This is a genomic window from Candidatus Thiodiazotropha endoloripes (assembly GCF_001708965.1).
Taxonomy (GTDB): domain Bacteria; phylum Pseudomonadota; class Gammaproteobacteria; order Chromatiales; family Chromatiaceae; genus Thiodiazotropha; species Thiodiazotropha endoloripes.
The window spans coordinates 1498316-1959688 of sequence record NZ_LVJW01000003.1 but is presented as its reverse complement, the minus strand read 5'-3'; the positions used below and the strand labels follow the sequence as shown (position 1 = coordinate 1959688).

Genomic DNA, 461373 nt, shown 5'->3' with positions numbered 1-461373 from the left:
AAGGAGAATGCACTGGGATGTGCTGATTGTCATGCACGTAACGGTCGATTGGTTGGTGTCAGTGGTTTTTACATGCCGGGAAGGGACAGGAACGAAACCTTGGACCTGATAGGATGGTTGATGGTATTGGGCACCCTGGGTGGTGTATCGGTGCACGGTCTTGGGCGGATGGTTTCTAAAAAAAGGAGGAACAGCTGATGGCAACGATAAAACTCTATGCTGGCTTTGAACGCTTTTGGCACTGGTCCCAAGCTGCACTCATCATCCTGATGTTGATAACAGGCTTTGAGATACATGGCACCTATACCCTGATAGGCTGGGAACAGGCCGCTGAGATTCACCGCATTGCTGCCTGGACCCTGATCGGTTTATGGGCCTTCGCCTGGTTTTGGCACCTGACCACTGGTGAGTGGAAACAATATATCCCATCACCAATGGAGCGCATCCTGGCGATGGTCAAGTACTACGCCTTTGAGATCTTCCAGGGAAAGGGGCACCCCTTCCACAAAGACCGCAGCCATAAGCATAATCCATTACAAAGGTCAGCCTACCTGGGTCTGCATCTGTTCATTGGACCGGCTATCTGGATCAGCGGATTACTCTATCTATTCTATGGGGATCTGGGTGGTATCGGATTGGAATGGTTACCGCTGGGTGCTATTGCATTGGTTCATACCGGTGCTGCATTCCTGATGCTGACCTTCCTGGTTGCCCACCTCTACCTGACTATTACCATGAGTGACCCTGTAGGGGCTGATGTAAAGGCTATGATTACCGGTTATGAAGAGGTTGATGACTGAACTGTATCAGATGATGTGAAGTTGTCAGGTAGTTGATAACAAATCAGCCGTCAATGGCAGCATCTCCTTTAAATGCGTACTTAAATTTAAATAAACGCATTTGCTGTTGCTTATTGAGCAACTGAACCAGGCATTATTGACCTGTACGCTTGGAACTGAAAATTTGCTCCACGATGGTCAATAACTCACAGAAATCCGCCATAACTGCCGACTGTAAGTTTTGATACTACTTTGCAGTTATGGCGTCAGGGATGTGAGCGAATACTTTTCTCACCCTCAGAAATCAGGTACTGAAGAAAGGCACTGGTGACCGCAGATATCCGCTTGCCCCGGGGATAAACCGCATACCACTGCCTGATCAATGGAAACCCCTTCACATCCAGTACCGCAAAAGCGCCCGAGGCTCGATCAAGGGTTAGAGTGTGTTGGGATAGCACCGCCAGCCCAAGGCCACCGGCAACTGCCTGCTTAACCGCCTCGTTACTGCCAAGGGTCATGCGGGTTTTCAGCTCTATCTTGTGAGACTCAAAGAAACTTTCAGCGGCAAGACGGGTACCGGAACCCTGTTCACGCATGACAAAGGACTCTTCTGCCAGCAGCTTGGGGGATAAGTTTTTTCTGTCGGCCAGAGGGTGGCCACTCGGGGCGATCACCAGCAAGGGGTTCTCCATGAAGGGGACCGCTTCAACAGCGAGCGCTTCGGGGTATTTTCCCATGATGTAGAGGTCGTCGAGATTCCGCTCCAAACGGTTAAGACACTGATCGCGATTCGCCACATCCAGGGAGACCTCTATAGCGGGATGGCGTTGGCAAAATGAACCGAGTAACTTGGGTACAAAGTATTTGGCGGTGGTGATAATGGAGAGTCTGAGCCTGCCTTGTTCCAAACCTTGCAGTTCCGCAATCTCCGAGTCCAGTGCCTCTAACCGGTTCAGAATGTCACGGGCGGCCTCTTCGACCCGTCTGCCTGCGTCGGTCAGATAGAGTTTCCGGCCAATCTGCTCATGCAGCGGCATGCCGATCGCATCGGACATCTGCTTGATCTGAATGGATAGGGCTGGGGTGCTCATATGCAGCGCTTTGGCTGCACGGGTCATATTTCCGTGTTGGGCGAGCGCCGTGAATATGGTCAGTTGATGGAGTGTTAAACGCCTGATCAATTGTTTTACCCAAGTTTAACGAAATATTAGTTTAATTTAAATTAACCTAACAGTTAAGCAAGCGTAAAGTTGCCGGGGATAAAAGTTTTCCACCCTATCACCTCTATTGGGAATAAGGAGAGATCCTGTGCCGCTGGTAAATATGAAACAGATGCTCAATCACGCCCATGCCAATGGTTATGCTGTGGGTGCCTTCGATGTGGTCAGCCTGGACTTTGTGACCGGTGTGATGGCTGCGGCCGAACAGACCGCCTCGCCGCTAATCCTCTCCCTGGCCGAGTCCCATTTTCAGCACTACGATTTCGAACTGTTGATGGCCGCCGTCGAGACAGCGGCAAAACGCGCGGCGGTGCCGGTGGCGATCCACCTGGACCATGGAGAAAGCCTGGAATCTGCCATCGACTCAATACGGCTGGGTTGTAATGGGGTCATGGTCGATGCCTCACATACTTCATTCAAGGAGAATGTGGAGACTACTGCCCAGGTCGTCTCCATGGCACATGCTTGCGGCATACCTGTGGAAGGGGAGCTTGGCTATGTACCCGGTGTGGAGGGTGAGGATGCGGAACAGCATCCTGGTGAAATGAGCCATACCTCAGTGAACGAGGCCAGACAGTTTGTTGATCTGACCGGAGTGGATTTTCTGGCCGTCTCAATCGGTACAGTCCACGGTCGCATGAAAGGTGAGCCGAATCTCGATTTCGAGCGTCTGCAACAGATCAACGGAGCACTGGCTATACCGCTGGTCCTGCACGGCGGTACCGGACTCTCTGCTGAGCAGTATAAAAGGCTGATAGAAAATGGCATCGCTAAGATCAACTATTATACGGCTCTGGCCGATGTGGCCGGCGCATGCGTGGGTAAGAATGCGGAACAGCATCGGTTGGGTTATACCGGTCTGATGCAAGGGGTAAGTGATGGGATCCTTGAGGAGGCGGCACGCTGCATGTCACTCTGGGGATCCGCCGGACGTGCCTCGGAAGTATTGGCCGAATGTGATCCCTGGCTGCCGGTGGAGCATCTGATCATCTACAACACCAGTATTGATGATGAGAAGCAGATCAATCATATGATGGAGGAGGGGAGACGTGTTCTCGGCGCCATTCCCGGTGTGCGTCGGGTATTCACCGGTGATGCGGTACAGGAGAGTGCAGGATATCGCTACACCTGGCTGGTGAAATTCTGTCATCCTGCCGTGATAGACAGTTATCGCGAGCATGTGGATCATGTGGCGTTCGCTGACGGGTTTTTCCGCCCTATCGCCGGGGATCGTATCAGTATCGACTACCAGGCTGTCGAGTCTGATCAGAGTTCTGTTGCAACGGAGAGCAGGGCCAAGCTGTCAGCCTGAGAGCACCGGTAGTGTGGTGTAGAAAACCAATTCGAATTTGAGGCTGCAACCTGTATCGTCTTTTTAAGGCTCGGTTTGGTGCCCATGGTGTGTAATTGGGAACTTCAGTTGAAAATCAGTATCAATGATCCCATATTCAGATAGATAAATTTCAGAGTTTAAAACGATCAGGATGTGAAACGGATATGATGAGGATTGCACTCTTTCTCGGCACCAACCTGGCGATTCTGGCCTTGATCAGCATCACCTTCAGAATCCTCGGGATTGAAGGGCTGCTGATGCAGAATGGGGTCGACCTGGATATCAATGCACTGCTGGTCTACTCAGCGGTCATCGGTTTTTCCGGATCTCTGATCTCTCTCTTTATCTCCAAATGGATGGCCAAGCGGAGTATGGGGGTTCAGCTCATCCAGACCCCCGGCAATGAGGTGGAGCGCTGGCTGGTCGCCACCGTTGAATCCCAGGCCCAGCGGGCAGGCATAGGAATGCCGGAGGTGGGAATATTCAATCATGCTTCTCCGAATGCTTTTGCCACCGGGTGGAACAAGAATGATGCCCTGGTTGCGGTCAGCACCGGCCTGATGCAACAGATGAATCGGGACGAAGTCGAGGCGGTACTGGCTCATGAAGTCAGCCATGTGGCCAATGGGGACATGGTAACCCTCTCTTTGATACAGGGCGTGGTCAATACCTTTGTGGTCTTTCTCTCAAGAATCATTGGACATACTGTGGATCGGGTGGTGTTCAAGACGGAGCGGGGTTATGGGCCGGCCTTCTATATTGTCTCGATAATTGCGGAATTCGTGCTGGGTATCCTGGCGATGACGATCGTCATGTGGTTCTCCCGCTGGCGTGAATTCAGGGCAGACAAGGGTGGTGCGGATCTGGCCGGTCGAGGCAAAATGATTGCCGCCCTGAGGCGATTACAACAGGCCCATGAGCCGGAACCGATGCCGGAAGAGATGGCGGCATTCGCCATCAGTGCGGGAAAAGTGCAGAAGCTGTTCGCCAGTCACCCGCCGTTGGAGGATCGTATCGCAGCACTGGAATCTGCGTAGTCAGTTTTACAACAATTTTCAGCGCCAGTTCTGTTGGGATTGGTGGATATCAGGCACTTCTAAGCTGTTTCGATTGCCTGATCCGCTCGATCTCTTCAACAACCTTGTGCAGATTCTCCACAGCCTCATGGGTTGGAACCTCCATCAACTTCCTGGAATCAGCAAATCGGCTGTCAATCAGTTCGATCGCTTCGAAGCTGTTGAGTGGAGTCGTGAAACTGTCCGCTTTGATGATATCCAACCACTCCGCCTCAATGAATGAGAGATGCTCGTCTGATAGTCCCCGGTTGGTATGCAGATGAAAATGGAGTCGCTTTCCGGCGTTTTTCAGAGTCTCAAGGAAATCAAGCCACTCGGATAGAGTCTGGTTGGACCAGACTTTTGCATGGCCGAAATCAAAACAGCAGTGCAGATAGTCGAATTGGTTTTCAATGATCGAGTTGAAGACCTGCCTGTAGAAGCTCAGATCGTGATAGGTATTCTCAAGATAGATCGGGAAACGATGTTTCCGGCAGATACTGTTCAGTAAGTGCAGTTGCTCAGTCAGTTTATCCATCAAGGCAGGCTGATAGGCTTCCCTTCGGCTGAGGGAGAATGCGGATAGATGGTTGATCCCATAGTCAGCACCCCAATTCTGCGAGAGTTCGATCTGACGTTGCAGAAGAGGCACGTTCTCATGCTCATCGAGGCTGAAAACACTCAGCTTACGATGATCGAGATGGGTATTCAGCATCAACTGCTGCTCTGCCAGACGCTTCTCGATGAACTCATGACAGGATGGATCGTTGAAATAGAGACCGATCTCAATGGGCCTGTGTTGTTGCCGGCAACTGACGAGCAGTGGCTCGATCTCTTCACGTCGGCGATCAACAATTTTATGTCCGATAGATCGGATGGGGATTTCACTCTTCATGAAACGCAGTTTAATGCTTATCTGTTACACAGGGGTGAAAGCGGACCGAAATGGAGATCAGGATCACAGACACGTTTCCAGATGGAAAGGTGTTCCGGTTGGGCCTGTTTTATGAAGCAGTGAGCCTTTGACCCGCCTACTTCAGTGGCAGGGGGGCTATAAGATCGAGCGCAATCAGTAAGTTGGACTGATTGGTCAGTAGTCAATTGAAAACGGCAGGCATATCAGCCTACCGTTCTCAAGAATCTTCGTTGTAAAGCGATAAATTCGGAATTTGGTGCTTACCAGCGACCGCCGCCGCCACCGCCACCAGAGTTGCGACGAGGCTTTTCCTGGGCTTCATTAATTCTCAAACTACGGCCTTGAAAATCTTTTCCATTCAGCTCGGTAATGGCGCGCTCGGCATCAGCCTGGCCCATTTCAACAAAAGCAAAACCACGGGAACGACGGGTTTCCCGGTCAAGGATCAGATTAGCAGATTGCACCTCACCGATATCGGAAAACAGTTCCCGGATATCATCTTCTGTGGCAGACCAGGCCAGGTTGCCAACATACAATTTAGTCATCGATTTACATTCCTAAACAGATTATTGATCTTGTTCAGGGTCTGACGGTCCCATGTATAAACCTGCCAGACAGACCTTGAACGCTAAAGCGCTGGCGTTTCGCCTCGCTTGTTAGCTTGGAAACGAAGGATGCCGATTCTCGACCTGAAGATAAATCAAATGAGGAGCGGATATGGGTCTGTTTCTTTGCCTATACAGAATGATACCCATGTAAATAATAATATGCCAATGCTTTCACTTAGAATATTGCCAGTCGACATCACAGCTTACAAAAGTTTGAGATTGTCGATTTAACTTTTCAGTCAAGAATATGTAATGAACTCTGGAAATCCTAAATTAATCAGTGTGTTATTTCACTGCTCTGGATAACCGCCAGTTTTACATTGGATGGATATTAGAGTATGAAAATTGTGGTTTTTCTATGCTCCAGCGCGCAAAGATTGAGTAAGATAATAGTCATGAAAAAAATATCCTTCTCTATTCTCATGCTTCTGTTTTACCAGAGCTGTGTTTGGGCAGCAGAAATGTCTCCAGTACTGTTGGAATTGAGTGAACGTTGGGCGATTTTGAAGTTTGATACTGCACGGGATCAGCGTCGCGAACCTCTGCAGGCATTGGCAGCAGAGATGGAGAAAGTCGTCAACGAGCAACCAGGAAACCCGGCTGCAATGGTCTGGCATGCTGTTGTGCTTTCAACCCTGGCCAAGGACAGCAGCAACATGTCCGGTCTTGGACTCGCGAAACAGGCAAAACGCCTCCTCGAACAGGCGGAATTGATTGAACCGACGGTCCTTGATGGCACTTTGTACACCGTGCTGGGGAGCCTCTACTACCAGGTGCCAGGATATCCATTGGGATTCGGTGATGATGAAAAAGCCGAGCAGCATTTGCTCAAGGCTCTGGATGTGAATCCGGATAATATCGATGCAAACTTCTATTATGCTGAATTCCTGCTCCATGAAAAGCGCTTTCAGCCTGCAATCACAGCTTTTGAAAGGGTTTTGGCTTTGCCCATCAGAAGCAATAACCGGGTGGCCGATGCCGGACTTAAACGAGCGGCTGAAGCAGCGCTTTCAACTGCCAAAAAACAGCTACAGTTAAAGTATGACAATCAACCGGAGTTTCCACACTCATTTTGAATCTCTGCAGCTATAGGCTGTTAACAGACCCTAGCACAGCAGGAAGATGACTCAGAAGGATGAGTCTGCACTGTATAAATTGAAAAGATCGATTCAGGACTTGTTTGATGCGAATTGTTTTGGCGGAAGATGATCGCCATCTTGGCGAGGGTCTCAGTATGGGGCTGAGAGAGTTGGGCCATACAGTCGATTGGTTGGTTGATGGCTCAGCAACTGAACAAGCCTTGTTGAGTGAGAATATCGATGCCCTGATTCTCGATCTCGGACTGCCAACTCAGGATGGCCTGCACGTTTTAAAAAATTTGCGCAGCAGAGGCAATAATCTACCGGTATTGGTACTAACCGCTCGCGACACACTAGATGACCGGATCCAGGGATTGGATCTTGGGGCCGATGATTATGTCGTGAAACCATTCGATTTGCTTGAGGTAGATGCCCGGTTACGCGCCATCTGCCGCCGGCGGGAAGGGCGTGCCGCACCATTAATCGAGTATGCCGGAATTACCATGGATCCCGCATCCCGCAGTTTGCAAAAGGATGGTGTAGAGGTCATATTGGGCGCAAATGAGTTTTCCATATTGGAAACCCTGATATCCCATCCGGGACGAATCATGTCAAGACAGGCGCTGGAAGAATCGCTCTATGGTTGGGATGAGGGTGTGGAGAGTAATGCCATTGAAGTGTATATCCACCATCTTCGAAAAAAGCTGGGAAAGACGTTGATCAAGACCGTACGCGGCGTTGGCTACATGATCCCTAAGCAGAGTCAATCCGATTAGGGCGAGTTAATAGATGACGATCCCATCAATTCGCCGACGTCTTTTAGCCAGCCTGATAACCACCATCATATTCCTATGGTTGATCACCGCACTGTTTGTCTACCAGGTAGCCTCTCATGAAGTTGAAGAGATCTACGACGCTACCCTGGCTCAGGAATCAAGAATTCTTGCAACATTGATGATCCATGAGATTGAAGAGGATGAGGAGGTCAAACAGACTCTGCAGAAACTGATTGCTGAAGTTGCTGAGGATACCGCGACTCGATCTTCAAGGTTCATGAAGATTCTGCAGGACTTTCAATCACATGAGAGTGAAAGTGAACAGGATTATTTGACTTTGGTACCCAGGGATCTGGTAGAGGGACACCGATATGAATCGAAAATCGCCTTTTTGATAAAAGGGGTTAATGGAAAAACCTATTTACGTTCAAATCTGCCCGCATCATTCAACGATTTTAAGATTGGTTACAACAATTTTGTTATTGAGGACAAACCATGGAGGATGTTTGGACTGAAGGAGTCGAGCGGTCAGTTCAATGTTCTCGTGGGTGAGTTACTCTCTGTAAGAGAGGAGATCGAATCGGAAATAGTCTTTAACAGCTTATGGCCAATCATTATCGCACTACCGCTACTTGGCTTCATTATCTGGATGATGGTTGGCAACGGTCTGAAACCACTCAGCACGATTGCGGACAAAGTCGAGAACAGGGATCCAAATTCACTCGACCCGATATCCACTAAGGATGTGCCGAGTGAAGTGGTACCGATGGTGGAGTCGTTGAATCATCTGTTTCTCAAAGTTCACTCTGCATTGGAAAATGAGCGAAGATTTACCGCCGATGCAGCCCATGAGCTGAGAACGCCCTTGGCCGCCTTAAAGACATTGGCTCAAGCCAAATCTCTCTCAACTGAACAGGCACACAAAGGATTTCTTGATCAGGTGATTCGTGGGGTGGATCGGGCTACGCATCTGCTCGAACAGCTGTTGACTCTGGCCAGAATGGATAGTCAGTCCTTCGATGAGTCCCATACCCATCAGGTGGATCTGCAGCAGGAGGCGATCAATGTCATCGCCGCCATAGCTGGTTTGGCCTTGGAGAAGGATATTGAGATCTCCTACGATGGCCCAAATGATACAGTGGTGGTACCCGGGTTTTCACCCGCCATACAGATTTTACTGAGAAATATTATCGACAATGCGATCCGCTATACGCCCGATAACGGTGAAGTCACCGTTAAACTGGTTGAGCTGGACGCCGGCGCAAGGATAGAAGTACATGATACTGGGCCCGGGATCCCCGAATCCAAGCAGCAGGGTCTGTATCAGCGTTTTCGACGGGGTGAAGATACCAAAATCCAGGGTAGTGGTTTGGGATTGGCAATTGTTAAAAGAATTGTCGATCTTCATCACGCAACCATTGAGATGGAAAACAGAGAAAACCATGGTGGGTTGACCGTTTCTGTGCATTTCCCGGGTGCCCTTAGTTAACTCAGTAAGCCAGATAGACAAGCAATTACTGCTGATCGCACGAAGCCTTGACCTGCTCCAGTAGCCTTTCAAGATAGTTCATTCTTTTGATTGAGAGGTTAACCTTATCCGCGAGTTCGGTATCCTCCTCACAGCCATCGATCAAGTGGAAGGTGTCTTCAAAAAAGAAAACAAAAAAACTGTCCAGAAAATGGATATCCCGGTTGGTATCCATGATCAGATTGTCAATGCCGAACAGATCGATGACTTTTGGATTGTCTGACTTGCGCCAGGCTTGAGCCGCTTTGACGAAACGGGAGAGTTGAATCCGCGATTTTGGATTGGCGCACAACAGCTTGATTGCCTCTTCTTCATTCTGCTGATTGGCTATGTTGAACCAGACATTGATTGCCTGGGCCAGCACCAAAACACTTGCGCGACCGTTGATCTTTGTGACGACGAACAAGGCATCCGGGATAATCTCATCAAGGGTATCCTTGAGTTGACGATAGTGTCGGGCCAGTAGTTTTGTCTCATTTTCCGAATAGTCTGTGTAAGGCCATTTGATAACAAATTCGGTATAGGTTGTCTCGATTTCACCATCTACGAGTTTTTCGTGGCGTTTACTACTACGCCATACTTCACAATGGCTGCCAATAGTTGAAATGAGGGTTGCCCGGAATCGCCTGTGATCGAGACAAGCGATATCCACCACCATCTGATCTGTCTCTTTACCACTGGGACCAGGCATTCAAATAGACCTTGAAATAGATAAAAAACTCAGGTTTATCCGCTACAATCGCTTTCAATGTTGTGAGATTGGATTCGGGTTAACTGGCTCTCGGTATCGCGTAGACAGAGCTGGAGTGGATACCTGACCTGATTATCCAAACAGGTTTGTAGAGTAAGGTGTAGATTGTGTCAGTTGGATGATAATTGCAAGTCGTTGTTATTGTCCGACTGATTTTCAGGATTGAGTTGAGCTTTAAGGTACTGAGTGATGCGTTTGTCCAGCCAATACTCTGCTTTGAATGGTAGATTCCCCTGGATAAATCCCACGTGCCCACCATTCATGCAGAGTTCCAGGTCAACCCCCGGGCCCAGCTGATCCAGTGTCGGGGCATTGGCTGGAAACATGAATGGATCGTCCAGGGCATGGATGATCAGGGTTGGTGTGTTGATGTTTTTCAGTTTTGTGCCTGAGCTGCACTTGTTGTAGTAGTCATCCGCATCGTTAAACCCATTCGCCAGGGAGGTTATTTTGTCATCGAACTGATAGATGGTTTGAATGGCAGTGAGGTCAGCCGTTTTGTCGAAACCGCGTATCTGGCATTTTTCCGAATAGCTTTTCTTCAGTTTATCAAGAAGGTAGCGTCCATATATCCTGGAGAGCCCCTGTTCCAGGCGTGTCGCAGCCTGGCCAAGATTGAAGGGTACGGAGACAGCGACTGCCGCACCAAGTGCACTCTTGTGACCTGTTTCGGACAGGTACTTCAAGAGCAGATTTCCTCCCAGGGAGAATCCGACCACAGCATCCGGAAGCTGGTTCCTGGTGCCCAGCCGTTCCAGGATCTCTTTGAGGTCTTCAGATGCCCCGGAGTGATAGCTGCGATGCAGCCGGTTCGGTTCACCACTGCAGCCCCGCAGATGCATGAACAAGGTGCGGAAACCAGCCTGGTGTAGTGCCTGAAGGGTTGGTGTGACATAGTGGGATCTGATGGAGCCCTCCAATCCATGTATCAGCATCACCAGAGGCCCACTGGAATCTTGATGCCAGGATAGGTCTATGAAATCTCCATCCCTTAGATCGATTCGTTCGAGATGTAAATCGAGCTTGACTCTTGATCTGAAAAGAGTTGGCCAAATAGTCTGAAGATGGGGCGACTTGAGCCACCAGGCAGGTTTGAAAGGAGTGTGGGTCACACTGGCCATGAAGCTAAACGCAATCTTGACTGACTGAATAGACTCAGTGTTTCAAATCACTGCTTGGCTGATAACTGCTCAAGTCGAGTTTTGCGACCAGCATTTGAAGTCGCTCAGCGATGTCGACAGTTTCGACCATCGACTGCTTATCCTCATGGGGTAAGGGGAGGGCGGTGGTCAGGACATTCACCAGCAGGTCAGTAGGAAGTTGTTTCAGCTGTTCGGTATCTGTCTGCAGATCATTGGCCAGCAGATAGCGTTCGAGGGTGAGTTCGATCTGTTTTCGCTCTTTGAGCAATGCGGTGGAAACGGGGTCGTAGTCTGATTCAAACCTTGCCCAGATAGGGGTTATGAGCCGGTAACCACGGGTAGTCTTGAGTTCTTCCCCGACATCGAACCGACATACTCCGGTAAGAATGATCTCAATTCTGCCATCGGGAGTCTCGCTATAGTAGCTTATTCTGCCGGAGCAACCGGTATTGAATACCTTATTTTTGCTATTTTCCGGTTCATCCAAGGGTTGTACCATGCCAATCAGGTGATGACTTGCCATCGCATCTTCTATCATATTGATATATCGGGGTTCGAAGATATTCAGCGGCAGCTGCGCTCCAGGCATCACGATAGCGCCAGCAAGCGGAAATATCGGGATGGTATCGGGTAACTGCTGAAATTGAGTGATAAATGGATTTGGCATTGCACTTCCTACAGGCCGTTCAATATTTATGAGTACAGCTGACAGGCAATTGTTCCTTGGCAATATCAACCCACGATAGACCAGAAACATTACTCATCGATTTGATTAGATATTATAGTTTGAAGATCAGCAATACAGTAATAAGCAGACACTTTGACAAGCCATCTTCAGGGGACTCTTGTAGCCTATAACAGTTTGATTTTCAAAGGCAGATGGGCTTAGACAGATGATGGCCTATCAAGGTGCCGGGTGAATAGTCTGCTATATTGAATTGCGAATGACCATGTTGTGAGAGGAATGATGTGGGTTTTTATTAATGGGATATCGGAAGAGTGTACTGCGCGGGAATTGACCAAAATGGTTAACCGCCTGGTAATGCCGGGTTGGTCTTTTTTTACTGAGAAAGTCAATGCTGTGGACATAACCAGGTCGAAGGTGTTGAGGTTGAAGTTCAATAAGGCCCAAGACTGGGAAATTCATGGGCTTGTATTCATTGATCCATCTGAATCTGCCCACGAAATGATCGGCCGACTTAATGCGGCCTCACGGCTGGGCAGGAGGCTGCATGCTCATCCATATATCCACCGGGAAGCCTCGCGGGATCGACGAAGGCTGGTGCTTGATAAGGCTCACAGGTATCCCGGTGATCGAAGAAGGCAGGATCGACGTCGGATCAGCCTGGCCAGTCAAGTCGTCGACGCGATGAATTAGTGTTAACAGACCCAGGAATGCCTTGATAAAACATTTAACACTTGTTTAGAATTCAGAGCTAAATCAAGATTTATCAGACTCTTATAGTGTGTATTATGGAGATCTCACAGGGATGAGAAGGAGGCGATGGAAAAGCCAGCTTGATTTTTGTACTGCATCATCGTTGTCAGAGGGTTCAGGGGAGAATCCACTGAATCAACAATTACTTCTATTGCCGCCGATTGTGGAAATCTGGAGGCGTATGCCGGTAAAGCGATGATGCAGGATTATAAGCCTTTCAGAGGGTGCATAGGGATGGCAGATGTTGAGTATTGGAACACTCACTATGGAAGAAGAATAACCACCTATCCGAACCAGAGAGAGACTTAAATCATGACTAAGCTAGTCGAAATCGAGGGTATCGGTGCAACCTACGCATCAAAACTGGAAGCTGCTGATATCAAGAACCTGGAAGCCTTGCTGGAGCAGGGGAGTACCAAAAAAGGACGTAAGACACTTGAGGATTCAACCGGAATCAGTGGCAAATTGATTCTCAGATGGGTCAATATGGCCGACCTTTTCAGGGTCAAAGGTATCGGTGAACAGTACTCCGATCTATTGGAAGCAGCGGGTGTGGATACCGTACCTGAATTGGCACAAAGAAAGCCTGAGAATCTGCATTCAAAAATGGTTGAGGTCAATGAAGCGAAGAATCTGGTACGTGCTACTCCCAGTCTCTCCTCAGTTGAGAAATGGGTGGCAGAAGCTAAAGAGCTTCCTAGAGTAGTAACCTACTAGCTGATAATATCCGCCATAACCATGTATCAGTCATGGTTATGGCGTTGTTCTAGGGCCTATTGGATCAGTGTTAACAGGCCCTAGATAAGGACAGAGCGGATGAACACCGCTGGCTGCCTACGAACATCCAGTCCATACAGCAAGGCCACATCTCCGTATCTCTGTCAGAGTTCTGAATAATCAAGCGGTGCCCTCAAACTTTTCCCGCCACTGATCATCATAGTAGTAGGCGAACCGTCTGTTACGTTATAACTATTAAGGTGCCGGGTGAATAATAGCCCGTCAGTTTGAGTCGCCAGGTTAATAACTGCTCAATTCCAAACCAACTCAGTACGGCTATCGGTTGATACAAGGCATGCACTATGTATTTATTTTGACACTGCTGCTGCTTCTCCTGCTTGGTCCACAATGGTGGGTCAATCGGACCATGAAAAAGCACAGTCAGCAGGAAGAGGATAACTTTCCCGGCAATGGCGGTGAATTGGCAAGGCATCTGTTGGATCGGTTTTCCCTGACGAATGTGCGTGTTGAAAGTACTGATTTGGGGGACCACTACGATCCAGGTGATAAAGCTGTCAGGCTCTCCAAGGAGCGAATGAGCGGGAAATCGCTCACTGCCATTACGACCGCAGCTCATGAAGTGGGACATGCGCTGCAGGATGCAGCGGATGAGCCGATGTTTCGCTGGCGGACCCGACTGGCCCGGTTTGCCCAATTTGCCCAACGGCTGGGTTCATTTCTGCTGTTTCTGGCTCCCATTGCCTCGGTGATCTCCAGGGCGCCAGCAATCGGGATGATCAGCGCCCTGGCAGCATTTCTGATCATGGGGACCAATGTGCTGTTACAGTTATTCACCCTACCGGTTGAATTGGATGCAAGCTTTAAAAAAGCCATGCCTCTGTTAAAGGATGGTTATCTGACAACGGATCAATACCCGGCGGCAGAAAAAATATTACGGGCGGCAGCATTCACCTATCTGTCCGCCTCACTGGCCGGTTTATTGAATTTCTGGCAATGGATTCGAGTTCTGCGAAGATAGCCGGGACAAAAACTGGCGCCTGTCAGGGATTTCTGTTTCAATTTTTCAATAACAGCATGTCGGAGGTGTCAATGCTAAAAAAACTTCATGGATTTAGGCTTGTGAAACAGGCCTGGTTGGCCATCTTGCTGATCTCCATACAGTCATCACTGTGGTCACAGGATGCGATGGATCCACCACAAGAAAGCGTGACCTCGGAGGAGGTTGAAGCGGAAGCACAGGAGCTATTGGATTCACAAGGTATTGAAGAGTCTCCCGTACCCGATGCTTATGTCGCCCGGGCTGTGTTCACCACCGCTGTGATTGACAGAGAGCCAGTGGATCAGGTAGTCAGCCTGGATGAGAATGCCACGGAAGTCTCATTTTTTACCGATCTTAGAAATCTTCAGGGTCGTACAGTCGTTCACAGATGGGAATTTGAAGGGGAAGTGATCAGCGAGGTCAATATTCAAGTCGGTGGCCCCCGCTGGCGGGCCTATTCAATCAAGAGCCTCAACCCTGGGGAAGAGGGAAAATGGACCGTTTTCGTGATTGATGAGTCGGGTTGGCCTCTGCATGCCAGTATCTTTCAGCAGCGGACTAGTGGTCTGAGTGAAAATTAAATCCTGATCTGTTTTGCGGAGAATTCAGATCTCAATGCCATAGCAGAAGAGCGGCGCACAATGGTTATGGCTGCTGAGCGTGAGAAGTGAGTCATATATCAGCTGGCTATGGAGAGCCCAGAGGGATTGTTGATTGATGCCTTAGTTGTGGCTTTCGGTGGCAGGATCGAGATCCTCAGAATTGGTCTCTGCTTCAAATTCGGGTAATAAGGGAACTGATTCGTTGACTGCTTCCGATTGAAATTCATAGTCGGTGGAAACTGTTTCGGGCGGATCGAAAAAAACTGGTTCGGCTGTCGTGGTGTTGACCAGACTTCGGTTGAACTCTTCCTCAGCCATCTGACGTAAAGTCAGCTCTTTTTCAAGCCTCAGCTCCTCAGAAATGCTCGGCGCTCTGGTGACGGGGGCCGCTTGCTGATGTCCGGCACTGTTGACTGATGGGACTGTCCTACGACTACTGTTACTTTTGGTTTGCTCTACTACGACCTCTTTGGTCGGCAGGGCTGCTGCACCTTGATTGGGAGAACTACTCGGCAGCGCTACCTGATTTGTGTCAGATACTGGATCATAGGTAGGTGCACTCATTACCGTGTAGAGATAGATGCCGCCAATTACGACGATGGCTAGCATGATCAAGCTGGCAATGGTGAATGAGGAGGGGTTGAAGCCATTTTTGAAGAACATCGGTTCAGCTTCTACCCGAAACGGTGGAATCCTGCTTCCTTTTACCTGCTTCTGTTTCAGATCGACCTGCTCTTTATCTGGAAACAGATGAACCGAGTCGGTTTTACTCTCTTTGACCGGTTTGATTTGTTGTTGCGGCTGCGGCTGCGGCTGCGGCTGCGGAGTAGGTGACAGAGCCAATTCCGGCTTGTACAGCTCTTCCAGGAGATCGGTGTCTGTTTTCAACTCCGAATTTGATTCATCGACTAGAGTGCTGTTTCTTTTTTCGACAGCTTTAGGTTGCTGATACTGTTTTTCCCGCAGTTCGTTGACTTCCTGTTGCAGCTGATCAACCTGCATCTTAAGCAGATTGCTGTTATCCCTCAGGCTGGTTACCAGCTGATTCGATTTCAGGCTTTCGAGTTCTGCTTTCTCTGCTCGGCTTTTGAGATCGCTGATCTGATTCTCAAGACGCTTATTCTCACCTTCGATCAGTTGGTGCGACTGTCTCAAAGAAGCCGTTCTCTCTTCCTCTTCATCAATCAGTCGTCGGTTCTCTCTTTCAGTGGTCTCGGCGCGGTGTGCCAGCTCATTATTGTCCTTTTGCACTTCGCCAAACTTGAGTTTCAACTGTTGGAACTGGCTTTCAACTTCAAACAGTTGCCGGCGCAGGTGTTCAGCTTCGGCGGATTCATTTTTCCAATGTTTGACATCTTCGATTAGCGATCTGTTTTCAGTGGTCAAATCCTCCAGAGCTCGCTTGTATTCAGAAATCTGTCCTGCCTGTGCCTCGAAATCTTTCGCTTGATTCGTGTACTTGGCCTTGATTTCCGCAACCTGTTCCGCCGCCAACCGGTTGATCTCGGAGGAGCCTTTGCTCACTACATGGGGGGAGCTGGGCTGTGTATTGGATATGACGTTGGATATCTCCATGCTGTCGTGCATGGAGACCGGAGTCAGATTTTCGTTACCTTTATCGACAACTTTGTCGCCACCATTCTCAAACGCGGCTTTGAGGCGTCCTTCTGCAAGTTTTATCAGATCCTGCAGGCGGATCCCCGGTTTAATATCCGGTGCTGATATGCCAATACTCGCCGTAACGCTTTCATCCGCTTCACCAAGATAAAACTGTTTTGAGGTGAGATCTTCCAGAATTCTGCGGCTCAGGTATTTTGTTCCTATGGCATTCGAGGCAGGACGTAGAATGGAAAAGCACCCCTCCCCGAAATAGCCCAGGGTGTCATCAGGATGGATGTGTTTCTCAATGATCTCCTTCAGTGCCAGCAGGATATGTTCGATCGCCGCTTCGCTGTAGTGGTCCATAATGCTGCTGAACTGATCCACTTTTATCAGCGCCAAAGCAAGCTCATTCTTGTTGCGAATCGCAAATGAGAGTTCCCGGCTGGCAATCTCCAGAAATTCTGTTTTATCGGTGGTATTGTCGAGAAAGTCACTCTGTGCATTGGCGTCCTGTACTTCTACGGAGAGCTCTTGCTCAGTCTCTTCAGCTAACTCTTCAACGAACTGCCGGATCAATGTTGGATCAAACGGCTTGCTCACCATTCCCGATGCACCAAGTTTCTCAAGCTCTTCAGCGATACCTTCCGTCACCTCATTGCCGGTAACAACGATGAACGGTAGGTTGGATATTCGTCCAGTCGTGGAATTTCTGATATTGGTTAAGAGTTTGCGACCGTCTATCTTCGGCATGGAGAGGTCGCTGAAAACCAAATCGATTGATGGAGTTTGGCATATGACCTGCCACGCCTGCTCCCCATCCTCAACTTCAATAAGTTGACAGGTTTCGTTAAGAATATTCCTCAGCGATACCCGCACAACCCGAGAATCGTCTGCAATAAGAACTACCGGCTTATCACCAGTATGCTGAGTAAAGCGATTGAGTGCTTGTTCTGCCATACCGTCAAAGTCTTGATCGTTAGACATGTTTATTGTTTAGCCTACACATAAAGTCGTCTCATAGTGCTAAAACTTGAATGACCAATTGTTAAATAATATTCTGAAAAACAGACTTAACTTCCTGAAATAAAAAGCATTAATACTTTAGTTATGTAATAGATGGGAAGCGAAAAATGAGAGACAAATCACTAATAATCAAATAAGTGCGTTTCCAGGTCGGTCAGGATCAGCGCAGGGGCAATGGATTTAAGTGGTTCCGGGTTGGATATAGGCCGCAACTCATCAGTGCGTACTATTATCGGCAACAAAACATTTATTTTTTGTGAAAGATTTAAAAAAATTGGCCCGTTTAATTATGAGGTATTCAGACTCAAGAGCCCCATCAGATATCTTCCATGCTGCGTTGTTGGCAATTAAATGGATAATTGTGTGATGCTTGACGCATAGCAACCACTCAACTAGCTTGAAATGATTCAGAAACTGGAGAAACCGGGACTTCTTGCCGATATCTTCTGCAGGTGATTTTTGCTTTGGTCTTTGGGTAATCCCAATGGATAGCAGATAACCTGCTTTGGCTTGATTGTACGGAATTAGTCAGCAGTTAAAGTAAAATATTTTAATAGTGTTATTAGTAACAGATTTTTATAATGTTTAGTGATCGACGGTTTGACCTGGCTGGAGTGCATACGAGCTGTAAACAGAGATTTGGTCACGGTATGAATAGATCTACAATGAGACAAAATAGGCTGGCAGCAATCGGATGACAAAATCGGTTTTTACACTTGCAGATGGTGAGCGGGTAGATACCGAGACCGAACAGGAGCGTGAGCAGAAGCAACTTGAATCTGCGACAACCAAGGCTTTTGTCGACTCGGTAAAAGAGGATCTGCTTGCCAACAATATCTATCTGCCAACCCTTCCGGCTTTGGCGCTGGAAGCGTTGATTATCATTAATGATGTGGATAGCTCTGCATCCGATCTGCAGAGAGTGATTTCACGGGATGCCTCTTTGACCGCCCGGCTCATCCGCTATGCCAATAGTCCTCTCTACCGGGGCATGAACAAGATCGCCACCATCAAACCTGCAATTACCCGGATCGGTTTTCAGCGGGTGAAAAATGCCGTCTATGCCGTCTCCATGAAAGAGGTATTCCGAACCTCGGTCAAAGAGATTGAACGGCGAATGGATAGGCTCTGGAATCACTCTGTCAAAGTGGGGGCTCAAGCGGCGATGTTAGCAAAAACCCAGCCAGGACTGGACCCGGACGTTGCGCTGGTGGCAGGGTTGGTGCATGACATTGGGCATATACCGCTACTAATTAAAGCATGTAAATACAAAGAGTTAATAGATAATCCGGAGTTTCTCGACAAGGTTCTGCGAAAGCTGCATCCCCATATAGGAGGCAGTATCTTGAAGCTATGGAAATTCGATGAGGCGATCATCGAAGTGGCAGCCCATCATGAGGATTTGAGCCGGGATCCGGGTGATGATGTGCCTGTCGATTATGTGGACATTGTTCAGGTTGCAAATATTCTGGCTCATGAGGGCACGGATCACTATATGGCATCGGTGGATCGATCCACCATCAAAGCGTTTGCCAGACTGGAGCATGGTGAAAACGGCAGTGACCTTGATGCCGACACCAAAAAAATTGAGGATACATTGTTTTAGGGCCTATTGGATTGGTGTTAACAGGTCCTAGTGTCGGGTTAATCTTATCGATCTGGGAATCAAACTTCATCCCTGTCTGTCGCTCGCCACTTGAGCCCCGGTCTCCACTGATCGATCAATCTGTCTCAGTCTATCGAGAGCACTCATTGCGCCAGAATATCCACACCTTCCTGTCGGAGCATGGTGTTCAGTCGAATCAACGGCAGGCCAATCAAAGCGTTCGGATCGGCTCCCTCCATATATTCAAACAGGCTGATTCCGAGCCCTTCTGATTTGAAAGAACCGGCACAATTGTAAGGCTGTTCCTTTAACAGATAGTTTTCGATCTCGGATCGATTCAGTGTTCTGAATTGGACATGAAATGGCTCACAACAGGTTTGGTTCCGCCCGGTTTTACTGTTATGGAGAGTAAGTCCGGTGTAAAAAGTAACCTTCTTGCCCGAGGCGTTGAGTAACTGTTCGATCGCCTTTTCATGATTGCCGGGTTTACCCAGAATCTCCCCGTCCACCGTGGCAACCTGATCCGAACCGATGATCAGCGCCTCGGGGTGGCTCTCTGCAACCGCCATGGCTTTCTGTTGGGACAGCCTCAGCACGAGCGCTTCTGCCGACTCATCTTTCAGCCTGGACTCATCCACGTCGGGTGAAGATGTGCTGAATTCCAAGCCAAGTCGGCTCAGCAGTTCTCTTCTGAATGGGGAGCTTGAAGCTAATACAAGCGGTAAATGATCAGACTGGGTTACCTGGGTCATACTGGTTCATGGGTTTTCGGGAACAAATTTCGCCCATTTTACCAGACAGGCGGGTAGCGGATTGAAAAATTCTCGCCATGCAGCCTCACGAAGGTATAGAATCGATTGATGGGCTTAATACTGAATATATATATTCTAAATAAATGGAGTATTATCTATATAAAAACAAAGAGTTAATCGATATTGCTAATACACATGTTGCTTGACAACATGTCTTCACCCAACGTAGAAAGACAAAAATAACCACCAACGAGTAAAAATATCCAATGCCAATTGAAGACTTGTTGCTGTCAGGCGTCAACCTGATGCTCCTTGGAATGGGGATAGTTTTCACTTTCCTTCTTGTGCTGGTTTTTGCCATGAAGGGGATGTCAAAACTTGCTATGGCTGTGATGGAGAGACAAAGGATAGTTGATACACATGCCAATGCGCCAGTAGTGGCAGGCCAGGAACAGGCCGCTATGCGTGGCGACCTGGTTGCCGTAATATCGGTGGCAATTAACCAATATCGTTCGATTCGTCATTGAGTCTGACTTTTTCATTATTTTTGTAACACCTGATACCAGGCTGTTTTATTAACAACGGCGGCTAGCTTATGAGCGAAAAGAAACCACTAGGAATAACAGAAGTTGTGTTGAGAGATGCGCATCAGTCTCTGTTTGCGACCAGAATGCGTATCGACGATATGCTTCCAATTGCAGAAAAGCTGGATAAAGTTGGCTTCTGGTCATTGGAAACCTGGGGCGGGGCAACTTTCGACGCCTGTATCCGATTCCTTGGTGAAGATCCCTGGGATCGTATCCGAATCCTGAAATCGGCCATGCCGAATACGCCGATGCAGATGCTGTTTCGCGGCCAGAACATCCTGGGATATCGGCATTATGCAGATGATGTGGTGGATAAATTTGTCGAAAGGGCGGCGACTAACGGCGTTGATGTGTTCCGTATTTTCGACGCGATGAATGATCTGCGTAACCTGGAGACTGCGGTCAAAGCGACATTGAAAGTCGATAAGCATGCACAGGGCACCATGTCCTATACCGTAAGCCCGGTTCATAATATGGATTACTGGTTGGACATGTGTAAAAGCATGGAAGATATGGGCTGCCACTCAATCTGCATCAAGGACATGGCAGGGCTGTTGAATCCCTACACCGGTTATGATCTGGTCACCCGTCTGAAAGAGAGCATTTCGATACCGATCGCGATGCATAGCCATGCAACCACAGGGATGAGTATGGCAACCGCTGTAAAATGCGCCGAAGCGGGTGTTGATATGATGGATGCCTCAATCTCCTCCATGAGTATGACCTATGGCCACTCTGCCACAGAGTCCGTTGTAGCTATTCTCAAGGAGAGCGATCGGGATACCGGATTGGATCTCAACCTGCTGGAAGAGATTGCCGCTTATTTCCGCGAAGTACGTAAGAAATATGCCAAGTTCGAAGGTTCCCTGAAGGGTGTGGACTCCCGGATTCTGGTCGCTCAGGTGCCGGGTGGCATGCTGACCAACATGGAGAATCAGCTCAGAGAGCAGGGTGCTACCGACAAGCTTGATGATGTACTGGACGAGATTCCGAAAGTGCGTAAGGATCTGGGCTACATTCCACTGGTTACCCCAACTTCCCAGATTGTAGGCACCCAAGCCGTTATCAACGTGCTGATGGGTGAGCGCTATAAGAGCATCGCCAAAGAGACGGAAGGTGTTTTGAAAGGTGAGTATGGTGCGACACCGGCACCGGTCAATGCTGAGCTTCAGTCCAGGGTTCTGAAAGCCGGTGAAGAGGCCATTACCTGCCGTCCGGCTGACCTGATCGATGCCGAGATGGATAAATTGACCGCGGAATTCCGTGGTCTGGTCGATGAGCACGGAATCAAAGTGGCAAAAGATGAAGTCGATGATGTACTTATCTATGCACTCTTTCCCCAGGTTGGCCTGAAGTTTCTCAAGAACAGAGACAATCCGGATGCCTTTGAGCCTGTGCCGGGCACAGAAGCAGATACGGCGAGTACTGCACCTGCAGCCGCACCTGCTGCGGCACCGGCTGGTGGGCCCGAAGCCTATCAGGTGGAGGTCAATGGGGTGACCTACAACGTCAAGGTATCTCCCGCAGGTGCGGTTACTGATGTGGCCCCGGCGGCACCGGCCGCTGCGGCACCTACCGCAGCCCCGGCGCCAGCTGGTGGTACGGAGATTGCCGCACCATTGTCTGGAAATATCCACGCCATCAAGGTGTCCGCTGGTCAGCAGGTAGCGGCCGGCGACGTTGTGATGGTGCTGGAGGCGATGAAGATGGAGACAGAAGTACGCGCCAATTCAGCTGGTACGGTGTCTCAGGTCCTGGTTAAAGAGGGTGATGCCGTACAGGTTGGAACCCCACTGTTGAGTCTTTCCTGATATGGTTGAAATAGGCTTAGAACCGCTATGGCAGTCGACTGGTCTGGCGAATCTGGAGTGGGGCCAGGTCCTGATGATGGGCGTTGGCTGTGCATTGATCTACCTGGCTGTGGTGAAAAAGTTCGAACCGCTGCTGCTGTTGCCGATCGGATTCGGTGCCATTCTGAGTAATATCCCGCTGGCCGGGATCGGCGGTAGTGATGGCCTGCTGGGCCTTATCTACAGTGTGGGGATAGAGACCGGCGTCTTTCCACTACTGATCTTTATGGGGGTCGGCGCGCTTACCGATTTCGGTGCGCTGATTGCCATGCCGTGGACCCTGTTACTGGGAGCTGCCGCTCAGTTCGGTATTTTCGTCACCCTGCTGGGTGCATTGGCACTGAATTTTGTTCCGGGTTTCGATTTTACCCTGGCTGAAGCTTCAGCGATTGCGATCATCGGTGGCGCGGATGGACCGACAGCGATTTTTCTCGCTTCCAGGTTGGCACCTGACCTGTTGGGTGCGATTGCGGTGGCGGCCTACTCCTATATGGCACTGGTACCGATTATCCAGCCGCCAATCATGCGCTTGCTGACAACCGAGGCGGAGCGCAATGTGGAAATGCAGCAGTTGAGGCACGTAAACAAGCTGGAGAAGGTGCTGTTTCCCTTCGCGGTGCTACTGTTATGTATCATCTTTCTACCCTCCGCAGCACCGTTGATCGGTATGCTGACCTTCGGCAATCTGCTCCGTGAAAGCGGTGTGGTGGAGCGACTCAGTCATGCGGCACAGAACGAGATCATCAATATTGTGACGATTTTCCTTGGTTTGGCGGTTGGCTCCAAACTCTCTGCAGACAAGTTTCTGACCATCGATACCCTGGGTATCCTTACGCTGGGCGCCTTTGCCTTCTGTATTGGCACGGCGACCGGTGTGATCATGGGTAAAATCATGCATCGGGTCACAGGGGGCAAGGTCAATCCGCTGATTGGCGCAGCCGGGGTGTCAGCAGTGCCGATGGCGGCCCGGGTGGTCAACAAGGTGGGACTGGAGACCAATCACCACAATTTTCTGCTGATGCACGCCATGGGGCCGAATGTGGCGGGTGTGATCGGTTCTGCGGTAGCTGCCGGTATTCTGCTGGCGATGGTTGGCGGTTAACACCGCTCTCAGGCGGATCCCACCTCTCACGTCATTTTGACATGAGAGGTGCTCTCATAATATTATCTCGCGCTTATGTCGAAGCGCTTTCCTGATCGATTGGATCCCTGGCGCTTCGCTGATCTCGGTAAAGAGGTCAGCGGAGAGTTGCCTGTTGAGGCTTTTGTGAGACTCCGAGATTGCCTGATGCAGGCTGATGGCGAGGTCTTGTTCAATTTGAGCTTCAGTCGTGACGAGCAGCGGCATGCAAGGCTTGACGGGAATGTCCGGACCGAGTTGACGCTTGAGTGCCAACGCTGTCTTGGGGCATTGAGATTTCCTGTAGAGAGAAGGTTCTCGGTGGTCTTTGTTCAAGGACTGAATGAAGCTGAGAGGCTGCCTGAAGATCTGGACCCATGCCTGGTAGAAGAGGGTGTGGTGGATTTCAGGGAGCTGATCGAAGATGAGCTTCTTTTGGCACTGCCTCAAGTGCCGATGCACGACACAGATGTTTGTCAGGTGCCTCATGAGTTCGTCTCAGATGAGGAGCTGCAGGTGTCAGAACCTGAGCAACAGGAAAATCCGTTTGCCGTGCTGTCCGCGCTCAAAAAGGACAGGCATTAGTTTTAGTTTGTATAAATTTTTTCAGGAGATCAGCCATGGCTGTTCAACAAAACAAAAAGACCCCATCAAAGCGCGGTATGCGCCGTGCACATGATGGCTTGAAGGGTGAGACCCTCTCAATTGATTCAACTTCCGGTGAAACCCACCTGCGTCACCACGTGACTGCGGATGGTTTCTATAAAGGCCGCAAAGTAGTCGATACCAAAGGCGAGTGATTCTCAACTCGTCGGTTCAATGACCTGTTTGGAACCCGTATGAGGCAATGGCCTCTGACGGGTTCTTCTTATTTGGGTGAATCTATCTTCAATGAATAGGCCAGTCACAATCTCTCTGGATGCAATGGGCGGAGACATCGGCGCAGATGTCGTGGTGCCTGCTGCATTAGGATATCTGAAACAGGATAAGAAGACTGCACTGATACTGGTCGGTGACGAAGATACGCTTCAGGCAATGCTTGGAAATCATGGATTTGGTGACAGACTGCGTATAAAGCACGCATCTGAAGTGGTTGCTATGGATGAGCTGCCATCCAAAGCGCTGCGAAACAAAAAAGATTCATCCATGAGAGTGGCTATAGATCTGGTCAAATCCGGGGATGCGGACGCCTGTGTCAGTGCTGGTAATACCGGCGCCTTGATGGCTACCTCCCGATTTGTGTTGAAGATGCTACCGAATATCGATCGTCCTGCAATCATTACGGCATTACCATCCATTACCGGGCAGACATTCATGCTCGATCTGGGTGCGAACGTGGATTGCAGTGCCGGGCACCTGTTTCAGTTTGCGGTTATGGGCAGTGAAACTGTCTCTGCAGTAACCGATATCAGCAACCCGACAATCGGCTTGCTGAATATCGGCCAGGAAGAGATTAAGGGTAATGAGCAGGTGAAACAGGCCCATGAGCTGCTACACGCCAGTTCACTCAACTATGTAGGCTATGTTGAGGGGGACGATGTTTTTCAGGGTGGCACGGATGTCATCGTTGCCGATGGTTTTGTTGGAAATATCGCCCTGAAGAGCAGTGAAGGGGTTGCCAAGATGATCCGCCATTTCATGCGCCTGGAATTCAAAAAGAATCTCCTGACCCAATTGGCTGGATTGATCGCATTGCCGGTATTACGCAGTTTGGCGAAACGCATTGATCATAGACACTACAATGGCGCCAGTCTGTTGGGACTGCGTGGGATTGTAATCAAAAGCCATGGCGGGGCAGACAAAATTGCATTTATGAATGCAATCAGCATTGCCCGCAAAGAGGTTTCAAGCGATGTGCCCAGCCGCATTGCGGAACAAGTCAAGGCTCATCTGGATAAAAGGGAAACCGCGTGATCTATTCGCGTATAACCGGTACAGGTGGTTATCTGCCTGAGAAAGTCGTGACCAATCACGACCTTGAAAAGATTGTTGATACGACTGATCAGTGGATCGTAGAGCGTACCGGCATCCGTAAACGTCACATAGCGGAAGAGGGGGAGTTTACCTGCGATCTGGCTGAAAAGGCGGCGCGGAATGCCCTCGATATGGCTGGTCTGAAGCCTGATGAGATCGACCTCATCGTGGTGGCGACAACCACCGCTGATCAAGTCTTTCCGAGCACCGCATGTCTGCTGCAGGCGCGTCTGGGAATCCGCGGACCTGCGGCGTTTGATGTTCAGGCAGTATGTACCGGTTTTGTCTATGCTCTCGGCGTCGCTGACAAATTCATTCAAACCGGATCGGCTAAAAAGGCGCTGGTTGTCGGTGCTGAGACCATATCGCGGATACTCGATTGGAACGACCGGAATACCTGTGTGCTGTTTGGTGACGGTGCAGGCGCAGTGGTGATCGAGGCCAGTAATGAGCCGGGCATCATCTCGACCCACCTGCATGCGGATGGTGCCTATGAAAGCCTGCTGCGTGTCCCTTCAGGTATCTCACGCGGCTATGACAAGCTTCGCGAGAGTGAAGCTTATATGCAGATGCGAGGCAACGAGGTGTTTAAGGTGGCGGTGACGACGCTTGGTCGCATCGTGGATGAGACACTGGCTGCCAACGGGATGCAAAAATCGGATATCGATTGGTTGATTCCCCATCAAGCCAATATCCGTATCATTAATGCCACGGCAAGGAAACTGCAGACCCCGATGGAACGGGTGGTGGTTACTGTGGAAGATCACGGTAATACTTCGGCTGCTTCAGTGCCGCTGGCACTGGATGTGGCGGTCAGGGATGGAAGAATAAAACGAGGTGAGACCATTCTCATGGAAGCCTTTGGTGGCGGCTTCACATGGGGCTCGGTACTGGCAAAATTCTAATTCCTGCGAAAGTCGATTATGAGTGATACACAATTCAGTATGGTATTTCCCGGTCAGGGTTCCCAATCTGTTGGTATGTTGAAACAACTGGCAGATGATTTTGCTGTTGTAACTGAGACCTTCAAAGAAGCATCCGAGGTTCTGGGTTTTGATCTTTGGGATTTGGCTCAGAACGGCCCGGCTGAATCACTGAATCAGACAGAGAATACCCAACCCGCGATGTTGACCGCCGGTGTTGCGGTTTGGCGTGTTTGGCAGCAGCAAGGTGGGCCATCGCCGGAATTGATGGCGGGCCACAGCCTGGGAGAGTATACCGCTCTGGTATGTGCCGGTGCGCTCGGCTTTGAAGACGGGGTGAAACTGGTTGCCCAGCGTGGCAGATTCATGCAGAACGCGGTGCCTGAAGGGAGTGGCAGTATGGCCGCCATTCTTGGTCTTGACGATGAGGTTGTGCGCCAGGTCTGTCAATCCGCAGCATCGGGCGATGTGGTAGAGGCGGTCAACTTCAACTCCCCTGGACAGGTGGTTATAGCCGGCAGTAAAAGTGCCGTTGAACGGGCTTGCGAGTTGGCCAAGGAGGCCGGTGCCAAGCGGGCATTGCCCCTGCCAGTGAGTGTGCCGTCCCATTGTGCGCTGATGAAACCGGCAGCAGAGCAGTTGAGCGAACAATTGGCTACAATAAGTCTTTCCGAAGCCGATATTCCCGTGCTTCACAACGTCAATGTGGCATCTGCGGCAGATGGTGACGAGATCCGATCACTGCTCGCTGCACAGCTCTACAGTCCGGTACGCTGGGTTGAGGCGGTGCAAAAAATGGCTGCTGCCGGTAGCTCCAGAATCATCGAAGCCGGGCCAGGCAAAGTACTGGCAGGGCTGACAAAAAGAATAGACCGGAAACTAACCGGTATGGCGGTATATGACACAAATAGCCTGAATCAGGCTCTGGAGGCTTTGAAATGAGTCTGGAGAATGAAATTGCCCTGGTCACTGGCGCCAGTCGTGGCATCGGTGCAGCAATCGCTGACTGCCTGGCCTCTGCCGGTGCCACCGTGGTGGGTACCGCAACCTCTGAGGGTGGCGCCGAAGCGATCACTGCGCGCCTGAATGAGGCTTCTGTTACGGGATGCGGCATGGTGCTGGATGTGGCAGACCAGGCCTCTATTGATGCACTGATGAGTGGCATTACTGAAAAATACAGTGCACCGACCATACTGGTGAACAATGCGGGAATTACCAACGACAATCTGCTGATGCGGATGAAGGACGATGAGTGGGAGCGGGTGATCAACACCAATCTCTCCTCGGTCTATCGTCTCAGCAAGGGTGTGTTGAGAGGTATGATGAAGGCACGCAAAGGGCGGATCATCAATATCTCCTCAGTGGTTGGCTCGATGGGTAATGCAGGCCAGTCAAATTATGCGGCTGCTAAGGCCGGCATCGATGGATTTACCCGTTCACTGGCCCGTGAGGTTGGTTCCAGAGGGATCACTGTTAATTCCGTGGCGCCGGGCTTCATCGAAACCGACATGACCAATGAACTGCCAGAGGCTCAAAGGAAGAGTCTGATTGAGAATATTCCGTTGCAGAAGCTTGGATTACCCGAGGATATCGCGAACGCGGTCCTGTTTCTTGCCGGTGCATCTGGACGCTATATCACAGGGGAGACCCTGCATGTAAACGGCGGAATGTACATGTCCTAAGGACATTTTCAGATTAAAAACATTATAAGTTAAATGAAGTATGGCTTATAATTGCTTGTTTAGAAAAAGATAATCAATAAATTAGTGGCATTAAGCTGAACTAATGATTACGCTTTTCTCAGAACTTTTTTGTTACTACAATACCGCATCGGCCCTATTGGTGGTCGTCGGTTAATCCAGAGGAAATTAATAAAATGAGCGATGTCGTAGAACGAGTTCGAAAAATCGTGGTAGAACAACTGGGCGTTAAAGATGAAGAGGTGACTCTTGAAGCTTCTTTCGTCGATGATCTTGGCGCTGACTCTCTCGACACAGTAGAGCTGGTAATGGCCCTTGAAGAGGAATTTGAAACCGAGATTCCTGATGAAGAGGCTGAAAAGATTACAACTGTGCAATTGGCTGTTGATTACATCAACGCACATAGTTGAGCTCTACAGCAGATCTAATTTTTGCAGGCCGTCATGCTCCATCCATAACGGGGCGCGGCCTTTTGTTTTTCAGCAATACCGATGAGATTTGGGGGTAGTCATATATGACTGCAAGAAGGGTTGTCGTAACTGGGCTGGGCATGGTAGCTCCTGTTGGACTGGATGTGGCTTCCTCATGGGAGAACATACAGGCTGGTAAGAGTGGGATCCAACCAATCACCCATTTTGATGTTGAATCGTTTTCGACACAGTTTGGTGGTCCCATCTACGGCTTTGAAGTCACAGACTACATCCCGAAGAAAGAAGCCAAGAAAATGGATAAATTTATCCATTATGGTGTTGCTGCCGGTATTCAGGCCATCAAAGATTCCGGGCTTGAAGTAACCGAAGAGAATGCTGACCGGATCGGTGTGCTGATCGGTTCCGGCATTGGCGGTATTACCGGGATCGAGAACAGCTATCAGTCCTACCTCGATGGCGGACCGCGAAAGATCTCTCCATTCTTTGTTCCTTCCAGTATCATCAACATGGTATCGGGCAATCTCTCCATCATGTATGGCTTGAAAGGACCTAACTACTCGATCGTTTCTGCCTGTAGCAGTGGCGCTCACAGTATTGCCGAGGCGGCGATGATGATTCGCTTTGGTCGTACCGATGTGATGATTGCCGGTGGTGCGGAAATGGCCACTTCTCCAGTTGGTCTGGGTGGATTTGCTGCAGCACGCGCCCTGTCACGGAGAAATGATGATCCTCAGGCAGCGAGCCGCCCCTGGGACAAGGACCGGGATGGTTTCGTGCTCAGTGACGGTGCCGGTGTGGTGGTGTTGGAAGAGTACGAACAGGCCAAGGCCCGTGGCGCAAAAATCTACGCTGAGCTGGTGGGTGTGGGGATGAACTCTGATGCCTATCATATGACTGCACCTTCAAAAGATGGCTCAGGCGCTGCCCAGTGTATGGAGATGGCACTCAAGGATGCTGGCATCAACCTGGAAGAGGTTGACTATATCAATGCCCATGGTACCTCTACTCCAGCCGGTGATGTGGCTGAAACCCTGGCGGTCAAACGGGCCTTTGGTGATCATGCCCACAAACTCTGTGTCAGCTCGACCAAGTCGATGACCGGGCATATGCTGGGTGCCGCTGGTGGTGCAGAAGCTGTGTTCACCATTCTGGCGCTGCACAACCAGGTGGTACCTCCGACCATCAATCTGGAGAATCAGGATCCGGATTGTGATCTGGACTACGTGCCCAATACAGCCCGGGAGATGAAGCTGGATGTGGTGATCTCCAACTCCTTCGGATTTGGTGGTACCAACGGCACATTGGCATTCCGCCGAGTCTGATAGCTTCGAAGATCTCTGTTGCTGATTGACGGACTACCAGCAGACCGGATACCCATCACGGATCGTGGTCTGCAATATGGGGATGGTCTGTTTGAGACCATCGCCGTAAAGGATGGTCTTCCCTGTCTCTGGCAACGCCACATGGTGCGGCTGGAAAAAGGCGAACAGGCACTGGGTTTCACTCCCACAGATAAGCAGCTGCTCTGGCAGGAAGCACTCCAGGTAGCGGCCGGACAGACCTCGGCGGTTCTGAAAATAGTCGTGACCCGGGGCAGTGGTGGTCGTGGCTATCGTCCACCTTCTCCCTCTCATCCGCGGCGCATTCTCTCAATCCATCCCTGGCCCGACTATCCGGCGGAGTGGTATGAAAAGGGAATTGAAATTCGCATCTGCGAGACCCGTTTGTCAAACCAATCCCGACTGGCTGGTATCAAGCATCTCAATCGTCTGGAACAGGTGTTGGCCAGAGCCGAGTGGGAAAATCCTGACATTGCTGAAGGTCTGATGCTGGATCAGCAGGATCGGGTAATTTGCGGAACCCAGTCAAACCTGTTTTTACTCAAAGGGGATCAGCTGCTGACACCGAAGCTTTCAACGGCAGGTGTAGCCGGCGTTGTGCGTGAGCTGGTACTCGAATCTGCAGAACAATTCTCTCTGAAACCCAGGCTCACCGAGCTCTCCATCGATGATTTGAAGCAGGGTGATGTACTGTTCATGACCAATGCAATCATGGGGCTTTGTCCTGTGGTACGCTTTGAGCAGACGGTCTTTGAATTGAAAAAAATCCCGGCAGAACTGATGATGTTCATCGGACATACCTATCTTGCTGCAGGATGAAAAGATTAACCGGCCCTGAAATGAGTGGAGCATGAACAGACTGCTAGGCATCACAATCTTTGTATTAAGTCTCCTCATGGCCTGGGGATGGCTTGAATACGATGATTTTGTCCATCAACCTCTGAATCTGCCGCCTTCTGGTATTAACTACCATCTTCAAGCCGGTACCAGTCTGAGAGCCCTGGCTGATGATCTGCAACAAACAGAGATCATCCAAAAGCCGATACTACTCGAGATATTGGCCCGCTGGAGTGGCCAGGCGGGTCAGCTTAAAGCAGGGGAGTACTACCTGCCTGCAGACACCACGCCGACTCAACTGCTACAAATACTCAGCTCGGCAAGAGTGGTCCAACATTCACTGACCATCATCGAAGGGTGGACGTTTCGACAATTGATGAAAGCTGTTCGGGCAAACCCGGTCCTGGTCAAAACCCTGGATGAATTGGATGATCAGCAGATCATGGCGCGTCTGGGTTATGAAAATGATCACCCCGAAGGACGCTTCTATCCTGATACCTACCATTTTCCCAGGGGGACCACGGATGTTGAGTTCCTGCAAAGGGCCTACCGGCGAATGCAGAAGACATTGCAGGATGCCTGGACAGAGCGGGCCTCTGATCTGCCTCTGAAAACACCCTATGAAGCACTGATTCTCGCTTCCATCATTGAGCGGGAGACCGGCCTGCCGAATGAGCGGGAGGAGATTGCCGGGGTGTTCGTCAGGCGGCTCAAACGCGGGATGCTGTTACAGACCGATCCAACCGTGATCTATGGCATGGGTGAACGCTATGATGGCAATATACGCAAACGAGACCTGACCCGCGACACACCCTATAACACCTATACCCGTAAGGGGCTGACACCCACTCCCATCGCCATGCCAAGCGGTGCGGCAATCGAAGCGGCACTCAATCCAAAGGCGGGTAAGTCGCTCTATTTTGTTGCGACTGGTGATGGTGGCCACTATTTTTCAGAAACCCTGAAAGAGCACAACAATGCAGTCCGAAAGTATCAGTTAAAGCGATGAGCAACAGTTTGAAAGGACGATTCATTACCGTTGAAGGCGGTGAGGGCGCCGGCAAGAGCAGTAATCTGGATTATATTCGTAGTCTGCTCAGCTCTGCAGGCAAACAGGTCGTGTTTACCCGTGAACCCGGTGGAACACCGTTGGGAGAAGCGATCAGGGATCTGTTACTGGGCCATCAGCATACCGGGATGGCTGATGATACGGAGTTGCTGCTGATGTTCGCGGCCCGTGCTGAGCATCTGCAGCAAAAGATCAAACCTGCGTTGCAACAGGGGCAGTGGGTCTTGTGTGACCGGTTTACCGATGCCAGCTACGCCTATCAGGGCGCCGGGCGTGGACTTGCCAGTGATCGTATCGCGTCTCTTGAGCAATTTGTGCAGGGCGAGCTTCGCCCCGATTTAACGCTGTTGTTGGATCTGCCTGTGGAGCAGGGGCTGGCCCGGGCCGGACAAAGATCCGAACCGGATCGTTTCGAGAAACAGGAGATGAGTTTTTTCGAGAAGGTCAGAGCTGGCTATCTGGAGATTGCTGCCAGGGAGCCGCATCGGGTAAAAATCATAGATGCTTCAAAACCATTGGAAACCGTACAGCAGCAGATCGATCATGTCGTGACAGCTTTTCTGGAGCAGAGCGGTGGCTGAGTCGGGCTACAGCCCCATGCCCTGGCATCAACAGCAGTGGCAGCAATTACAACAGTCTCTCAACCAGGGGCGGTTGTCCCATGCGTTACTGCTCTGCGGACCTCCAGGGCTTGGCAAACAACAGTTTGCCCTAAGCTTTGCCCAATCCCTGCTCTGCAGTAATCCCAGCGAATCCGGTCAAGCCTGTGGGACCTGTCAGCATTGTCATCTGATCCAGGCCGGTAACCACCCGGATCTGCAGTGGGTCGGTCCGGAGGAGGGGAGTAAGAGTGGCGAAATTAAAATCGAGTCAATCCGGGCGCTTACCAGTTCGGCTGCTCTGACTGCCCACTCTGCTAAGTATAAGATGATTGGTATTCAACCGGCCCATCGGATGACCAACGGGGCAGCAAACAGCTTGCTGAAAACCCTGGAGGAGCCCACTTCCGGGACGATCATCCTGTTGTTGACAGATCAACCCGCCAGATTGTTACCGACCATTCGAAGTCGTTGTCAGTCGGTGCTGTTTCATCCACCACAGCGGTCTCAGGCCCTGGAGTGGCTCTCCGGCAAGGTTGAGCACGGCGATCCTGCTCTGCTGCTTGGGTTGGCGAACGGCGCACCACTCAAGGCCCTGGCGTTGAATGATAAAACCCTGCTTGAGAGTCGCAGTGAGATGCTGAATCAGTTTCTGGCATTGAGCGATCAACGCCTCGACCCGGTCAAACTGGCCGGTATCTGGCAAAAATTTGACTATAAGTTATTGATTGAATGGCTTATTGGTTGGGTTATCGATATCCAGAGACTCAAAGTCTCATCCTCCTCCGGGCCAGCGTTGTCTAATCCGGATCGGGCTCAAGCTTTGCAGAAAACAGCCGACAAGTTAAACTCAAGGGCGATACAAAGCTATCTGAAGAAACTCTATGCAGTCAGGGCTCTAACCGATAGCAATATCAATCTGCAATTGACATTGGAAAGACTACTTATCGAATGGCAGACCTGTTCAAGACAGGGTGCCTGAATCAGGTCAGGTAACTTATGGCTGGTGGACCAAAACAAGGAATTCTCTCGCTAACCATCAAGGATAAAAATGCCTTGTATGCAGCCTATATGCAGTTTGTGGAATTTGGTGGCCTTTTTATACCCACCACCAAACAGTACCGTCTCGGTGATGAAGTCTTTATGTTGCTGACCCTGATGGATGAGGCCGAACGTCTCCCAGTGGCTGGAAAAATCATCTGGATTACACCAGTAGGCGCCGAGGGTAACCGGGCAGCCGGAATCGGTGTCCAGTTCAGTGACCAGGACGGCGGTGCGGCGCGTAACAAGATTGAGACCTATCTGGCCGGTGCACTCAAATCAGATCGGCCTACCCATACCCTCTGATTCCGGCAGTTTGCCACCTCTTTATCGCCATCCCCGCAGGAATTGCCTTTCAAGGATGATGGAGTAGCTATAAAATAGCCACCCCACAGCCAGAGACTCTACAATGCTTGTCGACTCACATTGCCATCTTGACCGGGTTGCACTCGATCACTATGCGAATGACTTCGGTCAGTTCGTCTCATCAACCCTGGATGGTGGCATCAGCCATATGCTCTGTGTCTCCATCGACCTGGAGTCCTGGCCATCGATGGTCTCATTGGTCGAATCCTATCCCCAGATCTCTGTATCGGTTGGTGTCCATCCCAACGACCGTGAGCGGCACGATCCAAGCCCGGCCGAACTGGTCGAGTTAGCTCAACACCCCAAGGTGGTTGCGATTGGTGAAACCGGTCTCGACTATTTCCATGGTAAAGGCGACTTGGATTGGCAGCGCAACCGTTTCCGGCAACATATCGAGGCGGCCAAACAGGCCAAACTGCCGTTAATCATTCATACCCGGGATGCCAGAGAGGATACGCTCAGCATCATGCAGTCCCAGGGAGCTGATCAGGCTGGTGGCGTTATGCACTGTTTCACTGAAAACTGGTCAATGGCGGAGCGTGCGATAGAGATGGGTTTCTTTATCTCCTTTTCAGGCATCATCACTTTTAAAAATGCTGCTGATTTGCGCGAAGTGGTGAAGCGGGTGCCGATGCAGCAGTTATTGATTGAAACTGACTCTCCCTATCTTGCACCAGTGCCCTATCGTGGTAAGCCGAATCAGCCAATCTATGTTCATCAGGTGGCAGAATGTGTGGCTGAGATCAAAGGCCTGGGTGTCGAAGAGGTGGCAGTTCAGACTACAGAAAATTACTACCGTTGCTTTCCTCTGGCAGCTCATTGAGTAGAGTCTTGTTTATCCTTGACGAGGATCAGGGAGGATCACTAAGCAGTTTGATCGAGCATGTCGAGTTGAGCAGGAATAGTACTTAAAAACTTAACAGCCGGGTATCAATGTCACTGTGGATGACTTTGGCGCCGGCTATTCAGCGTTTACCTGCCTTCTCGTACACAATCAGCTGAATTCATGCTCTTCAACGATGAATGCGGAAGATTTTGAGTGATCAACAAAATTCTTCTCATCTTCCAGTAGCGCTGCGCCAAGCTGCTGACCTTCTGGAGTGCTCATGCCTTCCATCAGGGCCTCTGCAGATTCAAACCACACTTCGGCAACACCATCATACTCCGGTTGCATGTTTCTTGATTGCTTGAGTGCTTCATTCAATGGTGAGTTCAGGGTATGGGATTGCACATACTTTTTAGCACCCATAGCCGGAGCATTACGCATGAAAAACGGACCATGTTTGTTCATCCAATAATCTTTGAACTCTGCCCGGCTGATATTCGGGTGTCTGGTTAAGCACATTACGAACTTGATCATTATTCTTCTCTCTGTCTTAACTGAATGCTGAACGCCAGCTTGTGTTTGTTAACACAATCAGATTGGTGTTGATCGATTCGGTTTTCAGTGTCCTTTGTAGAGTTGATCAAGATCCCTCTCATGCTCGCTGTAGATCTTGTTTCTACGTAACTTGAGCGTTGGTGTCATGAAGCCGTTTTCCACGCTCCATGCTTCACTGATCAAAGCCAACCTGACAATCCTGGCATAACCGGGAAAGTTGTCCAGGTGACTGTTTACTCGCTCAAGCAGAGCTTTCTCATCGGTCTCAGTCAGAGTTTCAGGATTGTAGCGTGCAGCTTCCTCATGCTCAGTGTTTAGATGAATCAGTGCGCTGAGATAAGGCTTTCCTTCACCCATTATCAGTACCTGGTCGAACAGGCTGTCCATGGAGATACACATTTCCATATCTGCAGGGGGTACCTTTTCACCATTGGCGAGCACGATGATCTCTTTGAGTCTTCCTGTAATGAAGATGTGGTCGGATTCAATCTTTGCTTTGTCACCGGTGTGGAACCACCCCTGGTCATCGATACACTCGTCTGTGGCCGTTCGATTGTTCCAGTAGCCCAGCATCACGTTTGGTGCACGGCATAAAAGTTCATCCTGGTCACTGATCCGGATCTCGATGCCTGGAAAGGGGATGCCTACACTCGATGGAATATTGTTTTCATGGGTATTGGCAGAAATGATCGGACTGGTTTCAGTCAGCCCATAACCTTGCAAAATGGGTACGCCAAGCCCGATGAATACTTTTGCAATATCGGATGAGAGTGGTGCGCCGCCAGAGACCGCGATGCGTAACCTGCCACCGAGCTTCTGCTGTATCTTTCCGGCAACCACCTTGTTCAGTAGTGGCCAAAGTAGCATGTTGGCATTCCAGGTTTGCCGCCCTTGCTTGTTTTCAAAAACCTGCCAACCGGTCTCGACCGCCAATTTGAAGAGTTTTTGCTTGATCGCAGAATCGGCGGCGAGTTTGTCCTGAATCTTGGCGTAGACCCGTTCGAAAATTCGGGGTACAGAGACCAGTATGGTTGGCTTGATAATCTGTAAATCTTCACCCAACTCCGCAATGGACCGGGAATAGGCGGTTGTCGCGCCAGCGACCATTGCCAGGTAGTAGCCAACCGTCCGTTCGAGGGTGTGAGAGAGCGGCAGGAAAGAGAGAAAGGTATCTGTGGGTAGGATATCGATAATCTTAACACCACTCTCGATATCCCAAAGAATGTTTCTGTGACTTAGCATGACCCCTTTGGATCGACCAGTGGTACCAGAGGTGTATACGATGGTCGCCAGGCTTTCGCTGTCTTGATCGACTAACTCTAGCTCTGCAGCGGTTTCCTTGGGTAGCCACTCATCGATATGCATCAGACGTGGCTGAAGACCCAGTGGGTCTACCTTCTCCATGGTGAGAATACGATTCAGGCCGGCAAGCTGATTACGGATCTGTTGCAGTTCCTGCCATTGTTGATCATTTTCGAGCAGTAACAGCCTCACCCCGGCATCCTGCAGGATATAACCGATATTTTCCGCCCTGTCATTGGTGTAGAGGGGAACGGTGACCAGACCCAAGCCTGAAGCGGCCTGATCGAAGATCACCCACTCCTTGCAGTTTCTCAACATCAGGGCAACCCGGTCACCCCGTTTCAGGGTCTCTTTTTTCAGGGCTGCCTGCCAGAGCGCTACCTGCTGTGCCATCTCACGCCAGGTGCTCTTTTGCCACTGCTCACTGTCTGGATCGTACTGGATGAAAGCAACATCCTCAGGAGTCCGCCTGACTCTTTCCTGAAAAACGCCTGCCAGGGTATCTGCCACCTCGAGACCGATGTAATCTGTATTCGGTTTGTTCATATTCGGATTATCGTTGTTATAGGAGTGTTGTCTTTTTGCTTCCGGTTGATGTAAGTTTTCAAACAATAACATTACACACCTCTTAAGTTAGCCCATCCGTCATCAGGATGGAACTGATTACCGTGACGTTTTTCAAGTAACTCGAGTTGATGGCGCTGAGTATCGAGTCCGCCACTGTGAATGGCATGCATGGGGCCGCCACGGAAGGGAGCAAAACCGGTGCCGAATATCACGCCGGCATCCAAAAGATCCTCATCTTCTATCACCCCTTCACGCAGGCAGGCTACCGACTCATTGAGCAGGCGGAATATCATCCGATCGGTCAGATCTTTCGGTGGGATATAGCTGTTATTGACCTTATCCTTACGGATCTTTCCCTTTTCGTAGGCATAGAAACCCTGGCCGCTTTTCTTGCCCAGATGCTCTGTTTCAACCTGCTGCTTGAGTTGATGCGGAATCTCCAGATCGAACAGCGGGGCGAGTTTTTCAGCGACCGCCAAACAGATGTCCAAGCCAACTGCATCGGCCAGTTCAACCGGTCCCATCGGCATACCGAATTCCACCGCGGCCTGATCGATTACCGGTGCCGGCACTCCTTCATCGATCAGTTTCATCGCTTCAAGCAGATAGGGCATCAGGATGCGGTTGACCAGAAAACCAGGGCTGCTCTTCACCGGTAGAGGCAGTCGATCGATGCAGCGGACAAAGGCGGCGCCTTTGTGGATCAACTCAGCGTCGGTCTGTTCACCATGAACAACCTCAACCAGCTGCATCTTGGCCACCGGATTGAAGAAATGCAGACCGATCAGGCGGCCGGGATTATCCAGAACTTCACTGATGGTCTCCAGCGGGATACTGGATGTATTAGTGGCCAACAGGGCATCCGGTCGCATCTGTGACTCAAGTTGCTTGAACAGATGCTGCTTGGCTTCGATGTCCTCAAAGATCGCCTCGATTGCCACATCTGCTTTGGCGATGCCGTAGCCTTTCGGGTCTGGCATCAAGCGGTCCATAGCGGCGTTTACCAGACGAGGGTTACGCAATTTTCGACTGAACAGGCTATGGGCTCTAGAGATGGCGCGGGTGAGAAACTTGGCTTCCCGATCCTGCAGGGTCACCTGCATGCCTTTCAGGGCACACCAGGCAGCGATATCACCACCCATGATGCCACCGCCAACCACATGCACGTGGTGAGGATGAAAATCCTGTTTGCCTCCCAGGGATTTCAAGCGCTCCTGCAGAAAGAAGACCCGGATCAGGTTTTGTGCCGTAGTGCCGACCAGAAGACGGCTCACCTCACTCGCTTCACTGCGATACATGGCACCAGGATCACCGCCATGCTTTTGCCAATGATCGATCAGAGCAAACGGCGCCGGGTAGTGGTTCTTATTGGCATGTTTGGCCGTTTCACGCCTTAGCAGAGGTGCGGCAATCATCCGACCGGGGAGGGTATTGGCCAGACGGTGGAGCACTTTTTGCGGGCGTGGTTTTGGTGGTTTGTGGATCAGCTGTGAAGCCAGGGCTTTGATCTGCCTCTGTGGGGCAATCTGATCAACCAGTCCCATCTTCTTCGCCTGTCGGGCACTGACACTGCGCCCACTCAACATCATCTGCATTGCCGGCAGAGCGCCAACACGTCGGATCGATCGTACACTACCGCCATATCCGGGGAATATGCCCAAGCGGACTTCCGGGAAGGCGAGTCGGGTTGATGGATCATCCTGTGCAATACGAGTGTTGCAGCTGAGTGCCAATTCCAATCCTCCACCCAGGCAGAAGCCATGAATCATCGCCAGGGTTGGAAAGTCGAGACTCTCGATTCGGGCAAACAACTCATGCACTCCATGGATGTGCTCTTCCGCCTCACGTTGTCGCATACCACTGCGGAAACTGTTGACGTCAGCACCGGCAATGAATCCGGAGGATTTGTCAGAGATGAAGATCAGACCTTTGGGTTGCAGCGCTTCCAGTTCGTCCAAACATTCCGCCAACTCAGCGAAGGCCTCTTGAGAAAGAATGTTGACCGGGCTGCCGGCATGATCAAAGTGTAACCAGCAGATGCCATGTTCATCGGTTTGCGGATGCCAGTGCTTACTCATTTCGCCACCTCCAGCAACATGGCGCCACCCTGGCCGCCACCAATGCATAGACTTGCCATACCCCGGGTTGCACCTCTTTGTTCAAGGGTCTTGAGCAGATGGAGTACCAGACGGGCGCCACTCGCGCCAACCGGATGACCGATACTGATCGCACCACCATCCACGTTCAACCGCTCCTCGGGAATTGCTGACAGGGGCTGCTCCAATCCCACTTCCTGTTGCATGTAGTCGTGATCCTGCCAGGCTGCCTGACAGGCCAGTACCTGAGCGGCGAAGGCTTCATTGATCTCCCAGTAATCGATCGCCTCCCCATCCATCTGCTGTCGTTGCAGTAGGCTGCCCATGGCATGTACCGGGCCCAAACCCATCTGGGTCGGATCGAGAGCTGACCATTGGGAGTCGACCACCCGTCCTAGGATCGGGAGATTGTGCTTTTCCACAGCCTCTTCCGATGCCAGTAGTAACATCGCAGCCCCATCGGTGATCTGGGCACTGTTGCCTGCGGTTACCTGGCCCACTGGTCGATCAAAGGCCGGCTTGAGGGTGGCCAGTTTTTCAACCGTGCTGTCCCGCCGCAGGCCATCATCCGTTTCAAAAAGCTCACCGCTGTTCGTGTAGATGGGTTCGATCTCAGCGAGAAGCCCCGCATCGATCGCCTCTGCGACTCTTTGATGGCTGCGCACTGCGAAACTGTCCATAGCGGCACGGTCGATTTGAAATCGCCAGGCCAGTTTTTCCGCGGTCTGACCCATGGTCAGTCCAGCCAGTGGGTCGGTCAGGCCTCGCAGCAGGGCAATCACCAGTTGCAGATGCTGAGGGCGCAAAGCGGCGAGCTGTCGGCTTTTGGCGCCAAGGCTTTTCGCCCTGTTCCAGTCTGCCAACCAGGCGACCATGGCCTGATTGAGCAGTATCGGATGATGACTCATGGATTCGGTTCCGCCGGCAAGCACCAGGTCGGCTCGGCCCGAGGCGATATCCAGCGCAGCACTGTCGATCGCCTGTAGACCGGATGCACAGTTACGCTGGACGGTCCAGGCGGGCACTTTGTCCCCGCAACCGAGTCGGAGTGCGATGATTCGCGCAATGTTGGCCTCATCGGGACCCGGTGCAATGCAGCCGACAATCACTTCATCCAGCTCCGTCGCTGCAAAGGATTGTCTGGTCAGCAGGGGACGGGCCGCTGAAACGGCTAAATCCGATGCGCGGAAGGGGCCCGGTTTACCTCGAGCTTTGAGAAACGGTGTTCGACTACCATCTACCACGAAGACGTTTCTTGGTACGTAACTGTCCATAACCATGGTGGTTCCTCACTCCAGCTGTTATCCGGGTACATGCCGATACCGAACAACGGCTCAGGCTGCGCCCAATTTATTGATTGTTGACACCTTTGACTGCTGTTTCCCGGAGACTGAGCCGCTCGGCATTAAGCGTTCAAAGGCATTCACTTCAATCACCTGGTTACGCAAGCGTTCAGCTTCTGTCAGCAGACTCTTGTCAGATTCACTCAGGATTCCCAGTTTGATCGCTTCCTTGATCAATTCCGGCAACTCACGTGCATGCAGCTGTCCCGCCCGTTTGGCCCGCTTCAGGGTCTTTTCCAGGGGGATTACTTTTGCAACCACATGCAATGCCTGTTCAAGCTGACCGATACGTTGCTGGGGATCGTCATCGGTGAAAACCCCATGGGTCAGGCGGTCACGCACTTCACCGGGAGAGAGCAGCGCACGAGCGACCTGGTGGTCCAGACGGTCTGTGGGTTTATGGAATGGTAGGCCGGTTGGGAATATCAACACCCGCATTACCCAGGCTAAAGGTCTCACAGGCATGTTGCGCAACAGTCCTCTCAAGGCATGCTGCATACGATAGAGCGAATCATCCAGAGCCCACTGCATCAGCGGCACATCCTCTGGTTTTTCACCCTCTTCAACAAATCGCTTCAGGCAGGCACTGGAAATGTAGAGGTTACTCAGGATATCGCCCAGCCGTGCGGATAAGCGTTCTTTGCGTTTCAATGAGCCACCCAGGGTCATCAGGGCCAGATCCGTGGTCAGCGCAAATGATGCGGACATCCAGTTGAGTCGCTGGAAGTAGCGGCGCATGGGGCCACCCTTCGGGCTCTCGGAGAGACGTCCGTGGGTGAGGCCGAGCCAGAGGGTCCTGGCAAAATTGGTGACCACAAAACCGATGTGACCGAACAGTGCACTGTCGAACTGTATCAGTCCGGCCTGCTGATCAGGATTCTCCGCCGCCTCAAACTCCTTCAGTACAAATGGATGGGCGCGAATTGCACCCTGCCCAAAGATGATCATGCTACGGGTGAGAATATTGGCGCCTTCCACCGTGATGCCGATGGGGATCGCCTGATAGGCCCGGCCAAACAGATTATCGGGTCCAAGACAGATACCACTGCCACCCTGGATATCCATGGCGTCATTGATCACCTGACGATAGCGCTCGGTCAGATGGTATTTTACGATCGCCGAGATCACGGATGGGGTCTCTCCGCTATCCAGTGCACTCAGCGTCAGTTTGCGTGCGGCATCCATTTGGTAAGTGAGACCACCGATTCTGGCCAGTGCCTCCTCAACTCCTTCGAAATGACCGATAGGCTGGTTGAACTGACTTCGAACCGCAGCATAGGCTCCGGTATAGCGACTGGCTGTTTTTCCTGCACCAGTGGAGAGTGCGGGCAGGGAGATGCCCCGGCCTTCAGAGAGTGAATCCATCAACATCCGCCAGCCCTGTCCGGCCCCTTCGGCACCACCCATCACCCAATCGATGGGTATGAAAACATCCCGGCCATAGATCGGACCGTTCTGGAAAGGGATATCCAAAGGCATATGCCGCTTACCGACCTTGATCCCGGCTGTCTCTCTCGGTACCAGGGCAACGGTAATGCCAGGTAGTGGATCATCACTCAGCAGGCGTTCCGGATCTTCCAGTTTGAACGCCAGGCCGATCAGGGTCGCAATGGGCGCCAGTGTGATGTAGCGCTTTTCAAAATTGAGGCGAATACCCAGAACCTCTTTGCCCTGAAAGTTACCATAGGTGACCACGCCGCTATCAGGGATGGCTCCCGCATCGCTGCCTGCTTTGGGGCTGGTGAGTGCGAAGCAGGGTATCTCTTCACCGATGGCGAGTTTCTGCAGATAGCGATCCTTCTGCTCCTGGGTGCCATACTGCAAAAGCAGTTTGGCCGGCCCCAGGGAATTGGGCACCATGATGGTGACGGCCGCGGTGATACTGCGACTGGCAACCTTCATCACGACCTGAGAGTGGGCATACGCAGAAAAACCCAAGCCGCCATAACTCTCAGGAATGATCATGCCGAACATCCCGGATGTTTTGATGAACTCCCAGATACGTGGCGACAGATCCTTATCCTCATGGGTGATCTGCCAGTCATCAAGCATCCTGCAGAGCTCATCAACCGGCCCATCGATAAATGCCTGTTCCCGCTCACTCAGTTGGCAGGCAGGCTGATGCAGCAGATCCTGCCAGTTGGGTTGACCGGAGAAGAGCGCACCGTCCCACCAGACATTACCGGCATTCAGGGCCTCCTTTTCTGTTTGTGACATGGCAGGCATGACACTGCGGAAAGTAGCAAGCAGTGGTTTGCTGATCCACTGTCTGCGCTGCTCTGGCATCAGGTAGAAAAACAGAGCAACCACATAGGGCAGAGCAACCAGCAGGGATCCGACCGGTGTGACCAGTCCGGCCAAATTGAGGGCGATCAGCAGTACCGGTGGGGTGATGATCCAGACAATGGCCCGCGCTGAACCGTAGGCCAGTCCCCAGAAAGTCATTAACAGAAGTATCAGTCCTAGAAGTGTCATCGCTCAGCCTCCCTTAACGGTGGTGTTTGGAACGGAGGGCGTGTTGTCATCAATGGGTTCTGTTTTCTCTTTATCCTTCTTGGTGAATGAGAATATGGTGCGGTCATCCACACGACTCACAGTTTCACCGCGGTTTGCGGCCACAAAGGCCCGTTCGTCGTCGTTATAGAGGATGTCATCGTCACACCAGGGTAGCCGGCGATAGACACCCAGATCATCCAGTCCCAGAAACGGATATTTGATAATGTCGAAATAGGGGGAGTAGTCGAAATCCTTCGGCGTGAAGAGTCTGGGATTGCGCTTGAAGAAGCGCAGGCTGCCGTCATCGTCACGATCGATGAAGGGCAGAATCGGAAAATTGACCCGATTGAAGGCCGATGCGAGCATGGAGGAGCAGACTGTTCGGGTCGGCATGCCCGCGTTGTGTTCGAACAGACTCGATCGCCAGCGTCTCGGTAGGAACCCCCAGGGAAAGAAAAACCGCGCCAGGTCCAGCAGGTGGCGGACATCATAATCCGTTCCGATGTGTTTTATGGCATGAGCCACCACCTTGTGGGCATCTTCCGGCTCCAGACCGGTTGGACGACAGATCCGCAGATGGTCGCGGCGATATTTGGAGACAGGTGCAATGATGGTGCCTTCACCGAGCAGAGCTTCAACCATCAGCTGTTCACTCAGATCACCCTTGTAGGCCATCCTTACCCGCTGCTGCAGATCGGGATCCCGGATATCATAGATTCTGCCGATATAGAGGGCAGAGTGGGTCCAGGTGCTCTGGGTAATGGTCTTGATGACATTGCTGACTCGACTGCGCCCCTCGACTAGCAAAACATCGCCAGCCCGAAGTTCATAAATGAGCCGGTTGAAATCACACAAAGGGGAAGAGGAGGGCGGACCCTCTTTGGTCAGCCACTCGGCTATCCATTGCATAATCCTCTGCCCGATTCTGCGCATACTAAAACCCAGTAAAACAGTATGTATTAGTTAAAGTATAGACACATATTCCAGGGAGCGAGTTTCAAGATCTGTCAAATCAATGAAGTAGCAGTGGGTAAATGTCTGTTCAATCAACTGCTTAGCATAACAACAGTACATATGGAGTGAGGATCGGGAGGTGAGAAAAATTCGATAATAAAATCAGATAATTGGAACTGATGTAACAATTATTTACCTATTTCTTATCGGGGTTGGCTGGTACATTGATCGATATTTGTATCCAGCCGATTCAATCCCCAAATCCGCTTTGAAGCATAATCGATGAAGTGTCTTGAGATAGCCTCATGAACCAGCTGTTGTAAATCTACGCCCTATACCAGGTAACTGTGAAAAACATGATCGATACAGACTCCGATACCGAAAGGCACACCCACAGCAGAGCAGGAGATGGAAAAATATGAACCATCAATACGTGCACTGTTCTGACCAGGTTCCAGCAACGCACTCACCAGTACAGATTGAAAAGTCTCAGCTACGAGTGGATTGCTGAAAATAAAGCACATACCTAGTGAAAAATATAGAAATAGGGTTAAGAGAAGTTCTTGTATTACATAGAGGTAGTCATATGAAGATAACTCTTAAATACCTATTGCTCTAAAATTGATAGGTCAGTGATACGCGATAGGTGCGGGGTTCTATCACATGATAGTGAATATCCTCAGTAGCAATACCGGTCGGTTCTGTCTCCAAACGTGAAGCGTAATAGTAGTCAATATCGTGATCATCACTATCGGTCAGATTCAGAATATCGGCTTTAAACGTCCACTCTTTTTTACGGTAACCGACACGCAGATTCCAGATGGTACTGGCATCGGATTCGACTGAACCGTCTTCGTTCAAGGGCCGTTCACCGAAATAGCGCAAACGCACACTACCGAACCAGCCGCTGTCTAAGTTGGCTGCCACTCCTGCCTGGACGACATGTTCCAGGGCCCCCGGAATCTCATTACCTTCCGGAGCATCATCGGTAAATTCCGCATCGGTGTAGGCGTATTCCAAATCAAGGCTCCACTGATCCGTGAGGCGGTAATAGGTGGTCAATTCCACGCCTTTCCGTTTTGAGCCGCGACTCTCTTCTGTGTTGCCGGCATCGCCAACAAACAACAGCTCACTGTCCACTTCCAGGGCCCATAACGCCAGTGAGGTATTTATCCGATCGCTGATGAATCCCCGTATACCCGTTTCATATCCAAACGACCTCACCAGTGGATCGACAGCGTCTACCGAATTGCCGTCTGCGGGATCGACACGGCTGGTGACGCCACGGGCATCATTGGAATGGAAACTCTGTCCGGCAGAAACATAACCTTCCCATGCATCGTTTAGGGTATAGATCAGGCTGCCTTTCAGGGAAGGCAGGCTGTCATTGGCCGTGCCGCTGTTGACACTCAGATCCACACCATTTTCATTGATGCCCGATCTATCATTCACATCAAAGTCATAATAGTCGTAACGCAGTCCCAACACACTGTGCAGACGATAATTCCAAGTGACACGGTTCTCCCAAAAAACACCAATACTCGTTTCGGTGACTTCATCGCTGCGGATAGTGCCCAGTCGATCCCGCTTTTTTGTATGGTAGAGGGCAACTTCATCAATATCATCGATGCGCAACTCTATCCCGACACGGTTCTGCATATGATGGCCAGCCAACTTATCATTTGAGAGATAACTGAGTTGACCACCATAGATCAATCGACGGTCGACCTGTTCGAATTGATCGCCATCAATCTCATCATCCATAAAGTAGGTAAAGTTTGACCACAGGTTTAAGTCGTAATCGATGATATAGGCAGAGCCATGCAAGCCAGCGGAACGCCAATCGAGACTGAGGCTGTAACGTTCCGATTCGCCACCGACTGTGTTATCGAGGGATCCCAGGTCATCGATCAGAGCTTGATCCACTGCACGTGAAGGGATCTGATCGGCACTGTTCCAACTGTTGTTGTAGGTCATTATCGATATACTGAGTTCTCCATCATCCAGTGAATGAGTATGTTTCAAGAGTAGATTGGTTTTGTCGAGATCTTCCTCGATATCCGACCAGGGGCCATCATAGCGATTACCTTCAAAGGCAAAGAGCGATGTACCACCCGCAAAAGCAAAACTGTTCATCAGCAACACTCGATAGTAGTCATCTTCACCTACGCTGAGTTCGGCACTACCCTGTTCCAAGCGTTTTGCTGTCTCGAATTGCGCACTGCCGGCGCCACTGAAGTCGCCCACATCCGCATAGTAGGCGCCTTTCTTGTAAGTGAGCTGGCCAACGGTTTCCGGGATCAGAAAATTAAGATCGGTGTAACCCTGTCCATGACCATGTGTGCGCATGTTGACTGGCATGCCGTCGACATGAGTGGAGAAGTCGGTGCCGTGATCGAGGTTGAAGCCCCGAAGGAAATACTGATTGGCTTTACCGGTGCCGCTATGTTGGGTTACCACCATGCCCGGCACCAGTTCCAATACTTCACCGGTACGCAGCAGAGGTCGAAGTTCAATTTCCGTCTGCCCCACGATGCCCTCGGATGCAGAAACAGCCTCACCCAGCAGATTCGTCTGACGGCCCTCCACGACAAGGGATTCGATCACGACAGGTTCGTTTGAGGCATCCTCAGCGACCGTCTGAGTACTGATAAGTACCAATAGACTCAACCATCGAAATGTCATATCCTGCGCTCCAGTTTGCGTTTCCTTTGAGGCTGAAGACAACTTGTCAGTCAGCAGTGTTGGCTGCAGTATCCACCACAAATTGAAAACCGATAAGAGATAGGTTTTTGTGAATAAAATGACGACAGAATTAAGTCGTTTTCTTGACGGTTGTCGTAAAAGACAACCCAGTCCTGTGCTGGGAGGACGGGAACTGGAGGTCATGAAAATAGTGTGGCGGGAAGGCGCACTCTCAGCACAGCACGTGCTGCAGAGTATTTCTGACAGCACATTGAGCCTGAGTACCATGCAAAGCACTCTGGAGCGGTTGCACAGAAAATCTTTACTGCATCGGCAAAAATCGGGACGCCGATATATCTACCGTGCCGCGGTAAGCCGCAGTGTCTTCATCAGTCAGTTGATGATGGATATTGCCGAGACCATCGGCGATGGTGAAATGGCGCCTATGGTCTCCGGATTCGTGAACTACATCGACTATGAATTGCCCGAGTCTCTAACCGAGGAGGTGCGTGAGATCATCGGTCGGTTGCCGAAGGAGTCCGATGATTAATACAGTGACAACCATTGCCAATATCCTATTTGCCTGGACAGTCATGTTCCTGGTGCTGTCCTGGATGCTGGCCGGAGCCTACTCATTTTTCTCATCTTTTTTCGCCAGGATGAAAGTAACCCATGGGGCCTGGTTGACCCTTGCTTACGGTCTGATGGCGCCGGTCGCGGCAACCTTGACCCTGATGATTCTCTATATGCCGACGCTGGCGTTTTCCTTGGTCACCGACCATTGCCATGGTGCTTTGTGCACACCACACACCTTGCAGATGACCACAGAGACGTTCAACGGAATGGTCACCGTTACCTTAATCGTCATAACACTGGTGTCTGTGGGTACACTGATGGTCATGCAATCCCTATCGGGAAGGCGTCGATTACAAACCTTGAGCGATTTGTCAGAATCGACTTCCAAGTATTATCGTCTGGTGGATAATCCGGCGGCTATCGCCTGGTGTGCAGGCCTGTTTCGGCCGCAGGTTTTCCTGTCGAGCGGACTCGTCAATAGCCTGTCAGCCCGACAGTTGCAGATCATATTGACTCATGAACTGGCGCATGCCCTGCGCCGGGACAATCTGAGCAAATGGTGTTTGCACTGGGCGACTATCGCCTGGCCCCAATCCCGTAGACAACGGATCAGACAGGAGTTCTTTGACTACACTGAACAAATCAGTGATCTGGCAGCAGCCTATGTCCATCAGGGCAAAACCGATTTAGTTGATCTGATCCGTTTGTTGGACAGTTGTTGCGCCAGTAGCAGTAAACACAACAACTCAGCTCGTCAGGACCACATAATAAAGCGCATCATTGCGCTTGAGCATGAGCTGGAACGGCAAACCGACGGTACGACTACGCAGAAAGAGAGCTTGTTTCCCGGCTACGCTGTTGCCAGTGTGTGGTTGGTATTCATTGTCATGGCCGTACATTATGGTCACCCATTGCTGGAGTGGCTGTCGCGATGAGAGTGGTGCAGAGGCAATAATCTCAGCGACAGCTTCCCAGTACTGCAGTCGCTTGCTAACTGAAAATCAATCATAGAGGCTTGGCAATCCGTTTGAACTACTTTCAAACACATTGATTTCGCATAGTTACTGCCAGGCGGCATGAAGTTTAAATTGCACAGAGATTACAATCTCGAGTCAGGTCATCCGGCATTACCATCACAGGCTGACCAGCTGTCATCAAATTTTCATCGAATCCTCGTTAAAATTCTACCTATCTATCGTACGCACACTTAACATGCAGGATCACTTATGCTTGACGAACGGCAACTGCCACTGGGCTATAAAACCCTGGTTTCCCTGGACAAGAATATCCATGGCCAGTTGGGAATCGCGCGGCCGGATGACTACAGCTTTTCAGCCTCTCAACATGTGATCATGGTGACCTGGATGGAGATGATCAACGCATCCCGGGACTATCCACTGATATTCATCGCTGCAGGCCGGGCTGAGAATCTGATGCCGGTGATCCTGACCGGGGTGAACGACGGTGAAAACCTCTACGTCAACAGTGACGGCAGCTGGCATGAGGAGTGCTACATACCCGCGACGATACGCCGCTACCCATTCTATACCTTTCCCTATCCGGAACAGGAAGAGGATCAGCGCCGGTTGGCGCTGTTCGTGGATGAGACTGCGTTGTCCGATGAAAGCAATCATTTTTTTGATAGCGACGGCAATCCCACCCCTTATTGGCAGGATTTGGAGAACTTCGTTGCCGACCTTGATGGCGAACTGCAGCAAACCGAGAGTTTCATGCAGATATTACAGGACCTGGAGTTGCTGGAGCAGTTCAATTACAAGGTCTCCCTTGACGGTAAGGAGTATACCGGCAAACCAGGCATGCTGCGTATCAGTGAAGCAAAGCTCAATGAGCTGCCTGCCGATAAGCTCAAGGCCTTGCAGGAGAACGGTTCTCTGGCGCGGATACATGCACACCTGATATCGCTTAAGAACTTCGACCGTCTCTATAAACTGAAGACGAAAGCCTATGGGACAGCCTGAGACAGGTGCTGCAAGATCCTGCTGTTGATCGAGAAGGGTTTAACATCGAATCATGGTGGCTGATCATTATCCAAGCCGTCATGTCATAAAAGGTTCACAACCCAACGATCCGGATCGAATATACTCAGGCGACTTGCGGCTAATACCTGACCGTTTTTGATACGGAAACGTTTCCCGGTTTCGAACGCCAGCAAGTTGTTTTAGTGGTAAAAGTGGATATCAAGTCTATGAGTAACATGCACATCGAAGGCCTGTTTCCAATCCCTGTGATGCGGGTGGAAAAGGTATTTAATGACTCCGAACTGGATGCACTTCAGGATGTTATCGACTCGTCTCCAAAGATCGCCAATGCCAAGACCGATCTGCTCACTCATACCGAACCCCTGGGCAGCAACGATATCGACCAACTCGGTGATTTGAATGAACGGCTGCAGGACTATTTCCGTGACTTCGGTTTTTTACTGTTTGGTGAAAACCTGCGTTGGACCATTAAGGAGTTGTGGATGAACGTCTCGGTAACCGGCGGAGCCCAGCTGATACATACCCACGCCAACAGCCTGATTACCGCGGTGATCTACCTGACTGATGTCCATCCCTCGGCACGGATCATCTTTCACAAGCCCATGGGTGGCACCAATTTTGTGTTCTCCAACAGTCATGAGAACAGCACTACCACGCCTTACAATGCGGAGCGCTGGATCCCGGACGAAGTGAATCGCGGTGACATGGTTTTCTTTCCGAGTCACCTGCTGCACGCAGTACCCCCCAATCAGGGTGATCAGACCCGCATCAGTATCGCCATGAACGCGCTTCCCGAACGTCTGAAAAGCTGGGACTATGAAGTGCAGTTCGCTAACTGAGTTTTAATCTACCGCAACAACGGAACATAGCATGAAAGTGGTGTTTGAAACCGAACAGGTTCTGGTGGTCGACGACTTTCTTCCGGCAAAAGATTTTGAACAGATGTGGCGCTGGTTCCAGGTTGCACCGTTCTTTCCAAACGATATGCGGGGTCTGCATGGGGCCTGGCGGCTTGATGACGGTCGTGTGTTCCGCGGACCGGATGTCTACTATGGTTCAGTGGCAAAGCAGGTTGCGTCAGCGAACGAGGGGGCTTTTGCCCATCCCACCGGTACCGCGCTGGATCTGTTGGTGGAACGCTTCAGTGGTGCCTCGGACATTCACCACAAATTGCTCGGCCGTGAAGGCAAGGATTGGCGTACCATCGCCATGGCGCCCCGTCTGTATGAACGGAACAGCGCTCTCTACTGGCATCGGGACACCCCATCGGTGGTGACCGGCACATGCACTTACTACGCCCATCCGGAGTGGAATGTGCAATGGGGTGGTGAGCTGTTTATCGCCCACCCTTCAGCATTGTCGATTCCGGACCGTTGTGGTCCCTCGATGATTGAACCCAAGGAGGTGATGGGCCGGGGTATGGTGCAGCTCTCCGGACACCTGGACAACCAGGAGGTCAATGATGCCCTGATGGAGGCCGGTATGGGCTATTACGTCATGCCTAAGCCCAACCGGATCGCGGTGATGAAAACCGGGAATCCTCACATGATCTCCACGGTCAAACCTGCGGCGGGGGATCATGTGCGGGCCAGTGTCACCATGTTCATGATTCGCCCGGGTCAGGAAGGCGTTGAAGGTCTGCGCTGATCACAACAGTACGTTGAATGCCACCGTGATGCGTTCACCCTCTCCGAAGTAGGGGTGCACCTGATGCTGCATCCAGGAGGGGAAGACGATCATCTGCCCCGGATTGGGATTGAGCAGAAAGCGGCCATAGAGATTGGATGATTCAGCATAGTTGAGACTGGCAGCGGGGCGCGGATCGATCAACTCGAAGCGGCCGCTGAAGGGTTGATCCTCCACATCATCATTGCCATTGACGTAGTAGCATCCAGACCAGGTTGCGTTGGGGTGTGCGTGCATCGAATGGTACTGACCATGGCGCAGCACATTACCCCAGCCCTCGATACGGAAGTTGAAGTTTTCACCCGGTTGGGAAAACTGCTTGAGCAGCGCCTGGGTGAAAAGCCACAACCGCTCACGCAGTTGGGCGATGGGTGCAGCATCCCGGGCAAGCATGTCCAGTTCCGAGTGCCAGCCACCCACAACGCTTTTGTTCAGCCCCTTTTCCGATTTTTCACATTCCAGGATGTAGTCCCGTAACTCGGCATTGAGGTCGTCGCTGTTAGGCCACAGATAGTTGACAACCGGTGTGACGAACACCGGCAGAATGTTGTCGCTCAAGTCCAAAGAACTCATGGGTCTCCTCCAAATAACCGCCGGCGCAGACGGCGGGCTTCCGGTAGTTTTGGGTTGGCCTGCTCCAGCTCCAACAGCAGCTTATGGGCGCTTTGCGGATCCACCCGGTGGACTGCGGTTGCCATCTTCAGCAGCGGATCATAGGCAGGCAGAAAGTCGCTGGAGAGGCGCACCACATCCAGTAGCTTGTGCTGCGTCTGCGCCAGTATTTTTCGAATGTCTGTTGATGGGGCCACACCGACCCCGGCAGCCAGGAATGCATCCCTGGCAAGCCAGTAATCCTGCAGACGCCGGCCAAAATCCCCCTTGTTGGATCGATTGTCGAGCAGGGTGCCGCGATGGGGGGCGGTCAATTGCACCAGCTCGAGCAGGCGCTGCGCAGCGGATTTGGGATCACCATAGACAAAACCGGGGGCCTGAAAGGTCACCCTGGGGTGGTCATCGGTATTCAACGGTACATCAGCGGTGAATCGCCGCAGTGCCTCCGGGCCGGCCAGGTAACCGCCAAACAGCGTAAAGTCGGAGTTCAGCCGGTTGGCGATCAGCTGCCGCTGCAGGCCCCGGTCATGGATACGCTGCTCCAGCCAGTCATCACTGAAGGCGTTCAGGCCTTCACCGCCGAGCAGGCAGAGCAGGGGTTGACGCAGACTGTAGTGGGCCAGGTGCAACTGAGCATTGGGAAACACCTCAAGGTAGCTGCGGGTGATCAGGCGCAGGGTATCCAGATCGAGCTGGAACAGGGGTAGCCACTGGCAGAACAGGCCATCGGTGGCCAGTCGTTGGCGGATCGCACTGAAATGCTCAACCGTGTAGAGGGAACCGGCGCCGTCGCGGGAAGGGTGGAAGACCTCGGCGACGATCACGTCGTACTGTGTCTCTTCGGCAACCACAAAGCGTCGCGCGTCCGCCGCGATGACCCGGGGCGGGTTCCGCCAATGGGGCCCCGTCACATCGACACCGAACCGTGGCATCAACGTCAGCATCTCCGGGATCAACTCGACCCCGGTGGCCTGCAGCTCAGGGTAGTATTGGGCCGCCTGGAAGGTGATACCCGTACCCAGGCCGAGATAGAGGGCGCTGCGAGCTGCGCCGCCATGCCACAACAGGGGCAGGTGGGTCTGCCGGTGATCGGAGAAGCGGCTGGCGGTACCACCCATGGTGAAGCGGTTGTTGACCTTCAAATGACGGCTTTGGTCCGGTTCCTCGATCACTGCGACCGCCGCGATAACCCCCTCATCGTAGGCCAGCATCTCACTGCCCGAGGGTGCGGAGACGAATCTGAGCGGTCCCGGTATCAGCAGCAGGGCGCAAGCACAGACGACCAGTGGCAGTTTGTAGCGCCAATAGGTCAGATCTGAACCCAGCAGCCAGGGCAGTATCATGTAGCCGACAGCCAACAAAACCAGGGTCTCCAGGGCGCCCAGTAACGGCAGCAGTATGACACCGAACAGCAGTGGCGCGAGTGCGGCACCCAGGGTGTTGACACCGAGAGCGGCGCCGAGGCCGTAAGGCCCGGTGGCCTGCTGCGCCAGGTGGCTGAACAGCCCCCCCATGGCCAGGGTCGGTAGCAGGAACACCACCGTCGCGACACTCAGTTCCGCAAGCATGGCGGCCAGGTTGCCGGGGCCGAGTTGGCCGAAAACAGCTTGGTAGATCGACTCGGTGGCCCACAGCAACAAGGTTCCCGTCAGACAGAGGAACGAGACGGCCACGAGCAGCCGTTGGCCGGTAGCCGACCAGCGCTCGCCTGCATCCCCTGATCTCCGGCTGTACCGGTGGTATAGGGCTGCGCCCAGGGTGGTACCCAGCAGGTAGACTGCGAGCACCGCGGCATAGCTGTAGACGGTGCCTTCCAGGACCTGGGCGAGTACCCGCACCACGAGGATCTCATAGCCCAGTCCCAGCAGTCCGGTGAGGAACAGCACCAGCAGCAGCCGCCGGCCTGGGGTTGCCGCATCAGGCCATGAGATCGGCTGGACCTGCCTCTTTGGCATACGCAGCCAGAGCAGGGCCGCGATTGCCAGGTTGATCGAAGCAAAAAGTAGGAGTGTATGGTTGAGGCCAAGCGCCGGCAACAGCCAGTAGGTGGCGATCAGTGTGCCGAACAGGGCACCACCGGTGTTCGCAGCATAGAGCCCGGCAATACCGCGGTTCACGACCGACAGGGATACTGAAACCCGATGGGCGGCGGGCAGGGTCGCGCCCATGGCCAGGGTCGCCGGCAGCAGCACCAGCAGACTGGCGCCGAAAGCGACGCTCCAGTGCCACAGTGGATGGGGCTCGCTGCCAATCAGGTGGGCGCTCCACGGGTTGTAGTGGGGCAGTAACAGCATCAGACACAGCGCCCAGAGGCCGATGGTGATCTCCAGTGCTACATACCAGCGCAGCGGGTAGCGGGTCTGCCGAAGCACCCGGTTGAAGATCAGCCCGCCCAGGGAGAGGCCGATGAAAAAGGCCGTTACCACCGCCAGTACTGCGGTGAATTCGTGGCCAAGGGAGACCGACAGCATACGGGTCCAGGCGATCTGATAGCCCAGACCGGCAAAGCCGGAGAGCAGTACCAGCAGATAGAGCAGGGGGATGGCAGTTGAACCGAATGCCAGTGTCCCGCTTGCGATGCCGGCGGATTTCAGTACCGCGGCGGAGTCTGTCGAGGAATCAGGCACCGCTGACGCCCATCAGTTCGAATCCCCCGTAGATCAGACCGGCGGCCAGAATCCAGCTGCCGAGCGCCCGCAGAGCGATCTGCCCCCAGGCGGCCCGCTCACTGATGGCAACGGCCGCTCCGGCACCCAGCGCCACAACCAGATAGGCTGCGGTGGTTACCCCCGCCACATAGAGTGTGAGACTGCCGTCGGCCAGATCCACATCGCCATTCGCATAGCCGTGACTGATGGCGAACAGCACCACCGCGGTGAGTCCCACAGCCCGGGGGAGCGGGTAGGAGAGTGCCACCAGTCCACCCAGTACCACGAAGGAGAGAATGTTCGGTATCAGCAAGCTCTGCAAACCACCGAAGCTGATACCGAGCAGCACCCCGAAAGCGACAGCCAGGGGGAAGAGCGGCAGGGATCGGCGCGCAAAAGCCTTGCCCTGCATCGAGGCGAACATGGCAAGGGCCAGCCAGGGCACCAGGTGTACCAGTGTGGTCAGCGGATGCAGCAGCCCGCTGTAGAACTCCCCGAAACGGGTTGACACCAGGTGGGCATGAGCTGACTCCGGGACGAGCAACACCAGCAGCGGGAGCCCCGATCTCAGCAGGGTGTTGATTCTGCTCATCAGGCCAGGCCGGTGCTCGAGGCCATGAAGAAGAGGCCGAAACCGGAAATGACGGCGCCGCAGACGCGGATCGCCAGGGCACCGATCGGCCAGCGGATCATAAGACCGATCAGGATACCGGTCAGGTGGAGCAGGCCGGTGGAAATGATAAAGCCGATGCCATAGGCCAGGGGGTTGGCCGCGTCAGGCATCTCAGTGCCGTGGGCGTGGCCGTGAAATATGGCGAACAGGCCGACCAGGGCGGCCGCGATCCACAGCGGTGGCCGCAGATTCGCTGCCACCATGGCTCCCAGTGCCAGGGCCGATAGCGCGATGCCCACTTCGATGAAAGGCAGCGGCATTCCGGCGACACCCAGCAGACCGCCCAACGCCATGACAACCGGAAAGGTGATGGGTAGCAGGTAGATCGCCGGCGTACCCAGTTGTGCGCCCCAGAGACCGACGGCAACCATCGCCAGCAGGTGGTCGGGTCCGTAGATCGGGTGCATCAGGCCACTGAGCAGACCCCCGGCAACCCCCACTTCGGCATGTGCCATGGATACAGCAGACCAGCTGGACAACACAAGCAGGATCATCAGTCTGGCTATCGGGCGGGATGTTGATTCGAGCATGAAATTCTCCGAAATAGTCATATTGCCAACGCTGCAGTGCGCACCAGAAACCAGTAGCTCGCGATTCCGCCGACGGCATAAATGGCTGTGGTTGCACTCCAGACTGGTGGTATCGCTTCCAGCCGGCGGTGTGCGTGATTGAGCCCAAGGATCAGAAACACGAACGCCAGCTGACCGATCTCCACACCGATGTTGAAGAACAGCAGGGCGATCGGCAGACTCTCCGGGTCGAGACCGACGTTGTTCATCGCTCCCGCGAAACCGAAGCCGTGCAGCAGACCGAAACCGAAAGCGATCAGCCAGGGCAGCTTGGCACTCAGGCTGGGCTTGCCTTCCCGATGGCGCAGCACCTCCACTGCGAGTACCACGATACTCAGTGCGATGGCCGCATTGACCGGTCCTTCCGGAACGCCGACCCAACCGAGGGTGGCGGCAGCCAGGGTGATGCTGTGGGCGACGGTGAACGAGGTAATGGTCTTGATCAGCATTGGGGTGGTGCTGACCAGCACGATCAGACCGAGCACGAACAGCAGATGATCGATGCCCAGCATGATGTGCTCGATACCCAACGGAATGTAGGAGGCGGCGATGGAGTGCCAGGGCAGCTTGCCATCGACGGTGAGCATCAGGCTGCGGTTGGCACCGGTCAGGGTGTAGGTGTGCATCCTGCCCTCACGCGGTTTGACCTTGACCACAGCAGCCGAGTACTGGTCGCCGATCTGTGGCATGGTCACCAGACCCACCAGCCCAGCTTCGCCACACTCCAGTTGCGGATAGTCTTCCGTGCAGTGGTCGGGCCATTGCACTGTGGGAGGTTTGTCGGAGCGGGCGGAGTAGTAGGTCCACTCAAGCCACTGGACACCATTACGACCCTCACGGATATCCAGTGATGCCACCGGTGTCTCATGGGCCAGGGCGCTGGGGAGGGTCACTGTGCCGATCAGCGTCAGGCAGAGTATGGCCAGCCAGGCAGGTGAGAAGTTGCGCAGAAGTCCGATCATGACACGCTCAGTTGAGCTGTTCCTTCGAAGCGCCGGCGCGTGCTTTCAGGGTGCGGCTGTCGGCGGTGGTCTGCGCGGGTACAAAATCCCGGGCATCGGCGAGTATCTTTTCAAGCTCGGCCTCGTCGAAATCACGATGCAACTGGTATTTTTCGGCAATCTCGGTGGACATCTCCATCAGTTGCAGATCCGCTGCCACTTCCTGGAACTCTTTGCTGACCCGGATTTTGACCGCATCGAATTCGGCCGGGATCGATGGGTGCTGTTCTGTCACCCGGGCAAGATGCCAGCCCTTGGTTGACTCAACCGCCAACCAGCGTCCAATCGGTGCAGCCACCAGGACGTCACGGCCCGTGTCACCGAACAGCGACTGGATGTTGCTCGCCGGGCGTCGTGGGTAACTGCGCTTGTTCGACGCAAAATGCTCCGGTACCGGTTTGTCGGCCAGATCTACTGCGAACCGTCTGGCCTCCGCTTCACTTTGAATCTCTGTCAGAGGGAACTGCTCGAAGGTGTAGCGGGGCGGGACATCATACTTTTCACGATTGAGCTCAAACCATTTGAGCAACTCGTCGTCGCCAGGTGTCTCCTTCACCACTCGGTTGAAGAGGATGTTGCGCATTTTGAGGATCAGTCGGCTGCGCATCATCTCGTCGCCCTGATCAAGTCCCATGGCTTTGGCTTCGCGGTAGAAGATCTCATTCTGGCTCCACTTGATGATCAGATTGTCGATCTCCTCGGATTCCGGAAGCCGGCCCTGTCCCTGTTGGAAGACCTCCACCAGCCAGGCTATCCGGTCAGCATCGACGAATATCTGTTGTGGATCGTCCCGCTGCAGGGTCAGGAAGTGATCCGCCGCGAACAGCACAGCACCGATCATCAGGAACTGGAGCAGGGGTTCGCGCAGCAGTGTCAACCAGCGGTTGGAAGTATGCATAAATGTAAACCGGAGAGAGAGACGGACTGCATAATGTAAACATGCAATGTTACGTTTTGATTAATTCCAAGCGCGGACTCTGTCAACCTGCTTACATATTTATTTAAGAAGATAAGAGTTTACTCGTTAAGTCATCCAAAATTGATAAATCTGTCATGTAGAAATAATAGCAGTGTTACATAGAACTGGTTAAGTATCCGCAAGCTTCCGCCTAGGAATTCAGGAAGCCTCATTTCCCAGATATTAACTATCAACCTACTCCGCTAATGGAATGGCCTGGGTAGGATTTTTTCGTTGTTTAGCTAAACAAACAAGTTGTTCTAATTTGGAGAAATATAATGAAACCTAGTGTAATGTCTGCAGCGCTTGCAGCGGCATTGGCTGGCACCACAGCAGGTTCGGCTAGCGCTGGTCAGTACCTGTCTGGTGACTTCCATAACCATACGACCTGCTCCGACGGTTCCACCAACGTCGAAGTGTTAACCGAAAAATCCTTGAGCTATCTGGATTGGTTCATTCACGTCGGTCACTCCGGTTCCGGAACCCGTGACTGTCGTGTATCCGACTTCCTCTACCAGGCCGACCGTAGTGGACCTACCCACCCAGGTCTGTGGGCCAACACCATTGGTGACGGTCCGGGTACCGACTCTGCTGCAATCAAGGGTGACTACAACAGTTCCACCCGTGGTTACGACACTGTTGAACGCATGTGGCGTTGGCAGTCCCTGCAGGAGTACAACCTTCCGTCAATCGTCACTGCCCGCGAACTGCCCGGCAATGAAGACAAGGAAGCCTTCCTGGGTCTGGAGTGGGTTGTTCCAGGTCATGAGCACTCCTCCAACTCGATCTCTGCCGGTAACTACGCGGACGTACCGAACTCCGACGCTATCGCCCAGTTCGAATACTGTTTCGCACGTAACTCGGACGACACCTCTCAGGGTGGCGGCCAGGGCTGGACCTGCGAGCTGTCCGATGAAGCCAACGAGAAGATCAAGGCACTGTTCGCCGGTCGTCCGGAAGAGGGCGTTGCAGACTACAACAGCACCCTGGTTGACGGTGTCAACATCGACGATCGTGGTGAGCATGTAAAATCCACCGCCGGTGTTTTGTGGATGGCGGAAAACTACCCGGGTGAGAGCTTCTCAGTGGGTGCCCACGTTGAGCGTCAGGGTGCTTTCATCGAAGACGACGATGAAGGTTTCAACGTTGAACACTTCCGTGACTGGAACACCGTCGCACCTGAAGTTGCTTTCGGCTTTGAATCCGAGCCGGGTCACCAGGCCCAGGCGAATCGCGGCAGCTACCATGCCGGCCGTCCGACCGCAGGTCTCTTCACCTTCAACGGTGTAGGCTGTTACGGTGGTGCTGAAGCAGCCAAGCCGGGTGAGAACTTTGATGGCGAACCGATCACCCAGGCTGACTACGACGAACTCTACAATTCCTATTACCCGGCTGAAGAGCTGGCCATGTACAGCGGTGACATCAACAAGGTTACCCTGTGCCGCCCTGGTGTTCGCACCATGTGGGATGCGATGCTCTCCGAAGGTCGTCGTTTCTGGTACTTCGCTTCCTCTGACTGGCATTCACGTGGTTCCTTCGGACCACTGGACTTCGAAGCCGACAACGATTTCTGGCCCGGTGAGTTCCAGGAGATCTTCGCTTACGTCGAAGACTATGGTGACGATCCTGCGGTCGACATCATCAACAGCCTGCGTAGTGGTAACTCCTTCTCCGTGCAGGGTCAGTTGATCAGCGGTAAAGGTTTCAAATTCGAAGCCTGCACCAGCAAACATAACTGTGCCACCATGGGTGAAACCCTGAATGTCCGCGCGGGTCAGAAGGTCACCGTCAAACTGGTAGCCACGGATCCAAAGGGTGCCAACAACAGTCCCTACAAGTTTGACAATCCGTCACTGCTGCAGGTCGGCATCCATGAGCCGGTCAACAAGCCCAGTCTGCGTCACGTCGACTTCATTACAGGTGTTGTAGGCAAGCAGTTCACACCGGCCGATGAGGAGTACTTCAATCCCCTTGCACCGGAAACCACTGTCATCGCCAAGAACTTCACCTACGAAGCTGACAAGAGCAAGATCAAGGCGACCTACAAGTTCCGTGCAGAGGAAGACAGCTACATCCGTGCCCGTGGCACCAATATCCCGGCAGGTACGCCGAATGTACGTGACATGGATGGTAACCCGCTGCCGGATTTCCTCAACGACAACATCGCTTGTGATGATCCTGACTGCCCACCTCACGTAGAGGGCAGGCTGACCAAGGACCTGGAAGCCTGGGCCAACCTCAATTTCACCACCAACCCGATCTTTATCGAGGTCGAGGGTGGCGCCAAGGATGACGACGATGATGATGAGGATGATGACGACGAGAACAAGCTTGCTTCGAGATAGTAGGATTAAGTGACTATCAAGAACAAGAGCTAAAAATAACTGAATCAGTGATCGAACACAGCGTAGTGTGCTGGTGTAGCTGAAACAGTCATAACAAGGGCCTTCGGGCCCTTGTTTTTTTCAAATATCTTCACTGCTGTTCCGTTAACTTAAAATCAACCAAGGCGATATCAGGAAAGCCCCTCTCCTTCGTTGGAACAGGAGAGTTACTCTCTCCATCTGTTTAGCACGCTGATGAGCGGTGCTTGTTCTGATCTTCATCCTCTGACTGGATATCTCTATTTACATCACAAATCTCAATCGGCTGGTAAAAAACTGATGGAAATCAGCCAGTGAGCATCCTTTCGATTAAAATTACCGGGACAGCCGTGAGTTTTTTAACAAGTGTAGGCAACGGAAGCAGGCATGGGATCACCAAAACAGGGTGATAAAGAGGGGTGCTGCAGGGGGGGCTATTGCTGTTCCTCAGTCGGTGCTTTTGGGGATTTTGCAACGCGGTGATTGATGGCCTTCAGGTGCCTCACCCATGGCGGTATGAAATCGGCTTTCTTCTTCTTGGGGGGAGCGGGCGTAACGGCGCCCTTGAGTACCCTGCCGGTCTTCAGTGCGTGTTCGTATTCAACCGGATAGACGTCACCGTCGGCATTGCTGTCGATCAGGCTGACTGAATTATTCAGGTACTGACGCAGTTCATCCGGTGTGGCTGATCCATCGGCGTTGCGGTCCATTTTGGAAAATGAGACGCCAAGTAATGAACGATTCGGTGCGTAGGGATTGTTCTGCAGCTCTTTGCGGGAGAGAGACCTTGAGCTGTCGATATCACTCGATAAAAAAATTGGTGCGAAGTGTTCGTCCGCCTCACCGGTCTGAATATAGCCCACGTTCTCACAGTCAAGCTCAGTGCGATAGAGGGAAAGAAACTGGGCAGCAGCCCTTATTTCATCGGAACCCTTCTCAGAAGAGGTCTCAGCGGTAGCTGGTGCAGAGCAGACCAGAGCCAGTATCAGCAGTTTGTATGGGACCATGGAGCCAGTCCTGTCATTTTCGCGAATATGCGGGTGGTGGCATCATGAAAAGTTACACGCCAACAGTGACAGGAATATTACAGTGGAATTGCCAGGTGTTTGACCTCAATACAATCATATGGCGATGTGAGCCGGAAATCCTTACAAGCTATCTGTCGGGAGAAGACCAAGGATTGTCTTCAATGTGACTTCATCGTCTGTGAAGCTGATGTGATCAACCTTTCCGCCAGCAAGTTTGATGACTGTTACTTTTTCCTCTTCCCTCGGTAACCAGGCAACCTTTTCTGGCTCTCTGACCAGCAATATCGGAGGTTCTATATCCCTCATTTCTGGTAAGACAAAAAGGCGGGTCACCAGCGAAGGTATGCCGCTGATATCTGAAATGAAAACTGCATTGAGCTTGCTGAATCGATCAGCTGAGACATCAGCTAAGATGTTGGTCATCAGTGATCCGGCCTGTTTGCTTTTGGCAAAAAACACTAGGTTTGTCTGATCTTCCAGATTGTGGGGATGATCAAACTGATCCTGAAACTCCAACCTTGCGAGCCTGTCACCCGGTTTCAGCCGGTCTGCAGAACAAAGACTCGAGTAGAGAGTCAGTGATAGCAGTGCAGTCAGTAAAATAACCAGTCGTTTTGGCATTGTATTATCTCGTTTCCAAAGATAATAGAGAGATTCATGCCATTTCACATTGAGAAACTTCAAGTAAGGTAAAGCAAATTGGCCTGCATTTAGTCATTTCATGGCGATTGAGAGGAGCTATAAAAATGGAGACATCTGAATTAAGTGTCATCCCGGAGAATGCGGGGATATCGATAAGCAATTTAGTCAGAGATTTGCTTGGATTGTGACTACAACCATTCAATCTGGTCTGACTCCTCCACTCCACCAGATTCGACACGCCCCTTCATCGGAGACCATACAGGGTCCAATCGGATTTCTGGGTACGCAAGCAGTGCCATAGAGTCGACACTCATTGGGGTACTTCTTACCCAGGACGACCTGGGCGCAGTCACAGCCAGCCGGCATCTTTCCAGCCCGTTTACGATCCGGTTCGTCATATTCCGGATAGCGGAGTCTCGCATCCCATTTTGCGTAATCCGCGTGCAGGGCAAAGCCGGATTTGGGAATGGTGCCGATACCACGCCAATTGGAATCGACAACCTCCAGGGCGGTGCTCAAATGTGCTCTTGCGCTGAGATTTCCCTCGGGTTTGACAAGCTCCGGATAACAGTTGTCGAGAAAACGCCGATCCTCCAGGGCTTGACGGCAGACCGAGTAGGTTGCCGCCAGCAGGCTATCACTGGTGAATCCGGCGATGGCGGCCGGTAGCTGATGCTTATCGACGACAAATTGCCACTCTTCAGGTCCCATTACCGTGGCGACATGCCCTGGAGCGACCAGCGCATCGAAGCCGGGGGTATCGGACTCTAAAAGCATGGAGACGGCAGGCCAGGTCAGGCGACCCGAGAGCAGAATCGAGAGGTTGTCGGGGATACCTTCCACCAGCAGGGCGGCAACCGGTGCGGTGGTTGTTTCAAATCCTGCCGCGAAGAAGACAAACGCCCGGTTTGGTTCCGATTTCGCCAGCTTCAGCGCCTCGATTGGTGAAGCGATTGGGCGGATGTCGGCGCCGGCCCCATGGGCTTGATCGAGAGAGCGGGGCTCCTGTTTACTGACATTTACAGGAACCCGCAACATATCACCAAAGGCGAGCAGGGTGATCTCTTCATTGAGGGCCAGCTGTATTGCCTGATAGATATCCTCCTCCGGGCAGACACAAACCGGGCAGCCCGGGCCGGGGATGAGTTCGATCTGCGGGGGCAGGGCGCCGCGCAGCCCCGCCTGTGTGATGGAACGTTCGTGTCCACCACAGACATTCATGATTCTGAAACGATCAGATAGCGGAAGCTGGCGAAGCTGTGTCAGCCACTCTTTTGCACTCAGAGACATGTTTGGATCGAACCTGTGCCTTTAGACTGTTGCCGGTTCTGTTGCTGTTGCCTGGCTTAGCTGCGCTTCCAGCCAGTTGAGCCACTCATCCATTCCCTGATCTGATTTTGCTGAAACCAGCGTGATCGGGTTTTTGTAAGCAAGTTGTTGCAGTGCCTGACCCGCATTGTCCGGATCGAAATCATCCAGCAGGGGGAGCAGGTCCGATTTGGTGATCAGGACGTGATCCGCTGCACGGAAGATCACCGGATATTTGGCCGGTTTGTCATCCCCCTCGGTTACCGATAACAGGGTAACATTGAGGTGCTGTCCCAGGTCGAAGCTTGCCGGACAGACCAGATTACCCACGTTTTCAATAAACAGCAGGTCCAATTCATCCAGCGGGGTCTGGTGCAAGGCCTGGTGGATCATGTGGGCATCCAGGTGACAGGCAGTGCCGGTGGTTATCTGAACGGCCGGTACGCCTTTGTCTCTGATGCGCTGGGCGTCGTTTTCAGTCTCCAGGTCTCCCTCGATGACACCGATTTTGTAGCGCTCCTTGAGGTGATCGATGGTGCGTTCCAGGAGACGGGTCTTGCCACTGCCCGGGGACGACATCAGATTGATCGCCAGCACACCATGTCTTTCGAAGTGCTCTCGGTTGTGTGCCGCCTGATGGTCGTTTTCGCTCAGCAGATTCTCCAATACCTCGATAGCGACATGGTCATCGGAAGTATGCGCATGCTTGCCACCTTCCTCGATCAGATGACGGTTGCCATGGGTAACATTACATCCACAGGTGTCACACATTTTACAGCTACTCCCAAGTTAGTTTTTTGTCAGTTCAACACTGGCCAACAGCAGTTCGTCACCACTGATCAGGCGGGTGCGATAGTCTCCACACTTAGCACAAAGCAGGCGATTGGCCTGGGCATCGGAATCATAACCACATTGTAGACAATGGACCCGCACCGGCTGGGTCTGGGTCACCAGTTCTGCCGCCTCGGCTCTGGTTCCGCATCTTGCTATGGTGAAGGCCTGCTGCAGCAGTTCGGGAACCACCCCGGAGAGTGGTCCGATCTGAATCACGATACGCTCAACAGATGTTGCCTGTTCGCGCTGGGCGATCTCTTCCACTTGTCTCAGCATGGATTGACAAACCGACAGCTCATGCATCAGTCTGCGGATCCATTTTGGTTAACATCTCATCATAGATTTCCCAGGCGGATTGGGCCTCCTGAGGGGAGACCTTCTGTATGGCATAGCCCACATGTACCACCACGAAATCATCCGCAGCCAACTCCTCATGCTGTAACATGAACAGGCTGACCTCCCTTTCAACCCCTTTGGCTTCGCAGCGTGCGGTAAAGCCATCAATCTCTTTTATCTGCATGGGTATGCCAAGACACATGGTGTAACCTGCCTGGTGAGGTGATTTAAGTCTGGGCCTGGTGAGAGGTCCAAAGGGAGCTGATGGCTTTGTGTTTACCGAGCCTGACATCTTAATCATCCGGCTGGCTGCCAGGATGACAGTGATACAGGCGTGACATATCACTCCAAGTTCCCTTAAAGTTATTCTCGCAGGGAGTCAGGTGTCGCTTCAAGGTAGAATGTTGATCAAGCACAATAACTCGGTGAATTTCAGGACTGAGCGTATGACGATAGAGCGTGTTTTAATCCTGGGCATTGGAAATACCCTGCTCAGTGATGAGGGTATTGGCATCCATCTGGTGACTGCCATGCAAAAGAAAACCGGGGATATTCCTGGGGTTACCTATATGGATGGCGGCACCCTGAGCTTTACACTGGCGGAACCCATTGCCGATGCGGATGGATTGATCGTGGTGGATGCGGCGCGTATGAAACAGCCTCCCGGTGCACTTAAGGTGTTTCGTAACGATGCGATGGATCGTTATCTGAGTGGTAATCGCTCGAGTGTTCACGAAGTCAGCCTTGGAGATTTATTGGACATCGCTCGTTTATCCGAAACCCTACCGGCAGAACGTTGCCTGGTCGGCATTGAACCAAAAGAGCTGGATTGGGGTGAGTCCCTGAGCGATGCGGTTGCACCAACTGTTGACCAGGGCATCGAAGAGATAATTTCCATACTTAAAGAGTGGGGAATATTTTCATAACAGGATTTTATTTAATCTTCACATAATATTCAGGTCTTTTAATGTCTCATTGATGATCCAGATCAGCACCTGTATCAGAAATAGGTGATATTCTTTCTATAAGTAATTATTTAGGGCTTTCCTGATGCAGCGACTACAGGACATCGCCATAAAAGTTGAGTCTCCCGAAGGCGTTCAAGCCAGCCATGGGAACGCACTCCCCATCTTGCACGAAATCCTCCACGCCCTGCAGCGCTTCTCCACCGAAGGTGAACAGAGTTGTATCGATTTACGATCACTGCCGTTTGGCCCGGGTGATGAAGAGGAACTGTTGCGCCTGCTGGGTCGGGGTGAGATCAATGTGACGATGGACGCATTGGGTGAAAGCACCATCTGGGAGACGGCTTTTTCTGGAGTCTGGATTGTCGATCACCGGAACGCCGAGGGCGAACCTGTCGCTCTGCAGATAGAGATCGGCCCTGTCCCCCAAATCGTATTCTCACAGCAGGAAGATATCGTTGACGCCATTGACCGGCTAGAAGCACAGTTAAATGACCATTAAGTCCGCATTTTGATCGAAGCGGTAGGAGTTGTGATGGCTGATGATCGAAAAAAACTCTCTATGACACTGGGCGAAAGCCTGCGTCAGCAAGGGGTATCCAGGCGGGGATTTCTGAAGTATTGCGCCGCCACTGCATCGATGATGGCACTGCCACCAACCATGGTGCCTGCAATCGCACAGGCACTTGAGAAAGCGAAACGCCCATCGGTTATCTGGCTTTCATTTCAGGAGTGTACCGGTTGCACCGAGTCGCTGACCCGCAGTCACTCCCCAAGCGTGGAAAACCTGATATTCGATCATATCTCACTGGATTATCACCATACCTTGCAGGTTGCTTCGGGTGATGCCGCAGAAGCCGCCAGAGAAGCGGCCATGCATGAGAATGAAGGCAAGTACATCGTGGTTGTCGATGGATCCATTCCACTGGCCAACCCGGGCTATTCCTCAATTGCGGGCATCAGTAATCTGCAGATGCTAGAAGAGACGGTGGCCGGTGCAGCGGCAGTGGTTGCCGTCGGCAGTTGTGCCGCATTCGGTGGCCTGCCTCATGCCAATCCCAATCCAACCGGGGCGGTTTCCGTGGGTGAGATCGTCAAGGATAAACCGGTGGTCAACGTATCCGGCTGTCCACCAATCCCTACGGTGATTACCGGTGTACTGGCCCACTTCCTGACCTTTGGTTCACTACCGGAACTGGATGCTCTGGGACGCCCGATGGTGTTCTTCGGGCAGAGCATTCATGATCGATGTTATCGGCGGCCTTTCTATGACAAAGGCCTATTTGCCGAGACTTTCGACGATGAAGGGGCGCGTAAGGGTTGGTGTCTGTTCAGACTGGGCTGCAAAGGGCCAATGACCTACAACGCCTGTGCCACAGCGAAATGGAATCAGGGCACCAGTTGGCCGGTTGAATCGGGTCATGGCTGTCTGGGTTGTTCCGAGCCCGACTTTTGGGATGCAGGCGGTTTTTACAACGCACTCTCCATTCCCGATAGCGATCTCACCAGAAAGACTGGCTATGTTGTGGGTGCCGGTGTGGCGCTCGGCGCCGCTGCTGGTGCACTCAATCGCAGTACCCGGGCGAAAGCGGCTGCAAAACATGAAACTGTTACCATTGACGACTTGGATAAGAAATCATGAGCACATCTATTGATTTTCTTTTATGGGTAAGAGGACCAGGGTTCGATATCGCTTTGTTCATCTTTGTTGTTGGAGTTCTGATACGCCTGCTGGAGGTATTGATCCTGGGGCGCAAGCCCGATTATTCAGAACCTCGTGGTGCTGAACTGGGAGCCGGACTGTTGACCCTGGTAACCCGCACCGCGCCGGAAGGGGGCAGCTTCAAGCGTTCACCTTTTACCGTAGTGGGGGGTTATATCTGGCACATCGGTTTTCTGGTCAGTCTGTTTCTGTTCGTACCGCACATCGAATTGATCGATTCGGTACTTGGTATCCGCTGGCCCGGTATCGCCAGTAACCTGGTTGATGCGATCGCTGCGGTGACCATTGTGACCCTGGTGGCGATGCTGTTCAGTCGTCTGACCCATCCGGTGAAGCGTTTTCTCAGCGGCCCGGAAGACTATCTGACCTGGGTGGTCACCTTTCTGCCCATGCTCACCGGTTATCTCGCCTACCATCGTATGATCGATCCCTATCCACTGGTATTGGGGTTGCACATACTCAGCGTTGAGCTGTTGATGGTGCTGTTTCCCTTTACCAAACTGATGCATGCCTTCACCTTTATTATCGCCCGCTGGTACAACGGGGCAATGGCAGGTCGCAGAGGAGTTCAGTCATGAGTGAGGCAACTTTGGAAAGAGGCATGAACGCCTTTCGCGAACAGATGAATGCTCCAGTGGCATCCTTCTTTTCCAGCTGTGTGAACTGCGGTATGTGTGCTGAAGCCTGTCTCTTCTATACTGAAACCGGTGATCCAAAATATACACCGATTCATAAGCTGGAACCGTTACGCCGGGTGTGGGAACAGGAGTACACCCTGTGGGGTCGACTGAAATCCATGCTGGGCCTGAGTAAGCCTGTTACCGACGAGCTACTGGAGGAGTGGGAGACCCTGATCTACGACGGTTGCACTCTTTGTGGCCGCTGCTCCATGGTCTGTCCGGTGGGAAATGACATCAGCTATATGATCCGCCGCGCCCGGGAAGGTTTTGTGGCCGCGGGTTATGCTCCCGAAGGTATCAAGGGGGCGAGCAGACGGGCCATAACCATCGGAAGTCCGATGGGGGTCAAGTTTCCTGCCCTGGCTGCACAGATCAAACATGTCGAGGCGGACAGCGGTCTGACCATCCCGGTGGATGTGGAAGGCGCTGACTACATGGCGCTGTTGTCCTCCATGGAGATCATGAACTTTCCTGAATATCTGGAGGCCCTTGCGAAGATCTTCAAGCAGGCCGGGGTAACCTGGACCATCAGCTCGGAGGCATTTGAGGCAACCAACTCGGGTATTCAGATCGGCTCTTCCGATATTGCCCGGGAGTTGGTGAATCGAGTGGTTGTAGCGGCAGAGAAGCTGAAGGTCAAATATGTCATCAGTCCTGAATGCGGACACGCCTACACAGCCATCCGTTGGGAAGGACCCAACCTGATCGGTCGGCCCTATGATTTCAAGGTTGTGCATATCCTGGAACTGCTTGATGAATTGCGTTCAGCAGGGCGTTTGAAGACAGAGGGTACAGAAGATGATCGTCTGACCTTCCACGATCCCTGCCAGATCGTGCGTAAAGGTGGCGTTCTGGAACCGCCGCGTAATCTGCTGAATATGGTTGCAACAAACTTTGTCGATATGAACGACAGCCGTGAAATGAACTGGTGCTGTGGCGGCGGCGGTGGTGTCAGTGCCAATGAGCGCGCCGAAGAGTTGCGCATAAAAGCATTCAAACGCAAAAAGACTCAACTCGATGAACTCAATGTGGAGACGCTGGTGACCGCCTGTGCCAACTGTCGCCTGATCATCGAAGAGGGCTTGGAAGAGTATCGCATGGAGATGCCGGTCGTCGGTTTGACCGAAATGATTGCAGAGCATCTGGTTGAAGATGAAAAGTAACTCTGAAACCTTAGCGCCATTCCTAATGATAGGAGACGAGACAAAATGAGTGACAGAATCGTCGTTGATCCCATCACCAGAATCGAAGGTCATCTGCGTATCGAAGCGCAGATGGAAGGCGATCAGATCAGCAGTGCTTATTCATCAGGCACCATGGTTCGCGGCATTGAGATTATCCTCAAGGGACGGGATCCCCGTGATGCCTGGGCCTTTGCACAACGGATCTGCGGGGTCTGCACCCTGGTGCATGGTCTCGCCTCGGTTCGATCGGTCGAGGATGCCTTGAATTATCAGATTCCGCAGAATGCCCAGCTGATCCGCAATCTGATGATCGGAGCGCAGTATATCCATGACCATGTGATGCATTTTTATCATCTGCATGCCCTGGATTGGGTGGATGTGGTTTCCGCCCTTTCCGCTGATCCGGGCAAGACGGCTGAACTTGCGCAATCTTTGAGTAACTGGCCAAAAGCCTCTCCCGGTTACTTCTCCGATGTGAAGAAGAAACTCAAAGGCTTTGTTGAAGCCGGGCAGTTGGGTATTTTTGCCAAAGCCTATTGGGGGCATTCGGTTTATAAACTTCCTCCCGAGGCAAACCTTATGGCGGTGGCTCACTACCTTGAGGCGCTGAGCTGGCAGAGGGATGTGGTGAAGTTACATGCCATCTTTGGTGGCAAGAATCCACATCCCAATTTTCTGGTGGGTGGGGTTGCATCGGCGATCGATCTCAATTCAGATTCTGCGATCAATACCAAGAAGCTCTCGCAGGTACAGGATGTGATCACCAAGATGCGGGAATTCACCGATCAGGTTTATGTGCCCGATACCCTCGCGGTGGCCAGTTTCTACAAGGATTGGGGTGAGCGTGGCGAAGGCTTGGGTAACTTCCTCTGTTATGGGGATCTGCCCGGAACCTCGATGGATGATCCGGACAGCTTCTTCTTCCCCAGCGGAGTAATCCTGGATCGGGATCTCTCCACCGTTCATCCCCTCGATCTGAACAGTGCCGATGAGATTCAGGAGCACATTTCCCACTCCTGGTATGACTACTCTAGCGGCAAGGATCAGGGTCTGCACCCCTATGATGGTGAGACAAACCTCAACTACACAGGTCCGGAGTTGCCTTACAAACACCTCAATGTGGAAGAATCCTACTCCTGGTTGAAGGCACCCAGATGGAAGGGCAAGGCGGTCGAAGTTGGACCGCTGGCCCGAGTGCTGATGCTCTACGCCAAGGGCCATGAGCAGACCAAAGAGCTGGTCGGTATGACCTTGAGCAAACTGGATCTGCCCGCCAGGGCGCTCTTCTCCACACTTGGACGGACGGCGGCGAGAACGCTGGAGACCAAGCTCCTCGCCGACGCCATGCAGGGCTGGTATGACCAGTTGGTGGCGAATATCAAGGCCGGCGATACCAGGACCTTTAATGAAGCGCTGTGGGATCCTTCCACCTGGCCAAGTGAATGTCGAGGTGTGGGTTTCATGGAGGCGCCAAGGGGAGCCTTGGGCCACTGGATCGTGATCGAGGATGGTAAGATTGCCAACTATCAGGCGGTGGTACCCAGTACCTGGAATGCGGGGCCCCGGGATCCCAGCGGTCAACCTGGTGCCTATGAGGCTGCTCTGCAGGATAATCACCAGTTGGCTGATGCCAAGCAACCGGTAGAGATTCTCAGAACCATCCACAGCTTCGACCCCTGTATCGCCTGTGCCGTCCACCTCTCTGATGAAGAGGGCGAGGAGATGCTGCAACTGAAGGTAACCTGATTCAATTTCAATAAGTGGTGGGGCATTGCCCCACCCATCAATTTACCCAATTTATAAAAATCCTCATTCAATCAGGATTCAAGCTTACCTTATTGGTAAATTCATCCCCTCTCTCAATTTATTATTCCAGCAGCTGAACTTGGCTATTAAGGTGCCAGGTTAATAAATGCCTATCTGCTGTTTCTGATCCTTTTGGGTCGACTTTGTCCGGACTGAATAAATAGTTCACCATTTTCAGCTTGATTTCATTTTGTTCCGCCATGCTTAGTCACATTCAGTTTGTAGAGAGAGTGTGAGGATGGGTAAAAAGCGAACGATAAAGGTCTGGGATCCCTTTGTACGACTCTTCCATTGGTCACTGGTGGGGGCTTTTGCCATCTGCTGGATAACGGAGGATGAGTGGATTGACCTGCATGTCTATGCCGGATACAGCGTGGCTGCTCTGGTGTTGATCCGAATGGTCTGGGGTGTGATTGGTACGCGCTATGCCCGATTCAGTGATTTCGTTAAATCTCCCGGCAAGGTACTGGCATACCTGAAGGATCTGCTCAGTTTCAAAGCAAAACGTTTTATCGGACACAATCCGGCCGGTGGTGCAATGATTGTGGTGTTGATGTTCTCACTGCTGCTGACTGTACTGACAGGCATGCTGGCTTATGGTGCAGAGGGACTGGGACCCCTGGCTGAACCGCTGTTTTCCAACAGACCCTATGGTGGCGAGTTTTACGAGGAGATACATGAGGTGTTTGCCAATCTGACACTGGTGTTGGTTGCAGTTCACTTGGTAGGGGTATTGGTCGGTTCCCTGCTACATCAGGAGAATCTCATACGCTCGATGTTTACCGGCACAAAGCGAGGATAAGGTAATGAAATTCAGTACTAAATTGTTGCTGCTGCTGACCTTCTTTGCTGCAGTGGTTGATGCCGGTCCACTGGAAGAACGGCTTAACAGCTACCTGGAGAAAGGTTCTGGTTCATTCGATCCGCAGCAAGGTCAAATCATCTGGCAGCATAGGGTTTTACACCCAAAAAGCGGTAAAACCCGCTCATGTGGTGATTGTCATGGGGGGGATTTAAGCAAGCCTGGAAAACATCAAAAGACAGGCAAAACCATTCAGCCAATGGCTCCATCTGTTAATCCACAACGTCTGAAAGATGGCAAGAAGATGGAAAAATGGTTCAAGCGCAACTGCAAATGGACCTGGGGCAGGGCATGCACAGCCCGGGAAAAGGGCGACATACTAAGTTATCTGCAGCAGATATGAATAGAGATTCCCAATGAACATGAAAAAGATATGGATAGCTTCGGTTTTTACATCATCATTGATATTCAGTATCGGGGTGGTGCTTGCCGATCGGGATGAGCATGAACATGAATATGAATATCAAGCAGAAGATGGTTATCTCTCTCGCTGGTTTCACTCAAACTCTATGCAGGTTGATGGCAAGGGCAGCTCACGTTACCGGGAAGAGTGCGGCAGCTGTCACTTTCCCTTTCAGCCGGGCTTTTTGCCGGTAGCGTCATGGCGATTGGTGATGTCTGGGCTGGAGGAACATTTTGGAGAAAATGCTGAATTATCCGATTATGAGAGAGATTTCATCTTGAATTATCTAATCCAGAATGCGGCTGAAAGCAGCAATCGTGAAATCTCCCGGAAGGTGGTTTGGTCAATCCGCTCAAAACAGCCGCCAATACGCATAACGGAAACGGATTTCTTCAGGCATGAGCATGACCAGATCGCTCCGCGGATGCTGTATAACAATGGTGACAAGATTCAATTCAGTAATTGTGACAGTTGCCACACCCGGGCAATGCAGGGGGCATTTAATGAACATGAGATCAAAATACCAGGTTTTGGTCGTTGGGATGACTGATTAATGCTCAAAAGCGTCTACATGGTATTGTTACTGGTGGCCTTGATGATAGCCATACCGCTATTTGCAGATGGGGATGTGGATTATCAGGATGTGCGGCGACTTACTCAAAGTGGAAAGATCCTACCGTTAACGGAGTTGCTGAGGCGTATTCAGGCAAGCAAACCAGGCAGAGTGATCGAAGTTGAGTTGGAACGGAAAGGCAAGGCTTATATCTATGAGATCGAGATACTCGATGAGCTGGGTGTGGTATGGGAATACAAGCTCGATGCGGTAAATGGAGAGATTTTGGAGCTTGAGTTGGAGGATTGATCGATGCGACTACTGCTGGTTGAAGATGACGATCTGCTGTCGGCATCGCTCAAAAAGGATCTTGAGCGACAGGGATACGCGGTTGATCTGGCAAAGCAGGGCATCGAGGCGGAGTACATGGGCGATGAGATGGAATACGATCTGGTTGTATTGGATCTTGGGCTACCTCAACGATCAGGCATCGATGTCTTAAAAAACTGGCGCTCAAAAGGAAATGATATTCCAGTCCTTATTCTTACCGCCCGCGACGCCTGGCACGAAAGGGTGGCTGGATTTAAGGCTGGAGCGGATGACTATCTGGGAAAGCCATTCCATGTTGAGGAACTGGTTGTTCGTCTGCAGGCACTGGCACGCAGATCCCACGAAATGGTTGGCAGCAGTCTCAAGGCCGGTGGAGTAGAACTGGATGAGGAGAAGCAGCAACTCATTCTTCCTGATCAGCAACGGCAGGATCTGACCGGAACAGAGTTCAGACTGTTGAGGTTTTTTATTCTCAATCGTGGAAGTATCTTATCGAAAACCCGGCTCATAGAGCATGTGTATGAGCAGGATTTCGACCGGGACAGTAATTTGATCGAGGTTTATATCAGCCGATTGCGTGAAAAACTGGGTAAGCAGGCAATCGAAACCCGCCGCGGTCAGGGTTACATCTATGTCGGTATTGAACCCTAAATCCATCGAGTGGCGATTACAGATTGGCCTGACGATCAGTCTGGCCCTGCTGATGTGTTTGTTATGGATATTTGGTGCCGGGTCAATAGAAAAACTGAGCGAAGACTTTATTGCCTCACGGCTTGAGCATGATGCAGAGTCGATACTGGGTGCAATCGTGACTGAGCCCCGATTGTCAGTTGAAGAGGCCTATATCAATCAAATCTACCATCGACCGTTTTCAGGCCACTACTTTCTTATAGTCAGCGATAACGGGACAGAGGTCACTTCCCGCTCATTATGGGACTACAAGGTTCATCTACCGATCCTCAAGCCAGGGGAAAGCGAACGTCTCTATCGTCAGGGGCCTGATGGTCAACAGTTACTTGTGTGGTTGACCGGCTATCGGAAAAAAGATCAGAATCTGACTATAGCGGTTGCCGAGGATCTCCTACCGATCACCAATCAGCGGCAGACCTTTCTATGGAGTTTCGCCCTGTTGTCAATTTTAGGGTTGGTGCTCCTGTTGATGATTCAGAGCCTGGTGGTAAGACTGGCATTCCGTCGTCTCGAACCTCTGCGTGAGGATGTGAGAAATCTTTCATCCGGTTGCGAAAATCCATTGAATGAGGATGTCCCCAACGAGATGTTGCCTTTGGTCAAAGAGGTAAACCACCTGCTGCAACTGCTCTCCCAGCGCAATCAAAGAACCCGGAGTGCCCTCGGAAACCTGGCCCATGCGCTGAAAGGGCCGCTCAATCTGTTGACCGGCTACTTTGACAGGCAGGTAAGTGATCAAGGCAGTGAGCAGCATCAGCAGGCCGGCCAACAGTTGGATCGGATACGCTTGCTGATCGATCGTGAACTGAAAAGAGCCCGCCTGAGTGGTGAGCGGAGTATCAATCAGAAATTCAATGCAAAGGTTGATTTACCTGATCTATTGGATGTGCTGCGTAAAATCTATCAGGAGCGTGATCTGAATATTGAGGCGGTTAGCAAAGATGAGTGTCCTCCATTCGGTGACCGGGAAGATATACTCGAACTGTTAGGAAATCTCTTGGACAATGCCTGTAAATGGGCCGAGGGGAATGTCATTTGTCAGATTTTTTGCTCTGAGAATCTGAGTTTAGTGATTGAAGATGATGGGATAGGGCTGGAAGGTTCGGATTTACAGAGTCTGATGCAACGGGGCAGTCGTCTGGATGAGTCCACCGAGGGGCATGGTTTGGGTTTGGCCATTGTTCACGAAGTGGTGCAGCTTTACCGGGGAGAGATCTATTTTGACCGTTCCCCTCAATATGGTGGATTACGGGTTAAAGTGGTACTGAAGCATCTGTACTGAGACAACGAGGATCTGATTCATTTTCAGATACAGCCCCCAAATTGATATCACTGTGGAGGCTGAAGCTGATTTTGCACCCAGCATGAATATCCTTTTACTCCTGCAGCCTGGCAACATCAGAGCTATTTCACGGTACCATCGCAGCTGGAAATGAGCCATTTCAGCAGCGTTTTGATAGAAGCACGATCAACAGCAAGGAGGCTGTGACCATGACCAATCGATTGCCGACAATCCATTTAAGACCAGCAGCCTCAAGACAATGGGTGATCTGGCATCGTAGTCTCTATGCCATAACACTTCTGGCAATCGTTACTGCCCCGATTGGAATGTCAGTCAAAATCGTACTGTTGATAGCGCTGATGCTAACAAAACTGCCGGTTTACAGGGTGTTTATCCCTGGTCAGGTGGCAAAAGCTGAGATCAGATGTAATGGTTGGTCGAAGATTGTTCTGACGGACGGAAAGAAACAGACAGCAAGGTTGCGTACTGACAGCCTGGTAACACCCTGGCTGATCATATTACGATTTGATCTCCGGGGGCGTTGGAGACATCCGGTGATGGTATTGTTTCAGGATGCATTACCAGCAGCAGAAATGCGAAGCTTAAGGATACTGCTGAAGCACGGCTCATTCGTCAGGGAGGAGTCAGCTGACTGATACAACTCGCGATAGAGAACCCCTGACCAAGCCGTTACTGAGAACGAACACCTATCAACCACTCAGAGATGGGCCGCAACTCAATAGGGTGAATAGCCCTCCGGGATCAATATGGTCGGTTTGTTCTGCACCCGGTCGTCCCGGTAGGGGAAATCCAGGGTAAAATGGAGCCCTCGACTCTCACGTCGGGATTGGGCCGATCGAATGATCATGTCGGCCACATCGACCAGGTTTCTCAGCTCCAGTAGATCCATGCTGACCCTGAAATTGCTGTAGTACTCGACAATTTCCCGTTGTAACAGGTCTACCCTGCGGCGGGCGCGCACCAGCCGTTTATTGCTCCTGACGATGCCCACATAGTCCCACATGAAGTGACGCAGCTCATCCCAGTTATGAGATACCACCACCTCTTCATCCGGTTCAGTAACACGGCTTTCATCCCAGGGGGCAATCTGCGGAGGTTCAGCCGTGGTGGAATCCAGTTCCTGAATATCCTCTGCGGCAAGCTTGGCAAACACCAGACATTCGAGCAGTGAGTTGCTGGCCATACGATTGGCGCCGTGAAGACCTGTGTAGGCACTCTCACCGACCACATAGAGTCCGGCGACATCGGTACGTGCCTTATGGTCCGCCATTACACCCCCACAGGTATAGTGGGCTGCCGGCACCACGGGAATCGGCTGTTTCGACATGTCGATACCGAATTCGAGACAGCGCTGGTAGATGGTGGGGAAGTGCTCCTGAATGAATTCGGCCGGTTTGTGGCTGATATCCAGGTAGAGACAGTCGGCGCCAATGCGTTTCATCTCATGGTCGATCGCCCTGGCGACGATGTCTCTGGGCGCCAGTTCCCCTCGCTCATCGAAGCGATCCATGAAGCGGCTGCCATCGGGGAGCTTGAGTTGACCACCTTCCCCTCTAACCGCTTCGGAGATCAGGAAACTCTTCGCCTCAGGGTGGTAGAGGCAGGTTGGATGAAACTGGATGAACTCCATGTTGGCAACCCGGCAGCCCGCCCGCCAGGCCATTGCGATCCCATCCCCTGTGGAGACATCCGGGTTGCTGGTGTAGAGATAGACCTTACTGGCGCCACCGGTAGCCAAAACGACGAACCGGGCCCTGAAGGTTTGTACATGATTGCTTTTGTGATCAAGGATATAGGCACCATAGCAGCGTTTCTGGTGCTTGGTCTGCTCTTTTTCACTGGTGATCAGGTCGATGGCGATATGGTGTTCGAAGATTTCGATATTCGAGCGGGCCCTGACTTGTCCCTGCAGGGTGGTTTCCACCTCTCTGCCGGTTGCGTCTGCTGCGTGAATGACCCGTCGGTGGGAGTGCCCACCTTCCTGGGTCAGGTGGTAGCCGCCGCTCGATTCGGCACTGTCGTCCCGGGTGAAGTTAACGCCACCTTTGAGCAGCCAGTCGATGTTGGATGGGCCATTTTCCACGACCAGCTGCACGGTCTCCTCATCACACAGACCGGCGCCGGCATCCAGGGTGTCCTTGACGTGAGAGGCGATGCTGTCCTCTTCATCAAGCACCACAGAGATACCCCCCTGAGCATAATAGGTGTTGGTCTCTTTCAACTCTTTTTTAGAGATGACTGCGATATTCAGCTTCTGATCCAGGTGCAGGGCAAGGCTCAATCCAGCAGCGCCACTGCCGATGATCAGTACGTCATGTTGGTGATCTGTCGTCATAATTTGCGGGGTAGGGTCGTTATGGTGATAATGCGTTTCCAGTTGCAATGCATCCTAGCTTAAAACCGCGTTTGGTTGAACCAATCGCATCGGCAGACTGATATCGGTCAATTAAAGCTGGGATTGCCAGAACTTATCCAATCCATGACTGTCAATGGGACTGTGCACAGGAAGTGCTCGTCACGAGGAGGTAAAAGCCCGGATGGGCGAGCGGTTAATTGATCAGGAACTCGTAGCTCGAGTTCAACAGGGTGACAAAAAGGCGTTTGACCTGCTGGTGCTGAAGTATCAGCAGAAAATCACCAATCTGATCTCCCGCTATATCCGAGATCCTCATGAGGTGCTGGATGTGACCCAGGAAGCCTTTATCAAGGCCTATCGGGCCATACCCAAGTTTCGGGGTGACAGTGCTTTTTATACGTGGCTCTACCGAATAGCCATCAATACTGCGAAAAACTACCTCGTAGCCCAGGGACGACGCCCCCCTTCAGATGATGTGGAGGCAGAAGTGGCTGAACAAATGGATGTTGGTGTGCGTCTAAAGGAGACAGGTACACCGGAAAACCATGTATTGACCGAAGAGATTACCATGACGGTTCAGCAGGCGATCGATGATCTGCCTGAAGATCTGAGAACCGCCATTGTACTGAGAGAGCTGGAAGGCATGAGTTATGAAGAGATCGCCAATGCCATGTCCTGTCCTGTAGGCACGGTTCGCTCCCGTATATTCCGGGCGCGTGAGGCGATTGATAAAAGACTGAGCCCATTATTGAAACCTTAAAATCAGGCATAGCACAAATGACTGAGCAAGAGTACGAAAGATTATCCGCGCTGGTTGATAATGAGATTTCAGAAGAAGAAATCTCTATGGAAATTAATAAGTTGTCGAATAATAAGGTGAACCGGGATACCTGGTCCAGGTACCATTTGATCGGTGATGCCATGCGTGGTGAGACAGGCTCACTGTATAACCCGGATTTGGCACAGGCGATCAGCAAGCAACTGGAAAGTGAACCGGTGGTGCTGGCTCCGGCAGCAATCAAACGTCGTCCAGGTTTGAAGAAGCGTTCCTATACAGGCTTGGCTGTCGCTGCGTCTTTAGCCGCAGTCGCGGTGGTGATGGCCCCTCAGTTGATCAATCCGGAGGGATCCGAAGCACCGCCGGCGAATATCGCCTCGACTCAGGAGCCTGCCACAGAGACCCTCTATGTCGCGGAAGACGGCACTCGCTGGGAGCTGCTGAAAAAACCCGAAGTGGTATCGCGGCTTAACGCCTATCTGGTCAATCATCAGGAAAGGTCACCGTCGAGCAACATCAAAGGGATCATGCCCTTTGCAACGTTCGTCAGTTACGATGAAAACAAACAAAAATAAAATTGAGCTGATCGGATGAATTTTTCGTCTTCCAGAGCTGCTTCGAGACAATACTGGATTGGTTTTCTTCTGCTGCTGTTCTGCCAGCCAATTTTCGCCGCTGAGCAGCTTACCCCCAGGGATTGGCTTGAGCGAATGATGGATGCGGTGCAAAAGCTGAACTACCAGGGAACCTTTGTCTATCTTCATGACAATCAACTGGAGATCATGAAAATCGCCCACGCGGTGAACGGGGACAAGGTCAGAGAGAGCCTGATGTCTCTGAATGGTGCACCCCGTGAAGTAATTCGTGATGAAGAGTCGGTAACCTGTGTCATGCCTGGCAGTAATGAAGTGTCAGTGGACAAGCGCTCCCCAAGCAAGAAATTTCTCAATATTCTGCCTCAGGACCTGGCCCAGCTTGAGGATCACTACAGTTTTCGCATGAGCGGTAATGACCGAATCGCCAATCGCCAGGCTCAGGTGGTGGTGATCATGCCCAATGACCGGCTTCGCTACGGCTATCGTTTCTACCTGGATCTAGAGAGCGGTCTACCGCTCAAATCGGATTTGATGAATGAGCATGGTGAAGCGGTGGAGCAGACCATGTTCACCGATCTGGAGATCGGTGTTGCTGAGATCAGTGAACTACACCAGAGAGAGTCGTTGTTCACCTACCGGTTGAAAAATAATGAAGGCACCAGTCTCTCCAATGAGGCTGACAGTCGATGGGATTTTCTCAAGCTTCCTGCCGGATTCCGATTGAGTATGCAGCACCAGCTGCACGATCCGATGTTGAGTGCGCCAATCGAGCAGTATGTGTTCAGTGATGGATTGGGTTCATTATCTGTTTTTATCGAAGCGGAAACCCGTAGCGAAGCTTTCAGTGGTGTATCCCGATTGGGTGCGATCAATGCCTGGGGTGGTCAGGTCGCCGGCTATCAGGTGACCGCCGTTGGCGAAGTGCCCGCTGTCACCATACTGGGTGTGGTTCAAGGGATGAAGCTGAAGGGCTCGAATGATTGAAGAGACCGCAATGGTCGTGCGTATTGAAGGTGAGTACGCATTTGTCGAGACGGAGAAGCGTGCCGCCTGTGGATCCTGCGAGAGCCAGGGAAGCTGCAGTACCACCGTTCTTGCCGGTTTGTTCAAACGTCGCTATAACCACCTGAGGGTACTGAATACCGTATTGGCGAAACCCGGTGAGCAGGTGGTTATCGGTTTGCAGGAACAGGCTCTGTTGAAACTCTCCATGCTTGCCTATCTGCTTCCATTGATCTTCATGATTCTGGCTGCCATCGCAGCTCAATATCTGATTGGTTTGTTTAACATCCAGTCAGGGGAACTCCCGCAAGTTATCGGTGGTCTATTGGGGCTGATTGGCGGGTTTTTTCTGTTGAGACTACTTGCACATAAAAATCGACATGACCCAGGTTATCAGGCGGTGATACTGCGCCATGCAGATAGAATCTCTGTGCCTTTTGTCTGAGACTCTATTCACCTCATACCTGTTGTCGATCGATCCCTCTTTCCTCCAGGAGTTGTTTCAATGAGAGACAAGAAATTTCAATTTATCATGCTGGCAGCTGTGGCAGTGGCACTGATGACATCACTCCCTCTGATGGCGCGCGATCTGCCCAACTTCGCAGATCTTGCAGAGCATAATGCCCCCTCTGTGGTCAATATCAGCACCAGAACCTCTTCATCCAGAAAACAGATGTCACCCTTCAATATGCCTGAATTGGAGGGCTTACCTGAAGGCAGCCCATTAGGCGAGCTGATGAAAAAGTTTTTTGGCAATCATGGTTATCAGATGCCGGAAAATGATGTGGAAAAGCGCTCTCTCGGATCCGGATTCATCATTTCAGAGGATGGCTATATTCTGACCAACAATCATGTTGTGGAAGAGGCTGACGAAATTCTGGTGCGAATGAACGACCGACGCGAGTTCGTCGCTGATGTGATCGGCAAAGACGAACGCAGCGATATTGCGTTGATCAAAATTAATGCAGATGATCTGCCAATGGTTGAAATCGGTGACTCTGATGGATTGAGAGTCGGTGAGTGGGTATTGGCAATCGGTTCACCTTTCGGCTTTGATCATTCAGTGACCGCCGGTATCGTCAGCGCAAAGGGAAGAAACCTGCCGAGTGAGAACTATGTGCCCTTCATTCAAACCGACGTTGCCATCAATCCCGGCAACTCCGGTGGCCCACTGTTTAACATGGAAGGTGAAGTGGTTGGAATCAACTCCCAGATATACAGCCGCTCAGGGGGATTCATGGGGCTATCTTTCGCTATCCCGATTGAGATGGCGATGAATGTTGCAGACCAGTTAAAGACTCGCGGGCGGGTTACCCGTGGTTGGTTGGGCGTGTTGATTCAGGATGTCACCAAGGATCTTGCCGACAGTTTTGGCATGGATCATCCCCGGGGCGCATTGATTGCCAGGGTTCTGCCCCAGAGTCCATCGGAAAAAGCGGGACTTCAGGTGGGTGATGTGATTCTGTCATTCAATGGAACCCCCATACACACCTCATCAGAGTTACCTCCCCTGGTTGGTCGCAGCAATGTGGATAAGCCCGCATCACTGAAGATTCTGAGGAAGGGAAAAACCAAAATGGTGAATGTCAATATCGGTGAATTACCCTCCGATGATCAGTTGGAAATAGCTGGAAATACCCCTCCCAAGGTATCAGAAAACCGCCTGGGATTGATGGTTTCAAGCGTCAGTGAGCAGGTTCAGCAAGCGTTGCGTCTGCCATCTCGACGGGGTGTCATGGTTGAGTCGGTGACCGGTAAGGCAGCCCGTGAGGCTGGAATCCAGCAGGGCGACATTATTACGATGATCAATAACATGGATGTGGAGGGTGTGGAGCACTTTAACCGTTTGGTCAAAGAGCTGCCCGGGGAGAAAACTGTCGCTTTGCTTGTGCACCGCAACACAGGGCCGATTTTTCTTGCCCTGCATGTACCGGAAAATGATTGAGCTGAAATTCTTCCATCGGCAGGGATGCCACCTTTGTGATGAGATGTGGGACGAACTTTCTACCGTGGATGGATTGGATAAAATTGTCCTGTTGAAGGTCGATATCGATCGTGACTCCGATCTCAAAGCGGAGTATGGGCTGAGAATTCCCTGTCTGGAGGGGCCGAATGGTATCTCACTGAGTGAACACTATCTCGATCATTCCAGACTTCTGAGCTATTTGCGCGACGTATGATTTGGTATCATCACTCTTTTTGTGGCAACACGTTTACGTTGAAGCGCCCCGAAACGGGGCGTTTCTTGTTTTTTCAGTGACAATTCAAGGCTTTATGGCTGATCTTCAACACATCCGCAACTTTTCCATTATTGCCCATATCGATCATGGTAAATCCACCATCGCCGATCGGTTCATTCAGACCTGTGGTGGCCTGAGCGATCGGGAGATGGCTGACCAGGTGTGTGACTCCATGGAATTGGAGCGGGAGCGGGGCATCACCATCAAAGCCCAAAGCGTCACCCTGGAATATCAGGCCAAAGATGGAATCACCTACCAGCTCAACTTCATTGATACGCCTGGTCATGTGGATTTCTCCTACGAGGTTTCCCGCTCCCTGGCGGCCTGTGAAGGGGCGCTGCTGGTGGTGGATGCGGCTCAGGGCGTTGAGGCTCAGAGTGTGGCAAATTGCTATACCGCAATCGAGCAGGGGCTGGAGGTTCTGCCGGTACTCAACAAAATCGATCTCCCATCCGCAGAACCGGAACGGGTCATCAATGAAATTGAAGAGATCATCGGTATCGAGGCCGATCAGGCAGTCCACGTAAGTGCCAAGACCGGCTTGGGCATCGAGTCGCTGTTGGAGCAACTGGTTGCCACGATCCCCCCTCCAGCCGGCGACTATGAAGCACCGCTGCAAGCGCTGATCATTGATTCCTGGTTCGACTCCTATGTCGGGGTCATTTCACTGATCAGGGTAATGAACGGAGAGATCAAGCCGAAAGACAAGATGCGGATCATGTCGACCGGACGGGTTTTCCAGGTTGAACAGGTTGGTGTATTCACCCCCAAACAGCTCAGTCAACCCTCATTGAAAGCGGGAGAGGTTGGCTACCTGATCGCCGGTATCAAAGAGGTCGACGGTGCGCCCGTCGGAGACACTATCACCTTGGAAAACCGTCAGGCCGACCAGCCTCTGCCGGGATTCGAGGAGATGCATCCACGGGTTTTCTCCGGACTCTATCCAGTTAGCTCCGATGACTATGAGGGTCTGCGGGATGCACTGCAGAAACTGCGCCTCAATGACTCGGCACTGCACTATGAGCCGGAAACCTCACAGGCCCTGGGATTTGGTTTCCGTTGTGGCTTCCTCGGTATGCTGCATATGGAGATTGTTCAGGAACGGCTCGAACGTGAGTATGACCTGGATCTGATCACGACCGCACCTTCCGTGGTTTACGAAGTGTTGAAAAGTGACGGTGAACTCATTCATATCGAAAATCCAGCGGCACTCCCTGATCCAGGTAAGTTGGAAGAGGTGCGCGAACCGATTATTGTTGCAACCATTCTGGTACCACAAGACTATCTGGGTAACGTCATTACGCTTTGTATTGAGAAGCGTGGGGTACAGAAAAATCTGCAATATCTGGCCGGACAGGTGCAGTTAAGTTATGAGTTGCCGATGAATGAAGTGGTGCTCGACTTTTTTGATCGTCTGAAGTCGGTGAGTCGGGGCTATGCCTCTTTTGAATATGAGTTTACCCATTTTCAGGCCGCCCCGCTGGTCAAGCTCGATATTCTGATCAATGGTGATCGAGTGGATGCACTTTCACTGATCGTGCATAAGGATCAGGCTCAGTTCAGAGGACGGGATCTGACCTCGAAGATGAAAGAGATCATCCCGAGGCAGATGTTCGAGGTGGCCATCCAGGCCGCGATTGGCAGCAAGATAATTGCCCGTACCACGGTCAAGGCATTGAGAAAGAATGTCACCGCCAAATGTTATGGTGGTGATATTACACGAAAGCGTAAACTGCTGGAGAAGCAGAAAGCTGGTAAAAAACGCATGAAGCAGGTTGGTAAGGTAGAGATACCACAGGACGCCTTTCTTGCTGTGCTTCAGGTCGGCAAGGATAATTAGATGTAACTATTCAGATCAGCCCTAAAAAGTGCGATTTTTAGGGCTGACCAAAGGGGAGAGTGAAACTTCTCCCCTTTGGAAACCCCAAAAGCTGGGGAGTAACCATTCAGGTGGCCGCAAAAAAGCGCAGCCTCCTGAATAGTTACAATTAGATTACTATACGGGTGAGGACGCAGGTAAACCATGAATTTCGATTTTCCAACTTTTCTTGTTGTTGCCAGCGCAGTGACTGGTGGCATCTGGCTATTGGATAGCATATTCTTTGCCAACAAACGAAGTGCAATGGCTCCGGATGTGGGTGAAGAGGCCGATGATTCAAGTCAACCGGTTAGAAAAGAGCCATTGCTGGTTGAGTACTCTAAATCCTTCTTCCCGGTAATATTCGCCGTACTCATTTTACGCTCTTTCCTGGTAGAACCTTTTCGTATTCCCTCTGGTTCGATGATGCCAACCCTGCTGGTTGGTGACTTCATTCTGGTGAATAAATTCAGTTACGGTATTCGACTGCCCGTTTTAAATAAAAAAGTGATCGATCTGGGTGATCCTCAGCGAGGTGATCCGGTTGTCTTCCGCTATCCGAAACAACCCTGGATCGACTATATTAAACGGGTAGTGGCTGTTCCTGGAGATAAGCTCTACTATCGTAATAAAACCCTTTTCGTCAATGGCGAACCGATGAAACAGATGCTGTTGGGTCAGTACACCGGTGTAGGGAGTGGCTCCCGTATGACCGGCGCGGTCATGGCGGCTGAGAATCTAGATGGGATTGAGCACAATATTCTGATCAACCCACTGGCACCCGATCTGCCAATGGGGTGTCAGGTTCTGAGGCAAGGACCGATAACGGTTCCTGAAGGGCAATATTTTGTCATGGGTGATAATCGTGACAATAGTAATGACAGTCGCTGCTGGGGCTTTGTGCCCGATGAGAATCTTGTTGGCAAAGCATTTGGTATCTGGATGAACTGGGATTCCAATATCAGCGGTTTTCCACCAATTGCCTGGGAGAGAATCGGTAAAGGCATCGATTAGGGATTTTCGTCGATATTAATTAACGTGAGATTGTTAATTCAAGGTCATGTACAGATACCACTGATGTATCGGATAGGTTGAATTTTCAGCATAGATAGCAAAGTATAAAAATCAGGATGGATAACCAATATCAACTGAATAAGATCGCAATTTGAAAGCGGATGATTACACAGTGATAAGTCCCTATCTACCGATTGTAAAGTTCACCAAACTAGATTAATTCAATATTTAATGAAAATAGTTATTACAATCATGTTCTAAGATTGAAGATGTAAATCAGACAGTATGACTTATTTGAGGAAGTAGATATGCAATCCATCAAAAAACAGCGTGGACTTACATTCATCAGCTGGCTGGTTATCTTAATTGTTGCTGGATTTCTGGTGATGGTTGGTATCAAGATAACCCCGGTATATATTGACCACTTTGCGGTAAAATCTGCTCTTGAATCAATTAAGAATGAACCTTTTGCAGAGAGGAAATCCAAAGTTGAATTACGCAACATCATATTAAAGCGCCTTAATATCAATAGTATTCGCCATGTTACTAAAGATCATATTAGTATTAAGAGCGCACCAGGCTCTAGGACTCTCAATATTAACTACGAGGTTCGTCGGCATATTGCGTATAATGCAGCCCTTGTCATGACTTTTGATGAGACAGTAGAGATAACTGCGAATTGAAGGCTGACGCTGAAAAACTATGCCGAGATCTAGGCTATACTTTCAATCAACAAGAGCTGATTGAACAGGCTTTGACTCACCGCAGTGCCGGTGGAAAAAACAACGAACGTCTAGAGTACCTGGGTGATTCCATTCTGGGATTTGTGATTGCTGACGCGCTCTTCAGCCATTTTTCCAAGGCCACCGAAGGACAGTTAAGTCGGCTTCGCTCCACATTGGTTAAACGGGATACACTCGCTCAGGTCGCAAGGGAGTTCAATCTTGGGGATTATCTGAAACTCGGGCAGGGTGAGCTGCGCAGTGGTGGTCAAAGCAGGGATTCCATTTTGGCTGACAGTTTTGAAGCAGTTTTGGCAGCGGTCTATCTTGATGGTGGCTATGAAGCAACCCGCTCAGTAATTCTGAAAATATTCTCACCCAGGTTGATTGCACTGAGTCCGGAAAACCAGCAGAAAGATCCCAAAACCCAACTGCAAGAGCATCTACAGGCTATAAAGGTCTCGCTTCCCAGCTACACCATTTTGGATGTCAGTGGAGATCCTCATGCCCAGCATTTCAAGGTTGAGTGCGTAGTTGAAGACCTTCAGAAAAAGAGTAAGGGTGAAGGTCACAGTCGAAGAAAGGCGGAGCAGGATGCTGCATCCAAAATGTTGTCGGATCTGAATAATGAGTAAGCAGATAAATCATTGTGGTTATGCTGCGATTGTCGGGCGGCCAAACGTTGGCAAATCCACCCTGTTGAACCAGATCCTCGGTGTCAGGTTGGCAATCACTTCACATAAAGCACAAACCACGAGACATAGTGTTTTAGGAGTCAACAGCCTGGAAGGGGGGCAGATAATCTATGTCGATACCCCGGGCATCCACCAGCGTAGTGATAATGCCATGAATCGCTACCTCAACCGTACGGCCCAATCAGTACTGACGGGTGTTGATCTGCTGATCTTTGTGGTTGAGGCATTGCGCTGGACTGAGGAGGATGAAAAGGTACTCGGTCTGATCAGAGAGAGTGAAATACCAGCGATAGCGGTTGTCAACAAAGTGGATCTGGTTAAACAGAAAGAGGCATTGTTACCCTATCTGTCCAAACTCTCTTCGAATCATGAATTTCTGGAAATAGTTCCCCTATCTGCGAAAAAGGGTAAAAACCTTGCCGCGCTGGAGGGGATGGTATTAAATGCGCTTCCCGAGGCTGATAATGTCTATCCTGACGACCAACTGACCGATCGCCCGGAAAAGTTTTTTGCTGCGGAGATGATCAGGGAGCAGATCACCAGACGCTACGCCAAGGAGTTACCTTATGCTGTTTCCGTGGAGATTGAACGTTTCGAGGAGCAGCAGGGTCTGTATCGGATCAATGCCGTGATCTGGGTGGAAAAGCCCGGTCAAAAAGGCATCATCATTGGCAAAGATGGTCAGGCATTGAAAGAGGTTGCGGTACAGGCCAGAAAAGCGATGCAATCCTTTTTCGACTGTAAGGTTCACCTTGAACTCTGGGTTAAAGTAAAAAAGAGTTGGTCGAGTGACGAGGCGGCGTTGGTCAGACTTGGATATGGTGAGCAGTGAAACCATCCAACCTAGGGCGTATTGGATTAGTGTTAACAGGCGCTAGAAGCCAGACTGCTACTACCATTTAAATTGAGACATCACAGATGTCCCGTATCAACTTCATACCAGCCTATGTTCTGCACAGGCGTGATTACCAGAATTCCAGTCTACTGGTGGAACTGTTCACGCCAAATGAAGGACGTCTTCCGGCGATCGCCAAAGGTGCTAAATCGGGGCGTTCAAACAAGGCAATTCTATTACAGCCCTTTCTGCCTCTACGAGTCTCGCTCAGTGGGCGTGGAGAGATCAAAAGCCTGGTCGAAGTGGAACAGGATGGTCAACCATTCAAACTGTCTGGCGATCGTATCTATTGCGGCTTTTACCTGAATGAGCTGATCGTGAGGTTGATCGAAAGGGGGGATCCATTCCCATCTCTGTTTGTTCACTATTGTCAGAATCTTGCGCAGCTGGCCTCAGCCGAGCCTGTCGGCCAGATACTGAGACAATTTGAACTGCAGCTGCTAACAGAGCTGGGTTATGGGTTGTTACTGGATCACACGGCGGATAGTGGGGAACTCATAAGAGAGGAGTTACTCTACGATTATCACATTGAAGAGGGGCCTGTACTATCGTCACCTGGGAGTTCAGGGATGAAAATTCATGGCAGTACCCTGATCGGTTTGCACAATGGTGATTCATTGGCAAAACAGTCTGCTAAAGAGGCAAAACAGTTGATGCGTTTTGTGCTCTCCCATTACCTGGGAGACAAGCCTTTGAAAAGCCGGGAGCTCTTTACCGGACCATCGGGTGGATGAGGATACCTGATTATGGCAAGGGATGTTAAATTATAACTCCCCAGCTTATAAAATAGTTGCTATTAACACGCTTCATTGGACTGGCGTTCAACTCTCAATGAAGATGTCTGTGAAGTTAGGCAAACAGGTGTAAAAAAGATATATTTACACCATAACGATTTATTGGCGGATTGAGAATCAGCAAGGGGTTTCTGTTACCTATGAATCCAAAGGTAAGGGTATGACAAAGAATGTAATGTTACTTGGGGTTAATATCGACCATGTGGCGACTTTGCGTCAGGCTCGGGGTACCCGATATCCGGAGCCGGTACAGGCTGCACTGACTGCCGAGCAGGCGGGAGCCGATGCAATAACACTACATCTGCGTGAGGACCGACGTCATATTCAGGATCGGGATGTGGAGATACTCTCCGATCTCTTGCAGACGCGGATGAACCTGGAAATGGCGGCAACATCTGAAATGGCAGCCATCGCCACCCGGTTTCAACCCCATGATTGTTGCCTGGTACCGGAGAAACGTGAAGAGTTGACCACCGAGGGTGGTCTTGATGTGGCTTCCAAACTCGATTATATGACCGATTACTGCTCCGAATTGAACGAGGCGGGTATCCGGGTATCACTCTTCATCGACGCTGATTTGAAACAGCTGGATGCTGCCAAGGCATCAGGTGCACCGGTGGTGGAGATCCATACCGGCCACTATGCTGATGCTACCAGTGAAACAGTGCGCCAAGCTGAATTGAAGCGAATTGTCGATGCCGTCGCCTATGGCAAAGGCCTTGGGCTCCAGGTCAATGCAGGGCATGGACTTGATTACCACAATGTGGCTTCAATCGTGGAGATTGAAGGTATCAGAGAGCTGAATATCGGGCACTCCATCGTTTGTCGGGCACTGTTCACCGGATTTGATCAGGCAGTTCGTGAAATGAAAGGGTTGATGAGCCGATAGCCTTATATTCCAACTAGGGCCTATTGGATTAGTGTTAACAGGCCCTAGCCAGTGATCTGTCGAGTCTCGTGACAGTATGTCCGGATTAGCCGTCATAACGGGCCCTCAATGTGTGGACGGGCAATGATTGTCAGTACGACCAACGCAAGGGTGATTGCCCATACCACCAAATAGATAGACATAGCGCGCTTTGCCTTGGCTTTTTCAGCCCAGCTGCGAGGTTGAATCCCTTTGAACAGAAACAGCAGTTTGGCAGACAAGTTAACACAGACGATATTGGCGACGAGTAACAAACCGGCACCCATCGCCAGGTCGATCCTGCCATGACCCAAGGTTAAACCTAATGCTGCCGCTGGTGGGAGTAGTGCCACCGCAACCATCACGCCAACCAATACACTGGGCAGGCCACTGGTCAGGGAAAGTGCTGCCGCGGCGCCTGAAGCCAGTGCCAGAGCCAACGAGTCGAGCCCCACTTCAGTGCGCGCCATCAATTCTGGACTGTTCAGCGCGAACGGCCAGAGTAAGCCGATGATGTAGGCGAGAAATATGGCGATGAATATTCCCGCGAGCAGTGTCTTGAGGGATTTCTTCATCAAATGCATATCACCGAGTGCCGTTCCTAAGCCAAAAGCCAGATTCGGGCCCAACAGGGGAGCGATCACCATGGCACCGATCACAACCGCAACGTTGTTTTTCACCAAACCGATGGCAGCTACCAAGGTGGAGAGTATGACAAGAATAATGAAATTACTGTCCAGGTGGGTATTCTTGTCCACATTGGCATACATCGATTCTCTCGATGAAATGGCTTTATCCTGATCTTTTTCCTTTTCACTCGATGGCTGAGGCAGTGTGGCGTCAATCGGAAACACGATGATTCGTGCTGTAGATTGTGCGCCCAGTACAGTCTGCAGTGCATCCAGTGCCGGCTGAACATTCTCATCCGTTAACAGAATACGTATCGCCTGTCGGCCATCTTCACCCTCCCGGCCGGTACGATAATCCCGTGCTTTGAATTTTTCAGCAATGGCAGTAATGGTGTTTTCACTGCTCGATTTGGCAATAACTTCAATTAACTTCATTTCAGTTCCTGGCGGAAAAAACCTATTTTAACGCAAAAGTTGCTATCACTCCGGCAGCCAGATCAGTTGTGAAATAATGGTTTCTGCTTGGATATTTGCATACACAGGCAAGGCTGCTTTCATCGTGAGTTCGGATGGTTCGGGAAACTGGCTGTTTGAGCAATAGAAAACAATATTTTGCTGCCTTAGGACGTCGAGTAGAGTGACCTGCTCGAAGATCTGTCGTAACCGTACAAGCATGTTCACGATGTGCGCTTCACTCTCTGCCAGGAAATTAATTGCTACCACGCCTTGAGGCAATAACGCATCGGTTAAGTTTTGCAAAAAAGCATCTGTTTCGATCGGATTTGGCTGGCCTGGAGGGCAGTGAATATCACAAATAATGAGATCAAACTGCTGTCGATTGTCATGCAGAAAAGATTCGGCTGATTGATTTCTGACATGATAGCTGCTGTCTAGATAGAAGCACTCCTTGGATAGGGCGATCATTTCGACTTCCGGTTCTATCGAAGTCAAAGCAATGTCTGGATGATGAGACTCCAGATAGCGTTCAATGGCACCTGAACCCAGGCCAAGATTCAACATGTTTCCAGGATTATCAACAAACACCAGGGAACACAACAGCGCTTTGATATAGTGCAGCACCGGATAACTGTGGTCCTCAGTGAAAAGCATGGATTGTACGGCACCGTCGGCTGTGCAGATCCAGCGAAGAGAGTCGTATTCGAAGACCGCGCACCTGTGCTGAACTGAGCAATTGATACGGGTAGCCTGAGGCTGTGCCATTTTAAACCAGGCAAGATCGATAAAGGGTGGTGTGTTACTGGGCATGGGGCTGATTATGTCTGTCAATCAGGTATCGGGACGCCAACACCTTAATTGTCCATGCCCCGGGCTTCAAGTGTCACATCTCGTGATCCGGTTTTCTGCCAAATCGGGGGTGATTGTCAACCATTGATATAGCTTACCAACTGTTCAATCATGAACTGTTGTTCCTCGATGATCGCTTTTACCAGGTCGCCGATTGAGATGATGCCAACCAGCTTGTCATCTTTCATGACCGGCAGGTGACGAACCCGTTTTTCGGTCATGATGGCCATGCACTCCTCAATGCTCTGTTCCGGAGTAACCACCACGACCTGGCTGGTCATGATCTCTTTGACCTTGGTCTCTTTGGGAGTGCGACCTTTCATGATAATGCCTCGAGCATAATCACGCTCTGAAAAGAGTCCCGCAACTCTCTCTCCATCCATCACCAGCAGTGAGCCGATACCGTGATCAGCCATGATCTGAAGTGCCCGAATGACAGTCTCATTGGCATCGACGCTAAGAATATCGAATCCCTTGTTCTGTAACAGTTGATTCACGCTAGTCATTGACCTCTCCTTCAGAATTATTGTTATTTGCACGACATCTTCAGTCGTTGGTGAATAGTAATCGGCACCACTGCCGAGTTTAATTTGTAAGAATTTCTCTCAATAATAGAACAACATCAGGAGTTCGGCTCGGCTAAGGCAGATTTCCTCACGATAATCCCTGCAAGCAGACTGTACACCGGCAGATCTGGATCGTCTCTCGTTCGTCACCTGAGGGGCTATAGCATGTGTTTGCAGCGGGTAGTGGCAGTTGATAAAGGGGTAGCCTTTTTGACAAGCCACGTTTTGTGCCAGGTTATATTCAAAGTCGTGAACGATGTGATCACTCAGCCGGGCTATTAAGCGTGGTGTTCTGTAAAATAGTACTGATCAAATGCCCTAAATCGGGGTAGAATCGTGACCATGCAATATAAAACCATCGAAGACTTCATTGGCAATACCCCGCTGGTTCGCCTACAGCGTATTACTGTAGAGAACAGCAATACCATCTTAGTGAAACTGGAAGGGAATAACCCTGCCGGTTCGGTTAAAGACAGGCCGGCCCTGAGTATGATTCGCCTGGCTGAGGCGAGAGGCAGCATCAAACCCGGAAACACTCTGATTGAGGCCACCAGCGGCAATACAGGGATTGCACTGGCCATGGCAGCAGCGATCAAGGGATACCATATGATCCTGGTGATGCCCGAACACATGAGTCTTGAGCGCCGGGCTGTCATGAAGGCCTATGGTGCCGAGCTGATTTTGACCCCGAAAGAGGGCAGTATGGAAGCTGCAATCGATAAAGCGCGGGAGCTTGAAACTGCCGGCAAAGGGGTGATCCTGGATCAGTTCTCCAATCAGGACAATCCTCAGGCACATATTGAGGGTACCGGGCCCGAGATATGGCGGGATACGGATGGCAGAGTAACGCATTTTGTCAGTGCCATGGGCACAACCGGGACCATCATGGGAACATCAAGTTTCCTCAAATCGAAAAACCCTCAGATCGAGATTGTTGGGGTCCAGCCCATGGAAGGCGCCAGCATTCCGGGTATCCGTCGTTGGCCGGAAGAGTATCTGCCGAAGATCTATGATGCCAGCCGGGTTGACCGGATTATCGATATTTCCCAACAGGATGCTGAGCAGACCACCCGTGAATTAGCGGCAAAGGAGGGTATCTTTGCCGGTATCTCATCCGGTGGTGCGGTGGCAGCTGCGCTGAAGCTCTCACAAACTGTTGAAAATGCAGTGATCGTAGCGATTATTTGTGATCGCGGTGATCGATACCTGTCGACTGACGTATTCCCTGCGAACTGAGTAATGGCAAGAAAGCGTAGGCGTAAGCAGCTGCCGACTGAGCCGGTTGAAGCTCAAATCGAGTCCCTGACCCATGATGCCAAAGGGGTGACTCACATCGATGGCAAGGCCACTTTTGTGCATGGATCCTTACCGGGAGAAAGCGTCCGTTTTCTCTATACCGGTCGTTGGCGTAAATATGACGAAGGCCGGGTGGTAGAGGTCCTCAAACCCTCAGCGGAACGGGTTGAACCCAAATGCAGTCAGTTCGGGGTGTGCGGCGGTTGCAGTCTGCAACACCAGGACAGCAAGGCACAGGTGCAGGCCAAACAGCAGTCGATGCTGGAGAGCCTGCAGCACATCGGTAACGTGGAACCGGCACAGATACTGCCACCTCTGGTTGGTGAGACGGCCTGGGGTTATCGGCGCAAGGCCCGCTTGGGTGTTCGCTTTGTACCTAAAAAGGGGGGTACTCTGATCGGCTTCAGGGAGCGGGGTTCCTCATTCATCACCGACATCGATTGCTGTCACATTCTGCATCCACGGGTGGGTGAGTTGCTGCCTGAGATGAGTCGTCTGATTGACCAACTGTCGATCAGAGACCAGATCCCTCAGATCGAAATGGCTATGGGTGATGAGGTCTGTGTGTTGATCTTTCGACTGCTGGAACCGGCCAGTGATGAGGATTTGGCAAAGCTTCAGGCATTTGCCCCAGCTCATAAAATAACCATCTACCTCCAGGAAGGTGGACCAGAAACCATTCGTCCACTGCAGGGTGAAGGGGTAACACTCAGTTATCAACTGCCCGCATTCGATCTGACTCTGGATTTTCTGCCCAGTGACTTTACCCAGGTAAACAGTGATATCAATCGACAAATGATCCAGCGTGCTGTGGATCTTTTGCAACTGCAGGGGGATGACAGGGTATTGGATCTGTTTTGTGGATTGGGCAATTTTACCCTGCCCATGGCGCGCCATGCGGCACGGGTCACCGGTGTTGAAGGTGATGCCGGGCTGGTGGCGCGGGCCAGGGAAAATGCCAGCAGAAACCATCTCGACAATACCAGTTTCTATACCGCAAACCTCTATGAAACACTGGACAATGAGCCCTGGCTGCAGACCTCATTCAATAAAGCTCTGCTGGATCCACCCAGGAGCGGGGCACAGGAGGTACTGCATCATCTGCCTAAACTGGGTGTTGAGCGCATTGTCTATGTCTCGTGCTACCCTGGAACCCTGGCCAGGGATGCGGGTATTTTAGTAGCTGAACATGGCTACCGACTGATCAGTGCCGGAGTTATGGATATGTTTCCACATACCGCCCACGTGGAATCCATAGCACTCTTTGAAAAGGTTAAATAAATGGCTTTAGAAATAGAGCGTAAGTTTTTAGTTATAAACGATAAATGGAAAGATTCCGTGGTCAGTGAAGCGGTAATAAAGCAGGGCTATCTGGCAACCACGGATCACGCCACCGTACGTGTCAGGGTGGATGGCGATGAGGCCAATATCAACATCAAGGGGCGTACTGTCGGTATCAGTCGACGGGAGTATGAATACCCGATTCCACTCGAAGAGGCCGAGGAGCTCCTCGACCATCTGGTCAGCGGTGCGGCGATCGATAAGGTCCGATACAAGGTCCGCTGTGGTGATCATATCTGGGACCTAGATCTGTTTCATGGTGCCAATCAGGGGCTGGTGATGGCTGAGGTTGAGTTGAGCCGGGTGGATGAGAGGTTCGTCATGCCGGAATGGGCTGGTGAAGAGGTGTCCGGTGATACCCGCTATTACAATGCCAATCTGGTGAAACATCCATTTCGTGAATGGTGAACGGATGCCGAGGGGAGGCCTCCTGACAGCACTCCTGCTATCCTGTTTACTGATCACGGCATGTCAGGAGCAGGAGACGGAGTTGATCCGTATGGGGCTGGCGAATGCACCGCTGAATCTCGATCCCCGCTTTGCTACCGATGCAACATCCGAAAGGGTCAACCGACTGCTTTATCAGCGCCTGGTTGAGTTTGATCCCAACAGTATGCCGAAGCCCGGCATCGCAGACTGGAAAGCGATTACACCCGTCCACTACCGCTTTACCCTGAATGAGCATACAGGGGAGTTCAGCAACGGTGAAAAGCTCAATGCCCGGGATGTGGTTACAACCTATCGTCAGGTGCTCGATCCAGCCCTGGCGTCTCCCAAGCAGGCAAGTCTGCAACTGGTCGCATCGATGGAAGTGATTGATGAACAACGAGTCGATTTTCACCTGAAGCGTCCCGATCCACTTTTTCCCGCTTATCTGACCCTGGACATCCTTCCTGCAGAACTGATTGAGAAGGCTCACAATTTTGCCCGTGAGCCTGTTGGCAGCGGCGCTTTTGATTTGATCGAGTGGCCACAAGCCGGGGAGCTTCATCTGCAGAGGCGCTCTGATGGACAGGGTTTTCAACTCATTACAGTCAATAATCCAACGGTAAGAGCATTAAAGTTACTGAGAAATGAGATAGATCTGCTGCAAAATGATCTCTCTCCTGAACTGATCGGCTATCTGCGCCGTCAACCGGGGTTGAGGGTGGAGCAGCAGCCAGGCAGTAACTATACCTATATCGGTTTCAATCTACAGGACCCCCTGACAGGGAATCTGGAGATTCGACAGGCGATCGCTCACGCCATTGACCGGCAGGCGATTATCCAATCGGTGATGCAGGGGGCGGCGCGTCAGGCGGAGTCTCTGTTTCCACCTGAACATTGGGCCTCAGAGCAGTTGGCCGCCTATGAATACAATCCCGAAAAGGCCAGGAAACGGCTTGCTGCATTGGGTTATAACGAGTCGAATCCATTGAGACTGACCTATAAAACTTCCAGTGACCCATTTCGGATACGCCTCGCCACAGTGATCCAGAGTCAGTTGAAAGCGGTGGGGATCGATATCGATCTGCGCAGCTACGATTGGGGTACTTTCTTCGGTGATATCAAACAGGGTAACTTTCAGCTCTACAGTCTGAGCTGGGTGGGTATCAGGACACCTGACATCTATCGGGATATCTTTGCCAGCGATGCATTACCGCCAAGCGGGGCGAATCGTGGCCGTTATGCGAGCAACAGGGTCGATCATTTGCTCAACCTGGCGGAGCAGACGGACAACCTCTCTGCGCAGGCAGAGCTCTATCACCAGGTGGCTGCTGAACTGCACCGGGATCTACCCTATATTCCACTCTGGTATGAAGATCAATTGTCTGCCCAGGGAAGCCGGATCAAAGGCTATCAACTGATGTCAGATGGTAACTATGATGGTTTGGCGCAAGTAAAACTGAAGCGAGCTTTGGATGGAGACCATGTGCAATCGGCAACTGAGAATTGACCTTGCCAGGCAGCAGCTGAGCTGTCTGGAATCCGCTCAAGAGGTGGCCTGCTACCCGGTCTCCACCGGATTGAACGGCCCTGGTGAATCAACAGACAGTGGTTGTACCCCCCGAGGCAAGCATCGGGTTCGTATCAAGATCGGTGCTGGTTGTCCGCTAAACACCGTGTTTGTCGGTAGGCGTCCAACCGGAGAACGCTATAGCGAGTTGTTGGCGAAAAAGCAGCCGGATCGGGATTGGGTATTGACCCGCATCATCTGGTTATCAGGCATTGAATCCGGTTTCAACCGCGGTGGTCGGGTGGATACCCTGAGACGATACATCTACATCCATGGTACCCCGGATCTTGAGCCCATGGGGGTAGCGAGATCCCATGGCTGTATCCGAATGCACAATCGGGACCTTATCGAGCTGTTCGATTGGGTTGAGACAGGCATGTTGGTGGAGATCAGGGAGTGATGGGACGCTTTATGTTCTCCAGGGTGGTGACTGCGCTTGTCTCAATGTTCGGAGTTGCCTGCCTGGTCTTTCTGCTGATTCATCTGGTGCCTGGAGATCCTGTGGATGTGATGCTGGGGGAATCTGCACGACCTGCAGATCGGCAGGCATTACGTGCCAGTCTCGGTCTGGATCAGCCGATTGAGACTCAGTTGGTGAACTATTTCAGTGGCTTGGCTCAATTCGACTTTGGGCAATCCCTGCATAGCAAACGACCTGTCAGTGAGTTGCTGACAGAGCGCATCCCGGCCACCCTGGAACTGGCCTTTGCGGCGCTTTTTGTAGCCCTGCTGATAGCTGTTCCGCTAGGTATTCTGGCTGCTGTGGAGCGGGGTAAAGCCTGGGACTGGGGAGCGATGGGTTTTTCCATGCTCGGGGTCTCAATACCGAATTTCTGGTTAGGTCCGATGTTGATACTCTGTTTCTCGCTTTGGCTGGGATTGACCCCGGTCAGTGGGCGAGGGGGCTTCACCAGCCTGATCTTGCCGGCCGTGACCTTGGGCACAGGATTCGCCGCCATTCTTGCCCGTATGGTCCGGAGTAGCTTACTGGAAGTCCTGGGGGAAGATTTTGTCCGCACGGCGAGGGCAAAAGGGGTTGCTGAACTACAGGTGATCTGGCGTCACGCGATGCGTAATGCCTGGCTTCCGGTAGTCACCCTGCTCGGATTGCAGCTCGGTGCACTGCTGGGCGGCGCAGTTGTTACCGAGGTCGTGTTCGATTGGCCCGGTATTGGTTCACTGATGATCGAATCGATTCAAAAACGGGACTATCCCGTTGTGCAAGGATGCGTGCTCTTTATCAGCCTGATGTATGTGCTGGTCAATACACTGACCGATCTGGTGTATGGATTGGTCGATCCGCGTATTCGGCTGGATGGTTCAAAATGATCAGGTATTGGTTTCCACTTGGCATCCTTGCAATTTGGACTGTGGCGGCCATCACCGGAGGTTGGGTTGTGGATTCAGCCAACCAGATCGACCTGCAGCGAATTCTCATGCGACCGGGTGATCTGGGATTGATGGGTTATGACGACCTGGGGCGTCCGATTCTGCAACGCATCTGGGTCGGTGCCCAGGTATCCCTGTTGGTCTCATTTGGCGTGGTCTCACTCTCCCTGTTGATTGGTACAGCTGTTGGATTGATTGCGGGCTATCAGGGCGGCTGGCTGGATCTGATCCTGGTCAGGGTTATGGATGTGTTTCTGGCATTTCCCGGAATACTCCTGGCAATTGCACTGGCCGGTATCATGGGGCCAGGTGTGGATAATCTGATCATCGCACTCTCTGCCGTGGGTTGGGTGGGATTTGCCCGTTTGACCCGGGGGCAGGTACTGTCACTCAAACAGCGGGATCACGTTACCGCAGCGATTGCCCTTGGAACACCTCGTCATTTGATCCTGTTACGTCATCTGCTGCCCCTGTTGTCAGCTCCACTGATCGTAGAAGCGACCTTCGGGATGGCAGGCATGGTGATTGCCGAAGCTGGACTGTCCTTTCTGGGATTGGGTATTCAGCCACCAGATGCTTCTTGGGGGAGTCTGATCAGAGATGGGGCCAGCTATATGTTGATGGCACCCCATATGGTACTGGCGCCAGGGGTGGCGATTATGCTGGTGGTACTGTCCCTCAATATGCTCGGTGACCGGTTGAGGGACCGCTTGGACCACCGCTCTTCCTAGGGCCTGTTGACACTAATCCAATTCGCCTTACTGAACAAAAAATGTTGTGAAAAGCAGTGCCTCGACGGCATCATTGCCGGTTGCTTCATCAAGAATTTTTTTGACTTCGGTAAGCGCAGCTTTACGAAGTGCTTCTTTTCCGTCTGAGGATTTAAGGGTTTTTCCATCCTGTTCGGATAACAACATCAACAGTGCGTGACGTATCGCCGGCCCATGCAGAGTCAAGGATTCGAGAAAAGCCTCGTCTTTGGTCATCAGCTGAATGTCGCAACGGATGTATTTCCCTCCCTTCGCCAGATTGGCAACCAGTGAAGGCTTGATCTGATAGTAGCTGATTGTTGGTGGAGCCTTTTCTTCTTCATCCTCAGCCCAGACAAGTTGGCTTGGAATGAGCACTAGGAGACAGATAAAAAAGAGATTTCGCATGATTCAAACCCTGATTTTCACTTCATCTATGTTTGCGGCATACTGAGGTAAAAATTTATAGTATTAAGCAAGCTTAGTTGATTGATAGCCCCTCGCGGACAGTATTTAAACTCAATGATAATAAAACTACCAGGAAACAGCATTCGACACTGTATAAGGGTAATTTTGCACCCCTTTAAGGCCATCCTTAATGCCAATTTGAATCAGGGAGAAATGGCATGAGTCTTGGGCCGGTGATGATTGATCTGGAAGGGCTGGAGATGACCCCTGACGATCAGGAGTTGCTCAAGCACCCAGCGGTGGGTGGGGTTATCCTGTTCTCCCGGAACTATCAATCGATGGAGCAACTCAACCAGCTTTGTGCCGATATTCATGGTGTCAGAACTCCTCAACTGCTCATTGCTGTGGATCATGAGGGGGGACGGGTTCAGCGTTTCCGACAGGGTTTTTCAGAACTGCCACCTGCGGCCTGGTATGGGGAGCAGTATCGTAAACACCCGGAGCAGGGATTGAAGCTGACAGAACTTGGTGGCTGGTTGATGGCGTCAGAGCTCCGTGCCTGTGGTGTTGATTTCAGTTTTGCACCGGTGTTGGATCTTGGTCTGGGGATCAGTGAAGTGATCGGTGATCGTGCCTTTTCCGCTAACCCGGATGAGGTTACCCGCCTGGCACACGCATGGATGCAGGGCTGTCATGAAGCCGGTATGGCGGTGGTGGGTAAACACTTCCCCGGTCACGGTGGGGTGGCAGCTGATTCCCATCTGGCCCTACCGATTGATCAGCGGCGTTTCGAGGATCTGAAAATGGAGGATCTGCGGCCTTTTGAAAGTATGATCGAAGCCGGTATGGAAGCAATTATGCCAGCACATGTCATCTATCAGCATATTGACAAGGATCTGGCTGGTTTTTCAGGATTTTGGTTAAAGCAGGTACTCAGGCAGCAGCTGGGTTTTCAGGGAGTGATTTTCAGTGATGACCTGGATATGGCCGCAGCCAGTGAAGCCGGGAACTATGCTGATCGTGCCATGGTTGCACTTGAAGCGGGATGTGACATGATCCTGGTCTGTAACAATCGACCTGCCGCAATACAGGTGTTGGAAAGCTTGAAATCCTATAACGATCCGGCTGCCCATGTCCGCCTGGTAAGGATGCATGGCAGGAAGCAGCGCTCTCTTCAGCAGATTCACCTGGACAGCCGCTGGAAACAGGCCGTCAATCAACTCTCCGTAATCCCTCAGGAAACTCCACTAAATCTGGGACTCGACCATGATGATTAGTGCACAACAGGCCGCTGAAGTATTGGCCACAGCAGATTTGATCTATGACAATCAACAGATTTCACAAGCCCTGGATCAAATGGCGCTGGAGATCAGTGACCGGCTCGCGAACAGGGATCCGCTGGTGTTATGTGTAATGAACGGTGCTTTGATACCGGCTGGACAACTTCTTACCAGGCTGAATTTTCCACTGCGTCATGACTATATCCATGCAACCCGCTATCGGGGGGGGACATCAGGCTCTGAACTGGAGTGGAAAGGGCATCCCAGTGCCTCACTGAGCGGAGAGACGATCCTTATCATTGATGACATCCTGGATCATGGCATTACCTTGGCAGCGATTGTTGAAGCTTGTCAGGAGGCGGGTGCAGAGGAAGTATTGAGTGCGGTTCTGGTGGAAAAGAGACATGACCGGGGTATCGGATTCAAAGCGGATTTTATTGGATTGCAGGTGGAGGACCGCTACGTTTTCGGCTATGGAATGGACTACAAGGGTTATCACAGAAACGCTCCTGCCATCTACGCAATCCCGGAGAGTTAGTAATTTCCCTTATATTGAATAATGCTATACAAGGGTAAACCCTGTCTCGATTTCCTAGAAAAATAGTAGAGATATTAAGCACCTATTGCTATTTACCTACAAATAGTACAAGCTTGTACCATCATGGCGGAACCCGGCTTCAGACTGGGGAGCCCTGACAAATTCAATTGAGTTCGCGTCTCTCCGGCTGACAGTCGGAGTTTGCACCGTTAAAGGAGGGTATAGTGTGAGCACATTGGAAAGTATGAAAGGTAGCCACACTGATATGCAGCAGATTATCAGTGATCTAAGAGCTATGATGACCAGGGAGCAGTTGAGCATAAGGCCAAACGCAATGACAACTCACAAGATGATTTGCGATCTGGCGGAGATGATGAAGGGTCATATGTCAGACCAGGACCGGGGTGTCTATCCTGACCTGCTGACACATCAAGATCCGAAATTGAAATCCATGGCCTGGGGATTTCTGAATGGGCAAAAACCCATAAGAAAACAGTTTGAGCGATATCATAATAAATGGTTGAAGAACTGCGACTTCAACTTCTCAGATGAGTTTATCGCTGAAACATTTGAGATCTTTGACATGATTGAAGATCGAATTCAGCGCGAAGAGACGATCCTGATACCAACGTTAGAAAAGTCAGGGGTATTTGCCCAGGCTGTATAAAATCAGGATCATTGGAGGAGAAGTGTCGGGGGGTAGTAGTTTGACCCCCTGTTTTTTTGCCTGGAAGAAAGTCCATTCCCTGCCAAGCCGCGCAGATCAATCGATTCAGCCAACCACTTTTATCATCTGCTTTTCTTCTAACTTTCAATTAGATACCTATTTCATGCCTCAATCCGCCTGAGCCACAGGTGATTGTCGAACTTGCTGCGAGGAAATTGCGACAAATCGTAGCATCATGGGTAAAGAGTCTCTAAGATAGCGCTCAGATTTTTTCACATTCGAATTTTCATCAACTCAGGCAAATTTATCAGGAGGTTCATTGTGGGCGTACTTGTTGGACGGGAGGCACCGGATTTTACTGCAGCAGCGGTGCTTGGTGATGGCACGATCGTTGATGATTTCAATTTCAGTAAGACGATCAAAAACAGATATGCAGTATTGTTTTTCTATCCTCTCGACTTCACTTTTGTCTGTCCCTCGGAACTGATCGCATTTGATCATCGTCTGGAGGAGTTTAAAAAACGTCAAGTCGAAGTGGTGGGGTGTTCCATCGACTCGCACTACACCCACAATGCCTGGCGCAATACACCGGTCAACGATGGCGGCATCGGCCAGGTAGGCTATCCTCTGGTGGCTGATATGAATCATGCCATCTGTAAAGCCTATGATGTGGAAACAGCTGATGGCAATGTGGCGTTTCGCGGCTCCTTCCTGATCGATAAATCCGGTATTGTCCGCCATCAGGTCGTCAATGATCTGCCTCTGGGCAGAAATATCGATGAAATGATACGCATGGTCGATGCACTTCAGTTCAATGAGGAGCATGGTGAAGTCTGCCCGGCCGGCTGGAAGGATGGTGATGCAGGGATGAAAGATACTCCCGAAGGTGTGGCAAACTACCTGGCGGACCACAGTGAAAGCCTCTGAGTAGGATTCACTCTGTTGTGGCCGGTGTCGATGCCGGCCACAATAGGGTATGGATCATCGAACAATAAAAGACCAAACTAAGAATGACTAAACTGGCCATCATCGGCGGTACCGGGCTGAATAAAATTCCGGACCTTGAAATCACTCACCGGGAAGTCTGTCATACGCCTTTTGGTGAGCCTTCCGCAGCGCTTACCCACGGCAGAATTGCCGGAAGTGATGTTGTATTCCTGCCCAGGCATGGGGCAACGCATACCATCCCGCCACATCGGGTCAACTACCGGGCAAACCTATGGGCTTTACACCATATCGGTGTGGACAGTGTGATTGGTGTGGCCGCCGTGGGGGGCATCACATCGGAAATGGCCCCGGGCAGGATTGTCATTCCTGATCAGATTATCGATTACACTTTTGGCCGCGACCACACGATTTATGAGAAGGATCTGCAGCACGTCACCCATATCGACTTTACCTACCCCTATTGTCAACAATTGCGGCAACGCCTGATCGATGCTGCCAACAGCAGCGGTGTAGGTTGTGTTGACGCAGGAACCTATGGGGCAACCCAGGGACCGCGTCTGGAGACCGCCGCAGAGGTCACTCGGATGGAACGGGATGGTTGTGATATCGTAGGCATGACAGGAATGCCGGAAGCTGCCTTGGCCAGGGAGTTTGAGCTCTGTTATGCCTCCTGTGCCGTCGTGGCTAACTGGGGGGCTGGTATGCAGGAGGCAACAATCAGTATGAAGGATATCGAAAAAAATCTGATTCTTGGGATGGAGCACGTGAGAAAGTTACTGACGATACTGCTTAGGGAGACTGTCTAAGCCGGATCCAGAGACTGACATAAGATGACGATCAGACGTAATAATATTTTAATAACAATATGTTATAGATCATTACTACTTTTGATTCTCATGAATAGTCGTAACCTGTATGGCGGAGCTTTCGAGCTTGGCATGACATCTTTGAATGATGGTGATTTCGCAGAAGCATTCTGTCTCTGGCGGCCATTGGCAATGCAGGGTCATGTGGAGGCTGCCTACCATCTGGGCTGGCTCTATGCCAATGGTAACGGTCTCAGGGTTGATATCGACAAGGCGGTCTACTGGTGGAAGCGATCTGCCGCCCAGGGACACAACGAAGCCATGTTTGCCCTGGCATTGGCCTACACCAATGGAGAAGGCATCAAAAAGAACAGCCAAGAGGCGTTCAAATGGTATCGTGCTGCGGCCGAAAGGGGGCATGGAGATGCTCGCGAGATCATAAAATCCAAGCTTCTGAAACCTGAAAAAGTACTGATAAATCAACTCAAAGCAGTACTGCAGTCAGATTGGCTCAGTGAGCGGAGAGTGGTTGAGGCTGATGTTGTCAATCTGCGTGCCGGCCCGGGAACAGAGCATCCGGTGGTAAAACGGGTCGAGGCGGGGGCCAGACTATTTATCATCGATCGCAAGGGAAAATGGTTGCTTGCTCTCGATCCGGACGATCTGAGTCAGGCCTGGATTGCAGACTGGTTGACAATGGTCAGTGAATAGAGATTTTGATCGTATCAAACCGGTGGTAAATGAGTGGCATTAAGGGCATGCTTGATGCCCCTAACATTTTGATTATTATAGAGTCAGCCTTGAAACAAGCTGCTGCGGGCATATTCCAACGTCGATTGGATGCCTTACTGCAGGCAGGCTGACAACAGCTGAAAGCAAACTGTTTGGTCGCCGGGTTAAAATTATCGATTCAATCAGTTTACAGGTACAATGTTGCGGTAATTATGTACGTCGTTAAAGGGGAGTGAAGATGGCTGATGAGACTAACAGCGCTGATGAAAGCGTAGAAAAACAACCTCAAAAGACAGAAACAACAGTCAAAAAGAAAGCTGCGAAAAAGAAAGCTGCCAAGAAAAAGGTAGCCAAAAAGAAAGCAACAGCAAAGAAAAAAGCCACTGCCAAGAAGAAAGTCTCAGCCAAAAAGACAGAGAGTAGTAAAGCTGCCAGCGCGAAAATCGCAACTGCTTCACAGAGTGACAAGCCGGAAGCCGGCGCTGAAACGAAAGCCGCCAGCGCGAAAACCGCAACCGCCTCACAGAGTGACGAGCCGAAAGCCGACACTGAAGTGAAAGCAGCAACACCGACAACCGTGGCTGCGGCAGGGGCTCAAGCCTCCACTTCAACCGCAGCCGCTGAGAGCAATAAGACACCATCATCAAATGTGGTCGTACAGAAACAAATAGAAGATAAAGATAAAACTTCGGAGGAGACACCCATGTCGACACAAACAAAAAGCTCAGGTGGCTTTTGGATAAAAATCATTTTCTGGCTGGTTATCATCATTCTTGGATTCATGTATATCCGTTCACTGGCGAAAAACCCGGTTGACGAGTCTACAGGCGAAGTCTCAGATTCTGCTCAGGTTGAGGTCACAGCCTCGGAATCAGATGCTCCATCCTCAACTGATCAGGCTACCGCCTCATCCGCACCGGCTGCGGCAGCCACCGAGGTTGCCTCAGACAGTAGTCAGCAAGCGAGTGTGGCTGAAAATGAGAGTGGACAGAACGAGGAGTCGTCAGCAGCAGGTGCCTCTGACGGAGCTTCCGGTAATCTGGTCTCAGGATCGAGCATGTCACCAGAGGTCAAGGTGTTAAGCGAACCAGCAGCAGCTGCATCTGGCGAGGCGGATCAGTCATCTACCGAGACAGTGGCAGCGGCACAACCAACTGAACAGGAAACGGCTTCTGCTCAAGAAGATCAGCAGAGTGTCCATGATATGCACACAGAGTCTGTGACAAAAATCCTCAAAGAGTTCGATGAGTTGAGAGATGCGGCACAAGCAGAGATGGAAGCCATGCAGAACAGAATGCAGGCCGAGAGAGAGCTGCACGAAGCCATGATGCCACCACCACCACGTATGTACCGTAATCCTAATCCAGGTTACGGCCCCTACGGTCCTGGTCCAGGTCCTGGACCATATCAAGGCTACTACAACTACAGATAATTTCTGAAAGCATAAAAAAACGGGCTAACAGCCCGTTTCTTTATTTGCACACAACTCTCAGTGTGCTGATTCGATCAGTGACCAATCAGTCGAGATGAGCCAACGCCGCATCATAGTCGGGTTCCTGAACGATTTCAGGTACCAACTGGGTGTAGACTACTTTGTTGTTCTCATCCACCACAACCACAGCGCGTGCGCAGATGCCAGCGAGTGGACCATCGCTGATCAAAACACCATAGTCTTTGGCGAAGTTGCGGTTATGCATCATGGAGAGTGAAACGACATTCTCCACGCCCTCAGCACTGCAGAATCGACCTTGAGCGAAGGGGAGGTCAGCAGAGATAACCAGAGCGACAGAATTGGACTTGTCAGCCATGGCTTTGTTGAAGGTGATGGTTGAGGTTGCACAGACACCGGTGTCAAGACTGGGAACGATATTCAGCAATTTCTTTTTACCGGCGTAATTCTGTAAAGAGACATCTGACAGATCACCAGCCGTCAAAGAGAAATCCGGTGCATCAGAGCCGACTGCCGGCAGCTCGCCATTGGTGTTGATTGGGTTGCCTTCTAGAGTGATCGTTGCCATTTCTTAATCCTGTTATTTGAGTTGAATTCTAAGAATAGCGCAGATTTTAGGAAGAACACTCAGTAAGATAAACCCTATTTTATTTATAGTAATTATTAAAAAGCCTGAATTGAATCGAGAGTCAGGTCAGGGATTGATCATCCGTTCGTACCCTGGTCTTTGCTATGGGGAGTCAGTGGCGAAAGTTGATCGGTGCTCAGTTGATCAGTGGATGTCTCAGCTCTCCAGGCTGAATGGAATTGGTTTCGTGATAGTAGGTCCGACGGCAGAGTCCTGAAGAGGAGTAATTATCCGATACGGATGATTACCCCGTCGATTAAGAGACGAGTTCCTGATAGATCTCAGGTGTCACCTCCCGGGTAATCCCGAGCAGTGTTTCCCGAAGTGGATCTGACATGACACTGATGTCATTGATTTTGATGATCTCTTCAAATGATGGAATACCGGAGATTTCCGTATTTTGAATAATTACATCATCTGAGGGCAGTTCAGTGGAAACCGGACAGGAGATCAGCATCACAGGCAGATCACCCAGGCTATCCACATGAATCGTCTCCAGATTAAAGCGCAGATCCTTCAGCAGATTCCTCAGGCCGGTCTGTTTCTCCAGCACTAGGTTCAGTGTCATGCACTGCAGTAAGGTATGTGCCAACTCATCCTGAATCTGGCTTCTGATGCCTTTCAACAGATCGGTTATCTGATTCGGTGCCATGCCAGGATAGGAGAGTATCCACTGCAGGGGTGAGGTGACCGTCAGTTCTGCGGATTTTCCCTCATTTTCGGCTTTGTAGGGGTATGTGACCGGTGTCAGTGCGGGGGTGGCCGCAAAAATATCCAGCGGTGGTGAGATATCACTGTCCAGTGAAAACGGCTTTTGCCTGGCAATGGAGAGGTAGTGCTTTTTCAGCTCTTGAAAATTCTTCTCTGCACCCTTGACGGAGGATTTGGAGCCCCCTCGGATGTACTCACCAAGGATCGGTTGAGGTGAAAAAAGTGGTGCCAGGGTAGACAAATAGGACTTGAGTTGTGTCTCGATCCGTTCAGATACTGAGCGGGTAAGCTTGCGGAGTTCTATCAGTCTTGGAATGTCGAAAGAGTCTGTCATGAGATGCCCGCTTATTATTTGCCTGAGAACCAGGATTTTCAGGCTGTTTATCCAAACGACAAGGCCTTTTCAAAATGTGTCGTCCTAGGGCCTGTTAATACGAATCCAATATACCCTGCTGGGGTGGTCTGATTTTGTGTCCAGCAAGGCACAACAGGACGTATTCGATTCGCATTCACAGCCCCTTGGTAAGAAAGCTAATCAAATAAATGAGTTACGTCAATAAGTTTTTGTTGATTTGCTACACTCTTTCAGGAAAATGGACGATATTGTATAGTGAACTAAGGCAAGAACCGCCACCATCAGGTGGCTGCAGGATATGAAGTAAGATATTGGGTCCATTGGCGTAGCCACTGAAGTTTGAACCCGGTATTTTACGGCTCCGCTTAGCCATGAGTGATGTCTGCCTCATAGGGCTCGGAAGAAGGCCTTCCTGTGTTTGTTAGCGCAGTTGTAGGAGAGGTGATTTGGATAACCAATATCCTATGCCGGAATCGATCGGAAGATTCCAGTTGGTGGAAGAGGTAGGCGAAGGCGCAATGTCGATTGTCTACAAAGCTTTCGATCCCGAAATCAATCGGCCTTTGGCCATCAAGCTGCTCCGTGGAGAGTGTGCTGTTGATCCGGAATACCGATATCGCTTTCTGCAGGAGGCCAAAGCTGCAGGTAAACTGACCCATCCCAATATTGTCACGATTTTCGATGTTGGCGAAGTTGAGCAAGGGCCATATATCGCCATGGAGTTTCTCGAGGGACAAACCCTTGAGGAGATCATGGATAGTGAGCAGGATATTACAACCCGTGATGTGGTGATCTATGGGATCCAGTTGGCCGAAGCGCTCGACTATTCCCATGCCCGGGGAATTGTTCACCGGGATGTCAAACCAGGAAACATCATCTCCCCCGGTTATGGCCATACACTGCGTATAACGGATTTCGGCATCGCCAGAATGGATGCTCCGAATAAAGAGCATAAAACCAGGATCGGTTCTGTTCTTGGTACGCCTCAATATATGTCACCGGAACAGGTTGAGGGACAGCAAGTGGATGGTCGATCCGACCTGTTTTCACTCGGTGTGATTCTCTATCAGCTGCTTACCGGTGAGAAGCCGTTTGTATCGGAAACCCTGACCTCTTTGTTGATGAAGATCGTGCAGGAAGAACCTGCACCGATCGATATCAAAAAGACAGACATACCTCAAAGCCTGAAAGCGATCGTTGAGAAGCTGCTCAACAAGAATCCTGATCATCGTTTTCAAACCGGTAAAGAGCTTGCCAATGCGTTGCGCCAGGTGATCCATGAGATCGATGAGAAGCAGCAGCATTTCAATGAGTCAAAGATCCTGCCGTTGCGCATCAAGTGGACAGCCGTGATGGCAATGGTCGTTTCGCTGGCAATGGTTTTAGGTTCCTATCTGGTCTATCAAAAGCAAGTAGATACGATGACGGAACTGACCCTGGACTCAGGTGGCTCTTTGGCGGATTTCATCGCTATTGAAAGTGCGGAAGCCGTATTGATACAGGATTGGGTGGCGGTTGAGACCTTCGTGCAGGAGATAAACGATCGTCAACAGATCAGCTATCTGAAGATCTTTGATCACAGACGGGTTTTACGGGCAAGTACATCACCGGATGAGGTAGGCGAAACTCTGGAACAATCGCTAACTGGCGAGGTGTTGAAAGAGGAGGGGGGGATCGTCATCTCCGAAACCGAGTGGCAGGGAGAGGAAGTCTTTGATTTTCAAGCACCGTTGATCTTTCAGAATAAAACAATCGGCGGCGTACAGTTAGGTCTGTCTCAAACCCCATTGATCGCAGCAGCAGATCTGACGTTCTATACCATGCTCGGTCTTTTGCTGGCAGTTGTTATGACTGTGGTAGTGGTGGCCTATCTCTTGGCAACCGGTATCACGCTGCCGATAAAAATCCTCAGAAAGGCGATGCGGCATATCAGTCAGGGTAACTACGCGTATCGGATACGCCAGGAACGTAATGATGAATTGGGCTTGATGTTCAAGGATTACAACAGGATGGCAGAGGAGCTGCAGAACAAGCAGCAGGCTGATGTGGTGACTGAGGATCAGACACAATCCGATCTCAATACACAAACAGCTGCTCAAACCCAACCGCAATTTGAGCCTGAGACTGAGCATGAGGATGATGATGAGACTCGGATTGCGCCAGTAAAGCAGCCTTTAGATGCTGTAATTGGCGTGGATGATAGTCAGGAGCTAGACGATGATATGGATGATGCGACTAGAATCATAAAACGAAACTAGGCTGTTATGAGAATCTCTCTTCGGCATACGGCCACAGTTATCGGCGCTCCGTATCGGTATCAAACTGACAGATTGCAGACAGCCGCAGCAATAAGCCTCGATAAACGATCAAAGTTACTCATCGCCAGTTTGTTTCTCTCTCTCTTTGTTTTGTTGGCTGCAGGGTGCTCGTCCCGTCCTGTGACAACTGAAATTCTGGCCCGGGATAGCGAGTTTATTGTTCTCAGAGTGGGAAATGAGGATGCCAGTGAACTTGCGCGTCGTTATCTGGGTGATGAGAAGCTTGGTTGGCTGATAGAGGATGCCAACCATCCTCGATCCATTGCATCCGGAAATGAGATCATTATTCCACTGCAGAATAACAACCCGATAGGCTTCGAATTTGAAGGTTATCAGACTGTTCCCATCCTGTGCTATCACCGCTTCGGCAATAAGGGGGGGCGGCTGGAAATCAGTGCTGAGCAGTTTGAACGGCAGCTTGCCTACCTCAAGCAGCATGACTACAGAGTGATTCACCTTGATGAGCTATATGGTTTTTTGAAAGGTGAGCGTGCCTTGCCTAAGCGATCGGTGGTTTTAACCATAGATGATGGCCATCGGTCCATCTATACAATCGCCTATCCACTGCTTAAAAAGTTCAATTTTCCTGCAACGGTATTTGTATATAGCGATTACATGAATAACGGCGGATTGAAAACAAGTGAACTGAAAGCTATGAATGCCAGTGGCTTGATCAGTTTGCAGCCACACTCCAAGACTCACTCGAATCTTGCGCTGAATGGGGTTGGGGAAAGTAAGTCTGATTATCGTAAGAGAGTCAGGGATGAAGTTCGTATACCCAGCCGTAAATTGGAAAGTACTTTGGGAAAGGCACCAAAATACTATGCTTATCCATTTGGTGATACCAACACTCAGGTGATTGATGAGTTGAAGGCAAACGGTCTGTTGCTCGGTCTGACAGTTCAGCCCACTGCCAATGCTGCATTTACCTATCCCTACCTTCTGAACAGAAGCATGATCTTTGGTGACCGGGGCATGGATGATTTTATTGCAAAACTGAAAACCTTCCAGGCCCGGTGATGATGTGATCAGTTTTCTGCGCACTTTTTCGTTTTTACTCGTCACTCTGTTTATTTTAGCCAGTCTGGGGTGTGCGAACAGACAAGTTGTAAAGAGTGGTAGTACAGGAAGTTACTCCAATCCAAATAGTTTTATGCTAGCGGCAGCCAAACATGAACAGAAAGGAGATCTCTACAGGGCACTGATGGAATATCGTCTTGCCCGTACAATATCATCTGAAAGCAGCGAGCCAGCCAGAGAGGTCAAGAGGCTGGAAAACCTGATTGCAGAAAAAACAGCTAAGTTGATGGCGATAGCCGAAAAGAAGTATGAGCGAGGTAAAACAAAAAGTGCTGAGGTGCTGTATTTGAAAATACTGACCCTGGATCCACACTATAGAGCTGCCTTTGACAGACTGCGTGATATCAATAAAAAACAACTTCAAGGGAAAATGCAGCAGAAGGTGGCGCTCTCCCAACGTTATCGAAAGAGCATACGTAAGAAGAATCGGCAGACTGAAGATGAGGGGTATATCTATTCCCGTCAGGCCATATTAGAGGCGGAAAATCGTGCTAAGGATGTGGCGGGTTATGTTGCCGAGCTTGAAAAACATATAACTAAGTATCCAAATGACATGGAGCTCAAAGAGATGCTGTTGAATGTTCGGATTGTCCAGGCTCGTGCTGCATTTGGGGCCTCAGATTACAACAAGTCACTGAGCCATCTGGCAGCAGCAGAAGAGTTGCTCAGCAACGATGAAAAGCTACTGAAAAAGCTATCGGGCGCCCGTAAAGATTTTGGTAAAGAGCTCTATTTGAAAGGATTGAGAAGTCTCCGTTCCGAACCGGTCAATGCGATAGAGCTTTGGCGGACAGCATTAAAGTTTGATCCCCATGATAAGCGTACTCAACTGAGGATCGATCGTTTTGAAAACCGCTAGACTTCTGGTTCTGGATACAATTTACTCTGAAAAATTTCTACTTACTGCGACTCTTTACTGTTCCAGGGTACGCGAAGGAGCTTCAAGGTGCCGAATGGAATTACCAGCAGCGCGAGTATAATGAACATTTCGTACCAAGCCAGGCTGGTGAGTTGAGTGGTGGCCGGGTAACGGGCTTCGAGGTAATGAACAAATAGCAGCAAAGGCAGAAACAGAGTGCCTATGGCAAAACTGGTAAGTGCTATTTTGTAGAGTCGTTCCATCATATTTGATAGCCAAAGGTCAAACAAACTTCAGTTACGAATCAGCTTACACTCCTGTAACAACGTAACCAGTGACATATCCATCTGTCTGAGTTAGCGACTCATTTCAGAGCTTCTTAAGCTAAAGGACTTTAAAAAACAGCATGATGCGAATAAAATTCCGTGTAAGAATGATAATTTGTGAACGGAAATCTTTTTTCAGGATTTCTAATACCCAGTTACAACATCAGTGATCGCGCACAGGTGCATTAGATGGATCAGGACCATGGTGTTCACACAAAGGTCTATTTCTGTTAAATCAGCTTGTTATGCCTGTAACTTAAAGCTGGAAGTGTTGTAGGTGACGATTCTGGGTTGGATCTATTTGATTAGGGATATGGATTATGGAGTTATGGGTCAGGTTCGAGTATTTGGGTAAGCAGGGATTTGGCACTTTACGGAATGATCATATTGCTGTTTATCAAGGGGATATGTTTCAGGAGTCAAAAGCAACGGGTGAATTTCTACCGGTTGCGGATATTAATCTGTTAATTCCCACTCGGCCGTCGAAAATGATCGGATTGTGGAACAATTTCCGTTCAAGGGCTGCCAAAGAGGGCTGGTCTCAGCCTAACCATCCACTCTATTTCATGAAGGCCAATGGCTCCTTTCTGGCAACCGGACAGACGATACGACAACCGGAAACCTATGATGGGCCCGTGGCATTCGAAGGTGAGCTCGGCATAGTGATCGGTGAACGTTGCTGCAACATCAACGAAGATGAGGCTGACAGGTACATTTTTGGATACACCTGTGTCAATGATGTTACCGCCAGAGGGTTGATGAAGGAGGATCCGTCATTTGTTCAGTGGACCCGGGCCAAAAGTTTTGACACCTTCGGCGCTGTCGGGCCGGTTGTTGCAACGGGACTCGATGTTGACTCATTGACTGTCAGGACACTGGTCGATGGTGTAGAGCATCAGAACTATCCGGTTGAAGATATGTTTTTCTCACCAAGAGAGATTGTAAGCCGGCTCTCGAAGGATATGACACTCAATCCCGGAGATGTCATTGCCTGTGGTACTTCATTGGGCGCAGGACCTATGTCTCAGGGATCCACAGTTGAAATAAGAATTGATGGAATTGGCTCTTTGGTAAACCTGTTTGAGTGATTGTCAGGTTATTTCAACAACAGGGAAATTCCACTGATGATGAGCAGTACGCTGATCCCCCGTTGAAAGGTCTGCTGGGAGAGGTTGCTGTGTATTTGTCCACCAATATACATACCGATAGCCATCAGAGGAATTGCAACCGCAACGACTTTGAGTAACGCAAGGTCGAAGAAACCGGTTGCCATGTATCCTATTAAGCGTCCAATACCATCGATTAGAAAAATGGTTGCAAATGTCGCACGAAATTCTGTTTTGTTAAGTCCTCTGAGTTTCAGATAGAGGACATAAAATGGTCCACCGGTTCCAAAAAGAGTGCCAATAAAACCTCCCAGAGTGCCACCAGGGGCTGCCCATAGCAAAGAGGGTGCGGCGTTCGGGGTTACGCTGAAGAGTGAATAAACAGCGAATAACAGCAGAAAGACACCCAAGCCATAACGGAGTACCTGAGCATCAACTGAATTGAACAGATAGAGAGCCATCAGAACCCCGACGATCGAAAAGGGGACTAGTGGCAAAATATCCCGCCAGCAAATCGCTTCACGGTGCTTTACACCATGGCTTGCAGAAGCCATGTAATCCAGTAAGACAATCAATGGCACTGCAACTGTCAAGGGAAGCATCAGTGCAAGTAAAGGGATAGCAATAAGACCTGAGCCAAAACCTGCAATACCTCTTACCAGATAGGCAGAGCAGATAATGATTGCAGCAATTATTATATTTGTTGTCGAAAGTGCTTCAAGCACATTAAGTCCGTTTTGCTAGATATCAATATCAAATCTATTGCTGCGAACTGAGGGTTCCATTTAAGATTACATACCGATAAGCAAAACTCGCTTTCAGCCAGATTCCGTTCGAGATTATCCCGCAAACAATTCCCAAAAATATTGTTCAATCCAGGAGTTTATCCAATAGATCACAATATGTGCAGCGCTATTATTCATGCTCTATTAAAGAAGTCAATTGAGCAATGTCAATAGAACTAAAGCATAGCTCATCGCTACGAAAAATTGTGATTAAAACCAGTTTGTTTCAAATATATTTAGTAAATATAGGAATTTAATTCATGTTGTAATTATTGAATTATCTCATCCCAATTGAGACATGGATAAACACAGGAATGCGTTACATAATAACCTAAAGTGGAGTGCAACAGGCAGCCAATCCCAGATGGGTTGTTACTGCTGAAATAGGTTTTTGTTTTAGCTTTGGGTTGTAAGCATGAGCGGCGGGTGATTTTCGGCCTGATGTTGTTGATATTATAAAATAGAGTTGTAGAGAAGTAACTTGATCAGCTTTGATCAACGTTAAAGGGGCTGCTTAAGTATAGAAAAACAAGACTAAGCTACAAAGCTTTGCTGTCAATAAAATGCGTAGCTGATCATGACATTTTCAGTTACTGGCTGAATCAAATACTCCAGCCAGTCACATCGCTGGATCCTTTCAATTGGGCTTTGAGTCTATCCGCTGAATCTGCTGTTTCATCTCCAAGGCTCGTGCTTTGTAACCCGGCGCGAGTGAATGGTTTGGATCAAGTTCCAAGATCTTATTCCAGAATCCGATGGCTTCATCAAGCTCCTGTCGGCGAAACAGTTGCATGGCCTGACGATGGTAATTGTCAGTGAGTTGATTTCTTACCCTAACTTGAGACTCTTGTGCTGACAGGTTGTCAGGGTCATAGGTCAATACCTGTCCATAGGTGCGATAAGCGGTTTGATACTCTCCGCCACGCTCTTCATTCGCTGCTTTTTGTAGCAGCTTCCGGGCTTCGATCTTGTCTTCCACATAGATCAGTTGATTGATTGCGCTGCTATCGGAGGCATCGAGGATGATAAGCTTTTCCAACGTATCTCGAGCATTTTCAAGATCATCCTGTCTGATCAATTGGTTTGCATACTCCGTGTAATAGCTTGCCAGCTGGCTACGTATCTCTGCTGCTTCGGGGTTACGGCTGTTTTCACTTTCCAGTAGATAGATGGCAGCAGGCAGGTCTTTTTCGGCATGCAGCTGCCGGGCAGAGCTCAGTGTGTCATCACTACTTGGGGTACGATCAACAACTGTGGTTGCCGTCTCTTCCGGCTGTTCGAGGTCAGCTTCAGGCTCTACCACCACAACTGTTTCCGAAGCTGGTTCAACATCCGTAACCGGTTCAACTGTGGTTGTCGGCGTTGGCTCGTCCAGCTGGGAAGTCGCTGTTTCCGGATCGGTAGAAGCGTCGGTTTCTACCAGGCTCTTTGTGGGTTCTTCAGTCAAGACCACTTCAGGCTTCTGCTTGGGTTTTGCCTTGATTTTGACCCTCTCCGGCATCACCCCTGGTACACGAATTCGCTGCCCTGGTGCCAGTTTACTGGGGTTATCCAGCTTGTTGTATCTGGCGAGAATGACAAATTTGTAGGCATCGTTAAGAAAATTCTTAGCAATCAGGGAGAGCGAATCACCCGGCTGCACATCGTAAAAGAAGTTTTTAAGTCCGAGATACTCGATAGGATCTGCATCCATCTGCTCCAGCAGATGGTTGGCCCGGCTATGATCTGGATCATCCATCAAGGCCCAGTTCAGCTGGTTACGGGCATTCTCATAGTCACCCTGCTGCAGATGTTGCAGCGCTTTTCGTACCCGCTGATTGGGCGTCAGTGAATCGGTAGGTGGAGGGATAGCCTCTTCGATTGGTTCCGGCTCCATGGCCACCGGTTGCGCCTCTTTTTTAGGGCCGGTCAACTGACAGGCACTGAGAGCCAGCACTGAAATGACAATGAATAGGAATTTGTAGAAATCCCGAAAGCTGGCTACCTCATTCACTTCTTAGATTCCTTTTGGCTGCTTGTGGCAATTAGCTGGATTGTCATGTCGATCAATATAGCAGATTAGGTTTCATCGGGCTGCTGGTTTTGCACGGCTTTCGCTTGCACCATGACCAGGGTGACATTATCTCTGGCACCTCTCTCCATGGCCAGGCTAATGAGTTGCTGCATAGCATCCTGAAAGCTGTAACGTCCTAGAATTTCGGCGATTTCTGCATCCTTGACCTCTTTATTCAGGCCATCACTGCAGAGTAAAAACAGGTCGCCGTCACAGGGTTCCACCATTTCCGCATCCAGCTCCAGAAGCTCTGCAGCACCGACTGCCCGGGTGATGTAGTTGGCGATGGATGACTGTTCGGCTTGATCGGAGGTGACCAGGCCTTGTTCGATCATCTCTTCAATCTGGCTGTGATCGCGGCTGAGTTGCTTCAGATTTCCGCGACGATAGAGATAGATGCGGCTGTCTCCAGCCCATTGATAAATGCAGTAACCATCATAGGCCAGCAGGGTAACTACCGTTGAGCCGATGATCTCTCCACCCCGCTGATGGGATTCCAACAACAGATGTTGATTGACCTGATGCAGGCTTTGCTCAACATTTCCGGCAAGTTCACCGATTGAGTTACCTGGATTGACTGATTTTAATTCACTGACAATCATGCCAGAAGCAAGATCCCCGGCTGCATGCCCACCCATTCCATCGGCAACCACCCAGATTCCCAAGTCAGCCCGATCGAGGCAGGCATCTTCATTGATGCTGCGCACTTTACCCTTATCAGTCAAGTGGGCAGAGACCCAATAGAATCGATTCTGGGTCATAAGGATTCTGGTGTTTCTGAAGTGGCGAACCCCATGCTGTAGGCACCGGTTTCTATCTCTTCCCAGCCATGTTCTGTCCAGGCGCCATCGATCAATGCACTGGCTCCTCTTATCTGTGGCAAACCCTGACAGATCAACAGTGAGGGGGAGATCCGCTCTGAACCCTGTGTCCACCAAATACTGTAGGCAAATAACAGTTTTTTCATCAGGTGGGGCATGAACAGGGGATAGAGGCCACGCAATGCGGACTGTTCCTGCAACTGAGCATGCCAGGCATTGTTCAATGGGGTAACGGGTGCATCCGGTTGAGCCTGCTCTTCACGCTCTGCCGTCGGTGCGCCGAGCTGACTCAGCTGCTGTTCCAACGCCTCCATCTGGAAACCATCATCCAGGCAGGAGAGGGCAAGTTCTTCCAAACGGGCAAACCAACTCTCCGATTCCTCCATGAACAGAAAAAGATTGAATTTCGGATCGAGTTTTGCTGCCAGCGTAAACGGATAGTAACGACCGACCCGATCGACGCTGGGCATCAGGATTCCTGCCCACCCCTGTTCGCCGCAGATTCCTGGCGAGAGTGCGAAACGCCACATGGGACTGGTCAAATAGTTATCGAGCCAGAAATCCCCCAGCTGCTCCCGACTGTTGGCGATCGCCTCCTGCATCCAGGTCTCCCAAGGGGCAATGAAGCCGCGTGGAAGCCGGCGGGTGACAAAATCCCCCAGTGAAGGAATTTTACCGTAGAGGCCTGGAAAGTCCTCGTTTTGCAATGAGTTCAAAGTCTGTTCGGACACCGGAAGTCTGCCAATTCTTTTAACTGGAATGGATTGAGTGCACCACTAGCACGTAGTGCAAAACGGGATTTACGACCACCCACATCAAAGCTCACATTGATGGTTTCAGGGGTGTTGGTGGCTTCGGTTGCAGCCTGATCGATCATGCGGAACCAGCCCCAGGGTCCATCCTCAGTCAGACCTGAGGGTTTATTCCCTGCGGGCGGCGCAAGCAGAATCTTGGCATCGCTGATGCCGGAATCATCCGGCCAGGTGAGTCGGTTCCAGCGGGTCGGACCATGGTTGTATCTGACCCGCTGCTGATTGATCAACAGGGTGATCTGGGTGATCGTGGTGTCCATGCTCAGCGGTTTGATTTCGAAGTTTATCTTCGGCTCCGGACTACTGCCGCTGAAGAAGGCATCCCGGATAACCGCTGCCCGCTGAAACTGTCGCAGGGTACTGGTTGGTATACCCAGGGTTTTATTGCCCGCCGCATTCCAACGCCAAACTCTGCGTGAGGTATCGACAAAATCGATCAGGTAGGTATTGAAAAAGTTCTCCATCATCCCGCCTGGGCCGAAGAAGCGTCCAAAATCACTGATCGTCACTTCACGTACGCTGTTACGCTCCAGTGGATAGCGTCCCGCCAGACTGCGCTGACAGAAAGGCAAGAGCCGGGTGTTCCAGACTGAATTGAGATGGCTTCTGACCCCTGAGACGGTCAGATTGGAACTGCCGTCCGCCAGGGTATTGATCATGTCGGCCAGTGGACCGGGTTGACGCTGTGCCTCCAGTTTCAAACGGCTGATCACGCCACCGGATGCAGGATCTCGTGCAGCGTTGAATGCCTGACTCGACTGATTACCGGCAGAGGCAATGGAGTTCATATGGGCATACAGTTCGTTGAGCATCTCCAGGGTTCTCTCCAGCGGAGCCTGCTCACCCTCCTGGGCATTGATCATCCGGTTCAGTTCGGCGAAATGTTGATCCACTGGTGTGGTCAGCAGCTGCCTTTCTGGCTCCTGCTGGCTCTCATCCGGTGATACCTGAAGGATTGATGCCAACTGCCGGGTAATGCCAGATCCGTGCTCAGCCGCCAGCTCCGCCGCCTTCTGAGCGCCTCCCGGCAGGCGGGAGAGGGTAGTCTGCTCCTGTACCAGTTTCAGATAGCGGCGTAGCGGCGATGTAGGTCCGGAAAGAACATTCAACACCTCTACCGCCTGGCGCATGTTGTTGAAAGGTTTCACCCGTATATCCGCCAGCTGTTGTTCCCAAATACGGATGTACTCGGCGTAGTAGAGATCTTTGACCCGGCTGCTGAGCCTGGTCAGGTCGGTCTTGCCGATGATCCTTTCCAAATCAGGGCCGAGTATCCACTTCTCCTCGAGCAGTTTATTGGCAATCGACAGGTGATCCTTGAGGAACAGTTTATGATATCCCTGATAGGTAAACAGGCTGGGAATCTGCTTGTCCAGCGGTTCACCGGAGCGTCGACTGAAGACCAGTTCCGCATCAGGGCCGATCTCCTGAGTCAGTCGCAATGCGGCTACCGAGCCCCCTGCGGTGGTGCGTTTCATCCGATCATAGACCCGATCGGCGAGCGGTACTCTTAACAGGTCGTTGCGCACCCGGCCGATCAGTGCCTCATCCAATGGAATGGTTGGCGGCATCGGCATCTGGCTGAGCAGGGCGTCCAGATGACCCGCCAGGGCCTGACGGGCCTGGGCATTTTCCCCACCAGGCAGGCTGAGTTGCCACTGTAACAGTATCCAGGCCTTCACAGTCTCGGCATCGTAATGCTCTTTATCATCGAACATCAGATAGACCTTGAGCGCCTCGTACAGATAGTCAGGGTTGTTACCCTGCTGTTTCAGCTGATCTTCAAGACTGAGAATAATGCGTGGCAGGAACAGGTTCTTTAGGCTGTTGTGGTAGGCATTGATCGCCTCGCTGCCCAGTTTGTCACCCTGGTAGAGTCCGAGTCCCATCAACCAGGGGATCTCTTTCTCCTGATCCTCATAGCCACCTGGGATCCGTCGCACCAACTCCAGGGCGGGCACCACATTGGTCAAGGTCAGATCATCTGCGGCAACCCCGTTGACTTTTTCATCTGCGGCATTGGCCTGTATGGCTACCTGATCGATATAGCTTTGATTGCGGCTGTAGCTGGTAAACCAGGCAATGCCGGCCAGCAGTGCCAGGGAGATGGCGCCTACATAAGCAATACGCTGTAGCCATGCCCGCTGTTTCTCAACCCGGGTATTGATACCGGCCAGATGGGATTCGGCAAATATCAGATCCTTGAACAGCCTGTTGATGAAAAAGCTGCGGCCGGTACCGGAAAAGGCTGGGGCAATCTGACGGTTGAGGCCGAACTCCTGGGCCATCGATCCAAGCAAGCGGTCGATCGGTGTGCCTTCCTGAGTACCGCTGGTGAAGTAGACACCCCTGACCATTGGGGTCTCTTGAAAACGGTTCTCACTGAACGCTTCCTGGAGAAAGGTCTCCGCCGCTTCACGCAGTGCGCTGAACTGTTGTGGAAAGGAGTAGATCAACACCCGACGTTTGACGTCCCGTTCCTGTTCAAGCCGATCCATCAGGCGGGCATCGATACGCTGCTCCAGGGCCTTGAACTCTCCCTTGAAGTGGTTGATCACATCATCCTGGCTGTCTTTTTCGTTGAGCGGAAAGGTCATTCCCCAGACCTGGTTACGCTCATCACGACTCAGGTTTTCGAAAAATTCATTGAAACCCGCCAGCAGGTCGCACTTGGTGAACAGTACATAGATTGGAAAGCGGATACCGAAGTGGTCGATCAGCTCCTTGACCCGCAGACGAATCGCCTTCGCGTGATTGATTCTCTCGATGTCGGTCAGCTGCAGAATATCCTCCACGCTGATGGCCACCAGGGCGCCGTTGATCGGTCTGCGCTTGCGATGTTTTTTCAGCAGATCAAGAAAGCCCATCCAGGCTGCCCGGTCCACCTCTTCATAACTGTCCTGGGTGGTGTATCGGCCTGCAGTATCGAGCAGTACCGCATCATCGGTGAACCACCAGTCACAATTGCGTGTTCCACCGATACCCTGTACCGCATCGTTGCCCAGCTTGTCCGCGAGAGGAAAGTGCAGCCCCGAGTTGAGCAGGGCAGTGGTTTTACCACTTCCAGGTGGGCCGATGAACATATACCAGGGGAGCTGATAGAGATATTGGCTATCCTGTTTACCCCCCAGTTTCGACTCTTTGAGAATGCGGATGGCGTCGTCCAGACGTTGCCCAAGAATCTGCACCTCTTCCGCCGACTCCTGGGTCGATACGGAGGTCTGCTCTTTCTGACCGACCACAGACTCCAGCATCTGCTGGTTTTTCTTGCGTGCCGCAAACAGTCGTCTGGCCTGATTGGCGGCCCAGAGCAGGACGATCACACCGATGGTAATCAGTCTGGCGGTGGGCGAGGCAAGGGGCTCGCTGCCGGCAAAGGCAAACAGGGGACCGATCAACCAGATGATCACCGAGATCGCGATCAGTCCCAGGATGGCGACAAACCAGCGGTTTTTTATGATTCTCAATATTGCCTGCATGGTGTACGCAATACCTATTGTTTTACAAGAGTGATCTCCACACGTCTGTTACGTGCACGTCCCTCTTTTGTGTCATTGGATGCCAGGGGCTCTGCCGAGCCGCGCCCTTCACTCTGAATTCTTGCGGGTTGGCTTAAATCCAGTGCCAGCAGTTTGGCCACGGATTCAGCACGTGCCCTCGAGAGGTGCCAGTTGGAGGGGTAACGAAGACTGCGTATGGGAATGTTGTCGGTATGACCGACCACCACAATCTGTCCCTCAAGTTTATCCATTGAAGCGGCGATACGATTCAGTAGTGGCAGGAATTGACTGTTGACTGCTACTTTACCGGAAGCGAACAGGCCGTCCCCGGCAATTCTGACCGTACCCTCCAGATGATTCTCCGCGACGCTGACCAGGCCTTGCGTGATCTCATTGGCGAGCAGAATTCTGAGCGAGAGTTCCGGTTTGGGCGGCGGTGGCGGGGTACGCTCAACCACCGTTTGCACATTGCGGGCAATGTTGTGCAGTTCGGCGTGGACCGGATCGGATTTGACATTCAGGCTGAGACTGAATCCGGAGAACATCAACATCAGTACCACACCGGATATCGCCATCACCACCCACAGCGGAACATACTGAACCAGGGCATTCTGTTTCAGCGGATCTCCCTGCCAGTGTGCGGAGAGATCCCGTTCATACTCATCCCGGTGGTTGCGAAGGGTTCGGTATAGATTGTCTTTCAAGGTCTGCAGTTGTGCGTAGCCATCTGGAAGTGGACGATAACGCCCTTCAAATCCGAAAGAGAGACAGACATACATCAACTCCAGCAGCTCAAGATTCTTGGCTGGATTCTGCAGAAGTTTTTGCAACAGTTGAAAGAATTTTTCCCCACCCCAGGCCTCCTTGTGCAGGGTGACCAACAGGCTTTGATCGCGCCAGATGCTCTGATTGCCCCAGGGGGTGGTGAGAACTAACTCGTCAGTTACCGTACAGAGTACATAGCGAGCCCAGAAGGTGGTCTCCTGTTCCACGCCTTGTGCCTGAGCTCTATTCTCGAACGCCCTGATCTTGTCGATGATGGAATTTTTCAGCGACACCGGATCCGAGTGAGAAGGGGTGTCACGCAGTCGGCCCATCATCGATAACAGCGAGGAGGCAGCGACCTCAAGCTTATTCGCCCCATGACGCATCGGCAGACTCGGGGCGGTGCCCAGAGGACGCTGTGGCGGCGGCTGACTGGTCGGTGCCGCTTGGGGTTGAGGAGTGGCAGGGCCCTTACCACCCGGTCTTGGCCGGATGACAGTGCGATCGCCGGATTCGTTGGGCTTCATGCCAAATGGGTCATCGTGATCCATGGTCAATTACCTTTTATCGCCCAAAGTTCAAGTTCCAGGCCCGGAAATTCACCTCCTATATGTATGGCACATCCGCCTGAGGTTTCAAGCAGGTTCCAATAGTCGTTATTCTTGTCCAGCTCGAAATAGCTGAAACCTGCATTGTAGGGAATTTGTCGTGGGGCTACGGAGAGTATGCGCAGCCCGATACCGGGCAGTTGAAGATTGACCAGATCGCGGATTTTTTCCACCGGGCCAATCTTGGTTTGTGAGGGAAAGCGTCGTTGCAGCAGATCCGCCGTCATGCTGGCATTGACCGCCAGGACGAAGACCGCATCGCTCAGCAGGGAGCGGTCCGACACGGTTGCAACGCGGATGCCGTATTTGCGCTCTTCCAGAGGTATGGATACCGCTTTCTGTTCCAGCACCATGCTCAGGGATCGTCGCAGCTCGCGGATCACCGGCAGAAAGGTCTCATGCAGAGACTGGTGCTGATAGAGCGGAAAGGTTGGTGGTCGCTTATTACTGCTGGTGAAGGTTGCCAATTCACCGGCCAGCTCCAGGGCTGCTTCATAGAAGTTCACAGGATGTAGCGGCACCCGATTGCAAAAGTGGGTATAGAGCGGTTCATAACGGTTGACCACCTGCAGCATCAGGAAGTCAGCTACTTCCGCAATCCCTTTACCTCCATCCACCAGTCTGGAGGCAATAGCATCGGCACGGTGATGAAGCAGGCCTTCGATCTCTTTGAGGTAACCGGCCAGTCTTGGGGATACCTGACAGTCAAGACAGGGAGGAATGAAATCCTCATCCAAAACCAGCATATCGTCAGATCGGCGCTCGATAATTTTGGCCACCGCAAGATGGGCAAACTCCTCCAGCTCGGCGTCTCCGATCAGCAGTCGCATGGTCGGTTTGGCAACCTGCAGGGTGGAGCTGTTGGAAGATCCGGCAATACCATCCTTGATGTCGATCTCATCCACCAGATAACGCTCCAGGCCCGCTTCCTGATCGGAGAACCTCACCTGAGCAGTGCCTGGCCTCGAGAGGGGCAGTGCCAGGTAGATGATGGCGCCTTTATGCGCTGCCGGGACCTCCAGGGGTGGTGGGGGATTGTCGTGTCCCGGGATATCGAAGGTGGTGCCATCCGGCAGTACACCGCGACAGGATTCTATGGCCAGGCGACCGAGAGCCAGGGCCTGGCGATCGATTTTCAAATGGGTGAAGCCCCAGCTGAAGGGTGTAAGATCAGCACATCGGGTTTCGATGCGGTGCTCTAAAAACCGCTCCTGCTGTTGAAAGTGGTGAGGTCTGAGGAACATTCCCTCCGACCAAACGATCCTAGACATCCAAGACATGGGCTTCTCTTATTTGTTTTTCAGGATGTTGATGCCGCTTTTACCGAACTCTATCACAAAGGCTGTTTCATCGTTCACATCGATCTCGATGGAACGGCGCCATGTGGCGTTTTCGATATCCCGGTAGGCACCAATGACGCCAAGGTATCTGGTGTCAGGTTGCAATTCACGCTCAAGCAATTTGCTCTCTCCAGGTTGAAAGTGAAGTTCATCGCGCATCAGCAGCTCATCACCCAACAGAGCGACATCCTGCTCGAAAAGATTGAAGAAATCCGCATTATTGAAAACACTCAGCGACTTCAATTCGTAGATTCTTGCAACGATGGGTGATGGCCTTCCATTGATATCCGGGTTCACTCCCTTATCGGCATTCAGAGAGGCCTTTACACTGGATACACTGGAACAGCCTGATGCAACAAAAATTGTCAGTAGTCCGATAACGAGCAAGAGTTTTTTGATCATCTCTTTGTTAAAACCTTTTATCTAAATTGGGATCCGTGTGTTTCAGAGCTTCCAGGCGTCGGATCTGCTCTTCATAGGCCTGGGAAAAAGTGCGACCGAACAGCTGGTGGAAGTCATCTTCCGCCTCTACGGCGATTTCGCTGTACAGTTCGGTAAACAGATCCCAGGTTTTTGCATGGCGATAGAGGGGCAGTTTTTCCAGCAGCGCGGATTGACCAAGCCGTTTTTCCAGAATCTCCGGTTTGAAGCGCTGTAACACCACCTGCAGAGCTGCCTGCATTCCCACCATCACAGCCAGCATGTGGGCTTCAATATCCTCGTGGGCCTCTTCTATGGCATTCAGGGGTGGAAGATAGCCACTCTTCTGACTGGGGTTGACCAGATGTCGCAAGGCCTCTTCGGTGTTGATCGAGAACTTGAGTGGATTATTCTCCACCGGTTGGATCATGGTTTGCGACATGCGAAACTCACCCTTCATCTCGGCTCGGGCCCGCAGAATCGACATCGTGCCCTCCACGTTGGCCCGCATGGCACTACCCAGGTTGCCTAACAGCTCAGCCAGCGATACCCCTTCCAGATAGGATTCAGGGACACCCAGCCCCTCTGCCAGCGCCTGGCGTAAACCTGCATCATCACTGGTCACGCTGGGCTTGGCTGTCACCGGCTGAGTGGCTGGTGGTGGAGTGCTCTTTTGCGCTGGCTCTTTCGCCTTCAGGCCAGGACGCGGTATCGATTCCTGGGCCAGTGCCGGCGCTGCCGGTTGCTCTTCTGCAACGGTTTGGGAGTCGGGAAAAGGGGCCTGGGGGACAAGTTGATCATCCAGCGGCGGCAGGATCTCGGGTGAGGCTTTCGGCTCACCGGCCGGTATCGCATTAGCGGATGATTCATCCAGGTCCCAATCTTCCGGAATCGGTGTCGGTTGGTTGAAATAGGCGTTCAGATCTGAGGTATGATCCGTTTGTGACAGCGGAGCAGGGGATAGCTCGTCGGCTGACTGTTCGACCACCAGTTCAGAAGGGTCCGGTTCATCGAGTGTATAGACGGGCTCCTCAGCCGGCTGGTCCAGCTCAACCGGTGTCTCAATAAGCTGCGGCTCCCCGCTTCCAGGTTCACCAGCAAATTGCTCTGACATCTGTGCAAAGGGGTCATCCAGATTGTCAAACTCCTCCCTCGCAGGGGTTTCTGCCTGTGGCAGGGATACAGTGATCTCATAGTCACCGATTCCGATGGTGTCGCCATCTTCGAGCTTGACGATATTGTCCTTACCCAGCGCAGTGGCGGCACGATTGATAAACACGCCGTTGGAACTGGTATCTGTCAGGTGAAAGGCGTTTTCACTGTAGAAAATCAGGGCGTGACGTCCGGATATGAAGCGCTCTGGGTCTGGCAGCACCCAATCATTCTCATCCCGACGACCAATGGAGCCACCCTGTTGGTCAAAGGTGGCCGATATGGGCTGCGCAGGCGCAGAGCCCGCTTTGAGGCTCACCGTCAAGGTAATGGTTGCACTGTTACTGTCAGAGTACATCGATATTGCCGCTTCTATCTTCTGTTAAATGGCCCTAGGAAAAGTTATAGCTGAATTCATCATTCTCCACACCGATGCGGATATTGCCAATTGATCGGCCCTCCATCTTTTCGACCAGAATATGTCGGCTGATTTCGGGTAACATGGTATTGGTGAGAATCGCATCCACCATTCTTGCGCCACTCTCCACTTCAGTGCAACGGCTGATGATCAAACTGATCACCTCGTCATCGACCTGCAGCGGTATCCCATGATTTTCAAGAATGCGGGATTCGATTCGGCCCAGTTGCAGGCGTACCACCTTGGCCAGCACTTCATCGCTTAGCGGATAGTAGGGGATGACCACCAGCCGCCCCAGCAGTGCGGCCGGGAACACCTTCTGCAAAGGGTCCCTTAAAGCGGTAGCGATGGCACCGGGCTCGGGCATCAGTTCCGGGTCTTTACACAGGTTGTCGATCATCTCGGTGCCGGTGTTGGAGGTGAGCAGAATCAGGGTGTTTTTGAAGTCGATATGTCGACCCTCACCATCTTCCATCCAGCCTTTATCGAATACCTGGAAGAAAATCTCGTGCACATCCGGATGAGCCTTTTCAACCTCATCGAGCAGCACCACACTGTAAGGTTTGCGTCTTACCGCTTCGGTGAGTATGCCGCCCTCGCCATAGCCAACATAACCGGGAGGTGCACCTTTCAGGGTGGATACGGTATGCGCTTCCTGGAACTCACTCATGTTGATGGTAATGACATTCTGTTCACCACCATACAGCGACTCAGCCAGTGTCAAACCGGTTTCCGTCTTACCCACACCAGAGGGGCCGCACAGCATGAATACACCGATCGGTTTATTGGGATTGTCCAGATTGGCCCTGGAGGTCTGGACCCGGCGTGAGATCATCTCCAACGCGTGATCCTGTCCAATCACCCGTTTGGCCAGGGTGTCACTGAGGTTGAGGATGGTCTCGATCTCGTTCTTCACCATTCTTCCTACCGGAATTCCGGTCCAGTCACCGACCACGGAGGCGACTGCCTGGGCATCCACACTGGGTAGGATCAATGGGGTTTCACCCTGTAGCTGATTGAGGTTGTTCTTAACTTCATTCAGGCGCTCCAGCAACTCCTCCTTGGAAGCTGCTGGCGCCTCTGGTGTCTCGGCAGATTCCTCTGATGAAGCGGCTTGATCCTCACCACTGTCGGCCGTTTGATCACTCTCAACCGCTTCCCCTTTGAGTTGCTGCTGCACCTTGAGTAGCACTTCAACCAATCCCTTCTCTTCCTCCCAGCGGGCGGTCAACTGTTCGAGTCGCTGTCGCTCCTGGTCGAGTTTCTCCTGAGTCTCCTGCTCACGCTCTTCGGTGTCGAGTCCAATGGCTTTTTCCCGGCCGATGATCTGTAACTCGGTCTCCAGCGCCTCGATACGGCGGCGGCTGTCATCCACCTCGGCAGGGACTGCGGCCTGACTGATGGCCACCCGGGCACAGGTTGTGTCGAGCAGACTGACCGATTTATCTGGTAGTTGGCGAGCCGGGATATAGCGGTGGGAGAGCCGTACCGAAGCATCCAGTGCTTCATCGAGTATCTGTACCTGATGGTGATCTTCCAGCGTTGATGCCATGCCGCGCATCATGCGGATGGCCCGATCCTCATCGGGTTCATCAACCTGCACGACCTGAAATCGGCGTGTCAGGGCGGGATCCTTCTCGATATATTTTTTATATTCCGCCCAGGTGGTGGCGGCGACGGTTCTCAGGGTGCCGCGGGCGAGAGCGGGTTTTAACAGATTGGCAGCATCACCGGTACCGGCACTGCCACCGGCGCCGATCAGGGTGTGGGCCTCATCGATAAACAGAATGATCGGTTTTTCCGAGGATTGAACCTCTTCAATCACCTGTTTCAGGCGGTTTTCAAACTCACCTTTCATACTGGCGCCCGCCTGCAGCAGACCCACATCGAGTACTCGCAGGCTGACCTCTTTCAGTGGAGGCGGGACATCACCGCTGGCGATCTGCAGAGCGAAGCCTTCAACTACTGCAGTTTTACCCACACCGGCCTCGCCGGTCAGTATCGGATTATTCTGTCTTCGACGCATCAGGATATCGACGATCTGACGTATCTCATCATCCCGGCCCACAATCGGATCGATTTCACCATTTCTGGCCCGTTCAGTGAGATCCACCGAGAACTGTTGCAGTGCCTGTTGCTTACCCATCTGGGCCGGCGCCATGGCATCACTGGCCTCACCAGGGGCGGCGCCACCGCCCACCTGAAAACCGTCGTTGGAGCGCATCGCCTCTTCGGGTGATCCCTCCACCACTTCGTTAAAACGGTCGGTAAGGGTTTCGATATTGAGCTTTTTGAACTGATCTGAGATCCGTAACAGTGCATTGTGCAGGCTGTTGGTCTTCAGGATACCGATCATCAGGTAACCGGTTCGAACCTGGGAGTCTCCGAACATCAAGGTTCCGTAGACCCAGCCCCGTTCCGTAGCCTCTTCCACATGGGAGGAGAGATCGGATATCGAGGTGGATCCCCTGGGCAGAGTGTCGAGGGTTTCGGTAATGTCTTTCGCCAGATGGGAGGGCTCCAGATTGAACTGCTTGATGATGCGGTGCAGATCGGAATCCTGCAGTTGCAGGATCTGATGGATCCAGTGAACCAACTCCACATAGGGATTACCGCGCATCTTGCAGAATACGGTTGCACTCTCAATGGCCTTGTAGCCCAGACTGTTCAGCTTGCCGAACAGGGCGGCACGATTAATTTCGCTCATGAGGGAAGACCTCTAAGTTCAAGGGGTTGTAGGAACAGGTCATCACCATCCCGCCCCAGTGGTTGTTGTGCTAGCCAGCTGGTCCAGCCGAGACGACTTGCGCCGTTGAGACAGAGTTGTGGTACCTCTGGCTGTTCAAGAATCAGGTTCAACTCCCAATCCTGTTCATCACCAATATAGTTTTTTACCACGGAGATCAGCCGTTTCAGGCTCTCTCCGCCGGGTAACATCCGTTGGTAATCCTTGAAGCTCAAGGCGCCCAGTACGATGCGGAATTTCTGCTGTGCCTGCCAGACCCGGTCACCCAGGATGATATTCGTGCCAAGCATGCTGATCTCCAGGGAATCACCCAATCGACAGCGGCTGTTCTCGGGCAGGTCGATCCAGGCGCCGATGAACTCATCGATGCGCACCGGTAGCTGGAAGAAATCCTGCAACACCGCTTCCAGACCTTCAGCATTGCGGGGGTGACTGGCGAAACGGCCGGCATAGTGGAGTTTCGCAAGATCCGGCATCGCATCCCGCTCTCTGAGATGGGGTGAGCCGATACCGACCATCGATCCCAGATAGTCGCCGAACCGGTCATTCTCAGGACGATCAAAACTGACGGTGGGTTGACAGTCTGCCCAGACTCGATAGAACAGGCTCAGCAGGCGGTGATGAAAATGATCGAGAAAGGCAACCTGGGTCGGATCATGCTCGTTGTGCAGACGGTCATGGACGAATTCTGTCAAATGCAGAGGCAGTGGACCGTTGGGGCCGAACAGGCCGAAAAAATAGACCCCCAGGCGGGGTGGCAGGCTCCCTTTACCCTGTCGAAATGAGTTGAGGGTAGAGGGTTGAAAGGCCATGGTTGGGTCCTGACCAAGGCGGATTTTATCCCGTTTGGCATGTCTGGAGTGTGCCAAACGGGGTTCATCCGGATAGGCGCACTCCAGGCGTCTCATGGCTTGATAGAAATCGAAGCGATAGGGTGCCTGTTGCAGTCTGTCAAACAGACTCAAAGGGTTTTTCTCAGACCCAGCCTTACTGGCCATCGTTTGATCTCTCCCCTCTGTTGTGTGACGACTACGGTTTCGGTAAATGAATTGATTGCAGTGTATTTTCGGAAAAACTGCTCCATGACAGCGCCGAACAGAAAAGCACCACTACCCTCGAATGCCTGATCATCGAGTGTCAGGGTGATCTCAAGACCGTGGCCGAAGGCGATCGGGCCAGGGCTCGGCAGGCGTCGGTTCACCGGCTTGGAGTCGATGGATATCACCCCCTCGATCAGCTTGCGCATCGAAGGATCGTTGGTGTCGGCATAGAGCTGTAAAAAGTCTTTCAGTGCCGCTGTACTCTGTTCCCGGTCCTCACTGGCCAGGGAGAGATAGTTGAGTGAAAGGTGGTTGATCAGGCGCCAGCTGATTGATCCCGGCGGTGTTGTCGGTTTCGGTCTGGTCGGCGATCCGATGCAGCGAATATGATTGACCGGCGTACTGCTCTCCAGGGTGAATGGGGATCCACTCTGGCCCAAAGGGATATGCATTGGCAGATCACGGTTTGTACACAGAGTGCTTACCGCAAGCTGTCTGAGATCGGTGTTAAAAGGTGCTTCATCCGCATCCACGATTGCGATGTAGATTTCACTGCCGATATAACCGGAGCGAGCCCCTTCACGCTGCTGTTTGGACGAGAGCAGGCGGGGTTCCCGCCGGTTGGTGTAGTAGGCGCGAGGTTGATCCGAGGCGATGAAATCATTACTGGCATAGAAGGCCTGAAATGTCTGACGCTGCTCCGTATTGGTGCCAAATCCAACCACGTTGTCTATCTCATAGACCTCATAGTCCATCGGGCGTGTACGGTCGGGCAGAATGTGGTATTCCGCCGCTTTCTCGTTGAGATGAATTCTATCCGCCCGTTTGGGAAACAGATTGATCGCCGGTGTACAGTTGAGTAAAAAGTTGGCGTCACTGATACTGCTCTCCAACTCCGGATCGCTCTCATCCAGCAGAAGCAGTAACTCGAGTTGCTGCTGGTCACACCCTTTTATCACAGACTGCAGATCATTCAGCTCCACAAACATGAAACGTTCCGGCAGGGTGAAGTACTCAGACAAAAAGCGGTAACCCTGAAAGGAACGCAGGCCATGGGGCAGCAGGGATTCATTTTCCTCGAAGCCCATGATCCGGATCGGCGATGAGGTCGTGGTTCTGTATTCATCCGAATCAACCGCCCGGCCGACAATCTTCATGGTATGGCCGGCTACGGCTTCAAACGCACGCATACCGCTGTCACCACCGGAAAAAAAGATTGGTAACTTATCAATATTAAGATGGTTGAAGGGGATATCACCGGAGGTCTTGAGTCTGAGACGGATTGCCGCTCGGGCGCCGCTCTGTCTTCCAACACCTGCCAAAGCGATGGCTGCTGGTGTTGGCAGATAGTCGACGCTCTGGATTTCGATCGGCCAAAGGGTGACATCCTGGGCGGTACGGTAGATACAGGCGGTATGGCTGCCTTTGCCTACCCGGCTGCGCATGGTGGAGTGTCTGGGCAGTAGAAAACCTTCACACAGTGAGGGTTCCAGCATATCGACCTGAAACTGCACCACCATCATCGATGGAGTGGGGCAGAGATAGTGGGGGAAAACCCGCTCCATCAGGTGTTGGGTGAAACGGGGAAACTCTTCATCGAGTTTCAGTTGAATTCTGGCAGTCAGGAAACTGAAACCTTCCAGCAGACGTTCAACATAGGGATCGGCACACTCAAACTCATCGAGCGAGAGACGACTGGCTATTTTCGGATAGGCCTGGGCGAACTCTGCGCCCATCTCACGCATGAATTGCAGCTCCTGGTTATAGTATTTGAGCAGGCGAGGATCCATCCGATTACTCCATGCCTGTGCTGAAGGCGTCAGCAAGGGTAACGCCACCCTCTTCGAGATCTATCTGGGTTTTGATCAACAAGTGTGTCGGAGTGGGTACAGCCCAGAGTTGTCCTTCGATCTCAAACATCAATTGATTATGGCTCTCCTTACTGGCATCCCGGACCGAACGCACTTTGACTGAATTGGGCAGAATGCGCGGCTCGAAATCCTGAACTGCCTGACGCACCATCCTCTCCAGTCTGGTTAAATCCAGACCGGAAACCAGATGCCCGGATAGCTCTGCCAAGCCATAGTTGAGGACCGAATGACTGACTTCCGGGTAAGCCTCCAACTCCTCGGTGGTTTCCAGGTTGGTGGTGTTCATCAGCCAGGCCAGGTCGCGTAATACGGATTGGCGCAGACGGCGCATGGAGATGACCCGCTTATCCTGGGACTCTTTGGTCTTGCCGGGTTCATCATCGATTAACCGGTCAAGCAGGGATGGTTGCAACTGTTGTTGGTTACTGGCCTTCAACTGAGTGGTATCTCCGCCTCATTGACTCATTCAGTTTCGCTGTCCGTTGCGGATTGGAACTCTATCTCCCTGACATTGAGCAAGGGGTAATCATCCTGGTCGGTGGCCAGCATCCGTTGGCCAAGTCCAAGGTAGACACCTTCAGCCGGTGTCTGCCACTCTGTTTTGTGAGAAAGCTTAAGTGCCGGTTCCGAGGCATTCTCGGTACCTGGATAACGGCTTGGGATCAGCGCCACGGCTTCACCTTCATTTTCAAAGGTCAGTTGGGCTGGTGTCCAGACCATGTCACGCAGATCCTCTGGTGCCTCCATCGTTACTTTTTTCAGTCGCTGCATCGGGATCCAGTAGTAGCGACCGTTGACGATGGCTTCGATCATAGGACCGAGGCGTGAGTCCGCATCGGCGATCCATTCGAATGCCTGCCCATCGATGTTACCCGGCGTGGCTGGCGCCAGCTCGAACGCCTGGTTGCGCAGACTTTCAGCTTGACTGTATTCCCCTTTACCGGAATGTTTCAGAGCTTCAACCAGAAACGCCGTCCATTCCGGGGGATCACCGAAAATCAGTGGCGACTTGTCACCACTGAAGACTTCCTGTCGGAACAGTTCGCAGCGAATTGCTTCGCGATAGGTCTGGGCCATGGGTAGATTCAGCGAATCCATGTCACCGGCAACCTGCAGCTGACTCAGTGCCCGTTCCCAGGCACCCATCACGCAGAGCAACTGAAACAGGAAGACTCGCAGTTTGGTATCGGATGGTGCGTTGCGTATCGACTGCTGTAGTGTTTCCAATGCCTGGTCTAGTTGACCTTGTTGTAATAGTTCTTGTGCGCCCGTCATGGTGTTTTTGTCTTCTCTGTGTTTTGAGGCAATCTGTAATATCTTTAAGAAAAAACTACGGTTGCCTGCAGATCAATGTAGAGCGGATCAGTTCGATGTTACTGAAATTGAATGTCTCCAGTGTCTGATCTGGATCTGCGCAGCAAAACCTATATTTACCGCGAAAATACCGATTAAAGTCAGAGATTCTGCATTCAAAACCCATCTCTCATCGTGCATGAGAGATGGGTGTGTTGAAGCATTGTCCTGCGCAAGAATCAATCCTGCTTGTTGGTTTCCAAGTTCCAGGTTCTGTCAGTAGAACCACCAGGTTTACCGTCTTGCCCCAGTTCTGTGTACTCCCATTTGATTTTGCCATAGGCGAAGCTTACGGTTTCAATAGGCTTGATGTCACCTTTACTGCAGGTGGGCATGACCGCCTGAACGATGATGTTTTCCATGGTGTATTTCATGAAAATATGCTTGTCTCCGGCGGCTTCGCAAAGATGGACTTCAATCTTCGGAATGTGCTCACCCTTGGCACACTTGATGTTCAGATCGGGTGTGCCTTTATCGATCTCCTTCATTGCGGTAAACGGTTCGAAATCGGCTCGTCCACCAGTACGACCACCCGTGCCGCTGGCACCGGATGTCGGTTGTGTCACGCCGTGACTGATACTAACCAGTTCAATCCAGCCTTTGTGTTGGTCATCGGTACTTTCGCCATCGATGCCATCAATCTTCATAAACATATCAACTGCCATGATTTATTCCTCCAATAAGTGAGATTTTTGGACCTAAGCTGTTTTTTCGGATGGCAGCTTAGAGACCAGACGTAACGAGACTGTCAAACCTTCCAATTGATAGTGGGGCCGCAGGAAAAACTTTGAAGTGTAATATCCTGGATTCCCCTCAACTTCAGCGACAACCACTTCAGCCGCTGCCAGCGGTTTACGTGCTTTGTCTTCTTCTGAAGCTGTCGCCGGGTTCGGTTCGACATAGTTCATAATCCATTTGTTTAGCCATTTTTCCATGTCATCACGCTCTTTGAATGAGCCTATCTTGTCACGCACAATACATTTCAAGTAGTGTGCGAAGCGGCAACTGGCGAACAGATAGGGCAATCGGGCAGCTAAATTTGCATTGGCTGTTGCGTCAGGATCGTCATATTCCGATGGTTTTTGTAGTGATTGCGCGCCGATAAAGGCGGCAAAGTCGGAATTCTTACGGTGCAACAATGGCATGAAGCCATTTTTTGCCAATTCGGCCTCACGTCGATCGGAAATTGCGATCTCTGTGGGACATTTCATATCCACACCACCGTCATCGGTGGGGAACGTGTGAGTCGGCAATCCTTCGACGGCACCGCCTGACTCCACACCGCGGATTCTTGTTGTCCAACCATACAGCTTAAAGGCCCGGTTGATATTGACGGCCATGGCATAAGCTGAGTTGGACCAGGTGTACTTGTTGTGATCTGCTCCTTCCGTGTCTTCTTCGAAGTCGAACTCTTCCACCGGGTCGGTCTTGGCCCCATAGGGAAGGCGAGAGAGAAATCTCGGCATCGCCAGACCGATGTAACGGGAGTCGTCGGACTCTCTGAGAGAACGCCAGGATGCGAACTCCGGTGTCTGAAATATTTTGGTCAGGTCCCTTGGGTTTGACAGTTCCTGCCAGGAATCCATCTGCATCACTGTAGGCGCTGCACCAGCGATAAACGGGGCATGTGCAGATGCGGCAATTTGTGCCATGCCATTGAGCAGCTCAACATCCGGTGGCGAATGATCGAAATGGTAGTCTCCTACCAGGCAACCATAAGGTTCACCACCAAACTGACCATACTCTTCCTCATAGACCTTTTTGAATAATGGGCTTTGGTCCCAGGCTGTACCTTTGAACTTTTTCAGGTTTTTGCCCAGCTCTTTTTTCGAGATGTTCATCACCCTGATCTTCAGCATCTCATCGGTCTCGGTGTTATTGACCAGATGGTGCAGGCCGCGCCAGCTGCCTTCGAGTTGCTGAAAATCCTCATGATGGAGGATCAGGTTGACCTGCTCGGTGAGCTTTTTGTCGATTTCGGCAATGATCCCTTCAATCGTCTCAACAGCATCATCCGAGATGGTGCCGGACTCTTTCAGGACCTGCTCAGCAAGGGTTTGTACCGCACTGGTAACGGCTTCCTTGGTGCGCTCGGTTTTCGGTTTGAACTCTTGTTGCAACAGCGCAGAAAATTCATCCGGTGCTACACTCTCTGCCGCTTCGCCCGCTGTTTGTTGGGTATCTGTTTCAGCCATGTTTTACTCCTCGCCGGTTGAATCTTCAGATGATGCATCGTCTGCGTTGGGAGAAGATGCCAGGGACTGAAGCAGGGTTGGATCGTTCAAAGCTTTGGTAATCAGCTCTTCCGCACCGGCCTTGCCATCCATATAGGTCAGCAGGTTGGCCAGTTGAGTACGTGCATCCAGCAGTTGGCGTAGTGCACCGACCTTTTTGGCGACCGCAGCCGGTGAAAAGTCATCCATACTTTCAAAGGTGATATCGACACTGATGTTGCCCTCTCCGGTCAGTGTGTTGGGCACCCTGAACGCGGTACGGGGTTTCATGGCTTTGAGTCGCTCATCGAAGTTGTCCACATCGATTTCCAGCATCTTGCGATCAGCGACGGGGGGTAGCGCCTCTTCGGGTTTTCCCGAGAGGTCTGCCATAACGCCCATGATAAAGGGCAACTGAATCACTTTTTCAGCACCATAGAGCTCCACGTCATACTCTATCTGTACCCTGGGGGCTCGGTTTCGGGCTACGAACTTCTGGCTGCTCTCTTTTGCCACGGTCTACCTCTCTTTAATGTGCTCTGTACCTTAATCGGTATGTTTGTTATCTAATTGGGGCTTATGCCCGGATCATCAATCTATCTATCTTCCTGTTTCCACAGGAAATCGAAATGGGAAGAACCACCTGGTGCCAGGTCCTGGACAATTTCATAAAAATCCATTTTTACCAGCCGCTTCGCCCGGTCGAGTAGCAGTGGGATCGGGCTGGATGGTTCATTTTTCTCGTAATATTGCGTAATACGCTCAAGTGTCTTGATTACGTCATCGCGATTGTTGATCGTACCTGGGGCGGCCGGTTGGTTCTGCGCTGCCGCTACAGAACCGTCAGCTGCGGTTTCGGATGCTTCAGAAGCACTCTCCAGGCCGCAGCGCTGCGCCACTTCATTGGCAATCTCCTTCAACAGCTCAACGAGGGCACTGAGATTTGGTGCCTGGTCAACTCCGACCAGTTCATTCAGGCGGGATTCGATACCCACCACGGTCTCTGCTGATGCAGTGATCAGGTCCAGCGTCTGTTGGTTATCTTCATCGCTGGACTCCCGGAAAGCCGCATCGATCTGGTCGAGAGAGAGCTCCTGTGAATCGCCTTCAGAGGTTTGTAGATTACCGCTGGCGAGCTGTATATCCCTGTAACTGAATTTTCCCATGATAGTGGATGAGACCACGGGGATCTTATTAATGCCGGCCAGGTAGTCGAAGGGATCGCAGATATTGATCAGGGTATTGATTCTCAATGTTGGATCGTTATCGTCATCCGGATCGAGTTGGGGATGGACTGAATCCCAGTACCCATCCAGATAGCCTTTGACCAGTGCCAGGCCATCGGCCAGGCCATTGAAGCCGTCGGTATGAATCAGTGCCCGGGTCAGATGAATGGCAGCTCGCAGATCACGGCTCTTGCTCGCCACTTCGAGCGACTTTTTCTTCAGCTCCCGCCAATCCGGGTCTTCGGCAGGTATGATGGTATCGCCGAACTGCTGCTCCTCTTTACCCTCAGCAGCTCTTTCCATCTCTCCAAACAGGGGGTCGTACTCTAAATCGGAACCGGCTGGCTCATCATCAGATACTACACTGAGAAGTTGGTCTAGATCGAGTGTACCAGTCAAGCCTTCATCCCCCGTGGGTTAGCACAATAATGCCTCTGCAAACCTGAAACTGAGTTGATATATAAAGTAAACATACCTGTCTAACTTATGTTTTGGTTATTGTTGCCTGACTCCAACTCGGTCGGTCAGGTTGTTTCGTTTTGTGATCTCACCCTTTCATTGGGTAGGTTTAGCACAAAACCCTTGTACTTGATACTACACGATAAATATGTGAACACTAGTGAAATAATACCAAGCTATGTTGTTGAAACTACCCCCAATAGTGATTAGTTCATCGACTCCCTGGATTTATGATTTGTTGTCGCTGATCAATACAGCAACGATTATAGTCGCCGGTACCAGGGTATCCTGACCTGATTACTGCGCCGGCTGCCTACGATTGGCACCAGTCCAAGCTCAACCAGGGTCTCCAGTTGTGTATCCGTAAACAGGCACTCTGTACAAGGTTGCAGGATGCTCTCACGGTTTTTGCGATAGGCAAAGGAGGGGCAATCGGCGAGTGCCGCGGCGTCCTGCTGCCGATCCGACTGAGTATCTGCTGCCAATTGGATTGCCAATGCAAAAGCGGGATTGCCCCAAAGCAGTTCATCACTACACCATTCAGCATCGAGCTCTTCGAACTGGAATGATTCCACAGGATCATACTGTTCTCCATAGGGCAGGCGCATCAATATCCGCGGCAGAACCATGCTGACATTCATTGCTGTACCGCTTTCCCGATACGCTTTCCACGGTTCAAGGGTCTCCGTGCCGGAATCCGCAGCAGAGAGGAGGGTGTCTGCCGTTGCCGCCAGAAGCTGGGCATCCAGGAGATTGCCCAGTGCCGACAAACTTTTCAGTAGATCTAGATCTTCAGTTGAGGAATTAAAATAATGATCACATATTAGAATAAACTTCTGTTCTGATGGTTGCTTTTCGCTGAAACGTTCTAATAGGTATTGATAGTATTCTGATTGTTTGAATCCCAGCTCACTCTGAGTAGTGCGTTGCCACTCATTCCTGGGCAGATCAACAATGAAAACCTCATTCAATTCGTCAGATTCCAGACTGCGAACCAGCCAATCCAGACCACGCCAGTTCGACTCCAGGGTTTGAAACTCGGGATGGTGGATGACTTTTTTGAGCAGACTGCCATGGGGCTCACTGTGATCAGCATCCTGCTCAGAACTCTCTGCTGTCTGCTGCTTGAGTGACCCATTAATCAGGTGTCCAACCACGGACTCAACCACTGAACGGTTCGCCTTGGACTCCCCACTATTTGATGATGGGGTTGTGACGGCGCCATCTCCCAGTAATCTTGACAGAGTCTGTTGATCAGACTCCTGTGCCCCATTGGACGCAGAACCTGCTTTCGTATCGGTTTGCTGTAGCTGATTCAACTCATCAGATGGGCTATCCTGCGATTGAGGTAGTTTATTGTGGAGCTGGTCTGGATGAAAATCGTCCAGGCTGCTGAATCTGAGCTGCAGTGGATCTGCCAGCTCACTCATCTGAATTGTCAGACAAGGTTGCATCTCACTGAGCAGATCGTCGAAATTGTCGAGATCCACCTTGCATATGCCAGGGAGTCTGTTGAGTTGCGGCTCGGACGAGTCCCGGTTGCCAGAAAAACAACCCAGGAGTATGAATTTCAGTTGCTGACTGTCGCCACTGCTGCCATCTCTGCCATGATGCTTTTTTCCAAGTTCAACCGATAGATTTAATCGTTGCGCCATATCGATTACACCTTAAGTAAGCTGATCCTGTCATTTCGGCAGGTCTTGAGGCTTGTCTACACTCTCTATATGTACGTCTGATAGTAATGGCTTGTGATGCCTTTGGGTGCAAAGCACAAACCATGGCAACAGGCCTGGTATCACCCCAGTCTGAGAGACCAGATCAACCCCTGTGACAAAGTACCGTCAGGATTTCATTGACCACAGTGGCTCTGACACACATACTTTATCTCAAATAGCTACAATTACCATCTCGATTTAGCCGTGACCGATAAAACGTTGAACCGGGGTGTTTACTTACTAGTAGTATAAGTTAAAGCCTGTTTTCAGAAGAGTGTCTTTTTCTTTGCTATGATATTTCGATTGGGTAGGAGTCTTGAATGGCGTTTACACAGAGTAACCGGCAGTTACAGATAAAAACCCCGTTGGGTCCAGATGAACTCTTGATTCTGCGCATGGAGGCGAGAGAGGAGTTGGGGCGACTGTCTGAGTTTACAGTAGATCTGCTGAGCGACAATGAAGAGATTGCTCACGATGATCTGCTGGGTAAACAGATGACCGTGCAGATGGATCTGGTGGATGGTGGAAAACGATACTTCAACGGCTTTGTCAGCCAGTTTACCCAGATAGGCCATATTGCCTATTTTGCCCACTATCGGGCCACCCTGCGTCCCTGGCTGTGGTTTTTGACCCGTACCTCCGATTGCCGCATATTCCAGAATAAAAAAGTCCCCGATATCATCAAAGAGGTGTTTCAGGATAATGGCTTCAGCGATTTTGAAGACAAGCTGAGTGGTTCCTACCGGGAGTGGGAGTATTGTGTTCAGTATCGGGAGACGGATTTTAATTTCATCAGTCGGCTGATGGAACAGGAAGGCATCTACTACTACTTCGCCCATGTGGATGGCAAGCATACCTTGGTGATGTGTGACGGATACAGCTCGCACAGTCCTCTCGAAGCTTATGCAGAGATTCCTTATCTGCCACAAAGCGAACAGGGAAGTACCCGCTGGAAAGACTATATCCACGCCTGGAAATTTACCAAATCCGTGCAACCGGGCAGTTTCGCCCATACGGATTACAACTTCACCAAGCCCAAATCTGATCTGTTTGCCACCGCGCCACTACCCAGAAGTCATGCCCATGCAGAGTATGAGATCTACGACTATCCGGGTGAATACGAAGAGTCAGGCGATGGAGACAGTTACGCCCGTCAGCGAATTGAAGAGCTCCAGAGCGGTCACGAAGTGCTCGAAGGGGAGGCGATTGCAAGAGGGGTCGCCAGCGGTGGACTGTTTACCCTGATTGAACATCCCCGGGGCGATCAGAACAGGGAATATCTGATTACCGGAACCACCTGTATCCTCCATTCCGATGCCTTTGAAACAGTGCCGGAAGTTGCCGAAGAACCGATCTTCACCTGCGAATTCAACTGTTCCGTGAGCAAGGAGAATTACCGCAGTATCCGTAGCACTCCGAAACCGATTGTCCAGGGGCCACAGACCGCTGTGGTTGTGGGCAAGGCTGGTGAAGAGATCTATACGGATGAGTATGGGCGGGTGAAGCTTCAGTTTCACTGGGACCGCTACGGTGGCAGTGATGAGAACAGCTCATGCTGGGTAAGGGTATCCCAGGTCTGGGCCGGTAAAAACTGGGGTGCCATGCATATTCCACGGATTGGCCAGGAAGTGGTGGTGGAGTTCCTTGAAGGGGATCCGGATCGACCGATTGTCACCGGGCGAGTCTACAATGCCGATCAGATGCCACCCTATGGACTACCTGCGAATATGACCCAAAGCGGTATCAAGAGCCGCAGTACCAAGGGTGGCTCCGGAGAGAACTTCAATGAAATTCGCTTCGAGGACAAGAAGGGGGATGAACAGGTCTATATCCATGCGGAAAAGAACCAGGACAACGTGGTGGAGAACAATGAGACCACCAGTGTAGGTGTGAATCGCAGTGAGACTGTTGGCAATGATGAAACCATCGATATCGGCAATGATCGGACTGAGACGGTCGGCAACAATGAAAATATCACCATAGGTGTCAACCGAACCGAATCCGTAGGCAGCAATGAAACGGTCTCCATCGGCAGTAATCGCAGCGTCAATATCGGCAGTAACAAGAGCGAGACCATCGGAGTTAACAAGACTGAAACCATAGGCGCCGCCAAAGCACTCACCATCGGTGCCGGATATCAGGTGACGGTCGGTGCCGGGATGAACGAGACTGTCGGTGCCTCCAAGGCAATGCAGGTAGCAGCAAGTGTCACTGAGGATATCGGTGGTGGCCATGGCGTCAATGTCGGCAAGGATCAGAGTGTCACTGTTGGCAAGAACCAAGCCGTTACGATCGGTGAAGATGGTTCAATCACAGTGGGTAAGAATCTGGTGATCGAGGCGGGGGATTCGATCACGATCAAAACAGGCAAGGCATCCATCACCATGAAAAAAGATGGCACGATTGCTATTCAGGGTAAGGATGTTTCAGTCAAAGGATCGGGTGCGGTGAATGTTAAAGCCTCTAAAAATGTTGTTGTGAAGGGCAAGAAGATCTTGCAGAACTAAACCGATCAGTTTTTCAAATGATGCAAAATGACAATACGTGGAGGGTGGAGCCATGCCCAAACAGAACAATGAGTTAGAGCCAGTCTCAAAACCCCGTAACCAAGCCGCAAAACTCGATGGTGTGGTGATCGGTATTCTTACCGGATTGAATCAACAGTGTGAACCACTGGTTGTCTATCCGGGGAATCCGAATCGTGAAAGCACAGTTGCCAAATCCACGATTCAATTCAGTGAAGAGGATTTCGGTTGCGAGGTCGCTCTGCTGTTTGAAAATGGTGATCCATTGAAACCAATGGTGATCGGGCGTATTCAACACCCCGAACGCAAAAACAGCGATGCTAAAGAGCAGTTTGCCGAGATCGATGGTGAGCGCCTGGTGCTCTCAGCCGAGCGAGAGATCGTCCTGAAATGTGGCAAATCAAGTATTACATTGACCCGTTCGGGAAAAATCATACTCAGAGGCAACTACCTTTTGAGTCGCTCATCGGGAGTCAACCGTATTAAAGGCGGATCGGTGCAGATCAACTGATGCGCGGTAAAACCAACTCCGAGCCTTCTCAGTCAACAGAGTGGATCGTTTCACCACTCCAGCTCTGCGGACTAACGACAGTCCGAAAATAAATAGAATAGTGAAATTCCAGTGATTATCGAACATATTGTCTCGCAGCATGCCGAAGAGTCAGCCTTCCTATGGCTGCTTCGCGACTCAGCCATACGCGAGCCACACTATGACCTTGCCGATCTGAAAGAGCTGGAATCGAGGGTTTCGGCCCATTTGGACGGACTCCATGTGGCCGGAGCCGAAGCCTGGCCATTCTGTGAGGCCGGGCTCAATCAGGCGGAATCCGGTGAAGTTTTTACAGCGGCTTATGTGGCACTGGACCAGGCTAACAATGAATGGCTGGAACAGACTCTGGCCGTAGTCGCCGAAACCCCGGAAACCCTCAGGGGACTGGTCTCCGCTTTAGGCTGGCTGCCACAGGAGAAACTGCAGGGCTTTGTCGTCAACTGGTTGAAGTCCGATCAACCGATGAATCGACTGATCGGGCTGAGTGCCTGCTCCATACAGCGTGTGGATTGTGGTGGGTACCTTAAGCAGGGAATAGAGGACAGTGATGTTTCAGTCTGTTCAAGAGCACTGCGCAACGTGGGTGAGATACGACGCCGGGATCTGTTGCCTCTGGTTATTGAAAAGTTGAACAATGAGGATCCCTGCTGTCGATTCTGGGCCGCCTGGTCAGCAACCCTGTTAGGTGATGAGAAAGGGTTGAATACGTTAAGTGAATTTTATAGTGAAGTCAGTGAATTTCAGCATCGCGCCCTGTCACTTGGTCTTCGTGCGATGGATAAGGAGCTGGCAGTCAACTGGGTTCGTGAGCATGCCAAAACGGAAGGTTATGAGAGAGCGATCATCGAGGCAATCGCCACCATCGGGGATCCGGTGAGCATTCCCTGGCTGATCTCGATGATGGATAAACCTGAGTACAGTCGATTGGCCGCTGAATCCTTTGCGGCGATTACCGGTCTGGATCTGGCTTATGAGGATATGGAGACAGACCAGCCAGCCGGCTTCGAGTCTGGTCCAACTGAAAATCCCGCTGACGAAGAGGTCGCCCTGGACCCGGATGAAGAACTGGTCTGGCCCGATCAACAGAAGATCAGCGACTGGTGGAGCAGTCAACAGGGCAGATTTCATGCAGGAGGACGATATTTGAATGGAGCACAAATTACCCGGGAGCAGTGTATTGAGGTGCTGAAAACCGGCTATCAGCGTCAACGGCGTGCAGCGGCAATGGAGCTGGCGATTTTTGATCAGCAACAGCCTCTTTTCAACACCTCAGCGACTGCGATACGCCAGTCTCAACTGCTTGAATGAGAAACTGAGGCGATGGCTTTCTGGATGCCCATAATTATTGCCGCTCTGGCACTGCTCAATGGTCTGCTGGCGATCTACAGTTATAAGCAGTATCAGTCATGGGGCCATCCGGCAGTCAAGGCCCGTATCAGAGTGACCGGTGTGATGCTTCTGGTCAGTCTGTTTTTGTTTATCTATCTCTAAACAGGTACTGAACATCTCATGAATCGATATCTTGCCGTCAAATTGGACCACTTCAACTTGGTAGAACCCGCTGAGTTCTCTACCGGGAAGCGGCACATATTAGTCGACACTCTGTCTGTTCCAGACCTGTTCAGCGCTCTATCTAAGTGACTTTGCCATGTGTGATACCCCTTCGCCTGCCCGTAGAAATCGACCGGTAGCCAGCGGTGCTAACCCGGATACACCTCATGCCGGTTTTACTGCGGCACAACCTGCCGGAGGAGGGACAACTCCCCAGGGTGGTCCACGCCTTAGCGGTTGGCCCAGACAGCTCACCTGGTCAGACTTCACTGATATTCAGAACCGTCCCAGTGGGGAATCCGAAGATGCGACCATCGCAATGGCGATGCGTCCTGGCAGTTTGCGATTCCTGGAGGAGGGCGGTCAGCACCGGTTGGGAGAGGTGGAGTTTCAAATGGTCTTGAACGAAGGCGGTACCTGGGTGGTTACCTCGGCCAAGACGGCAGAACTGTTACGACATGAACAGGGTCATTATGACATTGTCGGTCTCTGCTACCGGGATATGGTAAATGAGATCAGGGCATTGAGGGAACGCTCCCGAAACCGACTGGTCCGGGCTATACGCCGGGTGATGAGTGCCCATGATCGACGTGCTGACAGCCTGACAAGAGAGTATGATTCCGAGCAACAGACCAATCATGGTCGCAATAGCGCCAGACAACAGGCCTGGTCGCGTCAGATTGAGAGCTGCCGCCGTAGTGGTGCCAGGATGACAGTTCCAGATTGAGCTGTTTACAGAGTCTCATATAGTCTGATCAGTAATCATTTCCCCTGATTGAGCTAGGGTAATCCCGGCTTGGTTCTTCGTGCAGGTTGGACTATCTTTTGCACAGGCGTCAATCAACACTTCATAACCTCGGGTTGATTCACTTTAGTTTTTTCCATCGAATGTCGGTTTCCTGGAATATCAAGCACTTCTGATTCAGGATCTCGCGAAATGGGAATAATCCGGGGTTGCTTAATAATACTAATAGACCTGGGCAACAGATGACATCTGGCGCATGACAGCAATCCACTGTTAAAGTTATTGTTTTCGGCGATGAAGGAATGAGGGGAGATATGAAAAACAGAAGCGTTGCCGTTTTGGCAATGGGGCTTTGTTTTACACCGATCACCAATGCTGCAGAAACCAATCTTGGCCGCTACGGAGAGACACAGCTGCAACAGGATACTGGTGATTCGGTTCAGCGAACCTGCATCGGATTTGTCATGTCAGGTGCTATACCCGGCACAATTCCCCTGTTCGATACCTGTAGTGCCATGGTTCAGACTGCCAATGAACTCTCGGATATCGGTTCATTTGACAGCAGTCTTGGTCTGAACGCCGATGAACTGGCCGATGCCTTGCAGCAGATTGCCACCGAAGAGTATACGGCAACTGGAACCCTGGCGAATGAGGCGGCAGGTACACGAATGGACCCTCTGATCTCGCGTCTTACGGAGTTGCGATCAGGTGCTAGAGGATTCTCCATCTCCGGGCTGAACATCAATAACAGCGAAACACTGGCCAACAGGCCGGGTTATCCGGGGCAGGGGGGCGGTGCCGGAGACCCTTTGATGGATAATGCGTTGAGCGGATTCGCCACCATAAATTCAGGGATAGGCGAGAAGGACGCCAACAGCAGTTCTGCTGCCTTCGACTATGATAACTACCGCCTTACCGCGGGTATAGATTACCGTCTCAGCGAAAACCTGGTGTTTGGTGGGGCGTTGAGTTACAACCGGATTGACACCGAATTCGATAACACCGCAACCGTTTCAGGTGGTGATTTGGAGACCGATGGATGGGGTGGTGCTTTGTATGGAAGCTTTTACAAGGATCGGTATTATCTTGACACGATGGTCAGTTACGCCACATCGGACTATGACATCATACGGAATATCTACATTCCATCAAATACCGCCGTTCCATCGATCAATGAATCAGCCAAGGCAACTACCGACAGCAGTGATTATGCATTCAGCATCGGTGGTGGATATACCATCAATCAAGGTCCCATCTCATTCGGTCCTTATGGGCGTGCAACCTATATGCGAGTCGATATCGACAGTTATGAAGAGCGTGGTGCCGATACTTCCGGCTTGAATTTTTCAGTTGATGATCAGGAATGGACCTCGTTGACCTCAGTCCTGGGAGCGGAATTCTCCTATGCGATCAGTAGTCAGCAGGCGGTTATTATTCCCCAGGCCAGATTAGGTTGGGTCCACCAGTTTGAGAATGATCAGAGCGAAGTAACGGCGAGTTATATCAGTGATCCACGTAATAATCGGTTCAGAGTCCTAACGAGTGAGCCTGACAGAGACTATTTTGAGTTGAACTTGAGCGTCTCTTCCGTGTTACAGGACGGTCTCCAGCTGTTCGTCAACTATGACACCCTGCTTGGGCTGGAAGATCTGACCGACCATCAATTGACGTTGGGTGGGCGTTTGGAATTCTAGGGCCTGTTAACACTAATCCAGTGACGCCCAACTAACTGCTCAGCGGTTGCTTAAGATCAGTCAATCCTTCATCAGCGGTTTAGTCATACGATAGAGACCTGGATCAGAGTCAGGTATCTCAATGATGGGAGCAATTCTACGATAGAAGTCGCTTGAACTTGGCATACCAACGATTGCATAACCATAGCCTTTGAGATGCATCTCCTGCAGGCAGTTGAGTGTCAATCGTCGCCCAACTCCCTGGCCTTTCGCGGCTTCGGTGACACCCAGGGGGCCAAAGTAGCCCAATGCTGTTGCATCATAACAGGCAAAACCGACTATTGAGGCGTGTTGTTGTGCGATATAACAGGAGCAGGGTCTGTTTGCCAACGCGGTTTCGATTTCACTTAACCATACATCGGGATAGTGTTGTTGTGCCCATTCGATCAGCAGTCGTCGATCAGTTCCGATCGGTTTACGTACAACGATATCTGGACTTATGCTGTTCGATACCAGTAACTGGTCAAAATCCATCTCATAGAGTTTGATCAGAAGATCATTGTTTGCCATCAAATAACTCTCTTTTAAGGCTTGATTCAGTATTCAAGAAGCAGTAGGTTCCTGTTATCGATTTGGCAACAATTGAGATCACTCTCAGGCATCAGGCATGTTATCTGGTGCACAGGTAATTGTTGATACCGAGTTCATCATTAGCATAGCGGAAAAAGCGCTTCATCCATATGCTCGAAGAATCAGATAAAGGATTGAAACATTGAGTGAGCCTGACCAATCAACTACCGAATCCATCAGCGCAGAATTGCGCATCGGTAGTGAGAATATAAGGTTTTCAGTGGAAATTACCAATGAGCCTGTGCATATTCATGATCTGCTGCCATTTTTTCAACGAATCACAGACAAGGTCATCGAGATTGGTATCAAGGAGGCTGAGCGGCAGGGAAAATGCATCTCCTGTAAAAAGGGTTGTGGCGCCTGCTGTTCTCAGCTGGTGCCTGTCAGCAGAGCTGAAGGTTATAGATTGCTCAATCTGATTGAATCCATGCCAGCAGAAAGGCAGCAGGTTATCCGAGAACGGTTTGCGCACAATATCAATGCATTGAAAGAAGCCGGTATTCTTCAGATGATGGAACAGGCGGTCAATAACAACGACAGAAAGCAGCTGCGTGAAGTTGGGGTCAACTATTTCAAGCTCAATCTGCCTTGCCCGTTTTTAGAAGATCAATCCTGCTCCATTCATCGGGATCGTCCACTCAGCTGTCGTGAATTTCTGGTTACCTCTGATCCAGTTCATTGCGCTGATACCAACCCGGAGACTGTTGAGAGTCTGAGCCTGCCAAAGCGTATATCACCCATCATTTACAAGATGAGCCGCGATCTCAACGAGGCAGGCAGGGGTTATCTGCCTCTGATACAGGTTCTGGACAGTGCTGAGGCGTTAAGCTCGCATCAGGCCAGTGAACCTGCCATCGATCTGATCAAGCAGTTCCTGCAGAATCTGACACAAGCCTGAGGCCCGAAAGCAGGCCCTGGTGACTGAGAGTGTTGTTTGTGCCCGCCAATCGGCGGGCACATGTTTTTGAGCGAATCAGAACTCGCTGCGCAGACCGATGTTGATGGTATGGGCAGTCCAGTCGTCGTGGGCGAGGATGGTGCTGTAGTCGATGAAGCCGACCACGCCGTTCTTGAACTGGGCGGAGGAGCCGAGTCTGAGACGCAGGTAGTCCCGATCAGGGTCATCACTTTCGATACGGATCGCCTGAGCGTTGGGATCGCCGGCCAGATAGGCGTTGATCACCTGGGCATCATCCTCGAACTCATGCAACCAGTCGAGGCGGGTGTAGGGGATCAGGATGCCCCAGTCGGCGCTGTGGGTGTAGGCCAACCGGCCACCGAGCTTGAGGGTCAGCCAGGTCTGGTCGGTATCGTCCACCCGGGTGGCCCAGCCACCACCGTCGGCATCCGGGTTGGAAACCTCCTCGGTGAAGCCGTCCACATCCGACTTGATGTACTCCAGATCGGCTCTGGGACCGAAGCTCCAGGGGCCGTTGCTGAAGTCGTAGCCTGAGCCGATGAACAGGCTGACCATGCTGCCGTCATAGTCGGCGGAGAGCTTCTGATCCACATTGGCCAGTCCATCGAGCTGGTAGCTGATGCGCCGGCTCTGATCGAAGTTGTTGGCCCCATAGCCGAGTGAGAAGTCGACGAAGTAGTTCTGCTCGGCGTAGTAGGTGCCGTAGAGGTTGAGGCTGTAGCCCTGGGTGTCGATCTCAGCGGCATCGTTCTCCAGTTCGGTGGTGGTATCCACATAGCCGAGCGCACCACCGAGGATGAAGTTCGGGTTGATACGATAGTCGAGGCCCATGGTGAGGCCGAAGGTATCGAAATCGAGGCCGGACTCCAGATCGGTCTCATCCTTGCTGCCGGTGGCGATATCGCCGGTGATGAAGAAGCCCAGACGGCTCTGCATCAGCGGATTGTCGCTACTGGCGCCGCCGCCCCGCTGCCGATAGGCCTGGGCGATGGTATCGATGGAGAAGGGCTTGTCGTCGATCAGCAGATCGAGTCCCTGGAAGGAGATACCGGAGGCCCCGGCGCGCAGTGCGGCGATGCGTGAGCCGAGATTACGGATCTGTGCCTGTCCCCCCTGCTGGGAAGAGTTGTTGGCCTGGGTTGCCGTTTCCGGGTTGACCTGGTTCAGGGCGGTGGCGGTGTTTGGATCGCCACCGATGGCAGCGCCGACCACGGCATTACAGTCCTCCTGCAGGCGGTCTTCGAGGCGGCCGCTCGGGCAGGCCTCACCGATCACTTCGGCGAGAGAGCCGAGATTGGGGTTGCCGCCGGTGTAGGGATCCAGCAGGTCGGCTACCGGATTATCTGAAGCCGCAGCGTTACCCGTCAGGGGGACCGTATTACTGCCGGAATCGGTGGTGATCAACAGATTGCCTGTTAAGGTGCCGGTCGCTTGAGGCGAAAACACCACCTGAATCTCACAACTGTCACCGTTGTTCATGAGTTGCGCTGGACAATTATTGCTCTGAGTGAAGTCACCATCGATGTCAATCGAGAGCAGGGAGACCGGAGCATCACTTTGATTCTGTACTGTTACTGTCAATGGGTCGCTTTGCCCACCTGACACAGATTGTGGAAAACTGAGACTTGAAGGAGAAACGGAGGTTGTCGCCGGTGCCCCGGATACCAATAAAGGAATAATACGTTGCAATGCGCCTGATTGGTTGGAACCGTTTATTGTCAGTGAACCACTGATGTCACCTGAGCTATCCGGTTTTACCGATACAAAAACTGCACAGCCTGCACCGGCATCCAGGGAATCCGGACAGTCATTGGTCTGTGTGAATGGTGCTGTGACTGTGATTGAGGTAATGCTCAGCGGTGCATTGCCAGTATTGGATATGGGGACTTGAACGGGGTCACTCTGGGCGTTCACGGAAACAGAGCCAAAGTCGATTTCGGTGGATGGTACAGAGACCTCACCCTGTAGACCGACACCGCTTAGTGTCGTAGTGAAAGTAAACAGTCTTGCGGCCGTAGCAGGGCGGGTTGCATCGAGAGAAGGGTCATCACCCGCAATGGTCAATGCGCCGGTCAATTCTCCAGATGATTGAGGTGAAAAGGTTACATCCACGGTGCAGGTGGCGTTAGGCGCAAGAAAATCGCTGCAGTTTGTCGTGAAATCGAAATCACCGGTAATATCGATGGAAGTGATACTCACGCTGTAAAAGCTGCTGGAGTTGCTCAATGTGACTGATCTTGGTGTGGTGCTACTACTGCCAACATCAACATCCCCAAAAGCCAAGTTACTCGGCGATATGCCTAAGGTGGCTGAAGCATTCGTGGAAGTGATTAACAGCAGAGCAAAAAGCAGTTTGTCTACGATATAGCGTCTACTGATGAGCGACATCACCCTTTGGTAGATAAGGCGCATGATAAGTCTCCCCAAGCGATGATTTTGATGATGATTTTTCGGGCCATGTTAGCGAGCGTCCGTGCAGATGTCGATTACCAGAACTAGGTAGTGTCCAAGGTATCGAGTCCCGGTGGCTCAATGAAGGAATTTAACTGAGTACTTTCCGATTGTTAGACGCAGGTATTGAAAACAATTAGAGATCATGAGGGATCTATGAAGCCGATAAAAAATGCCCGCCAAATTGGCGGGCATTTCAATAGGCTGATCAGAACTCGCTGCGCAGACCGATGTTGATGGTATGGGCAGTCCAGTCGTCGTGGGCGAGTATGGTGCTGTAGTCGATGAAGCCGACCACGCCGTTCTTGAACTGGGCGGAGGAGCCGAGTCTGAGACGCAGGTAGTCCCGATCAGGGTCATCACTTTCGATACGGATCGCCTGAGCGTTGGGATCGCCGGCCAGATAGGCGTTGATCACCTGGGCATCATCCTCGAACTCATGCAACCAGTCGAGGCGGGTGTAGGGGATCAGGATGCCCCAGTCGGCGCTGTGGGTGTAGGCCAACCGGCCACCGAGCTTGAGGGTCAGCCAGGTCTGGTCGGTATCGTCCACCCGGGTGGCCCAGCCACCACCGTCGGCATCCGGGTTGGAAACCTCCTCGGTGAAGCCGTCCACATCCGACTTGATGTACTCCAGATCGGCTCTGGGACCGAAGCTCCAGGGGCCGTTGCTGAAGTCGTAGCCTGAGCCGATGAACAGGCTGACCATGCTGCCGTCATAGTCGGCGGAGAGCTTCTGATCCACATTGGCCAGTCCATCGAGCTGGTAGCTGATGCGCCGGCTCTGATCGAAGTTGTTGGCCCCATAGCCGAGTGAGAAGTCGACGAAGTAGTTCTGCTCGGCGTAGTAGGTGCCGTAGAGGTTGAGGCTGTAGCCCTGGGTGTCGATCTCAGCGGCATCGTTCTCCAGTTCGGTGGTGGTATCCACATAGCCGAGCGCACCACCGAGGATGAAGTTCGGGTTGATACGATAGTCGAGGCCCATGGTGAGGCCGAAGGTATCGAAATCGAGGCCGGACTCCAGATCGGTCTCATCCTTGCTGCCGGTGGCGATATCGCCGGTGATGAAGAAGCCCAGACGGCTCTGCATCAGCGGATTGTCGCTACTGGCGCCGCCGCCCCGCTGCCGATAGGCCTGGGCGATGGTATCGATGGAGAAGGGCTTGTCGTCGATCAGCAGATCGAGTCCCTGGAAGGAGATACCGGAGGCCCCGGCGCGCAGTGCGGCGATGCGTGAGCCGAGATTACGGATCTGTGCCTGTCCCCCCTGCTGGGAAGAGTTGTTGGCCTGGGTTGCCGTTTCCGGGTTGACCTGGTTCAGGGCGGTGGCGGTGTTTGGATCGCCACCGATGGCAGCGCCGACCACGGCATTACAGTCCTCCTGCAGGCGGTCTTCGAGGCGGCCGCTCGGGCAGGCCTCACCGATCACTTCGGCGAGAGAGCCGAGATTGGGGTTGCCGCCGGTGTAGGGATCCAGCAGGTCGGCTACCGGGTTGTCCGATGGAGCGGGGGACCCGGAATCATCTGCGGTTCCCGATAGATTGATTCTGGAAATACCTTGATTGGTATCGATTACCAGTGTACCGGTTGCATCTCCCATGGATTGAGGCGTAAACACCACCTGAATATCACAACTGCTACCAGCGGCCAGTTCAGAGCCGCAATCATTGGTCTGGCTGAAGTCTCCTTCAGTGGAGATGCTGTTGATGGTCAGCGGTGCGCTGCCCTGATTGGTCAGGGTTACCGTTTGAGGATCACTGCTGCTGTCAACAGATGCGTCCGGAAAGGTGACATCCGTATCGGAGGTTACCAGATCGGCAATCGTACCAACGGCACTCAGAGAGACAACCTCCATCAAACTGTGTGTACCGTCGGTCGCATTGAATCCAAATGAGCCGCTCAGTTCTCCGGCACTGGTCGGTACAGCAGATACGGTAACCGTACAGCTGCTATCGGGGCTCAGGGTGGTGGGACAATCATTGGTCTCGGTGAAATCACCACTCAGTGAGAGAGTGATTTCTGACAGGGTAGTACTGCCCCGGTTGGTAATGGTGATGTCTTGTCCAGCACTTTCGCTGCCAACCGGTGTATCAGAGAAACTCAGACTGGTGGGAGAGACATCAAGCTGTGTGACCAAAGCGGCCAGCCCGATTGCACTCAGAGCGGTTGCAGAACTGGTGGGGCCTTGTGGTCCCGTTCCGCTGGCTGTCAGGGTGCCGGCAATGTCTCCGGTGACCGATGGAGTGACATTGACCATAACGGTACAACTGGCACCGGCTGCGAGAGAGGCAGGACAGTCATTGGTCTGGGCAAACGGCGCCGTAGCATCTATCCCTTCGATGGTCACGGCTGCGTTGCCGGAGTTGCTCAAAGAGACCGATTGGGAACTGCTGGTTGTGCCAATGTTGATGGAACCGAAATCCAGGTTGTTACTGCCAAGAACCAGATCGCCACGGATACCGACGCCGGTCAGGGATACGGTTGGTGAGATGGGCAGGTAGCTGGCACCGAGTACGATCGAACGATCGAAGCCGGTGATGTTGATGGATCCGTTTCTTGTGCCAGTGGTGGATGGGGTGAAAGTGGCCGTGATGGTACAGCTGGTCAGTTCATCGAGCAGCAGCGGTGACATCGGGCAGTTGTGGGTAATGGAATAGTCACCGGTAGCGGAAATCGATGTAAACTCAATAGCGGAAGTGGAGTTGTCGTTATTGAAGGTCACACTCATTGGTGTGCTGGCGACACCCACCCCGACATTACCGAAGTCGAGCGACGCCGGGGCAATTGAGAAGATTGCGTGCGCCCCCATTGAGTAGAGCAGTAGAAATGTGGCGATGAGGTATTTTTGCCACGTCATAATAGACCAGCGCTGCACAGTTACTGCATTACCAAGGTAAAACATCAAGACTCTCCCCGTTTTGATTATTCATTATCAATCTAAGGAAATATCTGAAAATCCACGCATGTCCCCCCTCTATCCGGGTGTCGTCGGTTTTTTGCGCTTTACCATGCCGTCGTATGCCGGGATCCAGGAAACCAAGTGCCTGGGTTCCGGCATATTTCTCGGAATGGGGATTTATCAGATCTCCCCTAAATATCCAGCTTAGTGGCTGACTATCCTTGCGGTATGAAGAAAAATTCTCCTGCTTCATGTCCGCCATGCTTTATTGGAGCATATTCAGGTATTTGGTCAATACCGAATTTAGATGCTGTCTGCTGTACCTCTTTGGCCAGTCCACGAAACAGAGTATAGGCCTCCAGTACGGAGTTGTTTTCCGACAGTGTCTTCAGGAATGACTTTGCGAATACTGAGTGCTTGCCACCGCCCTGGTCGAGTACCGGTTTCAGTCCCCCGGAGGTTAGCACGGTACGGGAGCGGGTCTTGGCCATGACTTTTAACCATTTTGTCTTAATCTCGTAAGACATGCCCACATCCAGTCTTGCCATGGAAGAGCGGGTCAGAGAACCGGAATAACAGGAATCGGCTACCACCAGTATGTGTTTCGCCGACATGGCATTGAGAATATCTGTGATCGCGATATTCGATATCCAGTTTGCCGTACTGTTGGGTTCTGCATCGACAGGTAACCAATAGCCACGCAGGTTGACCCGGTCGAGTTCACCATGACCGGCATAGTAGATCAGTAGGTTGTCCTTATCAGTCAGCTCCTCTCTCAGCTTGTTCAATGCTGAGAGCATATCGTAACGAGTGGCATCCATCAGTACCGTGGTTTTGAAGCCATACTTGTCTCTCAGCAACTCGGCCGTCTGTTGTGCATCGGTACTCGCACTGACCAGATCGGGAAAACTGCTGTATTGATTGTTACCGATCACCAGCGCGTGATACTCACCAAAGTCAACCTCTCCGATCAGTCGCTTTGCGTCAGCGACAGGATCGACAGCTTTTTCGGATATCAACTGCGGTTGTCGCACATTGCGCATCTTCGGAATCAGCAGAAACTCCAGGCTGGTGCGTTGTCCCTTCTTGTCCACCGCAACCATTTTGACCGGTGTCTGATCGTTATCGACTTTCACCTTGGTGGAAAAGATACCGAGTGGATCAGGTGCCTGGGTTTGATCGTTGACCGTAAATGAGACCAGTCCAGCAGGTGCCGACACCTTACCGGTGACTATTCGTTCCTTTGAGGCGGAACGCAGTCTGACACTGGGGATGCCACGTGTCAGCGCGATCGGCGGATCGAGAATCTCAATGGTCGGTCCGGATAGCGCAGCCGTCTGTCGCTGGTTACGCAGGTCCGCCAGCTGGGTTCTGTAGCGCAGCGCCTCTGCCTGATAGCGATCGATCTTGACCTGTTGCTCCTGGATTTCATCCAGATAGGCTTGCTCGGAATCTCTCAGTTTCTTCAACTCAAGTTCTTTGCGTGCCGCTGCGGTTTTGGTGGAGACCAGCTCTTTCTGGGTCTGAAACAGCAGTTTCTGCTGGCGGGCCAGATCCGGATTGAGTTGACTGATCTGCTGTTGACTGAGTTCCAGCTGTTGCTGCGATTGAGTCAGTTTCGTTTTCAGCCCGCTGATCTCCTGCTCTCTGCTGGCGATGTCCTGTTTCAGGGTTGAGCTTTCAGACAGCTTCGCCTGTTCCAGTGTCTGCAGACGTTGTTCATACTGAAGTAACTCTTTTCTCAGTTTTGTAACCGCAACGCCTTGTTCACCCATAGCACTCTCTTTGAGTTCCGTGTCTCGCTGCAGATTCGCAATCTGGCTCTCAAGCGTGATGGTCTTGTTGGTTGCTTCCAGCAGCGATTGCTGAGCCTGTTCCAGCTGGCTGCGTTGTTGCGCCAGTTTTGGCTGATTTTTGGCGATCTCCTGGTTGGCTTTTGTCAGCTCACTCTGCGCTTGATCATATTTCCGCTTCAGCGCTGAGGCCTGGCTGGTCTGTTCGCTTAATGCCTGCTCCAGAGCCTGTTTCTCCTGGCTTGACAGCCGTAGTGCGACCGACATCTCCTGATGCTGGGCTGTGAGGCTGGTCTCCAGTTGCAGAATCGCCTGTTGCTGGGATTTTACAGCCTGTTCCTGCTGCGCCAGTTTATTGCGCAGTTGTTCCAGTTCTTGCTGATTCGATGGAACTGACGCGGCTGGGGCTGTCAGCACCGTGCGTGTCTCGATCTCTTTTCGGAGGCTCAGCATGTGCTGCTCGGATTTCGCCAGCTGTGAACGTTCTGCACTCAATTGGCCTTTGGTGCTCTTCAACTGTTTACTTAAGCGATCGGTCTCGGCTTTCTGCTGTTGGCGCTCCTGTTTGAGCAGACGCAGTTCGTTGCGTTCCGCCTTGGAGATCTCAACCGAGGAGGAGAACTGCAGATTGTCACTCTCCAGACCGGAGGCTTTACGATACCAGTTGAGTGCCTGTGCCAGATCCTTTTTGACGCCGAAGCCCTTTTCGTAGAGGAAACCCAGGTTGATGCGCGCCCGTGAATTGCCCTGATCTGCGGCTTTTCTGTACCAGGCTGCAGCAGTCTGATAATCGGGTTCAATGCCCAGCCCCTTTTCATAGATCTCACCAACGTAGTTTTGTGCCTCGGGATCACCTTGCTGGGCCTGGGGTAGCCATACCCGCAGGGATGTCCGGTAATCGGCTCGGTCGAAGGCTACATACTCACCACCACGTATCTCACACTCTGATGCCGTCGTTTTGACCGGCCTTCTGGGCGACACATAGGTCAGATTGGAACCCAGTTTGCGTACCTGCCCAGGGAGCAGACAGTCTACGATGAGCAGTTTATCTGTATTACCGGCCAGTTCTGACAGGGATTGCTGGGTCTCTGCCTTGGTTGCCTGAGACTGACAGCCGGCAAGACCGAGCCAGCCGCTGATCAGCGCGGTGACGGCAATGGTAAGTGGGCTGAATTTGGGGGTTTGTTTCAGGGTGGGAAGTTGTAACATATCATTTTCCAACGGGGATTTTATACTCTCTGCGATTAAGGATAGACAAATTGCATGAGGCTGAAAACGAATAATCTCTCGACTATGACATATTCACGTTTATTTTGCGTTGCAGCATTATTGCTTATGGCAGCCTGTGCGTCGCCGAGTAAGCGATTCGAACGGCAGGCGACCGAGTTGGGATTCGACAAACAGGAGAGGCTTGGCGAGGGTTTTATTCATACATTGTTTAAAAACAGGGTCTCCCAACACTCATCCCGATTGCATGTCTATCTGGGAGGGGATGGTACACCCTGGTTGGGGGGTAAATTCGTCGCATTGGATCCCACGCCGAGAGATCCGGTTGGGCTGCGTCTGATGGCCCTCGATGCCAATCCAAGCGTCTATCTGGGGCGACCTTGCTACCATGGGCGATATAACACGCCTGCCTGTTCACCACTGCTCTGGACCCATCAGCGCTACTCGACTGCTGTTGTGGAGAGCATGGCTGTGGTCATAGAGAAATTACTGGAGAGCGGTGGCTATCAGGATCTGGTTATGGTGGGATTCAGCGGGGGAGGTGGTTTGGCCATGCTGCTGGCGCCGAAACTGCCACAAACCCGCCAGTTAGTGACTTTGGCCGGCAATCTGGATATCGAGGCATGGAGCGATTTCCACGATTATGATCCATTAGAGGGGTCGATCAATCCCAGTGTGCAACCACCACTTGATGCCGCGATTCAGCAGTTCCATCTGGCTGGAGGAAAGGATACGAACATTCCTCCCTGGATGGTCGAGGCAGCGGTGGGGAAACAGCCCAACGGTCAGTTCATTACCTTCGAAGAGTATGGCCATGGTTGTTGTTGGGAAGAGATCTGGAAATCGATGTTGCAGTGTCTGGCCGAGTCCTGTGAATGGAGTCATCAGCAATCCCCGGCAATTTCCGCCCATCCATAAACGCTTAAAATGTCTGGCGTAGCGCTTTCAATCCTTCATGTTGAGGCAGTTTTTCCAGGCCTCTGCTGATCAAAATTTCTGCCTGATCCTGTTTCCCGTCATCTAGCAGTTTGTTGATCGCAACCACCAACTGATCTCCCAGGTTGTGCAGGCCTTCCCAGGCCTGTTTGTTGTTTTCATGCAGCGCCAGAACCTGTTGATAGGCATCGTAGGCACTACTGCCCGAGGGTTCGATGAAACGACCCACCAGCCCATGAACCTCGGCCACTTCCAGTAAATCCTCAATGTGTGTGCGTTGCTCTTCGGCCAGAGTCGATGTGTCTTCCAGCACGATTTCCGGTTGATCCTCTCCTTGACCAAAAAACAGTACCGTGACTAGCGCTATGGCCATCAACAATCCTGCTGCCAGCGAGAGTGTATAGGCCCACTTGGGGAATCTGCTGTCCCGTCCTACCCGTGGGCCGGACATCTCCTGTAGAAAATGTGTGGCATTGATAGTCCGATTTTCCCTTTCGAATTCCAGTCCATGAGAGATTGCCTGCCAAACCTCTTTTGAGATCTCCTTGGGCCGTTCGGGCTTCATACCCAGGTCTCTGGCATAGGTTGCGGGCTTGCGTTTGAAAGGGTGACTGCCCGCTAACAATTCATAGGCGACTACCGCCAGGCCGTACACGTCATCCCGAGGATCGGGGGTGCCGTATTCAAGCATCTCGCAGCTGGCATAGGTGGGAGTCAGGGCGCCTAGAGAACCTGGATCGAATATGGTGGCATCTTCAACTACCCGGTCTGATCCCTTGGCGGCCCGTGCGATGCCGAAATCAACCACTTTCACCACATTCTTCGAAGTCAGGAACACATTACCCGGTTTGAAGTCTGAGTGGACGATATTTTCCGAATGGGCATAGGCCAATGCCCGGCTCATCTGTTCAATGATCGACAATGCCTCTTGAGCCGGCAGTGCCGAGGGGCGGATGCGTCTGATCAGATGATCCAGAGGTTCACCTTGCAGAAGCTCCATGGTCATGTAGACATTGGGTCCATCCCGGTCAAAGTCATAGACTGTCACAATATTGGGATGAGCAAGCTGTTGGGCTTTTTTGGTCTCTCTTTGCAGGGCAATGAATGAGTCGGGGTTGGCCTGGAAATCTTTTGACAGCACTTTGACAGCGATATACGGATCTCTGTCCATGGCTTCGACCTTACGCATGTCTTGTGCTTTATAGACCACTCCCATACCGCCACGTCCCAGCATCTCTTCGAGAACAAAGCGGTTTTTCAGCACTGAGCCAACCTGAACAGCCTGAATGTTATCCGTATTGAACTCTTCGGTTATTCCGGTATAGGTCGGTGAGGTAGTACTTGCGGGATCGGTTGTCGAACCAGTGATTTCACCCGGATCCGCGGTGTTTGGCGAGTTCGTCTCTGCCAAACGGGTTGTATCATCTGAGGGGAGGGAGTGGTTATCTTTTGTATCCATAATCCACCATGGTATTAACTGGCCCGGAAATTGACCGAATCACCGTTGACCTGTGCGGCATTAATGGGTTGAATATTATCCATAATCATCAGTATGTTATGCCATTTTCCCGCGAGTAGGACCTGGAAATCGTCCAGCTCGAATGATTCTGAAATTTCAAGCTCACTAAGAGTACCTAAAAACAGTCTATGAAGCACGTTGCCGGGTTAATAGCACGAGTGACGCAAAATTTCCGATTTGTATGAATTTAGTTCCGATCCGCTGGTATTGAGCAACTTTCTCCCGCTGCTTGAACACAAAAATGATATGAGAAATGTGCCGATATCATGCAGTACAGCATCAAAATTCGGGTTAAACTGAAAATATGCATTTACCGGATTATCATGGTGGCAGCATCGTCAATCTGATGGCCTCGATCCAGCAGGGATTGGGTGGTGAACCTCACATCTACCCACAACACCGTTTGCTGCCCACCGATCAGATCGGTCAATATCAACAAGTACTGCTGTGGGTTATAGACGGGATGGGCCTCAACTATCTCCGCTCTCAGCCTAAAGCCAGTCATCTAAATGCCAATCTGCTGGGAGGTATGACTTCCGTCTACCCGCCAACCACGGCGAGTGCGGTAACCAGTTTTCTCAGCGGACTGGCGCCTCAGCAACATGGCCTGACAGGCTGGCACATCTTCTTCGCCGAACTGGGAGCGATCCTGGCCATTTTGCCTGGCAGACCAAGGTATGGCGGCGTACCCTTAAGTCAGGCTGGGATTGATCTAAGTGCTTTACTCAATATAAAACCCCTGACAGATTCAATTCCCGGTTCAACGGCATGTCTGGTGCCGGACAAGATTGCCAAATCAGATTTCAGCCAATATTTCCTCGGTAGTTCAAAACTGCTGACTCACAGCAGTCTGGATGAATTACAACAGAATATGGTCGAGCGGATGAAGCGGGGAGAAGAACGCTATCTGTTCGCCTACTGGCCGGAGTTGGACACACTCGGTCACCATCATGGGATATGGAGTGATTTAGCTGAGCAACACTTGTTAGCGCTAGACCATTGCTTCAGTGAGGTAGTACGCCAGTGCCATGAAACAGGTACTCTTGTCATCGTCTGCGCAGATCATGGACAGATTGACAGTCATCCACAACGGCGTCTTTCATTGGATGATCATCCACTACTGGCTGACTGTCTTGCCATGCCTTTAAGCGGAGAACCCAGATCTGCTTACTGTTATTTGAGGCCTGATAAAAGTGAATGTTTTGATCAATACGTTACTGATCATCTTGCACAGCAGGCAGAAAATTATCGATCCGATGAGTTAATCGAGCAGGGTTGGTTCGGCATAGGTGAACCCAATCCTCAACTGAAACGCCGGATTGGAGACAGGGTGTTGTTGATGCGAGAGGATTATACCTTTAACGACTGGTTGCTTCAGGAGCATCGCTATCAACTAGTCGGGGTACACGGTGGTTTGAGTGAAGATGAGCTACTGGTGCCTTTGATCGTAGTAGAGCCTTGACAATCTCAGATTAACTCGTTGACCTACAGCTTACCGTCGTCATAGACCGCTCTCCCATCACAGATCAACTCAAGACCAAACTCACACTCTCAAATCCCATCAAAATCCGTGCATTCCGATCAAAATCTGGTGGATCAGGGGCTTTCAGGGGTATCTGCTTGAGTTGTGGCACAGTTGACATCACAACTGTCGGAAAATTTTACAACTGGCTGGAGTATTTACTTCAAAAAAAATTCATAAAGTTTTTATTTACTGAAATAAATAGAAACATGGCTCAAGTTGTGCATTAACTTATTTTTAAGTTGGCAACGGCTTAAAAATAAACACTGTAAGGATAGTGTTATTTGACTTTCGTTAAGGATGACAGAGAATGAAACCAAGAACAACGATCACAAGACACATTGCCTGTATGGCAAAACTTTTACTGGTAACGCTATGCGCTTTCTCAAGTGGCGTACAGGCTGCGCCAATGCAAAAGGAGAACGCCAGCAAAGCATCTGCCGAAGATCCATCCAATCTTTGGCGCTGGTTGTTTCATGATTCGGCACAACAGAGTATTGCAGTTTCCAACGAACTGCACTGCCTTGCTTTGAATATCTACTTTGAGGCTCGCAGTGAATCGGCTCAAGGTCAATATGCCGTTGGTCATGTGGTCATGAACCGGGTAGCTCATCAGGGATTTCCCAACACAATATGCAGTGTGGTCAAGCAAGGTGGCGAGAAAAGATTGAATCGTTGCCAGTTCTCATGGTGGTGTGATGGACGTTCCGATAAGCCGATCAACCGGAAGGCTTGGCTGAAATCACTGACCAGGGCCTATGAGGTCTATCTCGGTCAGGTCAAGGATCCAACCTCTGGTGCGCTTTGGTATCACGCGGATTATGTCTGTCCTAGTTGGAGCAAGGCATTCACTGTAGTTACAAAAATTGGTCAACATCTATTTTACCTGGAGGGCAAGCAGCCCAGCCTGGCGCTTAATCTCAATACTGGACTCTAGTCTGATTTTCACAGCAGACGAACTATTCGTTTGGTGCAGCCTGACTCGATATCAACCATTCTGTTCGAGTATCCAAATGCTAATTTACGTCTTTTCTTACACATAAATACCCATGGCTGTGTGGTCTAGGGACTACTATCGATGATTCGTGTCATATAGCTATGAAGTAGGGATTTAAAAATACAATCTCATCAATAGGGACAAGAGCCACAAGAGATGATTTATCATCGAATAAGCCGTTTATCAGTCAGTGAAGATCTGTTCACTGTGTAACAAAGTTGCGGTTATTACATGAAATTCCGATTTCAACATAACACGCAGCATTGTGAACTGGAGTAACTGACACAGCTTATGGTGGGACTAAGCTGGATCTAACGGTTCTATTGATATGCTCAATGGCAGGTTATCAGGCTGAATGAATTGTTTTAGAGTTTACGTTGTAGCCACAACCAGCTTCCTGAGAGAGCAAGTAGAATCATTGCCAGTGCCACCAGATCATTGAACAGTGCACCAGGCATTTGTAAAATGCGACCGCTGTGTAGATCCAACAACAGCCGTTCAATGGTAATACTGTGACTTTTGAAGTTCAGGTCAGCCTGTAGACTGGCGGGCAGGAGGGTTGCAATGCGAGCAGTTGTATTTGTAACGGTATCTGGTTTAAGCTCCAAGGTATCAGGGTGCAGTGTCTGCGTTCCAGTCTCGGTGGCAATGACCAACCAATCATCGTGTACGCCAGACAGAGCGCTCGTATTATCGGGCACCACATCATCCAGGATTTCGATCAGTTCACCATCGCTAGTGAGCAAGGTCAACGAGGTGTCACAGAGTACAAACCAGATCCCCGCAACCATTTCTGCACCTTTCAGGGGCTCAGCACAAAAGCCGACAGATTCACTATCCCAGTAGAGTTTTCCTTGAAAAGCACTAATCCAACTCTCCGCTGTGGCATAACCTTTAATCTCTCCTACGAATTCGACCCCATACCAACTCAATATCCAGGGTGAAGTAATGGGTCTGGTATCCAAGCCGAATCGATTGGCGTGATTAATGACAATACCGGTTATAGCGATCAGTATCACAAACAGTGACAGTATGAACCCGATGCGGTGGTGCCAGCGCAACATAAACAGGCGCAGACTACGCTTGAAACTTCTCATTAGCCTGAACTGTCTCCATTCGGTTTAATACTCACAGCAGGGGAGGTCAGTCTCACCTGCCGACTAAGATAGAGTGCAGCCCTGGCAACTTTTTTCATAGCAATAACCGAGAGGGTTGCACCACTGATACTGTCGATATGTCGATTGAGTCTCAATCGTTCAGTCAGCGAAGCACCTAGAAACTGGTCGGTGAAAAAGGTCTGTTTGATTTCCCAACCTCGGCTTTCACGAAATGTAAGCACATAGATCGATTCGATCTGCTGTTTGTTTATCACCACACCGAAGGTGATGGGTTTAACTTTGCCGATTTCGTTAAGAATCCAGGCTGTTTGATCCTTGTTCTCATCATTCGTCCAATAACGAATTCGCAATCCCGGGTATTTATGGCCAAAAATCTTTTTTAGTTTCTGCTTTACAGGTTTATTCAACCAAATCTTACCGCCAGTATAGCTGGCGCCTAGGTTTTGACTGAGGAAATCTTCTTTGCTTAGGTAGGTGCCTTGGGCCCATAGCTGTGTCGTCGCAGTGAGTAACACGGTAAAACTACAGCAGCCTAAAAGGAGCAATAAACGATATAGACTCATGATGGCAATGAAATCCTCTGAAGCTCTCCCGGTGCGGTATTACCGCACCGGGTTTGCTGTTAGAACTGGTAGCCTAGACCCAGGTTGAAGCCATCACTGTTGCCAGCATCATCATTCTGTAATTGGTAATCAAACTTCAATACCACATCACTGTGTGGATAGTAGTTGAGTCCAAAGTCCGTCTGGGCCGCATCCACCTCGGCCTCCTGAGACCAGGCGCTCTGGCGTACAAAGAAGCCTAGCGCTTCCATGGGGCGCCAGGCGAGTTCGAGATAACCGCCATCCTGTACATCTTTACCCGCCGCTTCTGCGGCATCGCCACCCAGGTCCCAGCGGGCATACAGACCTTTGGCCGTGAATTCACCCAACTGGTAGATGATATGACCACCGATCAGCGTGGCTTCTTCAGCATAGGAGTCCTCTGCACTTTGATCCAGGTCAGGCTGGTATTGTGCATAAGCGGCCACCTCCAGGCCTGCCATGCCGGTATAGGTGGCACGACCTGTCACAGCAAAATCGAAGGCATCAGCGAATGAGCCTTTCTGTTTGCCACCCTTGAGATTGAAAGGATCACTCTCGCCGGTTTTCAGGCCTTCGGAAAGCATCAAGTCGAAGCGTAGGGCATTGTTAGTTCTGTAGATCAGATTGACACCGTTAGACCACCAGGTGGTAGGGATAATCGTAGTCTCCACAATAGGACGCTCTACACCATAAAAAGTCGGCGGCTCATGGGTCTCATTAATTATGCCTATTGGCATCAGTATCGCACCAACCTGAGCCATTGTGCCCTCATATACATCAAACTCGATGAAGGCCTGCTCAAGTTCCACTGCACCACGCCTGGAGGAGCTGGCGATAATGTGCTCAACTTCAAGTTCGGAAACGAACCGGATTGAGTCAGAGAAGTCATACCCAAAGAAGATTACGAAACGGTGAAAGTCCAACTCTCTATCATCGACTCCATCCACATCCAGGTGATTGTAATGCAGTTCACCATAACCGCCGAGATGGACCTGGTTAGCCATACTCTCGTCCGTCTGTTGACTTTCCACGCTGTCGGCCATGGCTTCCAGTTTGGCATCCAGGTCTTGCTCCAGTTGATCGATACGTTCACGAAGTGCTTCGATTTCAGCTTGGTCATTCGCGTTCTCGGCAATCGCCGCACTGCTGAACAGGGTTGCGGCTAGCAGCAGAGTGTTTCCGATATGTTTCATGTCTATTTAGCCTGTCTAATAAATGTATGTTGTGCGATTGACGGTCAGTCTCCGTCACTGAAGTTGATCCCCAGTTCCACATCCAAGCCGTTGGGTATCTCCCGCTTGAAGTGACCGTCTAGATTGGCGATGTTTGTTTCCAGTAGCTCGGCATCCCGGGTATTGATGGCGGTGCGGATTGTGGCAATGGTCTCCCTGACAGCTGCTACTGAATCGCTAAAACCGCCAGCTTCCATCAAGCCGAGAAAACTGACTTCTGTATTCCCCTCCAGTAGTATTTCGATCTCATCGATTGCGGCACTGAAGCCGTTCCAGGCGACCCCGGATAGGGTCGCACTGGTGGAAAGTACGTTGCGTTTATTCAAGTAATCCAGGTGTTCCTGAACCGAAACCAGGAGCTGGGTGAGATTGTTGCTACCATCATCGAGCTGGTCATCAAGAAACAGGGTACGGTAAGACAGCTCTGTATCCTTATGCTGTAATTGCCAGCCCTGCACTACATAGTCTGCATTGCTGGCCAGCTGACGAGCTATGCCCGTGAGAATCTCACACTTGCGAGGGTTGTTCTGAAAGCCTTCGATGATATCGTCCACCAAAGCGCTCTGAGCACCACCGCTCGCTTCGAAGGAGAGGACTTCCAGTGCCAACAGGCCAACTTTGTTAAAGGTCAGCTGTTCAAAGAAAGTTTCATCCAAACTTTCTGATCCGGTAATCAGGTTGTCGATCTCATCTCGTACCGTATTGATGTAGTTGGTGCCACGTACCCGTAGACTGTCGATAAATGTGTATTTGGCAAATACCAGATCATCATTGAGGGGGCCAAAATTGTAATTCGCCAAGTGAAACCACTTTTCATACAGGTTAATCCAGGCGCTCTGCAGAACTTCCAATTCTGCGGTATTGATCTTGCTGCAAAAACGAACGGTTGCAGTGTCAAAGGTCATAGCCTGGGTATTGAAGGCTGTAGCAGCAGGAATGACCGACTGATCAACCGCATATTGCAGGGCTAGATTCAGGTTATCGACTGTCAATTCCGGTGGGTCATTGGGGCGACTGCCACTACAGCCGCTGAGTATCAACAGGCAGAGAATAATCAGACTGGTATTTCGCATGGCGATAAACATCATAGTATTGAATTGGAGAGTTACCCTGTTGTGAGAAGCAGATGGTTATCCCATCTGAAATCAGGGTGTTGGCGATGTGCTCGATCTTCTTTAAGGGTCTGCGCATCAAGCAGTCTCATCTGACCATTCGAACTGGTCAGGGCAAAATAACGCTGATCTTCTGTGACTGCGATACCGCACACATCGTGCAGTTGGTGATATCCGAGAAAGGCCCCGTTATTCAGATTCCAAAAAAGTGCAATACTGCCTTTGGGGCTGGTGAATCCAACGACTCGACTTCTGTTATTGATCGCGACACTGCCAATATAATCGCGCAATTGCATCACTATCGCCGCTGGTGCTTCGAGCAAGCGTAGCGGATCACCGAGTCGATGAGTTGCGGTTAATGGCACCAGTGAATCGTGAGCAGCAGCCTCTCGCTGAAACTGCATTCCAAAGGCAACGGTATCATCATCGGCCACATCAAGATGACGAATGCTGGCTTTTGTCTCAGTAAGTCGATGTAAGGCTAGCCTTTTACCGGAGTAACTATCGATATAGCAGAGGTTTGAGGACATGCTGTCTAGATTGAGTTTTTTTCTACCACTATCGGGATGGGTGAGTATGCCGCCATTGGCGACAACCAGTGTTTTTCCATCATTGAGCAGTTTCAGTTCATGAGGCCCAATACCGTGGCTGGAGATCTCAGCCAGTAATTCATAGCTGTTTGCATCTCTGATGGCGATCAGGCCTCGACCCGTATCGATCTCTGCTTCGGTGGTGTACAGGAGTTTTCCATCAGGTGAAAAACTGCCATGCCCAAACAGATGCCGGTTGTTTTTACACACAAATGCCAGTCGATGATCACGGCTCTCCAGGTCAACCTCTATTGCCTCTGTTCCTGGACGACGGGCAAACATCACGACTCGGTTATGTGATGGATGCAGACTGACACCATGCCCACGGAACCCAGAGGGTATCTTTAGACTGTTGGCGTTATCTGAGAAAAACAAACCAATACCGTAAGTTTTGGCTTTATCCCCTTGTGCTGAAAGCCAGATATTACTTCTACCCTTATTCAGATAGGCGCCTGCAGCAAGAAGAGAGGAGGGCATAAGCGTCAGGGTTGCCATACCTGATATGAGTGCTCTACGAGATATTCCAGTTCTATTAACCATCTTCTAATACCGCTTAAAGGGATTTCACAAATTCAATTAACAACTGACGTTGATCCGCCTTGAGATTGACGAAATGTCGCCTGACTTGTTTGGCCTCACCGCCGTGCCAGAGAATCGCCTCTTCAACCGTTCGGGCGCGGCCATCATGTAGCAGGTTGTTACTGCCATTAACTGCTTCACGTAATCCAACACCCCAAAGTGGAGGCGTTCGCCACTCACTCCCACTGGCTTGGTAATCTGGTCGACCATCAGCTAGATCAGGCCCCATATCATGTAGTAACAGATCTGTGTAAGGCCAAATTTTCTGTTTAGAGAGGTGGGGCAATTGGCTTGATTCAGCTGTGGTGTAATCCGGGTGGTGACATTGCTGACAGCCCGATTGGTAAAAGAGCTCCCGCCCTGCCAATACTGGCTCACTGTTCCAATTACTGCGCTTGGGAACACCAAGATTGCGTAGGAAATCAGTTACCAGACTCAATAGATTGTCTGGGATTTCCACACCTTCTTCGCCGTTCCCATTAGCGGTTTTCAAACATCGGGTCTGTGCTTCGGTACAGGGTTGCTGTGGGAAAAGAGGGTTGGTAATGCCTACATCGCCAGTAAAGGCTGCAGCGGTAACAATACGTAGGTTATTCGCCCGATTGGCCTTCAATCCAAATCGTCCCGGTACAGTCCTGGCTTGTTCAAAGTCCCAAACATGATTGACTCTACCTGAGATTCCATCACCATTGCTGTCCTGTGGATCGGCAAGTTTATCGATGGCGGTTTGGGGGATCAGTTCCAGCAGGCCTGTACCATGGATAGGTGGGGAATTACGTAAGCTGAACATGGTGTCAGCATTCAATTCACCATACGCAAGTTTTGTGATACGGGGTTTCGGCCAGCGCAGATTAACCTGTGTCTGGTCCGGGTAGGTGAAGGTCGAATGTTGCCAGTCGATATAGATATAGGCCTCGGGTTTAACCTCCTCGGCTTTCAGGCTCACCTTTTTCAACTGGCTTACCTGACGTAGTTGATGACTCAGAGCAACCGACTGGGTATGTAGTTGGTCACCGTATACCGGTTCAGGCACCACGCCTTGGATTTTGTCTTTGCCTGGTATACTGATGCGTACGAAAGGTCCGATTAGCTCTCGATCCGGGCTCTCCGGCATCTGGCTGCGACCACCGTTGATATGGCAAAAAAGGCAGGTTCGTGCATTGTAGAGTGGGCCCAATCCATCCCGGGCGGTCGTTATGGTGGGAGCACGCACCCAGGGCTGGTGAGCCAGGGCCTTGCCAGCATGAAAATCCGGATGTTGTGCCTGAGGAAGATTTTCAGCAGGCAACTGAAATGAGGCGAATGGTTGGATTGAAACCGAAGCTTCACCTCCAGGTAGTGATTCTGACGACGACAGGGTGGGCGCCGCTGAATTGCCGCAACCGCTAACAATCAGCAGCAAGCAAGAACCTGTCGCAGCGCTTGTCACACTTTTTGGGATAATGTACATGATTGACAATTGATCGTATGAAGAGGCAAAGCCGGCTTTGCCCGATTACTACCGGTAGACAGATCAGCTGTAGCGGCTGATCTGTCTATTTACAACTACTGATCAGCATTCAGCGGATGGATCGCTTGTATCACACCCCGATGCATCGTCATCAACCACATTGCCCAGATTCAGTTCATCAGCAATTTGTTGAATCAAAGATGATTGGCTATTCAGGGAGATGATTGCCGGATACAGGGGATTATCACTGGTTTTTGCCTCAGTGATCAGTACGTCTACCGGACGACCTGCCCGAGCGGCAGCATCAATCGCCACATAAGCGGATTCGGTGTCTGTCAGGGCGGTTTCGATATTGTTCTTCAGCGTCGTGAGCCCGGCATCCTGGAGGTAGTCATCAATGCCATAACCATCCACTGCATTGGTGGTTTCATCGTCAATACCATCCAGGTCGCTGTCATACCCGGCATAGACACCGTAATAACTGTTGGAAACCCCTTCCGCATTCAGCCAGATATCACGGTGAGTATTATCGGAAAAACAGGAGTGTTCATCTTCCTGGGAGTTGGTGCTAAATGCGATCTGCATTCGCTCACCTGCCAACTCGCCTTCAGATAAGGTCCCCATCCCAGTAAGAATCTCAGCCAGCTTCTGTTTCGCTTCGGCTTCATTGGCCACCGAGGTGAAGGCAGTACGGTAACTGGCACCTTCGATCCAACCATCTCTAACCTGTTGCAGGTCAGCAATCAACTTATCTACTGCAACTTCCAGGTACTGGTGTCGGCGATCTGCAGCATCATTAGACGCCGTGCTGACAAAGTCGGATATGGGGCGTTGCCCCCCTGTTGCCAGATTGGAAGCGTCATGGGTTTTAACTGCCTGAGTTCTATCCTCCGGGACTGTAATCGTGGCGTTGTTATTGAGATCCTGACCCCATAGCAGGAATTCAATGGCATGGTAACCGGCAATAACATCATGTTCGTCATCGGCAGTAGCCGTATTGGCCAACAGATCTGCGTTGATGGTAATACTGGTATCACCAATGATGTTGTTGCTGCTGTCGGCTTCGGCATCGGCTTCAGTAAGCGCACCATTACCATTGATGCCTGCAGCATTTGCAGTCACACCCACTTGGTCATCGCCAAAATCATCGGCACTATTACCAGTATCCACATTGACATAGTCGATCAGTGCCTCTCCAAGAGGCCAGGCATTGATGTCACCTTCAGGGCCGTCTTCATCGCTGTAGTTTGTCGAGTCGATGGGGCTGAGGCGGAAACGGTAAACTTCGGTCTGACCGTAGGGCTCACGGGCTGCCAGCCAGGCATCCTTAGCTGATTGCAGGGTTGTCTCCGTGGGATCGGCACGTAAGGCGGTGAGGGCGATTTTCAATGCTTCAGCTGTCGTAATGGCATCACTGTAAACAGCTAGAGCGATATCTGCGTTGGTCTCCAGTACTTTTAATACATTTTCTATATTAATCAATGATGTAGACGAACTATTATCGTCGTCACTACTGCCACCACCACCTCCACAGGCAGTGAACAGGCTAGCACTCAGTAGGGCCGCGGCAATGGGTTGCAATCTCATTCAGATACTCCTATTCAAACTCAATTTAATACAGCCCGAAGTCACACAATCGAGAGAGGTTTCCAACAGGCCAGGAAAGTCTGGAAAAGATAGTAATGCAAATAAGAATAATTATCAATAGTATTATTATTAATTTTAATTTATACTCTGAATTTCCTGGTATTTGATGTGTATATAGCAACCTGGCCGAAATGGCTGATGACTTTAAACTATGAATATTTCAAGAGATTTTACGAAATTTACGGTTGTGATGACCTGTGGCCTTTTATTTTCGGCATGTGGAGGCGGTGGCAGTAGCAGTGATGGCTCTGATGAAAGTGAGGCAACTTTTACAAGCAAAGAGGCATTGGGAGAAGCGCTTTTTTCCGATGTGAATCTTTCTGGAAATCGTACCCAGGCCTGTTCAACCTGCCACAATCCGGATCGGGCCTTTATCGATGATCGCCTGGATGCTTTTGGTGAGATCGGTGCGGTTTCTATGGGTGATGACGGAATATCATTAGGCGACCGCAACACACCTTCAGCTGCCTACGCTGCCTTCAGTCCCGATTTCTTTGAAGGAACTCGTGATCGTCTCAACAGTGATGCAGGTCAGTATCAGGGATTTATGGGTGGCCAGTTTTTGGATGGCAGAGAAGCCGATCTCAAAGGTCAGGCTGGCGGACCGCCATTGAATCCCATCGAGATGAACATGCCTGACAAGGCGAGTGTCGTGGCTCGAATACAGGAGAACGAAGACTATGTTGAAGCCTTCGAGTCACTCTACAGTGAGACTGTTTTCGATGATGTGGATGCTGCCTACGAGGCCATGACCGAGAGTATCGCTAAGTTTGAGAAAACCGAGGGTTTTGCTAGCTTTGACTCTGACTACGATCGCCATATAAAAGGTGAGTATGATGAGTATATTCTCACCAAAGCTGGCTTGGGTAAGGCACTGTTCTTTTCTCAGGAATTCACCAACTGCGCAACCTGCCATCAGCTGCAGCCCAACAGTCATCCTCAGGAGACCTTCTCCAGTTACGAATACCACAATATTGGTGTACCGGAAAACACCGCTGTGCGGGCGGTTAACAATACAGCTGAAGGATTTATCGATAATGGCTTGCTAGATAATCCTGCCACCGCTGATACCTCCCACCAGGGTAAATTTAAAGTGCCCACATTACGAAACGTAGCGGTTACCGAACCCTATATGCACAATGGTGTGTTTCGTGATCTTAAGACCGTGATTTTGTTCTACGATCAGTTCAATAATGAAGATCGCAGCTTGAATCCTGAGACGGGGGCCGCTTGGACGGAGGCTGAAGTTCCAGAGACGATCAATCACAGCGAACTCGCTGCCCCGGCATTGACCGATGAGGAGGTGGAAGCGTTGGTATGCTTCTTACGTTCTCTAACAGATGCCCGCTACAAGCATCTCATTGAGGAAAAGGGCATTCGTTGTGAATGATAGCGGCAGATTCTGCCACTGTTTCCAACCGGTGGCAGAATTTAGCAGTGACTTGGTAATTTTCTGTAAACCATTGTATTTATAGAAAATATCAGTATGGGTATACTCATTTTCCTCGGTTGAAAAATCGGTTCATTGATCGCAGGAAGTGCGGTTACTCACCTGTTATTCAGGCGGTAGACTGAGTCGAGGCATCTGTGACCTTAAAAAACGGCTCTTCAGGTGGGTGAAAAGTGGCCGAGTTGTCTATTTTGTTGTCTATCTAAATAAGAATAAGAATCCTTAAGAATTAGGCCGGCAACAGAGTCAAAGTTAATTTACATCGTTCGAGAGTCAAGGTTTTTGTCAGCCACCAACCAATCTCCTGAATAAATTACTAAATTAACAATAAACAAGGAGTTAACTCATTGTTATTAAAATGATTTAATTCGAAGTATTAGTGTTTATTAATTCAGCTAATCAGCTAACAAGGATTACTGATTTGTGAATATCATTCCAAGTTATTAGGATTGCTCGCTCTAAATAAACCACGGAGATGAGGAGACGATGTTTACCACAAATCCCTTCAGCGAGCTTTCCGGAACTATCTCACCTGAGACCATGCAGATTTACGTAATCCTGATGGTCATCATGGTGGTCGGTGGCACTATCATCGATTTGATCCACAAGAAAAGTGCTCAGTACTTTTTCGAGAATTCCAAAAAAGCTGAAAAAAACGCCAAGCGTACCGTTAGCAGCGGTGAGAAAATGTCGCTTGCAGTGCAGACAGTTGCCAGCGAGGTACTGACCTCATCTGAATTCTGTAATCCGCAGCGCCGGCTTTCACACCTTTTAACTATGTACGGTTTCATCATCTTCGTTGTCTCCACGGCAACGCTGATTTTTGCCTACCCAACTGAGGCTTCGGCTGGCATCTGGCCTATGCTTTGGCATATTGGCGCAGCCATGCTCTGCATCGGCGGTTACTGGTTCTGGTTCATTATCCGTGTTGATGTATCTGCCGAGGGCAAGCCCTGGTACAAACTGGCGAAAGCCGACATTTTCATCGTCTCTCTGCTGACTACCGCCACTTTCGGTTTGCTGTGGTCCGCAACTCAGGGCGGTGGCCTTGGCTGGTTGTTCTTCGCACTGTTCATTATCTCGAGCACATCGCTTTTCGGTACTGTGCTTTGGTCGAAGTTTGCCCACATGTTCTTCAAACCTGCTGCGGCTTATCAGAAGAAAATCACCAAAGCGGACGGCTCGCAAGAGAATCTGCCAGATCTGGGTGAATTGTCTGATCCTGCACTGCAGTCACGCTATCCGGATATCCCCGAGTACATGGGTACCAACCCACCGAACATGGGACTTGGCATCAAGCGTGAAGCGCCTCAGCACTACTAAGTCGTTTCAACCGAATTAAGAGAGAACTGTTATGCCAACATTCGTATATATGACCCGTTGTGACGGCTGCGGACACTGTGTCGATATCTGCCCTTCAGACATCATGCACATCGATCCGACTTACCGTCGTGCTTACAACATCGAACCCAACATGTGCTGGGAGTGCTACTCCTGCGTCAAAGCATGTCCGCATCATGCGATTGACGTACGTGGTTATGCTGACTTTGCTCCTCTCGGCCACTCAGTTCGAGTGATTCGTGATGAGGAGAAGGGTGTTATCGCCTGGCGGATCAAATCCCGCAATGGCGAAACCGACCTGAACCTGCTGGCACCTATCACCACTAAGCCTTGGGGCAAGCACATTCCTCAACTCTCCAGTGTTCCTGCTCCTACTCAGGATCAGCGTGACAGCCAACTGCTGTACAACGAACCGAAATACATTCGTCTCGACGATGGTGATATCCACACTCTCGAGTCCAATGGCTTGCATATGGAAAAAGGGGTGTACTACTAATGGCCTACAAAACTATCGTAGAAGACAATATCGATATCCTGGTCGCTGGTGCTGGCCTCGGCGGTACCGGTGCGGCTTTCGAAGCGCGCTACTGGGGTAAAGATAAGAAGATCGTAATTGCTGAAAAAGCCAACATCGACCGTTCCGGTGCTGTGGCCCAGGGTCTCTACGCGATCAACTGTTACATGGGTACTCGCTTCGGTGAGAACAACCCGGAAGATCACGTACGTTATGCCCGTATCGACTTGATGGGTATGGTTCGTGAGGATCTGTTGTTCGACATGGCTCGCCACGTAGACTCGGCTGTACATCAGTTCGAAGAGTGGGGCATGCCGATCATGCGTAACCCCAAGACCGGTTCCTACCTGCGTGAAGGTCGCTGGCAGATCATGATTCACGGTGAGTCCTACAAGCCGTTGGTGGCTGAGGCTGCCAAGAAGTCTGCAGACAAGGTCTATAACCGTATCTGTGTTACCCACCTGCTGATGGATGACGCCAAAGAGAACCGGGTTGCCGGTGCTGTTGGCTTCAACGTACGTACTGGTGATTACCACGTATTCAAATCCAAGACTGTTGTCGTAGGTGCCGGTGGTGCTTCCAATATCTTCAAGCCTCGCTCCGTTGGTGAGGGTGCTGGTCGTGTTTGGTACGCTCCTTGGTCCTCCGGTTCAGCTTACGGTCTGATGATCGGCGCTGGCGCCAAGATGACTCAGATGGAGAATCGTATCGTACTGGCACGATTCAAAGACGGTTACGGCCCTGTTGGTGCTTACTTCCTGCATCTCAAGACCTACACCCAGAACTGTGACGGTGAAGAGTACGAATCCAAGTGGTTCCCGGCTCTGGAAAAAATGGTGGGTAAAGCCTACCTGGACACCGAAGCGTCCCACGTTTCACATCGTCCGATTCCAACCTGTCTGCGTAACCACGCGTTCATCAACGAGGTTGCTTCCGGTAAAGGTCCTATCCACATGGTCACCATGGAAGCCTTCCAGGACCCACATCTCGAAGAGATCGGCTGGCATAACTTCCTGGGTATGACCGTTGGTCAGGCTGTTCTCTGGGCAGCTACCGACGTTAACCCCAAGTATGAGAACCCCGAGCTGACCACCTCTGAGCCTTACGTCATGGGCTCTCACGCCACTGGTTGTGGCGCCTGGTGTTCAGGTCCTGAAGATATCTCTCCTGATGAGTACTTCTGGGGCTACAACCGTATGACCACCGTCGAAGGTCTGTTCGGCGCAGGTGACGCGGTTGGCGGAACTCCTCACGCTTTCTCCTCTGGTTCTTTCACCGAGGGTCGTCTCGCAGCCAAGGCTGCTTGTAAGTACATCGACGACGGTAAGGCTCAGGGCATTCGTGTTTCTCAGGAGCAGATCGATCGCCGTAAGGAAGATATCTACAAACCGATGGAGCACTACAAGATCTATCGTAATGAGATCGTTGCCGGTTCGGTTAACCCCAACTACATCAACCCACGTCAGGGTCTGGATCGTCTGCAGAAACTGATGGACGAGTATGCTGGTGGTGTTACCGTTCAGTACATGACCAATGAGAAGTTGCTGCACATCGGTCTGAAGAAGATGAAGACCCTCGAAGAGGATCTTGAGAAGGTAGCCGCTGAGAATGTCCATGAACTGCTGCGTGCATGGGAGTTGAAGCATCGTCACCTCGCTTCCGAGGCCGTTATTCATCACACTCTGTTCCGTGAGGAGACTCGCTGGCCTGGTTACTACTACCGCGGTGACCACATGAAAGTGGATGATGATAACTGGCATGTACTGACTGTATCCCGTCGTGATCCTGTTTCCGGCGAATACACCATGGAAAAAGCACCTCTGTATCACCTGGTTGGTGATATCGAAGATAAGGCGCTTGCAGAACTGAAGGCTACCGAAAAATAGTTAGCCGATAAGCTACCGGACAGGAGTCCCTGAGTGGGGCTTCTGTTTGGCTTTTAAGAGAGGGGCCAATATACTTGTTGGCCTCTTTTTTTATTTGTAAGTAACTGCATTTCTTGTATAAATAGGTATTTGCCAATTAAAGTCCAGTGTGAAGATATTAAACTAACTGGTAGAAATTAAAGGTTTTTACCCTATTGTGAATGCGCATTGTTTGTGATTTTTCCTAAACACAGAGCAGCAGATGAATATTATTGACAATACAGACGAAGAGCTTCTGGCCATAGGTATTCCCTGGTGGGAAGACCTGATCAAGTACTCCAACAAGGGGCAGTATGGAAAATTCATCCGTAATTTTTCCTATGATCTACTGCTCGGTCTGAATGAAGTCGAAGTGGGTAAACAGTTTGCCAAAAGCGAACTGACTCGTAGTCTGGATACCAAGTATGACTTCCTGGGATTCATCCGGCGTGGCGAGCATGTCACTTTTCTGTTCAGAGTTCGCAGTACCAAACGAGAAGGGGAGTGGCTCGGCAGAATGGTGGTTGGTTACGAAAGAGGTGAACCGAAAATTTTTGCCGCCTCCATTTTCTGAGGAAGGTCTGAACAGTTCATTTCGTTATCCCTGCGCATGTCGGGATTCAGCAAATTTGTTCCGTTTTTCGCCGGGACAGCGACTGCATCAGAGGTTGCCTAAGCGATCATGAAAGAGATCATACAACATCATAAACTCGTTGAACTGAACTATAAGGTTCTCGACGAGAAAACCGGCCAGGTTCTATCAACTGTTGAGTTTCCGATCAGTTATGTACATGGCGCTGATCAGGTTCTCGCCACTCAGGTTACGGCACAACTTGAGGGCAGGGCAGAAGGTGAGATCATTGAAGTACTGATCGACGGTAATACGATCTACGGTCCCCGTGATGAGGGACTGGTTTTTACCGATCATATCGAAAACGTGCCGGAAGAGTTCCGTGAGATCGGTACCAAGATTCTGATGGAGAACGAAAAGGGCGAACCCAGGGAGTTCATTGTCACCCGTATGGATGACAAAACCCTGACCGTTGATGGCAACAACCCCTTGTGCGGTAGAGATCTGATCTTCAAGTTAGAGATCCTCAAAGTCAGAGAGGCTACTGAACAGGAAATCGAAGCCGGTACCAAAGTGGTTAACGGGCCGGATATCGACTTGGGCAGCGATAAGATTGTGCCAATCTAGAGAGTAGCGAATAGCAGGTCAGCCTAGCCGCAAATCTACGTAATTCGCCGTGAATCTGCATCAATAGAAGCTGCTAAGTGAATGATAACCAAAGTAATTTGTAGTGATTGGTGCGCATTCGCGGTTAATTTTCTTATATGAGTGCTGGTTTTGATTGACCGCTACATATTGCTGAAGGGGTCGTCGTAGAGCAGGATGCTCACATAGGGCGCGTAGGTCAATACCGCTCCTTGATAGGAGCCCAGTTCATTGAAGGCATGCAGTACGCCAGCCAGATTCTCGTCACTGTTTGTATCGGCTTTTAAACGCTCCAGTGCCGAGACCAGGGGCTCGATGTCTCGCAATTCCAAATGCTGTTTCAATAACTCGATGGTTTCGTCGATTCGCTCGACTTGAATATGTTCCCGATTTTGTGTCAGTTGTGCTTCACCCCCTTCGCCAAAATCTACTGGAGCCTCATCTGTGTTGGTATTCCCAGCAGCCGATCGGCTGCTGGACTGAAGTCCGGCAAAGGCATTGAACTCCTCAAATGCCTTCTGTTTTATGGCATTTACAAAACCGTTGAACTCGTCAGTATTCGGTTTTCCCAGAAATAGCGAAATTAACGGTTCGCCATTCACCCGGCTATTGAAATGCAGGGCTGACTGGCTGATTACTGGCTCCGGATCGAGTACGGTGAGCATCACCGTCAGAGTCTCCTCTTTTTTAAACGGTGCCTTGATTCGAATGTCGATATGGTCATCGACCAACTCAAACTCCTGAGTCCCTTTAAAAAGGTCTTTCTGTATCAGCTTGGTAGTCATATCCGCGCTTTGCCGTTAACTGCTGAAGACTTTCTTCATGATGTCGGCGACAAACTCATGGGCATATGAGTTTTCCCCGCAGTGGATGACCTCGTTCTCTGTGCCGATAAAGGCCAGATAGGGGTGAACTTCGACTCCATCGTGTTCGATATTGGCCTGATCATCCAAGCTGCTGGCCACGCTGAAGGCGATTTCGCCCGTCAGCTCTCTTAATTGGTCACCAGTAATACCGCCTTGGGCCAGTTTGAAACGAATCTGCTCGATGATTTCTTGTACTAGTATCTCTTGCAGCTGTTCAAATTTCTCGATATCAATAATTTGTTGCATCTTGAGTTTCTTTTATCTTTTCCGAATCAACTATTATACACTTTCTCTTTTAAGCTTTTCAGCTTAACCCTCAGCGCACTGATAGGATTGATCCCCCTGGCTGTCTGGGGGTTATTGTCGATACAGCTCAATCGCCAGCGTTGACGGCGTTGCGACATCCAATCCTGTTTGTAGGCATCGTTACCTGTGAGAAAGTCAATCTCTTCAACTTTGTCTCGGTCGATGACCTGTTCCATCAAATAGGCAAGTAGAATTGTGCCGGGTGAGTAGCGTTTCCAAGCTTCGTCATAGACCAGCTTAAAAATACTGGCCTTACCGTGGGCGACGAACCAGAACTGTGCGGCAGCCGGATGGTTGTTGATATAGAGAATCGCGAGCCTCAACCAGCCTGATTCAGACAGATTTTTGGCCAGACCCTCAACAAAAGGTTCAAATACCTCATTGGCCTTCCAACTGGCATCATAGACCGCTCGATAATCGGCCAGAGCCTGATCCAAATGGCCTTTGGTGAAGAGTTCAATTCGGTAATCCTGTTCCCGTTTGAGCTTGCGTTGTTTACGTCCGACAGTGTTTCTCACCCTTGATGGGCGGGCAGCCAGATAATCGGAAAAAGACTCCCCGTTTGTGCGGTGATACCAATTATAAAAACTGAAGTAGCGATGACAGGTGTAGCCGTAAGAGGTCATGGTTTGTTCTAGCTCATGCAGGCTCAAATCATTCTCGGCAACAGGCTCCAGTTGCAGCGAATGGAGTGGCAGCGCTCTTAATCCTTCAATCAAGCACGCCAGAATCTGTCTGTTACCACTGTATTCAATCAGCAGGGTGTAGAGGGACGTATAGAGGTGCTTTACCGGATAGGCGTGTTCGCCACCAGTTTGCATCAATGGAAGCAGGGCAACCACCTTTTCCCCATCAACTACACAGGCCAGTAACAGTGTCTGGTCATCACCGAACCCATGTTTGTGTAGGTTTTCAAACCAGGTTCGGGAAAAAAACAGGCTCTCCTTTTCCGTCAAGGCAAACAGCTGATCGACGCTGGCCGGCAATTCAGACCAGTCAGCGTAACAGACAAATTTCATTGCTGAGTTTAATTGGCTTTCTGACTGCCGTCCTGGTCAGAACCACCGCTCATCTCGATCATTTCAGACACTTCCAGGGTGCCGTTGATCTCCAGAAAAGGGCAGCTTTTGGCAGCTTCGAGGGCCTGTTCCATGGAGTCGGCCCGGATGATACTCATACCGGACATGGCTGATATGGTACCAGGGGAGGCCTGACCACCGGGTTGTACAGTGTGAGTATCCTTAAAGGGAATGGCAGGACTGACTACCGCATCACCGAGGGAGATCAGCCACTGTTGATACTGCTCGAAATGTTTCTGACCTTCTTCAGGACTCGTGGGGTATTCACCCCCCAGATAGACAAAGATATATTGTGGCATTTTTTGTGGGGTCTCTATCAAGAAATACGGTATTATTGAGTAAGTTACGGATTTTACCCAAAATTCCCCCTAAAAACAGAAATAAATCTAATATATGCAGTCACAAAAAATTAGAATCATCATAGGGGGTGTGATGACTGGTCAGCAAAAAGTCGCTGCTATATAATCCAGGCTCTATGAATTATTCGTTGTCGTGAGAGTTGCGATATAGGATTCTTACGCGAACTATTTCGACTGCAAAACAAAAGGTGAATTATGAGCGGACAGCCTAAAACCAGACCTAAAGTGCCTGAGGGTAAATCACGTTATCTGACCACTCGTCAGAAAGAGGCTAATGAAAAAGGATTTGTCGGCTACGATACCATTTGGGAATCGTTTCAGAAAGTGGCTGAGTACACCACTCCTAAGCGCCCCTGATTCAAGTGGTACCGCGAACCTTCTACGGTTCGCGGCCACTTGAAAATAATAATAATTAATACCTGCTGATTGTCAGTTTCGACAGACTATTGGTAGATCAATCATCTGCCATACCCCTCCCTCAGTTCAGTTTAGTAGGCGCACGACGTCTCCTAACTGTTATCCCTCTTCAGGATAAATACGCTTAACATTTACTGATCCCGATGCTGATCTTCGCATTGATTAGCGAGAGATCTCAGAAGTTAGTCCATTTGATTGCCAGCACTCCTTAAGCTGTTCAAGTAGAAAAAGATCGAATATTCCGATCAGTACCATCAACAGTGCGAGGGGAGGACAACAGGCTGACTGTCAGTTTCATAGTCTTTACCTCATGGTGAAATCTAAACATCAATCCACTTGGCAAGGTAATTACCTGGCTGATCTTTAGTCGGAAATGATAATCAATAACAATTAATAACTCTAAATCAGACAAAACTGTTGACAGACTCATCGACTGAACAGCCTTCATCCAATGCTCGGTAGTGTGGTATTTCATATCGATTCGATGCGTTATAATTGGGTCACTCCAATCTCAAATTACAGGCTGACCCATGAAGCATTGCCAACCGGGTATCCTTGCCCAGGTACCCCGTCTTGCCCGCTATCTATCATTTACCCTGAAACCCGATATCGATTCGGACACCATCAGAAGGCTGGTGCGAGAAAAGCTCAATCATGAGGAGTGTGTGGTGGGTTTTGGGCTCGAGCTGGTATTGGCCCTGGGGAAAGATATCGACGGCTTGAAGCCATTTCCTGTTCTCTGCGGACCGGGCTTTACCGTACCGGCGACGCCCTCCGCATTATGGATCTGGCTGCAAGGGGATGACCGGGGCGAACTGCTACAGCGCTGTCGAGGCTTGACACAGGAATTGAGTGAAGCCTTTGTACTACAAAAGGTGATCGATTCCTTCCAATATCAGGACAGCCGGGATCTGACCGGCTATGAAGACGGCACAGAGAATCCTGAAGGTGAGGAAGCCATAAAGGCTGGTCTCGTTCAGGGGGCAGGGCCCGGAATGGATGGTTCCAGCTTTGTCGCTGTACAGCAGTGGATACACGACCTGGATCACTTCCAATCGCTGCCTCAAACGGATCGGGACAACATCATTGGCCGACGTATCAGTGACAACGAGGAGTTGGATGAAGCGCCCCCATCCGCCCATGTCAAACGTACGGCACAGGAGGATTTCGAACCGGAAGCCTTCATTTTACGTCGTTCCATGCCCTGGGCCGATGAGCATCAGGCTGGCTTGGTGTTTGTTGCCTTCGGCTGCTCCCTGGATGCTTTCGAAGCACTGTTGACACGCATGACCGGTAAAGATGATGGGATATGTGACGCTCTGTTTCGCTTTTCCCATCCGGTCAGTGGTAGTTACTACTGGTGTCCTCCAGTCAAGGATGGGGAGCTCGATTTGAGCCTACTCGGCCTCTCTTAATATCAGTCTGATGTGGTGGTAATCAGTGTCGATCTGACCAGGTTTATCTGAGTTTACATAATGATCATGTAGTTAGTTTTCCACTCAAGTAAGACTGAACTGACTATCAGAGTATTAACGACGGTTTTAAAAACAGGCAGCGATTCTGGCAAGAGCCCGCTCGATATCGTCATTCCATTCACAGGCACAGGAGAGCCGCATAAAGTTCTGGTATTTGGCGGTAGCGGAAAAGATCGGTCCAGGTGCAATACTGATTCCTTCGTGCAGCAGATCCCGAGTCATGGAAAAGCTGTCACGCTTGTCCGGCAGCTCAACCCAGATAACGAAACCACCCTGAGGTCGGGTGATGCGGGTACCCTCCGGAAATAAGCTCTCCACCGCATTGCTCATGCGCTCGACAGCCTGTGCATAATCATCTCTGGTTTTACGCAGATGTCTTTCATACTGGCCATTCTCCAATAGTTGCGCAACCGCCAGCTGGGGCAGGGTGGGGGTGGCCAGGTTGGTAACAAATTTTAAGTACTCCACCGCCTGCTGATACTGTCCAGGCACGATCCAACCGACTCTCAAGCCTGGTGAAAGGGTTTTCGAGACCGATGAACAGTGCAGCACCAAACCCTGCTGATCATGGCTTTTACAAACCCCGGGGCGTTGTTGACTGAATCCCAGGTCCCCGTAGACATCATCCTCAATCAAGGGAATCTGATGTGAAGTGAGTAACGCCACCAGCTCTTGTTTGTGCGACTCGCTCATACAATAGCCGAGCGGATTGCTGTAATTCGGCACCAGGATACAGGCCTTGACCGGCCACTGCTCCAGGGCCATCTGCAGGGCCTGGAGTGAGATACCATCCCTTGGGTGAGTTGGTATTTCCAACGCTTTGAGCCCCAGGGATTCGATTACCTGCAGCAAGCCATAAAAGGTGGGTGATTCAATCGCCACCACATCACCAGGCTGGGTCGTGGCACGCAACGCCAGGGTGAGCGCCTCCTGGCAGCCATTGGTAATGACGATATCATCGACGCTGACACTGCATCCGATCTCACCCAATCGGCGGGCGACCTGACGGCGCAGTTCCGGCACCCCTGGGGGGAATTCATAGCCGGCACTGCGTTGGCGTTGCAGCCGGTTGGCCTTGGCCATCGCCTTTTCGATCTGCCGGGTTGGCAGGTAGACAGGGGCTGGAACCGCAGCCCCAAGTTGGATCATATTGGATTGGTTGGAAGCCTTAACCAGTTGTAACGCCAGATCCTGACCGGTTACCGGTGATGGGCGGTTTTTCGGTTTCGAGATCTCCGGCTCTGCACTGCTCAAGGATGGGCGTAGACGCACATAGAAACCGGAGCGGGAGCGGGCCTCGATATAACCCTCATCCTCCAGCTTGCGGTAGACCGCCACACTGGTAGCCGTACTGACCCGGTGTTGGGCACTGAATCGGCGGACCCCGGGGAGGCGCTCTCCTGGGCGATAGTGGCCGTTGGAAATCTGATTCACAAGCTGTGCTGCCAGCTGTTGGTAGAGATAGGACATGTTGAAACCACTACAGTTGAGACATATTTAAATAGATACAGATTGTGTAACTTTCAAACTGTAACGATACAAAAATGTAAATATGACTCTGTACTGCTTATTTGTAAAGGCTTAGACTTGATTTGTCACATTCAGGGAGGTCATTTATGAGCAATTCAATCTACATCGTAGATGCATTCACATGCCAGCCATTCAAAGGTAATCCAGCGGCGGTATGTCTGCTCGATCAGCCTGTCGATACAGCATGGATGCAGTCCGTAGCGAGCGAAATCAATCTATCTGATACAGCATTTCTACTGCCGATGGACGACGGTGAGTGGAACCTCCGTTGGTTCACACCTCATACTGAAGTCGACCTCTGTGGTCATGCAACGCTTGCTGCAGCTCACATACTCTGGAGTGAACTGGGGCAAATCCAGAAGCAATTGGTTTTCCATAGTCCCAGTGGTCTGTTAAAGGCCTCCAGGGAGCCGCAAGGGATAATGCTCGATTTTCCGATAGATCATCTGATCGAGCAGAACATTGATCAATCCTTGATCGATGCATTGGGTATTCGACCAGAAATGGTGTTCAGGGGTAGGGAGGACCTGTTAGCTGTTTATCCAAGTGCACAACAGGTCAGAACGCTCAGCCCGGATCAAGCCGCATTGTCTAAGATTGCTTGCCGCGGTTTGATAGCGACAGCACCTGGAGATGAAAACGGGGTGGACTTCATATCTCGCTTTTTCGCCCCGGCCCTTGGCATTCCGGAAGATCCGGTCACAGGCTCAGCACATTGCACACTGGCCCCATACTGGAGTAACCAACTTGGTAAGCAGACGCTCAAAGCCTACCAGGCCTCACAGCGTGGTGGTGAAATCGAAATTAGGATGCGTGATCAACGGGTTATGCTGATTGGTCAGACAGTTACCATCATAAAGGGTAAGCTTCATGTCTGAATCACCTCAATGTTGGATAAATGGAGAACTGGTCACCCAAAACGAAGCAAAAGTATCTGTGTTCGACCATGGATTTCTTTATGGCGATGGTGTTTTCGAAGGAATTCGGTTTTTCAACAAACATCCATTCATGTTGTATGAACATCTCATACGATTACAAAAATCCGCCAAAGCAATCGCACTTGAAGTGCCTTATGACAATCAGGCGATTCTTAACGCGATCGAACAAGTCATCCATAATTTTGCTGAAGATTCCGGTTACTTGAGATTGATTGTGACACGAGGTGTGGGGCCATTGGGGTTAGATCCTACAGGCTGTACAGAGCCAAGCCTTTTTATCATGGCGGATCAACTGGCCATTGTCAGTGAGCGGATCAGAACAGCTGGCGTGAGATTAATAATCGCATCAACACGACGCTTACCGAATGACGGCCTCGACTCCAGGATAAAAAACCTCAACTACCTGAATCAGATTCTGGCAAGAATGGAAGCAAACGAGGCAGGTGCAGATGAAGCCGTATTACTCAATCAGGCAGGCCGGGTTGCTGAAGGCACAACGGAGAATATCTTCATCGTTGTGGAGGGTAAACTGCTGACACCACCGGTTACTGAAGGGGCCTTGGATGGTATTACACGTAATCTGGTGATTCAGTTAGCGCAGCAAAATGGGATATCGGTGGCTGAAAGCCCGTTAACCTCCTATGATCTCTACAATGCTGATGAGTGTTTCTTAACCGGTACTGGAGCTGAATTGATTCCTGTTTGTAAGATTGATGGGAGGCGTGTGAATGCCTGTCCTGGTGCTGTTTATAAGCAGTTAGAGGAGTACTACAGAAAAACAATAGTATGCCAGAGTGAAAATACACAACGGTTCTTGTGATCACTGTGATCAACTCAGTTACTCTTGGCATATTATAGATGAGGCTATCTAAATGAGGTTTATACAAACAGCAGTTTTATACTAGGTCGATGTGAGTTTGACACATCACATTCTGATACAAAGGAAATATGTATGTCACCGGGCACGATTCAGGTTATTCAATTCTCCAGCAGTGACCTGCCAGGCACAACTCTCTACCTTTAACATCGCGAAAAATAGCTGGAGTGGATGCAGGTGTACCCGAACCTTTTCAGGTGAGGAATGGTGATAAAGAGGGCATCATGTGATGGAGTCGAGGACTTAATAGTTGCCGCTATAGGGATTGAAAATAGCAGTGTTGAAGCCCTCACTTTCGGTTTATTACAGGTGCTTTATTGGATTTTGTGCCAATGAAACCCGCTGTTTTAAACCTGCGTAATGGATGAACACCTGGCTATGGAGTTAATCTATACAGTTATGTATGAAGATGGTGAGTTGGTTCGGAAAGTGATTATTTACGTGTTCTAGTGCCTTTACATGTTTTCAGATTAAGAACAGGGGATGTTCGTGGTTTTGCAGGTTTTCGGAATTTAAATCATACCAATCCTGTTATTACTATTGAAAAAGGAAGTCATATGCTACTACAATCAGTTACCTATAAATAATCGTTAGCTAAACTTAATTTTAGTTGACTCTTTATTTATAAATATTAAAGTTAATCAGTAAGATAAGTATAACTGGCTATCTTGCCATACTACTGGTCGACTGGTTGTATATTGGGAATGGATTGATAGGGATTTTTTATGATTACTTCTCATGGATCTCGTAAGCGCTTACTTCTATTGATATTACTATTTCTGGCATTGGTATTGTTTTATATCACTGGTCAAAATAATTATATCGAACAAATAAATAGTAACACTAATCTTTCCGTAAGTTCTGCCCACAAGAAAAAGATTTCCTATCCTCGTGCAGTAGATCCCAATGCTGAAAAACAACAGGCATATCCAGTTCCTGTTGTAGAAAGGCGGATAACGAGTAAAAGTATAAGAACATATAACAAGTTAATCACAACGACTAAGTTAGATGATTTTTACCAGCTATTTTCTGATGCGAACGATTTTGGACCTTTTGATATTCGAAGAGAGGAGCACTCAGAGTGGGAATCAGAACAGAGTAACAAGCACTATGGTCATTTAGCAGAAAAAAAGTACGATCTGATTGTGCTTCCTGTGCAGCTACGAGAGCACTGTTGTGACAGGGTTAGCACCATGATGTCAGCACGATGGATGGCAAAAGAGATTGAGTCTCTGACTGATCACAAAGTCATGTCCCCTGAGTTGGCACAGAGATTACTTGGGGAACGAAAAAGGAACTTTGATGTTGAATCCATTACAAAGCTAGCCCAAGAATCAGATGCTGATATTGTTTTAACCTATCTTTTTAATAAGTTTAAATATGATGGGGATGCAGAGGATAACAAATTACTCGTAGTATTGGTTAACAGTGCTGGTGAAATATCTAAGCTATCTCATCACGATCTTCAAAAGGTTACACCGGAGATGCCGCTAGAGGATATCATAAGGCAGATGTCACCGAAAATAGCAAAAGAGTTGTTTTCAGAAAATCATAGCAATGAGCCGGAACCAAGCTTTTATAGTTCAAACCATATTGCCACCTACAATCTTCCTGTCAATCTGGATCGCTTGCTAGATCGACCCTTGTCTCCAATAGAAAATGCGGCCTATTTACAACTCTTTGCATTACTATCGCCATCCATATTGAGTTATGAGAGAGATCGGATCTTTGAAAGATCATTAATGGCACTCGATGATGTGAATCCTTCAGTCCAGAATTATAATCTACTGAAGGCGAGAGCTCTGTTTTATCTCACGAGAAAGCCCCTGGCTGTAAAGATACTTGAAGATCCTTTGACGCCTTCAGAATTGGGATTTATGGCCTATATGAGTGGTAATTATCCCGATTTAAAGCACTATGTTGAACAGATTAATGAACCACTATTGAAGTTGATGGGGTTTATTGAACTTAAGGAGGTTCAATATGAATACAGTATATCGGATGAGTATGATATTAGCGATAGTCTAAAGGAAGAGTACTGGAAAAACCTGGTTCGCAGAATTGCAAGGGATAAGGATAGATGGTTTGTAGAAGACAATATCTCATTCTTCTCTTCCATACGGGGCCTTTATAAGGAGTTTGACGGATTTTACGATAAGAGTATAACAGCACACTTTGTCAGTGGTGAGATGGATTATTCGGAAAATAGTGATCCGATTTTAGAAAAAGTGCTGTACTATGGAAACCTCGGCTTCGCACAAACATTTTGCTGCTTGGAGTATACAAAAAACCTGGAAATAAACGATATATGGAGATTGTATCGAAATCTGGCACTTTCAAATACTCTTCGTAGCTTGGAGCGCTCTATAAATGTACATGCAAGCTACAGTTCAGCATACAAAAAGGCCACTAAACTGGAACCGATACTAAGTGGTCATCCGATATTTACAAGACTCTACGCTCAAGCTACTCAGGGAATGGCCTCAAAAAAAACTGGAAAGGAAAAAGAGTTTTACTATGAAAAGGCAATATCACTTGCAGATAAAGTCATTGCCTATTCAGGTGCGGCAGATTTTGATGTGTTGAGTTCAGAGCTAGTTAAAAAGGAGATACTTGAAGTAATCCCAAAATTCAGAGAAAAATATAAGTACTCTTTCATGGCAATTGAGAGTATGGATGTTCCGAGGGGAAATATAGTACTTGCAAAACGTGTGTATTCTGCCAATTCTGCAAAAGCACTACCCTATGATCATACTAATTTTAATATCTTAAAATATACAGCACATAGTGAGGAATGGAGTGATGAAAAGCTAATAGAGTTTTTAGTGCAACGATACAAAGGACATCCTGAGCGTGCTAGTTTTCTGGCCAACAAAATGATAGAGAGTAATCGCTCGAATGAGGCGATTAATCTACTAAAATCAGTAATATTAAAGGATAGTACAGATTGGAATGCACACGATACCCTAGGTAAATTACTGATTCGGAAGAGTGAGTATATTGATGCAGAGAAGGTGTATTCAAGTTATTCAGGTTTTCTTTCAGATGCTGGTTCTCAGCGTGTAGATCTCAGTAACAAAGCTTATGATGCGGGTAACCGATTTTATTGGCGGGGTAGGCATGAAGAGGCTAAAAAGTTTTATTCAATAGCTGGGTCCATTGAAACAGGTGCAGAAAGTGGTTATGCATCTTTACAGCGACTTGCAATGATGAGTCACGATTACCAAACTGCATTGAGATATTCTTTCAGAAGAGGTAAAAGATACAATAGCCGATACGGATATAGAGATTATCTGGCAATGCTGCATTTACTTGGAGAGCATGAGGAAGCCGTCTCAGGATTTACATCACTGGTATCGCGTTATGATTCGCCACCTGTATGGACATCTCTTCTGATTGGACAGCGTATCCAAAACAGTTCACAGGATATTTACCGCAATCTAGTTGGAGATGTTTTAAAAAATTCGCCTGAGTTCATGCAACTTCAGGCAGCAAGATATGTCTTTTTAAGTAAAGTTACTGACAGATTACCTTCTGAAAATGATTTACAAGAGTTTCCAGAAATACTAAGTGATTCCAAACAGTATCAAATTGCTAATAGTATTATAAAAAAAATTAGAGAAGAACATGAACTTGGAAACCCTTCTCTCAATTGTGAAAATGGCATACTCAATTGTGGAGGAAATACCAATAACTCTTCAGATATACCTGCGAATATTAGTCAGTTTAACAAGTATAAAAACTATCTTGAAGCATATATTAGTTTTAAAAACAGCAAATATGAACAAGCCTTTAATCAATATCTAAAAAACGACGAAGTTGATTCTATATTGAGCAGTGATACTGAGTATAACAAGAACGGAAAGCTAAACTCGATATTAATTGTTAATCACAGTTTGCCGTATCTTGCTATGTCTGCGTTAATGAGTGATAAGGATGATTTTCTAGAATCCTTGAAAAAAAATATAAATGGAAAACATCTTACTAAAGAGAGTGCATTTGATATCCTGTTGACTGAGTCAATAATATCAGCATCTGAAGAACAGTGGGACAACAGCCTGGATTTTATAAAAAAAGCGTTCAACAGAAGACCTCATACAAAATGGCGGCCAATGTACAGTTGGTATCAGATTACAGAAATTACTGAATGGTTGTACTTGTTGAGCAAAGACAGACGTTTTATTGACTTAGCGCTAGAATGGGTAAAGGATTATCAAGTTATACAGCCGCAGTTCTCCTGGGCTTATGCATTTGAAGCTTTATACGGTACTAACAGACAAGATAAAATCAAATCAGCTGCCTTCGCCTTTTATTTAGATCGTGATTCATATTGGCTTTCAAAGGTTCCTTATGATATCAAACGACAGGGAATAGAGTGGTGGAAGACAAATAATCCATTTAAAATTCGCACTATGAATCAACAAGGCGCGGAATCAATATAGGTTCATAAAGCTACAATTAAAGTAATTTACATGTGTAGCATTGTTTCAGTAAAGATGTATTTGTTGTCATTGGTGTGATGTACTCAGTCGTCCCTTCGTTCAACCAACTCAGGGTCGGCTGTTATTTCACGGTATACCTCGATCCTTGAGCCTTCCTCTACGACTGCATCAAGTTTTGCTATTTTACCAAATATACCCACTTTCTGTCGGGATAGATCAATCTCAGGAAATTGATCTAGCAGCCCAGATTTTTCGATAGCCTGACGTACAGTTGAACCATCAGGTACATCAAGTTTTAGCCACAACTGTTTAAATTTATCTGCGTAAGCAACACCGATATTCATCTGTAATCTTACCTATCGTAAACAATCATCAGGATTCGGGTTGAAATTCTGAAATTGAATTGATGGCCTTTTGTTTTCTTTCAGCAAACTTATTATCAAGCAGGCGCTTAAGGGCCAGAATAAAACCCAATACCAAAAAACCTCCGGGCGGCAATATAATCAATAGAAAACCTTTGTAATCCTCAATCAATGTGAACTCAATGAAACGGGCCCAACCACCAAGTAGTTGAGCAGCATTATCAAATAATGTGCCACTGCCCAATATCTCCCTTGCTGCACCAAGTAATACCAATGCAAAGGTAAACCCTATACCCATCATTAAACCGTCATACATGGATTTCATAACGGTATTACGGGATGCAAAGGATTCTGCGCGGCCAAGAATGGCACAATTCGTTACAATTAATGGTATAAAAAGTCCCAATACTTTATGCAGGTCATGCACCCAGGCATTCATCGACATATCCACCAGTGTCACCAGTACTGCAATAATCAGCACAAATACCGGAATCCGGACCTGAGGGGTGATAATGCCACGTAACAGAGAGATCATCAGGCCGGAAGCAACCATGACGACAGTTGTTGCCAGTCCCATTCCCAGGCCATTTGTTGCAGTACCGGTTACAGCTAATAGCGGGCAAAGCCCCAATGCCTGTGCAAAAACAATGTTGTTATCCCACAAGCCATCTTTGGTGATACGTCTATATTCGCTACTCATAATCGGCTTACTCAGTTATAGAAGCACGTTGCAGAGGTTCATCATCTAAATTGATTACAGGTGGTTGAAGCAATTCATCCGTATGTTGTTGGAAAAAAATAAGACCTTCATGGACCGCTGTTACGATAGCGCGGGGTGTGATGGTTGCGCCACTGAACTGGTCAAACTTTCCGCCATCCTTTTTGACGCGCCATTGTTGATTCGAGGTGTTGTCTAAAGAGTGTTCGTTAAATCCTAAAATCCAGTCATCCTTCGCCACCTCGATTTTATCACCCAGACCGGGTGTTTCCGCATGTGACAATACTCTTACGCCCAACACCTCACCCTTTGCATTGATCCCCATAATAAGTCGAATATCTCCAGCATATCCCTTACCGATAACTTCCCAGGCAAGTGCATTGACCTGCATACCCTGTAACCCTCGGTATACGGTCAGATTATCTCCACTATTATCGGTAATGCTCAAGGGCTGTTCGAGTAGATCACTGTCATAATACTCAGTGGGAACAACCTGATTCAGGGAATACAGCAGATCCTCTTTTTGTCTTGCCTTGATATCGTCCTTGGTGGCGATATTGCCGGCCACCAGAAGCGCGGTTGCAAGGGTGGAGAAGCCACCAAGCAGTACTGCCTGATAGCCAACCCTTTTACGATATTTTGGTTCCTTTGGGGTGCTCATTTGATATCAGCTCCCTCATCAGCATAAACCAATGGTTCACCTTTGCTGTCACGCCCGTAAATTCTTGGCTTCAGATAGTGATCGATCAGTGGTGTGCAGGCATTCATCAACATCACAGCAAATGCTACCCCTTCAGGATATCCAGCCCAGGTTCTGATTGCATAGATGAGTAGACCGCAACCTGCACCAAATAACAGTTGTCCACGAATCGATACAGGTGATGTAACGAGATCGGTGGCAATGAAAAAAGCACAGAGTATTGCGGCTCCACTTAACAGATGTGTTGCTGGGCCAACATAATTGTGCGGATCGATCAGGTGAAACAGGCTGGCGAGTAGTGCCAGGGTTGCCAGCGTGGAGACTGGAATATGCCATGTGATCACCTTCTTGTAGATCAGAAACAGTCCACCCAAAAGCAGTAGCAAGGCTGAAGTTTCACCAAGACTGCCTGAAGTCTCTCCCCATAACTGCTGCCAGAATGAAGCTGTAGTCGTTGTTGCCTCGGGCAATGCGATACCCCGACTAAGCTCAGTTTTAAGATGCCCCAGAGTGGTTGCACTACTCACCGCATCAATGGAGTTGGAGCTGCCAAAAGTGATAGCCAGGCTCTCCATAAACCCAGGAGCCTGGGCGGAAAACAGGGGTAGGGGGTGATTGAATAGTGTCATTTCCAATGGAAAAGAGATCAGCAGGGCAACCCGGGCCACCATGGCCGGATTGAAAAGATTCTGGCCGATACCACCGAATATCTGTTTGGCGACAATGATCGCCAGCAGCGCACCCACCAGGCCAATCCACCAGGGAGCCCAGGGAGGCAGCGTCATTGCCAACAGCCAACCCGTCAGAAGTGCAGAGCCATCCATCAGATAGGGTTTGATGGGTTTACCGGCAATCTGTAAAGAAAAAGCTTCAGCTGCAACACAGGCCACAACTGTAGTGAGAAAAAGAAAGATTGCAGGCCAGCCATACTGATAGAGGCCGAACAGAGTCGCCGGGAGTAGACTGAGCATAACCAGTCCCATGGTCCGGCTGATACTGTTCTTGGCATGGGTATACGGTCCGAAAACTGTTGTCTCTTCACTCATGACTCTGCTCCTGCCAGTGCCGCTTTCTCAGCTTCTCTTTTTTTCTTCTCCTCCATCTCTTTTTTACGTTTTTGCATCGCTTCCCGTTTGGCACGCTTTATTCGCTCCATACGCTCGTTTCGGGCTTCAGCAAGGCGTTTTGTCTCATTCTGTTTATGTTGTGCTCGTTGTCTGGAGGCCAGTTCACCCTTGGCGTAGTTAAAATATTGCACCAAAGGAATATGGGAGGGGCAGACATAGGCACAGGAGCCACAGCCTATACAGTCGAGCAATCCTAGTTTGACTGAGCTGTCCAGACTGCCGGACCTGATATGGTTAGCCATTTCCAGAGGAACAAGCCCACAGGGACAGGCATTGACACAACTCGCACATCGTATACAGGGCATCTCAGTTGCGGCTTTATTTTCCGCACCCGACAGCGCCAGTAAGCCATTACTGCCTTTAACAGCTGGAACTCGCAGGCTGGGCAGTGGCTGCCCCATCATCGGCCCTCCACTGATCAGGCGTTCCGGCATCACAGAGAATCCACCACAATAATCGACCAGGTTATTGAGTGGCGTTCCAATCAGCACTTCAACATTTTTTGGCTGTTCAATGGCTTCACCTGTGACAGTCATCACTCTGGAAAGCAGAGGCCTGCCTAATGCAATGGCATCATAGACAGCTCGTGCTGTGGCAACATTGTGTACCACGACACCAATATCCGCTGTAAGCCCTCTTGCAGGGGTCTCTTTACCGACCAGTGTCTGTACCAGATGCTTTTCAGAACCCATCGGATAACGGGTCGGTAAGCCGACTACGTTGATCATCCCGGAATTCTGAGTGATTTCTCTGATCGATGCCTGTGCTTCAGGCTTGTTATTCTCGATGGCGAATAAAACCTGCTCCACGTCCAATGCGCGGGCCATCAATTTTACGCCTTCAACAACCTGCGTCGCTTGTTCACGCATCAAACGATCATCACATGTTAAATAGGGTTCACACTCGGCACCATTGATCACCAAAGTGTTAAGGGCATATCTTTTACGTAAATTCAGCTTCACCGCAGAAGGGAAGGTGGCGCCACCCATACCGACAATCCCAGCACGGGCTACCCGGTCAGCAATCTCCTCAGGGGATAACTGCTCGTAATTATCACAAGCCTCAAGACTATCCAGCCATTCATCCTGACCGTCCGGTTTCAGGGTGATGGTTCTAACCGAGAGACCTGAGGGGTGGTGCGCCGGATAACCACCAACTCCCATGATGCGCCCGGAAGTCGGCGCATGTACCGGTGCTGAAATTGCACCTTGATTACGTGCCAGCAACTGACCTTTCTTAACATCATCACCCCGTCTAACCAATGGCTCGGCAGGGGCACCGATATGTTGCTGCAGAGGGATATGCAGAAGCGAAGGCAGTGGTAGTTTCTCAATAGCTTGGCCAGCACTTAGCTTCTTTCTGTCATTCGGATGAACGCCACCCCTGATTTTGAACAGTTTGAATAGTTTGCTTCCAGCCATGACTATGCCACCTTAGCCGGTTCAGGCCAGTACCATGTCTGCAGAGTCAAACTGAGTGGACGCATTTCAATACACTCAGTGGGACAGACGTCATAACATTTCTCACAGCCTGTGCAGGCATCAGCAAATACGGCATGGATCTGTTTAGGGCCACCTAAAATGGCATCTGTAGGGCATCGTTTAAAGCACTTTGTGCAACCGACACACAAATTCTCATGCACGAATGCAACCATCGGTGCTTTCTCTTCCACAGATGATAGATCGATGCTTACACCCAATTTTTCTGCCAGCGCCTCCGCCAGGGCTTTGCCTCCAGGAGGACACATGGTTACCGCTGCCTCGCCATTGGCTACAGCCTCAGCAGCCGGACTGCAACCCGGGTAGCCACATTGCCCACATTGGGAACCAGGCAGTAGACTCTCAATCTCCTCCTGCAGGGGATTACCTTCAACAGCTAGGTATTTAGCAGCGACTCCCAACATGGCCCCCATGGTGATACCCAGTGCTGTCAATACGAGGATTGCCGAAACCATCATTGCATCTCCAACTGTCAATACAGATCTATACGAATCACACAGCGTGATTTGTAATTGAAATGATCTGTTTCCATCGGTTTTCCAAACATTGAGCTCTCCATTTAAACAGTCTCTGTACAACTACTGTGTCACTGGCTGGTTAATCCGGCGAAGCCCATAAAAGCCAGTGACATCAATCCGGCAACCACATAAGCTATCGGGGTGCCGCTGAAGGCCTGAGGTACATTGGCTAACGCAAGACGTTCACGTAACCCGGCAAACATCACCAGTACCAGGGTGAATCCCAGTGCAGAACCGAAGCCATACAGAAGACTGGCGAAAAAGCTGTTTTCCTGTTGCACATTGAGTAGAGCGACTCCGAGTACAGCACAGTTGGTGGTGATCAGCGGAAGGAAAATACCAAGCACTTGATAGAGAGCAGGGGAAGTTTTGCGTACCACCATCTCAGTAAATTGAACGACTACTGCTATGACCAGGATGAAGGTCAGGATTCTTAAAAAGCCCAGCTCCAATGGCCGTAACACATAGAATTCCAGCAACCAGCCTGCAAATGCTGCCAGAGTCAGGACAAAGGTCGTGGCCAATCCCATTCCCAATGCAGCGTCAAGCTTGTTGGAAACCCCCATCAAGGGGCACAAACCCAGGAACTTGACTAAAACGACATTATTGACCAGTGCCGTTGAAAGAATGATCAGAATATATTCCATAAATAGCCATCAATTCAGAGTAATGGCTATTACCCAACAAAAAATATGCCAATCAGCCATAAAAAGGGTAATCAGAACGAATACCTATCGTGCCGTAATCTCTCAGGGCCCAGAAATAAAGGCCTCAATCAAATAAGACCTAAAATAGTGCGGAAATGCACCGGAACCGGGCATAGGCAGGTTTGTAGTCTTCGTTACAGATTCTCCTAACTCATTTGTAGATTACGTAACAAACAAGACATTATGCAGGATCAAGCACCTATCTGGAGTGGTGGTATGGGAATTGCAGAAGCATTCTTATGTTTCGAGATTCACAGTGGAATGAAGGTACAGCTAGCTATGATCCAGCGCAAAATACAATCTACAAAAAGCGACAACCTAGTTGACAGGATCAATGATTTTCTGGCTTCACCTCCAGAGGGTACGCCGACCGAAGTTCTGGAAGCATTCAGCAGTTTGGACAGTAATCAGTTTTTACCACCCAAGCTTTTCTATGAATTGGTCGAGCAAGCACCTATTGCTATCTCTATCACCGACCCAACAGCCCGAATTCTCTATGTGAACTGCGCATTTGAGACCCTGACCGGGTACGCAAGAGAAGAGGTTATCGGAAAAAACGAGTCGGTACTCTCCAGCAAATCGACACCTGAATCGGTCTATCGTGAACTTTGGGAGACTATTCATAGTAACAAGGTATGGCAGGGTACATTGGTCAATCATCGGAAATCTCAAGAGGAGTATCTTGCTGAGCTTACCATCTCTCCAGTCAACAACAACAAAGGGCAAACGGCATATTTTTTGGGGATGCATCGGGACATAACTGAGATGCATCAGTTGGAACAACGCTTGAAATTTCAAAAAAATCTGACTGAAGCGGCGCTGAACGCCGCGCCAATGGTGGTAGCTGTTGTTGCAGCGGATCGTAAGGTTTTACTGGATAACCACGCCTATAAAGCCTTGATAGGCGACTTTAGGGGTGTGGAACCGGCCTCTCTGTTTCTTGAGGCACTGGAACAACAGGTCGGTTTTGATCTGAGTACGGTATGTCAGGTTGGCAGCGGCTTTACCAATGTTGAGATCAGATTGGACCCTCCGGGTGGTGCGGCACCCCGATGGTTTGCCTGTTCAGGAGTCCATGTTCCGGAACTGGATGAGGCGGCTCATAACTATTTCAAGCAGGCTGAATCAACCAGATGCTGCCTGTTGTTGATTGCCAACGAAGTCACCGGAAGCCGCAAGCGTATACAGGAAGCGCGTCTCAACATGATTCGCGCGAATATGGCGGAACAACAGATGGTACAGACCATGCGTGAGGCGATATCCGGCGCCATATTTAAAATCCAGGCACCGCTGAATGTCATTAAAGCAGCGTTGTCAATGCCGGCCGCAGGTCAAGAAAATATGGGGATGAGGATTGTACTGCAGCAAGCCCTAAAAAGTGGTGATGAGGCAATGGAGAGCCTGCATGAAGCGTTACCAAGTCCGGTAGTTGAGAAGACTTCACTGGTCAATATCAATGAACTGCTGCATGAAGTGGTAAAGCTCTCCACCGAAAACCTGCTGTCTGCCGGGATCGTGGTCGACTGGCGTCCTGCGCCGGTTCTGGCAGAAGTGAATGGCCGTATCAACGCACTGCGCGGATTGTTCAAATACCTGATAGACAATGCCATACAGTCCTTGATTGAAGCCAAGCAGGACTATCGTGAAATTCGTATCCAGACCAAACAGGATAATCAGGATTTGTTAATTGAGGTTATGGATAACGGGGTGGGTATTCCAAAAGCCCATAGATTGAAAGTGTTCGAACCTTTTTACTGCGGTTGGGAACAACCAAAGGAGCATGCTGGGATGGGGTTGACCATGGCTCAAGAAGTTGTCATTGGGCATGGTGGCAATGTTGAGATTGATGCAAATTTTTATGGTGGCTGTCGAGTCTTTGTCAGGCTGCCCCTAAACGGCATGGAGGAGACGCTTTTATGAGTTCGACTGATATCAACATGGACAATATGGGAGCGGAACACAACAATATTGTCCTGGAGTCGGAGCTGGAGAGCCTCTACCAAGTCAGTCAGGTTTTAAGTCGTTCCCTGGATTTCCGGGAGACACTGACTGAAGTGCTTAGTCGGCTGAGTGATACCGCCAAACTGCGTTATGGCATGATCTGTCTGCAGGAGGATAGCAGTGGTGAACTGCTGGTCACCGCTTTACATGAGAATCCTGCACCCTTCAACACAGTACGGTATAAACCGGGAGAAGGTGTGGTCGGGGCGATCATGTCGAGTGGTAAACCGCTCGTTGTCAGGCGTATCTCCGATGAAGATCGGTTTCTGGACAGACTTGGTGTCTATGACCCGGAGCTGCCATTTGTTGGTGTTCCTATTCTGATTGGAGATGAGACTGCGGGTGTACTGGCCGCCCAACCATTGGGCAGTATCAGCTTGCTGAAATTGCATGAACGTTTCCTGCAAATGGTTGGCAATCTGATCGGTCAGAGTGTGCGCCTGGCAAAGAAGGTGGAAGATGAGCAGCTGGCACTAAAAGATGAGCGCGATTCACTTCGGCGTAAGGTCCGTGGAGAGCATGGTTTCTCCAACCTGGTTGGACACACGCCAAGTATGCGTATGATCTTTGATCAGGTACGTCAGGTGGCCAAATGGAACACCACAGTCCTGGTTCGAGGTGAGTCCGGTACCGGTAAGGAACTGGTGGCGAATGCAATTCACTACAACTCTCCGAGAAGCAATGGCCCATTCATTAAGCTGAATTGTGCAGCATTGCCGGATACCCTGTTAGAGACGGAACTGTTCGGACATGAAAAAGGCGCCTTCACCGGTGCCGTCAATCAGCGTAAAGGACGGTTTGAACAGGCTCATGGCGGTACCATCTTTCTTGATGAAATCGGTGAGATCACTCCTACCTTCCAGGCTAAGTTACTGCGTGTGCTGCAAGAGGGAGAGTTTGAACGGGTAGGTGGCGTAAAGACTCAGGTGGTGGATGTCCGTGTCGTGGCGGCCACCAACAAGGATCTTGAGTCCGAAGTACAAGAGGGTAGTTTCAGAGAGGACCTCTACTATCGTCTCAATGTAATGCCGATTCAGATGCCACCCTTGCGGGATCGTAAAGAGGATATCAATGATTTGTCCCGTTTTCTGGTATCAAAAATTGCCAAAAGCCAGGGACGCGAATTATCCATCGATGACGGTGCAGTCAGGCTGTTGATGCATCATGACTGGCCGGGCAATGTACGTGAGCTGGAGAATTGTCTGGAGCGTGCTGCTGTTATGAGCGGTGAAGGGGCGATTGATGAAAATGCGATTAACCTGAGTGGTCTGAAACCGATACTCGATCAGAGTTACTCTCAGGTAAACGGAAACAGTAAAATTGATATTGATGATCCGGACCTGGATGAGCGTGAACGGGTTATTGCTGCCCTGGAACAGGCTGGCTGGGTACAGGCCAAGGCTGCAAGGTTACTTGGCATGACTCCAAGACAGATCGGTTATCGGATTCAGACCTTGAATATCAAAGTTCGGCAGATGTAATCGGTCTCTGTCGGATGTCATACAGACACTGTAGGCAGCACTGTATGCAAGACGACAGATAGTCTGACATTGTTAAAAAATATCATTAAATACAAAGGATTAGGCTAGGGGAAAAACTAGGCACGCAGATTGCATTATCACTTTCAAGCGTAATAACAACCTCATTGTGTCGCTATTTGGAGGCCGGATGATGGAATTGAAAGTGATAGGTCAATCAGCAGATAACACAGCTGAAAGTGGGTGCAGTGCATCCGGATGTGGTGGTAGCAGCGATCAGTTATCCCATCTACCGGACCATATTCGGGACAAGGTGCATAATCATCCCTGTTATTCCGAAGAGGCACACCACCATTTTGCTCGCATGCATGTGGCGGTCGCACCGGCCTGTAATATCCAGTGCCACTACTGCAATCGTAAATACGATTGTGCAAATGAATCACGACCCGGTGTGGTCTCTGAACTGTTGACGCCGGATCAGGCTGTTAAAAAGGTGATGGCGGTCGCTGCCAATATCCCACAAATGACCGTGTTGGGTATCGCCGGGCCTGGCGACCCTTTGGCCAATCCAGAGCGGACTTTCGATACTTTTCGTCAACTGACCGAAAAGGCACCGGATATCAAACTCTGTGTCTCTACCAACGGCCTGTCACTGCCGGATCAGGTGGATGAACTGTGCAAACACAACATCGATCATGTAACCATCACCATCAACTGCGTTGATCCCGATGTCGGTGCAAAAATCTATCCCTGGATCTTCTGGAATAATCGTCGAATCAAAGGTCGTAAGGGAGCAAAAATACTCATTGAGCAACAGCAGAAAGGGCTGAAGATGTTGACCGACCGGGGCATACTGGTGAAGGTCAATTCAGTCATGATCCCCGGTGTAAATGATCAACACCTGGAAGAGGTGAGCAAGGTCGTTAAGGAGAAAGGGGCGTTTTTACACAATGTGATGCCACTGATTGCTGAAGCGGAACATGGCACATTCTACGGTGTGATGGGGCAGCGTGGACCCACCCATGATGAGTTGCAAAACCTGCAGGATAAATGTGCCGGTGACATGAATATGATGCGTCATTGCCGGCAGTGTCGCGCGGATGCTGTGGGCATGCTTGGTGAGGACAGGGGTGATGAATTCACCATGGATAAAGTTGAAGTGATGGATGTCGATTATGAGCAGGCAATGAAAAAACGTGCTGATTATCAGGCAGAAATCGAAGCCAAGCTGGAAGCGCAGAAGAGTAGTGCAAACGAAACATTTATCCCACTCACGGCCCTGACCAAGCAGAAAAAAGAGACACGCCCGGTATTGATGGCTGTTGCCACCAGTGGAGGTGGTGTAATCAATCAGCACTTCGGCCATGCAAAAGAGTTTCTGATCTACGAGGCATCAATGACCGATGTTCGTTTTATCGGTCATCGCAAAGTCGATCTCTACTGTTCAGGTGGTGATACCTGTGGTGATGCAGAGACAACACTGCAAAAGACAATACGTCTGCTTGAAGGATGTGAAGCCGTGCTTTGTTCAAAGATCGGTTACGAACCTTGGGAGGTACTGGAAGAGTCCGGTATTCAACCAAATGGTGAGCATGCCATGGAACCGATTGAAGATGCAGTGGCCAAGGTCTATGCGGAAATGGCGGAGAGTGGCCAACTTGAGCAACAGAGACAGGCAGATCAACTACAGGCTGGAGCCTGAGGAGTAGAGCATGGCTTATGAAATCATAGAGAGTTGCGTCAACTGTTGGGCCTGCGAGCCGCTTTGTCCAAGTGATGCGATATTTGAAGCCAGGCCGCATTTTAAGATAGATGCAAAGAAGTGCACAGAGTGTGAAGGGGATCATACTGACCCGCAATGTGTCAGCATCTGTCCTATCGAAGGTGCGATTCTTAATCCATTCTCGGAACCTGCCAATCCTCCAGGTTCATTGACCGGGATACCGCCGGAACGGATGGAAGAAGTCATGGCTGAGATTCAATCACGCTAGGAGATGATCCCATGTTCGATCAAAAACCAGCTCTGCAACCTGTACATGGTGAGACGGATAAACCCAACCGCTACTGGATGAGATTTGTGCGTAACCATTTTGTAAAGCCGGCAGACTCTCTGCCACCAAGAGGCATGGCATTGCCAGAACGTCTGTGGCAAAGGCAATCTGCTTTGATAACGAGTATGCGGGAGTCGAATAAAGATGACTGATCTGGTTTTTTATGAAAAGCCAGGTTGCATCGGAAACAAACAACAAAAAGCAATCCTGCGTAGGCTGGGCGTTAGTTTGGAAGTACGTGACATACTCAGTGAAAACTGGACAGCGGAAAGCTTACGATCATTTTTTGGTAATAAAGCTGTCCCCACTTGGTTCAACGAAAGTGCACCACAAGTAAAAAGTGGGGAGATCAATACTGATCATTTAAATGAGACTGAGGCATTACGTTTAATGGTAGATCAGCCGATCCTGATTAAACGGCCACTAATGATCTATCAATCGCTTAAGCAATCCGGCTTCACAGTTGGGCCAGTACTTGACTATCTTGGTGTAAACCTGAATGACGGTCAAAAAGTGGAAACTTGCCCAATGTCTGATCAGCCGTGTGAGACGGTACCGTGAGTAAACAAATCGATGTATCCAGCCACAGAGACGCTGTCGAGTTTGCAGATGGTGTCTACTGGATTGGGGCTCTGGATCCTACATTGAGAACATTTGATATTATTCTCAGTACAGCAAATGGCACCAGCTATAACTCCTATCTTGTCAAAGGACAGGATGGTGTGGCTATTATTGATACGGTTAAAGAGAATTTTAGTGATGAATTTTTCGCCCGCCTAGAATCAGAGGTTGATTACAAAGAGATCAAAGCGATCATTCTGAATCATCTGGAACCGGATCATACCGGCGCATTACCCGAATTGATGCGTCGTGCACCTGAAGCAAAACTCTATATCTCCCAACGAGCAACTTCAATGCTTAAAGCACTGCTCAAACCAACTAGCGATGATGGTTTCGAGTACACCACTGTAACCACTGATGACTGTATCTCACTGGGAGATAGAACACTTCGTTTTCTACACACTCCATTTCTTCATTGGCCGGATACCCAATGTACTTACCTTGAAGAGGAGGGGATTCTCTTCTCTGGAGATGTATTCGGTTGTCACTATTGTGACAAAAGACTGTTCAATGATTTAGTTGGTGACTTCAGATTTTCATTCGACTATTACTATGCCCATATCATGCGGCCATTCAAAAAGCATGTCATGGATGCATTGAAATTGATTGAGCCACTCAAGATCAAGCAGATTGCACCGACGCATGGTCCCATACTCAGAGAGCGACCACGTCGCTACGTTACCCATTATAGGGAACTATCCACCTCCAGCCTGTCACGGGAAATCGGTCTTGCAGAGCAGTCCCTGGTGATTTTCTACATGAGTTCCTATGGCAATACCGCACGCATGGCGGAAGAAATTAATGAAGGGGCAACTGCAATCAACGGCGTAAGGGTCTCTCTATATGACCTGGAAGGTGGTGAGACTGGACCGTTTGTCGACCTGATCGAAGAAGCCGATGCGTTGCTGTTTGGTTCACCGACCATCAACGGTGATGCCGTCAAACCGGTCTGGGACCTGCTTTCCTCACTGGCTGTTGTCAATCTGAAGGGAAAACTGGGTGGCGCTTTCGGTTCATACGGCTGGAGTGGTGAAGCGGTAGCGATGATTGAAGACAGAATGCGTGGATTAAAAATGCGTATTCCACAACAGGGCTTGAGAATCAAATTGATACCCACTGAGGAAGAGTTGGAAGTGTGTCGGGCCTTTGGCAAGGCCATCGCTGAGGAAATGGTAGGGAAAAAACAGCAAAAGGCAGTGATCGACATGGCCGACCTGGCATGACTCCGAGTGTTATTAATCTATTTAATTAAGGTGAAATGAAATGGCAAAAGCGAAAATTACGTTTCAAGACATTGAGCAGACTGTCAATGTACCTGCGGGTACAAGAGTCATCGAGGTCTCTGAAAAAATTGGTGCTGGTATTATCTACGGTTGCCGGGAAGGAGACTGTGGTACCTGCATGATGCATGTTGAAGAGGGTTGGAACAACCTGACTGAACCTTCTGTACTGGAGGAGAAAGTACTGAAAGAAAATATGGCTGGACGACATGATCGTCTCGCCTGTCAGGCCCAGATCCTTGGTGACTGTAGTGTAAAACCTACGTAAAAACAGTATTTAGGAGTTAATGAAATGCCATTAATTACATTCAGTAATCCCGAATTTAAGGATAAAACGGTCTATGCAGTAGCCGGTAGTTTTACCGAAACAGTCCTGAAAATTGCCAAAACCAACAAAATCCCAATCAACTTCGATTGTGGTGATGGTGATTGTGGAAGCTGTGCAATTCAGGTCAGATACATCGGTGACAAAGAGCCAATGGGCTACCATCTTGAGGAGAAAGAGAAGAAAATTCTCAGGGAATTAGGCAAAATCAGCAAGGAAGAGATGGAAAAGATGATCGTTGATGATTTGCCAAGCAAATGGCGACTTGCTTGCCAGTTTATTCCCAGAGATGAAGATATCGTAGTTGAATATGAGGCGCTATGATGTCTAGCACAGCACCGATCAGTGATAGTGTCACAGCTTGTCATTGCAGACTGATCGGTGCTGCTGCACACCAGGATGATGCTATGGAATCAATTCTGTCCCGTATTATTGCTTCATGGGCCTATGGACATAGCGTATTACCACAGTGGATGGGCTTGGGAGAGCTGGAATTCCGACGTCTGCTTCACCACCATTTCCCGACCATACAACCACAAAACCTGTTAGGTTTCGATCATTCTCCAATGTGTGAAAATGATGAGGAGATGGACGATCTGCGTAATTTGTTAATCAACAATCGCGCTCAACGGAGTCATTCAGAGCATTGGCTTGTTGAAATATTGATCTATGGTTGTTTGGGAAACGACCATTTGTGGCAGGATCTGGGGCTTTGGAGTCGTGCCGACCTCTCAAAATTGATGGCAGATCACTTCACGCCACTATATGAACTTAACTCTAAAAACATGAAATGGAAGAAATTTCTCTATAAAAGGCTGTGTGAAACAGAGGGAATTTACACCTGTCGTGCACCTAGCTGTGAAGCTTGCGCCGATTATTCGGTTTGCTTTGCTCCTGAGGACTAATAAACTATAGAGAATCAGGCTGTTACTCTCCCGGCAACCAATATGACTACATTCAGCTACAGTTAGCCTGACTGTAAGGAGGCAACAAACGTTGCTTTGATCAGTCTGTAGCGAGAATTGAAGAATGGTGCATAATGCCAGGGCACAAAACAATAATTGATAACGACATTTCACAGCGTGCACTTTCAGCTTATCTGGGACTGGCTATTGGCGATGCTCTGGGAGCCACCACAGAATTTCTCACACCGAATGAAATTAAAGTGCAATATGGTGTCCATGAGACCATATCCGGGGGAGGCTGGTTGCATTTGAAGCCTGGTCAGGTAACGGATGATACCGAAATGAGCCTGGCTCTTGGCGATGCCTTACTTAAAAGCGGTGGTGTCAGTGCCAAAGCCGTGGCTGAATCGTTCAGTGACTGGATGCGTAGCAAACCAATCGATATAGGCAATACGGTTAGAAGGGGTATCATAGAGTTCAGGAACACCGGCCGCCCATGGGTTGATGAGAATGAATATGATGCAGGTAATGGTGCATGTATGCGGTCACTGCCAATAGCAATTCTGTATGTCAATGGGTCGCAGGATACTCTGGTTGTTGCATCACGAACGCAGGCTCATACTACCCATAACAATCCGCTTTCAGACGCAGGTACCGAGGCTGCTTTGGAGATGTGTGCTGCGGCTATGAAAGGAGAGGATAAAACGAGACTCAAAGAAATAGCCGACCGACTGGTCGAAACCCATAAAGCATTTCGTTATGACAAACGGCGGGTAGAGAATCCCAGCGGTTATATCGTCGACACCTTGCAGGCAGTTTTTCAGGCCTTATTTGATAATGATGACTTTGAGTCCACCCTTATTGATGTGGTCAACAGAGGTGGGGATGCTGATACGACAGGTGCAATCGCCGGGATGGTAGCCGGGGCATTCTACGGTCAGAGTGGTATACCAAATAGATGGCTCAAACGGTTAGATCCATTTATAGTGAATCGCTGTAAATCACAAACAGATGAACTGCTCAAACTGGCAGCTGAGCATCCTAGTGTATCTGGTTGACTACGACCAAGTAGACTCTGTTACATAAAACTACTATATCCGACTACAGTCTACACCTAACCAGAACTACTGGTTTAACTCCAGAGCGATTGTCGAAATACTTTACAAATACACACTGTTAAATCGCTTGCTCTTGTAATTAATCTTTAACTTTCAATAACTCAAATGGGTTGGCATAGGTATTGCTCAATTGACTGTGTAATTGATGTTGATTTTACTCGTCAATAGCATCAATTGTTTGTGTAGCTTCTGGAGTAGTAGCAAATGATAAACTTATTTGAGAATAAACTGGAATCAGCAAGGCACTCCATTTATATCAGTGATGGTATCGAATCGAGTTCCGATTGCCTCATCAAATCTCATCAGACAGATGATAACAGGAGCACAATACTCAACTCGGTTGATCGGTCAAAAGTCTGCTCTCTTCCGAAAAGAAACGGAACGGTTAGGCGTTTGGTCTGGTTTTAGACTATTTTAATGCCCTGCGAGTTCTCCTTTCTCCTGTTCTAATTCACCCTACACAGTTTCTATCTATTCTTTCCAGGATCGCTTGATTACACATCAGATTATCATTTGATCACAGTTCTGCAAATTCACTGTATAATCCTCACGGATGAATAAACAAAACGGTGATTCCATCTATAAAACACCAGAAGCCAATTTATTGGAGGAAGAGGAACTGCCTACATCCTTATTGAAAAGCAATCTTAGTTATACCAAGCTGTTACTGCTATTTTGGTTATCTCTTCTCTATTTGCTGGCAACTCTTCCATTGGTGGCAATCTCTTTTATGAGTGGTGTGGTCCCTGATAATGAAAGCTACCGTTTAGCTACCGATATTGTAAGTCTGATAGATAATCTACTCTATCTATACCTGCTCTATATGTTTAAGCTTTTATTGAACTACAGACTGGCTTGCCACTCTGTCGATAACTATATTTATGCTGCAATTATTCTCTCACTTATTATGTCTGTAATCTCTTATATCATGCCGGAAGAGGTGGAGTCACTCGGTTTCAGCACGCTGGGATTTTTTGTTCTGATGGTGCCATTGGGAGTTGTCAATGTCATTTACGGGATTAAGCTTCTTAAACTCCAATCATATTTCAGCTACCTAAGGCTATATGCATGGAGTACCATCGTTGCAGGAATATTTCTGGCTTCTGTCGTGTTGTTTTTATTCGCAATTCCTGCGGGTATGGTATCAAGTTTTGCAATGGCAATGATGTTCCATGCAACGGCCAAAGAGCTTAGAAGGCATTACGCTGGTGAAATCACCACCACCCGGTGAGTGACGCCAATCACAACGGTAGAGAATCAGCTATTGTGCTCTTATCAGCGGAAGCAGGAGATGGAATTTCTCATAATACGCAGGTTTATGGGAAATCCACCAAGTTACTTCTTAATGAGATAGCACATTGGTTTTCTCATTTCTTTCATGATTTATCGTTTTTTCGACCTTACGAGCAATATACTGTATATACTCCTCAACATTTTCATATTCATATTCAAGAGCCAAAGAGCTTATCTCTTTCATAAGGCTTCGCAATTGTACGATTTCAGATAAACTGCGCCCACAAGTGAGGCAAATCTCTCCATCGTCTCGACATGCACTCTTTCCCTGGCAGGGTTTGAAGATGCTCATTTTACTACCCGATAGATGATTGAATACACTTCAGGTTAGCAGATTGCATCGGTTTCCAACACCTGTTTATCATTCACCCCGTTAGCCAAAGCCGGGGTTGCAGTACCTAGAAAAGAGTCGATATCTGCTTCAATGATCTCAATGTTCATTTTCTTACAAAAGCGTCGTTCCTTATCATTTGGTTCAGCAATCAATGCCCAACCGGCTGGTTGATCAGCAGCATAGATGATATCAGACATAACCATCCGTTCTGTATCACGGTTCATTCTCAAGCCGAGAAACAGATATTGTTTGCCTTTGCGTTCGGCTTTCAGAAAACTTGGAATCGCAAAACCGCCCATCAGTTCAGTAATGTAATCCACATAGTCTGCATCAGAAGCGATGTAGGTGGAATCGGGTAAAGGACTGCCCATGGGTTTAAACAGTATCGGCAGACTTGAGTCGACATCACTCTGATCTATCTCTGTATCGGAATATTTGTTGCCATCATGGTGGTGGATGCGAAATCGATAATCTGTTCCACCAACTCTGGCAATTCCGCGTATCAGGATATGCGGCGTATTGGCATAGCTTTGTTGTAACTGGATATCCCGGTTGATATCGACCACATATTTTGGCTTCACTGATTCCAGCCAGGCATGCAGTGGTGATTGAGACCATGATTGATTGGCATATAAATCATCAAGAAAGCGATTTACTGTTGTTCGTCCTCGTTTCAATTCCACATCCATGGCGGCGCGGGCGAACTCATACATCAATCTTGGGGCCATTGGTCGACCACCATTCATAGCAAGTATCAGACTGTCACTGTCAGCCGGTATCGGCTCACCTGTATCAGAGTGAAACGAACCTTTGAGTACACCTGCACCAAGGTAGGGCACTATTGTACCGTTTTCTACACCTGACTTAAGCTCCGATAATTGCGTAACAGACATGATCAACCTCCAGATATAACTATTTGACTGTTAATAGTGCAAAACACAGGCCAATCATATAAAACGCAATAACAATATAGGTAGTAATAACTATCATACTCTTAAAGTGATACATTAAATGGATTAGATATCTCATGTAACCATTTAAATAATAAGAATAAATATCTATTATTATTCGACATGGTTTGAGGGCAGTCGATATTTACACAGAGAAGATCAAGCATACGAAACCAAGTTGGAATGATCACGAAAAGGTGTGTTTTTTGTATGATTTACAACAATCAGAAGTATTTCACGAATGGTGAGTTACTTTAGCTAAAGATGAAAAGGCTTGATGTCATTACTTTCATAAAGAACATATTCATGGTTGGCATGAAATGTGTAGGATAAATTTCAGATGGTGTTATTTCTACAGAGTGCCTTTCAATGCAGGAATCAGATTTTAGAGAAGTGGCAGATGAGTTCATTCATCTGGCTAACGATTTAAGTGAGGAGTGGGCAATGCCTTTTCTAAGTGCGGCATTTATGTATGCGGCTGCTTGGTACAATACCCACTTCTTCTTTGAATCGGATGGTGCTTCAGATAACCAATTGGCTGCTGTTGATTACTATTGTGAGCAATACAGGAAGATGTTGATGGAATGTATGCATGATTTTTCCACAACTGGTAAGCCATAAGAATTCTGTATGCCAATACCTGATTTGGACAAGATATGAAACTTCAACCTGTTATTGAAACGCCGCATCCAGCAGCAATCTGGGCCGAAACAGCACCTCTAGATCCATTACAGGTCGATTGTGTCACTGCAGTCATGCTGAAAATTCTTGATAACAAGTGCAAGATGCTACCTGAGCAACAGATGGCGATAACGGCTATCTATACTGTTGTCAGACAAAGGCAGGGTGCTCTATTCGAGCCTACTATTCATCAGAAAATCGATGATGCACTGAATGCGGACAGTGCTATATCCTGTCAACAGATCCATGAGCTTCGACTCTACGCAGAGAGGATTATCCCCAAGCCTGTCATGAAGCATTTCAAAAGCTATCTTCGTGACTCTCTGTATGATCTCAATTAGTGTTTACAGGTGCTAGTGGCCTCAGGGCTTAAAGAATGCTGAGATTCACTTTATAGACACCGCCAATAACCAGGTACTCATTTTCACCTTTGAGTCTATGTGGAAGAAGGTCGGGTAGATACAGCAATTTCACCAGAGGTATTTTTGCCTGCAGGATGTAGTCGCCGAATTCATCGGCTCTTTCTCGTTGGCTGGTGAATGAATTGAGATTGTTTAACAGAATGACGTACTCCCGTTTATTGAACTGGTGGAGTATCTCATGCTCCTTGATCTGATTGATACCTCTATAGAGAGTAAGGTGGGTCTGTTCCGGGAACTGTTTATCAACTTCGTATTGACAATAGGTGTAGAGTAGGTCGAGTTGGGCCTCCAGCCCGTTCGTATTATAGAGTCCATTTGCCCGGTCCATCAGATAGGTTTGATAGTGCTCTGTTGTATAGTCCCCCAATGACCCTTGGTGATTTCTTGGTAGGAGTCCAAATCTCGATTCAACCCAACTTTTCATAACAGCCGCTTCTTTTCCATCAGCATCAAACATCCAGCCTCGCAAAATTCTCAGATAGTCTGCCTTATCACGTTTAAAACGGTGCTGTGGCTTCTCACTGAAGCCAGCCTCGTCCAAATTGTCGAGTAGAAAGCCCGAGCGCATGTAATCCATAAAGTGGATGGCGCGTTGCTCTCGTTCAGGCACTTGTTGTAAATGGTTGAATAGGTCTACATGCAATTCAGCAACACCATCTAAAAAAAGCCTTACCGGATGTTGCTGAAAGGTCAGGCTGCCAAGAATGACTGCCGGCAGGTTACATCGGTTGATTGGCAATCGTGCATAGCCGGGTAAAGAACTGCCTGATGTGGCTGATTGTTTGTATTCATCCATACATATGCTGGGTGATTGTCGCGAACCCGACCTCAATGTTTTGCTGTATGAAAAAAATTATATTCAATAAAAACAATAAATTAAGCAATATTTTCAATTTTGGCACATCGCTTGCAGAACCTAGGTTGTCCACGTGACCACAAACGACATTAGTCACTACTGATTCAACAATAGTAAGGAGATCCAACATGGCACTGCGTCAATGTGCAATCTACGGTAAAGGCGGCATCGGTAAGTCTACCACGACCCAGAATCTGGTCGCTGGTCTGGCCGAGCTTGGTAAGAAGGTCATGATCGTCGGTTGCGATCCGAAAGCGGATTCCACTCGTCTGATCCTGCACTCAAAAGCCCAGAACACCATCATGGAAATGGCAGCGGAAGCAGGTACTGTCGAAGACCTGGAGCTCGAAGATGTACTTAAATCCGGTTATGGCGACATCAAATGTGTTGAGTCTGGTGGTCCTGAGCCAGGTGTAGGTTGTGCAGGCCGTGGTGTTATCACCGCGATCAACTTCCTTGAAGAGGAAGGCGCCTACGAAGAGGATCTTGACTTTGTATTTTACGATGTACTGGGTGACGTTGTGTGTGGTGGTTTCGCCATGCCGATTCGTGAAAACAAAGCACAAGAGATCTACATTGTTGTATCTGGTGAGATGATGGCTATGTATGCTGCCAACAACATCTCAAAAGGTATCGTTAAATACGCCAATTCAGGCGGTGTTCGTCTGGCCGGTCTGATCTGTAACTCACGTAATACCGATCGTGAAGATGAGCTGATCGAAGCCCTGGCTGCCAAGCTTGGTACCCAGATGGTTCACTTCGTTCCTCGTGACAATGCTGTACAGCGCGCTGAAATTCGTCGCATGACTGTCATTGAGTACGATCCTACCCACAAGCAGGCTGATGAGTACCGTACTCTGGCGAAAAAGGTAATTGATAACACTATGTTAGTGATTCCTGAGCCCTGTACGATGGATGAGCTCGAAGACCTGCTGATGGAATTTGGCATCATGGAAGAGGAAGACGAGAGCATCGTTGGTCAGACTGCCGCGGCTGAAACTGCCTAAGTCATTCGGATTAAACCGGCCTTTCGAGGCCGGTATCCATCTATCATTTTTTTCACAGCCTGTGCATCCACAGATTAGTGGTGGCAGGTGAAGGAGAATATTATGTCAGATATGACACGCGAAGAGACTGAAGCCCTCATCCAGGAGGTGCTCGAAGTCTATCCTGAAAATGCCAAGAAGGATCGTGCCAAACATCTCACGGTCAATGACCAAGAGGTTGAACAGTCTAAAAAGTGCATTACATCCAACCGTAAATCCCTGCCTGGTGTGATGACCATCCGTGGTTGTGCTTACGCCGGTTCGAAAGGTGTGGTGTGGGGCCCAATCAAGGATATGATTCATATCTCCCACGGTCCGGTAGGTTGTGGCCAGTACTCCCGTGCCGGTCGTCGTAACTACTATGTGGGTACGACCGGTATCAACACCTTCGGCACCATGAACTTCACCTCAGATTTCCAGGAGAAGGATATCGTTTTTGGTGGTGACAAGAAGCTCTCTAAGATCATGACTGAGATTGAGCAGCTGTTCCCGCTGAATAAAGGTATTACTGTACAGTCAGAGTGCCCAATCGGTCTGATCGGTGACGATATCGAAGCGGTTTCAAAGAAGACTTCAGCTGAGATAGAAAAGCCGGTTGTACCGGTTCGCTGCGAAGGTTTTCGTGGTGTATCCCAGTCTCTTGGCCATCATATCGCTAACGATGCTGTTCGTGATTGGGTACTGCATAATCGTGATGGTGACAACAGCTTTGAAGCCACCGACTATGATGTCACCATCATCGGTGACTACAATATCGGTGGTGATGCCTGGTCTTCCCGTACCTTGCTGGAAGAGATGGGTCTGCGTGTTATCGCCCAGTGGTCCGGTGACGGCACCCTGGCTGAAATGGAAAACACACCAAAAGCCAAATTGAACCTGCTACACTGCTACCGTTCAATGAACTATATCTCCCGTCACATGGAAGAGAAGTATGGTATTCCCTGGATGGAGTATAACTTCTTCGGTCCTACCAAGATTGAAGAGGCCCTGCGTAAAATTGCTGCCTTTTTCGATGAGACCATCCAGGCCAATGCCGAGAAGGTTATCGCAAAATACAAGGTTGAGTACGAAGCTGTTATTGCCAAGTACCGTCCCCGTCTCGAAGGCAAGCGTGTGATGCTTTACGTTGGCGGTTTGCGCCCACGTCACATCATCGGTGCTTATGAAGATCTGGGCATGGAAGTGGTTGGTACCGGTTATGAGTTTGCTCATAACGACGACTACGACCGTACCATCAAGGAAATGGGCAATGCCACACTGATCTATGACGATGTTACCGGTTACGAGTTCGAAGAGTTCGTTAAAAAGGTCAAGCCAGACCTGATCGGTTCTGGCATCAAAGAGAAGTACATCTTCCAGAAAATGGGTATTCCATTCCGTCAGATGCACTCCTGGGATTATTCCGGTCCCTATCATGGTTACGACGGCTTCGCCATCTTTGCCCGTGATATGGATATGACTCTGAACAATCCCTGCTGGAACAAAATCCAGGCACCCTGGTTGAAGGGTGAGGAAGAGGCCGAGGCCGCTGCGGCTGGCGCTTAAAGGAAGACGCCCGATAGTTGTTTGATGAAAGCAACTATCGGGTGCAAATGACCAGATTCAAACTTAACCAACCGCCTGTCCACAGATTAGTGGCGCGGTAGGAGAACTATCATGAGCCAAGTAGTCGATGACATTAAACCCAGTTATCCGTTGTTTCGTACTGATGAATACATCGAGACTCTGAAAAACAAGCAGGAGTCCTTCGAAGAGAAGCATCCTACTGAAAAAATTCAGCAGGTCTTCCAGTGGACAACCACCGAAGAGTACAAAGAGCTGAACTTTAACCGTGAAGCCCTGACTGTAAATCCGGCAAAAGCGTGTCAGCCTTTGGGTGCAGTGCTGTGTGCCCTCGGTTTTGAAAAGACCCTGCCCTATGTGCACGGTTCACAGGGTTGTGTTGCATACTTCCGTACCTACTTCAATCGTCACTTCAAAGAGCCAGTAGCCTGTGTATCTGACTCAATGACTGAAGATGCGGCGGTATTCGGTGGACAGAAGAATATGTTCGCCGGCCTGGAAAACGCCAAAGCCCTCTACAAACCGGAGATGATTGCTGTCTCCACAACTTGTATGGCTGAGGTTATCGGTGATGATCTGAACGCCTTCATCGGTAATGCCAAGAAGGAAGGTCATATCGAACAGGAGTTCCCTACACCATTTGCCCATACCCCGAGCTTTGTCGGCTCCCACACCACCGGTTGGGACAACATGTTCGAAGGTATCCAGCGTTACTTCACCCTCAACTACATGGAAGACAAAGAGGTAGGTAGCAACGGTAAAATCAACATCGTTCCGGGTTTCGAGACCTATCTCGGTAACTACCGTGTCATGAAGCGGATGTTAGAAGAGATGGATGTGGACTATAGCCTGCTGTGTGATCCCACTGAAGTACTGGATACCCCAGCAGACGGTGAGTACCGGATGTATGACGGTGGTACTTCAATTGACGAGATCAAGGATGCTCCGAATGCGATTGATACCCTCTATCTGCAGCCTTGGCAGTCGGTGAAGAGTCGTAAGTTTACCAAAAACACCTGGAAACAGCCGGCATCTGATATCACCATTCCTATGGGGCTGGAAGCCACGGATGCTTTCCTGATGAAAGTCTCCGAGCTGACTGGTAAGCCGATCTCTGAGTCCCTGACCCGTGAGCGCGGTATTCTGGTTGATATGATGACCGACAGCCACGCCTGGTTGCACGGCAAGAAGTTCGGTCTGTATGGTGATGCTGACTTCGTCATGGGTATGACCAAGTTCCTTCTGGAGCTGGGTGCCGAGCCGACACAGGTCTTGTGTAACCATGCCAACAAGCGCTGGAAAAAAGCTATGGAGAAGATCCTTGCAGATTCTCCATATGGTCAGAACAGTGAAGTTCATATCAGTAAGGATTTGTGGCATTTCCGTTCATTGATGTTCACCAACAAGCCTGACTTCATGATTGGAAACTCATATGGCAAGTTCATTCAGCGCGATACTCTGCACAAAGGTAAAGAGCACGAAGTACCGCTGATCCGTATCGGCTTTCCGATCTTCGATCGTCACCACATGCATCGTGACACCACCCTGGGTTATGAGGGTGCCATGTACATGTTGAAGACTTTGGTTAACGCTGTACTTGAGCGTCTCGACGAAGAGACTCGCGGTATGGGTACCACTGACTACAACTACGATCTGGTACGTTAATACCCCATGGTAGCACGAGTATTGAGTGTTGCCTTCTGAGCTTAAACGGCGGGTTTTTAACCCGCCGCCTGGCTCTGAACCGATATTCAAATACTCGGATCAACGAATGAAGTGAGGTAACCATCGTGCCAAATGTAATGATACGTGTGAAAGACAATGGCGCTCTACTATTCTACATAGCGAAAAAGGACCAGGAAGACGAGATCGCAAAGGTTGAAAAGGATAGTGATACCGAGTGGGGTGGAGAGGTCGAACTTACGGACGGTACTAGATACTATATCGATCCAATCAGTCCTCCGCCATCGTTCCCTACAACCCTTCGATTCAAACGCGCCGAATAGCTGTAATCAGGAGAATTATCATGGCTTTTCAAATTGTTCGAGATATCTGTACCGCCTGTGGTGATTGTGAACCGGTTTGTCCTACCCAATCGATTGTGCCTTTCAAAGGTGTGTATAAGATAGAAGAAGAAACCTGTACTGAGTGTGATGGGGATCATGATGTTCCGCAATGCCTCGATGTCTGCATGGAAGATGACTGCATCATTCCAGTGTAACTTTGTATAAGTTTCATCGCCGCTAATATGCGTAACTCATGATGCCCATGAATTGAAATTACAATATGGTTCTGAATTACGTCTATTAGCGGCAAAATTAGGTCTATAACCATGAGTCGGTACATCTATCATCTATGAGATATTTAGGAGTGAACTATGAGCGCTTCCCCGATTTCTGAGGAAATTGCACTACGAATCGGTTTGGCAGCCAAAGCGTTACCAGATACCGAACCAGCCCGTCTACTCCGTGTTCTCGACGATGTTATTGGGCTTCCGCCAACAGGCAAAAAGCTATCCTCGCTGAAAGTTAAGGATCTGAAATCAGCAGCTGATGGGGAGTTTTCCGATTGTGATACGGAAGTAATCAAAGAAGCACTCTCCTACTTGAAGGGGGAGCATGATCTTGCGAGTGAACCGCTTCCAGAGATCGAGGGTTACCAGGAAGGGGATATGCCCAATAGTATCAGGGTTGCATTTGCCTCCAACAAAGGCGAGATGCTGGATGGGCATTTCGGATCCTGCCGTCGCTTTATGATTTATCAGATTTCAGCTGAGAGCAGTAGATTGGTCGATATCAGAACGGTTGAAAACAATCCTGATGTAGATGATAAAAATGCCTATCGTGTCAGCTTGATTGACGATTGCCAGTTGCTGTTTGTTGGTTCCATAGGTGGGCCTGCAGCGGCAAAGGTTGTAAGAGCCAGTATTCATCCGATAAAAAAACCTCAAGCCGGTACGATCAGTGATGAGATAGTCTCCCTGCAATCAGTGATCGGTGATGATGCGTCCCCCTGGCTGGCCAAAGTCATGGGCCAGGATGCGGAACAACGAATCAGATTTGAGCAGGAGATCGATGCATGATCAGTCAAGCTCAAATCAATGACATTGGTGGACTACTAAAGCAGCAAATGATCGATGAATCTTCAGTCAATGAACTCAGACAGAAGTTTCCTGATATCCATTTTACCTATTGTATGGATGATGATGTGATTGCTGCATTACCACTGCATGAAGCTGAAACATTCAATCTCTATCTGATTGACAGCAGAAACCATTGTCTCTGTTTTACACAGGATATGGAGATTGCAACAGGCATTGTGGTCGCAGAGATAGAAGCCGCGTGATAACAGAGTTAATGACACAGAACAAGGTTGATGTTCCTACAGCTGATTGTAGTAGCTGTCCGCATAAAGAAGACAGATTGAAGTCAGGTCGTTGTAATCCCGGTGATATCTGCGTGCGTGCAATGAGTGGTAGACAGATTGCCCGCTTTTTTCAGCTCAATCCAGACCTGGCTGAAGTCTATGCGGGGGATGAGTTTTGGGAAAGGAGGGCTATAGCTGCCCGTTACTTATCCCAACAGCGCCTTCTGCAAATGCTCGATGACCCAGATGAAGTGGTGCGCAGAGTTCTAGCCTACAGAATCCCCATCGATCGCTTGGAACCGTTGATCAGTGATCCTGATCGAGAGGTTAGGATAACAGTTGCTGACAGACTGCCATTGGAACTTCTGGAAAAGATGGTCTTGGATGAGGACTACATGGTTCGGCATACAGTCGCCAAACGTCTGATTCCCGGCAGATTGTTTCGGATGATCCTCGATAGTGACAGGGAAGTACGCAAAACTGTGGCTATGCGTCTGCCACTGGAGAGTATCGGTTTGATGATCAATGATACGGCAGCGGAAGTACGTTTGGTTGTCGCCGAACGTATTGACGTAGAAGCTGTTTCACCGCTACTGACCGATCCAGACTGGCGGGTGCGTTTGATCGCTTGCCAACGAGCACCTTACGAACTGTTGCCGCAGATGCTTGAAGATGAAGACGAAGATGTAAGGCTTGTAGCAAAAACACGAATTACAAACCAACAGGAATAGATGATGCATCCGTTTGCAAAATATATTCAGATACTGGGAAAGGGTAAAAACGGCATGCGTCCTCTCACCAGGTCAGAGGCCTACGAGGCCATGAATATGATCACCTGTTACGATGTCGAACCCGAGCAGATTGGCGCGTTTATGATGCTGATGCGTGTCAAAGAGGAGACGGCTGAAGAGGTGGCAGGTTTTGTTCAGGCCTTAAAAGAGAGCTTGCCGATAAATCAACAGGCACAAACACCTGCAATCGATTGGGCAGCTTATGCCGGTAAAAAGCGCCAATTGCCCTGGTTTTTATTGGCGGCACTGATATTAGCGCGTCGCGGTTATCCGGTGTTGATGCATGGAATGAGCCGCAGTGATGACCGGGTGTATGTTCCAGAAGCGCTGGATGCGCTTGATATGAGCGCTGCGAACTCGATTCGGGATGCAGAACAGCAGCTTTCTGAAAACGGATTTGCCTACATACCGATCAGTAAATTATCCCCACTTGCCTCACAATTGATCGCCACACGTGAACTGTTTGGTCTACGTCCTCCACTACACACTGTGGTTAGAATGTTGAATCCACTCTCAGCGCCACTCAGTCTAATGGGTGTTTTTCACCCTAATTTTGCAGCCATACATCAGCAGGCGGCCCAAATTCTTGAGCTAAAGCGTGCTCTGATCTGTAAAGGGGAGGGTGGTGAGTTTGAACGTATTCCTGACCGAGCAGCAGAATTGAATGGTCTGTCCAATGGTGAAACTTGGTTGGAAAGCTGGCCAAATTTGAGTAAACCAGGGTTACAGACCAAACAACAGCGTCTCAATTTAAACCACTACAGATCAGTCTGGGACGGAGAAATTGAAGATCAGTACGGTAGTTTGGCTGTTACTGGAACACTGGCTTTGGTCATACGTGCTCTGGGGCTCGCAGCGGAACCGGTTGAGGCCCATCGGATGGCAGAATCCTGGTGGCAGACTAGACACCAAGCTGATGCGGTGTTTGAGGCTGCATCATGAATGTCCCGATTGCAAAACCTGAAACCATCGCATCGCTATGCCTCTCTTTTGATTTCAGTGACGGATTTGAACATTTGACTGAAGCGATCAATCAGTTGATGCCGGAACTTCAATTTACCCATGTTGTCACTCGGGGTAATTGGTATCGCCTTGGCGGTGTTGTTGATGCAGATTATAGGCCGATCAGCCAGAATATTGCCCAATGGGCAGAAGAGAGTTCTGCAGGAGATGTAGACAACCTGGTTGCCGAATATATCGATTGCGGCTACTTTGCGACACGCCTGGCAGGTAAGACCCACTATTTTACCGCCCCCTGTGGAGATGGACCTGAGCAGTTCGTTCAACTTGAAATAGAAGAACTTCAGGAAGTACTCGATAGACCTTTGATCGAGAGAGATTGGTTTCCGGAAAGTCTTGAAGAGTTTCTCGATCCTCTCGACTATCCACGCCTGGAGCCAGAACCCATAGGTTCTGCATATCTGCAGTTTCGACGGATAACACCCATTGAGAGCTTGTTAAAGGAATCCTCCGGGAAAAACCGGTCGATGCAGTCGCTTGCGCGATTTTTCCGTGATTGGCATGAGAGCAGTGCTGGTGTGCAGAGTCAGTTCTGCGATCACTGGATATTGGCCCTCAGGGAGTATCAGGATAGCGACGGTGAACATCAACTCAGTGCCAAACCCAACAGCACCTTCTCAGGAGAGCTGAAGGTGACGAGTCTTGGTGATACTCCCCATGGTTCTGAACTGGCCAATGCCATCCATGGATATGATCGTCAGGTTGGCTACCCGTTTGCCTGGTTTTTTAACCTGCTCAGTAGCAAATCAGATAACTACAATCTTGCTGAAGCCGTTTTGATGGATCAAATGGGAGCCTTTGATTATCTGCCTCCACGAGACCTGAAAGTGCTCCGAGCGTGGGAAGCAAAGCCATATGGGGTCTAATCATAATAGTACTTGTCAAGAGTATTCGTCATACCATTAAATTGGTGTAAATAGATAAGCTATGCAGATGAATTCCGATATCTGTCTGAATTAGGGCCCTAGCACAAGCTCTGCTATTCAGTCCCGTTGCTTTGGACTGTAGTGCCTATATAGCCATCGAGTTAATCCATCCAGGCCAGGGAAAAGCACACGTTCAGTCACATTACACTGGTCCAGCTTATCTCTAACTTCCCACTTGAGTGATGCGGGTATAACAATTTTGCGACATAGTGAACCATGCCCCTCAATCCAGCTATTCAGCCCAATCGAGGCATTTGAGACTACTGAAAACAGTGCAAATTGATTGACGATACGGTCATCCATTGAAGGTGGCTCAAAAAATAGCAGAAAAGGGTCGTTTGACATTCTGTCTAGTTGCTCCAGGGATGGCACTGCCTGCACCAAAAGTTCGCAGGTGAATGTATTGGCACCTTCAGAATCAAGCGATTGTTTCATCGGTTCTGGTAGTAGTGTGTGGCACTGTTCATAATTAATGGACCAAATTACTCCGTCACGATCAAACTTTTCAGTATTTGCTGTCGCAAAATGCATTGCGACTAAAGGAGAGTGAGTCCAGTCGAGCAGCCGGGTAGGCAATCCATGGTGTTGGGCCATCGATAACCAATGCCAAAAAGAGTCTCGTGCCACCATATCCCGATGTGCATACTTTATGAAATTACGCAGCAAATGGCGTTCCAGTTGATGATAGGGACCGCCAAGTCGCATTAATGTGGTATCAAGTGAATAGCTGCTGTCAGATAACCCCCGATAGGCATCGGGAGAGCGAAACCGACCCAGGTTCTGATTCCAGGAACTGTCAAATAGCAGTGCTTGAAGGTCTCCCCAACTCGACGCAGTCTCCTCAATGATGGTAGGCATAGTCAGTACCTCTGAATGTCATAATTATTTCACTCATTTGTAACTATAATGGATAACACTGCCTATTATGATTTGAATATTTGACAGGTAGTTGAAACTATTTTTCAAGTATTAAGTCTGTATATGATCTGCAGTTTCCGTTTGATTTTGTTATAGAATGAGTGCTCATCTATTACAACTTTAGATTGCACAGGTAAGTGAATCGTATGAGCCATTCCCGTGTTGCAGTCACACACTACTGTGAGCGAGCCAGTGATCTCTTCTGGGCTGAACCGATAAATGCGACAACCAATCTGATATTTTTAATCGCAGCATTTATTTTAATTAGAAAACTACAGAGATTTGAAGAACCATTTCCCAAAGTCTGGGATATCTGGTTACTCTCTATTCTTATTGCAGGCATTGGTATCGGAAGTTTTTTATGGCACACCTTTGCAACACCTTGGGCAGAATTGGCGGATGTTATTCCAATTGGTCTGTTCATAACGCTATTTTTAATCAGTTTTCTATTGCGAATTCTTCGTTTGGATACAAGTTGGATTGTGTTCTGGACTATATTGTTCCTAGGCTTTACATTTTATTTGCTTAATCGTCTACCTTCAGATCTATTAAATGGGTCTGTTTTTTATTTGCCTGCATGGATTGGTGTCTGGCTTCTTGTTATTTCATGCAAGATCATCGATCTAAAACATGTAAACCGCCTGGTTTATGCTGCAGTAGCTTTTACCCTGTCTTTGTCTTTTCGAACAATAGATCAAATGGTTTGTGATTTCTGGCCATGGGGCACTCACTTTCTGTGGCACTTGATGAACGGTTTGGCATTATATTTCGTGATGAGTGTTTTGATTGCCGGGAGTATGTATGAGTTTGGGCCTGACGAAAGAGAAAAGATGATTGAGACTAATGCAGAGTAACTACGTATCAAACTACTAACCACTTGATAGTGACTCACTCAGTATCCGGTCTACACAGTTAATCGGTAGGGAGAAGTGTCCTTCGCCTCGAATATAGTGTGGCTTACAGTTTTCTAGCGAATTGGCGATGGTGTTTCCATGGATCATCGGTACTGTTTCATCCGCTGTTCCATGCCAGAGATGTACAGGCATCTTGATCTTTGAGATATCGAATCCCCAGGATTTGGCATATAGAAACATTTCATACAAGATTGCACTGCGTCCCTGACGGGCGGCTTCACTGATTGAACCACACATGATTTTACGTACTTGATGACGGTTCAATACCCTGGTATCTGCTGGTGGAGCCATAGCTACCATCATCTGATAGATAATTTGTGGCCATCGCTGTGCCACGGGAATGATGAATAACCCATAGGTTATCTGCATTAACAATGGTGTTGTACGAACTGATTTGAAACTGTATCTACCGGGCCAGCGAAGACTCTTCATTAATTCCACTTGATCAAGTGGTCCCAATGGACAAACCAGGGTTAGATCATGAATTCGTTTAGCATATTGGCTTGCACAGGCAAGAGCATAGGGTCCACCACCGGACACAGCAACTAAATGAACCTTTTCAATATCCAGGCTATCGAGAAGATCGCTGACATCACGAGACCAATCCAATAGGCAACGATCCGGTTTCGGATCTGAAAGTCCAATACCGTTTCGATCCGGAGCGATTACCCTCAATTTTTGCTTTCGTGCAGGAAGATCGAATAGTTGTGCCTCCAGCCGTGAGCCTGGAAATCCATGAAAATAGAGTGTCGGGATTCCTGTGGGGTCTCCGTACTCTGCATACGCGAGACGTCTGCCGTCAGGTAGTGTGACAACATGGGTATTAGCCGTACTTCTCTTCTGCAAGTTATCCATTAGATTGCTCTTTTCAAGAGGATTGGCTTACCAGTTGAAGACTGACATATCTATTTAATAGCGTGTAAAGCTATATTATTCAATTTTACTCTGATTTATCATGCTGTTCTGAAGGAATGCAGCTTATTTGCAAGTGGGAGTAGGGCTTTCTGGCTGGTGATAACGGATACGATTGATCAGGTTTTGCGACTTGCAGGCCTGTTGTTTCAATCAATTTTCGGTCAGATAGAGAGGCATAGTGATAGAAGATCATTCTACGCCACTGCTCAGGTCGATAGGTACGCTTAATCTCACTCAGAGACGTGTGTGAGGGACTTTCATCTACCGTGCAGTCATGGAAGATCAGTTCACCATGACTGGCGAATCGGATCAATACTTCCGGTATTGGGAGCGTATCACCGGTAAACAGGAAATGACCTTTTAGGGCAAGACCGAATGCTGTGTCATATTCATGGTGTCTAACCGGAAAAAGGTCAAACAACAGGTCATTGAGCCAAAACCGTTCAGATACTGGGATTAATTGAAAAGCTTCCCAGAAGTTGCACCCCCCCTCAGCCATGAAATTGGGGTAGTCAGCTATTCTGCGTTGAAGAACCGGCAAGAGTTTTACAGGTATGTATAGTTTTAGTTTTCGATCAATGTTGTTTGTCATCAACCGATAGAACCAGCCCTCCAGTCCACCAATATGATCGAAATGGGCATGTGTAATAAACAGGGCGGAAGGCTCTATGTCACCATATCTTTGTCGGAAGCGGCTGAGTGTGTCCGGTCCACAATCAATCAAAAGGATTGGTTTAGCATGGTTCTCCAATACCGCAGCAGAAGCTCCCAATTCTGTAGCCTGCGCATTCCCCACGCCAAGAAACCTCAGTGACAGAGCAGAAAGGTCAGGAAATTGTTCGTCTGCAGGGTTCATTGATTTTGAGATAACAAACTTTGCCGCAACTATAACGTTTTTTTCTTACCGAAAATTGACACTACGATCTACAGTAAGGCTTTTCTATTACGCTCTGGTCGCATTTCTGATCGATTACGCTTACCTACAAACAGAACAAATTGTCGGGTTCGCTACAAAGCTAATTGATTAACAAGTGTAGCAAAAACAACAAGATATGCAGTGGCATGTGGATTGCATATAACTACGTATCAATCCTAATGGAGTCCTGGCCATCACATGAAACAGAAAGATATTGCCGCTCTACTCGACGAACCGGCCTGCGCGCACAACAAGAAATCAAAGTCGGGATGTGCAAAGCCGAAACCTGGGGCTACCGCTGGTGGATGCGCCTTTGATGGTGCTCAGATTGCACTGTTACCGATCGCGGATGTGGCCCATATCGTTCATGGTTCAATTGCTTGTGCCGGTAGCTCCTGGGATAACCGGGGTACCAGGTCGAGCGGTTCCAGGCTATTTCGTATCGGCATGACCACCGATCTCACCGAGCAGGATGTGATCATGGGGCGAGGTGAAAAGCGTCTGTTTCATGCCATCAAACAGGCTGTTGACAATTACCAGCCAGCGGCTGTTTTTGTCTACAACACCTGTGTACCTGCACTGGTTGGTGATGATGTTGAGGCTGTTTGCAGAGCCGCTGAAGAGCGATGGGGTACGCCTGTCGTTCCAGTTGATGCCGCAGGCTTTTACGGCACCAAAAACCTGGGTAATCGCATTGCAGGCGAATCCATGGTCAAACATGTGTGTGGGAGCAGAGAGCCGGATTCACTGCCTGAAGAGGCTGTCAGGGAAGGCATCAAGGTCCATGATATCTCATTGATCGGCGAATATAACATTGCTGGTGAACTCTGGCATGTTTTACCACTGCTGGATGAGTTGGGTTTGCGGGTGCTCTGTACCCTGTCGGGTGATGCGCGATTTCGCGAAGTTCAGACGATGCATCGCTCAACTGTCAATATGATGGTCTGCTCAAAGGCGATGATCAACGTCGCACGTAAGCTTCAGGAAGCTTTTGGTACACCCTGGTTCGAAGGCAGCTTTTACGGTGTTAGAGATGTTTCTCAGGCATTGCGCGATTTTGCCCGGGTGATTGACGATGAGGATTTAAGCCAAAGAACTGAGGCACTGATCAGCCGTGAAGAGACGAGAATTGATCAATTGCTCGAGCCTTGGCGGGAGAAATTGCGCGGGCGTAAGGTGCTGCTCTATACCGGAGGAGTTAAATCCTGGTCTGTGATCGCAGCCTTGCAGGATTTAGGCATGGAAGTGGTGGCAACTGGTACCAAAAAATCCACTGAAGAGGATAAAGCCAGAATCAAAGAGTTGATGGGGCAGGATGCCGTCATGCTGGAAGAGGGTAATCCAAGGGCCTTGATCAACATTGTTCATGAAAAAAATGTGGATGTGTTGATTGCGGGTGGCCGCAATATGTATACCGCGCTCAAGGCACGTATCCCCTTTCTTGATATCAATCAGGAACGCGAGTTTGGCTATGCCGGTTATCAGGGCATGGTGGAGCTGGCACGTCAGCTGGTGCTGACCATCGAGAGTCCTGTCTGGCCTCAGGTCCGTACACCTGCACCCTGGGCGGTGGGAGCCTCCACAGCTGAATCCACATCAGACCAGGAGGTAGTGGCATGACTGAGATCATCAAACGTAACAAGGCGCTCTCTGTAAGTCCTCTGAAAGCCAGTCAGACCATCGGCGCCGCTTTGGCTTTTCTTGGATTTCGTCGTGCCATACCCATGTTACATGGCTCTCAAGGTTGTACTGCTTTTGGCAAGGTGTTTTTTGTAAGGCACTTCCGTGAACCCATTCCGCTGCAGACCACGGCCATGGACCAGGTGACGACGGTCATGGGTTCTGAAGAGAGTGTGGTTGAAGGGTTAAAGACAATTGCGGAAAAGAATCAGCCAATGCTGCTCGGGGTACCCACCACCGGATTGTCCGAGACTCAGGGCAGCGATGTCCGCATGGCACTGAAGATGTTTCGAGACAAGTACCCCCAGTTCGATACCATACCGGTGGTGCCGGTTGCCACTCCAGATTATACCGGTTGCCTGGAGAGTGGTTTTGCCAAAGCGGTGGAAGCGATTATCAAAACCACTGTACCTGCAGCGAAAGAAGCCAATACCACACCAGGCCAGCGTCATAGACAAGTCAATGTTCTGGTCGGTGCATCACTGACTCCGGGAGACCTGGAGGAGCTGAAAGATATCATCGAATCATTTGGCTTACGCCCCGTGGTGATTCCTGATCTGTCAGATTCGCTGGATGGTCATTTGGGTGAGGATGAGTTTTCCCCACTAACCATCGGAGGTACAGAGGTGTCTGAGATGTTAACCCTTGGAGATGCCAAAGCCACTCTGGTGATTGGCAGTTCCTTGGAAAAAGCAGCCGATACTCTAAAGCAGCTGACCGGAGTGCCAGACTACCGGTTTGATCACCTGATGGGCCTACAGGCGATGGATAGTTTTATTAACCGTTTGCATCGAATCTCTGAAGAGCCGGTTCCTGCAAAACTGGAGCGTCAGCGGGCTCAGTTGCAGGACGCTATGCTCGACAGCCATTTCATGCTGGGTATGGCTCGCTTTGCTCTGGCAGCGGATCCTGATCACCTGGTTGCATTGAGTCAAATGCTGGCTGGGGTAGGTGCTGAAACCGTGGCAGCTGTTGCACCGATAAATTCCCCAGCTCTGCAACAGGTCGCTTCCGAGACAGTGAAGATCGGTGATCTGGAAGATCTGGAGAAGATGGCAAAAGCGGGTGGTGCGGAAATCCTGATTACCAATTCTCATGGCACTGAGAGTGCTGAGCGCCTGGGTATTCCATTGCTGCGTGCCGGCTTTCCCCAATATGACTTCCTGGGTGGTTATCAGAAAACCTGGATCGGTTACCGGGGCAGTCGACAGACCTTGTTTGATCTAGCCAATCTCATGCTCACTTTGGAGAAAGGTGAGATCTCTCCCTACCGTTCCATCTATGCACAAAAGACAGACTTTCGGGAGGTGACAGATGAGCATAACTCGACGGCTACAACTCGTGGGCTGCACCACTGAGGATAAATGGATGGAGACAGCCCTGAAAGTCGCGTTTGCCACCAGTGATATGAAGCGGGTGGACCAACATTTTGGTGCCGCCCAGAGTTTCGCAATCTATGCCCTTGACCAACAGAAGGTCTGTTTCGTCGAAGCGGTTGAGTTCGGCAAGCTCGATATGGATGGCAACGAAGATAAGCTGGTTGCCAAGATCGATGCACTGAAGGGTTGTATTGCTGTGTATAGCCAGGCTGTGGGTGCCTCAGCAATCAACCAACTGAAACTGAAAGGTATTCAGCCGGTGAAAATATCACCTGGTGCCTCTATAACCTCTCTGCTCGAGTCACTCCAGCAGGAGCTCAGGGAGGGACCTGGCAGTTGGCTGGCCAGAGCGATAAACAACACCATTCCCGCCGACCCCTCAAGATTTGATGAAATGGAACAGGAAGGCTGGGAGGAGTAGACGATGACAGACCAGGAGATGCTTGAAGAGTCGGCCAGGGTTATCGGCGTCGTCGGCGATAAGATTTGGATAGAGACCGAATCGAGAAGCGGTTGCTCCCAGTGTGCCAGTTCAAACTGTACCACTTCTGTGGTCGCCAAGCTGTTTGGTGTACAGAAGAACAAATTGTTAATCGATAACGATCTAGAAGCCAAGCCTGGTGACCAGGTTGTGATTGGGGTTCCGGGCAGATTAATCGCAAAAGCGTCTGTGTTGGCCTATCTGTTACCTCTCATATTGATGCTGGCCATAACCCTGATGGGCAGCGCATTAGGAATCAACGACGGCATGCAGAGCCTTTTGGCGCTGGCCGGTTTGTCGATTGGTCTGTTGCTGGTTCGCTGGTACACAAATAGGGACATTTCAACACCAGGCTATGGGCCACAACTGCTTAAAGTTGTGGGAAACGGTTACAAGCATGTCGTATTTCCGAAACATATGAGGAGTTAAACTGATGAATGAAGCAGTCATACTGATCAGCGAAGACGATCCGGTCCTGGAGACCGACTTCGCCAAGGAGATGGTACGCCAGATGCGTGCCATTGATACCTATGGTACCTACGATGATTGGTCGATAGCCAAGATTCTGGAACCATTTGTCCTGACCAAGGAGAAGAAGCGGGAGATTCCTGTAATTGGTGATCCGGATGAAATTACCTTATCCAGGGTGAAAGCATTTTACAACGCGATTTCCGCACTTATTGAAAAAGAGTGTGGCCTGATGGCTGTTCCCATGTTGAATCTGACTCACGAAGGGTTCGGACGCTCACTGATAACCGTTGGTAAGCTGGTGGTTATGGATAAAACATTACGCGATGTGCATCGCTTTGGCTTTGCTTCTCTTTCGAAAATGAAAGATGAGGCGGATAAACTGCTTTCGGTGGCTCTGGAGATCATCGGACAACATCCAAAAGTTGCGGGTATGTGAGGAGTTGATTATGACCGAAGAAGAGTTGAAAGCCATACACAAAGCTTCCAAGCGTGCCAAGCGTATAGCTACTGAAAAAGCTGGTGAACTGCATGACCTGGTAGAAGACCGTCTGCCTGCAGCCTATGAAGAGATCCCCGCAATAGCACAAGCCACATACGATGCATGTCAGGCCTGGGCTGAAGCCGAAGCCGACTACAAAGCAGCAGCTGCAGAGATGAATTGAGGATAGACCAATGTCAGTAATAACCGGTTTAACCCGTGGTGGTGAAGAGTACACTCCCGCATTTGTAATGGAAATCAATCAACAGAACTGCATTGGTTGTGGTCGATGTTTCAAGGTATGTCCCCGTGATGTCTTCGATCTGATCGATCGGGAAGACGTGGAAGGACTGCTCGACGACGATGATGATTATGATGACGATTACGGTGATGATGATGATGGTTTCTCAGATGACACCGCGATGGTCATGAGCCTGAAAAACAGTATGGACTGTATCGGTTGTGGCTCCTGTGCCCGTATCTGTCCGAAACAGTGTTTTACCCATCAACCTCAAACTGCTGCTGCATAAACAAGACGTAGGAGTGTTATCATGCCAAAACCGAAGAAACATGTCTTTGTCTGTGTGCAGAGTCGACCGATGGGGCATCCCAGACCATCTTGCAGTCAGAAAAACTGTACCGAAGTGGCTGAGGAGTTTTATGGGCAGCTTCAACAACGCCAACTGTTTGACCAGATACAGGTTACGACAACCAGCTGTCTCGGTCCCTGTAGTGAAGGACCATCTGTACTGGTCTATCCCGAAGGGATTATGTATGGCGGTGTCTCAAAACAGGACGTTGCAGCTATCTATGATGAGCATCTGCTGAATGATCAACCGGTAGAGCGACTAAAAGTTGCAGAGGAATTCTGGGCTTGAATCAGAGTTCCAACAGATCAGAGCGCCAATCCAATGTCGTCCGATTGGTCGGCAATGAGGTGCATTTCGGCTTCGATATAGAGCCGGGTGCGAATGCAGAATTGCAGAGAGCGGCGTCTCTGATCTCCTCACGGGAGGCATCGTCGGAAGCTCTGCTTCAGGCGGAACAAATTGCTCCAGAGCAGATCGAAGTACTGATCGCTCGTTACAAGTTTCATTTCTATCAGGGCGAGACCGGGATAGCAGAAAAACTGGTCATCAAGTCATTGCACCTGGCCGCAAAGCAGGGCAATTTCAATCAGGATTGGCTACAACTGAATTCAGGTTCTGCTGACTGGAATGATCCACGTGGCCCTGAACGTTTCTACCTCTACGGTCTTAAAGCGCTTGCTTTTATCCGCTTGCGTCAGGAAAAACCGGATGAAGCAGAGTCGATTCTGCACACATTGAGCTTGATCGACCCTGCTGATCAGGTGGGGGCAAATGTTATTCGTGATCTGTTAGATGCTATTGTTGAGGAGCAAAATAATGGATGAAACAATTGCGGTACGTTTTTTTAAGATAGAACAACTTGCCAACAGTGTGCACAAACGTCTCTGTGAAGAAGTGATAAAACTTGGTTTTTCCAAATCTGAAATCCTCTTGAAATCACCAGAAGAGGCGAGCTACCGATTGGAGCGAGACCCTTCAAATAGTGAATTCAGTCTGGTCGGCGACTGGATGAATGAGCAGGGAAGCCGACTCGGTACACTGCTGTTTCACGCGGATGGCAGTTTTTTTGTTGAACATGATATTGTGTTACCACATCCGACCAAACCGGACTGGTTTGTCGAAGCAGTCAATGCCTGGGGAAATGATGCTGTAATCAAAGCGGAACCCAGGCTTCTGGCAGTTCCTAAATAGAGTTTTTAAAAGAAAAGTCATATGGACCATCGTGTCATTCTCTATCATAAGCAGGCGACCAGTGCGCGCACCAGATTTCTTAAGTTTGAAAACAACACGGTATGCGCCTTCGCACCTTTGCCGGATCTTTCAACGGTTGTTGCCACTCGACCCGACACGGTGTTTCATCCGAAAGCAATTTTAACTGATACTGAAAAAAAATTGGGATTGGCAAAGGATACTCTGGCTTTCGAAAGTGAGTACCGGCAGACAGTCCAGGTGCCCGGTGAGGATATCGATATCTTATTGGCCTGTATCACAACTACAGATCCACCCTTTGTGGAAGTAGAGAGTTCAAATGCCCAATTCATTGATCTGACCCAAGCCAGAGGATTACCGGATGTGGAGCTTGAACTTCTACGTAGCGCTTATGAACTGATACTTGGCGGTTGATCCGGATTTTCCTGGATACCTGATATACAGGAATAAATCTCATAAAGCATGCGGGTTTTATTAACTGATGCTGCAACTCTCTCTCCTTCATACATCAACCTGATGAGTGAATTCCTGGCGAATCAGCAGTATAGTTAGGGTCTTAACAGGCCCGAATAAAATCAATAAGATTTTATTGCAATGAAATCGACATCAAGAGTATTCGTTTACGGCACTTTGAGAAGGACACAGGTCAATCATGATCTGCTCAACAGTGCAACCTATCTTGGCGATCACAAAACTCAATCTGTCTACAAGATGTTCCACTTGGGTGGTTATCCTGGTGTGGTGAAAAGTGGCAGCACTTCCATTTCAGGTGAGGTCTATGTTGTTGATGCCCTGACCATGAGCCATCTTGACAGGCTGGAAGGCTATCCCCACGCCTATACGAGAGAACTCATTCCAACCCCCTGGGGTCAGGCATGGATCTACCTCTACCGGGGCAGTCTACGGGGTAGACAAATCATACAGACAGGCCGCTGGCATGATGAGATCAACTGGCGCCGTTGGTCTAGATAGAGTCGTAGGCCTAGCTTTTCTCAATTTCTGTCGTTGAAAGCTCTTCAGGCCAGCATCCTGTAGGCGGCCCAAGGTTGAGCTCTGAGTCTTCAAATCTCACCAGATAGAGAACCCTTTCAGGGCTCTCTTCCAAATGACCGGTCTCAATGATCACACCTTTAGTGCCAGGCTCAGCTAATAAAGCGTCCTGAGGAATATCCGGTATACCACCATCGTTATAGATATGACTTGCCGCATAGACCAAGTCGCCTGGAGTTAGTTGTTCAAGTGTCATTTTCTCTTCCATTGTAGGTTTTGTTACCTGTGTCGGTTATGGGGATTGTCGTCTATCAAACATGATTTTTAGGTAAAAAAACGACAATTACTTTAAAAACAAGAACTAAGCTACGAGTAAGATCCGTGGCACAGGCCTTGCAGTTAACTTGGAAAGTAAAGATGCAAGAGACTTGCCACGGAGAAAACGACCATGCTCACACTGACAGAAAATGCTCAAAAGGCGATCAGCCGTTTCATCAAGAGTTCTGAAACCCCGGTTGGGGGATTGCGAATCTCTGTAACCGGTGGTGGTTGCTCAGGGCTGCAATATGGTATGGCTCTGGAAGAGAGTGCGAATGATGAAGATGCAGTGCTCGAGATTGAAGAGTTAAAGATCTTTGTCGATCCCCTCAGCGCCCCCATGTTGAACGGCGTTACTGTTGACTTCCTCGATAGCATGGAAGGCAGTGGCTTTAAATTCGAAAACCCAAATGCAACCAACAGCTGTGGTTGCGGCAACTCATTTTCCGCCTAACCAATCAGGAGTAAAGATATGTGGGACTATTCAGAAAAGGTTCAGGAGCATTTCTTTAGCCCGAGAAATGCAGGTGCTGTCGATGATGCCAATGCTATTGGTGATGTCGGTTCTCTCTCATGTGGCGATGCCTTGAGACTGACATTGAAAGTCGACCCGGACAGCGAAGTTATCCTAGACGCAGGTTTTCAAACCTTTGGATGCGGTTCAGCCATCGCTTCAAGTTCAGCCTTAACCGAGATTATCAAAGGTATGAAAATCGACGATGCTCTGGGTGTCAGCAATCAGGATATCGCCGATTATCTCGATGGACTTCCGCCGGAAAAAATGCACTGCTCTGTTATGGGTCGGGAAGCACTACAAGCCGCTGTTGCCAACTATCGTGGTGAAGAGTGGAAGGATGATCATGAAGAGGGCGCATTGATCTGCAAATGCTTCGCCATCGATGAAGTCATGATCGAAGAGACTGTTCGTGCCAATGGCTTACGTACAGTGGAAGAGGTAACAAACTACACCAAGGCAGGTGGTGGTTGTTCTGCCTGTCATGAAGGGATTGAGGAGATTCTGACTCGAATTCTGGCTGAAAAGGGTGAAACCTTTGATCCAAATGCAGTAGCTGGAGAGATAAAGAAGCCAAAGTCCGGACTGACTAATCTGCAGCGCATGAAACGTATCGAGGAACTGCTGGATGAGATTCGTCCTAATCTGCAGCGTGATCATGGCGATGTCGAACTGGTCGAAGTTGACGGTAGATACATCTACGTGAAAATGATAGGTGCCTGTGCCGGTTGCCAGATGGCAGCAACGACATTGGGTGGCATACAACAGCATCTGGCAGAAGGTCTTGGAGAATTCATTCAGGTCCTGCCCGCTGAAGAACTGGCTCGTCGAGCTGCTATGGAGGCCTAGATATGAGTGGTACAGACACAGCTGAAGGCATCTATCTGGATAATAATGCCACTACTATGGTGGCACCAGAAGTCGTTGAGGAGATGCTGCCCTATTTTACTGAGCAGTTTGGTAATCCCTCATCTTTGCATCAATTTGGCGATAAGGTAGGGCGAGCTTTGAAGAAAGCCCGTAAGCAGGTCCAGACACTACTGGGAGCAGAGTACGACTCAGAGATAATTTTTACCTCCTGTGGTACAGAGTCCGACTCTACCGCAATACTGTCAGCACTCAAAGCTCAGCCTGACAGAAAGGAGATCATCACCACAGTGGTGGAACATCCAGCCGTACTCACTCTATGTGAACATTTGGAGAAAGAGGGTTACAAAGTTCACTATTTGAAAGTGGACAGTAAAGGACGTCTCGATATTCAGGAGTACTATAAGCTGCTTTCAGATAATGTTGCGATTGTCTCTGTAATGTGGGCCAATAATGAGAGTGGCACACTGTTCCCTGTCGAAGAGATGGCCGAATTGGCGCGTCAGGCGGGCGTGCTGTTTCATACAGACGCGGTCCAGGCTGTAGGCAAGCTACCGATTAATCTGAAAGATACCTGTATCGATATGCTCTCCCTTTCTGGTCATAAATTACATGCTCCAAAAGGGATTGGCGTACTCTATCTACGCAGAGGTGTACGCTTCCGTCCACTCCTGAGGGGCGGACACCAGGAAAGAGGGCGTCGGGCAGGTACCGAGAATGCGGCATCGATCGTTGCACTTGGTAAGGCCTGCGAAATGGCAATGGAAGCAATGGAGTACGAAAAGTCTTCAGTAAAGGCAATGCGTGATCGGTTGGAGCAGGGGATCCTTGAGAAAGTAAACCACTGTTTTGTAACCGGAGATCCAAATAATCGACTTCCCAATACCTGCAATATCGCTTTTGAGTATATCGAAGGTGAAGCCATACTTTTATTGTTGAACAAGATGGGAATCGCCGCTTCCAGTGGCTCTGCCTGTACCTCAGGCTCCCTGGAACCATCACATGTGATGCGGGCCATGGATATTCCGTTTACTGCTGCGCACGGTTCAGTCAGATTATCCCTTTCACGTTACAACACCATGGAAGAAATAGAGCGGGTAATTGATGCGATGCCACCCATTGTGGCTCAATTGCGTCAGCTCTCCCCCTACTGGAGTGGTGATGGACCTGTGGAAGAGCCTGAAAAGGCATTTGCACCCAGTTATGCATAGTTTATTCAGCGCTGGCTGATTCCTCTCCGTTCTTTACCGCAGCGTGCTGCGGTATTTTTTTGAATATCTGTAGCTCTTATCCTCTATCAAACAATAGAGGGTAAGAGAATCGGTGCATTACATGACAACTTCTCCGGAGTTCTCCAAGCCAGATCGAAAAGTATGACTACCATAGAATGAGTTGCATGAACTGCAAGCAGGTAACTAAAACAACTGCCGTGAAATGCTGTTACCGCTTAGGACCTATTGGATTCGTGTTAACAGGCCCAAGTAGTCTTTATCCAGTCGGCCGGTTGTTAATCGCCAAGGTGACGATAGCCCAATGACACGATTGTCGCCTTTCCTACAATTCGTGGTAACCAACCACTCAGACAGATATTGGAAATTTTTATCTTATTGAATTTTAAGATATAAATATAATGGCACAGTGATTGCAAACTCCTAAATAACAAGGAGACCCATATGCAATCCAAACCATCCACAGTGACCATCAACGATACCACCCTGAGAGATGGTGAACAGTCTGCCGGGGTGTCATTTACCCTACAGGAAAAACTTGCCATCAGTCGCTCACTCGATGAGTTGGGTATCTCTGAACTGGAAGTAGGCATTCCGGCAATGGGTGCTGAAGAGCGTGAAGCGATTCAGGCAGTTGCCACGAGTGTAAATCATGCCAGGCTGATGGTCTGGTGTCGCATGCACAGTCAGGATATCAACCACTGTCGTGGCTTAGGTGTACAGATGGTCGATCTCTCAATGCCGGTTTCCGACCAACAGATCAGTAACAAGCTCGGTCGTTCCAGGGAGTGGGTGCTTGAACAGATTGGACCCTGTATCAAGGAAGCCCTGGATTTAGGTCTTGAAGTCTGCGTTGGTGGAGAAGATGCTTCCCGAGCTGATCCTGAGTTCCTCTGGCAGGTGGTCGAACAGGCGGAAATCGCTGGTGCACGACGGTTTCGCTTTGCAGATACCGTCGGGATCCTGGAACCCTTTCAGGTCTACGATGCCATCCGCGATCTTCGTGCTGTTTCGGATATCGAGATAGAGATGCATGCTCATGATGATCTTGGTCTCGCCACCGCCAATACCCTGGCCGCCATTCGTGGTGGTGCAACACATGTCAATACGACTGTACATGGCCTGGGAGAACGTGCGGGTAATGCGCCACTTGAAGAGGTGGTGATGGGATTGCGCCGATTTCACGATCAGGGACATGAGATAGACATGACCCGATACTCTTCCCTATCAGAACTGGTTGAATACGCCTCCGGCAGAAAGGTTGGATGGCAGAAAAGCCTTGTTGGAGCCGGTGTGTTTACACACGAAGCCGGTATCCATGTAGACGGGCTGATGAAGGACAGACGCAATTACCAGGGTGTCGATCCTGCTGAATTGGGACGCGATCATCAATTTGTCTTAGGCAAGCACTCCGGTAGTCATGCAGTAATTCAGGCCTATGCAGACATGGGAATGGCCCTCAATCGGGCTCAGGCAGAATCACTCCTGATGAGAGTGAGACTCCACGCAGTACAGAATAAACAACCACCGGAACCAAGAGATTTACGCCGCTTCTATCTGGAAATCAATAAGGACGCACAGGAGTGGAAACGTCAATGATGAACAGTGAAGCGATCGCTGATGTTGATAGACCCTCCAGTCCAGGGTCTGTCTGGCAAATGGTGGGTGAGGATATCCGTTGTGTATTCGATCGTGATCCTGCCGCACGTACCCGCCTGGAGATTATAACGACCTATCCCGGGGTACATGCGATCATGCTCTATCGTATGGCCAATCGCCTGTGGAAGAGGGGGTGGCGTTATCTTCCGAGACTTATCTCCTATATCGGCAGGATCTGGACCAGTATCGATATTCATCCCGGGGCAACCATAGGACGCCGCTTTTTTATTGATCATGGCACGGGAGTGGTAATCGGAGAGACTGCTGTAGTGGGGGATGATGTCACGCTCTACCACGGCGTCACTTTGGGCGGTGTTTCTTGGAACAAAGGCAAGCGTCATCCAACACTTGGTGATCGGGTGGTGGTAGGTGCCGGTGCAAAAATTCTTGGTCCCATCGAGGTTGGGGAAGAGGTCAGGGTCGGAGCCAATTCCGTCGTGGTCTCAGCCGTGCCGGCAAACAAAACCGTTGTGGGTATACCTGCCAAAGTTGTTCAAACGCAGCGTGTCAACAGTGAGCACGGTTTCGATCTGAACCACCATCTGATTCCGGATCCAGTGGCCGAAGCGATCAACTGTCTGCTGGAACGGATTCGAATCCTGGAAGGAGAGGTAGGTGTGTACGGCTGTCTGCCCGGTGGTGAGAAACCGGAGGACGAGTGCCGCCGGTGTGATGCCAAGTTGGTTTGTGAACCAGCTAACCCAGAATCAGTAGTCACGGAGTCAGTGAAATGACAGTAGATCTTCTCGATTTCGATAGCGAGGACCTCTATTTCGACGAAGCTTTGAATTCAGAAGCCAAACAGTGTCTGGATAGTGCGGCTGAGAATTATGGTGATGAGAAAGCGGAAAAGGATCTGCTCAGGGCCTACTTCCTGGAACCGGAACACCCCATGATACTGGTGGCGCTTTACCGCTATTTCTACTACCAGCATCGGTTGACAGAGGCACTGATCGTTGCTGAACGGGTTCTGGTGGTGATCGGTAAAAGGCTTGAATTACCCATCGACTGGCGGGATCTGAGTGAAGGGCGTTTGGGCAGTGGTGTGATGATTTCGATGACACTGATCCGTTTCTACATGCTGGCTCTGAAGGGGGCTGGATTTCTGGAACTGAGATTGGGTAACTATGAATCCGCACTGGAACGCCTTGAAAAAGTAGCAGAACTTGATACCAAGGATCGTCTTGGCGCTCAGGCTCTGCTTGAAGTTGTCCGTAACGCGCTGAACTGTCAAACCGACAGTGTATCGGCATAACATGAGATACAGGAGCTGAATGATGAGTGAGAGTGAATTCGAGCTGGATATGGATGAACTCAGTAGCGCTGAGGACTTCCTGGAGTATTTTGAAATCGAGTATGACCCTTCAGTGGTACATGTCAATCGCTTGCATATTCTGCAGCGCTTTCATGACTATCTGGATGACATCAGTGCCATGCCTGAGAGTGATGATGAAAAATATCAACTCTATGCAGGAATGTTGAACAGTGCATACAGTGATTTCGTTGAATCCGATGCTTTGACCGAGAAGGTCTTTAAAGTATTCCATATGCATGAGCCGGTAACAGTAAGTGTACCACTCATGGATCTTAGTCAGCAGGTGAATGGTCTTGCGCCCAAAGTATGAATATGGCCAAGCAGTTCGCGTGATTCGCAACCTGCGTAACGATGGCACCTATCCCGGTGAGGCTACTGGTCGACTGTTGATCCGTCGGGGCAGTGTCGGTTACGTTCGGGATGTTGGTACCTTTCTACAGGATCAATTGATCTACACAGTTGACTTTATTGACCAGAATCGACGGGTTGGTTGTCGTGAACAGGAGTTGCAACTTGAAAGTGATCCCTGGATACCAACCCGTTTTGAATTCAGAGACAAGATCACGCCGAAGATTCCGTTGGTAATAAAAGGCGATGTGATTGCCAAACCAGGGGATGAAGGTGAGATCGAAAAGACCCTGAGAGATAATCCGGGTGGTCCCGCCTACCATGCCCGATTTAGTGGCAGAACCCTGCTGGTACCCGAAAGTGCACTGGATTTTCTGAATCCCGGACTCGGGGAGGGAACATGAATTTGGCTGAAAAAAATTCAGAGGCTTCACCGGTATTCAGCTATCACATGTTGCGTAATGCGCTGAGTAAATACCAGAAGAACCTGACACAACTCAACCCGGTTGAGAATGAAGCTGTTTACAAAATAGCGACAAAAAGTTTCGATCTTGAATCTCTGGTGATTGCTACCAAAGAAGCAGAAACTGTGGTTATCTCCGAACAGCAGTTGGATCGTGCTGTTCAGGAAGTGGCTGAACGTTATCAGAGTGATGAGGAGTTCACCAGCGACCTGCAGGATAATGGGCTGAATGTGGATGGTCTGCGCAGTGCACTTTATCGGGAGCTGCTGTTTGATGGAGTGATGCAGAAAGTTGCCTCTCGAGGTGCTGATATCAATGAACTCGATATCCAGCTGTTTTACGAAATGCATCATGATCGCTTTCAGACCCCTGAAACACGAGTTGCCCGACACATTCTTATCACGATTAACCCGGATTTTCCTGAGAATACCCGATCTGCAGCTTATAGCCGGATGGAGATCGTAATTGAAAAACTCGCCGGTCGTGTGAATCGATTTGATCAGTTTGCCAAACGCTATTCTGAGTGTCCCACGGCAATGGAGGGTGGCAAACTGGGAGAAATATCGAGGGGGCAACTCTATGAAGCACTGGATACAGAGCTGTTTAACATGCAGTTGAATGAGATCAGTCCGATCGTGGAGTCGGATATGGGTCTGCATATCCTCTATTGTGAAAAGATCAAACCGGCAAAACGTGTGCCTTTGTCAAAAGCGGCGCCAAGGATCCGGGAAATTCTTACCGAACGCCAGCGACGTAATTGCCAGAAGTCCTGGTTAAACAGTCTGCAAGCCAAACTTCCGGCCTAGCCAGGTGTTGTGAGTAACAATGACTGAAAACAACAAACACTGCTCTTTCTGTGGTGAACAACAGACACCGGATATCCCACTGATTGCCGGCATCGAGGGGCATATCTGTGAGGAGTGCGTACGCCTGGCAGCCCAGGTTGTTGCCAGCTGGGGTAGACGTCGCTCCACCACTAAACCGTTTGAGAATATGCTTAAACCAACCCAGTTGAAAGAGCAGCTGGATCGTTATGTGGTTGATCAGGGGCTGGCAAAAGAGACTCTGGCTGTTGCGGTATACAATCACTACAAACGCCTCAGTATGGAGTACAACAACACGCAGGTGCCAACCAGTAACGACCAGGAAGTCGAGATTGAGAAATCGAACATCCTGCTGCTTGGTCCCTCTGGTACTGGAAAAACCCTGCTGGCAAGTACTCTGGCACGTGTTGTCGGCGTACCATTTGTAATTGCCGATGCAACTACCCTGACCCAGGCAGGTTATGTAGGCGAAGATGTGGAAAGTATCATCGTGCGTCTGCTTGACAGTGCGGATGGTAATCGGGAACTGGCCGAATGGGGAATTATCTATATCGATGAAATCGATAAGCTGGCTCGTTCCGGCGAATCTACCCATGGAACCCGGGATGTCTCGGGAGAAGGGGTGCAGCAGGCCCTGTTGAAACTGGTGGAAGGTACCCGGGTAAAATTGAGTCAGAAGGGTCGAAAAGAGTCTGGTGAAGAGCTTTTTATCGACACACGGAACATCCTGTTCATCGCAGGCGGGGCATTCGCCGGGCTTGAGCGTCTGCTGGAGAAACGGATGAATACCGGTAAGGGAGGAATCGGATTCCATGTCGATCTCTCGGATACAAGCAAGGCCTATGATCAACTGAGACTATTTGAAGAGGTACAGCCTGAGGATTTACGCCATTTTGGCCTGATTCCGGAGTTTATTGGTCGTTTTCCGGTAATTACCGCTTTACATGACCTGGATGAACAGGCCTTGGTGAAAATCCTGACACAACCCCGTAATGCTCTACAACGGCAGTATCAGAGGCTGTTTGAGTTCGAGGGGGTTAAACTGGAATTTACCGAGGATGCACTGACTGCCATTGCCCGTCAGGCTCTCGAGCGTGGCACCGGCGCCAGAGGATTACGTGGTGTCATGGAGGGTCTACTGCGAAAAGTGATGTACGAAATGCCTTCCATCGATGGTGCAAAAGCCTGTCTGATCGATGAAAAACATGTTAGCCAGGAGATTGCGGTAACAATCTCATGTGATGAAGAATCAAAACTTCATCAGATCGGGTAAACAACAGAGCTATTTTGAATCCTAATCGTTGGTTTGCGAGTATAAACCTAGTACGCTTTGTACTGAGGCTGTCTATACTATCGCAGATTAACAGTGACTGAATGCAATATTTATGGTCACCGGATAAATTAGGATATTCCAATGCGAACACAAACTGGTTTTTCCGCTCTTCTGACAATGCTGCCTGCAGTCGTCATCGCAGATCAAAGTGTCATAGTCGATATGTTACCGGTTGAGGATTGGACCGAAGTCAGTTTCAAGGACAATACAACCTATCAGGCCGTCGATGAAAAGGGAGAACCACCCAGTCTTAAGGCGATCAGTCAGGGCAGTGCTTCAGCCTTGGCCAAAAAGATCAAGGTCAATCTGGATAAAACCCCATACCTGAACTGGCGCTGGAAAATCGAACGGGTATTGGATAAGCCAGACGAGCAATCTAAAGCAGGAGATGACTACCCGGCACGTATCTATGTCGTAAAAGAGGGTGGCTGGGCGCCATGGCGAACACGTTCCATGAACTATGTCTGGTCAAGCAGTCAGCCTGTGAGTAGTGTTTGGGCCAGTGCTTATACAGACCAATCCATGATGCTCGCCGTTAAATCCGGTGATCAGCAGGCAGGTCAGTGGCAAATGGAAAAACGTAATGTCAGACAGGACTTCAAGAATTTTTTCGGTGAAGAGATAAAGACCATTGAAGTGGTTGCTATCATGACCGATACGGATAATACGGAATCCATGGCAACAGCCTGGTACGCAGATATCTTCTTTTCGGCTGAATAGGATGGTTCCAGGAAGCCGATTGGATTCGTGTTAACAGACCCTGGTAGCTTTACTAAGACTGAAACTTATTATTTCATTTCTCTATCAGTCGCTCTGAAAATCTCTGTTTGAGGATGAAAGGCATACCAGGCAAACCAGAAAGCTGTGGTGCTTGGCAATAAATTACCCGACAGGTCATAGGCATTGGCTGTCTGGTGTTGAATATCAAATTTAACTGTCAACTGTTGACCAGCCAGATTCTCTTCGATCAATCCATCTGTTTTAGATAATTCAATGAATGGATAGGCCTTGTAGCTGTCGTTAATTTCCAATCCCAGTACCCGCTCCTTCGGATGATAGCCCTTGGCTCGAAACTCTACCGGAAAGTAGAGATCCCGACTTTTTTCGTAGCCCTGATAGGGTGAGCGCTGGTAGTTTCTAGAAAATCCTGTGTCATCAGATAGTACCAGTGTATCCGGATATCGATCAGACCAGTCTGCCCAATTCGTGTGTTGTAAGGGAACATGACTTAAACGCTCTCCCTGATGTTTACCGCTGATACTCTGCTTCATGATCTGTGACCATAAAGACTCACTGGCGTGGTCATAGAGCAGTACATCACTGTTGTAGAGTAGGCCAGAAACGCCAAATTTAAGCGGTTTGCCTCTGACCGTCGCTTCGAATGCCATACCTGTACCACAGAGTGGACAGAAAGTGATGACGATCGGTTCCTGTTTGAAGTGGTCATTCACAATTTCATGCCAGTTCAAAATATTGATTGGATAGGCCTTTACGACACCATTCCTCTCAACCCCAAGAATACGGTCCTCTGGTTGTAAAAAGTCTGCATCTTTGGCATGCACAAACTGAGGTTTATCAATCGCCGGAATTCCATCACGGGGAGGTCCGCCAGGCAAAATCTCAGAAACCTCGATGATCGCATCTGTAACATCAAAGCCATTCTTGTAGAGGGCTCCTGCACTGCTCTGAACAGAAGTAAACAGCAAACAGAAACCAACCCACACAATCCCCAGATTAGCTGGTTTGCCTCTTTGTCTCTCTCTTATATTCATATCAATTCGACTACACGGGTAGGAGATGGGCGGCATTCGACTGGATCAATTCCTGTATCAGATCAGTGTCGATTTGCGTTTGTCTGGCCATCACCGAACCTCGTTTCCCGGTTGGTGTGATGTGCCACCTATGATTGAGAGTTTCAACGACTGACTCAGATCCGCAATTGGGACAATAGACCAGGTCACCGCTTTGTTGGTTTTTATGTAACGCAATGGTTGGTCCACAGAGCAAACAGGACTGCAGAGGTATTCCATCATAGGAGTGCCCAATTATCGAAGAGAACGCGCCTCTGCGGCCGAGTTCGAGGAAAACATGTCCGAAATTCCCATCAAATTGGGTATGCAGATTAAACTTTATTATTTTCAATGCTTTGGCAATGGACATACCCTGCCGGTATGGGCGGGTACTTGTCATGGCATCAAAGGCATCACAAATGGAGACAATTCTTGAGCCCGTGTCGATGCCTTCCTCATCCAAACCATAGGGATAACCGGCTCCATCGGGACGTTCATGGTGTTGTAGAATTGAGCTTTGGACGAGCGGTGCCAAAGGGTGTCCATCAATGATACGGGCACCGACCGAAGGATGAGTTTTGATCATCTCATACTCACTTTCAGAGAGTCTTGTCGGTTTCTTCAGTACCATGTCGGCAATTGCCACCTTACCGAGATCGTGTAAAAAACCGGCCAGGGTTATCCTAGCAACCTCGGACCTGTCCAAACCAAGGGCATGAGAGAGCAACCTGCAATATTGGGAGACTCGCCAAAGATGGCCACCGGAGTATGGATCTCTGGCTTCCACAACCCAGGCCATATTCAGGAGTGACAGCCATAAAGGTTCGTAGAACCTGGGGTGTATGCTGAGTAGATTGTTTTTTTCAAGTCGACCGCCGGTTGATACAGGAAAAAGGCTTATCATGGAAATTACCTCTCTATTCTGTATGAAATCAGTTGTCAGATAACAGAAGACAAACAGGCTCGTTATTATTAATCCGGATCCTTAATAACTTTACGCAGTATTTCGAATGTTGGATTCAACCTATTTCGCCCAGCAGGACGGGGGGAGTGTGATACTGCTGGCTTTACAGAATAGTCGATTGACGAGCCCGACTCAGCCGAAGGTCTGCCTTGCGCTGCAGGCGTCTTAAACGATGGGTGCGTGCCTGGCAATCTGGAAGCTGCCGACAATAATGACGTGCCGCGTCTAGATCCTTGCTCACGTGTTCGTGGTATTTTGCAAGTTTTTCAAGGGCCTCCGGGTAACGATTCTGAGCAAGTTGATACCAGAGTTGGGTAGCACCCTGCCAGTCCCCCGACTTCTGCAATAGGTGAGCCAGATACCCCTTGCTCTTTTCATCGGTCTGTTCGACTCGCTTCCTCAACAGGCCGCAAGCCTGCTCTTTATCGAACTCCCCAATCCAGCGAGCCAGACTGTAGAGGTCCAGATCACAACGATCCGGATTCCGGGCTATACTCGCGAGCTCTGTGTGAGCCACAACCAATGAAACTATATCACTCTGATTGTGCTCGACTACCTTAAGCAGTTTTTGATCAGAACCACGCTGCAGGTAGTCAAACCAGGCGGCAGGAGCTTCTGATCCGGGAAGATCGTCAACCCGATAAAAACCGAGCAGGCGTTGCTCCAGTGTAGTGAGACGGCAATTTGGCCAGTGGTGACGAAACAGACGCCGGGTGGGGTGCAGCAGATCGAGATGGGGCAGGCGATCAATCTGTTGCTTACGGGAGCTGATGCGAAAACGGCTGATCAATAGGGGCAGGTCGTAGCTTTTGCCGTTGTAACTGACTAAACGTTCTGCCGCCTCAAGCCCCGATGCAAACTGTTCCAGCATGTCTGCTTCAGCTGAAAAACGGGTGATCACCAACTGACGCAGGCAAATTGCTGATCGTTCCTGCCAGGCATAGCCAATAAGAAATGCGAGGGTGCCGCTTCCTCCCGAAAGACCGGTGGTTTCAGTATCCAGGTAGAAGTTTTTCAGTTTTGCATGCTCATCGCCTGGCAATTGCGGAGCAGTTTGCAATTCACTTAATTCAATTGCTCCAAGTTTTGAGTTCAGTGGAATCTGCTTTTCGATCTGGATTACCCCCTCAGCGATCAGTTTGCCCTGAAGCTGCTTGGCAAGTCTGCTGTCTGAGTGGTGCTTGTGGTTGCTATCCCTGTTCGGTTGGCCGACACGATGGGGTATCGTCAAACCGTTCGGTTGACGAGACAGAGCAGGGGAGTTTTGCCGGCCACCAGCCTGGCTCTGAAGCCGGCTGAGTTTGGTTTTAAGATTCATCGTTCGATAGCAGGGAAAGAACGGTTAGGGCAGACTCTTTGGCTGAACTGCGACCCTGTTCATCCCCTGCCAGAATCGGACCGATACATCCTGGGCAACCACAAGCACAGTCACAAGACTCAACCAGATTTCGTGCATCAGCAACAATCCTCGTGCGAATTTCATAAAGCGGATTTGTTATCCCGATGCCACCTGGATAGTTGTCGTAGAGAAACAGTGTCGGCGTGAATTGTTCCAGACTGGCTGGATCGATGTTTTGTCCGCTGCGATCACTCAGAGTGCCACGGCCACTGTTCTCCAGGCTCGCATACCAGCGGTCCTGACCATCCCCAACGGCCCGGCCGATATCCCGTGGTTCTGAGAGCATGCGCATGGTTGCGATAACATGCATGGCATAACCGGCACCGAGAAATCCGTCCAGTGCCGCCTGCCGTGAAGCAAAGGCTTGATCCAGTGCAATGGGATTGATCTGCCACCAGACTGCGGTGGTGTGCATCTCCTGATCAGGCAGATCGATCTTTCCATAACCCACGTTTTCATGGGTGTAGTAGCGGATCTTCTTGTAACCGGCAACCCGGGTAACCAGATGTACTTCCCCCTGGGATACCTGGTAGCGGAAGTGCGCTTGCGATTCGAAGTTTTGCAGAATTTTAAGTCGTGTATAGTCAATGGCATCGGTGTAGTAGTCGGCCTTTGTCTGAGTTACAAAAGCCTTTCGCCCCTCCCAATCGAGTTTTTCAACCTGATAGGGCATTGACTGAATCATATAGATGGCTCCCTCATAAAGGGTCATGGGAGCTGAGCTGTAATCGACTTCAGCTATGATTCGCTTTTCTCCGTCCGTCGTATCGATGACCACAAAGTTACCTTCTGCAACGGATCGAAGACTGACACTGTTAGCCGGATAGCTGTCTGCCATCCAATGCCACTGTTTACCCTCCCGATGTAAAATGCCATGTTCCTCCAAATAGCTGAGCATCTCTGACAGATCCTGTTTGCCAAATCTGTCGCCCTCTTTGAATGGCAGCTCAAAGGCAGCACATCGGATGTGATCCAATAGAATCAGCAATTGATCCGGATCGATTCGAGCCTGTTCCGGTGAGGCTCCCAGGAAAAACTCCGGATTGCGAATGATGTATTGATCCAGTGGCAGGCTGCTGGCGACCAGAACCCCGATTGCTGAACGTTGACGTCGACCCGCACGTCCCAGTCTCTGCCAGGTTGCAGCGATGGTGCCCGGATAACCGTTGAGGATTGCGAGATCCAGTGAGCCAATATCCACACCCAGCTCAAGCGCAGAGGTCGAAACCACACAATCGATCTCTCCTTGACGCAGTCGCTTCTCCAATGAGCGGCGCTCGGTGGGCAGGTAGCCTCCACGATAGGCCGCGATTCGTGATGGGTAGCGGGGATCATGATCGAAATTGTCTTTCAGATATTTGGTCAGGACCTCGACCATCAGTCGGGATTGAGCAAAGACGATACTCTGTAGCCCATGCTTTACGGCACTCTTGGCAATCCGTGTACTCTGGGAGCGGGCTGATGCCCGTATGCCCAGGTCATGGTTGACAACCGGAGGATTCCACAGCAGCAGATGTCTGGCCCCTTGTGGAGCACCGCTTTCGGTAATCGCCGATACCTTTGCATGGATCAGTTCCCTGGCCAGCTCGGCCGGATTGGCGATGGTGGCTGAACAGAGAATAAACTGCGGTTCAGATCCATAAAATTTACAGACCCTCTGCAAACGCCGAATCACATTCGCCACATGCGATCCGAAAACGCCTCGATAGGTGTGCATCTCATCGATAACCACATAGCGTAGATTTTCAAAAAACTGTGCCCACTTTGTGTGGTGAGGCAGGATACCCTGATGCAGCATATCCGGATTTGAGACCACAATATCGCCCCGGGTCCGGACAGCTTTTCGCGCATCACCGGGGGTATCGCCATCAAAGGTGAAAGCACGAATTCCAAGTGACTCGGAGCGATTTATCTCATTGATTTCGGCGACCTGATCCTGAGCCAGAGCTTTGGTGGGAAACAGGTAGAGTGATTTTGCGCGATTTTGCAGTGCAGCCTGCAAAACTGGCAGATTGTAGCAGAGAGTCTTTCCGGAAGCGGTTGGCGTGACGACCACGGTATGTTGCAACGACTGAATTGCGCTCCAGGCAGTGGCCTGATGAGAGTAGAGCTGCTTAATCCCTCTGCTGATCAAGGCGCGAGCCAGCCGAGGATCAAGATCATCAGGAAATGGGGCAAATTTGCCTGCTCGGGCTGGTATGGTCAATTCACCGGTAATCCGCTCGGCATTGCGATGTCGCAGCTGATCTGCAAATTGATCGGGAGTTTGGCAAAGTGGTAGGCCGGTATCTGAGTGAATCGATTCTGCGGGTCTGCTCATCGGGCTGTTCTCTATCTGTTCTCTAGTCTAGAATAGAGAACAACAGGAGAACAAACAAGCCCTATGATGCGATTAACCAGAAGACAGCAAGAGATCTATGACATTCTTCGAAGTGATGCGGAGATCATGCAACAACCACCAACCTACGATGAACTCTGCCAACGACTTGGGCTGAGTTCCCGGGGATCCCTGCACAAACATATTCAGGCATTGGTAGTAGCTGGCCTGGTCGAGCCAATGGCAGGAAAACAGCGTGGTATTCGACTGGTATCAACAGACCAGCCAGAGCAGGGGATACCGATGTTAGGTCGCATCGCTGCTGGACGACCCATTGAGGCTGTCGAGCAAACTGAAAGCATCTCAGTGCCGAACCCTATGACTGGCGGCAATCCCCGCTATGCCCTCCAGGTATCCGGAGATTCGATGATCGATGAGGGAATCTTTGATGGAGATTATGTAGTCATTGAGCAGTCTGCAGCGGCGGCTAATGGCGACATAGTCGTAGCGCTGATCGATCAACAGGAGACAACCTTGAAACGTCTAGAGCAAAAGCCAGGTAAGATCATTCTTCACCCAGCCAATACAGCCATGAGCGCCATGGTCTACAAGCCTGATCAAATTCAGATCCAGGGAATATTAAGAGGATTAATTAGGTATTACTAAGCGTGTGATGATTAGTTAATAAGTGATTAAAGTGAACTATCACTGAGACAAGACAGGATACTCTGGCACATTTGCTCTATTGAGGTGCCAGCGTCAAAACAGTTGGATGCGGTTAACGATAGTGAGGAATCAACTGAACTATCAGTAAACCAATCACTACAGTATTGAGATGATGATCCACTGATTCTGTCACTGCGATTTAGCTGTGCCGCAGATGCATTAGATAAATTATTGACTTGATTGATTGTGGACATCGATTTCTCTCCATGTATCTCTGCGCTAATACTAATATCAACAGGAGATTTCTCAAATAGGTGATAACCCCTAGGTCTTGATCAGTACATGATCTAGAAAAATTATAGAAAAACCATGTAATATATTGATTAATAAGCAATATACATTCAATTATTATCGATTTTTCATTAACTATCAGATGCTATCGTGTAACATACCAAAGATCTCATGTAAGTAGATGCGGATCTGAGATCGGATTGACTTACAAGCTGGATATCTCAATCAAATCTTTCTATATCTCACAATGTAATATCTCAACCAAATTCAACAATGTTCATAATGCGATCCTTGGTTTACTATGTTTGGCGTCGCCCTGATTGAACCCTTATCCTTTTTATTACGAATAGACAAAACATTTGGTGGATTCACTATGAAGCAGATCTTGCTCTATGCCGACTCTCTCAGTTGGGGGATTATTCCTGGTACCAGAGACCGGTTTAGTTTCAATCAACGTTGGCCTGGAGTTCTAGAACTTGAACTGCTACATCGAGGTAATCAAGTACGGATCATCGAGGATTGCCTGAATGGACGAAGAACCGTATTTGAAGATCCCTTCAAAGCAGGCCGAAATGGCTTGGTTGGTCTGGAGCAGAGAATTGAAATCAACTCTCCGTTGTCTCTGGTTATGCTTTTCCTTGGCACCAACGATTTCCAATCAATGCATAACCATAATGCATGGCATGCCGCCCAGGGTATTAACAGTTTAATCATAGCCATTCGAAAGGCCCCAATAGAACCTGGCATGCCAAATCCAAAAATTTTGGTCATAGCTCCACCAGCCATACAAGTGCCAAAGGGTGAGATTGCAGCAAAATTTGAAGGAGCTGAGAAAAAGGCGGTTGGATTGGCTGCCGCCATTAAACATGTAGCCAGTGAGAATGATTGTGCTTTTTTCGATGCGGGAATGGTAACGAACACGAGTAGGGTTGATGGTGTTCACCTGGACTTGGAACAACACATGAATTTAGGCAATGCTCTGGCTGATGGAGTTGAGAAATTAATCGCTTGAGTCTGCTGACATGTGGAGCTGAAACTAGAATTCCGGCTACGATTTAAATCCCATGCGATGCAATTACATAGTTTGCAATATAGCAAATCGATTCGAGCCCCTTAGTAGAAAGCCTGCTCTGACCGAGACGAGCATCCATCGATTCATACTGATCAATCGAATCAACTGCCTGTTTTTAAAAACTCACCTTGCTCAGGAACTTCTGCTGGTTTTCGCTCATCCAGATCCAGAGTCTCCAAGGTATAGCGTCGTACCGAATGCACCAAATCGAGATCATCATCCAGAGAGTGACCATAGGAAGGGATCAGTTCTTCAAGGCGCTGTCTTGCTTCACCTTGCAGCAAATCAGGTAGACAATCCTCGATAACATCCATCATGGCTGATACGCTGACAGAGGCTCCAGGGGAAGCGCCTAGCAAAGCGGCGAGTGAGCGATCGGCTGTCTTGATCACCTCGGTGCCGAACTGCAACTTGCCACGACCTTTCTCATCCAGCTTGATGATCTGAACCCGCTGTCCGGCTGGGCGAAGATGCCACTCACCCGGCTTTACCGAAGGCATAAAGGTGCGTAGCTGGTCGAGACGCTGATCACCGGAACTGATGGCCTCTTTGATGAGATAACGGGTTAACGCCCAATGCTCTTTTGCAACTTCCATCATCGGCTTGAGATTATGGGAGCGTATCGAATTGACCAAATCAAACAGACTGCTACTTTTCAAAAAACGTGTGGTGAAGCCGGCAAAAGGCCCGAACAGCAGGGCAGGGCGACCATCGATCACCCGGGTATCGAGATGCGGTACCGACATAGGAGGTGCACCGACAGGTGGCAGGCCATAAACCTTGGCGTTGTGAGTAGCTGCGGCTTTGATGTTTTCACTGGCAAGCCAGATCCCAGAGACCGGGAAACCGCCATAACCTCGAACCTCATCAACGCCTGACTTTTGCATCAGAGACAGGGCACAACCACCTGCACCGACAAATACGAAACGCGCCTCGATGGTACGTTTTCCGGCAAGGGCGTGTTTGGTTGTCACATGCCAGCGATCTCCCACCTTCTTCAATCCCAAGACCTCGGTTGAAAGCCAATAGTCGACAGATTCCTCATGAGAAAGATGCTCACCCATCGAACGGGTCAGCTCGCCAAAGTTTATGTCTGTGCCGTGTGCCACTCGTGTGGCCGCCATGGGTTGCCCCATATCACGCTCAGCCATCATAAGAGGTAACCACTCTTTTAGAGTGGCCGGATCATCCGCATATTCCATCTCTTCGAACAGCGGATGAGTGACCAGTGCTTGCCGGCGCTGCTTGAGGTAGCTGACGCTCTCTTTTCCCTCCACCCAACTCATATGGGGCACAGGATTAATAAAGGCCGAAGGTTTCGACAGTGCACCCTTGCGAACCAATCCGCTCCAAAACTGCAGGGACTCCTCGAAGCGGGCGTTTATCCCCAACGCTCTTTCAATGGCGATCTCACCATTACTTTGCTGTGGGGTGTAGTTGAGTTCGCAATAGCCCGCATGTCCGGTGCCCGCATTGTTCCAGGCATGGGTGCTTTCGGTGGCTAATGTTGCCGCTTGCTCGACCACCGTGATATGACGCGAGGAATCGAGCTGTGTCACCAGCATTGCCAGTGTTTTGCTCATGATGCCACCACCAATCAAAAGCACATCGGTCTTATGCATCGTCATACGGCTGCCTCCGGTTTCATCAAACACTAAAATGGGTAGGGTACAGATGCTGCAGCGCAATATAGTGGAAAACTGTCGACATTTCACCTTAAATTTAACGATATTCAGTGTTGGTATATGCAATACAAGGACTAATTGTCGACATTTAACGTTAAATTCAATGATAGGAGCTTATTTTGCAGCGATCTTTACCCCGCCTAAAAGATGGTTATTAACTGCTTGTTTGTATTGCGGATTTAACGGGTGAGGAACTTTGTAGACTGACTGCGATGTTGATCTGCCGTCCGGTATTATCAAGCATATATTGTTATTTAAGCTATTGATAATTAACCATTTATATAAATAACAAGATCATGGGGAAAGGTTTCAAAGGTCATTTTTGTGATTTAAAGTAATCAAACGCATTCTGATAACCCACTTTTTGAGCAACTTCATCAGGCAGCTGCTCTAACCAGTTACGATGAAAATTGAGGAAGCGAGTCAGATGCTGCCATCCCGTATCAGGTTCGTCCCAGGGATTGAGTTGCTCAACTGGCCAAACCGGGTCTGAGCCGATCATGAATCGGTCGGCGTACGCGATGACCAGATCATGCCACTCTTTTTTCAACCGACCCGATTCATCCGCAATACGCATACCCACATGCCGCCACGGATCACGAGCTGACAGCTCCACACTCAGGTTAGCACACTGGTCTAATGCACGAGCCACCTCAACCGGTGGCAGAACGGAACCCGCATGTGCCCACAAAAAGCGGGTTTTAGGGTGTGCGCTACAGAAGCCGATCAGATAATTGGCCCTGGAAAACTCTGTGTGGACCAGCACTGGCACATTAAAATCGGCAGCAAGTTGAAACAAAGCAGCGATATTCGGGTGTTTCCAATCCGATACAAAGCCACCGATCATATGCAGCTCACCAATACCCCGGTAGCGCCCCGTTGCCAGTGCCTGCCGAACACGCCCAACCATTGACTTATCCCGATACCAGTTCGACCAGTCGATCCGGCCCTGATAGACCCCATAAATGGGTATCACCAGCTCAGGTGCCAACTGGTGCAGCTCCAATGCCAGTTCCGGTGGGGTACCGGTAACCACCGCCAAGGTGACCTGGTTATCACGTAGGATTTTTATAGCCTGTTCAGGTTCCGTGACCTCTTTTTGATTCCACTTCCAGTGCAGATGCGTATCAGCCAGTTTTGTCAGCCCTTCGCCGCTGAAACTCGGTGGCGAAAGGAGAGCAATGAGTGAGAGCAGGGCAGAGATCACATAGGTTTCGAAATGTCTGATCATAGTGTTTCGGCTGAATATATGGGCCTGGAATCAGTTAGTGGTTACCGCAGCAATGCTCTCTAATAAGCTGAATTACTCGTCCAGATATCACGGTGCATCTTCCAGGCATTCCCATCATACTTCCAGATCATGATGCCTTTACCTTGGTCCAGTATGGACTCTTCGGCATCGAACATGGTGTAACGACTGACTTCAGTGGCAGAATCGCCATGCTGTTCCAGTTCCATGAGATCGATCTTGATGCGACTAATCCCCATGTCGACGGCCTCCTGCCAGTAGGTCTCAATCGCCTGACGCCCCTGGATGAAATCACTGCCGGCCGGTAGCAGCATTGCGTTATCGGAATAGAATCCTGCGATCTCGGCCATGTTACCTTGACTGAAAAGCTCCTCGAAGTTTTCTAGGATCGTATCGAATTCCCGGTGCAGATCTTTTGTTTGAGTGTTCATGTTGTGCTCCTGACGTAATCGGATCATTTATGTTCAACTCGGCCGGTGAAACTTAGTATGGTTGGATTTGAACGGAAGTTGAATGTTTAAACATCCATGATTATTGATCATTTATCCAAAATAGTCGGATATCAATTTCCCGAGCTAGCTTTAGTTGAGACGTGATTTGATAGGGTGGATGCAAATCAAAAATAATTCTAAAAGAGATAATGTGATTGAAAGTCTATCACCTAGTTTAGCTAGGGTTTTTCTTGACCTTCCTGTATTTCCAAATCATGGAATTGATCTAAACTTTCTTTTATTAGATGCATCCCATATTACAAAACAGGTTTTTCGGATCGCTAAACAGCATATAGGGGTAAATTGACAGCAGATGGAGAACAATTCTTAAACAGTTAAGGTTTAAATTTTGATAACAAACGATCGGGGCACTCACCCATCCTATCTACTGATGACCGGATAGAGAACCAACCAGCCTAAATAAGGGTGAATCACAGCATGAATAAGATCATTAGCCATCTCATTACACACACTATAATTACCTTAACAGTGATAATAAGCATGACTAATATCAGCCGTGCTGATGATGCATTTTTCGGTTCAGAATATAACGATAGGATCAATATTCGTTTGTCAGGATTTCGTGCACTCACCAGTACGGAAATAGAAGTAGACTCAGAACAGGGTGTAATTGGTGAAGAGCTCTCCTTCGAAGATGATCTGGATCTGTCTGAACGGGAAACATTACCACTGTTAGATATCACCTATCGTTTCAGCCCACACCACATGATGGATTTCTCTTATGTCGAACTCAGTCGCAACGGCTCGACAACTTTCGGCAGGGAAGGTGTCACAACCGACGATATTCTTTGGTCGGTTGGTTCCAGGCTCGAGAGCCGGTTCGATAGCGAAGTCTATCGTCTTGCCTATGGATATTCTTTTTTCAATGACGGTAAAAAAGAGTGGGGGCTACTGTTAGGTTTGCATGTAACCCGCTTTGACCTGGAGCTTTCCGGTAGGGGCAGTCTCGTTGCTGTTGATCAGGCCAGTGGCAATGAAGTGGAAATAGAGGGGGAAGGAGAGCGTACTTATGATAGTGGTTTTACCGTTCCGCTACCGGTAATCGGCCTGCATGGATCCTATGCCTTTACACCTAATCTCTATTTTCGTGGCTGGGGACAGATATTTGCATTGGAATATGATGATTATGAAGGCCGTTTGCTCAACTTCGCCGGGATGCTCGAATATGCGCTCAATGAGCATTTTGGATTCGGACTCGGCTATGCCTACTACAGCTATGATCTAGATGCTGATGGCGATAGGCTGAATGGCAGCTTCGATTACGATTTCAGAGGACCGACACTATTCTTCAGTGCCTCATTTTGATTCATTGCCAAGGTTACTTCTGGATCCCAAGATAGGGTGGGATTAAATAATAGTGTTTTCAACCAACTCAGTAATGATCTTAATTCTTGTCAGGATGCCGAATTATACTACACTCATGTGCTCTTAGTAATACTGTGGTAAATAAATGGTTGTATAGTAAGTGGTATCTGACTAACTTAGAGTTCTGAATTATAAGATTTTCCAACAGTGCCTATCTACACTGGGAGGATAAATGCACTTAACCGATCTTTCATGTAGAACTCTTTTAATTCTAATAATATTCGCATTTAGTAGTTTTACTTATGCAGAGACCAGCAAACCCAATATTCTGGTGATCTGGGGTGATGATATCGGTACCCACAATATCAGCGCCTACAACCATGGCATCATGGGTTATGAAACACCAAATATAGACCGGATCGCAAAAGAGGGTGCGATGCTGACGCACTACTATGCCCAACAGAGCTGTACCGCGGGCAGAGCCGCTTTCATCATGGGGCAGCATCCTTTTCGCACCGGCCTGTTAACCATCGGTATGCCCGGATCAGACCACGGCATTCCCGATTGGGCACCTACACTTGGCGACTTGCTGAAGCAGGAAGGCTATGCAACGGGCCAGTTCGGTAAAAACCATCTGGGCGACCGTGACAAGCACCTGCCGACCAACCATGGATTCGATGAGTTTTTCGGAAATCTCTACCACCTGAATGCGGAGGAAGAACCCGAAACCTACTACTATCCGAAAGACCCGGAGTTCATTAAAAAATATGGCCCACGGGGCGTGATCAAATCCACCGCAGGTGGCAAGATCGAAGATACCGGACCGATGACGCGCAAGCGTATGGAAACCGCTGATGACGAGTTTGTCGCCACCGCGCTGGATTTTATCGAACGTGCCCACAATGAGAAAAAGCCTTTTTTCACCTGGGTTACGGGTACACGGATGCATGTCTGGACTCGTTTAAAGAAAGAATCTCGGGGTGTAACCGGCATAGGACTCTACCCAGACGGCATGGTCGAACATGATGGTCATGTAGGCCAGCTTTTGGACAAACTGGATGAGTTGGGTATCGCCGATAACACCATTGTTATCTACAGTACAGACAATGGCGCAGAGACGATTTCCTGGCCTGATGGCGGCATCACACCATTCCATGGCGAGAAGGGTACAACCTGGGAAGGTGGATTCCGCGTGCCAGCTGTGGTTCGTTGGCCTGGGACCATCAAACCGGGCAGTAAGATCGGTGATATCATGTCTCATGAAGACTGGATTCCCACACTCATGGCAGCCGCCGGACAACCTGGAATCGTTGAAAAGCTGAAAAAGGGATACAAGGCCAACGGTAAAGAGTGGAAAGTCCACCTGGATGGCTATGATTTCTCTTCTTATTTCAAGGGCAAAACCAATCAGGGTCCGCGTGAAGAGATCTACTATTTTGGACAGGGTGGTGAATTGAATGCCGTTCGCTGGAATGATTGGAAGGTCCATTTTGCGACCCTGGAGGGTGGCATCAACACGGCAATCAGGGAGACACCCTCCTGGCCGTTAATTATCAACCTGAAGGCCGATCCTTACGAAATCATGTGGCAAGAAGGCAAGCTGGGATATTTGCGCTGGTACGCTGACAACATGTGGTTATTCGTACCTATTCAGGCCAAGGTACAGGAGTTCCTGGCTTCTCTGGATGGCTACCCATTTCAATCAGGTTCCAGCCTGAGTGCTTCCGGTATCAACTATCGATCACTCAAAGCGATGAAGATATTGAAGGAGATGGAAAGGTCGAGTTTTCCCGTTAATCGTTAAACTACTTGGAAGTCACAATCAACGGACTGCATCATTTTAAAATGCAGTCCGTTTTTGTTATGAAAATTATTAGTTTTTTTTTATTTCTTTATATTCTTTCAGGCATCGCCTCTTCAGCTGAAAAGTCGCCAAAATACACAGGTTCATCCACATGTGAAAGCTGTCACCAGGTGCAATATATGGCTTGGTCCAATTCCCATCACAGCTGGGCCTGGAGAAGACCGGAATCAGCCAATGTTCTAGGCGATTTTAATAATACCAAATTCGGACATGCGGGCTTCACTTATCGATTCCTGAAGGAAAGCGAGGATTATTATGTCATTGCTGACAATGGAGAGGATAAAACCGAACGATTCAGAGTGCATTCAGTCGTAGGCGTCACACCATTGCAGCAATATCTCGTAGAGACGGGCAGGGGGCATTTACAAGCTTTGGATGTGGCCTGGGATAGTGATAACAATCGCTGGTACCATCTCTATCCTGAAGAGGATACTTCTGCTGGTACTGGTATGCACTGGACGGGATCGTACAAAAACTGGAACTCACGCTGTGCAGAATGCCATGCTACTGACTATCAAAAAAACTACGACCCACTCAATAATCGCTATACCAGTCACCAGGCTGAAATCGGCGTCGGTTGTGAAGCCTGTCATGGCCCAGGGGAAGCCCATCTTTCCTGGGCAAATGAACCCGAAAAATATGTAACCAACACTTGGAAAGGAACCAACACAAAGGGTTTAACTGCAGCATATTTGAGAAATAAACCTGAATCAGAAATAAACCTCTGTGCCGGTTGCCACTCTCGACGGGAGCCAATTAGTGCCAACAGCCCTGAACCCGGTAGTTACTACGATAATAATTATCGACTCTCACTTCTGAGTCATGGTCTCTATTTTCCTGATGGCCAGATACAGGATGAGGTTTACGTGTATGGTTCTTTTTTACAATCGAAGATGTACGAGAAAGGGGTTAAATGCAGTAATTGTCATGATACACACAGCTACAGGTTGAAAGCTGAAGGTAATGCCTTGTGCACTCAGTGTCACAATCACCAAGGTAATGGATTGTTTCCCTCCTTAAACAAAAAAAATTACGATTCGACCGATCATCACTTTCATCAGTTGGGTAGTGAAGGGGCTGAATGTATCGAGTGCCACATGCCTGAGCGCCATTACATGGTAGTGGATGGACGGCGAGATCACAGCTTCCGTATTCCAAGACCAGATTTATCTGAGAAAATGGATGTTCCCAATGTCTGTAACAACTGCCACCAGGATAAAACAGCTTCCTGGGCTAAAGAAGAGATAGCCAAGCGTCATCCAAAAGTGCAGCATAATACGAACCATTTTGCTGAAGTATTCAATCCCACAGAAAACAGGATTGATTACCAGAGTGTCAAACAGCATTTGGAATTGGCCAATGACCAAAAACTACCGGCAATTGTTCGAGCCACTGCACTGGAACGTCTGTTTCCTGCTGCTGGCAAGTTAGACTTTCGAGAAATAGAACCCTTGCTTACAGATGATAATGCCTGGGTTCGAACGGCAGCGGCCAATCTTATTGTATATTCACCCCATACAAGCAAGGCCCAAATATTAATCCCGCTATTGAATGATTCTGTAAGAAGCGTACGCCTGGAAGCGATTAAAGCATTTCTGGAGACAACTCCAGAGAAAGTGACATTATCTGAAAGATTGATGATTAAGAAAGTCATGAGAGAGTACCAGCAGTCTTTGTTGGATAAGGCGGATTTTCCGGAAATTCAAATGGTGATTGGTGGTGTGGCTTTAACCAAACGAAATATACCGGCCGCTATCAGTGCCTTTGGCCAGGCGGTTGAATTGGACCCTCAATTAATTCAGGCTTGGGTTATGCTGGCGAGAATAAGGGCTGCAGTTGGAGAAACATCAGAAGCAAAACAGATGCTGAAGAAGGCTGTTGAAGCCAATCCGGATAACAAGGAGTTAATGCAAATGTTGAAAAATTTCGGTTTATAGGTTTTATTACAATAAGTAGGGCACCTGGACGTCCAGATAAGAGTTTAAAAACTTAAGCGTTCCCTAATCAGATTTACGACTCCACACGGATCAAAATATCCTCCAACTCTTTGCGTTGCCTCTCGTCTGTCATCGGATAAGTCTCCAGCCAGGTATTTACCTTGAATCCCGGTTCGATCATTCGAATCTCTTCGATCTCCCAATCAACCGTGTCGGTATCTTGCTGTGCAAACGCTGTCGCCAGCAGGTAGATGTGTGTTTCGAGATTGGTCGGATTGCGCGCCAGGGATTCGCGCAGATTGATCAGTGCCTGTTCGTACCTTCCCATGAAGTAGTATGCCCGCCCAAGCAGCAGATAATAGAGGTATCCGGCATTCTGGTTGAGGCGCAGGGCAGTGCGCAGCTGGTCGATGCTGAGCTCAGGTCTGCCGAGATAGGTGTTTATACCTCCGATGAGCGCGTAGGCATCGGCATAGGACTGATCAACCTCCAACGCCCGTCGCAAATGTATCAGCGCTACTTCGTGCTGCCTGTGTTGCGCTGTGACATAGCCGAGGACCCAATGCACCTCGGCGATATCCTGATCAATCTGCGCGCCTGTCTGCGCCATCTCCTGGGCTTTTTGCAACGCCTTCCCACCGTCCTGGGCCCAATGGTTGCGGAAATCGGCCGCATAGCTCAAGGCCAGTCCGGCATAGGCGCGGGCGAAGTTCGGATCGTGTTCGATGGCCTGCCGGTACCAGCGGCGAGCCCTACTGTTGGCATCGCGGTCGCGGAGTAGCAACTCAGCCTGGCCTTTAAGAAAATCCTCGTAGGCCAGCAGGTTTGGTGTGTAACGGCTGGCCAGACGCTCCAGGTCCGCAGTGGAGACCTGGATGGCAAGTTGATCCACCACATCGCGGCTGATCGAACGCTGGACCTGGAAGATGTCGTCCAGTGCCCGCTCATAGCGTTGCGACCACAATTGCCTTTGCGACGCAGTATCCACCAAACGTATATGCACGCCGATAAGTCCACCGGACTGCTGCACGTTGCCATAGACCTGGTAACGAGCCGCAATCGGGACCGCGTTGCTGACTGACGGATTGATGATTGCCAGGTCGGGCAGGCCGGCAAGGTCTGTAATCAGATCGGCGTGCATACCGCGGGCGAATCGTTGCTCGCGCGCGTTCCCGGAAATAGCCTCGAAGGGCATAATTGTCAGCGTCGCGTCTTCGGCAACGACGACTTCGACCGGATCCAACCCTCTGTCGTCCAGAGACGGGGCGTAGACAAACTGGTAACCAAGGATCACGGCGGCAGACAGGATAACCAAGGTCACAACCACTGGCATTAGATAGGGATTAGTTCCCGGCTGGTCCTGCTTGGGCTGCTCAATGAAGGCATCAGCGGAACCGGTCCCGGCGTCTACATCCGCCAGCAGACAGTAGCCCCGCTTGGGTATGGTCTGGATGTAACTTGGATCGCGGGAACTGTCGCCCAACGCCTTGCGCAACTTGATGATCACCTGAGTGAGTGCGTCATCGCTCACCACCACGTCCTGCCACACGGTGTCGAGCAGTTCCTGGCGGGTCACAGGTTCACCGGCACGCTCAACCAGGCGCTGCAATACCAGTGCTGCCTTGGGTTCTAGGTGGATGACCGAGTTGCCATCCCGGAGGCGATTGAGTTCCGGATGAAACCACCATGATCCGATGCGTATGGGCGCCTTCCGCTCTCCGCTCAATTCCGGCATTGAGCCGATCCCGATCCGAATTCAAGCCGACTCACAATGATTTTGGTTGGCATAACCCTATATATTCGCACGTGTTTTATTTTCTTAGGAAAAGCTTAGTGCTTTCTGCAGGTTTTTTGTCGTCTGCGCTACCACGATTACAGCACAGGCCGGCGGGCTTAACCAATGGCTGTTCAACAACATACTTTATGAGGATTCAGATATGCCTAAATTCATGATTGAGCGCGAGATCCCCGGTGCCGGTGACATGAGTCAGAAAGAGCGTCAAGGCGGCGCCGCCATGTCCAATGAGGTCATCGACAAGCTGGGCAATCAGATTCAATGGGTTCATAGCTATCTTACCCAAAACAAGTTCTATTGCGTCTATATCGCACCAGATGCCGACATTATACTGCAACATGCCGAAATGAGCGGGTTTCCGGCGGACCGGGTGGAAGAGGTCAGGGGACTGCTGGATTCCACGACGGCGCAATAGGGCGTCTAAACCACTACCGGAGCGACTCGATGAGCAAAGTAGCTGTTGTGCAGAAATCACCCGTGGTATTGAACCGCGATGCCACCATTGCCCGCGCCGTCGACCTGCTCGACCAGGCAGCTTCCCAGGGTGCCGAGATGGTCGTCTTCACCGAGGCGTTCATTCCCGGCTACCCGGCGTGGATCTGGCGCCTGCGCCCTGGTGGCGATTGGGGTACCACCGAGGCACTTCACAAGCGCCTGCTAGAGAATGCCGTCGATCTCGAAAGCAATCAGCTCGATCCTCTCTATCAAGCGGCGCGGAAACATCAGCTGACTGTGGTTTGCGGCATGCACGAACGCGACCACGGGTGCAGTCGAGCGACCCTCTACAACACGGTTGCGACCATCGGTCCTGATGGCATGTTAATGAACAGGCATCGCAAGCTCATGCCCACCAATCCGGAGCGTATGGTCTGGGGAGCGGGGGACGCCTCGGGCCTACGAGTTGTCGATACGCCGGTCGGTCGTATCGGCACCCTGATCTGCTGGGAAAGCTACATGCCGCTGAGCCGATATTCGTTGTATGCCCAAGGCATCGATATCTATATCGCGCCGACCTATGACAGCGGTGAAGACTGGCTCGGCAGCATGCGACACATAGCCCGGGAAGCCGGCTGCTGGGTGATCAACAGCGGCACCCTGCTGCATGCCTCTGACATGCCTGACGACCTGGAAGCGCGTGCCACCCTCTATCCCGATGCCGATGAGTGGATCAACGGCGGCGACTCGGCGATCATCGCACCCGGCGGGGAGCTCGTCGCCGGTCCGCTTCGCAATGAGGAGGGTATTTTATATGCCGAAATCGATATCGAACGGGCCGCTATGGCGCGCAGAACCCTGGACGTTGTCGGTCACTACTCACGCCCGGATATCTTTACATTGCTTGTCAATGCAAACGCCTACGCCCCGATCAGCTTTTCTGAACAATAGACTGATCGACAAATCATCCATCCCTAAATAGCCATCCTTTTTTTACAACTGTATTTACAAAGATACTTGGACGTCGAACGTTCATTGGACGCATGAAAGGAGAGATATGACATAATGTATATTTAACATAATATACATTATGAACATATATGCAATTTGCTTATTCAGGAGAATATAGTTAAGTATATATATTAAATATGTTCTATATCTCACTGTTTTTAGATGTATATTTTAATGCTTTATACATCAGAGCTATGATCCCTCATTCCAAAACCACATGACATGGTACCAGAGCAATAATAACGACACGCTACGTAAAATCTACCATTGTCCCCTGACACGAAGTGTCTACATTTCACGTAGGAGTACGTCCATAGAGGCTCTAAACATCTGATATACCAGGAATATACTCCACCATAATTTGCGAATTTTAATTGGGTATTGGTCTGTTATTACACGGAATGGATGGTCTGGAGGCCACTATTCTGGGTTTCTGTCTTTATCGATTACAGCTATCAAGCTATTGCATCGCCGTCTGCTGTAAAGAAGTGCAGCCGTTCCGGGTCGAAGCCTAATTGGATGCTATTCCCTGTTCCATAAAGTGCTGGGCCAGGCAAGCGAGCGACCTGTGTTTTCTGATCCCCACCAGGTACTACGCATGATGCCGTGAAATATACCAGACATTCGTGTCCTAGCGACTCGACACTTTCTACGGTCATCTCGGCACCCGAAGTCGATGTTGAAAACATTTCCGGACGCAGGCCCGCCAACATTGGTCCTTCCATGTACTCTGTCAGTGAGGGTTTACGTACCAACAGCGGTTCGAATGGGATCTGCCAAGTACCGGCGGCGAGTTGAAGCATCCCAGTATCTCTGTTCAGCGTCGCATCAAAGATGTTCATGCCTGGATTACCCAGGAAGACCGCGACAAAAGTGTTGGCAGGATGCTCATAGAGTTCCTGCGGTGGTCCTACCTGTTGTAGTTTTCCCGCGTTGAGTACCGCTATGCGGTCGCCCAATGTCATTGCTTCAACCTGATCGTGAGTGACGTAGATCGTCGTGACTCCCGAGCTTTTTTGCAGACGGATGATCTCGGCACGAATCTGAGTACGTAGCTTGGCATCCAGGTTGGACAGTGGCTCATCCATGAGGAACACTTGTGGTTGACGCACCATGGCCCGCCCCATAGCGACCCGCTGGCGTTGACCACCTGATAACTGCCGAGGCCGCTTTTCCAGTAGATCCGTGAGAGTCAACAAGTGGGCAGCATCCTCAACCCGCCGGGCTATTTCGGACTTGGACAGCTTCATCATCCGCAAGGGGAACTCAAGATTTCGACGTACGGTCATGTGTGGGTAGAGCGCGTAATTCTGAAACACCATCGCAATATCACGGTGTTGTGGTGAACACTCGTTCACAAGCTTGCCACCGATCAACAGCTCACCATTGCTCACCGCTTCTAATCCTGCCAACAGCCGCAAGGCTGTCGACTTACCACAACCCGACGGCCCCACCAGCACCATCATCTCCCCATCTTCGACTGCCAGGCTGAACTTCTCGAGGGCTTTTGTGCCCTCTTCAAAGATCTTATCAACATGTCGATATTCAACGTCGGCCATAGCGCCCTACCCCCCTTACCCTTTTATACCGGTGTGGGCAACACCGCGAACGAACCAACGCTGAAACAGCAGGAACACCACCAGAATCGGTAGCACCATCATCACACCGAAAGCTAAGATATCCCCCCATTGCAGTGGCGGCAGGCTATGAAATGTGGCAATGGCCAACGGTAATGGTCGCACGGTCTCGCTGCTGGTGACCATCAGCGGCCAGAGAAAGGCGCCCCACTGGGAAAGGAAGGTCAGTATTGCAACGGTTGCGAAAACCGACTTAGCATTGGGCAGAATAATACTGAAATAGGTGCGTAGCACTCCAGCGCCATCGATACGCGCCGCCTCCTCTAGTTCGCGCGGCAGACCGATGAAATGGGTGTAGAACAGATAGACGGAGAATGCATTAGCGATGAACGGTAAAATCTGCACTAAATATGTATCACGCCAACCGACCAGCGACACCATGTAGAAAAGGGGCACGGCAATAGCCTCGAGGGGAATAATCATCACCGCTAACACCAGACCGAATAGTACGTCACGCCCGCGCCATAGTAGACGGGCAAAGGCGTAACCGGCCAGGGAATTCACCAGCAGCCCCGCTCCCACGATCATCCCGTTGATGAACAGGGAGTTAAGCAGGTAGCGGGCAAAGTCCACGCGGGCAAACACATCCCGATAATTATCCAGCGTCACCCCGGCAGGCCAGAAGGCACGCCAATCCCCCGCCTCCACTAAAACCCGGGCATCCGGCTTCAAACTGCCGGCCAGCATGAAACCAATTGGGCTGATAAACAGCAGCCCAAAGAGCAAAAGGCACAAATAAATCATTGGGAGGAACGAACGGTGCGTCATGTCACCTCCCGTTCCTGGCGAGCGACTCGGCGTTGCAGCCTGGTGATCAACAACACCACCAGAAACAAGATTACAGTCATGGCTGCGCCTCGCGCCACCTGTTGACGCGCAAAGGCGGCTTCTACCGTTTCGAACATCACAGTGGTGGAAGCATCATTAGGACCACCTTGGGTCATGATCTGCACCTGATCGAACAACCGGGAGGCAAGAATGGTGGTCACCAGCACGACGAAGATCAACGTATTGCGAAGTTGAGGCAGCGTGATATGCCAGAATTGCTGCCGACGGCCGGCGCCGTCAATAGCGGCGGCTTCGTAGAGTTCCGCTGGAATGGCCTGTAGGCCGGCAAGCAGGATGACCATCTGGAAGCCGGTACCCTGCCAGATCGAGGTCAACATGATCGCCGGCAACGCAAAGTACGGATCGTGAAGGAAATCACGTGGGGTCCAGTTACCTAAGCTGACCAGATCCAGAAAAGCGTTCATCATTCCATTGGGTCCCGGAGCGAAAATCAATACCCAGACAACGGCTACTAATGAAAGTGGGAACACTACGGGCATGAAGAACAAAGTACGGAACCATGTGATGCCGTAGAGCCGTCGATTGAGCAGTAATGCCAGAACAAGCGCCAAGACTGTCTGCAACGGCACCACCACGACCACGAACACCAGATTATTCAGCAGGGCGCGAACGAAAGAAGGGTCGGAAAAGATACGGCGATACTGCTCGAACCCCATCCATTCGAGGGGCAGCGGCGAACCGAGTCGGAGGTTGGTAAAGCTGAGCGCCACAGCGAACAGAAATGGCACCACAACAAACAGCAACAACCCTACTAGTGCCGGGGCACTCATAAAGGCGGCGATAAAGTTCCGACTATCCAATAACGGTTGTCTCATAATCGGCACGATCTGGTTGGCGACCTCTGTTCAATCCACCTGAGGATAACCTTTGTTATCACGAATGTCCTGATCGATCTCAGTCGCCGCCTTATCCATCGCGTTTTGTATGTCACCACCGTTTCGTATATCGATGAAAGCCTGCTGAAAAGCCGATGTAATGACTGGATAAGCAGGCGTTTGTGGACGTGGTACGGAGAATCCCCCTTGCAACTGCCGGGCAAACAGTTGCAGCGGCCCTTTGTCGCCATACAATGGCGAGCGAGCGATGGCCGTGCGAGTGGCCGGTACTGCCCCATTGGCTGCAGCCATCACGAGGACCTCGTTTGGCTGGAGCAGAAACTCGAGCAATCGTACGACTGCCTGAGGGTTTTTGCTGTGCTTTGTGATACCCCATACCCAAGAACCCTGGCCTGTGCGCGAACCCTTGCCAAGGTCAGGCAGCGGTAAAAGGGCAAGATCGCTACCCAGCGCCTCTGCATAGCGAGAGTATTCCCAGTGTCCGGCCCACGAAAGTGCAACACGGCCGCTGACAAAGGCAGCATCATCCACATTGCTATCTATGTAGCCACGGGTAAACCAGTTCTGCAGAGCTTTCATGGCCCTTACCGATTGAGGACTATTCAGAATCCCCTCTGCAGATTGATAGTCGTTGCGATCGATAAGATCTCCCCCGGCTGATTGCAGCAATGGGGAGAAAGCATAGGTAAACCATTCGCCTGAATAGTTGAGCTTCAGGTCCAATACCCTACCGTCAGGATCACGAGAGGCGAGTGCTGCCAGCACAGTAGCAAATTCGTCGTCTGTCCAGGCATTATCAGGCCCGGATGGAATTTGCACACCGGTATCCTTGAGTGCACTGCGCCTTGCATATAGTCCTAGTCCGGAATCAAAAGTGCCAACAGCGTAAAATTTGCCAAGATAATGGCCCTGCTTTTGAATTGACGGCAGAAGTTCTTCCTGCAACTTCGCGCTTAGCAACTTATCCAAAGGTTCCAAGTGACCTTGCCAGACATAGTTGTAGAGAAAGGGACCGTCAAATTCAAGCATATCAGGCAGTTCGCCAGCTACTGCAGCTGCTTGCACCTGAGCATTGTAGGACTGCTCAGGGATAAATGTAAGCTGGACTTGTATCTCTGTCTGTAAGCTATTAAAACGTTTTACTTGTTGTTCAAGCACCTTTCTTTCAACTGCCTGACCTGCATGTGCCCAGACCATGAGTACAGTCAGGTCAGACTGCTGATCACTGCAGCTTATGATTAGCGCCAATGAGCCGATCAAAAGATATTTCCACATAGCCTCAATAGTCCATTTTTATCACTGTTAATGAGTTGTGCAACCTCAGGGTATCAGACGTTGGCAATCGTTTCATGAATGCATGATATATTCATTTATGGTCATCGCATTTCAGGGATTTCACCCTAACCCGATCCTGGAGGAGTCTGGACAGTCGGCTGGAGCGCCTTAAAACGAGGTCATAGCGGAGTTAAAAACAGAGACAATAAATCGTGGATGAGATCGGCAATTTGTGAGCCCGTCATTGCTATATCGTCTCTCAAGAATAGTAGATTGATTAGAGAACAGACTACGCAGATGTCCACCAGGTGATCTGGAAGGTGTGATTACCCCTCCCATCTTGATCCTGTTTCAGACACAATAGCTTGTGTTCAAGGGTATCTATTTGATCAAGAATCTCATAGGCAAACGCATTGTGTGAATATTTTTTATATGTTGCCTCCCAAGAAGATACGGTGCTAAGTTCGTCAACCACTATAGGTTATGACACCCCAGAGCAGCCCTGGTGAAACCTCGTAGTTGAATTCTATGCCGAACTGTTAATAGAGCCAAATACGTCCATTCCGAGCCTCATCGGGGTTTACTTCACTTGCCAGTAATGTGATGGTTTTACTGCAGCATCAAGCAATTACCTTGCCCACAAGACAAACTGGTTCATAAAATACGCGCCAATTCTTTGTCTCTTAAACCCGGCTAGATTCATGAAGATACCGCCACCGATTAGGTCTACGCTTTGACCGTAATACCCAGCTTGCTCTAATCAGACCATGAAAGGATAGTGAAATTATTTTGTGATCAGTTGAAACATCGGTAAAATATCGCCTTTTCCAAATTCCAACTTTTATGGATATGTGATCTAGCATGACTAACTTACTTGTAGAACAGCACGATGAACTTGTTGTTGAAATGGCCAAATTCTATCTGGAAAATATGGAGAAAGAGTTAGGCAAGAAATATGTCGATAACAGCCACGAGGTTAATGCCAGTCTCTCTGATTCTCAGTACAGTGAATTAAAAGGTAAATATGACATAACCGACTTTGAGTTTGCTGACCTCTATAATGAGTTCCAGAAGATGAAGCCAACCAAGCATCTCAAATCCACACTGGATGCATTTGCAGCCTCTGGTGGGAATGTGGATATTGAGCCTGTTTTCGATGAAAAAGAACAAAAACTGAATATCTCCATCAGTTTCTCGATCAAAGACCAAACCTATGAAACAATTGAAGGTCTGAGTGCACTGGAAGAGATCATATTAAAGATGAACGCCATGATTCAGATCGATAATGTTCTTTCAGGTGCTGATCCTGATGTAGAACCGTCATTCTAGATTCAATCCTAAAATAGCCCTTTTTTATCGTCTGCTACGTAGAATCCACCACGCTTACCTTTGTTAAGGCATGTGGATTTCACGTAGATACGCCCTGCCATATCAGTTAGTACGTCTTTGTCATGGGATTCTGTCATTTTCTTCAGTTTTAATAGTTACCCAACTGAAAAAAAGTTACCTTCCGGATAGTAGCGCAAACCACTTTCGGGTGAACCACCACTGAAAGCACTCGCGAAGAACTCCTGGACTTTCTCATTTTTCTCAGCCGGCTTGGCAAATGGTGCATGCGAGAATCTGACCCAGGATGCATCGGTAAAATTGATGTAATGGGCATCTCGACTCGACAGATTGCGCACATAGTGACCAAGCCGGGCCAACTGTTCTGATCCTGCCTTTGCTCGTGAGGCACGCAAGGCGTAGTCGTTCTCATTGATGGTGACATAGAGACGGTTCCGAAATCGGATCTGATCAACCCATTGGTCATGTTCAAGGTTGTTGGCATCCGCCTGGCAGAGAATGACATTGTCAAAAAGCAGGTGATTGCCTTCGTTGCTTGTACTTTTAATCACCTGCTTGAGTAGGTAGTTACCCATACTGTGAAACATGGCATTGACGGTGAATGGACACTCTTTTTCCAGCAGACGAACATAGAGGTCCTCACATTGCGCGGCATTATCCGGGTGCTTGTTCTTGGCCATCTCGTAGAGTTCCAGCCTTCTCGCTTCTGTAAGCAACTTGAAATAGCGAAAACTGATCGCCAGAACCCGATCCAAGGCACCGGCAGAAGCACGTGCATCACGCTTGTCTGATCTATAGTTCAAGACACCGGAAACACCACCGCCGTTAGCTGGCCAGGAGAATGTGAATACTTCTACACCATAGTGCTTTTCCAGATAGCTTGCAGTCTCTATCACATCTTCCAGGTCATTGTTGTAACCATGGATAAAGAAAAGGATATGACGACGATTTTTACGCGCTCTACGGGTAAGCTCACAGGCAACTCTTAGACTGGCGTAGTGTGGCTGTTGCGGATCGACCGTTAACCGGAACTCTTTTTTTAGCTTTTCAACTTCAGTTTTCTTAAGCTCGTCATCCAGATAGTTAACAGACCACCCCGTTCCCCGCTTTTTAACTTCAGCCAGACGTAGCTCATTGGGTCCTTTTGCGTTCGGCCTTTTACCAAACTGATCGAGGCCGTTTGCATTCTGAATCACTTCACGATTGGTCACGACAAACATCCTGATATCCTCTTCAAATTCGTTGTTATTTTATCCTAGTAATCTGTGTACCTAGTATAGCTGTTTAAAAATCTGTCTATTGGTAAAAAATCACTAACTTGATGTAAGCGCACTCTTATCAACTACACGCTTTAGGACTGACTTTGTCTCATCATAATACAGTCGGGTATGACCACCCTGCCCTCTATTTTATCGGCCACAAATAGTGTCATTGAAAGTATTTAATTTTTGTTTCATAACGACGAATCTTGTAGCTTAATGAGGGAACTATTCGTTGATCTCAAGTATGCTAGACGTGACAAGGTTGGTCGGTTCGACTTCAATCTAAGAATGATGAACGGCCATTTCCACAAAGGGGTTTTCCCCATTTGCCTGTTTCAGCAGGTCAATTTTTGAAAAGTGTGCTCGTCTCATTACTTTTTGATAATGTTATGTTATAACATTTTAAATTGATTTATCAGGAGATCATATCGCCATGACCAAGACCAACCAGGGACTCATCCTTCTTTCCTGCTCACTTTTTGCCGCCTCCAGCCAACTCCATGCGGCAGATTCACACCACGGAGAACATGAAGCCCATACCCATGGGGATGATTCCCACCATGAGCAGCATGAAGCCCATGTCCATGGAGAAGCGCAGTTGTTAATTGCCCTGGACGGCTCCACCCTTGAGCTCGAGTTTCAGTCTCCTGCAATGAATATTGTCGGTTTTGAGCATCAACCGAAATCCGAGAAACAGGTCAATGCGGTGGAGGCCGCTATGGATACTCTGAATCAGCCTAATCTGATATTCACCCTCTCCTCTGCCGCCCAATGCAATCCTGTGTCAATTGAAGTGGAGTCCCCACTGTCCGAACATGACGGACATGACCATGATCATGATCACGAACACAAGCACGAAGAAGAGAGTCATAGTGATTTCACTGCGCACTACAGTTTTCGATGTGAGCAACCCTCACGGCTGGAAAAGATTGAATTTGACCTCTTTAAACGCTTTCCAGGTACAGAACAGCTTGAGGTACAGAGTATTTCTAAAAAGGGGCAGCAGAAGATAGACTTAACACCCGGAAACAATACCCTGGAATTCTGAGATATTTGATGCCACAAACCGCTGCCATACTGTTAAAAGACCTTCGTTTTGGTTGGCGTAAGAACCTGCCTGAGGTATTGCACATAGCGGATCTTGAAGTACCCCGTGGCGAACGAATCTTCATTGGAGGCGCCAGTGGTAGCGGCAAGAGCACCCTGTTGGCACTGCTCGCCGGGGTCAATCTACCAACCCGTGGTGAGGTAACGGTCCTCGGTGAGACGATCAACCGTCTCAGCGGCGCCAGGCGGGACCATTTCCGCTCCGATCACATCGGATTTGTCTTCCAGCTGTTCAATCTCATCCCCTACCTGTCCGTGTTGGAGAATGTCACCCTGCCCTGCCGTTTCTCACAGCTACGCAAACAGAAGGCTACCGAATCGAGTGGCGATCTTCACGCTGAAGCGATGCGTCTGCTGACACACCTGGATATGGCCCACGAGAGTCTCATCCATCGCCCGGTGACGGAACTCAGTGTTGGACAGCAGCAACGGGTCGCCACGGCCCGGGCCTTGATCGGCGCACCCGAGATCATCATCGCTGATGAACCCACCTCCGCCCTCGACAGCGATATGCGGCAGGCTTTTCTAAGGTTGTTGTTCCAGGAGTGTGACGAGTCCGGGTCGACCCTGCTGTTTGTCAGCCACGACCGTCAGCTTGCATCCCTGTTCGAGCGCCATATCGCGCTGGATGAGCTCAACCAGGCCGATCGGGAGGGGCTGTGATGGCGATCCTCTCCCTTGCCTTGAAAAGCCTCTTCAATCGCCGATATACGGCGGGGCTGATCCTGATCAGCATCGCCCTGAGTGTCTCACTGCTACTGACTGTCGAGCGCTTACGGGTGGAATCACGCAACAGTTTTGCGCACACCATTTCAGGCACGGATCTGGTGGTTGGCGCCCGCAGTGGCTCGATCAACCTGTTGCTCTACTCGATATTCCGTATCGGTGACGCCACTAACAACATCTCCTGGAAGAGCTATAAAAAGTTTGCCGAACACGACCTGGTGAAGTGGACCATCCCCATCTCTCTTGGGGATTCACACAAGGGCTATCGGGTGATGGGCACCAATCAGGACTATTTCCGATATTACAAATATGGCAACAAAAACAGCCTGACCTTCAACCAGGGCCAGCCTTTCAAACAGGTCTATGAAGCTGTTTTGGGACAGGAGGTGGCCCGCAAGCTCGGCTATCAAGTCGGTGAGAAGATCATCATCGCCCATGGCGCCGGCAAGACCAGTTTCACACTGCATGATGACAAACCGTTCGAGGTGGTGGGTATACTCCAACCCACCGGCACACCGGTCGATCGTACCGTCCACGTTCCACTGGAAGGTATTGAGGCGATCCATAAAGACTGGATAGCCGGCAGACAGGTTGCCGGACTGCAGATCAGTGCTGAGGAGGCACTGGAAAAGAATCTGACACCGAAGGCGATCACCGCCTTTCTGGTAGGATTGAAGAGTAAAATCGCCACCTTCCGGGTTCAACGGGCGATCAACGATTATCGTAAGGAACCTCTGTTGGCGATTCTCCCTGGGGTGGCGCTGCAGCAGCTCTGGGACATGATGGGAGTGGCAGAGAATGCGTTACTGGTCGTCACGGTCCTGGTGGTGTTTGTGGGCCTGATCGGGATGCTCACTGTGATGCTGGCGGGTCTCAATGAACGGCGCCGGGAGATGGCGATACTGCGATCGGTGGGGGCCCGTCCGGGACACATCCTGCTACTGGTCACCGGCGAAAGCCTATTACTAAGCCTGCTGGGGATCGCGCTTGGCTTGCTGCTGCTCTATACCGGCCTGGTGCTCGGCCAGCCTGTTATCGAAAGTCGCTATGGCCTACACCTGCCGATCGGCTTCCCCTCACTGCGGGAGTGGATTATCCTGGGCCTGGTTGGAACTTCCAGTTTGATCATTGGCCTAATACCCGGCTATCGTGCTTATCGCTACTCTCTCTCAGACGGTATGAGCATGCGTATCTGATGTGTAGTTAACTATTTGATCACCTACAAAAAGTACACTTGAGGTCAACAGATGAAACACTGGCTTGCGATACTGGTTTTTGTAGCATTTCAGCTCTCCGCAGGCTCCATACAGGCAGAAACAGCCCAAGAGCTGGAGTGGGATGCGATGATCCCGGAGGACTATCGTCCTGACAAAATCATGAACCAGTTCGGCGATATCAGTGAGCTTGATGATAATGACCCCAGAGCGCAGAAAATCATGGATGAACTTGAGGCGGCCTGGAAGGTGGCGCCAGTAGTGGAGAGTCTGGATGGAAAACGGGTCAGGATACCGGGTTTTGTGGTGCCGATTGAAGGAGACGGGAAGAAGCTGAGTGAATTTCTCCTGGTACCCTACTATGGCGCCTGTATTCATGTACCGCCTCCACCCGCCAATCAGACCGTCTATGTAAAGGTGCCAAAGCGGGATGCAAAGATCCGCCAGGCTTTCGATACCGTCTGGGTTACCGGAGTCCTCAGCGCCAAGTCCTTCAACAGTGATCTCGCCACCGCCGGCTATCAACTGCAGGCAGAAGAAGTCGCGCCATACGATGAGTAACCAGGCTCGTCTGCTTACAGGTGCAAGCCTGTGCAGCGTGCTTTTCTGCAGTCCCCTTCAGGCCAAGGAGATAACCTGCCATCTACACACACCGGCGGACTATAACAAGTTCAGCAAACAACCCCTCGTGATACCCGCGGTGGGTAATCCCTCAGAATGTGAGCAGCTCAATCTGCAAAGCTTCGGTAACAGAGGCCGATGCCATTGCCCTCAAAACGGGATCCGTTTTCAGGAGAACAGCGGCCCGGCTGATTTCTCTCCCTCAAGGAATCGACCTGAATTGTTGCCATGATTGGACAGTTCGATGTTGCAGGGATTCAATATCAGTTGGATCTGATAGATGACGATCAATCTGAGCGGGATACAGACAAGCAGCTCAAGGCAAATCTCACCGCGCATATTCTGATCACACATCGTCCCTCCCATCTGTTTTTGCCAACAGACATCCTGCGGTGATAATTATGGCATCAGCACTGGATTTGAAACGAAATAGAATGCAGTCATATGTTCTGTGTCAAAGGCCGATATTAACACTTTTCACTAAGAGCACAGTATCGCTACGTCAATCTAGAACTACGTCAGGTTATCCCAGAAATTGTATAACGCCTGTGATCCAGCAAAGAGCCAATGAAACCAAGATAGGTGCTGACCAGTATGTAAAGCAGACCCTCGAACAACTTGCAGGGAGAGACACGAAATTTAGATTGGTAAAACCAAATTCTTGAATATACTTTATCGAGTAATCCCAAACATGACCGTGAAACTGATCAATCAACAACACCTGCAATGGACAGAGCGACCCTAACAATAAGTTTTGTATAGATATTAAGTAGTTGTTTTGGATATACAAGAAGCAAGTTGAACTATATCCAAGATTGCAATCAAAGTGTGTGGTTGGTTTCACTGCTGCTTCCCAAGCAAGCTGGTTATGAACGGTTTCTGAAACACTCCGGAGTTATGAGGATAAAATGTTAACCTGGCAAAAAATCCTGGAATTCGCCAATCAGGGCAACCCGGCTGCGGATCGCAAGGTTGTCAAAAGCGACACAGAATGGCGCGAGATACTCTCTCCAGAGGCCTTTCACGTTACCCGCCAGAAAGGTACGGAGAGACCGTTCAGTTCAGAGATGTGCGGCCTGTTTGAACCCGGTCGTTACGCTTGTGCCTGCTGTGATACGCTGTTGTTTGACGCACAGCAGAAGTTTGATTCCGGTACAGGCTGGCCCTCTTTCACACAGCCCGCACAGATCAATGCCATTGCCTATCATGCGGATAACTCCCATGGCATGCAGCGGGTTGAGACGCTCTGCAATACCTGCGACGCCCATTTGGGGCACGTCTTTCCCGATGGGCCTCCACCGACCGGATTACGCTACTGCATCAATGCCCTGTCACTGAAGAAAATCCAGGACTAGGAAACCCGCCGGACCCTTGCCAACAGGAATTCGGCCTGATCGGCCAGAATGTTCTTTCCACGTAACATGAGGTGCTCTGCATAGCAGGGAGCATAGGGTATTGCCAGCAGCTCAACCCCCCACTCGCCTGGTGTTCTGGCCCCCTTCAGATGATTACAGCGATAACAGCAGCTGACCACATTGGACCAGGCATCTGTGCCTCCCCGACTTTTCGGTATCACATGATCTCGTGTCAGTTCACTGTTTCGAAACTGCTTGCCGCAGTAGAGACAGAGATGACCATCCCGGGCAAACAGGGCCCGATTGGTCAAAGGTGGCTGATAGGATTCGGACCAGAGGTGGGGTTGCACCTTTGAACGGGTAAGCAGAATGGATGAGACCTCGATGCAGGACTGCAGACCGGTCAATGCATTGATGCCGCCTCGGACAACACGGGTTTGCTGGCCCAAAGGAGCCAATACCCGATCGGTTGCAATCAGGTGTATTGCCTTTTCCTGGTTAAGCCAGCGACTTGGATTGCCAGCCTGGTCCAGCGCCAGAATGGGCATGACGGTCTGCATCGTGAGGGCCCCTCCATTCAGTTGCACGAATAATCTATCACAACAATCCAGAGAGTTTGTAGATAAATGGCGGACTGGGTTCGAATTAAGTGCTAAAAAACCGCAAAATGCACGGAATATTTCAATGCAATCTCAATTGTTTTACGGTTTTTACTCAGGCAATTGCGGTAAATCCTCTCCATTAGACACTCAATAGGCTCATAATTGACAACCTGTTTCTCTTTTTTCCCGTTTAATGCAGTTTTATTGCAGGATCGATACTGCGTCTAAGCATCCTGGCCAGTGTGGTCAATCCGGTTCTCCACCAGCCGAACAAGGTCAACTGATGCATTTTGTACAAAGACAAATAGACCCATCTGGCGATCCAGCCACTTACCCGTACACTGCCGGTAATGGCTCCCATCAGACTGCCGACGGTGCTGTATCGACCCAGCGTTACCAGTGAGCCGTAGTCATGGTAGATGTATCGCTTGTCAAAGCTCTGTCCCTTTATCCTTTTGACCAGCGCTTTGGCGACAAATGAGGCCTGTTGATGCGCAGCCTGGGCCCTGGGTGGTACCAGATCCCCCTGCTCATTCATTACGCAGGCGGCACAGTCTCCGATCGCATAGATACGCTCATCATCTTCAAGGGTCAGATCACCGTGAACCTTAAGCTGATTGATATGGTTGACGGTGAGATCGAGCTGAGCAAGAAAATCTGGGCCTTTGATACCTGCAGCCCATACCTTGATCGCGGCGGGAATCACCAGACCGGAGTCGGTGTGAACCGCATCCGCGGTGACTTTGGTGACCATTTGCGAGACATGCACCTGAATACCCAGACTCTCGAGCTCTTGTTGTACCTGACTTGAGAGCTTTTCCGGTAGAGCCGGCAGTATTCTTGGCCCGGCATCCAGGATATGCAGATGGATATGGCGGTCCGGCTGAATGGTCTCAAATCCGTATTGGGCGATCTGCCGGGTCACCTGATGGAGCTGAGCTGCCAGTTCAACACCGGTCGCACCGGCTCCCACAATGGCCACATCCAACTGGCCATCCTTTAACGCTTCTTTTTGGGTATTGGCCTTGATCAGAGCTTCCAGTAACTGCTGTTGAAAATGGCTTGCTTGAGATTTTGTATCTAGCATCAAGCAGTGCTCCTGAACACCGGGAATACCAAAATCGTTACTCACACTGCCAACGGCAAAAACCAGGTAGTCATAGGAGAAATTGCGACTTGGAATCAGCTCCTCTCCCTGCTCGTTGTGCAGTGGCGCCAGAACAATCTCACGCTTTACCCGATCCAGATCCTGCATGATGCCAAGACGGAATCGATAGTGGTTCCAACGGGCATGTGCCAGATAACCAAGTGCATGTTGTGCCGGATCGAATGTACCGGCAGCCACTTGATGGAGTAACGGTTTCCATACATGGGTTCGGGTGGCATCGATCAGGGTTACCTGTGCCTTGTCATGCTTGCCTAAACGTCTGCCAAGATGGGTTGCGAGCTCGAGACCGGCAGCGCCGCCGCCAACAACAACGATTTTCGGTGATTCCGACATCAGTGGCTCCAAGTTGACTATGTGCTTAAACAGATTGACTGAGAGTCAGGAAGCAGACAAATTCCATTTCCGATTTCAATTCAGACTCGTATTAGCTGAGGTTTCTGACATCTCAAAACGATCTGCTGATCATCATCCATCTGTGATGATAGAGCTAGGATAGTGCGCCAATTTCGTTAAGTCCAACAATAACTTAGCTGTCACATTACCGTACATATGTACAAGGTGTATGTATCAGACCGGGTGCTCTTTTCAATAGATTTCCAATCGATCCGATGTATCAAGTTAGACTCAGGTTAGGAAACCGAGTCCAAGTTCAATCCGTGGTTTCTTTGACAGAAGTGTAAGGTACAGCATTGGCATTCGCGTCGTAGATGAAAACTCTGTTTCTACCCGCATCCTTGGCTGCATAGAGGGCATTGTCAGCCAGACCGAGTAAGCTGTTCAGGTCTTTTCCAGGTTGGGCTTCGACTGCAACCAGACCAATACTCACAGTAACCTCAACACCACCTGGCTTGAGTGCCTCAACCGCTTTGCGCATCGCTTCACAGCGAGAGGGTATCGCTTCACCATGAGCCAGAACAACAAATTCCTCTCCGCCGAAGCGGACCGGCAATCCATCCTGAAATAATTGATTCAACAACTTTCCCATCGCAATCAATACCTGATCGCCAACCAGGTGTCCTTCCGTGTCATTAATCATTTTGAAATGATCAAGATCGATGATAATCACCCATCCATCATTCCGCTCTGTGAGAAATGTTTCACCTGCTTCTACCAGATAGAGCCGATTATGAGTTGAGGTCAGGGCATCTGTCGTGGCCATTTGTTCAAGATTTGCTGCCTGCCGGCGTAAGGTGTCATATTGAAATTTAACCAATAACAAGGCACGCACCCGGGCCATTACCACCTCTTCCACCAGAGGCTTATTCACGAAATCATTGGCACCTGCATTAAACACCGCCACCTGGGTCTTAATATCTTCATTGCCGGTGGTCACCAACACGGGTAGTTCCTGTTGTGAGTAGTGTTGCCGGACTCGGATTGAGTAGAGCAGATCCCCACCGGTCATTTGACCCTGCAAGTGAAAATCTGTAATGACCAGATCAAAACTCCTTTCATTAGCTTGACGGGATTTTTCCAGCAGATTCAACGCCTCTTCCACAGAGCTGGCATGAACCACTTCCATACCATGTGCTTCCAGCATCTGTCGTGTTGAGGCAATGGCTGTTTTACTATCTTCCAGATAGAGGATACGGCCAAAGAGGTCAGCGTTGCGTGCCAGAAACGATTTGATGAATTGACCAAATGCCATATAGCCATGGGCTTTATCAAAATAGTCGGTGACACCGGCATTGTAACCTTCATGCAGCAAGCGTTGATCAGCATCGGATGAGACCACAATCACGGGGGTGTAGCGATGTCTTTTACTGCTGCGTATTTTCCGACACAGATCCAGCCCATCCATATCAGGTAGCAGCAGTGCGGTGGTGATCAGTGAAAAGCGCTCCTCTGCGATGCGGGCCAGAGTCTCGTTTGCCGTTGCGCAGCTTGAGATATGAATTTCAGGCATAGCAACCTGTAAGCGTCGGATGAGCACCTCCCGCGACGCGTTAGAACCATCGACCAACATGATTTTATTGATCATTCGTCTCTGAACGGTCCTTTAGCTTTAATCATAGCGATGTCCATTTTGGATTCCCTTTTGGTGTATTGTATATGATCTTATGGCTCAGATTGAAACCAGATTGGTTCAGGGAAAATAGTATATTATTCAGAAATGGGCCCATGATGAAATAATGTCCAACAATCTTTTTACTATTAATAACTTAGTATAAAAGTTAACTGGTCTTTAATTCAGTTGAATGTCATACGAGGTGAAAAAAGACAAAAAATGGCCAGGAACAGGCTTGGGTGCTGCCTGATTACGGTCTTACATGGCGATCAACCCAATCCAATCTACTGTCTCTTATTGAGGATATGCAGTTTTCTCATCCGGAGTGAAGTATGTTACCGCTACCCCGTCAACTCATCTCTCTTGTTACTGCAACAGTTATGGTACAACTCAGTACATATTCATCGGCAGAGGTAACAGCGCAGACATCAATCCTCAATGAGATTTCTGTTACCGCAACCCGGGTGGAGAAACCTCTAGAAAAAGTACCTGCTGCTGTCGGTATCGTGCAGCAGCAGACAATCCAGTTTTCAGAACCGCAACTGGGCCTGGATGAGTCGTTGATTCATATCCCGGGTATTTTCATGCAGAACCGTTATAACTTTGCACAAGACCTTCGGATTTCGATCCGTGGGTTCGGAGCCCGTTCCGCATTTGGTATCCGGGGTATCAAGATAATTGTTGACGGCATTCCGGAAACACTGCCGGACGGACAGGCTAATGTTGACAGTATCGATATCGGTTCAATCGGCAACATGCAGGTTATTCGCGGACCGGTCTCTGCGCTCTATGGAAATGCATCCGGAGGGGCTATTTTAATCGGTTCGGAAGAGCCCCCAGAAATTCCGTTTATCTCTGTACGCCCGACCTTTGGTGAAGATGGTTTTCAAAAGCACCAGATCAAGTTTGGCGGGCAAACTGAATCTTTTGATTATCTGGTTAATCTGTCTGACATGAGTTATGACGGCTATCGGGATCAAAGCGCAACAGAACAGAGTGCGTTAAACAGCAAGTTCAGCTTCGATCTGGATGGAGGCGGTCGCTTTAATACAGTAATCAACTACACAGATTCTCCACAAGCGGATGACCCGGGTGGTTTAACTGAACAACTGGTCGAGGATGATCCAACGGCAGCCTGGACAAGGAACAAATCCCTCGATTCAGGAGAGGAACTGGAACAGACAAGGGTAGGCTTCGTCTTTGAAAACCCACTCGGCGAACAAGGTGAACTCAGAGTACGCAACTACTATGTGTGGCGTGACCTCGCCAATCGTCTGCCAATCGGAGCAACAGGCCACGGTATCGTACTGGATCGTTTCGCCTATGGCGGTGGTGTCCAGTACACCCACAAGGCCCCGATTAACACTCATGGCAATCGATTCACCATCGGTATCGATATGGACAGGCAGGAGGACGACAGAAAACGCTACCTGCTTGCCGGTGAGAATCTTGGTACCAAAATCCAGGATCAGGATGAGCAGGTCGACAATATCGGACTCTATCTGCAAAATGAATACAGCATCAATGAGACCATGGAACTGACACTTGGTGGCCGCTACGACCATCTCGACTTCGAACTGGAGGATGATTTTCTCAGCAATGGAGACGATTCCGGTGACCGCAGCTTCAGCAAGTTCAGCCCAACTCTGGGATTTCGTTACACCCCAAGAGAGGATATCAACCTATACGCCAACCTATCCCGCTCATTTGAGTCTCCCGCCGCAGTGGAGCTGCGAGATCCTGACGGTGCCGGTTTCAATCAGGACCTGGAACCGCAGGTTGCCACTGGCTATGAAATCGGGGTTAAAGGGGCATTGGATGACAGGATCAGATATGATCTGGCACTCTTCGCCATGGATGTCACAGACGAACTGGTCCCGTTCGAAATCGATGATATCACCTACTATGAAAATGCAGGCGAATCCAGTCGCAATGGGCTCGAGGCCCAAGTTGTCTTTGAACTTTTTAACACTCTGATCACCACCCTCGCCTACACCTATTCAAACTTTGAATTTGAGAAATTCATCGATGACAACGGCAATGATTTCAGTGGCAATGTAATACCTGGCGTGCCGGAAAATCTGTTCAGTGCTGATTTCTCCTATACCCACCCGAATGGTATTTACAGCCAATTGACTGCCCTCTATGTGGATGAGATCTATGCAGACAATGCCAACACGGTCACCAATGATGGCTATGCCCTGGCTGATCTTAGAGTGGGTTACAGCCGCTTCTTCGGTCCATGGGAACTCTCCCCGTTCATCGGCGTGAACAACCTGTTTGATAAACAATACAACGGTAATGTGCGCATCAACACATTCGGTGGACGATACTTCGAACCGGCGCCAGACAGGAATATCTATGCGGGTTTGACACTTCGTTATGATTTCGGTAGCCAAGCCACTGCCAGCAAAACGATGAATTGGTAAAAAACTTCCCTGAATCTGGGCCTATTTAACGATCATCCCATGCAGATCCCAGTCATATACTGAACAGCGCGTGGAACGCACATCCTGAAACGGGATACCAGCCCAACACTTTACAGGGGCGGCCATTGCAAGCCTGCTCTTCCAACCAGCTATACACGATCATATGCAGCTCAGGATACTCATTTGCAACCACCAAAAAATCCAAAAGTGTCAACCAGTTTCCCAGATTGTCCGCATCGAACAGAATGCCTACGAACTTGACTACCCACATTCGGAATTCATCTGTTCCATACGCTGTAGCAGATCGAACAGAGCGGATGCTTTATGATAGGTCTCCCGATACTCCGCTTCGGGATCGGAGTCAGCGACTATCCCGCCGCCCGCCCAGAGTCTGGTAATACCCTGGGCATGAACCATGGTCCTGATGGCAATATTGGTATCCATATCCCCATCAAAACTGACATAACCAATGGAGCCGCAGTAGATGCCCCGTCTGTGGGGTTCCAGCTCTTCGATAATCTCCATGGCACGCAACTTTGGCGCACCGGTTATCGAGCCACCGGGAAAGCAGGCACGCAGTAAAGAGAGGGCATTTTCACCGGCTGCCAGCTCACCACACACCTTGCTCACAAGATGGTGTACCCGGGCGAAGCTCTCCAATTTGAACAGCTCCGGTACGGTAACAGTGCCGGTGGCACAGACCTTGCCCAGGTCGTTGCGCAACAGATCGACGATCATCAGATTCTCTGCCTGATCCTTGCTGCTGTTTTTCAACATCTCAGCCAGCATCATATCCTCGATGGAATCCTCTCCCCTCGGAGCTGTTCCCTTGATCGGTTTGGTCTCAACCAGGCCGTTGCGAAGTTCCAGAAAACGCTCCGGAGATGAACTCATTATCTGGCAATCCGGGGTACTCAGATAGGCCGCAAAGGGGGCGGCATTGAGCTGCCTGAGTCCTTTGTATGCCTGCCAGGTATCGCCCTTTGCGGTAACTGAAAAGCGCTGGGCGAAATTAACCTGATAGCAGTCACCATCCTGAATGTATTTTTTGATTCTGGCCAGGGATGCCAGATATTCTTCCCGGTTCATATTAGAGCAAATACTGCCCACTACCCGGTATGGGGAGAGATTTGCCGGTTTTGAGCTATTTTCTGCCACACTGAGCAACATACGCCGAAACCTTTCCAGTCTGGCGGGGTTTTGTCCAACCAGCCAGCTGCACTGTTGCTGGTGATCCACAACCAGTGACCAGTCATAGATACCAACCGCCATTTGCGGTAGCTGTTCCACATCTTCTGCCAACGACGGCAGGCTTTCCAGACGGCGTGCCAGGTCATAACCGAAGTAGCCGATCGCTCCACCGCAAAAAGGCAGATCCTCCACACTCTGCTGGATTGGCCCCAGTGAATCGCTCAGCAACTGAAAGGGATCCTCTGTCGAGAGGCGCATCGAACCACCGCTCGGTACAATCCGGGTGTGTTCGCCCCGGGTGATCAGCACAGTCTGGGGGTCGGCTGAGAGTATGTCGTAACGCCCCTGTTCTGTGTAGGGATGACAGCTATCGAGAAAAGCGGCCCAGGGCAGATGAGCGATGGCTTCGAATAACGCCGCGCTATTCTGCTGATAGGGAAAGGTGATTACCTCAAAGTTCATTTCGATCCCTCCAGAGCGAGGCTGGCCATCGCTACTGCTGGGGCGCACTCAGCTTCCTTGAAGGCAATGCTTTCACCACTGGCGAACAGAGACTCGATACCTACGTGAGGGTGGCTCAATCGACGACCGATCCGCTTGGTAAGAAATCGCCTTAAACCCGCTCTAACCAGGGGCGCATTGCTGGAGAGTAAGGGCTTAGCAAGCAGCCGTTCACAGCGATATTGAATCAGGCGTAGCTGCTGTTCAGCAAGATACTCAATAAATCGCTTCCATCTGTCCCTATTGTTGGCATCGGTATCCAGTTCCAGCATCCTTACCAGAGGCCATTCAAAACCATCGATACTCTTTTCACCATTGTCGGCAGTGGCCAACAAACCGGTGCCCACCGGTAGTTCACCAAAGATGCGATAGATATCTGCTGTTGTTGTGTAATACTGGGCCATTAAATCTACCCACTCCCCTGCAAATGGGACTTTTGCTGCAATTGCCATCTGTGGCATACGTACGATGCCTGTATAGACCAATGTCTACTCCACCAGCCGATGGTAATGGGATCCTTCCTCAAGCAATACCTGACTGTCGATAGATGGTATCAGGTTGGTTGAAGCACTGCCCACGACGATCAACACTCCGTCATCCGGTCAGAAAACAGATTAATCAACTCTCCGGTCATGGTTGCCATGTGCTTCAAGCCACTGACACAACCTATCTCTACAATCACTTTGTCAATGTTCGTCTTGAGATGTTCCAGGGCTCACTAAAAAGGGTAAGCGATCTGCATGACACTATCTACCTGGCCGGATCACTGATAGGCGTCGCTTTGGTATCTGCACCACTCAGCTCCCAGCCAAGGATGCCATCATGCCGCACCAGCAAACTTCAGATACACATCAACAGCGGATGCTTTCAGCATTTCTTCCACCAAACAATTTCAGTTTTCTTCTTCGAGTTTTGCCGCTCCATTATCTAGAATCATCTGCTCCAACAGATCGATGAATCGTTTCTGATAGCGACGCAGATATTTATCTTTGTGATAGGCAACCCAGGTTGTCTCCCAAGGCAGCATATGGCTCAAATCTCTTGTCTCCAGATCAGGATCGAGTTCCGGCAAATATGCCATGCTGGCGATCAGCCCAATGCCCATACCCTCACGAACGTATGTCTTGATCACATCGGTATCGGCCGCAGTCAGCACTACGTTGGGTTGCAGTCCTGCCCGGGCAAAGGTGGTCTGCATATGATTGGCGCCGGTAAAACCGAATGTATAGGTAATCAGAGGGTAGTTACAGATACGTTCCAGGGAGAGGGGCCTTTCAGACAACACCGGATGACCCTTCAAGGCGATCAGACTCCGATTCCAGCGATAACAGGGAATCGCTGTGAGGGTGGAGTTTTCCCCCAGCTCTTCTGTACAGATTGAAAAGTCGACCCGGTCAGTGACTACCAGCTCAACCAGCTGTTGTGGTGTCCCCTGATTGATCTGCAGATTGACCTGCGGGAATTGCTTACGAAATGCACGGATGACAGCTGGAAGTACATAACAGGCCTGAGTATGGGTGGTACCGATGCGCAACAAACCACTACCCTCTTCCACATGCTCCCGTCCGACATCCAGAATATTTTCACGAATGGCTAGCGCCTGGCGAGCATAATTGAGAACCTCCTCGCCTGCTGCAGTGAGCCCAATCAAGCGTTTGCCTTTGCGCATGAACAGCTGGGTACCCAACTCCTGCTCCAGCTGTGCGAGATGTTGAGAGACCGCCGACTGCACCAGGAACAGGTGTTTGGCCGCCAGAGTGACGTTAAACCCCGACTCTTCGAGGGCAACCAGCGAAGTTAATTGTCTCAGTTCCATATCTTAAATAATGATTATATATCGAAATATATTTTATTACATGATAATACCGGCTGCACAATATTGCCATCCGGTTTCCCCATCCACCAACCATGGCTTTCGGAATTACTCCAGCCACCAGAGTCAATGGATTGGCTGGTGCGATGAATAAATTGTTATCCACCTTGACAACAACACCAAATTACAGATCATTTTACGGTAATCGTGTTAATAGTCTGCGCCCATTGATCGGGACCGATGGCACAAGCTGATTACCGCTTGATGTCATTTCATCGGTATGGCACTGAGGTAGACAGGAGTCCGGCCTTATATCTGATATTTTGATTATTTATCAATATTTATTACTTTCAAAGATAATACATCTCTTCCAATATTCTCTCCCAATACACCCGAATATCAGATATTGGAGACGTCCCAATGGAAGTCGCAGTTAAAAGCAGAGAGCATTTTCCCGCACATCCACTGGATGATTTTCAGCTCATCCGTCTGCAACAGTCGATTGAAGGACTCAACAGTGAACAACTGGTTTGGGCCAGTGGATATCTGGCAGCTCTGGCTACCTATCAGCCGAAACTCAAACAGGCTGCCAATGAGTTACCAGCGCTGACATTGTTGTATGCCACTCAGAGTGGTAATGCACAGAGTGTGGCAGAACAGCTTGCGGATCGATTTCAGACATCCGGCTATGCACCTCGATTGGTCTCAGCCGAAAACTACCGTCCCCGTGATCTTGCCAAAGAGAAACTACTCATCGTCGTGATTAGCACCCAGGGTGAAGGCGAACCGCCCGAGAGTGCGTATGGACTGTTCAGCTATCTGCAGAGTAAAAAAACTTCCTCCTTGTCAGATCTGCAATACGCCATATTTGGCCTGGGTGACTCCAGTTACGATCAATACTGCCAGGCCGGTAAAACACTCGAACGCCTGCTCGATGAACATGGCGCAAAGCGTCTGCTCGACAGAGTTGATGCAGATGTGGACTTTGAACCAGAAGCCGAAAGCTGGCAGCAACAGATCCATGCTACCGTGAAACAGCATCAACCGGACGATCAGGCACTGGTGATTCCACTGCAACGGTCTGCCAATGTCCGATATGACCGCAATAATCCTTACCAGGCCGAGTTGATTGAGCGTCGCCGAATCACCACGGAAGACGCCCTGTCCGAGGTCCACCACCTGAGTCTTGAGATCGATCCGCAACTGATCAAGTTTCAACCTGGTGACACCTTGGGTCTCTACTTTCGCAATGACCAGGCAATGATCGACGAACTGCTCTCGATCACCGCCCTGTCCGCAGAGGCAAAGGTGACACTGGGCAGTGATGAGATGACTTTGAATCGGGCACTGGTCGAACGACTTGAACTGACCCAGCTCCATCCCGGCGTGGTCAGAGCCTGGTCATCTCTGACTGATGACCCTCACCTGCGTAACCTGAGTGAGAATATTGAACAGCTACGGAATTTTGTCAGCGATCGCCAGTTGATCGACCTGGTAGCTGGCTTCCCGGCAGAAGTTGATGAGCAAAGTCTGGTAGAACTCCTGCACCATCAGCACTCCAGACTCTACTCCATTGCCTCCAGTCAACGCGCCTTTGAAGATGAGATACATCTGACAGTTTCCACACTGCAGTACCAGAGTCATGGACGCAACCACCTGGGTGGTGCTTCAGGGGATCTGACCCGTCGGATCGAAGAGACAAACCGGCTCGGAGTTTATGTTGTTGAGAATCCAAGTTTCAGACTACCCGCTTCACCTGATACGCCTATGATCATGGTCGGTTCAGGTACCGGTATCGCCCCCTATCGGGCATTTCTGCAGCAGCAGGAGAGCCTTGGTACTCATGGTCATAATTGGCTGGTATTTGGTAACCGCCACTTCCACCGGGATTTTCTCTACCAGACCGACTGGCTCCACTATCGTAAATCGGGCCTGCTGGAACGTATCAGCCTGGCCTTCTCACGGGACAACCAGGAACGCACCTATGTCCAGGCACGACTCTATGAAGAGGGAGCCGAACTCTACCACTGGCTGCAGGAGGGCGCCCATCTCTATGTCTGTGGTGGCGTTGAGATGGAGCGTGGGGTCTACCAGTCCCTGCTCGCTGTTGCCCAAACCCATGGCGGACATGATGAAGCGTCGGCTGCAGATTACATTCAATCCCTGCGCATCCAGGGACGCTACCAGAGAGACGTCTACTGATGGATATCAAGCTCAATCCCAATGAATTGATCAAGGCGAACAGCCGCTACTTGCGTGGTACTTTGATGGAGAGCATGGCGGATCAGGCAACCGGTGCCCTGTTAGCGGATGATGCACAAATCAGTAAATTTCATGGCTTTTATGAGCAGGACAACCGGGATCTGCGGCTGTCGAGACAGCAACAGTTTCTCGAACCCTACTACAGCTTCATGTTAAGGGCACGCCTTCCCGGTGGCGTCTGCACACCACAGCAGTGGCTGACCATCGACACTGTCGGGCGGGACCTGGGTAACGGCACCATCCGCCTCACCACCCGCCAGACTTTTCAGTACCACGGCATTCTGAAAGCCAACCTGAAACCACTGATCAAACGGATCAATCAGGTAATGATCGACTCCATCGGTGGTTGCGGCGACGTGAATCGCAATGTGCTCTGCAATCCCAATCCCCATGACTCCTCTTTGCATCAGCAGGTTCACCAGTGGGCAAAACGGATCAGTGAGCATCTGCTACCGAAAACCAGGGCCTATCATGAAATCTGGCTTGATGGCGAGGCTGTGGCCGGTGGTGAAACCGAACCGCTCTATGGTGAAACCTACCTGCCCCGCAAATTCAAGACCGCCATTGCGATACCGCCACATAACGACGTGGATGTCTATACCAATGATCTTGGGTTTGTCGCTATTGCGCAGGCTGATCGTCTGCTCGGTTTTAATGTCCTGGCGGGTGGCGGTATGGGAGCCACCCATGACGACAACACCACCTTTCCCCGTCTGGCTGATGAACTGGGATTTGTCTCACCTGAACATACCCTGGCGGTAGCGGAAGCCGTAGTGGCCGTGCAGCGTGACTTCGGTGATCGTATCAGCCGTCGTCATGCACGACTCAAATACACCATTGAGCGCATGGGAGTGACCGCCTTTAAAGCGGAAGTGGAGAAGCGTGCCGGTATCCATTTTGAAACAGCGAAACCGGTTAATTTTACCAGTCAGGGCGATCGCTATGGTTGGCTCGAAGATAGTAGCGGCGAATGGCATTTGACCCTCTACATTGAGAATGGACGCATTGCCGACACCCCCGGAGCAACCCTGATGAGCGGCTTACGGGAGATTGCCGGCATCCACCAGGGTGACTTCCGCATCACCCCGAGCCAGAACCTGATCGTTGCCAGAGTACCTGAAACACAAAAAGATCGTATTCAACAACTGGCACTTCAGCACGGCCTGTTGAGTGATCGTCAAAGTCCAACCCGGCTTGCCAGCATCGCCTGTGTCGCGCTTCCAACCTGCCCCCAGGCTATGGCTGAGGGAGAGCGCTATTTTCCAGAGTTGATGAACCGGATTGAGAAGATCACCAATAACTATGATATCGAAAAAAGCGCTATTGTGATGCGTATGACCGGCTGCCCCAATGGCTGCGCTCGCCCCTATGTGGCTGAGATAGGTCTGATCGGTAAAGGTCCTGGCCGTTACAATCTGCAATTGGGTGGGGACGGTACCGGATTGAGGCTGAATCGTCTCTATCGAAAAAACCTCAATGAGCATGAACTGCTGAAAACACTGGATCGTCTGTTCAAGCTGTATTCTGAAAAGCGTTTGGCCAATGAAGGTTTCGGTGACTTCACCATCCGCTACGGCCTGATCAAGCCGGTAATCAATCCTGCTGAGGACTACCATGGCACACCTTGACTCGATTACCGCGCCGGAGATGGTTGATGAAAAATATCTGCAACACCTCAATCATCAACTCGAAAAGCGAACTGCTGAGGATCGTCTGGAATGGGCCTTGAACTATCTGCCGGGCAGTCATGTGCTGACCTCAAGTTTCGGTATACAGTCGGCGCTGATGCTGCATATGGTCACAGAGATTCAAGCGGATATTTCTGTGGTTCTGGTGGATACCGGTTATCTCTTTCCTGAGACCTACAGCTTCATCGATCAACTGACAGAGCAGTTGAAGTTAAACCTGCAAATCTACCGCCCGCTTCATTCACCGGCCTGGCAGGAGCGGCGTTATGGTCGTCTTTGGGAAAAGGGTCTTTCTGGTATCGAGCACTACAACCGGATCAACAAAGTCGAACCGTTGCAACGTGCATTGAACCATCTTGATGTCGGCTGTTGGTTTGCCGGATTACGCCGCCAACAATCAACCACCAGATCCTCCCTGCCGGTGGTACGGATTCAGGATGGCCGTTTCAAAGTCCATCCGATCATCGATTGGCATAACCGAGACGTGCATCGCTATCTGCGGAAATATGACCTGCCATACCACCCTTTATGGGAACAGGGATACGCCTCCGTCGGTGATACACATACCAGCCAGCCGATGAAACTGGGCATGCAGGAGGAAGAGACCCGGTTTTTCGGATTGAAGCGGGAGTGTGGCATTCACGAATAATCCGCTTAAGCGATTAAATCACCACCACCATCTGACTATTTAACAAGCAACGAATCTCTGATCAGTTCCACATGATTTCGGCGTATGCCGGTTCAATTGCAACAAACCAGTATTGTCTGCATTGAAGGATTAATCAGTGATTCAAGGTTTATGAATATCAACCTATGGAGAACAGTCAATGAGCAACAGTAATATCGTCTGGCACTCACACCCTGTGGACCAGCAAACCCGATCTGATCAGAAAACCCAGCGACCTCTGGTTATCTGGTTCACCGGATTGAGTGCATCCGGTAAATCGACCATCGCCGGCGCCCTGGAACAGATCCTGACCGGCCAGGGCTACCACACCTATCTGCTTGATGGGGACAATGTACGCCATGGCCTGTGCAACGACCTGGGCTTCAGTGATCAGGACCGCCAGGAGAACATTCGCCGGGTAGGTGAAGTGGCAAAACTGATGGCAGATGCCGGACTGATCACCCTCGCTGCATTCATTTCTCCCTTCAGGGATGACCGCCGGTTGGTCAGGAAGATTCTTCCAGAGGGTCAGTTCATTGAAGTTTATGTGGACGCCAATCTTGAAGTTTGCCAGACACGTGACCCCAAAGGATTATATGCGAAAGCCCAACGTGGTGAAATAAAACAGTTTACCGGGATCGACAGTCCTTACGAAGCACCTGAAAAACCTGAGGTTCACATTCAGGCCGATCAGATCAGTGTAGCAGAGGCTGTTAACCACCTACTATCCTATTTACATGAAATCGGTGCACTACAGGCCGGTTATGAACCTGTCGCTCTCGGAGCATAATTTTATAACGTGAAGTGGAGCAAGGAGGCTCCATGGAAGCTGGAAAAACAGAATTGGTTGGAATGCCGCATTGCCAGTGCTGTATTTTCTGTCCAATACACCAAGCCAACCAGGTCAATTCCATACCTTCGTATGCGCCAATACACGATTTCGCCTTTGGAGTTTCACCATGCGGCAATCATTCACCCAGCAGAAAGATATGCTCCATCTCGTATGTCAGGAGTTGCAGACTCAGATAATCAGAATTTAACCGACTCTAAAACTCTTGTTTCATGACATCTCTGATTCTGGCCTTTACTGATGGCGCCTCATCCCGCATGGCCATTTCAAAAAAGGATTTTGTCTCTTCCATGTATTGAGGATGCTGAATCGCCAATTCATAAAAGCCGTTATAGGCCCAGGCCCTGACAAATTTATTGCTGCTTGTTAAACACTCTCTTAAAAACAACTCCAGTCTTCTCTTGTTTGCATTTGATATTTTGAAATAGCTCAGGCATTGAAGCAGGTGTAACTTCGATTGTCAGTGATTCAAACTTTTAAGCGTTTTAAAAACCTCATCCTGGGATGCATCGTCGATATGCTTATGATCTTCCAGGTATCGCTTCATCATCCAGGTCGCCCCGGATTCACAATCCGGTTGTCTGAACAGTGGGATAATGATCCTGGCAAAATCATTATCAGTTCCATAGAGGTCATATAATCTGCTGATCTCATCTACAGATTTGCCATTCCATTTTTCCAATGCTTTTCTGATACTCATAACGACCAACCAAGCCCAGTGCGGCACTCTGTTTTTCAGTATGAATTTCCAGCGACTTCTACCCGTCAGCTAATCTTAAGCAGGGCTTGTTTACAGCTTCGTAATACAGTTCAAACCTGCCACAGTTTTAACTTTCCAAATCTGCCATTTCAAGTGATGAAAAATATAACAAAACAGAGTGAAACCATAAGTAATTATTTTATTGAATAATGAATATATTCATTAATTACAATTAGATACAGTCACTTCTTTATAATAAATCTAATAAATCAATAGATATTCTGACCAGTCTTTTATTTCCTAACTGTCATATAGCTGTAATATTTCTGGAATATTATTGTAATCTTACTGTAATATTTGTTAGCGCAGTCGCACCTTCTCCAATAGGGAACTCAAAGAGGGTCCTGTCCTGACAGGCAACCGTTACAGTGAAAGACAAAGAAGCTTTCTGAAAAAGCTCGTAATTCTACAAACAAACCGTCTGAGGGGAAACATGAAGATTCTAAGATCCACTGCCCTACCAATGGCAGCCGCTCTCTTATTGTTCTCTGCACAAACAGTTAATGCCGCTGATCGTACTGTTGTTCAGAACAAAGGTTCAGATACGCTCGTGAATGTTGCCCAGGCGTGGGCCGAGGAGTATGGAAAAATCGATTCCAAAGTGGCGATTGCCGTATCCGGTGGTGGGTCAGGCACCGGTATTGCCGCGATGATCAATGGTACTGTCGATATCGCCAACGCCAGCCGAAAGATGAAATCGAAAGAGATCAAACTGGCTGAGAAAAAAGGTCAGAGCCCCATCGAGCACGTGGTCGGCTACGATGCCCTTGCTGTCTTCATTCACAGCAACAATCCAGCAACTGAATTCAATTACGATCAACTGAAAGCAGTATTTGCCCGTGGCGGTAAAGCCACCAAGTGGTCTGATCTCGGCCTGAGTGTACCGGGCTGTAAGAGTGATAAAATTGTGGTCGTCAGTCGGCAGAACAACTCCGGTACCTACGCCTATTTTAAAAAGGCGGTGCTCGGCAAAAAAGGCAAATTCCGTCAGGGAACCCTCGACATGCACGGCTCTAAAGATGTAGTCGACCTGGTAGAGAAAACCCCATGCGCTATCGGCTACAGCGGTCTGGCCTATGCGACTGATCATATCAAAATGGCCTGTATCGCCAAGCAGGCAGGTGAAACCTGTGTCAATCCCAGCGTTTCAACCGCCAGCGATCGCAGCTACCCAATTGCCCGTCCCCTGCTGATGTACACCAATGGTGAGCCTGCAGGCAAAATCAAAGAGTATATGGACTGGGTAAAGAGTGATGTGGGCCAGTGCATCCTGAAGAAAAAAGGCTACGCCCCGACCAGAGATGTGAGTTGCAACTGATACTCAGACCCGACTCAACATAATCCCGGATTGGTTGGTGGTCTGATTTCCAGAATGTCAGACCAACCAATCCGGTGTGTACGGCATAGCCAAGATAATAAACGGTCTACCCACGGAGCATTAATCAATGTCCCATCTTGAAGAACGATTAGAACGAGACCTCAAAGATCTACACGACCGAGTCGCCAAAATGGGGGCACAGGTTCAGGAGGCTGTTAAGAACTCGGTTTACGCCTTACAGACCGGTAATCGAAAACTCGCCTTTACCACGGTATTGAATGACAACCCGATCAATCGCTGTATGCGGGAAATCGATCGGATCTGTCACCGTTTTTTTGCTATTCATATCCCCAGCGGTGGCCATCTACGTCTGCTCTCATCGGTGATCCGCGCCAATATCGAGCTGGAACGTATTGGTGATTATGCAGTCACCATAGCCCGTGAATCCGCGCAGCTCTCAGAACCGCCCAGTGGCAATCTCAGCAGAGAATTGGACCGGGTTGCGGGTGAAACCATGCTGATGCTGAAACAGTCGATCAAGGCATTCACCGAACTGAATGCGGAACTGGCAAAAAGCACCATGGTCATGGCGGATGAACTGGAACACAATCTTGACGTCGTCTATACCGAGATGATGGCCAATGACGATCGTCAGCGGGTGGCTGAAGTGCTGGCGATCTTTGTCGTCTTCACCCAGCTCAAGCGTATCGCCGATCAATCAAAAAACCTCTGTGAGGATACGATATTTGCCGTCACCGGTGAGCAGAAGAAACCTAAAATCTTCAACATCCTGTTTGTCGATGAGGACAACAGCAGTCACTCCCAACTGGCCGAAGCAATTGCCCGTCGTAACCACCCCGATGTGGGCAGATACAGCAGCGCGGGAAGTGTTGCAGCCGCAGAGATCAACAGTAATCTTGCCACATTTCTGCAAAGCAAGGGTATCGACTATAGTCAGGCGGGCATCAACAGCCTCGAGCAGATGACTGAAAAAGAGATCTCAGATCAACATGTAATCATCAGCCTGCAAGGCAATATTGAATCCTATCTGCCGAAACTGCCGTTCCATACCTCTGCACTGGAGTGGGAGCTTGGCGAAATCCCCCATGATGAGGACAGTCATGACTTTGATCATCTCTACCACCAGCTTGCCGTACTGATTAAGGACCTGATGGAACTGCTTCGTGGGGAGGGTGCCTGAAATGCCCGAAGCCATTCCTATGAAGGTAACCAAAACCGAGGACTTCGACCGTCGGGACCTAGATTGGTACATTGATAAGTTTGTTCAGCTTATTGTCTTCTTTGCCGGCATCTCCGCCATCATCTTCATTATCGGTATCTTTGTCTTCATCACCATGGAGGGACTTGGGTTTCTGTTTGAGGATTTCACCTTCAGGGAGTTCTTCCTCTCACCTTTCTGGGAACCTTCTGATGAAGATGCACCGGAGTACGGTATCCTGGCACTGATTGCCGGCACCGCCAGTGTCACCGGTCTGGCAATGATCGTCGCCATCCCCTTTTCTCTTGGCGCCGCCATCTATATCGGTGAGTTCGCTACAGGAAAAGTCCGCGAAACACTCAAGGTACTGGTTGAGCTGTTGGCCGCCATTCCATCAGTCGTCTGGGGCTTCATCGGCTTGTCGATCATGAATCCGCTGATTATCGATCTGTTCGATGTGCCGGTCGGCCTGAATGTGTTGAATGCCGGCATCATCCTCGGACTGATGGCGGCACCAATCATGACGTCGATCGCGGAAGATGCGCTAAAAGCGGTGCCAGACCGTTACCGGGAAGCCGCAGAGGCCCTTGGGGCAACCCGCTGGCAGGTGATCTTCAAGACCGTGCTGCCAGCTGCGAAAAATGGATTGTTGGGCGCGGTACTGCTCGGTGTCGGCCGTGGCTTCGGTGAGACCATGGCTGTGCTGATGGCCACCGGCCATGCGGTGAATATTCCGGGCAGTCTGTTCGATCCGGTGAGGGCATTGACCGCCACCATTGCCGCAGAGCTGGGTGAAACCGCCGTGGGTTCGCCTCACTATCAGGCGTTGTTCACCATCGGCATCTTCCTCTTCATCATTACTTTTCTGATCAACCTGACTGCGGATCTGATTGTCCGTGGCATCCGTAAGGGGTAAGGCAGATGTTTGCAGAATCCGATCTGAATGCCAGAAACAAACGGGTACAAGGCCTGTTTCGCATGCTTTTTCTCATGATGACCATACTGCTGATCGTGCCGGTGGCGATTATTCTGTTCACCCTGGTTTCAAAAGGCGGCAGTGTTATTTCAATCGATTTCCTGTTTACCAATCCCACCGATGGGATGACCGCCGGCGGCATCTTCCCCGCCCTGTTGGGAACCGTATGGATCGTTGCCGTTGCCCTGCTCGCCTCTGTGCCCTTGGGTGTAGCGGCAGCCATCTATCTGAATGAGTATGCGGGGGACAACTGGTTTACCCGCATCATCCAGTTGGCCATCATCAACCTGGCCGGTGTTCCGTCCATTGTTCACGCGCTCTTCGGTGTCGGTGCCTTCGTCATCTTTTTCGGCTTTGGCACCAGCATACTGGCCGCCAGCCTGACTCTGGCCATCATGACCCTGCCGATCGTCATCGTATCAACCCGTGAGTCACTGAGAGCGGTGCCACAGGCGTTTCGTGAAGCCTGTTGGAATATGGGTGCGACCCGATGGCAGACCATCCGACGGATTGTGCTGCCGAATGCGATCAGCGGCATTTTGACCGGTGTGATTCTCGAAGTCTCCCGCACCGCAGGCGAGACCGCACCGATCATGTTTACCGGTGCGGCATTCTTCCTGCCATTCCTGCCTCAGGGCGTATTCGATCAGACCATGGCGATGTCGCTGCATCTGTTTGTGGTGGCAACCCAAGTACCAGGCGTACCGGAAGAGCTGCCCTTTGGTGTGGCGCTGGTACTGATCGCCATGGTACTGATCATGAACAGCATCTCGATCGCCTTCCGCATGTATCTGCGAGGTAAAAAGAAATGGTAAATCCCAATACCAATCTCATAGTCGAGACAGAACAGGTTGCCGTCGCGGAAGAGGCCCCGGTCAAACTGGAAATCAATGACCTGACCATTAAGTATGGCCAACACACCGCACTGAAAGGGGTAAACCTGGAAATACGTGAGCACGAGGTGTTCGGCATCATCGGCCCGGCCAATGCGGGAAAGACCTCGTTCCTGAAATCAATCAACCGTATGGACACCTTCGACACCAACATGTCGGTTGAGGGACAGATCAAATTCAATGGACTGGATATTCAGAATCTGCAGAATATCTACGCCCTGCGCAGCCGCATCGGTGTGGTGTTTCCCCTGCCGGTGGGTTTGCCACTGACAATCTATGAAAACGTTGCCCTGTCACCCAGGCTGCGAGGCATCAACAGTAAGAGCGAACTGGATATCATCGTTGAACGCTGTCTGACCCGTGCCGCCCTTTGGGACGAGGTGAAAGATCGCCTCAACTCACTCGGCAGCTTGCTCTCCGGTGGACAGCAACAGCGCCTGACCATCGCCAGAGCGCTCTCACAGGATCCGGACCTGCTGATGCTGGACGAATTCTCGATTGCCGTCGATCCGGTCACCACCATGCGCATCGAAGATGTGCTCAAAGAGCTGAAAAAGGATATGACCATCATACTGGTCACCAATCTGGTTCAACAGGCGAGACGTCTGGCCGACCGAACCGCCTTTTTCCTCGAAAACGAATGTGTCGAGGTAGGCAATACGGAAGATCTCTTCACTGGCGAGGTGAAGGACCAGAGAACCCGCGATTACGTCGAGGGTAAGTTCGGTTGATGCCGATGCTTAGAGCCTGTTAACACGAATACAAAAACCAACATGAATGCCATAATAGATCAAGACGACAACCAATCCCCAGAGTATGCCATTCATACCCGGAAGCTGAATCTGTGGTACGGCACATTTCAAGCCCTTTTCGATGTGGACCTGAGTATTCGAAATGGCATGATCACTTCGCTGATCGGTCCATCCGGCTGTGGTAAATCGACCTTTCTGCGCAGTGTCAACCGCATCAACGAGCGTCTGGGCTATGTGCGTATCGAAGGCGACATCAATGTCCTGGACAACAATATCTACGATCCAGCTGTCGAACTGGTACAGGTCAGAAAGCAGATCGGCATGGTATTCCAACGCCCCAACCCACTGCCGATCTCTATCCGCGACAACATTCTGTTCGGCCATCGCCTGCACAACAAGGGCTCCAAAGCGGATCAGGATGAGATCGTCGAGTCCGCGCTCAAACAGGTGCTGCTTTGGGAGAAGGTCAAAGATCGTTTGAATAACAAAGGCACCGAACTCTCACTGGAGGAGCAGCAGAAACTCTGCATCGCCCGGCTGCTGCCGGTGAAACCCAGCGTGCTGCTGATGGATGAGCCCTGCTCTGCTTTGGACCCGAAGGGAACCGCCGCAGTAGAGGAGTTGATCTGGGAACTGCGTGGTGAATACACCATCCTGATTGTGACCCACAACATGGCTCAGGCCAGACGGGCCAGTGAAGAGTGTATCTTCATGCTGATGGGTAGAGTGATCGAGCATCAAGCGACAGAAGATCTGTTTGTTACCCCGGAGCAGAAGGAGACGGCGGATTATATTGAAGGTCGGTATGGTTAATGGGCCGGCTTTATTAATCTACTGCTGTTAATGAAAAGTCCGCAAATGAACGCTAATTGACGCAATTAGGTTATTTGGAAGTAGTCAATTTCTAGCTAGTAGTTTAGTACGAAAAATTGTCACGGGATGGGACTAATTCTTAGCACGATATGCGGAAAGCTAGCATTCGCCTTCGGCAAGACTGCGGCTGTCTGTTGAGCGACCGAAGCTGACATTGAGAATGTATTGAAGTACTTTCTGACAAGCGGACACTAACGCTGCAGATCCTCGTATAAAAAAACCTCCAAAACGAAGTGGGAACGACACAGCTATTGATGGTCGACTAAGTTTGTATTGTTGAGCGTTACGCCGCCAACCGATACTTCGCATGAAGTTGCCCAAGGCCACCGCCAACTGATGCAGTGAACGTAATGAATGCCATGTAATACACGATATTCAGAACAGCGGACTCTCCCAGCCATTGCTCACTCAAGACGAAAGCAAAAAATGCAGAAGATCCTGCCCCAGCCAATATTCCGACTACAAACCCATGGAGAATGCCTTTCTCTTGCGCTATCCTGCCTGCGAAATATCCAGGCAACAGCAAACCAATCCAGCTGACGATATTGAATAATGCATAAATCCAATCAATGTAAGGACCTGGATCATCAGGAAGCAATACGTTGAGAAAGGCCACGTATGCTACATACACAATTGGGTACGTGATAACTCCATAAACTATGGCTTTTGAATTCAGCTTAGAGATCATTTTTTCTGCTCTAACTACCATGGTATGGGACGCACAGCGAAGCGTTCCAGTGAGGAGCAGAGCGACGAACGCCTAGAGCTACTAGTTAGGTGCTTCTTCACTCAGCGCCTCATTAACTGCTACCCAATTTATGTAGCGTAAATCCGTTGAGAGATTTTACTTGATTCGCATGATGTAGCCCAGAGTTGATGCAAACCCACCAATGAATACTCCAAAAGGAAGACTTTGTGGACCATACTCAAAATACACGAGCAGCCCAAATGCTACGAGCAAGATCAGAGCAGCCCAGTATGGCATGGGTTGGATTAGTCACGATCAGATCTGACACCTGACTTCCCAGTACTCTGATAACTTCAATGAAGTTAGCCTAGTTATCAGTAGCTTCAGTCACGAATCAACTGGTTAAGTCTTTACGCTTCTGTTCGAATTCCTCTCGATCAATCTCGCCATTGGCATAACGCTCCTTGAGTATTTCTATCGCTGACTTATGCCGTTCTGAAGGTGTACTCTTGCCGCTAGCTGTCGCTTTCACAGCCCAGATTATGAGAATAATCAATCCAATCCAGAACAGCCACATGAAGCCTCCGCTAACTCCGAATCCAAATCCGTCATGCATTTGTAAAGTCCTCCTGTGGTTTTTGCGTTTAGTCTGTTTGTTTACTTAACTCTCACAGTGATCTTCTCTGACATCAGCGCCGGATCTTGCGGTTCGTGGTCTTCGTCTCCTAACAGCAGTTGCAGGGTGTGGGTGCCGGGTGGCAGGTCCAGTACCGCTTCCGTCTCACCGTTGTCGAAATGCAGATGGGCCTCATCTCGGGGAATGGGACTGTCCAGATCGGGCAGTTGATCCACATTGATCAACAGGTGGTGATGCCCCGCCAGGTGGCGGATCTTGCCTTTCGTACCTGCCGGTGTGATACCGAAGCCCTTGATACCGAACCTGACCTTGAAGGGGCTGTCGACCACCGCACCGTCCTTGATGCCGATGAAAAAGACCTGGGCACCAGGCGGTGGCGTGTGGGCTGTGATCGTGAGTGGCACCATCAGCAGTATCAGGCTGATGAAGGGATGTAATTTATTGTTCATAACATTTCCTACTGATTGTGACGGGCATAAACACTTGTCTTTCCATCCGGCTGAAACGTCAGTACCTCATAGGGATCTTTTCTCGGCCCTTCCATTCCCGGAGAACCCATGGGCATGCCGGGTGCAGTCAGTCCCTTAACCAGTGGTTTCTCCCGTAACAAACGGACGATATCGGCGGCGGGCACGTGACCTTCTATCACGTACTCACCCACTTGTGCGGTGTGACAGGACTGTAGCCGCCGGGGAACACCCATTTTGCGCTTGATGGGGTCCATATTGCGCCTGTCGTGGACGGTGACCTTAAATCCATTCTCCCGCAGGTGGCTGACCCACGCTTTACAGCATCCGCAGGTCGGGCTTTTGTAGACAACCACATCGTCAGCCTTTGCAGGTCGCTGATCGAGTAACAGTCCCCCGATAAGCAGCATCACTCCCACAAGGAGTGAACCTGCCAGTGTTGTGCGGGTAACGGTTTGCTTTAATCTCTCTGCTTGTTTCTTTGCCATTGGGTACTCCCTATAAATAAAGTTTTAGCCCTTTTTTATGGACTGTAATCTTGTGTTGGCTTGATTATCGCGTTCATGCCAGATGCGGTAGATCTCATCCGACCAATGAGTTTGTATCCATGCCAGAATGGCATCGATCTGTTCAGCTGAAAGCTTGTCGGAAAAACCCGGCATGCTTCCTCCTAATGGCACACCGCCGTGTCTGACAGTACGGCGCAGAACGGACAGGGGGTGATGCCAGGTGTGAGCCGTGCCATTGAGTGGTGGTGGGGGCAGTTTTCCATTGGCGTCCAAGGTGCGCCACTCAGTCGTACCTGAAGCGTCCGGTTTATGGCATTCGGCACAGTGCATTTGGTATAAACCCTGCCCCCGTGTGACTTGCGTTTGTGTATACCAACGTGCTGACTGAATAGTTAGTAATCTTGGCTCTGGATCACTGCTACTTATTGTGTTTGCGTTCTTCTGGTCACTACAACTCACCAACCCGATCGTCAGCAGTGTAATTACAAATAATTGTCTTCTCTTCATTGTGTTGATGCTCTTTTTTACCACCACTCGACTCCTTCCCTGGATTCATGAGATGGACATGGTTGATATGGTCAGAACCAGGCACGAATTCCGACCACAAATTGAGTATCGCTGGTATCTTCGTCCTCGGCTTCGGTGAAGTCGGCGGTATCGCCAAACTGTTTGCGCCAGTTGACGCCGATGTAGGGTGCGAACTCTCGCCGGATTTCGTACCGTAACCTCAGTCCCAGCGACATATCGGAGAGTCCGGAACCGATGCCACGCTCTTCGTCATCTTTACTGTAGAGGTTCATCGAAAGCTCAGGTGACAACACCCACTTCTGGGTAAGCATGTACTCGTACTCCGCATCCAGACGTGCATTGATTCGTCCCGATTCACCAATAAAGAGGCCGGCATCTACCTCAAAAAGATAGGGTGCCAATCCTTTGAAGGCGAGAGTCAGATAGTCCCGATCCGGCTTCGGTTTGATATCGCGGCGCCAGCCGGCCTGGATATCCCAGAATGGTGAGATCGCACGACTGTATAGGAGTTGTATTTCCGCCTCCTCGGTTTCGCCGTCTACTCGCTCCACATCGGTTTTGAACCAGAATTTATGCAGGTCGTAACCAACCCACGCGTCCGCCTCAAGCACCAAAGGATTGGAGCCGTCGGTAATGCGGGTCTCCAACTGATCGATCATCACTTTGTAGACCAGCGGATCGTCCTTACCACCGGCAAACAGCGGTAGCGACAGAGCCATCGCCAAAAGGAATAGTGTTGTTCTTTTCATTATCTCTACCTCCTCAACTGACGATCACGGTGCGGAACATACCGAGCATGTGGTAGAGAAGATGGCAGTGGTAGGCCCATCCCCCTTCAGCGTCCACGGTTACCCGGTAACTGATACGCGATCCTGGCTGCACAACCACCGTGTGTTTACGCGGAAGGAAGTTGTTGTCGCCCGTCTCCAGGTCGCTCCACATGCCGTGTAAATGCATCGGATGGTTCATCATGGAGTCGTTGATGAAAGTGATACGCAGGCGCTCGCCTAGCTTCCAGCGCAAGGGCTCGGCGTCGGCATGCTTGACCCCGTTGATCGACCACATGTAGCGTCCCATGTTGCCGGTGAGGTGAAGTTCGATCTCCCGGTCTGGCTCGCGCAGATCGGCTGAGACCCGCAGGTTGCGCAAATCAGCATAGGTCAATACACGACGACTATTATTGCGCAGACCGACGCCGGGATCATCCAGCCGGTATTGGGGTGCGTCGGCGCGCATATCGACGTGGGGACCATATTCGGTCATCGCATGGGTGACAGGACCTGCTGTGAAATCGGAGGGATTGGGCTTAAGCGTTGCTTTATCCACTCCACCACTCATCGTCCTCTGATGCTGGCTGTGATCCATGCCGGGCATCATCTGTGCATTGGGCATCTGATGCTTACTGTGGTCCATACCCGACATCATCTGCCCATCGGGCATCTGATGCTGGGCGTGATTCATCGCGCTCATGTCATGCCCCGCGTGTTCCATGCCGTGCACACCCATGCCCATGTCGTTGTGACCGAGATCGGGCACCGGATCCATTTCGGGAATCTCAGCGGCCATCGATGGGTCCGGTGTCAGCGTAGCCCGAGCGAAGCCGGTGCGTGCAATGTCCTGGGCGAAAATCGTGTAGGCCATGTCGTGTTTGGGTTCAACGATGACATCGTAGGTCTCCGCTACGCCGAGACGGAACTCATCTACCGTAACCGGCTCGAGGTTCTGTCCGTCAGCAGCCACCACCGTCATTTTCAGGCCGGGTATCCGAACATCGAAAAAGGTCATGGCAGATCCGTTGATGAAGCGCAGACGCACTTTTTCGCCCTTTCTGAACAGGCCGCTCCAGCCTTCAGCTGGTGTGAAGCCGTTGGTAAGGAAGGTATATGTATATCCGGTGACATCGGAGAGATCGCGCTGGCTCATACGCATCCGATTCCACATCTTGCGGTCGTTCCAGGTGGCTTTCAGTCCCTTTGCCTTTAAATCCCTCACCAGATCGGCATGGGTGCGCTCATTGAAGTTGTAGTAGTGGCTGAGTTTCTTCAGCTTGCGGTAGACATCGTTGGGGTCTTCGTCCGTCCAGTCGGATAACATCACCACATAATCCCGGTCGTATTCGACAGGATCCGATTCACGGGGATCGATAATGATGGGACCGTAAAGACCAGTCTGTTCCTGGAAACCGGAGTGGCTGTGATACCAGTAGGTACCGCTCTGAGTCACTGGGAAACGGTAGATGAAAGTCTCTCCGGAGCGGATACCCTGAAAGTCATCGGCGATACCCGGTACGCCATCCATGGCGCTCGGTAGGATGATACCGTGCCAGTGGATGGAGCTGGTTTCCGGCAGCAGATTGGTCACCCGAAGGGTGACCGTATCACCGACGCGCCAGCGTAGGAGCGGCGCTGGCAGGGAGCCGTTCACTGTGGTGGCAACACGGGGAGCCCCGGTGAAGTTGACTGCCTGTTCTGCCAGGGTTAAGTCGAATTCGGTACCCCGTAGCGCTAGTGGTCTCGCTTGTTTCATGGTGGCAGCGAACACAGATCCACCGAAGCCAAGCCCAGTGAAGGCGCCGCCCAAGGCCAGACCTTTGACAAAGCGGCGGCGTGACAAATTAAAACCACCACCGTTATGTATGGAATTATGATTCTCACTCATCGTATTTTTCTTCCTCTGCACATCAGACCACCGACAAACGTCGCTGGTAATAATCAACAGACTTACCTGTTGAAAAATATTGAGGTGCGATCACTGGACTCAGTGATCACAGACAGAAGAGATCAAGCTCTGGGCGGACGAAAGTGTGATGAGGGCGGTTGGTGTATGAAGCCGGTGTTTAACTGTGTAACTATAGAGACGGAAATTTGGAGTGTAGGAATTAAAATTTCAGGCAATAATGCCAGAATGCAGGAGATGCAATGACCTGAAGAACAGCTGTTACCACAAATAATAGTGGTATTGCATTCGTCACAATCCATCATTGCTGCATGATCTTCCATCAATACCATGATATTAGAATGGTTAGAATCCATCAGATGCTGATGCACATCGCCATCCTGCTGAAAGTCGACACCGGCCACAGCACCCTGCATTGGGATCAATCCCAACAGTACAGAGAGCAGAACCGCGAGCAGTTTTTCAGGAAGTCGATACATAGTCAGAAATATTGCTGAGATCAATTCTTAATTCAATATGTTGCTATAGGCACCTCATTACCATAAAAAGTTCCTTGTTTTCAGGTAACTATGACTCCGACAATAGAACATTCCCCAAAATACAATGTGTTATATACCCCTAAGGTAGGGGTATAGGAGCAAGCATCCCAAATTAGTCAACCTAAGGTCTTCTATGAGTTAAGTGAACCAGGCGATTGTTGCACTAGTTGAATCGATCTGGCGAAAAGAACATAGACACGATGGAGCAAGGCTTCTACTACATGCCCCTCTATTCCAATTAGTTAGCAACCCAAGCTTTAAGGTGAGCCAGCTCTATGCACTTATTCCAGATAGACTGAACTCTATTTCGTCCAATTTCACCACGGTAGTCGACCAACGGTGATAATCCAAACAGGAATGGCGCCAACGTAATAGAAAAATCCAACCATAGCCCTTTATTTGTAACACATCCCAGGTGTAGAAGTCTGAACTTGATCTGATAGATTGAAGGTCTAATGTTGATGTCATTTGGCAGTCATAGCTTCCGTCCGGGTAAAAGCGGACATTGCGAGGTTTCAGCTTAGACGCCTGCTAAACGACCAAGGCCGAAGTTCAAGATGGGCAACATCTGCTACTGTCCCCGGCGGAAGCAGACGTTATTCTTGTAATGCATTGTTTATCCGCAGACAAATCACACTGTGTGATTTTAATGTGTATGATCCGTCTCGAGAATACGCACGGCGCCGCGCTTGCGCCCAGATTCAGTTCGCACATCGATCCAGATGGCGCTCCCTTCCGGTAGTTTCGCCGGCACTTCCAGGTGACCGTGGTAATGTCCGTATGAATCGGCTTGCAGCAGGGTTTTCACACTTCCACGGCCATTCTTCACACCCACCCAGGTGCGCAACTCGCTTGGTGCCTTGCCTTGTTCCACTTCGATACTGATCACAGCCTCTGTGCCCGGGTTAATCTCATCATACAAGGTCACTTGGTAGTGTGTACCGGCTAGCGAAGTCTGGCCCAAGTGGTACTCTTCGCCTTCGCTGGCGTGACCGGATGTGTGGTCGTGGTCAGCGTGGTCATCCTGCGCCGCCAGACTGGTGGCCGCCATCAAGGCAACTGCGATAGTAAGTAGTAGTTTTTTCATCTTCGATTCCTATCTGTCAATTTAAAACAAGGTACCGACGCTCATACACCGGCCTCTGCCAATGGGTCTGTTCGCTCGGTACTCGCTGTCGATTTGGAGTAGAACATCAGATAGCCGACAGGGACGACGAGCATGTTGAGCAAGGTTGATGTCATCAGGCCGCCGAGCACCACCACGGCCAGTGGTGCCAGCAGTTCGGAACCTGGTTCGCCCATCTTCATTGCCAGCGGGATGAGGCCCAAAGCAGCACACAGTGCCGTCATAAGTACCGGAACAAGGCGTTCTTCGCTGCCACGCTTGATCGCCTGCACCAACTCAAGCGACTCACTCTCTATCAACCAGCGGAAATGATTGACAAGCAGGATGCCGTTGCGCACCGCTATGCCAAACAGGGTGATGAAACCCACCATGCTGGCAATGGAAATTACCGGGGGGATGTATCGCCCTCCTTGTCCCAACAGCGCCGTCAGATTGGCGACCGGGTTGGCTGACTCGGCAAGGAACATGGCGACTACCCCTCCAATCATGGCCAGGGGGAGGTTGATCAAGACCAGCAATGCGGGACGCAGGCTGCCCATGGCCATTTGCAGCAACATGAGCATGATTAAGAGCACCAGAGCTCCCATGCCAAGGATAGTCCGACTGGCCGATTGCTGGGCCTGAAACTGTCCACCGTACTCGACTGTGTAACCGGCCGCGTGAACGATGGGATCGACTACTGCGCGTATCGCCTGCACGGTGTCACCCAGGTTGTAGCCAGCGGAGATATTGGTGGCGATCACCGTCTTGCGTTGTGCGTTCTGGCGTGAGATCAGGTTGGATGTCTGCTCTGGGCCAATGTCGGCGACTTCGTGCAGGCGCACCAGGGCGCCGGCCCTGCCAGTCAGGATCACGTTTCGAACATCCTTGACTGATTCACGCTGTTCCTCGACCAGGCGCAATACCAGGTCATAACGTCGCACACCCTGGTTGACTATGGCGACAGTATCGCCAAAAAGGGCCCGTTTGACCTGTGCCCCGGCGTCTTCTGCACTGAGTCCGTAACGGGCCAGGTCACGCAGACGGAAATTGATCCCCAGGGTCTGCACCAATACCTCGCGGTTTGCGCTTACGTCACGTGTGCCTGGAACCGTGACAAGGGCTATCTCAATGTCTTTGGCCAGTTTGCGCAACACTGGCAGGTCATGACCGTACACGTTGATGGCGATCTGCGCCTTGGTGCCGGAGAGCACGTGCGAAAGACGGTGAGAGATCGGTTGTCCAATGTTGATAGTCACCCCGGGCAGGCCGGAAAGCACCCGGTCTATCTGAGCCAATATTTCGCCTGGATCGGCATCGTCGGCGATGCGTACCTCAACCTCTGAACTCGAAGGGGGCTCCGCGTGTTCGTCGCGTTCGGCCCGTCCGCTGCGTGCCACCACATGCTCGATGCCCTCTATCTCCAAAAGGCGCTGTTCCACGCCCAAGGCAACCCGTTCGGATTCCTCCAGCGAGGTACCCGGTGGCATCATCAGAAACACGGTATAGGTTCCCTCGTTGAATTTGGGCAGGAAACTGGAGCCGAATGTGCTGGCAAATAAAAGCGTCAATGCCGTCAGCATCAGAGCCAGGACCAGCGTGGTACGTCGAAAACGCAGGCACAGGTTCAGCAGTGGCCGATAGGTATGTTTTAGGCCGCGAACCAGCAGGGTGTCGCCATGTACTTCGGCCAGGCGACCGCGTAACAGGTACCAGCACATGGCCGGCGTCAGGGTCATGGCAACCACCAGTGATGCCATCACGGAGATGATGTAAGTGACGCCAAGGGGCTGAAAGAAGCGTCCTTCCAGCCCTTGCAGAAACAGCAGCGGTACAAAAACGATACAGATGATAAGGGTGGCGAAGACCACTGATTGGGTGATCTCCTTGCAAGCATCGAAAATTACCCGCATTCGGTGCCTGCGTTCCTGCTCCGGCAGCCCGGCATTTTCGCCCAGGCGCCGATAAACGTTCTCCACGTAGATGATGGCATCGTCCACCAGGATACCGATGGCTACAGCCAGCCCTCCCAGGGTCATCACGTTGATACTCATCTCTGCCGCCCACATCACCAGCAGTGCCGTGCCCAAAGAAATAGGCAGGGCTGCCAAGGTGATCAAAGTGGTTCGCAGGTTCATCAGGAACAGGATGAGGATCACAGTAACGATTATCGTCGCCTCGTAGAGCACCCGGGTCACGTTGTCAACCGAGCGCCCAATGAAGCCCGCCTGGCGGAAGACGTCGCGGTTCAGCTTCATGCCCTTGGGAAGGCCTGACTCAATCTGATCGAGTAAAGCGTCCACGCGGTGAGTCAGTTCCAACGTGTTGGTGCCAGGTGCTTTCTGGATCGACAAGACCACTGCAGGCTCACCGTTGTCGGAGGCGGCGCCACGTCGGAAGGCTCCACCGAGACGGACATCCGCAACCTCAGCCACAGTAACCGGGGCCCCGAAGCGGTACGCCACAACGGTCTGTTCAATATCGGCAATACCGCGCACCCTTCCGCTCTGGCGCATCGGCAGTTCCAAGCCCTCAACGTTGACCAGAAAGCCGGCTGTGTTGAGGTTGTGCGCCCTGCTGACGGCTTCGGCTATTTCAGCGGTGGTCAGGCCGTAGATTTGCAGTGCCTCCTGGCGTATCTGAACCTGGTACTCCGGCAGGTAACCACCGATGGCAACGACTTGCGACACGCCCGAGATCGTGAGCAAACGGTTACGCAGGTCGAATTCCGCATAGGAACGCAGATCCATCGGGGTGACGCGCGAGTCCTCGCTGTGCAACGCAATCAGCATGATCTCACCGGTGATCGAGGAGACCGGGGTCATCTGCATATGTGCATCAGGCGGCAGGTCGGCTTTCACCGTGTCCAAACGTTCGGACACCATCTGGCGTGCGCGGTAGATGTCCACTCCCCAGTCGAATTCGGCCCAGACGATGGAGAGGCCGAGTGAACTGGCCGAACGTACTCGGCGCAGATCAGGTAGGCCGTTGATGGCGCTTTCCACCGGAAACGAGATGTATTGCTCGACCTCTTCCGCAGTCAGCCCACCAGACTCCGTGATCACGGTAACAGTGGGCGCGTTCAGTTCCGGGAAAACATCCACTGGCAGGTGTTGCAGCGCATACCAGGTCAGGCCCACCAGCAGGGCGGAGGCCAGAGTGACCAGGGCAGCATTGCGTAGTGAGAAGGCGATCAACCGCGCGAACATCAGTCTTCTCCCTCATGGAAGGTGCCGTCGGTGTGAAAGTGCCCGGTTTTTACTTTCTGCCCCGTGGTCGCCAGCTTGAGTTGATAGGCGCCATCGACGACCACTTCGTCATTCTCGCCAAGGCCCGAGTACACAGTGACCCAGCGCCCGTCATCCGAGCCCAGATCGGCCACCGTGCGGATCACAGTATCCGGGTCGTCGGGGGCACGACGAAAGAACACAGTCTCGAGTCCGTCACGTATCACCGCCCGCAAGGGGATGGCCAGTTCTTCCATGTCTGGGTCACCGGCGACAACGATTTCGGCCATCGCACCCACCTGGGGACGTATCCAAGGCTGTTGTGGCGCCTCATCAAGATCTATGAATACGTCAACAGTGCGGGTGTCCGGATCACCAGTAACACCGATGCGAAGGCGGCCGGGTATGGGGTCGCTGCGACGCGTAGTGCCGCGCCCTTCGGGCGGGTGGATGTATGCAGACTGCCCGTCACGCAGGTGGTCAACGAGGTCTGCCTGAAGCGCTTTGCCCCGGAACCGAAGCTCGGTGGGATAAACGACATGGACCACCTCCGTGCCTTCGACAACCCAGGTGCCGCTGGCTGCGTCCACCTCGCGTACCACGCCATCCTCAACAGCCCGAATGGGAATATGGTTGAGTTCGCTCCAGTAGGGTTGCCCGTCCGTGACTTTTCGCAACCTGTTCTCGGCAACACCCGTCAAGGTGGCGGCCTCAGCCAGTAGTCGGTTCAAGCGTTCTGAAGCGGCATTAACTGCAGCCTGGGCTGCTTTTTCATCGGCAGCGAATACGCCCCCTTTAGGTTTTTCAGTGCCCGCGAGGTTGTCGGCGATCTTGCGGGTTGCGCTTGCCCGAGAGAATTTGGCTCGTGCCTGTTCACGACTGGCCTGGGTCTCGGCCAACTCGCGCTGCAGCTCGCGCCAGGCGGGGGCGTCGAGTTCAAGCAGCATCTGTCCGCGTGTGACCTGATCAAGGGCAGCAACATGTACCTTGACCCGGCCAGAGGCCGGCACGGGATAATGGTGCTGTGCGGAAGTAAGTAATTCGAAATGGCCGGGAATGGCGATGGTCGATTGAACCGGGCGGTAGGTCGCCTTGGCGAAGGTGATGCCCAAATTGCGCCTTACCACCGGCGTTAGCGGGGTGCGATTGGATGGAGGCGGCTCTACAGTTTCCCGCTCAGGATCAGCGGCTTTGTCCGTGGCTGCCGGATCGGTGGGTGCGCTACATCCGGCGAGCAGAAGCACCACGAGTGCAGCCACCAACAACGCGGATAACGGGTTTATATGGCGTCCAGCAAGATTATTACAAGTGTGCGCATGACTTCGCTTGGTTATAGTCACGGAAACGCTCCCAGGCCAAAGAGATCGATTCGGCTGCAACCGGTGCAGCCGGCCGTTGCTCGAAGGGAGTGCTTAGATCAGGAGGCGAATTGTGGAAAGGTCATCGATTGACGACCATGTTGGCGGTGTGTCGAGATAGGCGGGCCAGTGGTGAGAATTGAGCGCCACGCTGGGTGCGGTGGGGTCATCGAGAGGGTATGCAAGGTATACCGGCGGTGTATCGGCTTCCCACTGGGCGGACAGGTTGTCCCGCAGAATCAGCATATCGGCCAACAGTGCGGTATCTGCACAAGTCTTTGGATGCACCTCGTGTTCGGGCGTGTGTATCGCAGCAGCTAGCGTGATGGCAGAATGATCAGTCAACCCTGCCTGGTGTCCGATCAGCTCAATGGCATGGTGGTCACTGCCCGAGGTGCAGGAGACAAGCAGAGTATTGATGACCGAGGTGAAAAACATCACCAAGGCTAACGTGACACTGACTTGTTTGTGGAGCAGGACCATGCCCGCTATTCTGTCACCGACTCTGTCGGTCGGTCAAATGCATGTGGTTGGTGCTCTTATAGTGGTGCATTCCACAGCATCAGTTGATACTGGAAGATTCCAGTTCTGGCCACTTCCTCGGCTAGCATCGTGGCAGTACCACTCCTTCTGGTTGCTGTTTCGAATCATGCTCTTTGGTCTTCTGCCTGTTTCTGTCGGTGATTATCAAAGCCTTGGTAGGATTCCCTCATTCCTGAGCAAAGAGGGAGTCATACTCTTTACTCCCTGATCTAATGAGAATGGTAATATGTCTTCCCCTCCACACTGGTTCGCCCCTGGCTTGATACCGGTTATATGGCACGTTGGCATGCATCTCCGAGTACGCTCAGACACAGTTTTGCCAGTCACTTGTTGGCAGCTGGTACGGATATCAGAACAATTCAGACACTTTTTGGCACAAAAACGTCGAAACCACTATGATTTATACACACGTTACGCCTGATCATAAAAATGTGAGCAGTCCGCTTGTCCAGATAAAGGGTCTTCGATAATTGGTCATCCTCTCGATCGGCCCATCTTTGATGGACAGATCGATGCTCATGTAGGCCTATTCAAGATGTCTGCTATCAGGTGAGTTCAATATCAGATTGCATCCTAAAAGAACTTCCGCTATTGGCCGATAGCCGAAGTAGATAATTCCTGAAAGAGGACGCTCATTTAGCCTTATGTGGTGTAGCACTGCAGTGGAGTTCAAGTCAGGTCGATTTATACCTGTTCCTTACAAGAATGGGCCTACCTGATAGATGGCAAGACAACCGATGAGCTCGCAACTTCGTAGATAGCAGTACAGGCAGGAACTGGACAGCCCGGCCTGTTGGCCGGGTTGTCCAACTTGTCGTTTTATGACTGTTTACTTTTCAAGACCACCCTACGATCAATCATCATCCTCCTCATCATCACCGTTACAAGGTGCACAAACCACAGGTGCCACATCCAAAGCAAATGCGGCGTTGTCGTGATCCCAGCTGAAGCTCAGATCATCGCCATCGGTGCGCTTGTTGTAGGTTGTCAGGAACACCGTGAAGGCACACTTGGTTCGTGGTGGCATTGAAGGTGTGGGATGGTTCAACATATGGCCGAACGTATGGGTTGGGCTCGCACCCTCTGCCCCAGGGGGGGCACCCACATTATTCGTGCTGTTGTGCATCGTATCGCTACCGCCACTCAACCCCCTCCTCCAGGAGATCACATGGTTTTTCTGGAACATCTCCCAGGGGTGGTAGGCACGGTATCCGATGCCGAATGTGGAACTCTCTGTACCATTCATGAACTGGCACTCCTCATCCGAGGCGACACCGTTCATTCTCAGATCCTCGATGCTGGCGACCACGTCTCTGTTATCCCACCAGAACAGATGGCTCAAGGTACCATAGGGCACCATATTGGTGGGGCCTGTATCCTGGATCTTTCTACGATAGGTAAAGGCTGCTTCGACCTCTGCCCCCGGCAGACCCGATGGCGGGGTACCGTTAGGTCGCAGACGTTCTCCGGCAGCGTTGAACACCTCGATGGTGACCAGATGCCGCTTGGCAGGTTGGCCGTTATCCGCATCGGGATCGCTCCACTGTTTGGTTAGGTCCCGGGTGTTGAGGTAGGCATGGTACTGATCCGCTTCCCAGTCCGCATTGGACCCCAGATCCCCATCAAACGGGATCAGATAGAGGCTGTCCTGAGGTTCGTCAGGTGCCGATGTGCTGACAGGCCCCAGGCTTTCAGACACCACATCCACACCACCGGGCACGGCAACCGCTTTATTCCAAGAGAGCCCGCTGGTGACATATTCGGGCGATCCAACCGGATTACCATTGCTATCGGCCTCAGTCACACTCACCCGATAATATTTGGCGCCTGTATCGCGCATGCTCTCGGAGAACATGATGGCCAGCTTAAGGGTGCCACCCCAGTTTCGGTCATGAACCCCGTTACCATCCGGGCCGCCGCTGGGAAAAGCCACACCACCGTTCATGCCTGGTGATGCAACCGAGGTGGCCGATGTCTGATCGGGTGTATTGAGCAGTGATGAATCCGTATCACCAATTTCATCCAGATAGACGAAGGCATCGCCTTCTCCACCGTTGTCGCGGCAGGCAACGGCCAGGGGATGGTAGGAGCGAAGTATTGGATTGTCATCGGCATCGTACCAATGACCGGCATTCACACCATTGTAGATGGTGATGGTAAATGGACCGAAACGCTGCTTCACTTTGTAGGCAAACTCTTCATGGCATCCTCTGCGCAGCAATACAGGAAACTCGCGCCAACAGATATTGAAGCGGCCATCGGCACCAATCGTACCTTCAGCCACTTTTACCGGTTCGCTGCACTCATAGCGTCGACACAGCAGATACGGTCTGGCGTTGACATACTCGGCAATCCGCTCCACCGGAAGGGTACGTAAGGCGTGCAGATCCTCTCCAACATGCAAGGCACGTTCGTCCAGAGCACCCTCATGCAAAATAGCCCGCTGGAAAGGTGCCGGATCGGGACCGGGCCCTGGGGGATCGGGAAAGTCGGGCACTTCTGGAATCCTTTCGAGTAGCCTTTCAAGCTCTCTGATCAAGCGCTCCAGTCGATGATCGGTGAATACCCAGGGTTCACAGCAGCAGATTCGCCGATAGACCTCTATCGTGCCCAGACAGATGGGGGTGCACCTGATCGGCCAGGCGATAAGTTCACCCAATTCCAAGGTTCCAGGCAGTCTTGCTACCGCTGTGGGTTGTATGGATGCCCTGGCAAGGCGATTTAACTTGAATCCTCTGGCCGATTGACTCAGAGGGTATCTGATGGCCTCCGCCAGCTGTGTATACCACCAGGGAGAGGGTCGACAACGACGGACACTTCCCGATACACAGCGGTAGCGAAACAGCCACTCCCGCCACACACTGCGTCCAATGTCCAACACGCCCTGCTCCAAGCGTGCTACAAAATCAGCAACCCGGTAGTTGAGAAACAGGGAGCTTGGCGCCTCGCCACTCTCGGTTTCTGTGGGACCAACCCGTATACGATGGGCTTTTTCAATGACACCTAGCGGCAAGCCAAAGGCGCCATCTTCAGCGATCTGTACTGTCTCAAATACCTTACCTTGCCGGTCGATCAGTGTGATCTCGACCTGAGGTTTTTCATCTTCTTTGTTGAGTCCTCGAAGAACGAGTTTTGAATTGATGCCCTTGCCACTACCTGAACCTTTCTGCTCACTTGCCATATCCGTCACTCCTTGATGATTGGTAGGAATCCATAAAGGCGGGGACTACTCCATTAAATTAATAAACATCTGCTGATGGCAGTAGTATCAACATCCTTATCTATTCCTGATTTCAGAAAAACACTGCATTCGCCAGTAGAACTATTAACCGGAGTTTTGTCACTATCAAGAGTAAAAACAGGAAAATGGTATTATTACCATTACGGTTGACGAAAAAGGCTCAACGAGTTAATCAAACTCAAGCAGGTGCTGCGGTAGAGGCGTTGATCCGGAAGCGCTGAACTATGTTTTATAGATCGGTAATCCATTGTGAATCGAAGTGTCGATCCCTAGATTCAGCCAGCTTGAGGAGAATACACAGCAACGCGATTCCTACCCAGCCTTTTTGCCTCATACAGAGCCTTATCCGCATTGTCGATAAGCTCTTTCAGGCTTACTACGGAAGTCAATTCTGCCACGCCTAAACTGAGAGTGACTTTGTGTCCATTGGTAAACACCTTATGCTGAACTGCTGCACGCAACTCCTCAGCCAATGAGGTGGCACCCTGAATGCCTTGCTCCTGTACAGCAATCATGAACTCCTCTCCACCATATCGACCAAAGGTATCTGACCCTCGGATACGCTCCAGGACAATCTCGGAGAGTTCCTGGAGAACCAAGTCTCCCACAGCGTGACCCGATTCATCGTTAACCTGCTTGAAGAAATCCAGATCGAACATAATCAGACTGAATGGTTTACGGTAACGTCGCGCAGCATCAAAATCATGCTCGGCAAATTTAATAAAGCCCATTCGATTATAAGCACCGGTCAAATAGTCTGTCATTGAAGCCAATTCCAGTGCGCTGTTTTGTTGCACGATCACTCTGTTCTGTTGCTCTGACCTTTTCATGAAGAAATAGATAAGTGTGTAGATGATAGCCAGAACAACGAAGGTGACAGCGGTGAGAGCGTTCCAGACCGCCTTCCCTTCTTCCAGATAGGGCTCCAGGGGAATCCTGATAGAGATAAGGGCACGAATATCCCCTTCCTTCTCATAATAACCAGAAGCCTTTGGATACTGATCGACCATCTCTTTTGGTGCATCTGCAGGATCGCCGTGGCATTTTAAACAACCTTTTGTGATCGGTTTGGTTGCCATCGAAAAGTACAGCGATTTTTCACCATCTTTATTTCTGGTGATCTCCTTGTACTCACTGAATTCACCCGCATTCATGCGCTTCAGCAAATTGCTTTCAAAAGTATCTGCCTGATTGATTTCATTACGGGGATTGGTGGTTGCCAATTTGAAATAGACCTCAGGCAAACCAACTTTTTTTCGCTCCTCGTTCAAAAAACTTTTTATCCCTCTCGCCGTGTAGGTAAACGACATGGTTTTGGGAGAAAAATAGCCTTCGTAGAGGTCGCCTTCACTCTTCAATCGGTACAGTTCAGGCCTGGATTCGGTGTTAACGTACTTGTGAATCGCTTTATGTGTCAGCAAAGCATCGCGAACAAGCTTCTCCGCCTCACCAATCGCATACTCTTCCGTGTAGCCGTGAAACAGGTATGCCATCAAGCCAAAGGCAAGTAAGAAGGCCCCCATGATTACCGCAGGTTTGTGGGGCGTATTTTTATCCTGCAGAGTCTCTTTAGCCTCAGATTCTAGTTTCATTGCAGGCTCGAACCACTGATGGTGTATTCAGGCATCCCGCCAAATCAACTTCTCCGATTACACCGGTAATCGTGAAAATTCATAACCAATCATGTTGAGCTAGCCGACAACATTCAGTTGTCATAGGCGTTGTCTACAAAAAAGAGATTGGCTTGTTCACAGATTCCATAAGGAGAATAGCGGCAAAAATGAGGGCAGCTTGAACTCAGTATCGATAAATACAAGCAGTGTAATGCACTTAGCCTGAATCAGGCATGGGGTTGAGATGAAACATTACCACTTGATTGGAGCATGCAATCTCATCATGAGGAGCATTTCAAAAAGGGATGGTAACCATCTGATAATTTGAGCGATTGTTCTAAATTCATCACACACTCAAGGCAGATTGATCTGATAGCGGAACTCACCGTCAAACCGCTCCTTTTTAACCAATTTGGCACTGTCACTCTTTTCCACATCACGTTGACCGCTGATGGTCATTTGATTTCTTTCAAGTGAAATGTTCACGGCCTTGGGATCGATGCCGGCAACCGGCAGATAGATATCCACCTGCTCCGGAGTGGAACCGATATGCATCTGCGGCTGTACGGAATGCTTGGCTGCATGATGCAGACCTCTCAGGCCTGCAACCTCAAACAGGCGTTCCATCTCACTCTCAAGATGCATGAAATTGTCTGTCAGGCTTCGGTCAAAACCGTTTAATCTTGCGAACATTGTTAAAACTCCTGAAATCTGTTTTTGCGTTGATTGATAGATAGGGATGACCTGTGAATTTTTCAAGCACCCCTCAAATCAGGGCAAAAAAACTTGACTTGACCGACCGGTCTAATATACTGAGTCACATGAGCATCGAAATGGACACCAAAGAGCGAATTCTGGCCACGGCCCGTGAACTGTTTCACGGGCGCAGCTATGCGGATGTGGGTATCAAAGAGATCTGCTCCATGGCAAATGTGCAGAAAGGCAGCTTCTACCACTTCTTCCAGTCCAAGCAGGACCTGGCCATGGCGGTGATCGATGATATGTCGGACGACTGGGCCAATGGCTTTGTCGCCGAGGCATTCGATGATGCCCTGCCCCCTATGGAGCGCTTGGACTATATGGTGGATGCAGTCTATTTCTGGCAAAAGGCGGCAAAAAGCCTGGAAGGACGCATGCCCGGCTGTCTGTTCGGCAATCTGGCCCTGGAGGTAAGTACACGGGATGAGGTGATCAGAGCCCGGTTGAATGCCATCTTCGACAAGGCCAGCGGCCGATTCCATCAGGCACTGGCACAGGCTATCGAACAGGGTGAGATCCCGCCTCTGGATACCAAAGCCACGGCAACGGCGATGCTGGCCTATCTCGAAGGCGTCATTCTATTGGCCAAAACACGTAATGATCCTGAAGTAGTACGGAATTTGGGTCCGGCAATCAAAAGCATTCGGATCGAGCGTAAACACTGAATTTGAGGTCCATTTTTTTAACCTCACTCTTGACCGACCGGTCATCTTGTATGATTGACAGTAACTTAGAGGAGAGAAGTCATGACTGAAAACATACACACCCTGGACACCCGTGGTTTGAGTTGTCCACTGCCCATATTGAAGACAAAAAAGGCCATCTCGGCCCTGGCTTCGGGAGAGGTGTTGGAAATCACAGCAACGGATCCAGGCTCTGTTAAGGATCTGGACTCTTTCTGCCAACAGACGGGCAATGAAATGATCGCAAGCGAATCCATCGAAGATGGTTTCTTTTTCAGAATCCGCAAGGCTTGATCATCTACTATAAGGTGGTTAACCAATCTTCCTGAACTGTAATTTCCGAATGAGTTAGGAGTTGTAAAATGAGTAGTGCAGCACCTGTTTCCGAACTTTCCAACGAACAGATGAACCAGTGGTTCGACCAACGTTTTGCCGAAAAGATGTCTGAAAGGGAAGCGAATCATATTCCCTCGATGACCATCATTGCCACCAAAGGCACACTGGATATGGCCTATCCCCCATTCATCCTTGCCTCCACTGCAGCGGCTTTGGGTTGGGATGTGTCGATCTTCTTCACCTTTTACGGTCTGAGTCTGCTGAAACAGAATCTCGATTTGAAGGTCAGCCCCTTGGGTAATCCGGCCATGCCGATGAAGCTGCCGGAAGGACCGACCTGGATCAAGGGTAAAGAGATTCCGATGCCGACCTCAATCATGACACTGGTTCCAGGGTTTGAAAACATGGCCACCGGCATGATGAAAAAGACCATGGACCAGAAAGGGATTGCCCGCATCGATCAGTTACGTGAGCTGTGTATCGAGGCAGAAGTCAAGTTGATTGCCTGTCAGATGACAGTGGATCTGTTCGACTACGGCAAAGAGGATTTTATACCTGAGATTGAAGAGTGGGTGGGCGCTGCCAGCTTCCTGCCCAGGGCGTCAAAGGCCGATGTGAATCTGTTTATTTGAAATCTCACCTTGTTGATCTCGATCTCTTTGTAACCCCCTCGATCATGAGGGGGTTACAGATACCCAGAAAAAATAAGCTTACTATTTCGAGATAGGACGAATGCTCATTTCTCACTTCTTCCAGACTACTATTTGATATCGTAATTGACCTTAGCAGATACTCTTTCTGGCCTCATTCAATTAAAATCCGCAACGCTGCAATTAATGCCTGATGGAGAGGTTGAATCTCCTCGATGCGCGCCATCGCAGTGGACTTCCCTTCATGCAGCTTAAGATCGACCAACTCAGCCGCCTTCCGATGAATGGACTCATGTAGAGTCACAATTTCAGTAATAGCTGGTTCATCTGCACCATTTTTCGCTACTAACGCATCGAGCCAGACCCCGAGGTTGCACCGATGCACATCAAGTGGTGGTGCGGCCTGTTCGTCATTAAGGTGGCAGCGTATCTGTCGTATCCAGGCACGGTGCTCAACCATGGCGAAAAGAACCGACACTGAATTGCGATCCACCTTCTGGGCCTTCTTCCAAGCAGGCTTCGGCTGCCAATTGGCCATCCATGCAGGTATCTGGTCTGCCGGCATGGGGCGTGCAATGGCGTAGCCCTGTCCCAACTCACAGCCGAGTTGTAGCAGCAGCTCTCCATGTGCTTCGGACTCTACGCCTTCGGCAATGACTTGCCGACGAAACGAGATAGCCAAACTGAGCGTACCGTCCAGGATGGTCAGGTCCTCAGGGTCATCAAGCATGTCACGCACGAAGCTCTGGTCGATCTTCAGGGTCTGGATCGGCAGGCGCTTTAGGTAGGTGAGCGATGAGTAACCGGTGCCAAAATCGTCTAGCGCAAAACCAACCCCCAGTTCCTGGACTTCACGTATGATCTGGGACACTCGATTGATGTCCTCCAGCGCACTTGTCTCGAGCACTTCCAATTCGAGATCTCCAGGCTCTGCTTTCGGGTAACGTGCCAGAGCAGCACGCAGCTTGTCTGTGAAATCGGTCTGATCCAACTGCATGGCATCCAGGTTGACACTCACCGGTAGTGCAATGCCCTCTGCACGCCAGTCAACAATCTGCGCCAAGGCGCTCTCGATGACGTAGTCACCCAATTCGAGCATCAGAGGGTGATCGCTGATGGTTGGCAGAAAGCTGTTAGGATATAGCAGTCCTTCTTCTGGATTTTGCCAACGTATCAGTGCCTCGACGCCGATCACACGTCCCTGGCGCATATCGACCTTGGGCTGGTAATGCAATACGAATTCGCGCTTTGTAAGGGCTGCCCTGATGCGTTCCACGCTTTCATGCTGACCACGCAGATCCCTGTCCTGCACCGCATCGAACAGGTGGTAGCGGTTCTTGCCGGCGAGTTTCGCCTGATACATTGCCTGATCTGCCTGGCGCAGCAATTGATCGGCGTCGATGGGTTCCGCCTGGGGGTAGAAACTAACCCCAAGGCTGGCCGAAACTTGTAGTAATCCGACTTCATCATGCACAGGTTCGGCAATGGCGTGCAGCAACCTTTGCAACCAGGGTAGACTCGTGTCGACATCCGGCAGATCTGCTAACAACGCGACGAATTCATCCCCCCCCAGTCGAGCCAGGGTATCGACCTCACGTACAGCCTTTTTCATGCGATCCGCAAGAATCACCAGCAGACGGTCACCGACATCATGACCGTAATCGTCATTGACCTCCTTGAAACCATCCAGGTCAAGATAGACCAGGGCGAGCTGCGAATCGCGCCGTGATGCTTGCAACATAGTCTGGCGTAGGCGGTCACCCAGTAACACGCGATTGGGCAATCCGGTCAGGGCATCGTAATGCGCAACGTGCTCTAACTGGCTCTGGTGCTCCTTCTGCGCTCTGATATCAGAGAAGAGTGCCACGTAACGCTGCACTTGGCCATCAGATGAACGTACCGAACTGATGGTCAATGATTCTGGGTAGATCTCACCATTCTTGCGGCGGTTCCATATCTCGCCGGTCCAACTGCCTTCCTCGTGTAGTGAGCGCCACAGATCTTCATAGAATTCAGGGGCATGCTTTCCCGACTTAAGTATGCTTGGTTTTTGACCCAGCACTTCATCGCGGCGATAACCAGTAATGCGGGTAAAGGCGGCATTTACGTCAAGGATAACTCCTGCCGGACTGGCAATGATGATACCCTCGGTGGCGTGTTCAAACACACTGGCCGCATCCTTCAGCTGTGCCTCTATCTGTTTCTGTGTGGTGATGTCTTCGTAGATACCGAGCACGCCGTATATTTTCCCCGATGCATCACGTAACGGCATCTTGGAGGTACGCAGGATGATTAATCGATTATCCGGCGTACTCTGGGGTTCTTCATAGTCAAGACGCGCCTGACCCGTCTCCATAATCTGCTTGTCGTCCGCACGGTAGACTTCAGCCTGCTCTGCCCATCCCATGGAAAAATCATCGAGACCGATCATCTCATCCGGCGACGCCTTGCCGGCATCACGGGCAAAAGGCGGATTGCATCCCAAGTAGTGACACTCCCGGTCCTTCCAGAACACTCTGATCGGCACCGTGTCAATGACCTGGTGAAGAGTCATCTCGGCCTGTCGCCGCTTATCGACCTCCCCCAACAGGACGGCAACAAAGGTGCTACTTTGCAGATAGTGCACGGCCAGCAATACCAAGATAGCGATAAACAGTGACACTTGGGTTAGTTGGCGTGCCCGGTGGTCGAGCAGTGGTTCGATCGACAACAACTTACTCAATTCCCAGTCGCCACCCGGAAGGGGGCTTGATGCCCAGAGCCAAGGACGGCCTGAACTGTCACGTACCCAGTCGTTTGCGAAACGCTGGAATCCCAGGTGCTGCAGGTCCTGCTCATCAAACAGGCGCTCATGCACCAGAGACTCCACCTCGGCTCCGATAGGAAACAATGCCCCTCGATCGAAAGGAGGCGGACCAAACAAAATCACGCCCTGCCGATTCAGGATCACATCATCCATACGGACGTTATCACCCAGCAAAGTATCCAGGTTGAAACCGGCGACCATCACGGCCCTGGTCGTCGCCGATTCATCAACCACCGGTCGCGCGAAGAAGACCCTCGGGAGGCCGGTTACAGAGCCACGCGCCATGTAGCCTGAGGTGTCACCGGCCATGGCTGCCTTGAAGAAGGGACGCCAGGCAAAATTCTTTCCGATAATCGCCGGATCAGAACAGACGATCACCTGCCCATCGGTATCCAACAACAGGCTGGTATCGGCACCCATCTTGCGGTTGAGCACTCGGAACTGCAAGTTATGTTGGCCTGGCACGCCAGCCAACGCACGTAGCGTGATCGGATCCGATGCACCAATCTTCAACATATCAAGGCCATACCTTTCAAGAACCTCCATCCGGTGCCGGGCGAGATCCAACCGTGCATAAGCCTCCTCTAACAGGCTATGACGAAACTCATCTTCATCCTTCTCAACATATTGTCCAGCCAGCATCAAAAGTATTGGTGAAGCCACCAGCGCGATAAGCAGCAAGCGGCGTTTCTGAAGTGGCAAACCGGCATGTGCCCAAATTGAATAGACCATCCAGGCGATGATGAAGGTCGCCGTCATGTTGGCCATCCAGGCCGAAACCCCCCAATACGTCGCAGTCACAAACAGGAACAGGATACCGGCTCCTAATGCCAACCTTCGCTGCAAGCCTGAGGCATTCCAACCATGCCACAAGGCCAGTATGGCCACGAACGGAGTTAGCACATCCGTGTAACGTTCACCTGTGAACAGTGCTAGTAAGGCTGTGACGACAAGTGCCAGATGGTAGAGCCAGACCCACCTTCGACCTTGCTTTCCCCATCCCAGTAGAACAAGCGAAGCAATGGAGAGAGCCAGTCCAAAATCAGCCAAACTAACGGGTAGGACGGTCATGGCAGGTAACTTCGGTCCCATGCCGACAAGGGCCCAGGCCACAGCGAAAACAATTGAGAAAGTGGTATCCTGCAGTGCATCCAGAGAGCCTTGGCGACGGAAACGGTGCGAACTTACCGCACTTAGGCCCAACAGCAGAAGTCCGCTGATCAGGCCCAGTCTGACCAAATCAGGTATCAATGAAAGTAGTTCTGAATCATCCATCGTATAGCAGTGAAGGATTCATCGGCTCAATCGACCCACTTATCGACTATGCTGCGTAAATCGGGGCTGAGGCTGATACCTAACTCTCCCATGCGATGACGATTGATGGCAATGATCGATCGCCTGGCATTCTCAACCTGAGCCCCCTCGATTGCGCCTCCTTTGAGCAGCCTGGTTGCCAGGTAGCCGGTCTGAAAGCCCATCTGATAGAAATCGATGCTGACCCCGCCAAAAAAACCATATTCGGTGAAGGATGAGTTCAAGGTGAGATCAATCTTGCGAATGCTCTTTGTCAGCAGCGGTGCCAGCTGATCCATGGTCTTGCGCTTTCCATCAGCAGGGTCCGGCACCGACATAGTGACCGGGATGTAGGCATCGATATCCGGATCATCGTTAATTTCACGGGCTTTTTGCTGCATGGCCGGTACATCCTCGGCAGGGAACAAGGCAATGCGCTGAGCATAGGGTGTGCCCTTGAGTTCGTCGAGGATCTGATCTTTGAGGATCTGGCCCACCGTATCAGTGGAGTAAAGTATGGCCACCCGTTTCACTGGTCGGTTAAGTATCGCCTCCAGTATCGAAAACTGTTCTCGCATGAAAAGGTATTCGAAGATACCGGTGATGTTGGCGACGGGAGTTCGATCCTCGATGAAGTCCGCTCGGCTGTCATAGTAACTGAGGTCACGGTTCAGTCCGGAGAAAACCATCTTTGTTTCAGGTTGGGCAAGCACATCCTCATAAAGTAGGGCGAATGCCGTATCATCGAAGGTAAACACGAGTTTCGGCCGATCACCACGAATCTCCTGCTTGATCTGCCCAACAGTCTCCAACATCTCTTCGCGTGACCGAATACGGGCATCGAGGTAGTAAGCCTTTGTCGTCAACCCGGACAAACCACCCTGCTCCAGGGCATCAAGGGCCGCCTCATACTGGGGCTGACCACAGGCGTCAGTCTTGTGGTAACTGCTTATCAGCAACACATCCACAGCCTGCGAGCCACTCATTACCGAATAGATCAAGAGAGCCACAATCCAGCGCCACCTGCGACTTACCAGCAAATAACTCATCTGTATTTCCTCCTTTCAGGGAACCGATGGTAGCCGATCAGGTTTAAACAACACGACAGCCGAACCGGTACCGGCACTGTTGTTTTTATCGGCACTAGGGGAGATATATTAAGAGTTATCCGTTTCTCCGAGGCTCCTTTTCAGGCTCCCGAGAATTTCCGGAAAAAGCAGCGAACAGCGCCCTAAACGGCAACAGGTTACGCGTTCAAAACCAACAGCATCCCTGGCTTGCCGATAACTGCCAACTGGCAGCTCAGGCTGCAATAAAATCGCTGCCATAACGACTTTGTGGTGATCGTAATGAGATCGGATACGGCTCACCAATCCAGGATTCGATTAAAACTTGGTCGGGCTCGGGATGAGTAACCAGGTCATGCAGCGGAATTGAGCCGATTTCACCATAACACCCCAGCAACCTCGACTGTGATGTCAATGATTGGCCGATTCCTGCCATTACGACCACTTTCACATTCGCTCTGTTCTGTGGTTGCCGATCATCGGTCTCCTCTTTCTCCACTATCAGATAATCTGGCTTTCAATTTCCATACTTGCCAGATCAAGTCCAGATTTCTACAACTCAGCTCTTACTGCTCTTTTTCTCTTTCTTCTTCTTTTTCTCTTTGCTGCTCTCTTTTTTCTTTTTATCTGTCACTTTAGCCTTGTTTTTAGACTGTTTGCTCTTCTCGCTACTGCTCTTCTTCTTTTTATCCTTGTTGACACTCTTAGCCGAGTCTTTGCCCGTCTTCTGTTTGCTGGATGTGCTCTTGCTGCTGCTCTTCTTGCCGGATTTGGTTCGACAGTAAGCATTGACCTTGGCGCCGGTCTTGGTGGTGTAACTCTTCACCCAACTGCAGTTTGCGTTGCTTGAGCAGGCTGACTTGCTCATTCCTTTGCAGGCCTTGGCGGCAGATGCCGTAGGATGGAACAGAATCAGGCAAGCAATCACGGCAGATAGAAACACACCTCTGAACGAAATCGACATAGAGCTCCCCTATACTTATACATTAAAAATTCGATTATAGATCAAAGCCTGCCAGACCATTTCCCTGTTGAATGTAACTCTTTTAACCAACCAGGTTAGGGCCTGTTAACACGAATCCAACAGCCCCTGGGACAATCGATGTCAGGTCGCAGCATTGGCTTTCAGCGCACAAGATAGCCTACAACCCTGATGTCGTATATTTTGAAGGGGGTGTTTTTATACTGGGAGGGAAATGGTGGCCAAAGGATACCCTGTCAGCCATATAGAATGATTGGCTTCCCTTCCGAACCTAAAAGAGTCATCTATGCGTTGTTGTCTTTCAGGTTCTATCTAATGAATGCAGTCGTTCAGTCTGACCCCGGGGATCAGTGCAATCACAACGGTCATCAGCATGATCACGGGGCTGATCAATACCATACCCAGTGCGAGCGGTTGAATGAGCAGCAGGTTGACGTCACTCATCAACAGATGAGCCATCACTTCGAGTAACATACCACCGATCAGGAGAACGCCAGCCAAAGAGACAAAGCGGCGCAAGAGCTTACAGTTGAGAAATGACATAGTACACCTCACTACTCGCGTATTAGTCACAAATACATAGTGTCGTTTAAATATGGTTTTGGCACTGACAATCCTCAATCGACACCAAAACCGGAAAAACCTATAAAGTCCCTTTCTATCCTTAGATAGCGGCAATATTAATAAGTTCTAAAGTTTTAAACTAGTAAATTATGCACAAGTTCAAATATTTTTACTATTTCATATCATCCAAGTTACTTTAATTTTCTATTTTATTTTATTGTTTTTATTATATTTATTACTATTTTTCATTTTTCAAGACATATCCAGCCTTGTAAAAATGGCTCTGATCAATGGTCATACAATTCAGGTTTTTAGCTCCATTCCCATACCGTTTCAGGTCATAATCGAAAATTGACTCCATAGGCATGGGGTAGGCATTTGACGGCCTACTCAGCCAAATACCCAATACCGACTCAGGGGTGAACATGGCAGAGTTTGCATTAGATCCGGCCCTTATCTACCTAAACCATGCGGCGGTGGCCCCCTGGCCCCAGTCGACGGTTGCCGCTGTGGAGGCGTTTGCCCGGGAAAATGGCCTCCATGGTTCACAAAACTATCCCCACTGGCTGGCCAAAGAGAGCTCCCTGCGCCAGCTGATGGCACAACTCATCAATGCACCAAACGCAGAGGATATTGCTCTGTTGAAGAGCACCTCCGAAGGACTCTCTTTTGTTGCCTATGGCCTGACATGGCAGGCTGGTGACAATATCGTCTCCATTGCTCAGGAGTTCCCTTCCAACCGGATTGTCTGGCAATCCCTGCAGAACCAGGGTGTGGAAGTCCGCTTACTCGATCTGGCCGGCAGTGAACAGCCTGAGAAAGATCTGCTCGCCCTCTGTGACAGTCGCACCAAACTGCTCTCTGTCAGCTCCATTCAATATGCGAGCGGCAGGCGCATGCAGTTGGAACCCTTGGGTGACTATTGTCAGGCCAGGGATATTGTCTTTGTCGTCGATGCGATTCAGAGTCTCGGGGCCATGCCGTTCGATGTACAAAGCTGTCAGGCCGATGTGGTGGTGGCCGATGGACATAAGTGGATGCTCGGCCCTGAGGGGCTGGCGCTTTTCTACTGCCGACCAGCACTCAGAGAGCAGCTCAAACTGAACGAGTACGGCTGGCACATGGTCGAGGAGGTGGGGGATTTTGATCAGACAGAGTGGCAAGCTGACGAATCAGCCCGTCGATTCGAATGTGGCAGCCCGAATATGCTGGGTGTGCATGCCCTGCACAACAGTCTCTCGCTGCTGCTCAACCAAGGATTGGATGAGGTCGCCACTGCCATTCAGAGTCTGACCGATTTCACTATCGATCAGGTGGATGCCAACCACTATCAGCTGATCACTCCAAGAGCTTCAGATCAGCGTGGTGGAATTGTTACTTTTATCGTGCCTGATCAGGACAATCAGTTACTTTATCAATCACTTATGGAGCAGGGAGTGATGTGCGCCTACCGTGGTGGCGGGATCCGCTTTTCACCCCATTTTTATAATACCCAGGAACAGATCACGGCAGCCTTCAAACAACTGAAAGTGCTACGGTAAAATCGTTATATTAATAGTCGGTAATTTTATGATTTAGATCAACCAATTTTTTTCCTTCTGGCATATAGTAATAATCAGGTTCAAAGAGGTACCGGATAGGTATTGAACCTTTTCAACCAACGAAAAAGTCATTTTGGGAGTCGACGGCCCGTTCTTCCCAAACATAACAGATGAGTAACGAAGGAGAGAATCGCCATGAAAAAAACCTTAAAAACCGCTTTGATTGCAGCTGCTGCCGGTTCTGCGCTGCTTATCACACTGCCTGCCCAGGCTTTCTGGGGACCTTTTGATTGGTTTGATGATGATGATTGGTATGGCCCGGGTCCTTGGGGATATCCTGGCTATTACGGTTATCCCGGCTACGGCTATGGCTATCCTGGCTACGGCTATGGCTATCCCGGCTATGGTTACGGCTATCCTGGCTACGGCCATGGCTATCCAGGCTATGGCTACGGCTATCCCTACGCTGCACCTGCTGCACCGGCGGCTCCCGCAGCACCAGCCGAATAATAGAATCGATTAATTTTTACTTACCCCGCCATTGTGGCGGGGTTTTTTCACCACACTTTGCTCAAATCCAAAAAACAATTTAAGGTTCCCACCCTATTCCCTTCCCCAGACCTATATCTGACACGCTGCTTTCTGAGCTGACCCTATGAACCTACCTGATAGACACATCTCTCTGGCCCATGGTAATGGTGGCCGGCTGATGCGCGAACTGATCGAACTGCTGTTTGCCAAACACCTGAAAAACCCGACCCTGGATGTTCAGGCTGATGCGGTCACCCTGCCCCTTGAACGTCATGGTGAACTGCTCTTCACCACCGATGGCTTCACCGTACAGCCACTCGAATTTCCTGGTGGTAACATCGGCTCGCTGTCGGTGCATGGTACGACCAATGATCTGGCAGTATCCGGCGCCATACCGAAATACCTGAGTCTGAATGCATTCATTGAAGAGGGCTTTGAAGTAGCTGCCCTGGAGCGAATCATCATCTCCATCGCCCAGGCGGCAAAGGCCATCGATGTGGCCGTTGTGGCGGGAGATACCAAGGTTGTAAGACGGGGTGAAGGCGGCGGTGTCTATCTGGCGACTACCGGCATCGGTATCAAGACTACCGAGATCAATCTGAGCATGTCACAGATTCAGCCGGGAGACCGATTGCTGGTCAGTGGACCGGTGGGCGATCACGGTATCGCTGTGATGCTGGCTCGAGAGCAGTTTGGTCTGCGTGGCGATCTCATGTCGGATGCGGCCAGTGTCTTACCCTTCACCCAGGCGTTGTTGGACTTGCCTGGACTTCGCTTCATGCGTGATCCCACTCGTGGCGGTTTGGCCACAGTGGCCCATGAGCTCTGTCGTGGCACCGGCCTGCGGGTCAATCTGGATCAATCGGCCATTCCATTACGCGATCCAGTCGTCTCTGTCTGCGATATGTTGGGCTACGACCCACTCTATCTGGCCTGTGAAGGACGTGTCGTTGCTGTCATCGCAGCCGATCAGGCCGATCAGGCACTCCAGCGCTGGCAGGCGCTGCCCGGGGGAGAACTGGCCCGAATCATTGGAGAAACAGAAAGCAACGACCCCTTTGTTGTACTGCATACCGAACTTGGTGGATCGCGCATTCTTGACGAGCTTGAGGATGATCCACTGCCCAGGATCTGCTGAGCAGTTGACAGATCTCCTTGTGACAACGGAAGCGCTGTTGAAGAATCCCCTGCCTGGGGCCTGTTAACACGAATCCAATAGGCCCCAGGACATCACCGTTACCCCAAGCAGACTGACACAGATGTCGGCTTTGTAGGTAAGCCGACATTATATTCACGGCATCCTCTTGCTGATTCAACAGGTTAGCACTGGATTGATATTTGCATTCAATGCATCAACCAGCCGTCTGCTTTGCTGCGAGCAACAGCAACGGTTCACTCAATAGCGGAGTTTTATTACAGGAGCCTCCATGAATGCTCATCACCCCTGGTCACTCTATCAGCAGCTTCTCGATCAGCTTACTGATGATGGCAGAGTCGAAGAGGTCCAGATAGGACTTACCTGGACACTGGTGCGAGACCGCTCATCAACCGGTTTGGCGATGAGTCCCGGGCGCATGACCAGAATCCTGCCCTGGTCCGGCACGCTGGTTGGTCGCAACCTGAAACAGCTGGCCGGTTGGGTTAAATCCTGGAATCAGCATGAAGCGGCAATTGGTATGGCGGCACTCAACGCGGAGATCAACAGCAACAACCCACTGACTGAATCCGCCACCCCCCTATTCCCGAAAGGCTCCGCCAATCTTGCCGTGTTTGAGCATTTCAAACCTCAGCTGACGGGAAAAAAGGTGGTGGTGATAGGGCGTTACCCAGGTATCGAACATCTGCTCGATGGTGACTTTGAACTGACCATTCTGGAGCGCAATCCGACCTCAGAGGATCTGCCGGATCCGGCGGCAGAATTTCTTCTCAGGGATGCGGAGTGGGTCTTTCTCAGTGCCACCACATTGATCAATAAGACCTTCCCCCGTCTGGCGGAACTGTCGAGGGAGGCACAAGTGGTGCTGATGGGACCCACCACCCCCTGGCTAGAGATTTTCAAGGATTATGGTATCGACTATCTTGCCGGCATACAGATCCACGCTTGCGAGCAACTCTGGCAGACAGCACGTGAAGGCGGCGGGACCCGAATCTTTGAGACCGGCGTGCGCTACGCCATCGCCGATCTCCAGAGCGATGAGCTGACCCGCCTGAAAGGTGCCATCGGATCGATCTTTAACCAGCGGGAAGGGTTGAAAAAGGAGATGGAGGCGTGGTACCAGCAGCACAATCAACCCTACCCGGGTAAACAGAACTTGCTGCAACTGGATCAGCAGCTGTCCCGACTGGATAGCCGCTATAAACAAGAGTGGGATGGTTTAAACTGTTAACCAGACCTGCCCTTTCACTGGGCAGGTCAGTGATCAGTACTGAGATCAGCGTATCGTAAGGCCCTCCCCAAGCCCGGCCATACTGGCGAGAACCGAGGCGGCGCCTGCTCCCAGGTTGCGCGCCAGGCGATCCCAGACCTCCTCCTTCTGAGTAAAGTCGACAATCTCTTCAGCTCCGATTACCTCTCTGGCCACGTAACTGCTGCTGCCGAACTCATCGATCAGTCCGAGCTTGCGCGCCTCTTCCCCACTCCAGAAAAGACCACTGAATATTTCCGGGTGTTGATCGACTTTGAGACGATCGCCTCGTCCCTCTTTGACCGTCTCGATGAACTGGTTGTGCAGCTGATCGAGCATCTGCTGGATATGGCTTTTGTCAGACTGTTCCAGTGGGGAGAATGGATCGAGTAGCCCTTTGTTCTCACCCGCAGTAATCAGGCGTCGCTCAATGCCAAGCTGCTGCATGCCATCGACGAAACCGAAGCCATTGATCAGTACACCGATGGAGCCAACCAGACTGCCCTCGTCTGCGTAGATCTTATCCGCCGCCGCAGCGATGTAGTAGCCGCCTGAGGCGCAGATATCGGAGACAACCGCATAGACCGGAATATCTGGATGCTTCTCTTTCAGCCTGCCGATTTCCCGATTGATGTAACGGGATTGAACCGGACTGCCACCCGGCGTGTTCATGCGCAGGATAATCCCCTTGGTCTTCTCATCCTCATAGGCCTTGCGCAGCGCTGTCACTACCTTGTCGGCACTGGCTTTGGTCTCGGAGGAGATCAGCCCCTTCACATTGATCAGCGCGGTGTGCTCAGACGCTGTGATCTGGTCCACCTCGAGTTTATCTGACCAGAGAAACATCCCCAGAAGGATGAACAGATAGGCAAAGGTGAGAAATTTAAAGAATATACCCCAGCGGCGACTCTTACGGTTTTCCGCCACGGTCGCCATCACCATACGGTTGAGCAGATCCCTCTCCCATTGGCTGGGTTCAGATTGGTGACGCGATTCCTCTTGCATTTTATCTGACATTAAAAAAACCTTACATGCTATTGATAAATAATTAATTTAGATAAATTCTCTAGCTTTTTACGTAGTCATCAAGCCAGTTGGGTATCATGGCAATATGATCGATACAATCGAGCGGTTTATGTTTCCGCAGACGCTCTGCCGCATGCACACCGTAGGTTACCCCCAAACAGGACATGCCTGCATTCACTGCCATCTCCATATCATATTCCGTATCACCGATCATCAGCGCCTGATGGGGATTCATGCCACTCAATTCAAGAATCTGATTAAGCATTTCCGGATGGGGCTTGGAGAAAGTCTCATCCGCACATCGGGTCAGATGGAAGAAATCACCCAATCCGGTTGTCTCCAGCGCATAATCCAATCCCTGCCGACCTTTGCCCGTTGCCACAGCCAGCATATGGCCGCGATCGGTAAGTTCCTGCAGCGTCTCTCTGGCCCCGTCGAACAGTTGAGACGGTGCTTCCTCGTCGCTGAAAAAGTGTACCCGATAGCGGGCTGCGATCTGCAGATGGAGTTGATCATCCGCATCGGGAAAAAGTTGATGGACGGCCTCCTTCAAACCCAGGCCGATGATGTTGCTGATTGAATCAGTGTCCGGTACCGGCATCCCCAAATCCCGCACAGCAGCTTCGACACAGGAGATGATTCGGGCCTCAGAATCCATTAAAGTCCCATCCCAATCAAATATTAACAACTCAAATTTCATGCTAACCCTTAAGTCTTGCCAGAACCTGGGACAAGGCATCCGGAAGTGGCGCCTCGATGACCAGTTGCCTCTTCTCACCAGGCCAACGCAGCCCGAGTTTGAAGGCGTGCAAAAACAGTCGTTTCAAACCTTTTTCTCTGAAAGCCCGATTGGCAGCCGCATCACCATACTTCTGATCACCAAGGACCGGCGACCCCAACCATTGACTGTGAACACGGATCTGATGGGTTCGGCCGGTAATCAGTTCCGCTTCAACCAGGGTCGCCTCTGTAAAACGCTCTATCCGCCTGAAGATGGTTTGAGAGGGTTTCCCCTCTGCATCCACACGCACCACACGTTCACCACCCTGCAGTGTATTCTTCTTCAGCGGCATATCCACCGTCTGCACACCTTTGCGCCAACTGCCATGGAGCAAGGCGAGATACCGTTTATCGATCCTATTTTCACGAATCAGTTCATGCAGCGTGCGTAAGGCACTGCGTTTCTTACTGATCAACAGACACCCGGAAGTATCCCGATCGAGTCGGTGGACCAGCTCCAGGTGCCGATCCTCGGGCCTGAGCTGGCGCAATACCTCGATTACACCGAAATTGACACCACTGCCTCCATGAACCGCCAGACCTGAAGGTTTATTGACCACCAAAATCCGTTCATCTTCATAGACTACGGAATTTCTCAGCAGATCCATCAGGTTTTCCGAAATCCTGCCTCCCTGGCCTGGTTTCGTGGAGAGCCTCATCGGTGGCAGGCGGATCGAATCACCACGATTGAGCTTATAGTGCGCTTTCACACGCCCCTTGTTGACCCGCACTTCGCCTTTTCGCAGGATTCTGTAGATATAGCTTTTCGGCGCCCCTTTCAGCTGGCGCATCAGGTAGTTGTCTATTCGCTGCCCGGCTTCCTCCTGAGTGATGTCGATGAATCTAACCGTTGAAGAATTCTTTGTTGATTCTGACATTTAGCGCCGATTTAATTGCATTGTAAGATTGATGTTCGGTGTGAAGATTGCTATATTCAATTCAGTTTTTCAGGCGCCGGCCAGTTTATGAACCTCAATACAGCCGACGCCCACGCGGTCAGTAAGCGATGTTGCAGCCCGATTTTTCGTTTGTGCAACCCGGATTACCAGCTTAGCGTACAGGTGCCGTTGGGACCTGGCTCTTAATCTGAACCCTCACAGCCGCGCCAGAGTGAATATCGAGTGTCAATCCGACGAATTCGGATTAGGCCCTGGAAGCGATTACCGGGCCATATAGAAAAATCCATGTCACACTCCCAGCTCTGAGCGCCTTGATCAGTTCGGTCAATAGCAGATCCCGAGCGGCGAACTTTAACAGTTTTTCAGCCGTCCGAGCTAGTTTTCTGGTTTGGAACACCCTCCCAGCCCCGGAGGTTGCTGAGTGATGCTCCAGAACTGAGCAGGCATTTGTTATGCCTGTTCATGAAGGTGTGTCGCTTTGCTCATTGGGATGGGACGTCGGGCGGCTGTACGGATAACACAATATGAAACGTATGTTGATCAACGCAACTCAACCTGAGGAGTTGCGTGTTGCCATCGTCGATGGCCAAAAACTCTTTAATCTCGATATCGAAATTCCCGGCCGGGAACAGAAAAAAGCCAACATCTACAAAGGGCGTATCACCCGTGTCGAACCCAGCCTGGAGGCCGCATTCGTCGACTACGGTGCAGAACGCCACGGCTTTTTACCCCTCAAAGAGATCTCCAGAAGTTACTTCACCAACAAAGCCAGGGAGTCATCAGGGCGCGTCAATATCCAGGAGGCGTTGAAAGAGGGTCAGGAGGTCATCGTTCAGGTCGAGAAGGAGGAGCGTGGCAATAAAGGTGCTGCGCTGACCACTTTCATCTCTCTGGCCGGACGCTATCTCGTGTTGATGCCAAACAACCCCAGAGCTGGAGGCGTCTCCCGCAGAATTGAGGGTCAGGACCGTACCGAACTGCGGGAAGCGATGAGTGAACTGCAGATCCCGGAAGATATGGGATTGATCGTACGCACTGCCGGTGTCGGCAAAAACAGCGAAGAGTTGCAGTGGGATCTGGACTATCTGATCCAGCTCTGGACTGCCATCGAGCACTCTGCTGAGAAACCCGCCCCGTTTCTGATCTACCAGGAGAGCAATGTCATCATTCGCTCCATTCGGGACTATCTGCGGGCGGATATCGGCGAGATCGTCATCGATGACGCGGATGTATACGGCCAAGCGGAGCGTTTCATCAACCAGGTGATGCCGCAATACAGCAAAAAGCTGCGCCACTACGATGATGAAGTACCCCTGTTCAGCCGCTACCAGATCGAAAGCCAGATCGAATCTGCCTTTCAACGGGAAGTCAGCCTGCCTTCCGGTGGCGCGATTGTAATCGATCATACCGAGGCCCTGACCTCTATCGATATCAACTCCGCCCGGGCAACCAAAGGCGCCGACATCGAAGAGACTGCGCTGAACACCAACCTGGAAGCAGCCGATGAGGTTGCCCGTCAGCTCAGACTACGTGATCTGGGGGGCTTGTTTGTCATCGATTTCATCGATATGACCCCTTCCCGAAATCAGCGTGAAGTGGAAAATCGTCTCAAAGAGGCGCTGAAACAGGACCGTGCACGGGTTCAGATCGGCAGGATCTCCCGCTTTGGCCTGTTGGAGATGTCGAGGCAGCGCCTGCGTCCCTCCCTTGGAGAAGCCAGTGAACAGGCTTGTCCCCGTTGCAAAGGACACGGCACAGTGCGTGGCGTGGAATCCCTCTCCCTCTCGGTGCTGAGAATCATCGAAGAGGAGGCGATGAAGGAGAATACCGGTCGCATCATGGCCCAGCTGCCGGTGGATATGGCCACCTTCCTGCTGAATGAAAAGCGCCAGATGATTCATGACATCGAGAAGCGCCAGTCGATTGAGGTTGTTCTCATTCCCAATATCCATCTGGAGACACCCAACTACCAGATTGACCGGATCCGCGCCAGCGATCTGCCGGACGAAGACGATACCGTCTCCAGCTATAAGATGGTCTCCGATGAAACGACTGAAACTGCAGAGTACATCACCGCAAAGCAGGTTAAATCCGAACAGCCGGCAGTAAAATCCATCGCACCGGCCAGCCCGGCACCACAGAGAGCGGAGGCACCGGCACCGACACCTGCACCGGCAGCAACCGATAGCCAGACTGGCGAGACCGGTTTTCTGAAAAAGATCTTCAGTATCTTCTCCTCCAAGGAAGCAGAACCTGTACAGCCTGAAGCTGAAGAGAAAAAGGCCCCCGCCCGTCAACAGTCCGGATCCAATTCGAATAACCGTCGAGGCCGACGCGCCGCTCAGCCTGGTGGGCGCAATGTAAAATCCGCCGGCGGTGAGCGTCGCGGTGACAACAGAAACCAGGACAAACCGTCCAACAGACGGCGTGGCGGCAACAAAGCAGGCGGATCTGCCGACAAGCGCGCCACACAGGAGAAAAAGCCCCAGGAGCAGGCCGCACCGGCCACGGCAGCTGCTGCAGGTGACAACACGGAAACCACGACTAAGCCGAAGTCGAGACGGGGACGTCGCGGTGGCCGCAGAAGACGCTCAGCCGCTGAACGGAACAATGAGCAGACCACTGTAAACAATGGCGCAACCGAAGCGACTTCGGAAGCGCCAGCTCAGGAGAAGTCTCAAGAGAAGAGTCAGGAGAAACCGAAGCGACAACAGCCCAGGGCACAGAAGAAACCTGCCTCGCCCAGGGCCGCTAAAGTTGAAACATCGACTGAGGCAAAACAAGAGACCGAGTCGCGGGATGACAACAGCCGGGTTGAGGCAAAACAGAAACCTCAACAGGTTGATCGCGTTGCTGAGAGAGCAGAAGCTGGGCCAAAAGAGAAGCCAAAGGCCAAACCTCAACCCGAGCAACAAGCCAAATCTGCCCAGTCTGAGCCTGCAACAGCCAAACCGGTAGAATCCCAGGCAAGCTCAGAGAGCAAGCCGGAGGCTGGTCTCAAGCCGGCGAAAAAGCGTGAAACAACCACAGCTGAATCGAAACCGAGTGAGCAGAAAGCCAAACCGGCGAAACCTGCCGGGCAGGTTGAGACAACCAAGGCTAAAACCGAGATTAAGGAGAAGCCGGCGGAAACCAAAGCAACACAGACCTCTGCCCGCAAAGAGCCTGTCGAGAACGCTGTGAAACCAAAGCCAAAGCCAAAGCCAAAACCCAAAGCGGTGAAGCTGCAGCAGGTTGAGACCAAACCGATCGCTCAAGAGAGCAAAGCGGAAAGCGCCAAGGTTGAAAAACCGAAAACGAATGCCACTGCCGAAACACAAATAGCGAAAGCGGAAGCCAAGGCTACACCTGAATCACAAGCAGCAAAGCCGGAAGCCAGGGCCACACCTCGACCACAAGCAGCGAAACCGGAAGCCAGGGCGACCATTGAAAAGGCTCAGGAGAGCCGTGCTCAGCCAGCATCCAAAACCGTTCAGGTTGAGACCAAGAAGCCTGCAGCCAATACCGACGTCAAAGTTGCTGACGCCAGTGGAGATTGATTCTTAAGTTGTGAAGGTCAGGGAGGGGCTGAGCCCCTCCTTCTGCCTGAGCCAAGCTCAATTCAAACAGAAACCATTCAGGGATTTTGCAAAGTATATCCGGGGATATTGGATCGATGATCAATCCAGACTGAAACCTCTCCAGGCTTAGCGTATAAGATGCTGCTGACGTATATGTTCAAGCAGTCCGCGGGAGGCCTCTTCAACCATATCAAAGACATTTTCGAAACCGGCGGCACCTCCATAATAAGGATCAGGCACCTCCTGCTCTTTTCGACCGGGGGCAAAATCCATAAACAGATGCAACCGATGCTCCTCCCCTGACGGACAGAGAGCACTCAAGTCCTCAAAGTTTGAGCGATCCATGGCCAACACATAGTCAAATTGATCGAAGTCGCTCAGCCTCACCTGGCGGGCACGCAGATCACTCAGATCGATACCCCGTTTGTTCGCGGTTTCCCGAGCACGCCGATCCGGTTTGCCACCCGCATGGTAGTCGATGGTACCGGCAGAATCGGTAATGATTCTGTCACTCAAACCTGCCTTTTCCACAATATCCCGGAAGACACCCTGTGCGGTTGGGGATCGACAAATGTTGCCCATGCAAACGAACAGAACCTCGATTCTTTCACTACCTGTCATATCGCTATTCTCATACCTTTAATCGGGTGACGACGCCTGCAGCCAGCTGCCATCATGGCGCTATTCAAATTGGGATAGTCTACCCTATTCGGCAGAGTCCGGTTTGATTACCAAGGAAAGATATTACTGATTGATGATGATTGAGAGGCCGGTTGGAATCTGTCCAATCCCCAATCCGGAATTATCCACTATCTATTGGAAGGCCTGAATGGCAGCCCCTTCTTGGGCAGCCCGCCCTTTTTGACCTTATCAACTTTCAACTCGAGATTGTGTTTTTTGCCACGTCGTACAACCGTCGCAGTGGAATGATCCACGGATTCCAGCTTCCAGTCATTCTGACTCATACCCTGGGCAACCCGTAGTAAGCGGTTGGTATTGAGATCCCGGATCACGGCAACCCTGTTCTTCGGCGTGATCACAACCCCTTCCAGTCGGAGTTTCAATGGTATCTGCCGTGCGACAGGCTTGCTGACCTCCTTCTCTGGCTCCGCTGGAGGTACCCGCCCCTCCCTGAACAGGGGGCGATCCATGATCTCCTGATAGACAGTCACTGATGGAGGGTTAAAACGGGTGAGTGAGGCTTTTTTGGCTGTCTGGTTCGAAGCGGAGCTGGCCGGAAGATTCTCCGATGCATTCACCTCTACCGGATTACTCCACTGATAGACAAACATCGCGGATGCCAGACCGATGACGATCAACAGCAGCAGGGTCAGAAAGTTGAAAAATGTTTTCCAGGGACTCATGAATCCTGCCCCTTCAAATACCCCACTAATTTAAAGTCGATATCCAGCAGTTCGAGGGTTTTTTTGATCTTTTTGTTTGCCGGCAACCGGCGTCTGGCAATCGGACGACTTCGAATCACGATCTCATCGACAAACAGGAAAGGTTTTTCACTCTCCAGTTTGTGGAATATCGAGACACTGTTCTCCAGAGTGCTTTTCATGCGCACACGAATCGCCACCCGACTGAAGCCATCCTCCTGATCGTTACTTACAATCTGGGTACTGAGAATTTCACCCTGCTTGGATGAGACAACTCCCTTCACCCGGCGCTGCAGTTCAGCCTTCGCCAGGGAATCGGTTTTGCTCTGCAGATAGCGACGATCCGACTGACGGACGCGTTTCAGACGGGCCGCTTCCGACTGATAATGGTCCGCTTGTGAATAGATCCGCTGATAGAGCTGAATCTGATGCTGATGATTGCTGATCTTTTCATCATAGTGACTGTTCAGTGTCCAGGCCGGATAGATCACTGCAAACAGACTCAAGCCGACCAGTAACAGCAACAGCCCCAATGCCAGTAGGCGACTCTGTGTGGGTGTCAGGGATTCTATCATTCACCCCTCCCCAGCAGCTGTTGCGGTTGCGGTTGCATCGATCATGTCTCTTCCCCCGCCTGGCTGGAGATCAACTCAGCTGAGATATGAAAGCGCTCTGTTTTGTTCTTTTTGTTCTGTGTTACAGGTGAACGGAAGGAGACGTTTTGAAACAGCTTGGATGATTCGATCAGTGGTATCAGTACCGCGGAAGCGACAGATTGCCCATGAATGTGCACCTTATCGTCACGGATTTCGAAATGGTTCACCCAGGTATCATCCGGCAGCAGCAGGGTCAGCTCATTGAGTACCTCAAGTATCTGCATCGAGGATCTTTTCTTATCCTCTAGAAATCTGTTTTCCAACTCGGCATTGGCAACCGAATCCCTCAGTTTCGAGACCTCATTGGCCTGCTGCTGACTCTGTTTAAGCTGATCTTCCAGCTGAGCCGCCAGTTTGGATTTCTGCCATACCGGCAGCACCAGATTACCGATCAGCACCACCAGTAGTATGAAAAAAAGTAACAGATTGATTAGCCGGTAGCGCTTGCGGGGTTTTTCCCGCTTTTCCGGAGGCAGTAAATTGACTGCATTGAGTTTAGGGTCGGTCTCCTCACAGGGTGAGATTGCGTTGATCCTGACGTTGTTTTCATCCAACTGCTCCAGGGCATGTGAGATTTTATCCACCGGGGCCAGTATCAGGGTGATATCGAGTGTGCGATTCTGCTTGTCCCGCCCATTGATCACATAGTCATAGTAGACCTGGCTGGCATTGAAGGGGGTCTGGCGATCCATCTCAAATGCCAGCACCTCTCTCAGATTCTCTTCCGCCTCGATCGGCAGAGTGACCTTTTTGAACAAATATTTCTTTCTTTCCAGACAGAGGCGTATCTCACTCGCAGAAGCCAGCAACCGCTTCTGGTCCGGATTATCAAAATCGATGACCTTCAGATAATTCTGCTCAACCTCTTCACCACTGAGACCATGGTTGACGATCCGAAGCGACTCATCCTCATAGAGCAACTGCGCCGGTCTGCCGCCACTGAACAACGCGCGCAAGCCCTCCGGCATGAACGAACTGATTTCGCCACTCCACCAGCTCCAGAAACCCAGCCATTGATATTTTAATGTTTGTACGGCCATTTAAAGATTCTATCCGGTTTTTGCACTTATAACGACTCATACCAGGAATGAATCGAATAAGGTTTTCTGCCCCGGTTTTTTAAACCCACATCTGCCACTATTCTGGCATGCCCTCCCTGTTTTGTCCTGGCACTGACTTCGATACGAAACACTTTGCTTTGTGAGCTTCCCCCACCCTGGGAGAGGTCAAGATCCGCCAATTCACTATCCAGTTGATCCAGAGCCTCGGTCAGTTCTGAGCCAGATTGATCGCTCGAGGTCAACAGGGCTGTCAGTTGCTGGGAGGCATAGCGGAAATCCACAGTGGCGGCATCAGAATTGAGTGTGACATAGGGACGCAGACGATTCACCCGGGCGGCATCAAAGCCCATCACATAGGCCAGCTCTTCAAGGCTGGTCAGATCTTTGCCAGCGGTGGTGTAATCATACCCTGCGGCACGGTAATCCTTGTCTTCCGCACCATTCAGTCTTCTGAGGTCATCCGCATCCCGCCAGTCATTGAGCCGGTCGACCAAGGCCTCCCTCTCTTCTGGATTATCTGAAATCAGCACAAACAATCTGTTCAACTGGTCACCGGAAGCCTTGTTAAGATCCAACAGGCCGGAAGCATTCCGTATTGATATCTCCAGATCCCCCTGGGATGTCTGCAACGGATAGAGCTGACCGTTGAAATTCCATCGTTGCTGTGGACTGATAACCATCAATTCCATCACCGCACGACTGAAGCCGCTCTCGGCCAATAGCTTTGCCTGCAAGGCATCCTTTGCATTACCCGCAAGCCTGCTTTCAACTTTCGATTGGGTGGAAAAACTGGCCGCAATAATGGTCAGCAAGGCAACCAGCCAAAGCACCAGAATCAGCGCAACACCGCGATTGTGCCGGGAAGCAGCAAAACTTCCTTTGACTCTTCTGCTGTTATGAGCGGTTTGCCGGGTCATGAGTCGTTGCGCCTTATTCTCACAATCTTTTCATGGGGAATAGTCATGCCCATCTCAGTAAAACTGATTTTCACCAGCTCGGGATAGTTGTTATTGAGTGGCTCCCATCGATCGGTCCATTCCGCTTCGTTGCGATTGGGCAGAAATCCGAAAAAACTGAATTCGACATGCTCCAGACCGGACAGGAGTATGCGCCTGCGCCCCTCTTGAGGCAGAACAAACTGACTCTGCTTCGGATTGTGTGGGGTGTAGTGAAGCAGCAGCATCCTGCCTTGTTCGAAGTCATCTTCCAGAGAGAGGCGATATTCAAACAATCCGCCTGGCTGATACTGCTGTGGAGCCGGAGCTATAAACTGAACCTGCTGGGCATCACCCATGAAGGCCAACAGGCGGGCACGATTTTTTTGTTGCCAAGTCAGGGGAATGATATTGCGGATGATCTGCTCCACTCTCGCTGTGGTAAGCAACTCCGCCAGTTGTCTGTCGCTGCTATCCGAGACCCGCTCCCAACCTTTGATATTCAGGAACAACATGGAGACAGAGGTGGTGGTAATGACCGTCAGCAGCAGCAAGGCGATCATGATCTCCAGCAGTGTAAAGCCACCACAGCGGTGGTATTGATCTAGCCTGACTCGAAAAGCGGAATGACCAACTTCAGGGTTTGTCACGAATCACCCCGATTCGAGTAAAGGACAATTCCCGGGTACCGCCAGGGGCATCCCAGCTGATCTTCAAACTCTCCTCGATCCCAATCAATGGCAGTGCCACAAGTTTCGCATCGTTCCAACTGTAGGGCTGGCGCAGGTAGGTCCAGGTATAGGTATCCAGATCGACCCCCTGTTCACTGTAGCTGTCCGTATCGACCTCCGCACTCATCTGCTCAAGCCGGGATTGAGCAATAGCGACAGCTTCAAAATAGTGTGAGGCAACCTGATGATTTCTTACCGCACCGGAGTTAATTCGCAGAATGACACTCATCGTCATGGCGAGAATGACGAAGGCCACCAGCACTTCGATCAGTGACATTCCCTCAGACTTTGAATGACGCATCTTCGTTAAAATCACTGCTGTCGAGTATCTCTACCCGGCTGGTCAACCAGTCCACGGTAATGACAAAGCCTCGTGTCTTGTTACCGAGGCGGATTAACCCACCACTTGAACTGCCATCGGGATAGAAGTGCAGGACCAGAATCTGTTCACGGCTTACACTAGCATCTGCAATAAAACTGATCCCCTCTGGCAGCTGTCTGACTGCGCCCTGATTTACCAGATCACTTTGATACTGATCGGTCTGCAGCTGAAAACTGATCTTCGATTCGCTACCGGAAATGATTGCGGATTGTTGTACAAAGCGAATCTCCTGAACCAGATCCCTGGCGGCGGCCTTCAACTTCAGTGCCGGAAAAGCTTTATGCATCAACGGTGGTGTCAGGGTGAACATCATCGCCATCAATACCAGCACCAGCATCATTTCGATCAGTGTGAAACCCCGGCTTTGAAAAATTAATCTACTCATAGGGCAACCAGTGAGTTAACCCCCAGGATGGCCACCAGGATGGACATCACAACACCGGCAATGATCAAACCGAGCACTAGAATCATCACCGGTTCAACCAGGCTGAGCGCCCGCTTGATCAGCGTCTGGGTCTCCATATCGAGGATCTCTGCGGTCTGCATCAACATCGGTTCCAACTGACCCGACTCTTCACCAACCCGGATCATCTGCAGGGCAAATTGAGGAAACTGAGCATATTCGGCCAGTGGATCGGCCAGTCTCTGACCGGAGCGCAGATTCTTGATGACCTGATCCATCCCATCGGCAATCACAAAATTACCGATGGTATCCTTAACGATCGCCACAGATTTCAACAAAGGTACGCCATTTTCCAAAAGCGTCCCCAAGGTTCTGCAGAAGCGGGCCGCTTCCACCTGCTTGACGATTGGTCCAATCACTCCCAGGTTGAGTAATCGAGCATGCCAGCGTTTTGCCGACCGTCTACGACTCATCTGCCACTTGAAAAAGAAAACCACCAGGATCACCCCCAGGGCCAGCACCCAGCCATAATCCTGCAGAAAAGTCGCAAGACCCATGGTGATCTGTGTGGAGAGAGGCAGCGCCTCCCCCATGTCCATGAACAGTTCACTGAACTGGGGAATAACGTAGGTCAGCAGGATCAGGATCGATGTGATGGCGACAAATAACAGGATCGCCGGATAGATCAGTGCTGAAATCAGTGAACTTCTGACCTCCTGGGCCTGTTCCATATGAACCGAGAGTCTTGAGAGCACACTCTCCAGAGCACCACCTGCTTCGCCGGCCCGTACCATCTGAATATAAAAGTTACTGAATACCCCCTCCTCCTTGGCCAGGGCATCGGCGAACGAGTGACCGCTCTTCAGGCTGTCCCGAATACTCATCAGGTGCTGGCTGAACAGGGAGTCGTCTCCGGAGATCGAAACGAGGATACCAAGCGCTGAATCGAGGGGTTGCCCGGAGTGCAGCAGTGTCGACAATTCACGCGTAAAGGCGACCACCTGACTCTGGGCAATCTTTTTGCGTTTAAAAAGCTTGCGGGAGGTTTGATGACTCTTCTGCTGACTCTCTTCTACACGGATTGGCACCTGACCATTGAGGTGTATCTGGTTCACCGCGTGTTCCCGGCTTACCGCTTCGAGCACCCCTTCTATGATCTCACCATCCGATGAAACTGCTTTATAGAGAAAAGAGGCCATCAACTCTCCTGGGTGACTCTTAATACTTCTTCCAGTGTGGTAATGCCCCGGGCCACTTTATGCAGACCATCCTCATACATGGATTTCGCCCCTTCCTGTTTGGCGCAGGCTGCCAGGGCATGTTTGTCTTTGCCCTGCAGTATCAGAGACTGCATCGCTTCACTCAGCTCAATCATCTCAATAATTGCACTTCGCCCACGATAGCCACTGCCATCACATTGATCACAGCCGACAGCATTGTATAAGGTAGGTGACTCCTGGATAGCGGCAAAACGGGCAAGAATCTCCGCCGGCGGCGTATAGGACTGCTTGCAATGGGGACAAAGATTACGCACCAGTCGTTGGGCGACAACCGCATTCACAGTCGAGGTAAGCAGGAATGCCTCGATCCCCATATCGAGAAACCGGGTGATACTGCCGGCGGCATCATTGGTGTGCAGGGATGAAAGCACGAGATGTCCGGTCAGTGCAGACTGCACCGCTATCTTGGCGGTCTCCTGATCACGGATCTCACCGATCATGATCACATCCGGATCCTGTCGTACGATAGACCGCAAAGCCTCACTGAAGCCGAGCCCGATACTCGATTTCACCTGTATCTGGTTGACGCCCTCGATATTGTATTCAACCGGATCCTCAACAGTAAGGATCTTTCTTTCAGGGCGGTTGAGATAGTTCAGCGCGGCATACAAAGAGGTGGTTTTACCACTGCCGGTGGGCCCGGTTACGACGACGATGCCGTGGGGACGATCGAGAATTTCCAGCAGGCGCTGCTCGGTAGCGCTCTCAAAACCAAGGCTGGCAAAATCCAGATTCAGCTCATCCCTTTGCAACAGCCTGAGTACCATACTCTCACCATGCAGTGTCGGTACGGTGGAGACACGCAGATCCAGGGTGGCGCCATGCACACGGATCTTGAAGCGTCCATCCTGGGGCAGACGGCGTTCAGCGATATTCAGGTGGGCCATGATCTTGATACGGGAGATCAGCGCCGGCGCCATATTGATCGATGGGTGTTCTGTTTCACGTAACAGGCCATCGACCCGATAGCGGATCTTCAGCACCTGCTCGAAGGGTTCGATGTGGATATCCGAGGCTTTGCTGGAAACCGCTCTCTGGATGATCTGGTTGACCATCTTGATAACCGGCGCCTCGCTGGCCAGCTCTTTGAGTTGCTCGACATCATCCAGCAGCAACTGGTGCTCAAGTCCATCCCCTTCCTCGGCTGAACTGCTCTTCTGCAGCTCATTGAAATGCTCCTGGATGGTCTCATCGATCTCACTGGCGATACCGGTAAGCAGTTTTACTGACTTGCCACTGATCAGCTCCAGGGCTTCGACGACAAAGCGATCACTGGGATCGACCATGATCGCCAGAATGTGCTCTTCCTGATCGTCGAACACCACCAGTCGGTGCTGTTTCAGAAAGTTGGCGGAGATGTTCTCACTCAGATGGGCCAGTTCCGGATAGTCTTTCCGCTCGGCCAGAGGCACACTGCAGATTTCCGCCAGAGCCTGGGCCAGATCACGATCGGAAATCAGCCCCAGTTGCAGCAGAATATTGCCGATCGACTCGTCGCTTTGCTGACTCTCCTTCAGACGTACCGCCCGATCCGCATCCGCCATGCCCAAACGCCCGGAAGCCACCAGTGCAACACAGATAGGCTGACTGGTATAGACCGGTTCCAGTTGATCAGGATCGTCTGCCGAGAGGGTTTCGTTATTGATGCTGCGACTCGTTGTATTCATCCCATGCCTGTGTTCGGACTGCAGAAAATTTGACACTCATTGTATCGCTACCGTCTAGTGTAGCGTAACAATGGGATAGATCCTTGAGCGCCACATTACAAACGCCAGACAGCGGGGATAAATAGGCAGTTGCCCTGGGTATCTGCTGAATCTTAACCTCGAGATCTGTCGGCAGACAATTCAAGGCCATGAGCCCTGTTCATGGATCGCTTACTGCACCGCCCGACGCCGGTAGAAGTCATCCTGAAACAGTGTGGCTTCTTTGATTTTCTCTCTCAGTTCCTGGGAGATATCGAAGGCTTCCTGCGGATTCCGTACCACTTTTGGTGTCAGGGTGATTATCAGTTCTGTACGGCTGATATCCTTTGTCGTACTGCTGAACAGACTGCCAAGCAGCGGAATATGCATCAAACCGGGGATACCGGCCTGGCCACTGCTGGTGTTCTCTCTGATCAAGCCACCAAGCACCACGGTTTGACCGTCATGGACCACAACCGTACTCTCAATTGTCCGTTGTGAAATTGCCACATTGCCGCCACCGCCGATCGCTGGTGCCGAGCCGGGTGTACTCACTTCCTGGCTGACTTCCAGAGTGACCATGCCACCCTCGTTGATACGGGGTGTGATCTGCAACAGGGTACCGGTATCCCGGAACTGAACCTCAGAGACGATCGGTGCGTTAGGATCTGTGGTGCTCTGTGAAGAGCGGGTAACGATCGGAATCTGATCACCAACCCGGAAACTGGCGGTCTGGTTATCGATCACCATGATCTGCGGGGCAGAGAGGAACTTGACCGAAGACTCATTCTCCAGAATATCGAAAAACACCTTCAGATCATCCAGGCTGTTGAACAGCCCCAGGGCAAATCCATCGCCACCAACGTTGTCGGGCAGTGGCGAGCCCAGACCACCCTGGTAGGGACGCCCACCACCGGTGGAACCGTTGAAGAACCAGCGCACACCGTAGCTGAGGTTGTCAGACAGCTGCACTTCGGCGATGGTCGCCTCGATCATCACCTGTTTGGGGGCCACATCGAGCCGGGTGATGGTTGCTTTGATCTTCTGGTAATCCTTGGGGCTGGCCATAACCAGGATCGCATTGTTGTCTGGATCGGCGATGATCGTCGCGGTCGATGCGGCACCGCCCCCAGGTTTCGTGGTCTCGGATCGATCAGCGGATGGATCATCGGCGGCAGCCAGCGTCGGCTGATCCTTGGTCAAGGCGGCTTCCCGATCCGCATTGCTGTTTTTCAGATCGATACCGGTGGTTGTCGGTGAGCGTACATTGGAACGCAGCAATGGATCACTGTGGCTGAGAGGACCGGCGGAATCGGTTGCAGCCACCTCATTGCCGAATATGCTCTGCAGGATGGCGGCGATATTTTCCGCTTTGCCGTTTTTCAGATGGTGAACATAGAGCCTGCGGTCAGGCGACTTGTCACTCCCCTGATCGAATTGAGCAATCAGACGTCGTGCCTCGTCGATATATCTGGGCTGTTGACTGATCACCATCACCGCACCCAGCCGTTCAACCGGGATCAACTTGATCATATTACCCAGGGGTGAGGCATCACCATCCCCGAGAATATTTTTCAACTCATCGGTGAGGGTCTTCGCATCGGTGTATTTCAGTGGGATCAGACCGAAGGACATCCCGCTCAGCCAATCCACATCGAACATCTTGATGGTTTGCAGCAGATTGTTGATCTTCTGGTAAGAGCCGCTGATGATCATCAGATTTCTGCCTGGATCGATACGAATCTGTTCCGATTTCGTGGTGAACGATTCGAGAATCTTTTTCATCTCCACAGCAGAGATGTATTTCAGTGGAACGATCTGTACGCCCTGACCCGCACGCATTTTTGCCTGGCCCTGTCCTACTGAGGGTTTCATTGCCATGCCTTTGAGATCAGCTGCGGGAAGAATCTTGTAGAGGGCACCATTACGCACCATCACCGCACCGTTCATCTGCAGGATATTCTCCAGAATCGGCAATACGGACTCTGTAGTGACCGGATAGGTGGTGTGGATGGTGACTTTTCCCTGAACCTTATCGTCGATCAGATAGTTTTCACGCAGAATCTCTTCGAAGATCACTTTCACCACTTCCCGCAGGTCGACCGCCTCGAAGTTCAGGGTGATGTCCCCTTTCGCAGGTTGACTCTGTGATCTCGCCTGAGCCTTACGGTTGATGAACTCACCGCTGCCCTCACGGACAAAAAACTCCGGTTCCCGTTTCACCTCCTGGGAAAGCACCAGCTCATTCTGATCACCAGCACTTGAGGTGGACAGTTCGGGACGTTGCTGATTGTAGTAAGTCACCCCATTACCTTCGGCAGACTCATCCACCTTGGGTTGCTGGGCGCAGGAAGCCAGTAGCATTGTCATAACTGCTGACAGCAAAACTACCGAAAATCTGTTAAATCTGTTACCCATTGGCTTTCCTGTGATCAATTCCTAAACTATCGCAACTATTCGTAAATCTGAATTCTGCAGCCATTCAATGCAAATGCACAGCAGCAGAATCAACTCAATCCATTGCCTCCGACCTGATCAGAAATCTCCTTACACTATCTCAGCAGAAATCAGAGAATAGTATGATTGATGGGAGGGTGTATTTGCATATGGGGTAACTCCTTACCTTTGATGCATAAATACCCTACCAAGACAGCTACTGTCCAGGGTGATCCTTAAATCGACAATATTCAACAATTACAGTACCTTAAGAACCAAGTCTGATAAACTAGGAAGCCCATTCACTGCACCCAAGGTAGTAATAGACCTCATCCACTGGTAGTAGTAGTCAGCATATCGCCCGATATGTACAGAGAATATAGTTAATTCACTGTCAGTATGAACCTTATATAACAGGTATCCACGCATTCGAGGAATTAATCGTCTTTTGTGGCGAACCAGGCATGCTAAACCGATTTACAACCGCTGTAGTTCTGGCGGCACTCACCATCTACCAACCGATGCTCTTCGCAGCGGCGGCACTGACCGCAGACGCTGAAAAGCTGGTTTCGGATGCGACAAGACTCGATCGGGTACCTGTGATTGTTCGGTTTGCTAAAGAATACAGCATCAGCGAGCTGAAAGAGCAGCACCAGAAATCCGAGCAATTTCGCAGCCGCAAAGAGAGCCGAACGCTGAAACGCAAGCAGTTTCGTCAAAACGTCTTCAGCAGCCTGCAACAACAAACCCGGGAAGCCTCAGCCAGGTTGTCCGAGCTGCTCAGAAAGCATGGCGTAAAAACAAGGCTGAAATCTCTCTGGACAATCAATGGCATCGCTTTGGATGTCCCCCCCGAGATGATCGATGCGATCTCGGCACTGCCCGGGGTCGAGCGGGTAACCGCTGACATGCGCCTGACCATGAATACCCCGGAAGTGGAGGATGTTGACAGTCAGCCCCAGTGGAATATCGAGAAGCTCAATGCGGCGAGACTCTGGGAACGGGAGATTCGGGGAGAAGGGGTCGTTGTCGGGATCATGGATTCCGGTGTCGATGTGAATCATCCGGATCTGGCTGACCGCTGGCGAGGTGGTGACAACAGCTGGTTCGATCCCTACTATGGTGATCAGCAGTTGCCAATCGACCTGGTAGGACATGGTACACAGGCACTCGGCTTGATCCTCGCTGGTGATGAGAGCGGCTATCAGGTCGGGATGGCCCCTGAAGCAAAATGGATCGCTGCACGAATCTTTGATAATGCGAATCAGACCACTCTCAGCGCCATCCATCTGGCTTTTCAGTGGTTGCTCGATCCCGATGGGGACCCACTGACTGATGACGCCCCTCACCTGGTCAACAACTCCTGGGGGTTCGCCAACACCATCAACCAGTGTTATCAGGAGTTTGATGAGGATATTCGGCTGTTACGGGAAGCCGGTATCGGGGTGGTATTTTCTGCAGGCAATTATGGTCCGTTTGCAGAGACCAGTATCAGTCCGGCCAACAACTCAGGTTCGCTTTCGGTTGGTGCGATCGATCTGCTGGATGAGATCGAGTTTCAAAGCAGTCGAGGCCCCAACGCCTGTGATGGCGGAATCTACCCGAAACTGGTGGCGCCTGGCTCACAAGTCTATACCACCGATCGACTGCCGGTTGCCTATAACGTGGTTTCCGGTACCTCTTTCGCAGCCCCGCACATTACCGGCGCCCTGGCGCTGCTCAAGAGCGCCTTTCCCGACACCCCGATCTCGCAGATTGAGACCGCACTCTACGACAGTGCAGTCGATCTTGGCGAAACTGGAGTCGACGATCAATATGGTTATGGCCTGGCCGATGTCTCAGCCGCCTATGATCTGCTGTTGAGCAATTCGGGCTCCGCTGATGAAAGCTTGCTGATATTCAATGAAAGCCAATACTCAGTCGATGAAAACACTTCCCGTTTGATCGTTACCGTCAGACGGGTGGGCAGCAGTGAAGGTGAAGTCTCCGTTGAATTCACCACCAGTGATGATGACGCCGTAGCCGGCAGTGATTATCTCAGTCAGTCCGGCAGATTGACCTTTGCGGATGGGGAGACACTGCGCACAATTGAAATACCGATTATCAATGACCGGGACGACGAAGAGAATGAAGCTTTTCAGATAGTGTTGAGCGATGTCAGGGGTGATGCCGCTCTCGGGCATCAGGATGAGGTTGAGGTAGTCATTCTGGATGATGATGGTGCCGGCACTGTTGCATTCAGCTCCGTCTCTGTAGCGGTTAACGAATCCCGTGGTGAGGCTCTTGTCAGTCTGGTTCGTACAGATGGCACAGCAGGAACGATCGAAGTCGGCTACCGGACAGTTGCTGATACGGCACTGGCAGAAGTTGATTTTGTCGAGACTGAGTCGACGGTACGGTTCCTACCGGGAGAGACTGAAAAGCAGATCTCCATCGAACTGATCGACGATGATCTTTTCGAAGAGAGCGAACGATTTCAGCTCATGATCACAGAGTTGGATGGTGATGCGGATATTGGATCGCCGGCGTCAACAACCATCTCTATCCTGAATGATGATCCTGACACCAATTTTGCGACCATATCACTGGAGTCCGTCAGCTACGAAGTCAGAGAGAATGCCGGTCAACTCAGGGTGACTCTATTTCGTGAGGGTAATCTCGATATCGATGCCACCGTTGAGTACAACACTCTGAACGGCTCAGCCAATGCGAATGAGGACTATCATGCAATCAGTGGTACCTTGACCTTTGCGGCAGGATTCAGCCGTCGAACCCTGACGATCGATATCATCAATGATACGATTTATGAACAAGAGAGCAGTTTTACTTTGATACTCTCCAACGCAGGTGGCGGTGCAGTGATTTCCGATCCGAGCACAGCCATTATCCGCATCATCGATGATGATGCCCTGCCCTTTGTTTCCATTCAATCCCCGACACCAAGTTCAACCATTGGCTCATCCAATAGCTCTCAGTTTGGTCAGCAGAGCAGTTCTGGTCGCCAGGAAAACAGAGGCTCCGGAGAGAGCGGTTCCTCCGGTCTCCAGGTATTCGAGATCAATCTGCGAAAGTATGGACGCGCAAGAGCCGAGGAGCAGCGGGAGAGGATGGCCAATATGGATGCCGAGTCAAAGCAAAAGGCCGATCAAAAATCATCTTGTGGATCTGCTGAAGATCAAGCCAATTGCAAGGCAGCCGCCGAGAGCAGTGAACAGACGGAAGAGCTTGATGTCAGCATGCCGGAGGATACGGCTGGTGATGAACCCCCATCCGATCAATCCAGTGAGTCAGAAACGGAATCACAAACTGAAAATTCTGCCAGCCCACCAGCCGAAACAGAACCAGCCACTGTAGAAAGTGAGCAGTCCTGAATGGTGTCTTAAGCCAAACCGCAGGAATCACCCTCGGCTGAATTGTGTCCCAGTATGAACTGGAGTGGATATCAGGTCTGCAGGCCTTGCGGATGTGAATGTCTCTGTTTCTGAAACAATCCCCAGGCATGTAACAGATTAAGTGAGATCAGCAAAGGAACCAACATCCCCGGCGCAAGTATCATCGGATATTCAAAGATAAAGACAAACCCGGGTTCATTCATCCAATAGCTCATGATCAGAAAGGTGGGGAAAAATATCAGTGAAAACCCGATCAGATGCCAGACGATCAGCAGACGTACATTGATCTCTCGATTGAACATCAACAAGCCAATGAGCAGAGCGGACAAACCAAAAAGGAAATCCGGAACTCCGATCCAGAAGACGTAGTCAGAGCCAATCTCACCATTCAATCCTTTGACAATGCCACCGATTGCGCCAAGCCGCAGTGCCTGGATCAGTACTAACCATTGAGCCGGTGTATGGGTGGCAATCTTAAGCAAGCCTGAGCGCAAATCAGCAGAGAGGAAAATTGCTGTAATCCAGATCCCTACAGGTACGAATGCCTGCCATAACAGAGGTATTGTGGCGATAAGCGAGACATGCTGATCCCCAAGCGCCAACAGTGCAACCGATACACTCCAGAGGATAAATGCGAGCAGTAGCAAGAGAATCTTTCGCTCAACAGCTTTTGCGATAATCTCATTTTTCGAAGCCTGTCTGACTATCAGAAAGCAGAAGAGGAAAACAATCGCAAGATAGATGGGTACTATCGAAAGATTCATGTCGATCACCATGGTAGGTTAAGCCGATAACTCATTGAGTGTCTTGCAGTATCGTCAGAGCAGTTTCCATCTGTAGTTTAAGATCTCTCTTCTTATTACCGCTGGCAGCCAACATCAGTAGTGTTCTGAACTCATTGATCAAAAACCTGGCAAGGACTTCAGTATCAGCACGGCTGTCAAGCTGCTGTAAGTTCACGGCCCGATCCAGACATGCCTTCATCGTATCAGCTGTCTCATCAAAAAAAGCTTTGACCATACTGCTGAACTCCTGATCCTGTACACCAAGCTCCATGCCGGTATTGGCCATCAAACAACCATATTGAAAGCCCTTTTTGGTTAATTTTGTCGGTAGCGCTGTAAAGAATGAGAGAACTTCCGGTAAGGCGGCATACGGCTTTCTCAATGGCCGCTGGATATCCTTTTTTCTGTCCTCGGCATACTGATTCAGGACCGCTTTGAACAACGCTCGCTTTGAACCGAACGTGGCATAGATACCATATTTGGCCACACCGGATCGCTTGATCAACTCATCAACCGAAGCATCACAATAGCCCTTTTCCCAAAACAGCAGAATCGCCGTTTGCAATAACTCCTCTTCGCTGAACTCTTTGTGTCTTGGCATTATTTCATACTATTCAGTCTGATATTATTTCAGACTAGTTAGTCTGTTTTATTTTGTCAAGTAGCGTAACTGAGTTGCAAAAGATGTTGCAGTAGAAAAAGTTTATAAAAAAATGGGGTATGACTGAGTTGGAGTCACAAATAGGGACTATTGATACAGAGTATCAGTGATTAAATTTTCCACTTTTCAGAAAGATAATGGTTTGAGTTGCAACCACTTTGTTGTAACGCATCATGGAATGTCCGGATGGTACGGCTATGAAATCCTGCATATTTCGAAGCTTGGTCGATTCCACTGAAACCAATCCGTCATCGAGACCGGGTATCAACTCTTCATTATCAGATTCCCTGACCCCGGCAATGATACCAACTGGATAATCGGGCTCAGGCAAGGTATTTGGAAAACTCTCTTTAGTGGTTCCGAGTGATAATGCAGCCTGACCGGCTAACTGTCCCCACCATTTCTGATTTGCATAGTCAGCCACCTCAGAGCCCTGGTTTGGTGTTCCGATTAATACCACTCTACCCAGATTCTGTATCTGATTATGCTCCAGATAGGCCCGTATCAGTAAGCCTCCCAGAGAGTGACCGACCAAATGAACCCGGTTGTTGATCGACTTGCAGCACTCATTAATCTGATTCGTGATATTCCCAATGATCTGTTGAGATGTTTGATTGAACGAGGCATAGTCAATGGCTTCCACATGGAAGCCCGCCTCTTCGAGTCTCTGCTTTAACAGCCACATTGCCGTATTACTGCGGGCCAGGCCATGCAACAGTACAACGACCTCCTTTTCACCTGGCTCACTGGACTCAGCCTGGTTTTCCCAGGCTGGCACCAATAAGAGAATTATCAGTGAAAAAAATGTCAAAAGGATCAGTTTTTGTCTCATATTTCCATCAATGTTTGTGGTATTTACTGAAACCGTTCTCTGAACAGCCCTGGACTGACACCCTTCCATGTACTGTAGGCGCGAATAAATGAGTTGGGTTCCTGAAACCCCAGCATAAAAGAGATTTCTCCTAATGAGAGATGGGATTTTTTCAGGTAGTGATCTGCCAGTTCAGATCGTACATTCTGCAGTACCGATTGATAGGTCTCGGCTTCATCATTCAGTTTTCGTTGCAAGGTCCGTTTACTCATGGCAAGCCGTTGAGCGACAGACTCAATTGAACTCTCACCAATGGGGAGCGCCTCAAGAAGGACCGATTTAACCCGTTGTGTGAAACTGGCGGAAGCATCCAGGTCTTTCAAACGTTGATTCAACTTACCTTCAAAAAATGACCAGATAGAAGCATTTGAAGTTAGAAACGGCATCGCTGCATCTTTCGCACTGAAACTGATTGCGACTTCTTTAGCAGATTTCAATCGACAACCGAAATAGTCCACGTAGGGCTGAAGATTTTCAGGCAATATGGGTAGCTGCACAGCCAATGGTCTGATCTCGGAACGGGTAGCGATACGAGCCAATTGGGTGAAAAACACCAGTTCGGTTATACCTAACGAACTTGGCATATTCTCTTCATGTCCATAGCACTCAATCGACAGTCGTGTCTGCTTGGGTGAGATCTCGATGCTCAGTATCATTGGGCCGATCAGCGGCTTGTACTCTTTCAGTCGTTTCAAAGCCGTATTCAGGTCCGGGCTGCAGATAGAGGCGAAGATTGCCGGATCAAACGACTCGACACTCAGATGCTTGGCAAGCAGCAGTGCGATGCTTTGCTCGCCGACAATCACTTCGAGACTACGCCAGAATTGGTAGTACTGGGCCGGAGTAAGGGTCGCATCTTCCCTGTTGAACAGATCAGCAGGCAGATTTGCATGTTTCAGTACAGCAGACATATCAACCTGCATGTCCCTGAATAAGATCGCCCAACTCGGGGAGACAGTAAAATTACTGGCGCGTTTCATGACGTGGTTTTTGCCTCAACAGGTTGTACTTTTTTCTCCATTCCCTGGCGGGATATTTTCAGTACCAGCTTTCTCGGTAATAGGGGAATAATCCAGTTCAACATCAGATCCAGGCCCTTTTCATTGATTGCAACAAGCTGACCTTTCTGCATAGCCCGATATCCATATTCTGCCACCGATTCAGCGGACTTGGCATTTTTCCATACATCAACCCCCTCCAGATTACCGGCTTTGACAAATCCTGTATCCACCGCACCGGGACACAAGGCGGTTGCGGTGACCTGATATTCGGCCACCTCCTCCGCAATGGCCTGGGTAAACGAAGTCACGTACGCCTTGCTGGCATAGTAGACAGCCTGAAGCGGACCGGGAATAAAGGACGCTGTGGATGAAACATTCAGGATGCGTCCTCGTTGGCGTGCCACCATACCTTGCAGATAGAGGTGAGTCAGATTGGTCAAACTGACCATATTCACCTGCATCATTTTCTGCTCTGCTGCCAGTTCCCGCTCATGGAAAAGGCCATGACCGCCAAACCCCGCATTGTTGATCAGGGTATCCACAACGATGCCGAGTTCTTCGGTACGCTTGTAAATATCATACGCGGCGTCAGGATCGGAAAGGTCCGCAACGATGACAGTGACCTTGATCCCTTGTTCAGACTCCAGTTCACTCTTCAATGTTTCAAGTTTATTACCTGACCTGGCCACCAGCACCAGGTTACCGCCTTTGTCTGCATGAATCCGGGCAAGCGCTTTACCGATACCGCTGGATGCCCCTGTGATCAAAGCTGTATTCGTCTGTGTCATGAGTCGTCTCCTCTGTTATTCAGGTTGATGTAAACAGTCTAGATATTCGGAAGACGACACACACTGGCAGAAGATGACAGATAACTATCCATTCATGCCATCCAATAAAACGAATCTTCTATCCGTTCTTTCCGGTCCCTTTCAAAAAGCCCGCTGCACAGCATGGAAAAAACGATCCACCCGGCCACTTACATATCGTCACAAACTATCTATACTCATGGTGCAGAATCACCACCTGGAACAAACCATGACCGACATCACCACCCTACTCGGCTCTGAGGCGGAACAGCTGTTGAGCCACCAATGCGAGACCATACACCAATCCATGCTGCATCTTCCCGGTGCGGATTATGTGGACAGGGTTGTCGCCGACAAGGAGCTCAAACCCGGAGTACTGCGTAGCTTGCAGAGCCTCTTCAATACCGGTCGAATGGCAGGTAGTGGCTACCTCTCGATACTGCCGGTTGACCAGGGAGTTGAGCATTCGGGTGGTGCCTCCTTCGCACCGAATCCCATCTATTTCGATCCTTCAAAGATTGTCGAACTGGCCATCGAGGGGGGCTGCAATGCTGTCGCCTCAACCTTGGGGGTGCTGAGTTCGGTGTCACGGCGCTATGCCCACAAGATTCCCTTTCTGGTCAAGCTGAACCACAATGAAATGCTCACCTATCCGGCCATCTATGACCAGACCCTGTTCGCATCTGTGGAACAGGCATTCGATATGGGGGCGGTGGCGGTTGGCGCCACAATCTACTACGGCTCCCCGGAGTCGCGCCGCCAGATCATGGAGATCTCAGAAGCGTTTCAACAGGCTCATGAACTGGGCATGGTGACCGTACTCTGGGCCTATTTGAGAAACAGCGCCTTCAAGGTGGACGGAGTGGATCATCACTCTGCGGCAGACCTCACAGGTCAGGCCAACCATCTGGCAGCCACCATTGGGGCGGATATCGTTAAGCAGAAACAGGCCGAAGGCAATAAGGGGTATCTGGCGGTTAAATTCGGCAAGACTCACGACAAGGTCTACAGTGACCTCACCTCGGAGCACCCCATCGATCTGGTGCGATATCAAGTGGCCAACTGTTATATGGGACGCGCCGGCTTGATCAACTCCGGCGGTGCCTCCTCGGGCCAGGGGGACCTGGCACAGGCTGTACGTACTGCGGTGATCAACAAGCGGGCCGGTGGCATGGGCATGATCTCAGGGCGCAAGGCGTTCCAAAGACCTATGAGTGAAGGTGTGTCCCTGCTTAACAGCATTCAGGATGTCTACCTCGATAACAGCATTACCATCGCCTGAGCTGGTCTATAAGCTGCTGTCGAGGATATTTTGAAACCTCTGGATAAACTCCGGATTGGTTAGAATCGTCGCGTGTCCGGCATTGAATCCGTATAACCGTGTTGCTTCAGCCTGCAACGACAAAGGAATCTGACTCTCCAGATCAACCACCCCATCATCACTATCACCCCCCTGATAGGAGAACACCAGGTGATAAGGTATCTCCTCTGGCCAGGGCCAACCCCTGATAAGGGTGAGGAACTCACTGTTCTGTGCAATATCCCGCCAAGAGGGAATGACAATCGGTGACGACCGGGCACCAAATTTGGCACTCGCCATCCCATCCATGGGACTGTTGATGGTCATGGTCAAGCCGATCACTGGATGATGTTCACTCTCGGTATATTTCTTAACCGTTGAGCGCATCACCAGTCCACCCATGCTGTGGGCTATCAAATAGAAATTGTCGAACGGATACTGACTCTCCAGCTGATTGATGCTTTTCACCAGATAGTCGCTGACGATGTCCAATCGCAAACCGCTTGGATAGTGGAGTACCCAGGGTTGAAAGCGTTGGCTGTCCAGGCTTTTTGCCAAATCGGCGAACTCCAGGGGTGTCCCGCCAGCGCCATGTATGAAAATCACAGGGATCCGCTTCGCCTCCGGTGAGCTGAGCATATAGAGTCCGATACCTACCTGATCGATGAAAGAGATCGGCTTCCACAATCCCAGTGAACCGATCTCACGGGAGAATCTGGGATCATCCAGTGAGGCAACTTCACCGGTATGGTCCTGTTCAATTTCAAAAGAGATATTGTCCCGGTTTATTTTTTTGGCAATCGGGCCCTTGAGTATCAGCGTATCCAGTTCCACATGGTTACTTGGCTGCAGCACCACCGGCGTGGCATTGAACAGATCACTACCACCATACAGGGTCGCCGGTTCGGTTTGCTGATAGAGACTATCCCGGTTGGTATCCTGAAAAGCAGCGACATAGTAGCTACCTTCCTCTGCGTAGAAACGAAACTCCCCGTCCCCCTGCAAGATATACTTACGTTCCAGCTCCGGTGCGAAATCCTGTTTGGTAAAAAGCAGAATCGTCACCGGCGCATCACTGCCACTCTCGATCACGACACGACCGGAGATGGTCCCGGCCTTATTCACACCCTCGCTCTGTTGTGAGATCTCCAACAGTGAACAGCCACTGCTCATGATGCTCAGAAGCAGTATCGTAAACAGTGTGCTCAACAGTGAATACGGAATGGTTGTCCGATCTAATAAACCGAGGATATTAAGGGTTTTTACAAGCTTCATTGTGCTGTCACCAGCTGTCTATTTTTATTGATTGGCGTTAAAGTTAAGCTAAAGCTGAACCTGTGGGGTCATACGCGAGACTAAGTGTTAATTATTGGATTCCCATTGGAATCAAAAATCCACGCTTGATCGATTTAGCAGACAATTTTGTACCCCAGCGATCGCCACGACTCGGGCCATATGCCGTCATCGACCCACAGATTCAGGTTAAACCAAGAATATAAAAAGTCCAGCCTGCTGGGCCTATTCAGCTGGAGTGCAAGCTAACTATGTATCAGTCCAATCGTACCGTCTTCGGGTTAGCCCTGGTCTGTCTCTCTCTCAGTGGTTGCAGTGAACCCCCTGTCACCATTCAGACCGACGCGGTCCGTCCGGTAAAGAGTTTTCTGATTGAAACCACAGCCAGCGGTGCAATCCGTACCTTTCCGGCACGAATCGATGCCGGCCGTAAGGCGGAGCTCGCTTTTCGGGTTTCCGGTGTACTCAAGCAAGTGGCGGTCAAAGAGGGGGATCAGGTTCAGGCTGGACAACAGGTCGCTGCCCTCGATCCCACCGATCTGCAGATCGTCTATAACGATCGCAAAGCCAATTTTGACAAGGCCAAGCGCAACTTTACCAGAGCCAAGGAACTGATAAAAAAGGGCAATATTTCGAAGATGGATTTCGATCGACTTGAGGCGGACTTCAAAAGCTCCACGGCCTCCCTGGAGGCTGCCCAGCAGGATCTCAACTACACCAAGCTGACAGCGCCATTCAATGGCACCATCGCCCGGCTCAATATCGAAAACTTTGAAGAGATTCAGGCGAAGCAGTCGATCCTGGTGCTGCAGGATATCTCAGAGCTGGAGGTTAAATTCGATGTACCGGAAAGTCTGCTGCGGGGATTGACCTCCGAGGACCGGGCGAGAGCCAAAGACGACGTCTCGGTCAGTGTCTCGTTTGCCGACATTCCCGGCAGCAGTTTCCCACTGACCTTCCGTGAAATCACCACCCAGGCCGACGCCAAGACCCAGACCTTTCAAATCACCTACACCATGCAAAGAGTGGAGAGTGCCAATATCCTGCCAGGCATGACCGCCAAGGTGACTGTCGATTTCAGCAAATTCGACAGTGGCGGCAGCAGCGTCTTCACTGTACCCGCCAGTGCAATCGTTGGTGACTACAAACTGGATCCTCAAGCCTGGGTGATTGAATCCGAGAGTATGACGGTTCTGCCCCGAACCGTGAAGGTCGGACGCCTGTCGGGCGAAAATATAGAAGTTTTGGAAGGATTGATGCCCGGAGACAGGATCGTCACCGCCGGAACCCCGTTTCTGGTCGAAGGTATGAAGGTGCGGCTGATGCCGGACAAAGAACAGGCGATACAGCGACCTGAAGATCTGAACTACCAATAGCCGGCAACACCAAGCATAGGGGCACACATGAATATCGGGGAATACTCTGTCCGCACACCGGTCATCTCCTGGTTGCTGGTGATCATTCTGGTCGGCGGCGGCCTGCTCAGTTTCGACAAAATGGGTAAGCTGGAAGATCCGGCATTCACCATCAAAAACGCCAAGGTCATCACCCTCTATCCCGGTGCATCCGCCCAGGAGGTGGAGGATGAAGTGACCTATCACATCGAGGATGCCATCCAGCGTCTGGAACAGGTCAAGCGGATCAAGATGTCGATCTCAAGGCCAGGCATGTCCGACATCTCCATCGAGTTCAAGGATAAATACCGGGCCGATGATTTTCCCGATATCTACGATGAGTTGCGACGTAAAATCGTGGACATGAAAAACAAGCTGCCTCCCGGCGCCCAGGATCCGATGGTGATCGACGACTTCGGGGATGTCTACGGTGTCTATCTGGCACTGACCGGACAAGGTTACAGCTGGCGCGATCTGTGGGATTTCGCCGACTACCTCAAGCAGGAACTGGTGCTGGTGCCCGGGATACGCAAAGTCACGATCGGTGGTGAACAGAAGGAGGTGGTGTATGTGGATATCTCCCGCGAACGCCTCGGCGAACTTGGTATCTCACCCTCCAGCATCGCTCAACTGCTTCAATCCCAGAACGCGGTAGTGACCGCCGGACATGGCAATGTACAACATCAACGACTGCGGATCGTTCCCAGTGGTGAACTCACATCAGTGACCGCGATTGGTGACATTCTGGTCGCCTCTGAAGATAAACGACTGATCTATTTGAGGGACATCGCCAGCATCACCCGGGCTTACGCTGAGGTTCCCAGTCAACTCTACTATCTGAACGGCAAACCCGCCCTGACTCTCGGAATCTCCATGCAGTCCGGTGAGAATGTGGTAGCTGTCGGTGAACGGCTCAGCAACAGAGTGATGGAGTTGATACCCAATATTCCCATTGGCATGGAGATCAAAGAGATCTACAACCAGCCACTGGAAGTTGATAAATCGGTCAGTGGATTTCTGGTCAGCGTGGGTCAGGCGGTGGCCATCGTCATCGTCGTTCTGCTGCTGTTTATGGGTTTACGGGTCGGCCTGATCATCGGCGCTGTCTTGCTGATCACAGTGGCGGGAACCCTGCTGTTGATGTACCTTGAGGGTATTGAGCTGCAACGCATTTCACTTGGCGCACTGGTCATCGCCCTGGGCATGCTGGTGGATAATGCCATCGTGGTGGCCGAGGGTATGCTGGTGCGCATGCAGAGCGGCATGCGTGCGACCCAGGCCGCACAAGAGACGGTGGGGAAAACCATCTGGGCACTGCTTGGCGGTACCATCATCGGAATTCTTGCCTTCTCTGCCATCGGTCTTTCCCAGGATAGTACCGGTGAATTCGCCAACTCCCTGTTCTGGGTGATTCTCTACTCGCTGTTACTCTCCTGGGTCACTGCCATCAGCACAACCCCCCTGCTCTGCTCACTGTTGATGAAGCCAGGCTCAACCACTGGAGATCAGGCTGATGATCCCTATGGCAGTGGTGTCTTCAAACTGTTTCGCAATCTGGTGGATCGTGCGATTCGTCTGCGTTGGATCACAGTCAGCATCGTGATCGGTCTGTTCATACTCGCGGTGATCGGATTCGGCAGCGTCAAACAGGCGTTCTTTCCGGAATCCAACACACCCATGTTCTTTGTCGATATCTGGGAGATCGAGGGAACGGATATTCGGGCCACCCGTGAAGATACGCTGCGAATCAATCAGTTTCTGCTGGAGCAGGAAGGTGTGGAACAGACCAGTATCAGCATCGGTGGCGGCCATCAGCGGTTCACACTGGTCTACGACCCCAAGGAGACCTCATCCGTCTACAGCCAGATTATCGTCAAGACCGATAGTCGGGAGCGTATTGCCGAGGTCTGGGACAAAGTCGACCGACATATGAAGCAACACTATCCCTGGACTGACCCGATCATCAAATCCCTGCGGATCGGACCTGGCCGGGACAGCAAGATTGAAGCGCGCTTTCAAGGACCGGACCCAGTCGTCCTGCGCCAACTCTCACAACAGGCCCAGCAGATCATGCGGGCAGATCCGGAAGCTAAGGATATCCGTGATGATTGGCGCCAACCGGTAAAACTGATCCGACCGATTTTCAATGAGCAGGTCGGCCGCCAACTGGGTATCACCCGGGAGAGTCTCGCCTACGCCCTGCAGTATGCGATGGATGGCACCCCTGTGGGTCAGTTCCGGGATGGGATAAGGGTATTGCCGATCTATATGCGAGCCTCAGAAGATGAGCGCAGCGATGTGGGCAACCTGCGGGATATCGTGTTGTGGAGCCCGGTACTCAACCAATCGGTACCTGCGGCCCAGGTGGTTAATGGATTCGAGACGGTTTTCGAAAATCCGCTGATCCGCTCCCGCGACCGGATTCAAACCATCATCGCCCAGTGTAACCCAACCGGTGAACTGGCAACCCCGCTGTTTAACCGTCTTAAGCCGCAGATCGAGTCGATGGAACTGCCCCCTGGCTACAGTTTCAGCTGGGGTGGTGAGTATGAGGATTCAAAGAACGCCCAGGCCGGTCTTGCCAGTTCACTGCCTTTCGGTTTTCTGCTGATGATTCTGGTCAGTATTCTGCTCTTCGGAAAACTGCGCCAACCGCTGATCATCTGGCTTACCGTACCCTTGGCGATCGTCGGCATCACTGCAGGATTGCTCGGTTTCAACGGCGCCTTCGATTTTATGTCCCTGCTTGGAGCGCTCTCACTGATTGGTCTGCTGATCAAGAACGCCATCGTTCTGATTGATGAGATCGATCAGCAGATCGCCAATGGGAAAGCCGGTTATGAAGCGATCCTCGATTCAACGGTGAGTCGTCTACGGCCGGTGGTACTGGCCGCCGCAACCACGATCCTTGGCCTGATCCCATTGTTGCAGGATGTCTTCTTTGTCAACATGTCTCTGACCATCATGGCCGGACTGGGCTTTGCCACCCTGCTGACCCTGCTGTTCGTGCCGACACTCTATGCCATTCTGTTCAAGATTCAACCACCGGCGGAGCGATAGCCAACCACTGAATCTATGCAGAAACAGGCAATACCCGGATTGGAATATTGATGTTCTGGATCCCGGATAGACAAAGTCTATCCGGGCACAAACAACTGAAAACAGTCGCAACAGTGTGCTGTGATTCAGGGGTTTAATGAAGCCTGTTTTATGACTTCACCAGGCAAGGTTTCTGGCGCGGGTGAAAACTGTAATCGTTTAATCGCACTCAATGGAATGATATTCAGATGGCCGTCTGCTTCGATTACCAATCGATCCGCCTTCATAGCATCATTCAATTTACCCATCAGGTCGTAATGGTCTTTCGCCTGTTTTGGAAAAGTGAAAGTCTCGCTTGTACCATCCAGATAGTGAATAACCAGAAATCTACTGGCAGCCATCTCCACCCTCCAACTTAGTGAGTGTTTGATTCAGAAGTCGTGATTTACCGTTTAAGCTTAGTAGGATCATGAAATCGAATCAATATCATTACCAGGCTTGATCGAAATCCGGTTCAGATCGAGATGTCGTGTTACCAAAACTTGACAGTGTCCGATTCCAACCTGTCCTATTAGGAAGCGTTTTATTTGATGCTATAGTGACTGTATTAGGGCCTGTTAACACTAATCCAATGGGCCCTAAGACACTTTTCGGTAATTCACTTTGCGTAAACCCGGCAAATGGGGAAGTGAGCGATTTATCAAAGATCGCTCATTCTCCAACCACTCGAGGTTACTCCATTGAATCGTACGATCTCTCAGTTGCTGCTCTTTGCCATGCTGCTGCCGGTAATATGTCATGCCACGGACTTCAGTCGTCAGTTTGCCCAAGTCGATCCTTCTGTGGTTGTACTTCATACCTACTCCACATCGCCAGTCACTGAAAAAGTGGAGCAAGGCCTGGGCAGCGGCGTCGTCATCAGCCATGAAGGCGATATTCTGACAGCAGCGCATGTCGTCCATACCAGTGACGCCGTTCATGTTGAATTCAAAGATGGCCAGCGTGTGCTTGCCAAAGTCGTCGGTACGGAACCTGCCGCCGATCTTGCGTTACTCAAATTACAAAAGACCCCGGACAATCTGATCGTCGCCAAACTCGGTGATTCCGACAAAGTCAGTATCGGCAATGAGGTATTTGTGATCGGATCACCCTACGGGCTTCACCATACCCTCACCACAGGACACATCAGCGCCAGACACTCTGGTCCTGACCTGGGAAAGCTGTTTCTGCTCGGTGATTTTTTACAAACCGATGCGGCCATCAATAAAGGCAACTCTGGAGGACCGGTTTGCAATCTCGATGGCGAAGTGATCGGCATCGTCAGTTACATTGAGACCACCTCCGGAGGTCACCAGGGTATAGGCTTTGCCGTTACATCCAATACGGCAAGAGCATTGATGCTCGAGAGAAACAACTACTGGAGTGGTCTGAATGGCGTGCCAATCACGGCAGATCTAGCAAAGGCAATCAACTATCCGCTGGACTATGGAATATTGGTACAGAAGATCGCAGAAGGCTCTGCAACCGATCGACTTCAATTACGCGAAGGCACGATTCCGGTAAAAATCAACGACCAGCAACTGTTGCTGGGTGGCGATATCATCGTATCCATTGCTGACATACCCCTGGATGGCCAACTTAGCTTCCAGAAAATAAGAGAAAAAATCGATCGTTTGGAGCCGGGACAACCAATCAACTTTCAAATCTACCGAAACGGGATGCTGGCAGTATTAAGTCTCGAAAAACCCTAATATGCAACTAACAATCGGCTAACCGAATCCTAGCGGGTTGCGTATTCAATAGGACCAGACCGCTTTGACTTCCAGCAACCTTTCAGAAAGCTCTATGACAAAAAACTCACCACCAGAGAGTATGGTTTTCTCCTGCATGGCAACGAAAAATCCGGGCAGTTGCCCATTGTAGTTGAGGTTTTTCTCCTTACTGATGATCTTGGCTTGTAGTTGTAGCAGATCATCGATATTACTTAGAGAGATAATCACTTCACCGTCGATTTTCTCATCGAAGCAGATAGCCTTGAGGGTATCCTTGAACATTCTGTAGAGAATTGATTTCTGGTCCTGGGATATCAACTCTTCATTCACTGATACATCCACCGTGATCTGCACACCGGTGGTAATCGTATGACACTCGGAAACCAGTGAATTCAGAGCCGCCTTAAGGCCAAAATCATCCAGGCTTGGCGGACGTAAATCGAGTGCGACCGCACGGATTTTATGGGCGGCATTCTGCAGGGTGGGTATGATGACTGTGGAGAGCTGATCTGCATCGCTCCTGTCGTCCTGTTTGTCAAATTGCAGGATATATTTTTCCAGCTGCATTTTGACACCGGATAGTGTCTGCACCACATCCTCATGCAACTCAAAGGCGATGCGTTTCTTCTCATCCTCCTGGGCATTGATCATTTTTGCCGTGAGAAATTCAAGCATCGCTTTTTTCTCTCGGGTAATGCGGTTTTGCGCTTCGATAATCCGTTCGGAGCGTTTGATATGCATCAACAGGAAAGTATAGAGAAACAGCATCAATAGCATCGTTACAGACATCACGATGATGATTGCCCGCATCGCATTGCTGACATAGTCACTGATGTCGTAATAGATCTCCATCACGCCCATGACAGGTGAGCTTTCATTGGTACGAATTGGCACATAGGTCTGTACCAGGTTCACATCGTGGTCATTGGAGTTGAAGATACTGAAACTGTCCCGATAGTTTAGAACTGTTCGAGGTGAGCCCGACAGTGCCGAGATAAAACCATCGTTATCCTCGTCATCGTCGTCGTAGGCATCAGCTCTGGAAGAGTAAGCCACTTTGCCTGATCGATCGTACAATTTGACACGGTCCACATTGGTATCCCGTATCATTCTCTGCAAGGCTCGTTCGAGCATCGGCTCCAACGGCATCTCGCCAGGCTTTTTATCATTCAGCTTCATCAGATTCAGGTACATCACAAAATGGTCATTCAGCGTGTACTCTGTAGCGATGGTCAGTGACTCATTACTCTGCTTTGTGGAGTCCTGGATGATGCGGGCAGTTTCATAGCGAAACAGAAAAAGTATGACAATGGCAATCAGGATAATGGCGATAAAACTGATCACGCCAAATCGTTTGGCCAGCTGGTAATCTTCCCTGTATTGAGTTGCGTTGTAGTTGATATTGTTATCCATTAAACAAAGCTCTTTAATTTACAAATATTCACAACGCGTAATCAAATCAGGGAGCTATCCAACCAGTGAGATTAACGATTCCTCCTTTGCCGTCAGTTTTAGCCACATAGAACCCACGTGATGCAAACCTTTGATCCGGCGCCATACTGAGGCGTGGGAAGATCGAAGTATAAGGCAAGTCATCAATCATATGTTCAATCTTTTCAATCATATAGTCGCGATAGAAGTAGCCACGAATATGCTTCACTGCATCGCCAAGCACCTTTAGCGCGAAGTAGGCATTGGCTTGAATCTCTCTGGTCTCTTTATTATAGATTCTTTTTGCTCTGAACCAACCCGTTGAGCGGATCAGCAGCCTGTTCAGCTTATCGGGCATTTCAGCGCTGTGAATGAAGAGAACTGAATCTGTCAAATCCGGGGGGATAAGCCTGGTGTCTGTGCCGTAATACTGACTGGAGAGCATGATCAACTCTGCACTGTTAAGCTGACCACTGTTGAAGAGTTGCTCTGATTTGCCTCTATCCAGCCACAATACAACCGTATCGTCTTTGCCAATCCGAAAAGCGCTCGATTCTTTTTCGCCAAGTTGCCCCAGAGAAACGGTGTCTACGCTGATGCCCGCCTTATTCAGCTCATCAATGAGCGCATTGGAAGATATGGAGCTCAGCATGTCAGATTGATCATGAATCTGTACGACTCGGGCGGCGGGGCGGTTTTTCCGGATATAGGAGGCAACCGCTTCAGACTCATGTGCCACACCCTTGTTCAGATAGATGGTGTAGTAGTTTTCATCACTGATAACCGGCTGTTGTGTGGTGGGGAAAAGACAGGGTATCGCATGCCCTTCACAGAACTCACTGACCCGATTCCAGCCGGTTGGTACCAAACCGTTTACCAGCGCGAATACCGGCTGTTTTGTATAGTATGTACTGAGCTGATCCGGCCAGGTCTCTTCGGCACCTGTCAGTTCCCAAACATGTATCTGCCATTTTCGATAGGGCTTGAACATCCACTCCTTATGCCAAGGGGCATTTTTCGCCCGTTTAGACTCATATCTGGTTTCAATGTTCTTCTGCTCGACATAGGTCGCCATGACATCGACCAGTGCCTTGTTCTCCTCCGCTTTGTTCGAGGATAAGACAATGGTTGCGAAATGGATGGTCTTTTCGTCCACACCTGGGGACGGGGTATTGGAGAGTGTACTGACATAGGCCATTAAGCCATCCAGCGCCTCATCGTCGATCTGATATCTTGGCATGAATGGATCCAGTGGCTGGCCATTGGCATCCACACCATCCCTGACCGCCGCCATCAAGGTCTCACGGGTATAGGCTTCACGATATACCGGCGGCTCAGGGGGTTTGCTGGTGGGCAGTTTCAGGGGTTTGAAAAGCACACTGCCTGCGACCGCCGGGACCACCTGCTGGCCTTCGGTTGAGCCCAGGCCGCTCTTGCGGTGACAGGTCTCACAGATCAATTGATTCCCTTCCACCGAAATATCGCCCTGAATGGTTGCCTTTACCAGTTCGCCATTCGGCAGAATGCCCTGTTTGTAGAGTGATTTGCCGTTTGCGTAGGCCTTGGAGTCAACCTCAACTTCATTTTGCGAGGTTGTAGAGAATAGGATCAAGCCGGCGAATAGTGTAATCGCCGTGATCATTTTGTTGAGTTTTAGCATCAATTTGCAGCCGATACGATCTTTTTGTACTCCTTGACAATATCTTCTGCGCTGGCCAGACCATTGATACGCGTCCAGTGCTGTCCACCTTGATCCCTGATCAGGGTAATCGGTTCATGATTCATTTTTGAACCACGGAAGATATCAAAAGCCTTCTCTACGGTAACCACATCATTGTAGCTGCCGGTATAAAAATTCCATTGCTCACCCGCCTTGAATCGTTTCGAATATTTCATCAACTGTTCAGGCGTATCATAGTCCGGATCGATGGTGATCGATACCATGGAAACAGTGTCAACCTCATCACCCAGTATCTGCTGTACTTGATGAAAACTGGCCGAAAGAACCGGGCAGATGGTGGTACAGGTTGTGAAGATGAAGTTCAGCATCACCGGTTTGTCATTGTTCAGAATATCCGCCAACTGCAGTTGCTCCCCTTTGTGAGAGATCAACTTCACATCCGGCAGCTGATAGCTGGCATGATTTACCTTGTACGACTTGTTCTCCATCATCGCACGGTGATGAGCATGTTCATCATGGCCACCATGCTGGGAATGGTCATGCATGTTCATGGCAACTTTGAACCGATCAGCATGGTTTTGAGGTTTGCCCGGTCGGGTGACGCAATCGAGCTTGAACTGTGGCCCAAGGGTTTCACCACCGTTGGATTTCACAATGCTTGGCAGATCAGCGGCACTAACGCCCGCTGTGACAAACATGGCAACAGAAAGCACAGATGCCATTAGCATGCCCCTGAGACACTTTTCAACCGAACCGTTATTCCATGCTCTTTTATCCATCGTATAAACCCTTTTATGTTACTGCTCGTCAACACGACGTTTTGCACAGGCCCTTGCCTGACGGGCATTCTGCAGCTGCAGATAACCGAAGAATATAATCATCAAGCCCAACAGAAGCATCAGGTCCGCAGAACCGCCGCCTCCGCCGCCTCCGCCATTGTCATCCCCATCACTGCCGCCATCCTGGTCATCATCGGAGATGGTCAGGGTGAAACTGCCGCTGTTGCTATCGATGGTTGCGGTCCCGGAAACGTTACCCAGCACAAAGGTGATTGTCCGGTCTCCATCAACAACCGTATTGTCAATGATCTCCACATTGATTGTCTTTTGCGTCTCGCCACTGGCAAACTGCAAGGTTCCTGTGGTGACATTGAAATCGCTACCGGCAACGGCGGTCGACGTACCAACGCTCAGGTCGACACTGACCGTGCCGGTCAGAACAACACTGCGATCAATGGTGAAGCTCGCGTTGACTGAAGATTCATTCACAGTAAGGCTGGTAATGGTGAAACCGATCACTGTCGATGCGTTGAGTACATCATCATCGGTGATGGTAATCTGACCACTGCTCTGATCACCGGCTACCGCCCCACCCTGAAAGTTACTCATCTGCAGCAAAATGGTCTCATCAGACTCCACCTCAGTATCGTTCAGCAGTGGAACGGTAAAGGTCTTATCCGCTTCATCACCATCGGCAAAACTGATGTTGCCGGAGGTGTAGGTGTAGTCAGATGAGGCAATCGCAGTGCCATCAGCCGTGTTGTAATCGACCGATACGGCTCCGGTTGAACCACCACTGCGTGAAACGGTAACGGTGACGTCACCACCATCCTCAGCTGCTGTTATGGCTGAATTGGAGAAGATCAGGGAACCGGCTGCGGGCGGTACATCATCGTCAGTTACGCTGATGGTTGCCGTAGAGGTATCACCAAGTGACGCACCAACCGCATCCGAGAGAATCAGATTGATGGTTTCGGTGCCTTCAAACAGCGCATCATCGACGATGGTAATTTCGAATGTCTTCGACAGTTCGCCATCCGCAAACATCAGGGTGCCACTGGCCACCTGATAGTCGATGCCGGCAATTGCAGTACCATCTGCGGTTGCATAGTTGACCTGAGCAGCACCGCTACTGCCACCCTGGCGTTCAACCGTTACCTCAATCAGACCATCAGCCTCATCCGCGCCAAGGTCGCTGGCACTGAAGACCAGCAAGCCGGTTGCCGGTGCCGCATCATCTTCAGTGATCACCAAATCAACCTGGGCGGTCGGTCCCAATACGGCACCACCGGTTGGGTTGCTCAAGGTCAGCGTAATACGCTCATCACCCTCGTATTCACTGTCATCAAGCAGTGTCACCTGGAAGGATCCACTGGTTACGCCATCGGCAAAACTCACACTGCCGGAAGCGGCCGTGTAATCCTCACCGGCTGTTGCCGTTGAATCACTGCTCGCGTAGCTGACCCCAACAGAACCACTGCTGCCGCCTGAGCGGGAGACAGCGATCGTGGCTGTGCCTCCATCCTCATTCAATTGATATTCAGAGAGGCTGAACTGCAGGCTGCCCATGGTGGGTATTGGGTCATCACTGCTCAAGGTCACAACGGCGGATGCCGGTGTGCCAAGTACAGCGCCACCAGTGGGCGTTGAAAGAGTGACCATCAGGGTTTCATCCGCCTCGTAACTGCTGTCATCCAGAACAGGTATCACACAATTACTGGTGAGTTCACCATCTGCAAAACTAACCGTCGCCTGGGTCGCTGTATAGTCAGATCCGGCGGTGGCGGTAAGATCGCTGGTAGAGCAGCTAATCGAGACCGCCCCACTGCTACCGTTGGTTCGAGTCACCGGCAGCAGAATCGATGTATCACCCTCTGAGGCGGTATAGCTGGAACCACTGAACTGCAGGCTACCGGAACTCGAGACCGGCTCATTGTCGGTGATCGAGACTTCGGTAACATCCCGGGCTGCCAGAGAGACCGAGACCGGATTCGAGAGTGTGATCAACAGCGACTCAGTCCCTTCTGTTGTGGCATCGTCTGTGATAGCAAGGGTTATACTGCTGCTGATCTGTCCATCGACAAACGAAAGCGTACCGGAGGCGGCCGTGTAGTCACTGCCAGCGGTGGCCGTTGTGTCACTCATGGCATAATCCACCGAACCACTGCCGGAGCTGCCCCCGTCGCGTTGCACGGTGATGGTAACGCTGCCGTCACCTTCACTGAAGGTATAAGTACTGCTACTGAACTGGACCTCGCCTACGGCCGGCGCATCGTTGTCGGTGATGGTCACCGTGGCACTGTTCTGTGCACCGATGTTGAGACCGCTCAGATTGATCGTAAAGGTCTCACTGTCCTCGAAGATGGTATCGTCCAGAATATCGATGCTGATCTGCTGGCTACTCTCACCATCGGCGAAGTTGAGGGTTCCGGAAACCGGTGTGTAGTCCAGATTGGCACTTGCCGTGTCGGTCTCACTGTCACTGTCAGTTGCATAGTCAACGGAGAGTGCACCACTGGTGCCACCGGTACGTTCCACGGTGAGCTGAAGGGTAGCGGCATTCTCAGCCACGCTGTAGGTGGCGCTGCTGAACTGCAGTTTCTGGCCGGGGAATGCACCGGACTGGGCACCCAGCGTAAAATCATCTGAGAAGAAGATATTGACCTCATCTCCCCCCTCATCCACAGCCTCTACCAGGACGTTGGTGAAACCGGCATCATCGATGAAACCGAGAAAGGTCCAGCCTGTAACCGTGGCCTGTGAACCGGTGAAGTCGACCGGAGCCGAGCCGTTGGTGGTAAAACCGATTTTCGCACCTGTACTACTGCGAAACCAGCCGCCTACGCCGTAGAGGGTCGTGCCGCTGGCGGTCAAGGTGTACTTATCCGGTACCAGATGGTCATTTCGGTTGTCCACCGGGAACATCAGATAGCTGCCCTCATGCACATCGCCACCACTGGTGGAGGTACGCACAAAGGAGGATTCCGTGGAGCTCCCCGCCCAGGTGATGCCTTGGGAAGTGACACTCTGAACACCGGTACTGCGGGTACCGTCCCAGGCGCTGCCCTCAAAGCTCTCTTTGGTGATGTCTGGCGAGATGGATGGAAGATTCGAAAGATCCTGGATGAACTGAGCCTCGGCTGTTGCATCGCAGCAATAGACGGTCACGACAGCGTGGGATTCAAAAGATGAGACCAGTCCGAGTAGTGTTAGAAAACCAAGCAGATGATTTCTATATTGCATATTTCCTTCTCGAGTCAACGGATCAGTTGACTGTTAAATTTTCAGCTTTAAAGTCGCCGATCACCATTGTTACTTTTTCTCCCGATTTCACATGGGCATCAGGATTGCCAAATACCATGTAATAGGTCTTATTGGACTTGATGTTCATACCCCGGTTGGTTGGTCTGAAGGCACCGACCTTGGCCGCCATGGGTATAGGTAGTTTAGCATTAGATTTCTCGACTTTGAGGTGCGGTTTGATGCGACTGTCGAAAAAAATCTTGGCTTTCTCGATATCCAGTACCTTAAATCTGAAATCGATCATGTAGCCGGCTGCGGTAAGTCGCAGACTGAGTAGCTCAATACCCCATTTTTCAGCGATTTGCTTGGCGGTCTCCTTATCCACCGGGGGTTTGGGAACTGTCGGCACGGCTACAGGCGGTTTCCAGGGCTTGGGGGTCGCCTGCTCTGCGGTCTGCACTGCGGTTTTACTATCCGCCTTGGCGACCGATGCAGTGAATGCAAGAAAGGCCGTGGTGCAGATCACCAGGACCAGAATTACCAGCAGTGGATTGCCTCCGGGATGCCTCTCCTTTTCATCCTCAGGCGCTTTTTCGGAAAAGTGAGAACTTTTCATGATACTACCCAGGAATTGTGTCGTTTGACGATTGATCTTAACAAAAATCCGCCCCCTGCAGTACAGGGGGCGGTGCCTCACGCCATGATACTAACTATGGCTCGATATCAAATGGTACGTTGTTGTAGACAGCCTCTGGGTAGGTGGGTAAATCAACCACCTCGATTTCCAGATAGTCATTGCCATCTGGCAATTCAACTTCTGGTCTGTTGTTGCCAACACCGTTGACATTGATACCCCAGACATGTTGTCCGCCGACGGACCGGATACGACCATTATTATTGCCAGTCGCTGTGGGTACGATCTCAACCCGTGGGGATGGTGTCCCGTTGATATTGACCCGTACCAGGTAGACCCGTACGCCCTGTGCAGTACCCGTGGTTGGGATTGTCGTGTCAACCACACCTCTGAGGCGCCATCTGTCATTGCCGGGACCCGCAGTACCGCGTTGCAGATAGGAGGCACGGGTAACCGAGACCTGACGTACGATATCAGCAGTAGCGATGTTGCTCTGAGCCATGAGATCGCTTGCCTCATACTCCACACTGGTCAGAATACCGACCGCTGTAGGATCGATAGCAAAGCTTGGCATGGAACCATCGATACCCAGTGCAGGATCCAGGTTGCCAGGATCATTCACTTCGGTTGCCAGCAGGCCGTCATTCTCAAGATCGGTATCGTTCCCGAGAACCCCAGCTGCTGCAACACTGAAGGTCATGGATATTGGCTCACCTTGTCCATCCAATACAGCTGTAGAGGCATCCTGAACATAGAAGGTATCGTTCACAGCCACCGGTGCATCATTGACCGGATTGACAGTGATCTCAGCGGTCACCGTGTTACTGCTGATGGTTACCGTATTGGTGCCATCGAAGTAGGTCTCTTCCAGATGGTAGACGATCGTATCGGCACCTCTTGCACCCGCAGTGTCATTCAGCGTACAGGCGTCCCCATCATCCACTGGAGGATTGACACTGTTCCAATCCAACAGAGGCTCGTAGTGGAATTCACCAGTCGTACCGTCGTAGGTGAAGCTGCCAGCCACGGTGTTGGCACAGGTAGGTGCGCTATCCACGACTACCGCCAGAGTACCGCCATTGATGGGCGATTCACCGATCAACAGACCGTTGGCCGCGAGCACATCGAGGACTGCATCCTCATCGGTCGTGTAGGTCTTGCCACCGACAGCGATCAATCCGGAGGCCGGAGTAGGATCGATGGTAACGGTTGCTGCAGGCGGAGTTGCCAGACAGGTGTCATCCAAAGGTGCAGCGGTCAGACAGTAGGTGAAGCTATCCCCGGCAAAAGTTCCTGCCGGTGGGGTATAGGTAAACGTACCGTCGTCTTCTACAGTCGCCGTACCACCGGCAGTCGGTGCTGAAGCAAGCGCCAGACCATAGGTGGCGGGCAGATTGACATCATTGGCATCGAGATCCAGCGTTCCGATCTGATCCAGCGTGGTTGCATCATCAAACAGCGTTGGTCCAGGGAAGGCCAGGGAGACCGTTGCAGTCTGACCTTCGACCAAGTTCAAGCCGTCGGTCATGGTGAAATCCAGGTTCAACTGGGCTGGTGCAGGAGTGCCAACAAAGCTGATGCTGCAGGTACCTGCCCCGTAGTCACAACCCACCAGGGTTGCAGTTGTTGACGGCACAGGTGCGATGTCAACGAAGGATACGTTTACCGTATCACCAGCCGTTGCATCAGTAGCATCCGCCACCAGATCCGCCAGATTGATTGTTGCTACATCTGCCACCAAATCATCTGTGGTAATCACAACCTGTGGTGTGGTAGCTAAGATAGGAGCACTATTAACTTCCACTGTGACATCAACTGTGCCCGGAACAGTTACTCCACCAGCAGTTACCTCATAGGTGAGCTGAGTATTGCCGCCACCCGTCGATGCTGGGATCAGTGAATTATCCAGGGTTAACGTACAGTTGGCGTCCACACTGGAACATACGAAGCTGATCGAGACATCAGCAATTGAGGTATCAAGAGGAAACAGAACACTATCAACCAATGCCAGTGTATCGCCAACATCCGGGTCCATATCATTGGCCAGTACATCAATGACTTGATCCAGTACCTGATAGGTGGGTTGATTGTACACTTCAGGAATCTGGATAGTGACTGGATCAGTATTGGCAATCGGCGGTTGGTTTGCGCCGACATTGAAGCCAAGGAAGCGCAGCATGCCACCGATCTCATCACCCTGATTGAAGTCTTCAGGATCACTCGGGTTGGTCATGTTGCCGTTGCCGTCATAGATCGCATAACGACCACTGAAGGTGGGCTGTATGATGACATCCTTGGTTTTCAGCGGAGGCAGACCAATAGAATACTGCTCAACCGGTGCGGCATGTACGCCGGTATCATCTTCGTAGGTATACTGAATTCCGTCCTCAGCATGAATGGTGCCGTAGAGGCCCTGCAGAACAGACACATGCTTTTCAGTTGCCGCACTAACGAAGCGCAACAGGGTTGGCCCGGAAGTTGTCAACGGCAGACCACCCTCACCTGTCTGGATGTCTGGAAAACCAGCCTGATAGGGCTGACCGTTGATCATATACCATTGAGGATGGCGTTCGATCGCGGTTTGCAAAGTTCCCGCAGCGACTTCTGCATTGAAGTGCGTATCGATGTCACTGTAGAAAAGGATCAGTTCGTTGGCGTAGGTCACATCATCTGCGTTACCTACGGTACCGTCCAGATCGTAAAGTACATTGCCGACAGCAGCATCCTTGGTAGCAGCACCATAGAGGCCCATGTAGAGCTGCTTCTGTGGTGTGGTACCGGTGTGGTAGATGAACGATCCGCTATCGTCGATTGGGTTGGATGCATCCCATGTGTAGACCTGAGTACCGCCGGGGGCCGCTTCCACACCGTAAGAACGCATCTTCAACGTCATGTTGCCGCCGCGACTGCCGGTAGTACCGTCATTCCAGGTGGGCCCCATGGCACCGCCAGAGTGAGGCAACGGCTGACCGGGCACCACAATGGATGTCTCTTCGGTGAGCATGTTGGTCAGGTAGATGTTCAACACAGGATCTGTTGGATCGATGGTGATCCGTGGGCCTGGAGCACTTGCCGCTGGGCCGGTACAGGCTGCACCGAGCACATCGGGTGCGCCGCCATTGTAACAAGCACCGGCCGGATCCAGTGCATAACCCCACATGGTGGGATCATCCACTGCCGCAACACCGGGCAGGTCCTGGGTGAACTCTTTTGCAATGAGATAGACATCCAATGCATTCGCCTGACCGGCGCCTAAAGCCAAGGCACAGGCGACTACGATGGGTTTCATTGTTTGCTTCATGGTAGTAGACCTTTTCATGTTTGTGCCCTCCCGATTAATTGATTGGTGTACCAGGAGGCAGCACAACGACTGAGCCCAGACTTCCGCCAGGGAAGATGTCAAAGGTAGTCAGCTCTTTTTCAGCATGGGAGTGCCATACCAGGAAGTAGCCGCCAAAGGGATTCAGACCACCCTCGCCAGGAGGCAGGTCGCCAGTGTCGCCCAGGAAGGGGCTGCCACTCCACCAACCACCCAGGGTCAGATCACCCACACCAGGCAGTGAGACAGGAATGGGCTTGCCGTGGTCGTTACACCACTCGCCGGGATAGTCCGAGTTGGCATCCGCATAACCGTCACGTGGATTGACATCGATACAGTTGTGTCCAGCATCGTGACCGTAGATGTCCCAGCCCAGGTCTTTACCAGTCCAGGTCCAGAGAGCATCGATAGTCTGTTTCGGTGCTGAGTTGGTGGTGTTGTCCGAGCGACCCAGGTTGGCCACCACACCGTCGGAGCTCAACATCTTGCCGTCACGACCGATGAAACGCAGGTTCTCGCCATGGTAGTGCATGGGATGGGCATCCTGACCCGCATTTACGTTACGGACCAGGACCACATCACCGGGTCTTGACATGACCAGGGACTCATAGGGCTGGTTCGGAAACAGGGTGTTGTAGTCACCCTGGAACAGATCCGGGAAGACCCGGCCGTTGATGAACCAGACCTTGGCGTAGCGATCGGTATTGGTGAAGTGATTGATGTGTCCCTTCTCCATCTGGATATGGATATCCGGATCCACTTCGGTCATCAGGTAGAGATTCTCATGATCGTAATCGGTTCCGGTACCGGCACCGTAGGCGGTCCGGTTCGTGATTGGATCGTAATCAGCCGGTCTCACAACCATCACACCCACCAGACCCATTTCGGTATGCAGTCCGGGATTCGCACCAGCCAGACTGTGGTAGATATAGGTGCCGGGAGAACCTGCGGTGAAAGTGTAACTGACAGCCTGTCCCACATCGGCTTCGTTGGTAAACAGCCCGGCTGTACAGTTGGTCGCACCGGTTGTCGGTGTCGGACCTTGAGGAGCAGGAATATCGATACATTGAGAGCTGACTTCATGACCGGTCATCTCAATGGAGATATTGTCCGGCACACCGTAGTTCACCAGGTTGATGGTGACCGCCTCACCCTCGGTGACGATCAGTGTCGGCGCCGGGTATTGTGGCAACTGGTAGTTGTCACCCGCTTCATGCGAGGCGCCTTCGCCCAGATCCAGATCACCGAAGCCCCACATGTAGAGACTGGTGCCCTCGGGCAGGTTCATGTTGAATGGATAGGCATAGAGGTTGAACACACCGTTGGCACCCTGTGAGATGCCTCGAATGTCGTGCTCCGCCTGTGCCTGCTGCACGGTCAATGCACTGCTCATGCCCAAAAACAGGAGGCCCAAAAGCCGTCCAGGTTGTTTGAGTAGTTGTTTCATTAATCTCATCTCCTAGTTCGGCCAGGCTCAGTTGACAACGATCTCAGTGATCATGCCACCATCCATCTGGGTCGCATTACTCATCTGATGGACTTCAGTTGCGTGGAGGAAGTAGGTGCCGGGGGCAACTCCTGTGGTATCGATGATCAGATCGACTGTCTCACCACCACCGAAGTTATAGGAGGCAACCTCACGATAGATATTCTTGCCGTCAGTTCCCCGCATGTGCTTGGCGCCTGTGCCGACCACTTTCATGGTCAGTCCCATCGCGGTGATGGTCCAGAAACGATCCAGACCCACATTGGAGAGGCGTAGCAGCAGTTTTTCACCCTGATCGACGCTGATATCGGAACCCAGAAACTGAGTGATAGCACCATCGGTCAACTCTTCTCCAACCGTACCGGTGACCTTACCCTCGGTACCGCCTGCGATTGGATCCACCGAATCTACAGGAGCAGGAAGTGCATTGGGGTTGACTGTGTCGGGATAGCCGCGGCCGTTAAACTGCGGATAGTTACCTTCCAGCAGGGCAAATGGCAGAGGCTGGACAAACAGACTGGCATCGTGGAACACCTGATCAAAGCTTGAAAGCTGGATCGCTTTCTCCACATCAAATGCCGTGGTGCCGTCACTGTCATTGTAGACATAACCCGCATCCCCTACCGCTGCTGCACAATTGCCATTAGCCACTCGTTCTGGATCGTATTCCGTGGTACCAGGGTTGTCTGGCCCGAAATCGAAACAACCAATTTCATCCTGAATTGGATGAACATAGAGATTGGCCAACATGCCCATCTCCATATGCTCGGTGGCTTCCACGTGGCAGTGGTAGAGGTAGGTGCCAGGCTCGACAATGTTGTAGTAGTAGGTCAGGGTCGATCCCATGTTGATACTGACCGAAACCTCGGGTACACCGTCAAATGCTGCTGAGGCATTCGGAAAACCATGAAAGTGGACCGTGTGCGGGTCGAACAGATCGGGACGAATCACCGTACCGACATTGGTCAGGTTAAGGAAGAACTGATCCCCCTCATTCAATTCGATGGTAGGTCCTGGCCACTCGGCACTGAGGATACCTTCACCAATCACCTGATCGGGGGGTGTCCCGGTCTGATCACCGAAACCGAAAGTGTACAAGGGATTGCCGTCCGACATTTTTGCAAAACTGTCGCCTGCAATCAGGTGCATACACTTGGTATTCGCTGGTTGGACTTCGCCAGCATCATTCCAGTCTGCATCACCGTTGTTATCACCAGGACACTGTACATTGACAATGGCACTGGCCTGACCCGAGATGCCCAGCAGTGCCAGGGCTATTGCTCCGGCAAGGGCTTGCTTACTAAATAGTTTCATGGGGCGTTTACTCCTCGTCATTTTGTAAGCGCCTGACTCACCTGATGTGTGTTTGCGAAGTTTGTTCCACCCTGCCACCAGGACGTTGTCCATGGTGACAGGCTGGCGCTTTTCAGTTGCATGTGTGTTGATCATTTTCATGATTACAACCTCTCATCGGCACCGGCGTCCGTTCTGGCGCCTTGCGGTCTTGCATCACCATCGATGTCGGTCGAGTAGATGCCAGTACCGGCAGAGGCGGCAGCTGCATCGACAGCAGGATTTGATAAACCAGCCTCGAGGTGATAATCGATAAGGCCATCCGGTGTTGCGGTATCACCATCGATATCAAGCAGCGAGAGTGGACCGAAGTTGACCTGCAGGAAGTTACCGCCTTCATCGAAGGCACCCGCTACCTGCAGCACTTTGAACTCTGGGAAGAGCAGTGCATTACGGTCTTGATTGAAGCGGCCATTGACAAACAATGGAACACCAGTGTTATGAGGATCTTCGTCATCAGTTAGATAGCCTTCAATAAATGTATTGTTGGCTATTGCAGATGAACCGGTCTGTAACACGTTACGCAGTGGGCGCAGCAACATCGTACCGTACTGTGGATGTACCGGGTTGATGGTGTGTCCATTCAACACCGCCAGATCCTGGGTGTAATCCTCCACGTTGACAACTGTGATATCGCAGTTGGTATTGGTGGTGTTATCACAGCTTGCCGGTACCAGACCGTTCTCCAGGACCACAGTGGCTGGATCGTCTGTATTCCGCCAGTAGAACGAGCGGTTGTGGTAGACGATGTTATCCACCAGAGCGATTGGATCAGAGAAGGTCATCCGTTCTTCGCTACGATTGCGTACATCGTCTTCATCGAACTGCGAACCGGGGAACTGTTCTGCGACGTCATCATCGATCAGGGACATCATGGTTGCACTGTGGTAGCGGGCAACGATACCAGCCGGCTTGGCGATAGACTGATTGGGATCAGTGATACCAAAAGCCTGTGAACCGGTTGCGGTGGAATCGTTGTTCGCAATCGTGTTGTAACGGATGTAGCTCTTAACACTGTCTGACAGGGAGATAGCGCCCGCAACACCTGAGACATTGTTGCTCAGCATGTTGTTGGCAACGATCACCCGATACCAGCGACCGAAGACATCAGGATCTTTTGTGATGTCCTCACCGTTGACATTCAGCAGCGCGATACCGCCACCATCACCGGCACCGGCCAGGTTGCCCCGAATCTCGTTACCGAGAATGTTGACGTTACCGGAACCGGGAGACAGGGTCAGGCCAGTCTCTTCATCGACTCGCAGTCCAGCCAGACCGCCGACGAAGATACCGCCACCGGCAGGCTTGGTACCTGGTGTCTGACTGAAACTCTCGTTGAAGATAATGGTGTTATCCAGGATCTGACCACCGCGGGAGAGTCCCAGATGGCCGATACCGGCACCATCGCCTTTGGAGAAGTTACCGCAGATCCAGTTGCTGCGAACACGATAGTTGTTGGCACCCGTATGGATAGAGATACCACCGCCGGCGCCATTCAATCCACCATTCTTAATGATCTCGTTATGATGGATATTCATGCTGTCGGCAAAGGCGTCATCATAGGCCATGAAACCGTCTTCAGCCTGATCTTCAAGCCAGCTGTTATAGCCGCGTCTGAAGAACTCATCATCCTCACCAGTAACTTCATGGGTCAGGGTGGAGTGACCGATACGGATACCGCCACCGTAGAAACCGGAGTTGGTGGTCAGACGGTTGTTGGAGATGACCAGGAAGCGTGTGTAACCGTTGGCAACAATGCCGCCACCGGTACTCGCGCCGATGATGCTCAGACCATCGATACGGGCATAGCGGTTACGGTTGTTACGATGGAATCGGTTAGGACCGGTCCACTTACCCGCAACCATGATGCCTGCACCCTCTTCCGTTGGGAAGATCGGGGCGCCCAGTGCACCCTGAACCCCACCGAAGAAGGGTACGGGCACCAGCTGTCCAGGCAGTTGGTCGATGGTACCAGTACCAACCAGCTCGGCAGCCAATTCACGCCAGGCGATGATCTTCTCGGTCGGTGTCTGGCGGGCATTGAGGATGGTGGTCTCTGCACCAAAGCCCTGCAGTTTGACCGGCTTCCACATGATCACCATCTCATTGTAGAGACCAGGCTTGACAATGATCAGGTCACCAGCGCTGACACCACCAAGACCGTTATCCAGACTGCCGATCGCATCCTGGATCGTCGGATAGGTTGCACTTGGTACATTGACCACATTATAGGTGGAGTTGTTGTTACCAAGACCCACACCTTCAGCGATACCAACGGTCAGTGTGATACCCGTTGGAGAGACACTACCGTTGCTGTGCTCTACCAGCAGTTGGTATTCACCGGCTGCCAGACCACCAGTAGAAGCGGTAATGGCGTTGTCACCCCAGGATACGACACCCAGAGTAGCCACAGGATTACCGCTGCGATCCTGAACCAGAACCGAACCGGCAACGGTACCAAAACCGTAATCCCGATCGATGTTCTGTTCAGCTAAAGGATCACCGTTGGCCCATTCCGGGTTACGAACAGCGGTCAGACCTTTGGAGTTGATAACGATGTTCTCACCGGTACCGGCGACCACGAAAGGACCTTCGATGCCGCTGGCAGGAACAACCTCACGCAGTACGGAGGAGATCGCCGGGGTCTGTGTTGGCGCTTCACAATCCAGTGGGAACTGGTCCGGACCGGCAAACGCGGCGACCGGTTCAACCGGGGTATCCAGATAGGTGATGGTACCCGGCATATACTGGAAGGTGTAACAGAACTGGCTGTACTGAGTATCGAAATTTGGATCGATAATGAACTCAGGATTACCACTGGCATCAACACCGTCGCCGGGAGCACCAGTGAATTCTGAATTCGGAATCGGACCCGCATCGTTCATACAGGAGACCAGCATGTTCGGCGACATGCCTGAAGGCATCGGCAGATTCGCGGTGGTGGTCGAAGCAACCATCAGGTTGTAGCGACCATACTTGTCCGCATAGACACGATTGATCTCATTGCCGTTCCAGTCGTAGAAAGCAACCGGCACATGAGGCGGTGCGAACTTCTCACCGAACTGGGGTGAGTTCGGATTGAACTCGTTGGCCAGGTCGTTGAGGATCACACCCGAGATGTTGCCTGCTTTAGGCACATCGGTCATCAGGAAGAACTCGGCCGCCGCATTCTGACCGGCTGAGAGCGGTACATGCTTGAGATCACAGAGCGGTCTCATTTCGCCGGCGAAAGGCGCTCCAATGGCTTCAACACCTGGAATCAGCTGAGCAGCATCACCACTGCCATCTTTGGTCGCCATGGCCAGATATTCAGGAACCATCTCTTCCTCACCCACACAGGTGGCTGGGAAAGCCTGCAGTGATGGGATGTACTCATCACCGTAGTCCACATTCTTATGGTGCTCTCTGACCAGCTTGTAACCCGCAGGTGTTGCTGATTCAATCAGATAGTCACCAGGAATGAGCCAGGCTTCCGGAAGATTCAATTCGGGCCAACCGGTATTCAGTCCAGCGTAGAAAGCGGTCAGCTTGGCGGCCACAACAGCGGCGTTATAACCGGCAGAGGCAGGAATCGACGCCAGATGGTCCAGATCGTAATCTTCGAAGGCATAACCACCGTCGAACAGTGCATCGCGAACCTGGTTGAAGTTACGCAGGCCATCGAAACAGCGCTGATCATCCACCGCAGGATCAACCTCGGCGCCAGGAGGATTATTGGTTCCCTGACAGCCGGTCGGAAGATTGTCATCCCAGCTGTCGGTGTGAGTGACCTGCAGGGCATCGCCCATGTCAAAAACACCGTTGCCGTTGTAATCCACATCTTCAGGTCCGGGGAAGACATCCACAGGATGGTTGTTTACATCCGCACGCTGAATACCTGGAATACCATTGATATCCTCGATCACGCCATCGTCTGGATCCTGGGTGTTGTTGCCGTTCCAGTCGATATCGCAAGGATCACCCGGGAAGTTGTTGAGTGGCGGACAGTTGACATCGCCATCCGCATAGAGGGCCAGTTGCACTCGAGGTACACCAGGCTCCCACTCTTCGGCCGCAGCAAACTGTGGCTCATCTTCCGCACGAGTGGTGGCGTAGTAGACGATACCGGAGATACCGCCGTTCTCACCGACATACTCGGAAATTCTTGGAGGGAATGCGGTGAAGTCGAACGGAGTATCGATCACATAGTCGACTTTACCGAACTGCATCACACTGGTCTGACCCAGGAAGCCTTGGAAGCCCTGGGTAAGCACCAGACCGGTCTCGGTGCGTGACAGATTGTTACCGGTATTCGGATTGATCATCTGTCGGCCGTTTTCAACAACCCAGGTTACACCACCGTCATCAGAACCGAGACAGTCGCCGATCGCACCGCGAGGATCGGTAGCCGAGATAACGATATCGCTATGACCTACGCCACGAGCCTCACACTGTCCCTGAGGGTTGAGCTCGCCAAAAGTAGGATCTGCCCAGCCGCCATCGGGACGAACTTCACCACCTGCATCCACAACAAAAGTGGCACCAGTCGCTTTCTTATTACCAAAGCTGACTTCAGCCACCAGCCAATGGAAGAACGGGAAGACTTCATCAAAAGGTGCTAAACCATCACCATCAGTCGGGAAGGCCTGATAGATGGTACCGTCACGCCAGCGCAGTACGGTCTCCTGACTCTCAGGACCGATACCGATCTCACCGTCGTCCCAGAAACCGTCCTGATCATCATCTCTGAAGATGCCGGTGTTGAGACGAGTGAACCAGTTGAATACCGGCACATCACCGAAGTTACAGGAGAGCCCGCCGTTACAGGTACCACCGGTTGGATCCACGGTGAACAACAGGGAGGCAAAAACCACATCAAGGTTGGCATCCCAAATGGCCAGTTGATACTGGCCCGGGGGAACCAGGTCCACTGAGAAGTCACTGTCCGCTCCGCAGGCACCCGCGTAGACGGCCTGACCAAGGGCACCATCCACACCAACCTGGTTGATGGCTGTCCAGCATTGTGGGAAAGGACGACCGGTGAAGAAAGTGGTCGCCGGGTTACGGGACATGTGCATGTCGGTAACAACACCGCTGACTGTCGCAACCTGCTCACCCGGCTGGGCTGGGGGCAAATCGGCGAAAGGACGCACAAAACCCATGAAGACATGGGGACCGGGAATACCGAATTCGACGAAAACCGCAGGCTCGTTAGCCTTGACCCAGGCATCGATGACCTTACTGCCCTCAATGGTGCTGGTCTGCTGCCAACCGGCATTGGGTGGTGGAATAATGACCACACCATACTTGCCGGGGGCGAGGTTTTTAACATTCAGATAGCCATTCTCATCGGGCTGCATGGTGCCGTCACCCAGCACATCGATAACCGGATTGCCATCAGCATCGATACAGGTGGCGTTGATCATGCCACCCGGGGTATCACCGCCAGTGCCGACCGGGTTACTGGTGGCACAGGTCTGATCATAAGTGGTGCCGAGGTAGTTACCGAAGGCATCCTGGATAACCTGGCCACCGGCTGCACCGTAACGACCGCCTGGCTCTTCCAGGAACAGACTGAACTGAGTCCAATCAACGCTGCCGTCATTCTGCTCTTCCGGCAGATCCGGAACACCATTTACCGGATGCTTGTCTTCAAACAGATAGATCGAGATCTGTGCAGTGGGGATCGGATGCTGCTGTACTGTGACAGTAACCTCACCGGCCGCTACGTTTCTCAGATCAACAGAATCGCCACTCAGGCTGTAACCGCTGTAGGGGTGCACTGATACGTAGTAACGTCCAGCAGGGATTACATCACCGATCGTGGCTGTAGATGCATCTACATTGCCCGACAGTGAACCAGATCCATCAGTAGCAACGCCGACTTCGTGATTACTGGCGTGAAAACTCAACGACAGTAATTCATCAGCTGTTGTTCCAGGATTCGTCGGATCGACCGGGAAGGTGTTATCCCTCTCCAGCAACCAACGAAAACCGAAATTCGGATCAGTGATTGGGTTGCCCGACTGATCAACCACATTGATGGTCAATGAGGCTGCATTCAGCGCAGTAACCAGAAATGAGAGACACAGAAATACAAATAACTGTAGCCCTCTGTTCATGTAACCCTGACTTTCATTTATCATGGATTTTTCTCCAGACCCCTATTGGTCATTCAACTTTCCCGGGGCTCTTCTGACTCAAGCCAGAAATACTACCAGCCCCATTACCAGTACTTAGGCCAAAGTCTACAGCTCTATATAAAAGGTGGCTTTGCGTGAAACTACGCTATTTCTCCAATCCAGCCCCTACTGGAAAAGGAGATAACCCGGTATTTCCACGGCAGCAAAAACCCTACCCTGTATGGTAGGGTTGACAAATAGGAGAAAGAGTCATCCTATGACTACTTAAAATCTTATAATTCATATAAAAACAGACAAAAAGTTGACTTTTCATCGATTCACCAATCGACCCGCAAAAATCCACGCCTATCTGTGATTTTGCACGGTGGCGGCGGCGCCATTTTTGTGGTTTATTCAATAAACAATTTGTGTCATGGTGAATAGCACATGTTTCCATCATCATGTGCTGGCATACAGGTTTGAAATTTGCATCACCTGCAATCACACCTAAACTAGTCTGAAGTAAAAGCCGGAAATCGATGCGCAAGGGACACAAAACCAGAGAGAGATGAGATAGGCTCAGGTGACAATGAACAGCGACAAGAAAAAAATCATCATCGCCGAAGACCACAACATTCTGCGTGCAGGATTAAAAGCACTCCTGACCTCCAATCCCCAGTTCGATGTAATCGGTGAAGCCGACAATGGCCGCGATGCGATACGTCGGGTGATTGAACTCAAACCGGATCTGGTGATTATGGATCTGAATATGCCCGGCATGAACGGCATGGATGCAATCCGCGAAATCAGAGAGCGGGATGCTGAAATCAAAACCCTGGTTTTGACCGTTCACAATGAGGAAGAGTACGTTTTGGCAAGCCTGAAAGCTGGTGCCAATGGTTATGTTCTGAAGGATGCAACTCAGAATGAGTTAATGACTGCAGCAGAACGCGTATTGAATGGTAAAACTTACTTAAGCGCAGAGATCACGGAAAAAGTCGTCAACAGTTATCTGCAAACCAATAACGTCAATAACGAACCTCTCACCCGCTGGGATACGGTGACACAACGGGAACGCCAAATATTGAAGTTGATCGCTGAAGGTCACACCAATAAGAGCATGGCCGACTATCTCTGCATCAGCGTCAAAACAGTTGAAAAACATCGTGCCAATCTGATGAAGAAACTTGACCTGCACAATGTTTCAGCGCTGACCACATACGCGCTGGAGAAAGGTTTGATAAACCGGTAACGGGGAAAGCTCTCAACAATCCCTAAATACGGTGGGTCTCAGTCAGGATGACCTGACATCAGCTGCGCATAGCCTTGCGCAATTTAAATCGAATGATTTTCTGTGCAGATTACTGCAGAGGAAAGGAAGCGCGAATCTGTACGCCTTGATCAATGCCGGTATCGATGCGGATTCTGCCATCAACCGACTCAGCCCGCTCACGCATACCGACCAGCCCCATTCCCAGGTTCCCCTGAATTTCGGAAGGATCGAATCCGACGCCGTTATCGATGATCAGCAGATGAATAGCATCGTGTGCCTGCAACAGGGAGACCGTGATGGTCTTCGCCTTTGAATATTTGACCGCATTGTTCAGGGACTCCTGTACGATGCGATAGATGACACTCTTGTAATCCTCGGGTATCGACTCTTCATCCACGTCAAAATCGGTCACTACCTGGGTATCGCTGCAGACTCTGGTAATCTGACGGCACTGCCAGGAGATTGCGGGGATGACACCCAGATCATCGAGAATGGCGGGACGGATTGCACTGCAGATCGATCTCACTTCGGACATCGCCTGCTTGACCATGGATGAGACAGCCTCCAGGGACTCCCGCTGTTGACTCTGCGTTGCACTCTTCTGCCCATCACATCCATCAAGACAACGCTGAATATGCAAGCCCATGCTGGTGAGCAACTGCCCCAGACCATCGTGAAGTTCGCGGGAGATACGTTTTCTCTCAAGCTCTTCAGAGCTAACGTGCTGATGATGAGCACCCTGCTTTAACTGCTTGAGACAGGAGAGGCCGTCCTGAATATGTTGGTCGGTCAACCTGAGGTTATCGTTGATTGAGACACCGGTCTGAGTCTCCTTTTCCGCCAATGGAAATGGAGATGAAGCGAGTTTTAAAGCGGAAACCCCTAAGAATCCATCACTGCCCAGATGATCGTTTACCAATGCCATGTAATAACCCTTTATTTTTGTGTCTTATCCAATAACACTTTTCGGCTTTTCTAAAATATTGTTTAAATATTAGAGAATTAAAATACTTTAAAATATGACGAATCTGTCACAATCGTCATGCTTAGCCGCGATTGACATTTATCATTGCAGGGTTTATGCCAAAATAGTAAAATCGATTGAATTACATTGACTTATATAACAATCCTAATAAATTACAACGTAATATAAAAAAAATAGTGTAAAAAATCCCGACAAAAAATCCTCTTATTCCTAATCACAATGGGTTAAATCACCCATTTTTCGGGTAGTAGTCGAAAAATTTTACAATGTTTAACAAGTCACTGACTGAGTTGGGCCTCCACCAGTCGCAGATCATCCCGGGTATCGACCCCATGTCCGGGGTCTGTTTTGGCATTACTGACGTGGATCCGTCCACCATGCCAAAGCACTCTCAACTGCTCCAATGATTCCGCCCGTTCAATCGGCGCCCTCTCCCAGGCAACAAATCGGGCCAGATAACCGGCACGATAGGCATAGAGTCCAATATGACGGGCAAAACCGGTGTCTGCAGGCAGTGGACTTGCAGCGTCGATAAATTCGTCACGATGCCAGGGAATCGGTGCCCGGCTGAAATAGAGGGCGTAGCCCTGGATGTCCGTCACCACCTTCACCACATGGGGATCAAAAAGCATTTTGCGCTCGGTGATCGGTGCCGACAGCGTGGTCACGCCTGCTGCATCATGCTGACTCATATCCTCGGCAACCTGGGAGAGCAATTCTGCCGGCATACAGGGTTCGTCTCCCTGTAGATTAACGATGATCTCTTCATCCCCCCAGCCTCGCTGGGTCACCACTTCAGCGATACGATCGGAGCCGCTGCGGTGTTGCGCAGAGGTCATACAGACATCGGCCGAAAACTCCCGGCAGATATTTGCAATTTTCTCGCTGTCGGTGGCTATCACCACCTGACTGGCACCGCTCTCCAGCGCACGTTCATGGACATGTTGGATCATCGGTTTACCGGCAATCTCCAACAACGGTTTTCCCGGTAGGCGTACAGAGGCGTATCGGGCCGGTATGACAACTTTGAAATTCATATCCTTCAGCCTTCCGGAAGCTCTTCATCCGGGGCAATTTTCCGGGCCTCCTCTTCGAGCATCACCGGAATATCATCACGTATCGGATAGGCCAGCCGATCGACGCGACAGATCAGCTCCTGCTCTTTCTTCCTATAGAGGAGCTTCCCCTTACACACCGGACAAACCAAAATATCAAGCAGTTTTCTATCCATCTAAGAGCCTTTTCACCTTCGTCTTGAGTTGATGTTCGAACCCCATGGCCACACTGGCGGTCGCAGGCACATACCAATGATTGGACTGGGCGAACTGTTCGCACTTTACCGCATCTTTCTCAGTCATGAGAACTGTCTTTTGATGGAATGGGGCCAGATCTTCGGGGCTAAACTCATAATGGTCGGCAAATGGGTGTCTATCCACCCTCAGACCTGCAGACTCAAGCATGCTGAAAAAACGTTCCGGGTGGCCGATACCAGCGACGGCCGCAACAGCTGCCGTGGCGAATTCCGACAGGGGTTTACACTCTCCACCGGCAACCGGGCATGCCATATCACCAATCACCGACATCCCATGCTCGCCCTCAGCGGCATCGCCATTGACAATCACCAGATCGACCTGTTGCAGTCTCTTTCGAGTCTCCCGCAGTGGTCCGGCTGGTAGACAGTAACCATTGCCAAAGCGACGTTTACCGTCCACCACGGCAATTTCAAGATCCCGCTGCAGGGCATAGTGCTGCATGCCATCATCGGAGAGAATCACATCGCAGGGATAGTTTGAGAGCAGTTGTTGCGCAACCAGGGGACGTTCCGGCCCAGCGAAAACCGGGCACTCCGCATGACGTTTCAGCAGTATGGCTTCATCCCCCACCTGTTGCGCTGTGGCATCGGCAGTCACTTCGCAAGGCCAGGTTTCCGACTGCCCTCCATAGCCACGGGTAATGATCCCCGGCCGGTAACCCCATTCAGTGAGCTTCTGCGCCAACCAGATGATGAAAGGCGTCTTACCCGTGCCACCTACTGTAATATTGCCGACGATGATCACGGGGCACTCAATCCGCTGACTTTTGAGCCAACCCCAACGATAGAGGCGGCGTCTCAATACGACAACCGTACAGAACAGAGCACTCAATGGCAGTAGCAGATAATTAAGAGGCTGCCGTCGTTGCCAGGAAGCTTCAATCGGATTCAAAGCCAGGGCCACCTCATTCCAAAGCAGGCTTGTGGGCTGAAAAGGTCATCTTGGTCAAACCAAGTTGGCTTGCCGCATCCATTGCAGTCATCACCGACTGATGCGGGGTGCGTGCATCCGCATTGATGATCACCGGAATATTACCCCGGTCCCCAATGGCTTTACTGATCGCCATCTTCAGGGTCTCCATCTCGGTATTGACCACTTCTCGCTGATCGACAAAAAAGGTACCGGCTATGTTGATGGTGATATCGAGCTGCTGTTTTTCACGCTGAATCTCCTCACCGGTGGCTTCAGGCAGTTCGATCAGGATCTGGCTCTCATGTTCGAAGGTCGTCGATACCATAAAAAAGATCAGCAGCAGGAAGACCACGTCGATGAGCGGCGTGATATCCACCTCTGGTGATTTTCGAGCTTTGGTTCTGAAATTCATTTCAGCGCTCTCTCTCCCCGTGGATCACTTCCACCATCTTCAATGCCTGCTCTTCCATGCCGATTACCAGCTGATCGATCAAACCGGAAAAGTATCGATGGAACATCAGGCTGGGTATGGCAACCGAGAGCCCGGCCGCGGTGGTGATCAAGGCTTCGGAGATGCCACCGGCCAACACCCCCGGATCCCCGACGCCTGCGGTAACAATCACGCTGAACACTTTGATCATGCCGATGACGGTTCCCAGCAGACCAAGCAACGGCGAGATGGAGGCGATTGTCCCGAGGGTATTGAGATATCGCTCCAGTTCATGAACCACCTGGCGACCAACCTCTTCAATCGCCTCTTTCATGACAACCTTACTATGGTTCCGGTTAACCAGACCGGCTGCCAGTATCCGACCAAGGGGAGAACTGGTCTTCAGCTTGTCCAAGTCGGCCAGATTCAGTTTTTCATCCTGGTGGAGCTGCAATATCTGTCGCATCAGATATTCCGGCATGACCCGTTTACGCTGCAGGGACCAGAATCGCTCAATGACAATCCCCAATGCAGCAATGGAACAGGCGATAATGGGCAGCATCAACCATCCACCCGACTTTACAAGTTCAAACACTTATCCTTTTCCTTCTGTGAATTTCACCAAAACTCTTCTCGATACGACCATGATAGTCGACCAGGATATCTTGTTGCAGCTCAGATTGCATGGCGACCTGAGCAGGTCGGATTCTACACCGATCTACAGCTGCCCGGCGTCTGCGGCGATCGTCTACTCAGACCGCAGATGATTCCCCGAGCCCCCATCACCCTGGTGCCAAAACCGCTGGTTCAGTTCGCGATAGAGACGTGGTTGCGGTTTCATCTCATCCACCCCCAGACGAAATTCAATGGCACCGCTCTGCGCCGTATTCAACAGCCCTGCACCTTGTACCTGCCATCGCTGAACCACCTCCGGTTTAGGGAAACCATAGCTGTTTTTGTAACCAGTTGAAAATAGCACCCACTGTGGGTCGACCGCTGTCACAAACTCAGCGGTCGAAGAGCTGCTTGAACCATGGTGCGGAGCGACAACAAGATCCGATCGGAGCTGTTGGGGATTGGCCCTGAGCAGGGCATCTTCCGCCGCCTGTTCAATATCCCCCGGCAACAGTATCGTCCAATTCTCACTCTCGATCTTCAATACACAGGAGCGGTTGTTGCGATCGTTGAATTCAGTGTTGGCAGCCGGATGGAGAATCTGGAAATGCACCCCATCCCAATGCCATTCACTCCCTGCCTGGCAAGCTTCAGCCACCCCATGAATCATCTGCGGATCGCCTGCCAGGAGCTGGCTGATGGGGATCGATTGAGTCAATGATTCAACCCCACCGGCATGATCACGGTCACCATTGCTGACAATCAACTTATCGATCTTCCGATGCCCTCTGAATCTGAGAAATGGCATGATCACGGAATCGGCTGCAGTCCGATCCCCCTGTCCTGGACCGGTATCATAGAGCAGCAGGTGATTGCTGGTCTCAACCACACAAGCCAGCCCCTGACCCACATCCAGTAAGGTGAACCAAATCTCACCCTTGGCTGGGCGTTCCGCCGAGGCAAATAATATCGGGGCACAGAGCAGCAATCCCAATCCACGACCCGGCATCCCGGCTGGCAACAGCAGTATCACGCAGCCTGCCAGAAGAAACCACAACAGCAACAGATCCTGTTGAACAAGATCAGTCATGGCAAACGTCTGCAATGAACACCACTCCAGCAGCATTAAGGTTGCAGCGGAGAGCATTTGCAGCAGCGAGAACCAGGGATCAGCAAGCGCTGGAACCGCTAATAGCGGCAGACCGATCAGAGTCATCGGCACAATTACCAGACTGAACCAGGGCACCATGAGGAGATTCACCAACGGCGAGATCAGGGAGATCTGACTGAAAAAGAGTATTAACAGAGGTAACAGGCCCAGACTGACAGAGAGTTGAACCTGTATGCCCTGACGCCAGTTTTGCCAGGGAGCAAGGCGGCCGCCGATACTCCACAGTATAACCGCCACGGCAGTGAATGAGAGCCAGAACCCCCGGCTCAGAATTGCCAGAGGATCCAGCAGAACCACCAGAAAGAGCGCAATCAACAGACTTCGGCCGAACTGAATACGATAGCCCAGGAGCAGAGCCCCAAGGGTAGCAACCAGCATGATCAGCGCCCGCTGGGTAGGCAAGGTAAAACCGGCCAATGCGGCATAGACCGCCGCCCCCAGCAGGGCGAACACGGCACCGGCTTTGAGTGCGGGCAATCGCAGGCAGAGTCTGGCACTGCGACGCCACAACCAGCTACCGATGAACAGACACCAGCCGGCAACCAGGCCGATGTGCAATCCGGAAATGGCAATCAGGTGGTTGGTTCCGGTATGGGTGAAAGTCTGCCAGGCCTGCCTATCCATACCCCGTTTATCACCAACAGCAAGTGCCTTCAGAAGGGCAGCGGGTCCAGGCTTGTCGGTCGCGTTATCGATCGCTTTGGCGATATTTTGTCGCAGTAAACCAAGCAGAGTGGGAAATTGGTCTGAATCAAGCTGGCTATTACCGGCCCAATCCCTGACATAGCCTTTGGCCTGGATCTGCTGCATGAACAGCCATTTTTCATGATCGAAACCAGCTGGATTCTGTGCCCCTCTGGGGCGGATCAACCTGACCTTGAAGCGCCACACATCACCAATACTCAGCTCTTTTGTTGCACCAAACCAGCTGATCTGAACCCGGGAGATATCAACCAACTCGTCATTTTCATCATGCAACGAGGTGACCCGCATCTGAAAACGGGATAGTCGACCCTGTGTGACCGGCAGCGAATCCACCACACCTTCGAGAATCAGGTCACTGCGCTCCAATTTCAGAGGTAACTGGTGGTGCAGAATCAGGCTGGCATTGAGCAGACTCCAACCGGCTCCTGCTGCAATGGCCAGCAAAGGACGCAGAGGTTTGAACCGCCAGAGCAGTGGGAAGGTCAAAGCCACGGACAACCATGTCAATCCTGGCAGCTGACCCAGCAGATGAAAAAGTGCCACACCAATGACAAAACCGATCAGAAATCTGTTCACGACTGCTCCTTGTCGAGATCCGGGTCCACTTTATCGGATATCGGCGCACTTGTGGACTATGCTTATTAACCCGGCACTTTAAATAGAGTGATGGGTTACCAATCTACCTGAATTGTAAAAAAACAATAGTCCTGACAACTACTATTGATTTACTATTATCAGGACGAGTAACAACTCAAGTGATTTTCAAGGAAGAAACTGCTTCTGATCGGCTGCCACCGGGATTGCATGGGGTAGCATGCCGAAGCGCAAGTTCCGATCGCACTTGCCGATAACCAATTAGACTGTTTTTAATCGCCTTAAACATGCCAAAACGACTGATCAAGCGCCTGTTGCCACACCGCGACCATGTGTGTAACCACAAGCACATGAAGGTGTTCGGTGATCTGCTGCACGATGCCAACCTCTGGCATCTCAACAGACACTCGGTCTCCGGTGCTTTTGCGGTAGGCCTGTTCATGGCGTTTGTACCAGTGCCTTTTCAAATGGTGCTCGCAGCTGCAGCCGCAATTTTTTTCCGGGTCAACCTGCCGCTCTCGGTCGCCCTGGTATGGATCACCAACCCGATCACCATTCCACCGATGTTCTATTTTGCCTATCAAGTCGGCATCATGATCACCGGCGAAACCGCCTCCCTGGAACCCTTTCAGTTCAGCCTTGAGTGGCTGCAGAGTGTCGGCTCTGAGATCCTCATACCACTGATCCTGGGCTCATTGGTTTGCGCCACCATCTCTTCGGTTCTGGGATACAGCCTGATTCTATGGATCTGGCGCTGGCGCGCTGTGGAAAAATGGAAGAACCGCCGACATAGCAGCACCTCCGCCAAGCTCTCTGAATAATCGCATCAGCCGGACACGGTGAAAGTGTAACCGAGCTACCCCTCTGTCAACCTGCCATCGATCAAATGCAGGGTGCGGTCCATGCGTTGGGCTAGATCTGCATCGTGGGTCACCACGATGAAACTGATATTGAGTTCCTGATTGAGCTGCAGCATCAATTCATAGACCTGATCCGCTGTTTTTCTGTCCAGATTGCCGGTTGGCTCATCCGCCAACACACAAGCCGGATGGTGGACCATGGCACGTGCCAAGGCAGCCCTTTGCCTCTCTCCCCCGGACAGCTCATTGGGTTTGTGGTGCATCCGTTCCGCCAGACCGACCTGCTGCAGCATCTCGGTTGCCCGATCCCGGGCATGATTTACTCCGTGCCCGCCGATCATCAGTGGCATCGCCACATTTTCCATCGCCGTGAATTCCGGCAACAGATGGTGAAACTGATAGACAAAACCCATGTTCCGATTACGCAACAGTCCCTTTTCCCGTTCATTGAGACTGAGCAGATCCTGACCGCATATGCTGACACGGCCGGAGTCCGCTTTGTCCAGTCCACCCAAACAGTGCAGCAGGGTACTTTTTCCAGATCCGGATGAGCCGACAATGGCGACCCGTTCGCCTGCGTTGAGCTTCAGATTGACGCCTTGCAACACCTCAACATAAAGTCCTCCCTGGGTAAATGTACGAACCAGGTCATTCGCCTCGAGTACCCGCTCTTCACTACTCATAACGCAACGCCTCGGCAGGCTGGGTACGGGAGGCCTTCCAGGCAGGATAGAGGGTCGCCAGCAGTGTGATCAGAAAAGCCATACCCCCAATCAACAGTATGTCGCTGGTATGGGGATCTGAGGGCAGTTTGGTGATGTAGTAGATACTCGGGTCGAGAAAATCGACACTTAAAGCCTTTTCGATCCAGCTTACGATCTCCTCCACATTGTGAGCGAGCAAGGTCCCTCCCAACATGCCGAATATGTTACCGACGATTCCAATCGTCGCCCCCTGAACCATGAAGATTCCCATGATCGAAGCCGGTGATGCTCCCAGGGTACGCAGGATGGCAATGTCCGACTGCTTGTCGGTAACCACCATCACCATGGTTGAAACGATATTGAAGGCCGCCACGGCAACAATCAGCGAAAGAATGATGGTCATCATGCGTTTTTCAGTGCGCAGTGCCGAGAAGAAGTTGCGATGCTGCATTGTCCAGTCACTGATACGATAGTAACCGCCCATCTTCATAGCCAGCTCACGTGAAACCTGAGGCGCCAGATAGAGATCATCCAGTTTCAGTCGAACGCCGGTCACCCCATCCTGCAGTCGCATCAGTTTTGCTGCATCCTTGATATGCAGAATCGCCACACCTCGGTCATACTCCCCCATTCCGACCTGAAAAATGGCGCTGACGGTAAGACGTTTCAGACGCGGCATGATGCCTGCGGGTGTCACATTGACCTGAGGGGTGACCAGTGTCACCCGGTCGCCGACCCCAACCCCCAGCACATTGGCAAGCTCTCTGCCGAGTACGATGCCATAGCTGCCCGGCTGCAGGGTCTCGATCGTGCCATGGGTTATGGAGGTGATGACATCCGATACCTCGCCCTCCTGCTCCGGCAGGATACCTCTCAGCAGTACCCCGCTTACTTTCTGTCCACTGATCAACATGCCCTGCCCCTCCACATAGGGCGCCTTGCCGACCACATGGGGAAACTTCGCCGCTTCGGATTCAACACTCCGCCAATCGGCAAGCTCCCCGTTGACCCCGGAGATGGTTGCATGGGAAGCCATACCGAGTATCCGTTCGCGGATCTCCTTATGGAATCCATTCATCACCGAGAGCACCACGATCAGGGCGACAACCCCCAGCATGATCCCTACCATCGAGATCACGGAGATGAAGGAGATAAAGTGATTTCGCCGCTTTGCGCGCGTGTAGCGCAGGCCGATATACAATTCGATCGGTTTAAACATAGCTCGGCATTAAAACACAAACCGTGTGTAAACCGCATAGGCTAACAAAAAAAACAGCCATTGGAGCGGTCTCAACCTGGTAAGAGGTTGAATAGTGTTAGCTGGATCAGAGTTTCCACTATTTCATGATTTTATTTCAGAACATAGACCCGGCAAATAAATACTCCTGCTTTCCTATGGTTAGACAAGAGTGCTATATTCCTTCATGAAGAGACAAATTCGGAGTTGCTCAGATGAGTTTTCGCATAACCGCCCTATCCATGACTTTGTGTGCCTGCCTGCTATCCCATTCAGCTGTGGCTGAAGTTCTGCTGATAGACTCTATCAATTCTGCCCCCATCAACAGTGAGGAAGGCATTTCACGCCCAACCCGCAGTATGACAATGGATCAGGTCAGTCAGCGTTTCGGTCAACCCAGTACCGCACATTCACCGGTTGGCGATCCACCGATCACCCGTTGGGACTATCCAAGTTATTCCGTCTTTTTTGAATACGACCATGTACTGACTTCGGTGCTTCACCGCTGAAGTCGTTACATCAGCACCGGCCACCCCGCAACGCCAACAGCGATTTCAACTATCAGGCCAGAGCTTTGCGGTGTTCTCCCTGCAATGCTCTGGCGTGCTCTGATTTTCACATTCTTATGGTTACCAGTGGCTAATCTGTAAAACAGTTTCGACCGGTTTACATCATCAGCCGCATTAATCCCCCTACAGTTGTCACGGAAGCTATTCTTGACAATTTTACTGAGTTTTTTATACTCCTCGCCAATTCGACTCTTAATCTTCCAACTGCAGTTCTCCGGTCTGCCAGGTAGTACAGATGACAAACCAAACATCAGCGGCATTGATGCACTCCATTATCCAACGTATCGCCACTGGCCCAGAATTGAGTAAAGACATCTCCCTGGATGAAGCCAGAGATGGGATGTCGGCAATTCTGCGTGGTGAAATCGATGACGTGCAAACTGCCATCTTTCTGATTGCCTTACGCATGAAACGGGAGACGGACGATGAAAACAAAGGCACGCTTGAGGCTATTCTGAATATCTCTGAGAGCCGTGCAGCCGATATCGACGAGCTGATCTCCCTGGCCGATCCCTACGACGGAATGAACAGGAACCTGCCGATAGCGCCGATGATTCCAGTGGTGCTCGCAGCCTGCGGACTCCCCTGTGTCAGCCATGGACTTGATGCGGTTGGCCCGAAGTTCGGTATCACCCACCGTCACGTCCTGCAGGCCGCCGGTATCGATGTGGACATGGGTCTGGATGAGGCCGTAAGGCGCATCGAAAATCCAGATCTGGGCTGGGCCTATGTGGACCAGAAGACCTTCTGCCCCGGTTTACACGACCTTACCGGGCTGCGACAACGTATCATTAAGCGCCAGGTATTGACCACGGTCGAAGTGCTGGCCAAGCCGATCACTGCAAAACAAAAGACCCATCTTCTCACCGGCTATGTACACAAGCCCTATCCAGCCAAATACGCCTCACTGGCTCGCTTTGCCGGCTTTGAGGGCTGCCTGTTGGTGAGAGGTACCGAGGGTGGCGTAATCCCCTCGCTGAGGCAGCAGGGGATGATTTATCGCTATGACAATCTGAATCAGGAGAGTCCGGTCGAGATCTCACCGTCCAGTCTGTCGATTGAACAGAGTGTCCGTGCGGTTCCGCTACCGGATGATCCATCCATCAAGAGCAGTGACGATGAGGTCGCCCGGATCACCGATATCGGCAAGGCGGCGGAGTTTGCCGCTGAGACCGGTCTTGATGCACTACGGGGAAAACCGGGGCCGGCGTATGATTCGCTGCTCTACAGCTGCGCCATCACGCTCTGGCATAGCGGACGCCATGAAACACTGGAGCAGGCTGCATCCCAGGTGCGGCAGGTTCTGGATTCCGGCCAGGCATTGGCCCGCGTGATCTAGCCGGAGTGTGCAGATGACCGAGAGATGGATCAAGGCAGCCGAAACAGCTGAACTGCCGCCAGGCAGCATGAAGCGATTTGATTATGAACAACATCGATACCTGATCGTGAATGTTGACGGCCAGATCTATGCAGTTGACGACCAATGCACCCATGAAGACGTATCCCTCTACCTGGGTTGCATTGAGGATCACAACATCAAATGCTCACTTCATGGCAGCCGCTTTTGCCTGAAAACAGGAAGACCTCTGGAAGAGCCCGCAGACGAACCAATTGGCACATATCCCGTCAAGATCGACGATAATCAAATCCTAATACAGCCAAAAATTTAATTAAACAGACGATTTTGGTGATCTAGATCAAAAATCAGTAGGTTCCCACACTAGCGGAATCAGGGTAATTACTATATATTTGCCCCCATAAAAAATATCCGCCTTGTATTTAGGCTTTATAATTTCACCACCAAATAAGAGTTCCGGGGGTATATCCGGTGAAATACCTATTCATGTTGGCCATCGCATTCTGTATGACCCTGTTTTGGCAAACATCCAACATTGCTGACAGAACCCCCAATCTTCAGAGTTTCGAACAGGAACAGGTGATTATCAAAAAGCCTCAAGCCTCTTGAGTGCAATTCGGGTATTCACAGAAAAACTGTTTCCACTCCCCTTTCCGGTATCCAGAGATACCGAAATCCGCACAAAACACCTTTTTCAGTAAGCCATTACGGAAGAACCGTAGCGTGATCTGTTTCAGGTTTCTGTCTTCATAACAGATCGAAATTGAACAAACACTTGTCTGCACTGGTCACTATTTGGGAATATTAACCCATGCCCATCAACAAAACGGCAAAGCAAGAGGTTAAGAGCTTTTTTTGTTGAGACTCCTGAGTAAATTCAGGTATGGTTGGTGGGCTGTAAAGATTACGATAACGATAAAACGACTGAATCTGTGACAACCGCATCTTCAAGCCACTCTGTTGCGACCTTTGAAGCCAAATCCCTGGCCTGTATCCGGGATGACCGTATGCTGTTCGAAGGTCTCGATTTCACCATCAACCCGGGACAGGCACTGGTCCTGGAGGGTAGAAACGGCAGTGGTAAAACCTCCCTGTTGCGAATTCTGTGCGGTATTCGCCTGCCCGAAGCCGGAGACCTGCTCTGGCAGGGTGAGGATATTTTTCAGTTGGGGCCTGAATTCCATGAGCACATTGCCTATCTGGGCCATAAGGATGGCTCGAAACTGGATCTGACACCTTTGGAGAATCTGCGAATCGCCAAAGGCCTGGGCAAGGCCCGCCAGGATATCGATCTGGAGGAGGCATTGGATCAGGTCGGACTCTACGGGTTTGAAGATGTACCGACCCGAAATCTTTCAGCGGGTCAGCAGCGTCGACTCGCGATTGCCCGTCTGCTGGTCACGGATGCAAAACTGTGGATACTCGATGAGCCTTTCACATCACTTGACCGTAAGGGTATAGAACATATGGAGCGACTTTTCGAGGGACATCTCAACAAGGGCGGCATGGCGGCTATGACTACCCACCACCGTATCGGTTTTAAGGATGAGATCGAGCTGGTACGCATCAATCTTTCCGAACGATGAGTACCCTCTCCCTGACAAGCGCCTTCAGCCTGCTCCTGAAAAGGGATCTGGTGCTCGCCTATCGGAGACGCTCGGAACTGGTCAATCCGATGCTCTTCTTCGTCCTGGTGACAGCCATGTTTCCTCTGGGTATCGGCAATGATCCCAAGCTGATCGAGGCAGTCGGTCCCGGGGTGGTATGGGTCGCCGCCCTGCTCGCCTCACTCCTGTCACTGGATAGTATGTTTCGTTCCGATTTCGATGATGGCTCGCTGGAACAGTTCATGCTCAGCGCCCATCCGGTCTCGGTCCTGGTACTGGCAAAGATCCTCGCGCACTGGCTGGTAACCGGCCTGCCACTGTTTATCGTGGCACCCCTGCTGGCCGTGCTATTGAACATCCCCGGCAGCGCAATCCCCACCCTGATGCTGACCCTGATCCTGGGCACTCCGGTGCTGAGTCTGATCGGTTCGGTTGGTGTGGCGCTGACAGTCGGATTGAGACGGGGTGGCGTGATCCTCTCCCTGCTTGTGCTGCCCCTCTATGTTCCTGTATTGATATTTGGTACAGATGCTGTCAAAACAGCCATAATCGGTATACCGACCACTGCACAGATCTCCATCCTGGGCGCGATGCTGGTCGGCTCCCTGGTGCTGGCGCCCATGGCCACTGCCGCCTCATTGAGAATCAGTCTGAGTTAATATGATCATACGTTTCTTTCATCAAATGGGTTCGCCTCGCTATTTCTACAATGTAGCGGGCAAACTGGTGCCCTGGTTCATGGTCAGTTTTCTGATCACCCTGGTGTTCGGCCTCTACTACGGCCTGTTCGTGGCTCCGCCCGATTATCAGCAGGGAGAGAGCTACCGCATCATGTACATCCACGTGCCCTCGGCCTGGATGTCCATGTTCATCTATGTGGTGATGGCGGTTTCCGGGCTGATCAGCCTGGTCTGGCGAATAAAAATGACCGAAATCGTGGTCATCAGCAGTGCCACCGTGGGGGCGTCTTTCACCTTCCTCGCCCTGGCCACCGGCTCGCTCTGGGGTAAACCCATGTGGGGTACCTGGTGGGTCTGGGATGCACGCTTGACCTCGGAATTGATCCTGCTGTTTCTCTATCTCGGCATCATCGCCCTGCACAGCGCCATCGAGGACAAGCGGGTCGCTGCCCGGGCCGTCTCAATCCTCGCTTTGGTCGGGGTGGTCAACATACCGATCATTCACTATTCGGTGGAGTGGTGGAACACCCTGCATCAGCCCGCATCGGTGACGAAATTCGATAAACCCTCCATGGATATCAGCATGTTGATCCCACTGCTGACCATGGCAATCTCGTTTAAACTTTACTACGGCGCTGTGGTCTTAATGCGCGCGCGCGCAGAAATTGTTGAACGGGAAAGGAACAGTCGCTGGGTTCAGGAAATGGTTGAACAGGAGGCGAAATGAGCGAGTTTTTCGCAATGGGTGGCTACGCAGTCTATGTCTGGCCCTCTTTTATCCTGGCGTTCATCGTATTGGTTGCCAACGTGGTGGCACCTCTACGTCAACGTAAGCGCGCCTTAACTGATATCGCCCGTAAAATACGTCGGGCCAGGAAAGTACAAAATGAATCCCATACGTAAGAAAAGACTCACCCTGATCGGCCTTATGATAGCCGGTATTGGTGTTGCCACCTGGCTGGCACTGAATGCCTTCGATGAGAACCTGATGTTCTTCTTTTCACCCTCTGAAGTAGTGGAAGGCAAGGCGCCCGAGGCACATCCGTTCCGCATTGGCGGCCTGGTACAGACAGACAGTGTCAAGCGCAAACCCGATGGCCTGACCACCGCATTCTCAGTGACTGATAATGCCGAGGCAGTAACCGTTGAATATACCGGTATTCTTCCCGACCTGTTTCGTGAAGGTCAGGGTATCGTCGCTATGGGCCAACTCAATCAGCAGGGCATCTTCATCGCCAGCGAAGTACTGGCCAAACATGATGAGAACTATATGCCTCCGGAGGTCGCCGAATCTCTGAAAACCGCCCATGACGAGGCGGTCGCCAATCCTCAGCCTCAGGCCAGCATACAATGATCCCTGAACTCGGTCACTTCGCCTTAATTCTCGCACTCTGCCTGGCGGTTACCCAGGCGATCGTGCCATTGATCGGCTCCTATACCCGGAATAACGCCTGGATGGCCGCTTCCCGGAGCCTGGCCTGGGGTCAGTTCGTCTTTCTTACCATTTCGCTGCTGATTCTGACCAATGCCTTCCTCAGCAACGACTTTTCCGTCATCTATGTGGCTCAGCACGGCAACACCAAGTTACCGGACATCTACAAGATATCCGCTGTGTGGGGAGCTCATGAAGGATCCCTGCTGCTGTGGGCTTTTCTGCTCGCCGCCTGGAGTGTGGCGATTGCCGCTTTCAGTCGCAATCTGCCACTGGAGATGGTCTCCCGGGTTCTCTCGGTGATGGGCATGGTGAGCATCGGCTTCATGCTCTTCATGTTGCTGACCTCCAATCCGTTCGACAGAACCTTCCCTGTACCTGCGGAGGGCGGTGAACTCAATCCTATGCTGCAGGATCCGGGTCTAGCGATCCACCCCCCCATGCTCTACATGGGATACGTGGGCTTTTCCGTCGCCTTTGCCTTCGCCATTGCCGCACTGCTGGGGGGACGACTGGATGCCTCCTGGGCCCGCTGGTCACGTCCCTGGACGACCATCGCCTGGGTGTTTCTAACCCTCGGTATCGTACTCGGCAGCTGGTGGGCCTACTATGAACTGGGCTGGGGTGGCTGGTGGTTCTGGGATCCGGTTGAAAATGCCTCCTTCATGCCCTGGCTGGTCGGTACGGCATTGATCCACTCTTTGGCTGTGACTGAAAAACGGGGCGCCTTCAAAAGCTGGACAGTACTGTTGGCGATCTCAGCCTTCTCCCTCAGCCTGCTCGGCACCTTTCTGGTACGTTCCGGGGTGCTCACCTCAGTACACTCATTCGCCTCGGATCCGGCCCGTGGTGTGTTTATCCTGATCTTCCTGTTGATCGTGATCGGCGGCTCGCTGTTGCTCTATACCTGGCGTGCACCCTACATATCCAGTGGCGGAAGATTTGATCTGATCTCCCGTGAAACCTTTCTGCTCGGTAACAATCTGCTGCTTTCGGTGTTTGCCGCCCTGGTACTTCTGGGTACCCTGGCACCGCTGATTTACGATGCTTTGGAACTGGGCAAGATCTCGGTGGGTTTCCCCTGGTTCAACAAGATGTTTCTGCTGACCACCCCCTTCCTGGCACTGCTGATGGGCATCGGCTCCCTATCCCGATGGAAACATGCCGAACCCTCTCTGCTGATCAAGCAGCTGAAGGTGGCGTTTGTCGTCAGTGTGGCGTTTGGCCTGATCAGTCTGCTGCCCATGTTCTCAGGCGGTAACTGGCTGGTGGGTCTGGGGATGGGATTGGCCCTCTGGGTGACCGCATCTCACCTCGTCAACGTCAGGGATCGACTGAAAAACAAGAAGGGCTTCAATGGTTTCTGGCAGGATTTCAAAACCGGCGGTCGAAGCTACTATGGCATGATAACAGCCCATCTGGGTGTCGCCATGTTCATTGTCGGCGTCACCATGGTATCCAATTTCGGGCAGGAAAACGATGTCCGTATGAGTCCCGGGGATGTCAGTGAAATTGCCGGCTATGAATTCAGATTCGATGGTGTAAAACGGGTGCCTGGCCCGAACTACAATGCTCATCAAGGCAGTTTCCAGGTCTCCCGGGACGGTGAACCGTTCATCACCCTGGAACCGGAAAAGCGGACCTATTTCGTACAGACACGCCCGATGACGGAAGCCTCCATCGACTGGGGCTTCACCCGCGACCTTTATGTCTCACTGGGTGAGCCTCTGGGTGGTGGCGACTGGAGCCTGCGTCTCTACTACAAACCCTATGTACGATGGATCTGGCTGGGTGGTGTACTGATGGGACTGGGCGGCATTCTGGCTGTCACCGACCGACGCTACCGAACCGCCAAAGTACGCTCGCCAGAGATGGTAAACAACGCTGCTGCAGCGGCGGCTACTTCAGGGAGTTAATTCTGTAATGAACCGCTATTTGCGTTATTCCGTGCCGTTGATCGTATTCGGGATAATTGCCGTTTTCCTCTATAAAGGGCTGGGCATGAACCCCAGGGAGATTCCCTCCCCTTTGATCGGCAAATCGATACCGGAGTTCTCCCTGCCCTCGGTGGAAAGCGCCCAAACCATGATCAATGATCAGAACCTCAAGGGTAAGATCTACCTGTTGAATGTCTGGGCAACCTGGTGTGTCTCCTGTCGTGCAGAGCACGATACCCTGGTTCACCTAGCCCGTTCAGGTAAAGTGGAGATCGTGGGGCTGAACTGGAAAGATGAACGGGTCAAGGCACAAGCCTGGTTACAACAACTGGGTGATCCCTACACGGTCAACATTTTCGATCAGAAGGGACGCACAGCCATCGATCTTGGGGTCTATGGCGCCCCTGAAACCTTTTTGGTCGATGGCGATGGCATCATTCATTACAAACATGCGGGCCCGCTCACCCTCGGTGTATTCAACGATACACTGCTTCCCATGATCAATGATTTGAAAGCCAAAGGATCATAACGTGCGTCTATTTCTGTTCAGTTTTATCTACCTTCTGGGGCTGACCGCCCTGCAAGCCGCAACCCTCGCCGAATATACCTTCGAGGATCCAGCACAGGATGAGGACTTTCGCGAAATCATTGAAGAGATGCGCTGCCTGGTCTGTCAGAACGAGTCACTGGCGGGGTCCAATGCAGAACTGGCGATTGACCTGAGAAATGAAATCTACGACATGATGAAGGGTGGTCAAAGCAAGGGGGAGATCATCGATTTCATGGTAGCCCGCTATGGTGACTTCGTCCTCTACAGTCCGCCTGTCAAGCCAAGCACCTACCCCATCTGGTTCGGCCCGTTAATCTTTTTTCTGATTGGTGGTGTGGTTCTGTTTCGGATCATCAAGCGCAAAAACCAGAGCAGAGAAACAGAACTGAGTGAGGCAGAACAACAACGACTCGAAAAACTGCTGAATCAGTCGAACGAACAAAGAGACACGAATCAATGACCCTATTCTGGATGATTATTGCCGGGCTGACCGTCCTGGCAATGGCTTTTGTTGGCCTGCCGTTATTAAGAAAAGAGGTAACCGATAAAATCACCTCTGACGAACTCAACCTGGCTGTCTTCAAACAGCAGCTTGAGGAGTTGGACAACGATCTTGAAGCGGGCAACCTGGACCAGAACCGCTATGATGCGGCCCGCAAGGACCTGGAGAAGTCCCTATTGACCGATGTCTCCACATCAACTTCGGATTCCAGCAATCTGGCGAGCCGATCAGGACGCATCATGGCAGGCACCGCTCTGTTGGTTCCGCTTGCCGCCTGGCTACTCTACGACCAGCTGGGCACCCCTGAGATCATCAACCATCTGGCTCAACAGCCGGCAGCTGGCACAACCCAGCAGACTGCCCAGGCACCCTCCGGTGGTATGGAAAACCTTCCGCCAATGGATGAGCTGGTCAGAAGACTGGCGGAAAAACTGCAAGAGAATCCGGATAATCAGGACGGCTGGGTCATGCTCGGCCGCAGCTATATGGCCCTCAATGACCACTCAGCGGCAATCAACGCCTACCAGCGTGCAATGGAGATGAATGACCAGCGCGTGGATCTGCTGCTGGCCTATGCGGAAGCCATTGCCGCAACAACCGGCAACGATTTTACCGGTCGTGCTGCACCAATGATCGAAAAGGCGTACCAACTGGAACCGGAAAACCCGAACGTGCTCTGGTTGGCTGGTATCCAGGCTTATCAATCCAACGATTTCAAATCGGCAATCCTGCGTTGGGATGCGCTTCGCACCAGCCTCACACCACAGAGCGCCGAACTTGAATCGGTGAATAACGCAATCGATGATGCGCGCAATCAGCTGGGTCTTCCTGCGGAAGAGACAGAGCTGCCGAGCATTGTGAAGAAACAGAAACCCAAAGCCAAACCACAGCCAGCTGCTGCAGCGGCCAACGAGGCGATCAAGGTCGCCGTATCCCTGTCCCCTGAACTGCAGGCCAAGACCAAACCGAATGATCTGGTATTCATCTATGCCAAGGCGGTCAGCGGCCCCCCTATGCCACTGGCTGCAGTCAGAAAAAAGGTCAGTGATCTGCCGATTTCAATCAGTCTGGATGACAGCATGGCAATGATGCCGCAGATGAAGCTCTCCGGCTTCAATGAAGTGGTGGTCGGTGCCAGGATATCCATGTCTGGCAGTCCCACCGCTCAGGCTGGAGACCTGGAAGGTGAGATTCAGCCGGTAGCGCCTGGATCAGCAGAGACAGTTCAAGTCGTGATCAATTCGGTACACCCCTGATTCCCCTCACTGGCAAAGGCTCGATTTGACGCAGCCTTTGCCGGAACAGAACCCATTCTGCCCGATCCCACACCCTGCACAGAGTGTAAATCGCCTGCTGGCCGGTATGAAGCTGACCAGCATCATGATTTTTTTTGAAAAATCAGGCTGATTTATGCCAATCTACTGCCTGAGCTCAACAACTTCAGATAGTTGATTGATATACTGGCAACAAACATAATCAATAACACTTAGCCGACGCCTCTGATGGCTACAAAACCCGGCATGTTCTGCTGATGATAGGAGTCCCGATGGCCAATTACTCTACCCATGATATCCACAATATCGCACTGGTCGGACATGCCGGCTCAGGTAAAACGAGTTTGATCGAGAGCCTGCTGCACCGATCGGGCATGATCAAGACAAAAGGGACAATTGAACGAGGCGACACCGTCTGTGACAGCGATGATCTGGAGAAAGAGCTGCAACACTCCCTGGATATCGCCATCACCCATCTGAGCCACGAGAACAAACAGGTCAATATCATCGACACCCCCGGATATGCGGATTTTCTGGGTCGGGGTATCAGCATCCTGCCTGCCGTGGAATCGGCGATGGTGGTAATCAATGCTACGACCGGTATCGAACCGGTTACCATCCGCATGATGGATGCCGCAAAACGACGCAACCTGTGCCGGTTTATCATCATCAACAAGATCGATTCAGAAGAAGTTGACCATGATGCACTGCTGGAGAATCTGAAGGAGACCTTTGGTAAAGAGTGTCTGCCGATCAATCTGCCCGCTGAAAACGGAAAAAAGGTGATCGACTGCTTCTTTCAACCGGGTGGCGATACCACCGATATCTCTTCGGTCAGTCAGGCACATGACAACCTGGTGGACCAGGTCGTCGAAGTGGATGAAGAGCTGATGGAGCTCTACCTGGAACAGGGACAGGCGATTGAACCCGAACAGTTACACGATCCATTCGAGAAGGCGCTGCGTGAAGGCCATCTGATCCCGGTCTGTTTTACTTCGGCAGAGAACGGCGCCGGTATCGATGAGCTGCTCAATCTGTTCGTCAAACTGATGCCCGATCCAACAGAAGGCAATCCACCCCCATTCATGAAGGGTGAAGGGGCTGACATGCAGCCTGTTGACGTCTCTCCCAATGAGAGTAAGCATGTCATAGGCCATGTATTCAAAGTAATCAATGATCCCTACCGGGGCAAACTGGGTATCTTCCGAATCCATCAGGGCAAGCTCGAAGTCAATTCCCAACTCTATATCGGCGATGCCAGAAAACCGTTCAAGGTCAATCACCTCTACCGTCTGCAAGGGAAAGATCAGGAGGAGATGAAACAGGGTGTACCCGGCGACATCTGCGCCGTAGCGCGAATTGACGACATTCATTTCGATGCGGTGATACATGACTCTCACGATGAAGACCACCACCATCTCCGCTCGATTGAGTGCCCTTTACCGCTGTTTGGCCTGGCGATCAACACCACCAAGCGCGGTGATGAGCAAAAATTGAGTGATGCTCTGCATAAGCTGGAAGATGAAGACCCCTGTTTCCATGTTGAGCACAATGTCAGCCTCAATGAGACGGTCATGCGCGGTCTGGGCGAGCTGCATCTCGATGTACTTCTGCAGCAGATCAAAAAGAAATACAGTGTGGAAGTCGAGACCCATCCACCCAGCATCGCCTACCGGGAGACCATTACCCGCAAGGCAGAGGGTCACTATCGGCACAAGAAACAGACCGGTGGCGCAGGACAGTTCGGTGAAGTGTTTCTGCGAATAGAGCCATTGGAGAGAGGTTCAGGCTTTGAGTATGTCAACGCAGTGGTTGGCGGAGCGATTCCCGGTCAATTTATTCCGGCGGTCGAAAAAGGGGTCAGAAGTGCCATGGAAGAGGGAGCGATCAGTGGCTTCACCATGCAGGACATAAGAGTTACGATTTACGATGGTAAATTTCACTCTGTCGACTCCAAGGAGATCGCCTTCGTTACTGCTGGTAAAAAGGCCTTTCTAGAAGCCGTTGAGAAAGCTGGGCCGGTTATCCTTGAACCCATTGTGAATATCTCGATTACCACCTCTGACAGTTTCATGGGTGACCTGACCGGTGATTTGGCTGGACGCAGAGGCCAGATCAGTGGCACGGAGACTGGGCGCAACAACACCCTGGTAATCAAGGGGCAGGCACCGCTGGCGGAACTTGAAGGCTACTCCACCCAGCTTAAAGCCATGACCGGTGGCGAAGGCAGCTATAGCATTGAGTTCAGCCATTACGAGGCGGTTCCCCCGAACATTCAAAAACAGATGAGCAGCTCAAAGCAGGCATAACCATTTATTAACCCGAAAACGGTAAAGCGAGCTGAGGCTGCGACCGAGTCGCGCCCTCAGCTTCGCTTTTATGGCCAGGATATATCTGTTCAAAGTTTTATAACATCTCAAACGAAAGTTAGCTGTGGTGTACAAAAGCGACAGGCTCGACTCAACGCAACAGCGATCTTTCTGAATCAAAGCCGAAACAACAGTTTGAGTTAACTTCACCGAGCAAAGTACTTGTGGAAATATACCTTGCCCTATCAATAGCAGCAGATTCAGATAAAGCGATATCAAAACATCACTGTATGTGGCTTGCAGCTTCAAGCAGTGGGTCAGCCAGCTTTTTCAGTTGAGTAATAATCAGTACTCTATCGGTGGTAATCGGAGGATTCCAAAACTGGTATGATCAATTGAACTAAAGCGGGATAAACAAACCATCCAGATATTAATAATATAAACAAAACTGCAAATACCTACTTATAGGTATAATGACTATTTAAAGATGGGTAATTATGTTTATTTCGTTCTGGGCAATACAATTTTCACTCTTAAAATCAGCTTAAGAAATTTGCTGATTTTCTGGTTTAAATAAACATAATTTTAATTTGTAAGATTCGTAAAGTTAGTTACTTTTTGCATATCTTTCACGGCATTTAGAACAACTTTTAAAATTCCTCAATGATCTATGATCGCCCGGCGCTGACACTTTTGATTTAAATCAAGGCGCCCCCCTATACGAACCGTTTTGATAGTCTACAGTAAGCAATAATAAGAAAAGGGTTTTACTGGCCTCAATGTAGTGAAACCATGCAGTCCCCATACAATAAAAATTTGGGGTTGGGAGGAAGTCGTATCCATCCTTGTCTTAATAAACGCTTACTAATTAACAAAAACAAGGGGTTCCATATTCGATAACCTGACGTCTTTAATGCTATTGGATTATTGACGCGGCCGTCTATTGGAGCACTTCAACTGTTTGTTCAACCCATCACAGGAGGGAGCTATGAAACGCTTCGGTAATGGTCGGTTCACCGCGATACTGGGGAGTGTTGCTGCGGGACTAGCTCTGATGCTGCAAGTCACAACAGCAGATGCCGCAAGACCGTCTGGTGAAATTGGTAAAGATTGGGGCAACCCAAAAGGACATGAGTGTGTGGAGTGTCACTGGCAGGAGGATCCAGGACTGACCATGGAGTGGAACAACAGTCAACACGGTCAAAGTGGTGTAAACTGCCTTGACTGTCATGAAGCCAAAGCTGACGATGTTGATGGCTTTGAACATGAAGGTCAGCTAATTTCAATTATTGTAACCCCTAAAGACTGCTCGAAATGCCACTCGGTAGAATTCGAAGAGATGGATGGCTCCCATCACTCTAAAGGCGGTCAAATCCTCGCATCCCTCGATAACCTCCTTGGTGAAGTAGTCGGCGGCCCTGCAGCAGTCAATGCAGGTTGCCGCCAGTGCCACGGCTCCAAGATCGAGATCGGTGAAGATGGCAGACCCCTGCCGACCACATGGCCCAACACCGGTATCGGCCGAATCAACCCTGATGGTTCCGCCGGTTCCTGTACTGCCTGTCACGGTCGTCACCGTTTCTCCAAAGCCCAGGCCCGTACACCGGATACCTGCGGTAAGTGTCATGTCGGTCCCGACCATCCTCAGATTGAGGTCTACAACGAGTCCAAGCACGGCATCATCTATCGCGCGAAAGTCGATGAGATGAACATGGAGTCCGATAAGTGGGTCGCCGGTGTCGACTATTCAGCCGCACCGACCTGTGCCACCTGCCACATGAGCGCCGGCGGCAAAGAGGGCAAGACCCATAACGTAGGTGATCGTATCTCCTGGACCCTGCGTCCACCAATCTCTCAGAAGATCAACCTGATTCGTCTGGAGAACGGTAATGAGTTCGACGTCAAAGAGGGTAAGAAAATCCCCAAGGTCGGTGACAAGGCCAAGGGTTCTACCGTAGTCGAGGTCGTGACTTGGCAGGAACGTCGTAAGAAGATGCAGGAAGTCTGTAAAGCCTGTCACAGCGACAGTGTTATCAATGGTCACTACAACCAGTTCGATAACGTGGTCGAGCTCTACAATGAGAAATTCGCCAAACCTATCGCTGCTGTCATGGGTGAGCTGAAGAAGAACGGCTATATCACCAAGGCCCCGTTTGACGACAAGATCGAATGGACCTGGTGGGAAATCTGGCATCATGAAGGCCGCCGCGCTCGTCACGGTGCGTCCATGAGTGGTCCTGACTATACCTGGTGGCACGGTATCTATGATGTAGCCAAGCACACCTACATGAAATGGATACCCGAGCTGAAAGAAGTGTCTATGAAGAAGGACGGCAACACCAAGTTTGCTGAGGCCATGCTCGACAAGTACTTCAAACCTATCGACGGTCACACCTGGTACTTTGAAGGTATGAGCAAGGAGTCCATCGACAAGGTACGTAAGGGTTTTGAAGAGCGCTACGGTAAAGGCGCGCTGAAGTAAACCCCCTCACCCCCTTCAGGTGATCCTGAAGGGGGTTTTTCATTTCTCACAATCTTCCGCTACCGTATTTTTCCAATGAGGTATTCAATGCTGCGATACTCAAGATACCTGGTTGTTGCTTTACTCGGTTGCAGCCTCTCTTTCTCAATCACGGCCAACAGCGAACAACAGACCCTGATTGAACAAGCCTTCCATCAAACAGAAGCTGGTGACCTGAAAGCCGCTCAATCACTTCTGGAAGAGGCAATCAAGGAAGCACCCTCCTCCTCTCTGGCCTATACTCGACTTGGTGGAGTACAACTGTTACAGCAGTCTTACTCCTCAGGCATCGAGAACTTTCAACAGGCGATTATGCTGGATCAATCCAATTCAGAAGCCTTCATCGGCCTGGCTGTCGCCTATCTGCACCTTGGAAGATATCAGCTGGCAAGAGAGGCCTTGAAACAGGCACAACAGCTGGATCCATCCAAAAAACAAGAAATTGACAAAGTTGTTACGTGGCTGAATCAACGCTCATCCAACAACTCGAACTCGATGCACTGATTCAGATTTCACCAGAGGAGATTTTCATGAAAAACAGAAAAGCACGGCTACTCGCATTGACAGCCGCGGTGATTTTCTCGGGCAGCCTGACTGCGGAAGGGGTTCGCTCACCCAGCATGCTTGCCAACACTTGCGCCGGTTGTCATGGCACTCTGGGTGCCAGCGCCGGTGACTTAATGCCGATTATCGGTGGTATGGAAAAAGAGTTCCTACAATTGATTTTGCTGGAATATAAAACCGGCGAACGGGACTCCACCATCATGGGACGGATCGCCAAGGGTTACAGCGACGCGGAGCTGAAAGCAATCGCCTCTTTCATGGCGGATCAGGAGTGGATCTCCAGCCCGGTTAAAACCGATTCCAAAATGGTGGCTATCGGTAAAAAGATACATGACAAGCAGTGTAAAACCTGCCATGAAGACAACGGCAGAGTGCAAGAGGATGATGCCCCCCGACTGGCCGGACAGTGGCCGGAATATACCATGCACTACCTGGAATGGTGTCATAGCAAAGGGAAACGTTGTCAGCCCCGAAAAATGGGCAAACGCGTCATGAAACTCTCCAATGAAGAGTTAAAGGCCATGGCGGAATTTTATGCCAGTGAAAAGTAATTTGGGGGAGAATAATTAATGGCTATGTTCACGCGACGTAAATTTGTTAAAGCTGCCGGCGCCTGTACCGCATTAGGCGCACTGGCTTCAATCAATGCCTGTACTGCAAATACACCCAAACGTGCATCCGGCGGCGGTAAAGGCCGGGTAATTGTCATCGGCGGAGGTTATGGTGGCGCCATCGCGGCAAAATATATCAAACTGGCTGATGCCGATATCGATGTCACCTTGATCGAAAAAAATAAAAACTATGTCTCCTGCCCTCTGAGTAATGAGGTGCTGGGCGGTGACAGGACCATTGACAGTCTCACTTTCGGTTATGACACACTGAGTGATAAGAGAGGCATCAATGTGGTTCAGGATGAGATCGTGGCGATCGATCCTGATAAACATACAGTCAAAGGTAAAAGCGGCAAACAGTATGACTACGACAAACTGGTCGTCTCCCCTGGTGTCGATTTCCGTTACGAAAAAATTGATGGTTACGATGCCCAGGTAGCGGAGAAGATTCCCCATGCCTGGAAAGCGGGGCCGCAAACCGTAACCCTGAGAAAACAGCTTGAAGCCATGAAGGATGGCGGTGTCTGTTATATCGCTGCGCCACCCAATCCGTTTCGTTGTCCTCCTGGGCCGTATGAGCGTGCGGCGCAAATCGCGCACTATTTCAAAATGCATAAGCCCAAGTCGAAGGTCATTATCCTTGACGCCAAGGATAAGTTTTCCAAACAGGGTCTGTTCATGCAGGGCTATAAGAAGTTCTACGGCGACATGGTTGAGTGGGTATCCGGCGCCGGTGGCGGCATCATCGAAGCGATCGATCCAAACAGCCGTACCCTGGTCGGTGAAGTGGAAGAGTATAAAGGGGATGTTGTGAATCTGATACCGGCTCAGAAAGCGGGTAAGATTGCACAGGTCGCCGGACTGGCGGATGACTCGGGCTGGTGCCCGGTAAATCAGAAGACCTTTGAGTCCAAACTGCATAAGGACATTCATGTCATCGGCGACGCCTGTATTGCCGGCAAAATGCCCAAATCGGGGTATGCAGCCAACTCACAGGGTAAGGTCTGTGCTGCTGCAATCGTTGCAGCACTGAACGGCCAGGAGCCTGGTGAACCCTCCTACGTCAACACCTGTTACAGCATTATCTCACCAGAATGGGGTATCTCTGTGGCGGCGGTCTATCAACTTGTTGATGGCAAGATCGTTGGTGTGAAAGGCGCCGGTGGCCTTTCGCCGATGAATGCCAGTGCCGCAACCCGGGCCATCGAGGCCAAATTTGCCCGCAGCTGGTTCAAGAATATCGCTGCTGACATGTTTACCTGACCACTCACAGGGAACCTCAGATTGTTAAGAGGTTCCCTGTCCTTCCGCTGGACTGATCCGGATCCCTTATATCTCGCCTTTTAAATAGATCTGCCTAAGCGGCTCTGGAAACTTCTCAATCGCATATCGCAACATTGTCCTGGGCATTGCCTGATAGGTTGGTTTCAGAAACTGTTGTGCCCGGTTTCGATCACGATTGCCCACTTCCCTGATCATCCAGCCGACGGCTTTATGAATTAAATCCTGCTGGTCCAGCATTAAAAGTTCTGCAATTGCCAGTGCATCGTCATACTGCTGGTTTTTTATGAACCGGTAGGTGGCGATCATCGCAATCCGTCGCTCCCAGAGAGAGTCGGACCTTGCCAGCTCATAGAGTATTGCCCGCTCCCGGGTCAAAAGATAGGCACCGACAATTTGATAGGCAGAACTGTCCACCAAATCCCAGTTGTTGATGTAACGGGTATTATCAAGGTAGTGTCTAAAGACACGTTCACGCAGCGTCTCATCGCCAGACTCAAACTTTCTGACCAGAATCAACAAGGCGCACAAACGTTCTTCATGATAGGCGGACTTCAGGCAACGCAAAACCTGTGTCAGAGACATTTGTTGAAAACCCCTGGCCTGCTGCCGGAGAATGGGGACGCGGATTCCCAGGAAGCGATCCCCCTCCCCATAATCACCCTTGCCGGTTTTGAAAAAACGTTGGGACTTGGCAGCGATCTCCGGATTGGCCAGGCTTTCCAGTTTCTGTGTTAGTTGTTCAGCCTTCACTTGGCTTGCTTTGAATTCGACTCTACGCCTCGTGCCCCATCCATGATATTGCCAGTCAAATCCACACCTTCGAATTTTGCTTCAAGTAGATTTGCCTTGCGAAAATTGCATCGGTGTAACACTGCCCGACTGAAATCCGCACCATACAGATTGGCAGAGCCAAAATCGGTAAATTCAAGTTTTGCCTGGTGGAACAGGGCTCCCTTCAGATTGGCGCCATTCATATTGGCTCTTACGATACTGGCCTCGGAAAAATCGACATCGATCAGGTTACCACTGACCACAACCCCATCCAGTTGAGCACCCTGAAACTGAGCTCCTTTCAGGTTTACACCGTGCATCTGTGACCTTTTCAGGGTGGCCTGACGCAGGTCGGCACCGCCCATACGGGCCTTTTTCAACTCTGTTTCGATTAACAGGCTGGATACCAGAAGGGTGTTGGATAGATTGGCGTTGAGCAACCTGGCCTGAGTGAAATCCATATGACTCAGGTCCAGTCCGGAAAGATTGCTGTTACGCAGGTTTGTCCGTTTGAAACTGGCCTGGCTCAGGGAACTGACCTGACTCAGGTCGACCCCTCGAAGATCAGCGCCATCCAGTTGGGCATTGGACAGGTCGGTCGCCACCAGACGACTCTCTGTGAAGATGGAGGATTTAAGATTCGCACCAGTCAGATTGGCCCCTGAGAGATTGGTGCCGATGAAATTCGCCTCCTCCAGATCACTGTTCTGCAGATTGGCTCCGCTCAAATCGGCCCGGCTGAAGCGGCCCCGTTTAATCACCACACCCTGTAGGTTTGCTCCAGAGAGGTCTGTTCTCGCGAAGCTCGTCCCACGCAGGCTGGCCCCTTGAAGATTGGCATCACTGAGGTCACTTCCGTAGAGAATCGCATTATCCAGAATTGCCCCGCTCAGATCAGAGCCTGACAGAGCGCTCATCCTCAGATCTGCACCAGAGAGATCACATTGCCGGCACTCACCATTGGCCAGCAGTTGTTTGACAGCCAACTCATTTGCACTGAGGGGTGTTGCCAAACAAAAGATGAGTATAAAAAGGTAATAGAGTTTCTTGCTCACAGAAATTTGCCTTGAGTGGTTTCGATGAATGAAATGATTTATTGGTTTTGTAACCTATTTTAAGCTTGTTTGAGTAATTTGCACATTCCCCAAATGAGTGGCATATCCACTTCCGTCGATCGTTAGAAAGCTTGGGTTGACCACCTTATTTCATCATTTTCAATCGCCATTCTGATCTATTGCACGCTGACCTGCGGCAGCAGTTATGAGACAATTGCTGGCTTTTATTTCAGCCTGCCTCCGATGAACACAAGATCAGACACAACCAACTCCCCACTTTCACCGCAACTGCCTGTCGCGGATGGGGAACGCTATCAGTGGGGCGGCCTGCATGGTTGCAGTGGCTCCCTGGCGATTGCCAATGCGGCAAAGGACTATCAGGGGATCATACTCGTTGTAACACCGGATATGCAGACGGCAACCCGACTCGAATCCGAATTACGCTTCTTTCTGGGTGATGGCAAACTTCCGGTCATCAATTTCCCCGACTGGGAAACCCTCCCCTATGACCTCTTTTCCCCCCTGCCAGAGCTGATCTCGCAACGCCTGCTTACCCTGCAACGTCTACCCTCGATGCAGCAGGGTTTATTGGTCACACCGGTATCCACACTGATGCAGCGGCTGGCTCCAAAACGTTTTCTGGACGCACACGGCCTGGTGATAAAAACCGGCGAAACGTTAAATATCGAAAAGACCCGACGCCGCTTGGAGAGCAGCGGTTATCAATGTGTCTCACAGGTCTTTTCCCACGGGGAGTTTGCGGTGAGAGGATCGCTGCTCGACATCTACCCCATGGGCAGCCAGAGACCCTACCGCATCGACCTGTTCGATGATGAAATCGACTCCATCCGCAGCTTTGATCCGGAGAGCCAGCGATCGCTGCAAAAGATTGAGGTAATCGAGATGCTGCCGGCTCGGGAGTTCCCCCTGGATGATGAGGGAATCCAGCAGTTCAGGCGAAACTACCGCATTCACCTGGAGGGGGATCTGCAACAGAGTCTGATCTATCAGGATGTCTCCGAGGGCAGGATTCCCAGCGGCCTGGAGTACTACCTGCCCCTGTTCTACGAGCAGACGGCCACCCTGTTCGACTATCTGCCAGAAAACCATCTGCTGATACAGTGGGAGGATATCAGGGAGCAGGCCCGAGTTTTTTTCGACGAGATCACCAGCCGATACGAGGAGCGGCGCCACGATATCAGCCGCCCTATCCTGCCGCCCCAACAGCTCTATATGCGGGATGACGAGCTGGCTGCAGCACTGAAAAAAGGGGAATTGATCAGCCTCAGCCACCACGAACTGCCAACTCGATCGAAGGGCTACGCGAAGTTGATCAATTACGACACTCAGCTACCTCCACCGGTAGCCTTTCAGGCACGTAGTAAAACCCCTGCCACGGCACTCAAACAGTTTCTCAAGGATAAGGCAAAACGCACCCTCTTCATTGCCGAAGGTGCGGGGCGGCGTGAAATGCTGCTTGCTACCCTTCGGGATCTTGGCATTCACGCCAATCCGGTGGAGAGCTGGCACAGTTTCCTCGAGAGCGATCTTGAAATCGGTCTCTGTGTGGCGCCTCTGGAGCAGGGTCTCTGGCTGGAAGCTGCTGGATTGAGCATCATCACCGAAACCCAGTTGTATGGCGAACGGGTACGGCAGGAGCGCAGACGACGTAAAGTCAGCCAGGATCCGGACCAGATTGTACGCAATCTGACCGAGCTGCATGTGGGTGCCCCCGTTGTCCATGAAGATCACGGTGTGGGTCGCTATCTGGGGTTGCAAACCCTGGATGTGGCTGGCCAGACCACTGAGTTTCTGACTTTGGAGTACGCCCGGGGTGACAAACTCTATGTACCCGTCGCCTCTCTGCACCTGATCAGCCGTTATGCCGGGGCTTCGCCGGAACATGCCCCACTGCATCGACTTGGTGGTGATCAGTGGGAGAAGACCAAGCGCAAAGCCGCCAAACAGATCCGCGATGTGGCGGCTGAGCTGTTGGAGATCTATGCCCGTCGCGCCGCACGACAGGGGATCGCGTTTCCCACTCCTGATGCGGAATACCAGGCCTTTGCCACCTCCTTCGAGTTCGAGGAGACGCCCGATCAGCAACAGACCATCTCGGCGGTGATCGATGATATGACATCGCCTCAACCGATGGACCGGGTCGTCTGTGGGGATGTTGGGTTCGGCAAGACGGAAGTGGCGATGCGTGCCGCATTTACCGCCACCCAGGGCAATAAGCAGGTTGTGGTACTGGTACCCACCACTCTGCTGGCACAGCAGCACTACCAGAACTTTGCCGACCGATTCGCCGACTGGCCGATCAAAGTGGAGAGTCTTTCAAGATTCCGAACCGGTAAACAGCAACAGGGGGTACTCGACGGACTGAAAAACGGCCGTGTCGACATTGTTGTGGGCACCCATAAACTGCTTTCCGACGGCATCGAATTCAAGAACCTGGGATTGGTGATCGTTGACGAAGAGCACCGCTTCGGCGTACGCCACAAGGAGAAGTTGAAAGCACTTCGTAGTGAAGTGGACCTGCTGACCCTGACCGCAACACCGATTCCACGTACCCTGAACATGGCCATGTCCGGTATGCGCGACCTGTCGATCATCGCAACACCACCGGCCTTGAGACATCCGGTCAAGACCTTTGTCAGTCAATGGAACGATAGTCTGATCACCGAGGCCTGCCAGCGTGAATTGAAACGCGGTGGGCAGATCTATTTTCTGCACAATGAAGTCAGCACCATTGAAAACATGGCCGAGCGGCTGGAGAGCCTGTTACCGGGTGTGCGACTGCAGGTCGCTCATGGACAGATGCGGGAACGGCAGCTGGAAGGCATCATGCGGGACTTCTATCATCAGCGCTTCAATCTGCTGGTCTGTACCACCATCGTCGAGAGTGGTATCGATGTACCGACTGCCAATACCATCATCATCAACCGGGCGGACAAGCTGGGCCTGGCACAACTCCACCAGATCCGCGGACGGGTTGGTCGCTCCCACCATCGTGCCTATGCCTATCTGATCACACCCCCTTCAGCAAGTTTAACATCAGATGCTAAAAAACGCCTGGAAGCTATTGAATCACTTGAAGATCTTGGTGCAGGATTTACCCTCGCCACCCACGACCTGGAAATCCGGGGTGCTGGAGAACTGCTGGGTGATGAGCAGAGCGGGCAAATACAGGAGATCGGCTTTGCCCTCTATACAGAGCTGTTGGAGCGGGCTGTCGAGGCCCTCAAATCGGGCCGCCAGCCCGAACTGGACCGGCCTTTGGATCATGGCACCGAAATCGAACTCAACCTACCTGCCCTGCTACCGGAAGATTATCTTCCTGACGTCCACAGCCGCCTGGTGCTCTATAAACGGATCGCCAGCGCCAAAGACAATGCTGAGTTGCGCGAGCTGCAGGTCGAGATGATCGACCGGTTCGGCCTGTTGCCCGATGCGGCAAAAAACCTGTTTTCCATCACAGAACTGAAACTGCGTGCCCATCCCCTGGGAATACGTAAGATCGAAGCCGGCCCTAAAGGGGCGAGATTGCTCTTCGATGAACAGCCGAAATTCGACCCTGCTACACTGATCAGGCTGATCCAGCAAAAGCCGAATACCTATCGTCTCGAAGGCAACGATAAGCTAAGGTATAACGCTCAGCTGGACAATCCGCTCAACCGGGTTGATAAGATCCACCAATTGCTGGACAGACTGATAGACTAGGGCCTGTTAACACTAATCCAATAGGCCCGAATAGGTTCGAATCTCAGAAGGTATGAAACTCTATGCTGCGTAAGATGATCGTTAAACAGGAAAAAGTGATCATTCTGATCCTCAGTCTGCTGCTCATCGCTCCGATGAACCTGTATGCCGAATCCCATGAGGAACAGGAGTCGGCTCCCTGGTATCAATTCGAGGTCCTGGTATTCCGTCGCATCGCACCTGGCGCCGGATCCACTGAGGGCTGGGCACTTGATCCAGGTATCCCTGACCAGGAGCAGAGTCTACAGCTTAGCCCTGGCCCATTGACTGAGGATGGTCAACCGATCGCCTATCGGGCCTTGCCGGCTGAAGAGAAGAGTCTCACCGAAGCCTGGGGTGCCATGCGCAGATCCCGGGATTATCGCCCTCTCTATCACACCGCCTGGCGTCAACCTGTCGCGCACCCGGATCAGGCAATTCCAATCCATATCAGCCTGGCATCAAAAAGGAAATCGGCCTTCGAGGAACCCTTACCGATTCTGGAGGGGAATATAAAGTTCGGCATCAAGCGCTATCTTCATCTGGAGACGGATCTTCTGTTGAGAGTGGAGGAGGATCAAACACTCAATGAAGCGGAGTATGACCCAGGTCCACAAAACTACCGCATGCAGGAGAAACGACGCATGCGTAGCGGTAAGCTGCACTATCTGGATCACCCGGTATTGGGGATACTCGCCATTGCCACTCGATATGAGATGCCTGCTCCACCCGAAGAGCCTGAACCAGAAGCGGAACTGATCGAGACCACACCAGAGCCATCCACAGAATCACAGCAACCTGAAACGAAAGTGCCTAACACACAATAGACCAGATCCCGAGTTCAGCGCTTCCAATTGGAGAGTGATTGCCGGAACTTGCCGATGAAAGGTCCAAACCGCGGTCGGTAAGTCAGTATCGACGGACAACCGGTATTTAAGATCAACGCACTTTTTCAGACTCGATCTGGCGTAACATCTGCTCAGCGATCTGCTCCGAGAGCTTGCTGACAGCCTCACTGGCGGCAGCCACACCAGCCTCGATCGTTGACCCCTGGATCGGTTCCTGCAAGCGGTTCTGTTGCATCAAAACAATTTTGCGGCGATCAGTTTCGACCAGAGTCCATAACCCCTGCAACTCAATTCTACCATCGACCCTTTCAAAACGCTGAATGGCAAGTTTCAACTCATAGTCCGGTTTCAAGCCCTGTGGCCAAGGATAGGCGATGATCTGCATGGCACTCAACTGCTGCTGTATCCGCTCCCTGACCAGGCCAAGCAGGTTCTCCTGCAGCGAGCCTGCCCACTGATCGAACTCATAGAGTTTGAGGCGATGGCTGGAGCTGCGTTCAATGATTTGCGGGCGATCCAGATACCCGGCCAGCTGCACCTCATCGATGCCGATCACAACCCCACCAGGCCTGGGGGTCAGATCAATCGGACCAAGATTGTTGCTGCCTGCATCCAAGCGGTAAAAGCGGGTTGGCTGTGAAGGTGAGGCGCAACCGATACAGAGGGTGATCAAAAGAAAAACCACCATCCATGACCTGAGTGAAAGCGTATTCATCTGTCTATTGTTTCCCTCTTAGCAAGGCCTCGGGATGGCGTTCAAGATACTCAGACATGATGCGTATCGCCCGTGCTGCACTACCCAGTTCACGCAGCGTGGTGGTGAGTTGACTGATCAATTCCGAATCCTCATTGAGCAACCGGTCGGCTGTATCGACCGTCTCCCCTACCTGGCGAAAGGCTTGATCCCCACTGGCCAGGGTTCTGTCCCAACGGGAAAATGCCGAGGTCAGGTTTTCATCGGTTGCTGAGATCAGTGCCTGAGTCTGTTTCGCGGTACCGGCCACCTCGGTAATCATCGCCCTCGCCTCAAGCAGTGTCGCATTACTGTTCGTCAACAGTTCCGGGGCCTGTTCAGCAAGCAGCAGGCTGATTTGATCGAGTCGCTTGGCAATCTGAAGCAGAGAGGTTGTCAGTCGCTTCAATTCACCATCCGCCATCATCTCATCAATGCTGTCGAGGATCTCTGAAAGCCGTTGAGTAATCCGCTCAACCGGTATCTGCTCTATCGCAGTGGCCAGTTTCTCCATACTCGATTGCACCGTCGGGATTTCAGGATAGCGCTTATCCTCCGCAATCAGCCGGATCGGTGTCTCGGGCATGAAATCGAGTTCAATCTCCAGTTTACCCGTCACCAGGCTTTGCAGATTGAGCCTGGCTCTGAGACCCTGGGCAATCAAATCATCGAGTTCCAGCTTGACGCCACTCTCTGTGACCACCCCATCAACATTCACATGACCATCCCGGATTCCGATCACCACCGGAATTCTGAACTCTTTTGACTCCCGAACATAGGTGATCGACATGGACTCGACCTGCCCCACCTTCACTCCGCGAAAATTGACGGGCGAACCCACCTGCAGGCCTTTCACATCCCCTTCAAAATAGAGAATGAACTGGGTCGGTTTGTTGGCCAGGGAGCCGTTTGAGAAGAGCAACACCGAGGCGAGCCCCAGAGCCAGGCTGGCCAGCACAAAGCTGCCGATAAGGGTTGGACTAATCCTTGATTGCATGACTCGGATCCACCTCTGAATCACCCCGGGTAAGAAATTCACGTACCCTTGGGTCATCTGTTGTCGCCAGTAATTCGTTTGGGTTGCCACTGGCGATCATACGCTTGCACACCGGATCCAGGAACACCGAGTCGTCTCCGATGGCAAAAATACTCGCCAGTTCGTGGGTCACCACCACAATTGTCGTATCGAGGCTCTCACTCAACTCCAGGATCAGCTCATCCAGACGACGAGCGCTGACCGGATCGAGGCCTGCCGATGGTTCGTCAAAGAACAGCAGTTCGGGATCGAGTGACATGGCCCGCGCCAAGCCGGCCCGTTTCTGCATACCGCCGCTGATCTCAGAAGGATAGTAGGCTTCAAAGCCTTTCAATCCCACCAATGCGAGTTTGAAGGAGACCAGTTCACTGATCTCTTTCGTTGACAGGGATGTATAGGTCTGCAGAGGCAGTGCCACATTCTCCGCCAGCGTCATATGGGTCCACAACGCCCCGGACTGGTAGAGTACCCCCATCCGCCGAAGGATCTGATGGCGCTTCTGGCTATCCAGATCCCAGATCGACTCCCCCTGAAAACGGATCTTTCCCTGTGCCGGCTTGTGCAACCCGATGAGATGTCTTAGCAGGGTACTTTTACCGCATCCACTGCCCCCCATGATGATGAATACATCACCGGCATGAATGGTGAAGTTGAGCTCCTGCTGGATCACAAAATCACCATAGGCCATGGTCAGATCCGAGACCTGAATCAGCGGTTTTTGCGCCGTCGAATGATCTCTCTCCGTTGCCAATCCCATTAGAAATCCAGCAGGTTAAAAAGAATGGTGGTAATCGCATCCCATACCACAATCAATAAAATGGCTGTCACCATGGCTGAAGTGGTCGCCTTTCCCACGGCAGCGGAATCCCGGCCACTCTGCAGTCCCCGCAGACAACCGGACATGGCAATCACAATGGCAAACAGGACGCTCTTGATCAGACCGACCGTCAGATCCTCCCAGCCCACCGACTCTCTGCTTTGAATCAAATACTCAAGCAGTGAGAGGTCCAGCACCATGACACTCACCATCAACCCACCGACTATACCGAGCAGGTCAGCCCACAGGGTCAGCAAAGGCAACATGATCACCAGCGCAATCATCCTGGGGAGCACCAGAAAATCGATAATTGAAATACCGAAGGTCTTCAAGGCATCGATTTCATGATTTACTTGCATGCTACCCAATTGGGCGGCGTAGGCAGAACCGGTTCGACCAGCCATGATGATTGCCGTCATCATCGCTCCCATCTCACGCAGAGATCCCAAGGCAACCAGATTGGCCACATAGATCTCAGCACCGAACATCTGCAACTGTATGGCACCGACAAAGGCCAGCACAGCCCCTACCAGGATGGCGATCAGACTGACAATGGGCAAGGCATCAGGTCCTGCCGCCTGCAGCAGGTTGAAAAAATCATCACGGCGAAATCTCGCCCTACCCCTGAGCAGACGCCATAGGGAGAGCACCAGTTCACCGGCGAACTCGGTGAAGCGCAGACACTCCTGCCAGATTGCGATGGCCGCTTCACCGGTACGATACAAAAACGAGAAACGGCGATCTGATCTGCGCGCCCCCTGACGTTCTGCGACAGCCGATCCCAGATCGAGCAGCCGCCGGACTCCTGACGGTAGATCATCCGCATCGAGTCGATACTCCCGATCTGCGCAGTATTCACTTACTTTTTGCAAGACATTCAGCAATCTGCTATCCCAAATACCGAGATCAACCGTTACCAAACGAATCTTTTTAAGGTGAGGCTGTGCTTGCAATTGCTGCTGCAGATGCTGCCAGGGACATACTTCTGAGTGGAGCGTCCAATCCCCCACAAAGGCCAATTCGGCAGTAGCTGGATCGGGGTAGGTAATCTTCAGCGAATGATGGTGCACAGATCAATGTCCATTCACGACTGATAGGGTCACAAACTTATCAATACCATATCCTGGGATTGCTGGGTAGCCCGTTCGCTCCTCTATCAAGATATTTCACACTATGTCGATCTTTACTGTACGCAGTGATCAAGCTTGCCCTGTCAAGCGGGATCCCAATAGAGCTGAGTATTGGATCAGTGTCAACAGACCCAGCTGTGATATAAAGTACAAATCCATGCTAAGAGAATCGGAAGAGCACCATGCCTAAAGAGTTCGGCACCCATGAAAATCACGGCAAAGCCTTGATTGTCGAGGATGAAATAACCAACAGGCTGATCCTGAAAAAACTCCTGCAGAAGCATGGCTATGAGGTCATCGAAGCGGAAAACGGCCGCCAGGCTGTGAGCCTGTTTGAGCAGCACCAGCCAGACATCGTTTTCATGGATGTGATGATGCCGGAAATGGACGGCTATGAGGCTACCATACAGATCAAACAGCGTGCAGGTAACTCGTTTGTACCGATTATCTTTCTCACCGCAATGCAAGACGAGAAGGCACTGGCCCGCTGCGTCGAGGTAGGTGGCGATGACTTTCTCTCCAAGCCATACAGCTTTACCGTACTTTCCGCAAAAGTGAAGGCGATGGAGCGGATCCGCATCCTTCAACAGGATACGCGTATGCTCTACAGCCGGATGCAAAGAGATCAAGAGATTGCCGAGCAGGTCTTCAGTGGTGCTGTGGTTGCCGAAAATGTTGCCCTGGAACATATCCACAGTCTGCTGCAACCTGCCAGCCTGTTCAGTGGCGACCTGATGTTGACCGCTTTTGCCCCATCCCATGATCTGTATGTCCTGCTTGGGGATTTCACCGGTCATGGGCTGGCATCCGCACTGGGCGCCCTGCCGACTTCAGAGGCCTTCCGCTCGATGACAGCCAAAGGGTTTGGTCCACACCAGATACTGCAGGCGATCAATAACAAATTGTACACTCTACTGCCAACCGGCATGTTCATGGCTGTGCAGTTTGTCAAAATCGATCACCAGCTCGACCATATCAAACTGATCAATTGTGGTATGCCGGACTGCTATCTGATCGACAAGGATGGGCGAAGAATCAAACAGAAGATCAACTCCCAATCCCTGCCACTCGGTATAGCGCCGGATATCAACTTAAAGGATGATTTCCACTTTTTGAAAATCAATGAGGGTGACCGGATCATACTGGCAACGGATGGTGTTACCGAGGCACGGAATCCGAAAGGTGAACTGTTCGGGCAGATAAGATATATCGATGCAATCAAGCACAGTATCGATCATGACTACATTCTGGATAATCTGAGTGGTGAGCTGCAGGAATTCTGTAGTGATGCCCCGCAGGATGATGATATCAGTGTTGTAGAAATCCCACTGATTCGACAGATGTTTCCAGCTTTGGGTTCTTCTAAGGCACCCAATAAAAAAGTTGAACATGAATTGCCTGAAACAATTTTGAAAGAACACCCGGACTGCATTGAATTCCAGTTCACACTTTATGGTGCGCAACTGCGTCAAGCCGATCCGATACCGATCCTGATCAATTCAATCCAGGAGACTGCAGGACTGCATGATCATCGACGCCCCCTCTTTACCATACTGACCGAACTGTATGTCAATGCGCTCGACCATGGCATCCTCAAACTGGACTCCAGCCTAAAGCAGGGTGAAAATGGATTTACTGATTATTTCCAACAGCGTGAACAGCGACTAAACAATCTCTCCCAAGGTTGTGTCCGCATAAACCTCAGGATCTACAGTCAGGATAGTGGTGGCCATATCATCATCACGATTGAAGACAGCGGCAATGGTTTTGACTACAGCAATCATAAAAAGGATAGCAGTAATGATCAGCTCTACAGTGGCCGAGGCTTACTGTTGGTCGAGTCCCTTTGTAAACAACTGCACTTCTTTAAACCGGGCAACAAGGCAGAAGCCATCTATGCCTGGGAAAAGACAAAATAGCTTAGTGTCAACAAGCTCGAGCAACCGCTATAATTGACACATTTGAATGCTGACCATTCAGCCGGTTTTTTTATACCAAGGGGTTTGCAACCGACAAGATAGCGTGCAAATGCCAAAAAAGGATTTCTGAAGATGGAGTTCAATATTCCCATCAAACAACAACAAAAAGATCGAGTTAGCGTGAAAAGTGATCTATTCACTCCACGCATGGCGACTGATCTGATAGCCTGACGCCATGGCAAAAACTTTCATCATAGACAGCAACGATGAGACACGTGCTCCGTTCTTACGCGGCATCCTAACCCGTTCGCTGACGGATGCCGGACTGGCATTTGAAACCGCCTACGAGCTCTCATCCGAGATACGCCAGCAGATAGCCGGCAAGGATGAACTGTCGACGGATGAACTGCGTAAACTGGTGCTGAAACAACTTGAGCAACTTGAACAGCACGAAGTCATAGAAAACTATGAGAGCCTTACCCCCAATACACCTGAGATTATGGTCACCGACCGCAAAGGGGTCCCACGCTCCTTTTCAACCATAGAACACCGGCAATCACTGGAGTCATCCGGACTGGGCAGCGATAAGGCTTCACTGATCACCCAATCGGTTTATCTGGATCTGCTTGAATCCTACCAGGAGGGTATTAGCAGCAATAAACTTGGCCGATTGACCCATGAGAAGCTCAAGCAACGATATGGTAAGCGTGCCGCAAACAGCTATCTGGTGTGGACCGACTACAAACACTCCAAACGGCCACTGATATTGCTGATTGGTGGTACCACAGGATGCGGTAAAAGTACCATTGCCACTGAAGTGGCACATCGGCTGAACATCATCCGCACCCAGTCAACCGACATGTTGCGGGAAGTTATGCGTATGATGATTCCGCAACGACTGATGCCTGAACTGCACACCTCTTCATTCAACGCCTGGCATAAAACCCTGAGGCAACATGAGCATGAGGGAAGTACCGAAGAGCTGATGATTCATGGCTATCTTCACCAGTCGGAACTGGTATCTGTACCCTGTGAAGCGGTAGTACAGCGAGCCCTGAAAGAGAGAGTCTCACTGATCCTTGAAGGGGTACATGTCACCCCTACCCTGTACAACCTGTTCAAGGATCACAGCGATGCGGTGATCGTACCGATCGTGCTGGCGGTGTTGAAACAGAACCAATTGAAACATCGTCTGAAAGATCGGGGCATCACCGCTCCCGAACGCAGTGAAGACAGCAACTATCTGTCGAATTTCGAATCGATCTGGATGCTGCAGAGTCACCTGCTATCCGAAGCGGATAATCACAGTGTCTCTATCATCGCCAACGACAATAAAGACCAGGCGACCGATCACATCATGCGATTGATAATTGAAGTGTTAGAGCAGAATTTTCATGCTAAAGTTGAGGATGTATTTGGCATGGAATAACAAGCCAATCTGGCACTGAAGTTTGAGCATGCGCCTATTGCCGTGACCGGTTCAACTCATCTGAGGTTAACTCAACTTGATAACGACCCATAAAGGTCTATTGATCATACTCGATGGTCTGGGTGATCGGGGTATCCCCTCGTTTGGCGGTAAAACACCTTTGGAAGTCGCTGAGACACCGAATATGGACAGTCTCGCCAGCGCCGGACAATGTGGCCTCATCGATCCGCTCTTCCCCGGCATGCCGGTCGGTACCCATACCGGTTTCTGCCCTCTGTTCGGCTTATCCCAACAACAGGCCGTTGAGCTTGCCCGCGGTCCTGTTGAGGCTTCCGGGGTTGGTTTAAGCAGCAGCGATCAGGCGCTCTACTTCCGCTGTAACTTTGCCACGATCGAGCGAAAGGGCAAGCGATTCAAAATCCTTGACCGGCGTGCTGGCCGAATCAATCAAGGCACCGGAGCCCTCGCCTCAGATATTGGTCAAGTCGATCTGGGCGAAGGCATAACGGCGAGTCTGCATCCTGCCACACAACATCGGGTAGTACTTCAGTTGGAAGGTATCGGCCTGTCGAATGATATCGGCAACTCAGACCCGGGCAATGATTACCGCAATAAAGGACTACTCACTTGCCAGGCCAACACCCCGGGAGATGCCGCTGCTGAAAAAACCGCCCGCTGCATCAATCGTCTGATCGAGATTGTCTACGAAAAGCTCGATCAACACCCGCTCAATCAACGTCGTCGGGAGCATGGCCTGGTGCCGGCAAACGGTATTATCTGTCGCAGCCCCGGCAAGCTGCCGAAAATAAAATCCTTACTTCGCCATCTTAAAATCGATGTCGGTGTTATTTCCGGCGAACGGACAGTACTCGGATTCGGTAAACTGCTTGGCTACCGGCTGTATGAGAACCCACGTTTCACTGGCGCCAAGGATACCGACCTGCAGGCCAAAGTGGAGTCAGCTCGCAGTGCATTGAAAGAGAACGATCTGGTCTATCTCCACATAAAAGCTACTGACATTGCCTCACACGATATGGATCCCATGAGTAAACGTGAGATATTGTCGAAGTTTGACGATGCCATAGCACCCTTGATCAATGATGAGCTGGTGATTGGGATCACCGCTGACCACAGCACAGACAGTAATACGGGGCGCCACACAGGAGACCCGGTTCCCAGTCTGATTTTCAATCCCTGTGGTAGAGTCGATAGCTGCACAAGCTTTTCAGAGTCGGCTTGCACAATGGGTGGCCTTGGACGGATCAACAGCCTGGGATTCCTGATCACCTTCCTGGATCAGATGAATCGTCTGGAAAACTTCAGGCCGAAAGACGGCGCATATCTATTCTGAGACCGGGATTCCAGCCGTCTCACCGAACTGTTCCACAATATCGATTTCAAGGCATATACTTATACCATCTCTCTATCCGGATAGCCCCCCACCATGAACAATCCAGAACAGATCCCAGATCAGTACGAGACAACAGAGAACCAGGTAAGCAACGAGCCGAGCGCAGTCGATCTTGATGATGCCAGTCTCTACTTAAACAGAGAGCTCACCTGGCTTTCATTCAACCGCCGCGTACTGGCCGAGGCCTCCAGGGAGAAAAGCCCACTGCTTGAAAGGGTCAAGTTTCTGGCCATCGTCAGCAATAATCTGGATGAGTTTTTCATGAAACGCATGGGCGGCCTGAAACAGCAGGTGGCCGCTGGTATCAGTGTACCGAGTGTCGATGGTAGAACACCGATGCAACAGCTTGAGGAGTGCCACAAAGTCACCCGGGAGATGCAACAGACCCAGGAGCAGATCTATAACGAACTGCTGCAGGCTCTGTCAGAGGAACAGATACGCATCAGTGAATATCAGTCCCTTGATGAACATCAACAAGAGAAGTTACGGGACCATTTTCAGCAGAACATTTTTCCCATGCTGACCCCCCTGGCCATGGACCCGAGCCACCCTTTTCCATTTATTTCCAATTTGACCCTCAATCTGCTGGTGACACTTCGCTTTCCAGGAGGCCACGATCTGCATATGGCGAGGGTGAAAGTTCCAGTCAGTCAGGATGTTTCATCAAGACTGATCAAGGTTGGCGAAGATTACACCTATGTCACCCTGGATGACCTGATTGCCAACAATCTGGATATGTTGTTCCCGGGTATGGCGATCGAATCCTGTGATCTGTTTCGGGTTACCCGTAATGCCAATGTGGAACTGGATCAGGAAGCGGCAAATGACCTGTTGGAAACCATCGAGAGTGAACTACGCGAGCGTCACTTTGCCCCCATCGTTCGCCTGGAGATTTCAAACGGCATGAATGCCGTTCACCGCGGCATGTTGGCAGCGGAACTGGGACTGAATGAAGAGCAGGATGTCTATACCATCGAAGGCATGATGGCGCTTCGGGATCTGTTTGAGTTGACCAAACTCAACCTTCCGGAACTTCATGACTTACCTCACCACCCAGTCGATCACCCTCAACTGGCCCACGATCGGCGTAACATCTTTCATATCCTGCGCGATCATCAAGGCCTGTTGTTACAACACCCCTATGAATCGTTCAGCACCACGGTTGAGCGTTTCCTGCGTACAGCGGCTGAAGACCCGAAGGTGCTGGCGATAAAGATGACCCTCTATCGCACCTCCGCCGATGGCAATGTACTCGATTCACTGACCAAGGCAGCGCGTAACGGCAAACAGGTTGCCGTACTGGTTGAACTGAAGGCCAGATTTGATGAAGCCGCAAATATCCGTTGGGCGAGAAGACTTGAACAGGCTGGCATTCATGTCACTTACGGCGTGCTCGGCCTGAAAACCCACAGTAAGCTGATCATGGTGATCCGCAAGGATTACTCACAATTACGGCGTTACTACCATATCGGCACAGGTAATTATCATGCCGGCACGGCACGTCTCTATACCGACCTGGGTTTATTGGGTTGCGATGAAGAGATAGGCAAGGATCTGACGGAACAGTTCAACTACCTTACCGGATACTCACCACCACCCAGTTACCGCAAAATTCTGGCGGCACCCTACACCCTGAAACAGTCTCTGTTGAATAAGATAGAGCGTGAGATCAAAATCCACCGGGAGTCCTCCACTGGCCATATTCAGTTGAAGATGAATGCGCTGGAAGACCCTGACATCGTCAAATCCCTCTACAAGGCCACACAGGCTGGGGTCAAAGTGGAACTTATCGTTCGCGATACCTGTCGATTCCGCCCCGGCATCAAAGGCTTGAGCGAGAGCGGCAGTGTGGTCAGTATCGTTGGACGTTTTCTGGAACACGCACGAATCACCTACTTCCACAACGGTGGCGATGAGGAGTACTTCATCGGCTCTGCCGACCTGATGCAGCGCAATCTGATGCAACGGGTTGAAGTCCTGGTTCCGGTAGAAGCCCCGGCACTGCGTCAGGAGTTGCGGCTGATGCTGGATGTACAACTGGGTGACAAGCACAACGCCTGGGACATGCAGTCTGACGGCACCTACATCCGTCGCACACCCGCTGAAGAGGATAAATCACTCAACTGTCAGGAGACACTGATCGGAGTTGCGGAAAGGCGCCTGGAAGCCGCCAAGAAGCATCGTGAAAAGCGTATGCGGGAAAAACTGATGACCCATTTCAAACACCGTCTGAAAAATCACAGCCAGAACGGTGGGAATGGGTAACGATAGCTCCTGCTTGAATTATCATGCATGCGCTGGCTGACAAAGGTCAGTCAGCGCCATTCAGAGAAAGCTGAATCCTCCGGTCAGGACTCAGTCTGCAGGTCCTCACTCTGATCTTCTTCGGTTTTGTCGGTTCGGCTGAGAATCACCTGGTGAATTCGTCGGGTGGACGCATCTTCGACTCGCACCATCAGACCATCCAGTTCAAATTTCTCATCTTTAGCCGGAATCCGTTCGGTATGCTCAAGCAACCATCTGTTGATTGTGTCGGTTGGCTTGCCAGGAATATCGATGGAGAAAAACTCCTCAACAACGCGCAACTCCGCTGTCCCCTTCACCAGTATATTACTATCGTCCAGCACCAACAGATCATCGGGCTTTTCGTCACTTTCGTCGTAGATCTCACCCACCAGCTCTTCAAGCATATCCTCAAGTGAGATGACGCCCACCATCGCACCATGCTCATCAACCACAACGGCCAGATGAGTGCTTTTATTTTTCAGAATTCGAATCAACTCATCGATCGGTGTGATGGCTGAGGTGAACAAGGGCTCCTGACCCAACTCTTTGAGTTCCACATCCAACTCACCCTTGGCAATGATACCGATCAGGTCCCGCAGGATGATCACACTGACGATTTCATCCGGGTCTTCACTATAGACCGGAATTCGGGAATATCCTTCGGTCAGTATATTCGGTAGCACATCCCTTAGGGTGCGACAACCATCGAGCCGAAACACCTGGCGCCTGGGGGTCATCACATCCTCAGCCTTGAGGTCATTGAAGCTGAAGATGCGCTCAATCATCTCCCGCTCATCGGTGTCGATGACACCCTCTTCCTCTCCATGCTCGATCAGTGTGATCACCTCTGATTCCGTAATCAGCGGATCATCCATCGCCTTGGTAGAGGACTGTACCCAGTTGGTGAACTGCAGAAACAGCCAGACCAGCGGGTAGATCAAGCGCATGAATCCATAGATGAGGGGTGATATTGCCAGTGAGATACGTTCGGAGAAACGGGTTGCCAGACTCTTCGGGGTAATCTCACCGAAAATCAGAATCACGATGGTCAGTATACCGACCGCAATGCCTGGGCCACTATCGCCGAAGTAGTCTGTTGCAATCACTGTGGCCATGGCGGATGCAGCGATATTGACCACATTATTGCCGATCAGAATCGTGATCAGCATTCGGCTGGGATCTTTTTTCAGGATGTAGAGAGCATGAGCGCCACTTCTACCCTCCTTGTACAATGCCTCGGCACGAGCCATCGATAGGGATACCAGAGCTGTCTCAGAACCGGAGAAGACGCCCGACAGCACGAGCAGTGCCACCAAAATTAGATAACTTTCCACGAAGTTGCTTTAAAATTTCGCCAGATTTGGCCCAGTTATGATTATCTCTATTGGGGACTTGAATCACAAGTAATCCCAACGCTTTATTTATAACCACTAGGATACAGCGGCTTGTCACAAGATGACATCAGTTAATTTATTCATGTTTTATCAACAAGTTAATTATAAAACTTAATAATACCTAAGAAATGATATACATTTTAATCCCAGGATATAGGGTGAGGTCATCCTTGATCCCCAACCCAGTCAGTTTAAAAACCATCAAGGCTGCTGAGCAAAGAGACTGGAAAATAGCGCGATACCCAGCCTGGACAGATATTGCAGGCACCCTGTAAGCGGGTATCGATCAAAATATGAAAACAAGGTTAAGTTATTCAGCCACCATACGGTACAATTTACCTATTGGGTCTACTCGTGTGGTGTAACGTATAAACTCACCCAATCAGCGAGACGCTAAGCCGATAGCTGCTTGGCACGAGGCGCCATAGCCTGCACGCTACGCCTTGTCTTGAGGCGTTCACGGGGCTCTGAATACTAGAGTTTATACGTTACGCCACACGAGGCCCTCTGACGTCTCCTGACCACCACCAGACATTTGGGCCCCAATGCCGAAAATTTTAATCGTAGAAGATGAACCGGAGATTCGTGAGATGATCCGCTTTGCGTTGGAACCGAAAGGATTTGTGATAAGCGAAGCCGATAATGCCCAGGATGCGCGAAAACTGTTGGCAGATCACAACTATGATCTGATCCTGATGGATTGGATGCTGCCCGGCAGATCAGGATTGGATCTCACCAAGGAGCTGAAACAGGTATCACCAGTCTCTACACCGATCATCCTGCTCACGGCAAAAACGGATGAATCGGACAAGGTGGTAGGCTTGGACAGTGGTGCGGATGATTACATCACCAAACCCTTCTCCACCAGGGAGATGATTGCACGAATCAAAGCGGTATTACGGCGCTCTGGCGGCTCTTCAGAGCAACAGGCGGTTGCCTATCACGGTTTGATCCTCGATCCGGTCAAACATCTTGTACTGATCAATGAGACGCCCCTGCATCTCTCCCCAGCAGAGTATCGTCTACTCTATTTTTTCATGAGTCATCCCGAGCGTGCTTATAGCCGATCCCAGATTCTGGATCACGTCTGGGGTAATGATGTCTATGTGGATGAGAGAACCGTTGATGTACACATACGCCGTTTGAGAAAATTACTGACGCCTTCCAACCACCATCGTTTCATACAGACCGTTCGCGGGGTTGGATATCGATTTACACCACAGCCTGCCAGTCATAACTCAGAAAAATCGTGAGAAATTATCTCAACATTGAAATCAGTCAGTTAACTGGCGCATTGCTGGTTGTTTTACCGTTTGGATATTTGGCTGACACACTGACTCTTGCCGCTGTATTTGCGATTACCGCCTATCTGACCAAACATGGCTTCTATCTGATCAAACTTGCCCATTTGATCCATCACGGTAAACCAATCACACCACCATACCCTGCTGATATCTGGGGTATGATCTACAAAGAGCTATCCAGGCATCGACTGCGAAGTCGTAAACGTAAACGTACCCTGAACCGGTTCGCTTCACGTTTCAGAAAAGTCACCAGCTCGATACCGGATGGCTTAATCCTGCTCAATAAATCCGGAAATATCGAATGGGCCAATCCTGCAGCCAACAATCTGCTCCACATCAGTTGGCCAAGGGATGAAAATCTCTCCCTGCTGGAACGGATCAAACATGATGATCTGGCAGACTATTTGAAAAATCCTGACTATTCCAAACCCCTGGAGTTTCCATCCCCGGTCAACAAGGCAATTATTGTTTCTCTACGCGTCACCCGCTTTGGCGGCAAAAAGGCCCAGCGTCTGGTCGTGGTCAGGAACATTACCGACGTCTACACACTGAATCAGACACGTCGGGATTTTGTCTCAAATGTATCCCATGAGTTAAGAACACCACTCACGGTTATCACCGGATTTCTGGAGAATCTGGGAGACAACGAGATGCTGCCGTTCCAACAGCGCCCTTTCACCTTGATGAGCCAACAGGCTGAACGGATGAACAGTATCATCAATGACCTGCTTGCCTTGTCCCGACTGGAGATGGGTGAGGCACCATCATCCGACAAGCCAATCGCAGTACCCGAGCTGCTCAGTAGAATTGTTGATCAGGCACGCCTGCTGGCCGATCAAAAAGGTGGTTATTCGATAAATCTGCAGGTGGATGATCAGCTATACCTGCTGGGTGAAGAGAGTGAGCTGACCAGTGCTTTTTCAAATCTGGTATTCAATGCCATTGTCCATACTCCACCTGGCACTGAGATCAATATCAGTTGGCAAAGTTTGGACAATCAGGCCTGCCTGACAGTTGCCGACAGTGGGCCGGGGATCGAACAAAGACATATTCCCAGGTTGACCGAAAGATTCTATCGTGCGGATAAGGCCCGCTCCCGTCAGTCGGGTGGAACCGGCCTTGGACTGGCCATTGTTAAACACATTATCGGACGCCATGACGGCGAACTGCAGATCGCCAGTCAGCTGGGTTCAGGCAGCCAATTCAAGTGCCTGTTTCCGGAAGATGTCATTTTGCATAAATGCAATCTGAAAACGCTGGAGGAACAAGAACAACTCAGCAACGACTTGGAATCAGCCCAAGACATGTGAAGATGGCAGAGGAAGCTGCCTAGAGATGTACGGTCGACTGGCCCATACTGCCGGTCCAGTCTGAATCATATACTGACCAAAACAGACACAGCCTTATGCCGTCTCTTCTTCCTTGTCTTCCAGTTCGATGGTGTAGTTGATATTAACCCGATCCCGCAGCTCTTTACCGGGTTTGAAGTGCGGCACGTATTTGCCTGAAAGCGCGACTGTTTTGCCAGTTTTTGGATTACGTCCCATTCTAGGTGGTCTGTAGTGCAGTGAGAAACTGCCAAAACCACGAATCTCGATCCGCTCTCCAGACGCAAGTGATTGACTCATATGTTCAATCATACACTTAACTGCCAGTTCAACATCCCTGTAGGCGAGATGACTTTGCTCCTTGGCAATAATTTCTATTAGTTCGGATTTTGTCATTCTTGTAAGTTCTCCAATTCGCCGTTTTGTAAGGGGTTGCACCTTGAGTGCAACCCCTTATTTGCGGTTTCGGAGTCTTTCTGTTGCAGACTCCAGGACCTATCAGTCGCCCTGATTATCCATCTGCTCCTTCAGCAAGTCACCCAATGTCGGGGCACTGCTTGCAGCATCTCTGGCGTAACCTTTGATGGCTGCAGCCTCTTCATCAGCATCCTTAGCCTTGATCGAGAGCGAAATGGTACGGTTTTTACGATCGACTCCGATGAATTTAGCTTCAACTTCATCACCTTCCTTGAGTATGGAACGGGCATCCTCAACACGATCACGAGAGAGCTCTGAAGCCCGCAGATAACCTTCAACACCATCGGCCAGAGCAATCACCGCACCCTTAGCATCAACCTCGGCAACGGTTCCCTTGACGAAACTGCCTTTTTCATTGGCAGCAACGAACAGTGAGAACGGATCCTGTGCCAACTGCTTGATACCCAGAGAGATACGCTCACGCTCAGGGTCAACAGAGAGTACAACGGTCTCAACTTCGTCACCCTTCTTGAAGTTGCGGATGGCATCTTCACCTTCATCATCCCAAGAGATATCCGACAGATGAATCAAACCGTCGATACCACCATCAAGGCCGATGAAGATACCGAAGTCAGTGATCGACTTGATGCTGCCGCTGACATGGTCGCCCTTCTTATGAATGGCGGCAAACTCATCCCATGGGTTGGGCTTGCACTGTTTGATACCGAGCGAGACACGACGGCGCTCTTCATCGATATCCAGAACCATGACCTCAACCTCATCTCCCAGGGATACAATCTTTGAGGGGTGAACGTTTTTGTTGGTCCAATCCATCTCGGAGACATGCACCAGACCTTCAACGCCCTCTTCGATCTCAACAAAGCAGCCGTAATCGGCAATGTTGGTAACCTTACCGAACAGACGGGTGCTTTCAGGATAGCGACGTGCCAATGCAACCCAAGGATCGTCACCCATCTGCTTGAGACCCAGTGAAACACGATTGCGGTCACGATCAAATTTCAAAATCTTGACGCGGATCTCATCACCGATCTCGACAACCTCGGAAGGATGTTTAACACGCTTCCAGGCCATATCGGTGATGTGTAGCAGGCCGTCGATACCACCCAGGTCGACGAAGGCACCGTAATCGGTGAGGTTCTTGACCACACCGGTGACTTCCTGGCCTTCCTGAAGGTTCTCGAGCAGCTTCTCCCGCTCTTCGCTGTATTCCTGTTCAACAACAGCACGGCGTGAAACCACCACGTTGTTGCGACGGCGATCCAGCTTGATCACTTTGAATTCCAGATCCTTACCTTCCAGGTAAGCGGTATCGCGTACCGGACGCACATCCACCAGTGAGCCTGGGAGGAATGCACGGATATCGTTCAATTCAACAGTGAAGCCACCTTTTACCTTGCCATTGATGCGTCCAATGACGGTCTCTTCAGCTTCGTGAGCTTTCTCAAGAACTTTCCAAGCCTGGTCGCGCTTGGCTTTTTCACGGGAGAGTCGGGTTGCGCCAAAGCCATCTTCAACAGCATCCAGGGCCACTTCGACCTGATCACCAATTTCTACTTCGATCTCACCGGCATGGTTGAGAAATTGTGAACGGGGAATGACGCCTTCGGACTTCAGGCCGGCATTGACGATAACAGCTTCAGAGGTGATATCGAGAACGGTACCAATGATGATGGCGCCGCTGCGAAGCTGGGTACTGGAGAGACTCTCCTCAAATAATTCTGCAAAACTTTCGGTCATGGGATTGGGTTTCCTGCAACATGTCTGTTGCACAGGTGAAGTGTGATCTAGCTGATCATACCCACCAGGGTTAAAGTTAAAACAAAGCCGGGATTCACCCGGCCACCTGATTACTTACTGAATTTTCGAGCCTAACTCGCCGATTCAGGCAGCGCATTATAGACGCGCTGCATGACCTGTTGATAGACCTCATCGGCGGAAAACTGTGTCGAATCCAACTGCCAGGCATCCGACGCCGCCTTGAGCGGAGCTGCCGCCCGCCCGCTATCACGCTCGTCACGCTCTTTAATCTCTTCAGTAAGAGCGGCGAGATTAACACTCAAACCCTTTTCTTTCAACTGTTTATAACGTCTTAACGCGCGCTCTTCCACACTTGCTGTAAGAAATATTTTCACTTCAGCTGTGGGGAAAACCACTGTTCCCATATCCCGTCCGTCAGCTACCAATCCCGGAGCTTTTGCGTAACTTTGCTGCCAATCCAGCAATGCCTGGCGTACCCGGGGTATTGCCGCCACTTTTGAGGCGGCATTACCGGCGGTTTCCGTGCGGATCGCATCCGCCACATTCTCCTGCCCCAGCAAAACCCTCCCCTGATCAAAGGTAAGATCCAGATTTCTTGCCAGTTCAGAAACTTTATCTGCATTTTCGAAACTTATTCCAGCACGTTCAACAGCCAATCCCAGCACTCGATAGATCGCACCACTGTCCAGCAGGCGCCACCCAAGGGTCTCCGCGACCCGACTTGCCAGAGTACCTTTGCCGGAACCTGATGGCCCATCGATTGCGATTACTGGAACATGGTTCATTTTCCTGACACCTCAGTAATGCTCAGGCCACAACCACTGGCCAGCTCCACGAAACCGGGAAATGAGGTGTTTACATTCGCCACGTCGGCGATCTCGATGGAACCGCTAGCAACCAGTCCGGCCATTGCAAACGACATGGCAATCCGGTGATCACCGTGACTTTCCACCTGGCCACCATGGATCGGCCCACCCTTGATGAGGATACCGTCTTGGGTCGGATCTGCCTGAACCCCCAGCGATATCAATCCATCCGCCATAACCTGAATCCGGTCACTCTCCTTGACTCTGAGCTCTTCCGCCCCCTGCAGTCGGGTCTCCCCCTCCGCACAGGCCGCTGCAACGAAGATCGCCGGAAATTCATCGATCGCCAGTGGCACCAGCTCCTCGGGTATGTCGATTCCCTTCAGTGGACTGGAGCGAACCACGATGTCGGCAACCGGTTCACCACCAATCTCCCGCTGATTGAGCAGCTCGATGTCGGCCCCCATCAGGCGCAGAATCGAGATCACACCGTCCCGGGTCGGGTTGATACCCACATGCTGCAATGTAACCTCGGAACCCTCGGCAATGGCGGCCCCAACCATAAAAAAGGTTGCTGAAGAGATATCGGCCGGCACATCGATTTCACAGGCAGTCAGTTTGCCACCCCCCTGTAGACAGGTTTTGGCTCCATCACGCTGCAAGCTGTAGCCAAACCCCTGCAGCATGCGTTCAGTATGATCCCGGGTTGGTGCAGGTTCGGTCACACAGGTCTCACCCTGCGCATAAAGCCCGGCCAAAAGAACTGCGGATTTTACCTGTGCACTGGCCATCGGCAGCTGATAGTCGATCCCATTGAGCTGTTGATGTCCCGCCAGCACCAACGGGGCCGTGCCACCTGGCTGTGAGCCGATATTCGCACCCATTTCACTCAGTGGATCGATGACCCGCCCCATCGGCCTCCCGGAGAGAGAACTATCCCCGGTCAGGGTCACGGCAACACCACTGCCGGCCAACAGACCACTGAGCAGCCGCATTGAGGTTCCTGAGTTACCGAGATCCAAGGGCGCATCGGGTGTTGAGAGACCCTTCATTCCAACCCCTTTGATCTTCACGTAACCCGCTTCAGGCCCTTCGATCTGAACACCCATTGCTCGAAATGCATTGAGTGTGGCGAGGCTGTCTTCCCCTTCAAGAAATCCGTTGACCAGGGTCTCACCCTCAGCCAGAGAACCGAGCATGATCGAACGATGGGATATGGATTTGTCGCCAGGCACCCGAATGCTGCCGCTCAATCTTCCGCCGGGATTTACCTGATAGTGTCGTTTTGTTGTTTGCAACTCGATTGTACTCATAATTGTTGGCTAATAAGGGAAAGAGAGAGGATGCTTTTTTTATTCCGGGTGTTTGACACCATCCACGTAGCGATCCCGTGCCTGTTTGGCCGATTCGAACAGACTCAGCAAGCCATCCGCATCACCCTGCTCCAGCAACGCAGCCAGATCATGCAGTTCATCCGCAAATCGTGTCAGCATACCGCCGAGCGCCTGTTGATTGGCGATACAGATATCCCGCCACATCACAGGATTGCTCGAAGCAATCCGGGTAAAATCCCGGAAACCACCCGCGGCAAAGCGAAAAATCTCATCATTCTCTTTCAACCGGGAAAGACTATCTACCAGGGAGTAAGCCAGCATATGAGGCAGGTGGCTGGTCGCCGCCAATACCTCATCGTGGTGTTCCACGCTCATACTGGAAACCTCTGCACCACAATCCAGCCACATCTGTTCAACCCTCTGAACTGCATCGGCACGGGTTTCGGCAAGCGGGGTCAGAATCACCCGGCGGTTTCGATAGAGTTCCGCAAACGCCGCCTCGACACCACTACGCTCAGTGCCCGCGATCGGATGACCAGGCACCAAAAAGTCCGGGACGCCCTGAAACACCGCTTCGGCATCCCGTACCACGCTGCCTTTGACACTGCCAGCATCGGTTACCACAGCATGATCGGCCAGCTGCCCTTTCATCTTCTCGAAAGTATCACGGATGGCACCCAGAGGTACGGCAAGCAGCACCATGTCCGCGCCCTGAACCGCCTGTGCCACGTCGTGGGTATAGTGATCGATCACACCCAACTGCTGGGCTTTCTGCAGATTCGCCTCACCTCTGCCGCAGCCGACCACTTCCTTAACCTTACCCTCCTCCCGGAGAGCCATGGCCACCGAACCGCCGATCAGGCCCACTCCGATGATTGCCAGCTTTTCGATCATCATTGAAGCACCTCTTTCAATGCTGTGAGGAGCCGTTGGTTCTCCTCTTCCAATCCGATGGAGATTCGCAAATGGTTGGGCATACCGTAACCGGCCAGCGGACGGGTAATGCAACCCAGTTTCAACAATGCCTGATCGACCGCAGCCGCATCGCTGCCAAGATCCAGGGTGATAAAGTTACCGACTGAAGGAATGTAGGCCAACGACAGCGCTTCAAAACCCTGACAAAGCTGTTTCATCCCGGCATCATTCAATGCCACGCTCTGTTGAATGAAGTCATCATCCTCAAGTGCAGCCAATGCAGCGACCTGCGCCATACTGTTGACATTGAAAGGCTGCCGAACCCGATTCAGCAAATCCGCGATATCCGGATGCGACAGAGCGTAACCGATCCTTAACGACGCCAGACCATAGGCCTTGGAAAAGGTACGGGTCACAATCAGATTGGGAAACTCATCCAGCCACTGGGAAGCATCCGGATATTCAGTGGCCTGAACATATTCGAGATAGGCCTCATCGATGACGACAATGGTGGTTTCGGGAATCTGTTGCAGAAAACCGTAGAGTGCGTGCTTGGTCAGCCAGGTGCCGGTCGGATTGTTGGGATTGGCGATCCAGACAACCGCCGTCTTGTCACTCAACCGCTGCAACATCGCCTCCAGATCGTGACCATAGTCATTGGCCGGTGCCGCTACCAGGTTGGCCCCAGCGGCCTGGCTGCTGATTGGATAGACTGCAAAGGCATATTGGGAAAACAGTGACTCTTTGCCGGGAGCCAGAAAAACTCTGGCCACCATATCCAGTACATCATTGGAACCGTTGCCAAGGGTAATGTGTGATGCATCACAGTGGTGTTTCCCGGCCAGTCGCTGATGTAACTCAAAACTGCTACCGTCCGGATAGCGGGAGATCTCCCCCATCGCATCCGTCACGGCCTGGGCAACCCTGGGGCTGACACCGAGCGGATTTTCATTGGATGCAAGCTTGATCGAATGGCTGATACCGAGCTCACGTTCCAGCTCAGCGATTGGTTTGCCCGGTACGTAGGGCGTTAGTGCCCTTACACCAACGGCAGCATGTGTTAGGAATGGAAGGTTTGAACGCTTCATCGGCCGTTATTCAAATTTGTACGATCGGCGGTGTTAAAGAACCGCTTTTGGATAGGAGCCCAACACTCTGAATTGTGTCGCAGACTGCTCGATTTTTTTCAGTGCCTGGGAGAGATTGTGATCATCCTTGTGACCCTCAACATCGATGAAGAAGACATAATCCCAGCGCCCTCTTCTGGAGGGTCTCGATTCGATCCGGGTCATGCTGATGCCATGTTCCGCAAACGGACTTAACATCTCATGCAGACCACCCGCCTTATTGTGCGTAGAGAACAGGATGGTCGTCTTATCCCGACCGCTGGCAGCGACATCCTGTTTACCGATAACCAGGAACCTTGTGGTATTACCCGGTTCATCCTCGATGTTGCTAGCCAACTGGTTCAATTGATAGATCTCCCCGGCCGCATCTCCAGCGATCGCCGCGCAGCCGCTCTGCTGAGCGGCCAGCCCGGTGGCTTCCGCATTACTGTTTACCGCGATACGCTCAGCGTTTGGCAGGTGACGGTCGAGCCAACCACGACACTGGGCCAGAGACTGGGCATGAGAGTAGACCTTTTGGATAGCTGCAAGCTCCTTTTCCTTACTGAGCAGCTGATGGTTGATTCGCAGCGTCACCTCACCGGAAATCAGCAGAGGTGAATTGAGAAAGCTGTCGAGGGTATGACTGATAACACCTTCCGTGGAGTTCTCCACCGGGACAACGCCATACTGGCAGGCCCCGGCTTCCACATCACGAAAGATATCTCCGATCGAGTTCAGGGAATGGGTTCTTACCGAATGACCGAACTGTTTCAAGGCAGCCGCCTGGGTGAAGGTTCCGTCGGGCCCAAGAAATGCCACATTCAGCGGCTTTTCCAGCGCCAGGCAGGCAGACATGATCTCCCGGAACAGACGAGCGACCTCTTCACTCTCCAAGGGACCCTGATTTCTGGCTTTGACCTTGCGTAAGACCTCAGCCTCCCGTTCTGGCCGATAAAACTCCGCCTCAGGATTGGCGCTCAACTTGATGCGTGCCACTTCCTGTGCCGCTTCAGCACGTTCGTTGATCAGTGCTTGCAGCTGTGAATCGATCTCATCGATTCGCTGGCGTATGCTCTTCAGCTTGGCATCATCGTTCATGCAAAAACCCTAAGGTCAGTTTGTGCTGCCGTTCAAGGACCGGACAGACAGGACACCCTCGATGGAAGAGAGGGTTTCGATCAGTTGCTCGCTCGGTTTCTGATCCACATCAAGCAGGGTTACCGCCACATCGTCCCGGGACTTGTTCAGCATATCGAGAATGTTCAGCCCCTCATTGGCCAGGTCGGTGGAGATCTGGCCTACCATGTTGGGAACATTACTATTCACTACCGCGATCCGATGACCGCCGTTTCTTGGCAGATTGATGCTTGGAAAATTGACCGAGTTGGTGATATTGCCGTTTTCCAGATAGTCCTTGACCTGGTCCGCCACCATAATCGCACAGTTGTCTTCCGCCTCTTTGGTCGATGCCCCCAAGTGAGGCAGCGTGATCACCCGGGGGTGACCCTTGAGCAGGTTATTTGGAAAGTCACAAACATAGGCGTACAGATGACCGCTATCCAGGGCCTCGACAGCCGCCTGGTCGTTGATGATGCCGTTACGGGCGAAATTGAGCAGGACAGATCCCGGCTTCATCAGTTTAAGCCGATCCGCATTGATCATGTCGGCGGTGGCATCGGTAAGGGGCACATGAAAAGTCACAAAGTCAGACTTAGACAACAGATCATCGACACTGAGTGCCTGTTCAACCTCAGAGGCCAGCTTCCAGGCGCTTTGCACAGTGATGGTTGGGTCGTAGCCGATCACATTCATACCCAATGCACGGCAGGCATTGGCCACTTTGACACCGATCGCCCCCAAACCGATTACCCCCATGGTGCGACCGGGCAGCTCAAAACCGACGAAGTCCTTTTTACCGGACTCGACCATTTTCGAAACCTCCGGGTCACTGCCATCGAGATTGGTGGCGAAGCGCCACGCTTGTCCCAGATTTCTTGCTGCCAGCAGGGCGCCGGCCAATACCAGCTCCTTTACCGCATTGGCATTGGCGCCCGGTGCATTGAAGACCGGGATACCCTTATTCGTCATATCAGCCACTGGAATGTTGTTGACACCGGCACCGGCACGCCCAACGGCCTGTACTGTCGGTGGAATCTCCATCTCATGCATCTTGTAGGAACGTAGCAGTATCGCATCCGGATGGCTGACTTCAGAGGCAACTTCATAACTGTCCCTCGGCAGACGATCCAAACCGGCCACAGATATATTATTCAGGGTCAAGATTTTATACATACTGTCTCTCTTGTTTCCGATTTGCTCAGCTCAATTGATCGCTGGTCTTACGGGTTATGGATAACGCTTGCATGCACAGGATGTGTACGGATGGATTAACCGTTTACCCGTTCAAATTCAGCCATATAGTCGATCAATGCCTGCACACCCTGCTCCGGCATTGCGTTATAGATACTGGCCCGCATTCCGCCTACAGAGCGGTGCCCTTTCAGGGTCTTGAGACCCTCTGCACTGGCGCCTTCAAGAAACTTGCTGTCCAGATCAGCATTCGCCAGAGTGAACGGCACATTCATCCAGGAGCGGCTCTCCGGTGTCACCGGGTTGGCATAGAAGTCCGAGTTGTCGATCGCACTGTAGAGCGCCGCCGACTTACGCTGATTCACTTCCGCCATGGCTTCCAGACCACCTCTGTCCTTCAGCCATTTGAAGACCAGTCCGGCCAGATACCAGCCATAGGTCGGTGGTGTGTTGTACATCGAGCCATTGTCATTGTGGGTGGCGTATTGAAACATCACCGGAGTATCGTCCGCTGCCTGGCCAATCAGATCCTCACGAATGATGACCAGAGTCAACCCGGCCGGGCCGATATTCTTCTGCGCACCCGCATAGATGATCCCGTAATTGGAAACATCGATCGGCCTGGAAAGAATGGTTGAGGAAAAATCGGCGATCAGCGGTACACCTCCGGTCTCCGGTGTGTAGGGAAACTCAACACCCTGGATGGTCTCATTGGGTGTGTAGTGCACATAGGCGGCATCACCACTGAGTTGCAGTTCGGACTGTCCGGGAGTGGTGGTGAACTTGGAATCTTCCGTGGTGGCAGCGATATTCACATCGGCAAAGCGCTTCGCCTCGGCGATCGCCTTTTTCGACCAGGAGCCGGTATTGATGTAGTCCACTTTGCGCTTTGTACTGGCCAGATTCATCGGGATCATTGCAAACTGACTGGAGGCGCCGCCCTGCAGGAACAGCACTTTGTAGTTGTCCGGTACTTTCAACAGACTGCGCAGATCCGCCTCGGCCTGTTCAGCGATAGACATGAACTCCTTACCCCGGTGACTCATCTCCATCACCGACATACCAGCGCCATGCCAATCCAGCATCTCTTCCTGTGCCTGCTGTAAAACCGCTTCCGGCAACATCGCCGGTCCGGCGCTGAAATTAAAGACTCGTGACATCTTGGCCTCTCAAGTTTGCTGTGAAGAATGGGGTCGGGAGTGGAACCTCCCGACCCTTACTTTAAATAAAATGAAAATCCGATTACTCGTCTGCGTCCTGGGCTGACTCATCCTCGTCAGCCTCCTCATCGGTTTCACCATCGAGGTTTTCAACCCGCTCAATACCGATCAGTTTCTCTTCGTTACTGAGTCTGATCATGATCACACCTTGCGTGTTGCGACCCATTTGGGAGACTTCCGCAACCCGGTTGCGAACCAGGGTTCCCCCATCGGTGATCATCATCACCTCATCCTCATCGGTGACCTGAACCGCACCAACAACATTGCCGTTACGATCCGATGTCTGGATCGAGATAACACCCTGGCCACCTCGACCGTGTAGCGGATACTCCTCGATGGCAGTACGTTTGCCGTAACCATTCTCCGTCACGGTCAGCACGTCCCCTTCCGATGCGACAATCAGAGATACCAGTTTGTGTTCGGCTTCCAGGCGTATACCGCGCACGCCACAGGCCGTACGCCCCATCGGTCGGACGTTGGCTTCAGAGAAACGAACCGCTTTACCACTGCTGCTGAACAGCATGATGTCCTGTTCACCGTCGGTTACCGAGACTCCGACCAGTTTGTCCCCATCCCTCAGATCCACCGCAATGATGCCGTTTGCCCTGGGTCTGGAGAAAGCCTCCAGCGGGGTTTTCTTGACCGTACCGGAACTGGTGGCCATGAAGACATAGCGATCGCTTTGATACTCTCTCACCGGCAGAATGGCGTTGATCTGCTCCTCACTCTCCAGCGGCAACAGATTGACGATTGGCTTACCGCGGGCGTTACGGCCTGCCTGAGGCAGTTCATAGACTTTCAGCCAGTAGACCTTGCCCATGTTAGAGAAGCAGAGAATGGTGTCATGGGTACTGGCGACAAACAGTTTGTCGACAAAATCCTCATCCTTGGTGGCAGTCGCCACTTTGCCCTTGCCGCCCCGTCGCTGTGCCTGATAGGTACTCACCGGCTGGGCCTTGGCATACCCCGCATGGGAGAGCGTGACAACCACATCCTCTTCGGTGATCAGATCCTCTAGCGTCAGATCCAGGCGGGTCTGGATAATCTCAGTGCGACGCTCGTCGCCATACTGTTCGATAATCTCGATCAACTCATCGCGGATCACCTGCATCAGACGGTCGGGATTCCCGAGAATGTCGAGCAGATCGGCGATCTTCTCCAGCAGATCCTCATACTCCTTGATGATCTTATCCTGCTCGAGGCCGGTCAGACGGTGCAGTCGCAGTTCCAGAATGGCTTGCGCCTGGACTTCCGTCAGACGGTAGCCCGCTTCCGTCAGGCCAAACTCATCGGTTAACTCTTCAGGCCGGGTGGAGGCGGCACCGGTACGCGCCAGCATCGCTTCAACGGCGCCGGACTTCCAGCATTGAGCCAGCAATCCCTTTTTCGCCTCAGCCGGACTCGCCGCCTGCTTGATCAGTTGGATCACTTCATCGATGTTCGCCAACGCCACAGCCAGGCCTTCCAGCACATGGGCCCGGTCTCTCGCTTTACGAAGTTCGTAGAGCGTTCTGCGGGTCACCACCTCACGGCGATGGCGGATAAAGAACTCCAGCAGCTGTTTGAGGTTGAGCAGTCTCGGCCGGCCATCCACCAGGGCAACCATGTTGATGCCGAAGACACTCTGCATGGCAGTCTGCTGATAGAGGTTGTTGAGTACCACTTCAGCCACTTCACCCCGACGCAGTTCGATGACGATGCGCATGCCATCCTTATCGGACTCGTCACGCAGCTCCGTGATTCCCTCGATACGCTTGTCTTTGACCAGCTCGGCGATCTTCTCGATCAGTCGGGCTTTATTGATCTGGTAAGGTAGTTCATTGACGATGATGGTCTGTTTGCCATTGCTCTCATCGGTTTCGATTTCACTGCGGGCACGCATATAGATGCGTCCACGGCCTGTATGGTAGGCCTCATGAATACCGGTGGCGCCGTTGATCAATCCAGCGGTGGGAAAATCCGGCCCCGGCAGATGATCCATCAGCTGATCGATGGAGATATCGGGATTGTCAATCAGTGCCACGCAGGCATTGATCACCTCGGACAGATTATGTGGTGGAACATTGGTTGCCATGCCGACCGCAATACCGGCTGAGCCATTCACCAGCAGATTGGGGATCCGTGCCGGGAGTACGGAAGGTTCATGCTCGGTTTCATCGTAGTTGGCGATGAAATCGACGGTCTCCTTGTCGAGATCGTCGAGCATGGTATGGGCGATACGCGCCATACGGACTTCGGTGTAACGCATGGCGGCTGGTGAATCACCATCCACCGAACCGAAGTTTCCCTGCCCATCGATCAGCATGTAGCGCATTGAGAACGGTTGCGCCATGCGTACGATGGTGTCGTAGACCGCCGTATCGCCATGGGGGTGATATTTACCGATCACATCACCGACGATACGGGCTGACTTTTTATAGGGCTTGTTCCAGTCGTTGCCTAACTCATTCATTGCATAGAGCACACGACGATGGACAGGTTTCAGTCCATCACGGACATCTGGGAGGGCTCTGCCTACGATCACGCTCATGGCGTAGGCCAGGTAGGATTGCTGCATCTCGTCTTCGAGATTGACGGGAAGTACTTCTTTGGCGAATTCTGTCATGAGTTAAGGCTGGCTTCCTTAATATTGCCCGGCTCATCGGCAACCGATTGGCTATTTGCCGTCTGAAAGCTCTGTAGGGCGTCAGAAAAAAGCACAGTGTACCATAGTCCCCCGATACTGTGTTGTATAAAAAACGCCTGAAATCCGTTTTAAGAGCCTCTCAGGTCAATTAATCATCAATTTTCGCATCTTTTCTTCATTTGGCGCGTGAACAACCCCCTTCTCTGTGACAATCGCATCCACCATCCCCGCCGGTGTCACATCAAACACCGGATTCCACACCTCTGCACCGTCTGCGGCGACCCGTTTATCCCCACAGCTTTTAATCTCTGCACCATCCCTCACCTCAATCGGAATCTCTGCCCCGGATGGCAGTGACATATCGATGGTCGAAGTGGGAGCCACCACCATCACTTTCAGCTGGTGATGTTTTGCCGCCACGGCCAGATGATAGGTACCGATCTTGTTCGCCACGTCTCCGTTGGCGGCAATTCTGTCGGAGCCGACAATCACCCAGTCGACCTCACCCTGCCGCATCAGACTGGCCGCCGCCCCATCGGCAAGCAAGGTCACGGGAATCCTGTCCTGCAGCAGTTCCCATGCCGTCAATCTTGCCCCTTGCAGCCAGGGGCGGGTCTCGTCCGCATAGACTCCGGCCAGTTTGCCGCTTTTGAAGGCTGAGCGAATAACGCCAAGGGCAGTGCCATATCCACCGGTTGCCAATGCCCCCGCATTACAGTGTGTTATGACTTTCGAGCCTGCAGCGATCAATTCAGCACCAAGATCGCCCATTGCTCTGTTGGCCGCGATATCTTCTTGATGGATCGCCTTGGCCTCAGTCAATAGCCGCTCAGTGGGGTCCTCATCATCAGCAAGTGCCCCTATCAATTGATCCATTCTCTTGATCGCCCAAAACAGATTCACCGCTGTCGGCCTGGAGCGGCGCAACAGATCCACTTCCGCACGGATCCTGGATCGCCATTGAACCGCCCCGGCCTGATACGCCGCCCGAGCGGCCAGAACCATCCCGTAGGCTGCCGTGACACCGATTGCCGGAGCACCTCGAACCACCATCTCAGTAATTGCGTTGGCGGTCTCTGTGGCGCTGTTCAATTCAACAAAAGCCACTTGCTGAGGCAGTACTCTCTGGTCCAGCAGAAAGAGTTTGCTTTCTTGCCAGACGATGGCGTCATCGGCGGTAACCTGTTCAGGATCGAATCGGGGTTGCATGTTCAATCGGTACCTATCTTTAGTTTCGAAGCACTTAGTCTCTCACAATTACCAACGATGGGATATTTCAAAACCTGCTCTGGACAACTCTCCCCGGGGCTGGAAAATGCAGCTCGAAATAGCCACATCCACTTGAAAGGCATTGCATATTTCCGCTTTAACATGCCATGCTCTGCATCGCCGGAAGGTATCATCCGGTTGACAGTTTGATATCCATTCACAAACATGAAGCGAAACAATGCCCCAACAGGTTGATCTTCTGATCCATGCGGAATGGATCATCCCGGTCGTACCGGAAAATCAGGTACTCACGCATCACAGCCTGGCCGTCAGCGGAGGCCGAATTGAGCGTATTCTGCCGCGTAGTCAGGCAGAGTCAGAACTCGATGCCCTGCAGACCATCGATCTTCCCGGTCAGGCACTGATTCCCGGCCTGATCAATGCCCATACCCATGCATCGATGAGTCTGTTGAGAGGTCTTGCGGATGATCTGCCATTGATGACCTGGCTGAATGAGCATATCTGGCCTGCTGAGACCCAGTGGGTCAACGAAGAGTTCATTCATGACGGATCCCAGCTGGCCATCGCCGAGATGCTGTTAAGTGGAACCACCTGTTTCAACGACATGTACTTCTTTCCCGATATCACCGGTCGGGTTGCGGACCATGCGGGCATACGGGCCGTGCTCGGATTGATTGCCATCGATTTCCCATCCGCCTGGGCCGCCGATGGAGATGAGTACATTCACAAGGGACTGGAGGTACATGATCAGTTCCGCAACAACTCAAGAATCCATAGCGCCTTTGCACCCCATGCCCCCTATTCAGTGGGCGACCAGGTGCTGAAGCGCATCGCGGTGCTTGCCGATGAGTTGGAAATCCCCATTCACATGCACCTGCATGAGACACAGGATGAGATCGTCCAGGGACAGCAGCAGCACGGCAACCGACCGATGCAGCGGCTGAACGAACTTGGGCTTCTGTCGCCCGCTCTTGCCGCGGTGCACATGACCCATCTTCAGCCTGAGGAGATCGAGTTGTTTGCCTCGAGCGGCGCCCATGTGGTGCACTGCCCAGAGTCCAACCTGAAACTGGCCAGTGGCTTCTGCCCGGTTGCCGAGATGATCAAATCCGACATCAACATCGCCCTGGGTACCGATGGGGCTGCCAGCAATAACGACCTGGACATGTTCAGTGAGATGCGCACAGCTGCGCTGCTCGCCAAAGGGGTGGCGGTGGATGCCAGTGCCGTGCCGGCCGCCAAGGCGCTTTCGATGGCCACCATCAACGGCGCAAGGGCATTGGGGTTACAAGAGATCACCGGCTCACTGGAGATCGGCAAGTCCGCCGACTTGATCAGTGTCGACCTGGCCAGGCTGGCGAGTCAGCCGATCTACCACCCGATATCCCAGCTGGTCTATGCAGCCGGACGGGAACAGGTTTGCCATGTCTGGGTCGCCGGACAGCAACTGGTCAACAATCACACTCTGACAACCCTTAACCAGCCCCAACTCATCAAGCAGGCATCATCCTGGGCGGAACGTATTGCCGCCTCGGATTCGGCTCAGCAGGACTCGTAAATCCAACCTTTGATGTGTAACCTAACCGGATTACCACAACCAGGCTTAATCGAAGATTCATGAATCAGGAACAGATCAACGTCGATCACTCGGAAGTCAGCAAGTTTGAGGAGCTCGCCTCACGCTGGTGGGACCCCCATAGTGAATTCAAGCCTCTGCATGAAATCAATCCGCTGCGACTCGACTATATCAAGGGATTCACCTCACTCGAAGGCAAAGAGGTTCTCGATGTGGGATGCGGCGGCGGCATTCTGTCGGAAAGTCTGGCAGCCTGTGGCGCCAAGGTAACCGGAATCGATATGGGAGAAGCCCCCCTGCAGGTCGCGCGATTGCATCTGCTGGAATCGGGGCTCGAGGTCAACTATGAGCGCATCCCGGTGGAGCGTCTCGCCGAAGAGCGTCCCGCCTCATTCGATGTGATCACCTGCATGGAGATGCTGGAACATGTCCCTGATCCAGCCTCGGTTGTCAGTGCCTGCGCCAAGCTGGTCAGACCTGGTGGCCAGCTGTTCTTTTCCACGATCAACCGAAATCCCAAGTCCTATCTGTTTGCCATCGTCGGCGCCGAGTACCTGCTCCAGCTGCTGCCCAAGGGGACGCATGACTACGCCAAGTTCATCCGCCCATCCGAACTCAACGCCTGGACCAGAGAAGCCGGTTTGGACAGCCTGGATATCAAAGGTCTCAGCTACAACCCGCTGACACAACACTATCGAGTGGGTGACGATGTGGATGTCAATTATATGGTAGCCACAATCAAACAGGGATAGAGCCATTAAGTCGAATCATACTGATTGTGTACTGTTCGATCTGGATGGCACATTTGCGGACACGGCCCAGGATCTTCACTATGCACTGAATCTGCAGTTGGAGCGTCATGGCAGAGAGCCCGTATCGTTTCAGCAACTGCGCCCTTCCGTCTCTCATGGCAGTCGGGCGATGCTGCAGGTAGGCTTCGGTATCGATCCCGAGCACCCGGATTTCAGTGCCCTGCAAAAGGAGTTTCTCGATCTCTATCTGCAGAATATTGCCCAGCAGACCAAACCCTTTGAAGGCATGCTTGAGCTGTTGGACGAACTGGAATCTCTGGCAATACGCTGGGGCATAGTCACCAACAAACCGGCCAGACTGACCGATCCTCTGATGCAGAAACTCGGTCTGCAGCAGCGTGCCTCAGCCGTGATCAGCGGTGACACAACCCCTTACGCCAAACCCCACCCGGAACCCATTCTTCAGGCCTGCAGAGAGTCAGATGCCAGTCCTGAACGAACACTCTATATCGGCGATGCCCAGCGGGATATCGAAGCCGGGCGAAATGCGGGAACCAGGACTTTGATCGCCATGTTCGGTTACCTGGGCGAAACCGACAAGCCGGAAACCTGGCAGGCGGATGGCCGGATCGACCACCCCGCACAGATACTGGAGTGGCTATAAACCGATTCCATGAACAACCGATAATGTCTCATATGAGTAATATCAATGTCATAATCACTCGCTTGGTCGCTATAATGCCACTCCCGCAATCGGATTCGTGTTAACAGGCCCTGAAGCATGCATAACTACCAACCCTCGAAAACACTACTCAAAGAGCGCAATATCCTGGTCACCGGTGCCGGCAGCGGTATCGGCCAGGCAGCCGCCAGAGCATTCGCCGATCATGGCGCCACGGTAATTCTGCTGGGTCGTCACGAGGGTCGGCTCGAGGAGACCTACGACGCCATCGAATCTGCCGGAGGTCCAACACCGGCGATGATCTCATTCGATCTGGAGAAGGCGCCCGCCAACGACTACTACGCATTGGGTGAGAGTCTCTACGAGGAGTTCGGTGTACTGCATGGCCTGCTGCACAATGCGGCACAATTGGCCCTGCTCAGTCGTATCGATGACTATGATTTCGAGACCTGGCAGAAAGTCATACAGGTCAATCTAACCGCCCCCTTCCTACTCACCCAGGCCTGTCTGCCACTGCTGCGAAAAGCGGAAGATGCATCGATACTGTTCACCTCGGATGAGCGGGGTAGAAAAGGCAAGGCCTACTGGGGTGCCTACGGTGTATCGAAATTCGGCATAGAGGGCCTGATGCAGACCCTTGCAGACGAGCTGGAAAACAGTCACATCAGAGTCAACAGCATCGCCCCCTGCCCAACACGCACTTCATTGAGGGCCTGGGCCTATCCGGGTGAGAATCCCCTCTCGCATCCGCTTCCGGATACCCTGATGGGCAGTTATCTCTATCTGATGGGTCCCGACAGCAATCAGGTGAATGGAGAGGCCATGACCGCTCTGCCGGAGAGAAGTGAGCAGAGCACTTAAAGGTTATTAGGATTTAAGGATTGTCAGCGCTCTCCTGAACAGAGAGCGCTGGAAGCAGCTTATTCAGGCAGATGTGTAACAAAACACTCTTTTGCAATCCAATCTCTGTACATCTGGAGAATCTTTCTCTCACGTTTGCTGTTGTTCGATTTGATCAACTCGATTGAATGTAAAACCTGCAATCGCTCCTTTTGTGTCAAACCACTGGTCAGTTTAGGCATTCGTCTCTCTCCGTGTATTTTTTTTGTCTGGCCTATTTCCTTGCGATCGTTGCAAAGATAACAGGTTGCTGGACTTCTGAGTTGTAACCAAAATCCTGCATATTTACCCAAAAAAACAACAACTGCATTGTTAATTGCAGGTAAGCCTAAAGATAGACCAAGTCAACAGAAATATAAATACCCAAGTGTTAAACTTGGTTAATTTTTCCCAATGCTATGAATAAGTTATTTCACTGTTTCCTTTTTGAATGAGACGATTTTTTGCGTAACACATCCTCATCCGATACCACTAAAGTATAATTATCCTGTCGCACACCTTTGAGCAGCTGATCGACGCTATCCTTTGGCACATCGATCATCTCCAATGCAATGGCACCCAGTCTGAGACTCCCTTCCAGCGCCTCTGGAAAAGCATGGCTTGCACCGGCACTGACCTGATGGCCGCAGGCTTCCAGGTCCCTGGCCCGGGAGATAATCGGCACATGCGGATAGGTGTTTCTGATATGGGTGATAGCGCGTAAAGCAGTCGGTCCGCTGTTGACTGTCAATACCACCAAAGAGGCAGTTCCAAGATTGGCGGCATCCAGCAGATCCGGATCACTGATATCACCATAGTAGACCGGCAAGTCATCCTTCTTTCCCTGGGCCACCCGTTCCGGATTGGTATCAAACACAACCAGGGGTACACCACTGGTATGCAGCAACACAGCAACGGTATGCCCTACTCTGCCATAACCCCCTATGACCACCTTTTTCGAGATGTCTCCATGCTCCATAGGATACTTGAGATGCTCAGTTTCCTGTTTTTTGCTGCTGATCCGTTTTGCAAGCCTGTCACTGAGGCCAACCAGCAGCGGGGTTATCAGCATGCTCACAGAGATCACCCCCACAGCCATGACAAAGGTACTGTCATTGATCAGTTGCAGTGCTTTGGCCGACCCAAAGAGAACAAATCCGAACTCACCACCCTGAGCCAGAAAAAAACTGATCCGCAAGGCAATGGGTTTGGTTACACCAAACATCAGTGCCAACGAAAACAGTACCAGGATCTTGATCGCAACGATCACCACAATGTGCTGTAGAAACATCGACAACTCATCATAGATTGATGAGAAATCGATGGACATGCCCACCGCCACGAAAAACAGACTCATCAACAACCCCTTATAGGGTTCGATATAGGCCTGGATCTGCAACCGATAGCTGGAGCCGGAAAGCAGCATACCCATGACAAACGCACCCAGTGCCATGGAGAGTCCCGCCTGATCCATCGCCCAGGCGGCAAGGAACACCGCCAGCATTACCACCAGCAGAAATCCCTCACGATTTGCCTGTCGCGCCAGATGGTTGAGCACCACGGGAAGTACATAGCGCCCGATACCATAGACTGCGGCAATCACGCCTACCACGATACCCAGCTGTTGCCACAGGGGAACATCGGCGGAGAGACGACCGGCATCGGAGAGGATCGGCACAGCCGCCAGCAGTGGTACGATCGCCAGATCCTGCATCAACAGAATTGAGAAAGCCGTCATACCGTGCTTGCTGGCGATCTCTCCTCGATCATGGAGTATCTGTATGACGAATGCCGTGGATGAGAGAGCAAAGGTCAGACCGATCAGCAGGGAGAGCGACCAGGAGGATTCATACAGGTGAACATAGAATGCAATCACCAATCCGGTAACCAGGATCTGCAGTGAACCCAGCCCGAATACTTCCCGACGCATTGCCCACAATCTTTTCGGCCGCATCTCAAGTCCGATCAGAAACAGCAGCAGCACAACACCGAGCTCGGTGAAATGACGTACATCCTCAACATGCTCAGTTACATAAGGACCTGGTGAGTAGGGTCCGACAACGATTCCGGCAACCAACAGCCCCAATACGGAACCAAGCCCAAGGTGCTTGAACAAGGCAACTGCCACTGAAGTGGCAATCAATAACATCAAAGCTGATACTAGGAAGGTATCCAGGTGCATAAGATTCTTATATTGGTATTGAGGGTGAACCCTGACTCTCTACCCGCCGATCATGGCAGGCCAACCGTTTATTATTTAAATTGGAAACCTCTGATCTATTCACAATTTGCCTTCCCGGTGAATGCCGGGGTCGAGGAAAATCCAGTAGATGGATTCTGTCATTCGGCGGAGAGGCGGATTACCCGGAGATTCCATCAATATCATACTTTGTTCTTTGCAACGCGGCTGTTTATCCGGATCGGGACTATTCATCATCAGGTCAAAAAATCCTCTTTGGTTAATCGGCCTGGGGAGATAATACCTTCTTGGTATACACACTTACAGTGTGTCCATCCAGTCTTTGGCAGATTGAGCAGGCTGTCAATCACAGATCGATTATGGCATGAGCCAAATTCGGTTTGAATTTCCTCGCCTCGAACTACCCTAAAAAATGATGGGGTATATTCTGCTTGTAATCATCCCCAACTGAACTAGCTTCAAGCATGAGGAACCTCTGTTAAATCAAACATCATCTGATTGACTGAAAGGATGCTGTCCAGGTGGGTTTGCGGGTTGGTGATTGTCTCCTAATGAACGCCGTTCATTCTTAAAGCCGGCTCGCTTGCACAGCTGGGTACATCTCTGGATTCATCAGAGGTTTCTCACATACTGAAATAGATGATGCAATGCCTGAAGATATCTCAGCTGGTATATCATTTACCTCAGTAGTACATTTTTATACCGGTTTATCAGTTAGTTATAATGATTTGACCATATTGCCAGAGCATCCATACCAATCTAGGGAGAGTCTGAAATGATTGAGTTCGACGCCAATGCAGTAGTACATATCAATGAAAATCTCTCTGCAGAAGAGATCCACAATATCGAAAAAGAGCTGTCCGGAGTCAGAGGTGTCGTCAGTGCCTGTGCTCATGTCAAAACGCCCCATCTGATGGTCGTTGACTACGACCCCCAATCCATACACTCATGCGATCTTCTCTTTTATATTGAAAGAAATGGTGTGCATGCATCCCTGGTGGGTGGAATCTAGGATTATTTAGCTTTATCTGAATTCAGATCAATAACCACACTTAGTTCATTCGTTATTATTCTGAAAAAAAGAAGGTGAGCCATTGAAAACATAGAGATGCACAGTAAGAAAAGATTCAATATCCCGCTGGAAGTACTACTCGAAGCAAAAAAGTGTACGAAACATCATGCCTGTCTGACTGATGACGAATATCAGCTCTGCGGTATTCGCATCACCACAGAAAATCATGCCCGCATGGTTTGCGGCAAGGGTACCGAGTGCCCATACAGTTCCCAACTGGGTAATCAAACCGTATGTACCTGCCCGGTCAGACATGCCATCCACAGCAAATATGACATATAGCGCACAGTTCGCACCATTTCCCCGCAAATCATGCATTGATCCGACATCGGCATAAAATCAGGATCTCTCCGAACAGTTAAAAATCGATAACGAGGTAGAGTGACAATGCGGGAGTTCAGCGGTTTTCCGAAGCAGACGTTGCCGTTTCTACAAAAACTGGGCCGCAACAACCAGCGGGAGTGGTTCAATGACCATAAGCAGGAGTACGAAACCTATGTGCGTGAGCCTGCGTTTGCCTTTATTGAGGAGATGGCGCCAAAGCTGAAAACCTTGTCCAGCCATTTCCACGCCATCGCAAAAAAGTCAGGTGGATCCCTGATGCGGGTCTACCGGGATACCCGCTTCTCCAAAGACAAGACACCCTACAAAACCAATATCGGCATTCAGTTCAGACACCAGCTCGGAAAGGATGTCCATGCACCGGGCTTCTATCTGCATATAGAAAACAGCGGCTGTTTCATCGGTGCGGGAATCTGGCATCCAGAATCGAAAACCCTGGGCAAAATCAGAAACTTTATCGCGGATAACCCGGCCTCCTGGAGTGCCTTGAAAGAGCAGACTGAGTTCAGCACTCAGTTCGAACTTGCCGGAGATTCCCTGAAACGGGCACCGAAAGGGTTCACACCGGATCACCCGCTGATCGAGGACTTGAAGCGCAAGGACTTCATCGCCCTCAAATCCTTCGATTGCTCACAGATCAACCGATCGGATTTCACGGATTTTGTCATGGACGGGTTTCAAGCCACAGACCAATTGATGCGTTATCTCTGTACAGCGGTTGAGGTCAACTATTAGGAACCATGTTCAATCCGGTGACCAGGTAGTCACTATTTTGCCAGCTTCATCCGTTGACGGATATCATCGCTGGCCTGTTGCAGTATTGAGTCCTTATCCACTGAATCGAGAATCTGCTGCACAATGGTTTTCGGACCGTCACTACCCCAGGAGCGCCCCTGGGAAAAGTATCGCTGTGCCGCCAGTCCCACCACATAGGTGGTGTAGTAGCCCATGCCACCCTGAGCAGCTGCAGTTACCAGGGTCGAAAGCCCGGCACTACTCGCTTTGAGTGCACTGGCTGCTAGATTCACACTCCATACCGTAGCCATCAACAGAGCCATCTGGGAACCGATGGTTTTGATCAACTGTCCGGCTTCACCCCGGGTAACCGACATCCCGTAGATCCTTGCCAGATGCACAACCATTGAGGCATCCAGAGCCAAAGCCGCAACCAGATCGGCAACCGGTATCGGATTAACAGCAACTGCGACCCCTTTACCCAGACAGTAGCCGCGGATCACCCGCTCTGCCACTTCCTGGCGTATCGCAACCACCCGTTCAGCCACCTCATCACTCAACTGACCGGCAAACAGACTGGCGTTCAAAGCAGAGAGTGTCATGCCCTCCTTTTCGATCAACATCCAGAGCGTGTCAGTCAAAGCCAAAACATCCGCTTGCGGAGTTCTTCTGATCTCCTGCTCCTGACCCTGTTCATCCATCTGCAGATAGATCCGCTCTGCGGGTCTTGCCGCGGCGGCAACGATATAGTCGCTAGCGACAAGTCCGGTTAATTTCTCTCGCAGACTGCTGAGCAAAAGTTGCAGTTCATCCGCGGTATATCGGTCCGCTTTGTTCAGCACCACAATCAATGGCCGATTCAGTTGTGCAAGCTTCTGCATTGCCTGCAGCTCTGTCTGGGTCAAATCACCGTCCACTACAAACAGCACCAAATCCGCACGGCTCGCCACATCCTCGGCCATACGTTCGCGCTCCTCACCACTGATTTCATTGATACCCGGCGTATCGATCAGAAACACCCCGGATACCTCAACTTCTCGCCAGACAGCCATATCGCTATGACGGGTCTCGCCATGCAACGCACTGACAGCGAAACGCTGCTCGCCCAGCAGCGCATTAAGCAATGCGGATTTACCCACGCTGACACGACCAAAAACCGCGATATGCAGATGCCCATGCTCAAGTTTGTCGAGCATTGCCTGAACCTGGTGAAAATCATCCTTAAGTGAATCACGAACAGACTCAGGTAATCGGTCATCACTCAGCAGCTCACGTAAATTCTCCCGCGCCAACTGCAGGTGGCCATCGTTCTCTGATTGCTGCTCGTCAATCTTTTCTGATGAGCTGTTCCAGGGTGAGCCGCGCAAAATGTTTTGCACGCGCTTCCAGATTTCCACTCATTGTCTCCTCAAATTTATCTAAGACCACGCTCTTTTCCAGAGATTCCCCCTGTTCAAGGGTTTCAATAACGGACTCACCCAGACTCTGAAATATCAAACCATAGGCCACGGCATGAGTCGCCCCGCCAGTGACCGTGCCCAGGCCGGGAAATGCTTTCAAAACATTTCCGGCCAGTGCCAACAACAGAGTCATGCGCTTACCCACATGCTGACCGGCCTGTTCAACCAATTGTTCAAGGTCCACATCTCTGGCCCTTATCTCATGGAGTTCGCAGAGTGCACCGACCATCTTCATACCCAAATAGCCTTGAATCAGAATATCAGTGCCCGGGCTGACCGCAGCCATCGCCCCAAGCATCGCTTTATGGGTATACTCTTTTACCAGTTTTCGTCCTTGCTGCTGTCGATACTCCAATGTTGCTGTATGGAGTTTCTCTGCACCGAGATGCAGAAGACTCTGGTCTCTCTGCTGCTCCAGGGAGTCTCGTTGGCGGCCAGTTCTTTTGAGTATCTCAGCCAAAAGTGAATCCACCTGAGGGGGTCGTTCACGAAGTGCCCGCTTCTCATTCCCCTGTGCATCGATCCTGATCACCTCCTCCTGGCCACCGGCCTGAACAGACACCATTTTATCGACTCCAGGCAGCTGACTGGCAAGCCGTTGCATAATGGCAGCCAGATCTTTGTCGGTGTATCTATCCCGTTTGTTCAGAGCGACTATCAATGGCCGCTCAAAGGCCTGCAGCTCAACCAGTTCCTGATGTTGATCACGAGTCAGCTCGGCCTCACAGACGTAGATCACCAGATGTGCCCGTCGCGCTTCTTCCCGGGCAATCTGTACACGCGCTTCATTACTGTCAAGGATACCCGGGGCATCGGTGAATATGAGTCGTTCACCCTGGATTTCACAAGGGTAATGCTCAACGGCCTTGGTGGTACCTGCCCTTGGGTCGGTCTGGATCTCCTCAGCCCCGGTGATCGCCCTGATCAATGCACTTTTACCGGCGGATACCGGACCAAAGAAGGCCACATAGCGATCGGCACTCTTGCTACGATGATCCAGTTCAAAAAGTTCCTGCTGAGCCTGGGAAACATCAACCCCCTTCTCATCGGCCTTTGCCAATGCGGTTTCAAATGCTTCACGATCTTCAGGCATCGGTATCTGCCGCTGCGCTGGAACCTCCTGTTTTGCCGATTTCCCAGGTTTGAGCAGTCGCCAGATGAGAATTAACAGCCCTAAAGTGAAGAGGAAGAGCCCTACCCCGTAAAACACCAGCAGTTTGGGCGAGAGTTGATCCAGCAAATGCCAGACATTCAGTGCAGACTCAGTAAGTTGCAGAGTAAGCAGAAGAATCAGTAATCCGAGAAACAGGATCAGCATCAGCAGAATCAACCTGAATATCCGCTTCGATGATCGATTTTTCTGCTGCTCTATCATTGAAAAAACCTTATTGATACCTTTCTCATCGACCTGAAGAGCCTATCGGCTCTCCTCAGCCGCCAACTGTATGTCATGTTATTATTAATCAGGCAAGTGAATATGTCGTAATCCGCCGCCATATACCAGCCAAGCCAAATAGCAGGCGGAGTTATTTTCCTGATAATTAGGAGTCTCCTATGATCCTCCTCCCCAATTCACGTGACGCCTGGAAGACAGATCAGTTCAATAAGACATTAAAGCAAGAATTGGAAAGTGTCGACCCGGTTAGCCTGCCATTGCAACAGAATCTGGCATTGAGCAGTTACGTCAGTGATGAACCATTCAGTGTCATGGTGATTCAGAGCCATGAGGAGACTCGAGTTGTCCTGGCAAAAGTCGGCATCATCTACAGTGGTATCGAAGCTGGCTGCAACTGTGCGGATGACCCAACTCCGATCGAAACACAACCGGAATATTGTGAGGTTATGTTGTCTATCGATAAAGAGTCGGCTGAAACCACGATTACAGATCCGCCGGCCAGTTAGATTGGTTACAGGGCGCTTAGCGCCGAAATGGTGATTCAGCCCTCACCGGAACAGATTGGTATGTGTGACGGCTAGTGAGCATTCATCGGGGCTTTCAATCAAATGCGGTTAATCCCTGAGTCGGCGAAGCTTGGGTTACTTGAGCTAAATGTTCCACCTGAACATAATCAGCAGCATCCGACCAGTAGTGGCTGTTATGACCTGACACATCAGATCTCGGCAGCATGATAAATGCATCCAATGCTTTGATGCTGGTCAGTGTCGAGTTAACCCTCTCCTGGTCCGCACGCATCAGAGAGGGATGCAGCCTGACCCCATCTGCGGACAGATAGGCAAGTACTTTGTAAGCAGTTTCATTACAGGAGAAATTCCCCAGTAGAACAGCAATTCCCAAGCGTGACAGCTGGTTCAACAGCCTTTTCGCCGCCTTGAGTTCAGGAGCAATCGCCGGTAGATCAAACTCAACGATCAAGCCGGTCCCAACGACATGGAGTCTGCGCAGCTCAGACTGAATGAATGGAATAAGTTGGTCATCGTGAATAGCCATACCGGACATCCATATCAGTATCCTGTCAGGATTGCCACAAAACAGAGATTCGCCGAGCTTGCGAATAGCCTGCTGGCAGACCAACCGGTTAAGCATTCCCATTCCATCAAACTGGCTGGCACTCTGATAAATCCCCCCCATCTCACCATGCAATCCGGTGGATGGTGAAAAACCGGGAATCTGCTCTATGATCGCTCCAGGCTCATTAAGTGCCATATAGCGCTGCTCATGAAACTCAACTGCACCATTTTGCAGTGCCGTCCTGACCTGATCTCTCAGTATGAGATCCGTTTGCTTTTCTGCTATCGGTTGTTTTATTTTCGACTCATTATGGCGTAAATAGGGTACAGCAGCCTGTTCAAGTGCAGCATTGGCCGTGAACTCTGCATGCTGCAGAATTGCATAGGCCCTGTCATAAATGGAATCAAAAGTAACCAGACCTATACCCCAACTGGGGGTAGCACCTTTGGCACGGGAGAGTTCATCGGTTATCTGTTGAGCACAATCCCGGCCCAGTTGATCTATATCAGACTCAAGCTCACGTTTGACAAGAATACCAAGTGCGGTATTTCCAGTTCTAGCAACCAGATCCCTCCTACCAAGGACAGGATTCAGGACATCAGTTATGAGTGAGATCAATGCGTGGTTTGCTGCTGACGACTGCTCATCTGTCAAGCTCTCGTCACTCTCCAGGGCGATCAGAAAAAGCGACACGAATTCATTTTCAAAGCCGTTTCCGGTGCAACAAAGATCCAGTTCATCAAGCAGTCTACGGCGGCCAACAACACCTGTTATTGCATCATCGGAGGTTGTTTTACGATAACTGAGCATCTCTTTGGTTCGCATGATCCGGGTTTGCACAGTAGCAATAAGGTGTGGAGATCTAACCGGTTTGGTTAAAAAGTCATCGGCTCCAGAATGCAGTGCCAAAATCTTTTTTTCAATATCCTCTTCACCCGAAAGGAAGACAATGGGGATAAAACATGCCGAGGACTTGGCACGGATCAACTGTGTCAATTCGATTCCGTTGGCACCGGGCATATAGAGGTCCATCAGCACAAGATCGGGCTGAAATCCTTCGACAGCCTCCATGACACTCATGGGATCGGTGATTATCAGGGTTTCAAAGCCGCCTTTATTTAACAATTTACGGGCAAATTCAGCCTGTGATTCATCATCCTCTACAACCAACACCCGGTAATGTGGGTTTAATTCAGGTGAGAGGATGTGCTTGATACCAGCCATCAATTCATTGACATTGATGGGTTCTGAATAACACTGACTCGATCCAGCACGTAACACTTCCAGCCGTGTTTCAACATCACAGACATTGGATATGAAAACCAACTCTGGAGATTTCGTCTCAGCTCGAGTCTGATCTGAAAAACAGTGTTTTATCTGATCGATATAGGGTAGGTATTGTGTATCCAGCAGCAGTAACTCCACTGGATGGCTGAGCAGCACACTGTCAAGTGAATCGATATCAGACAACTGCCTGACTGACCAACCATTCTTTTCAATAGCCGCAGTGATCAGATCACCCTCCACGCTGTTGCGTGGTAAATAGATCACCTGACAAGCATCGGCCGAATGGTCAGCGTGTGGTTGACGGGAGCTTGAGACTTCGATCGCCTGGGTGAGTTGAATCAGATAGAGAGAGAGTTGATCCAGCTCATCTCTATCAGATAGTTCATGCTCTTCATGAACATCACTGATCACTTTTTCTATAGCCAGGCAGATTTCGTGTATATTCACCAAACCAGAGGCTTTGCTGTATCTACCAAGCTCATGGAGCTGGCGAAGAGCGGCCTGGATACAGGAACTGTTCCATAACCCGGAAGGCAGTATCGGCCAATTACTCTTAAGTCGATCAAGTAGATACGGCAGCTGTTGCAACGCCTCATGATCGATTGAATCTTCGCTTGTGGACATCCCATTCACCCTGATAACAACCATGTTATAGATTGGCCGGATTTTGATCAATCATGATACCGGCCTAAGCTCAGATACTTGATGGGGACTCTGGACCGCTGAAAGCTGGCCATCCCATCTACAATGCCAGAATGGAGTCCAGTTCCCATTCCAGTGATTGGGACAGGGTTTGTACCATTCCATGCAGCCATCAAACAGACACCAAGCTATTAACCCGGCTACCTTGAGCTTGGACACAGCGCACCTGGCCACTGGGTTAATGGAGTCAAATCCTGACTCTATCCTGAGACTAACGCAATTTACCAAGACAGTCACTCATCGAATCAGTGTTGAGTGCATTGCCACACAGAATCATCCTGGGCTTGTTGACACCAGGCCAGTCAACAGATTGATGCGACAGAGCTTGAATAGGCGTGAGTGGAAAATCTAAACAATGTTGCAATTTTTTACAGATCAATAACCGCATACCGGCTGACCATCAAGCTCAGATCAGCCGGTTTGTAACGAACAATCTGGACAACTTCGCACACAAATCCGCCAGACAACTTTACGCAAAGCAGAGGCTAATCCGGCTTAAAAACTTCATTGTGTCAGTAGCGCCGGAGCCATATTCAGTTTCGTAAGAGTAACTGATTGATTATTAATGAATAAAGAGCTCTAATATAGTCATACCACTATCTGCATCCCTATTATCAGCAGGTTACAGACTTTTTGACCATACCGGCCTTGCCAACAGCGCCTGGGATTATTGATTTATGAGCTTGGCTGACTTTTCACTCGAACAAATACGAAACATTGGTCTAATCGCCCATATCGATGCAGGCAAAACCACCACAACTGAACGCATGCTCTATTATTGCGGACGTACCCATCAGGTCGGCTCCGTTGATGATGGCACCACCATAACCGATTGGATGGACCAGGAACGGGAGAGAGGCATCACCATCGTGGATGCTTCAGTAACCGCCTATTGGCAGGATTGCCAGATCAATCTCATCGATACACCCGGACATATCGATTTCACCGCTGAAGTCCAGCGTGCACTGAGAGTTCTTGATGGCGCCGTCGTGGTGTTTGATGCCTCACAGGGTGTCGAACCACAGAGTGAGACCGTATGGCGCCAGGCAGATAAATACCGTGTACCGCGCATCTGTTTTATCAATAAGATGGACAGGCTCGGAGCGGAATTCGAAAAGTCCGTTGAGAGCATACGAAAACAACTTTCGGCAAACCCGGTCATTCTACAATTACCGATTGGTGCAGAGAGTGAATTTCAAGGTGTTATCGATTTAATCAATATGCAATCCATCGTCTGGCAGGAGACCTTGGACAGCCCGCCTGAGTATCAGGATATCCCACCAGAGCTGAATGCAGCAGCCCAATCGGCACGCAATAGCATGATCGAGGCCATCGCAGAAGTGGATGACCGACTGCTCACCCTGTGGCTGGAAAACGCAGAGGTCACTGATTCGCAAATTAAGGCGGCTCTGCGCCGGGCTACCATTAGCAACAGCCTTACCCCGGTACTCTGTGGCAGTGCTTTTAAAAACAAGGCCGTACAGCCTCTGCTGGATGCCATTGTCGACTACCTGCCCTCACCTGTCGATGTCGGTGCGGTTGCAGGGATAGATCCGAAATCGGAGAAGGTGATTGAGCGTCAACCCGATCCAGAGTCGCCATTGAGCGCACTGATATTCAAAACCGTGACAGATCCCTATGCAGGCAGATTATGTTATGTCAGGGTCTACTCGGGGGTACTGGAATCCGGAGCGAACATACTCAATCCAAGACAGAACCGGACCCTGCGAGTCGGACGCCTTGAAAGGATGTATGCCGAGCATCGAGAAGACATCAAGCAGATCGGTACAGGGGATATAGCCGCTCTGCTGGGGCTGAAGGAGACAGTAACGGGAGATACACTCTGCAGCGCCAAACAACCACTGTTACTCGAATCGATCTCATTTCCGGAACCGGTCATCAAAATCACCATCTCGCCAATGACCGCACAGGATAATGACAAACTGGCTAATGCTCTGCAGCAACTGGCGGAAGATGATCCAACCTTCAAATTCGAAGCCGAAAAAGAGACCGGACAAACCCTGCTCGGTGGTATGGGTGAACTTCATCTGGAGGTGGTTCTGGAGCGATTGAAGCGTGAGCATGGCGTGACAGTACGCACAGGTATGCCGAAGGTTGCCTATAAGGAGACGATCAACCAGCCAGTGGATAACGCAGAGGGCCGTTTCATCAGGCAGACCGGTGGCCATGGCCAATATGGACATGTTGTCATTTCTCTTACCCCGGACAGCTCCACGGATGGTGTGATGTTTGAAAACAGTATCAAAGCCGGCGCCATCCCGGCTCAGTACATTCCGGCCATTGAAGCGGGTATTACAGAGTCGTCCCGCAGCGGAGTCATCGGTGGTTATCCGGTGACCGGAATCAAAGTCAGCTTGATTGATGGTTCATACCACGAGATGGACTCAACGCCACTATCCTTCAAAGTAGCAGCTGGCATGGCATTTCGTTCAGGGCTTGAGGCGGGTGATCCTACGCTTCTGGAACCTGTTGTGAACTGCAACGTGATTACCCCGGAAGAACACCTTGGGGATGTATTGGCACAACTGGCAAACCGGCGAGCTGAGATCGAAGGGATCTCAGATAGGCCTGGCAGTATCAAATCCATACACAATCTTGTCCCCCTTTCGGAGATGTTCGGCTATGCAACAGAACTGAGATCCGCCACCCATGGGCGGGGCACATTTACCATGGAATTCGACCACTATGCGGCAGTATCCAAAGAGATTATGCGCACCATGGGCAGGTGATTCAAGTCAATTAGCCGAGACAGCTTATCAACCATGAAAGGCCTGGTCCGACTCGAGATAGCTGAGCTCTTCCTTACTGCTCTGCCGACCTAAAACTGTATTGCGATGGGGAAACCTGCCGAACTGGCGGACGATTTCACGATGGTGCTTAGCCCACTTAAGACTCTCTTGCATACCGGCCGCTTCAAATAGCGCAACGGAGTAATCCTGATCTGATAGGGATTCACTGTGCATGAACGGTAGATACAGGAAAGCCCGCTGATCGGCTGGCAACTGTTCATCGAAACCGGCACGGATCGCATGATTTGCTACCTCTCTCGAATGCTGCTCGGTCGAGTATCCCTGCGGCTGATCACGAAACATATTCAAGGGAAACTGATCAAGAATGATCACCAGTGCCAAACACCCTTCACGGCTACCCAGCCAACTGTCGAGTCCACCACTCCTGGCCTGCTGCCATGCACTCATAAAGCGGGTTTTGATCTGTTGATCAAACTCGGGGGTGGATTTGAAATGGCGAGGTCTTACCTCATCAGAAAACCAGAATTCGAGTATATCTTGGGGATTGTCCACAGGCCCTAACGGTTTTTTCAGTGAAATAAGATTAAATCTTAGTTCAATACGCAATCAGCAGACAGATTCCTTGTGATTTCTCTTTTCATCTGGATAACTGATAGGCTTGCTTTCGACCACAGGCAGCAGCACCCGCACGATGCAACTTCAATCGGCCAGTTCCAGATCCTCCCAGATCGCCTCCAATCCTGCCTCGGCACAGGCCCCATCGATACTATCCCGCTCAGATGAACCAGGCGGCGCACCGGATACGCCGATCCCGCCAAGGGTTTCACCTTGCGCTGTGATAACCAGTCCACCACCGACCAGCAGAGCACCAGGATTATGCTGCACCTGATCCGGAATACGCCCCTCTTTCAGCAGGCCGGCCAGAACCGATGTGGATTGACGGAAACTGTTTGCCGTCCAGGCTTTCCGTATGGCTGTCTCGATGGTGTGCGGCCCGGCAAACCTGTCACGCAGCAATGCGGTGACATTCCCACCTCTATCGACTACAGCCACAGCAACTGAGTAGCCCTTTTTCCGGCATGCCTTGATTGCACCATCCACGGCCTTGGATGCCAATTCAAGACTCAGGCTTCGACTGCTGTAGAGGCTGTCACTCTCAGCAAAGCCGATTTGTGTCACTACCCATAAAGCCAGGATCAAAATCGCTTTAATTGAATATTGCATTAGGATTCCCCAGGTAAAAAATAGCAGCGGGAAAAATCTGTCATACGGACCAATAGCGGTATGTAACATATGTCACACAGACTCTATCCAGCAGAATGAAATGTTACTGATGAAAGCTGACGCCTCACCAATCAACAGCAACATTTCAACCACCATACGCCTCTCTATGTGGACGCTACTGTTATATTGAGCCGGTCATCAGTTTCACTGCCTGCTTGGTATCAACCACCTTATTGGCAATCAGACCAAAATTCACCAGAGCGGCCTGATAGGCCTCTTTCCCTGGGGCAGCAACAGCGTCCTTGACCACAACCACCTTGAAACCATTCTCAACCAGCTCCCGTAGATGGGAGTCAGTGCAAAGATTGGCGGCAAGGCCGGCCAGTATCACGGTATCAATACCCTGCATACGCAACTGCAACACCAGATCATTGCTGTCCGGGCCATATATCTTATGAGGACTGGTTACAACGGTCTCTCCATCAAGAATGTATTTCTTGTATTGAGTCAGAAAATCGGCCCCTGTATCTCTTAGATCCGTTGCGTAGACTGAATCCTTTCGATTGAACACCTTCAGCTCAAGTAGCTGTTTTTGCAATGCCCCTGGATTTTCCCAATTGTGATCATGCTGAAAATAGGCATGCGGGCTGACAAAGACAGGCATATCGATCCGTTTTGCGGTAATAAACAGTTTTTCAATATTGGGGATGGTTCCAAGTTCTTTGATGTTCTCGGCAAACAATCCATGGGCAATGCCCTTCTCGTCGAGAAAATCACTTTGCGGATCCGTGACAAGCAAGGCTGTTTTGGCTTTTTCCAGCTTTAATGGTGTTTCCGCTGCCTGCGGAGATAATGGAATGGAAAGAACCACCAGTGTGAACAGTGTGGATAGGGTTTTCTTCATGGTCATACACCTTTATCACCTCAACCTGGCTCTGACTGAATAGACAGCCGACAGAATGAACCCTCTCCAACCTCATGGTTTCACAGGCAGACATGGATCACTATGATGCATCGAAATCAGTCACTACAGGCTTAGAGGTTCCATAAAACAAATGAAAATATCAGACTGCATGAACCTGCCAGACTAACGAGATCGATTAGTCGCAAGTAGCCGTCAGTGGCATGCTAGAAAAAGCCGCAGGGGTGTTCTGTAGCAGATGCTACAGAAGCGTAGGAATAGACGTCTTCCTGTAGAAATCCGGTACCCTCTCAGGTAACTCTACGGCCATTCCGGAAGCTCATCCGGTTTGGTAGAAGAGCGGCAATAGCCAACTGAATGCCAGCCACATGATCAGAATCAAGGGTAATCCAACCCGTACAAAATCACCGAAAGTATAGTTGCCGGCGCTCATGACCAACAGATTGGTCTGATAGGCCATAGGCGTGGCATAGCTCATATTGGCACCGAACAGTACCGCAAGTACAAATGGCTCTGTCGGCAGATTCAGATTCTGCGCGATACCGATTGCCACCGGGGTGCCGATAACCGCAGCCGCATTGTTCGACACCACATTGGTCAGTAACGCCATCAGCAACATCAGACTGCTGAGTATCACGGTTGGAGATGCCCCGGCGGTCAAACTGACAAAACTGTTTGCCAGAAACTCGCTACCCCCGGTCATCAACAGTGCATTTCCCAAGGCGAGACTGGCAACAATGATCAGAACCACCTGTGCGTTCAGTGCTCGGCCGATATCGCGCCAACTGAGACAACCACACATTAACATCAGCAACACACCGGTTACCGCACTGACCGCAATCGGCAGAATGCCCAGAGCGGCAAACAGAATAATCCCCAACATGATGGCCAATGAATAGGGGGCACGCCGGGTATGAGGCAAGTCAGTCGTGGCATCCAATACCATGACGATCGATTGCTGTTTCAGCTCGTGTATCTGATCACGTTTTCCTTGTACCAGCAGGACATCACCAACCCTCAGGCTCAGATTACCCAATCCCTGTGGCATGGACTTGATGCGTTCATTGGCGCGGTGAACGGCCAATACGACCAATTGGTAACTATCTGCGAAGCGCATCTCATTGATCGTGCGGTTCTGCAGGGGGGAGCCTCTGAAAATAATCGCCTCTGCCAGCTGCTGATCGTCCGCCCGCAGCGGGTGATCATTATCTACCTCATCCCTACCTGAATAGAGTGTTGCCCCCATCTGCTGTTCAAAAGCTTTCAGATTGGCGGGTGTATCGTGCACCAGCAGGCGATCTCCAGGATTAAGCTGGGCATCGGGGAGAGGCATGATATAGGTCGTTTCACTGCGCCTGATCCCCTCCACCTGCATACGATCATGGGTTAGGGCGATGGCTTCGGAAAGGGGCATACCCGCTACCGTACTATCCTCTTTTATGACCAGATGCGCAGTAAATATCCGTGGTGAACTATCGGCCAGAACCAGCTCTCTGTTTGGCAGTATGCGGGGAGCGATCAGCCATAAATAGAGCATGGCGATCGTGTTGGCTATCAGGGCGGGGACGATGAAATCAAACATCCCTATCCGATCCAATCCCATATCAGCTGCGACACCGATAACCAGAAGATTGGTTGAAGTACCAATTGAGGTACTCATGCCACCGATCAATGTCGCAAATCCCATCGGCATCAATAAAGCGGAGGCATCACTCTTGGTCTGCAGCGCCACACTGACCAGAATAGGTAATAAAAGTACCACGATGGGTGTATTGTTGATAAAAGCACTCATCACGGCTGCCATCAACAGTGTGAGCAGAAACGAAATTGTTGGACTGACTCGCCATAAATTTGCCAGAGTTCGGCCAATCGGCTCCAGTGCGCCGGATCTGACAAGGCCATGACCTGCCACCATCAATGCACAGACAGCAATCAATGCCTCATGACCAAAGCCTTTGAAAAAATCGACTGAATGAACTCTGCCTGCAGACCCTTGGTAAGGAAACAACTCAAAGCCAAGTGTAAGCAGAGTCAAAATCACCAGTGCTGAACTCTCCAATGGGAACTTTTCCCGGCTGAAAAGCACCAATGCCAACCCTGTAAGCAGTAATACGGCTAGCATGTGTGAATTAACCATTCCGTTTTCTATCATTTCTCTCCACTGACCGGATGTTCTGATCGCCGATAACAAACCAGAACAGTAATCAAAACAAATCGCATGTAATAAGACTCAAAAAAGGCAAGAGATTGAAACAGGGCTGGATAACGCTGGTCGCTATTAGGCCAGTATAGCCGCTTTATGACAGCTCAAAAAAATCCCGGCAGGTGCCGGGATAATGTGGAGGATCACAATGTTCAAAGCGTGTTACGCTCGAAACACAGATCAATATGCAGTAAACGGGCCAAATTTTATTTTCTTTTTATTTCAATAATTTAAAAAATTTACTCGTCATGGCTCTCCTATCCAATGCACTAATTTTGTTCAACATGCACAACATCGAATGGTTCATTATCGTGCAGGAATAATCCCACACCAATGCTGGTTGAAGTCGTCACTGCTGTTAACGGTCGGATCAGATAAGAGATGGCTTCAAATGAATCTTGAGCGGATGCCGGCCCAACCAATCCAGTCACAACACCTCACTGAATTCAATGTTTCTGCAAAGATGAAATGTCAGCTGAAGAGAATTTTTATGAGATATCTTCGAAGACACAAAATCAGAGATGATATTGATACCCATACCGGCCTTATTTTGGGAAACATTCAGGTGCAATTGGTTGTTGAAATGAGATCACAATCTCGACCCGGTTCACTGATACCATTTCATAGTCGATTGACTATGGGAATTGACTGATATCTATGAACTGATCTGTGCTTCGATTTCGGACAATCACTGAAATCTTTCTCTCAACATTTTCTGTTATTTTATTAACTGGAACTCAAACGTATTCACTCCCTGGTGAATCGAATTGCAGTTTTTATTTACCCAGATGAAAACTTTTTACCGATTGATAATTCTGTTTTTGAATCTATTTAATACTTAAGAAAAAAAACGATCGGACGAAAGCATAGTTACGATTTAACGTGGTTTAGTGACTGAATTTCGTTGTATTCGTCATAAATTTATAGATTTTGTCGTAATAAATTGTCATAAGGTGTTGTTCTTATGCTCATCTCGAACTATATTATGCAAGTCTATTCAATCATATAGGAGTACCAATGGCACTTAAGAAAACTGTAAAAAAGCGTCGTAGAGCAAAAAGAAAAGTTGTTTCAATGGAAACAATCACAGAAGCTTTGCAAGCCGACATTAATCTTTCTGCCGCAAACAAACGTGCATTGAGCAGATTATCTAAAGCTGAAAAAGCATTGGAGCGTCAAGACAAAATGCTTGCGACCAACAGCGAACGTGTAGCAAAAGCTCGCGCCGCGGTTAGCAGTGCTAAGACTCCAGCCAGCAAAGCAAAGGCTAAAGAGCGTCTGAATGCTGCTCAAGACAAGCTTAAGCAAGTCAAGGCTGATCGTAGTGCACTGGCCAGTGAGCAAGGAAAGGCGGTTCGTCTGGCAAAGGGGCTCTACAAAGCCATGCAATCTGCCCGTGCGAAAATGATCAAAGACTTTGAGAAGAGTGCGAAAACTCTCGAAAAGGCCGTTGATTCACCACGCCGTCGACGTCGCAGGACCAAGACAAAAGTGGCTGCCGCTGCCGAATAAGCTGGCAATTCATGAAGAATTGAATTCACTGTCCTGGCCTTCCAGGACAGTGAATCCTCCCCCAACTTCAAGCCCCCCCTCCTAAAGATCACCAACAGCTGAAACCGGGCATGATGCTTTTTCTGCACCTGAGGGGATAGAACGCTCCCGCTCTTGTGCCGTTCTATCTTTTAACGGAACTGAATCATCCTAATCATCCGGTCTCAGCCAGAATCTGATTCCTGATCATAATCCTTTTGAGCCGTCCTGCCAGTCACTTTTCGAGGCCATGTTGTCTTTGCAACGACCCCACCATCAGTTTTTACCCAGAAAGTTATGGCGAAACATTAGACCAAATCAGTGATTGCGAATTCGCCTGTTGCGGTTAATCTTTCGGTAGATCAGTTTCTCTATCTCCACCAGAATCAGAACACTTGAAGCAACCATTACAATCACCAACCACATGCCTGGTGATATTGGGGCCGTACCGAATAGAAACTGCAGCTGTGGAAGGTAGGTAAATCCCATTTGAAAAATCAGCAATAATCCGATTGCATAGAGCACATAGCGATTACCTAAAAACCCTCCCCAGTTCACGATGGATGCTGTGATATAGCGAGAATTGAACAGGTAGAATATCTCATACATTACAAGGGTATTGACTGCGATGGTTCTTGCTTCCTCAATACTCAAACCCTGTTCACGTGCCATGATAAACAGACCAAAAGTTCCACCTGTGAGAATGATCGAGACAAACAGAATGCGCCAAAGTAGAAATGGGGTTAACAGTGGCTCGCCAGCCTCTCTTGGTTTACGTCGCATGACATCCGGCTCTGAAGGCTCCATAGCCAGTGCCAAGGCCAGAGTCACCGCTGTGATCATATTGACCCATAAAATCTGTACCGGTGTCAGTGGGAGTTGATTGAAACCGAGTACAATTGCCGCAAGAATGATTAAAGCCTCGCCACCGTTTGTCGGCAGTATGAAGAGTATGGCTTTCTGTAAGTTGTCATAAACCGTCCTTCCCTCCTCAACAGCGGAGATGATCGAGGCAAAATTGTCATCGGCAAGAACCATCTCGGAGGCCTCCTTTGCCGCTTCTGTACCATTCTGACCCATTGCTGTTCCCACATCCGCACGCTTCAATGCCGGGGAGTCATTGATACCGTCTCCTGTCATGGCAACAACCTGCTGCTGATCCTGCAGCAGAGAGACAAGCCTTAACTTATGATCAGGACTCACCCGGGCAAAAACATCGACATCCATGACCCGTTCACTTAGTTGTTGATCATCCATCCGTTGCAGTTCCTGACCGGTCAATACATCGTCACTATTCACCAGATGCAATTGCCGGGCGATTGCCAGTGCAGTTGCACCATGATCCCCGGTAATCATTTTGACCCTGATACCAGCCTGTTGACACTGGTTTATCGCTTCGATGGACTCACTCCTGGGAGGATCGATCAAACCAAACATACCCAGCAGGATCATTCCTTGCTCTACATCCTGAAAATCCAGTTCAATCTTATCGATCGGTGTAGGCTTGATTGCAATGGCCAATACACGCTGTCCCTGTTTTGCCATCTCATCGATCTGATTCAGCCAACGTTGTCGGTCCAGAGATTCGTCACCGCTCAAGGTTCTCTGCAATCGACAGATGTCGAGTAATTTTTCCGGAGCACCTTTGATAATGATGAAAGCACCGCCACTGTGACTGTGGTGGAGGGTTGCCATGAAGCGATGTTCAGATTCAAAGGGAATCAGATCGGAACGTGGATGCTCCTGAATGGCTGCATTTGTATCGAGACCAGCTTTGACACCGGCCACCAGCAGTGCTCCCTCCATGGGATCACCGTGAACTCGCCATTCATTATTCTCAAGCTGCTGCAGGGAAGCATCGTTACACAACACCCCAGCCCTCACCACTTCACCCAGTTGCGGGTGATCTTCGACCTGAATCGCTTGACCGCCCAGGTTTATGGAACCATGAGGATCGTAGCCATCACCAGTCAAGCTAAAACGGTTCTGGCAGGTAACAATGGTTCGCACGGCCATTTCGTTGCGTGTCAGGGTACCGGTTTTGTCCGAACAGATCACCATAACCGATCCGAGAGTCTCTACAGCAGGCAGCTTTCTGATGATCGCATTCCGTTGCGCCATGCGTTGTACACCGATGGCCAGGGTTATGGTCATGATTGCCGGCAACCCTTCCGGTATCGCGGCAACCGCAAGGCTGACTGAGGCTAGAAACATATCTGCAGCCTGGTAACCCTGCAGTAATATACCGAATAGAAAAGTGATCACTGCAACGGCCAGAATGCCAAAGGTCAGCCAGCGGCCAAATTGATCCATTTGTCGCAACAGTGGCGTTGTTGTGGATTTGACCTCAGCAACCAATGAACCGATACGGCCGA

Annotated in this window: 412 protein-coding genes and 1 pseudogene (2 of these 413 only partly in view); 223 read left to right on the top strand and 190 right to left on the bottom strand. The window is 50.8% G+C overall.

The genetic code is table 11. The features are described from left to right. Together A3193_RS08810 and A3193_RS08805 are read left to right on the top strand one after the other, a co-directional pair. Nucleotides 1–198, top strand: the end of a protein-coding gene (locus tag A3193_RS08810; RefSeq protein WP_069005984.1) for a tetrathionate reductase family octaheme c-type cytochrome. It extends 1389 nt beyond the left edge of the window; 198 of the gene's 1587 nt are visible here — the last part of the coding sequence; the start codon falls outside the window, past its left edge; its stop codon occupies nucleotides 196–198. After that, nucleotides 198–800, top strand: a complete 603-nt coding sequence (locus A3193_RS08805; protein ID WP_069014546.1) for a cytochrome b/b6 domain-containing protein — start codon at nucleotides 198–200, stop codon at nucleotides 798–800. The genes A3193_RS08810 and A3193_RS08805 overlap by 1 nt, the downstream gene beginning before the upstream one ends. Before the next feature lie 245 nt (nucleotides 801–1045). Here A3193_RS08805 and A3193_RS08800 read toward each other — a convergent pair whose 3' ends face one another. After that, nucleotides 1046–1960 (bottom strand): LysR family transcriptional regulator, encoded by a 915-nt coding sequence (locus A3193_RS08800; protein WP_235615499.1) that lies wholly within the window; start codon nucleotides 1958–1960, stop codon nucleotides 1046–1048. A gap of 127 nt (nucleotides 1961–2087) precedes the next feature. Here A3193_RS08800 and A3193_RS08795 point away from each other — a divergent pair, with 127 nt between their 5' ends. Then, nucleotides 2088–3311, top strand: a complete 1224-nt coding sequence (locus tag A3193_RS08795; RefSeq protein ID WP_069014545.1) for a ketose-bisphosphate aldolase — start codon at nucleotides 2088–2090, stop codon at nucleotides 3309–3311. A gap of 185 nt (nucleotides 3312–3496) precedes the next feature. Continuing rightward, nucleotides 3497–4369, top strand: a complete 873-nt coding sequence (htpX, locus tag A3193_RS08790; protein ID WP_069014544.1) for a protease HtpX — start codon at nucleotides 3497–3499, stop codon at nucleotides 4367–4369. Nucleotides 4370–4418: 49 nt separating this feature from the next. Here htpX and A3193_RS08785 read toward each other — a convergent pair whose 3' ends face one another. Then, a complete protein-coding gene (locus A3193_RS08785; protein WP_069014543.1) occupies nucleotides 4419–5282 on the bottom strand; it encodes a TIM barrel protein in 864 nt (287 codons plus the stop codon). A 281-nt stretch (nucleotides 5283–5563) separates the two neighbouring features. Then, complete coding sequence (locus A3193_RS08780; protein ID WP_069005979.1) at nucleotides 5564–5848, bottom strand: RNA recognition motif domain-containing protein; 285 nt, start codon at nucleotides 5846–5848, stop codon at nucleotides 5564–5566. Nucleotides 5849–6249: 401 nt separating this feature from the next. On the opposite strand from A3193_RS08780, the gene A3193_RS08775 reads away from it, so the two are divergent. The 3 genes from A3193_RS08775 (at nucleotide 6250) to A3193_RS08765 (ending at nucleotide 9255) form a co-directional block, all read left to right on the top strand. Next, nucleotides 6250–6987, top strand: a complete 738-nt coding sequence (locus A3193_RS08775) for a tetratricopeptide repeat protein (RefSeq protein ID WP_141694607.1) — start codon at nucleotides 6250–6252, stop codon at nucleotides 6985–6987. 107 nt (nucleotides 6988–7094) lie between these two features. Further along, the gene (locus A3193_RS08770; RefSeq protein WP_069005978.1) at nucleotides 7095–7766 is read left to right on the top strand and encodes a winged helix-turn-helix domain-containing protein; all 672 of its coding nucleotides are present in this window, start codon (nucleotides 7095–7097) and stop codon (nucleotides 7764–7766) included. 13 nt (nucleotides 7767–7779) lie between these two features. Then, on the top strand, nucleotides 7780–9255 hold the full coding sequence (locus A3193_RS08765) for an ATP-binding protein (protein WP_069014542.1): 1476 nt from the start codon (nucleotides 7780–7782) through the stop codon (nucleotides 9253–9255). A 25-nt stretch (nucleotides 9256–9280) separates the two neighbouring features. Here A3193_RS08765 and A3193_RS08760 read toward each other — a convergent pair whose 3' ends face one another. The 3 genes from A3193_RS08760 to A3193_RS08750 form a co-directional block, all read right to left on the bottom strand. Next, nucleotides 9281–9985, bottom strand: a complete 705-nt coding sequence (locus tag A3193_RS08760; RefSeq protein ID WP_069014541.1) for a hypothetical protein — start codon at nucleotides 9983–9985, stop codon at nucleotides 9281–9283. A gap of 170 nt (nucleotides 9986–10155) precedes the next feature. Beyond that, nucleotides 10156–11166 (bottom strand): hydrolase, encoded by a 1011-nt coding sequence (locus tag A3193_RS08755; RefSeq protein ID WP_069014540.1) that lies wholly within the window; start codon nucleotides 11164–11166, stop codon nucleotides 10156–10158. 34 nt (nucleotides 11167–11200) lie between these two features. Further along, nucleotides 11201–11854 (bottom strand): LON peptidase substrate-binding domain-containing protein, encoded by a 654-nt coding sequence (locus A3193_RS08750; protein ID WP_069005974.1) that lies wholly within the window; start codon nucleotides 11852–11854, stop codon nucleotides 11201–11203. Between the two features lie 1083 nt (nucleotides 11855–12937). Between A3193_RS08750 and A3193_RS08740 the strand changes: the two genes are divergently transcribed. From A3193_RS08740 to A3193_RS08730, 3 genes are all read left to right on the top strand, one after another. Next, nucleotides 12938–13342, top strand: coding sequence for a DUF4332 domain-containing protein (locus A3193_RS08740; RefSeq protein ID WP_069005972.1), 405 nt, complete (start codon nucleotides 12938–12940; stop codon nucleotides 13340–13342). A 355-nt stretch (nucleotides 13343–13697) separates the two neighbouring features. Next, complete coding sequence (locus A3193_RS08735) at nucleotides 13698–14381, top strand: zinc metallopeptidase (RefSeq protein WP_069005971.1); 684 nt, start codon at nucleotides 13698–13700, stop codon at nucleotides 14379–14381. Between the two features lie 71 nt (nucleotides 14382–14452). Further along, nucleotides 14453–14983: a DUF2914 domain-containing protein gene (locus A3193_RS08730; RefSeq protein ID WP_235614933.1), complete on the top strand. Its 531-nt coding sequence runs from the start codon at nucleotides 14453–14455 to the stop codon at nucleotides 14981–14983. A 141-nt stretch (nucleotides 14984–15124) separates the two neighbouring features. Here A3193_RS08730 and A3193_RS08725 read toward each other — a convergent pair whose 3' ends face one another. Continuing rightward, a complete protein-coding gene (locus A3193_RS08725; RefSeq protein WP_069014538.1) occupies nucleotides 15125–17590 on the bottom strand; it encodes a GGDEF domain-containing response regulator in 2466 nt (821 codons plus the stop codon). Nucleotides 17591–18323: 733 nt separating this feature from the next. On the opposite strand from A3193_RS08725, the gene A3193_RS08720 reads away from it, so the two are divergent. Further along, nucleotides 18324–19235 carry an HDOD domain-containing protein gene (locus tag A3193_RS08720; protein ID WP_083218637.1) on the top strand — a complete coding sequence of 304 codons (912 nt, stop codon included), beginning with the start codon at nucleotides 18324–18326 and terminating at the stop codon, nucleotides 19233–19235. A 143-nt stretch (nucleotides 19236–19378) separates the two neighbouring features. Here A3193_RS08720 and A3193_RS08715 read toward each other — a convergent pair whose 3' ends face one another. Then, nucleotides 19379–19987 (bottom strand): Maf family protein, encoded by a 609-nt coding sequence (locus A3193_RS08715; protein WP_069005968.1) that lies wholly within the window; start codon nucleotides 19985–19987, stop codon nucleotides 19379–19381. A gap of 266 nt (nucleotides 19988–20253) precedes the next feature. On the opposite strand from A3193_RS08715, the gene A3193_RS08710 reads away from it, so the two are divergent. The 17 genes from A3193_RS08710 to A3193_RS08630 all read left to right on the top strand — a co-directional run bounded on the left by A3193_RS08710 (nucleotide 20254) and on the right by A3193_RS08630 (nucleotide 34647). Beyond that, complete coding sequence (locus A3193_RS08710) at nucleotides 20254–20514, top strand: OadG family protein (protein WP_069005967.1); 261 nt, start codon at nucleotides 20254–20256, stop codon at nucleotides 20512–20514. A 68-nt stretch (nucleotides 20515–20582) separates the two neighbouring features. After that, complete coding sequence (gene oadA, locus A3193_RS08705; RefSeq protein WP_069005966.1) at nucleotides 20583–22385, top strand: sodium-extruding oxaloacetate decarboxylase subunit alpha; 1803 nt, start codon at nucleotides 20583–20585, stop codon at nucleotides 22383–22385. Between the two features lies 1 nt (nucleotide 22386). Then, a complete protein-coding gene (locus A3193_RS08700) occupies nucleotides 22387–23526 on the top strand; it encodes a sodium ion-translocating decarboxylase subunit beta (RefSeq protein ID WP_069005965.1) in 1140 nt (379 codons plus the stop codon). Between the two features lie 75 nt (nucleotides 23527–23601). Then, the gene (locus A3193_RS08695) at nucleotides 23602–24129 is read left to right on the top strand and encodes a YceD family protein (RefSeq protein ID WP_069005964.1); all 528 of its coding nucleotides are present in this window, start codon (nucleotides 23602–23604) and stop codon (nucleotides 24127–24129) included. 35 nt (nucleotides 24130–24164) lie between these two features. Next, nucleotides 24165–24344: a 50S ribosomal protein L32 gene (gene rpmF / locus A3193_RS08690; RefSeq protein ID WP_069005963.1), complete on the top strand. Its 180-nt coding sequence runs from the start codon at nucleotides 24165–24167 to the stop codon at nucleotides 24342–24344. Between the two features lie 91 nt (nucleotides 24345–24435). After that, on the top strand, nucleotides 24436–25458 hold the full coding sequence (gene plsX / locus A3193_RS08685; protein WP_069005962.1) for a phosphate acyltransferase PlsX: 1023 nt from the start codon (nucleotides 24436–24438) through the stop codon (nucleotides 25456–25458). Beyond that, nucleotides 25455–26423 carry a beta-ketoacyl-ACP synthase III gene (locus A3193_RS08680; protein WP_069005961.1) on the top strand — a complete coding sequence of 323 codons (969 nt, stop codon included), beginning with the start codon at nucleotides 25455–25457 and terminating at the stop codon, nucleotides 26421–26423. The genes plsX and A3193_RS08680 overlap by 4 nt, the downstream gene beginning before the upstream one ends. A gap of 18 nt (nucleotides 26424–26441) precedes the next feature. Then, a complete protein-coding gene (gene fabD, locus A3193_RS08675; RefSeq protein ID WP_069014537.1) occupies nucleotides 26442–27383 on the top strand; it encodes an ACP S-malonyltransferase in 942 nt (313 codons plus the stop codon). After that, a complete protein-coding gene (gene fabG, locus A3193_RS08670; RefSeq protein ID WP_069014536.1) occupies nucleotides 27380–28123 on the top strand; it encodes a 3-oxoacyl-ACP reductase FabG in 744 nt (247 codons plus the stop codon). Before fabD ends, fabG begins: the two co-directional genes overlap by 4 nt. 194 nt (nucleotides 28124–28317) lie before the next feature. Continuing rightward, a complete protein-coding gene (acpP, locus tag A3193_RS08665) occupies nucleotides 28318–28551 on the top strand; it encodes an acyl carrier protein (RefSeq protein ID WP_068993473.1) in 234 nt (77 codons plus the stop codon). Nucleotides 28552–28655: 104 nt separating this feature from the next. After that, on the top strand, nucleotides 28656–29894 hold the full coding sequence (gene fabF / locus A3193_RS08660) for a beta-ketoacyl-ACP synthase II (RefSeq protein WP_069005958.1): 1239 nt from the start codon (nucleotides 28656–28658) through the stop codon (nucleotides 29892–29894). Between the two features lie 18 nt (nucleotides 29895–29912). After that, complete coding sequence (gene pabC / locus A3193_RS08655) at nucleotides 29913–30731, top strand: aminodeoxychorismate lyase (protein WP_235614932.1); 819 nt, start codon at nucleotides 29913–29915, stop codon at nucleotides 30729–30731. 31 nt (nucleotides 30732–30762) lie between these two features. Then, on the top strand, nucleotides 30763–31758 hold the full coding sequence (gene mltG, locus A3193_RS08650; protein ID WP_069014534.1) for an endolytic transglycosylase MltG: 996 nt from the start codon (nucleotides 30763–30765) through the stop codon (nucleotides 31756–31758). Continuing rightward, nucleotides 31755–32399, top strand: coding sequence for a dTMP kinase (tmk, locus tag A3193_RS08645; RefSeq protein ID WP_069014533.1), 645 nt, complete (start codon nucleotides 31755–31757; stop codon nucleotides 32397–32399). Before mltG ends, tmk begins: the two co-directional genes overlap by 4 nt. Continuing rightward, a complete protein-coding gene (locus tag A3193_RS08640) occupies nucleotides 32392–33399 on the top strand; it encodes a DNA polymerase III subunit delta' (RefSeq protein ID WP_083218413.1) in 1008 nt (335 codons plus the stop codon). Before tmk ends, A3193_RS08640 begins: the two co-directional genes overlap by 8 nt. Before the next feature lie 17 nt (nucleotides 33400–33416). After that, nucleotides 33417–33764, top strand: coding sequence for a PilZ domain-containing protein (locus A3193_RS08635; RefSeq protein ID WP_068993460.1), 348 nt, complete (start codon nucleotides 33417–33419; stop codon nucleotides 33762–33764). Between the two features lie 103 nt (nucleotides 33765–33867). Continuing rightward, nucleotides 33868–34647, top strand: coding sequence for a TatD family hydrolase (locus tag A3193_RS08630; protein ID WP_069005954.1), 780 nt, complete (start codon nucleotides 33868–33870; stop codon nucleotides 34645–34647). Nucleotides 34648–34818: 171 nt separating this feature from the next. Here A3193_RS08630 and A3193_RS08625 read toward each other — a convergent pair whose 3' ends face one another. From A3193_RS08625 to A3193_RS08595, 8 genes and pseudogenes are all read right to left on the bottom strand, one after another. Next, nucleotides 34819–35169, bottom strand: a complete 351-nt coding sequence (locus A3193_RS08625; protein ID WP_235614973.1) for an EthD domain-containing protein — start codon at nucleotides 35167–35169, stop codon at nucleotides 34819–34821. A gap of 99 nt (nucleotides 35170–35268) precedes the next feature. After that, entirely contained in the window at nucleotides 35269–37125 is a 1857-nt protein-coding gene (locus tag A3193_RS08620; protein ID WP_320410689.1) for an AMP-dependent synthetase/ligase, read from the bottom strand. Continuing rightward, a complete protein-coding gene (locus A3193_RS08615) occupies nucleotides 37125–39152 on the bottom strand; it encodes a 3-hydroxyacyl-CoA dehydrogenase NAD-binding domain-containing protein (protein ID WP_069014532.1) in 2028 nt (675 codons plus the stop codon). Before A3193_RS08615 ends, A3193_RS08620 begins: the two co-directional genes overlap by 1 nt. After that, nucleotides 39149–40444, bottom strand: a complete 1296-nt coding sequence (locus A3193_RS08610) for an acetyl-CoA C-acetyltransferase (protein WP_305782014.1) — start codon at nucleotides 40442–40444, stop codon at nucleotides 39149–39151. The genes A3193_RS08615 and A3193_RS08610 overlap by 4 nt, the downstream gene beginning before the upstream one ends. Nucleotides 40445–40504: 60 nt before the next feature. Continuing rightward, nucleotides 40505–42988, bottom strand: a complete 2484-nt coding sequence (locus A3193_RS08605) for an acyl-CoA dehydrogenase (RefSeq protein WP_071938090.1) — start codon at nucleotides 42986–42988, stop codon at nucleotides 40505–40507. 3 nt (nucleotides 42989–42991) lie between these two features. Continuing rightward, entirely contained in the window at nucleotides 42992–43918 is a 927-nt protein-coding gene (locus A3193_RS08600) for a YiiX/YebB-like N1pC/P60 family cysteine hydrolase (RefSeq protein WP_235614931.1), read from the bottom strand. Between the two features lie 248 nt (nucleotides 43919–44166). Next, nucleotides 44167–44283: pseudogene (locus A3193_RS21075) on the bottom strand (hypothetical protein); the annotation flags it as partial. Nucleotides 44284–44578: 295 nt separating this feature from the next. After that, complete coding sequence (locus tag A3193_RS08595) at nucleotides 44579–46648, bottom strand: TonB-dependent receptor (protein ID WP_083218636.1); 2070 nt, start codon at nucleotides 46646–46648, stop codon at nucleotides 44579–44581. A gap of 118 nt (nucleotides 46649–46766) precedes the next feature. Here A3193_RS08595 and A3193_RS08590 point away from each other — a divergent pair, with 118 nt between their 5' ends. From A3193_RS08590 to A3193_RS08570, 5 genes are all read left to right on the top strand, one after another. Then, nucleotides 46767–47198, top strand: a complete 432-nt coding sequence (locus A3193_RS08590) for a BlaI/MecI/CopY family transcriptional regulator (RefSeq protein WP_069005948.1) — start codon at nucleotides 46767–46769, stop codon at nucleotides 47196–47198. Further along, complete coding sequence (locus tag A3193_RS08585) at nucleotides 47191–48159, top strand: M56 family metallopeptidase (RefSeq protein ID WP_083218635.1); 969 nt, start codon at nucleotides 47191–47193, stop codon at nucleotides 48157–48159. The genes A3193_RS08590 and A3193_RS08585 overlap by 8 nt, the downstream gene beginning before the upstream one ends. Nucleotides 48160–48450: 291 nt before the next feature. Continuing rightward, complete coding sequence (locus A3193_RS08580) at nucleotides 48451–49203, top strand: SapC family protein (RefSeq protein ID WP_069005947.1); 753 nt, start codon at nucleotides 48451–48453, stop codon at nucleotides 49201–49203. 227 nt (nucleotides 49204–49430) lie between these two features. Continuing rightward, a complete protein-coding gene (locus A3193_RS08575; protein ID WP_083218634.1) occupies nucleotides 49431–50063 on the top strand; it encodes a TIGR02466 family protein in 633 nt (210 codons plus the stop codon). A gap of 31 nt (nucleotides 50064–50094) precedes the next feature. Continuing rightward, nucleotides 50095–50871, top strand: a complete 777-nt coding sequence (locus tag A3193_RS08570; RefSeq protein WP_069005946.1) for a 2OG-Fe(II) oxygenase — start codon at nucleotides 50095–50097, stop codon at nucleotides 50869–50871. Here A3193_RS08570 and A3193_RS08565 read toward each other — a convergent pair whose 3' ends face one another. Genes A3193_RS08565 through A3193_RS08540 form a run of 6 tightly spaced genes read right to left on the bottom strand, consistent with a single transcriptional unit; the run spans nucleotide 50872 to nucleotide 57311 of the window. Continuing rightward, a complete protein-coding gene (locus A3193_RS08565; RefSeq protein ID WP_069005945.1) occupies nucleotides 50872–51483 on the bottom strand; it encodes a TIGR02466 family protein in 612 nt (203 codons plus the stop codon). It abuts the gene before it with no gap. Next, nucleotides 51480–54149 carry a fused MFS/spermidine synthase gene (locus A3193_RS08560; protein WP_083218633.1) on the bottom strand — a complete coding sequence of 890 codons (2670 nt, stop codon included), beginning with the start codon at nucleotides 54147–54149 and terminating at the stop codon, nucleotides 51480–51482. Before A3193_RS08560 ends, A3193_RS08565 begins: the two co-directional genes overlap by 4 nt. After that, nucleotides 54142–54762 carry a HupE/UreJ family protein gene (locus A3193_RS08555; protein WP_069005944.1) on the bottom strand — a complete coding sequence of 207 codons (621 nt, stop codon included), beginning with the start codon at nucleotides 54760–54762 and terminating at the stop codon, nucleotides 54142–54144. Before A3193_RS08555 ends, A3193_RS08560 begins: the two co-directional genes overlap by 8 nt. After that, complete coding sequence (locus A3193_RS08550) at nucleotides 54762–55373, bottom strand: HupE/UreJ family protein (RefSeq protein ID WP_069006083.1); 612 nt, start codon at nucleotides 55371–55373, stop codon at nucleotides 54762–54764. Before A3193_RS08550 ends, A3193_RS08555 begins: the two co-directional genes overlap by 1 nt. A gap of 17 nt (nucleotides 55374–55390) precedes the next feature. Beyond that, the gene (locus A3193_RS08545) at nucleotides 55391–56374 is read right to left on the bottom strand and encodes a HupE/UreJ family protein (protein WP_069014529.1); all 984 of its coding nucleotides are present in this window, start codon (nucleotides 56372–56374) and stop codon (nucleotides 55391–55393) included. A 7-nt stretch (nucleotides 56375–56381) separates the two neighbouring features. Continuing rightward, entirely contained in the window at nucleotides 56382–57311 is a 930-nt protein-coding gene (locus A3193_RS08540) for a peptidyl-prolyl cis-trans isomerase (RefSeq protein WP_069005942.1), read from the bottom strand. A 338-nt stretch (nucleotides 57312–57649) separates the two neighbouring features. Here A3193_RS08540 and A3193_RS08535 point away from each other — a divergent pair, with 338 nt between their 5' ends. Beyond that, entirely contained in the window at nucleotides 57650–59716 is a 2067-nt protein-coding gene (locus A3193_RS08535) for a CehA/McbA family metallohydrolase domain-containing protein (RefSeq protein WP_141694606.1), read from the top strand. 452 nt (nucleotides 59717–60168) lie between these two features. Here the strand turns inward: A3193_RS08535 and A3193_RS08530 are convergent, their stop codons facing one another. The 6 genes from A3193_RS08530 to A3193_RS08505 form a co-directional block, all read right to left on the bottom strand. Beyond that, nucleotides 60169–60741 (bottom strand): EF-hand domain-containing protein, encoded by a 573-nt coding sequence (locus A3193_RS08530; RefSeq protein ID WP_069014527.1) that lies wholly within the window; start codon nucleotides 60739–60741, stop codon nucleotides 60169–60171. A gap of 141 nt (nucleotides 60742–60882) precedes the next feature. After that, on the bottom strand, nucleotides 60883–61431 hold the full coding sequence (locus tag A3193_RS08525) for a hypothetical protein (protein ID WP_141694772.1): 549 nt from the start codon (nucleotides 61429–61431) through the stop codon (nucleotides 60883–60885). Between the two features lie 171 nt (nucleotides 61432–61602). Continuing rightward, nucleotides 61603–62694: a hydrogenase formation protein HypD gene (gene hypD, locus A3193_RS08520; RefSeq protein WP_069014526.1), complete on the bottom strand. Its 1092-nt coding sequence runs from the start codon at nucleotides 62692–62694 to the stop codon at nucleotides 61603–61605. A gap of 21 nt (nucleotides 62695–62715) precedes the next feature. Continuing rightward, on the bottom strand, nucleotides 62716–63483 hold the full coding sequence (gene hypB / locus A3193_RS08515; protein ID WP_069005937.1) for a hydrogenase nickel incorporation protein HypB: 768 nt from the start codon (nucleotides 63481–63483) through the stop codon (nucleotides 62716–62718). 18 nt (nucleotides 63484–63501) lie between these two features. Further along, nucleotides 63502–63822, bottom strand: a complete 321-nt coding sequence (locus A3193_RS08510; RefSeq protein ID WP_414630416.1) for a hydrogenase maturation nickel metallochaperone HypA/HybF — start codon at nucleotides 63820–63822, stop codon at nucleotides 63502–63504. A gap of 19 nt (nucleotides 63823–63841) precedes the next feature. Beyond that, the gene (locus tag A3193_RS08505; protein WP_069005935.1) at nucleotides 63842–64084 is read right to left on the bottom strand and encodes a HypC/HybG/HupF family hydrogenase formation chaperone; all 243 of its coding nucleotides are present in this window, start codon (nucleotides 64082–64084) and stop codon (nucleotides 63842–63844) included. 244 nt (nucleotides 64085–64328) lie between these two features. Between A3193_RS08505 and A3193_RS08500 the strand changes: the two genes are divergently transcribed. From A3193_RS08500 to A3193_RS08440, 13 genes are all read left to right on the top strand, one after another. Continuing rightward, nucleotides 64329–64808 (top strand): HyaD/HybD family hydrogenase maturation endopeptidase, encoded by a 480-nt coding sequence (locus tag A3193_RS08500; protein ID WP_069014758.1) that lies wholly within the window; start codon nucleotides 64329–64331, stop codon nucleotides 64806–64808. A gap of 124 nt (nucleotides 64809–64932) precedes the next feature. Continuing rightward, complete coding sequence (locus tag A3193_RS08495) at nucleotides 64933–65349, top strand: hydrogenase expression/formation protein (protein WP_069005934.1); 417 nt, start codon at nucleotides 64933–64935, stop codon at nucleotides 65347–65349. A gap of 33 nt (nucleotides 65350–65382) precedes the next feature. Next, nucleotides 65383–66489 (top strand): hydrogenase small subunit, encoded by a 1107-nt coding sequence (locus tag A3193_RS08490; protein ID WP_069005933.1) that lies wholly within the window; start codon nucleotides 65383–65385, stop codon nucleotides 66487–66489. Beyond that, the gene (locus tag A3193_RS08485) at nucleotides 66486–67148 is read left to right on the top strand and encodes a hypothetical protein (protein WP_069005932.1); all 663 of its coding nucleotides are present in this window, start codon (nucleotides 66486–66488) and stop codon (nucleotides 67146–67148) included. Before A3193_RS08490 ends, A3193_RS08485 begins: the two co-directional genes overlap by 4 nt. After that, nucleotides 67145–68413, top strand: a complete 1269-nt coding sequence (locus tag A3193_RS08480; protein ID WP_069014525.1) for a (Fe-S)-binding protein — start codon at nucleotides 67145–67147, stop codon at nucleotides 68411–68413. Before A3193_RS08485 ends, A3193_RS08480 begins: the two co-directional genes overlap by 4 nt. A gap of 45 nt (nucleotides 68414–68458) precedes the next feature. Beyond that, nucleotides 68459–70180 carry a nickel-dependent hydrogenase large subunit gene (locus A3193_RS08475; RefSeq protein ID WP_069005930.1) on the top strand — a complete coding sequence of 574 codons (1722 nt, stop codon included), beginning with the start codon at nucleotides 68459–68461 and terminating at the stop codon, nucleotides 70178–70180. A gap of 298 nt (nucleotides 70181–70478) precedes the next feature. Further along, nucleotides 70479–71042, top strand: a complete 564-nt coding sequence (locus A3193_RS08470) for a cytochrome b/b6 domain-containing protein (protein WP_069014524.1) — start codon at nucleotides 70479–70481, stop codon at nucleotides 71040–71042. Nucleotides 71043–71064: 22 nt separating this feature from the next. Then, nucleotides 71065–71445, top strand: coding sequence for a DUF1924 domain-containing protein (locus A3193_RS08465; protein ID WP_235614930.1), 381 nt, complete (start codon nucleotides 71065–71067; stop codon nucleotides 71443–71445). Nucleotides 71446–71458: 13 nt separating this feature from the next. Further along, nucleotides 71459–72055, top strand: a complete 597-nt coding sequence (locus A3193_RS08460) for a diheme cytochrome c (protein ID WP_069014522.1) — start codon at nucleotides 71459–71461, stop codon at nucleotides 72053–72055. 3 nt (nucleotides 72056–72058) lie between these two features. Beyond that, nucleotides 72059–72367, top strand: a complete 309-nt coding sequence (locus A3193_RS08455; protein WP_069005926.1) for a PepSY domain-containing protein — start codon at nucleotides 72059–72061, stop codon at nucleotides 72365–72367. Nucleotides 72368–72370: 3 nt separating this feature from the next. Next, nucleotides 72371–73039: a response regulator transcription factor gene (locus tag A3193_RS08450; protein ID WP_069014521.1), complete on the top strand. Its 669-nt coding sequence runs from the start codon at nucleotides 72371–72373 to the stop codon at nucleotides 73037–73039. Then, the gene (locus A3193_RS08445; protein ID WP_069014520.1) at nucleotides 73020–74360 is read left to right on the top strand and encodes a sensor histidine kinase; all 1341 of its coding nucleotides are present in this window, start codon (nucleotides 73020–73022) and stop codon (nucleotides 74358–74360) included. Before A3193_RS08450 ends, A3193_RS08445 begins: the two co-directional genes overlap by 20 nt. Before the next feature lie 209 nt (nucleotides 74361–74569). After that, nucleotides 74570–75016 carry a protein YgfX gene (locus tag A3193_RS08440; RefSeq protein WP_069014519.1) on the top strand — a complete coding sequence of 149 codons (447 nt, stop codon included), beginning with the start codon at nucleotides 74570–74572 and terminating at the stop codon, nucleotides 75014–75016. 80 nt (nucleotides 75017–75096) lie between these two features. Here the strand turns inward: A3193_RS08440 and nadB are convergent, their stop codons facing one another. Continuing rightward, the gene (gene nadB / locus A3193_RS08435) at nucleotides 75097–76716 is read right to left on the bottom strand and encodes an L-aspartate oxidase (RefSeq protein ID WP_069005922.1); all 1620 of its coding nucleotides are present in this window, start codon (nucleotides 76714–76716) and stop codon (nucleotides 75097–75099) included. A gap of 202 nt (nucleotides 76717–76918) precedes the next feature. On the opposite strand from nadB, the gene rpoE reads away from it, so the two are divergent. From rpoE to pdxJ, 13 genes are all read left to right on the top strand, one after another. After that, the gene (gene rpoE, locus A3193_RS08430) at nucleotides 76919–77497 is read left to right on the top strand and encodes an RNA polymerase sigma factor RpoE (protein WP_068993388.1); all 579 of its coding nucleotides are present in this window, start codon (nucleotides 76919–76921) and stop codon (nucleotides 77495–77497) included. Nucleotides 77498–77514: 17 nt separating this feature from the next. Next, a complete protein-coding gene (locus A3193_RS08425; protein ID WP_069014518.1) occupies nucleotides 77515–78090 on the top strand; it encodes a sigma-E factor negative regulatory protein in 576 nt (191 codons plus the stop codon). 15 nt (nucleotides 78091–78105) lie between these two features. After that, nucleotides 78106–79095 carry a MucB/RseB C-terminal domain-containing protein gene (locus A3193_RS08420; RefSeq protein ID WP_069020040.1) on the top strand — a complete coding sequence of 330 codons (990 nt, stop codon included), beginning with the start codon at nucleotides 78106–78108 and terminating at the stop codon, nucleotides 79093–79095. Further along, nucleotides 79088–79558, top strand: a complete 471-nt coding sequence (locus A3193_RS08415; protein ID WP_069005919.1) for a SoxR reducing system RseC family protein — start codon at nucleotides 79088–79090, stop codon at nucleotides 79556–79558. Before A3193_RS08420 ends, A3193_RS08415 begins: the two co-directional genes overlap by 8 nt. A gap of 60 nt (nucleotides 79559–79618) precedes the next feature. Beyond that, entirely contained in the window at nucleotides 79619–81058 is a 1440-nt protein-coding gene (locus tag A3193_RS08410; protein WP_069005918.1) for a DegQ family serine endoprotease, read from the top strand. Further along, nucleotides 81051–81293: a glutaredoxin family protein gene (locus A3193_RS08405; RefSeq protein WP_069005917.1), complete on the top strand. Its 243-nt coding sequence runs from the start codon at nucleotides 81051–81053 to the stop codon at nucleotides 81291–81293. The genes A3193_RS08410 and A3193_RS08405 overlap by 8 nt, the downstream gene beginning before the upstream one ends. 94 nt (nucleotides 81294–81387) lie before the next feature. Beyond that, complete coding sequence (gene lepA, locus A3193_RS08400) at nucleotides 81388–83193, top strand: translation elongation factor 4 (protein WP_069014516.1); 1806 nt, start codon at nucleotides 81388–81390, stop codon at nucleotides 83191–83193. Between the two features lie 183 nt (nucleotides 83194–83376). Further along, entirely contained in the window at nucleotides 83377–84225 is an 849-nt protein-coding gene (gene lepB / locus A3193_RS08390) for a signal peptidase I (RefSeq protein ID WP_069014515.1), read from the top strand. A 308-nt stretch (nucleotides 84226–84533) separates the two neighbouring features. Continuing rightward, nucleotides 84534–84908, top strand: coding sequence for a DUF4845 domain-containing protein (locus A3193_RS08385; protein WP_069014514.1), 375 nt, complete (start codon nucleotides 84534–84536; stop codon nucleotides 84906–84908). Further along, on the top strand, nucleotides 84905–85582 hold the full coding sequence (rnc, locus tag A3193_RS08380; RefSeq protein WP_069005913.1) for a ribonuclease III: 678 nt from the start codon (nucleotides 84905–84907) through the stop codon (nucleotides 85580–85582). Before A3193_RS08385 ends, rnc begins: the two co-directional genes overlap by 4 nt. Then, nucleotides 85575–86474, top strand: a complete 900-nt coding sequence (gene era, locus A3193_RS08375) for a GTPase Era (protein WP_069014513.1) — start codon at nucleotides 85575–85577, stop codon at nucleotides 86472–86474. The genes rnc and era overlap by 8 nt, the downstream gene beginning before the upstream one ends. An 86-nt stretch (nucleotides 86475–86560) precedes the next feature. Then, a complete protein-coding gene (gene recO, locus A3193_RS08370; protein ID WP_069005911.1) occupies nucleotides 86561–87271 on the top strand; it encodes a DNA repair protein RecO in 711 nt (236 codons plus the stop codon). Between the two features lie 220 nt (nucleotides 87272–87491). Then, nucleotides 87492–88220: a pyridoxine 5'-phosphate synthase gene (pdxJ, locus tag A3193_RS08365; protein ID WP_069005910.1), complete on the top strand. Its 729-nt coding sequence runs from the start codon at nucleotides 87492–87494 to the stop codon at nucleotides 88218–88220. 92 nt (nucleotides 88221–88312) lie between these two features. Here the strand turns inward: pdxJ and A3193_RS08360 are convergent, their stop codons facing one another. The 3 genes from A3193_RS08360 to A3193_RS08350 form a co-directional block, all read right to left on the bottom strand. Beyond that, nucleotides 88313–89302, bottom strand: a complete 990-nt coding sequence (locus A3193_RS08360) for a TIGR00341 family protein (protein ID WP_069005909.1) — start codon at nucleotides 89300–89302, stop codon at nucleotides 88313–88315. 45 nt (nucleotides 89303–89347) lie between these two features. Further along, nucleotides 89348–90133 carry a spermidine synthase gene (locus A3193_RS08355; RefSeq protein WP_069005908.1) on the bottom strand — a complete coding sequence of 262 codons (786 nt, stop codon included), beginning with the start codon at nucleotides 90131–90133 and terminating at the stop codon, nucleotides 89348–89350. A 116-nt stretch (nucleotides 90134–90249) separates the two neighbouring features. Beyond that, on the bottom strand, nucleotides 90250–90678 hold the full coding sequence (locus A3193_RS08350; protein WP_069005907.1) for a CBS domain-containing protein: 429 nt from the start codon (nucleotides 90676–90678) through the stop codon (nucleotides 90250–90252). A 402-nt stretch (nucleotides 90679–91080) separates the two neighbouring features. On the opposite strand from A3193_RS08350, the gene cysM reads away from it, so the two are divergent. The 7 genes from cysM to A3193_RS08315 all read left to right on the top strand — a co-directional run bounded on the left by cysM (nucleotide 91081) and on the right by A3193_RS08315 (nucleotide 97491). Next, nucleotides 91081–91974: a cysteine synthase CysM gene (gene cysM / locus A3193_RS08345; protein WP_069014512.1), complete on the top strand. Its 894-nt coding sequence runs from the start codon at nucleotides 91081–91083 to the stop codon at nucleotides 91972–91974. Nucleotides 91975–91977: 3 nt separating this feature from the next. Beyond that, nucleotides 91978–93315 carry a 23S rRNA (uracil(1939)-C(5))-methyltransferase RlmD gene (gene rlmD, locus A3193_RS08340; protein ID WP_069014511.1) on the top strand — a complete coding sequence of 446 codons (1338 nt, stop codon included), beginning with the start codon at nucleotides 91978–91980 and terminating at the stop codon, nucleotides 93313–93315. Next, nucleotides 93316–93783 (top strand): CYTH domain-containing protein, encoded by a 468-nt coding sequence (locus A3193_RS08335; RefSeq protein ID WP_069014510.1) that lies wholly within the window; start codon nucleotides 93316–93318, stop codon nucleotides 93781–93783. Next, nucleotides 93773–95311 carry an ABC transporter substrate-binding protein gene (locus A3193_RS08330; protein WP_235614928.1) on the top strand — a complete coding sequence of 513 codons (1539 nt, stop codon included), beginning with the start codon at nucleotides 93773–93775 and terminating at the stop codon, nucleotides 95309–95311. Before A3193_RS08335 ends, A3193_RS08330 begins: the two co-directional genes overlap by 11 nt. After that, on the top strand, nucleotides 95286–95771 hold the full coding sequence (locus tag A3193_RS08325) for a L,D-transpeptidase (protein ID WP_069014509.1): 486 nt from the start codon (nucleotides 95286–95288) through the stop codon (nucleotides 95769–95771). The genes A3193_RS08330 and A3193_RS08325 overlap by 26 nt, the downstream gene beginning before the upstream one ends. Next, nucleotides 95771–96700 carry a nickel ABC transporter permease gene (gene nikB, locus A3193_RS08320; RefSeq protein ID WP_069014508.1) on the top strand — a complete coding sequence of 310 codons (930 nt, stop codon included), beginning with the start codon at nucleotides 95771–95773 and terminating at the stop codon, nucleotides 96698–96700. The genes A3193_RS08325 and nikB overlap by 1 nt, the downstream gene beginning before the upstream one ends. Before the next feature lie 68 nt (nucleotides 96701–96768). After that, nucleotides 96769–97491: an ABC transporter permease gene (locus A3193_RS08315; RefSeq protein ID WP_320408988.1), complete on the top strand. Its 723-nt coding sequence runs from the start codon at nucleotides 96769–96771 to the stop codon at nucleotides 97489–97491. A 27-nt stretch (nucleotides 97492–97518) separates the two neighbouring features. Here the strand turns inward: A3193_RS08315 and A3193_RS08310 are convergent, their stop codons facing one another. Continuing rightward, nucleotides 97519–97917 (bottom strand): flagellar basal body-associated FliL family protein, encoded by a 399-nt coding sequence (locus tag A3193_RS08310; protein ID WP_069005900.1) that lies wholly within the window; start codon nucleotides 97915–97917, stop codon nucleotides 97519–97521. Between the two features lie 218 nt (nucleotides 97918–98135). Here A3193_RS08310 and nagZ point away from each other — a divergent pair, with 218 nt between their 5' ends. From nagZ to A3193_RS08275, 7 genes are all read left to right on the top strand, one after another. Next, on the top strand, nucleotides 98136–99194 hold the full coding sequence (gene nagZ, locus A3193_RS08305) for a beta-N-acetylhexosaminidase (protein ID WP_069014507.1): 1059 nt from the start codon (nucleotides 98136–98138) through the stop codon (nucleotides 99192–99194). Continuing rightward, nucleotides 99184–99735, top strand: a complete 552-nt coding sequence (locus tag A3193_RS08300; protein ID WP_069005898.1) for a hypoxanthine-guanine phosphoribosyltransferase — start codon at nucleotides 99184–99186, stop codon at nucleotides 99733–99735. Before nagZ ends, A3193_RS08300 begins: the two co-directional genes overlap by 11 nt. Before the next feature lie 244 nt (nucleotides 99736–99979). Then, a complete protein-coding gene (locus A3193_RS08295) occupies nucleotides 99980–100402 on the top strand; it encodes a hemerythrin domain-containing protein (protein WP_139117051.1) in 423 nt (140 codons plus the stop codon). Nucleotides 100403–100723: 321 nt separating this feature from the next. After that, on the top strand, nucleotides 100724–101329 hold the full coding sequence (locus A3193_RS08290; RefSeq protein ID WP_069005896.1) for a peroxiredoxin: 606 nt from the start codon (nucleotides 100724–100726) through the stop codon (nucleotides 101327–101329). A gap of 83 nt (nucleotides 101330–101412) precedes the next feature. After that, entirely contained in the window at nucleotides 101413–102156 is a 744-nt protein-coding gene (locus tag A3193_RS08285) for an S-methyl-5'-thioinosine phosphorylase (protein ID WP_069014506.1), read from the top strand. A gap of 90 nt (nucleotides 102157–102246) precedes the next feature. Further along, nucleotides 102247–102867 carry an SH3 domain-containing protein gene (locus tag A3193_RS08280; protein WP_069005894.1) on the top strand — a complete coding sequence of 207 codons (621 nt, stop codon included), beginning with the start codon at nucleotides 102247–102249 and terminating at the stop codon, nucleotides 102865–102867. A 259-nt stretch (nucleotides 102868–103126) separates the two neighbouring features. After that, nucleotides 103127–104320, top strand: coding sequence for a prolipoprotein diacylglyceryl transferase (locus A3193_RS08275; protein ID WP_069014505.1), 1194 nt, complete (start codon nucleotides 103127–103129; stop codon nucleotides 104318–104320). A gap of 85 nt (nucleotides 104321–104405) precedes the next feature. Here A3193_RS08275 and tpx read toward each other — a convergent pair whose 3' ends face one another. After that, nucleotides 104406–104906 carry a thiol peroxidase gene (gene tpx / locus A3193_RS08270; protein ID WP_069005892.1) on the bottom strand — a complete coding sequence of 167 codons (501 nt, stop codon included), beginning with the start codon at nucleotides 104904–104906 and terminating at the stop codon, nucleotides 104406–104408. Between the two features lie 316 nt (nucleotides 104907–105222). Continuing rightward, on the bottom strand, nucleotides 105223–106011 hold the full coding sequence (locus tag A3193_RS08265; RefSeq protein ID WP_069014504.1) for a hypothetical protein: 789 nt from the start codon (nucleotides 106009–106011) through the stop codon (nucleotides 105223–105225). 467 nt (nucleotides 106012–106478) lie between these two features. Between A3193_RS08265 and A3193_RS08260 the strand changes: the two genes are divergently transcribed. The 3 genes from A3193_RS08260 to A3193_RS08250 all read left to right on the top strand — a co-directional run bounded on the left by A3193_RS08260 (nucleotide 106479) and on the right by A3193_RS08250 (nucleotide 110289). Continuing rightward, nucleotides 106479–108290, top strand: coding sequence for a protein kinase domain-containing protein (locus A3193_RS08260; protein WP_139117035.1), 1812 nt, complete (start codon nucleotides 106479–106481; stop codon nucleotides 108288–108290). A gap of 72 nt (nucleotides 108291–108362) precedes the next feature. Then, nucleotides 108363–109370: a polysaccharide deacetylase family protein gene (locus A3193_RS08255; RefSeq protein WP_162273740.1), complete on the top strand. Its 1008-nt coding sequence runs from the start codon at nucleotides 108363–108365 to the stop codon at nucleotides 109368–109370. A gap of 4 nt (nucleotides 109371–109374) precedes the next feature. Then, nucleotides 109375–110289, top strand: a complete 915-nt coding sequence (locus tag A3193_RS08250) for a hypothetical protein (protein WP_141694771.1) — start codon at nucleotides 109375–109377, stop codon at nucleotides 110287–110289. Nucleotides 110290–110330: 41 nt separating this feature from the next. On the opposite strand, the gene A3193_RS08245 is transcribed toward A3193_RS08250, so the two are convergent. Continuing rightward, the gene (locus A3193_RS08245; RefSeq protein WP_069014501.1) at nucleotides 110331–110555 is read right to left on the bottom strand and encodes a hypothetical protein; all 225 of its coding nucleotides are present in this window, start codon (nucleotides 110553–110555) and stop codon (nucleotides 110331–110333) included. Between the two features lie 380 nt (nucleotides 110556–110935). Between A3193_RS08245 and A3193_RS08240 the strand changes: the two genes are divergently transcribed. Further along, complete coding sequence (locus tag A3193_RS08240) at nucleotides 110936–111703, top strand: fumarylacetoacetate hydrolase family protein (RefSeq protein WP_069005886.1); 768 nt, start codon at nucleotides 110936–110938, stop codon at nucleotides 111701–111703. An 8-nt stretch (nucleotides 111704–111711) separates the two neighbouring features. Here A3193_RS08240 and A3193_RS08235 read toward each other — a convergent pair whose 3' ends face one another. The 19 genes from A3193_RS08235 to A3193_RS08145 all read right to left on the bottom strand — a co-directional run bounded on the left by A3193_RS08235 (nucleotide 111712) and on the right by A3193_RS08145 (nucleotide 136958). Continuing rightward, nucleotides 111712–112446, bottom strand: a complete 735-nt coding sequence (locus A3193_RS08235; protein WP_069005885.1) for a sulfite exporter TauE/SafE family protein — start codon at nucleotides 112444–112446, stop codon at nucleotides 111712–111714. 697 nt (nucleotides 112447–113143) lie between these two features. Beyond that, the gene (locus A3193_RS08230) at nucleotides 113144–114499 is read right to left on the bottom strand and encodes a LysM peptidoglycan-binding domain-containing protein (protein ID WP_069014500.1); all 1356 of its coding nucleotides are present in this window, start codon (nucleotides 114497–114499) and stop codon (nucleotides 113144–113146) included. Nucleotides 114500–114564: 65 nt separating this feature from the next. Beyond that, a complete protein-coding gene (locus A3193_RS08225) occupies nucleotides 114565–115320 on the bottom strand; it encodes a PP2C family protein-serine/threonine phosphatase (RefSeq protein ID WP_069014499.1) in 756 nt (251 codons plus the stop codon). Further along, the gene (gene tagF, locus A3193_RS08220; protein ID WP_162273739.1) at nucleotides 115317–116111 is read right to left on the bottom strand and encodes a type VI secretion system-associated protein TagF; all 795 of its coding nucleotides are present in this window, start codon (nucleotides 116109–116111) and stop codon (nucleotides 115317–115319) included. The genes A3193_RS08225 and tagF overlap by 4 nt, the downstream gene beginning before the upstream one ends. After that, nucleotides 116093–119659, bottom strand: a complete 3567-nt coding sequence (gene tssM, locus A3193_RS08215; RefSeq protein ID WP_162273738.1) for a type VI secretion system membrane subunit TssM — start codon at nucleotides 119657–119659, stop codon at nucleotides 116093–116095. Before tssM ends, tagF begins: the two co-directional genes overlap by 19 nt. A 26-nt stretch (nucleotides 119660–119685) precedes the next feature. Further along, nucleotides 119686–121008, bottom strand: coding sequence for a type IVB secretion system protein IcmH/DotU (gene icmH / locus A3193_RS08210; protein ID WP_069014497.1), 1323 nt, complete (start codon nucleotides 121006–121008; stop codon nucleotides 119686–119688). 2 nt (nucleotides 121009–121010) lie between these two features. Then, nucleotides 121011–122336, bottom strand: a complete 1326-nt coding sequence (tssK, locus tag A3193_RS08205; protein ID WP_305782027.1) for a type VI secretion system baseplate subunit TssK — start codon at nucleotides 122334–122336, stop codon at nucleotides 121011–121013. 18 nt (nucleotides 122337–122354) lie between these two features. After that, the gene (gene tssJ, locus A3193_RS08200; RefSeq protein ID WP_069005879.1) at nucleotides 122355–122807 is read right to left on the bottom strand and encodes a type VI secretion system lipoprotein TssJ; all 453 of its coding nucleotides are present in this window, start codon (nucleotides 122805–122807) and stop codon (nucleotides 122355–122357) included. 7 nt (nucleotides 122808–122814) lie between these two features. Beyond that, nucleotides 122815–124335, bottom strand: a complete 1521-nt coding sequence (tagH, locus tag A3193_RS08195) for a type VI secretion system-associated FHA domain protein TagH (protein ID WP_069005878.1) — start codon at nucleotides 124333–124335, stop codon at nucleotides 122815–122817. Between the two features lie 34 nt (nucleotides 124336–124369). Then, on the bottom strand, nucleotides 124370–127102 hold the full coding sequence (gene tssH, locus A3193_RS08190) for a type VI secretion system ATPase TssH (protein WP_069014495.1): 2733 nt from the start codon (nucleotides 127100–127102) through the stop codon (nucleotides 124370–124372). Further along, a complete protein-coding gene (gene tssG, locus A3193_RS08185; RefSeq protein ID WP_069005876.1) occupies nucleotides 127099–128139 on the bottom strand; it encodes a type VI secretion system baseplate subunit TssG in 1041 nt (346 codons plus the stop codon). Before tssG ends, tssH begins: the two co-directional genes overlap by 4 nt. Next, nucleotides 128103–129971 carry a type VI secretion system baseplate subunit TssF gene (tssF, locus tag A3193_RS08180; RefSeq protein ID WP_069014494.1) on the bottom strand — a complete coding sequence of 623 codons (1869 nt, stop codon included), beginning with the start codon at nucleotides 129969–129971 and terminating at the stop codon, nucleotides 128103–128105. The genes tssG and tssF overlap by 37 nt, the downstream gene beginning before the upstream one ends. Before the next feature lie 4 nt (nucleotides 129972–129975). After that, a complete protein-coding gene (gene tssE / locus A3193_RS08175; RefSeq protein WP_069005874.1) occupies nucleotides 129976–130488 on the bottom strand; it encodes a type VI secretion system baseplate subunit TssE in 513 nt (170 codons plus the stop codon). Nucleotides 130489–130514: 26 nt separating this feature from the next. Next, the gene (locus A3193_RS08170) at nucleotides 130515–131327 is read right to left on the bottom strand and encodes a type VI secretion system accessory protein TagJ (protein ID WP_069005873.1); all 813 of its coding nucleotides are present in this window, start codon (nucleotides 131325–131327) and stop codon (nucleotides 130515–130517) included. A 257-nt stretch (nucleotides 131328–131584) separates the two neighbouring features. Further along, the gene (locus tag A3193_RS08165) at nucleotides 131585–132070 is read right to left on the bottom strand and encodes an Hcp family type VI secretion system effector (RefSeq protein ID WP_068993214.1); all 486 of its coding nucleotides are present in this window, start codon (nucleotides 132068–132070) and stop codon (nucleotides 131585–131587) included. Between the two features lie 33 nt (nucleotides 132071–132103). Continuing rightward, entirely contained in the window at nucleotides 132104–133600 is a 1497-nt protein-coding gene (tssC, locus tag A3193_RS08160; RefSeq protein ID WP_068993207.1) for a type VI secretion system contractile sheath large subunit, read from the bottom strand. Nucleotides 133601–133603: 3 nt separating this feature from the next. Next, complete coding sequence (gene tssB, locus A3193_RS08155) at nucleotides 133604–134134, bottom strand: type VI secretion system contractile sheath small subunit (RefSeq protein WP_068993204.1); 531 nt, start codon at nucleotides 134132–134134, stop codon at nucleotides 133604–133606. Nucleotides 134135–134214: 80 nt separating this feature from the next. Then, nucleotides 134215–135243 (bottom strand): type VI secretion system protein TssA, encoded by a 1029-nt coding sequence (tssA, locus tag A3193_RS08150; protein WP_069014493.1) that lies wholly within the window; start codon nucleotides 135241–135243, stop codon nucleotides 134215–134217. A gap of 323 nt (nucleotides 135244–135566) precedes the next feature. After that, nucleotides 135567–136958 (bottom strand): type VI secretion system contractile sheath domain-containing protein, encoded by a 1392-nt coding sequence (locus tag A3193_RS08145; protein ID WP_069005871.1) that lies wholly within the window; start codon nucleotides 136956–136958, stop codon nucleotides 135567–135569. Nucleotides 136959–137338: 380 nt separating this feature from the next. On the opposite strand from A3193_RS08145, the gene A3193_RS08140 reads away from it, so the two are divergent. The 6 genes from A3193_RS08140 (at nucleotide 137339) to A3193_RS08120 (ending at nucleotide 144083) form a co-directional block, all read left to right on the top strand. Beyond that, nucleotides 137339–139525, top strand: a complete 2187-nt coding sequence (locus tag A3193_RS08140; protein ID WP_069005870.1) for a type VI secretion system Vgr family protein — start codon at nucleotides 137339–137341, stop codon at nucleotides 139523–139525. Between the two features lie 52 nt (nucleotides 139526–139577). Beyond that, a complete protein-coding gene (locus A3193_RS08135; RefSeq protein ID WP_069005869.1) occupies nucleotides 139578–140054 on the top strand; it encodes a DUF6484 domain-containing protein in 477 nt (158 codons plus the stop codon). A 111-nt stretch (nucleotides 140055–140165) separates the two neighbouring features. Next, nucleotides 140166–141401 (top strand): TIGR02270 family protein, encoded by a 1236-nt coding sequence (locus tag A3193_RS08130; protein WP_069005868.1) that lies wholly within the window; start codon nucleotides 140166–140168, stop codon nucleotides 141399–141401. Between the two features lie 24 nt (nucleotides 141402–141425). Continuing rightward, nucleotides 141426–141584 carry a hypothetical protein gene (locus A3193_RS20545; protein WP_155523031.1) on the top strand — a complete coding sequence of 53 codons (159 nt, stop codon included), beginning with the start codon at nucleotides 141426–141428 and terminating at the stop codon, nucleotides 141582–141584. Nucleotides 141585–141741: 157 nt separating this feature from the next. Beyond that, nucleotides 141742–142371 carry a DUF922 domain-containing protein gene (locus A3193_RS08125; RefSeq protein ID WP_069014492.1) on the top strand — a complete coding sequence of 210 codons (630 nt, stop codon included), beginning with the start codon at nucleotides 141742–141744 and terminating at the stop codon, nucleotides 142369–142371. Between the two features lie 332 nt (nucleotides 142372–142703). Then, nucleotides 142704–144083: an autotransporter outer membrane beta-barrel domain-containing protein gene (locus A3193_RS08120; RefSeq protein WP_162273737.1), complete on the top strand. Its 1380-nt coding sequence runs from the start codon at nucleotides 142704–142706 to the stop codon at nucleotides 144081–144083. Nucleotides 144084–144143: 60 nt separating this feature from the next. Here A3193_RS08120 and A3193_RS08115 read toward each other — a convergent pair whose 3' ends face one another. Next, on the bottom strand, nucleotides 144144–144632 hold the full coding sequence (locus A3193_RS08115; protein WP_069005865.1) for a GNAT family N-acetyltransferase: 489 nt from the start codon (nucleotides 144630–144632) through the stop codon (nucleotides 144144–144146). A 202-nt stretch (nucleotides 144633–144834) separates the two neighbouring features. On the opposite strand from A3193_RS08115, the gene A3193_RS08110 reads away from it, so the two are divergent. Next, complete coding sequence (locus A3193_RS08110) at nucleotides 144835–145590, top strand: YkgJ family cysteine cluster protein (protein ID WP_069005864.1); 756 nt, start codon at nucleotides 144835–144837, stop codon at nucleotides 145588–145590. Between the two features lie 75 nt (nucleotides 145591–145665). Here A3193_RS08110 and A3193_RS08105 read toward each other — a convergent pair whose 3' ends face one another. The 3 genes from A3193_RS08105 to A3193_RS08095 form a co-directional block, all read right to left on the bottom strand. After that, nucleotides 145666–148023: an autotransporter domain-containing protein gene (locus A3193_RS08105; RefSeq protein WP_083218628.1), complete on the bottom strand. Its 2358-nt coding sequence runs from the start codon at nucleotides 148021–148023 to the stop codon at nucleotides 145666–145668. A 247-nt stretch (nucleotides 148024–148270) separates the two neighbouring features. Then, nucleotides 148271–150919: an autotransporter family protein gene (locus A3193_RS08100; protein ID WP_069014489.1), complete on the bottom strand. Its 2649-nt coding sequence runs from the start codon at nucleotides 150917–150919 to the stop codon at nucleotides 148271–148273. Between the two features lie 257 nt (nucleotides 150920–151176). Further along, the gene (locus A3193_RS08095; RefSeq protein WP_069014488.1) at nucleotides 151177–153963 is read right to left on the bottom strand and encodes a caspase family protein; all 2787 of its coding nucleotides are present in this window, start codon (nucleotides 153961–153963) and stop codon (nucleotides 151177–151179) included. Nucleotides 153964–154089: 126 nt separating this feature from the next. Here A3193_RS08095 and A3193_RS08090 point away from each other — a divergent pair, with 126 nt between their 5' ends. After that, nucleotides 154090–154899, top strand: a complete 810-nt coding sequence (locus tag A3193_RS08090; RefSeq protein WP_083218398.1) for an alpha/beta fold hydrolase — start codon at nucleotides 154090–154092, stop codon at nucleotides 154897–154899. Between the two features lie 4 nt (nucleotides 154900–154903). Here the strand turns inward: A3193_RS08090 and A3193_RS08085 are convergent, their stop codons facing one another. Then, entirely contained in the window at nucleotides 154904–156376 is a 1473-nt protein-coding gene (locus A3193_RS08085; protein ID WP_069014487.1) for a serine/threonine-protein kinase, read from the bottom strand. 364 nt (nucleotides 156377–156740) lie between these two features. On the opposite strand from A3193_RS08085, the gene A3193_RS08075 reads away from it, so the two are divergent. Together A3193_RS08075 and A3193_RS08070 are read left to right on the top strand one after the other, a co-directional pair. Continuing rightward, complete coding sequence (locus A3193_RS08075; RefSeq protein ID WP_069014485.1) at nucleotides 156741–157898, top strand: alkaline phosphatase family protein; 1158 nt, start codon at nucleotides 156741–156743, stop codon at nucleotides 157896–157898. Nucleotides 157899–158268: 370 nt separating this feature from the next. Beyond that, nucleotides 158269–158895, top strand: coding sequence for a cell wall hydrolase (locus A3193_RS08070; RefSeq protein ID WP_083218624.1), 627 nt, complete (start codon nucleotides 158269–158271; stop codon nucleotides 158893–158895). A gap of 425 nt (nucleotides 158896–159320) precedes the next feature. On the opposite strand, the gene A3193_RS08065 is transcribed toward A3193_RS08070, so the two are convergent. From A3193_RS08065 to A3193_RS08035, 7 genes are all read right to left on the bottom strand, one after another. Continuing rightward, nucleotides 159321–160052 carry a PepSY-associated TM helix domain-containing protein gene (locus A3193_RS08065; RefSeq protein ID WP_069014483.1) on the bottom strand — a complete coding sequence of 244 codons (732 nt, stop codon included), beginning with the start codon at nucleotides 160050–160052 and terminating at the stop codon, nucleotides 159321–159323. After that, nucleotides 160052–160480 carry an FMN-binding protein gene (locus A3193_RS08060; RefSeq protein WP_235614926.1) on the bottom strand — a complete coding sequence of 143 codons (429 nt, stop codon included), beginning with the start codon at nucleotides 160478–160480 and terminating at the stop codon, nucleotides 160052–160054. The genes A3193_RS08065 and A3193_RS08060 overlap by 1 nt, the downstream gene beginning before the upstream one ends. 215 nt (nucleotides 160481–160695) lie before the next feature. Then, nucleotides 160696–161850, bottom strand: a complete 1155-nt coding sequence (locus tag A3193_RS08055) for a hypothetical protein (protein ID WP_069014481.1) — start codon at nucleotides 161848–161850, stop codon at nucleotides 160696–160698. Between the two features lie 44 nt (nucleotides 161851–161894). Then, nucleotides 161895–162962, bottom strand: coding sequence for an imelysin family protein (locus A3193_RS08050; RefSeq protein ID WP_162272486.1), 1068 nt, complete (start codon nucleotides 162960–162962; stop codon nucleotides 161895–161897). A 32-nt stretch (nucleotides 162963–162994) separates the two neighbouring features. Further along, complete coding sequence (locus tag A3193_RS08045) at nucleotides 162995–164086, bottom strand: DUF1513 domain-containing protein (RefSeq protein WP_069014480.1); 1092 nt, start codon at nucleotides 164084–164086, stop codon at nucleotides 162995–162997. A 58-nt stretch (nucleotides 164087–164144) separates the two neighbouring features. Beyond that, the gene (locus A3193_RS08040) at nucleotides 164145–165572 is read right to left on the bottom strand and encodes a di-heme oxidoreductase family protein (RefSeq protein WP_235614925.1); all 1428 of its coding nucleotides are present in this window, start codon (nucleotides 165570–165572) and stop codon (nucleotides 164145–164147) included. 150 nt (nucleotides 165573–165722) lie between these two features. Continuing rightward, entirely contained in the window at nucleotides 165723–167207 is a 1485-nt protein-coding gene (locus tag A3193_RS08035) for an imelysin family protein (protein WP_069014478.1), read from the bottom strand. Nucleotides 167208–167418: 211 nt separating this feature from the next. Between A3193_RS08035 and A3193_RS08030 the strand changes: the two genes are divergently transcribed. From A3193_RS08030 to A3193_RS08005, 6 genes are all read left to right on the top strand, one after another. Beyond that, entirely contained in the window at nucleotides 167419–168657 is a 1239-nt protein-coding gene (locus tag A3193_RS08030) for a cytochrome-c peroxidase (protein ID WP_235614924.1), read from the top strand. Between the two features lie 600 nt (nucleotides 168658–169257). Continuing rightward, nucleotides 169258–170040, top strand: coding sequence for an adenylyl-sulfate reductase (locus A3193_RS08025; RefSeq protein WP_069006078.1), 783 nt, complete (start codon nucleotides 169258–169260; stop codon nucleotides 170038–170040). Nucleotides 170041–170071: 31 nt separating this feature from the next. Next, nucleotides 170072–170554: an adenylyl-sulfate reductase subunit beta gene (aprB, locus tag A3193_RS08020; protein WP_068993137.1), complete on the top strand. Its 483-nt coding sequence runs from the start codon at nucleotides 170072–170074 to the stop codon at nucleotides 170552–170554. Beyond that, complete coding sequence (aprA, locus tag A3193_RS08015; RefSeq protein WP_069005856.1) at nucleotides 170554–172458, top strand: adenylyl-sulfate reductase subunit alpha; 1905 nt, start codon at nucleotides 170554–170556, stop codon at nucleotides 172456–172458. Before aprB ends, aprA begins: the two co-directional genes overlap by 1 nt. A 241-nt stretch (nucleotides 172459–172699) precedes the next feature. Beyond that, nucleotides 172700–173050, top strand: coding sequence for a hypothetical protein (locus A3193_RS08010; protein ID WP_069005855.1), 351 nt, complete (start codon nucleotides 172700–172702; stop codon nucleotides 173048–173050). 108 nt (nucleotides 173051–173158) lie between these two features. After that, nucleotides 173159–173674: an FKBP-type peptidyl-prolyl cis-trans isomerase gene (locus tag A3193_RS08005; RefSeq protein WP_069014477.1), complete on the top strand. Its 516-nt coding sequence runs from the start codon at nucleotides 173159–173161 to the stop codon at nucleotides 173672–173674. Between the two features lie 161 nt (nucleotides 173675–173835). On the opposite strand, the gene A3193_RS08000 is transcribed toward A3193_RS08005, so the two are convergent. From A3193_RS08000 to A3193_RS07985, 4 genes are read right to left on the bottom strand one after another with little or no spacing between them, the layout of a single operon-like run. Next, the gene (locus A3193_RS08000; RefSeq protein WP_069014476.1) at nucleotides 173836–174477 is read right to left on the bottom strand and encodes a hypothetical protein; all 642 of its coding nucleotides are present in this window, start codon (nucleotides 174475–174477) and stop codon (nucleotides 173836–173838) included. 15 nt (nucleotides 174478–174492) lie between these two features. Further along, complete coding sequence (locus A3193_RS07995) at nucleotides 174493–174804, bottom strand: hypothetical protein (RefSeq protein WP_068993120.1); 312 nt, start codon at nucleotides 174802–174804, stop codon at nucleotides 174493–174495. Between the two features lie 26 nt (nucleotides 174805–174830). Then, the gene (locus tag A3193_RS07990) at nucleotides 174831–175883 is read right to left on the bottom strand and encodes a GNAT family N-acetyltransferase (RefSeq protein WP_069014475.1); all 1053 of its coding nucleotides are present in this window, start codon (nucleotides 175881–175883) and stop codon (nucleotides 174831–174833) included. Nucleotides 175884–175891: 8 nt separating this feature from the next. After that, a complete protein-coding gene (locus tag A3193_RS07985; protein ID WP_069005851.1) occupies nucleotides 175892–176242 on the bottom strand; it encodes a YciI family protein in 351 nt (116 codons plus the stop codon). Between the two features lie 255 nt (nucleotides 176243–176497). Between A3193_RS07985 and A3193_RS20695 the strand changes: the two genes are divergently transcribed. Then, nucleotides 176498–176659: a hypothetical protein gene (locus A3193_RS20695; protein WP_201258738.1), complete on the top strand. Its 162-nt coding sequence runs from the start codon at nucleotides 176498–176500 to the stop codon at nucleotides 176657–176659. Nucleotides 176660–177249: 590 nt separating this feature from the next. Beyond that, nucleotides 177250–178134, top strand: a complete 885-nt coding sequence (locus tag A3193_RS07980; RefSeq protein ID WP_069005850.1) for a Dyp-type peroxidase — start codon at nucleotides 177250–177252, stop codon at nucleotides 178132–178134. Between the two features lie 126 nt (nucleotides 178135–178260). On the opposite strand, the gene A3193_RS07975 is transcribed toward A3193_RS07980, so the two are convergent. Next, nucleotides 178261–179664: an aminotransferase-like domain-containing protein gene (locus A3193_RS07975; protein ID WP_069014474.1), complete on the bottom strand. Its 1404-nt coding sequence runs from the start codon at nucleotides 179662–179664 to the stop codon at nucleotides 178261–178263. A gap of 146 nt (nucleotides 179665–179810) precedes the next feature. On the opposite strand from A3193_RS07975, the gene A3193_RS07970 reads away from it, so the two are divergent. The 3 genes from A3193_RS07970 (at nucleotide 179811) to A3193_RS07960 (ending at nucleotide 185981) form a co-directional block, all read left to right on the top strand. Next, nucleotides 179811–180602, top strand: a complete 792-nt coding sequence (locus tag A3193_RS07970; RefSeq protein WP_069005848.1) for a PhzF family phenazine biosynthesis protein — start codon at nucleotides 179811–179813, stop codon at nucleotides 180600–180602. Continuing rightward, nucleotides 180595–181482, top strand: a complete 888-nt coding sequence (ilvE, locus tag A3193_RS07965; protein WP_069014473.1) for a branched-chain-amino-acid transaminase — start codon at nucleotides 180595–180597, stop codon at nucleotides 181480–181482. The genes A3193_RS07970 and ilvE overlap by 8 nt, the downstream gene beginning before the upstream one ends. A gap of 782 nt (nucleotides 181483–182264) precedes the next feature. After that, nucleotides 182265–185981: a tetratricopeptide repeat protein gene (locus A3193_RS07960; RefSeq protein WP_069014472.1), complete on the top strand. Its 3717-nt coding sequence runs from the start codon at nucleotides 182265–182267 to the stop codon at nucleotides 185979–185981. A gap of 83 nt (nucleotides 185982–186064) precedes the next feature. Here A3193_RS07960 and A3193_RS07955 read toward each other — a convergent pair whose 3' ends face one another. From A3193_RS07955 to rsxA, 7 genes are all read right to left on the bottom strand, one after another. Further along, nucleotides 186065–186325, bottom strand: coding sequence for an RnfH family protein (locus A3193_RS07955; protein ID WP_069014471.1), 261 nt, complete (start codon nucleotides 186323–186325; stop codon nucleotides 186065–186067). Between the two features lie 28 nt (nucleotides 186326–186353). Beyond that, entirely contained in the window at nucleotides 186354–187043 is a 690-nt protein-coding gene (locus tag A3193_RS07950; protein WP_069014470.1) for an electron transport complex subunit E, read from the bottom strand. A 7-nt stretch (nucleotides 187044–187050) separates the two neighbouring features. Further along, nucleotides 187051–187722, bottom strand: a complete 672-nt coding sequence (rsxG, locus tag A3193_RS07945) for an electron transport complex subunit RsxG (protein ID WP_069014469.1) — start codon at nucleotides 187720–187722, stop codon at nucleotides 187051–187053. After that, nucleotides 187719–188807, bottom strand: a complete 1089-nt coding sequence (locus A3193_RS07940) for an RnfABCDGE type electron transport complex subunit D (RefSeq protein WP_069014468.1) — start codon at nucleotides 188805–188807, stop codon at nucleotides 187719–187721. Before A3193_RS07940 ends, rsxG begins: the two co-directional genes overlap by 4 nt. After that, nucleotides 188804–190309 carry an electron transport complex subunit RsxC gene (rsxC, locus tag A3193_RS07935; protein ID WP_069014467.1) on the bottom strand — a complete coding sequence of 502 codons (1506 nt, stop codon included), beginning with the start codon at nucleotides 190307–190309 and terminating at the stop codon, nucleotides 188804–188806. The genes A3193_RS07940 and rsxC overlap by 4 nt, the downstream gene beginning before the upstream one ends. Before the next feature lie 2 nt (nucleotides 190310–190311). Then, the gene (gene rsxB / locus A3193_RS07930; RefSeq protein ID WP_069014753.1) at nucleotides 190312–190842 is read right to left on the bottom strand and encodes an electron transport complex subunit RsxB; all 531 of its coding nucleotides are present in this window, start codon (nucleotides 190840–190842) and stop codon (nucleotides 190312–190314) included. A gap of 131 nt (nucleotides 190843–190973) precedes the next feature. Continuing rightward, nucleotides 190974–191552 carry an electron transport complex subunit RsxA gene (gene rsxA / locus A3193_RS07925; protein WP_069005841.1) on the bottom strand — a complete coding sequence of 193 codons (579 nt, stop codon included), beginning with the start codon at nucleotides 191550–191552 and terminating at the stop codon, nucleotides 190974–190976. A 339-nt stretch (nucleotides 191553–191891) separates the two neighbouring features. Here rsxA and nifL point away from each other — a divergent pair, with 339 nt between their 5' ends. The 12 genes from nifL to A3193_RS07870 all read left to right on the top strand — a co-directional run bounded on the left by nifL (nucleotide 191892) and on the right by A3193_RS07870 (nucleotide 202622). Next, on the top strand, nucleotides 191892–193532 hold the full coding sequence (nifL, locus tag A3193_RS07920; RefSeq protein WP_069006076.1) for a nitrogen fixation negative regulator NifL: 1641 nt from the start codon (nucleotides 191892–191894) through the stop codon (nucleotides 193530–193532). Next, nucleotides 193529–195094: a nif-specific transcriptional activator NifA gene (nifA, locus tag A3193_RS07915; RefSeq protein WP_083218396.1), complete on the top strand. Its 1566-nt coding sequence runs from the start codon at nucleotides 193529–193531 to the stop codon at nucleotides 195092–195094. Before nifL ends, nifA begins: the two co-directional genes overlap by 4 nt. 190 nt (nucleotides 195095–195284) lie before the next feature. Beyond that, the gene (nifB, locus tag A3193_RS07910) at nucleotides 195285–196793 is read left to right on the top strand and encodes a nitrogenase cofactor biosynthesis protein NifB (protein ID WP_069014752.1); all 1509 of its coding nucleotides are present in this window, start codon (nucleotides 195285–195287) and stop codon (nucleotides 196791–196793) included. A 10-nt stretch (nucleotides 196794–196803) separates the two neighbouring features. Then, nucleotides 196804–197082: a 4Fe-4S binding protein gene (locus A3193_RS20045; protein WP_071932435.1), complete on the top strand. Its 279-nt coding sequence runs from the start codon at nucleotides 196804–196806 to the stop codon at nucleotides 197080–197082. A gap of 11 nt (nucleotides 197083–197093) precedes the next feature. Next, complete coding sequence (locus A3193_RS07905) at nucleotides 197094–197294, top strand: hypothetical protein (protein ID WP_069005840.1); 201 nt, start codon at nucleotides 197094–197096, stop codon at nucleotides 197292–197294. Beyond that, complete coding sequence (locus A3193_RS07900; RefSeq protein ID WP_069005839.1) at nucleotides 197287–197703, top strand: ArsC/Spx/MgsR family protein; 417 nt, start codon at nucleotides 197287–197289, stop codon at nucleotides 197701–197703. Before A3193_RS07905 ends, A3193_RS07900 begins: the two co-directional genes overlap by 8 nt. Next, nucleotides 197700–198986, top strand: a complete 1287-nt coding sequence (locus A3193_RS07895; protein WP_069014466.1) for an FprA family A-type flavoprotein — start codon at nucleotides 197700–197702, stop codon at nucleotides 198984–198986. The genes A3193_RS07900 and A3193_RS07895 overlap by 4 nt, the downstream gene beginning before the upstream one ends. 40 nt (nucleotides 198987–199026) lie before the next feature. After that, nucleotides 199027–199311: a 2Fe-2S iron-sulfur cluster-binding protein gene (locus A3193_RS07890; protein WP_068993072.1), complete on the top strand. Its 285-nt coding sequence runs from the start codon at nucleotides 199027–199029 to the stop codon at nucleotides 199309–199311. Nucleotides 199312–199335: 24 nt separating this feature from the next. Continuing rightward, nucleotides 199336–199692, top strand: coding sequence for a 2Fe-2S iron-sulfur cluster-binding protein (locus tag A3193_RS07885; RefSeq protein WP_069005837.1), 357 nt, complete (start codon nucleotides 199336–199338; stop codon nucleotides 199690–199692). Between the two features lie 83 nt (nucleotides 199693–199775). Continuing rightward, nucleotides 199776–200273: a nitrogen fixation protein NifQ gene (locus tag A3193_RS07880; protein WP_162273736.1), complete on the top strand. Its 498-nt coding sequence runs from the start codon at nucleotides 199776–199778 to the stop codon at nucleotides 200271–200273. Between the two features lie 134 nt (nucleotides 200274–200407). Continuing rightward, on the top strand, nucleotides 200408–201331 hold the full coding sequence (gene draG / locus A3193_RS07875; protein WP_069014465.1) for an ADP-ribosyl-[dinitrogen reductase] hydrolase: 924 nt from the start codon (nucleotides 200408–200410) through the stop codon (nucleotides 201329–201331). A 613-nt stretch (nucleotides 201332–201944) separates the two neighbouring features. Continuing rightward, nucleotides 201945–202622, top strand: coding sequence for a hypothetical protein (locus A3193_RS07870; protein WP_069005834.1), 678 nt, complete (start codon nucleotides 201945–201947; stop codon nucleotides 202620–202622). 389 nt (nucleotides 202623–203011) lie between these two features. On the opposite strand, the gene A3193_RS07865 is transcribed toward A3193_RS07870, so the two are convergent. Then, nucleotides 203012–203911, bottom strand: a complete 900-nt coding sequence (locus A3193_RS07865; RefSeq protein WP_069005832.1) for an SIR2 family protein — start codon at nucleotides 203909–203911, stop codon at nucleotides 203012–203014. 426 nt (nucleotides 203912–204337) lie between these two features. Here A3193_RS07865 and A3193_RS07860 point away from each other — a divergent pair, with 426 nt between their 5' ends. Both A3193_RS07860 and A3193_RS07855 read left to right on the top strand, forming a co-directional pair. After that, a complete protein-coding gene (locus A3193_RS07860; RefSeq protein ID WP_069005831.1) occupies nucleotides 204338–204589 on the top strand; it encodes a DUF3144 domain-containing protein in 252 nt (83 codons plus the stop codon). A 35-nt stretch (nucleotides 204590–204624) separates the two neighbouring features. After that, nucleotides 204625–204990, top strand: a complete 366-nt coding sequence (locus A3193_RS07855; RefSeq protein WP_069005830.1) for a hypothetical protein — start codon at nucleotides 204625–204627, stop codon at nucleotides 204988–204990. Between the two features lie 28 nt (nucleotides 204991–205018). On the opposite strand, the gene A3193_RS07850 is transcribed toward A3193_RS07855, so the two are convergent. Continuing rightward, nucleotides 205019–205867 carry an NAD(+)--dinitrogen-reductase ADP-D-ribosyltransferase gene (locus tag A3193_RS07850; protein ID WP_069014464.1) on the bottom strand — a complete coding sequence of 283 codons (849 nt, stop codon included), beginning with the start codon at nucleotides 205865–205867 and terminating at the stop codon, nucleotides 205019–205021. A gap of 188 nt (nucleotides 205868–206055) precedes the next feature. Here A3193_RS07850 and nifH point away from each other — a divergent pair, with 188 nt between their 5' ends. From nifH to A3193_RS07795, 10 genes are all read left to right on the top strand, one after another. After that, complete coding sequence (gene nifH, locus A3193_RS07840; protein WP_069005827.1) at nucleotides 206056–206934, top strand: nitrogenase iron protein; 879 nt, start codon at nucleotides 206056–206058, stop codon at nucleotides 206932–206934. 102 nt (nucleotides 206935–207036) lie between these two features. Continuing rightward, entirely contained in the window at nucleotides 207037–208518 is a 1482-nt protein-coding gene (gene nifD, locus A3193_RS07835) for a nitrogenase molybdenum-iron protein alpha chain (RefSeq protein WP_068994848.1), read from the top strand. Nucleotides 208519–208629: 111 nt separating this feature from the next. Further along, nucleotides 208630–210201, top strand: coding sequence for a nitrogenase molybdenum-iron protein subunit beta (gene nifK, locus A3193_RS07830; RefSeq protein ID WP_069005826.1), 1572 nt, complete (start codon nucleotides 208630–208632; stop codon nucleotides 210199–210201). A 125-nt stretch (nucleotides 210202–210326) separates the two neighbouring features. Next, complete coding sequence (nifT, locus tag A3193_RS07825) at nucleotides 210327–210542, top strand: putative nitrogen fixation protein NifT (RefSeq protein WP_068994850.1); 216 nt, start codon at nucleotides 210327–210329, stop codon at nucleotides 210540–210542. A gap of 20 nt (nucleotides 210543–210562) precedes the next feature. Beyond that, a complete protein-coding gene (locus A3193_RS07820; protein WP_069005825.1) occupies nucleotides 210563–210757 on the top strand; it encodes a 4Fe-4S binding protein in 195 nt (64 codons plus the stop codon). 156 nt (nucleotides 210758–210913) lie between these two features. Continuing rightward, complete coding sequence (locus A3193_RS07815) at nucleotides 210914–211618, top strand: dinitrogenase iron-molybdenum cofactor biosynthesis protein (protein WP_069014462.1); 705 nt, start codon at nucleotides 210914–210916, stop codon at nucleotides 211616–211618. Continuing rightward, complete coding sequence (locus A3193_RS07810) at nucleotides 211615–211881, top strand: DUF6129 family protein (protein WP_069005823.1); 267 nt, start codon at nucleotides 211615–211617, stop codon at nucleotides 211879–211881. Before A3193_RS07815 ends, A3193_RS07810 begins: the two co-directional genes overlap by 4 nt. A gap of 11 nt (nucleotides 211882–211892) precedes the next feature. Beyond that, the gene (locus tag A3193_RS07805) at nucleotides 211893–212633 is read left to right on the top strand and encodes a 4Fe4S-binding leucine-rich repeat protein (protein ID WP_071932434.1); all 741 of its coding nucleotides are present in this window, start codon (nucleotides 211893–211895) and stop codon (nucleotides 212631–212633) included. Continuing rightward, entirely contained in the window at nucleotides 212634–213635 is a 1002-nt protein-coding gene (locus A3193_RS07800) for a glycosyl transferase family protein (protein ID WP_069014461.1), read from the top strand. It abuts the gene before it with no gap. Then, nucleotides 213632–214579, top strand: coding sequence for a hypothetical protein (locus A3193_RS07795; RefSeq protein WP_069014460.1), 948 nt, complete (start codon nucleotides 213632–213634; stop codon nucleotides 214577–214579). Before A3193_RS07800 ends, A3193_RS07795 begins: the two co-directional genes overlap by 4 nt. A 117-nt stretch (nucleotides 214580–214696) precedes the next feature. On the opposite strand, the gene A3193_RS07790 is transcribed toward A3193_RS07795, so the two are convergent. After that, entirely contained in the window at nucleotides 214697–215497 is an 801-nt protein-coding gene (locus tag A3193_RS07790) for an FRG domain-containing protein (RefSeq protein WP_069005820.1), read from the bottom strand. Between the two features lie 206 nt (nucleotides 215498–215703). Between A3193_RS07790 and A3193_RS07785 the strand changes: the two genes are divergently transcribed. Next, on the top strand, nucleotides 215704–216411 hold the full coding sequence (locus tag A3193_RS07785; RefSeq protein WP_069014459.1) for a ceramidase domain-containing protein: 708 nt from the start codon (nucleotides 215704–215706) through the stop codon (nucleotides 216409–216411). Nucleotides 216412–216426: 15 nt separating this feature from the next. Here A3193_RS07785 and A3193_RS07780 read toward each other — a convergent pair whose 3' ends face one another. Further along, the gene (locus tag A3193_RS07780; protein WP_069014458.1) at nucleotides 216427–217326 is read right to left on the bottom strand and encodes an alpha/beta fold hydrolase; all 900 of its coding nucleotides are present in this window, start codon (nucleotides 217324–217326) and stop codon (nucleotides 216427–216429) included. An 85-nt stretch (nucleotides 217327–217411) separates the two neighbouring features. After that, entirely contained in the window at nucleotides 217412–218242 is an 831-nt protein-coding gene (locus A3193_RS07775; RefSeq protein WP_069014457.1) for an MBL fold metallo-hydrolase, read from the bottom strand. Between the two features lie 258 nt (nucleotides 218243–218500). Here A3193_RS07775 and nifE point away from each other — a divergent pair, with 258 nt between their 5' ends. The 12 genes from nifE (at nucleotide 218501) to A3193_RS07715 (ending at nucleotide 225562) form a co-directional block, all read left to right on the top strand. Continuing rightward, nucleotides 218501–219922: a nitrogenase iron-molybdenum cofactor biosynthesis protein NifE gene (gene nifE / locus A3193_RS07770; RefSeq protein WP_069005816.1), complete on the top strand. Its 1422-nt coding sequence runs from the start codon at nucleotides 218501–218503 to the stop codon at nucleotides 219920–219922. Next, complete coding sequence (nifN, locus tag A3193_RS07765) at nucleotides 219919–221340, top strand: nitrogenase iron-molybdenum cofactor biosynthesis protein NifN (protein ID WP_069014456.1); 1422 nt, start codon at nucleotides 219919–219921, stop codon at nucleotides 221338–221340. The genes nifE and nifN overlap by 4 nt, the downstream gene beginning before the upstream one ends. 10 nt (nucleotides 221341–221350) lie before the next feature. Continuing rightward, nucleotides 221351–221782: a NifB/NifX family molybdenum-iron cluster-binding protein gene (locus A3193_RS07760; protein ID WP_141694617.1), complete on the top strand. Its 432-nt coding sequence runs from the start codon at nucleotides 221351–221353 to the stop codon at nucleotides 221780–221782. Between the two features lie 3 nt (nucleotides 221783–221785). Beyond that, nucleotides 221786–222271 (top strand): SoxR reducing system RseC family protein, encoded by a 486-nt coding sequence (locus tag A3193_RS07755; protein WP_069005813.1) that lies wholly within the window; start codon nucleotides 221786–221788, stop codon nucleotides 222269–222271. Nucleotides 222272–222275: 4 nt separating this feature from the next. After that, entirely contained in the window at nucleotides 222276–222749 is a 474-nt protein-coding gene (locus A3193_RS07750) for a NifX-associated nitrogen fixation protein (protein ID WP_069005812.1), read from the top strand. A gap of 10 nt (nucleotides 222750–222759) precedes the next feature. Then, the gene (locus A3193_RS07745; RefSeq protein ID WP_069014455.1) at nucleotides 222760–222975 is read left to right on the top strand and encodes a CCE_0567 family metalloprotein; all 216 of its coding nucleotides are present in this window, start codon (nucleotides 222760–222762) and stop codon (nucleotides 222973–222975) included. Nucleotides 222976–222985: 10 nt separating this feature from the next. Continuing rightward, nucleotides 222986–223321, top strand: coding sequence for a ferredoxin III, nif-specific (gene fdxB / locus A3193_RS07740; RefSeq protein WP_069005810.1), 336 nt, complete (start codon nucleotides 222986–222988; stop codon nucleotides 223319–223321). Between the two features lie 21 nt (nucleotides 223322–223342). Then, nucleotides 223343–223669: a (2Fe-2S) ferredoxin domain-containing protein gene (locus A3193_RS07735; RefSeq protein WP_069005809.1), complete on the top strand. Its 327-nt coding sequence runs from the start codon at nucleotides 223343–223345 to the stop codon at nucleotides 223667–223669. Between the two features lie 44 nt (nucleotides 223670–223713). Further along, complete coding sequence (locus tag A3193_RS07730) at nucleotides 223714–224205, top strand: hypothetical protein (RefSeq protein ID WP_141694602.1); 492 nt, start codon at nucleotides 223714–223716, stop codon at nucleotides 224203–224205. Continuing rightward, nucleotides 224198–224572, top strand: coding sequence for a hypothetical protein (locus A3193_RS07725; protein ID WP_069005807.1), 375 nt, complete (start codon nucleotides 224198–224200; stop codon nucleotides 224570–224572). The genes A3193_RS07730 and A3193_RS07725 overlap by 8 nt, the downstream gene beginning before the upstream one ends. A 21-nt stretch (nucleotides 224573–224593) precedes the next feature. Continuing rightward, nucleotides 224594–225004 carry a hypothetical protein gene (locus tag A3193_RS07720; RefSeq protein WP_069014453.1) on the top strand — a complete coding sequence of 137 codons (411 nt, stop codon included), beginning with the start codon at nucleotides 224594–224596 and terminating at the stop codon, nucleotides 225002–225004. Nucleotides 225005–225184: 180 nt separating this feature from the next. Then, nucleotides 225185–225562: a gamma-glutamylcyclotransferase family protein gene (locus A3193_RS07715; RefSeq protein ID WP_069005805.1), complete on the top strand. Its 378-nt coding sequence runs from the start codon at nucleotides 225185–225187 to the stop codon at nucleotides 225560–225562. Between the two features lie 10 nt (nucleotides 225563–225572). On the opposite strand, the gene A3193_RS07710 is transcribed toward A3193_RS07715, so the two are convergent. Next, nucleotides 225573–225836, bottom strand: a complete 264-nt coding sequence (locus tag A3193_RS07710) for a nitrogen fixation protein NifZ (protein WP_069006072.1) — start codon at nucleotides 225834–225836, stop codon at nucleotides 225573–225575. A gap of 192 nt (nucleotides 225837–226028) precedes the next feature. Here A3193_RS07710 and A3193_RS07705 point away from each other — a divergent pair, with 192 nt between their 5' ends. From A3193_RS07705 to A3193_RS07655, 11 genes are all read left to right on the top strand, one after another. Further along, the gene (locus A3193_RS07705; RefSeq protein ID WP_069005804.1) at nucleotides 226029–226352 is read left to right on the top strand and encodes a HesB/IscA family protein; all 324 of its coding nucleotides are present in this window, start codon (nucleotides 226029–226031) and stop codon (nucleotides 226350–226352) included. 18 nt (nucleotides 226353–226370) lie between these two features. Next, entirely contained in the window at nucleotides 226371–227261 is an 891-nt protein-coding gene (gene nifU, locus A3193_RS07700) for a Fe-S cluster assembly protein NifU (RefSeq protein ID WP_069005803.1), read from the top strand. A 2-nt stretch (nucleotides 227262–227263) separates the two neighbouring features. Further along, nucleotides 227264–228490: a cysteine desulfurase NifS gene (gene nifS, locus A3193_RS07695; protein WP_069014452.1), complete on the top strand. Its 1227-nt coding sequence runs from the start codon at nucleotides 227264–227266 to the stop codon at nucleotides 228488–228490. A gap of 462 nt (nucleotides 228491–228952) precedes the next feature. Then, the gene (nifV, locus tag A3193_RS07690) at nucleotides 228953–230107 is read left to right on the top strand and encodes a homocitrate synthase (RefSeq protein WP_069005801.1); all 1155 of its coding nucleotides are present in this window, start codon (nucleotides 228953–228955) and stop codon (nucleotides 230105–230107) included. Next, nucleotides 230104–230901 (top strand): serine O-acetyltransferase, encoded by a 798-nt coding sequence (gene cysE / locus A3193_RS07685; protein ID WP_069014451.1) that lies wholly within the window; start codon nucleotides 230104–230106, stop codon nucleotides 230899–230901. Before nifV ends, cysE begins: the two co-directional genes overlap by 4 nt. Beyond that, nucleotides 230898–231422 (top strand): hypothetical protein, encoded by a 525-nt coding sequence (locus A3193_RS07680; protein ID WP_069014450.1) that lies wholly within the window; start codon nucleotides 230898–230900, stop codon nucleotides 231420–231422. The genes cysE and A3193_RS07680 overlap by 4 nt, the downstream gene beginning before the upstream one ends. A 22-nt stretch (nucleotides 231423–231444) precedes the next feature. Then, on the top strand, nucleotides 231445–231792 hold the full coding sequence (gene nifW, locus A3193_RS07675; RefSeq protein WP_069005798.1) for a nitrogenase-stabilizing/protective protein NifW: 348 nt from the start codon (nucleotides 231445–231447) through the stop codon (nucleotides 231790–231792). Continuing rightward, entirely contained in the window at nucleotides 231776–232234 is a 459-nt protein-coding gene (locus A3193_RS07670; RefSeq protein WP_235614923.1) for a nitrogen fixation protein NifZ, read from the top strand. Before nifW ends, A3193_RS07670 begins: the two co-directional genes overlap by 17 nt. Continuing rightward, nucleotides 232231–233100 (top strand): nitrogen fixation protein NifM, encoded by an 870-nt coding sequence (gene nifM / locus A3193_RS07665; RefSeq protein WP_069005796.1) that lies wholly within the window; start codon nucleotides 232231–232233, stop codon nucleotides 233098–233100. The genes A3193_RS07670 and nifM overlap by 4 nt, the downstream gene beginning before the upstream one ends. Before the next feature lie 19 nt (nucleotides 233101–233119). Continuing rightward, the gene (gene clpX, locus A3193_RS07660; RefSeq protein WP_069014448.1) at nucleotides 233120–234391 is read left to right on the top strand and encodes an ATP-dependent Clp protease ATP-binding subunit ClpX; all 1272 of its coding nucleotides are present in this window, start codon (nucleotides 233120–233122) and stop codon (nucleotides 234389–234391) included. Nucleotides 234392–234532: 141 nt separating this feature from the next. Continuing rightward, complete coding sequence (locus tag A3193_RS07655) at nucleotides 234533–235171, top strand: DUF3047 domain-containing protein (protein WP_069014447.1); 639 nt, start codon at nucleotides 234533–234535, stop codon at nucleotides 235169–235171. A gap of 68 nt (nucleotides 235172–235239) precedes the next feature. Here A3193_RS07655 and A3193_RS07650 read toward each other — a convergent pair whose 3' ends face one another. From A3193_RS07650 to A3193_RS07635, 4 genes are all read right to left on the bottom strand, one after another. Next, nucleotides 235240–236157, bottom strand: coding sequence for a DUF3179 domain-containing protein (locus A3193_RS07650; RefSeq protein WP_069006071.1), 918 nt, complete (start codon nucleotides 236155–236157; stop codon nucleotides 235240–235242). A gap of 76 nt (nucleotides 236158–236233) precedes the next feature. Beyond that, nucleotides 236234–237145 (bottom strand): HD domain-containing phosphohydrolase, encoded by a 912-nt coding sequence (locus A3193_RS07645; RefSeq protein ID WP_141694770.1) that lies wholly within the window; start codon nucleotides 237143–237145, stop codon nucleotides 236234–236236. 163 nt (nucleotides 237146–237308) lie between these two features. After that, a complete protein-coding gene (locus A3193_RS07640; RefSeq protein ID WP_069005793.1) occupies nucleotides 237309–238523 on the bottom strand; it encodes a ribonuclease H-like domain-containing protein in 1215 nt (404 codons plus the stop codon). Beyond that, nucleotides 238513–240924, bottom strand: a complete 2412-nt coding sequence (locus tag A3193_RS07635; RefSeq protein ID WP_069014446.1) for a DEAD/DEAH box helicase — start codon at nucleotides 240922–240924, stop codon at nucleotides 238513–238515. Before A3193_RS07635 ends, A3193_RS07640 begins: the two co-directional genes overlap by 11 nt. A gap of 63 nt (nucleotides 240925–240987) precedes the next feature. Between A3193_RS07635 and lexA the strand changes: the two genes are divergently transcribed. Together lexA and A3193_RS07625 are read left to right on the top strand one after the other, a co-directional pair. Further along, entirely contained in the window at nucleotides 240988–241587 is a 600-nt protein-coding gene (gene lexA, locus A3193_RS07630; protein ID WP_069014445.1) for a transcriptional repressor LexA, read from the top strand. Nucleotides 241588–242251: 664 nt separating this feature from the next. Beyond that, complete coding sequence (locus A3193_RS07625) at nucleotides 242252–242890, top strand: SGNH/GDSL hydrolase family protein (RefSeq protein ID WP_069014749.1); 639 nt, start codon at nucleotides 242252–242254, stop codon at nucleotides 242888–242890. A 161-nt stretch (nucleotides 242891–243051) separates the two neighbouring features. Here the strand turns inward: A3193_RS07625 and mqo are convergent, their stop codons facing one another. The 3 genes from mqo to A3193_RS07610 all read right to left on the bottom strand — a co-directional run bounded on the left by mqo (nucleotide 243052) and on the right by A3193_RS07610 (nucleotide 246315). Further along, nucleotides 243052–244578 carry a malate dehydrogenase (quinone) gene (gene mqo / locus A3193_RS07620; RefSeq protein ID WP_069014748.1) on the bottom strand — a complete coding sequence of 509 codons (1527 nt, stop codon included), beginning with the start codon at nucleotides 244576–244578 and terminating at the stop codon, nucleotides 243052–243054. A gap of 373 nt (nucleotides 244579–244951) precedes the next feature. Then, a complete protein-coding gene (locus A3193_RS07615; RefSeq protein WP_069014444.1) occupies nucleotides 244952–245866 on the bottom strand; it encodes an amidohydrolase family protein in 915 nt (304 codons plus the stop codon). Nucleotides 245867–245925: 59 nt separating this feature from the next. Continuing rightward, entirely contained in the window at nucleotides 245926–246315 is a 390-nt protein-coding gene (locus A3193_RS07610; RefSeq protein WP_071938089.1) for a YybH family protein, read from the bottom strand. Between the two features lie 561 nt (nucleotides 246316–246876). On the opposite strand from A3193_RS07610, the gene A3193_RS07605 reads away from it, so the two are divergent. From A3193_RS07605 to A3193_RS07595, 3 genes are all read left to right on the top strand, one after another. Then, nucleotides 246877–247701, top strand: coding sequence for a hypothetical protein (locus A3193_RS07605; protein WP_083218610.1), 825 nt, complete (start codon nucleotides 246877–246879; stop codon nucleotides 247699–247701). Nucleotides 247702–248032: 331 nt separating this feature from the next. After that, nucleotides 248033–249505, top strand: a complete 1473-nt coding sequence (locus tag A3193_RS07600; protein ID WP_305782012.1) for an arylsulfatase — start codon at nucleotides 248033–248035, stop codon at nucleotides 249503–249505. 59 nt (nucleotides 249506–249564) lie between these two features. After that, a complete protein-coding gene (locus tag A3193_RS07595) occupies nucleotides 249565–251502 on the top strand; it encodes a multiheme c-type cytochrome (protein ID WP_069014745.1) in 1938 nt (645 codons plus the stop codon). A 73-nt stretch (nucleotides 251503–251575) separates the two neighbouring features. Here the strand turns inward: A3193_RS07595 and A3193_RS20270 are convergent, their stop codons facing one another. After that, entirely contained in the window at nucleotides 251576–253237 is a 1662-nt protein-coding gene (locus A3193_RS20270) for a transcriptional regulator (protein WP_083218608.1), read from the bottom strand. 202 nt (nucleotides 253238–253439) lie between these two features. On the opposite strand from A3193_RS20270, the gene A3193_RS07585 reads away from it, so the two are divergent. Together A3193_RS07585 and A3193_RS07580 are read left to right on the top strand one after the other, a co-directional pair. Beyond that, on the top strand, nucleotides 253440–253712 hold the full coding sequence (locus tag A3193_RS07585; RefSeq protein WP_069005763.1) for a DUF4242 domain-containing protein: 273 nt from the start codon (nucleotides 253440–253442) through the stop codon (nucleotides 253710–253712). 29 nt (nucleotides 253713–253741) lie between these two features. Further along, nucleotides 253742–254683, top strand: a complete 942-nt coding sequence (locus A3193_RS07580; RefSeq protein WP_069014443.1) for a carbon-nitrogen hydrolase family protein — start codon at nucleotides 253742–253744, stop codon at nucleotides 254681–254683. Nucleotides 254684–255198: 515 nt separating this feature from the next. Here the strand turns inward: A3193_RS07580 and A3193_RS07575 are convergent. The 4 genes from A3193_RS07575 to A3193_RS07560 are packed head-to-tail and all read right to left on the bottom strand — an operon-like array spanning nucleotide 255199 to nucleotide 259340. Next, nucleotides 255199–256302, bottom strand: a complete 1104-nt coding sequence (locus tag A3193_RS07575; RefSeq protein WP_069014442.1) for an ABC transporter ATP-binding protein — start codon at nucleotides 256300–256302, stop codon at nucleotides 255199–255201. A gap of 15 nt (nucleotides 256303–256317) precedes the next feature. Further along, nucleotides 256318–257148: a carbohydrate ABC transporter permease gene (locus tag A3193_RS07570; RefSeq protein WP_069014441.1), complete on the bottom strand. Its 831-nt coding sequence runs from the start codon at nucleotides 257146–257148 to the stop codon at nucleotides 256318–256320. Next, nucleotides 257145–258029, bottom strand: a complete 885-nt coding sequence (locus tag A3193_RS07565; protein ID WP_305782011.1) for a carbohydrate ABC transporter permease — start codon at nucleotides 258027–258029, stop codon at nucleotides 257145–257147. Before A3193_RS07565 ends, A3193_RS07570 begins: the two co-directional genes overlap by 4 nt. Before the next feature lie 45 nt (nucleotides 258030–258074). Then, the gene (locus A3193_RS07560) at nucleotides 258075–259340 is read right to left on the bottom strand and encodes a sugar ABC transporter substrate-binding protein (RefSeq protein ID WP_069014439.1); all 1266 of its coding nucleotides are present in this window, start codon (nucleotides 259338–259340) and stop codon (nucleotides 258075–258077) included. Between the two features lie 861 nt (nucleotides 259341–260201). On the opposite strand from A3193_RS07560, the gene A3193_RS07555 reads away from it, so the two are divergent. Continuing rightward, on the top strand, nucleotides 260202–260669 hold the full coding sequence (locus A3193_RS07555) for a hypothetical protein (protein WP_069005489.1): 468 nt from the start codon (nucleotides 260202–260204) through the stop codon (nucleotides 260667–260669). A gap of 155 nt (nucleotides 260670–260824) precedes the next feature. On the opposite strand, the gene A3193_RS07550 is transcribed toward A3193_RS07555, so the two are convergent. Beyond that, on the bottom strand, nucleotides 260825–261907 hold the full coding sequence (locus tag A3193_RS07550; protein WP_069005490.1) for an alpha/beta hydrolase: 1083 nt from the start codon (nucleotides 261905–261907) through the stop codon (nucleotides 260825–260827). Between the two features lie 475 nt (nucleotides 261908–262382). On the opposite strand from A3193_RS07550, the gene A3193_RS07545 reads away from it, so the two are divergent. The 4 genes from A3193_RS07545 to A3193_RS07530 are packed head-to-tail and all read left to right on the top strand — an operon-like array spanning nucleotide 262383 to nucleotide 265557. Beyond that, nucleotides 262383–262997: a DUF2796 domain-containing protein gene (locus A3193_RS07545; RefSeq protein ID WP_083218607.1), complete on the top strand. Its 615-nt coding sequence runs from the start codon at nucleotides 262383–262385 to the stop codon at nucleotides 262995–262997. Between the two features lie 8 nt (nucleotides 262998–263005). After that, nucleotides 263006–263719, top strand: a complete 714-nt coding sequence (locus A3193_RS07540; protein WP_069005491.1) for an ABC transporter ATP-binding protein — start codon at nucleotides 263006–263008, stop codon at nucleotides 263717–263719. Further along, nucleotides 263719–264978 (top strand): ABC transporter permease, encoded by a 1260-nt coding sequence (locus A3193_RS07535; protein WP_069014438.1) that lies wholly within the window; start codon nucleotides 263719–263721, stop codon nucleotides 264976–264978. Before A3193_RS07540 ends, A3193_RS07535 begins: the two co-directional genes overlap by 1 nt. Before the next feature lie 51 nt (nucleotides 264979–265029). After that, a complete protein-coding gene (locus A3193_RS07530) occupies nucleotides 265030–265557 on the top strand; it encodes a DUF3299 domain-containing protein (protein ID WP_069005493.1) in 528 nt (175 codons plus the stop codon). Nucleotides 265558–265785: 228 nt separating this feature from the next. Here the strand turns inward: A3193_RS07530 and A3193_RS07525 are convergent, their stop codons facing one another. Next, the gene (locus tag A3193_RS07525; RefSeq protein ID WP_069005494.1) at nucleotides 265786–265971 is read right to left on the bottom strand and encodes a hypothetical protein; all 186 of its coding nucleotides are present in this window, start codon (nucleotides 265969–265971) and stop codon (nucleotides 265786–265788) included. A gap of 554 nt (nucleotides 265972–266525) precedes the next feature. On the opposite strand from A3193_RS07525, the gene msrB reads away from it, so the two are divergent. After that, on the top strand, nucleotides 266526–266972 hold the full coding sequence (msrB, locus tag A3193_RS07520; RefSeq protein ID WP_069005495.1) for a peptide-methionine (R)-S-oxide reductase MsrB: 447 nt from the start codon (nucleotides 266526–266528) through the stop codon (nucleotides 266970–266972). Here the strand turns inward: msrB and A3193_RS07515 are convergent. From A3193_RS07515 to A3193_RS07505, 3 genes are all read right to left on the bottom strand, one after another. Further along, nucleotides 266969–267532 carry an HNH endonuclease gene (locus tag A3193_RS07515; RefSeq protein ID WP_069005496.1) on the bottom strand — a complete coding sequence of 188 codons (564 nt, stop codon included), beginning with the start codon at nucleotides 267530–267532 and terminating at the stop codon, nucleotides 266969–266971. The two genes, msrB and A3193_RS07515, sit on opposite strands and share 4 nt — an antisense overlap. A gap of 232 nt (nucleotides 267533–267764) precedes the next feature. Then, the gene (locus A3193_RS07510; RefSeq protein WP_083218606.1) at nucleotides 267765–269075 is read right to left on the bottom strand and encodes an NAD(P)/FAD-dependent oxidoreductase; all 1311 of its coding nucleotides are present in this window, start codon (nucleotides 269073–269075) and stop codon (nucleotides 267765–267767) included. 316 nt (nucleotides 269076–269391) lie between these two features. Then, nucleotides 269392–270723 (bottom strand): response regulator, encoded by a 1332-nt coding sequence (locus tag A3193_RS07505; protein WP_069005497.1) that lies wholly within the window; start codon nucleotides 270721–270723, stop codon nucleotides 269392–269394. A 359-nt stretch (nucleotides 270724–271082) separates the two neighbouring features. Between A3193_RS07505 and A3193_RS07500 the strand changes: the two genes are divergently transcribed. Then, the gene (locus tag A3193_RS07500) at nucleotides 271083–273179 is read left to right on the top strand and encodes a TonB-dependent receptor family protein (RefSeq protein ID WP_069014437.1); all 2097 of its coding nucleotides are present in this window, start codon (nucleotides 271083–271085) and stop codon (nucleotides 273177–273179) included. A gap of 261 nt (nucleotides 273180–273440) precedes the next feature. Here the strand turns inward: A3193_RS07500 and pabB are convergent, their stop codons facing one another. From pabB to A3193_RS07480, 3 genes are all read right to left on the bottom strand, one after another. Beyond that, nucleotides 273441–274832 carry an aminodeoxychorismate synthase component I gene (gene pabB / locus A3193_RS07490; protein WP_069014436.1) on the bottom strand — a complete coding sequence of 464 codons (1392 nt, stop codon included), beginning with the start codon at nucleotides 274830–274832 and terminating at the stop codon, nucleotides 273441–273443. Continuing rightward, nucleotides 274829–275275, bottom strand: a complete 447-nt coding sequence (locus A3193_RS07485) for a hypothetical protein (protein ID WP_139117004.1) — start codon at nucleotides 275273–275275, stop codon at nucleotides 274829–274831. Before A3193_RS07485 ends, pabB begins: the two co-directional genes overlap by 4 nt. Before the next feature lie 488 nt (nucleotides 275276–275763). Further along, nucleotides 275764–276687: a LysR substrate-binding domain-containing protein gene (locus A3193_RS07480; protein ID WP_069005502.1), complete on the bottom strand. Its 924-nt coding sequence runs from the start codon at nucleotides 276685–276687 to the stop codon at nucleotides 275764–275766. Between the two features lie 417 nt (nucleotides 276688–277104). Between A3193_RS07480 and A3193_RS07475 the strand changes: the two genes are divergently transcribed. The 4 genes from A3193_RS07475 (at nucleotide 277105) to cysC (ending at nucleotide 282091) form a co-directional block, all read left to right on the top strand. After that, nucleotides 277105–278886 (top strand): diflavin oxidoreductase, encoded by a 1782-nt coding sequence (locus A3193_RS07475; protein ID WP_069014435.1) that lies wholly within the window; start codon nucleotides 277105–277107, stop codon nucleotides 278884–278886. Beyond that, nucleotides 278886–280574, top strand: coding sequence for an assimilatory sulfite reductase (NADPH) hemoprotein subunit (gene cysI, locus A3193_RS07470; RefSeq protein ID WP_305782010.1), 1689 nt, complete (start codon nucleotides 278886–278888; stop codon nucleotides 280572–280574). Before A3193_RS07475 ends, cysI begins: the two co-directional genes overlap by 1 nt. Next, nucleotides 280561–281283, top strand: coding sequence for a phosphoadenylyl-sulfate reductase (locus A3193_RS07465; protein ID WP_069014433.1), 723 nt, complete (start codon nucleotides 280561–280563; stop codon nucleotides 281281–281283). Before cysI ends, A3193_RS07465 begins: the two co-directional genes overlap by 14 nt. A gap of 178 nt (nucleotides 281284–281461) precedes the next feature. Continuing rightward, nucleotides 281462–282091 (top strand): adenylyl-sulfate kinase, encoded by a 630-nt coding sequence (cysC, locus tag A3193_RS07460; RefSeq protein ID WP_069014432.1) that lies wholly within the window; start codon nucleotides 281462–281464, stop codon nucleotides 282089–282091. 520 nt (nucleotides 282092–282611) lie between these two features. Here cysC and A3193_RS07455 read toward each other — a convergent pair. Continuing rightward, nucleotides 282612–282851, bottom strand: coding sequence for a hypothetical protein (locus A3193_RS07455; RefSeq protein WP_069014431.1), 240 nt, complete (start codon nucleotides 282849–282851; stop codon nucleotides 282612–282614). A gap of 493 nt (nucleotides 282852–283344) precedes the next feature. Here A3193_RS07455 and A3193_RS07450 point away from each other — a divergent pair, with 493 nt between their 5' ends. The 6 genes from A3193_RS07450 to A3193_RS07425 all read left to right on the top strand — a co-directional run bounded on the left by A3193_RS07450 (nucleotide 283345) and on the right by A3193_RS07425 (nucleotide 288882). Continuing rightward, on the top strand, nucleotides 283345–284229 hold the full coding sequence (locus A3193_RS07450) for a PstS family phosphate ABC transporter substrate-binding protein (protein WP_071932416.1): 885 nt from the start codon (nucleotides 283345–283347) through the stop codon (nucleotides 284227–284229). A 127-nt stretch (nucleotides 284230–284356) separates the two neighbouring features. Continuing rightward, complete coding sequence (phoU, locus tag A3193_RS07445; protein ID WP_069014430.1) at nucleotides 284357–285430, top strand: phosphate signaling complex protein PhoU; 1074 nt, start codon at nucleotides 284357–284359, stop codon at nucleotides 285428–285430. A gap of 1 nt (nucleotide 285431) precedes the next feature. After that, on the top strand, nucleotides 285432–286364 hold the full coding sequence (pstC, locus tag A3193_RS07440; protein ID WP_083218349.1) for a phosphate ABC transporter permease subunit PstC: 933 nt from the start codon (nucleotides 285432–285434) through the stop codon (nucleotides 286362–286364). 5 nt (nucleotides 286365–286369) lie between these two features. Beyond that, nucleotides 286370–287239, top strand: coding sequence for a phosphate ABC transporter permease PstA (gene pstA / locus A3193_RS07435; protein WP_083218350.1), 870 nt, complete (start codon nucleotides 286370–286372; stop codon nucleotides 287237–287239). Then, nucleotides 287233–288048 (top strand): phosphate ABC transporter ATP-binding protein, encoded by an 816-nt coding sequence (locus A3193_RS07430; protein ID WP_069005510.1) that lies wholly within the window; start codon nucleotides 287233–287235, stop codon nucleotides 288046–288048. The genes pstA and A3193_RS07430 overlap by 7 nt, the downstream gene beginning before the upstream one ends. A 42-nt stretch (nucleotides 288049–288090) precedes the next feature. Then, nucleotides 288091–288882 carry a phosphate ABC transporter ATP-binding protein gene (locus A3193_RS07425; protein ID WP_069005511.1) on the top strand — a complete coding sequence of 264 codons (792 nt, stop codon included), beginning with the start codon at nucleotides 288091–288093 and terminating at the stop codon, nucleotides 288880–288882. Between the two features lie 343 nt (nucleotides 288883–289225). On the opposite strand, the gene A3193_RS07420 is transcribed toward A3193_RS07425, so the two are convergent. The 7 genes from A3193_RS07420 to A3193_RS07395 all read right to left on the bottom strand — a co-directional run bounded on the left by A3193_RS07420 (nucleotide 289226) and on the right by A3193_RS07395 (nucleotide 294429). Next, nucleotides 289226–289630, bottom strand: coding sequence for a YrzE family protein (locus A3193_RS07420; protein ID WP_141694599.1), 405 nt, complete (start codon nucleotides 289628–289630; stop codon nucleotides 289226–289228). 394 nt (nucleotides 289631–290024) lie between these two features. Further along, on the bottom strand, nucleotides 290025–290246 hold the full coding sequence (locus A3193_RS07415) for an SHOCT domain-containing protein (protein ID WP_069005513.1): 222 nt from the start codon (nucleotides 290244–290246) through the stop codon (nucleotides 290025–290027). 41 nt (nucleotides 290247–290287) lie between these two features. Continuing rightward, nucleotides 290288–290716, bottom strand: a complete 429-nt coding sequence (locus A3193_RS07410) for a DUF4399 domain-containing protein (protein WP_069005514.1) — start codon at nucleotides 290714–290716, stop codon at nucleotides 290288–290290. An 8-nt stretch (nucleotides 290717–290724) separates the two neighbouring features. Further along, nucleotides 290725–291222, bottom strand: coding sequence for a DUF411 domain-containing protein (locus A3193_RS07405; RefSeq protein WP_069005515.1), 498 nt, complete (start codon nucleotides 291220–291222; stop codon nucleotides 290725–290727). A gap of 24 nt (nucleotides 291223–291246) precedes the next feature. Further along, the gene (locus A3193_RS20890; protein ID WP_071934349.1) at nucleotides 291247–291750 is read right to left on the bottom strand and encodes a c-type cytochrome; all 504 of its coding nucleotides are present in this window, start codon (nucleotides 291748–291750) and stop codon (nucleotides 291247–291249) included. Nucleotides 291751–291821: 71 nt separating this feature from the next. Then, nucleotides 291822–292520, bottom strand: a complete 699-nt coding sequence (locus A3193_RS07400; protein ID WP_069005516.1) for a copper resistance protein B — start codon at nucleotides 292518–292520, stop codon at nucleotides 291822–291824. Between the two features lie 13 nt (nucleotides 292521–292533). Then, the gene (locus A3193_RS07395) at nucleotides 292534–294429 is read right to left on the bottom strand and encodes a copper resistance system multicopper oxidase (protein WP_069014428.1); all 1896 of its coding nucleotides are present in this window, start codon (nucleotides 294427–294429) and stop codon (nucleotides 292534–292536) included. Between the two features lie 359 nt (nucleotides 294430–294788). On the opposite strand from A3193_RS07395, the gene A3193_RS20540 reads away from it, so the two are divergent. After that, nucleotides 294789–294944 (top strand): hypothetical protein, encoded by a 156-nt coding sequence (locus A3193_RS20540; protein ID WP_155523030.1) that lies wholly within the window; start codon nucleotides 294789–294791, stop codon nucleotides 294942–294944. Between the two features lie 688 nt (nucleotides 294945–295632). Here A3193_RS20540 and A3193_RS07385 read toward each other — a convergent pair. The 4 genes from A3193_RS07385 to A3193_RS07370 form a co-directional block, all read right to left on the bottom strand. Next, nucleotides 295633–296073 (bottom strand): hypothetical protein, encoded by a 441-nt coding sequence (locus A3193_RS07385; protein WP_069014426.1) that lies wholly within the window; start codon nucleotides 296071–296073, stop codon nucleotides 295633–295635. A 41-nt stretch (nucleotides 296074–296114) separates the two neighbouring features. After that, on the bottom strand, nucleotides 296115–299300 hold the full coding sequence (locus A3193_RS07380) for an efflux RND transporter permease subunit (RefSeq protein ID WP_069014425.1): 3186 nt from the start codon (nucleotides 299298–299300) through the stop codon (nucleotides 296115–296117). Then, nucleotides 299300–300658: an efflux RND transporter periplasmic adaptor subunit gene (locus A3193_RS07375; protein ID WP_162273735.1), complete on the bottom strand. Its 1359-nt coding sequence runs from the start codon at nucleotides 300656–300658 to the stop codon at nucleotides 299300–299302. Before A3193_RS07375 ends, A3193_RS07380 begins: the two co-directional genes overlap by 1 nt. A gap of 72 nt (nucleotides 300659–300730) precedes the next feature. After that, nucleotides 300731–301159, bottom strand: a complete 429-nt coding sequence (locus A3193_RS07370) for a hypothetical protein (protein WP_069005521.1) — start codon at nucleotides 301157–301159, stop codon at nucleotides 300731–300733. 333 nt (nucleotides 301160–301492) lie between these two features. Between A3193_RS07370 and A3193_RS20960 the strand changes: the two genes are divergently transcribed. Continuing rightward, a complete protein-coding gene (locus A3193_RS20960; RefSeq protein WP_275531603.1) occupies nucleotides 301493–301618 on the top strand; it encodes a tyrosine-type recombinase/integrase in 126 nt (41 codons plus the stop codon). Between the two features lie 454 nt (nucleotides 301619–302072). On the opposite strand, the gene A3193_RS07365 is transcribed toward A3193_RS20960, so the two are convergent. The 3 genes from A3193_RS07365 to A3193_RS07355 form a co-directional block, all read right to left on the bottom strand. After that, complete coding sequence (locus A3193_RS07365; RefSeq protein WP_069014424.1) at nucleotides 302073–304400, bottom strand: hypothetical protein; 2328 nt, start codon at nucleotides 304398–304400, stop codon at nucleotides 302073–302075. 335 nt (nucleotides 304401–304735) lie between these two features. Then, nucleotides 304736–306052, bottom strand: coding sequence for a diguanylate cyclase (locus A3193_RS20635; RefSeq protein ID WP_069014423.1), 1317 nt, complete (start codon nucleotides 306050–306052; stop codon nucleotides 304736–304738). A 375-nt stretch (nucleotides 306053–306427) separates the two neighbouring features. Continuing rightward, nucleotides 306428–306766, bottom strand: coding sequence for an Hsp20/alpha crystallin family protein (locus A3193_RS07355; RefSeq protein ID WP_069014422.1), 339 nt, complete (start codon nucleotides 306764–306766; stop codon nucleotides 306428–306430). Nucleotides 306767–306894: 128 nt separating this feature from the next. Between A3193_RS07355 and A3193_RS07350 the strand changes: the two genes are divergently transcribed. The 3 genes from A3193_RS07350 to dsrE2 all read left to right on the top strand — a co-directional run bounded on the left by A3193_RS07350 (nucleotide 306895) and on the right by dsrE2 (nucleotide 308483). Continuing rightward, nucleotides 306895–307497, top strand: coding sequence for a TetR/AcrR family transcriptional regulator (locus tag A3193_RS07350; RefSeq protein WP_069005526.1), 603 nt, complete (start codon nucleotides 306895–306897; stop codon nucleotides 307495–307497). 81 nt (nucleotides 307498–307578) lie between these two features. Beyond that, nucleotides 307579–307809, top strand: coding sequence for a sulfurtransferase TusA family protein (locus A3193_RS07345; protein WP_069005527.1), 231 nt, complete (start codon nucleotides 307579–307581; stop codon nucleotides 307807–307809). Nucleotides 307810–307955: 146 nt separating this feature from the next. Further along, nucleotides 307956–308483, top strand: a complete 528-nt coding sequence (gene dsrE2 / locus A3193_RS07340; protein WP_139117018.1) for a sulfur carrier protein DsrE2 — start codon at nucleotides 307956–307958, stop codon at nucleotides 308481–308483. Nucleotides 308484–308655: 172 nt separating this feature from the next. Here dsrE2 and A3193_RS07335 read toward each other — a convergent pair whose 3' ends face one another. From A3193_RS07335 to A3193_RS07315, 4 genes are all read right to left on the bottom strand, one after another. Next, a complete protein-coding gene (locus A3193_RS07335) occupies nucleotides 308656–312558 on the bottom strand; it encodes an EAL domain-containing protein (protein ID WP_162273734.1) in 3903 nt (1300 codons plus the stop codon). Nucleotides 312559–312608: 50 nt separating this feature from the next. After that, on the bottom strand, nucleotides 312609–313649 hold the full coding sequence (locus A3193_RS07330) for an ABC transporter substrate-binding protein (protein ID WP_069014420.1): 1041 nt from the start codon (nucleotides 313647–313649) through the stop codon (nucleotides 312609–312611). Between the two features lie 577 nt (nucleotides 313650–314226). Next, nucleotides 314227–314631 (bottom strand): hypothetical protein, encoded by a 405-nt coding sequence (locus A3193_RS07320; protein ID WP_069014418.1) that lies wholly within the window; start codon nucleotides 314629–314631, stop codon nucleotides 314227–314229. 330 nt (nucleotides 314632–314961) lie between these two features. Further along, entirely contained in the window at nucleotides 314962–315192 is a 231-nt protein-coding gene (locus A3193_RS07315) for a hypothetical protein (RefSeq protein WP_069005532.1), read from the bottom strand. Nucleotides 315193–315638: 446 nt separating this feature from the next. Here A3193_RS07315 and A3193_RS07305 point away from each other — a divergent pair, with 446 nt between their 5' ends. From A3193_RS07305 to A3193_RS07290, 4 genes are all read left to right on the top strand, one after another. Next, nucleotides 315639–316754, top strand: coding sequence for an aminotransferase class V-fold PLP-dependent enzyme (locus A3193_RS07305; protein ID WP_069014416.1), 1116 nt, complete (start codon nucleotides 315639–315641; stop codon nucleotides 316752–316754). Between the two features lie 195 nt (nucleotides 316755–316949). Continuing rightward, a complete protein-coding gene (locus A3193_RS07300) occupies nucleotides 316950–317264 on the top strand; it encodes a hypothetical protein (RefSeq protein WP_069005535.1) in 315 nt (104 codons plus the stop codon). Nucleotides 317265–317409: 145 nt separating this feature from the next. Then, complete coding sequence (gene hypE / locus A3193_RS07295; RefSeq protein ID WP_069014415.1) at nucleotides 317410–318423, top strand: hydrogenase expression/formation protein HypE; 1014 nt, start codon at nucleotides 317410–317412, stop codon at nucleotides 318421–318423. Nucleotides 318424–318712: 289 nt separating this feature from the next. Then, nucleotides 318713–319672 carry a DUF364 domain-containing protein gene (locus A3193_RS07290; RefSeq protein WP_069005537.1) on the top strand — a complete coding sequence of 320 codons (960 nt, stop codon included), beginning with the start codon at nucleotides 318713–318715 and terminating at the stop codon, nucleotides 319670–319672. Nucleotides 319673–319717: 45 nt separating this feature from the next. Here the strand turns inward: A3193_RS07290 and sppA are convergent, their stop codons facing one another. From sppA to rluC, 3 genes are read right to left on the bottom strand one after another with little or no spacing between them, the layout of a single operon-like run. Then, entirely contained in the window at nucleotides 319718–320707 is a 990-nt protein-coding gene (gene sppA / locus A3193_RS07285; RefSeq protein ID WP_069005538.1) for a signal peptide peptidase SppA, read from the bottom strand. A gap of 49 nt (nucleotides 320708–320756) precedes the next feature. Next, nucleotides 320757–321416, bottom strand: coding sequence for an HAD-IA family hydrolase (locus A3193_RS07280; RefSeq protein WP_069014414.1), 660 nt, complete (start codon nucleotides 321414–321416; stop codon nucleotides 320757–320759). A gap of 1 nt (nucleotide 321417) precedes the next feature. After that, nucleotides 321418–322374: a 23S rRNA pseudouridine(955/2504/2580) synthase RluC gene (rluC, locus tag A3193_RS07275; RefSeq protein ID WP_069014413.1), complete on the bottom strand. Its 957-nt coding sequence runs from the start codon at nucleotides 322372–322374 to the stop codon at nucleotides 321418–321420. Nucleotides 322375–322919: 545 nt separating this feature from the next. On the opposite strand from rluC, the gene rne reads away from it, so the two are divergent. Continuing rightward, nucleotides 322920–325934, top strand: a complete 3015-nt coding sequence (gene rne / locus A3193_RS07270) for a ribonuclease E (protein WP_083218604.1) — start codon at nucleotides 322920–322922, stop codon at nucleotides 325932–325934. A 147-nt stretch (nucleotides 325935–326081) separates the two neighbouring features. Here the strand turns inward: rne and A3193_RS07265 are convergent, their stop codons facing one another. The 11 genes from A3193_RS07265 to gspD form a co-directional block, all read right to left on the bottom strand. Beyond that, complete coding sequence (locus A3193_RS07265; RefSeq protein ID WP_069014412.1) at nucleotides 326082–326576, bottom strand: low molecular weight protein-tyrosine-phosphatase; 495 nt, start codon at nucleotides 326574–326576, stop codon at nucleotides 326082–326084. Nucleotides 326577–326764: 188 nt separating this feature from the next. Further along, on the bottom strand, nucleotides 326765–327319 hold the full coding sequence (locus tag A3193_RS07260; RefSeq protein WP_069014411.1) for a type II secretion system protein N: 555 nt from the start codon (nucleotides 327317–327319) through the stop codon (nucleotides 326765–326767). Continuing rightward, a complete protein-coding gene (gene gspM / locus A3193_RS07255; protein ID WP_069005543.1) occupies nucleotides 327316–327912 on the bottom strand; it encodes a type II secretion system protein GspM in 597 nt (198 codons plus the stop codon). The genes A3193_RS07260 and gspM overlap by 4 nt, the downstream gene beginning before the upstream one ends. 41 nt (nucleotides 327913–327953) lie before the next feature. Next, complete coding sequence (locus A3193_RS07250; protein ID WP_069019960.1) at nucleotides 327954–329033, bottom strand: PilN domain-containing protein; 1080 nt, start codon at nucleotides 329031–329033, stop codon at nucleotides 327954–327956. A gap of 26 nt (nucleotides 329034–329059) precedes the next feature. Further along, nucleotides 329060–329971: a type II secretion system minor pseudopilin gene (locus tag A3193_RS07245; protein WP_069014410.1), complete on the bottom strand. Its 912-nt coding sequence runs from the start codon at nucleotides 329969–329971 to the stop codon at nucleotides 329060–329062. Then, complete coding sequence (locus tag A3193_RS07240; protein WP_071934343.1) at nucleotides 329968–330639, bottom strand: prepilin-type N-terminal cleavage/methylation domain-containing protein; 672 nt, start codon at nucleotides 330637–330639, stop codon at nucleotides 329968–329970. Before A3193_RS07240 ends, A3193_RS07245 begins: the two co-directional genes overlap by 4 nt. After that, a complete protein-coding gene (locus A3193_RS07235; RefSeq protein WP_071934342.1) occupies nucleotides 330626–331021 on the bottom strand; it encodes a type IV pilus modification PilV family protein in 396 nt (131 codons plus the stop codon). The genes A3193_RS07240 and A3193_RS07235 overlap by 14 nt, the downstream gene beginning before the upstream one ends. After that, the gene (locus tag A3193_RS07230; protein WP_069005548.1) at nucleotides 331002–331487 is read right to left on the bottom strand and encodes a prepilin-type N-terminal cleavage/methylation domain-containing protein; all 486 of its coding nucleotides are present in this window, start codon (nucleotides 331485–331487) and stop codon (nucleotides 331002–331004) included. Before A3193_RS07230 ends, A3193_RS07235 begins: the two co-directional genes overlap by 20 nt. After that, on the bottom strand, nucleotides 331484–332704 hold the full coding sequence (locus tag A3193_RS07225) for a type II secretion system F family protein (protein WP_069005549.1): 1221 nt from the start codon (nucleotides 332702–332704) through the stop codon (nucleotides 331484–331486). The genes A3193_RS07230 and A3193_RS07225 overlap by 4 nt, the downstream gene beginning before the upstream one ends. Then, complete coding sequence (gene gspE, locus A3193_RS07220) at nucleotides 332704–334452, bottom strand: type II secretion system ATPase GspE (RefSeq protein WP_083218355.1); 1749 nt, start codon at nucleotides 334450–334452, stop codon at nucleotides 332704–332706. The genes A3193_RS07225 and gspE overlap by 1 nt, the downstream gene beginning before the upstream one ends. 210 nt (nucleotides 334453–334662) lie before the next feature. Next, entirely contained in the window at nucleotides 334663–336840 is a 2178-nt protein-coding gene (gspD, locus tag A3193_RS07215) for a type II secretion system secretin GspD (protein WP_235614921.1), read from the bottom strand. 530 nt (nucleotides 336841–337370) lie between these two features. Between gspD and A3193_RS07210 the strand changes: the two genes are divergently transcribed. Continuing rightward, nucleotides 337371–340277, top strand: coding sequence for a Calx-beta domain-containing protein (locus A3193_RS07210; protein WP_069014408.1), 2907 nt, complete (start codon nucleotides 337371–337373; stop codon nucleotides 340275–340277). A 71-nt stretch (nucleotides 340278–340348) separates the two neighbouring features. On the opposite strand, the gene A3193_RS07205 is transcribed toward A3193_RS07210, so the two are convergent. From A3193_RS07205 to A3193_RS07185, 5 genes are all read right to left on the bottom strand, one after another. After that, nucleotides 340349–341062, bottom strand: coding sequence for a hypothetical protein (locus tag A3193_RS07205; RefSeq protein ID WP_139117006.1), 714 nt, complete (start codon nucleotides 341060–341062; stop codon nucleotides 340349–340351). 31 nt (nucleotides 341063–341093) lie between these two features. After that, entirely contained in the window at nucleotides 341094–341684 is a 591-nt protein-coding gene (locus tag A3193_RS07200) for a TetR/AcrR family transcriptional regulator (protein ID WP_069014407.1), read from the bottom strand. A gap of 163 nt (nucleotides 341685–341847) precedes the next feature. Continuing rightward, a complete protein-coding gene (locus tag A3193_RS07195) occupies nucleotides 341848–342522 on the bottom strand; it encodes an alpha/beta fold hydrolase (protein ID WP_235614920.1) in 675 nt (224 codons plus the stop codon). 77 nt (nucleotides 342523–342599) lie between these two features. Next, on the bottom strand, nucleotides 342600–343526 hold the full coding sequence (locus tag A3193_RS07190; RefSeq protein WP_305782009.1) for an AraC family transcriptional regulator: 927 nt from the start codon (nucleotides 343524–343526) through the stop codon (nucleotides 342600–342602). 65 nt (nucleotides 343527–343591) lie between these two features. Beyond that, nucleotides 343592–344404, bottom strand: coding sequence for an SDR family NAD(P)-dependent oxidoreductase (locus A3193_RS07185; protein ID WP_069005555.1), 813 nt, complete (start codon nucleotides 344402–344404; stop codon nucleotides 343592–343594). Between the two features lie 247 nt (nucleotides 344405–344651). Here A3193_RS07185 and A3193_RS07180 point away from each other — a divergent pair, with 247 nt between their 5' ends. Further along, the gene (locus A3193_RS07180) at nucleotides 344652–345704 is read left to right on the top strand and encodes a class I fructose-bisphosphate aldolase (protein WP_069014405.1); all 1053 of its coding nucleotides are present in this window, start codon (nucleotides 344652–344654) and stop codon (nucleotides 345702–345704) included. A gap of 6 nt (nucleotides 345705–345710) precedes the next feature. Here the strand turns inward: A3193_RS07180 and A3193_RS07175 are convergent, their stop codons facing one another. Further along, nucleotides 345711–346997, bottom strand: a complete 1287-nt coding sequence (locus A3193_RS07175) for an esterase/lipase family protein (RefSeq protein ID WP_069014404.1) — start codon at nucleotides 346995–346997, stop codon at nucleotides 345711–345713. A 269-nt stretch (nucleotides 346998–347266) separates the two neighbouring features. Between A3193_RS07175 and A3193_RS07170 the strand changes: the two genes are divergently transcribed. Together A3193_RS07170 and A3193_RS07165 are read left to right on the top strand one after the other, a co-directional pair. Next, the gene (locus tag A3193_RS07170) at nucleotides 347267–348391 is read left to right on the top strand and encodes an efflux RND transporter periplasmic adaptor subunit (RefSeq protein WP_083218357.1); all 1125 of its coding nucleotides are present in this window, start codon (nucleotides 347267–347269) and stop codon (nucleotides 348389–348391) included. A gap of 27 nt (nucleotides 348392–348418) precedes the next feature. Beyond that, the gene (locus A3193_RS07165) at nucleotides 348419–351469 is read left to right on the top strand and encodes an efflux RND transporter permease subunit (protein ID WP_069005558.1); all 3051 of its coding nucleotides are present in this window, start codon (nucleotides 348419–348421) and stop codon (nucleotides 351467–351469) included. Between the two features lie 125 nt (nucleotides 351470–351594). On the opposite strand, the gene A3193_RS07160 is transcribed toward A3193_RS07165, so the two are convergent. Next, the gene (locus tag A3193_RS07160; protein WP_069005559.1) at nucleotides 351595–351849 is read right to left on the bottom strand and encodes a hypothetical protein; all 255 of its coding nucleotides are present in this window, start codon (nucleotides 351847–351849) and stop codon (nucleotides 351595–351597) included. Nucleotides 351850–352188: 339 nt separating this feature from the next. On the opposite strand from A3193_RS07160, the gene A3193_RS07155 reads away from it, so the two are divergent. Beyond that, nucleotides 352189–353199 (top strand): S1C family serine protease, encoded by a 1011-nt coding sequence (locus A3193_RS07155; RefSeq protein ID WP_069005560.1) that lies wholly within the window; start codon nucleotides 352189–352191, stop codon nucleotides 353197–353199. A gap of 45 nt (nucleotides 353200–353244) precedes the next feature. On the opposite strand, the gene A3193_RS07150 is transcribed toward A3193_RS07155, so the two are convergent. The 9 genes from A3193_RS07150 to A3193_RS07110 form a co-directional block, all read right to left on the bottom strand. Next, nucleotides 353245–354633, bottom strand: coding sequence for a sensor histidine kinase (locus tag A3193_RS07150; protein ID WP_069005561.1), 1389 nt, complete (start codon nucleotides 354631–354633; stop codon nucleotides 353245–353247). Between the two features lie 46 nt (nucleotides 354634–354679). Continuing rightward, nucleotides 354680–356311 carry a hypothetical protein gene (locus A3193_RS07145; RefSeq protein ID WP_069014403.1) on the bottom strand — a complete coding sequence of 544 codons (1632 nt, stop codon included), beginning with the start codon at nucleotides 356309–356311 and terminating at the stop codon, nucleotides 354680–354682. Next, nucleotides 356311–357111, bottom strand: coding sequence for an SCO family protein (locus A3193_RS07140; RefSeq protein ID WP_083218358.1), 801 nt, complete (start codon nucleotides 357109–357111; stop codon nucleotides 356311–356313). Before A3193_RS07140 ends, A3193_RS07145 begins: the two co-directional genes overlap by 1 nt. A gap of 18 nt (nucleotides 357112–357129) precedes the next feature. Then, nucleotides 357130–360354, bottom strand: a complete 3225-nt coding sequence (locus A3193_RS07135; protein ID WP_069014402.1) for a Calx-beta domain-containing protein — start codon at nucleotides 360352–360354, stop codon at nucleotides 357130–357132. Nucleotides 360355–360376: 22 nt separating this feature from the next. Next, a complete protein-coding gene (locus A3193_RS07130; RefSeq protein WP_069014401.1) occupies nucleotides 360377–360970 on the bottom strand; it encodes a hypothetical protein in 594 nt (197 codons plus the stop codon). Nucleotides 360971–361064: 94 nt separating this feature from the next. After that, on the bottom strand, nucleotides 361065–364289 hold the full coding sequence (locus tag A3193_RS07125; protein ID WP_141694768.1) for an Ig-like domain-containing protein: 3225 nt from the start codon (nucleotides 364287–364289) through the stop codon (nucleotides 361065–361067). 34 nt (nucleotides 364290–364323) lie between these two features. Continuing rightward, on the bottom strand, nucleotides 364324–365754 hold the full coding sequence (locus A3193_RS07120; protein ID WP_069014399.1) for a multicopper oxidase domain-containing protein: 1431 nt from the start codon (nucleotides 365752–365754) through the stop codon (nucleotides 364324–364326). 27 nt (nucleotides 365755–365781) lie between these two features. Further along, nucleotides 365782–367107 (bottom strand): multicopper oxidase domain-containing protein, encoded by a 1326-nt coding sequence (locus A3193_RS07115; protein WP_162272479.1) that lies wholly within the window; start codon nucleotides 367105–367107, stop codon nucleotides 365782–365784. Between the two features lie 143 nt (nucleotides 367108–367250). Then, entirely contained in the window at nucleotides 367251–373271 is a 6021-nt protein-coding gene (locus tag A3193_RS07110; RefSeq protein ID WP_069014398.1) for a hypothetical protein, read from the bottom strand. 565 nt (nucleotides 373272–373836) lie between these two features. Here A3193_RS07110 and A3193_RS07105 point away from each other — a divergent pair. After that, nucleotides 373837–374499 (top strand): response regulator, encoded by a 663-nt coding sequence (locus tag A3193_RS07105; RefSeq protein ID WP_068995412.1) that lies wholly within the window; start codon nucleotides 373837–373839, stop codon nucleotides 374497–374499. A gap of 109 nt (nucleotides 374500–374608) precedes the next feature. On the opposite strand, the gene A3193_RS07100 is transcribed toward A3193_RS07105, so the two are convergent. The 7 genes from A3193_RS07100 to A3193_RS07070 all read right to left on the bottom strand — a co-directional run bounded on the left by A3193_RS07100 (nucleotide 374609) and on the right by A3193_RS07070 (nucleotide 381227). Further along, on the bottom strand, nucleotides 374609–375445 hold the full coding sequence (locus tag A3193_RS07100; protein ID WP_069014397.1) for a sensor histidine kinase: 837 nt from the start codon (nucleotides 375443–375445) through the stop codon (nucleotides 374609–374611). 338 nt (nucleotides 375446–375783) lie between these two features. After that, nucleotides 375784–376542, bottom strand: coding sequence for a 3-deoxy-manno-octulosonate cytidylyltransferase (gene kdsB / locus A3193_RS07095; RefSeq protein ID WP_069005571.1), 759 nt, complete (start codon nucleotides 376540–376542; stop codon nucleotides 375784–375786). A 5-nt stretch (nucleotides 376543–376547) separates the two neighbouring features. Beyond that, nucleotides 376548–376736 (bottom strand): Trm112 family protein, encoded by a 189-nt coding sequence (locus A3193_RS07090; RefSeq protein WP_069005572.1) that lies wholly within the window; start codon nucleotides 376734–376736, stop codon nucleotides 376548–376550. Then, entirely contained in the window at nucleotides 376729–377715 is a 987-nt protein-coding gene (gene lpxK, locus A3193_RS07085) for a tetraacyldisaccharide 4'-kinase (protein WP_414630445.1), read from the bottom strand. The genes A3193_RS07090 and lpxK overlap by 8 nt, the downstream gene beginning before the upstream one ends. 7 nt (nucleotides 377716–377722) lie before the next feature. After that, the gene (locus A3193_RS07080; protein ID WP_069005574.1) at nucleotides 377723–378142 is read right to left on the bottom strand and encodes an ExbD/TolR family protein; all 420 of its coding nucleotides are present in this window, start codon (nucleotides 378140–378142) and stop codon (nucleotides 377723–377725) included. 1 nt (nucleotide 378143) lies between these two features. Continuing rightward, the gene (locus tag A3193_RS07075; RefSeq protein ID WP_069005575.1) at nucleotides 378144–378755 is read right to left on the bottom strand and encodes a MotA/TolQ/ExbB proton channel family protein; all 612 of its coding nucleotides are present in this window, start codon (nucleotides 378753–378755) and stop codon (nucleotides 378144–378146) included. A 153-nt stretch (nucleotides 378756–378908) separates the two neighbouring features. Beyond that, nucleotides 378909–381227 (bottom strand): DNA internalization-related competence protein ComEC/Rec2, encoded by a 2319-nt coding sequence (locus tag A3193_RS07070; RefSeq protein ID WP_069014395.1) that lies wholly within the window; start codon nucleotides 381225–381227, stop codon nucleotides 378909–378911. 305 nt (nucleotides 381228–381532) lie between these two features. Between A3193_RS07070 and A3193_RS07065 the strand changes: the two genes are divergently transcribed. Then, entirely contained in the window at nucleotides 381533–382066 is a 534-nt protein-coding gene (locus tag A3193_RS07065) for a DUF2062 domain-containing protein (protein WP_069005577.1), read from the top strand. A 35-nt stretch (nucleotides 382067–382101) separates the two neighbouring features. On the opposite strand, the gene lolD is transcribed toward A3193_RS07065, so the two are convergent. Next, nucleotides 382102–382788 (bottom strand): lipoprotein-releasing ABC transporter ATP-binding protein LolD, encoded by a 687-nt coding sequence (gene lolD / locus A3193_RS07060; protein WP_069014394.1) that lies wholly within the window; start codon nucleotides 382786–382788, stop codon nucleotides 382102–382104. After that, nucleotides 382781–384028: a lipoprotein-releasing ABC transporter permease subunit gene (locus tag A3193_RS07055; protein WP_069005579.1), complete on the bottom strand. Its 1248-nt coding sequence runs from the start codon at nucleotides 384026–384028 to the stop codon at nucleotides 382781–382783. Before A3193_RS07055 ends, lolD begins: the two co-directional genes overlap by 8 nt. 233 nt (nucleotides 384029–384261) lie before the next feature. On the opposite strand from A3193_RS07055, the gene A3193_RS07050 reads away from it, so the two are divergent. The 17 genes from A3193_RS07050 to A3193_RS06970 all read left to right on the top strand — a co-directional run bounded on the left by A3193_RS07050 (nucleotide 384262) and on the right by A3193_RS06970 (nucleotide 401222). Then, nucleotides 384262–384555, top strand: a complete 294-nt coding sequence (locus A3193_RS07050) for a hypothetical protein (protein WP_083218360.1) — start codon at nucleotides 384262–384264, stop codon at nucleotides 384553–384555. Between the two features lie 295 nt (nucleotides 384556–384850). Next, nucleotides 384851–385954 carry an anthranilate phosphoribosyltransferase gene (locus tag A3193_RS07045; RefSeq protein ID WP_069014393.1) on the top strand — a complete coding sequence of 368 codons (1104 nt, stop codon included), beginning with the start codon at nucleotides 384851–384853 and terminating at the stop codon, nucleotides 385952–385954. 13 nt (nucleotides 385955–385967) lie between these two features. Beyond that, nucleotides 385968–386285 (top strand): non-heme iron oxygenase ferredoxin subunit, encoded by a 318-nt coding sequence (locus A3193_RS07040; RefSeq protein ID WP_069005582.1) that lies wholly within the window; start codon nucleotides 385968–385970, stop codon nucleotides 386283–386285. Between the two features lie 577 nt (nucleotides 386286–386862). After that, on the top strand, nucleotides 386863–387558 hold the full coding sequence (gene ccmA, locus A3193_RS07035; RefSeq protein WP_235614919.1) for a cytochrome c biogenesis heme-transporting ATPase CcmA: 696 nt from the start codon (nucleotides 386863–386865) through the stop codon (nucleotides 387556–387558). Then, nucleotides 387555–388238 carry a heme exporter protein CcmB gene (gene ccmB / locus A3193_RS07030; protein ID WP_069005583.1) on the top strand — a complete coding sequence of 228 codons (684 nt, stop codon included), beginning with the start codon at nucleotides 387555–387557 and terminating at the stop codon, nucleotides 388236–388238. Before ccmA ends, ccmB begins: the two co-directional genes overlap by 4 nt. 1 nt (nucleotide 388239) lies before the next feature. Continuing rightward, nucleotides 388240–388986 carry a heme ABC transporter permease gene (locus A3193_RS07025; protein ID WP_069005584.1) on the top strand — a complete coding sequence of 249 codons (747 nt, stop codon included), beginning with the start codon at nucleotides 388240–388242 and terminating at the stop codon, nucleotides 388984–388986. Next, entirely contained in the window at nucleotides 388983–389162 is a 180-nt protein-coding gene (ccmD, locus tag A3193_RS07020) for a heme exporter protein CcmD (RefSeq protein ID WP_068995391.1), read from the top strand. Before A3193_RS07025 ends, ccmD begins: the two co-directional genes overlap by 4 nt. Continuing rightward, a complete protein-coding gene (ccmE, locus tag A3193_RS07015) occupies nucleotides 389146–389613 on the top strand; it encodes a cytochrome c maturation protein CcmE (RefSeq protein ID WP_069005585.1) in 468 nt (155 codons plus the stop codon). Before ccmD ends, ccmE begins: the two co-directional genes overlap by 17 nt. Then, nucleotides 389610–391607 (top strand): heme lyase CcmF/NrfE family subunit, encoded by a 1998-nt coding sequence (locus A3193_RS07010; protein WP_069005586.1) that lies wholly within the window; start codon nucleotides 389610–389612, stop codon nucleotides 391605–391607. The genes ccmE and A3193_RS07010 overlap by 4 nt, the downstream gene beginning before the upstream one ends. 7 nt (nucleotides 391608–391614) lie before the next feature. Next, complete coding sequence (locus tag A3193_RS07005) at nucleotides 391615–392157, top strand: DsbE family thiol:disulfide interchange protein (protein WP_069005587.1); 543 nt, start codon at nucleotides 391615–391617, stop codon at nucleotides 392155–392157. A 1-nt stretch (nucleotide 392158) separates the two neighbouring features. Next, the gene (locus A3193_RS07000; RefSeq protein ID WP_069014392.1) at nucleotides 392159–392638 is read left to right on the top strand and encodes a cytochrome c-type biogenesis protein; all 480 of its coding nucleotides are present in this window, start codon (nucleotides 392159–392161) and stop codon (nucleotides 392636–392638) included. Next, nucleotides 392635–393936: a c-type cytochrome biogenesis protein CcmI gene (ccmI, locus tag A3193_RS06995; protein ID WP_069005589.1), complete on the top strand. Its 1302-nt coding sequence runs from the start codon at nucleotides 392635–392637 to the stop codon at nucleotides 393934–393936. The genes A3193_RS07000 and ccmI overlap by 4 nt, the downstream gene beginning before the upstream one ends. A 290-nt stretch (nucleotides 393937–394226) precedes the next feature. Continuing rightward, nucleotides 394227–396263 (top strand): elongation factor G, encoded by a 2037-nt coding sequence (fusA, locus tag A3193_RS06990; RefSeq protein WP_069014391.1) that lies wholly within the window; start codon nucleotides 394227–394229, stop codon nucleotides 396261–396263. 988 nt (nucleotides 396264–397251) lie between these two features. Next, entirely contained in the window at nucleotides 397252–398745 is a 1494-nt protein-coding gene (locus tag A3193_RS06985; RefSeq protein WP_069005591.1) for a multiheme c-type cytochrome, read from the top strand. 87 nt (nucleotides 398746–398832) lie between these two features. After that, a complete protein-coding gene (locus tag A3193_RS06980; protein WP_069005592.1) occupies nucleotides 398833–399288 on the top strand; it encodes a tetratricopeptide repeat protein in 456 nt (151 codons plus the stop codon). 26 nt (nucleotides 399289–399314) lie between these two features. Further along, complete coding sequence (locus tag A3193_RS06975) at nucleotides 399315–399899, top strand: c-type cytochrome (protein WP_069005593.1); 585 nt, start codon at nucleotides 399315–399317, stop codon at nucleotides 399897–399899. Between the two features lie 18 nt (nucleotides 399900–399917). Continuing rightward, nucleotides 399918–401222, top strand: coding sequence for an NAD(P)/FAD-dependent oxidoreductase (locus tag A3193_RS06970; RefSeq protein ID WP_069005594.1), 1305 nt, complete (start codon nucleotides 399918–399920; stop codon nucleotides 401220–401222). Nucleotides 401223–401288: 66 nt separating this feature from the next. On the opposite strand, the gene A3193_RS06965 is transcribed toward A3193_RS06970, so the two are convergent. Beyond that, nucleotides 401289–401993 carry a DNA alkylation repair protein gene (locus tag A3193_RS06965; RefSeq protein ID WP_069014390.1) on the bottom strand — a complete coding sequence of 235 codons (705 nt, stop codon included), beginning with the start codon at nucleotides 401991–401993 and terminating at the stop codon, nucleotides 401289–401291. Next, nucleotides 401990–403000 (bottom strand): pentapeptide repeat-containing protein, encoded by a 1011-nt coding sequence (locus A3193_RS06960; RefSeq protein WP_139117008.1) that lies wholly within the window; start codon nucleotides 402998–403000, stop codon nucleotides 401990–401992. Before A3193_RS06960 ends, A3193_RS06965 begins: the two co-directional genes overlap by 4 nt. 312 nt (nucleotides 403001–403312) lie before the next feature. Here A3193_RS06960 and mfd point away from each other — a divergent pair, with 312 nt between their 5' ends. After that, nucleotides 403313–406792 carry a transcription-repair coupling factor gene (mfd, locus tag A3193_RS06955; RefSeq protein ID WP_069014389.1) on the top strand — a complete coding sequence of 1160 codons (3480 nt, stop codon included), beginning with the start codon at nucleotides 403313–403315 and terminating at the stop codon, nucleotides 406790–406792. Nucleotides 406793–406854: 62 nt separating this feature from the next. Continuing rightward, nucleotides 406855–407637 (top strand): CsiV family protein, encoded by a 783-nt coding sequence (locus tag A3193_RS06950; protein WP_069005598.1) that lies wholly within the window; start codon nucleotides 406855–406857, stop codon nucleotides 407635–407637. A 112-nt stretch (nucleotides 407638–407749) separates the two neighbouring features. On the opposite strand, the gene A3193_RS06945 is transcribed toward A3193_RS06950, so the two are convergent. The 4 genes from A3193_RS06945 to A3193_RS06930 are packed head-to-tail and all read right to left on the bottom strand — an operon-like array spanning nucleotide 407750 to nucleotide 411314. Further along, a complete protein-coding gene (locus A3193_RS06945; protein ID WP_083218362.1) occupies nucleotides 407750–408373 on the bottom strand; it encodes a PqiC family protein in 624 nt (207 codons plus the stop codon). A 4-nt stretch (nucleotides 408374–408377) separates the two neighbouring features. Continuing rightward, nucleotides 408378–409388 carry an MlaD family protein gene (locus A3193_RS06940; protein ID WP_069005600.1) on the bottom strand — a complete coding sequence of 337 codons (1011 nt, stop codon included), beginning with the start codon at nucleotides 409386–409388 and terminating at the stop codon, nucleotides 408378–408380. Next, a complete protein-coding gene (locus tag A3193_RS06935) occupies nucleotides 409372–410184 on the bottom strand; it encodes an ABC transporter ATP-binding protein (RefSeq protein ID WP_069005601.1) in 813 nt (270 codons plus the stop codon). The genes A3193_RS06940 and A3193_RS06935 overlap by 17 nt, the downstream gene beginning before the upstream one ends. Further along, on the bottom strand, nucleotides 410184–411314 hold the full coding sequence (locus tag A3193_RS06930) for an MlaE family ABC transporter permease (RefSeq protein ID WP_069005602.1): 1131 nt from the start codon (nucleotides 411312–411314) through the stop codon (nucleotides 410184–410186). The genes A3193_RS06935 and A3193_RS06930 overlap by 1 nt, the downstream gene beginning before the upstream one ends. A gap of 242 nt (nucleotides 411315–411556) precedes the next feature. On the opposite strand from A3193_RS06930, the gene A3193_RS06925 reads away from it, so the two are divergent. The 4 genes from A3193_RS06925 (at nucleotide 411557) to ppk1 (ending at nucleotide 418398) form a co-directional block, all read left to right on the top strand. Beyond that, nucleotides 411557–413293: an ATP-binding SpoIIE family protein phosphatase gene (locus A3193_RS06925; RefSeq protein ID WP_069005603.1), complete on the top strand. Its 1737-nt coding sequence runs from the start codon at nucleotides 411557–411559 to the stop codon at nucleotides 413291–413293. Nucleotides 413294–413528: 235 nt separating this feature from the next. Then, on the top strand, nucleotides 413529–414722 hold the full coding sequence (locus tag A3193_RS06920; RefSeq protein ID WP_069014388.1) for an ATP cone domain-containing protein: 1194 nt from the start codon (nucleotides 413529–413531) through the stop codon (nucleotides 414720–414722). Between the two features lie 76 nt (nucleotides 414723–414798). Beyond that, the gene (apgM, locus tag A3193_RS06915) at nucleotides 414799–416073 is read left to right on the top strand and encodes a 2,3-bisphosphoglycerate-independent phosphoglycerate mutase (protein WP_083218601.1); all 1275 of its coding nucleotides are present in this window, start codon (nucleotides 414799–414801) and stop codon (nucleotides 416071–416073) included. Between the two features lie 93 nt (nucleotides 416074–416166). Then, nucleotides 416167–418398 carry a polyphosphate kinase 1 gene (ppk1, locus tag A3193_RS06910; protein ID WP_069005605.1) on the top strand — a complete coding sequence of 744 codons (2232 nt, stop codon included), beginning with the start codon at nucleotides 416167–416169 and terminating at the stop codon, nucleotides 418396–418398. Nucleotides 418399–418481: 83 nt separating this feature from the next. Here the strand turns inward: ppk1 and A3193_RS06905 are convergent, their stop codons facing one another. Continuing rightward, nucleotides 418482–419732, bottom strand: coding sequence for a hemolysin family protein (locus A3193_RS06905; protein ID WP_162272478.1), 1251 nt, complete (start codon nucleotides 419730–419732; stop codon nucleotides 418482–418484). Nucleotides 419733–420358: 626 nt separating this feature from the next. Between A3193_RS06905 and phoB the strand changes: the two genes are divergently transcribed. Together phoB and phoR are read left to right on the top strand one after the other, a co-directional pair. After that, nucleotides 420359–421066, top strand: coding sequence for a phosphate regulon transcriptional regulator PhoB (gene phoB, locus A3193_RS06900; protein WP_069005607.1), 708 nt, complete (start codon nucleotides 420359–420361; stop codon nucleotides 421064–421066). Continuing rightward, nucleotides 421063–422427: a phosphate regulon sensor histidine kinase PhoR gene (phoR, locus tag A3193_RS06895; RefSeq protein WP_069005608.1), complete on the top strand. Its 1365-nt coding sequence runs from the start codon at nucleotides 421063–421065 to the stop codon at nucleotides 422425–422427. The genes phoB and phoR overlap by 4 nt, the downstream gene beginning before the upstream one ends. Before the next feature lie 93 nt (nucleotides 422428–422520). Here the strand turns inward: phoR and ihfB are convergent, their stop codons facing one another. From ihfB to mtnA, 11 genes are all read right to left on the bottom strand, one after another. After that, complete coding sequence (gene ihfB / locus A3193_RS06890) at nucleotides 422521–422841, bottom strand: integration host factor subunit beta (protein WP_069005609.1); 321 nt, start codon at nucleotides 422839–422841, stop codon at nucleotides 422521–422523. A gap of 102 nt (nucleotides 422842–422943) precedes the next feature. Next, a complete protein-coding gene (gene rpsA / locus A3193_RS06885) occupies nucleotides 422944–424620 on the bottom strand; it encodes a 30S ribosomal protein S1 (RefSeq protein ID WP_069005610.1) in 1677 nt (558 codons plus the stop codon). 131 nt (nucleotides 424621–424751) lie between these two features. Further along, nucleotides 424752–425426, bottom strand: coding sequence for a (d)CMP kinase (gene cmk, locus A3193_RS06880; protein ID WP_069005611.1), 675 nt, complete (start codon nucleotides 425424–425426; stop codon nucleotides 424752–424754). Next, nucleotides 425423–426760: a 3-phosphoshikimate 1-carboxyvinyltransferase gene (aroA, locus tag A3193_RS06875; RefSeq protein ID WP_069014387.1), complete on the bottom strand. Its 1338-nt coding sequence runs from the start codon at nucleotides 426758–426760 to the stop codon at nucleotides 425423–425425. The genes cmk and aroA overlap by 4 nt, the downstream gene beginning before the upstream one ends. A 39-nt stretch (nucleotides 426761–426799) precedes the next feature. After that, nucleotides 426800–427675, bottom strand: coding sequence for a prephenate dehydrogenase (locus A3193_RS06870; protein WP_069014738.1), 876 nt, complete (start codon nucleotides 427673–427675; stop codon nucleotides 426800–426802). Further along, the gene (gene hisC / locus A3193_RS06865; RefSeq protein WP_069005613.1) at nucleotides 427675–428784 is read right to left on the bottom strand and encodes a histidinol-phosphate transaminase; all 1110 of its coding nucleotides are present in this window, start codon (nucleotides 428782–428784) and stop codon (nucleotides 427675–427677) included. Before hisC ends, A3193_RS06870 begins: the two co-directional genes overlap by 1 nt. A gap of 33 nt (nucleotides 428785–428817) precedes the next feature. Next, on the bottom strand, nucleotides 428818–429903 hold the full coding sequence (gene pheA, locus A3193_RS06860; RefSeq protein ID WP_069005614.1) for a prephenate dehydratase: 1086 nt from the start codon (nucleotides 429901–429903) through the stop codon (nucleotides 428818–428820). A gap of 15 nt (nucleotides 429904–429918) precedes the next feature. Beyond that, nucleotides 429919–431097, bottom strand: a complete 1179-nt coding sequence (locus A3193_RS06855; RefSeq protein WP_069005615.1) for a phosphoglycerate dehydrogenase — start codon at nucleotides 431095–431097, stop codon at nucleotides 429919–429921. A gap of 95 nt (nucleotides 431098–431192) precedes the next feature. Further along, nucleotides 431193–432275 (bottom strand): 3-phosphoserine/phosphohydroxythreonine transaminase, encoded by a 1083-nt coding sequence (gene serC / locus A3193_RS06850; RefSeq protein ID WP_069014386.1) that lies wholly within the window; start codon nucleotides 432273–432275, stop codon nucleotides 431193–431195. 82 nt (nucleotides 432276–432357) lie between these two features. Beyond that, nucleotides 432358–434940 (bottom strand): DNA gyrase subunit A, encoded by a 2583-nt coding sequence (gyrA, locus tag A3193_RS06845; protein ID WP_069014385.1) that lies wholly within the window; start codon nucleotides 434938–434940, stop codon nucleotides 432358–432360. Between the two features lie 165 nt (nucleotides 434941–435105). Further along, the gene (gene mtnA / locus A3193_RS06840; RefSeq protein WP_069014384.1) at nucleotides 435106–436170 is read right to left on the bottom strand and encodes an S-methyl-5-thioribose-1-phosphate isomerase; all 1065 of its coding nucleotides are present in this window, start codon (nucleotides 436168–436170) and stop codon (nucleotides 435106–435108) included. A 238-nt stretch (nucleotides 436171–436408) separates the two neighbouring features. Between mtnA and A3193_RS06830 the strand changes: the two genes are divergently transcribed. From A3193_RS06830 to A3193_RS06815, 4 genes are all read left to right on the top strand, one after another. Beyond that, nucleotides 436409–437749, top strand: a complete 1341-nt coding sequence (locus tag A3193_RS06830) for a TRZ/ATZ family hydrolase (protein ID WP_069014383.1) — start codon at nucleotides 436409–436411, stop codon at nucleotides 437747–437749. 59 nt (nucleotides 437750–437808) lie between these two features. Beyond that, nucleotides 437809–438519, top strand: a complete 711-nt coding sequence (ubiG, locus tag A3193_RS06825; protein WP_069005621.1) for a bifunctional 2-polyprenyl-6-hydroxyphenol methylase/3-demethylubiquinol 3-O-methyltransferase UbiG — start codon at nucleotides 437809–437811, stop codon at nucleotides 438517–438519. 4 nt (nucleotides 438520–438523) lie between these two features. Continuing rightward, a complete protein-coding gene (locus A3193_RS06820; RefSeq protein ID WP_069014382.1) occupies nucleotides 438524–439183 on the top strand; it encodes an HAD family hydrolase in 660 nt (219 codons plus the stop codon). A gap of 117 nt (nucleotides 439184–439300) precedes the next feature. Then, entirely contained in the window at nucleotides 439301–440062 is a 762-nt protein-coding gene (locus A3193_RS06815; protein ID WP_069005623.1) for a YciK family oxidoreductase, read from the top strand. Between the two features lie 451 nt (nucleotides 440063–440513). On the opposite strand, the gene A3193_RS06810 is transcribed toward A3193_RS06815, so the two are convergent. Next, nucleotides 440514–442229 carry a cation:proton antiporter domain-containing protein gene (locus tag A3193_RS06810; protein WP_305782008.1) on the bottom strand — a complete coding sequence of 572 codons (1716 nt, stop codon included), beginning with the start codon at nucleotides 442227–442229 and terminating at the stop codon, nucleotides 440514–440516. Between the two features lie 826 nt (nucleotides 442230–443055). Between A3193_RS06810 and A3193_RS06805 the strand changes: the two genes are divergently transcribed. From A3193_RS06805 to A3193_RS06795, 3 genes are all read left to right on the top strand, one after another. Next, a complete protein-coding gene (locus tag A3193_RS06805) occupies nucleotides 443056–443292 on the top strand; it encodes a hypothetical protein (protein WP_069005625.1) in 237 nt (78 codons plus the stop codon). Between the two features lie 96 nt (nucleotides 443293–443388). Then, nucleotides 443389–443634, top strand: coding sequence for a hypothetical protein (locus tag A3193_RS20370; protein ID WP_139117009.1), 246 nt, complete (start codon nucleotides 443389–443391; stop codon nucleotides 443632–443634). 105 nt (nucleotides 443635–443739) lie between these two features. Next, nucleotides 443740–444429 carry a DUF2461 domain-containing protein gene (locus A3193_RS06795; RefSeq protein ID WP_069005627.1) on the top strand — a complete coding sequence of 230 codons (690 nt, stop codon included), beginning with the start codon at nucleotides 443740–443742 and terminating at the stop codon, nucleotides 444427–444429. 32 nt (nucleotides 444430–444461) lie between these two features. On the opposite strand, the gene A3193_RS06790 is transcribed toward A3193_RS06795, so the two are convergent. Further along, on the bottom strand, nucleotides 444462–445826 hold the full coding sequence (locus tag A3193_RS06790; protein ID WP_069014380.1) for a GTP-binding protein: 1365 nt from the start codon (nucleotides 445824–445826) through the stop codon (nucleotides 444462–444464). Next, on the bottom strand, nucleotides 445756–447264 hold the full coding sequence (locus A3193_RS06785; protein WP_069014379.1) for an Era-like GTP-binding protein: 1509 nt from the start codon (nucleotides 447262–447264) through the stop codon (nucleotides 445756–445758). Before A3193_RS06785 ends, A3193_RS06790 begins: the two co-directional genes overlap by 71 nt. Nucleotides 447265–447443: 179 nt before the next feature. Between A3193_RS06785 and A3193_RS06780 the strand changes: the two genes are divergently transcribed. Next, nucleotides 447444–447791: a hypothetical protein gene (locus tag A3193_RS06780; protein WP_069014378.1), complete on the top strand. Its 348-nt coding sequence runs from the start codon at nucleotides 447444–447446 to the stop codon at nucleotides 447789–447791. Between the two features lie 94 nt (nucleotides 447792–447885). Here A3193_RS06780 and A3193_RS06775 read toward each other — a convergent pair whose 3' ends face one another. Then, nucleotides 447886–450270 carry a response regulator gene (locus A3193_RS06775; protein WP_069014377.1) on the bottom strand — a complete coding sequence of 795 codons (2385 nt, stop codon included), beginning with the start codon at nucleotides 450268–450270 and terminating at the stop codon, nucleotides 447886–447888. A 755-nt stretch (nucleotides 450271–451025) separates the two neighbouring features. Here A3193_RS06775 and fusA (A3193_RS06770) point away from each other — a divergent pair. Continuing rightward, a complete protein-coding gene (fusA, locus tag A3193_RS06770) occupies nucleotides 451026–453098 on the top strand; it encodes an elongation factor G (protein ID WP_069005632.1) in 2073 nt (690 codons plus the stop codon). Nucleotides 453099–453125: 27 nt separating this feature from the next. On the opposite strand, the gene A3193_RS06765 is transcribed toward fusA (A3193_RS06770), so the two are convergent. From A3193_RS06765 to A3193_RS06750, 4 genes are all read right to left on the bottom strand, one after another. Then, nucleotides 453126–453671 (bottom strand): DUF924 family protein, encoded by a 546-nt coding sequence (locus A3193_RS06765; RefSeq protein WP_069014376.1) that lies wholly within the window; start codon nucleotides 453669–453671, stop codon nucleotides 453126–453128. Nucleotides 453672–453818: 147 nt separating this feature from the next. Beyond that, nucleotides 453819–454343 (bottom strand): GlcG/HbpS family heme-binding protein, encoded by a 525-nt coding sequence (locus A3193_RS06760; RefSeq protein WP_069005634.1) that lies wholly within the window; start codon nucleotides 454341–454343, stop codon nucleotides 453819–453821. 181 nt (nucleotides 454344–454524) lie between these two features. After that, complete coding sequence (locus tag A3193_RS06755; RefSeq protein WP_069005730.1) at nucleotides 454525–455247, bottom strand: isochorismatase family protein; 723 nt, start codon at nucleotides 455245–455247, stop codon at nucleotides 454525–454527. Nucleotides 455248–455584: 337 nt separating this feature from the next. Continuing rightward, complete coding sequence (locus A3193_RS06750; RefSeq protein WP_235614918.1) at nucleotides 455585–457387, bottom strand: SLC13 family permease; 1803 nt, start codon at nucleotides 457385–457387, stop codon at nucleotides 455585–455587. A gap of 1098 nt (nucleotides 457388–458485) precedes the next feature. Here A3193_RS06750 and A3193_RS06745 point away from each other — a divergent pair. Then, nucleotides 458486–458980 carry a hypothetical protein gene (locus A3193_RS06745; protein WP_069005636.1) on the top strand — a complete coding sequence of 165 codons (495 nt, stop codon included), beginning with the start codon at nucleotides 458486–458488 and terminating at the stop codon, nucleotides 458978–458980. Between the two features lie 336 nt (nucleotides 458981–459316). On the opposite strand, the gene A3193_RS06740 is transcribed toward A3193_RS06745, so the two are convergent. Beyond that, nucleotides 459317–461373: the 3' portion of a cation-transporting P-type ATPase gene (locus A3193_RS06740; RefSeq protein ID WP_083218599.1), read on the bottom strand. It continues 775 nt past the right edge of the window; the window shows 2057 of its 2832 coding nt (coding positions 776–2832); its start codon lies off the right edge, out of view — the gene reads right to left on this strand; it ends in the stop codon at nucleotides 459317–459319.

Excerpts from the sequence above, each read along its gene's own strand:
- hisC (WP_069005613.1), bottom strand. The coding sequence starts at position 428,784 with ATGAAGCGTTCAAACCTTCCATTCCTAACACATGCTGCCGTTGGTGTA.
- A3193_RS08240 (WP_069005886.1), top strand. The coding sequence starts at position 110,936 with ATGGAGTTATGGGTCAGGTTCGAGTATTTGGGTAAGCAGGGATTTGGC.
- ppk1 (WP_069005605.1), top strand. The coding sequence starts at position 416,167 with ATGAACAATCCAGAACAGATCCCAGATCAGTACGAGACAACAGAGAAC.
- A3193_RS08030 (WP_235614924.1), top strand. The coding sequence starts at position 167,419 with ATGAATATTTCAAGAGATTTTACGAAATTTACGGTTGTGATGACCTGT.
- A3193_RS06775 (WP_069014377.1), bottom strand. The coding sequence starts at position 450,270 with ATGTCCACAAGCGAAGATTCAATCGATCATGAGGCGTTGCAACAGCTG.
- pstA (WP_083218350.1), top strand. The coding sequence starts at position 286,370 with ATGTTTGCAGAATCCGATCTGAATGCCAGAAACAAACGGGTACAAGGC.
- A3193_RS07100 (WP_069014397.1), bottom strand. The coding sequence starts at position 375,445 with ATGGCATTGGTAAACGATCATCTGGGCAGTGATGGATTCTTAGGGGTT.
- fabF (WP_069005958.1), top strand. The coding sequence starts at position 28,656 with ATGACTGCAAGAAGGGTTGTCGTAACTGGGCTGGGCATGGTAGCTCCT.
- tmk (WP_069014533.1), top strand. The coding sequence starts at position 31,755 with ATGAGCAACAGTTTGAAAGGACGATTCATTACCGTTGAAGGCGGTGAG.
- lexA (WP_069014445.1), top strand. The coding sequence starts at position 240,988 with ATGATGCGATTAACCAGAAGACAGCAAGAGATCTATGACATTCTTCGA.
- A3193_RS07635 (WP_069014446.1), bottom strand. The coding sequence starts at position 240,924 with ATGAGCAGACCCGCAGAATCGATTCACTCAGATACCGGCCTACCACTT.
- A3193_RS08000 (WP_069014476.1), bottom strand. The coding sequence starts at position 174,477 with ATGACTACCAAGCTGATACAGAAAGACCTTTTTAAAGGGACTCAGGAG.
- A3193_RS06980 (WP_069005592.1), top strand. The coding sequence starts at position 398,833 with ATGCTGCGATACTCAAGATACCTGGTTGTTGCTTTACTCGGTTGCAGC.
- A3193_RS06920 (WP_069014388.1), top strand. The coding sequence starts at position 413,529 with ATGGCAAAAACTTTCATCATAGACAGCAACGATGAGACACGTGCTCCG.
- A3193_RS07560 (WP_069014439.1), bottom strand. The coding sequence starts at position 259,340 with ATGTGGAAATATCTTTTGATCGGCTCATTGGCGCTAATCATAAGCTGC.
- A3193_RS08490 (WP_069005933.1), top strand. The coding sequence starts at position 65,383 with ATGGCTGATGATCGAAAAAAACTCTCTATGACACTGGGCGAAAGCCTG.
- A3193_RS08635 (WP_068993460.1), top strand. The coding sequence starts at position 33,417 with ATGGCTGGTGGACCAAAACAAGGAATTCTCTCGCTAACCATCAAGGAT.
- A3193_RS07715 (WP_069005805.1), top strand. The coding sequence starts at position 225,185 with ATGAAATCGACATCAAGAGTATTCGTTTACGGCACTTTGAGAAGGACA.
- A3193_RS07655 (WP_069014447.1), top strand. The coding sequence starts at position 234,533 with ATGCGAACACAAACTGGTTTTTCCGCTCTTCTGACAATGCTGCCTGCA.
- fusA (WP_069005632.1), top strand. The coding sequence starts at position 451,026 with ATGAGCTTGGCTGACTTTTCACTCGAACAAATACGAAACATTGGTCTA.
- A3193_RS07790 (WP_069005820.1), bottom strand. The coding sequence starts at position 215,497 with ATGCCTACCATCATTGAGGAGACTGCGTCGAGTTGGGGAGACCTTCAA.
- A3193_RS08775 (WP_141694607.1), top strand. The coding sequence starts at position 6,250 with ATGAAAATTGTGGTTTTTCTATGCTCCAGCGCGCAAAGATTGAGTAAG.
- A3193_RS08580 (WP_069005947.1), top strand. The coding sequence starts at position 48,451 with ATGCTTGACGAACGGCAACTGCCACTGGGCTATAAAACCCTGGTTTCC.
- A3193_RS06810 (WP_305782008.1), bottom strand. The coding sequence starts at position 442,229 with ATGTTATTGATTGCCACTTCAGTGGCAGTTGCCTTGTTCAAGCACCTT.
- cysE (WP_069014451.1), top strand. The coding sequence starts at position 230,104 with ATGATGAACAGTGAAGCGATCGCTGATGTTGATAGACCCTCCAGTCCA.
- A3193_RS07680 (WP_069014450.1), top strand. The coding sequence starts at position 230,898 with ATGACAGTAGATCTTCTCGATTTCGATAGCGAGGACCTCTATTTCGAC.
- A3193_RS07585 (WP_069005763.1), top strand. The coding sequence starts at position 253,440 with ATGCCTAAATTCATGATTGAGCGCGAGATCCCCGGTGCCGGTGACATG.
- A3193_RS08120 (WP_162273737.1), top strand. The coding sequence starts at position 142,704 with ATGAAAAACAGAAGCGTTGCCGTTTTGGCAATGGGGCTTTGTTTTACA.
- A3193_RS20545 (WP_155523031.1), top strand. The coding sequence starts at position 141,426 with ATGCCCATAATTATTGCCGCTCTGGCACTGCTCAATGGTCTGCTGGCG.
- A3193_RS06785 (WP_069014379.1), bottom strand. The coding sequence starts at position 447,264 with ATGATAGAGCAGCAGAAAAATCGATCATCGAAGCGGATATTCAGGTTG.
- A3193_RS07985 (WP_069005851.1), bottom strand. The coding sequence starts at position 176,242 with ATGCCACAATATATCTTTGTCTATCTGGGGGGTGAATACCCCACGAGT.
- A3193_RS08335 (WP_069014510.1), top strand. The coding sequence starts at position 93,316 with ATGGCTTTAGAAATAGAGCGTAAGTTTTTAGTTATAAACGATAAATGG.
- rsxG (WP_069014469.1), bottom strand. The coding sequence starts at position 187,722 with ATGAGCACCCCAAAGGAACCAAAATATCGTAAAAGGGTTGGCTATCAG.
- A3193_RS07200 (WP_069014407.1), bottom strand. The coding sequence starts at position 341,684 with ATGCCAAGACACAAAGAGTTCAGCGAAGAGGAGTTATTGCAAACGGCG.
- A3193_RS07415 (WP_069005513.1), bottom strand. The coding sequence starts at position 290,246 with ATGCATGACGGATTTGGATTCGGAGTTAGCGGAGGCTTCATGTGGCTG.
- A3193_RS08225 (WP_069014499.1), bottom strand. The coding sequence starts at position 115,320 with ATGACCCAGAATCGATTCTATTGGGTCTCTGCCCACTTGACTGATAAG.
- nifK (WP_069005826.1), top strand. The coding sequence starts at position 208,630 with ATGAGCCAAGTAGTCGATGACATTAAACCCAGTTATCCGTTGTTTCGT.
- rpsA (WP_069005610.1), bottom strand. The coding sequence starts at position 424,620 with ATGACCGAAAGTTTTGCAGAATTATTTGAGGAGAGTCTCTCCAGTACC.
- A3193_RS07955 (WP_069014471.1), bottom strand. The coding sequence starts at position 186,325 with ATGAATATCGGTGTTGCTTACGCAGATAAATTTAAACAGTTGTGGCTA.
- A3193_RS08620 (WP_320410689.1), bottom strand. The coding sequence starts at position 37,125 with ATGTTATTGTTTGAAAACTTACATCAACCGGAAGCAAAAAGACAACAC.
- A3193_RS07160 (WP_069005559.1), bottom strand. The coding sequence starts at position 351,849 with ATGGCTGCCAGTAGATTTCTGGTTATTCACTATCTGGATGGTACAAGC.
- hypD (WP_069014526.1), bottom strand. The coding sequence starts at position 62,694 with ATGTCTCTGAGTGCAAAAGAGTGGCTGACACAGCTTCGCCAGCTTCCG.
- tssJ (WP_069005879.1), bottom strand. The coding sequence starts at position 122,807 with ATGATCAAAAAACTCTTGCTCGTTATCGGACTACTGACAATTTTTGTT.
- nifW (WP_069005798.1), top strand. The coding sequence starts at position 231,445 with ATGAGTGAGAGTGAATTCGAGCTGGATATGGATGAACTCAGTAGCGCT.
- A3193_RS08145 (WP_069005871.1), bottom strand. The coding sequence starts at position 136,958 with ATGGCGCAACGATTAAATCTATCGGTTGAACTTGGAAAAAAGCATCAT.
- A3193_RS08630 (WP_069005954.1), top strand. The coding sequence starts at position 33,868 with ATGCTTGTCGACTCACATTGCCATCTTGACCGGGTTGCACTCGATCAC.
- ccmI (WP_069005589.1), top strand. The coding sequence starts at position 392,635 with ATGACCCTATTCTGGATGATTATTGCCGGGCTGACCGTCCTGGCAATG.
- A3193_RS07550 (WP_069005490.1), bottom strand. The coding sequence starts at position 261,907 with ATGTTTGTCGTGACCAATCGTGAAGTGATTCAGAATGCAAACGGCCTC.
- A3193_RS08480 (WP_069014525.1), top strand. The coding sequence starts at position 67,145 with ATGAGTGAGGCAACTTTGGAAAGAGGCATGAACGCCTTTCGCGAACAG.
- A3193_RS07850 (WP_069014464.1), bottom strand. The coding sequence starts at position 205,867 with ATGGATGAATACAAACAATCAGCCACATCAGGCAGTTCTTTACCCGGC.
- A3193_RS07210 (WP_069014408.1), top strand. The coding sequence starts at position 337,371 with ATGCTAAACCGATTTACAACCGCTGTAGTTCTGGCGGCACTCACCATC.
- rpoE (WP_068993388.1), top strand. The coding sequence starts at position 76,919 with ATGGGCGAGCGGTTAATTGATCAGGAACTCGTAGCTCGAGTTCAACAG.
- A3193_RS07860 (WP_069005831.1), top strand. The coding sequence starts at position 204,338 with ATGCAGGAATCAGATTTTAGAGAAGTGGCAGATGAGTTCATTCATCTG.
- A3193_RS08570 (WP_069005946.1), top strand. The coding sequence starts at position 50,095 with ATGAAAGTGGTGTTTGAAACCGAACAGGTTCTGGTGGTCGACGACTTT.
- tssC (WP_068993207.1), bottom strand. The coding sequence starts at position 133,600 with ATGGCTGAAACAGATACCCAACAAACAGCGGGCGAAGCGGCAGAGAGT.
- A3193_RS08760 (WP_069014541.1), bottom strand. The coding sequence starts at position 9,985 with ATGCCTGGTCCCAGTGGTAAAGAGACAGATCAGATGGTGGTGGATATC.
- A3193_RS08310 (WP_069005900.1), bottom strand. The coding sequence starts at position 97,917 with ATGCGAAATCTCTTTTTTATCTGTCTCCTAGTGCTCATTCCAAGCCAA.
- A3193_RS20370 (WP_139117009.1), top strand. The coding sequence starts at position 443,389 with ATGCACAGTAAGAAAAGATTCAATATCCCGCTGGAAGTACTACTCGAA.
- A3193_RS08785 (WP_069014543.1), bottom strand. The coding sequence starts at position 5,282 with ATGAAGAGTGAAATCCCCATCCGATCTATCGGACATAAAATTGTTGAT.
- A3193_RS07800 (WP_069014461.1), top strand. The coding sequence starts at position 212,634 with ATGATGCATCCGTTTGCAAAATATATTCAGATACTGGGAAAGGGTAAA.
- A3193_RS06975 (WP_069005593.1), top strand. The coding sequence starts at position 399,315 with ATGAAAAACAGAAAAGCACGGCTACTCGCATTGACAGCCGCGGTGATT.
- A3193_RS07780 (WP_069014458.1), bottom strand. The coding sequence starts at position 217,326 with ATGGATAACTTGCAGAAGAGAAGTACGGCTAATACCCATGTTGTCACA.
- A3193_RS07505 (WP_069005497.1), bottom strand. The coding sequence starts at position 270,723 with ATGATCAATAAAATCATGTTGGTCGATGGTTCTAACGCGTCGCGGGAG.
- A3193_RS08010 (WP_069005855.1), top strand. The coding sequence starts at position 172,700 with ATGAATATTATTGACAATACAGACGAAGAGCTTCTGGCCATAGGTATT.
- ccmE (WP_069005585.1), top strand. The coding sequence starts at position 389,146 with ATGAATCCCATACGTAAGAAAAGACTCACCCTGATCGGCCTTATGATA.
- A3193_RS08725 (WP_069014538.1), bottom strand. The coding sequence starts at position 17,590 with ATGTCTAACGATCAAGACTTTGACGGTATGGCAGAACAAGCACTCAAT.
- cysI (WP_305782010.1), top strand. The coding sequence starts at position 278,886 with ATGGATATCAAGCTCAATCCCAATGAATTGATCAAGGCGAACAGCCGC.
- A3193_RS08245 (WP_069014501.1), bottom strand. The coding sequence starts at position 110,555 with ATGATGGAACGACTCTACAAAATAGCACTTACCAGTTTTGCCATAGGC.
- A3193_RS08170 (WP_069005873.1), bottom strand. The coding sequence starts at position 131,327 with ATGACGGGCGCACAAGAACTATTACAACAAGGTCAACTAGACCAGGCA.
- pstC (WP_083218349.1), top strand. The coding sequence starts at position 285,432 with ATGCCCGAAGCCATTCCTATGAAGGTAACCAAAACCGAGGACTTCGAC.
- A3193_RS07530 (WP_069005493.1), top strand. The coding sequence starts at position 265,030 with ATGAAACACTGGCTTGCGATACTGGTTTTTGTAGCATTTCAGCTCTCC.
- rlmD (WP_069014511.1), top strand. The coding sequence starts at position 91,978 with ATGGCAAGAAAGCGTAGGCGTAAGCAGCTGCCGACTGAGCCGGTTGAA.
- A3193_RS07140 (WP_083218358.1), bottom strand. The coding sequence starts at position 357,111 with ATGGATAAAAGAGCATGGAATAACGGTTCGGTTGAAAAGTGTCTCAGG.
- A3193_RS07750 (WP_069005812.1), top strand. The coding sequence starts at position 222,276 with ATGAATGAAGCAGTCATACTGATCAGCGAAGACGATCCGGTCCTGGAG.
- A3193_RS07115 (WP_162272479.1), bottom strand. The coding sequence starts at position 367,107 with ATGAAACTATTTAGTAAGCAAGCCCTTGCCGGAGCAATAGCCCTGGCA.
- mltG (WP_069014534.1), top strand. The coding sequence starts at position 30,763 with ATGAACAGACTGCTAGGCATCACAATCTTTGTATTAAGTCTCCTCATG.
- A3193_RS07315 (WP_069005532.1), bottom strand. The coding sequence starts at position 315,192 with ATGTCATTTCTCAACTGTAAGCTCTTGCGCCGCTTTGTCTCTTTGGCT.
- A3193_RS08065 (WP_069014483.1), bottom strand. The coding sequence starts at position 160,052 with ATGAGAAGTTTCAAGCGTAGTCTGCGCCTGTTTATGTTGCGCTGGCAC.
- A3193_RS08585 (WP_083218635.1), top strand. The coding sequence starts at position 47,191 with ATGATTAATACAGTGACAACCATTGCCAATATCCTATTTGCCTGGACA.
- A3193_RS07515 (WP_069005496.1), bottom strand. The coding sequence starts at position 267,532 with ATGCAGACCGTCATGCCCATTCTGGCGCTGGACCAGGCTGGCAATCCA.
- A3193_RS06940 (WP_069005600.1), bottom strand. The coding sequence starts at position 409,388 with ATGCAATCAAGGATTAGTCCAACCCTTATCGGCAGCTTTGTGCTGGCC.
- A3193_RS08355 (WP_069005908.1), bottom strand. The coding sequence starts at position 90,133 with ATGCCCAGTAACACACCACCCTTTATCGATCTTGCCTGGTTTAAAATG.
- A3193_RS06805 (WP_069005625.1), top strand. The coding sequence starts at position 443,056 with ATGATTGAGTTCGACGCCAATGCAGTAGTACATATCAATGAAAATCTC.
- A3193_RS07235 (WP_071934342.1), bottom strand. The coding sequence starts at position 331,021 with ATGCGTCATTCAAAGTCTGAGGGAATGTCACTGATCGAAGTGCTGGTG.
- pdxJ (WP_069005910.1), top strand. The coding sequence starts at position 87,492 with ATGACAAAGAATGTAATGTTACTTGGGGTTAATATCGACCATGTGGCG.
- A3193_RS07345 (WP_069005527.1), top strand. The coding sequence starts at position 307,579 with ATGACTGAAAACATACACACCCTGGACACCCGTGGTTTGAGTTGTCCA.
- nifN (WP_069014456.1), top strand. The coding sequence starts at position 219,919 with ATGACTGAGATCATCAAACGTAACAAGGCGCTCTCTGTAAGTCCTCTG.
- A3193_RS07370 (WP_069005521.1), bottom strand. The coding sequence starts at position 301,159 with ATGGTCCTGCTCCACAAACAAGTCAGTGTCACGTTAGCCTTGGTGATG.
- A3193_RS08700 (WP_069005965.1), top strand. The coding sequence starts at position 22,387 with ATGGTTGAAATAGGCTTAGAACCGCTATGGCAGTCGACTGGTCTGGCG.
- nagZ (WP_069014507.1), top strand. The coding sequence starts at position 98,136 with ATGAGTCTTGGGCCGGTGATGATTGATCTGGAAGGGCTGGAGATGACC.
- A3193_RS07150 (WP_069005561.1), bottom strand. The coding sequence starts at position 354,633 with ATGGATAACAATATCAACTACAACGCAACTCAATACAGGGAAGATTAC.
- A3193_RS06745 (WP_069005636.1), top strand. The coding sequence starts at position 458,486 with ATGGCACTTAAGAAAACTGTAAAAAAGCGTCGTAGAGCAAAAAGAAAA.
- A3193_RS08055 (WP_069014481.1), bottom strand. The coding sequence starts at position 161,850 with ATGAAACATATCGGAAACACTCTGCTGCTAGCCGCAACCCTGTTCAGC.
- A3193_RS06935 (WP_069005601.1), bottom strand. The coding sequence starts at position 410,184 with ATGGGATTGGCAACGGAGAGAGATCATTCGACGGCGCAAAAACCGCTG.
- A3193_RS07120 (WP_069014399.1), bottom strand. The coding sequence starts at position 365,754 with ATGAAACAACTACTCAAACAACCTGGACGGCTTTTGGGCCTCCTGTTT.
- plsX (WP_069005962.1), top strand. The coding sequence starts at position 24,436 with ATGAATAGGCCAGTCACAATCTCTCTGGATGCAATGGGCGGAGACATC.
- A3193_RS07975 (WP_069014474.1), bottom strand. The coding sequence starts at position 179,664 with ATGTCCTATCTCTACCAACAGCTGGCAGCACAGCTTGTGAATCAGATT.
- A3193_RS07165 (WP_069005558.1), top strand. The coding sequence starts at position 348,419 with ATGAATATCGGGGAATACTCTGTCCGCACACCGGTCATCTCCTGGTTG.
- ccmD (WP_068995391.1), top strand. The coding sequence starts at position 388,983 with ATGAGCGAGTTTTTCGCAATGGGTGGCTACGCAGTCTATGTCTGGCCC.
- A3193_RS07330 (WP_069014420.1), bottom strand. The coding sequence starts at position 313,649 with ATGAGTTATTTGCTGGTAAGTCGCAGGTGGCGCTGGATTGTGGCTCTC.
- A3193_RS20540 (WP_155523030.1), top strand. The coding sequence starts at position 294,789 with ATGGTTAGAATCCATCAGATGCTGATGCACATCGCCATCCTGCTGAAA.
- A3193_RS08050 (WP_162272486.1), bottom strand. The coding sequence starts at position 162,962 with ATGCGAAATACCAGTCTGATTATTCTCTGCCTGTTGATACTCAGCGGC.
- A3193_RS08360 (WP_069005909.1), bottom strand. The coding sequence starts at position 89,302 with ATGAAGTTAATTGAAGTTATTGCCAAATCGAGCAGTGAAAACACCATT.
- A3193_RS08445 (WP_069014520.1), top strand. The coding sequence starts at position 73,020 with ATGTCGGTATTGAACCCTAAATCCATCGAGTGGCGATTACAGATTGGC.
- A3193_RS08100 (WP_069014489.1), bottom strand. The coding sequence starts at position 150,919 with ATGACGTGGCAAAAATACCTCATCGCCACATTTCTACTGCTCTACTCA.
- A3193_RS08295 (WP_139117051.1), top strand. The coding sequence starts at position 99,980 with ATGAAAGGTAGCCACACTGATATGCAGCAGATTATCAGTGATCTAAGA.
- A3193_RS07545 (WP_083218607.1), top strand. The coding sequence starts at position 262,383 with ATGACCAAGACCAACCAGGGACTCATCCTTCTTTCCTGCTCACTTTTT.
- aprB (WP_068993137.1), top strand. The coding sequence starts at position 170,072 with ATGCCAACATTCGTATATATGACCCGTTGTGACGGCTGCGGACACTGT.
- A3193_RS06830 (WP_069014383.1), top strand. The coding sequence starts at position 436,409 with ATGCCCCAACAGGTTGATCTTCTGATCCATGCGGAATGGATCATCCCG.
- A3193_RS07480 (WP_069005502.1), bottom strand. The coding sequence starts at position 276,687 with ATGGAACTGAGACAATTAACTTCGCTGGTTGCCCTCGAAGAGTCGGGG.
- A3193_RS07260 (WP_069014411.1), bottom strand. The coding sequence starts at position 327,319 with ATGAGTCCCTGGAAAACATTTTTCAACTTTCTGACCCTGCTGCTGTTG.
- A3193_RS08090 (WP_083218398.1), top strand. The coding sequence starts at position 154,090 with ATGGCAGCCTGTGCGTCGCCGAGTAAGCGATTCGAACGGCAGGCGACC.
- A3193_RS07040 (WP_069005582.1), top strand. The coding sequence starts at position 385,968 with ATGACCGAGAGATGGATCAAGGCAGCCGAAACAGCTGAACTGCCGCCA.
- nifU (WP_069005803.1), top strand. The coding sequence starts at position 226,371 with ATGTGGGACTATTCAGAAAAGGTTCAGGAGCATTTCTTTAGCCCGAGA.
- A3193_RS07885 (WP_069005837.1), top strand. The coding sequence starts at position 199,336 with ATGCCATTAATTACATTCAGTAATCCCGAATTTAAGGATAAAACGGTC.
- A3193_RS08615 (WP_069014532.1), bottom strand. The coding sequence starts at position 39,152 with ATGAGTAAGCACTGGCATCCGCAAACCGATGAACATGGCATCTGCTGG.
- A3193_RS08720 (WP_083218637.1), top strand. The coding sequence starts at position 18,324 with ATGACAAAATCGGTTTTTACACTTGCAGATGGTGAGCGGGTAGATACC.
- A3193_RS08105 (WP_083218628.1), bottom strand. The coding sequence starts at position 148,023 with ATGCGCCTTATCTACCAAAGGGTGATGTCGCTCATCAGTAGACGCTAT.
- A3193_RS07145 (WP_069014403.1), bottom strand. The coding sequence starts at position 356,311 with ATGCTAAAACTCAACAAAATGATCACGGCGATTACACTATTCGCCGGC.
- A3193_RS07705 (WP_069005804.1), top strand. The coding sequence starts at position 226,029 with ATGCTCACACTGACAGAAAATGCTCAAAAGGCGATCAGCCGTTTCATC.
- tssH (WP_069014495.1), bottom strand. The coding sequence starts at position 127,102 with ATGAGCGAAATTAATCGTGCCGCCCTGTTCGGCAAGCTGAACAGTCTG.
- A3193_RS08280 (WP_069005894.1), top strand. The coding sequence starts at position 102,247 with ATGAATAGTCGTAACCTGTATGGCGGAGCTTTCGAGCTTGGCATGACA.
- A3193_RS08535 (WP_141694606.1), top strand. The coding sequence starts at position 57,650 with ATGAAACCTAGTGTAATGTCTGCAGCGCTTGCAGCGGCATTGGCTGGC.
- A3193_RS07595 (WP_069014745.1), top strand. The coding sequence starts at position 249,565 with ATGAAAATTATTAGTTTTTTTTTATTTCTTTATATTCTTTCAGGCATC.
- A3193_RS06755 (WP_069005730.1), bottom strand. The coding sequence starts at position 455,247 with ATGAAGAAAACCCTATCCACACTGTTCACACTGGTGGTTCTTTCCATT.
- phoU (WP_069014430.1), top strand. The coding sequence starts at position 284,357 with ATGTCCCATCTTGAAGAACGATTAGAACGAGACCTCAAAGATCTACAC.
- A3193_RS08780 (WP_069005979.1), bottom strand. The coding sequence starts at position 5,848 with ATGACTAAATTGTATGTTGGCAACCTGGCCTGGTCTGCCACAGAAGAT.
- A3193_RS07640 (WP_069005793.1), bottom strand. The coding sequence starts at position 238,523 with ATGAATCTTAAAACCAAACTCAGCCGGCTTCAGAGCCAGGCTGGTGGC.
- A3193_RS07055 (WP_069005579.1), bottom strand. The coding sequence starts at position 384,028 with ATGTTTAAACCGATCGAATTGTATATCGGCCTGCGCTACACGCGCGCA.
- hypB (WP_069005937.1), bottom strand. The coding sequence starts at position 63,483 with ATGTGTGACACCTGTGGATGTAATGTTACCCATGGCAACCGTCATCTG.
- A3193_RS20635 (WP_069014423.1), bottom strand. The coding sequence starts at position 306,052 with ATGAAACTAGAATCTGAGGCTAAAGAGACTCTGCAGGATAAAAATACG.
- A3193_RS07110 (WP_069014398.1), bottom strand. The coding sequence starts at position 373,271 with ATGATAAATGAAAGTCAGGGTTACATGAACAGAGGGCTACAGTTATTT.
- lepB (WP_069014515.1), top strand. The coding sequence starts at position 83,377 with ATGAATTTCGATTTTCCAACTTTTCTTGTTGTTGCCAGCGCAGTGACT.
- A3193_RS07995 (WP_068993120.1), bottom strand. The coding sequence starts at position 174,804 with ATGCAACAAATTATTGATATCGAGAAATTTGAACAGCTGCAAGAGATA.
- A3193_RS07870 (WP_069005834.1), top strand. The coding sequence starts at position 201,945 with ATGAATAAACAAAACGGTGATTCCATCTATAAAACACCAGAAGCCAAT.
- msrB (WP_069005495.1), top strand. The coding sequence starts at position 266,526 with ATGTTAACCTGGCAAAAAATCCTGGAATTCGCCAATCAGGGCAACCCG.
- gyrA (WP_069014385.1), bottom strand. The coding sequence starts at position 434,940 with ATGACAGAATTCGCCAAAGAAGTACTTCCCGTCAATCTCGAAGACGAG.
- ihfB (WP_069005609.1), bottom strand. The coding sequence starts at position 422,841 with ATGACAAAATCCGAACTAATAGAAATTATTGCCAAGGAGCAAAGTCAT.
- A3193_RS07735 (WP_069005809.1), top strand. The coding sequence starts at position 223,343 with ATGCCAAAACCGAAGAAACATGTCTTTGTCTGTGTGCAGAGTCGACCG.
- A3193_RS07395 (WP_069014428.1), bottom strand. The coding sequence starts at position 294,429 with ATGAGTGAGAATCATAATTCCATACATAACGGTGGTGGTTTTAATTTG.
- A3193_RS07355 (WP_069014422.1), bottom strand. The coding sequence starts at position 306,766 with ATGTTCGCAAGATTAAACGGTTTTGACCGAAGCCTGACAGACAATTTC.
- A3193_RS07305 (WP_069014416.1), top strand. The coding sequence starts at position 315,639 with ATGGCAGAGTTTGCATTAGATCCGGCCCTTATCTACCTAAACCATGCG.
- A3193_RS08805 (WP_069014546.1), top strand. The coding sequence starts at position 198 with ATGGCAACGATAAAACTCTATGCTGGCTTTGAACGCTTTTGGCACTGG.
- A3193_RS08125 (WP_069014492.1), top strand. The coding sequence starts at position 141,742 with ATGTGTGATACCCCTTCGCCTGCCCGTAGAAATCGACCGGTAGCCAGC.
- A3193_RS08440 (WP_069014519.1), top strand. The coding sequence starts at position 74,570 with ATGACCAATCGATTGCCGACAATCCATTTAAGACCAGCAGCCTCAAGA.
- pheA (WP_069005614.1), bottom strand. The coding sequence starts at position 429,903 with ATGAACGATGATGCCAAGCTGAAGAGCATACGCCAGCGAATCGATGAG.
- rsxA (WP_069005841.1), bottom strand. The coding sequence starts at position 191,552 with ATGGAATATATTCTGATCATTCTTTCAACGGCACTGGTCAATAATGTC.
- A3193_RS07710 (WP_069006072.1), bottom strand. The coding sequence starts at position 225,836 with ATGACACTTGAACAACTAACTCCAGGCGACTTGGTCTATGCGGCAAGT.
- hypE (WP_069014415.1), top strand. The coding sequence starts at position 317,410 with ATGAACCTACCTGATAGACACATCTCTCTGGCCCATGGTAATGGTGGC.
- A3193_RS08470 (WP_069014524.1), top strand. The coding sequence starts at position 70,479 with ATGGGTAAAAAGCGAACGATAAAGGTCTGGGATCCCTTTGTACGACTC.
- A3193_RS07745 (WP_069014455.1), top strand. The coding sequence starts at position 222,760 with ATGACCGAAGAAGAGTTGAAAGCCATACACAAAGCTTCCAAGCGTGCC.
- draG (WP_069014465.1), top strand. The coding sequence starts at position 200,408 with ATGCCAGGGCACAAAACAATAATTGATAACGACATTTCACAGCGTGCA.
- A3193_RS07615 (WP_069014444.1), bottom strand. The coding sequence starts at position 245,866 with ATGATCAGACATTTCGAAACCTATGTGATCTCTGCCCTGCTCTCACTC.
- A3193_RS07855 (WP_069005830.1), top strand. The coding sequence starts at position 204,625 with ATGAAACTTCAACCTGTTATTGAAACGCCGCATCCAGCAGCAATCTGG.
- A3193_RS08325 (WP_069014509.1), top strand. The coding sequence starts at position 95,286 with ATGTGCAATCGGCAACTGAGAATTGACCTTGCCAGGCAGCAGCTGAGC.
- oadA (WP_069005966.1), top strand. The coding sequence starts at position 20,583 with ATGAGCGAAAAGAAACCACTAGGAATAACAGAAGTTGTGTTGAGAGAT.
- A3193_RS08115 (WP_069005865.1), bottom strand. The coding sequence starts at position 144,632 with ATGGCAAACAATGATCTTCTGATCAAACTCTATGAGATGGATTTTGAC.
- A3193_RS07625 (WP_069014749.1), top strand. The coding sequence starts at position 242,252 with ATGAAGCAGATCTTGCTCTATGCCGACTCTCTCAGTTGGGGGATTATT.
- A3193_RS07610 (WP_071938089.1), bottom strand. The coding sequence starts at position 246,315 with ATGAACACTCAAACAAAAGATCTGCACCGGGAATTCGATACGATCCTA.
- gspD (WP_235614921.1), bottom strand. The coding sequence starts at position 336,840 with ATGACAATGCTACTGGCTTCCTGCGCCCAGCAACCCAAGGTGGATGAG.
- A3193_RS08265 (WP_069014504.1), bottom strand. The coding sequence starts at position 106,011 with ATGACAGACTCTTTCGACATTCCAAGACTGATAGAACTCCGCAAGCTT.
- A3193_RS07510 (WP_083218606.1), bottom strand. The coding sequence starts at position 269,075 with ATGTCGGAATCACCGAAAATCGTTGTTGTTGGCGGCGGCGCTGCCGGT.
- A3193_RS20045 (WP_071932435.1), top strand. The coding sequence starts at position 196,804 with ATGGCTTATGAAATCATAGAGAGTTGCGTCAACTGTTGGGCCTGCGAG.
- A3193_RS06780 (WP_069014378.1), top strand. The coding sequence starts at position 447,444 with ATGATCCTCCTCCCCAATTCACGTGACGCCTGGAAGACAGATCAGTTC.
- nifD (WP_068994848.1), top strand. The coding sequence starts at position 207,037 with ATGTCAGATATGACACGCGAAGAGACTGAAGCCCTCATCCAGGAGGTG.
- A3193_RS08085 (WP_069014487.1), bottom strand. The coding sequence starts at position 156,376 with ATGGATACAAAAGATAACCACTCCCTCCCCTCAGATGATACAACCCGT.
- A3193_RS07420 (WP_141694599.1), bottom strand. The coding sequence starts at position 289,630 with ATGATCTCTAAGCTGAATTCAAAAGCCATAGTTTATGGAGTTATCACG.
- A3193_RS07125 (WP_141694768.1), bottom strand. The coding sequence starts at position 364,289 with ATGAAGCAAACAATGAAACCCATCGTAGTCGCCTGTGCCTTGGCTTTA.
- A3193_RS07300 (WP_069005535.1), top strand. The coding sequence starts at position 316,950 with ATGAAAAAAACCTTAAAAACCGCTTTGATTGCAGCTGCTGCCGGTTCT.
- A3193_RS07265 (WP_069014412.1), bottom strand. The coding sequence starts at position 326,576 with ATGACAGGTAGTGAAAGAATCGAGGTTCTGTTCGTTTGCATGGGCAAC.
- A3193_RS08715 (WP_069005968.1), bottom strand. The coding sequence starts at position 19,987 with ATGACCCAGGTAACCCAGTCTGATCATTTACCGCTTGTATTAGCTTCA.
- cysM (WP_069014512.1), top strand. The coding sequence starts at position 91,081 with ATGCAATATAAAACCATCGAAGACTTCATTGGCAATACCCCGCTGGTT.
- A3193_RS06760 (WP_069005634.1), bottom strand. The coding sequence starts at position 454,343 with ATGCAATATTCAATTAAAGCGATTTTGATCCTGGCTTTATGGGTAGTG.
- rluC (WP_069014413.1), bottom strand. The coding sequence starts at position 322,374 with ATGTCAGAATCAACAAAGAATTCTTCAACGGTTAGATTCATCGACATC.
- A3193_RS07190 (WP_305782009.1), bottom strand. The coding sequence starts at position 343,526 with ATGTCTGCTGTACTGAAACATGCAAATCTGCCTGCTGATCTGTTCAAC.
- A3193_RS08595 (WP_083218636.1), bottom strand. The coding sequence starts at position 46,648 with ATGACATTTCGATGGTTGAGTCTATTGGTACTTATCAGTACTCAGACG.
- A3193_RS08460 (WP_069014522.1), top strand. The coding sequence starts at position 71,459 with ATGAACATGAAAAAGATATGGATAGCTTCGGTTTTTACATCATCATTG.
- A3193_RS06795 (WP_069005627.1), top strand. The coding sequence starts at position 443,740 with ATGCGGGAGTTCAGCGGTTTTCCGAAGCAGACGTTGCCGTTTCTACAA.
- A3193_RS07865 (WP_069005832.1), bottom strand. The coding sequence starts at position 203,911 with ATGTCTGTTACGCAATTATCGGAGCTTAAGTCAGGTGTAGAAAACGGT.
- A3193_RS07880 (WP_162273736.1), top strand. The coding sequence starts at position 199,776 with ATGGAATCAATTCTGTCCCGTATTATTGCTTCATGGGCCTATGGACAT.
- A3193_RS07535 (WP_069014438.1), top strand. The coding sequence starts at position 263,719 with ATGGCGATCCTCTCCCTTGCCTTGAAAAGCCTCTTCAATCGCCGATAT.
- A3193_RS07645 (WP_141694770.1), bottom strand. The coding sequence starts at position 237,145 with ATGATAAGCCTTTTTCCTGTATCAACCGGCGGTCGACTTGAAAAAAAC.
- A3193_RS07760 (WP_141694617.1), top strand. The coding sequence starts at position 221,351 with ATGGAGACAGCCCTGAAAGTCGCGTTTGCCACCAGTGATATGAAGCGG.
- A3193_RS20270 (WP_083218608.1), bottom strand. The coding sequence starts at position 253,237 with ATGCCGGAATTGAGCGGAGAGCGGAAGGCGCCCATACGCATCGGATCA.
- gspE (WP_083218355.1), bottom strand. The coding sequence starts at position 334,452 with ATGAATACAACGAGTCGCAGCATCAATAACGAAACCCTCTCGGCAGAC.
- A3193_RS07025 (WP_069005584.1), top strand. The coding sequence starts at position 388,240 with ATGATCATACGTTTCTTTCATCAAATGGGTTCGCCTCGCTATTTCTAC.
- A3193_RS07980 (WP_069005850.1), top strand. The coding sequence starts at position 177,250 with ATGAAGCATTGCCAACCGGGTATCCTTGCCCAGGTACCCCGTCTTGCC.
- A3193_RS08095 (WP_069014488.1), bottom strand. The coding sequence starts at position 153,963 with ATGTTACAACTTCCCACCCTGAAACAAACCCCCAAATTCAGCCCACTT.
- A3193_RS06950 (WP_069005598.1), top strand. The coding sequence starts at position 406,855 with ATGCTGCGTAAGATGATCGTTAAACAGGAAAAAGTGATCATTCTGATC.
- A3193_RS08415 (WP_069005919.1), top strand. The coding sequence starts at position 79,088 with ATGATTGAAGAGACCGCAATGGTCGTGCGTATTGAAGGTGAGTACGCA.
- A3193_RS07410 (WP_069005514.1), bottom strand. The coding sequence starts at position 290,716 with ATGAACAATAAATTACATCCCTTCATCAGCCTGATACTGCTGATGGTG.
- tssK (WP_305782027.1), bottom strand. The coding sequence starts at position 122,336 with ATGTCTAGGATCGTTTGGTCGGAGGGAATGTTCCTCAGACCTCACCAC.
- A3193_RS07135 (WP_069014402.1), bottom strand. The coding sequence starts at position 360,354 with ATGCAATATAGAAATCATCTGCTTGGTTTTCTAACACTACTCGGACTG.
- A3193_RS07720 (WP_069014453.1), top strand. The coding sequence starts at position 224,594 with ATGGACCATCGTGTCATTCTCTATCATAAGCAGGCGACCAGTGCGCGC.
- A3193_RS07810 (WP_069005823.1), top strand. The coding sequence starts at position 211,615 with ATGATCAGTCAAGCTCAAATCAATGACATTGGTGGACTACTAAAGCAG.
- aroA (WP_069014387.1), bottom strand. The coding sequence starts at position 426,760 with ATGAGTACAATCGAGTTGCAAACAACAAAACGACACTATCAGGTAAAT.
- A3193_RS08070 (WP_083218624.1), top strand. The coding sequence starts at position 158,269 with ATGAAACCAAGAACAACGATCACAAGACACATTGCCTGTATGGCAAAA.
- A3193_RS20890 (WP_071934349.1), bottom strand. The coding sequence starts at position 291,750 with ATGAAGAGAAGACAATTATTTGTAATTACACTGCTGACGATCGGGTTG.
- pabB (WP_069014436.1), bottom strand. The coding sequence starts at position 274,832 with ATGAACTTTGAGGTAATCACCTTTCCCTATCAGCAGAATAGCGCGGCG.
- A3193_RS07795 (WP_069014460.1), top strand. The coding sequence starts at position 213,632 with ATGAATGTCCCGATTGCAAAACCTGAAACCATCGCATCGCTATGCCTC.
- A3193_RS07050 (WP_083218360.1), top strand. The coding sequence starts at position 384,262 with ATGAGTTTTCGCATAACCGCCCTATCCATGACTTTGTGTGCCTGCCTG.
- A3193_RS07525 (WP_069005494.1), bottom strand. The coding sequence starts at position 265,971 with ATGTGTGATCAGAATATGCGCGGTGAGATTTGCCTTGAGCTGCTTGTC.
- A3193_RS08625 (WP_235614973.1), bottom strand. The coding sequence starts at position 35,169 with ATGTGCTTAACCAGACACCCGAATATCAGCCGGGCAGAGTTCAAAGAT.
- nifM (WP_069005796.1), top strand. The coding sequence starts at position 232,231 with ATGAATTTGGCTGAAAAAAATTCAGAGGCTTCACCGGTATTCAGCTAT.
- A3193_RS07170 (WP_083218357.1), top strand. The coding sequence starts at position 347,267 with ATGTATCAGTCCAATCGTACCGTCTTCGGGTTAGCCCTGGTCTGTCTC.
- fabG (WP_069014536.1), top strand. The coding sequence starts at position 27,380 with ATGAGTCTGGAGAATGAAATTGCCCTGGTCACTGGCGCCAGTCGTGGC.
- tagH (WP_069005878.1), bottom strand. The coding sequence starts at position 124,335 with ATGTACTCTGACAGTAACAGTGCAACCATTACCTTGACGGTGAGCCTC.
- fdxB (WP_069005810.1), top strand. The coding sequence starts at position 222,986 with ATGTCAGTAATAACCGGTTTAACCCGTGGTGGTGAAGAGTACACTCCC.
- A3193_RS08300 (WP_069005898.1), top strand. The coding sequence starts at position 99,184 with ATGATGATTAGTGCACAACAGGCCGCTGAAGTATTGGCCACAGCAGAT.
- A3193_RS08350 (WP_069005907.1), bottom strand. The coding sequence starts at position 90,678 with ATGACTAGCGTGAATCAACTGTTACAGAACAAGGGATTCGATATTCTT.
- nikB (WP_069014508.1), top strand. The coding sequence starts at position 95,771 with ATGGGACGCTTTATGTTCTCCAGGGTGGTGACTGCGCTTGTCTCAATG.
- A3193_RS08765 (WP_069014542.1), top strand. The coding sequence starts at position 7,780 with ATGACGATCCCATCAATTCGCCGACGTCTTTTAGCCAGCCTGATAACC.
- A3193_RS07815 (WP_069014462.1), top strand. The coding sequence starts at position 210,914 with ATGAGCGCTTCCCCGATTTCTGAGGAAATTGCACTACGAATCGGTTTG.
- A3193_RS07575 (WP_069014442.1), bottom strand. The coding sequence starts at position 256,302 with ATGGCCGACGTTGAATATCGACATGTTGATAAGATCTTTGAAGAGGGC.
- A3193_RS07725 (WP_069005807.1), top strand. The coding sequence starts at position 224,198 with ATGGATGAAACAATTGCGGTACGTTTTTTTAAGATAGAACAACTTGCC.
- A3193_RS07425 (WP_069005511.1), top strand. The coding sequence starts at position 288,091 with ATGAATGCCATAATAGATCAAGACGACAACCAATCCCCAGAGTATGCC.
- A3193_RS07465 (WP_069014433.1), top strand. The coding sequence starts at position 280,561 with ATGGCACACCTTGACTCGATTACCGCGCCGGAGATGGTTGATGAAAAA.
- A3193_RS06970 (WP_069005594.1), top strand. The coding sequence starts at position 399,918 with ATGGCTATGTTCACGCGACGTAAATTTGTTAAAGCTGCCGGCGCCTGT.
- A3193_RS07950 (WP_069014470.1), bottom strand. The coding sequence starts at position 187,043 with ATGAGTAGCGAATATAGACGTATCACCAAAGATGGCTTGTGGGATAAC.
- A3193_RS07225 (WP_069005549.1), bottom strand. The coding sequence starts at position 332,704 with ATGGCCTCTTTTCTCTATAAAGCAGTTTCATCGGATGGTGAGATCATA.
- A3193_RS07105 (WP_068995412.1), top strand. The coding sequence starts at position 373,837 with ATGAACAGCGACAAGAAAAAAATCATCATCGCCGAAGACCACAACATT.
- A3193_RS07455 (WP_069014431.1), bottom strand. The coding sequence starts at position 282,851 with ATGAGTATCAGAAAAGCATTGGAAAAATGGAATGGCAAATCTGTAGAT.
- A3193_RS06945 (WP_083218362.1), bottom strand. The coding sequence starts at position 408,373 with ATGAATACGCTTTCACTCAGGTCATGGATGGTGGTTTTTCTTTTGATC.
- fabD (WP_069014537.1), top strand. The coding sequence starts at position 26,442 with ATGAGTGATACACAATTCAGTATGGTATTTCCCGGTCAGGGTTCCCAA.
- A3193_RS08510 (WP_414630416.1), bottom strand. The coding sequence starts at position 63,822 with ATGCTGAGACAAGTGGAAGAGATCGCCCAGCGCGAACAGGCAACATCT.
- A3193_RS08165 (WP_068993214.1), bottom strand. The coding sequence starts at position 132,070 with ATGGCAGTTGATATGTTTATGAAGATTGATGGCATCGATGGCGAAAGT.
- mfd (WP_069014389.1), top strand. The coding sequence starts at position 403,313 with ATGAACACAAGATCAGACACAACCAACTCCCCACTTTCACCGCAACTG.
- cmk (WP_069005611.1), bottom strand. The coding sequence starts at position 425,426 with ATGAACCATGTTCCAGTAATCGCAATCGATGGGCCATCAGGTTCCGGC.
- ilvE (WP_069014473.1), top strand. The coding sequence starts at position 180,595 with ATGTCTGAATCACCTCAATGTTGGATAAATGGAGAACTGGTCACCCAA.
- A3193_RS07555 (WP_069005489.1), top strand. The coding sequence starts at position 260,202 with ATGACTAACTTACTTGTAGAACAGCACGATGAACTTGTTGTTGAAATG.
- nifB (WP_069014752.1), top strand. The coding sequence starts at position 195,285 with ATGGAATTGAAAGTGATAGGTCAATCAGCAGATAACACAGCTGAAAGT.
- A3193_RS07080 (WP_069005574.1), bottom strand. The coding sequence starts at position 378,142 with ATGAATTTCAGAACCAAAGCTCGAAAATCACCAGAGGTGGATATCACG.
- A3193_RS08710 (WP_069005967.1), top strand. The coding sequence starts at position 20,254 with ATGCCAATTGAAGACTTGTTGCTGTCAGGCGTCAACCTGATGCTCCTT.
- A3193_RS07230 (WP_069005548.1), bottom strand. The coding sequence starts at position 331,487 with ATGAGTAGATTAATTTTTCAAAGCCGGGGTTTCACACTGATCGAAATG.
- gspM (WP_069005543.1), bottom strand. The coding sequence starts at position 327,912 with ATGATAGAATCCCTGACACCCACACAGAGTCGCCTACTGGCATTGGGG.
- A3193_RS07065 (WP_069005577.1), top strand. The coding sequence starts at position 381,533 with ATGCCAAAACGACTGATCAAGCGCCTGTTGCCACACCGCGACCATGTG.
- A3193_RS07280 (WP_069014414.1), bottom strand. The coding sequence starts at position 321,416 with ATGAAATTTGAGTTGTTAATATTTGATTGGGATGGGACTTTAATGGAT.
- cysC (WP_069014432.1), top strand. The coding sequence starts at position 281,462 with ATGAGCAACAGTAATATCGTCTGGCACTCACACCCTGTGGACCAGCAA.
- A3193_RS08475 (WP_069005930.1), top strand. The coding sequence starts at position 68,459 with ATGAGTGACAGAATCGTCGTTGATCCCATCACCAGAATCGAAGGTCAT.
- A3193_RS06925 (WP_069005603.1), top strand. The coding sequence starts at position 411,557 with ATGCCTAAAGAGTTCGGCACCCATGAAAATCACGGCAAAGCCTTGATT.
- A3193_RS06870 (WP_069014738.1), bottom strand. The coding sequence starts at position 427,675 with ATGATCGAAAAGCTGGCAATCATCGGAGTGGGCCTGATCGGCGGTTCG.
- kdsB (WP_069005571.1), bottom strand. The coding sequence starts at position 376,542 with ATGAATTTCAAAGTTGTCATACCGGCCCGATACGCCTCTGTACGCCTA.
- A3193_RS07485 (WP_139117004.1), bottom strand. The coding sequence starts at position 275,275 with ATGGCCCAGTATTACACAACAACAGCAGATATCTATCGCATCTTTGGT.
- A3193_RS08590 (WP_069005948.1), top strand. The coding sequence starts at position 46,767 with ATGACGACAGAATTAAGTCGTTTTCTTGACGGTTGTCGTAAAAGACAA.
- A3193_RS07365 (WP_069014424.1), bottom strand. The coding sequence starts at position 304,400 with ATGGCAAGTGAGCAGAAAGGTTCAGGTAGTGGCAAGGGCATCAATTCA.
- A3193_RS08770 (WP_069005978.1), top strand. The coding sequence starts at position 7,095 with ATGCGAATTGTTTTGGCGGAAGATGATCGCCATCTTGGCGAGGGTCTC.
- A3193_RS08540 (WP_069005942.1), bottom strand. The coding sequence starts at position 57,311 with ATGCATACTTCCAACCGCTGGTTGACACTGCTGCGCGAACCCCTGCTC.
- A3193_RS07045 (WP_069014393.1), top strand. The coding sequence starts at position 384,851 with ATGACAAACCAAACATCAGCGGCATTGATGCACTCCATTATCCAACGT.
- A3193_RS08735 (WP_069005971.1), top strand. The coding sequence starts at position 13,698 with ATGCACTATGTATTTATTTTGACACTGCTGCTGCTTCTCCTGCTTGGT.
- A3193_RS07405 (WP_069005515.1), bottom strand. The coding sequence starts at position 291,222 with ATGGCAAAGAAACAAGCAGAGAGATTAAAGCAAACCGTTACCCGCACA.
- recO (WP_069005911.1), top strand. The coding sequence starts at position 86,561 with ATGTCCCGTATCAACTTCATACCAGCCTATGTTCTGCACAGGCGTGAT.
- A3193_RS07890 (WP_068993072.1), top strand. The coding sequence starts at position 199,027 with ATGGCAAAAGCGAAAATTACGTTTCAAGACATTGAGCAGACTGTCAAT.
- A3193_RS08575 (WP_083218634.1), top strand. The coding sequence starts at position 49,431 with ATGAGTAACATGCACATCGAAGGCCTGTTTCCAATCCCTGTGATGCGG.
- A3193_RS07245 (WP_069014410.1), bottom strand. The coding sequence starts at position 329,971 with ATGACCCGGCAAACCGCTCATAACAGCAGAAGAGTCAAAGGAAGTTTT.
- A3193_RS07430 (WP_069005510.1), top strand. The coding sequence starts at position 287,233 with ATGGTAAATCCCAATACCAATCTCATAGTCGAGACAGAACAGGTTGCC.
- A3193_RS08550 (WP_069006083.1), bottom strand. The coding sequence starts at position 55,373 with ATGCTCGAATCAACATCCCGCCCGATAGCCAGACTGATGATCCTGCTT.
- A3193_RS08610 (WP_305782014.1), bottom strand. The coding sequence starts at position 40,444 with ATGGACAGTTACGTACCAAGAAACGTCTTCGTGGTAGATGGTAGTCGA.
- A3193_RS07570 (WP_069014441.1), bottom strand. The coding sequence starts at position 257,148 with ATGACGCACCGTTCGTTCCTCCCAATGATTTATTTGTGCCTTTTGCTC.
- aprA (WP_069005856.1), top strand. The coding sequence starts at position 170,554 with ATGGCCTACAAAACTATCGTAGAAGACAATATCGATATCCTGGTCGCT.
- A3193_RS06815 (WP_069005623.1), top strand. The coding sequence starts at position 439,301 with ATGCATAACTACCAACCCTCGAAAACACTACTCAAAGAGCGCAATATC.
- A3193_RS07400 (WP_069005516.1), bottom strand. The coding sequence starts at position 292,520 with ATGAAAAGAACAACACTATTCCTTTTGGCGATGGCTCTGTCGCTACCG.
- A3193_RS07940 (WP_069014468.1), bottom strand. The coding sequence starts at position 188,807 with ATGAGTGAAGAGACAACAGTTTTCGGACCGTATACCCATGCCAAGAAC.
- A3193_RS07500 (WP_069014437.1), top strand. The coding sequence starts at position 271,083 with ATGTTACCGCTACCCCGTCAACTCATCTCTCTTGTTACTGCAACAGTT.
- A3193_RS07960 (WP_069014472.1), top strand. The coding sequence starts at position 182,265 with ATGATTACTTCTCATGGATCTCGTAAGCGCTTACTTCTATTGATATTA.
- rsxC (WP_069014467.1), bottom strand. The coding sequence starts at position 190,309 with ATGGCTGGAAGCAAACTATTCAAACTGTTCAAAATCAGGGGTGGCGTT.
- A3193_RS06985 (WP_069005591.1), top strand. The coding sequence starts at position 397,252 with ATGAAACGCTTCGGTAATGGTCGGTTCACCGCGATACTGGGGAGTGTT.
- rne (WP_083218604.1), top strand. The coding sequence starts at position 322,920 with ATGAAACGTATGTTGATCAACGCAACTCAACCTGAGGAGTTGCGTGTT.
- A3193_RS07905 (WP_069005840.1), top strand. The coding sequence starts at position 197,094 with ATGTTCGATCAAAAACCAGCTCTGCAACCTGTACATGGTGAGACGGAT.
- A3193_RS08410 (WP_069005918.1), top strand. The coding sequence starts at position 79,619 with ATGAGAGACAAGAAATTTCAATTTATCATGCTGGCAGCTGTGGCAGTG.
- A3193_RS08605 (WP_071938090.1), bottom strand. The coding sequence starts at position 42,988 with ATGACACTTCTAGGACTGATACTTCTGTTAATGACTTTCTGGGGACTG.
- A3193_RS07380 (WP_069014425.1), bottom strand. The coding sequence starts at position 299,300 with ATGTTCGCGCGGTTGATCGCCTTCTCACTACGCAATGCTGCCCTGGTC.
- A3193_RS08555 (WP_069005944.1), bottom strand. The coding sequence starts at position 54,762 with ATGAGCAGAATCAACACCCTGCTGAGATCGGGGCTCCCGCTGCTGGTG.
- era (WP_069014513.1), top strand. The coding sequence starts at position 85,575 with ATGAGTAAGCAGATAAATCATTGTGGTTATGCTGCGATTGTCGGGCGG.
- A3193_RS08405 (WP_069005917.1), top strand. The coding sequence starts at position 81,051 with ATGATTGAGCTGAAATTCTTCCATCGGCAGGGATGCCACCTTTGTGAT.
- nifS (WP_069014452.1), top strand. The coding sequence starts at position 227,264 with ATGAGTGGTACAGACACAGCTGAAGGCATCTATCTGGATAATAATGCC.
- A3193_RS08420 (WP_069020040.1), top strand. The coding sequence starts at position 78,106 with ATGAATTTTTCGTCTTCCAGAGCTGCTTCGAGACAATACTGGATTGGT.
- A3193_RS08140 (WP_069005870.1), top strand. The coding sequence starts at position 137,339 with ATGGCGTTTACACAGAGTAACCGGCAGTTACAGATAAAAACCCCGTTG.
- A3193_RS07805 (WP_071932434.1), top strand. The coding sequence starts at position 211,893 with ATGACACAGAACAAGGTTGATGTTCCTACAGCTGATTGTAGTAGCTGT.
- mtnA (WP_069014384.1), bottom strand. The coding sequence starts at position 436,170 with ATGCAACCCCGATTCGATCCTGAACAGGTTACCGCCGATGACGCCATC.
- A3193_RS07580 (WP_069014443.1), top strand. The coding sequence starts at position 253,742 with ATGAGCAAAGTAGCTGTTGTGCAGAAATCACCCGTGGTATTGAACCGC.
- A3193_RS08025 (WP_069006078.1), top strand. The coding sequence starts at position 169,258 with ATGCAGATTTACGTAATCCTGATGGTCATCATGGTGGTCGGTGGCACT.
- A3193_RS07290 (WP_069005537.1), top strand. The coding sequence starts at position 318,713 with ATGAATGCTCATCACCCCTGGTCACTCTATCAGCAGCTTCTCGATCAG.
- ccmB (WP_069005583.1), top strand. The coding sequence starts at position 387,555 with ATGAGTACCCTCTCCCTGACAAGCGCCTTCAGCCTGCTCCTGAAAAGG.
- icmH (WP_069014497.1), bottom strand. The coding sequence starts at position 121,008 with ATGGATCACGATGACCCATTTGGCATGAAGCCCAACGAATCCGGCGAT.
- A3193_RS08695 (WP_069005964.1), top strand. The coding sequence starts at position 23,602 with ATGTCGAAGCGCTTTCCTGATCGATTGGATCCCTGGCGCTTCGCTGAT.
- A3193_RS07350 (WP_069005526.1), top strand. The coding sequence starts at position 306,895 with ATGAGCATCGAAATGGACACCAAAGAGCGAATTCTGGCCACGGCCCGT.
- A3193_RS08565 (WP_069005945.1), bottom strand. The coding sequence starts at position 51,483 with ATGAGTTCTTTGGACTTGAGCGACAACATTCTGCCGGTGTTCGTCACA.
- A3193_RS07090 (WP_069005572.1), bottom strand. The coding sequence starts at position 376,736 with ATGGATAGAAAACTGCTTGATATTTTGGTTTGTCCGGTGTGTAAGGGG.
- rsxB (WP_069014753.1), bottom strand. The coding sequence starts at position 190,842 with ATGGTTTCGGCAATCCTCGTATTGACAGCACTGGGTATCACCATGGGG.
- A3193_RS07130 (WP_069014401.1), bottom strand. The coding sequence starts at position 360,970 with ATGAAAAGTTCTCACTTTTCCGAAAAAGCGCCTGAGGATGAAAAGGAG.
- A3193_RS08450 (WP_069014521.1), top strand. The coding sequence starts at position 72,371 with ATGCGACTACTGCTGGTTGAAGATGACGATCTGCTGTCGGCATCGCTC.
- A3193_RS07005 (WP_069005587.1), top strand. The coding sequence starts at position 391,615 with ATGAACCGCTATTTGCGTTATTCCGTGCCGTTGATCGTATTCGGGATA.
- A3193_RS08750 (WP_069005974.1), bottom strand. The coding sequence starts at position 11,854 with ATGCCAAATCCATTTATCACTCAATTTCAGCAGTTACCCGATACCATC.
- A3193_RS07010 (WP_069005586.1), top strand. The coding sequence starts at position 389,610 with ATGATCCCTGAACTCGGTCACTTCGCCTTAATTCTCGCACTCTGCCTG.
- ubiG (WP_069005621.1), top strand. The coding sequence starts at position 437,809 with ATGAATCAGGAACAGATCAACGTCGATCACTCGGAAGTCAGCAAGTTT.
- A3193_RS07185 (WP_069005555.1), bottom strand. The coding sequence starts at position 344,404 with ATGACACAGACGAATACAGCTTTGATCACAGGGGCATCCAGCGGTATC.
- nifV (WP_069005801.1), top strand. The coding sequence starts at position 228,953 with ATGCAATCCAAACCATCCACAGTGACCATCAACGATACCACCCTGAGA.
- A3193_RS08485 (WP_069005932.1), top strand. The coding sequence starts at position 66,486 with ATGAGCACATCTATTGATTTTCTTTTATGGGTAAGAGGACCAGGGTTC.
- A3193_RS07250 (WP_069019960.1), bottom strand. The coding sequence starts at position 329,033 with ATGGCCGTACAAACATTAAAATATCAATGGCTGGGTTTCTGGAGCTGG.
- nifE (WP_069005816.1), top strand. The coding sequence starts at position 218,501 with ATGAAACAGAAAGATATTGCCGCTCTACTCGACGAACCGGCCTGCGCG.
- A3193_RS07900 (WP_069005839.1), top strand. The coding sequence starts at position 197,287 with ATGACTGATCTGGTTTTTTATGAAAAGCCAGGTTGCATCGGAAACAAA.
- A3193_RS08600 (WP_235614931.1), bottom strand. The coding sequence starts at position 43,918 with ATGCAATGGATAGCCGAGTGGCTGACCAAAGAGGGTCCGCCCTCCTCT.
- A3193_RS08285 (WP_069014506.1), top strand. The coding sequence starts at position 101,413 with ATGACTAAACTGGCCATCATCGGCGGTACCGGGCTGAATAAAATTCCG.
- phoB (WP_069005607.1), top strand. The coding sequence starts at position 420,359 with ATGCCGAAAATTTTAATCGTAGAAGATGAACCGGAGATTCGTGAGATG.
- A3193_RS08505 (WP_069005935.1), bottom strand. The coding sequence starts at position 64,084 with ATGTGTCTTGGCATACCCATGCAGATAAAAGAGATTGATGGCTTTACC.
- A3193_RS07785 (WP_069014459.1), top strand. The coding sequence starts at position 215,704 with ATGAGCCATTCCCGTGTTGCAGTCACACACTACTGTGAGCGAGCCAGT.
- htpX (WP_069014544.1), top strand. The coding sequence starts at position 3,497 with ATGATGAGGATTGCACTCTTTCTCGGCACCAACCTGGCGATTCTGGCC.
- A3193_RS08425 (WP_069014518.1), top strand. The coding sequence starts at position 77,515 with ATGACTGAGCAAGAGTACGAAAGATTATCCGCGCTGGTTGATAATGAG.
- dsrE2 (WP_139117018.1), top strand. The coding sequence starts at position 307,956 with ATGTCTGAAAGGGAAGCGAATCATATTCCCTCGATGACCATCATTGCC.
- A3193_RS07820 (WP_069005825.1), top strand. The coding sequence starts at position 210,563 with ATGGCTTTTCAAATTGTTCGAGATATCTGTACCGCCTGTGGTGATTGT.
- fusA (WP_069014391.1), top strand. The coding sequence starts at position 394,227 with ATGGCCAATTACTCTACCCATGATATCCACAATATCGCACTGGTCGGA.
- nadB (WP_069005922.1), bottom strand. The coding sequence starts at position 76,716 with ATGACGACAGATCACCAACATGACGTACTGATCATCGGCAGTGGCGCT.
- tssG (WP_069005876.1), bottom strand. The coding sequence starts at position 128,139 with ATGGCCAGTAAGGCTGGGTCTGAGAAAAACCCTTTGAGTCTGTTTGAC.
- A3193_RS06750 (WP_235614918.1), bottom strand. The coding sequence starts at position 457,387 with ATGCTAGCCGTATTACTGCTTACAGGGTTGGCATTGGTGCTTTTCAGC.
- sppA (WP_069005538.1), bottom strand. The coding sequence starts at position 320,707 with ATGTCAGATAAAATGCAAGAGGAATCGCGTCACCAATCTGAACCCAGC.
- A3193_RS20695 (WP_201258738.1), top strand. The coding sequence starts at position 176,498 with ATGAGCGGACAGCCTAAAACCAGACCTAAAGTGCCTGAGGGTAAATCA.
- A3193_RS20960 (WP_275531603.1), top strand. The coding sequence starts at position 301,493 with ATGGCACGTTGGCATGCATCTCCGAGTACGCTCAGACACAGTTTTGCC.
- clpX (WP_069014448.1), top strand. The coding sequence starts at position 233,120 with ATGACTGAAAACAACAAACACTGCTCTTTCTGTGGTGAACAACAGACA.
- A3193_RS07175 (WP_069014404.1), bottom strand. The coding sequence starts at position 346,997 with ATGAAGCTTGTAAAAACCCTTAATATCCTCGGTTTATTAGATCGGACA.
- A3193_RS08385 (WP_069014514.1), top strand. The coding sequence starts at position 84,534 with ATGCAATCCATCAAAAAACAGCGTGGACTTACATTCATCAGCTGGCTG.
- nifH (WP_069005827.1), top strand. The coding sequence starts at position 206,056 with ATGGCACTGCGTCAATGTGCAATCTACGGTAAAGGCGGCATCGGTAAG.
- A3193_RS08005 (WP_069014477.1), top strand. The coding sequence starts at position 173,159 with ATGAAAGAGATCATACAACATCATAAACTCGTTGAACTGAACTATAAG.
- A3193_RS07990 (WP_069014475.1), bottom strand. The coding sequence starts at position 175,883 with ATGAAATTTGTCTGTTACGCTGACTGGTCTGAATTGCCGGCCAGCGTC.
- acpP (WP_068993473.1), top strand. The coding sequence starts at position 28,318 with ATGAGCGATGTCGTAGAACGAGTTCGAAAAATCGTGGTAGAACAACTG.
- A3193_RS06855 (WP_069005615.1), bottom strand. The coding sequence starts at position 431,097 with ATGTATAAAATCTTGACCCTGAATAATATATCTGTGGCCGGTTTGGAT.
- A3193_RS07605 (WP_083218610.1), top strand. The coding sequence starts at position 246,877 with ATGACTAATATCAGCCGTGCTGATGATGCATTTTTCGGTTCAGAATAT.
- A3193_RS08075 (WP_069014485.1), top strand. The coding sequence starts at position 156,741 with ATGCATTTACCGGATTATCATGGTGGCAGCATCGTCAATCTGATGGCC.
- A3193_RS08730 (WP_235614933.1), top strand. The coding sequence starts at position 14,453 with ATGCTAAAAAAACTTCATGGATTTAGGCTTGTGAAACAGGCCTGGTTG.
- A3193_RS07755 (WP_069005813.1), top strand. The coding sequence starts at position 221,786 with ATGACAGACCAGGAGATGCTTGAAGAGTCGGCCAGGGTTATCGGCGTC.
- A3193_RS07385 (WP_069014426.1), bottom strand. The coding sequence starts at position 296,073 with ATGAAAAAACTACTACTTACTATCGCAGTTGCCTTGATGGCGGCCACC.
- tpx (WP_069005892.1), bottom strand. The coding sequence starts at position 104,906 with ATGGCAACGATCACTCTAGAAGGCAACCCAATCAACACCAATGGCGAG.
- A3193_RS08275 (WP_069014505.1), top strand. The coding sequence starts at position 103,127 with ATGGCTGATGAGACTAACAGCGCTGATGAAAGCGTAGAAAAACAACCT.
- A3193_RS07540 (WP_069005491.1), top strand. The coding sequence starts at position 263,006 with ATGCCACAAACCGCTGCCATACTGTTAAAAGACCTTCGTTTTGGTTGG.
- A3193_RS08035 (WP_069014478.1), bottom strand. The coding sequence starts at position 167,207 with ATGAGATTGCAACCCATTGCCGCGGCCCTACTGAGTGCTAGCCTGTTC.
- serC (WP_069014386.1), bottom strand. The coding sequence starts at position 432,275 with ATGTCACGAGTCTTTAATTTCAGCGCCGGACCGGCGATGTTGCCGGAA.
- rpmF (WP_069005963.1), top strand. The coding sequence starts at position 24,165 with ATGGCTGTTCAACAAAACAAAAAGACCCCATCAAAGCGCGGTATGCGC.
- A3193_RS08545 (WP_069014529.1), bottom strand. The coding sequence starts at position 56,374 with ATGATCGGACTTCTGCGCAACTTCTCACCTGCCTGGCTGGCCATACTC.
- A3193_RS07775 (WP_069014457.1), bottom strand. The coding sequence starts at position 218,242 with ATGAACCCTGCAGACGAACAATTTCCTGACCTTTCTGCTCTGTCACTG.
- A3193_RS07450 (WP_071932416.1), top strand. The coding sequence starts at position 283,345 with ATGAAGATTCTAAGATCCACTGCCCTACCAATGGCAGCCGCTCTCTTA.
- A3193_RS07475 (WP_069014435.1), top strand. The coding sequence starts at position 277,105 with ATGGAAGTCGCAGTTAAAAGCAGAGAGCATTTTCCCGCACATCCACTG.
- nifA (WP_083218396.1), top strand. The coding sequence starts at position 193,529 with ATGAGTTCGACTGATATCAACATGGACAATATGGGAGCGGAACACAAC.
- A3193_RS08740 (WP_069005972.1), top strand. The coding sequence starts at position 12,938 with ATGACTAAGCTAGTCGAAATCGAGGGTATCGGTGCAACCTACGCATCA.
- A3193_RS08455 (WP_069005926.1), top strand. The coding sequence starts at position 72,059 with ATGCTCAAAAGCGTCTACATGGTATTGTTACTGGTGGCCTTGATGATA.
- A3193_RS08755 (WP_069014540.1), bottom strand. The coding sequence starts at position 11,166 with ATGGCCAGTGTGACCCACACTCCTTTCAAACCTGCCTGGTGGCTCAAG.
- lolD (WP_069014394.1), bottom strand. The coding sequence starts at position 382,788 with ATGAGTAGTGAAGAGCGGGTACTCGAGGCGAATGACCTGGTTCGTACA.
- nifL (WP_069006076.1), top strand. The coding sequence starts at position 191,892 with ATGATCCAGCGCAAAATACAATCTACAAAAAGCGACAACCTAGTTGAC.
- A3193_RS08500 (WP_069014758.1), top strand. The coding sequence starts at position 64,329 with ATGACGATAGAGCGTGTTTTAATCCTGGGCATTGGAAATACCCTGCTC.
- lepA (WP_069014516.1), top strand. The coding sequence starts at position 81,388 with ATGGCTGATCTTCAACACATCCGCAACTTTTCCATTATTGCCCATATC.
- A3193_RS07320 (WP_069014418.1), bottom strand. The coding sequence starts at position 314,631 with ATGTCGATTTCGTTCAGAGGTGTGTTTCTATCTGCCGTGATTGCTTGC.
- A3193_RS08045 (WP_069014480.1), bottom strand. The coding sequence starts at position 164,086 with ATGGCAACCCTGACGCTTATGCCCTCCTCTCTTCTTGCTGCAGGCGCC.
- tssF (WP_069014494.1), bottom strand. The coding sequence starts at position 129,971 with ATGGATCCTCGCCTGCTCAAATACTATAACCAGGAGCTGCAATTCATG.
- A3193_RS08135 (WP_069005869.1), top strand. The coding sequence starts at position 139,578 with ATGCCCAAACAGAACAATGAGTTAGAGCCAGTCTCAAAACCCCGTAAC.
- A3193_RS08495 (WP_069005934.1), top strand. The coding sequence starts at position 64,933 with ATGCAGCGACTACAGGACATCGCCATAAAAGTTGAGTCTCCCGAAGGC.
- A3193_RS07180 (WP_069014405.1), top strand. The coding sequence starts at position 344,652 with ATGACCGACATCACCACCCTACTCGGCTCTGAGGCGGAACAGCTGTTG.
- mqo (WP_069014748.1), bottom strand. The coding sequence starts at position 244,578 with ATGACGATGCATAAGACCGATGTGCTTTTGATTGGTGGTGGCATCATG.
- A3193_RS08530 (WP_069014527.1), bottom strand. The coding sequence starts at position 60,741 with ATGGTCCCATACAAACTGCTGATACTGGCTCTGGTCTGCTCTGCACCA.
- A3193_RS07205 (WP_139117006.1), bottom strand. The coding sequence starts at position 341,062 with ATGAATCTTTCGATAGTACCCATCTATCTTGCGATTGTTTTCCTCTTC.
- A3193_RS07970 (WP_069005848.1), top strand. The coding sequence starts at position 179,811 with ATGAGCAATTCAATCTACATCGTAGATGCATTCACATGCCAGCCATTC.